Origin of the sequence: Bradyrhizobium sp. B124 (assembly GCF_038967635.1) — a bacterium.
Classification (GTDB): Bacteria; Pseudomonadota; Alphaproteobacteria; order Rhizobiales; family Xanthobacteraceae; genus Bradyrhizobium.
Map to the genome: position 1 here is coordinate 3899306 of NZ_CP152413.1, position 452366 is coordinate 4351671.

General features: G+C 64.4%; 436 protein-coding genes, 1 tRNA gene and 5 pseudogenes (2 of these 442 running past the window's edge). 205 read left to right on the top strand and 237 right to left on the bottom strand.

The features are described from left to right. Positions 1-352, top strand: the 3' portion of a protein-coding gene (locus AAFG13_RS18755; protein ID WP_342712945.1) for a short-chain fatty acyl-CoA regulator family protein. 1091 nt of this gene lie to the left of the window's left edge; 352 of the gene's 1443 nt are visible here — the last part of the coding sequence; its start codon lies beyond the left edge, outside the window; it ends in the stop codon at positions 350-352. A 2-nt stretch (positions 353-354) separates the two neighbouring features. Here the strand turns inward: AAFG13_RS18755 and AAFG13_RS18760 are convergent, their stop codons facing one another. From AAFG13_RS18760 to AAFG13_RS18770, 3 genes are all read right to left on the bottom strand, one after another. Continuing rightward, positions 355-621: an iron oxidase gene (locus AAFG13_RS18760; protein WP_342712946.1), complete on the bottom strand. Its 267-nt coding sequence runs from the start codon at positions 619-621 to the stop codon at positions 355-357. Positions 622-947: 326 nt separating this feature from the next. Next, positions 948-1379 carry a hypothetical protein gene (locus tag AAFG13_RS18765; RefSeq protein ID WP_342712947.1) on the bottom strand — a complete coding sequence of 144 codons (432 nt, stop codon included), beginning with the start codon at positions 1377-1379 and terminating at the stop codon, positions 948-950. Between the two features lie 64 nt (positions 1380-1443). Further along, entirely contained in the window at positions 1444-2085 is a 642-nt protein-coding gene (locus tag AAFG13_RS18770; protein WP_342712948.1) for a serine protease, read from the bottom strand. Positions 2086-2448: 363 nt separating this feature from the next. Here AAFG13_RS18770 and AAFG13_RS18775 point away from each other — a divergent pair, with 363 nt between their 5' ends. Further along, on the top strand, positions 2449-2862 hold the full coding sequence (locus tag AAFG13_RS18775; RefSeq protein ID WP_342712949.1) for a nuclear transport factor 2 family protein: 414 nt from the start codon (positions 2449-2451) through the stop codon (positions 2860-2862). 267 nt (positions 2863-3129) lie between these two features. Here AAFG13_RS18775 and AAFG13_RS18780 read toward each other — a convergent pair whose 3' ends face one another. After that, complete coding sequence (locus tag AAFG13_RS18780; protein WP_342712950.1) at positions 3130-3591, bottom strand: GYD domain-containing protein; 462 nt, start codon at positions 3589-3591, stop codon at positions 3130-3132. 307 nt (positions 3592-3898) lie between these two features. Here AAFG13_RS18780 and AAFG13_RS18785 point away from each other — a divergent pair, with 307 nt between their 5' ends. Both AAFG13_RS18785 and AAFG13_RS18790 read left to right on the top strand, forming a co-directional pair. Then, positions 3899-4270, top strand: coding sequence for a hypothetical protein (locus AAFG13_RS18785; protein ID WP_342712951.1), 372 nt, complete (start codon positions 3899-3901; stop codon positions 4268-4270). Between the two features lie 241 nt (positions 4271-4511). Further along, positions 4512-5462 carry an aldo/keto reductase gene (locus AAFG13_RS18790; protein ID WP_342712952.1) on the top strand — a complete coding sequence of 317 codons (951 nt, stop codon included), beginning with the start codon at positions 4512-4514 and terminating at the stop codon, positions 5460-5462. A gap of 206 nt (positions 5463-5668) precedes the next feature. On the opposite strand, the gene htpX is transcribed toward AAFG13_RS18790, so the two are convergent. Beyond that, positions 5669-6601: a zinc metalloprotease HtpX gene (gene htpX / locus AAFG13_RS18795; RefSeq protein ID WP_212315610.1), complete on the bottom strand. Its 933-nt coding sequence runs from the start codon at positions 6599-6601 to the stop codon at positions 5669-5671. 235 nt (positions 6602-6836) lie between these two features. Next, complete coding sequence (locus AAFG13_RS18800) at positions 6837-8465, bottom strand: ATP-binding protein (protein WP_342712953.1); 1629 nt, start codon at positions 8463-8465, stop codon at positions 6837-6839. 207 nt (positions 8466-8672) lie between these two features. On the opposite strand from AAFG13_RS18800, the gene AAFG13_RS18805 reads away from it, so the two are divergent. From AAFG13_RS18805 to AAFG13_RS18820, 4 genes are all read left to right on the top strand, one after another. Continuing rightward, on the top strand, positions 8673-10019 hold the full coding sequence (locus tag AAFG13_RS18805; RefSeq protein ID WP_249132267.1) for a lytic murein transglycosylase: 1347 nt from the start codon (positions 8673-8675) through the stop codon (positions 10017-10019). Between the two features lie 299 nt (positions 10020-10318). Further along, positions 10319-10822: a DUF1993 domain-containing protein gene (locus AAFG13_RS18810; protein ID WP_212315614.1), complete on the top strand. Its 504-nt coding sequence runs from the start codon at positions 10319-10321 to the stop codon at positions 10820-10822. A gap of 121 nt (positions 10823-10943) precedes the next feature. After that, complete coding sequence (locus AAFG13_RS18815) at positions 10944-11801, top strand: SDR family oxidoreductase (protein ID WP_212315616.1); 858 nt, start codon at positions 10944-10946, stop codon at positions 11799-11801. A gap of 88 nt (positions 11802-11889) precedes the next feature. Further along, a complete protein-coding gene (locus AAFG13_RS18820) occupies positions 11890-12993 on the top strand; it encodes an alkene reductase (protein WP_212315617.1) in 1104 nt (367 codons plus the stop codon). A 171-nt stretch (positions 12994-13164) separates the two neighbouring features. Here the strand turns inward: AAFG13_RS18820 and AAFG13_RS18825 are convergent, their stop codons facing one another. Further along, positions 13165-13638, bottom strand: a complete 474-nt coding sequence (locus tag AAFG13_RS18825; RefSeq protein ID WP_312011623.1) for a MarR family transcriptional regulator — start codon at positions 13636-13638, stop codon at positions 13165-13167. A gap of 73 nt (positions 13639-13711) precedes the next feature. Between AAFG13_RS18825 and AAFG13_RS18830 the strand changes: the two genes are divergently transcribed. Together AAFG13_RS18830 and AAFG13_RS18835 are read left to right on the top strand one after the other, a co-directional pair. After that, positions 13712-14881, top strand: coding sequence for an NAD(P)/FAD-dependent oxidoreductase (locus AAFG13_RS18830; protein WP_342712954.1), 1170 nt, complete (start codon positions 13712-13714; stop codon positions 14879-14881). A gap of 73 nt (positions 14882-14954) precedes the next feature. Beyond that, the gene (locus AAFG13_RS18835; RefSeq protein ID WP_342712955.1) at positions 14955-15767 is read left to right on the top strand and encodes a tetratricopeptide repeat protein; all 813 of its coding nucleotides are present in this window, start codon (positions 14955-14957) and stop codon (positions 15765-15767) included. Here AAFG13_RS18835 and AAFG13_RS18840 read toward each other — a convergent pair. The 23 genes from AAFG13_RS18840 to AAFG13_RS18950 form a co-directional block, all read right to left on the bottom strand. After that, positions 15756-16466, bottom strand: a complete 711-nt coding sequence (locus AAFG13_RS18840; protein WP_342712956.1) for a hypothetical protein — start codon at positions 16464-16466, stop codon at positions 15756-15758. The genes AAFG13_RS18835 and AAFG13_RS18840 overlap by 12 nt on opposite strands. 168 nt (positions 16467-16634) lie before the next feature. Then, entirely contained in the window at positions 16635-18377 is a 1743-nt protein-coding gene (locus AAFG13_RS18845) for an ABC transporter substrate-binding protein (RefSeq protein ID WP_212316430.1), read from the bottom strand. Between the two features lie 108 nt (positions 18378-18485). Then, entirely contained in the window at positions 18486-18812 is a 327-nt protein-coding gene (locus tag AAFG13_RS18850) for a DUF2160 domain-containing protein (protein ID WP_212315621.1), read from the bottom strand. 9 nt (positions 18813-18821) lie between these two features. Further along, positions 18822-19628, bottom strand: a complete 807-nt coding sequence (locus AAFG13_RS18855) for a carbohydrate ABC transporter permease (protein WP_021075985.1) — start codon at positions 19626-19628, stop codon at positions 18822-18824. Continuing rightward, the gene (locus AAFG13_RS18860; RefSeq protein ID WP_212315622.1) at positions 19628-20530 is read right to left on the bottom strand and encodes a sugar ABC transporter permease; all 903 of its coding nucleotides are present in this window, start codon (positions 20528-20530) and stop codon (positions 19628-19630) included. Before AAFG13_RS18860 ends, AAFG13_RS18855 begins: the two co-directional genes overlap by 1 nt. Beyond that, positions 20530-21615, bottom strand: a complete 1086-nt coding sequence (locus AAFG13_RS18865) for an ABC transporter ATP-binding protein (protein WP_092124513.1) — start codon at positions 21613-21615, stop codon at positions 20530-20532. Before AAFG13_RS18865 ends, AAFG13_RS18860 begins: the two co-directional genes overlap by 1 nt. Before the next feature lie 12 nt (positions 21616-21627). After that, the gene (locus AAFG13_RS18870) at positions 21628-22767 is read right to left on the bottom strand and encodes an ABC transporter ATP-binding protein (RefSeq protein WP_212315624.1); all 1140 of its coding nucleotides are present in this window, start codon (positions 22765-22767) and stop codon (positions 21628-21630) included. Next, a complete protein-coding gene (gene glpD, locus AAFG13_RS18875) occupies positions 22764-24308 on the bottom strand; it encodes a glycerol-3-phosphate dehydrogenase (RefSeq protein ID WP_342712957.1) in 1545 nt (514 codons plus the stop codon). Before glpD ends, AAFG13_RS18870 begins: the two co-directional genes overlap by 4 nt. Before the next feature lie 327 nt (positions 24309-24635). After that, positions 24636-25466 carry a DeoR/GlpR family DNA-binding transcription regulator gene (locus tag AAFG13_RS18880; protein ID WP_092124510.1) on the bottom strand — a complete coding sequence of 277 codons (831 nt, stop codon included), beginning with the start codon at positions 25464-25466 and terminating at the stop codon, positions 24636-24638. A 145-nt stretch (positions 25467-25611) separates the two neighbouring features. Continuing rightward, complete coding sequence (locus AAFG13_RS18885) at positions 25612-26286, bottom strand: HAD-IA family hydrolase (RefSeq protein WP_342712958.1); 675 nt, start codon at positions 26284-26286, stop codon at positions 25612-25614. An 81-nt stretch (positions 26287-26367) separates the two neighbouring features. Next, positions 26368-26562, bottom strand: coding sequence for a hypothetical protein (locus AAFG13_RS18890; protein ID WP_212315628.1), 195 nt, complete (start codon positions 26560-26562; stop codon positions 26368-26370). 166 nt (positions 26563-26728) lie between these two features. Next, positions 26729-27082, bottom strand: coding sequence for an acyl-CoA thioesterase (locus AAFG13_RS18895; protein WP_244550008.1), 354 nt, complete (start codon positions 27080-27082; stop codon positions 26729-26731). Positions 27083-27171: 89 nt separating this feature from the next. After that, a complete protein-coding gene (locus AAFG13_RS18900) occupies positions 27172-29268 on the bottom strand; it encodes a 3-hydroxyacyl-CoA dehydrogenase NAD-binding domain-containing protein (RefSeq protein ID WP_342712959.1) in 2097 nt (698 codons plus the stop codon). Positions 29269-29270: 2 nt separating this feature from the next. Next, a complete protein-coding gene (locus AAFG13_RS18905) occupies positions 29271-30554 on the bottom strand; it encodes an acetyl-CoA C-acetyltransferase (RefSeq protein WP_342712960.1) in 1284 nt (427 codons plus the stop codon). Next, a complete protein-coding gene (locus AAFG13_RS18910) occupies positions 30554-32821 on the bottom strand; it encodes an acyl-CoA dehydrogenase (RefSeq protein WP_342712961.1) in 2268 nt (755 codons plus the stop codon). The genes AAFG13_RS18905 and AAFG13_RS18910 overlap by 1 nt, the downstream gene beginning before the upstream one ends. Positions 32822-33041: 220 nt before the next feature. Further along, entirely contained in the window at positions 33042-34307 is a 1266-nt protein-coding gene (locus AAFG13_RS18915) for an SMP-30/gluconolactonase/LRE family protein (RefSeq protein ID WP_212315634.1), read from the bottom strand. 311 nt (positions 34308-34618) lie between these two features. After that, positions 34619-35242 (bottom strand): flavin reductase family protein, encoded by a 624-nt coding sequence (locus AAFG13_RS18920; protein WP_028338596.1) that lies wholly within the window; start codon positions 35240-35242, stop codon positions 34619-34621. A gap of 162 nt (positions 35243-35404) precedes the next feature. Next, positions 35405-36013: a TetR/AcrR family transcriptional regulator gene (locus AAFG13_RS18925; protein WP_342712962.1), complete on the bottom strand. Its 609-nt coding sequence runs from the start codon at positions 36011-36013 to the stop codon at positions 35405-35407. Between the two features lie 21 nt (positions 36014-36034). Continuing rightward, positions 36035-39172, bottom strand: a complete 3138-nt coding sequence (locus AAFG13_RS18930; protein WP_212315635.1) for an efflux RND transporter permease subunit — start codon at positions 39170-39172, stop codon at positions 36035-36037. A 57-nt stretch (positions 39173-39229) separates the two neighbouring features. Beyond that, positions 39230-40336 (bottom strand): efflux RND transporter periplasmic adaptor subunit, encoded by a 1107-nt coding sequence (locus AAFG13_RS18935; RefSeq protein WP_342712963.1) that lies wholly within the window; start codon positions 40334-40336, stop codon positions 39230-39232. Positions 40337-40684: 348 nt separating this feature from the next. Further along, complete coding sequence (locus AAFG13_RS18940) at positions 40685-42010, bottom strand: MFS transporter (protein WP_342712964.1); 1326 nt, start codon at positions 42008-42010, stop codon at positions 40685-40687. Positions 42011-42212: 202 nt separating this feature from the next. Further along, positions 42213-43376 carry a crosslink repair DNA glycosylase YcaQ family protein gene (locus AAFG13_RS18945; RefSeq protein ID WP_342712965.1) on the bottom strand — a complete coding sequence of 388 codons (1164 nt, stop codon included), beginning with the start codon at positions 43374-43376 and terminating at the stop codon, positions 42213-42215. 105 nt (positions 43377-43481) lie between these two features. Next, positions 43482-43724 (bottom strand): hypothetical protein, encoded by a 243-nt coding sequence (locus tag AAFG13_RS18950; protein WP_212315639.1) that lies wholly within the window; start codon positions 43722-43724, stop codon positions 43482-43484. Between the two features lie 161 nt (positions 43725-43885). Between AAFG13_RS18950 and AAFG13_RS18955 the strand changes: the two genes are divergently transcribed. Beyond that, positions 43886-44518: an OmpA family protein gene (locus AAFG13_RS18955; protein WP_212315641.1), complete on the top strand. Its 633-nt coding sequence runs from the start codon at positions 43886-43888 to the stop codon at positions 44516-44518. A gap of 61 nt (positions 44519-44579) precedes the next feature. Here AAFG13_RS18955 and AAFG13_RS18960 read toward each other — a convergent pair whose 3' ends face one another. After that, positions 44580-45884, bottom strand: coding sequence for a phospholipid carrier-dependent glycosyltransferase (locus AAFG13_RS18960; RefSeq protein WP_342712966.1), 1305 nt, complete (start codon positions 45882-45884; stop codon positions 44580-44582). Between the two features lie 237 nt (positions 45885-46121). On the opposite strand from AAFG13_RS18960, the gene AAFG13_RS18965 reads away from it, so the two are divergent. Beyond that, a complete protein-coding gene (locus AAFG13_RS18965; RefSeq protein ID WP_342712967.1) occupies positions 46122-46829 on the top strand; it encodes a FecR family protein in 708 nt (235 codons plus the stop codon). Positions 46830-46831: 2 nt separating this feature from the next. Further along, entirely contained in the window at positions 46832-47995 is a 1164-nt protein-coding gene (locus AAFG13_RS18970) for a hypothetical protein (protein ID WP_342712968.1), read from the top strand. A gap of 65 nt (positions 47996-48060) precedes the next feature. Here the strand turns inward: AAFG13_RS18970 and AAFG13_RS18975 are convergent, their stop codons facing one another. The 3 genes from AAFG13_RS18975 to AAFG13_RS18985 form a co-directional block, all read right to left on the bottom strand. After that, positions 48061-48390 carry a hypothetical protein gene (locus AAFG13_RS18975; RefSeq protein WP_342712969.1) on the bottom strand — a complete coding sequence of 110 codons (330 nt, stop codon included), beginning with the start codon at positions 48388-48390 and terminating at the stop codon, positions 48061-48063. A gap of 65 nt (positions 48391-48455) precedes the next feature. Next, positions 48456-48698: a helix-hairpin-helix domain-containing protein gene (locus tag AAFG13_RS18980; protein ID WP_212315649.1), complete on the bottom strand. Its 243-nt coding sequence runs from the start codon at positions 48696-48698 to the stop codon at positions 48456-48458. Between the two features lie 196 nt (positions 48699-48894). Next, a complete protein-coding gene (locus AAFG13_RS18985) occupies positions 48895-50664 on the bottom strand; it encodes a glycosyltransferase family 39 protein (protein ID WP_342712970.1) in 1770 nt (589 codons plus the stop codon). A 468-nt stretch (positions 50665-51132) separates the two neighbouring features. Here AAFG13_RS18985 and AAFG13_RS18990 point away from each other — a divergent pair, with 468 nt between their 5' ends. Then, positions 51133-51804 carry a response regulator transcription factor gene (locus tag AAFG13_RS18990; protein WP_050401724.1) on the top strand — a complete coding sequence of 224 codons (672 nt, stop codon included), beginning with the start codon at positions 51133-51135 and terminating at the stop codon, positions 51802-51804. Next, positions 51804-53249 (top strand): HAMP domain-containing sensor histidine kinase, encoded by a 1446-nt coding sequence (locus AAFG13_RS18995; RefSeq protein WP_342713358.1) that lies wholly within the window; start codon positions 51804-51806, stop codon positions 53247-53249. The genes AAFG13_RS18990 and AAFG13_RS18995 overlap by 1 nt, the downstream gene beginning before the upstream one ends. Before the next feature lie 77 nt (positions 53250-53326). On the opposite strand, the gene AAFG13_RS19000 is transcribed toward AAFG13_RS18995, so the two are convergent. Continuing rightward, entirely contained in the window at positions 53327-53764 is a 438-nt protein-coding gene (locus AAFG13_RS19000) for a VOC family protein (protein WP_342712971.1), read from the bottom strand. Between the two features lie 104 nt (positions 53765-53868). Further along, positions 53869-54885 (bottom strand): alpha/beta fold hydrolase, encoded by a 1017-nt coding sequence (locus AAFG13_RS19005; RefSeq protein ID WP_342712972.1) that lies wholly within the window; start codon positions 54883-54885, stop codon positions 53869-53871. Positions 54886-55169: 284 nt separating this feature from the next. Here AAFG13_RS19005 and AAFG13_RS19010 point away from each other — a divergent pair, with 284 nt between their 5' ends. Next, complete coding sequence (locus AAFG13_RS19010; RefSeq protein ID WP_342712973.1) at positions 55170-56696, top strand: amidohydrolase family protein; 1527 nt, start codon at positions 55170-55172, stop codon at positions 56694-56696. Positions 56697-56857: 161 nt separating this feature from the next. Here the strand turns inward: AAFG13_RS19010 and AAFG13_RS19015 are convergent, their stop codons facing one another. Both AAFG13_RS19015 and AAFG13_RS19020 read right to left on the bottom strand, forming a co-directional pair. After that, on the bottom strand, positions 56858-57595 hold the full coding sequence (locus AAFG13_RS19015) for an enoyl-CoA hydratase-related protein (RefSeq protein WP_342712974.1): 738 nt from the start codon (positions 57593-57595) through the stop codon (positions 56858-56860). A 132-nt stretch (positions 57596-57727) separates the two neighbouring features. Next, positions 57728-58252: a cupin domain-containing protein gene (locus AAFG13_RS19020; protein ID WP_212315659.1), complete on the bottom strand. Its 525-nt coding sequence runs from the start codon at positions 58250-58252 to the stop codon at positions 57728-57730. A gap of 141 nt (positions 58253-58393) precedes the next feature. On the opposite strand from AAFG13_RS19020, the gene AAFG13_RS19025 reads away from it, so the two are divergent. After that, positions 58394-58609 carry a CsbD family protein gene (locus AAFG13_RS19025; RefSeq protein WP_342712975.1) on the top strand — a complete coding sequence of 72 codons (216 nt, stop codon included), beginning with the start codon at positions 58394-58396 and terminating at the stop codon, positions 58607-58609. A gap of 66 nt (positions 58610-58675) precedes the next feature. Here AAFG13_RS19025 and AAFG13_RS19030 read toward each other — a convergent pair whose 3' ends face one another. From AAFG13_RS19030 to ggt, 4 genes are all read right to left on the bottom strand, one after another. Next, positions 58676-59683 carry a D-2-hydroxyacid dehydrogenase family protein gene (locus AAFG13_RS19030; protein WP_342712976.1) on the bottom strand — a complete coding sequence of 336 codons (1008 nt, stop codon included), beginning with the start codon at positions 59681-59683 and terminating at the stop codon, positions 58676-58678. Positions 59684-59729: 46 nt separating this feature from the next. Further along, a complete protein-coding gene (locus AAFG13_RS19035; protein ID WP_249132263.1) occupies positions 59730-60188 on the bottom strand; it encodes an FKBP-type peptidyl-prolyl cis-trans isomerase in 459 nt (152 codons plus the stop codon). A 63-nt stretch (positions 60189-60251) separates the two neighbouring features. Continuing rightward, entirely contained in the window at positions 60252-61460 is a 1209-nt protein-coding gene (locus tag AAFG13_RS19040; protein WP_342712977.1) for an FAD-dependent oxidoreductase, read from the bottom strand. A gap of 129 nt (positions 61461-61589) precedes the next feature. Next, complete coding sequence (gene ggt / locus AAFG13_RS19045) at positions 61590-63176, bottom strand: gamma-glutamyltransferase (RefSeq protein ID WP_342712978.1); 1587 nt, start codon at positions 63174-63176, stop codon at positions 61590-61592. 185 nt (positions 63177-63361) lie between these two features. On the opposite strand from ggt, the gene AAFG13_RS19050 reads away from it, so the two are divergent. Both AAFG13_RS19050 and AAFG13_RS19055 read left to right on the top strand, forming a co-directional pair. Beyond that, positions 63362-64114, top strand: coding sequence for a rhodanese-related sulfurtransferase (locus tag AAFG13_RS19050; RefSeq protein WP_342712979.1), 753 nt, complete (start codon positions 63362-63364; stop codon positions 64112-64114). Next, positions 64107-64322 carry a SlyX family protein gene (locus AAFG13_RS19055; RefSeq protein WP_212315664.1) on the top strand — a complete coding sequence of 72 codons (216 nt, stop codon included), beginning with the start codon at positions 64107-64109 and terminating at the stop codon, positions 64320-64322. Before AAFG13_RS19050 ends, AAFG13_RS19055 begins: the two co-directional genes overlap by 8 nt. A gap of 30 nt (positions 64323-64352) precedes the next feature. Here AAFG13_RS19055 and AAFG13_RS19060 read toward each other — a convergent pair whose 3' ends face one another. After that, positions 64353-65240, bottom strand: a complete 888-nt coding sequence (locus AAFG13_RS19060; RefSeq protein WP_249132260.1) for a LysR family transcriptional regulator — start codon at positions 65238-65240, stop codon at positions 64353-64355. Positions 65241-65638: 398 nt separating this feature from the next. Here AAFG13_RS19060 and AAFG13_RS19065 point away from each other — a divergent pair, with 398 nt between their 5' ends. The 3 genes from AAFG13_RS19065 to AAFG13_RS19075 all read left to right on the top strand — a co-directional run bounded on the left by AAFG13_RS19065 (position 65639) and on the right by AAFG13_RS19075 (position 68172). Further along, positions 65639-66052: a TadE/TadG family type IV pilus assembly protein gene (locus AAFG13_RS19065; protein WP_212315666.1), complete on the top strand. Its 414-nt coding sequence runs from the start codon at positions 65639-65641 to the stop codon at positions 66050-66052. Between the two features lies 1 nt (position 66053). Further along, positions 66054-67724 (top strand): pilus assembly protein TadG-related protein, encoded by a 1671-nt coding sequence (locus AAFG13_RS19070; protein WP_212315668.1) that lies wholly within the window; start codon positions 66054-66056, stop codon positions 67722-67724. A gap of 157 nt (positions 67725-67881) precedes the next feature. Beyond that, the gene (locus tag AAFG13_RS19075; protein ID WP_342712980.1) at positions 67882-68172 is read left to right on the top strand and encodes a PilZ domain-containing protein; all 291 of its coding nucleotides are present in this window, start codon (positions 67882-67884) and stop codon (positions 68170-68172) included. 156 nt (positions 68173-68328) lie between these two features. On the opposite strand, the gene AAFG13_RS19080 is transcribed toward AAFG13_RS19075, so the two are convergent. Continuing rightward, positions 68329-68514, bottom strand: a complete 186-nt coding sequence (locus AAFG13_RS19080) for a hypothetical protein (RefSeq protein ID WP_092124477.1) — start codon at positions 68512-68514, stop codon at positions 68329-68331. 133 nt (positions 68515-68647) lie between these two features. Between AAFG13_RS19080 and hemE the strand changes: the two genes are divergently transcribed. Further along, positions 68648-69694, top strand: a complete 1047-nt coding sequence (hemE, locus tag AAFG13_RS19085) for a uroporphyrinogen decarboxylase (protein WP_342712981.1) — start codon at positions 68648-68650, stop codon at positions 69692-69694. A 139-nt stretch (positions 69695-69833) separates the two neighbouring features. On the opposite strand, the gene AAFG13_RS19090 is transcribed toward hemE, so the two are convergent. The 6 genes from AAFG13_RS19090 to AAFG13_RS19115 all read right to left on the bottom strand — a co-directional run bounded on the left by AAFG13_RS19090 (position 69834) and on the right by AAFG13_RS19115 (position 74355). After that, complete coding sequence (locus AAFG13_RS19090) at positions 69834-71465, bottom strand: choline dehydrogenase (protein WP_342712982.1); 1632 nt, start codon at positions 71463-71465, stop codon at positions 69834-69836. Positions 71466-71642: 177 nt separating this feature from the next. Beyond that, on the bottom strand, positions 71643-72452 hold the full coding sequence (locus AAFG13_RS19095; protein ID WP_342712983.1) for a GntR family transcriptional regulator: 810 nt from the start codon (positions 72450-72452) through the stop codon (positions 71643-71645). 127 nt (positions 72453-72579) lie between these two features. Then, positions 72580-72909, bottom strand: a complete 330-nt coding sequence (locus AAFG13_RS19100; protein WP_092124474.1) for a 2Fe-2S iron-sulfur cluster-binding protein — start codon at positions 72907-72909, stop codon at positions 72580-72582. A 12-nt stretch (positions 72910-72921) separates the two neighbouring features. After that, positions 72922-73218: a ferredoxin gene (locus AAFG13_RS19105; RefSeq protein WP_212315674.1), complete on the bottom strand. Its 297-nt coding sequence runs from the start codon at positions 73216-73218 to the stop codon at positions 72922-72924. Positions 73219-73221: 3 nt separating this feature from the next. Next, positions 73222-73566: a 2Fe-2S iron-sulfur cluster-binding protein gene (locus tag AAFG13_RS19110; protein ID WP_092124472.1), complete on the bottom strand. Its 345-nt coding sequence runs from the start codon at positions 73564-73566 to the stop codon at positions 73222-73224. Positions 73567-73587: 21 nt separating this feature from the next. Next, positions 73588-74355, bottom strand: a complete 768-nt coding sequence (locus AAFG13_RS19115; protein WP_173641155.1) for an iron-containing redox enzyme family protein — start codon at positions 74353-74355, stop codon at positions 73588-73590. Positions 74356-74664: 309 nt separating this feature from the next. Here AAFG13_RS19115 and AAFG13_RS19120 point away from each other — a divergent pair, with 309 nt between their 5' ends. The 3 genes from AAFG13_RS19120 to AAFG13_RS19130 are packed head-to-tail and all read left to right on the top strand — an operon-like array spanning position 74665 to position 78235. Continuing rightward, positions 74665-76206, top strand: a complete 1542-nt coding sequence (locus tag AAFG13_RS19120; RefSeq protein ID WP_342712985.1) for a hypothetical protein — start codon at positions 74665-74667, stop codon at positions 76204-76206. Between the two features lie 10 nt (positions 76207-76216). Further along, positions 76217-77722 carry an aldehyde dehydrogenase family protein gene (locus tag AAFG13_RS19125; protein ID WP_342712986.1) on the top strand — a complete coding sequence of 502 codons (1506 nt, stop codon included), beginning with the start codon at positions 76217-76219 and terminating at the stop codon, positions 77720-77722. Between the two features lie 39 nt (positions 77723-77761). Next, positions 77762-78235, top strand: a complete 474-nt coding sequence (locus AAFG13_RS19130; RefSeq protein WP_212315680.1) for a heme-binding protein — start codon at positions 77762-77764, stop codon at positions 78233-78235. Here the strand turns inward: AAFG13_RS19130 and AAFG13_RS19135 are convergent. Both AAFG13_RS19135 and AAFG13_RS19140 read right to left on the bottom strand, forming a co-directional pair. Next, positions 78225-79856, bottom strand: coding sequence for a bifunctional 3-(3-hydroxy-phenyl)propionate/3-hydroxycinnamic acid hydroxylase (locus tag AAFG13_RS19135; protein WP_342712987.1), 1632 nt, complete (start codon positions 79854-79856; stop codon positions 78225-78227). The genes AAFG13_RS19130 and AAFG13_RS19135 overlap by 11 nt on opposite strands. A 1-nt stretch (position 79857) precedes the next feature. After that, positions 79858-80853 (bottom strand): VOC family protein, encoded by a 996-nt coding sequence (locus AAFG13_RS19140; protein WP_249132255.1) that lies wholly within the window; start codon positions 80851-80853, stop codon positions 79858-79860. Positions 80854-81118: 265 nt separating this feature from the next. Between AAFG13_RS19140 and AAFG13_RS19145 the strand changes: the two genes are divergently transcribed. Beyond that, on the top strand, positions 81119-83080 hold the full coding sequence (locus AAFG13_RS19145) for an EAL domain-containing protein (RefSeq protein ID WP_342712988.1): 1962 nt from the start codon (positions 81119-81121) through the stop codon (positions 83078-83080). Between the two features lie 33 nt (positions 83081-83113). Here AAFG13_RS19145 and AAFG13_RS19150 read toward each other — a convergent pair whose 3' ends face one another. From AAFG13_RS19150 to AAFG13_RS19180, 7 genes are all read right to left on the bottom strand, one after another. Beyond that, entirely contained in the window at positions 83114-84094 is a 981-nt protein-coding gene (locus AAFG13_RS19150) for a PDR/VanB family oxidoreductase (protein ID WP_342712989.1), read from the bottom strand. A gap of 12 nt (positions 84095-84106) precedes the next feature. After that, positions 84107-84853, bottom strand: coding sequence for a GntR family transcriptional regulator (locus tag AAFG13_RS19155; RefSeq protein ID WP_212315684.1), 747 nt, complete (start codon positions 84851-84853; stop codon positions 84107-84109). An 8-nt stretch (positions 84854-84861) separates the two neighbouring features. Then, positions 84862-85911: an aromatic ring-hydroxylating dioxygenase subunit alpha gene (locus AAFG13_RS19160; protein ID WP_342712990.1), complete on the bottom strand. Its 1050-nt coding sequence runs from the start codon at positions 85909-85911 to the stop codon at positions 84862-84864. A gap of 249 nt (positions 85912-86160) precedes the next feature. Then, the gene (locus AAFG13_RS19165; protein WP_342712991.1) at positions 86161-87147 is read right to left on the bottom strand and encodes a DUF2778 domain-containing protein; all 987 of its coding nucleotides are present in this window, start codon (positions 87145-87147) and stop codon (positions 86161-86163) included. 260 nt (positions 87148-87407) lie between these two features. Beyond that, the gene (locus AAFG13_RS19170) at positions 87408-89789 is read right to left on the bottom strand and encodes an EAL domain-containing protein (RefSeq protein WP_342712992.1); all 2382 of its coding nucleotides are present in this window, start codon (positions 89787-89789) and stop codon (positions 87408-87410) included. Positions 89790-89924: 135 nt separating this feature from the next. Beyond that, positions 89925-90335 carry a DOPA 4,5-dioxygenase family protein gene (locus AAFG13_RS19175; RefSeq protein WP_092124462.1) on the bottom strand — a complete coding sequence of 137 codons (411 nt, stop codon included), beginning with the start codon at positions 90333-90335 and terminating at the stop codon, positions 89925-89927. 23 nt (positions 90336-90358) lie between these two features. Beyond that, the gene (locus tag AAFG13_RS19180; RefSeq protein ID WP_212315690.1) at positions 90359-90979 is read right to left on the bottom strand and encodes a class I SAM-dependent methyltransferase; all 621 of its coding nucleotides are present in this window, start codon (positions 90977-90979) and stop codon (positions 90359-90361) included. Between the two features lie 185 nt (positions 90980-91164). Here AAFG13_RS19180 and AAFG13_RS19185 point away from each other — a divergent pair, with 185 nt between their 5' ends. Next, complete coding sequence (locus AAFG13_RS19185) at positions 91165-91869, top strand: hypothetical protein (protein ID WP_342712993.1); 705 nt, start codon at positions 91165-91167, stop codon at positions 91867-91869. A gap of 136 nt (positions 91870-92005) precedes the next feature. On the opposite strand, the gene AAFG13_RS19190 is transcribed toward AAFG13_RS19185, so the two are convergent. The 3 genes and pseudogenes from AAFG13_RS19190 to AAFG13_RS19200 all read right to left on the bottom strand — a co-directional run. After that, entirely contained in the window at positions 92006-92572 is a 567-nt protein-coding gene (locus AAFG13_RS19190; protein ID WP_342712994.1) for a hypothetical protein, read from the bottom strand. A gap of 560 nt (positions 92573-93132) precedes the next feature. Next, positions 93133-93867 carry a hypothetical protein gene (locus AAFG13_RS19195; protein ID WP_342712995.1) on the bottom strand — a complete coding sequence of 245 codons (735 nt, stop codon included), beginning with the start codon at positions 93865-93867 and terminating at the stop codon, positions 93133-93135. A 35-nt stretch (positions 93868-93902) separates the two neighbouring features. Then, positions 93903-94241: pseudogene (locus AAFG13_RS19200) on the bottom strand (PilZ domain-containing protein); the annotation flags it as partial. 392 nt (positions 94242-94633) lie between these two features. Between AAFG13_RS19200 and AAFG13_RS19205 the strand changes: the two are divergent. Next, the gene (locus AAFG13_RS19205) at positions 94634-95446 is read left to right on the top strand and encodes an enoyl-CoA hydratase (protein ID WP_212315701.1); all 813 of its coding nucleotides are present in this window, start codon (positions 94634-94636) and stop codon (positions 95444-95446) included. A gap of 285 nt (positions 95447-95731) precedes the next feature. Here the strand turns inward: AAFG13_RS19205 and AAFG13_RS19210 are convergent, their stop codons facing one another. From AAFG13_RS19210 to AAFG13_RS19245, 8 genes are all read right to left on the bottom strand, one after another. Further along, complete coding sequence (locus AAFG13_RS19210; protein ID WP_342712996.1) at positions 95732-96514, bottom strand: SDR family oxidoreductase; 783 nt, start codon at positions 96512-96514, stop codon at positions 95732-95734. Between the two features lie 88 nt (positions 96515-96602). Beyond that, positions 96603-97526: a DUF1932 domain-containing protein gene (locus tag AAFG13_RS19215; protein WP_342712997.1), complete on the bottom strand. Its 924-nt coding sequence runs from the start codon at positions 97524-97526 to the stop codon at positions 96603-96605. Next, positions 97526-98395 (bottom strand): ABC transporter substrate-binding protein, encoded by an 870-nt coding sequence (locus tag AAFG13_RS19220; RefSeq protein ID WP_342712998.1) that lies wholly within the window; start codon positions 98393-98395, stop codon positions 97526-97528. Before AAFG13_RS19220 ends, AAFG13_RS19215 begins: the two co-directional genes overlap by 1 nt. A 19-nt stretch (positions 98396-98414) precedes the next feature. Then, a complete protein-coding gene (locus AAFG13_RS19225; RefSeq protein WP_212315705.1) occupies positions 98415-99161 on the bottom strand; it encodes a TetR family transcriptional regulator in 747 nt (248 codons plus the stop codon). A 57-nt stretch (positions 99162-99218) separates the two neighbouring features. Then, positions 99219-100097, bottom strand: coding sequence for an SMP-30/gluconolactonase/LRE family protein (locus AAFG13_RS19230; protein ID WP_342713359.1), 879 nt, complete (start codon positions 100095-100097; stop codon positions 99219-99221). 35 nt (positions 100098-100132) lie between these two features. Then, complete coding sequence (locus tag AAFG13_RS19235) at positions 100133-101203, bottom strand: aldose epimerase family protein (protein WP_342712999.1); 1071 nt, start codon at positions 101201-101203, stop codon at positions 100133-100135. 2 nt (positions 101204-101205) lie between these two features. Continuing rightward, on the bottom strand, positions 101206-102135 hold the full coding sequence (locus AAFG13_RS19240) for a Gfo/Idh/MocA family oxidoreductase (RefSeq protein WP_342713000.1): 930 nt from the start codon (positions 102133-102135) through the stop codon (positions 101206-101208). A gap of 238 nt (positions 102136-102373) precedes the next feature. Then, the gene (locus AAFG13_RS19245; protein ID WP_342713001.1) at positions 102374-103399 is read right to left on the bottom strand and encodes a histone deacetylase family protein; all 1026 of its coding nucleotides are present in this window, start codon (positions 103397-103399) and stop codon (positions 102374-102376) included. Between the two features lie 151 nt (positions 103400-103550). Here AAFG13_RS19245 and AAFG13_RS19250 point away from each other — a divergent pair, with 151 nt between their 5' ends. Further along, positions 103551-104162, top strand: coding sequence for a TetR/AcrR family transcriptional regulator (locus AAFG13_RS19250; RefSeq protein WP_212315710.1), 612 nt, complete (start codon positions 103551-103553; stop codon positions 104160-104162). A 3-nt stretch (positions 104163-104165) separates the two neighbouring features. Here the strand turns inward: AAFG13_RS19250 and AAFG13_RS19255 are convergent, their stop codons facing one another. Then, complete coding sequence (locus AAFG13_RS19255) at positions 104166-105116, bottom strand: fatty acid desaturase (RefSeq protein WP_342713002.1); 951 nt, start codon at positions 105114-105116, stop codon at positions 104166-104168. 14 nt (positions 105117-105130) lie between these two features. Continuing rightward, the gene (locus AAFG13_RS19260; RefSeq protein WP_342713004.1) at positions 105131-106162 is read right to left on the bottom strand and encodes an alpha/beta fold hydrolase; all 1032 of its coding nucleotides are present in this window, start codon (positions 106160-106162) and stop codon (positions 105131-105133) included. A 211-nt stretch (positions 106163-106373) separates the two neighbouring features. On the opposite strand from AAFG13_RS19260, the gene AAFG13_RS19265 reads away from it, so the two are divergent. The 6 genes from AAFG13_RS19265 (at position 106374) to garD (ending at position 114431) form a co-directional block, all read left to right on the top strand. Next, positions 106374-107711 carry an MFS transporter gene (locus AAFG13_RS19265; RefSeq protein WP_342713005.1) on the top strand — a complete coding sequence of 446 codons (1338 nt, stop codon included), beginning with the start codon at positions 106374-106376 and terminating at the stop codon, positions 107709-107711. 246 nt (positions 107712-107957) lie between these two features. Continuing rightward, positions 107958-108863, top strand: a complete 906-nt coding sequence (locus AAFG13_RS19270; protein ID WP_342713006.1) for a LysR substrate-binding domain-containing protein — start codon at positions 107958-107960, stop codon at positions 108861-108863. Between the two features lie 127 nt (positions 108864-108990). Next, positions 108991-109932: a 5-dehydro-4-deoxyglucarate dehydratase gene (gene kdgD / locus AAFG13_RS19275; protein ID WP_212315719.1), complete on the top strand. Its 942-nt coding sequence runs from the start codon at positions 108991-108993 to the stop codon at positions 109930-109932. A gap of 31 nt (positions 109933-109963) precedes the next feature. Next, a complete protein-coding gene (gene gudD / locus AAFG13_RS19280; protein WP_342713007.1) occupies positions 109964-111319 on the top strand; it encodes a glucarate dehydratase in 1356 nt (451 codons plus the stop codon). Positions 111320-111336: 17 nt separating this feature from the next. Further along, the gene (locus tag AAFG13_RS19285; protein ID WP_342713008.1) at positions 111337-112785 is read left to right on the top strand and encodes an aldehyde dehydrogenase family protein; all 1449 of its coding nucleotides are present in this window, start codon (positions 111337-111339) and stop codon (positions 112783-112785) included. Positions 112786-112892: 107 nt separating this feature from the next. Then, entirely contained in the window at positions 112893-114431 is a 1539-nt protein-coding gene (gene garD, locus AAFG13_RS19290; protein ID WP_342713009.1) for a galactarate dehydratase, read from the top strand. A gap of 80 nt (positions 114432-114511) precedes the next feature. Here garD and AAFG13_RS19295 read toward each other — a convergent pair whose 3' ends face one another. Then, a complete protein-coding gene (locus tag AAFG13_RS19295; RefSeq protein WP_212315726.1) occupies positions 114512-114769 on the bottom strand; it encodes a hypothetical protein in 258 nt (85 codons plus the stop codon). 218 nt (positions 114770-114987) lie between these two features. On the opposite strand from AAFG13_RS19295, the gene AAFG13_RS19300 reads away from it, so the two are divergent. After that, a complete protein-coding gene (locus AAFG13_RS19300) occupies positions 114988-115194 on the top strand; it encodes a hypothetical protein (RefSeq protein ID WP_212315728.1) in 207 nt (68 codons plus the stop codon). Between the two features lie 91 nt (positions 115195-115285). Here the strand turns inward: AAFG13_RS19300 and AAFG13_RS19305 are convergent, their stop codons facing one another. Genes AAFG13_RS19305 through leuC form a run of 6 tightly spaced genes read right to left on the bottom strand, consistent with a single transcriptional unit; the run spans position 115286 to position 121247 of the window. Next, complete coding sequence (locus AAFG13_RS19305) at positions 115286-116158, bottom strand: ABC transporter permease (protein WP_342713010.1); 873 nt, start codon at positions 116156-116158, stop codon at positions 115286-115288. Continuing rightward, positions 116155-116988 carry an ABC transporter ATP-binding protein gene (locus tag AAFG13_RS19310; protein WP_342713011.1) on the bottom strand — a complete coding sequence of 278 codons (834 nt, stop codon included), beginning with the start codon at positions 116986-116988 and terminating at the stop codon, positions 116155-116157. Before AAFG13_RS19310 ends, AAFG13_RS19305 begins: the two co-directional genes overlap by 4 nt. Further along, on the bottom strand, positions 116985-118046 hold the full coding sequence (locus AAFG13_RS19315; protein ID WP_342713012.1) for an ABC transporter substrate-binding protein: 1062 nt from the start codon (positions 118044-118046) through the stop codon (positions 116985-116987). The genes AAFG13_RS19310 and AAFG13_RS19315 overlap by 4 nt, the downstream gene beginning before the upstream one ends. After that, the gene (leuB, locus tag AAFG13_RS19320; protein ID WP_342713013.1) at positions 118046-119179 is read right to left on the bottom strand and encodes a 3-isopropylmalate dehydrogenase; all 1134 of its coding nucleotides are present in this window, start codon (positions 119177-119179) and stop codon (positions 118046-118048) included. The genes AAFG13_RS19315 and leuB overlap by 1 nt, the downstream gene beginning before the upstream one ends. Next, positions 119176-119841 (bottom strand): 3-isopropylmalate dehydratase small subunit, encoded by a 666-nt coding sequence (leuD, locus tag AAFG13_RS19325; protein WP_342713014.1) that lies wholly within the window; start codon positions 119839-119841, stop codon positions 119176-119178. The genes leuB and leuD overlap by 4 nt, the downstream gene beginning before the upstream one ends. After that, the gene (leuC, locus tag AAFG13_RS19330) at positions 119841-121247 is read right to left on the bottom strand and encodes a 3-isopropylmalate dehydratase large subunit (protein ID WP_212315739.1); all 1407 of its coding nucleotides are present in this window, start codon (positions 121245-121247) and stop codon (positions 119841-119843) included. Before leuC ends, leuD begins: the two co-directional genes overlap by 1 nt. Positions 121248-121392: 145 nt before the next feature. Between leuC and AAFG13_RS19335 the strand changes: the two genes are divergently transcribed. Then, entirely contained in the window at positions 121393-122163 is a 771-nt protein-coding gene (locus tag AAFG13_RS19335) for a helix-turn-helix domain-containing protein (RefSeq protein WP_342713015.1), read from the top strand. A gap of 102 nt (positions 122164-122265) precedes the next feature. On the opposite strand, the gene ald is transcribed toward AAFG13_RS19335, so the two are convergent. Further along, positions 122266-123381 (bottom strand): alanine dehydrogenase, encoded by a 1116-nt coding sequence (gene ald / locus AAFG13_RS19340; RefSeq protein WP_176533261.1) that lies wholly within the window; start codon positions 123379-123381, stop codon positions 122266-122268. A gap of 87 nt (positions 123382-123468) precedes the next feature. On the opposite strand from ald, the gene AAFG13_RS19345 reads away from it, so the two are divergent. Next, positions 123469-123996, top strand: coding sequence for an Lrp/AsnC family transcriptional regulator (locus tag AAFG13_RS19345; protein WP_212316444.1), 528 nt, complete (start codon positions 123469-123471; stop codon positions 123994-123996). 15 nt (positions 123997-124011) lie between these two features. Here the strand turns inward: AAFG13_RS19345 and AAFG13_RS19350 are convergent, their stop codons facing one another. Continuing rightward, positions 124012-124560, bottom strand: a complete 549-nt coding sequence (locus AAFG13_RS19350) for a cytochrome b (RefSeq protein WP_342713016.1) — start codon at positions 124558-124560, stop codon at positions 124012-124014. A 442-nt stretch (positions 124561-125002) separates the two neighbouring features. On the opposite strand from AAFG13_RS19350, the gene AAFG13_RS19355 reads away from it, so the two are divergent. Together AAFG13_RS19355 and AAFG13_RS19360 are read left to right on the top strand one after the other, a co-directional pair. After that, entirely contained in the window at positions 125003-125977 is a 975-nt protein-coding gene (locus AAFG13_RS19355) for a hypothetical protein (RefSeq protein ID WP_249132348.1), read from the top strand. A gap of 85 nt (positions 125978-126062) precedes the next feature. After that, positions 126063-126776, top strand: a complete 714-nt coding sequence (locus tag AAFG13_RS19360; protein ID WP_342713017.1) for a gamma-glutamyl-gamma-aminobutyrate hydrolase family protein — start codon at positions 126063-126065, stop codon at positions 126774-126776. Positions 126777-126785: 9 nt separating this feature from the next. On the opposite strand, the gene AAFG13_RS19365 is transcribed toward AAFG13_RS19360, so the two are convergent. Then, positions 126786-127136, bottom strand: coding sequence for a hypothetical protein (locus AAFG13_RS19365; RefSeq protein WP_212315747.1), 351 nt, complete (start codon positions 127134-127136; stop codon positions 126786-126788). Between the two features lie 248 nt (positions 127137-127384). Continuing rightward, entirely contained in the window at positions 127385-128320 is a 936-nt protein-coding gene (locus AAFG13_RS19370) for a LysR substrate-binding domain-containing protein (RefSeq protein WP_212315749.1), read from the bottom strand. Between the two features lie 202 nt (positions 128321-128522). Here AAFG13_RS19370 and AAFG13_RS19375 point away from each other — a divergent pair, with 202 nt between their 5' ends. The 4 genes from AAFG13_RS19375 (at position 128523) to AAFG13_RS19390 (ending at position 134416) form a co-directional block, all read left to right on the top strand. Further along, positions 128523-129851 (top strand): MFS transporter, encoded by a 1329-nt coding sequence (locus tag AAFG13_RS19375; protein ID WP_342713018.1) that lies wholly within the window; start codon positions 128523-128525, stop codon positions 129849-129851. Positions 129852-129885: 34 nt separating this feature from the next. Then, positions 129886-130911: an amidohydrolase family protein gene (locus tag AAFG13_RS19380; protein ID WP_212315753.1), complete on the top strand. Its 1026-nt coding sequence runs from the start codon at positions 129886-129888 to the stop codon at positions 130909-130911. A 33-nt stretch (positions 130912-130944) separates the two neighbouring features. Next, entirely contained in the window at positions 130945-131619 is a 675-nt protein-coding gene (locus tag AAFG13_RS19385; protein WP_212315755.1) for an RraA family protein, read from the top strand. 325 nt (positions 131620-131944) lie between these two features. After that, positions 131945-134416 carry a TonB-dependent receptor gene (locus AAFG13_RS19390; protein ID WP_342713019.1) on the top strand — a complete coding sequence of 824 codons (2472 nt, stop codon included), beginning with the start codon at positions 131945-131947 and terminating at the stop codon, positions 134414-134416. A 200-nt stretch (positions 134417-134616) separates the two neighbouring features. On the opposite strand, the gene AAFG13_RS19395 is transcribed toward AAFG13_RS19390, so the two are convergent. Further along, entirely contained in the window at positions 134617-135390 is a 774-nt protein-coding gene (locus AAFG13_RS19395) for an SDR family NAD(P)-dependent oxidoreductase (RefSeq protein WP_212315757.1), read from the bottom strand. A gap of 124 nt (positions 135391-135514) precedes the next feature. After that, a complete protein-coding gene (locus AAFG13_RS19400; protein WP_342713020.1) occupies positions 135515-136135 on the bottom strand; it encodes a hypothetical protein in 621 nt (206 codons plus the stop codon). 358 nt (positions 136136-136493) lie between these two features. On the opposite strand from AAFG13_RS19400, the gene tuf reads away from it, so the two are divergent. From tuf to AAFG13_RS19415, 3 genes are all read left to right on the top strand, one after another. After that, entirely contained in the window at positions 136494-137699 is a 1206-nt protein-coding gene (gene tuf, locus AAFG13_RS19405; RefSeq protein WP_212315761.1) for an elongation factor Tu, read from the top strand. Positions 137700-137944: 245 nt separating this feature from the next. Continuing rightward, entirely contained in the window at positions 137945-138268 is a 324-nt protein-coding gene (locus AAFG13_RS19410; protein ID WP_342713021.1) for a hypothetical protein, read from the top strand. 159 nt (positions 138269-138427) lie between these two features. Continuing rightward, positions 138428-140689 carry a TonB-dependent receptor gene (locus AAFG13_RS19415; protein ID WP_342713022.1) on the top strand — a complete coding sequence of 754 codons (2262 nt, stop codon included), beginning with the start codon at positions 138428-138430 and terminating at the stop codon, positions 140687-140689. A 49-nt stretch (positions 140690-140738) separates the two neighbouring features. Here AAFG13_RS19415 and AAFG13_RS19420 read toward each other — a convergent pair whose 3' ends face one another. Beyond that, the gene (locus AAFG13_RS19420) at positions 140739-141671 is read right to left on the bottom strand and encodes a LysR family transcriptional regulator (protein ID WP_342713023.1); all 933 of its coding nucleotides are present in this window, start codon (positions 141669-141671) and stop codon (positions 140739-140741) included. Between the two features lie 115 nt (positions 141672-141786). On the opposite strand from AAFG13_RS19420, the gene AAFG13_RS19425 reads away from it, so the two are divergent. From AAFG13_RS19425 to AAFG13_RS19435, 3 genes are all read left to right on the top strand, one after another. Beyond that, positions 141787-142125 (top strand): hypothetical protein, encoded by a 339-nt coding sequence (locus AAFG13_RS19425; protein WP_342713024.1) that lies wholly within the window; start codon positions 141787-141789, stop codon positions 142123-142125. Positions 142126-142170: 45 nt separating this feature from the next. Further along, positions 142171-142644, top strand: coding sequence for a hypothetical protein (locus AAFG13_RS19430; protein WP_342713025.1), 474 nt, complete (start codon positions 142171-142173; stop codon positions 142642-142644). Between the two features lie 132 nt (positions 142645-142776). Continuing rightward, positions 142777-142929, top strand: a complete 153-nt coding sequence (locus AAFG13_RS19435) for a hypothetical protein (protein WP_212315769.1) — start codon at positions 142777-142779, stop codon at positions 142927-142929. A gap of 37 nt (positions 142930-142966) precedes the next feature. Here AAFG13_RS19435 and AAFG13_RS19440 read toward each other — a convergent pair whose 3' ends face one another. Next, a complete protein-coding gene (locus AAFG13_RS19440) occupies positions 142967-143875 on the bottom strand; it encodes a LysR family transcriptional regulator (protein ID WP_212315771.1) in 909 nt (302 codons plus the stop codon). A 136-nt stretch (positions 143876-144011) separates the two neighbouring features. Between AAFG13_RS19440 and AAFG13_RS19445 the strand changes: the two genes are divergently transcribed. From AAFG13_RS19445 to AAFG13_RS19560, 24 genes are all read left to right on the top strand, one after another. Then, on the top strand, positions 144012-144785 hold the full coding sequence (locus AAFG13_RS19445) for an SDR family oxidoreductase (protein WP_342713026.1): 774 nt from the start codon (positions 144012-144014) through the stop codon (positions 144783-144785). Positions 144786-144920: 135 nt separating this feature from the next. Then, on the top strand, positions 144921-145856 hold the full coding sequence (locus tag AAFG13_RS19450; protein ID WP_212315775.1) for a helix-turn-helix domain-containing protein: 936 nt from the start codon (positions 144921-144923) through the stop codon (positions 145854-145856). Between the two features lie 113 nt (positions 145857-145969). Then, positions 145970-147214: an acyl-CoA dehydrogenase family protein gene (locus AAFG13_RS19455; protein WP_342713027.1), complete on the top strand. Its 1245-nt coding sequence runs from the start codon at positions 145970-145972 to the stop codon at positions 147212-147214. Between the two features lie 20 nt (positions 147215-147234). Further along, a complete protein-coding gene (locus AAFG13_RS19460) occupies positions 147235-147954 on the top strand; it encodes an SDR family oxidoreductase (RefSeq protein WP_212315777.1) in 720 nt (239 codons plus the stop codon). A gap of 333 nt (positions 147955-148287) precedes the next feature. Beyond that, complete coding sequence (locus AAFG13_RS19465) at positions 148288-149538, top strand: ABC transporter substrate-binding protein (protein ID WP_050401637.1); 1251 nt, start codon at positions 148288-148290, stop codon at positions 149536-149538. A gap of 138 nt (positions 149539-149676) precedes the next feature. Continuing rightward, a complete protein-coding gene (locus tag AAFG13_RS19470; protein WP_212315779.1) occupies positions 149677-150495 on the top strand; it encodes an AraC family transcriptional regulator in 819 nt (272 codons plus the stop codon). Positions 150496-150615: 120 nt separating this feature from the next. Further along, complete coding sequence (locus tag AAFG13_RS19475) at positions 150616-151626, top strand: branched-chain amino acid ABC transporter permease (protein WP_212315780.1); 1011 nt, start codon at positions 150616-150618, stop codon at positions 151624-151626. Between the two features lies 1 nt (position 151627). Then, the gene (locus AAFG13_RS19480) at positions 151628-152713 is read left to right on the top strand and encodes a branched-chain amino acid ABC transporter permease (RefSeq protein ID WP_342713028.1); all 1086 of its coding nucleotides are present in this window, start codon (positions 151628-151630) and stop codon (positions 152711-152713) included. Next, a complete protein-coding gene (locus AAFG13_RS19485; RefSeq protein WP_212315782.1) occupies positions 152706-153488 on the top strand; it encodes an ABC transporter ATP-binding protein in 783 nt (260 codons plus the stop codon). The genes AAFG13_RS19480 and AAFG13_RS19485 overlap by 8 nt, the downstream gene beginning before the upstream one ends. Next, positions 153481-155691, top strand: coding sequence for an ABC transporter permease (locus AAFG13_RS19490; protein WP_342713029.1), 2211 nt, complete (start codon positions 153481-153483; stop codon positions 155689-155691). Before AAFG13_RS19485 ends, AAFG13_RS19490 begins: the two co-directional genes overlap by 8 nt. 3 nt (positions 155692-155694) lie before the next feature. Next, on the top strand, positions 155695-156528 hold the full coding sequence (locus AAFG13_RS19495) for a phosphoenolpyruvate hydrolase family protein (RefSeq protein WP_342713030.1): 834 nt from the start codon (positions 155695-155697) through the stop codon (positions 156526-156528). A gap of 26 nt (positions 156529-156554) precedes the next feature. Further along, the gene (locus AAFG13_RS19500) at positions 156555-159446 is read left to right on the top strand and encodes a flotillin family protein (RefSeq protein ID WP_212315785.1); all 2892 of its coding nucleotides are present in this window, start codon (positions 156555-156557) and stop codon (positions 159444-159446) included. 9 nt (positions 159447-159455) lie between these two features. Further along, positions 159456-159893 carry an SRPBCC family protein gene (locus AAFG13_RS19505; RefSeq protein WP_173641096.1) on the top strand — a complete coding sequence of 146 codons (438 nt, stop codon included), beginning with the start codon at positions 159456-159458 and terminating at the stop codon, positions 159891-159893. A 3-nt stretch (positions 159894-159896) separates the two neighbouring features. Beyond that, entirely contained in the window at positions 159897-160340 is a 444-nt protein-coding gene (locus AAFG13_RS19510; protein ID WP_212315786.1) for an SRPBCC family protein, read from the top strand. A gap of 15 nt (positions 160341-160355) precedes the next feature. Further along, positions 160356-161174, top strand: a complete 819-nt coding sequence (locus tag AAFG13_RS19515; protein WP_342713031.1) for an FAD binding domain-containing protein — start codon at positions 160356-160358, stop codon at positions 161172-161174. 6 nt (positions 161175-161180) lie between these two features. After that, on the top strand, positions 161181-161660 hold the full coding sequence (locus tag AAFG13_RS19520) for a (2Fe-2S)-binding protein (protein ID WP_342713032.1): 480 nt from the start codon (positions 161181-161183) through the stop codon (positions 161658-161660). 12 nt (positions 161661-161672) lie between these two features. Then, positions 161673-163265: a xanthine dehydrogenase family protein molybdopterin-binding subunit gene (locus tag AAFG13_RS19525; RefSeq protein ID WP_342713033.1), complete on the top strand. Its 1593-nt coding sequence runs from the start codon at positions 161673-161675 to the stop codon at positions 163263-163265. A gap of 2 nt (positions 163266-163267) precedes the next feature. Beyond that, positions 163268-164290, top strand: a complete 1023-nt coding sequence (locus tag AAFG13_RS19530) for a molybdopterin cofactor-binding domain-containing protein (RefSeq protein WP_021075858.1) — start codon at positions 163268-163270, stop codon at positions 164288-164290. A 9-nt stretch (positions 164291-164299) separates the two neighbouring features. Further along, entirely contained in the window at positions 164300-165181 is an 882-nt protein-coding gene (locus tag AAFG13_RS19535; RefSeq protein ID WP_342713034.1) for a MoxR family ATPase, read from the top strand. Then, a complete protein-coding gene (locus AAFG13_RS19540; protein ID WP_342713035.1) occupies positions 165178-166296 on the top strand; it encodes a VWA domain-containing protein in 1119 nt (372 codons plus the stop codon). Before AAFG13_RS19535 ends, AAFG13_RS19540 begins: the two co-directional genes overlap by 4 nt. Further along, a complete protein-coding gene (locus tag AAFG13_RS19545; RefSeq protein WP_342713036.1) occupies positions 166293-167183 on the top strand; it encodes an amidohydrolase family protein in 891 nt (296 codons plus the stop codon). The genes AAFG13_RS19540 and AAFG13_RS19545 overlap by 4 nt, the downstream gene beginning before the upstream one ends. Before the next feature lie 51 nt (positions 167184-167234). Continuing rightward, positions 167235-168083: an MBL fold metallo-hydrolase gene (locus tag AAFG13_RS19550; RefSeq protein ID WP_342713037.1), complete on the top strand. Its 849-nt coding sequence runs from the start codon at positions 167235-167237 to the stop codon at positions 168081-168083. A gap of 17 nt (positions 168084-168100) precedes the next feature. Further along, positions 168101-169672 carry an isochorismatase family protein gene (locus AAFG13_RS19555; protein WP_342713038.1) on the top strand — a complete coding sequence of 524 codons (1572 nt, stop codon included), beginning with the start codon at positions 168101-168103 and terminating at the stop codon, positions 169670-169672. Positions 169673-169684: 12 nt separating this feature from the next. Next, on the top strand, positions 169685-170311 hold the full coding sequence (locus AAFG13_RS19560) for an NAD(P)H-dependent oxidoreductase (RefSeq protein WP_342713039.1): 627 nt from the start codon (positions 169685-169687) through the stop codon (positions 170309-170311). Positions 170312-170511: 200 nt separating this feature from the next. Here AAFG13_RS19560 and AAFG13_RS19565 read toward each other — a convergent pair whose 3' ends face one another. From AAFG13_RS19565 to AAFG13_RS19575, 3 genes are all read right to left on the bottom strand, one after another. Then, positions 170512-171885 (bottom strand): ATP-binding protein, encoded by a 1374-nt coding sequence (locus AAFG13_RS19565; RefSeq protein WP_212315804.1) that lies wholly within the window; start codon positions 171883-171885, stop codon positions 170512-170514. Continuing rightward, positions 171872-172564, bottom strand: a complete 693-nt coding sequence (locus tag AAFG13_RS19570) for a response regulator transcription factor (protein ID WP_212315806.1) — start codon at positions 172562-172564, stop codon at positions 171872-171874. Before AAFG13_RS19570 ends, AAFG13_RS19565 begins: the two co-directional genes overlap by 14 nt. A gap of 146 nt (positions 172565-172710) precedes the next feature. Beyond that, on the bottom strand, positions 172711-173235 hold the full coding sequence (locus tag AAFG13_RS19575) for a hypothetical protein (protein WP_212315808.1): 525 nt from the start codon (positions 173233-173235) through the stop codon (positions 172711-172713). Between the two features lie 433 nt (positions 173236-173668). Here AAFG13_RS19575 and AAFG13_RS19580 point away from each other — a divergent pair, with 433 nt between their 5' ends. Beyond that, positions 173669-175132 (top strand): catalase, encoded by a 1464-nt coding sequence (locus tag AAFG13_RS19580; protein WP_342713040.1) that lies wholly within the window; start codon positions 173669-173671, stop codon positions 175130-175132. 219 nt (positions 175133-175351) lie between these two features. On the opposite strand, the gene AAFG13_RS19585 is transcribed toward AAFG13_RS19580, so the two are convergent. The 4 genes from AAFG13_RS19585 to AAFG13_RS19600 all read right to left on the bottom strand — a co-directional run bounded on the left by AAFG13_RS19585 (position 175352) and on the right by AAFG13_RS19600 (position 180150). Beyond that, positions 175352-177691 carry a Tex family protein gene (locus tag AAFG13_RS19585; RefSeq protein ID WP_342713041.1) on the bottom strand — a complete coding sequence of 780 codons (2340 nt, stop codon included), beginning with the start codon at positions 177689-177691 and terminating at the stop codon, positions 175352-175354. Between the two features lie 119 nt (positions 177692-177810). Then, positions 177811-178665 carry an amidohydrolase family protein gene (locus tag AAFG13_RS19590; RefSeq protein ID WP_342713042.1) on the bottom strand — a complete coding sequence of 285 codons (855 nt, stop codon included), beginning with the start codon at positions 178663-178665 and terminating at the stop codon, positions 177811-177813. Then, positions 178662-179699 (bottom strand): aldo/keto reductase, encoded by a 1038-nt coding sequence (locus tag AAFG13_RS19595; protein ID WP_342713043.1) that lies wholly within the window; start codon positions 179697-179699, stop codon positions 178662-178664. The genes AAFG13_RS19590 and AAFG13_RS19595 overlap by 4 nt, the downstream gene beginning before the upstream one ends. Positions 179700-179832: 133 nt before the next feature. Continuing rightward, positions 179833-180150: a monooxygenase gene (locus AAFG13_RS19600; protein ID WP_342713044.1), complete on the bottom strand. Its 318-nt coding sequence runs from the start codon at positions 180148-180150 to the stop codon at positions 179833-179835. A 114-nt stretch (positions 180151-180264) separates the two neighbouring features. Here AAFG13_RS19600 and AAFG13_RS19605 point away from each other — a divergent pair, with 114 nt between their 5' ends. Next, a complete protein-coding gene (locus tag AAFG13_RS19605; protein WP_283815117.1) occupies positions 180265-180810 on the top strand; it encodes a TetR/AcrR family transcriptional regulator in 546 nt (181 codons plus the stop codon). A 9-nt stretch (positions 180811-180819) separates the two neighbouring features. Here the strand turns inward: AAFG13_RS19605 and AAFG13_RS19610 are convergent, their stop codons facing one another. From AAFG13_RS19610 to AAFG13_RS19635, 6 genes are all read right to left on the bottom strand, one after another. After that, positions 180820-181659, bottom strand: coding sequence for a class I SAM-dependent methyltransferase (locus tag AAFG13_RS19610; RefSeq protein ID WP_342713045.1), 840 nt, complete (start codon positions 181657-181659; stop codon positions 180820-180822). Positions 181660-181706: 47 nt separating this feature from the next. Then, positions 181707-182564 carry an alpha/beta hydrolase gene (locus tag AAFG13_RS19615; RefSeq protein WP_342713046.1) on the bottom strand — a complete coding sequence of 286 codons (858 nt, stop codon included), beginning with the start codon at positions 182562-182564 and terminating at the stop codon, positions 181707-181709. An 84-nt stretch (positions 182565-182648) separates the two neighbouring features. Continuing rightward, positions 182649-183680 carry a hypothetical protein gene (locus AAFG13_RS19620; RefSeq protein ID WP_342713047.1) on the bottom strand — a complete coding sequence of 344 codons (1032 nt, stop codon included), beginning with the start codon at positions 183678-183680 and terminating at the stop codon, positions 182649-182651. A 221-nt stretch (positions 183681-183901) separates the two neighbouring features. Then, positions 183902-185023 (bottom strand): branched-chain amino acid ABC transporter substrate-binding protein, encoded by a 1122-nt coding sequence (locus AAFG13_RS19625; protein ID WP_342713048.1) that lies wholly within the window; start codon positions 185021-185023, stop codon positions 183902-183904. Between the two features lie 235 nt (positions 185024-185258). After that, positions 185259-185738 (bottom strand): hypothetical protein, encoded by a 480-nt coding sequence (locus AAFG13_RS19630; protein WP_342713049.1) that lies wholly within the window; start codon positions 185736-185738, stop codon positions 185259-185261. Between the two features lie 32 nt (positions 185739-185770). Further along, a complete protein-coding gene (locus tag AAFG13_RS19635) occupies positions 185771-186283 on the bottom strand; it encodes a hypothetical protein (RefSeq protein ID WP_342713050.1) in 513 nt (170 codons plus the stop codon). Positions 186284-186384: 101 nt separating this feature from the next. Here AAFG13_RS19635 and AAFG13_RS19640 point away from each other — a divergent pair, with 101 nt between their 5' ends. Continuing rightward, the gene (locus tag AAFG13_RS19640; RefSeq protein ID WP_342713051.1) at positions 186385-186687 is read left to right on the top strand and encodes a hypothetical protein; all 303 of its coding nucleotides are present in this window, start codon (positions 186385-186387) and stop codon (positions 186685-186687) included. 39 nt (positions 186688-186726) lie between these two features. On the opposite strand, the gene AAFG13_RS19645 is transcribed toward AAFG13_RS19640, so the two are convergent. Further along, positions 186727-187707: an AraC family transcriptional regulator gene (locus AAFG13_RS19645; protein WP_212408748.1), complete on the bottom strand. Its 981-nt coding sequence runs from the start codon at positions 187705-187707 to the stop codon at positions 186727-186729. 371 nt (positions 187708-188078) lie between these two features. On the opposite strand from AAFG13_RS19645, the gene paaG reads away from it, so the two are divergent. After that, a complete protein-coding gene (gene paaG / locus AAFG13_RS19650; RefSeq protein ID WP_342713052.1) occupies positions 188079-188870 on the top strand; it encodes a 2-(1,2-epoxy-1,2-dihydrophenyl)acetyl-CoA isomerase PaaG in 792 nt (263 codons plus the stop codon). Positions 188871-188985: 115 nt separating this feature from the next. Next, on the top strand, positions 188986-191013 hold the full coding sequence (gene paaZ / locus AAFG13_RS19655) for a phenylacetic acid degradation bifunctional protein PaaZ (RefSeq protein WP_342713053.1): 2028 nt from the start codon (positions 188986-188988) through the stop codon (positions 191011-191013). Between the two features lie 8 nt (positions 191014-191021). On the opposite strand, the gene AAFG13_RS19660 is transcribed toward paaZ, so the two are convergent. Both AAFG13_RS19660 and AAFG13_RS19665 read right to left on the bottom strand, forming a co-directional pair. Continuing rightward, entirely contained in the window at positions 191022-191675 is a 654-nt protein-coding gene (locus tag AAFG13_RS19660; protein WP_212316453.1) for a TetR/AcrR family transcriptional regulator, read from the bottom strand. A gap of 174 nt (positions 191676-191849) precedes the next feature. After that, positions 191850-192770 (bottom strand): LysR substrate-binding domain-containing protein, encoded by a 921-nt coding sequence (locus AAFG13_RS19665; RefSeq protein ID WP_097673243.1) that lies wholly within the window; start codon positions 192768-192770, stop codon positions 191850-191852. Between the two features lie 100 nt (positions 192771-192870). On the opposite strand from AAFG13_RS19665, the gene AAFG13_RS19670 reads away from it, so the two are divergent. From AAFG13_RS19670 to AAFG13_RS19770, 21 genes are all read left to right on the top strand, one after another. Next, positions 192871-193644 (top strand): ABC transporter ATP-binding protein, encoded by a 774-nt coding sequence (locus AAFG13_RS19670; protein ID WP_342713054.1) that lies wholly within the window; start codon positions 192871-192873, stop codon positions 193642-193644. Next, the gene (locus AAFG13_RS19675) at positions 193641-194363 is read left to right on the top strand and encodes an ABC transporter ATP-binding protein (protein WP_342713055.1); all 723 of its coding nucleotides are present in this window, start codon (positions 193641-193643) and stop codon (positions 194361-194363) included. Before AAFG13_RS19670 ends, AAFG13_RS19675 begins: the two co-directional genes overlap by 4 nt. Position 194364: 1 nt before the next feature. Then, positions 194365-195279, top strand: coding sequence for a branched-chain amino acid ABC transporter permease (locus AAFG13_RS19680; RefSeq protein WP_092124380.1), 915 nt, complete (start codon positions 194365-194367; stop codon positions 195277-195279). Positions 195280-195282: 3 nt separating this feature from the next. Next, positions 195283-196356: a branched-chain amino acid ABC transporter permease gene (locus AAFG13_RS19685; protein ID WP_342713056.1), complete on the top strand. Its 1074-nt coding sequence runs from the start codon at positions 195283-195285 to the stop codon at positions 196354-196356. Between the two features lie 30 nt (positions 196357-196386). After that, positions 196387-197574, top strand: a complete 1188-nt coding sequence (locus AAFG13_RS19690) for an ABC transporter substrate-binding protein (RefSeq protein ID WP_212315838.1) — start codon at positions 196387-196389, stop codon at positions 197572-197574. Between the two features lie 88 nt (positions 197575-197662). Continuing rightward, positions 197663-198391, top strand: a complete 729-nt coding sequence (locus AAFG13_RS19695; protein ID WP_092124377.1) for a LamB/YcsF family protein — start codon at positions 197663-197665, stop codon at positions 198389-198391. 38 nt (positions 198392-198429) lie between these two features. Beyond that, on the top strand, positions 198430-198672 hold the full coding sequence (locus tag AAFG13_RS19700; RefSeq protein WP_021082329.1) for an acetyl-CoA carboxylase: 243 nt from the start codon (positions 198430-198432) through the stop codon (positions 198670-198672). 14 nt (positions 198673-198686) lie between these two features. Then, the gene (locus AAFG13_RS19705; protein ID WP_342713057.1) at positions 198687-200087 is read left to right on the top strand and encodes an acetyl-CoA carboxylase biotin carboxylase subunit; all 1401 of its coding nucleotides are present in this window, start codon (positions 198687-198689) and stop codon (positions 200085-200087) included. Positions 200088-200130: 43 nt separating this feature from the next. Next, positions 200131-201006, top strand: a complete 876-nt coding sequence (locus tag AAFG13_RS19710; protein ID WP_092124374.1) for an allophanate hydrolase subunit 1 — start codon at positions 200131-200133, stop codon at positions 201004-201006. Next, positions 200996-201973: a biotin-dependent carboxyltransferase family protein gene (locus AAFG13_RS19715; RefSeq protein ID WP_342713058.1), complete on the top strand. Its 978-nt coding sequence runs from the start codon at positions 200996-200998 to the stop codon at positions 201971-201973. Before AAFG13_RS19710 ends, AAFG13_RS19715 begins: the two co-directional genes overlap by 11 nt. Before the next feature lie 210 nt (positions 201974-202183). Then, the gene (locus AAFG13_RS19720) at positions 202184-203149 is read left to right on the top strand and encodes a LysR family transcriptional regulator (RefSeq protein WP_342713059.1); all 966 of its coding nucleotides are present in this window, start codon (positions 202184-202186) and stop codon (positions 203147-203149) included. Between the two features lie 105 nt (positions 203150-203254). Then, the gene (locus AAFG13_RS19725; protein WP_342713060.1) at positions 203255-204214 is read left to right on the top strand and encodes a helix-turn-helix domain-containing protein; all 960 of its coding nucleotides are present in this window, start codon (positions 203255-203257) and stop codon (positions 204212-204214) included. Between the two features lie 194 nt (positions 204215-204408). Further along, positions 204409-206433 carry a hydantoinase/oxoprolinase family protein gene (locus AAFG13_RS19730; protein ID WP_342713360.1) on the top strand — a complete coding sequence of 675 codons (2025 nt, stop codon included), beginning with the start codon at positions 204409-204411 and terminating at the stop codon, positions 206431-206433. 3 nt (positions 206434-206436) lie between these two features. Continuing rightward, positions 206437-208398 (top strand): hydantoinase B/oxoprolinase family protein, encoded by a 1962-nt coding sequence (locus AAFG13_RS19735; RefSeq protein WP_342713061.1) that lies wholly within the window; start codon positions 206437-206439, stop codon positions 208396-208398. Positions 208399-208514: 116 nt separating this feature from the next. Next, positions 208515-209621 (top strand): TMAO reductase system periplasmic protein TorT, encoded by a 1107-nt coding sequence (gene torT / locus AAFG13_RS19740; protein WP_342713062.1) that lies wholly within the window; start codon positions 208515-208517, stop codon positions 209619-209621. An 84-nt stretch (positions 209622-209705) separates the two neighbouring features. Further along, entirely contained in the window at positions 209706-211244 is a 1539-nt protein-coding gene (locus tag AAFG13_RS19745; RefSeq protein WP_342713063.1) for a sugar ABC transporter ATP-binding protein, read from the top strand. Continuing rightward, positions 211241-212257: an ABC transporter permease gene (locus AAFG13_RS19750; RefSeq protein WP_342713064.1), complete on the top strand. Its 1017-nt coding sequence runs from the start codon at positions 211241-211243 to the stop codon at positions 212255-212257. The genes AAFG13_RS19745 and AAFG13_RS19750 overlap by 4 nt, the downstream gene beginning before the upstream one ends. Continuing rightward, positions 212250-213263: an ABC transporter permease gene (locus AAFG13_RS19755; protein ID WP_212315851.1), complete on the top strand. Its 1014-nt coding sequence runs from the start codon at positions 212250-212252 to the stop codon at positions 213261-213263. The genes AAFG13_RS19750 and AAFG13_RS19755 overlap by 8 nt, the downstream gene beginning before the upstream one ends. Next, positions 213263-214153 carry an FAD binding domain-containing protein gene (locus AAFG13_RS19760; RefSeq protein WP_342713065.1) on the top strand — a complete coding sequence of 297 codons (891 nt, stop codon included), beginning with the start codon at positions 213263-213265 and terminating at the stop codon, positions 214151-214153. Before AAFG13_RS19755 ends, AAFG13_RS19760 begins: the two co-directional genes overlap by 1 nt. A 15-nt stretch (positions 214154-214168) precedes the next feature. Then, positions 214169-214627 (top strand): (2Fe-2S)-binding protein, encoded by a 459-nt coding sequence (locus AAFG13_RS19765; protein WP_342713066.1) that lies wholly within the window; start codon positions 214169-214171, stop codon positions 214625-214627. Between the two features lie 14 nt (positions 214628-214641). Continuing rightward, positions 214642-217011, top strand: a complete 2370-nt coding sequence (locus tag AAFG13_RS19770; RefSeq protein WP_342713067.1) for a xanthine dehydrogenase family protein molybdopterin-binding subunit — start codon at positions 214642-214644, stop codon at positions 217009-217011. A 110-nt stretch (positions 217012-217121) separates the two neighbouring features. Here the strand turns inward: AAFG13_RS19770 and AAFG13_RS19775 are convergent, their stop codons facing one another. Together AAFG13_RS19775 and AAFG13_RS19780 are read right to left on the bottom strand one after the other, a co-directional pair. After that, positions 217122-217880 (bottom strand): SDR family oxidoreductase, encoded by a 759-nt coding sequence (locus tag AAFG13_RS19775; protein WP_212315856.1) that lies wholly within the window; start codon positions 217878-217880, stop codon positions 217122-217124. A 79-nt stretch (positions 217881-217959) separates the two neighbouring features. Next, a complete protein-coding gene (locus AAFG13_RS19780) occupies positions 217960-219231 on the bottom strand; it encodes an ROK family protein (RefSeq protein WP_342713068.1) in 1272 nt (423 codons plus the stop codon). Between the two features lie 241 nt (positions 219232-219472). Here AAFG13_RS19780 and AAFG13_RS19785 point away from each other — a divergent pair, with 241 nt between their 5' ends. The 8 genes and pseudogenes from AAFG13_RS19785 to AAFG13_RS19820 form a co-directional block, all read left to right on the top strand. Next, the gene (locus tag AAFG13_RS19785; RefSeq protein ID WP_212315861.1) at positions 219473-220438 is read left to right on the top strand and encodes a sugar-binding protein; all 966 of its coding nucleotides are present in this window, start codon (positions 219473-219475) and stop codon (positions 220436-220438) included. Between the two features lie 64 nt (positions 220439-220502). Further along, the gene (locus tag AAFG13_RS19790; RefSeq protein WP_342713070.1) at positions 220503-222029 is read left to right on the top strand and encodes a sugar ABC transporter ATP-binding protein; all 1527 of its coding nucleotides are present in this window, start codon (positions 220503-220505) and stop codon (positions 222027-222029) included. Beyond that, entirely contained in the window at positions 222026-223087 is a 1062-nt protein-coding gene (locus AAFG13_RS19795) for an ABC transporter permease (protein ID WP_342713071.1), read from the top strand. The genes AAFG13_RS19790 and AAFG13_RS19795 overlap by 4 nt, the downstream gene beginning before the upstream one ends. Before the next feature lie 308 nt (positions 223088-223395). Further along, the gene (locus tag AAFG13_RS19800; RefSeq protein ID WP_342713072.1) at positions 223396-224745 is read left to right on the top strand and encodes a carbohydrate porin; all 1350 of its coding nucleotides are present in this window, start codon (positions 223396-223398) and stop codon (positions 224743-224745) included. 39 nt (positions 224746-224784) lie between these two features. Next, a complete protein-coding gene (locus tag AAFG13_RS19805; protein ID WP_212315869.1) occupies positions 224785-225549 on the top strand; it encodes an ATP-binding cassette domain-containing protein in 765 nt (254 codons plus the stop codon). Then, entirely contained in the window at positions 225549-226631 is a 1083-nt protein-coding gene (locus AAFG13_RS19810; protein WP_342713073.1) for an ABC transporter permease, read from the top strand. Before AAFG13_RS19805 ends, AAFG13_RS19810 begins: the two co-directional genes overlap by 1 nt. Before the next feature lie 91 nt (positions 226632-226722). Next, entirely contained in the window at positions 226723-227655 is a 933-nt protein-coding gene (locus tag AAFG13_RS19815) for a sugar-binding protein (RefSeq protein ID WP_342713074.1), read from the top strand. Positions 227656-228013: 358 nt separating this feature from the next. Next, positions 228014-228295, top strand: a pseudogene (locus AAFG13_RS19820) (nitroreductase family protein); the annotation flags it as partial. 99 nt (positions 228296-228394) lie between these two features. Here AAFG13_RS19820 and AAFG13_RS19825 read toward each other — a convergent pair. Genes AAFG13_RS19825 through AAFG13_RS19840 form a run of 4 tightly spaced genes read right to left on the bottom strand, consistent with a single transcriptional unit; the run spans position 228395 to position 232111 of the window. After that, positions 228395-228838, bottom strand: a complete 444-nt coding sequence (locus AAFG13_RS19825) for a hypothetical protein (RefSeq protein ID WP_342713075.1) — start codon at positions 228836-228838, stop codon at positions 228395-228397. Between the two features lie 36 nt (positions 228839-228874). Then, complete coding sequence (gene actP, locus AAFG13_RS19830) at positions 228875-230533, bottom strand: cation/acetate symporter ActP (RefSeq protein ID WP_342713076.1); 1659 nt, start codon at positions 230531-230533, stop codon at positions 228875-228877. Then, entirely contained in the window at positions 230530-230829 is a 300-nt protein-coding gene (locus AAFG13_RS19835; RefSeq protein ID WP_212315879.1) for a DUF485 domain-containing protein, read from the bottom strand. Before AAFG13_RS19835 ends, actP begins: the two co-directional genes overlap by 4 nt. A gap of 31 nt (positions 230830-230860) precedes the next feature. Further along, entirely contained in the window at positions 230861-232111 is a 1251-nt protein-coding gene (locus AAFG13_RS19840) for an FAD binding domain-containing protein (protein ID WP_342713077.1), read from the bottom strand. A 198-nt stretch (positions 232112-232309) separates the two neighbouring features. Here AAFG13_RS19840 and AAFG13_RS19845 point away from each other — a divergent pair, with 198 nt between their 5' ends. Next, positions 232310-232981, top strand: coding sequence for a TetR/AcrR family transcriptional regulator (locus AAFG13_RS19845; RefSeq protein WP_342713078.1), 672 nt, complete (start codon positions 232310-232312; stop codon positions 232979-232981). A 16-nt stretch (positions 232982-232997) separates the two neighbouring features. Here AAFG13_RS19845 and AAFG13_RS19850 read toward each other — a convergent pair whose 3' ends face one another. From AAFG13_RS19850 to AAFG13_RS19860, 3 genes are read right to left on the bottom strand one after another with little or no spacing between them, the layout of a single operon-like run. After that, entirely contained in the window at positions 232998-235226 is a 2229-nt protein-coding gene (locus tag AAFG13_RS19850; RefSeq protein WP_342713079.1) for a molybdopterin cofactor-binding domain-containing protein, read from the bottom strand. Next, entirely contained in the window at positions 235223-235711 is a 489-nt protein-coding gene (locus AAFG13_RS19855; protein ID WP_212315886.1) for a (2Fe-2S)-binding protein, read from the bottom strand. Before AAFG13_RS19855 ends, AAFG13_RS19850 begins: the two co-directional genes overlap by 4 nt. A gap of 42 nt (positions 235712-235753) precedes the next feature. Beyond that, positions 235754-237061: a cytochrome c gene (locus tag AAFG13_RS19860; RefSeq protein ID WP_212315887.1), complete on the bottom strand. Its 1308-nt coding sequence runs from the start codon at positions 237059-237061 to the stop codon at positions 235754-235756. Between the two features lie 427 nt (positions 237062-237488). Between AAFG13_RS19860 and AAFG13_RS19865 the strand changes: the two genes are divergently transcribed. The 3 genes from AAFG13_RS19865 to AAFG13_RS19875 are packed head-to-tail and all read left to right on the top strand — an operon-like array spanning position 237489 to position 241028. Continuing rightward, the gene (locus AAFG13_RS19865) at positions 237489-238691 is read left to right on the top strand and encodes an MFS transporter (RefSeq protein ID WP_212315888.1); all 1203 of its coding nucleotides are present in this window, start codon (positions 237489-237491) and stop codon (positions 238689-238691) included. Positions 238692-238731: 40 nt separating this feature from the next. Beyond that, the gene (locus tag AAFG13_RS19870) at positions 238732-239841 is read left to right on the top strand and encodes an FAD-dependent monooxygenase (protein WP_212315889.1); all 1110 of its coding nucleotides are present in this window, start codon (positions 238732-238734) and stop codon (positions 239839-239841) included. Between the two features lie 38 nt (positions 239842-239879). Beyond that, complete coding sequence (locus tag AAFG13_RS19875; RefSeq protein WP_342713080.1) at positions 239880-241028, top strand: hypothetical protein; 1149 nt, start codon at positions 239880-239882, stop codon at positions 241026-241028. Between the two features lie 7 nt (positions 241029-241035). On the opposite strand, the gene AAFG13_RS19880 is transcribed toward AAFG13_RS19875, so the two are convergent. Further along, on the bottom strand, positions 241036-241929 hold the full coding sequence (locus AAFG13_RS19880; protein ID WP_342713081.1) for a LysR family transcriptional regulator: 894 nt from the start codon (positions 241927-241929) through the stop codon (positions 241036-241038). A gap of 123 nt (positions 241930-242052) precedes the next feature. On the opposite strand from AAFG13_RS19880, the gene AAFG13_RS19885 reads away from it, so the two are divergent. Together AAFG13_RS19885 and AAFG13_RS19890 are read left to right on the top strand one after the other, a co-directional pair. Continuing rightward, positions 242053-242991 (top strand): ring-cleaving dioxygenase, encoded by a 939-nt coding sequence (locus AAFG13_RS19885; RefSeq protein ID WP_342713082.1) that lies wholly within the window; start codon positions 242053-242055, stop codon positions 242989-242991. Then, entirely contained in the window at positions 242988-243617 is a 630-nt protein-coding gene (locus tag AAFG13_RS19890) for an alpha/beta hydrolase (RefSeq protein WP_212315895.1), read from the top strand. Before AAFG13_RS19885 ends, AAFG13_RS19890 begins: the two co-directional genes overlap by 4 nt. A 59-nt stretch (positions 243618-243676) precedes the next feature. Here AAFG13_RS19890 and AAFG13_RS19895 read toward each other — a convergent pair whose 3' ends face one another. The 8 genes from AAFG13_RS19895 to AAFG13_RS19930 form a co-directional block, all read right to left on the bottom strand. Then, positions 243677-245278, bottom strand: a complete 1602-nt coding sequence (locus AAFG13_RS19895) for a Na+/H+ antiporter (protein ID WP_342713083.1) — start codon at positions 245276-245278, stop codon at positions 243677-243679. Between the two features lie 6 nt (positions 245279-245284). Beyond that, a complete protein-coding gene (locus tag AAFG13_RS19900) occupies positions 245285-245980 on the bottom strand; it encodes a YoaK family protein (RefSeq protein WP_342713084.1) in 696 nt (231 codons plus the stop codon). Between the two features lies 1 nt (position 245981). Further along, positions 245982-247403: an alginate export family protein gene (locus AAFG13_RS19905; protein ID WP_342713085.1), complete on the bottom strand. Its 1422-nt coding sequence runs from the start codon at positions 247401-247403 to the stop codon at positions 245982-245984. An 8-nt stretch (positions 247404-247411) separates the two neighbouring features. Next, a complete protein-coding gene (locus AAFG13_RS19910) occupies positions 247412-248365 on the bottom strand; it encodes a glyoxalase (protein ID WP_342713086.1) in 954 nt (317 codons plus the stop codon). Between the two features lie 25 nt (positions 248366-248390). After that, positions 248391-248831, bottom strand: a complete 441-nt coding sequence (locus AAFG13_RS19915) for a DoxX family protein (RefSeq protein WP_342713087.1) — start codon at positions 248829-248831, stop codon at positions 248391-248393. A 1-nt stretch (position 248832) separates the two neighbouring features. Then, the gene (locus AAFG13_RS19920; RefSeq protein WP_342713088.1) at positions 248833-250710 is read right to left on the bottom strand and encodes an amidohydrolase; all 1878 of its coding nucleotides are present in this window, start codon (positions 250708-250710) and stop codon (positions 248833-248835) included. After that, complete coding sequence (locus AAFG13_RS19925; RefSeq protein WP_212315908.1) at positions 250707-250991, bottom strand: XapX domain-containing protein; 285 nt, start codon at positions 250989-250991, stop codon at positions 250707-250709. The genes AAFG13_RS19920 and AAFG13_RS19925 overlap by 4 nt, the downstream gene beginning before the upstream one ends. 132 nt (positions 250992-251123) lie before the next feature. After that, positions 251124-251762 (bottom strand): hydrolase, encoded by a 639-nt coding sequence (locus tag AAFG13_RS19930; RefSeq protein ID WP_342713089.1) that lies wholly within the window; start codon positions 251760-251762, stop codon positions 251124-251126. A gap of 342 nt (positions 251763-252104) precedes the next feature. Here AAFG13_RS19930 and AAFG13_RS19935 point away from each other — a divergent pair, with 342 nt between their 5' ends. Both AAFG13_RS19935 and AAFG13_RS19940 read left to right on the top strand, forming a co-directional pair. Further along, a complete protein-coding gene (locus AAFG13_RS19935; RefSeq protein WP_342713090.1) occupies positions 252105-252920 on the top strand; it encodes an alpha/beta hydrolase in 816 nt (271 codons plus the stop codon). 14 nt (positions 252921-252934) lie between these two features. Further along, entirely contained in the window at positions 252935-253561 is a 627-nt protein-coding gene (locus AAFG13_RS19940) for a hydrolase (RefSeq protein ID WP_342713091.1), read from the top strand. Positions 253562-253580: 19 nt separating this feature from the next. Here the strand turns inward: AAFG13_RS19940 and AAFG13_RS19945 are convergent, their stop codons facing one another. Continuing rightward, positions 253581-254504, bottom strand: a complete 924-nt coding sequence (locus tag AAFG13_RS19945; RefSeq protein WP_342713092.1) for an AraC family transcriptional regulator — start codon at positions 254502-254504, stop codon at positions 253581-253583. A 191-nt stretch (positions 254505-254695) separates the two neighbouring features. Between AAFG13_RS19945 and AAFG13_RS19950 the strand changes: the two genes are divergently transcribed. Both AAFG13_RS19950 and AAFG13_RS19955 read left to right on the top strand, forming a co-directional pair. Beyond that, positions 254696-255127, top strand: a complete 432-nt coding sequence (locus AAFG13_RS19950; protein ID WP_342713093.1) for a hypothetical protein — start codon at positions 254696-254698, stop codon at positions 255125-255127. 92 nt (positions 255128-255219) lie between these two features. Further along, positions 255220-258081: a winged helix-turn-helix domain-containing protein gene (locus AAFG13_RS19955; protein WP_342713094.1), complete on the top strand. Its 2862-nt coding sequence runs from the start codon at positions 255220-255222 to the stop codon at positions 258079-258081. On the opposite strand, the gene AAFG13_RS19960 is transcribed toward AAFG13_RS19955, so the two are convergent. Further along, complete coding sequence (locus AAFG13_RS19960) at positions 258078-259019, bottom strand: ring-cleaving dioxygenase (RefSeq protein ID WP_342713095.1); 942 nt, start codon at positions 259017-259019, stop codon at positions 258078-258080. The genes AAFG13_RS19955 and AAFG13_RS19960 overlap by 4 nt on opposite strands. 364 nt (positions 259020-259383) lie before the next feature. On the opposite strand from AAFG13_RS19960, the gene AAFG13_RS19965 reads away from it, so the two are divergent. The 4 genes from AAFG13_RS19965 (at position 259384) to AAFG13_RS19980 (ending at position 265217) form a co-directional block, all read left to right on the top strand. Next, complete coding sequence (locus AAFG13_RS19965) at positions 259384-260253, top strand: alpha/beta hydrolase (protein ID WP_342713096.1); 870 nt, start codon at positions 259384-259386, stop codon at positions 260251-260253. Between the two features lie 24 nt (positions 260254-260277). Continuing rightward, positions 260278-261285 carry an MBL fold metallo-hydrolase gene (locus tag AAFG13_RS19970; protein WP_342713097.1) on the top strand — a complete coding sequence of 336 codons (1008 nt, stop codon included), beginning with the start codon at positions 260278-260280 and terminating at the stop codon, positions 261283-261285. A gap of 45 nt (positions 261286-261330) precedes the next feature. Further along, positions 261331-262455, top strand: coding sequence for an alkene reductase (locus AAFG13_RS19975; RefSeq protein WP_342713098.1), 1125 nt, complete (start codon positions 261331-261333; stop codon positions 262453-262455). Between the two features lie 836 nt (positions 262456-263291). Continuing rightward, entirely contained in the window at positions 263292-265217 is a 1926-nt protein-coding gene (locus AAFG13_RS19980) for a sigma-54-dependent Fis family transcriptional regulator (RefSeq protein WP_342713099.1), read from the top strand. A 96-nt stretch (positions 265218-265313) separates the two neighbouring features. Here AAFG13_RS19980 and AAFG13_RS19985 read toward each other — a convergent pair whose 3' ends face one another. From AAFG13_RS19985 to AAFG13_RS20030, 10 genes are all read right to left on the bottom strand, one after another. Then, positions 265314-266942 (bottom strand): molecular chaperone GroEL, encoded by a 1629-nt coding sequence (locus AAFG13_RS19985; protein ID WP_342713100.1) that lies wholly within the window; start codon positions 266940-266942, stop codon positions 265314-265316. 52 nt (positions 266943-266994) lie between these two features. Then, positions 266995-267801: an iron-sulfur cluster assembly protein gene (locus AAFG13_RS19990; protein WP_342713101.1), complete on the bottom strand. Its 807-nt coding sequence runs from the start codon at positions 267799-267801 to the stop codon at positions 266995-266997. Then, positions 267801-268844 (bottom strand): amidohydrolase family protein, encoded by a 1044-nt coding sequence (locus AAFG13_RS19995; RefSeq protein ID WP_338696803.1) that lies wholly within the window; start codon positions 268842-268844, stop codon positions 267801-267803. Before AAFG13_RS19995 ends, AAFG13_RS19990 begins: the two co-directional genes overlap by 1 nt. Before the next feature lie 111 nt (positions 268845-268955). Then, complete coding sequence (locus tag AAFG13_RS20000; RefSeq protein WP_029085595.1) at positions 268956-269312, bottom strand: MmoB/DmpM family protein; 357 nt, start codon at positions 269310-269312, stop codon at positions 268956-268958. Between the two features lie 44 nt (positions 269313-269356). After that, complete coding sequence (locus AAFG13_RS20005; protein ID WP_342713102.1) at positions 269357-270460, bottom strand: aromatic/alkene monooxygenase hydroxylase subunit beta; 1104 nt, start codon at positions 270458-270460, stop codon at positions 269357-269359. A 49-nt stretch (positions 270461-270509) separates the two neighbouring features. Then, complete coding sequence (locus AAFG13_RS20010; RefSeq protein ID WP_342713103.1) at positions 270510-271550, bottom strand: 2Fe-2S iron-sulfur cluster-binding protein; 1041 nt, start codon at positions 271548-271550, stop codon at positions 270510-270512. A gap of 104 nt (positions 271551-271654) precedes the next feature. Next, a complete protein-coding gene (locus tag AAFG13_RS20015) occupies positions 271655-273325 on the bottom strand; it encodes an aromatic/alkene/methane monooxygenase hydroxylase/oxygenase subunit alpha (protein ID WP_212315929.1) in 1671 nt (556 codons plus the stop codon). A gap of 152 nt (positions 273326-273477) precedes the next feature. Next, positions 273478-273711: a hypothetical protein gene (locus AAFG13_RS20020; protein ID WP_342713104.1), complete on the bottom strand. Its 234-nt coding sequence runs from the start codon at positions 273709-273711 to the stop codon at positions 273478-273480. 72 nt (positions 273712-273783) lie between these two features. Further along, positions 273784-274074 carry a hypothetical protein gene (locus AAFG13_RS20025; protein WP_342713105.1) on the bottom strand — a complete coding sequence of 97 codons (291 nt, stop codon included), beginning with the start codon at positions 274072-274074 and terminating at the stop codon, positions 273784-273786. Positions 274075-274131: 57 nt separating this feature from the next. After that, the gene (locus AAFG13_RS20030) at positions 274132-275175 is read right to left on the bottom strand and encodes an NAD(P)-dependent alcohol dehydrogenase (RefSeq protein ID WP_212315931.1); all 1044 of its coding nucleotides are present in this window, start codon (positions 275173-275175) and stop codon (positions 274132-274134) included. Between the two features lie 335 nt (positions 275176-275510). On the opposite strand from AAFG13_RS20030, the gene AAFG13_RS20035 reads away from it, so the two are divergent. Together AAFG13_RS20035 and AAFG13_RS20040 are read left to right on the top strand one after the other, a co-directional pair. Beyond that, positions 275511-277385 carry a sigma-54-dependent Fis family transcriptional regulator gene (locus tag AAFG13_RS20035; RefSeq protein ID WP_212315932.1) on the top strand — a complete coding sequence of 625 codons (1875 nt, stop codon included), beginning with the start codon at positions 275511-275513 and terminating at the stop codon, positions 277383-277385. 95 nt (positions 277386-277480) lie between these two features. Next, positions 277481-277903, top strand: coding sequence for an SseB family protein (locus AAFG13_RS20040; protein WP_212315933.1), 423 nt, complete (start codon positions 277481-277483; stop codon positions 277901-277903). Between the two features lie 962 nt (positions 277904-278865). Here the strand turns inward: AAFG13_RS20040 and AAFG13_RS20045 are convergent. The 10 genes from AAFG13_RS20045 to AAFG13_RS20090 form a co-directional block, all read right to left on the bottom strand. Continuing rightward, complete coding sequence (locus AAFG13_RS20045) at positions 278866-279264, bottom strand: CBS domain-containing protein (protein ID WP_342713106.1); 399 nt, start codon at positions 279262-279264, stop codon at positions 278866-278868. A 101-nt stretch (positions 279265-279365) separates the two neighbouring features. After that, positions 279366-279872: a carbon monoxide dehydrogenase subunit G gene (locus tag AAFG13_RS20050; RefSeq protein ID WP_342713107.1), complete on the bottom strand. Its 507-nt coding sequence runs from the start codon at positions 279870-279872 to the stop codon at positions 279366-279368. 14 nt (positions 279873-279886) lie between these two features. Next, positions 279887-280723 carry an XdhC/CoxI family protein gene (locus tag AAFG13_RS20055; RefSeq protein WP_342713108.1) on the bottom strand — a complete coding sequence of 279 codons (837 nt, stop codon included), beginning with the start codon at positions 280721-280723 and terminating at the stop codon, positions 279887-279889. A gap of 1 nt (position 280724) precedes the next feature. After that, a complete protein-coding gene (locus AAFG13_RS20060; RefSeq protein ID WP_342713109.1) occupies positions 280725-281936 on the bottom strand; it encodes a VWA domain-containing protein in 1212 nt (403 codons plus the stop codon). Continuing rightward, on the bottom strand, positions 281933-282805 hold the full coding sequence (locus tag AAFG13_RS20065; protein ID WP_342713110.1) for a MoxR family ATPase: 873 nt from the start codon (positions 282803-282805) through the stop codon (positions 281933-281935). The genes AAFG13_RS20060 and AAFG13_RS20065 overlap by 4 nt, the downstream gene beginning before the upstream one ends. Then, positions 282802-285228: an aerobic carbon-monoxide dehydrogenase large subunit gene (locus AAFG13_RS20070; protein ID WP_342713111.1), complete on the bottom strand. Its 2427-nt coding sequence runs from the start codon at positions 285226-285228 to the stop codon at positions 282802-282804. Before AAFG13_RS20070 ends, AAFG13_RS20065 begins: the two co-directional genes overlap by 4 nt. Further along, entirely contained in the window at positions 285225-285725 is a 501-nt protein-coding gene (locus tag AAFG13_RS20075) for a (2Fe-2S)-binding protein (RefSeq protein WP_298367053.1), read from the bottom strand. Before AAFG13_RS20075 ends, AAFG13_RS20070 begins: the two co-directional genes overlap by 4 nt. Positions 285726-285736: 11 nt before the next feature. Further along, positions 285737-286600, bottom strand: coding sequence for a xanthine dehydrogenase family protein subunit M (locus AAFG13_RS20080; protein WP_342713112.1), 864 nt, complete (start codon positions 286598-286600; stop codon positions 285737-285739). Between the two features lie 174 nt (positions 286601-286774). Next, the gene (locus tag AAFG13_RS20085; RefSeq protein WP_342713361.1) at positions 286775-287980 is read right to left on the bottom strand and encodes an MHYT domain-containing protein; all 1206 of its coding nucleotides are present in this window, start codon (positions 287978-287980) and stop codon (positions 286775-286777) included. Positions 287981-288347: 367 nt separating this feature from the next. Next, entirely contained in the window at positions 288348-288626 is a 279-nt protein-coding gene (locus AAFG13_RS20090) for a hypothetical protein (protein ID WP_342713113.1), read from the bottom strand. Between the two features lie 109 nt (positions 288627-288735). Between AAFG13_RS20090 and AAFG13_RS20095 the strand changes: the two genes are divergently transcribed. Further along, positions 288736-290412 carry a cache domain-containing protein gene (locus AAFG13_RS20095; protein ID WP_342713114.1) on the top strand — a complete coding sequence of 559 codons (1677 nt, stop codon included), beginning with the start codon at positions 288736-288738 and terminating at the stop codon, positions 290410-290412. Between the two features lie 296 nt (positions 290413-290708). On the opposite strand, the gene AAFG13_RS20100 is transcribed toward AAFG13_RS20095, so the two are convergent. Both AAFG13_RS20100 and AAFG13_RS20105 read right to left on the bottom strand, forming a co-directional pair. After that, positions 290709-291206, bottom strand: coding sequence for a hypothetical protein (locus AAFG13_RS20100; RefSeq protein WP_342713115.1), 498 nt, complete (start codon positions 291204-291206; stop codon positions 290709-290711). Between the two features lie 153 nt (positions 291207-291359). Next, positions 291360-292664 carry an MFS transporter gene (locus tag AAFG13_RS20105; protein WP_342713116.1) on the bottom strand — a complete coding sequence of 435 codons (1305 nt, stop codon included), beginning with the start codon at positions 292662-292664 and terminating at the stop codon, positions 291360-291362. Positions 292665-292803: 139 nt separating this feature from the next. Here AAFG13_RS20105 and AAFG13_RS20110 point away from each other — a divergent pair, with 139 nt between their 5' ends. Beyond that, positions 292804-293439 carry a DJ-1/PfpI family protein gene (locus tag AAFG13_RS20110; protein WP_342713117.1) on the top strand — a complete coding sequence of 212 codons (636 nt, stop codon included), beginning with the start codon at positions 292804-292806 and terminating at the stop codon, positions 293437-293439. Between the two features lie 89 nt (positions 293440-293528). Beyond that, on the top strand, positions 293529-293945 hold the full coding sequence (locus AAFG13_RS20115; RefSeq protein ID WP_342713118.1) for a cupin domain-containing protein: 417 nt from the start codon (positions 293529-293531) through the stop codon (positions 293943-293945). An 82-nt stretch (positions 293946-294027) separates the two neighbouring features. Here AAFG13_RS20115 and AAFG13_RS20120 read toward each other — a convergent pair whose 3' ends face one another. Further along, entirely contained in the window at positions 294028-294648 is a 621-nt protein-coding gene (locus AAFG13_RS20120) for an XRE family transcriptional regulator (protein WP_342713119.1), read from the bottom strand. A gap of 82 nt (positions 294649-294730) precedes the next feature. Between AAFG13_RS20120 and AAFG13_RS20125 the strand changes: the two genes are divergently transcribed. Together AAFG13_RS20125 and AAFG13_RS20130 are read left to right on the top strand one after the other, a co-directional pair. Beyond that, positions 294731-295828, top strand: a complete 1098-nt coding sequence (locus AAFG13_RS20125; RefSeq protein ID WP_342713120.1) for an iron-sulfur cluster-binding domain-containing protein — start codon at positions 294731-294733, stop codon at positions 295826-295828. A gap of 18 nt (positions 295829-295846) precedes the next feature. Then, positions 295847-296830, top strand: coding sequence for a LysR family transcriptional regulator (locus AAFG13_RS20130; protein WP_342713121.1), 984 nt, complete (start codon positions 295847-295849; stop codon positions 296828-296830). Here AAFG13_RS20130 and pyk read toward each other — a convergent pair. The 5 genes from pyk to gcl form a co-directional block, all read right to left on the bottom strand. Further along, positions 296822-298240, bottom strand: a complete 1419-nt coding sequence (gene pyk / locus AAFG13_RS20135) for a pyruvate kinase (protein WP_342713122.1) — start codon at positions 298238-298240, stop codon at positions 296822-296824. The genes AAFG13_RS20130 and pyk overlap by 9 nt on opposite strands. A 2-nt stretch (positions 298241-298242) precedes the next feature. Further along, positions 298243-299547, bottom strand: a complete 1305-nt coding sequence (locus AAFG13_RS20140) for a glycerate kinase (RefSeq protein ID WP_342713123.1) — start codon at positions 299545-299547, stop codon at positions 298243-298245. Continuing rightward, entirely contained in the window at positions 299528-300448 is a 921-nt protein-coding gene (locus tag AAFG13_RS20145; RefSeq protein WP_342713362.1) for a 2-hydroxy-3-oxopropionate reductase, read from the bottom strand. Before AAFG13_RS20145 ends, AAFG13_RS20140 begins: the two co-directional genes overlap by 20 nt. After that, the gene (gene hyi, locus AAFG13_RS20150) at positions 300441-301223 is read right to left on the bottom strand and encodes a hydroxypyruvate isomerase (protein ID WP_342713124.1); all 783 of its coding nucleotides are present in this window, start codon (positions 301221-301223) and stop codon (positions 300441-300443) included. Before hyi ends, AAFG13_RS20145 begins: the two co-directional genes overlap by 8 nt. A 75-nt stretch (positions 301224-301298) precedes the next feature. Beyond that, entirely contained in the window at positions 301299-303059 is a 1761-nt protein-coding gene (gene gcl, locus AAFG13_RS20155; RefSeq protein ID WP_342713125.1) for a glyoxylate carboligase, read from the bottom strand. A gap of 356 nt (positions 303060-303415) precedes the next feature. On the opposite strand from gcl, the gene AAFG13_RS20160 reads away from it, so the two are divergent. The 3 genes and pseudogenes from AAFG13_RS20160 to AAFG13_RS20170 form a co-directional block, all read left to right on the top strand. Continuing rightward, positions 303416-303673, top strand: coding sequence for an HAD family hydrolase (locus tag AAFG13_RS20160; RefSeq protein ID WP_342713126.1), 258 nt, complete (start codon positions 303416-303418; stop codon positions 303671-303673). A gap of 20 nt (positions 303674-303693) precedes the next feature. Next, positions 303694-305312, top strand: a pseudogene (locus tag AAFG13_RS20165) (OFA family MFS transporter). Between the two features lie 98 nt (positions 305313-305410). Beyond that, positions 305411-306184 (top strand): annotated as a pseudogene (locus AAFG13_RS20170) (NAD(P)H-dependent oxidoreductase subunit E); the annotation flags it as partial. Positions 306185-306479: 295 nt separating this feature from the next. On the opposite strand, the gene AAFG13_RS20175 reads toward AAFG13_RS20170, so the two are convergent. Both AAFG13_RS20175 and AAFG13_RS20180 read right to left on the bottom strand, forming a co-directional pair. Then, positions 306480-307838, bottom strand: a complete 1359-nt coding sequence (locus AAFG13_RS20175; RefSeq protein ID WP_342713127.1) for an MFS transporter — start codon at positions 307836-307838, stop codon at positions 306480-306482. Positions 307839-307928: 90 nt separating this feature from the next. Next, a complete protein-coding gene (locus AAFG13_RS20180) occupies positions 307929-308552 on the bottom strand; it encodes a nuclear transport factor 2 family protein (RefSeq protein WP_342713128.1) in 624 nt (207 codons plus the stop codon). Positions 308553-308630: 78 nt separating this feature from the next. On the opposite strand from AAFG13_RS20180, the gene AAFG13_RS20185 reads away from it, so the two are divergent. After that, positions 308631-309398: an IclR family transcriptional regulator gene (locus AAFG13_RS20185; RefSeq protein ID WP_342713129.1), complete on the top strand. Its 768-nt coding sequence runs from the start codon at positions 308631-308633 to the stop codon at positions 309396-309398. A 230-nt stretch (positions 309399-309628) separates the two neighbouring features. Here AAFG13_RS20185 and AAFG13_RS20190 read toward each other — a convergent pair whose 3' ends face one another. Further along, positions 309629-310021: a hypothetical protein gene (locus tag AAFG13_RS20190; protein WP_342713130.1), complete on the bottom strand. Its 393-nt coding sequence runs from the start codon at positions 310019-310021 to the stop codon at positions 309629-309631. Positions 310022-310313: 292 nt separating this feature from the next. Next, positions 310314-311204 (bottom strand): transcriptional regulator CynR, encoded by an 891-nt coding sequence (cynR, locus tag AAFG13_RS20195; protein ID WP_342713131.1) that lies wholly within the window; start codon positions 311202-311204, stop codon positions 310314-310316. A 93-nt stretch (positions 311205-311297) separates the two neighbouring features. Here cynR and AAFG13_RS20200 point away from each other — a divergent pair, with 93 nt between their 5' ends. Continuing rightward, positions 311298-311939, top strand: coding sequence for a carbonic anhydrase (locus AAFG13_RS20200; protein WP_342713132.1), 642 nt, complete (start codon positions 311298-311300; stop codon positions 311937-311939). Between the two features lie 49 nt (positions 311940-311988). Further along, positions 311989-312450 carry a cyanase gene (cynS, locus tag AAFG13_RS20205; protein ID WP_342713133.1) on the top strand — a complete coding sequence of 154 codons (462 nt, stop codon included), beginning with the start codon at positions 311989-311991 and terminating at the stop codon, positions 312448-312450. A 1122-nt stretch (positions 312451-313572) separates the two neighbouring features. Here cynS and AAFG13_RS20210 read toward each other — a convergent pair. Beyond that, positions 313573-314136 carry a TetR/AcrR family transcriptional regulator gene (locus AAFG13_RS20210; protein WP_249132215.1) on the bottom strand — a complete coding sequence of 188 codons (564 nt, stop codon included), beginning with the start codon at positions 314134-314136 and terminating at the stop codon, positions 313573-313575. 17 nt (positions 314137-314153) lie between these two features. Further along, complete coding sequence (locus tag AAFG13_RS20215; protein ID WP_212316048.1) at positions 314154-314615, bottom strand: nuclear transport factor 2 family protein; 462 nt, start codon at positions 314613-314615, stop codon at positions 314154-314156. Positions 314616-315067: 452 nt separating this feature from the next. Here AAFG13_RS20215 and AAFG13_RS20220 point away from each other — a divergent pair, with 452 nt between their 5' ends. After that, a complete protein-coding gene (locus AAFG13_RS20220) occupies positions 315068-315571 on the top strand; it encodes a 3'-5' exonuclease (RefSeq protein WP_249132305.1) in 504 nt (167 codons plus the stop codon). Between the two features lie 234 nt (positions 315572-315805). On the opposite strand, the gene AAFG13_RS20225 is transcribed toward AAFG13_RS20220, so the two are convergent. From AAFG13_RS20225 to AAFG13_RS20265, 9 genes are all read right to left on the bottom strand, one after another. Then, a complete protein-coding gene (locus AAFG13_RS20225) occupies positions 315806-317155 on the bottom strand; it encodes an MFS transporter (RefSeq protein ID WP_342713134.1) in 1350 nt (449 codons plus the stop codon). 168 nt (positions 317156-317323) lie between these two features. Further along, the gene (locus AAFG13_RS20230) at positions 317324-318376 is read right to left on the bottom strand and encodes a leucyl aminopeptidase (RefSeq protein ID WP_342713135.1); all 1053 of its coding nucleotides are present in this window, start codon (positions 318374-318376) and stop codon (positions 317324-317326) included. Between the two features lie 2 nt (positions 318377-318378). After that, the gene (locus tag AAFG13_RS20235) at positions 318379-319239 is read right to left on the bottom strand and encodes an alpha/beta hydrolase (protein ID WP_342713136.1); all 861 of its coding nucleotides are present in this window, start codon (positions 319237-319239) and stop codon (positions 318379-318381) included. Continuing rightward, positions 319236-319952, bottom strand: a complete 717-nt coding sequence (locus AAFG13_RS20240) for an isochorismatase family protein (RefSeq protein ID WP_212316053.1) — start codon at positions 319950-319952, stop codon at positions 319236-319238. The genes AAFG13_RS20235 and AAFG13_RS20240 overlap by 4 nt, the downstream gene beginning before the upstream one ends. Positions 319953-319985: 33 nt before the next feature. Beyond that, the gene (locus tag AAFG13_RS20245) at positions 319986-321197 is read right to left on the bottom strand and encodes an FAD-dependent monooxygenase (RefSeq protein ID WP_212316055.1); all 1212 of its coding nucleotides are present in this window, start codon (positions 321195-321197) and stop codon (positions 319986-319988) included. Positions 321198-321235: 38 nt separating this feature from the next. After that, entirely contained in the window at positions 321236-321724 is a 489-nt protein-coding gene (locus tag AAFG13_RS20250) for a (2Fe-2S)-binding protein (RefSeq protein WP_212316057.1), read from the bottom strand. 1 nt (position 321725) lies between these two features. Next, positions 321726-322595, bottom strand: a complete 870-nt coding sequence (locus tag AAFG13_RS20255) for an FAD binding domain-containing protein (RefSeq protein ID WP_212316059.1) — start codon at positions 322593-322595, stop codon at positions 321726-321728. A gap of 2 nt (positions 322596-322597) precedes the next feature. After that, complete coding sequence (locus AAFG13_RS20260; RefSeq protein ID WP_223970479.1) at positions 322598-323035, bottom strand: SRPBCC domain-containing protein; 438 nt, start codon at positions 323033-323035, stop codon at positions 322598-322600. Between the two features lie 16 nt (positions 323036-323051). Then, positions 323052-325310, bottom strand: a complete 2259-nt coding sequence (locus AAFG13_RS20265) for a xanthine dehydrogenase family protein molybdopterin-binding subunit (protein WP_342713137.1) — start codon at positions 325308-325310, stop codon at positions 323052-323054. 401 nt (positions 325311-325711) lie between these two features. On the opposite strand from AAFG13_RS20265, the gene AAFG13_RS20270 reads away from it, so the two are divergent. Further along, on the top strand, positions 325712-326179 hold the full coding sequence (locus tag AAFG13_RS20270) for a MarR family winged helix-turn-helix transcriptional regulator (RefSeq protein WP_342713138.1): 468 nt from the start codon (positions 325712-325714) through the stop codon (positions 326177-326179). 109 nt (positions 326180-326288) lie between these two features. Here AAFG13_RS20270 and AAFG13_RS20275 read toward each other — a convergent pair whose 3' ends face one another. Further along, a complete protein-coding gene (locus AAFG13_RS20275; protein WP_342713139.1) occupies positions 326289-327446 on the bottom strand; it encodes an ABC transporter substrate-binding protein in 1158 nt (385 codons plus the stop codon). Positions 327447-327733: 287 nt separating this feature from the next. Here AAFG13_RS20275 and AAFG13_RS20280 point away from each other — a divergent pair. Then, positions 327734-328600, top strand: a pseudogene (locus AAFG13_RS20280) (recombinase family protein); the annotation flags it as partial. A gap of 57 nt (positions 328601-328657) precedes the next feature. Continuing rightward, positions 328658-329395, top strand: coding sequence for a recombinase zinc beta ribbon domain-containing protein (locus AAFG13_RS20285; RefSeq protein WP_342713363.1), 738 nt, complete (start codon positions 328658-328660; stop codon positions 329393-329395). Here AAFG13_RS20285 and AAFG13_RS20290 read toward each other — a convergent pair. The 4 genes from AAFG13_RS20290 to mnmA form a co-directional block, all read right to left on the bottom strand. Beyond that, a tRNA-Met gene (locus tag AAFG13_RS20290) sits at positions 329352-329428 on the bottom strand. The genes AAFG13_RS20285 and AAFG13_RS20290 overlap by 44 nt on opposite strands. A 115-nt stretch (positions 329429-329543) precedes the next feature. Next, positions 329544-329900, bottom strand: coding sequence for a hypothetical protein (locus AAFG13_RS20295; protein ID WP_342713140.1), 357 nt, complete (start codon positions 329898-329900; stop codon positions 329544-329546). Positions 329901-329952: 52 nt separating this feature from the next. After that, the gene (locus AAFG13_RS20300) at positions 329953-330591 is read right to left on the bottom strand and encodes a methyltransferase domain-containing protein (protein WP_173640979.1); all 639 of its coding nucleotides are present in this window, start codon (positions 330589-330591) and stop codon (positions 329953-329955) included. A 25-nt stretch (positions 330592-330616) separates the two neighbouring features. Beyond that, positions 330617-331813: a tRNA 2-thiouridine(34) synthase MnmA gene (gene mnmA / locus AAFG13_RS20305; protein ID WP_212316069.1), complete on the bottom strand. Its 1197-nt coding sequence runs from the start codon at positions 331811-331813 to the stop codon at positions 330617-330619. Between the two features lie 359 nt (positions 331814-332172). Between mnmA and AAFG13_RS20310 the strand changes: the two genes are divergently transcribed. From AAFG13_RS20310 to AAFG13_RS20320, 3 genes are all read left to right on the top strand, one after another. After that, the gene (locus AAFG13_RS20310; protein WP_342713141.1) at positions 332173-333768 is read left to right on the top strand and encodes a flagellar hook-length control protein FliK; all 1596 of its coding nucleotides are present in this window, start codon (positions 332173-332175) and stop codon (positions 333766-333768) included. Positions 333769-333778: 10 nt separating this feature from the next. Further along, entirely contained in the window at positions 333779-334498 is a 720-nt protein-coding gene (locus tag AAFG13_RS20315; RefSeq protein WP_212316070.1) for a flagellar hook capping FlgD N-terminal domain-containing protein, read from the top strand. An 863-nt stretch (positions 334499-335361) separates the two neighbouring features. Continuing rightward, on the top strand, positions 335362-335544 hold the full coding sequence (locus AAFG13_RS20320; protein ID WP_342713142.1) for a hypothetical protein: 183 nt from the start codon (positions 335362-335364) through the stop codon (positions 335542-335544). A 137-nt stretch (positions 335545-335681) separates the two neighbouring features. On the opposite strand, the gene AAFG13_RS20325 is transcribed toward AAFG13_RS20320, so the two are convergent. Both AAFG13_RS20325 and AAFG13_RS20330 read right to left on the bottom strand, forming a co-directional pair. Beyond that, positions 335682-335969 (bottom strand): hypothetical protein, encoded by a 288-nt coding sequence (locus tag AAFG13_RS20325; RefSeq protein WP_342713143.1) that lies wholly within the window; start codon positions 335967-335969, stop codon positions 335682-335684. A 427-nt stretch (positions 335970-336396) separates the two neighbouring features. Beyond that, the gene (locus AAFG13_RS20330) at positions 336397-337374 is read right to left on the bottom strand and encodes an AraC family transcriptional regulator (RefSeq protein ID WP_342713144.1); all 978 of its coding nucleotides are present in this window, start codon (positions 337372-337374) and stop codon (positions 336397-336399) included. A 551-nt stretch (positions 337375-337925) separates the two neighbouring features. On the opposite strand from AAFG13_RS20330, the gene AAFG13_RS20335 reads away from it, so the two are divergent. Continuing rightward, a complete protein-coding gene (locus AAFG13_RS20335) occupies positions 337926-338105 on the top strand; it encodes a hypothetical protein (RefSeq protein ID WP_223969656.1) in 180 nt (59 codons plus the stop codon). A 125-nt stretch (positions 338106-338230) separates the two neighbouring features. Then, positions 338231-339481: an OpgC domain-containing protein gene (locus AAFG13_RS20340; RefSeq protein ID WP_342713145.1), complete on the top strand. Its 1251-nt coding sequence runs from the start codon at positions 338231-338233 to the stop codon at positions 339479-339481. 138 nt (positions 339482-339619) lie between these two features. Here the strand turns inward: AAFG13_RS20340 and AAFG13_RS20345 are convergent, their stop codons facing one another. Next, the gene (locus AAFG13_RS20345) at positions 339620-340399 is read right to left on the bottom strand and encodes an alpha/beta hydrolase (RefSeq protein WP_342713146.1); all 780 of its coding nucleotides are present in this window, start codon (positions 340397-340399) and stop codon (positions 339620-339622) included. Between the two features lie 556 nt (positions 340400-340955). Here AAFG13_RS20345 and AAFG13_RS20350 point away from each other — a divergent pair. The 6 genes from AAFG13_RS20350 (at position 340956) to AAFG13_RS20375 (ending at position 346554) form a co-directional block, all read left to right on the top strand. Next, entirely contained in the window at positions 340956-341231 is a 276-nt protein-coding gene (locus tag AAFG13_RS20350) for a DUF1153 domain-containing protein (protein ID WP_002714638.1), read from the top strand. A gap of 173 nt (positions 341232-341404) precedes the next feature. Further along, positions 341405-343036 carry a flagellar basal-body MS-ring/collar protein FliF gene (gene fliF, locus AAFG13_RS20355; RefSeq protein ID WP_342713147.1) on the top strand — a complete coding sequence of 544 codons (1632 nt, stop codon included), beginning with the start codon at positions 341405-341407 and terminating at the stop codon, positions 343034-343036. Between the two features lies 1 nt (position 343037). Beyond that, positions 343038-344123, top strand: coding sequence for a flagellar motor switch protein FliG (gene fliG, locus AAFG13_RS20360; protein ID WP_021077001.1), 1086 nt, complete (start codon positions 343038-343040; stop codon positions 344121-344123). After that, positions 344123-344746 carry a FliH/SctL family protein gene (locus AAFG13_RS20365; RefSeq protein ID WP_342713148.1) on the top strand — a complete coding sequence of 208 codons (624 nt, stop codon included), beginning with the start codon at positions 344123-344125 and terminating at the stop codon, positions 344744-344746. The genes fliG and AAFG13_RS20365 overlap by 1 nt, the downstream gene beginning before the upstream one ends. An 18-nt stretch (positions 344747-344764) precedes the next feature. Continuing rightward, positions 344765-345115, top strand: coding sequence for a flagellar motor switch protein FliN (gene fliN, locus AAFG13_RS20370; RefSeq protein ID WP_050631817.1), 351 nt, complete (start codon positions 344765-344767; stop codon positions 345113-345115). 53 nt (positions 345116-345168) lie between these two features. Next, positions 345169-346554, top strand: coding sequence for a sigma-54 dependent transcriptional regulator (locus tag AAFG13_RS20375; RefSeq protein WP_223969662.1), 1386 nt, complete (start codon positions 345169-345171; stop codon positions 346552-346554). A 42-nt stretch (positions 346555-346596) separates the two neighbouring features. On the opposite strand, the gene AAFG13_RS20380 is transcribed toward AAFG13_RS20375, so the two are convergent. Further along, a complete protein-coding gene (locus AAFG13_RS20380; RefSeq protein ID WP_171947754.1) occupies positions 346597-346752 on the bottom strand; it encodes a hypothetical protein in 156 nt (51 codons plus the stop codon). A 181-nt stretch (positions 346753-346933) separates the two neighbouring features. On the opposite strand from AAFG13_RS20380, the gene AAFG13_RS20385 reads away from it, so the two are divergent. Continuing rightward, positions 346934-347311, top strand: coding sequence for a hypothetical protein (locus AAFG13_RS20385; protein ID WP_342713149.1), 378 nt, complete (start codon positions 346934-346936; stop codon positions 347309-347311). A gap of 25 nt (positions 347312-347336) precedes the next feature. On the opposite strand, the gene AAFG13_RS20390 is transcribed toward AAFG13_RS20385, so the two are convergent. The 7 genes from AAFG13_RS20390 to AAFG13_RS20420 all read right to left on the bottom strand — a co-directional run bounded on the left by AAFG13_RS20390 (position 347337) and on the right by AAFG13_RS20420 (position 354218). Then, positions 347337-347921: a flavin reductase family protein gene (locus AAFG13_RS20390; protein ID WP_342713150.1), complete on the bottom strand. Its 585-nt coding sequence runs from the start codon at positions 347919-347921 to the stop codon at positions 347337-347339. Between the two features lie 7 nt (positions 347922-347928). Next, a complete protein-coding gene (locus AAFG13_RS20395) occupies positions 347929-348774 on the bottom strand; it encodes an ATP-binding cassette domain-containing protein (protein ID WP_342713364.1) in 846 nt (281 codons plus the stop codon). 8 nt (positions 348775-348782) lie between these two features. After that, positions 348783-349529 (bottom strand): ABC transporter permease subunit, encoded by a 747-nt coding sequence (locus AAFG13_RS20400; RefSeq protein WP_212316094.1) that lies wholly within the window; start codon positions 349527-349529, stop codon positions 348783-348785. Positions 349530-349687: 158 nt separating this feature from the next. Next, entirely contained in the window at positions 349688-350869 is a 1182-nt protein-coding gene (gene ssuD, locus AAFG13_RS20405) for an FMNH2-dependent alkanesulfonate monooxygenase (RefSeq protein WP_342713151.1), read from the bottom strand. Then, entirely contained in the window at positions 350851-351804 is a 954-nt protein-coding gene (locus AAFG13_RS20410) for a sulfonate ABC transporter substrate-binding protein (RefSeq protein ID WP_342713152.1), read from the bottom strand. Before AAFG13_RS20410 ends, ssuD begins: the two co-directional genes overlap by 19 nt. A 41-nt stretch (positions 351805-351845) precedes the next feature. Further along, positions 351846-352796: a sulfonate ABC transporter substrate-binding protein gene (locus AAFG13_RS20415; protein ID WP_342713153.1), complete on the bottom strand. Its 951-nt coding sequence runs from the start codon at positions 352794-352796 to the stop codon at positions 351846-351848. Between the two features lie 216 nt (positions 352797-353012). Further along, positions 353013-354218, bottom strand: a complete 1206-nt coding sequence (locus tag AAFG13_RS20420; protein ID WP_342713154.1) for an LLM class flavin-dependent oxidoreductase — start codon at positions 354216-354218, stop codon at positions 353013-353015. 217 nt (positions 354219-354435) lie between these two features. Here AAFG13_RS20420 and AAFG13_RS20425 point away from each other — a divergent pair, with 217 nt between their 5' ends. The 3 genes from AAFG13_RS20425 to msrB all read left to right on the top strand — a co-directional run bounded on the left by AAFG13_RS20425 (position 354436) and on the right by msrB (position 357178). Further along, positions 354436-355545, top strand: a complete 1110-nt coding sequence (locus AAFG13_RS20425) for an ATP-dependent RecD-like DNA helicase (RefSeq protein ID WP_342713155.1) — start codon at positions 354436-354438, stop codon at positions 355543-355545. A 387-nt stretch (positions 355546-355932) separates the two neighbouring features. Then, positions 355933-356649: a peptide-methionine (S)-S-oxide reductase MsrA gene (gene msrA, locus AAFG13_RS20430; RefSeq protein ID WP_212316106.1), complete on the top strand. Its 717-nt coding sequence runs from the start codon at positions 355933-355935 to the stop codon at positions 356647-356649. A gap of 115 nt (positions 356650-356764) precedes the next feature. Next, positions 356765-357178 (top strand): peptide-methionine (R)-S-oxide reductase MsrB, encoded by a 414-nt coding sequence (msrB, locus tag AAFG13_RS20435; RefSeq protein WP_212316107.1) that lies wholly within the window; start codon positions 356765-356767, stop codon positions 357176-357178. Between the two features lie 46 nt (positions 357179-357224). Here msrB and AAFG13_RS20440 read toward each other — a convergent pair whose 3' ends face one another. Further along, positions 357225-357482: a hypothetical protein gene (locus AAFG13_RS20440; protein ID WP_342713156.1), complete on the bottom strand. Its 258-nt coding sequence runs from the start codon at positions 357480-357482 to the stop codon at positions 357225-357227. On the opposite strand from AAFG13_RS20440, the gene AAFG13_RS20445 reads away from it, so the two are divergent. The 3 genes from AAFG13_RS20445 (at position 357481) to AAFG13_RS20455 (ending at position 358601) form a co-directional block, all read left to right on the top strand. After that, positions 357481-357786: a hypothetical protein gene (locus tag AAFG13_RS20445; protein ID WP_342713157.1), complete on the top strand. Its 306-nt coding sequence runs from the start codon at positions 357481-357483 to the stop codon at positions 357784-357786. The genes AAFG13_RS20440 and AAFG13_RS20445 overlap by 2 nt on opposite strands. A 137-nt stretch (positions 357787-357923) precedes the next feature. Next, on the top strand, positions 357924-358088 hold the full coding sequence (locus AAFG13_RS20450; protein ID WP_176533426.1) for a DUF3309 family protein: 165 nt from the start codon (positions 357924-357926) through the stop codon (positions 358086-358088). A gap of 222 nt (positions 358089-358310) precedes the next feature. Then, entirely contained in the window at positions 358311-358601 is a 291-nt protein-coding gene (locus AAFG13_RS20455) for a hypothetical protein (protein WP_173640953.1), read from the top strand. A 62-nt stretch (positions 358602-358663) separates the two neighbouring features. Here AAFG13_RS20455 and AAFG13_RS20460 read toward each other — a convergent pair whose 3' ends face one another. Both AAFG13_RS20460 and AAFG13_RS20465 read right to left on the bottom strand, forming a co-directional pair. After that, positions 358664-359224, bottom strand: coding sequence for a DUF4112 domain-containing protein (locus AAFG13_RS20460; protein WP_342713158.1), 561 nt, complete (start codon positions 359222-359224; stop codon positions 358664-358666). A gap of 76 nt (positions 359225-359300) precedes the next feature. Beyond that, on the bottom strand, positions 359301-360263 hold the full coding sequence (locus AAFG13_RS20465) for an AraC family transcriptional regulator (protein WP_212316113.1): 963 nt from the start codon (positions 360261-360263) through the stop codon (positions 359301-359303). Between the two features lie 237 nt (positions 360264-360500). Between AAFG13_RS20465 and AAFG13_RS20470 the strand changes: the two genes are divergently transcribed. Together AAFG13_RS20470 and AAFG13_RS20475 are read left to right on the top strand one after the other, a co-directional pair. Then, positions 360501-360743 (top strand): hypothetical protein, encoded by a 243-nt coding sequence (locus AAFG13_RS20470; RefSeq protein ID WP_212316115.1) that lies wholly within the window; start codon positions 360501-360503, stop codon positions 360741-360743. Between the two features lie 79 nt (positions 360744-360822). Beyond that, positions 360823-361068: a hypothetical protein gene (locus AAFG13_RS20475; protein ID WP_342713159.1), complete on the top strand. Its 246-nt coding sequence runs from the start codon at positions 360823-360825 to the stop codon at positions 361066-361068. A gap of 90 nt (positions 361069-361158) precedes the next feature. Here AAFG13_RS20475 and AAFG13_RS20480 read toward each other — a convergent pair whose 3' ends face one another. The 5 genes from AAFG13_RS20480 to AAFG13_RS20500 all read right to left on the bottom strand — a co-directional run bounded on the left by AAFG13_RS20480 (position 361159) and on the right by AAFG13_RS20500 (position 367028). Beyond that, positions 361159-361569: a cyclic nucleotide-binding domain-containing protein gene (locus tag AAFG13_RS20480; RefSeq protein ID WP_342713160.1), complete on the bottom strand. Its 411-nt coding sequence runs from the start codon at positions 361567-361569 to the stop codon at positions 361159-361161. 21 nt (positions 361570-361590) lie between these two features. Continuing rightward, a complete protein-coding gene (locus AAFG13_RS20485; protein ID WP_342713161.1) occupies positions 361591-363213 on the bottom strand; it encodes an inorganic phosphate transporter in 1623 nt (540 codons plus the stop codon). A gap of 281 nt (positions 363214-363494) precedes the next feature. After that, positions 363495-363929, bottom strand: coding sequence for a DUF5413 family protein (locus AAFG13_RS20490; RefSeq protein WP_212316123.1), 435 nt, complete (start codon positions 363927-363929; stop codon positions 363495-363497). Positions 363930-364116: 187 nt separating this feature from the next. Then, entirely contained in the window at positions 364117-365700 is a 1584-nt protein-coding gene (locus AAFG13_RS20495) for a hypothetical protein (protein WP_212316125.1), read from the bottom strand. A gap of 35 nt (positions 365701-365735) precedes the next feature. Then, positions 365736-367028, bottom strand: coding sequence for an adenylosuccinate synthase (locus AAFG13_RS20500; protein ID WP_342713162.1), 1293 nt, complete (start codon positions 367026-367028; stop codon positions 365736-365738). 349 nt (positions 367029-367377) lie between these two features. Here AAFG13_RS20500 and ybaK point away from each other — a divergent pair, with 349 nt between their 5' ends. After that, the gene (ybaK, locus tag AAFG13_RS20505) at positions 367378-367860 is read left to right on the top strand and encodes a Cys-tRNA(Pro) deacylase (protein ID WP_092117318.1); all 483 of its coding nucleotides are present in this window, start codon (positions 367378-367380) and stop codon (positions 367858-367860) included. Positions 367861-367964: 104 nt separating this feature from the next. On the opposite strand, the gene AAFG13_RS20510 is transcribed toward ybaK, so the two are convergent. Genes AAFG13_RS20510 through AAFG13_RS20520 form a run of 3 tightly spaced genes read right to left on the bottom strand, consistent with a single transcriptional unit; the run spans position 367965 to position 370202 of the window. Continuing rightward, entirely contained in the window at positions 367965-368183 is a 219-nt protein-coding gene (locus tag AAFG13_RS20510) for a hypothetical protein (RefSeq protein WP_092117320.1), read from the bottom strand. Between the two features lie 38 nt (positions 368184-368221). Further along, a complete protein-coding gene (locus AAFG13_RS20515; RefSeq protein ID WP_249132209.1) occupies positions 368222-369586 on the bottom strand; it encodes a cytochrome P450 in 1365 nt (454 codons plus the stop codon). Continuing rightward, a complete protein-coding gene (locus AAFG13_RS20520) occupies positions 369546-370202 on the bottom strand; it encodes an acyl-homoserine-lactone synthase (protein ID WP_212316130.1) in 657 nt (218 codons plus the stop codon). The genes AAFG13_RS20515 and AAFG13_RS20520 overlap by 41 nt, the downstream gene beginning before the upstream one ends. A 79-nt stretch (positions 370203-370281) precedes the next feature. Here AAFG13_RS20520 and AAFG13_RS20525 point away from each other — a divergent pair, with 79 nt between their 5' ends. From AAFG13_RS20525 to AAFG13_RS20545, 5 genes are all read left to right on the top strand, one after another. Continuing rightward, positions 370282-371055, top strand: coding sequence for a LuxR family transcriptional regulator (locus AAFG13_RS20525; RefSeq protein ID WP_212316132.1), 774 nt, complete (start codon positions 370282-370284; stop codon positions 371053-371055). 344 nt (positions 371056-371399) lie between these two features. Next, positions 371400-371786: a hypothetical protein gene (locus AAFG13_RS20530; protein WP_212316134.1), complete on the top strand. Its 387-nt coding sequence runs from the start codon at positions 371400-371402 to the stop codon at positions 371784-371786. Positions 371787-372056: 270 nt separating this feature from the next. Continuing rightward, positions 372057-372983: a DMT family transporter gene (locus tag AAFG13_RS20535; protein WP_342713163.1), complete on the top strand. Its 927-nt coding sequence runs from the start codon at positions 372057-372059 to the stop codon at positions 372981-372983. A gap of 115 nt (positions 372984-373098) precedes the next feature. Continuing rightward, positions 373099-373908: an MlaD family protein gene (locus AAFG13_RS20540; RefSeq protein ID WP_342713164.1), complete on the top strand. Its 810-nt coding sequence runs from the start codon at positions 373099-373101 to the stop codon at positions 373906-373908. A gap of 107 nt (positions 373909-374015) precedes the next feature. Continuing rightward, entirely contained in the window at positions 374016-375170 is a 1155-nt protein-coding gene (locus AAFG13_RS20545; RefSeq protein WP_342713165.1) for an alpha-hydroxy acid oxidase, read from the top strand. A 2-nt stretch (positions 375171-375172) separates the two neighbouring features. Here AAFG13_RS20545 and AAFG13_RS20550 read toward each other — a convergent pair whose 3' ends face one another. Further along, positions 375173-375577 carry a hypothetical protein gene (locus AAFG13_RS20550; RefSeq protein ID WP_342713166.1) on the bottom strand — a complete coding sequence of 135 codons (405 nt, stop codon included), beginning with the start codon at positions 375575-375577 and terminating at the stop codon, positions 375173-375175. Between the two features lie 74 nt (positions 375578-375651). On the opposite strand from AAFG13_RS20550, the gene AAFG13_RS20555 reads away from it, so the two are divergent. Beyond that, positions 375652-376269, top strand: a complete 618-nt coding sequence (locus AAFG13_RS20555) for a TetR/AcrR family transcriptional regulator (protein WP_212316143.1) — start codon at positions 375652-375654, stop codon at positions 376267-376269. A gap of 130 nt (positions 376270-376399) precedes the next feature. Here AAFG13_RS20555 and AAFG13_RS20560 read toward each other — a convergent pair whose 3' ends face one another. After that, positions 376400-376804: a DUF1330 domain-containing protein gene (locus tag AAFG13_RS20560; protein WP_212316145.1), complete on the bottom strand. Its 405-nt coding sequence runs from the start codon at positions 376802-376804 to the stop codon at positions 376400-376402. Between the two features lie 133 nt (positions 376805-376937). Here AAFG13_RS20560 and AAFG13_RS20565 point away from each other — a divergent pair, with 133 nt between their 5' ends. Both AAFG13_RS20565 and AAFG13_RS20570 read left to right on the top strand, forming a co-directional pair. Continuing rightward, positions 376938-377783: a metal-dependent phosphohydrolase gene (locus AAFG13_RS20565; protein ID WP_212316147.1), complete on the top strand. Its 846-nt coding sequence runs from the start codon at positions 376938-376940 to the stop codon at positions 377781-377783. Between the two features lie 198 nt (positions 377784-377981). Continuing rightward, positions 377982-378923: a DMT family transporter gene (locus tag AAFG13_RS20570; RefSeq protein WP_212316149.1), complete on the top strand. Its 942-nt coding sequence runs from the start codon at positions 377982-377984 to the stop codon at positions 378921-378923. Positions 378924-378941: 18 nt separating this feature from the next. Here the strand turns inward: AAFG13_RS20570 and AAFG13_RS20575 are convergent, their stop codons facing one another. After that, complete coding sequence (locus tag AAFG13_RS20575; protein WP_212316150.1) at positions 378942-379898, bottom strand: LysR family transcriptional regulator; 957 nt, start codon at positions 379896-379898, stop codon at positions 378942-378944. A 144-nt stretch (positions 379899-380042) separates the two neighbouring features. Between AAFG13_RS20575 and AAFG13_RS20580 the strand changes: the two genes are divergently transcribed. Next, the gene (locus AAFG13_RS20580) at positions 380043-380417 is read left to right on the top strand and encodes a nuclear transport factor 2 family protein (protein ID WP_342713365.1); all 375 of its coding nucleotides are present in this window, start codon (positions 380043-380045) and stop codon (positions 380415-380417) included. A 220-nt stretch (positions 380418-380637) separates the two neighbouring features. Here AAFG13_RS20580 and AAFG13_RS20585 read toward each other — a convergent pair whose 3' ends face one another. After that, a complete protein-coding gene (locus AAFG13_RS20585) occupies positions 380638-382323 on the bottom strand; it encodes a methyl-accepting chemotaxis protein (RefSeq protein WP_212316154.1) in 1686 nt (561 codons plus the stop codon). Between the two features lie 269 nt (positions 382324-382592). On the opposite strand from AAFG13_RS20585, the gene AAFG13_RS20590 reads away from it, so the two are divergent. From AAFG13_RS20590 to AAFG13_RS20605, 4 genes are all read left to right on the top strand, one after another. Next, entirely contained in the window at positions 382593-383636 is a 1044-nt protein-coding gene (locus tag AAFG13_RS20590; protein ID WP_212316156.1) for a C-terminal binding protein, read from the top strand. 144 nt (positions 383637-383780) lie between these two features. Further along, a complete protein-coding gene (locus tag AAFG13_RS20595) occupies positions 383781-385127 on the top strand; it encodes an extracellular solute-binding protein (protein WP_342713167.1) in 1347 nt (448 codons plus the stop codon). Between the two features lie 131 nt (positions 385128-385258). Further along, complete coding sequence (locus AAFG13_RS20600) at positions 385259-386215, top strand: sugar ABC transporter permease (protein ID WP_212316160.1); 957 nt, start codon at positions 385259-385261, stop codon at positions 386213-386215. Beyond that, positions 386208-387104: a carbohydrate ABC transporter permease gene (locus tag AAFG13_RS20605; RefSeq protein WP_342713168.1), complete on the top strand. Its 897-nt coding sequence runs from the start codon at positions 386208-386210 to the stop codon at positions 387102-387104. Before AAFG13_RS20600 ends, AAFG13_RS20605 begins: the two co-directional genes overlap by 8 nt. A 171-nt stretch (positions 387105-387275) precedes the next feature. Here AAFG13_RS20605 and AAFG13_RS20610 read toward each other — a convergent pair whose 3' ends face one another. The 7 genes from AAFG13_RS20610 to AAFG13_RS20640 all read right to left on the bottom strand — a co-directional run bounded on the left by AAFG13_RS20610 (position 387276) and on the right by AAFG13_RS20640 (position 393035). Continuing rightward, a complete protein-coding gene (locus tag AAFG13_RS20610) occupies positions 387276-388097 on the bottom strand; it encodes a TonB family protein (RefSeq protein WP_342713169.1) in 822 nt (273 codons plus the stop codon). A gap of 5 nt (positions 388098-388102) precedes the next feature. Then, positions 388103-388549: a TonB system transport protein ExbD gene (gene exbD, locus AAFG13_RS20615; RefSeq protein WP_342713170.1), complete on the bottom strand. Its 447-nt coding sequence runs from the start codon at positions 388547-388549 to the stop codon at positions 388103-388105. A 3-nt stretch (positions 388550-388552) separates the two neighbouring features. Further along, the gene (gene exbB / locus AAFG13_RS20620) at positions 388553-389290 is read right to left on the bottom strand and encodes a tonB-system energizer ExbB (RefSeq protein WP_342713366.1); all 738 of its coding nucleotides are present in this window, start codon (positions 389288-389290) and stop codon (positions 388553-388555) included. A 73-nt stretch (positions 389291-389363) separates the two neighbouring features. Beyond that, positions 389364-389873 (bottom strand): heme utilization cystosolic carrier protein HutX, encoded by a 510-nt coding sequence (gene hutX / locus AAFG13_RS20625; protein WP_342713367.1) that lies wholly within the window; start codon positions 389871-389873, stop codon positions 389364-389366. Between the two features lie 11 nt (positions 389874-389884). Continuing rightward, positions 389885-390217 (bottom strand): antibiotic biosynthesis monooxygenase, encoded by a 333-nt coding sequence (locus AAFG13_RS20630; RefSeq protein WP_342713171.1) that lies wholly within the window; start codon positions 390215-390217, stop codon positions 389885-389887. A 135-nt stretch (positions 390218-390352) separates the two neighbouring features. Next, on the bottom strand, positions 390353-392701 hold the full coding sequence (locus tag AAFG13_RS20635) for a TonB-dependent hemoglobin/transferrin/lactoferrin family receptor (RefSeq protein ID WP_342713172.1): 2349 nt from the start codon (positions 392699-392701) through the stop codon (positions 390353-390355). 112 nt (positions 392702-392813) lie between these two features. Then, positions 392814-393035: a hypothetical protein gene (locus tag AAFG13_RS20640; RefSeq protein WP_212316172.1), complete on the bottom strand. Its 222-nt coding sequence runs from the start codon at positions 393033-393035 to the stop codon at positions 392814-392816. On the opposite strand from AAFG13_RS20640, the gene AAFG13_RS20645 reads away from it, so the two are divergent. The 6 genes from AAFG13_RS20645 (at position 392953) to AAFG13_RS20670 (ending at position 398365) form a co-directional block, all read left to right on the top strand. Next, positions 392953-393159, top strand: coding sequence for a hemin uptake protein HemP (locus tag AAFG13_RS20645; protein WP_342713173.1), 207 nt, complete (start codon positions 392953-392955; stop codon positions 393157-393159). The two genes, AAFG13_RS20640 and AAFG13_RS20645, sit on opposite strands and share 83 nt — an antisense overlap. Positions 393160-393167: 8 nt before the next feature. Continuing rightward, positions 393168-394118 (top strand): hemin ABC transporter substrate-binding protein, encoded by a 951-nt coding sequence (locus tag AAFG13_RS20650; RefSeq protein WP_342713174.1) that lies wholly within the window; start codon positions 393168-393170, stop codon positions 394116-394118. Beyond that, complete coding sequence (locus AAFG13_RS20655) at positions 394115-395215, top strand: iron chelate uptake ABC transporter family permease subunit (protein ID WP_342713175.1); 1101 nt, start codon at positions 394115-394117, stop codon at positions 395213-395215. The genes AAFG13_RS20650 and AAFG13_RS20655 overlap by 4 nt, the downstream gene beginning before the upstream one ends. Next, positions 395212-396015: a heme ABC transporter ATP-binding protein gene (locus AAFG13_RS20660; RefSeq protein ID WP_342713176.1), complete on the top strand. Its 804-nt coding sequence runs from the start codon at positions 395212-395214 to the stop codon at positions 396013-396015. The genes AAFG13_RS20655 and AAFG13_RS20660 overlap by 4 nt, the downstream gene beginning before the upstream one ends. Positions 396016-396123: 108 nt before the next feature. Beyond that, on the top strand, positions 396124-397476 hold the full coding sequence (locus tag AAFG13_RS20665) for an esterase-like activity of phytase family protein (protein WP_342713177.1): 1353 nt from the start codon (positions 396124-396126) through the stop codon (positions 397474-397476). 445 nt (positions 397477-397921) lie between these two features. Beyond that, the gene (locus tag AAFG13_RS20670) at positions 397922-398365 is read left to right on the top strand and encodes a hypothetical protein (protein ID WP_212316184.1); all 444 of its coding nucleotides are present in this window, start codon (positions 397922-397924) and stop codon (positions 398363-398365) included. Between the two features lie 76 nt (positions 398366-398441). Here AAFG13_RS20670 and AAFG13_RS20675 read toward each other — a convergent pair whose 3' ends face one another. Beyond that, positions 398442-400112, bottom strand: a complete 1671-nt coding sequence (locus tag AAFG13_RS20675; RefSeq protein WP_342713178.1) for a mucoidy inhibitor MuiA family protein — start codon at positions 400110-400112, stop codon at positions 398442-398444. 179 nt (positions 400113-400291) lie between these two features. Next, positions 400292-401719 carry an MFS transporter gene (locus AAFG13_RS20680; protein WP_342713179.1) on the bottom strand — a complete coding sequence of 476 codons (1428 nt, stop codon included), beginning with the start codon at positions 401717-401719 and terminating at the stop codon, positions 400292-400294. 71 nt (positions 401720-401790) lie between these two features. Here AAFG13_RS20680 and AAFG13_RS20685 point away from each other — a divergent pair, with 71 nt between their 5' ends. After that, the gene (locus tag AAFG13_RS20685) at positions 401791-402261 is read left to right on the top strand and encodes a MarR family winged helix-turn-helix transcriptional regulator (protein WP_249132204.1); all 471 of its coding nucleotides are present in this window, start codon (positions 401791-401793) and stop codon (positions 402259-402261) included. Positions 402262-402333: 72 nt separating this feature from the next. On the opposite strand, the gene AAFG13_RS20690 is transcribed toward AAFG13_RS20685, so the two are convergent. The 10 genes from AAFG13_RS20690 to AAFG13_RS20735 form a co-directional block, all read right to left on the bottom strand. After that, the gene (locus AAFG13_RS20690; protein WP_212316190.1) at positions 402334-403506 is read right to left on the bottom strand and encodes an acetyl-CoA C-acyltransferase; all 1173 of its coding nucleotides are present in this window, start codon (positions 403504-403506) and stop codon (positions 402334-402336) included. A gap of 227 nt (positions 403507-403733) precedes the next feature. Then, positions 403734-405323 carry a phosphoglycerate dehydrogenase gene (gene serA, locus AAFG13_RS20695; protein WP_342713180.1) on the bottom strand — a complete coding sequence of 530 codons (1590 nt, stop codon included), beginning with the start codon at positions 405321-405323 and terminating at the stop codon, positions 403734-403736. 209 nt (positions 405324-405532) lie between these two features. Continuing rightward, on the bottom strand, positions 405533-406705 hold the full coding sequence (locus AAFG13_RS20700) for a phosphoserine transaminase (RefSeq protein WP_342713181.1): 1173 nt from the start codon (positions 406703-406705) through the stop codon (positions 405533-405535). Between the two features lie 78 nt (positions 406706-406783). Beyond that, on the bottom strand, positions 406784-406996 hold the full coding sequence (locus AAFG13_RS20705) for a hypothetical protein (RefSeq protein ID WP_212316196.1): 213 nt from the start codon (positions 406994-406996) through the stop codon (positions 406784-406786). A gap of 162 nt (positions 406997-407158) precedes the next feature. Next, positions 407159-407629, bottom strand: coding sequence for a GNAT family N-acetyltransferase (locus AAFG13_RS20710; protein WP_342713182.1), 471 nt, complete (start codon positions 407627-407629; stop codon positions 407159-407161). An 18-nt stretch (positions 407630-407647) separates the two neighbouring features. Beyond that, positions 407648-408238 carry a glutathione S-transferase family protein gene (locus AAFG13_RS20715; protein ID WP_342713183.1) on the bottom strand — a complete coding sequence of 197 codons (591 nt, stop codon included), beginning with the start codon at positions 408236-408238 and terminating at the stop codon, positions 407648-407650. 71 nt (positions 408239-408309) lie between these two features. Continuing rightward, positions 408310-409161, bottom strand: coding sequence for an outer membrane beta-barrel protein (locus AAFG13_RS20720; RefSeq protein WP_342713184.1), 852 nt, complete (start codon positions 409159-409161; stop codon positions 408310-408312). A 180-nt stretch (positions 409162-409341) separates the two neighbouring features. Beyond that, complete coding sequence (locus AAFG13_RS20725) at positions 409342-410193, bottom strand: outer membrane beta-barrel protein (protein WP_212316200.1); 852 nt, start codon at positions 410191-410193, stop codon at positions 409342-409344. A 506-nt stretch (positions 410194-410699) separates the two neighbouring features. Next, the gene (glmM, locus tag AAFG13_RS20730) at positions 410700-412046 is read right to left on the bottom strand and encodes a phosphoglucosamine mutase (RefSeq protein WP_092117402.1); all 1347 of its coding nucleotides are present in this window, start codon (positions 412044-412046) and stop codon (positions 410700-410702) included. A gap of 217 nt (positions 412047-412263) precedes the next feature. After that, positions 412264-412437: a hypothetical protein gene (locus AAFG13_RS20735; RefSeq protein WP_342713185.1), complete on the bottom strand. Its 174-nt coding sequence runs from the start codon at positions 412435-412437 to the stop codon at positions 412264-412266. A 123-nt stretch (positions 412438-412560) separates the two neighbouring features. On the opposite strand from AAFG13_RS20735, the gene AAFG13_RS20740 reads away from it, so the two are divergent. After that, positions 412561-413697, top strand: coding sequence for an alpha-hydroxy acid oxidase (locus AAFG13_RS20740; RefSeq protein ID WP_342713186.1), 1137 nt, complete (start codon positions 412561-412563; stop codon positions 413695-413697). 175 nt (positions 413698-413872) lie between these two features. On the opposite strand, the gene AAFG13_RS20745 is transcribed toward AAFG13_RS20740, so the two are convergent. From AAFG13_RS20745 to AAFG13_RS20775, 7 genes are all read right to left on the bottom strand, one after another. Further along, on the bottom strand, positions 413873-414481 hold the full coding sequence (locus tag AAFG13_RS20745; protein WP_342713187.1) for a hypothetical protein: 609 nt from the start codon (positions 414479-414481) through the stop codon (positions 413873-413875). A 246-nt stretch (positions 414482-414727) separates the two neighbouring features. Continuing rightward, the gene (locus tag AAFG13_RS20750) at positions 414728-415300 is read right to left on the bottom strand and encodes a hypothetical protein (protein WP_342713368.1); all 573 of its coding nucleotides are present in this window, start codon (positions 415298-415300) and stop codon (positions 414728-414730) included. Positions 415301-415417: 117 nt separating this feature from the next. Next, on the bottom strand, positions 415418-416284 hold the full coding sequence (locus AAFG13_RS20755) for a shikimate dehydrogenase (protein WP_342713188.1): 867 nt from the start codon (positions 416282-416284) through the stop codon (positions 415418-415420). Between the two features lie 31 nt (positions 416285-416315). Beyond that, entirely contained in the window at positions 416316-416957 is a 642-nt protein-coding gene (locus AAFG13_RS20760; protein WP_212316208.1) for a YoaK family protein, read from the bottom strand. Between the two features lie 91 nt (positions 416958-417048). Next, positions 417049-419040 (bottom strand): WG repeat-containing protein, encoded by a 1992-nt coding sequence (locus AAFG13_RS20765; protein ID WP_212316209.1) that lies wholly within the window; start codon positions 419038-419040, stop codon positions 417049-417051. A 182-nt stretch (positions 419041-419222) separates the two neighbouring features. Further along, positions 419223-421271 (bottom strand): elongation factor G, encoded by a 2049-nt coding sequence (locus AAFG13_RS20770; protein ID WP_212316210.1) that lies wholly within the window; start codon positions 421269-421271, stop codon positions 419223-419225. Positions 421272-421441: 170 nt separating this feature from the next. After that, positions 421442-422356: a LysR substrate-binding domain-containing protein gene (locus AAFG13_RS20775; protein ID WP_342713189.1), complete on the bottom strand. Its 915-nt coding sequence runs from the start codon at positions 422354-422356 to the stop codon at positions 421442-421444. 124 nt (positions 422357-422480) lie between these two features. Between AAFG13_RS20775 and AAFG13_RS20780 the strand changes: the two genes are divergently transcribed. Further along, on the top strand, positions 422481-423416 hold the full coding sequence (locus AAFG13_RS20780) for an alpha/beta hydrolase (RefSeq protein WP_342713190.1): 936 nt from the start codon (positions 422481-422483) through the stop codon (positions 423414-423416). Here AAFG13_RS20780 and AAFG13_RS20785 read toward each other — a convergent pair. From AAFG13_RS20785 to AAFG13_RS20795, 3 genes are all read right to left on the bottom strand, one after another. After that, positions 423413-423895 (bottom strand): DUF992 domain-containing protein, encoded by a 483-nt coding sequence (locus tag AAFG13_RS20785; RefSeq protein WP_097673135.1) that lies wholly within the window; start codon positions 423893-423895, stop codon positions 423413-423415. The two genes, AAFG13_RS20780 and AAFG13_RS20785, sit on opposite strands and share 4 nt — an antisense overlap. A 262-nt stretch (positions 423896-424157) precedes the next feature. Continuing rightward, complete coding sequence (locus tag AAFG13_RS20790) at positions 424158-424682, bottom strand: DUF992 domain-containing protein (protein WP_212316213.1); 525 nt, start codon at positions 424680-424682, stop codon at positions 424158-424160. A 251-nt stretch (positions 424683-424933) separates the two neighbouring features. Beyond that, positions 424934-426136: a pyridoxal phosphate-dependent aminotransferase gene (locus tag AAFG13_RS20795; RefSeq protein ID WP_097673133.1), complete on the bottom strand. Its 1203-nt coding sequence runs from the start codon at positions 426134-426136 to the stop codon at positions 424934-424936. 622 nt (positions 426137-426758) lie between these two features. Here AAFG13_RS20795 and AAFG13_RS20800 point away from each other — a divergent pair. The 3 genes from AAFG13_RS20800 to AAFG13_RS20810 all read left to right on the top strand — a co-directional run bounded on the left by AAFG13_RS20800 (position 426759) and on the right by AAFG13_RS20810 (position 427984). Beyond that, a complete protein-coding gene (locus AAFG13_RS20800) occupies positions 426759-427412 on the top strand; it encodes a glutathione S-transferase family protein (RefSeq protein WP_092117422.1) in 654 nt (217 codons plus the stop codon). Between the two features lie 179 nt (positions 427413-427591). After that, positions 427592-427768, top strand: coding sequence for a hypothetical protein (locus AAFG13_RS20805; protein WP_173640895.1), 177 nt, complete (start codon positions 427592-427594; stop codon positions 427766-427768). 75 nt (positions 427769-427843) lie between these two features. Continuing rightward, positions 427844-427984, top strand: a complete 141-nt coding sequence (locus AAFG13_RS20810; RefSeq protein WP_212316522.1) for a hypothetical protein — start codon at positions 427844-427846, stop codon at positions 427982-427984. A gap of 10 nt (positions 427985-427994) precedes the next feature. Here AAFG13_RS20810 and AAFG13_RS20815 read toward each other — a convergent pair whose 3' ends face one another. Next, positions 427995-428348 (bottom strand): DMT family protein, encoded by a 354-nt coding sequence (locus AAFG13_RS20815; RefSeq protein ID WP_212016991.1) that lies wholly within the window; start codon positions 428346-428348, stop codon positions 427995-427997. A 211-nt stretch (positions 428349-428559) separates the two neighbouring features. Here AAFG13_RS20815 and AAFG13_RS20820 point away from each other — a divergent pair, with 211 nt between their 5' ends. The 3 genes from AAFG13_RS20820 (at position 428560) to AAFG13_RS20830 (ending at position 431153) form a co-directional block, all read left to right on the top strand. Further along, positions 428560-429375 carry a PAS-domain containing protein gene (locus AAFG13_RS20820; protein ID WP_342713191.1) on the top strand — a complete coding sequence of 272 codons (816 nt, stop codon included), beginning with the start codon at positions 428560-428562 and terminating at the stop codon, positions 429373-429375. 102 nt (positions 429376-429477) lie between these two features. Then, complete coding sequence (locus tag AAFG13_RS20825) at positions 429478-429939, top strand: GNAT family N-acetyltransferase (RefSeq protein ID WP_342713192.1); 462 nt, start codon at positions 429478-429480, stop codon at positions 429937-429939. Positions 429940-430214: 275 nt separating this feature from the next. Continuing rightward, positions 430215-431153 carry an aldo/keto reductase gene (locus AAFG13_RS20830; RefSeq protein WP_212316219.1) on the top strand — a complete coding sequence of 313 codons (939 nt, stop codon included), beginning with the start codon at positions 430215-430217 and terminating at the stop codon, positions 431151-431153. Between the two features lie 159 nt (positions 431154-431312). On the opposite strand, the gene AAFG13_RS20835 is transcribed toward AAFG13_RS20830, so the two are convergent. Both AAFG13_RS20835 and AAFG13_RS20840 read right to left on the bottom strand, forming a co-directional pair. Continuing rightward, positions 431313-432542: a DUF1501 domain-containing protein gene (locus AAFG13_RS20835; RefSeq protein WP_342713193.1), complete on the bottom strand. Its 1230-nt coding sequence runs from the start codon at positions 432540-432542 to the stop codon at positions 431313-431315. Continuing rightward, positions 432539-434122, bottom strand: a complete 1584-nt coding sequence (locus AAFG13_RS20840) for a DUF1800 family protein (RefSeq protein WP_342713194.1) — start codon at positions 434120-434122, stop codon at positions 432539-432541. Before AAFG13_RS20840 ends, AAFG13_RS20835 begins: the two co-directional genes overlap by 4 nt. Before the next feature lie 103 nt (positions 434123-434225). Here AAFG13_RS20840 and AAFG13_RS20845 point away from each other — a divergent pair, with 103 nt between their 5' ends. Then, positions 434226-434441, top strand: a complete 216-nt coding sequence (locus AAFG13_RS20845) for a cysteine-rich CWC family protein (protein WP_249132202.1) — start codon at positions 434226-434228, stop codon at positions 434439-434441. Continuing rightward, positions 434438-435112, top strand: a complete 675-nt coding sequence (locus AAFG13_RS20850) for an HAD family phosphatase (protein ID WP_342713195.1) — start codon at positions 434438-434440, stop codon at positions 435110-435112. Before AAFG13_RS20845 ends, AAFG13_RS20850 begins: the two co-directional genes overlap by 4 nt. 273 nt (positions 435113-435385) lie before the next feature. Here AAFG13_RS20850 and AAFG13_RS20855 read toward each other — a convergent pair whose 3' ends face one another. Beyond that, positions 435386-436597: an ABC transporter substrate-binding protein gene (locus AAFG13_RS20855; RefSeq protein WP_342713196.1), complete on the bottom strand. Its 1212-nt coding sequence runs from the start codon at positions 436595-436597 to the stop codon at positions 435386-435388. Between the two features lie 340 nt (positions 436598-436937). Continuing rightward, positions 436938-437534, bottom strand: coding sequence for a TetR/AcrR family transcriptional regulator (locus AAFG13_RS20860; RefSeq protein WP_342713197.1), 597 nt, complete (start codon positions 437532-437534; stop codon positions 436938-436940). An 88-nt stretch (positions 437535-437622) separates the two neighbouring features. On the opposite strand from AAFG13_RS20860, the gene AAFG13_RS20865 reads away from it, so the two are divergent. Further along, positions 437623-438414: a crotonase/enoyl-CoA hydratase family protein gene (locus AAFG13_RS20865; RefSeq protein WP_342713198.1), complete on the top strand. Its 792-nt coding sequence runs from the start codon at positions 437623-437625 to the stop codon at positions 438412-438414. Positions 438415-438532: 118 nt separating this feature from the next. Here AAFG13_RS20865 and AAFG13_RS20870 read toward each other — a convergent pair whose 3' ends face one another. Next, positions 438533-439240: a glutathione S-transferase N-terminal domain-containing protein gene (locus AAFG13_RS20870; protein WP_342713199.1), complete on the bottom strand. Its 708-nt coding sequence runs from the start codon at positions 439238-439240 to the stop codon at positions 438533-438535. 220 nt (positions 439241-439460) lie between these two features. On the opposite strand from AAFG13_RS20870, the gene AAFG13_RS20875 reads away from it, so the two are divergent. Further along, positions 439461-440576, top strand: coding sequence for an MBL fold metallo-hydrolase (locus AAFG13_RS20875; protein WP_212316234.1), 1116 nt, complete (start codon positions 439461-439463; stop codon positions 440574-440576). A 17-nt stretch (positions 440577-440593) separates the two neighbouring features. Beyond that, complete coding sequence (locus tag AAFG13_RS20880) at positions 440594-441208, top strand: SCO family protein (RefSeq protein WP_249132199.1); 615 nt, start codon at positions 440594-440596, stop codon at positions 441206-441208. A 31-nt stretch (positions 441209-441239) separates the two neighbouring features. On the opposite strand, the gene AAFG13_RS20885 is transcribed toward AAFG13_RS20880, so the two are convergent. Continuing rightward, the gene (locus AAFG13_RS20885; RefSeq protein WP_212316238.1) at positions 441240-441473 is read right to left on the bottom strand and encodes a hypothetical protein; all 234 of its coding nucleotides are present in this window, start codon (positions 441471-441473) and stop codon (positions 441240-441242) included. A gap of 187 nt (positions 441474-441660) precedes the next feature. Here AAFG13_RS20885 and AAFG13_RS20890 point away from each other — a divergent pair, with 187 nt between their 5' ends. The 8 genes from AAFG13_RS20890 (at position 441661) to AAFG13_RS20925 (ending at position 449019) form a co-directional block, all read left to right on the top strand. Further along, positions 441661-442563: a LysR substrate-binding domain-containing protein gene (locus AAFG13_RS20890; RefSeq protein ID WP_298378568.1), complete on the top strand. Its 903-nt coding sequence runs from the start codon at positions 441661-441663 to the stop codon at positions 442561-442563. Continuing rightward, positions 442556-443776, top strand: coding sequence for an NAD(P)-binding domain-containing protein (locus AAFG13_RS20895; protein WP_342713200.1), 1221 nt, complete (start codon positions 442556-442558; stop codon positions 443774-443776). Before AAFG13_RS20890 ends, AAFG13_RS20895 begins: the two co-directional genes overlap by 8 nt. Before the next feature lie 153 nt (positions 443777-443929). Then, positions 443930-444154: a hypothetical protein gene (locus tag AAFG13_RS20900; protein WP_212316244.1), complete on the top strand. Its 225-nt coding sequence runs from the start codon at positions 443930-443932 to the stop codon at positions 444152-444154. A gap of 11 nt (positions 444155-444165) precedes the next feature. After that, positions 444166-444357 carry a hypothetical protein gene (locus AAFG13_RS20905; protein ID WP_342713369.1) on the top strand — a complete coding sequence of 64 codons (192 nt, stop codon included), beginning with the start codon at positions 444166-444168 and terminating at the stop codon, positions 444355-444357. 226 nt (positions 444358-444583) lie between these two features. Then, a complete protein-coding gene (gene uvrB, locus AAFG13_RS20910; RefSeq protein ID WP_212316247.1) occupies positions 444584-447496 on the top strand; it encodes an excinuclease ABC subunit UvrB in 2913 nt (970 codons plus the stop codon). 3 nt (positions 447497-447499) lie between these two features. Further along, on the top strand, positions 447500-447916 hold the full coding sequence (locus AAFG13_RS20915) for a pyridoxamine 5'-phosphate oxidase family protein (RefSeq protein ID WP_212316249.1): 417 nt from the start codon (positions 447500-447502) through the stop codon (positions 447914-447916). A gap of 45 nt (positions 447917-447961) precedes the next feature. Next, positions 447962-448726, top strand: a complete 765-nt coding sequence (locus AAFG13_RS20920; protein ID WP_212316251.1) for a DpnI domain-containing protein — start codon at positions 447962-447964, stop codon at positions 448724-448726. A gap of 11 nt (positions 448727-448737) precedes the next feature. Continuing rightward, complete coding sequence (locus AAFG13_RS20925) at positions 448738-449019, top strand: hypothetical protein (RefSeq protein WP_212316253.1); 282 nt, start codon at positions 448738-448740, stop codon at positions 449017-449019. Positions 449020-449041: 22 nt separating this feature from the next. On the opposite strand, the gene AAFG13_RS20930 is transcribed toward AAFG13_RS20925, so the two are convergent. The 4 genes from AAFG13_RS20930 to AAFG13_RS20945 all read right to left on the bottom strand — a co-directional run bounded on the left by AAFG13_RS20930 (position 449042) and on the right by AAFG13_RS20945 (position 450751). After that, complete coding sequence (locus AAFG13_RS20930; protein ID WP_342713201.1) at positions 449042-449542, bottom strand: N-acetyltransferase; 501 nt, start codon at positions 449540-449542, stop codon at positions 449042-449044. A gap of 37 nt (positions 449543-449579) precedes the next feature. Further along, positions 449580-449966 (bottom strand): hypothetical protein, encoded by a 387-nt coding sequence (locus tag AAFG13_RS20935; RefSeq protein ID WP_342713202.1) that lies wholly within the window; start codon positions 449964-449966, stop codon positions 449580-449582. Positions 449967-450241: 275 nt separating this feature from the next. Beyond that, complete coding sequence (locus AAFG13_RS20940; protein ID WP_249132196.1) at positions 450242-450433, bottom strand: hypothetical protein; 192 nt, start codon at positions 450431-450433, stop codon at positions 450242-450244. A 78-nt stretch (positions 450434-450511) separates the two neighbouring features. Then, the gene (locus tag AAFG13_RS20945; RefSeq protein ID WP_212316261.1) at positions 450512-450751 is read right to left on the bottom strand and encodes a hypothetical protein; all 240 of its coding nucleotides are present in this window, start codon (positions 450749-450751) and stop codon (positions 450512-450514) included. Positions 450752-451121: 370 nt separating this feature from the next. On the opposite strand from AAFG13_RS20945, the gene AAFG13_RS20950 reads away from it, so the two are divergent. The 3 genes from AAFG13_RS20950 to AAFG13_RS20960 form a co-directional block, all read left to right on the top strand. Beyond that, positions 451122-451565, top strand: a complete 444-nt coding sequence (locus AAFG13_RS20950; RefSeq protein WP_342713203.1) for a nuclear transport factor 2 family protein — start codon at positions 451122-451124, stop codon at positions 451563-451565. Between the two features lie 127 nt (positions 451566-451692). Then, positions 451693-451953 carry a hypothetical protein gene (locus AAFG13_RS20955; RefSeq protein ID WP_097673103.1) on the top strand — a complete coding sequence of 87 codons (261 nt, stop codon included), beginning with the start codon at positions 451693-451695 and terminating at the stop codon, positions 451951-451953. A 288-nt stretch (positions 451954-452241) separates the two neighbouring features. Beyond that, positions 452242-452366: the start of a nuclear transport factor 2 family protein gene (locus AAFG13_RS20960; protein ID WP_171947760.1), read on the top strand. It continues 310 nt past the right edge of the window; 125 of the gene's 435 nt are visible here — the first part of the coding sequence; it begins with the start codon at positions 452242-452244; its stop codon lies beyond the right edge, outside the window.

Sequence of the window (452366 nt, forward strand, 5' to 3'; positions counted from 1 at the left end):
GACCTTCGACATGCCCGACCGGCTGGTGAGCCAGGTGATCGAGCTGCCGGACGGCACGCGCTACTTCTCGATCGCGCAGACGGTGCGGCGGCCGGTGGCGCCCTATCCGCAGCCGCAGCCGCGCTTTGCAATCGGGCTCGGCTGCGAAATCCGTCATGCGGCCAAGCTCGTCTATGCGACCGGCATGGATCTGGAGAAGGTCGAGGGCACGCCGATCGGCGTCAACTGCCGGCTCTGCGAGCGCGAGAACTGCAGCCAGCGTGCCGAGCCGCCGATCACGCGCACCCTGATCCTGGACGAGACCACGCGGCGGGTGTCGTCGTTCGCATTCTCGAATGCACGGGAGCTGTGAGATCAATCCACCGCGGCAAAGGCCTTGCACCAGCCGCCCTTGCTGATGGCGCCCTCCACCACCTTACAGCCGTCGGGCGCGACGAACAGCGTGCACAGCTCGCAGGAGTAGATGCCGTTCGCCGTGTCCTGATATTCGGCTTGCGGTTTTGTCATTTTGTCGGAGGCCGCTGCCGTTCGCGGCAGAAGTGCCGCGGGAATTCCTGCGATGGCGGCGACGACGAAAGCGCGCCGCGAACGTCCGAACTGTTGTTTGGCCATGGTGTTCACCCCATGCGTCGTCCCGGCGAAAGCCGGGACCCATACTCCGCAGCAGGCAATGTAAACGGGACTCGTCGTTCCAGCATCGCACAACAATGATCATTTGTGGTTATGGGTCCCGGCCTGCGCCCGGGACGACACCGAGTCCAATCCCGTCATCTCTCCACCCGTCATTCCGGGGCCTGCAAAGCACGAGCCCGGAATCCATTGAGCCGCAGCACTCCTGGCGAATCGGATTCCTAGCTCGCGCTTCGCGCGCCTTCAGATGCGCAAATTGCGCACCGGGGAATGACGAAGGGCGATGAGCCCCAGAATGCAGATGCGTAGCCGATCGCTCAGCGTTTGCGCAGATTGAGCGAGAAGCGCAGGTTGAGCGGCTGCAACATCTCCGGCGGCGGTGCCTCACCGACATTGCCGCGCTTCAGGATGGTCCGCAGGTCCTCGGTCGCGCCGGCGTCATTGAAGGCCGGAAACGAGACGCGCTCGACGGTGCCGTCCGGGTTGAGCCAGGCGCGCACCACGAGCGTCGGCGGCGGCCCGTTCTCCTTGCCGGAATGCTCGATGACCCAGTTGCGGAAGCGATTGGCAACCGTCTCGTCGGCCGCAATCCATTCCTCGAACCGGTACTTGACCAGCTTGGCAAACTGCGCCCATGACGGCGGCGCCTGTTCCGGATTGCGAAAGTTGGCGTCTTGAGCGTGGCCCGGCGCTGGGGACAGGATCAAGAGGCCGAACGAGAGCACGAGCGTGCCCCGCAAGATGAGCATGGTTCTGGACAAGGGTTGACCGCGGACAGCCGGCTGACAGGACAACGCAGCAACTAGTCGCTCATTATTGCAGGCATGTGACGTGTGCCGAGATGCTAGCGGCGCGATGCGCGCGTGACGCGGTGCCACTCATCTGCGGTCGGTCGTCTTCCTGGAAGCGCACGCCGTGCGCGGCAAGGAAGGATTTGGCGTGCACGGCATCGACCGCCAGCACGCGATCGACCGTGGTCCTGCGGCTCACCACGCCTTCGACGAGGCCGCGGGAATCCAGCACGGGCGCTCCGCTGGTGCCGAAAGTGACATTCGAGCGCAGTACGAGGTGCTCGGGATCGCGCAGGGTGGTGTCGACGAACGCATTGCCGAGCGATCCGCCATGCGCGAGCATCGGCTTCAGGCGGTCATAGGCCTCGGCAAACACCATGTCGTTGGCAACGGACGTGTTGGCGCGCGGAAATACCGCTGCGAGACCCAGCGTGCGTGGCACCTTGATCAATGCAATGTCGCTCGCGGCAAGCGCCACTACGCGCGCCGCGACGGCCCGGCCCTCCTTGCTGACGACAATGCGGGCGCAATCCGCGACCGCATGACGCGCGGTCAGCATGTGGCCGAGATCGTCGACAAAGAACGCAGTGCCGTCGAGCCGCTGGCTGGCGGCCGGCGGACCAGTGACGTCACGCGCCAGCGGTTTCGCAGCCAGCGAAGCCAATCAGGGCGCAACCGATCACCAGGCCGCAGGCCAACCGGACATTGTGGACAGGTAATCCCGTGCGCGCCGTCGACGCCGCGTCCAACATCGAAACCAAGTGATGCACCTTCAGACCCCAACCCCGTAGACCCCAAGCGCCTGCCCTTCAACGCCGCCGCGCAAATCGCTTGGCGGCAACGTTTGTACATACACCGCACTTAAAGGCGGCTGAAGACCCCGCGGACGATGCGGCGCGCCAAAACGCTTTCGCCCGCAACGCCGTCACGTCGATGCATCAAAATGTGAAACGATGACTTTCCATCATTGCCGTTTCGCAACGGCGGCTGCGACCACATGATTTCAGGTATCACATGGAGGTCTCAGATGAATGAGCATGCCAGCAAAACCAGCGTCGCCCCTTCCGCGGGAGCTGACGTCCGCGTGATCGAGACGCTGCTCACCCGAAACCTTCCGGAGGTTTTCGGCGAAGGCGATCCGGTGCGCCGAAGGGCCGCAATTGAAGAGCTCTACACCGCGGACTGCGTGCTCTACGCGCCGCCGGGCGTTCTCGTAGGCCGCGACGCACTCGACAAGTTCGCCGGCGATCTCCGCGCGACGCATCCGCACTTTGTCTATACGCCGCACGGCGCGCCGCAGGCGCTGCACAATTCCGGGCGCCTGGAATGGGGCTCCGGGCCGAGAGGCGAAACACCGGTCTATACCGGCGTGGATTTCATCATCGCACGGGACGGCAAGATCGCGGCGCTTTACGTGTATCTGGACTCTCCGCCCTTGTGAGCGGCGGTGGCGTGTTGCCGCGATCGCCGCGCCGAAGACACGCTGAACGAGGCGGCGGACGTCATGCGACGGCACAACCGGCCGGGGCTATGCGAGCCAGCATGCGCGCGCGACATCCGCCTGAGCGACTGCCCATCCGTTGAACGCGCCCCGGATCTGCGGCACGCAACGGTCCTCGTCTCCGCGCGGGACGCCGCGAAGCTCCGCCGCGCGAGAGGGACAGCGGTCATCAGATCGATCTGCGCCGCGTTTCGTCGTCCGTGCCCGCTAACTTCCTGGAGGCGAGTAGGCAGCCTTGAGCTTGTTCGCGTGCTGACGCACCACCTTGATCTCGTCCTGCGTGAACAGCCGGACCAGCTTCACATTCTGGATGGCGCCGGACGCCACGACCACGCCGGTGATGGCAGGTGCGACGGTCGGATCCGGCACATCGAAGATCACCATCACGCCGGGGCCTTCGGCCGCCATGCTGTACATCGAAATCAACTTGCCGCCGGCCGTCTCAATCAACTTCTTGGCCGCCTCAAGCCGATTGGTTGTCGGGTTCTCCATGATGCTGTTGATGGAACGCGGCGTGTATTCCCCTGAGAGGCAGAAATGCATGGCAATCCCTCCACTTGGCTGGGAATGGAAAAAGGCATTCACCCGAGCGCCGCCCGGGCAGAAGAAGATTTCGTACTGAAATGAGGAAAAAGCGGCCTGCCGATGGCCAGTTGCGCTGCCGCTCATTCTCCGGAACTCGGCGTGACCGGTGGCAGCTCGCCGCGCAATCTACATCAAATGACAGGCAAATGAAATTGCGTTTCGTGGCTCCGGAAAGTTCGCCCTGTCATCGACCGGCCTTGAAGGGCAGCCCGCCTGACCTGATGCGCGAGCGAGCACGGGCGGTCGTCTCGGAGCGGGCAGCCCATCGCACGCAGCACAACGTCCCGAGGCGCAGGACGGAACGAACCGCGTGGCGATAGACGTCCTGTGGTAGATGTCACCCGCGCTCATTGCCGAGCGCGTAGACTGATTGAACAGGGAGTTTTCAGATATGAATTTCCGTGCATTTGGCTTTTCAATTGTCGGATTGCTTGCGGCGGTCTCTGCGACGGCGGCTGCGGATTCTCCGCCGAGCTATCAAAGCGATCCCGACACCTACAAGGTCATCTTCGAGGATCAGAATTTCCGCGTCATCGCCGCGACCTGGAAGAAGGGGACGACAGACAAGCCGCATTCGCATCCGGTGCCGTTCGTGGTCTATCCGCTGACCGACTGCACCATTCGCCTGCACAATACCGACGGCACCACGCGAGACACCCCCAGCAAGGCAGGCACGGCGTTTGCCGGGCCAATCGTGGTTTCCCATACCGCCGAGAACATCAGCGGCGACGAGTGCAAGGCGATCTTCGTCGAGCGCAAGTAGCCGAGCCGCCGGCGGCGAAATCTCCGCGATCATCCGTCGGCATTCCGATAGGGCAATGCCGACGGATCCCAGGACGAAATCACACGCAACGCTGCTCACCACGCCGGCCGGCGGCGTTGCGTTCGTGACTGCGGTCGTAACCCACGCGGAAGCAGCGCAATTCGGACACCGCGCCTTGCAAACAAGGCCGATCTGCCTCAGTGTCCTGCACCTCCCGTCAAGAACAAGAGAAAGAACACGCATGAAGCATCGCGCACTCGGCCGCTCCGGCATCACCGTCCCTCCCCTCTGCTTCGGCTGCAATGTGTTCGGCTGGACGGTGGACGAGGCTGCATCTTTCCGGCTGCTCGATACCGTGCTGGAGCATGGACTGACGTTCCTCGATACGGCCGACGTCTATTCGCGCTGGGTGCCGGGTCATCACGGCGGCGAGTCCGAGACGATCATCGGCGAATGGATGAAGGCGCGCGGCAATCGCAACCGCATCATCCTCGCCACCAAGGTCGGCATGGACATGGGAGACGGCAATGTCGGCCTGAAGCCGGACTACATCGCGCGCGCCGTCGAGGACTCGCTGCGGCGGCTGCAGACCGACCACATCGACCTCTACCAATCCCACAAGGACGATGAGACCACACCGCAGGAAGAGACGCTCGCGGCCTATGACAAATTGATCAAGGCCGGCAAGATCAGGGCGATCGGTGCCTCGAATTTCTCGGCGGAGCGGCTCAAGAGCGCGCTGGATATTTCCAGGGCGAACGGGCTGCCGCGCTACGAGAGCATGCAGCCCGAATACAGCCTGGCGGAGCGGTCGAGCTACGAAGGCGCGCTGCAACGCGTCTGCGAGGAGAACGACATCGGCGTGATCACGTTCTTCTCCCTCGCTGCCGGATTCCTGACCGGCAAGTATCGCTCGGAGAGCGACTTCGCCAAGAGCCCACGGGGCGCGCGCAGCATTCCAAAATACATGAACCCGCGCGGCATGCGGATCCTCGCCGGCCTCGACGAGGTCGCCGCGGAGACCCGCACAGAGCCGGCCGCGGTCGCGCTCGCCTGGCTGATGGCGAAGCCCGGCATCACCGCACCGATAGCGAGCGCAACCAAGCCCGAGCAGGTCGCAACGCTTGTCGCGGCGGCGAGGCTCGAGCTGAGCAAGGGGCAGGTCGAGCGGCTGGACGCCGCGAGCGCGTAGCGGGGCGATTCACTTCACCTCGCCCCGCGTGCGGGGAGAGGTCGGAACGCATCGTCAGATGCGTTCCGGGTGAGGGGGAGTCTCGGCAAATATAGCCATCACCGAATATGCGGAGACAGCCCCTCACCCCAACCCTCTCCCCGTAAGAACGGGGCGAGGGAGCACACCGACTTTGCGGGTACAATTCAGCCTAATCTCATCACGCCCTAGCCCCACGGCCCGCGCTGGCCTGAGGCACCGCCCCAGGGGCTGCGCGGCGGATAGCTGGCGCCGGCCGGACGCGGCGCGGTCTGGGTGCCGAGTTCGGCGGCGAGCTGCTGCAGCGCGGCGATGCGGTTCGCGGTCGAGGGGTGGGTGGCGAACAGATTGTCGACACCGTGGCCCGACAGCGGGTTGACGATGAACATGTGCGCGGTGGCCGGATTGCGCTCGGCTTCCATGTTCGGCAACTGGTGCGCTGCGTTCTCGATCTTCGCGAGCGCGGATGCCAGCCACATCGGCTGGCCGACGATGCGTGCGCCGAAATTGTCGGCGGCGTATTCACGGGTGCGGCTGATCGCCATCTGCACAAGCATGGCGCCGAGCGGCGCCAGGATCATCATCGCGATCGAGCCGACGATGCCGGGGCCGTTGTTGTTGCGGTTGCCGCCGAAGAACATGCTGAACTGCGCCAGCATCGAGATCGCGCCGGCGATCGTCGCGGTGATCGTCATAGTCAGCGTGTCGTGGTGCTTGATATGCGCAAGCTCATGCGCGATCACGCCGGCGAGTTCCTCGCGGCTGAGCTGCTGCATCAAGCCAGTGGTGACGGCAACCGCGGCGTTCTCCGGATTGCGGCCGGTCGCGAATGCGTTCGGCTGCGCCTCGTCCATCACGAACACGCGGGGCATCGGCAGGCTCGCGCGCTGCGCGAGCTCGGCGACGAGATTGTAGAGGTCCGGCGCCGAACGCGCATCGACCTGACGGGCACCGTACATCGACAGCACCATGCGGTCGGAATTCCAGTAGGTGAACAGATTTGTCGCAGCCGCGACGATCAGCGCGATCACGGCGCCGGTGCCGCCGCCGATCAGATAGCCGACGCCCATGAACAGCGCAGTGAGGCCGGCAAGCAGGAGCGCGGTGCGGAAATAATTCATCGTGGTTCCCTCACGGCGAGCGGAATGCTGCCACAACTGACGCCGCTGAGGTAGGGATTTTGCCGCGGAAGCCGCAAGGGGAAGGTGTGCGTCGCAGCGACGCGGCGTGGGTTAACGATTGGTCATGTGACGCGATCGGTAGCCCGGATGGAGCGAAGCGAAATCCGGGACTATCTCACCGCGGAGAAACTGCCCCGGATTGCGCTTCGCTCCATCCGGGCTACGAAGTTGCGAATTACTCCGCCGGCTCCCGCGCGATCACCGCCTCCTCCGCGCGCAGCGCGACCCGCAGCATGCGGGCGAGTTGGGCGCGGCTATAGGGCTTGGCCAGGAACAGAATGCCCTGCTCGAGCTTGCCGTCCTGGTCGATGGCGTCATCGGTGTAGCCCGAGGTGAACAACACGCGCAAGCCGGGGCGCCGCCGCTCGGCCTCGGTGGCCAGCTCGCGTCCGTTCATCGCACCGGGCATGATGACATCCGTGAACAACAGATCGACCGGCGCGCCGCTGTCGAGCACGGCAAGCGCTTCGCCGCCATTATTTGCCGACAGCGTGGTGTAGCCGAGGCTCTCGATCTGGGTCAGCACGTAGGAGCGCACCAGTCTGTCATCCTCGACGACGAGCACGATCTCCTGCGCGCCGCGCACCTCCGGCTGCCGCCGCTCGGGTAGCACGGCCGGCGAGAGCACCGCCGCGCGCGGCAGATAGAGCATCACCCTTGTACCGCGACCGACCTCGCTGTCGAGCGCGATGTGGCCGTTGGACTGCTTGACAAAGCCGTAGACCATGGAAAGCCCTAGGCCGGTGCCCTTGCCGACGTCCTTGGTGGTGAAGAACGGCTCGAACACTTTGGCGAGATCGGCTTCCGCGATGCCCTGGCCGTTGTCGATCAGCGCGATCGCGACATAGTCGCCGGCGGCAAGTCCGTCATGGCCGTGCACGTCTGATGGCTTCAGTTCGGCAGTGCGGGTCTCGATCCGCAGCCGGCCGCCCTTCGGCATCGCATCGCGCGCGTTCAGCGCGAGATTGATGATCGTGGTGACCAGCTGGTTGGAATCGACCAGCGCGCGCGGCAGATCGGGTGCGGGGCGAAAATCGATATCGACATGGTCGCCGATGGTCGGCCGGAGCAGCTCGATGGTGTCGACCATCAGCGCATTGACGTCGACATCGCTCGGCTGCAGCGGCTGCTTGCGCGCGAAGGCGAGCAGATGCCGCGTCAGCGATGCACCGCGCTCGGCAGCGTCGCGGATCAGACTGGTGATCTCGGTGAGTTGGCGGTTGTGGGCGACCGCCTCGGCCAGGATGTCGATGGTGCCGGTGATGACGGTAGGGATGTTGTTGAAGTCGTGCGCGATGCCGCCGGTGAGCTGGCCGACCGCTTCCATCTTCTGCGCCTGGCGGATCCTGCTCTCGTTGACCTCGGCCTCGCGGAAACGCTCGAGCAGGACTTCCGAGCGCTGGCGCTGCCGGCCCTCCTCGGCGAGCGCGACATGGGCCTCGCGCAGCTGCGCCTCGGTCGGGATCGCCAGGATTTTCGGGATCAGCGGCCAGAGCAGCACCGCGGTGAAGATCGAGGCGACAGCAGTGAGCGCCTTGACTATTCCTTCGAGCCCGTAGATCGGCACCCACAGCGTGTAGATCGAGAACACATGGGTGAGGCCGCAGGCGAGGATGAACGCGGCGAACGGCCAGGCCATCCAGCCGAACTGGAAGTCGCGCCGCTTGGAGACGAGGATCGCCAGCGCAAACGGAATCGAGAAATACGAAGCGGCAATGATCGCGTCTGAAATCACGTGCAGCCAGATCAGCTCCGGCTCCCACAACAGGCAGATGCCGTGTGGCGAAAACGTCGACGAATCCAACAGACGCTCGAGAAAACTCCACACGGGTCCCTCCGGGCGTGATCGATCCGCCGACACCCCTGCCCGCGAATCACCCGCCGATCATAGCGGCGGCTCTTCAACCTGCCGAAGCCCAATTGGTCTAACAGGGCACCCCCGTTGTTGCCCGGTGTCGCCCTGGTGTATGCAGGATGGACCTTGATCCCCCTTTCCCAGCCGGTGACATCGATGCCAGCTTCTCCCCTCCGCGCCCCGATCATGTTCGCAGCGATCGCGGGGGCGCTGGCGCTCTCCTCGCTGGGTCAGGCGCAGCAGCCGCTGCCCAATCCCGCAGGCTCCGCCCCGGTCAGGCCGCGTCCGGCCACGGTGGTCGCGCCAAGGGCCGCGTCCTGCCACAACGGGCAGAGCTTCGATCGCTTCCTCGCCGAGCTGAAGCAGAAGGCGGTCGCCGCCGGCGTCTCGCAGCGGACGATTGCGGAGGCCACGCCCTACCTGGTTTACGACCAGGGCATCGTCAACCGCGACCGCGGCCAGCGCGTGTTCGGGCAGATCTTCACCCAGTTCGCCGGCCGCATGGCTGCGAACTACCGGATGCAGCAGGGCCAGCAATACATCCGGACCTACGCGGCCGCTTTCGCGCGCGCCGAGAAGGAGTATGGCGTGCCGCCGGCGGTGATCGCCGCGTTCTGGGGACTGGAGAGCGACTTCGGCGTCCAGATGGGCAATCTGCCGACGCTGAAATCGCTGGTGTCGCTGGCCTATGATTGCCGCCGCTCGGAGATGTTCCAGGGCGAGACCATCGCCGCGCTGAAGATCATCGAGCGCGGCGACCTGACGCCCGACGAAATGATCGGCTCATGGGCCGGCGAGCTCGGCCAGACGCAATTCTTGCCGACGCACTATTTCAACTATGCCGTCGACTATGACGGCGACGGCCATCGCAATCTGCTCGCCAGCGGCCCCGACGTGATCGGCTCGACCGCGAACTACATCGCCAACGGATTGAAGTGGCGGCGCGGCGAGCCGTGGCTGCAGGAGGTGCGCGTGCCGCAGGCCGCGAATTTTCCTTGGGACCAGGCCGACCTCACCGTCAAGCTGCCGCGCTCGAAATGGGTTGCGCTCGGCGTCACCTTGACCGACGGCAAGGCGCTCGCCAATGACGAGATGCCGGCCTCGCTGCTGCTGCCGATGGGCCGGATGGGTCCGGCGTTTCTCGCTTATCCAAACTTCGCCGCCTATACCGAGTGGAATAACTCGTTGATCTACTCGACCACCGCCGGCTATCTCGCCGGCCGCATCGCGGGCGCACCGCCGATGCAGCGGCCGCACGCGCCGGTGGCGCAACTGCCATTTGGCGAGATCAAGGAGCTGCAATCGCTGCTGGCGCGCGCCGGCTACGACGTCGGCAAGATCGACGGCGTGCTCGGCCAGGCGAGCCGCAGCGCGGTGAAGGCGATGCAGATGAAGTACGGCCTGCCGGCGGATTCCTGGCCGACCGCGGAGCTCTTGGCCCGGATGCGCGGCGGTGGCCGCACGCAGCCGGCCGCGGACGCCGCGATGCCGCCGACGCGGTAGGACAGCATCGGGGTGTCTAAACAGGCCGCATTGCTCTTGGACCGTCACCCCCGCGCAAAGGCTTCGCCTTTGTCGCTGGAGGTGCGAGCGGAGCGAGCCTCGAAGGGTCGACGGCCACCAACCGGGCCGTGCATCCTTCGAGACGCGCTTCGCGCTCCTCAGGATGACGGGGCGCGAATGCGCCGCGAAATAATTGACCAAGTGTTACAGACGTCCGCAGTTGTATTCTTCCCTTCGCGGCCCCATGTGCAGCATCGCCGTTCGGCAGATCCGGATTTCATCAGAACAAAGAGCACCCCATGTCCTTTCATGACGCCGTCGTCCCCGCGTACTTGCAGATCCTCAACAGCCTCACCGGCGAGCTGACCAAGGCCGAGGCGCATTGCGAAGCTAAGAAGATCGCGCCCGAGGTGCTGCTGGGATCGCGGCTCTATGCGGACATGCTGCCGCTGACCAAGCAGGTGCAGCTGGTCTGCGATCACGCCGCACGCGGCTGTGCGCGGCTGACCCATAGCGAGGTGCCGTCGACGCCCGACACCGAGAAGAGCTTCGGCGAACTGAAGCAGCGGCTGGCGAAGACGATCGACTATGTGAAGTCGTTCAAGCCGGAGCAGTTCGACGGCGCCGACGCCAAGGACGTCACCTTCCCGATCGGCGCCGAGCGCACCATGACCCTGAAGGGCCAGCAATTCCTCAGCGCCTTCTCGTTCCCGAACTTCTACTTCCACGCCGTCACCGCGCACGGCATCCTGCGCCACAACGGTGTCGAGATCGGCAAGCGCGACTTCCTCGGCGTCAGCTGACGCGATATTCCCCGCGGCGGGATTTTCTCACCTCTCGCCAAGGCTTCGGCGCGACACGTCGCCTCGCACGCCCGGCCGTGCTACTGCTCCCTGACAACAACAAGACGTCAGGGAGCACGCCATGCCGACCACCCACGCACCGAAAGCCGTCAATCCGTCCGCCTCGCTGCATGCGGAATCGCTGGGGCTGGCGAAGAACCACGGCCGCCTCGCCGGACGGCGCATCATCGTGGTCGGTGCGGGCCAGCGCACCACCGTGGATGAAGCGCCGCCGATCGGCAACGGCCGCGCCATGAGCGTGCTGTTCGCGCGTGAGGGCGCCTCGGTCGCGTGCCTCGACGTCAACAAGGACGCCGCCGACGATACCGTCGCGCAGATCACAGGCGAAGGCGGCAAGGCCTTCACCGACGTGGTCGATGTCTCCGACGTCGCGGCGATCGCGCCCGCGGTCGAACGCTGCGCGCAAAAGCTCGGCGGGCTCGACGGGCTGGCGCTCAATGTCGGCATTTCCTCCGGCCTGTCGCTGCCGAAGATGACGGCGGAAGCCTGGGACCGCGACTACGCCGTCAATGTGCGCAGCCACATGCTGTTCGCGCAGAAGGCACTCGAGGTGATGGCGCCGGGCGGCGCGATCATCCTGATCTCCTCGATGGCGAGCCAGCGCGCCGGCGGCCGCAACCCGGCCTATGAATCCTCCAAGGCGGCGCAGATCGCGCTGGGACGCGCGATCGCGCGGGCCGGCGAGGACAACGGCATTCGCTGCAATGTGATCGCGCCCGGCTTCATGGACACGCCGATGGGCCGAGATGCCAGCCGCAGGCGATCGGACCGCGCCGTGACAGTACCTTTCGGCCGCCAGGGCACCGGCTGGGAGGTCGCCTATACTGCGCTGTTCCTGATTTCGAATGAATCCTCCTATGTGAACGCGCACACTTTGTTCCTCGATGCCGGCCACATGGGCGGAATTGTGCGCGGCTAGCCTGCAAACTGGGCATATCCCGGCCATTGCGCTCGTCGCGGCAATGCACAAATCTCTCCTCATCCGTCATTGTCTGGAACCGTTTCACATGAGCCAACCGACCAAACTTCTCGAGCCCTACAAGCTTGGCCCGCTGACGCTGCCGAACCGCTTCGTGATGGCGCCGCTGACGCGCAACCGCGCGGTGCCGCCCGGCATGGTGCCAAGCCCGCTCGCGGTGGACTATTACGGCCAGCGCGCTTCCGCCGGCCTTCTGATCACCGAGGCGAGCCAGGTCTCGCAGCAGGGCCAGGGCTATCAGGACACGCCCGGCATCTATTCGAAGGAACAGGTCGCGGCCTGGCGCAAGGTTACCGATCGCGTGCATGAGCGCGGCGGCCACATCTTCATCCAGCTCTGGCATGTCGGCCGCATCTCGCACACCTCGCTGCAGCCGAATGGCGGCGCGCCGGTGGCGCCGAGCGCGATCCGCGCCAAGGGCAAGACCTTCGTGAACGGCACCTTCGCCGACGTGTCCGAGCCGCGCGCGCTCGAACTGTCGGAAATCCCCGGGATCATCGAGGATTTCAAGCGCGGCACCGCGAATGCGCTGGCGGCCGGTTTCGACGGCGTCGAAATCCATGGCGCCAACGGCTATTTGCTCGACCAGTTCGCGAAGGACGGCACCAACAAGCGCACCGACGCCTATGGCGGTTCGATCGAGAAACGCGCCCAGCTGATGCTGGAGGTCTCCAAGGTCGTCGCCAAGGAGGCCGGCGCCGACCGTACCGGCATCCGCATCTCGCCCGTGACGCCGGCCAACGACGTCTCCGACAGCAATCCGCAACCGCTGTTCGACTACATCGTCGACCAGCTCAATGCGCTGAAGCTGACCTATATCCACGTCATCGAGGGCGCGACCGGCGGCCCGCGCGACATCGCGCCGTTCGACTACGCTTCGCTGCGCAAGCGCTTCAAGCAGGCCTATGTCGCCAACAACGGCTACGACTTCGCGCTGGCGGAGAAGGTGCTGGAGGCAGGTGCGGCCGACCTGATCGCGTTCGGCAAGCCGTTCATCTCCAACCCCGATCTGGTCGAGCGGCTCAAGGCCGGCGCCCCGCTCAACGACTGGGACAAGGCGACCTTCTACGGCGGGGGCGCCAAGGGCTACACGGATTATCCGACGCTGAAGGCGACCGAAGCGGCGGAGTAAGGCCTCGCTTTCTCAGCATCGTCATTGCGAGCGGAGCGAAGCAATCCATAGAACCGCATACGTGGAAGCATGGATTGCTTCGTCGCTATTGCTCCTCGCAATGACGGAAGGCAACAAGGCCGGGATCGCTCCCGGCCTTTGTTCGTTATGCCTCCGCGCTCTCGGGCATTCCTACGCCTCGGCAGCCTCGCCGCTCTCCACCTCTTCCGCGACCATGCGGTCGAGGTTTCGATTGAGCCGCCGCAGCAGGTCAAGCAGGGTTGCGGCTTCGGCCGCGCTGAAGCCGGCCAGCGCCTGGTCCTGATCGCGGTGCAAGGCCTTGCGCGCGGCCGGCAGTTTCGCCCTGGCCGCCTTGGTCAGGGACACCAACTGGCTGCGGCCGTCACCCGGCATCGGCGTGCGCTGCACCAGGCCGTCGCGCTCCATCCGCGCCAGGATCTGCGCCATCGACGGCTGCTCGACCTTGGCGGCGCGGGCGAGATCGCGCTGTGACATCGCCTTGCCGTCGCGCAACAGATAGATCACCGGCAACTGGCCGATGCTGAAACCGTGCGGTTTCACCCGCCGCTCACCGAGCCTGAGGAAGCTGCGCGAGGCCATGTTGACCAGCGGCGCCGGACGATCGAACAGGTCCCAATCGGTCACGATCCCACCATTTACATAGGCCCCTATTTATATTAGATAGGCCCCTATGTATCCTGTTGTGAGCGTGGTGTCCATGAGTTCAGATCCCATTCGAATTGCCATTGTGGGCGCCGGCCCCGGCGGTCTGACGCTCGCCCGCCTGCTGCATGTTGCCGGCATCAAGACCAGCCTGTTCGAACGCGAGAGCTCGGCAACCGAGCGGCCGCAGGGTGGAACGCTCGACCTGCACGCCGAGAGCGGTCAGCTGGCGCTGGCGCGCGCCGGGCTTACCGACAGCTTCCTGCGCATCGCACGTTACGAGGACCAGGGCAGCCGGCTCTACACGAGCGATGGCCGGCTGCTGCTCGCGGACGACGACATGACCGGCGACCGTCCGGAGGTCGACCGCACGGCACTGCGCGACCTGCTGCTGCAATCCTTGCCGACGGATGCCGTCGCCTGGGCGCGCTGCCTGCGCGAGGTCGCGCCACGCAATGACGGCCGTTACGATCTCCTGTTCGACGATGCGCGCGAAGGGCCGTTCGATCTCGTGATCGGCGCCGACGGCGCCTGGTCCCGGGTGCGGCCGCTGGTGTCGCGCTATCAGCCGCAATACAGCGGGCTGACCTTCATCGAGTTCGGCATCGACGATGTCGACACGAGGCGCCCTGCCCTGTCGGAGCTGGTCGGCCGCGGCAAGATGGGCGCGGAGAGCGCCGGCCGCAGCCTGATGGTCCTGCGCAACGGCAACGCCCATCTGCGCGGCTATGCGATTTTCCGCGTACCCGTCGAATGGGCCGAGCGGCGGTTCGACGTCACCTCGCCTGCCGCGATGCGTCACGCGGTGCTCGGCGAATTCGCAGGCTGGGCCGATGCCCTGCTCGACCTGCTCCGCGCCAGCAATGATCAATTCGCGCTCCGGCCGATCCACGCGCTGCCCGTCGGGCATCATTGGACCAACCGCCCAGGCATCACCCTGCTCGGCGACGCCGCGCACCTGATGTCGCCGTTCGGTGGTGAAGGCGTCAACGCCGCGATGCTGGATGCGGTGGAGCTGGCGGCGCATCTGGTGGGATCAAAGGATTGGCACGAGGCCGTTCGCGCGTACGAGACCGCGATGTTCGTGCGCGTCGCCAAGCCCGCCGGCGAGGCCGCCGAAGCCGCCGCGACCGAGCTGTCGCATATCAGCCAGGAACTGACGCTGGCGCACCACCAGGCGTACATGCAGATGCGCGCGGCAGCCGGCGACTCCGCGGCGCGGTAAGCGCTGGTCATGATCTCCGGCGCCGCATAGCATGAAGCGGATCGAGCAAGCCTGAACACGGTCGCATGCGGGAATGAGCAAGGACAACGCCGAGGATATCGTTCGACGCGCCACCGTCGCCTTCAATGGCGGCCGGCATGGCGAAGCGATCGAGCTCTGCGAGCGCGGCCTTGCGCGCCAGCCCGGCGAGCCGATGCTGAGCCATCTGCTCGCCGCGGTGCTGTTCGCCAAAGGCGAGATCGCACCGGCCCGCAGGCATGTCGAGACCAGCTTGGCGCGGCGCCCGGACAATGCGGCGGCGCGGCTGCTCGCGGCGCGCCTCGCCCGCAGCGGCGGCGAATTCGACGCCGCACTGACGCATCTCGACCGCGCCGTCGCGCTCAAGCCGCAACGCGAAGCCTTCGTCGAGAAGGCACGCACGCTGGAACTGGCCGGCCGCAAGGCACAGGCCCGCGAGGCCTGGGAGGCGATCCTCAAGGCCATCCCGGAGCATCAGGAAGCCAACGCAAGACTTGGCCGGCTGGCCTGGGAGGATGGCGACCTCGCCGCTGCGGTGAGCTTGCTCGAGCGCGCTGTTGCAAGCACGGCGCCGGCCTCGGTGTGGTTCGATCTCGGCGTCGCAAAGCAGGATTTGCGCGATCATGACGGCGCCGCACGCGCCTATCGCAAGGCGCTCGAGATCAAGCCGGATTACGCCGAAGCGGCGCTCAATCTGGGGATCACGCTGCAGGAGAGCGGAGAGCCCGACGCCGCGATGCAGGCCTTCGCGCGCGCCTATGCCTTGCGTCCGCATCTGTTCGGATCGATCGCCATGGCGCTGACCTCGGCCCCGCACGGCCGACTGTGGCTCGATGAGCGCGCGCTGCGTGCAGCCTTAGGTCACTAGCCGGCCGCGCTTGGCGCGGAAATGCTTGCGATAGACGTTGGGTGCGGCCAACACCTCGCCGACGACCTTGGAATAGGCTTCCCGGTGCGCGTCGTCGAAGGCCTCGAACACCAGTTCGGGGGCCTCGCGCGGCACGGCGAAGCATTGCACGACCGGCGTTCCCTTCGGCAACACGCCGGCAAAACCGGGCTGGGTCCAGACCGCCGGGAAATTGATGCCGCCGTCGTGAAACCGGTCGGCGTCGACCAGCCCCGAGATCACCCGGAACGGCAAGTCGTCGCGATTGACCGGATGCGTCGCGAACAGCGACCAGCCCGGCTCGAGCTCGATGGTCCAGAAGCTGTTGAATTTCAGCGCAGCCTGCCCGTTGGCGAACGGCGCGCCGGCGAACTGCGCGACCGGATGGAAGCTGAGCGGTGCACGCGGATGACCCTGCGTTGCGGGCTCCGGAATGTCCCAGTCCCAGGCGAAGGCACCACGCTCGACCCTGACATCGCAGGGCAGCGGGATCATGACCCCGTGGGCCATCGCATCGACGAAGGGCGGGCATTGCTTGACCGTGCGGATCTCGCGGTCGTGGATGTCGGAATGCGCCTTCGCAGGCATCGCGCGCAGCCAATCGGGCAACGCAGTGCGGGCCGGGAACGGTCGCGGCAGATGATCGGCGAGCCGCGGGTCGCAGCGAAAAGTCATGCGCATGACGAAACTCCGGAGGTCACGATGCGATGACAAGGAGACGCATATGACCTCATCGCGTCATTTGAGCACAATCCTGAACCGGTCTCCACAGCCACAGATCCAGCAAAAAAGGCCGGGATTGCTCCCGGCCTTTTGCAGTTTGCGGATGGCGTGGGCGGTCAAGCCTTCTTACTTCGCTTCGGCGCGCTTCGGCGGGCTCGCCGGCCACGACTTGATCAGCGTGTCGTAGTCGATCGTTTCGCCCTTCGGCTTCTCGTTCGCGAGCTTGCGCTGCGGAGCGATGGTGCCGTCCTTCTCGGCCTTCTTGTACCAGTACTCGGCAGTTTCCTTCTTGTTCAACTTCGGTCCGCAGGCACCCTGCACACCGGACTTCTCAAGACGCTCCATCACCGAATCCTGGGCCGCGGCGAGCGCGTCCATCGCAGCTTGCGGCGTCTTCGCACCGGACGACGCATCGCCGATGTTCTGCCACCAGAGCTGAGCGAGCTTCGGATAGTCAGGCACGTTGTTGCCGGTCGGGGTCCACTGCACGCGCGCGGGCGAACGGTAGAACTCGATCAGACCGCCGAGCTTCGGCGCGCGCTCGGTGAACGACTTGTCCCAGATGTCGGATTCACGGATGAAGGTGAGACCGACTTGGCTCTTCTTCAGGCTCGTCGTCTTGGAGACGATGAACTGCAGGTAGAGCCAGGCCGCCTTGCGGCGATCAACCGGGGTCGACTTCAGCAGCGTGGCCGAACCCACGTCCTGGTAGCCGAGCTTCATGCCGTCCTTCCAGTACGAGCCGTGCGGCGACGGAGCCATACGCCACTTCGGCGTACCGTCCGCGTTCATTACGGCGATCCCCGGCTTCACCATGTCGGCGGTGAAGGCGGTGTACCAGAAGATCTGCTGGGCGATGTTACCCTGCGACGGCACCGGGCCCGACTCGGAGAAGGTCATGCCCTGCGCCTGCGGCGGAGCATACTTCTTCATCCAGTCGAGATACTTGACGATCGAATAGACCGACGCCGGACCGTTGACGTCGCCGCCACGTTCGACCGACGAGCCGACCGGACGGCAGCCTTCCATGCGGATGCCCCATTCGTCGACCGGCAGGCCGTTCGGGAGGCCCTTGTCGCCGTTGCCGGCCATCGACAGCCAGGCGTCGGTGAAACGCCAGCCGAGCGAGGGGTCCTTCTTGCCATAGTCCATATGGCCGTAGACCTTGACGCCGTTGATCTCCTTGACGTCGTTGGTGAAGAACTCGGCGATATCCTCATAGGCCGACCAGTTCACGGGCACGCCGAGATCGTAGCCGTACTTGGCCTTGAACTTGGCCTTGTATTCCGGGTTGGTGAACCAGTCGTAGCGGAACCAATAGAGGTTCGCGAACTGCTGGTCGGGCAGCTGATAGAGGTGGCCGTTCGGTGCCGTCGTGAACGACTTGCCGATGAAGTCGTCGATGTCGAGCATCGGATCGGTGACGTCCTTGGCTTCGCCCTTCATCCAATCGGTCAGGTCGACGGCCTGGCCGTAACGGAAGTGGGTGCCGATGAAGTCGGAGTCGTTGATCCAGCCGTCATAGACGTTCTTGCCGGACTGCATCTGGGTCTGGATCTTCTCGACGACGTCACCTTCCTGGATGATGTCGTGCTTGACCTTGATGCCGGTGATCTCCTCGAACGCCTTGGCGAGCGTGCGGGATTCATATTCGTGCACCGTCAAGGTCTCGGAGACGACGTTGATCTCCATGCCCTTGAAGGGGGCAGCGGCCTTGATGAACCACTGCATCTCCTTCATCTGGTCGTCCTTGGAGAGGGTCGACGGCTGGAATTCGCTGTCGATCCACTTCTTGGCGGCCGCCTCGTCGGCGCGGGCCGGCGCGACAAGAGTGACCGATGCTGCGACGAGCGCGACCGCGCTGGTCATCGTCAAAAGCTTATCTTTAGTCATTCGTAAATGTCGCATTAGATTCCTCCGGTTGCAGCGACTAAATCAGGCCCGGGTAGACCCCGGATCTGCTCTTTTTCGCGTTCTTCAGACGGTGCGAAAAATCACCACGGCTGAAAGAAGCGAAATTACCGTTCCGAGCCATAGGCTCGAAATCTCGACGCCCTCCCCGATCGGCAGGGTGAAAATCGGATCGGTGCCGACGAGGCCGACCCACAGCAGGTGGATCACCGCCGCCAGCACCAGCGAGACGAACAGACGGTCGCCGCGCGTGGTCGGAATGCGCAGCACGCCGACCCGCTCCGCCTCGGGATAGGCGATCGCGAGCCAGGTCATCATCCCGAGCGTAGAGGCAAGCAGCACGAAGAAGACCGCGGTGGGCAAGGTCCATGCCATCCATGCGATGCTGTCCATGAGCGCCTCCTAGACCCGGCCGAGCGCGAAGCCGCGCGCGATGTAATTGCGGACGAACCAGATCACGAGTGCGCCGGGGATGATGGTGAGCACGCCGGCCGCGGCAAGCAGGCCCCAGTCCATGCCGGCAGCCGAGACCGTGCGCGTCATGATCGCTGCGATCGGCTTGGCCTGCACCGAGGTCAGCGTGCGCGCCAGCAGCAGCTCGACCCAGGAGAACATGAAGCAGAAGAAGGCGGCGACGCCGATGCCGCTCGCGATCAGCGGCACCAGGATCTTGATGAAGAAGCGCGGGAACGAATAGCCGTCGAGGAAGGCGGTTTCGTCGATCTCGCGCGGCACGCCGGAGACGAAGCCTTCCAGGATCCACACCGCCAGCGGCACGTTGAAGATGCAGTGCGCGAGCGCGACCGCCCACGGCGTATCGAACAGGCCGATCGCCGAATACAGGTTGAAGAACGGCAGCGCGTAGACCGCCGCCGGCGCCATGCGGTTGGACAATAGCCAGAAGAACAAATGCTTGTCGCCGAGGAAGCGGTAGCGCGAGAACGCATAGGCCGCCGGCAGCGCCACCGCGATCGAGATCACGGTGTTGATGACGACATATTCCAGCGAATTGATGTAGCCGGAGTACCAGCTCTCGTCGGTGAAGATGCGCCGGTAATGCTGCAGCGTTGGCGTATGCGGCCACAGCGTCATCGTCGAGACGATCTCGGCGTTGGTCTTGAAGCTCATGTTGACGAGCCAGTAGATCGGCAACAGCAGGAAGATCAAGAACAGCGCCATGATCAGCCGGCGGCCGGGGATCGAATGCATCACGCCGCTCCTTGCTTGACCGGGCGCTCGGAGCCGGCATTGGTCATCACGGTGTAGAACACCCAGCACACGATCAGGATGATCAAATTGTAGACCAGCGACAGCGCCGCGGCCTTGCCGAGGTCGAACTGGCCGAGCGCGATCTTGACGAGCTCGATCGAGACGAAGGTCGTCGAGTTGCCGGGACCGCCGCCGGTGACCACGAACGGCTCGGTGTAGATCATGAAGCTATCCATGAAGCGCAGCAGTACCGCGATCAGCAGCACGCGATTCATCTTCGGCAGCTGGATCGCCTTGAACACCGCCCAGCGCGAGGCACCGTCGATCTGCGCCGCCTGGTAGTAGGCGTCGGGGATCGACTTCAGGCCCGCGTAGCAGAGCAGCGCGACCAGGCTGGTCCAATGCCAGACATCCATCACGATGACCGTGACCCAGGCGTCGACCTCATTGGAGACGTAGTTGTAGTTGAAGCCGAGGTGGTTCAGCACATAGCCGAGCAGGCCGATATCGGGCCGGCCGAAGATCTGCCAGATGGTGCCGACCACATTCCACGGAATCAAGAGCGGCAGTGCGAGGATGACGAGGCAGGCGGCGACGCTCCAACCTTCGCGCGGCATCGACAGCGCGACGATGATGCCGAGCGGCACCTCGATCGCAAGGATCACGGCCGAGAAGAACAGGTTGCGGCCGAGCGAGGCCAGGAAGCGGCCGCCGAGATCGGTCGAGGGATCGAGCAGCTCCTTGAACCAGCCGACACCGTTCCAGAAGAACTGGTTGTTGCCGAAGGTGTCCTGCATCGAATAGTTCACGACCGTCATCAGCGGCAGCACCGCCGAGAACGCCACCACCAGGAACACCGGCAGCACCAGGAACCAGGCTTTTTGGTTGATGGTCTTGTCCATCAGGCGACCCCTTCGACCAAATGGCTGTCGGCATAGACGTGGACGTTGGCGGGATTGAAGATCAGGCCGGCGGTATCGCCGGAGATCGAGAAGCCCGGTGGCACGCGCGCCGCGAGTTTGGTGTTGCCGATCCGGACGCGGGCGAACTGGATGCGGCCGAGATCGTCGATCCGCTCGATGGTGGCCGACAGCAGCCCGGACGCGGGTGCTGCGACATCGACAAATTCAGGCCGCACGCCGATCTCGATCTTCTTGCCGGCCGGCAGGACACCATAGTTTCGATGCAGGCCGATGACATGGCCGTCGATCCGCGCCTCGTGGCCTGAGACCTCGGCGGGCACGATGTTCATGCCGGGCGAGCCGATGAAGTAGCCGACGAAGGTATGCGCCGGCTTGTCGAACAGTTCGGCCGGCGTGCCGCTCTGCACCACGCGGCCGTCATGCATGACGACGACGGTATCGGCAAAGGTCAGCGCCTCGGTCTGGTCGTGGGTGACGTAGATCATCGTGAGGTCGAGTTCGCGATGCAGCGCCTTTAGTTTCGAGCGCAGCTGCCATTTCAGCTCGGGATCAATCACGGTCAGCGGCTCGTCGAACAGCACGGCGGCGACGTCGGAGCGCACCAGGCCGCGGCCGAGCGAAATCTTCTGCTTGGCGTCGGCGGTGAGCCGCGTCGCCTTGCGGTTAAGATACGGTGTGAGGTCGAGCAAATCGGCGATCTGCCTGACCCGCGCATCGACCTCGGCCTTCGCGACGCCACGGTTCTTCAGCGGGAAGGCCAGGTTCTGCCCGACCGTCATGGTGTCGTAGATGACAGGGAACTGGAATACCTGCGCGATGTTGCGCTTCTGCGTCGACAGTGGCGTGATGTCCTGGCCGTCGAACAGGATCTTGCCGCGCGACGGCGTCACGATGCCGGAAATCAGGTTCAGCAGCGTGGTCTTGCCGCAGCCGGAGGGCCCGAGCAGCGCATAGGCGCCGCCCTGCCGCCAGGTCATCGTCACCGGTTTCAGCGCAAAGGATTCCAGCGGCGCGTCATTGCCGCTGTAGGATTGCGCGAGATCGACGAGGTCAATGCGAGCCATCGGGCATCTCCCTCAATTGCTCTTGCTGGCTGACGCGCGTGCCGCAAGCGAACTGCCATACAATTCGCTAGCAAACGCGGTCGCGGGCGACGCGACCAGGCGGTCAGCGGCGTCAAACACGAAGATATTCTCGGGATCGAGCGCGGCCTCGAGCACCTGCCCGGGTTCATATTCATGCACGCCGTGCAGCACCGCGACCCAGTTCGAATCATGGACATGAACGTGCACGAAACTCTCCGACCCCGTGATCTCGGTCACCGTGACGGTGGCCGAGAATTTGTGGCGGCCGGGCACGACGCTCCCGACCTCGAGTTGGTGCGCACGGAAGCCGATCTTGTACCTGCCGTCAGGCAGGTTGGCGTACAGCCCGGCCGCGGGCGCCTGCTCGCCGCCGGCATAGATCACCCGGTCACCCTTCTTCTCGATGCCGATGATGTTGAGCGGCGGATCGGAGAACACCTGCGCGACCCGCAGCGTGTCGGGATGGCGGTAAACCTTCGGCGTCGCGCCGGTCTGCAGCGCCTGGCCTTCCCACATGCACACCGTGTCGCCGCCGAGCAGCAGCGCCTCCGACGGTTCGGTGGTGGCATAGACGAAGATCGCACCCGAGGCCTCGAAGATCCGCGGCAGCTCGGCGCGCAGCTCCTCGCGCAGCTTGTAGTCGAGGTTGGCGAGCGGCTCGTCGAGCAGCACGAGGTCGGCGCCCTTGACCAGCGCGCGCGCAATCGCGGTGCGCTGCTGCTGGCCGCCGGAAAGCTGCAACGGCGTGCGCTTCAAATAGGGCTCGAGCCGCAACAGGCTGGCCGCCTCCGCCACCCGCTGCTCGATCTCGGCCTTCGGCTTGCCCTGCACCCGCAGCGGCGAGGCGATGTTCTCGTAGACCGTCAGCGAGGGATAGTTGATGAACTGCTGATAGACCATCGCGACCGAGCGCTGCCGCACGTCGGCGCCGGTGACGTCCTTGCCGTCGACCAGCACGCGGCCGGTGGTCGGCTTGTCGAGGCCCGCGAGCAGCCGCATGATCGAGGTCTTGCCCGACAGCGTCGGTCCGAGCAGCACGCTGAGCGTGCCACGCTCCAGCGTCAGCGAAACATCGCGGATGGTCTGGATGCCATCCACGGTTCGCGTGACGTTCTGCAGTGTAACGCTCATGCCCGTCCTCCCGCTTCGCGGAGGGGACGTTCACCTGACACGCGGTTGGCGATCATCCACTCGTCGAGCGCGGCGATTTCACCGGCCGTCATCCGCAAGCCCAGCTTGGATCGTCGCCAGACGACATCGTCCGCGGTCCGCGCCCATTCGTTCGCCATCAGGTACCGGACTTCACTCTCCGTCAAGGTGGCGCCGAAGGCGCGGCCGAGATCATCAGCCGTTGCTGCATTGCCCAAGACCTTGCTGGCGCGCGTGCCATAGGCGTGGGCGAGACGGTTGGCGTGGGACTGTGCGAGGAACGGATAGTTGCGAACCAGCTCGGCGCTCAGCGCGGCGACCGCGGAGACATCCATGTCGCCGCCGGGCAGCGGCGCCTTGCCGGTCCAGCCCTCCTGCGCCTTCGCGCCGCGGAGATAGGGCGACAGCCGCTCCAGCGCCTCTTCGGAGAGGCGGCGATAGGTGGTGATCTTGCCGCCATAGATCGACAGCAGCGGCGCACCGCCGGGCGTATCGAGCTCGAACACGTAGTCGCGAGTCGCGGCCTTGGCTTCGCTCGCACCGTCGTCATAGAGCGGACGCACGCCGGAGTAATTCCAGACCACGTCCTCGGGCTTCACCGGCTTGGCAAGGTATTCGCTGGCGGAGGCGCAGAGATACTCGATCTCCTCACGCGTCGCCTTCACCTCGGCCGGATCGCCGTCATAGTCGCGATCGGTGGTGCCGATCAGCGAGAAATCGTTCTGGTAGGGAATGACGAAGATGATGCGGCCGTCGGCATTCTGGAAGATGTAGGCGCGGTCGTGGTCGTAGAGTTTCGGCACGACGATATGCGAGCCCTGCACCAGCCGCACCTTGGCCCGCGCGTTGACGCCGACACCGGTGGCGAGCACCTGCTCGACCCAGGGACCGCCAGCGTTGACCAGCACGCGCGCCTTGATGGTGTCGCGGGCGCCGGTGGCGCCGTCCTCGACCGTGACATGCCAGACGCCATCGATCTGCCTGATCTCGACCGCGCGGGTGCGGGTGCGAATCTCGGCGCCGCGATCGGCGGCATCGCGCGCGGTCAGCGCCACCAGCCGCGCGTCGTCGACGAAGCAATCGGAATATTCAAAGCCCTTGGTGTAGCGCCCGGGGATCAGCGGCTTGCCGACCACGTCGCGCGTCAGGTCGACCGAGCGCGTCGCCGGCAACAGGTGCCGGCCGCCGATATGGTCGTAGAGGAAAAGACCGAGCCGCAGCAGCCAGGCCGGGCGCAGGCCGGCGTGGTGCGGCAAAACGAAACGCAGCGGGCGAATGATATGCGGCGCGATCTGCCAGAGGATCTCGCGCTCGATCAGCGCCTCGCGCACCAGACGAAACTCGTAATACTCGAGATAGCGCAGGCCGCCATGCACGAGCTTGGTCGACCAGGACGACGTTCCGCTGGCCAAATCATTCATTTCACAGAGGAAAACAGAATTGCCCCGGCCCGCCGCATCGCGCGCGATGCCGCAGCCATTAACGCCGCCTCCAATGATGGCGAGGTCGTAAATTCGATCCAAAGAACGCTTCCCCCGGCAACCGTTTTCGCTTTGACGGTTTTACTTTCGGATTGGAGTAGATCACAACCAAAAACGAAAGCAAAGTGAAAATAGGGAACTCTTGCTGGGGATTTTTTGGGCGGAATGATCGTGGCGGGGGCAGCGGGTTCGCGGATTTATCGCCATCACGCCGAACTCCCTGTTGAACCCGTCACCCTGAGGTGCGAGCGGAGCGAGCCTCGAAGGGTCGACGGCCACCGGCCGGGCCGCGCACCCTTCGAGGCTCGCTCCGCTCGCACCTCAGGGTGACGGGTCCGATGATGAACGCTTTGATCAGAGAGTTCGGAATTACGCGCTGCGCAGCGTCGCGGGTGCGGCGTCGGCGCCGTTGTCGTCAATATCGGCCTGCGGCTTGTCCATCGCGACGACAACCTCGATGCCGCGGCTGTGGCAGATGTTGGCGAGGCCCGCGGGCAAGGGCGAATCGGTGACGAAGGTCTGGATCTGGCTCATATGGGCGATACGCACCGGCGCGCTGCGGCGGAGTTTTGTCGCATCCGACACCAGCATCACGTTGCGCGCGTTGGCGATGATCGCCTGCGCCACCTGCACCTCGCGATAGTCGAAGTCGAGCAGCGCGCCCTCCTCGTCGATCGCAGACGCGCCGATGATCGCGTAGTCCACCTTGAACTGGCCGATCAGCTGCGTCGCGGTCGAGCCGACCACCGCACCGTCGGCGCGGCGCACCGTGCCGCCGGCCACCACCACCTCGATGCGCGGATGGCGGTACAGCAGCATCGCGACGTTGAGGTTGTTGGTGATGACAAGCAGGTCCTCATGCGAGGTCAGCGCACTGGCGACCTCTTCCGTCGTGGTGCCGATGTTGATGAACAGCGAGCAGCCGTTCGGAATCCGCGCGGCCGCAGCGGCGCCGATCGCCTTCTTCTCCTCGGCGGCGACGAATCGGCGCGCCTCATAGGCGAGGTTCTCGACACCCGAGGCGATGATGGCGCCGCCATGGATGCGGGTCAGCGACCGCTCGTCGCAGAGATCGTTGAGGTCCTTGCGGATGGTCTGCGCCGACACCTCGAACCGCTTGGCAAGGTCCTCGACCATGACCCGGCCGAATGCGCGTGCAATGTTGAGGATTTCAGTCTGGCGATGGGAGAGTCCGGCCACGGCGGCCCCCTTGAAACGGCGAATGACCCATCGTGCGACCGTTCGGCACCGAGGTCAACGAGCAAGCATCGCCGGGGTTAAGGACTGCGTTGCAGCAATGTGGAGCCGGCAACGTTTCGGCACAATGCCTCACCAAGCCATTTCCTCACCAAGCCATGGCGGATGCAACAAGGCGAATCAATTCCGGATCATCGAATGCCGCCGCGCTGGCGGCCGCGCCGGCCGCGAGCAGATCGGCATGACCGAGCCCGGTTCGCATCCCGATCGTCGCGATGCCCGCCGCCGTCGCGGACTGGATGCCGGAGCGCGAATCCTCGAACGCGAGCGAAGCCGAAGCCTCCGCGCCTGCGCGGCGCAGCCCCTCGAGATACGGCAATGGATGCGGCTTGCCGTGCGCCAGTTCATCGCCGATCACGACAGCCTTGAAACGGTGCGCGATGCCCAGTCCCGCGAGCAGCAGTTCGGCGTTCGGGCGCGGCGCGTTGGTCACCGCCACCATCGGCACGCCGGCGCGATCGGCCCGGTCGAGCAGCGCCATCAATCCCGGCACCGGCACGATCTGGCCAGAGACCAATTCGCGGAAAATCCGCTCCTTCTCGCCAAGGATGCTGGCGCGGCGGTCGGCCGGCTCGTGGGCGAGGAAGCGCTCGCCGATCGACGCATTGGAGAAGCCTTGCAGCTCCTTGCCGAAGCGCGCGTGATCGAAGCTGTGTCCATGGGGGCTGAGCACCCGGTTGAACGCCGCCAGATGCAGCGGATCGGTGTCGGCGAGCGTGCCGTCGATATCGAACAGCAGTGCTTTGCCTTGTGTCTGCGACATCCGAAAACGTTTCCGTGAGTTCGGATGCATCAATACAGACTCTCGCGGCGCGCGCAAATGACGCGCCGCCGAGGCCGGATGTCAGGAGGCCAGCTGCAGATCTTGCCCAGTGACAAGCCGTCGCGCCGCGCGCTCGGCCTCGCGTGCGTTGCGGAAGATCTGGCCTTCGAGGGCCTGGAAGCGCTGCGAGGCTGCAAAAAACGCGTAACCCTTGGTATCGCGCACCACGATACCCGCGGTCTGTGAACTCACTTCGATGACGTAGCAGTCAGACATTATCGGCCTCGGTTTGATTCCGAGCCGACAACTGCATCACCGTCTGTTTGTTCCTCGGTTTATTTGCGAAGCGAAGCGCCGCTTTTGCGATCGAGCCGCGTTCCTGTCTCAGTTTCGACGCGTTTTCTCTTGCACCGAATCGGCGGCGCTTTTCGCGCGAAAGACGTCAGGTCGAAATCGTCGCACCATCGCGCTGGATTGTTTGCGGACGGCCCTGATCGTCGATCGAGACATAGGTGAAATTGCCATCGGTGACGAGGATCGACTGCTGCTCTCGGCGGCGCAGCACCCAGGCTTCGAGATGCACCGTGATCGAGGTGCGGCCAACGCGCACCAGATTGGCATGCACCGAAACGAGATCGCCGACATAGACCGCCTTGCGGAAGTTCATCGCCTCGATCGCAACCGTCACGGTGCGGGACTTCGCCAGCTTGGAAGCGAACACGCCGCCGCCAACGTCCATCTGGCTGAGCAGCCAGCCGCCGAAGATGTCGCCATTGGCGTTGGTGTCGGCCGGCATCGCCAGCGTGCGGATGCAGAGATCGCCCTGCGGTTCGTTGCCGCTGATCGGCGGTGCGTGAACATGCGTTTCAGGCGCTTGGGTGTCGGTCACTTGAAGGTCTCCCAGCCTGCATCGGGTGCGAAACGATCGCCGAATTTCTGCGCCAGCGCGCGCAGCGCGGATACGACAGCCTCGACGCCGCGGGTGCGCGCGTAGTTGAGCGGGCCGCCGCGGAACGGAGCATAGCCGGTGCCGAAGATCATCGCACCGTCGACCATATCGGGGTCGTCGACGATGCCCTCGCGCAAGGCGGCGATGCAGACATTGGAGATCGGCAGCACCAGGCGGTCGATCATCTCGTCGCTGACTTTCGGACCGGTCTCCGGCAGCGGCGCTTTCTCCGCCTTGCCGTCCCTCCAGGTGTAGAAGCCCTTGCCGGTCTTGCGGCCGAGCTCACCCTTGGCGACCTTCTCGCGCAGCCAGGCCGGCGTCGGCGGCAGGGCGTCGCCGAACTTCGAGCGCAGCATGTCGCCGACATCGAGGCAGATATCGAGGCCGACCTGGTCGGCGAGCTCGATCGGGCCCATCGGCATGCCGAACTCGACGGCAGCCGCATCGATCAGGCGCTGGTCGGTCTTCTCGTCCAGCATCATCATCGCTTCCAGCATATAGGGCGTCAGTGCGCGGTTGACGAGGAAGCCCGGCGAGCTCTTCACCGGCAGCGGCAGGCGATCGATGGCGCCCACAAAAGCGAGCGCTTCCTTCAGCATCGCAGCATCGGTGCCGTCATGGCTGACGACCTCGACGAGTTGCAGCCGCGACACCGGATTGAAGAAGTGCAGGCCGAGCAGCCGCTCCGGCCGTGCCAGCGTGGTGCGCAGATCCTGCAAGGGGATGCTCGACGTATTGGTGGCGAGGATCGCGCCCTGCTTCATCTTCGGCTCGAGGCCGGCATAGACCTTCTGCTTCAGCTCGAGCTTTTCCGGCACCGCCTCGATGATCAGATCGGCGTTGCGGGCGCCCTCACCGTCCATGTCGGGGATCAGCCGGTCGAGCGTATCGCGCTGGTCAATCTTCCTGCGCATGATCTTGCCGAACAGATCCGCAGCGCGCTTCATTGCGCCCGCGATCGGCTCGGCCTTCATATCGGCGAGCGTCACGCGCATATCCTGGTTGGCGCACCAGGCCGCGATGTCGCCGCCCATCGCGCCGGCGCCGATGACGTGCACGTGCTGCACTTTGTTGCCGCTGCCGGCCGCCTTCTTCATCTGCTCGCGCAGGAAGAACACCCGGATCAGGTTCTGCGCAGTCGGCGTCACCATCAGATTGGCGAACGACGCCTTCTCCGCGTTGAGCATTCCCGAGCGGTTGCCGGCGTGCTTCTCCCAGAGATCGATCAGCGCTGAGGGCGCCGGATAATGCTTGCGCGGCGCGGCCTTCTCGGCCTCGCTGCGCATCCGCGAGGCAAGCAAGCCCCGCGCCGGCGCGAAATTGAGGATTGCGGTGAGCACGCCCGGCTTGGCGCGCTTCAGCCGGCCGAACACCGCGTCCTTCACGGCGTTGCGGACGTGACGCTCCTGCGTGACGGCGTCGACCAGACCGAGCGATTTGGCGCGCCGCGCGTCGATCGTCTTGCCGGTCAACATCAAGGTCATCGCCTGCATCGGGTTGACCAGCTCGGTGAAGCGCACGGTGCCGCCGAGGCCGGGATGCAGGCCGAGCATCACCTCGGGAAAGCCGAACCTGGCATCGTCGATCGCGATCCGCATCTGGCAGGCCAGCGCGACCTCGAGGCCGCCGCCGAGACAGAAACCGTGGATCACCGCGACCGAGGGCACGCGCAGCGCCTCCAGCCGGTCGATCACCGCGTGCGCGCGGCCGATCTCGGTCTCGACTGCGCGCGGGTCGCTGGCGCCGCGAAATTCATTGACGTCGGCTCCGGCGATGAAGCCGCTCTTTTTCGCGGAGCGCACCACGAGGCCGGTCGGCCGCTGGTTCTCCAGCGCCGCGACGATGGCATCGAGCTCCTCGAGCAGATCGGCGGACAGCGTGTTGGCGCTGGTGCCGGCGCGGTCGAACAGCAGCCAGGCAATGCCGTCCTCGTCGCGCGTCAGCTTGAAGTTCTTGTACGGGCTGTCGGCGGCCGGCTTCGGCCCGAGCTCGAGCACGCGATCGGCGAGAACGTCCATGATCCGTGAATCCATGATCACACCGTCTCTATCAACATCGCGCCGCCCTGCCCGCCACCGATGCATTCGGTGGCGACGCCGCGCCTGGTGCCGAGCCGCTTCATCGCATTAACCAGATGCAGCACGATGCGGTTGCCGCTGGTGCCGACGGGATGGCCAAGGCTGATCGCGCCGCCGTCGACATTCAACTTCGCGCGGTCGATCTCGCCCGCCGCGCCGTCGAGCCCTAGAATCTCGCGGCAGAATTTGTCGTCGTTCCAGGCGGCGAGGCAGCCCAGCACCTGGGTGGCAAAGGCCTCGTTCAGCTCCCAGGTCTCGACGTCCTGCAATGTCATTTCGTTGCGCTTGAGCAGTGCGCTCGCCGACAGCACCGGACCAAGACCCATGATCGACGGATCGAGCGCCGACCACTGGCTGTCGAGGATGACGGCCCTAGGCGTCAGCCCATGCTTTGCTACCGCCGTCTCGGACGCCAGGATCACCCAGCATGCGCCGTCGGTGATTTGCGAGGAATTGCCGGCAGTGACCTGACCCCACGGGCGCTCGAACACCGGTTTCAGCTTTGCCAGCGTTTCGGCTGTCGAATCCGGGCGGACGCCGTCGTCATGGTCGTAGAACTTGCCGTCGCGGGAGAACGCGGTCTCGACCTCGCCCTTGAGAAAGCCTTGCTTCTGCGCGTTGGCCAGCCGCTGGTGGCTCTCGGCGGCGTAAGCATCAGACTGCGCACGGGTGATGCCGAAGAGATGGCCGACCTTCTCGGCGGTCTGGCCCATGTTCAGTTCGGTGATGGGATCGGTCAGCCCGCGCTCCAGCCCGATGATCGGCTTGAAGTAGCTCGGCCTCACCTTCAGCGCCGCGGCGATCTTTGCCCCTAACCCCTTGGCGCCGGCAAAGCCGGCAAACCAGCGCACGCCGGAATTTGGCCAGACCAGCGGCGCGTGGCTCAGCGCCTCGGCGCCGCCGGCGAGGATCAGGTCGGAGATGCCCTCGCGGATATAACGATAGCCGGTGTCGATCGACTGCATGCCGGAGCCGCAATTGATCTGCATCGTGAAGGCGACCATCTGCTCGCCCATGCCGAGCCGGAGTGCTGCGACCCGCGCCGGGTTCATCTCGTCGGCGATGACGTTGACGCAGCCGAGGATGACCTGGTCGAACGCGGTGGGCGCGAAAGGCTGCCGCGCCAGCAATGGCCGGCCGCATTGCACGGCGAGATCGACCGGGGTGAACGGGCCGGGACCGGAACGCGCCTTCAGGAACGGCGTCCGGCTGCCGTCGACGATAAAGACTGGTCGCGCCATCAGCTTGCCGCCCTCTGCTCACCAAGCTCCTGGAAGAACTGATGCACGTCGGCGGTTTTCTTGTAAATCGGGGACAACGCCTCCGGCGCAAAATCATCGACCTCGATGACCTTGGCCACGGCCTCATGGGCGGCGGCGAGCTTCTCGCCGTCGGCTTCGGTGATGACGCCTTTCTTGACGGCCTCCTTCCAGTCATGCAGCCGCGCCGCGCGCAGCTGCTTGGCCGCATCCTCGGACTCGGTGACAAGGCGGAAGGCTTTTTCCAGTCGCGCGATGCCGCCGTCGTCCTCGACAAAGGCGAGGTCCGGCGTCAGGCGGTCGCGTGCCGCCGACGGCGACAGCACGAGCTGTGCGCAGAGATGCACGACGCTATCAGACGGCCCCGTGACGCGCGCGCCGAACGGCTGGATCAGGAATTTCAGCATCCATGCCATCGGGCGGCTCGGCAGATTGGCGAGGATTTCCGCAAAGCGGTTCTCGATGGTCTTGAAGCCCGACGCCATGCACCATTCGAGCGCGGGAAGATCCTCCTTCTGCCGCCCCTCGTCCTGCCAGCGCTTGAGCGCGGCAGAAAGCAAGTAAAGCTCGGACAGGATGTCGCCGAAGCGCGCCGAGAGCATTTCCTTGCGCTTCAGCGCGCCGCCGAGGGTGAGCAGCGCCATGTCGGCGCACAGCGCGAACGCCGACGAGTAGCGCGAGAGCTGGCGATAGAACTCCGTTGCATCGCCGGCATCCGGCGCCGGTGCGAACAGGCCGAAGGTCCAGCTACGGCCCCAGGCGCGGAACATGGTCGCAAAGCTGTGGCCGACATGCTTCCAGAACGCAGTGTCGAACGCGGTGAGCCCCTTGTCGCGATCGGTCTCGCTGAGCGCGTTCATCTCCTGCAACAGATAAGGATGCGCGCGGATTGCACCCTGCCCGAACACGATCAGGTTGCGGGTCAGGATATTGGCGCCCTCGACCGTGATGCCGACCGGCACCGAGCGGTAGAGCCCGCCGAGATAGTTCTGCGGCCCGTCGATCACGGCCTTGCCGCCATGGATGTCCATGGCGTCGTCGATCACGATCCGCATCCGCTCGGTGGCGTGCAGCTTCATGATCCCTGAGATGACGGCAGGGTGACGCCCCTCGTTCAGCGCGGCGCAGGTCAGCCGCCGCGCGGCGTCGAGCAGATAGGCGGTGCCGGCGATGCGCGCGAGCGGCTCCTCGATGCCCTCGAATTTCGAGATCGAGATGCCGAACTGCTCGCGGATGCGGGCATAGGCGCCGGTGGTGCGCGCGGCATAGGCGGCGCCGGCGGCCGACAGCGACGGCAGCGAGATGCCGCGGCCGGCGGCGAGCGCCGTCATCAGCATCTTCCAGCCCTGGCCCAGGCGCTCCTGGCCGCCGATGATGTAGTCGAGCGGGATGAAGACATCGCGGCCCCAGTTCGGGCCGTTCTGGAACACCTGCATAGCCGGCAGATGGCGCTGGCCGATCGAGACGCCGGGCAGATGGGTCGGGATCAGCGCGACCGTGATGCCGAGCTCGTCCTCGCTGCCGACCAGGTGATCGGGATCATAGGCCTTGAAGGCGAGGCCGAGCAGCGTCGCGACAGGCCCCAGCGTGATGTACCGCTTGTGCCAATTCAGCTTCAGCCCAAGCACCTCGCGGCCTTCGAAATTGCCCTTGCAGATGATGCCGGTGTCGATCATCGAGGCGGCGTCCGAGCCGGCCTCCGGGCTGGTCAGCCCGAAGCAGGGAATGTCCTGGCCCGCGGCCAAACGCGGCAGCCATTTGTCCTGCTGCTCTTTGGTGCCAAAACGCATCAAGAGTTCGCCCGGCCCGAGCGAGTTCGGCACCATCACGGTGACGGCCGCGGTCAGCGAGCGCGAGGAAATCTTGCGCACCACTTCGGAATGCGCATAAGGCGAGAAGCCGAGGCCGCCGAATTCCTTCGGGATGATCATGCCGAAGAATTTCTTGGCCTTGATGAAGCTCCACACCTCCGGCGGCAGATCGCGCCATTCCCAATTGATCTTCCACTCGTCGAGCATCGCGCAGAGCTCGTCGACCGGGCCGTGCAGGAAGGCGTTCTCCTCGTCGGTCAGTTTGGCCGGCGCGAACGCCAGCAATTTCGACCAGTCGGGATTGCCGGTGAAGAGATCGGCGTCCCACCAGACGTCGCCCGCTTCCAGCGCCTCGCGCTCGGTGTCCGACATGGTCGGCAGCACACCACGCGCCCAGGAGAAGATCGGCTTGGACAAGTAATCGCGGCGGAAGCTCATGGTGGGGTCCTCATGAAACGGCAGCGCGGATGGGTGATGATCCTATCGGAAAGTGCCGTTCACCGGTGAACACTTCGCTGTTCAAATAAAGCGAAATTGACGCGGCCAAGCCGCCGTTTGTTAACGGCAGACCACGCGTTCAGTTCCGAAAGCTGAGCTGCGACAATCAGGTAGCCGAGGGTGGCGCCGGCAGCTCGTGCCGGCACCCCGCTCCCGCGCGCTAGGCCGGCCCGGCGCCCTGGGTCGCGGTATAGACCGCGTAGAGCGACTGGCTTGCGGCCATGAACAGGCGATTGCGCTTGGGGCCGCCGAAGGTGATGTTGCCGCAGACCTCTGGCAGCCTGATGCGGCCGAGCAGCTTGCCTTCCGGCGACCACACCGTCACGCCGTTGTAACCGACCGCCCGGCCGGCATTGCTCGAGCACCAGACATTGCCGTTGACGTCGCAGCGGATGCCGTCCGGCCCGCATTTCACGCCGTCGATCGTGAAATCGCTGAACCGCTTGCCGTTGACGGGCTTGTTGTCGGCGCCGACATCGAACACGAAGACGTCGCCCTTGCCGCCCGGGCCGGTGTCGCCCGGTCCCTTGCCGGTCGAGACGACGTAGAGCTTCTTGTAGTCCGGCGAGAAGCAGAGGCCGTTCGGATCTGGCACCTGGTCCTCGCTCACCACGAGATCGATGCGGCCCGAGGGATCGATGCGATAGCAATTGGTCGGCAGTTCGCGCTTGGCCGGCGCGAAGCCCGCGGGCTGCCCGATCCGCGGGTTGAGCTTGCCGGCCGCGTTGCTCGGGCCACCGGCCGCGTCAGGCTCGCCCTCGTAGAGCTGGCCGCCATAGGGCGGATCGGTGAACCAGTAGCTGCCGTCGGGATGCGCGACGATGTCGTTCGGCGAGTTCAGCCGCTTGCCCTGATAGTTATCGGCAAGCACGGTCGCAGTGCCGTCATTCTCGTAGCGCGTCACCCGGCGGGTGAGATGTTCGCAGGAGAGCTGGCGGCCCTGGAAGTCGAACGAATTGCCGTTCGAGTAGTTCGACGGCGTACGGAACACGCTGACATGGCCGTCATCCTCCGACCAGCGCATCTGCCGGTTGTTCGGGATGTCGCTCCACAGGAGATAGCGACCCTGCGAGCTCCAGGCCGGGCCTTCCGCCCACAACAGCCCGGTATGGAGGCGCTTGATCGAGGTGTTGGGCTGGGCAAGATCGTTGAAGGACGGATCGACCGCGATGATGTCGGGGTCCCAGAAATAGGTGGTCGGCGCACCGCGCGGACTGAAGTCGCGCGGCGGGCTGGTGATGGTCGTCGGCGGTCCGACCGGCGCTGGCGCGTTCTGAGCCAGCGCGCTGCTGACGCCGGCGGCGGCAGCGGCCGCCCCCACCGCCAATCCCTGAACGAGTGTTCGACGTGAAACGTTCGGATCGCGCCGCTCTTCCTTCTGACCGCTTTGCGCGCCGTTTGGACCGCTCCGCTCCTGGCGTGTCATCGCATCCTCCCACTGTGTTCGCCGGCCGTTGATCCGGCCTGGCGCGCGGGAGGTTAGACCGCTCGCTCGGAGGTTGCGAGTGACGGTTTTTCATCACTGCGGTCGGAAATTTCACATTGTTGCGATGCAAGCCGTCGTCGCGACACGTGGCACCTCTTACCTCGCCCCGCCTGCGGGGAGAGGTCGGAACGCATCGACAGATGCGTTCCGGGTGAGGGGGTACAGGTCTCACGACGTTCACAATTCGCGGAAGCAGCCCCTCACCCTCCCTCTCCCCGTGAAGAACGGGGAGAGGGAGGATAGAGCAGTACTCAATCCGGCCGGATCATCTCGAACATGTTCTCCGGCTTGATCTCGAAATAGTCGCCGCGGCGGCCGGCGCGGACGATCGGGTGGGCGAGACCGGTTTGATAGACCCCGTCCTTGATGAAGGCCTTGTCGATGTGGACGGCGACCACCTCGCCGAGCGTCAGCCAGGCCTCGGCCTTCTTGCCGTCGGCGCCCTGAAGCTGGACGATCTGACTCACCTTGCATTCGAACGACACCGGGCTTTCGGCGACGCGCGGCACGTTGACCAGCTTGCCGGCAACCTGCGTGAGCCCTGCGAGCTTGAACTCGTCGACATCGCGCGCGACATGCGCCGCGGTCGCATTCATGTGCTTGGCCAGATCCATCGTCGCCAGGTTCCAGACGAACTCGCCGGTGTCCTGGATGTTGGCGACGCTGTCCTTCCAGTTGGTGGAGGAGAAGCCGATGATCGGCGGTACGTAGCAGAAGGCGTTGAAGAAGCTGTAGGGCGCGAGGTTGACGTTGCCGCCCTTGTCGCGCGAGGAGATCCAGCCGATCGGCCGCGGCGCCACGATGGCATTGAACGGGTCGTGCTTCAGGCCGTGGCCGTTCTTCGGCTCGTAGAAATGCAGGTCTTTGGCGGTCACGCTGGGCCCCTCTCACGGTAGCCCGGATGGAGCGCAGCGCAATCCGGGACTCGTCTCACACGTCGAAGCATTCCCGGATTACGCTGCGCTCCATCCGGGCTACAATTTCGCTTCGCTTGCAATGCGGGAAGAGTCAACTGACGAAAACGTCAGTGCCGGCGCTCAGTTGGCGCGGGTGCGCGGCGACAGGCCGGCGATCACGAAATCGATCATCTGGTCGATGGTCGGGCCGGGCTTGGTGGCGCATTGAGCGATCATCTGCGGGTGGAAGAACCGCATCATCGCGGTGCAGGCGCAGAGCGCGGCAAGCTCCAGGTCCTTGACCTCGAATTCGCCCGACACCGCGCCTTGCGCGATCACCTCGCCGATGGTCATGGCGATCAGCTCCATATGGGCAGTGCAGACTTCCCAGTCCTCCTGCATCGCGATCTCGACCATCTCGTGCAGCTTGGAATCGCCGACATAGCGCTCGGTGTTCATGCGATTGATGGTCGTCATCATCTGGCGCAAGCGCGTCGCAGCCGGTCCTTCCGACCGGGCAATCCGCTGCGCCTCGATCTCGACCTCGCCCATCAGGCCGCGCGCCACGCCCTCGTGGATCGACTTCTTCGAATCGAAGAAGCGATACACGTTGGCGGGGCTCATCCGCAGCTCTTTGGCGATGTCGGCGACCGTGGTCTTCTGGTAGCCGATCTGCCGGAACAAGCGCTCCGCCACCACGAGAATCCGCTCGCGGGTGTCGGTTTCGCTATGTTCCGAGATCAGTGTCATGTTGGCCTGCTCAATCTTCAATTATTCGGCCGCCTCAGCAAGTGGAAATGCGAGTTGTCCCTCACCCGCATGCTGCGGCGCAGTATTGACTTGCTCGGGGCCGCTTTCGTCCAAGGTCTTGCGGAACCAGAGGGCGTAAAGGCCCGGCAGATACAGCAAGGTCAGGAAAGTCGCAACAAACAAACCGCCCATGATGGTGATCGCCATCGGGCCCCAGAACGCCGAGCGCGACAGCGGGATCATGGCGAGGATCGCCGCGAGCGCGGTCAGCACCACGGGCCGGGCGCGCCGGACGGTGGCCTCGACGATCGCCTCGCGCCGGGTCAGGCCGGAGGACACGTCGCTCTCGATCTGATCGACCAGGATGACCGCGTTGCGCATGATCATGCCGGCCAGCGCAATCAGGCCGAGCAGCGCCACGAAGCCGAACGGCTGGTTGGCGACGTTCAATCCGAGCGAGGCGCCGACGATGCCGAGCGGGGCGGTCAGAAACACCAGGAACAGGCGCGAGAAGCTCTGCAGCTGGATCATCAGCAGCGTCAGCATCACCATCACCATCACCGGGAAGAGGATGAAGATCGACGCATTGCCTTTGGCGGATTCCTCGAACGCCCCGCCCGGCTCGATCCGGTAGGCCGGCTCGAGATGGGCCTGGATGTCCTTCAGCTTCGGCGCGATCTGGTTGGTGACGTCGGGCGCCTGCACGCCGTCGACGACGTCGGAGCGCACGGTGATCGCCATGTCGCGGTTGCGCCGCCACAGGATCGGCTCCTCATGCGCATATTCGATCTTGGCAATCTGCTGCAGCGGCACCGCCACGCCGTTGCGCGTGGTGATGGTGAGATCGCCGACGCGGCCGAGATCGAGCCGCTCGGACGGCACCGCACGGGCGACCACGCCGACCTTCTCGATGCCGTCGCGGATGGTGGTGACCGGCGCGCCCGAGATCAGCATGGCCAGCGCCTGCGAGACGTCCTGCGGGGTCAGGCCGAGCGCGCGCGCCCGATCCTGGTCGACGGCGAGCTTCAGGTAAGGCGACTGCTCGTTCCAGTCGAGCTGGACGTCCTTGACGTTCTTGTTCTGCCGCATCACCTCGCGCACCTGGTAGGCGATGTCGCGCACCTTGTTGGCGTCGGGCCCGATCACGCGGAACTGGACCGGGAAACCGACCGGCGGACCGAAGTTGAAGCGGTCGACCCGGACCCGTGCCTCGTTCAGCGCGCCGTCGGCGGCGGCCTGCTCGATCTTCGCCTTGACGCGCTCGCGCGCCTCGACGTTCTTGGCGAGGATCACGATCTCGGCAAAGGCCTCGTTCGGCAGCTGCGGGTTGAGGCCGAGCCAGAAGCGCGGCGAGCCCTGGCCGACATAGGCAGTATAGGTCTGGATGTCCTGGTCGTCCTTCAAGAGCCCTTCGGCCTGCTTCACCGCCTTCTCGGTGACGTTGAAGGCCGTGCCCTCGGGCAGACGGAGCTGCAGGAACAGCTCGGGCCGCTCCGACAGCGGGAAGAACTGCTGCTGGACGTGGCCGAAGCCCACGATCGAAAGCACGAAGACGCCGACGGTCGCCACCACCACCTTGATGCGGTGATCGACGCACCACTGCACCACGCTGCGCAGGCCGCGATACATCCGCGTCTCATAGATCGCGTGCGGATCGTGGTTCTGGTGCACCTTGATGTTGGGCAGCAGCTTGACGCCGATATAGGGCGTGAAGATCACCGCGACGAACCAGGAGGCGACCAGCGCGATCGCCACGATCCAGAAGATGCCGCCGGCATATTCGCCGACCGCCGAATTGGCAAAGCCGATGGGGAGGAAGCCAGCGGCTGTGACCAGCGTTCCCGTGAGCATCGGAAACGCGGTGGATTCCCAGGCAAAGGACGCCGCCTTCATGCGGTCCCAGCCCTGTTCCATCTTCACCACCATCATCTCGACCGCGATGATGGCGTCGTCGACTAGGAGGCCGAGCGCAATGATCAGCGCGCCGAGCGTGATGCGGTGCAGATCGAGCGACATCGCGTTCATCACGATGAAGACGATGCCAAGCACCAGCGGCACCGAGAGCGCCACCACGATGCCGGTGCGCCAGCCAAGCGCGACAAAGGAGACGAACAGCACGATCGCGAGCGCCTCGACGAAGGAGTGCACGAACTCGCCGACGGCGTGCTCGACCACCTTGGGCTGGTCGGCGATCTGCTGGATGTCGACGCCCTGCGGCACCGCCTTCAGGAACTCGGCGGTCGCCTGCTGGACCTCCTTGCCGAGCTCGAGGATGTTGGCGCCCTTGGCGGTGACGACGCCGATACCGAGCGCCGGCTTGCCTTCCTGACGCACCTTGAAGCTCGGCGGATCGACATAGCCGTGAGAGACGGTTGCGATATCGCCGAGCCGGAACACGCGGCCGTTGCTCTCGACCGGCGTTTCGGCAACCGCCTTGACGCCGTCAAGCGCACCGGTGACGCGCAGCGGCACGCGCTGCGACGACGTCTCGACCGTGCCGGCCGGGGTGACATTGTTCTGCTTGGCGAGCGAGTCGAACAGCGCCTGCGGCGTGATGCCGAGCGTCGCGAGCTTGGCATGCGAGAACTCGACGAAGATGCGCTCGTCCTGGGTGCCGTAAAGGTCGATCTTGGTGACCCCGGGCACCTTCAGCAGGCGCTGGCGAAAACCTTCCGCGACTTTCTTGAGCTGCGCGTAATCAGCACCGTCGCCGGTCATCATATAGAGGATCGAATCGACGTCGGAGAACTCGTCGTTGACGACGGGCCCGAGAATGCCGGAGGGCAGCTCGCCCTGCACGTCGACCAGCTTCTTGCGGATGAGATAAAAGAGATAGGGCACGTCCTTCGGCGAGGTCGAATCCTTGAAGGAGACCTGCATCGCCGTGAAGCCCGGCTTGGAATAGGTCTGCACCTTGTCGAAGAACGGCAGCTCCTGCAGCTTCTTCTCGATCGGATCGGCGACCTGCATCTGCATTTCCTGCGAGGTCGCGCCCGGCCACATCACCGAGACGTTCACCACCTTGACGGTGAAGAACGGATCCTCGGCGCGGCCGAGCTTCTGATAGGAGAAGTAGCCGGCGGCGCCGAGGATGATCATCAGGAACAGCACCAGCGTCGGATGGCTGACCGCCCAGGCCGAAAGGTTGAAGCGCTTCATCGAACTCTCCAAGTTCTAGATCAGGTCCCAGAACCGTTTCTGCTGATATTGCGAGGATCAGAACGACAGCGACGAGACGACCCGGACCTTCTGGCTCGGATCGAGTTTCTGCACGCCGAGGGCGACCACCTTGGCGCCATCGTCGACGCCGCCGGAGATGACGACGTTGTTGCTCTCATAGGCCTTCACCTTGACCGGCTTCAGCGCGATGTCGCCCTTGTCATCGACGATGTAGAGCGAGGGATCGCCGCCCTGGCTGTACAGCGCCGACAGCGGCAGCTTGGCGACCCGTTCGGTCGCCTTGTCGGCCAGGGTCAGCGTTGCGGTCATGCCGAGCGAGACGGTCTCGTCGGCGTCCGGCAGCGAGAACTTCGCGAGATAGGTGCGGGTGGCGGGATCGGCCTGCGGCGCGACCTCGCGCAGCTTGGCGGCATAGGTCTTCTTGGCATCCGACCACAGCGTCACCGTGGCAACGCCCGACCTGGCACGAGCGAGAAGCGTCTCGGGGATCGCGACGACAGCTTCCTTCTCGCCAAGTCGGGCGACACGGATCGAAGCCTGGCCCGCGGCAACCACCTGGCCGGGCTCGATCATGGTCGCGGTGACGACACCCCTCGTGTCGGCCACCAGCGTTGCATAAGAGAGGGAATTCTTGGTCAGCTCGACCGAGCGCTCGGCGCGGTTCAGCCGCGCCCGCGCCTCGTCGCCGGCGGCCTTGGCGGAATCGAGCGCCGCATCGGTGGCCCAGCCCTTGGCCTTCAGGTCCTTGGCGCGCTGCTCGGCGGCCCCGGCCTGCGCCAGCACGCCGGTGGCGGCGCGGAATTCCGCCTCGGCCTGCTCGGCCTGCAGCTTCAGATCGACCTCATCGAGGGTGGCCAAGGGCTGGTCGACGTCGACTGTCTGTCCGACCTCGACCAGCCGCTTGGCCACCTTGCCGGCGACCCGAAAGCCCATATCGGCTTCGATACGGGGCTTGATGGTGCCGACAAAGCTGCGCTCAGGGGTTTCAGCCTCGTAATGGACGGTCGCCACCAGAACGGGGCGTCCGGGATCCGCGTTTTCGGCTGCCTTTTCATTGCAGCCGGTCAGCGCGAACACCGCGAAAGCCAGCGTTGCTCCGGTCAAGAGCCTGTAATAGCTCGACAAAACGGAACGAACGAACATCTGAAATCTCCATCGGCTGACGACTGATGAAGAGTATCGATTTATCACTGATGAATGTCAATATTCGTCAGTGATAACCTATTCGTGAGGAACGCAGTAATTAACGTGGGGTTAAGCGGGGAATTCTGGAAATTGCGTAGCCCGGATGGAGCGCAGCGAAATCCGGGGGCGGTCTGCACACGGCGACCCCGGATTGCGCTTCGCTCCATCCGAGCTACGGCGGCGGCGTGTGTTGGCGGGATCTGTAGGATGGGTAGAGCGCAGCGAAACCCATCATCTCGCCGCGGACAAAGAACGATGGGTTTCGCTGCGCTCTACCCATCCTACGCGGCAAAGCCAGCCGTTACCCTACTTCGCGCTCGCGAACTCGGTCTTGGTCTCGTGGCTGCCGAGGAAGACCAGCAGGCCGGCCGCGAGCGGCAACAGCGACAGCACCAGCAGGCCCGTCGACGTGCTGCCGGTTGTCTCCTTCACCCAGCCGATCAGATAGGGCCCGCCGAAACCAGCGAGGTTGCCGATCGAGTTGATCAGCGCGATCGCGCCGGCGGCGGCGGTGCCTGACAGCCAGGCGGTCGGCAGCGTCCAGAACACCGCGAAGGTGCAGAACACGCCGATCGCGGCGACCGTCAGCACAACCATGGTCATGGTCGGATCGGTGATGTAGCTGGAGACGGCAAGCGCCAGCGCCGTGAGCAAGAGCGGCGCGCCGACATGAAACACGCGCTCCCGCATGGCGTCGGACCGGCGCGCCCACAGGATCATCGCGACGGTGCCGAACGCATAGGGGATCGCGGTGACGAAGCCGGTCTGCGCGTTGGTGAGACCGAACGCCTTGACGATCTGCGGCAGCCAGAACTGCATGCCGTAGAGCGAGGCGACGAAGCCGAAATAGATCGCGCTGAGCGCCAGCACCTTCGGCGAGGACAGCGCCTGCCCGAGCGTGAAGTGCTGCGCCGCCTGCTTGGCCGCGACCTCGGCATCGAGCTTCGCCTTCAGCCACGCCTTCTGCTCGGCCGAGAGCCAATCGGCCTTCTCCGGCCGGTCGGTGAGATAGAACCAGGTGACGATGCCGAGCAGCACCGAGGGGATGCCCTCGATGACGAACAGCCACTGCCAGCCCTTCAGCCCCATCACGCCGTCGAGCCCGAGCAACAGGCCGGAGATCGGGGCGCCGATCACGGTCGAAATCGGCACCGCGAGCGCGAAGGCGGCGAGGAAGCGCGCGCGATACTCGGCCGGATACCAGTAAGTGAGATAGAGGATGATGCCGGGGAAGAAGCCGGCCTCGGCGACACCGAGGAAGAAGCGCAACGCGTAGAAGCTGTGCTCGTCATAGACCGCCGCCATCAGTGCCGAGAGAATGCCCCAGCTCACCATGATGCGGGCGATCCACTTGCTGGCGCCGAACCGCTCCAGCGCCAGATTGCTCGGCACCTCGAAGATGAAATAGCCGATGAAGAAGATGCCGGCGCCGAACGAGAACACCACCGGCGAGAACTTCAGCTCGCTGTTCATGGTCAGCGCGGCGAAGCCGAGATTGACGCGGTCGAGATAGGAGAAGAAGTAGGCCAGGATCAGGAACGGGATCAGCCGCCAGGAGATCGCGCGGATCGTGGACGTCTCGATCTCGCTGCGGGCGCCGCGATCGGGCGCGACAGTTGCGGTCTGGCTCATCTGTTCCCCCCAAAGCTATTGCTTGCCTTGAGGATTATTGGGTGGCCCGGCATTGAGCAATGGCAAAAACTCATAGCACACAGGCCAGACAGGAACCCGGGCGTTTTCCTCGCCGTCATTGCGAGCGTAGCGAAGCAATCCACTTCTCCGCTTGTGGCGCGATGGATTGCTTCGCTGCGCTCGCAATGACGGCGAGCCTGCCCTACTCGGCGAGCTGGAAACGCTCGAAGCGGTCGAGTTCCTCCTCGATGCGGCGCTTCAGCTCCTTGCGCGCCGCCTGCTTCTTGCCCTTGCCGACCCAGCTCCATTTCTGCATCAGCAGCTTCCTGTTCTGCCGGTCGGTCTTCAGGTCGAGGGCGGCAACGATATCGTCGCCGACCAGCACCGGCAGCGCGAAATAGCCGAACAGGCGCTTCTCCTTCGGCACATAGGCCTCGAACCGGTGGCCGTAGCCGAAGAACAGCTCGGTGCGCTTGCGCTGGATGATCAGCGGATCGAACGGCGAGAGGATGTGAACCAGAGCGGGATCACCCTCGCCGGTCTCTTCCAGCACCTCAGGCCGCGCCCAATGCTCCTGCTTGCCGGCGCCATCGAGCGCGATCCGCACCAGTTCCTTGCGGCGCACCCTGGCCTCGATCAGGCCGCGCACCGCCTTCTTGCTCGGCGCGTCCAGATGGCAGATCGAGTCCAGGCTGACGATGCCCTGCGAGCGCAGCGCGCGGTCGAGCAGATAGGCGATCCGCGCCGATGCCGGTGCGGGCTTCGGCGGCTTGTCCCAGCCGAAATGCCTGGCCATCAGCTCGTAGGTCTTCAGCATGCCGGCGCGCTCGCTGACCGTGACCACGCCGCCATAGAAGGCGAGCTGCAGCGCGCGCTTCGAGGGCTTGCGGCTCTGCCAGAGATGCTCCTTCTCGGTCAGCACGTCGTCTTCGATGTCGCGGATGGTCAGCGGACCGGCCCGCAGCAGCCGCAGCACCTTGCGGGTATCCGATGGCGTCACCGACGAGAACCATTTATGGCCCTCGCGCTTGTGCGCCTTCATCGCCGGCAGGAAGATGTTGATGTCCTTGGACGGCACGTAGGACAGCGCATGCGTCCAGTATTCGAACACGCTCTTGTCCTGGCTCTGCGCCTGCTTGAGGTCGGCGCGGCGGTAGTCCGGAATGCGGCTGAACAGGATGTGGTGGTGGCAGCGCTCGATCACGTTGATGGTGTCGATCTGCACATAGCCGAGATGGTCGACGGCGGCCGCCACGGCTGATGCCCCGTCCCCGAACGGCGCCGTCGTATCGAGCCGTTGCGCGCACAGCCAGATATGGCGGGCGGCGGCATTGTTCAGGGATAGGGGTTCGGCGGCGCGGGGCATTGCCCGAGCAATGTAGTGAGATTCGCGCAGCTGTGGAGAGCCGCGCGAGGGAAATCAGCCGTGCAGAATCATCGCCCTCTGGACGTGTGGGGCGCTTCGGAGCGGCTACTGCGATCCAACGGCCCGCCGCAACCAGGGAACGTCCGCCATCGCCGCCGCGAGCGCGGCGTTTTCCTCATGAAAAACCCGGGACGAATGACCGCCAACCGGAAACCAACCGCGGCCATCCTCCACGTCCCGCCGATATTCCTCGAATCCGATGGTCCCTTCCGGGCGAACGAAAATATCGACACAGCGCGAAGCGCCTTCGTCGTTGATCGAGCGGAGGACGCGATCGACGTGGGCCAAGATGCTCTCCTCTCCGTCGCCGGCCCTGCACGGCGCGGGACAGGGGCCGGTCCATTCAACTGTGATCCAGATCACATTGCGGGCTTTGAACCAGTCCTAGGTTCGCAGCATCAAAACGACAACAGCCGGATTGGCTGGCCTGACATTTAAGGACGAAAACCATGACCCGCTCCTTTTCCCTGTCTCTTTTGACGATCGGCGCTGCGCTGTCGATGACGGCGGGCGTCGCACTGGCCGGCAGCGACACCGTTCCGGCCGCCCAGATCCTCAATGCGTTGAAGCCGAAGTCGGCCACCCGCGGCCTCTCCGCCGGCACGCAGGTCGACCCGGCCGCTTCGGCCAAGGAGGCGAGCTTCCTCAACACCGTTCGCAACCGCCAGACCCGCTCGCTGTCACTCGGCGAACGCCAGGAGATCGCCGACATCGCCGCCAACAAGCCGAAGATCGATCTGGAGATTCACTTCGACTACAACTCGGCTGAGATCGCCAAGGGCTCGACCCAGGCGGTGCAGGAGCTCGGCAAGGCGCTGTCGGATGCCAGCATGAAGGGCTCGACCTTCGTCGTCGCCGGCCACACCGACGCGATCGGCAGCGAGGCCTACAACCAGGATCTCTCTGAGCGCCGTGCCGACACCATCAAGAACTATCTGGTCGAGCATTACGGCCTGAACGGCTCTGATCTCGTGACCGTCGGCTACGGCAAGACCCGGCCGAAGGATCCGAGCGCGCCGATGGACCCGACCAACCGTCGCGTGCAGGTCGTCAACATGGATACCAAGACGGCGTCGCAGTAATCTCCCCAACTTCCGATCCGCTTGCCACACCCGGCAGGCGGATCGCTTGTTTCAGGGAGATTCAAATCCAGCTCTGGAACAGCATCAGCCGATTGAAGGTCGCCATCGACGTCCCGATGGCGGCAACCGTGATCGGCAGCATCGCGATGAAGCCGGCGCATCCGACAGCCACGAAGGCCCACAACAGCCAGCGTGGCATCCCCTTGCGCGTCAATGCGTAGACCAGCACAAAGCTCGCGGTAACAGCTGCCGGCAGGTAGTAATAGATGAAACCGAGCGTGCGCGGCAGCAGCGCCCAGGCGAGATACGGGCCGAGATAGAACGCAAGCACGAGAAACGCATCGCGGCTGCGGGTCACGATCCAGTCGCGCAGCGCGACGATCAGCGCGATCAACGCCGGCCACAGGATCAGCGGATTGCCGAGAAACACGATCGCGGCGAAGCTGTCGTCGCCGACCTTCTCGAACAGATACCAGACCGGACGCACCAGGAACGGCCAGGACGGCCATGCGCTCATATAGGTGTGGCCCGCGATCGCGGTCGTGGTGTTGTCGGCAAAGATGCGGCGCTGTGCCTCGACGAGGTCGGTGAACGAGAAGCCGTACAGCGGCACGAAGCTCACGAGATAGACGGCCGACGGGATCAGCACGAAACAGACGATGAAGTGGGGAAGACGGAAATCCGGCCACAGGTCCGGCCGGTACCAGTCCTCCGCATTGGCCTCGGCGAAGCGCGTGCGCCAGCGCTGCATCAGGCTGACCACCGCGACGATCGCGATGCAGGTCGCGAGCACGAACAACCCGCTCCATTTGCAGGCACAGGCAAGCCCCGCGAAAACCCCCGTCAGCGCGAAGGCAGCTTGCGGCCGCTTCTGCCTGAAGCCGTGGATGAAGGCCGCGATCGCGAACAGACAGAAGGCGAGCGCGAAAATATCCAGCATCGCGATCCGCGACTGCACGAACAGCATCTGGTTGAAGAAGGCGAGCAGCACGGCCGCGATGGCCCGCTCCTGCGAGGCGAACAGCGCCAGGGCGGCGAGATAGACCGCGACCAGCGCGAGCGCACCGAACAGCGCCGCGGGATAGCGCCATCCGAGCGGCACGTCGCCGAACGCCTTGATCGACAGCGCGATGATCTCCTTGGCGAGCGGCGGATGCATCGGGTTGAGGATCGGGCCCTCGACCACCGGCAACAGCATCTGGCGCGCCGCCGGCACGTAATGCACCTCATCGAAATAGAGCTTGTCCGGTGTGGTGATCCCGAGCAGCAGCACGACATGGGCGACGATGAAGATAATGGCCGCGACGATCGCCGTGCGCGCGGCGGGACGCCGCAGAACAGAAGGAGATTTGGATGCGGTGATCAAAGGACGAGCACGCTGCGAGGGGAACCAGTGTGAGCGAAGTGTGAGCTACGACGGCCGCGAGTGTGATGTATGTGACGAGTGTGATCAAATCTCACGTTGATGTCCGCAGCCGCGAGCATTTTCGAATCCATCGACCCTCACCATCCGGCGCAACTCAACACGGCTTGTGACAATTATACAATATCAGCTGCGTCCGCGATCCGGTACGATGAGAGGGTTAGTTCGATCGGTATTGCAATGAATTCGCGCCACAGCTTTTTCTCCTTACTTGCACTCGGTCTTGCGGTCGCATTGACGGCTCATCCCGTTCAGGCGCAGACGCGCGTCGGCGAAGCGGCCATGGTGAAGAACGAGGTCGTCCGCGTTGCGGCCGCGACCACGCCGATCATCGTCGGCGACGCGCTGCTGCGCGATGAGACCGTGCGCACCGGTCTCGAGAGCGCCGCGCGGCTGGTGATGGCCGACAGCACCAACCTGTCGCTCGGACCGAATGCCTCGCTCAAGCTCGATCGCACCGTGTTCGACGACGAGCATCACTATCGCGATGTAGCGATCCGCCTGACCTCGGGAGCGTTCCGCTTCGTCACCGGCCACTCGAACAAGGCCGCCTACACGATCACGACGCCGCTTGCGACCATCGGCGTTCGCGGCACGGTGCTCGACATCCTGTCGCAGCGCGGCAAGACCACCGTGGTGTTGCAGGAAGGCGCATCGACGGTGTGTACGTCGAACCGGCAATGCATCGATCTGACGCAGCCCGGCGACACCGCGATCATCACCTCGAGCGGCGGCCGCACCACGATCCAGAAGACCAACAACCCGCCATGGACCTTCGCCGCGACCTGCACCCAGGCCGCAGGCCTCTGCACCGTCACCCAGTTCGCGGATGCCTCGCCGGTGACGCCGCCGGTCGACGACCCGACCGGCATGCTGTGCGGACGGTGAGCATGCTACGGCGCATCCATCATTTGATCCTGTCGGCGGCGCTGACAATGACGCTGTCGCTCGCGATGCTGCAGGCGTGGGCTGTGCCGGCTCAGGCGCAGTCTCCGACGCCGAACTGCACTTCGAATCCGGATTCGTTTTCAGCATCGCCGAACTGTACGTCGACCCCGACGCCAACGCCGACACCTACTGCCACACCATCGCCAACACCGACACCCACGCCTATCCCCACGCCGACACCAACGCCCAGTCCGTCGCCGACACCGATCACCGGCGCGCCGTCGAGCGGCAGTTCGATCAACAACCTCGCCGACCAGCGCTTCAACCAGATGATCACCAACCGCGTGCTCGGATCGGTGCTGCTCGGCGTCAACGAGCAGGTCAACTGCGACGACTGCATCAGTGCCTTCGGCTCCGCCGGCTCGTTCTCGGCCGGCATCCATGGCCGCAAGACCATTACACCGAATTTGTCGCTGCTCGCCGGCATCGCCTACACGCAGTATGGCGAGGGCGGCTACAACGTCACCAGCGCGCCGATCGGCGCCTTCGCGCTGCGCTACGACTTCGTCGACTGGGGCTCATCGCGGCCGTTCTTCGATATCGGCGCCATCCTCTCGCCGTCGGAGAAGGTGCGCTACACCCGCAGCTACGCGACCAGCCTCGGACCGGTGTCGGTCACCGGCCAGACCTCGAGCGAGAATTACGGCGTCTATGGACGCGCGGGCTGGATCAACCGGCTGTCGGCGCGCGACGAGGTCGCGGCTTCGGTCGAAGTCTGGCAACTGTGGCAGCGGGTCAAGGGCTACAGCGATCCCGCGATGGCCTTCAATCCGTTCGACGCCACCATCGCGGACGGCACCGATCGCACCAGCCTGGTCAAGATCGGCGGCCAGTGGACGCATCTGTTCGGATCGAACATCGAAACCAACATCAATGGCGGCTGGGTGCAATCCTTCGCCACCCATTCCGGCATCGTCGCCACCGTCACCGGCGATGGCACCATCGTGCCGACGATCGGCAACCAGGGCTGGTTCGAATATGGCGGCCGCGTCGGCTTCCGCATCACCAAGGGCTGGATCGCCGATATCTTCCTCAACGGCACCGCCGGGCCGCAGCCGGTCGGCAACACGGTTCACGGCGGCGTCGGCTTGCGGATCAGCTATTAGGACGGAGCCGCTGGTCCGGACCTGCACCATCGAGCAACCGGATCAGCGCCGACGCCGGTCTACGTTCAATCGTTGTCCCAATAGCCGTCCGAGTAGCCTTCCCGGTACCCGGATCGATAACCGTAGTCATATCCGCCCGGATATTCGTCGCCGTATTCGTACACGTGACGATGGTAATGGACGACGGGGGCCGGCGAATAATAGTCCCTCTCGTAGACATAGGCCGGAGCCGCACCGGCAGCCATGGTGGAGCCCAACAGGGCGCCGACGGCCAAGCCGCCGACGATGCCGACGGCGACCGCATCCCCCCGCCGGCCGCGTGCCGTGGCTTCTGTCGACCCAAGGCACCCCACAGCGATCACCGCCATGGTCGCAAAAACAGCTACTCGTTTCATTGAAGCATATCCTTGTTCGCGTTCAACAACCGCGCCGCCCCTTGGCGGCGATCGGCAGAGCTCGTCTAGAACGTGACGAGCTCCTTGAGCTCGCTCCTGACGAATCGCGGCACAACCCGTCGGGCCACGAAATCATTCCAATCCTTGAACTTTGACTTTGCTCTCGCCTCCGTGATCGCAGTGACGCCGCGCACGCTGAGGTGCGGAAGCTTCACCAGCTCGCTGACAGGAGCGGTGTTGAGGTTGATCTTGTCGGCGCGACTGATCGATGGCCGTGTTGCGGTTGCCGGGCGAGTTGAACCGGTCATTGATGGAGATGTCTGCGCGACCGCGGTGGCACCGATGACTCCGCAAACGCCGAGGCTGATGCAAACCAACCTGATAAGCATGGACCGCTATCCTTCGTGATACGACGCCCTTGACCCCGCCGCCGATAAAGCGGGAGCCGATTACCGCAAGATTACGGGTGCGATCATCACGGCGGCATTCCGGGAATAAGCCTGATCAACGCAGCACGACGAAGAGCCTTGCGGCTCGCTGATCCACCAGCATGTTGGCTCCTGGATCGTTGGTCTGCGGCGCATTTCCCGGCGGCTGATTTTCCGGCAGTGCGACATCCGGCTCCGCGCGGAGCGGCGGATCTGCTTGCGGAGAAACACGTCCTCCGCCCTGACCGGCATCGTTGACGAGGCTTGACGGTGCATCGTCCGGCTCACGAAGCGGTGCCACCAGGAATGCAACGAGGTTTCGCCTGATGCCTGGAATTCCGAACAGGCTCGATTGAACGGAAAACTCGCGCTTGACATAGCTTCCGGCGTGAGCCGCCATTCGCCCGGTCCATTCAAGGCAATCGTCCTGGTCGTCGAAACAGAGCGCTGCCCAGCCGCGCACCGGTGTCACCTCGCGAGGCAGTGCCAATGAATATTGGTAGGCGTAAGGATCGCCATAATACGGGTGATCGGAGCTGTAGAAGGCCACCGCGACCCCAAGGCTATCGTTGCCGCCGACGATCGACAGCGGCGTGCCCATCTGCTCGTGCCACAGCCGGGTGAGTTTGTCTGCGGCCTGGTGATAGACGTTTCGCCCTTCCTCATAACCGTAGCTGTTGCGGTAGAGCGCATGGGCTGGGGCCGCCAACACGGCGGCGACGATTGCAATTCCGGCAACCAGGAGCGCTGCATTGACCGTGTAGAACCGCTCGATCCGATAACGCGTGCTGCACACGACCGGCACGGCGAGCAGGAACAATCCCTGAAGCGCCCATAGCGACGGCAAGTCGGTGCCAAGGAATATGGACGTGATGAAAGGAAGAGCGATCGTGCCGATCGCGACGTGGCCGATGAGCTTCAGGTTGGGATCCGCCGCCGCGAGATCCCGCGGAAGGCGCTTGATTCGATACCCGGCGATCATCGCCCACGTCACGGCGGACACGCTCGTCGCCGCAGCAAGGCCCAACAGGAAATTGACGGCATCCCGCAGCGAGTGGGGGAAATCGGCTCCCACATGCGTCGCGGCATAATGGACAGGCTCCGCGCCTGTCGTGGCCAGCCAGTGCAGATGCGGAGATAGCACAATCAGCCCGACGGCAGCAGAGATCCAGGGCGAACTGGACGTGAAATAGGCTCGCCGCGAGGGATGGATGATTGCCGACAACGCGAAGCTGGCAATCAGAAAGATGGAGTAATACTTGCCCAGCATTGCAAGCGACGCCGTGACACCCGCAGCAATCGCCCAGAGCGGCGCCCTCGTTTCAAAGGCGCGCAGGAAGCAGTAGGTTGCAAGCGGCCAGACCGCGAGCAACACGGCGTTGGCGTTGAAGCGCTGCGCATGAAATTGGTATGCCGGGGTCAGCATCAGCAGGAGCAGCACGATCAGGCGCTTGTGCCCGGTCCCGAACCTTCTTGCAATGAGGTCAACGAACCACAAGGCCAACGCCGCATTTGTCATCGCCATCAGCTGCAGCGACCAATCGGTCAGCGGAAAGACCGAGGTCCACGCACCGGTCGTCCACCCCATCAACGGCGGATGCTTGGGATAACCCCATGCGAAATGCCTGCCATACGTCCAGGTCTCCAGCACGTCCGGATGCAGGCCGGCGCCGTGATAGGCCACCGACAGATACACCGTCCAGATGCCGACGAAGCAGGCGAGCAGCAGCGGCACCGACCACCCTGACTCGACTCCTTCCAGCCATCGATTGAACGGACGGCGCCATGACGCCGGGCTGCGATCTGACCGCTTGGCCATCGCTGAGAACGCAAAATCGACCGGCATATCGTTCGGAAGCCTGGGGACGGAGATCGGAAAGCGCGATGCGAGCCGCGTTGTCCGCCATGCTTTTCACAGCGACCATTACGATAGCCTGACGTGGCTCCGTTCACGCCGCTGCCAGCGTATCCTTGCACGCGCCGACGCGCCGTCACTCGCCGGTCATGTTGATCGACGTCTCTCGCGGGGAAATCGCTGAGAGGGGATGCGCGTGCGAAAAGCTCGCTCGCTGTCATGACGCTGATCGGCCCTGGAGCGCTGATGTGTGCGGCGCCCCTGATTGAGTCTTTCGGACGAGCCCCCATCAGGCGTCGATCCGATCACCGCTGCCATTCGAGAATGCCTCTAGAGTCACAAGGAAAGGCCAATCACATCAACGCATTCGTGTGGACACCGCAGTTTTCATGCCGGCCGTAATCTTATTGTAATCCGTCCGTAATGGTAGAAGCCGTGGTTTATGCTTGGGAGAATGCGGTGCGAGTTCTGGTCGTGGAGGATGACCCTCAGCTTGGGCCATGGCTGCGGGATACCTTGGCTACGGCCTTCGGCGCATCCGACATGGTCACGACGCTTGAAGAGGGTCGCGCCGCAGTCGCCGTGCGAAGCTTTGAACTCGTCGTGATCGACCGTGGACTGCCGGATGGCGACGGTCTGGCGTTGCTGCGCGATCTCAAGCAGCAGAAGCCCAGCCCCGCGACAATCGTGCTGACGGCGCTTGATGACCCCCTCGATATTGCGCGCGCCCTCGACGACGGGGCGGACGACTACGTGGCCAAGCCATTCGAACCGATCGAGCTGATCGCGCGAGCCAAGGCGGTGCTGCGACGTCTCTTTCTGGATAGAGGGGCGATCGTTCGCATCGGCAATCTGAGCTACGACGTGCTCAATCGCGAGGTCTGCGTCGATCACGCGCCGATTGTTGTCCCGCGGCGTGAATTGGCGATTCTGGAGGCGATGGTCCGGCGCATTGGGCGCGTCGTCCTGCGCGAGACCCTCGAAGTCGCAGCTTACAGCTTTGACGACGAGATTCAATCAAACGCGATCGAGGCTCACGTGTCGCGGCTGCGCCGGCGCCTCCGCGCGGCCAACTGCAAGGTCGTCATCAAACCGGTCCGTGGCCTCGGATATCTGCTGAGTGGCGAATGATGATTTTGCAATGGCAAAGGCTCAAGCGTGTCCATCGCTCGATCGCGGTGCTGTCCGCGACGCTGATCGGCGCCGTAACGACCATCATGCTGCTCTGCGCAGCAGCCTTGCTGATCCGATTTGGCGGCGACGATGACGGCACCTGGGCCGCCGCCGACGTCGCCGATGCATTGAAGGAAGCCGTCATCCGCAACGAGACCGGGCAACTGGCTCTCAAACGGACCTCGAGGCTGGACGAGATCACCCGCAATTTCCCGACATTCTGGTATGTCGTGTCCGACAAGAGTGGAGAGGTCAGCTACGGCCCAATCCCGAAGTGGCGTCCACAAAAGACCCAGACATCGCGTGACGGGACGAGTTTCCTCGCCTACGCGTTTGACGGCGAAACCACCAATCTGAAGAAGATGTCGGCGGTCAGAAATACGCCTGTGGGCGAGGTGTGGATTGAGACCGGCGGCGTGGCCTATACGGCCGCGCAACTGACGACCGGAATGCTCACCGATGCGACGATTGTCGCGCTCCCCATTATCCTGGTCCTGGCGGCGACGGCGTTTACCGCGATGGTCTTCGTGCCGACGCTGATCGCGCGCCCCGTCCGGGCCGTCGCAGCGGCCGCCGAGATGATCGACGGGGTTTCAGATGGCCGACGACTGCCGGAACAAGATGCACCAGCCGAGCTCTTGCCTCTCGTCGCGGCTTTCAATCGCGCGCTATCGCGAATAGACGTCGCGTCGAAATCGCAACGAAATTTCCTGTCGAATGCAGCACACGAACTTCGTACGCCCCTGACCAATGCGCGCACCATACTCGAGCAGGTCGAGGATGCCCCGTTGCGTGCCAGGCTGATAGCCGAGAACCAGAAGCTGTCGTCGATCGTCACCATGCTGCTCCAGCTCGCGCGTATCTCCGCCGAACCTGCCGAACTGATCGAGATGGATCTTGCGGCGCTGGCGCGCAGGGTTGCGGCCGAACACGTGCCGATGGCGTTGAAGAACGGAAGCGATGTCGAGTTCACCGAACCTCGTCACCCGGTCTGGGTGCGTGGCTCGGAAGCCGCGATCGCCGTCGCGCTCTCGAACCTGATCCGAAACGCCGTAACGCATGGCAGCGCAGGTGGCTCCGTCCTCATCGAGGTCGGAGCACCAGCGCGGTTGAGCGTTATTGACTACGGATCGGGACTCCAACTCGGTCAGCCCGAGCTGCTGCTTGAGCCGTTCAAGCGCGGCAACACCCGCACGGAAGGAACAGGGCTGGGGCTTTCGATCGTCTCCCAGGTGATGACCACCCACGGCGGCACCGTTTCCCTCTGCGAGACCCCTGGAGGCGGCACCACGGTCGAACTGAACTTTCCGGTCGCTGGCTGCCGGCAAGCCGACCTGCCTTCAGGCAGAAAAGCCGTCCAAGCCATGACCGAGGTCCGGCCGGACGGCATCTCCGCAGCCTGAAGTGCTGTCTCAATCCGTCAAGCGGATTGCGAACTGCCGCTCATAGCCGGCGTCGAACTCCTGCACTGTGCGGTGGCTCAGGCGGTGGCCGCGGCGGCCTGCGCCTTCATCGCTGCCTCGACATCCATCCACATCACTTCCCAGATGTGACCATCGGGATCCTCGAAGCTGCGGCCGTACATGAAGCCGTAATCCTGCTGCGGCGACGGATCGGCGGTGCCGCCGGCGCCCTTCGCCCTCGTCACATAGCTGTCGACGGCCTCGCGGCTCTCGGCGGAGAGGCAGATCAGCACCTCGCTCGTGGTCCTGGCATCGGCGATTGCCTTCGGCGTGAACTGCCGGAACTTGTCGTGCGTCAGCAACATGACGTGGATGGTCTCGGAGATCACCATGCCCGATGCGGTGTCGTCGGAGAATTGCGGATTTTTCGTCGCGCCGATCGCCTCGTAGAAGGCGGTGGCACGGGCGAGATTGCTGACCGGCAGGTTGACGAAGATCATTGTCGGCTTGGCCATGAAAGGCGCTCCTTTTTGCGGGTTGTGCCCCGAGGACGAACCGCATAGCCGGATCCCGACATCGCCGCGCAGATTTTTCTTGCGGCGTCCTGCCGCAGGCCGCCTCAGGTCACGATCGGCGTCGGCATGGTCAGAAATGCCCGTGTCACATGCCAGAACAGCTCACGATTGGTGGCGAGCGCCACCGAATGGGCGGTGCCGGGCAGGATGATGAACTGCCGATCGCCATTCGGCAGCTTGTTGAAGAACTCCTCGAGATCGGGGACCGCCGCGATCCCGTCATATTCGCCGCGGACCAGCAGCACCGGCGCCAGCACCTTCTCCGGATGCACCACCGGCAGATTGGCGGTCATGTCGAGATAGGTGCCGGTCGGGATCTGGTCGCCGAACTGCATCTCGACATCGGCCAACACTTCCATCACCGCGGGGTCCGACGTGCCCGGCCTGTCGCGGGTCGCGATCGAACGGATCATGTCGCGGTCGCGCTTGCGCATGTTGTGGCTGCGGTAATAGGCAAGCTGCTCGGCGCGCTTGGCCAGTGTCGGCGAGCCCTCGCCCTTGTAGGTGAAGGCGGCGAACACCAGCCGATCGATGCGCTCGGGTGCGGCCATCGCGAAGGCACCTGCGCGCAGCGCGCCGGAGGATTCGCCGATGAAGTGATATCGCCTCTCGCCGGTCTCGCGCGCAATCACCTCGACCGCGGCCTTCAGATCCTCGACGCCGCTCGCGATATCCGCATTATCAGAGGTGCGGCCCGACTTGCCGTAGTTCTCGTGATCCATGGTCCAGCAATCGAAGCCGTAGCGCGCAAAGACATTGAGCAGCGAATACTCGCCCTTGCCGGGCACCGTGAGGTCGAACACCCTCGACGTCACCGACGAGCCATGAACGAAGAACACCACGGGCCGCGCCGGCTCGCCCGGCTTCGGCGCGGTGACCCGCTTGCGGAACATCCACAGCGGGATGTCACCCTTCTTCGCCCAGTATTCGTTGCTCCATATTTCTCCCTCGGCAGGAACTGCGGCCGCGGCCTGCGCCGGCGCTGCGCCGAGCACACCGGCTGCTGTCGAAACGCCGATGCCCTTGATGACGGTGCGCCGCGAATGGTCTGCTGGCGTCATGGTTCGCCTCCCTCTGAACGATCGGGCTTCGTTCGGCCCCTCGGGTTTTGCACGACGTTAGCATCCACAACCGTCATTGCGAGCGCAAGCGAAGCAATCCATGGCGCCGCTTGCAGCAAGAGTATGGATTACTTCGTCGCCTGCGCTCCTCGCAATGACAGCAAATACAGCGCACGATTTTGTGAACGCGGTTTCCGGCAATCGGCGCGGACGACGGACGGACTTGGTCCTAGTCTCCGCCGCGGTCCGACCCGGAAAAACCCGGCGCGATGCGGGAGCGAAGAATGAGCAGCAGTCTCACCGACGAAGAACTTGCCGCCTTGATGCCCTCCGAACTGTGCCAGCACCAGACGCCGATCCCGACCCAGATCGTCTCCAGCGACGAGTTCTATCCTGACCCGCAGAACGAACGGCAGCGCGAGGTCGAGGCGCGTCTGCTGGCGATGGCCGACGATCTCGGCGGCAAACAGGGCCTCGATCGCCGCCGGTTCTTCCAGACCGCGGCCGGCATGGCCGCTTCCTTTGTCGCGATGAACCAGGTCTACGGATCGTTGTTCGACGTGACGCCGGCCGAGGCCGCAACGCCTGCGATGGCGCAAGAGCGCGCCAACGGATTGAAAGACCAGTTCATCATGGACATGCACACGCATTTCCTGCGCGACGACACCCGCATCATGGGCTTCGTGGAAATGCGCAAGGCGGTCGGCAAAGCCGGCTGGAACAAGGAGCTCAACGATCACGAGCAGACCATCGAGGATCTGAAGTTCAACAACTACAAGAAGGAGATGTTTCTTGATTCCGACACCAAGATCGCGCTGATCTCCTCGGCGCCGTCGGACATCGAGCAGGACTGGTTCCTGACCAACGAGCAGATGGCCGATGCGCGCAAGAAGATGAACGACGAGGCCGGCTCGCGCCGCGTGTTCTGTCACGCGATCTTCACGCCCGGCCAGCCCGGCTGGCTCGACAAGCTCGATGCTGCGCTGGCCTTGGGGCCGGAATCCTGCAAGGGCTACACGATCGGCGACAACACCCACAAGGAGATCAGCCGCTATCCGTGGCGGCTGGACGACGAGAAGGTCGCCTACAAGGGCTATGAGAAGATGGTGAAGGCAGGCGTCAAGAATGTCTGCGTGCACAAGGGGCTGTTCCCACCCGGGATCGAGAAGCAGTATCCGAACCTGCGCGGCTTCGCCGACGTTGTCGATGTCGGCCAGGCGGCCAAGGACTGGCCGCAGCTCAACTTCGTGATCTATCACTCGGCCTATCGCCATGTCGGGGGCGATCCCAAGGTCGCGCTGGCCGAATTCGAGCGCACCGGCCGGATCGCCTGGACCTCCGACCTCGCCGACATCCCGGCGCAATACGGCGTCAACAATGTCTACGGCGATGTCGGGCAATTGTTCGCGACCACGCTGGTCGCCGAGCCAAATGTCTGCGCCGCGCTGATGGGCACCCTGATCAAGGGCCTCGGCGTCGACCACGTCTGCTGGGGCACCGACGCGCTGTGGACCGGCGCGCCGCAATGGCAGATCGAGGGCCTGCGGCGGCTGGAAATCCCCGAAGTGATGCAGAAGAAGTTCGGCTACGCACCGCTTGGGCCCGCCGACGGACCGGTGAAGACGGCGATCTTCGGCGACAACAATGCCCGGCTCTACAACATCCAGCCGAAGCGCGCGATGCTGGACATCAAGGGCGACCGCTTCGCGATGATGAAGGCGCAGTACGAGAAGGCTGGCGTAGAGCCGTCGAATACGCGCTACGGCTATGTGGTGCCGAACGGGGCGATCGATCACCGGGTGTTTGCATAGTCGCCCTACCCGTCATTCCGGGGCGACGCGCAGCGTCGAGCCCGGAATCCATTTGGCCGCATATTGTGTGGTGGGATGGATTCCGGGCTCTCGCTTCGCGAGCCCTCAGGTGCGCAATTGCGCACCGGGGAATGACGAAACAGCGAGAGCGCCTTCTCGCCCTACTTTCCCGTAAACTTCGGCCTCCGCTTCTCGCTGAAGGCCTTCACGCCCTCCTTGAGATCCTCGCTGTCCCTGACCTCATCGAGCAACCGCCGCGCGTCGGCGACTGTTTCAAGAGGTCCCTTCGGCATCGCCTCGCGGGCGAGCTTCTTCAACGCGCGGACCACCAGCGGAGCATTGCCGGCGATCTTCGCAGCCATCTCCTGCGCCAGCGCGAGGTGCTGACCTTTCGGCGCGACCTTGTTGACGAAACCGATCTGGAAGGCGCGTTCCGCCGACATCTCGTCGCCGACCAGCAGAAATTCCATCGCGATCTTGTGCGGCATCCGCGCCATCACCGATGAGACGCCGCCCGCGGTGGTGCCGATCTTTCCCTCGGGATAGATGAAGCGCGTCGTCTCCGACGCCACACACAGATCGGCCATCTGGACCAGCACGAAGGCGCCACCCACGACCCAGCCGGATGTCGCTGCTATCACCGGCTTGTCCAGCTCGACGCCGAGGCCAGGCACGGCGTGCCACATGTTGGCGGGGAGATCACCAACATCGGCGCCGACTGAGAAATACTTTTCCTCCGCCGAAGCCAGCACTGCGACACGATCGTCGCTGTCCCGAAACCGCAGCCAGGCGTCACGCAGCTCGGTACACAACGCGTTGTTGAGCGCATTGTGCTTCTCGCTGCGTGCCATCGTAATGGTCGCGACGTGGTCGGCGCTCTGGTATCGAACGAGCGTCATGCTGGCCTCCCTGCTCTGTCGTCATTCCGGGGCGACGCGCAGCGTCGAGCCCGGAATCCATTCATCCACCAACGCTGCGGCCCGATGGATTCCGGGCTCTCGCTTCGCGAGCCCCGGAATGACGAGGTCCCATTACTTCCTCTCGTCGGGATGCCGGTGCACCGGATCGACCCAGAGCACGTTCTCCGGCTTCTCGACCGGCTCGATGTCGAGATTGATCGCGACCGCCTCGCCGTCGGAACGCACCAGCACGCATTCCAGCACCTCGTCGGGACTGGCGTTGATCTCCTGGTGCGGCACGTAGGGCGGCACAAAGATGAAATCGCCTGGACCGGCCTCGGCGGTGAACTGCAGCTTCTCGCCCCAGCGCATCCGCGCCTTGCCCTTCACGACATAGATGATGCTTTCGAGATGGCCGTGATGATGCGCGCCGGTCTTGGCGTCCGGCTTGATGCTGACGGTACCCGCCCACAATTTCTGCGCGCCGACCCGGGCGAAATTGATCGCGGCCTTGCGGTCCATGCCGGCAGTCGACGGCACGTTCGGATCGAGCTGGTTACCCGGTATCACCCGGACGCCGTCGTGCTTCCAGCGCTCGTCGTCATGATGGTGATGATCGTGGTCGTGGGAATGGGTGTGATCGTGGGAACCGCTCATCGTTCTTGCTTTCGTTGGTCAAGTTTTCGTGCGTGGAACGCTACCGAAAAGCACGCGCGCAGGCGAGCGGAAAATCGGAACGTTCCGGCGCCGCCGCGCGTTGCTCCAGCGAAGTTTCAATGTATTTGGAGGAACAGGCCAATGGGTAGCACCACCGACAAGATCAAGGGTACCGCCAACGAGGCGATGGGCAAGGCCAAGCAGAAGATCGGCGAAGCCACCGGATCCGAGGAGATGCAGGGCGAAGGCGCGATCCAGGAAGCCAAGGGCAAGGGCCAGAAGGCACTCGGCGACGCCAAGGAGATCACAAAGGATGCCGTGAACGGGGCCGCGGCCGCAGCGAACAAGAAGCTCTGATCTGCAGGCGATCAGCTTTTGAGAAGGACCGGTCCGTTCGGCCGGTCCTTTTCATGCCGCGATCAATCAGCCGCGCGGGCGGGGATGTGCCAGCACCTCCGGATGTGTCAACACATCGGGATTGACCACATTCGTCGGCGTACCTGCGGCATAGGCCACGATCTGGTCGAAGATGTCGGTGAACTGAATCTCGTATTCGTCGCGCGAGACGTAGCCGAGATGCGGCGTGCAGACCACATTGTCCATGTTGAGCAGCGGGTCCGACGTGTCGCGCAGCGGCTCCTTCTCGTAGACGTCGACCGCGGCCATGCCGGGCCGCCCGGCGCGCAGCGCGTTGACCAGTGCGCCGGGCTCGATCAGCGGCGCGCGGCTGGTGTTGACGATCAGCGCGGTGTCTTTCATTCGCCCGAGGTCGTCCGCCTTGACGATGCCGCGCGTCGCGTCGACCAGCCGCATATGCAGCGACAGCACGTCGCAGCGGGCAAAGAAATCGGCCTTGCTGGCGGCGGTCTCGTAGCCGTCGGCGCGCGCCTTCGCCAGCGCCGCCTCGCGCGCCCAGACCAGCACGTTCATGCCGAACGCCTTACCGTAGCCCGCGACCACGGCGCCGATGCGGCCGTAGCCGTAGATGCCGAGCGTTTTGCCGCGCAACGTATGGCCGACGCCGATCTGCCATTTGCCGGCCTTCAGCGCCGCCATCTGCTGCGGGATCGCACGCATCGCCGCGAGGATCAGGCCCCAGGTGAATTCGGCGGTGGCGTAGGACGGCGTATCGGCATGCTGGCCCGACGACACGATGATGCCGAGCCGCGTGCAGGTGTCGATGTCGATATGCGGGTAGACGCTGCGCTGGCTGATCAGCTTCAACTTCGGCAGCCGCTCCAGCAACGGGGTGCGGATCTGGGTGCGTTCGCGGATCAGCACCAGCGCCTCGGTGTCGCGCAGCCGCTCGGCGAGCGCGTCGACGTCCTGGACATGATCGTTCCAGATCGTGACGTCGTAGCCGTCGAGCTTGCGGAAGCAATCGAGGGTGCGCAGCGTGTCGAAATAATCGTCGAGGATCGAGATCTTCATCGCTGCGCCCCTCTTGTCATGGGCCGGTTACTTGACGGCCATCAGGTCATTTTACGCCGAGCAGTTCGACGTCGAACATCAGCGTCGCGTTCGGCGGGATCACGCCGCCGGCGCCGCGCGCGCCATAGCCGAGGTTCGGCGGGATGATCAGCGTGCGCTTGCCGCCGACCTTCATGGTGGCGACGCCCTCGTCCCAGCCCTTGATCACGTGGCCCTGGCCGATCGGAAATTCGAACGGCTCGTTGCGGTCGACGGAGGAGTCGAACTTCTTGCCCTTCTGGCCGTTCTCGTAGAGCCAGCCGGTATAGTGCATGACGCAGGTCTGGCCGGTCTTCGGCGAGGCGCCGGTGCCGACCTTGCTGTCGATGATCTGGAGGCCTGAAGCTGTGGTCATGGGCTTTCCTGCGGTTTGGGCCGTTGCCGTCCTGCCGGCAACGGACGTTGAGACTGCCGCCGCCAGGCCGGCGAATGCAGTCGTGATGATCGTGCGTCGTGAAGATCGCATCTTGCACCTCTCGTGAAGGACCGCCGTCTCTAGCCCAGCGCGCGGCAATTCCCTAGCCGTTTTTCAGTGATCGGCCATGCCGCCATCGCGGTCCAGCGCGAAATCATCGAGCAACGGCGAGGTGCCGCCTGCGATGAGATCGCCGATCAGTTGCGCCGCCAGATAGGAAAAGGTGATGCCGTTGCCACCATAGCCATACGCCGCATAGACGCGCTTCGCGCCGGGCACCGGACCGATCAGCGGCAGGCCATCGCTCGTGGTGTCGAACGTCCCGGCCCAGCGGTATTCGATCTCCGTTGCGGCGAACGGCCAGAGCGCGGCGAGACGTTGCACGAGCCGCCGCGCCTTCTCCGGGATCAAGCGGTCGCGGGCATCAGCCGCGATGATCTCATCGCTATCCTCGCCACCGATGATGATGCGGCCCGCCGGCGTCGTCCGGGCGTAAAGATAATCCCTGGCGTTCTCCCAGATCAGCGCGCCGTCCTTCCAGATGTTCTGCGGCTGCGGCGTGGTCGCAATCGCCCAGCTCGAGGACACGGTCTGGATCGTAGACCGAACGATGTCCGGCATCACATAGCCGGTCGCCAGCACGACGGCCTTCGCGGCAATTTCGCGACCATTCTCGAATCCCACGGTCACCGTTTCGCCCGCCGGATCGAAGGCTATGGCCTCCGCATCGAACTGCCGCGCACCGCGCGCGAGTGCGAGGTGGAGCAGCCCGCGGGCAAGTTGAAGCGGATCCACATCCGCCGCGCCGGGCGAGACGATCGCGCCGGCGCGCGCTATCCGGTAGCTCTCGAGCAGTTGTCCATGATCGAGGAACTCGCCGGGCAGACCGGCGCGGCGGCGGAGCCGATGCTCATCAAGCAATTCGGCTGCAGAGCTGCCGGCCGCCAGATAGAGCGAGCGCTTCTTTCTGATCTCTCCGGGCAGGTTGTGGTCACGAACCAGCGAGATCAGACCGGTCACGGCATCGAGGCTAGCGCGATAGGCGCGCGCAGCCCGATCGAAGCCATACATCGCGGTCAGTTCGACAAGCGGGCGGTCGATCTCCCACAACAACATCGCCGTGCTGGCTACAGTGCTGCCCCGGCCCGGACGCTCTCGATCAACAATGACGACGTCCAGCCCCTGACGGGTCAGGCGCTCGGCGACCAGCGAGCCGGTGATGCCGGCGCCGACGACAAGCGCATCGCAGCCGAGATTTTCCGATAGCGTGGGACGCGGCAGTGGCGTTGCGGCGACAAACCACGGCGAGATGCCGCCGCGCAAATCGGCCTGGTCCGTATCATCTGGATCGAGGGAGCTGATGGCGGGCCTCGCGGGAAAGGGCTTCCAGCACCAATCCCTGCGAGAACAGCTAGTTCCTCAACGCATATCCGGCGCTGCCGCCTGCGACAATCAGTAGCCGAGCGCGCAGCCGTCCTTGCGCGGATCGGAGCCGCCGGTCAGCGTGCCCTTCTCCCAATCGATCCAGATGCCCTGGCCGCCGCCGAGCGGCGCGACCACGCTGGTGGTCTTGTGGCCGATCTTCTTCAGGCCTTCGACGGTCTCCGCCGGCACGCTGTCCTCGAGCTGGTAGACGCCCTCGTAATGCAGGCCGCGCGGCATGTCGATCGCCTCCTGGATGTCGCAGCCATAGTCGAGCATGTTGGTCAGCACGCGGGTCTGGCCGACCGGCTGATACTGCCCGCCCATGACGCCATACGGCATCACCGCGCGGCCGTTCCTGGTGGCCAGCGCCGGGATGATGGTGTGCAGCGGACGCTTGCCCGGCGCAATGCAGTTCGGATGGCCGGGCTGGATGCGGAAGCCGCCGGCGCGGTTCTGCAGCAGGACGCCGGTCTTGTTGGAGACGATCGCCGAGCCGAACGAGTGCGCGATCGAGTTGATGAAGGAGCAGACGTTGCGGTCCTTGTCGACCACCGTGATGTAGACGGTCGAGGGATTCATCGGCGGCGCAACGTTCGGCAGTTCGAGCAGCCGGTCCATCCGGATATTCCTGATGTGCTCGTCGGCGAACTCCTTGGAGAGGATCCCGGCGACGTCGACATGGGCGTGCTGGGGATCGCCGATATACTGCTCGCGCATCATGTAGGCGATGCGCGCCGCCTCGGCCTCGAGGTGGAAACGCTCGATGCTGAGCGGCTTGAACCTGGTCAGGTCGAAGCGCGACAGGATGTTGAGCATCACCAGCATGGTGATGCCGGGGCCGTTCGGCGGGCACTGCCAGACGTCGTAGCCCTTGTACATCGTGCCGATCGGCGAGGTCGTCTCGGTCGAGTGCGCCGCAAAGTCCTCCAGCGTATGCAGGCCGCCGATACCGCGCAGCGTGTCGACCATGTCGGCGGCGATCTCGCCGCTATAGAAGGCGTCGCGGCCCTTTTGCGCGATCGCGCGCAGCGTCTTGCCGAGCTCGGGCTGGCGGATCACGTCGCCGGCGACCGCAGGCTTGCCGTGCGGCAGCAGGTAGCGCTCGGTGTTGGTGCCGTTCTTCAGCTTCTCAAAACCGTTCTTCCAGTCGAAGGCGATGCGCGGAGCGACGACATAGCCCTCTTCGGCGGCCTTGATCGCGGGCTGCAGCAACCGGTCGAAGCCGAACTTGCCGTGATCCCTGAGGATCACGGCCCAGGCGTCGATCGCGCCGGGAATGCTGACGGCATGCGCCGAGGTCAGCGGCACCGAATGGATCTTGCGTTCGAGATACCACTCGGCGGTAGCCGCCATCGGCGCCCGGCCGCTGCCATTATAGGCCGTGATCTTGCCCTCGCCCTTCGGCTGGATCAGCGCAAAGCAGTCGCCGCCGATGCCGGTCGATTGCGGCTCGATGACGCCGAGCAGCGCGCAGGCCGCAACCGCAGCGTCCGCGGCGGTGCCGCCCGCGCGCATCACGTCGATGGCCACCAGCGCCGCTTCCGGATGCGACGTTGCAACCATCGCGTTCTGGGCGTGGACCGTGGAACGGCCGGCGAAGTGGAAATTTCTCATGACGGAGAGCTCGCTTGATCGTGATGGTCTGATGCTGCTGCGGCGGGTGGATGCCAAGGGGATGCGGAGTACATGGCACATTCGTCCCCGGCAGAGCAATGCATGGTATGCCAGAGGAATTATCCCGATAATGCATGGCTTTGCGGGGTTTCGCCGCTCAGGCGGGCCTGATAAACACCCCGGCCATGCCCCTCAAGGTCGCCGCCTTCTACCAGTTCGCCGCGCTGCCCGACTTCCGCGCATTGCGCGAGCCGCTGCGCGCGCTCTGCACCAACCTTGATCTCAAGGGCAGCGTGCTGCTCGCGCATGAGGGCATCAACGGCACCATCGCCGGCAGCGACGAAGCCATCGATGGTTTCGTCGCTGAGCTCAGGCACGGGCCGCTGTTCGGCGGCCGCCTCGACAATCTCGAGCTGAAATTTTCCGAAGCCGCGCAGATGCCGTTCCAGCGGCTCAAGGTGCGGCTGAAGAAGGAGATCGTGACACTCGGCGATACCACGGTCGATCCGACGCGGCAGGTCGGCACCTATGTCGACGCCGGCGACTGGAACGAACTCATCGCCTCGCCTGACATCATGGTGCTCGACACCCGCAACGCGTTCGAGGTCGCGATGGGCAGTTTCGAAGGCGCGGTCGATCCCAAGATCGCGAGCTTCGGACAATTCAAGGAATTTGCCGCGCGGCACCTCGATCCCGCGAAGCACCGCAGGATTGCAATGTTCTGCACCGGCGGCATCCGCTGCGAGAAGGCGAGCGCCTATCTGCTCGCGCAAGGCTTCGGCGAGGTCTATCACCTCAAGGGCGGCATCCTGAAATATCTCGAGGAAACGCCGCGGCAGGACAGCCGCTGGCGCGGCGACTGCTTTGTGTTCGACGAACGGGTCGCGCTCGGCCACGGCCTGCGTGAACGTGGGCACGAGGATGCCGTCCATGAATGACGCGGCCAAGCTGAGCGAACGGATCGATGCGCTGGAGGTCCGCCTGACCTACCAGGACGAAGCCATCGAGACGCTGAATCAGACCATCACGACACAATGGAAGCAGATCGACGCGCTGACGCGCCAGCTCGCCGAGCTGCGCGACCGGCTTCAGGAGGCGGAACGCCAGGCGCCGGGCCCCGCCAACGAGCGCCCACCGCACTACTGATCGGCGCCGCCCCTGTCCGGCGCCGCCGGATTACATGTTGCTCACCTGACGCATCGGCTTCGCGCCGCTGAAGAACAGGCTGGACAACCGCTGCACCATCGCCGTCGCGCGGCTTCCCTCGAGGCCCGGCCGAACACACAGCAGGCGCTTCTGCAACGGAAGCTCCGGCAGATAATAGTCCTTCGCCGAGATCAGCGAGGACGGGATCATCCGCTCTGGGCATGCCGTCAGGCCGTATCCGGCCCGTGCGGCTTCGAGTCGCAGCTGGTGGTTCGGGCTCCTGAACACGATCTTGTACGAGATGTTGTGCTTGGTGAGCGTCCGGATCATCCAGTCGTCGCCCGGCCACGCCAGGATCGGGATCGGGGCGCCCGGCCGCAGAACAAAATCGCGTGACCGTACCCAAACCGAGCGCTCTTCGGCCTCGGCGGCGATCGTCACCTCGTGTTCGTTCTCCAGCGAAGGGTTGCTGTAGACGAAGGCGATGTCGATGTAGCCGTCGATCAATCCTCTGATGACGATCGGCGACATGTCGGCGTGAACCAGCACGTCGGCGAGTACGTCGGCCGGATGCAGCTTAAGGAATTCCTCGGCGAGCATCGTGCTTATTCCGAGCCGCAACGGCTGCGGTCCTTCGTGATTGCCGCCGAGCCGAAGCAGTTGGTCGTTCGCTTCGAGGATTCGCCTTGCCTGCTGCACGGCAACCTTGCCGAGCTCCGTCGTCGTGGTGCCGTTCGCCGTTCTGACGAAGAGCGCGCCGCCGACCAGGCTCTGCAGTCGCTTGACCTGCGAACTGATCGCCGGCTGACTGAGGCCGAGACGCTCGCCGGCCTTCGATAGACTTCCCGTCTCCGCAATCGCAACGACGGTGCGAACGATCTCTGTCGGAATATTCAAATGCTGACGTGGTCTGTGCATCGCGAGCCCTCCAATCTCAGCACGGGACGCAATTACGATCTCCATAGTATGCGATTCAGCTATACTAACATTTGGTTGCACTTTCGTTTAGCTTCAATTTGCCGCGATGCTATTGTAGTTGCAGGCCTTATGTATTGTTACGTGCATTGCCACGTAATGCTACGGTATCGGACGACTGCATCTGCACCCGCATGCAGCACCTCAACACAATCAGACCCCGGGTTTCTGCGGACACGGCATCAAAAATCCTGATCGCCCCATAACGTGTCGCCCACCCAATAAATTCGAACGCTGCCATTCAGCTGAATTGACGTCACTGATTCGCGGAAGCGTTTTCATAGTTTTCCTTAATCAAAGCCTCGCAACGTGGCGCCCTAGACTGCGTTTCGAGGTGTGCCATGACCAGGTTATTTCGGTGTCGAAGCGGCGCTTCTGCTGTCGAATTTGCGCTGATGCTGCCGCTGTTTCTCGCCTTCATTTTCGGCATCATTGTATTCGGTTCGTATCTCGCGATGGTGCATGGCGTCCAGCAACTCGCCGCCGAAGCGGCGCGGTCGTCGATCGCCGGAATGACCGACACCGAACGCAACAGCCTCGCGACGAGCTACGTCACCGCCAACGCATCGACCTATCCGCTGCTCGTAGCCAGCAATCTCACCGTCAATGCCGCACCGTCCCCATTGAACGCCAACGTCTACGTCGTGACGGTCAACTACAACGCGGCCGGCAACTTCATCTACAAGCTGCCTTTCGTCCCCACTCCGGCGAGCACCATCGTCCGCTCCGCTGCGATCCAGTACGGGGGATTCTAGCATGAGCGGCATCCTCATGCTGATGCGGCGCTTCGGCGCCGACGAACGAGGCAACTTCGCGATGATGTCGGCCGGCCTGATGACGCTCCTGATCGGGTGCGCCGGGCTTGCCATCGATCTCGGCACGATCTTCGCCGACCGGCGCAAGACCCAGAGCACCGCCGACCTCGCCGCGATCGTCGCTGCCGCCAATCTGAGCAATCCGGTCAACGCCGCCTCCGCGACGGTGACGCAGAACAACTATCCGGCCAGCGCGCTGGTCAAGGTCGAGACCGGGACCTACACCGCAAGCAGCGCCATCGCGCCGCAGGCTCGTTTCGTGACCCCGGCGGTCGGCATTCCGAACGCCGCGCGCGTCACGTTGACGACCAAGACCCCGCTCTACTTCGCGCGCTATATCACCGGCGCGAGCAGCTTCAACATCACGACGACCGCCACCGCGACATCGACCGAAATGGCCACGTTCGCGATCGGCTCGCGGCTGCTCTCGGTCAATGGCGGCGTGATCAATGCGCTGCTCGGCTCGATGCTCGGCACCACACTGTCGCTCTCGGTGATGGACTACAATTCGCTGATCAGCGCCAAGATCGACGCCCTCGACTTCCTGTCGGCGCTGGCAACCCGGGTCAACCTGACCGGCGTCACCTATAGCGACCTCCTGAGCAGCAACCTCAAGGTCGGCGATATCATGGCGGCCGCGCTGACCACACAGCAGATCACCAACGGCGCCAACGCGGCGACGACCGCACTGTCGACGATCTCCCAGGCCGTCACCGGCTCCTCAACCAAGATTTCGCCGGGCACCCTGGTCGATCTCGGCCCGTTTGCCAACCTCACGGTGGGACAGAAACCGAAGGTCGGCGCCAGCGTTTCGGTCTTCGATCTCATCAACACGGTGGCGCAGATCGCCAACGGCAACCATCAGATCGCAACCTCGGTCAATCTCGGCCTGCCCGGCATCGCCAACGTATCCGTGATCGCAACGATCGGCGAGCGTCCGGTCGGCTCGAGCTGGATCGCGATGGGCACCCAGGGCGTGAGCGTCCACACCGCGCAGACCAGGATCCTGGCGACCATCAATGTGCTCGGCTCCGGCAGCGTTTCCGCGATCAACCTCCCGGTCTATGTCGAGGTCGCCTCGGGTACCGCGACGCTCAACGCGGTCTCCTGCGGCCATCCGAACATCAACACCTCGCAGGTCACGATCGGCGTGACGCCGGGAATCGTCGACGCCTGGATCGGCAACGTCACGGTTGCCGACATGACCAACTTCACGACCAAGCCCAATCCGCCGCCGGCGCTGCTGGTCAATCTTGGCCTCATCACCGTCACCGGCCTCGCCCATGCCGGCATGGGCAACACCACGCCGACCAACGTCAACTTCAGCTACAGCGACATCCAGTCGGGGACGAAGAAGACGGTGACGACCACCAACTTCCTCACCTCGCTCACATCAACCCTGCTCGGCGACCTCTCGCTCACCATCAATGTCGGACCGCTCGGGCTTCCGATCCCGGGACTGGGCGCGCTCGTCATGAGCATCCTGAACGGCGTGACGAGCCCGATCGATCAGGTGCTGGCGTCCCTGCTCTCGACGCTCGGCATCGGGCTCGGCCAGGTCGACGTCTGGGTGCTGGGCGTCCGCTGCGACGGCGCGGTGCTGGTGAACTAGAGCATGATCCGGAAAAGTGTGTAGCGGTTTTCCGAAACGATCATGCTCAAAACAAAGAGATAGAGCGCGATGATGTTTCGACGAAAAGTCATCCCGCTCTAGGGCGTTCTCGGGGGAACGATCGCGCGCGGGCATCACATCGGGGTAGGAGACTGGCGTGAGTACAACAATAAAAAGATACAAGATCGACAGCCAGCGAACCGTCCTGATGAAGCGCGGAACGATCTTCTTCCGCAACACCAGCGTCGGATGTCTTGTGCTCAACATCTCGACCGGCGGCGCGGGGCTGGCCGTGGAAGGCGATGCCGCAATTCCGTTCGCGTTCGATCTCGAGATCGAGAGCGAACCGATCCGGCGGCACTGCATTCTGGTCTGGCACCTGGAGCGCCGGCTCGGCGTGACCTTCGAATTTGACCGGGTGCAGCGCCCCGAAGGCGGTCCGGTCTAGCCGGTCCAGCGCATCACGATACGGCGATTCCTGCCGCGACGATCGCGCCCCACACCGCGGGCGCGTTGCCCTTCGAACCACCGCTCCGCAGTGAGCCGTTCCTCGCACGGCTGAACCCATGTCGCATCGTGGTTAGCGACCGCTGGGATATAACAGCTAATTGTCCCGATTGCCGTCGTGCTTCGACGGCGCGGGTTGCGTGGCGCTGACCGGATCGGAGGCCGGGAAGGTATCCTCCAGCCCCTCCTTCAATCGGGAGCGCGCCTTGCGGTCGGCAGCCCGTGCCTCGTGCGGCTTCTCGGCGTGCTTGTCATGTGCTGCAGGATCGAATTTCTCGGCCATGTCGTCCCTCCATTCCGGGGGACAACGCCCCTCCGCAAACCGGGGTTCCAGAACCGCCTTGAGTATCGCCTTGGCCCATTGCGCCGCAGCGTGTATCAGGGGCCAAATTTTGACCGTGATCAGGAACTTTCGCGTGCCCCAGGATCCCACCAAGAAGCCGCTCATCGACCTCCTGTCGGGCCACCGGCAAGCCGTGCCGCCGCTCTGGATGATGCGGCAGGCCGGCCGCTATCTGCCGGAATATCGCGAGCTGCGCGCCAAGGCCGGCGGCTTCCTCGATCTCTGCTTCACGCCCGAATTCGCCACCGAGATCACGCTGCAGCCGATCCGCAGGTTCAACTTCGACGCCGCCATCATCTTCTCCGACATCCTGGTGATCCCCTACGCGCTCGGCCGTTCGGTGCGCTTTGAGGCTGGCGAAGGGCCGCGGCTCGATCCGCTGGCAACGCCCGGCGAGATCGCGACGCTGGCCACCCGGGCCAATTTCGACAAGCTCGAGCCGGTCTTTGAAGCGCTGCGCCGCGTCCGGCGCGAGCTTGCGCCCGAGATCACGCTGATCGGCTTCTGCGGTGCGCCATGGACGGTTGCGACCTACATGGTGGCCGGACAGAGCACGCCGGACCAGGCCCCCGCGCGGATGCTCGCCTATCGCCATCCGGACGCCTTCGCCGGGATTATCGACGTGCTGGTCGAGAACTCGATCCACTACCTTGTCGGGCAGCTCAAGGCCGGCGCCGACTGCCTGCAGATCTTCGACACCTGGGCCGGCGTGCTGCCGCCACGCGAGTTCGCCCGCTGGTCGATCGAGCCGACCCGGCGCATCGTTGCCGGGGTACGCAAGCAGATTCCCGGTGCCCGGATCATCGGCTTTCCGCGCGGCGCGGCGGGCATGCTGCCGGCCTATGTCGAGCAAACCGGCGTCGATGCCGTCTCGATCGACTGGGCCGCCGAGCCGTCGATGATCCGCGAGCGCGTGCAAAGCCGCGTCGCCGTGCAGGGCAATCTCGATCCGCTGGCCCTGATTGCCGGCGGCGCCGCGCTCGACCGCGCGGTCGACGATGTGCTGGAGAACTTCGGCAAGGGGCGGCTGATCTTCAATCTCGGTCACGGCATCCTGCAGGAGACGCCGATCGCCCATGTCGAGCAGATGGTCGCACGGGTGCGCGCGTATAGGGGGTGAGGCCTCGCGGCACTGCCCTCTCACCGTCACCCCGAGGTGGCCGCTTCTTCAGCGGCCCTCGAAGGGTCGACGGCCCGTCTGTGGCCGTGCATCCTTCGAGGCTCGCTTCGCTCGCACCTCAGGATGACGGCGCGAGATATTACCTTGCATCCTCCAAAATCATGTCCGACGCCTTCTCCGCGATCATGATCGTCGGCGCGTTGGTATTGCCCGACATCAGGTCCGGCATGACGGACGCATCGACCACGCGCAGACCCTCGACACCGCGCACCTTGAGCCGCTGGTCGACGACCGCGAGCGCATCGTTGCCCATCCGGCAGGTCGAGGTCGGATGATAGACCGTGCTGCCGGTGCGGCGGCAGAAATCGAGCAAATCGTCGTCGCTCACCACTTTGGCGCCGGGATCCACTTCCCCGACCGAGTATGATTTCAGCGCCGGCGCGGCCAGGATCTTGCGCAGGATGCGGATGCCGTCGATGAAGGCGCGGCGATCGGTCTCGGTCGCCAGATAGTTGATGCGGATTTCCGGCGGCGCGCCCGGGTCCGCGCTCCTGATCTTCAGCGAGCCACGGCTCTCCGGGCGGAGCTGGCAGACCGACGCCGTAAAGCCCGAGAACGCATGCAGCTTCTCGCCCATCTTGTCGGTCGAGAACGGCAGGAAGTGGATCTGGATGTCCGGTGACGCCAGCCGCGGACTGGTCTTGAAGAACGCCCCCGAGGTGCCGGCGGCGATGGTCAGCGGCCCCTTGCGCAACGCCGCGTAGCGCAGGCCCGCCATGACGCGGCGCACCGGATTGTTGATGACGTCGTTCAGCGTGACGGTCTGGGCGCAGCGCGTGACGATGCGCACCTGCATGTGATCCTGCAGGTCGTTGCCGACGCCGGGCGCATCGAGCAGAACCTCGATGCCATGCTGCCTCAGCAGATCGGCAGGGCCGACGCCGGACAGCTGCAGCAATTGCGGCGAGTTGTACGCGCCGCTCGACACCAGCACCTCCTTGCGCGCTTTGGCCGTGCGCAACTGTCCGTTCTGCTTGTACGCGACGCCGCTCGCGCGCTTGCCGTCGAACAGGATGCGCTGCGCCAGCGCCGACGTCTCGACATGCAGATTGCCGCGCGTCAGCGCCGGCCGCAGATAGGACCGCGCCGTCGAGGCGCGCCGGCCGCGCCGCGTCGTGGTCTGGAAGAAGCCCGCGCCCTCCTGGGTCGCGCCGTTGAAATCGGGATTGGTCGGGATGCCGACCTCGGCCGCGGCATGCACGAAAGCTTCCGACAGCGGATCGGCATGCCGCCAGTCCGACACCGGCAGCGGACCGCCAGCGCCGTGATATTTGTCGCCGCCGCGCTGCTGATCCTCCGCCTTCCTGAAATAGGGCAACACGTCGTCATAACCCCAGCCGGCATTGCCGCGCTGCCGCCAGCGGTCGTAGTCCTCGTGCTGCCCGCGGACATAGAGCAGGCCGTTGATCGAGCTGGAGCCGCCGAGCACCTTGCCGCGCGGCTGGAACACCTGCCGCCCGTTCAGGCCGGGCTCAGGCTCGGTCTGGTACATCCAGTTGACGGATTTTTCCTTGAACAGCTTGCCGTAGCCGAGCGGGACATGGATCCAGATGTTGGTGTCCTTCGGCCCGGCCTCGAGCAGCAGCACCGAGTGCCTGCCGTCGGCGCTCAGGCGGTTGGCGAGCACGCAGCCGGCCGACCCAGCGCCGACGATGACGTAATCAAATTCGGCGACGTCGTTCGGCGACGCGCCACCCTTGTTGTTGTTCATGGGTTTCCCCCGGCCATGCGGCGCGGCCGGCAGGGTTGCGCCCCTGCCCAGCATTGGGAAGAGACGTAGCGAGCGTGGCAGATACGGTCAAGAAAGTTAGCTGACGATCCGGAGCGGTACCACCGGACCTTTGACCGCGGGATCGGCGGCCACAAACCATCAACGCGACGGGTGCGTTCAGCTCTCTGCTTTTCGCCGCCGCGTACCGGCGCGCTGCTGGTTCCGGCGCGCCGGCTTGGTCACCGCCTGATCCACGCGGGAGCCGGACGGCAGGCCATATTTCGCCGACGCCGCCTCCAGCGAGGCCTCCTCATCGGGCACATGGAGGCTGGAGAGAAAATCCGCGCCTGCCCGCATCACGTGCTCGGCGGCAAGCGTGGCGGCGGCGCGCTCGTCGCCGGCGATGATGGCGCGCAGGATCGCGGCGTGCTCATCCCAGGTCCGCGCCTGGCGCACCGGATCGGTCGGTGAGAACAGCATCGCCGTGCGTTCGCGCAGCCGCTTGAGCAGATCGGCGAGCACGCGGTTGCGACCGGCCTCCGCCAGTTCATGGTGGAATTGCTGGTTGAGATCCGACAACAGGTCGTAGCGCCGCCCCGCGACCGCCTCGTTGCCCTGCTTCAACACCGCCGCGATCCGCTTGATGATGCTCTCTTCGCGGCGACGCGCAGCCAAGCGCGCATTTTGTCCCTCGAGCAGCGCGCGCACTTCGACCGTCTCGCGGGCTTCCTCATCGCTCATCGTGATGACGGAGGCGCCGCGCCGCGCGGTCACCTCGACGAGCCCCTCCGACTCCAGCACGCGGATCGCCTCGCGCACGGGATTGCGGGAAACCCCGAGCTCGTCGGCGAGGCGGCCCTCGACCAGCCGCTCGCCCGGCTTCAGCCGCCGGCTCAGGATCGCCTGCCGCAGCTCCTCGATGACCTTGCCGTGGAGGGAGAGGTAGTCGTCGCCGAGACGTTTGGAGCTTCCGAGCTTGCCTGCCATGAACCGACCTGTCCGGCCGCGCCTCGCTCAATGCATGGACACCGGAGGTCCAGCGAGCTGCCAGAGTCCTGGCCGAATGACCGCTGTTGCGTATTTAGACCGCCGGCTGCATGCCATCAAGCCGCGCTCATTCGCCGTCAACAGCTACAGGTCGAGCCGCCGGCACCGCGGCCTTCGGCACCCACGACACGCTCACGCTGCCGGTGAGAAAGGTCTGGCACGCCATCCGATAGCCGGCGGCGAACTGCGCGTCGGTGAGGTGCTTTCGTTCCTTCGGCTTGATCGCATCGGTGTTCTCGATGCCTTTCTCGATCAGGCATTTGCAGGTTCCACAGAGGCCGCCGCCGCACTTGAACGGAATGCCGCCCTGCTCGCGCAGCGAGACGCGCAGCAGATTGCTGTTCTCCGCCGCGGTGACGGTTTTCCCGCCGTTGGTCAGAAACGTGACTTCGATCATCCCGCCATCCGCTCAGCGCTTGCGCAGCTTGGTGTCCATGTGACCGAATGTGATGAGGTGCTCGAGTTCGTTCAGCGCCCGCTCGGGCGTCTCGAACTTTTCGAGGAATTTCGAGGGCACCTCGTTCACGATCGGCGGCGACCAGGCTTCGTCGATCACCTTGACCTTGGTCTCCTCGACCAGCTCTGCAATCACGAACGTCGCTTTCCTGATGCCGTAGAACAGGTAGTCATAGGCCGCGAGCGGCCGCAGGCCGTCAGTGATCTCGGTGCGAAACTGCCCCGGCTTGCTCGTCAGTATCACATACATCGGTCACGTCCTCCCAACCGCGGCGCCGGCCGGCGCGACGACGTCGACCAGCGGGGCTGCCTCCTGCGACAGTTCAACGTCATGCGTGAGCCAGAGCTGGCAGGCGAGGCGATATCCCTGCTCGATCCTGGCACCGAGGCGCTTCTTTTCCTTCCAGTTCGGCTCCGGCAAGTGCTCGCCGCCCTTGATGATCAGCGACGCGCACTTCCCGCACTTCCCCATCCCGCAGCCGTAAAGGAAGTTGGGATAGGGAAACTGGCGGATGCCGGCGCGGACCACCAGATTGGTGTTTTCCTTGACCTCGCCGACAAAGGTCTCGCCGTTGCGGTGAAAGATGACGTTGGGCATCGCGCCGCTGCTCCCTGCGGCTCAGGCCTGCAACAGCACGCGTTCTTCAGCGGAGACGCCGCTGGCAAGATCAAGCTCCGCCAGCGGAATGTCGCTTGCGACATAGTCGTGGTACAGCGCGGTCGTGTAGAGCAGCCGCATCTGTGCGCCGATCTCGCAGATCTTGAGACAGCGCTGCTGCAGCTCGACCGTATTGGCGTGCTCGAGCACGATCTGGTAGCCGCGCTCGCCGTGAATCTCATCCGATACGATGTGAAGGTCGAAGAATTCGACTTCCTCGTCGGTGAATTTGTACTTCTCGCGCAGGGTCGGCGTCTGCTTTCGGTAAATTGAAGGTACCTGCGACTCCAGGCCAACCACGAGACCGGCCACCGCGACGATCGGGTCCTCACGCATCGCGACCGCATAGCACCAGCTCTGCAGCCCGCGCGTCGTCGGCGTCATGTTGTCAGGGTTCTTGATACGCGCCGCGGTCGTGCCGCAGGCCTCCGCGAAGCGGATCAGCAGATCGGTGTGACGGTCGCCCCCGATCTCCTCCTCATACATATTGGCGAGCAGGAAGTCCTTGGCTTCCTGGTACTGCTCCGGCATCCGCGCATAGATGTAGCCGAGGTAATCGGCGAACGGACCGACATAGTGGTAGTGGTTCTCGGCCCAGCGCGCGAGATGCGCGCGGCTGAGCTTGCCGCTCGCCCAGGCGACGCTGAACGGAGCCTTGTTGGCGCTCTTTCCCTTGATGGCATTTTCGAGGGCCGCTCGAAATTCCACGTGATCCATCAGCTTTTGCATCGTGGCGCTCCTGTGCCGTGAAGAAATGGCCGCCCGACAACGGACCATCGGTCCGATTTTGGTTGGCGATTTCGGTATACTGTATACTATCTTTGCGCCTGTCAACACCGAAGGCCGGGTTCCACGCCCTCCATTCCACCCGACACCAACCGCCTCGAATCGCCGCTATTTTGTGCTTCATATGCACAAAAATGCGGTCGGAGCTGCTCCCATCCTTCCGCGACGCACGGATTGCCAGCTCGCAATTTGCGCTTGCCATTGCGGAATACAGTATACATTATTCGCGGCATTAGAGGGGAAGCAACAACCATGCAGCACGCTCCGATCGTTGCCGCGCACTGGGTCTATTTGCTCGGCGTCGCCGTCATCGTTCTCACCATGATCTGGCGCGCGAACGTCGTGGTGCCGTCGGTGATCGCGACACTCCTGGTCGCGCTTGCCTGGACGCACAGCCCGGTCGCGGCACTCGCCAGCGTCTTCAACGCGAGCTTCACCGCCGCCAAGGAGCTCTTCAACATCTTCCTGGTGATCGCGCTGATGACGGCGCTGCTGAACGCGCTCAAGGTGCTGCGCTCGGACATTCGCATGGTCGAACCGTTCCGCGCCATTATGAAGAGCGGACACACCGCCTACTTCGTGCTTGCCGCCATCACCTATGTGATCTCGCTGTTCTTCTGGCCGACGCCGGCAGTGCCGCTGGTTTCCGCGGTGCTGCTGCCCGCGGCGATTGCGGCCGGCCTGTCGCCGCTCGGCGGTGCCATTGCGATCGCGATCGCCGGGCAAGGCATGGCGCTGTCGTCGGACTACGTGATCGGCGTCGCGCCCGGGATCAGCGCCAAGGCGGCCGGCGCCGCGGTCAGCGCCGCCACCGTCGCGGACCGCGCGCTGGTGCTGTCGCTCATCACGGGCGGCATCGCGTTGACGCTCGCCTATCTTTCGATCCGCAAGTCGATCACCAAGGCCGATGAGCGGCTGCTGGAGCGCTGGCAGGCGCGGTCCAGCAACGGCGAATTGGCACGGCTGGAGCAGGAAGGCAGCTTCGACAAGGCGGAGATCGCACGCGGCACCGCCGACGGCCAGCGGCCGCTCGCGACCCAGGCGCAGATCGACAAGGAACTCGCCGGGGTGCCGACCCGCCGCGAAGGCTGGTCGAAATTCTTTGCGGTTGCGACCCCGCTCGCCTTTCTCTGCGTCATCGCGGTGATGGTGCTGGCCAAGCTTGGCATCGGCCACGACCTCAAGGGCGGCGACGCTGCCGCACTGGTCGGCGGCGTCGCCGCGATCCTGATGATCTGCGCATCCTTCATCACCGACGACCTGCGCAAATTCCTCGACACCAGCGCCGACCACGTCACCGAAGGCTTCGTCTTCGCATTCAAGGCGATGGGCTCCGTGCTGCCGATCGCGGGCTTCTTCTTTCTCGGCGCCGAGCCGAGCCTGTCCGCGCCGATCCTCGGGGTGCCCGCCGCCCAGGCGCCGAGCCTGCTGTTCGAACTGATCCAGACCGCGCAAGCCTGGATACCGGGCAACGAGTTTTTCGTCGCGTTCGGCATCCTGATATCAGGCATGATCACCGGCATCGACGGCTCGGGCTTTGCCGGCTTGCCGCTGACCGGCTCACTGTCGGGTGCGCTGGCACCGTCGGTCGGGATGGAGCCCGCAACGCTCGCCGCGATCGGCCAGATGGGTGCGGTGTGGACCGGCGGCGGCACCCTGGTGGCCTGGTCGTCGCTGATCGCAGTGGCCGGCTTCGCGCGCGTCCCCGTCTTCCAGATCGTGCGAACCGCGATGGTCCCCGTATTGACCGGGCTCGCGGTGTCGACCGCCTGCGCAGTCCTGATCTGGCATTGAGGAGAATCCTGTGACGATAGCTGAAACGACGATAGGCAACGCCTGCCCGTCCGCGGACGGCAACGCAGGGATCGAGGAATTTCCGAACCTGATCGCCGGCGAGCGGATCGCAAGCGCGTCCGGCAGACTGTTCGTGAACATCAATCCCGCCGACACCAGCGACCTGGTCGGACGCTTCCAGGAATCGACCGCCGCCGATGCGCAAGCGGCCGTCAATGCCGCGGCCGCCGCGTTCGAAGGCTGGCGGCGGACGCCGATCTCCAAACGCGCCGCGATCCTGAACCGGGCCGCCGATCATCTCGAGGCCCGCGCCGATCACATCGCGCGAGAGATGACGCGGGAAATGGGCAAGTCGCTCGGCCTCGCCCGCGACGAGGTGCTGCGCTCGGCCCAGACCCTGCGGTTCTATGCCGTCGAGGGACAGTCGCTTACCGGCGAGGTGTTTCCGAACGACGATTCGGACATGACGGTCTATACGTTGCGCGAGCCGCTCGGCGTCGTGTCGGTGATCACACCCTGGAATTTTCCGATTTCCATCCCTGCGCGCAAGATCGCGCCGGCCCTCATTACCGGCAATACGGTGGTGTTCAAACCATCATCCGATGCACCGCTCAGCGGCTATCGCCTGGCGGAGGCGCTGATTGCGGCAGGCCTGCCGAACGGCGCGCTCAACTTCATCACCGGCAAGGCCGGCGAGATCGGGCCTAGCATCACCGAGCCGCCGGTCGTTCGGGCGATTTCCTTCACCGGGTCGACCTCCGCCGGCGAACAGATTTGTCGCGCGGTCAGCTTCACGACCCGCACGCAGATGGAGCTCGGCGGCAAGAACCCGCTGATCGTCATGGACGACGCCGACCTCGATCTGGCGGTCGATCTGACCGTCAAAGGCGGCCTGTCGCTGGCCGGCCAGGCCTGTACCGGCACCAGCCGGGTCCTGGTCATGAAGCAGGTACGGACCGAGTTCACCGCACGACTGCTCGCCAAGGTGAAGGCGATCAAGATCGGCAGCGGCCTCACCAGCGGGATGGAGATGGGGCCGCTCGCCACAGCCAGGCAGCTCGAAACCGTGCTGCGCTACGTCGCAATCGGGAAGAAGGAAGCGACGCACCTCTATGGCGGCGACCGGCTCACCGGTGCCGCCTATGACGGCGGCTACTTCGTCTCACCCGCGATCTTCACCGATGTGACCCAGGACATGACGATCGCACGCGAGGAAATCTTCGGCCCGGTCATCGCGATCATCGAGGTCGACAGCTATACTGACGCGATCGCCAAGGCCAATGCCAGCGAATACGGCCTGTCGGCCGCGATCGTGACGCGCAACCCGCGCGCGATGCACGATTTCGCCAATGACATCCAGTCCGGAACGGTGAAGATCAACCGCACCACCACGGGCAATTTGATCAACGCGCCGTTCGGCGGATTGAAACGGTCGAGCACCTCGACCTTCCGCGAGTCCGGCCGCACCGGCCTCGAATTCTACACCCAGATCAAGACGGTCTACCGCGGCACCTGAGCCGCGGTCGACCGCCCACCCCAATCCTGGACCAGAGCGATGAGACAGTCTTTCAAACTCGAACTTGCCGAAGCCCGCCACATGATCGCGGCCGCGATCCGCAAATCCGCCGAGATCGGCGTTGCGGAGACGGTCTGCGTGACCGACGACGGCGGCTATCCGCTGGCGCTGGAGCGGATGGATGGCGCGCGGATCACCGGCCCGCAGATTGCCTGGAACAAGGCGTTCACGGCGGCCGGGCACAAGCGCTCCACCCATCTGTTCAACCAGCCACCGAACGGACCTGCCCTGCCCGGCAACGAGGCCTTCGGCATCCAGTGGAGTTTTGACGGAAAATTCGCCGTGTTCGTCGGCGGCTTTCCGATCGTGGTCGACGACGCGGTTGTCGGCGGCATCGGGTTGAGCGGCGGCAACGGCGAGCAGGATACCCAATGCGGCGTCGCAGCCCTGCAGGCCTTGCAGGAGTTGCTGCGCGGCCATCGTGTGCTGGTCGCAGCCGACATCAAGAAGTGACTGGTGTCGCCGGGAACGGCTGATGTCTCGCACCGAGACCTTCGAGCAGTTGCCCGACGAGCATATTGAGCTCGTCGGCGCTGCGTGCGGCTCCGAAGACGTAACGGTCGGGCCGCACGATGACCGCGGTGGCGCCATGTTGCCGCATCCAGTCGGCGAACAGCCCGTCGCGCTCGACCACGTTCAGAATGCCGTTGGCATCGCCGCCTTCACCTGACGTGGCGATGACGACACGTTCGCCGTCGAGATGCTGCCAGGCGGCACAAGACGCGTCCGACAGCCACGCCATCGGCTCCGCGGCCGCCGTCGCGATCGCGAACTCCGGCCTCAGCAAATCGTCGAGCCGGCACGTCCGTCCATCCGGCGCACGCACATGCGGCTGCACGAACAGCCGCCCGGCCAGAACGGCATCGCGCGCGATCAGACCGGAGACGAGATCCGGGATGAATTTCTGCCTGATGGTTTCGGCCTTGCCGGCCTTCAGGTCGGCGCGCAGCCGCACGTCACGTTCGGCGGCCGCTACAGGATCGAGTTCGCCGATGATCTTGCCGAACTCCTTGGCGCTGGCCACGACGGCGCGGACATGCGGCTTGCGCTCGATCTCGTAAGCGTCGAGCAGCGCCTCGTGGGCGTCGCCACGGAGAACCAGCCTCAGCTTCCAGGCCAGGTTAACGGCATCGCGGATGCCGGCGCACAGCCCCTGGCCGAGGAACGGCGGCGTCTGGTGCACGGCATCGCCCATCAGGAGCACGCGGCGGTCGCGCCAGCGCTGCCCAAGCAGCGCGTGGAAGCGATAGACCGCCGAGCGCCAGATCGTGAGGTCGGAAATGTCGGTGAAGCCCTTCAGCAGCGTCACGACGTTGTCGGGTGCGCCGAACGCCTCGGGATCCTCGCCCGGCAGCAGCTTGATCTCCCAGCGCCGCAGATTGCGCGGCCCCGGCACGAAGGTGCCGGGACGCGACGGCCAGCAATACTGAAAACTCCTGGCCGGCCGCTTGGCGGGATCGCTGGTCAGCGTGTCCACCACCATCCACCATTCGTCGAAGGCGAGGTCGTCGAGACCAATGCCGAGCTGCTTGCGCACGAAGCTGTTGGCGCCGTCGCAGCCGACCAGATAACGCGCGCGGATCAGGAACTCCTCGCCTCCCTCGCGCTGCGCGGTCAACGTCACTGTACTGTCGTCCTGCTCCAGCGCCACGCCGGCGGCCGCAAGGAAAACGTCGACATGCGGATATCCAGCGAGCTTCTCGCGCAGCGCCTGCTCGACATCAGGCTGCACGAAAGTCACGTTCGGAATCCAGCCGAGCGGATATGGCGGCGGCATCGGGTCGAAGATCTTGATGATCTCGCCGTCGACGCCGAGATAATGCGAGCCGTTATGCGGGGCGATCGCCTGCTCCATGAAATCGCCGAGCCCGATCGCCTGCAGCACGCGCAGCGCCTCGTGATCGAGCGTGATCGCGCGCGGCTTGTCGTAGATGTCGGCAGTGCGCTCGACGACCGCGACGCTCAGGCCGGCTTTCGCGAGCAGATTGGCGAAGATGGCGCCGACCGGTCCGAGGCCGACGATGGCCGCGTCATACAAGGGATCATGCCCGGGGTTCTCGAGAGACATCGACATGCTATTTCGCGAGGTAACTCTCGAGCGTCAACGGCTTCGGCTTCACCTGCGGCTCGCGGATCGCGACACTTTCGAACGGCGTCGCCTCCTCGAACCAAGCCTGTCGCGCCGGCAGCCCCCATGGAAACGAGATCTTGGTGTCTGACGGATCCCAGCCGATCGGCTCGTTCTCGATGTCCATGATCTGGTAGTGCGTGTTGAACAGCTCGACGCGGTGCCCGTCGGGATCGCGCATGTAGACATACATCGCGTGCCCCGGCCCGTGCCGCCCGGGTCCGCGTTCGACCGCCGCGCCATGGCCGAGCTCGCCGGCGAGATCGCAGGCGTTCAGCAGGTGATGGACCTCGGGCGCGAGGAACGCGAAATGATGCAGCCGCGGCCCCGCACCGTTGAAGAACACGATGTCGTGCGGATTGCCCTTGCGCTGCAGGAACACGCCGCGCAGATCGAACGTGCCGGCGGGCGCGATATACTCGCTGAGCCGAAAGCCGGCCGCGGTATAGAACTCGCACGCCTTGCGCACCTCCGGCGTCAGCACCTGGTAATGATCGAGCCGTAGCGCCGAGCCGCCGGCATGGCGGGTGAATTTGGTGATCATGCGCGGCTCGACCGGCATGGTCGCGCAGAACTCCAGCGGCGTGCCGGCCGGATCGGTCGCCTGCAGCGTGCGGCCCTGGTGCGGCACCTCGGCCCAGGCGGTCTCGCAGCCATGCGCTTCGAAGAAGGCCTTGAGCCGGTCGAGGTCATCATCCCTAAACACCCGCAGGCCGAGCCGCGCGCAGACGGCGCGTTCGCCCTTGTGCAACACAAGGCTGTGATGACAGGCCTCCTCGACGCCGCGGAAATAGAGCGCATCGCCCTCCTCCGCGGTCAGGATCAGCCCGATCACGTTTTCGTAGAACTGCCGGCTTGCCGCGAGATCACAGACGGTCAGGACGACGTGGCTGGCCCGCGTGATCCGAAACCCGGGATCGTGGTTCGTGGTCGGGAACCTCATGCGCACCTTCTGGTTTTGCCGGTCGCGGGAACCCAACTCATTGCGAAAAACCGGCAAGCGATCAAGCCGCGTGGGATTGGGCAATCTCTGCCGATCCGTGACGTCACATCACGCATTTGTATCGATTTGTTAGCAATGCCTCCCGGTGAAACCGAAGCGGGCGCCCGCGGTGGCACGGTCCGTTCCAATAGTTCATAGTTTGTCAAAGGTTTGCAGAGAATTCTTCGGCACCGCGATGGCCAGACCATGCAGGCAACGTAGTGAGATGCGTATCGATCTCAGATCATATTTCGCGGCCTTGTTCGCGGGTGACCTCGCGGCCTTCGGCGCACCACCGACGGATGAAGCGCTCGCCGGCCACATCCGCGCCGAGCAGGTTTCGCTCGTGCTCGGCTATTCCTTCGGCATCATGCTGGCCAACGCCTGCAACGCGCTGGTGCTCGCGGCTGCGCTGTGGCAATCGCCGGATTGGGCCTTCGCGCTGGTGTGGGCCGCTGCGGTGAGCAGCGCGGCGCTGTTCTTCGGCATGCAGGTGCGCGCATCGCGCCGCATCGCCAAGCCGCAATTCGTGTCGCGCCGGACCATGTACCGGCTGGTGCGCAATGCGCTGGCGCTGGGCGCGGCCTGGGGCGTCGTCCCCGTCGCCTTCTTCGCGAACGCATCGAGCGGCGCCCAATTGGTGATCACCTGTCTTTGCGCCGGCATGCTGGCCGGCGGCGCCTTCGCCTTCTCCACGATCCCGATCGCCGCGATTGCCTTCACCGGGCCGATCTTCGTCGGCACCGCGATCTGCCTCGGCAGGGACGGCGACTTCATTTATCTGCTGATGGTCGTGCTCGTCCTGGTCTACGGCTCCGTGCTGCTACGCGGCGTGTTCGTCAATGCGTTCGAGTTCAGGCGCCGCATCATCGCCCAGCACGACGCCGAGCGGACGGTGCGGCAGGATCCGCTGACGCATCTGCCGAACCGCGTCGCCTTCAACGAGGCGCTCAACGGCGCGCTGAGCCGGCTGGAGCGCTCGGGCGAGGAATTCGCGGTGCTGCTGCTCGATCTCGATCGCTTCAAGGAGATCAACGACAGGTTCGGCCATCCGGCGGGCGACGAACTCCTGGTGCAGCTTGCGGCAAGGTTGCAGCGCTGCACGCGCGCGGCCGAACATGTCGCGCGGATCGGCGGCGACGAGTTCGCGCTGATCATGTCCAATTTGACGCGGCCCGAGGACGCGCTCGCGATCGCCGAGCGGTTCGTCGCGGCCTTCGCCGATCCGTTCCCGATCGACGGGTTCGAGATCACCAGCGCGATCAGCATCGGCATCGTGCTCGCGCCCCGGGACGGCAACACCTCCCACGATCTGCTCAAGCATGTCGACATCGCGCTCTACCGGGCGAAGAAATCCGGCCCCGGCACCATCTGCTTCTTCGAGGCCAACGACGACCAGTCGGCGCGCGACCGCCGCGCCCTGCAGCGCGACCTCGAACAGGCCATCGAGGCCGACCAGCTTTTTCTCGTCTACCAGCCGTTCCTCGACATCCGCGAAGGCCGCGTCACCGGCTTCGAGGCGCTGTTGCGCTGGCAGCATCCGACACGGGGTCTGATTCCGCCGAGCGTCTTCATTCCGATCGCCGAGGAGAGCGGACTGATCCACCAGCTCGGCGAGTGGGTGATCCGCCGCGCCTGCGCGATGCTGTCCCGCTGGCCTGATGACATCAGGATCGCGGTGAATTTCTCCGCGGTCCAGTTCCAGAACGTCGGCATCCTGCAGACCATCGTCGAGGCGCTTGCTGAGGCGAATGTCGCGCCGAACCGGCTGGAGATCGAGATCACCGAATCGATGCTGATCTCGAAATACGGATCGGCGCCGGCGATCCTGAACGGGCTGCTCGAGCTCGGCCTGACGGTCGCGCTCGACGATTTCGGCACCGGCTTCTCGTCGCTCACCTATCTGCGCAAGCTGCCGTTCAGCCGCATCAAGATCGATCAATCCTTCATCCGGGACATGCTGACCCAGCCGGATTGCGCTGCGATCGTCAAATCGGTGATCGGCCTCGCGCAGGACCTGCAGATCGGCGTCGTGGCCGAAGGCGTCGAGACCGCCGATCAGCTCGAATATCTGCGCCAGACCAGCTGCGACGAGGTGCAGGGCTATTTGATCGGCCGGCCGATGTCGGGCAGCGATATCTCCGCGCTGCTCGATCACAATCCGCAGCACTCGGAGCACGCGGCGTAACGCCGATCGGGCGCCGCGCACCGGTCCGGCACATCAGAGCGCGTCGGCGCGATGCAGGGTGTCCACCGTGATGGTGCCGCGGGCACGCGAGACGCACGCGCAGATCTTGCGGCTCTCCTGCTTCTGGTGGTCGCTGAAGAAGACGTCGCGATGGTCGATTGCGCCGTCGACATCGACCACGTCAATCGCACAGACGCCGCATTCGCCGCGCCGGCAGTCACTTATCACCTCATGGCCGGCTTCGTTGAGCACGTCCAGCATCGAGCGGTCGCGCGGGATCACGAACTCGGTCTCCTCACCCCTGAGCCGCACGCGGAACGCCTCGGTCGGCAACAGCCCGCTCGATCCAAAGGTCTCGTAACGCAGATCGGTCAGCGGGCGGCCGGACGCCTCCCACGCACGCCGCGCCGCATCCAGCATCCGCATCGGGCCGCAAAACAACGTCATCGTATCCTGCGGCAAGCCCGCGAAGACGCTGTCGAGGTCGAGCCGCCTGCCCTCGTCGCCGGCATGGACGATGAGGCGGTCGCCGAGCAGACGCTCGAGCATATCGAGATAGGCCGCATCGCCGCGCGTGCGCACGGCATAGTGCAATGTCACGCCGGCATCGCGGCGGACCAGCACCTCGGCCGCACCGACGATCGGCGTAATGCCGATGCCGCCGGCGACCAGGCAGAAATGCCGCCGTGTCCAGTCGAGCTGTACCAGCGAGGTCGGCAGCGTGATGGTGAGCCGCGCCCCCGGCGCGAGTGACCACATATAGCGCGAGCCGCCGCGGGAATCCGGCGCGTGCCGCACCGCGATCCGGAACCCTTGCGGATCGACCTCGCCGACCAGCGAATAGGACCGGGTCTGCGGCTGGCCGTCGATGGTGACGCCGACATCGATGTGGCTGCCGACGGGATAGGGCGCGCCGGTGAAATCGTCCGGCCGCAGCAGGAATTCGCGGATGCCGGGCGTGAGATCGCGCGTCGCCAGCAGCGTGGCCGACGTCCAGGTTTCAATGAATCGCATCGCGCGCTCCGTTCAGCCGGCCGTGACCAGCGCCAGCGCCGGCAGCAGATCGAGGTGGGTGCGGTTACGCAGCGCCAGCCGCAGATTGCGTGCCGCAAGCCGGGCATGCTCGCGCATGATCGCTTCGGCCCGCGCGCCCTCGCGGTTCTCGATCGCGTCGACCACGACGCGATGGTGGTCCTGCGCGATCAGCAGGATCTGGCGCGCCTCGGGCAACGCCGATTGCGCCATCACGAAGCCGCTCGGCGAGGCGAACGGCAGCGCCGAGGCGCGGTCGATCTGCCGGATCAGCGGCGGACTGCGCGACAGCTCGGTGAGCAGCGCGTGGAAGCGCGCATTGAGCGCGACATAGGACGAAAATACTTCGACCGAGATCGGGTCCTGCCGCACCAGGCCGTCGATCTCGTTGAGGCATTCCTTCAGCGGCTCGAGATCGCGCGACGAGACGCCGCGCTCGGCGGCAAAGCGCGCGGCAAGCCCCTCCAGCGTGCCGCGCAGCTCGATCGAATCGAGGATGTCGCGCTCGGAAAATGCCTTGACCATGAACCCGCCGGACGGGATCGCCTCCAGCAGGCCCTCCTCCTCCAGCCGGACCAGCGCCATCCGCACCGGCGTGCGCGACACCCCGGTGATCTCGACCGCCTGCAGCTCCGAGATGCGCTCGCCTGGCCGCAGGCGGCCCGAGAGAACCAGGTCACGCAGCGCGAGCTGCGCCCGCACGGTGTGCGATACTGAGCGATCGGCTTCGCGTTCCGCCATGGCCCGGCCTACTCCGCCGCTTGCAACTGCTGTGGCGGATTTTCCTTCGCCACCATGCGATCGATGACGCGCCGCGCCCACATCGCGCCGGCGTCGATGTTGAGGTTGTAGAACACGCGGTCCGGATTCTCGTCCATCGCGCGCTGTTGCGCTTCCAGGATGATCTCGTCCTCGTGGAAGATGCCGGCGACGCCGTCGCGGATTTCGCTCGTGAGGCGCTGCTCGGTGATGCGGTGATTGCGGACGAAGGCCCAGAAGTAATGGCAGGTCTTCTCGGTCTCCGGCGTGATGGTGTTGAGCACATAGCCGTTGACGCCTTGCGAACGATCGCCCTCCGGCGCGCCCGATCCCGCCGGCGCGACGCCGACGTCGATATTGACGGTGCACGGCGCCTCGAAGCGGATGTTCTGCCAGCGGTCGACCGGGCCCGGCTTCTGCAACTGCTTGGCCCAGAACGGCGGCGCCTCGATGCCCCTCATCCAGCGCGTGACGGTCACGGTCTTCTCGCCATGGGTGACATCGAACGGCGCTTCGGCGACCGCATCATTGCCGATGCTCGAGCCGTGCACGAAGGTCTCGTGGGTCAGGTCCATCAGATTGTCGACGACCAGGCGATAATCGCATTTGACGTGAATGGTCTTGCCGTCGCCGGCCCAGGCCGGATCGTGATTCCAGTGCATGTCCGGCACCAGCGCGGGATCGGCGAGCGCGGGATCGCCCATCCAGAGCCAGATGAAGCGATGGCGCTCCACGACGGGATAGGCGCGCACGCAGGCCGACGGATTGATCGTCTCCTGCGAGGGCATGAAGGTGCAGCGGCCCTGCGCATTGTATTTCAGGCCGTGATAGCCGCAGACCACGGTGTCGCCGTCGAGCCGGCCCTTGGAGAGCGGGACAAGGCGATGCCAGCAGGCATCCTCGAGCGCCACGACCTCGCCGTCGCCCTTCCGGAACATCACGACATGCCTGCCGCAGATCGTCCGCGGTAACAGCGCGTGCTTGATCTCGGCATCCCAGCCGGCCGCGTACCACGCGTTCATTGGGAAGGGTTTTGGCATCGGGTCGCCCTCTCGGGATCGCATCGGATACCTTATGTATACATAAACATTTCAATTTTGGCAATACTAAGTATTATACTACCTATATTGGATAAAGGTGTATACTGACACCCAATGTTGAAAGCCGGGGAGCTCTGCCGGCGCATTCCGCCACGCCAACGGCGCATCGCCCGTCGCTTGTCGCGCCGGAGGCGAGGAGGCTCACTGAGGATCGACGGATTCGCTGAACCGGCCGCGCCGGTGTGCGGCTTACGAGTTCGACGCCGCGCGGGTCGAGGCCGACTTGACGTCCTTGATGCTGACCACGACGGCGATGCGCTTGATCGTGCCGCTGCGATAGGCCTGCAGGAATTTGTCGTAGTGCTTGACCGAGATGCAGCCGTTGGAGTCGCCGTTCGGCCCGAGCATGTAGCTGTGCACGAGCAGGCCGACACGCCCGAACGTATCGCTGCCATCGACCGGGGTCATGCGCAGCGCGGGCACGCCGTGGAACAACTTCTCGCGCGGCTTCATCTCGTAGACGCCGGGCGGCGTCGCACCGGCGTTGCGGGCGGTCACATGCGACGGATCGTCGAGCAGATTGCCGAGGCCTGAATGCGCCTCGAACCTGGTGCCGTCGGGCATGTACACGATGCGGCCGGTGATGTCGTAGACCGCCGTGGTGCTGTCATAACCGAGTGCACCGAGATCGAGGCTCGGGCCGGACAACAAGCCATCATTCGGATCGATCGAGGCCAGTTGCAGCTTGCCCGGCATCATGTCGGCGATCTTCTGCAGGAACGTCCGGTTGTCGCCCTGCTGCACCGGCGCCTGCGGCGGCAGCGGCTGATCGTTGCGCGCCAGCAGATTGGCCTCGGCCGGCCGCGACCGCGGCATCGGCACAGTGGATGTCGCCGTGGTGGCCGCGGCGACGGACGCCGACGCCGGCTGGCTGGTCGGCAGTTCGGTCTGGGTGTCACGCAGCTGGCCGGCCAGCGCGTCCTCGATCTGACCGAACTCGGAATTGAAATCGCCGCGGCTCGAACGGAACCCGCGGCGCAAAGGATAATAGAGCGAAGCCGAATTGATCGTGGAACGAGCGCCGAAGCGATCGTCGAAGTTCAGCGAGGCGGTGGTGTTGGCGAGTGCCGGTCCATGCAGCCATGCGGTGGGGTCGATGCCGACCATCCAGGCGGCAAGGCCAGACGACATGACGAGCGCGGTCACGGCAAACGCCGTGCTGCCCACCAGAGACATGCCGCGGCTTGTCTTGCGCGCGGCAGCTTTCGTCGTACGTTGACCCATCATCCCCAAGTCGGTGCTGTGGGGCCTGTTACCCGGCCCACGCTGGATTCACCGTTCGCTCATTATATCAGGGAATTAGAGTAAGGCATAATCGAGACGAAGCGGGCAACGACAGGATTTTTAAACGTTTTTCGGCTGGAAAGTGCCAGCGAATCAGCCCCTGGCGGGCTGAAATGGCCGAAAAAGTCCCGTTTCGGGACAATTTCGGCGACTCAGGCGATCTTTTCTTCCCGGAGGGTGAGCACCGGGACCGGCTTCCCGATGGCGTACCCTTGCGCGTAGTCGACCCCGATCTGGCGCAGCTCGTCCAGGATCGCGAGGCTCTCGACGAATTCGGCGACCACCTGCTTTTGCATGATCTTCGCGGTCTTGGTGATCATCTCGACCATCGCGCGATCGACCTTGCTGTTCAGGATCTCCTTCACGAACGAGCCGTCGATCTTGATGATGTCGACCGGCAGGTGCTTCAGATACGCGATCGAGGACATGCCGGTGCCGAAATCGTCGAGCGAGAAACTGCAGCCGATCTCGCGCAGCCGCGCGATGAACGTCTGCGCCTCGTCGAGATTCGAGATGGCGCTGGTCTCGGTGATCTCGAAACACACCAATGCCGGCGAAACATCATACTGCGCGAACAGTTCGGCGACGAAGTCGACGAAGTCGCCGTCCCCGATGGTGGCGCCGGAGAGATTGATGGCGTAGCTCGCAATCTTGCGCGGGTGGTGCTTGCGCTCGGCGATGATCTCGAAGGCGCGGCGAACCACCCAGCGGTCGATCAGCGGCATCAGCCCGTAGCGTTCGGCTGCGGGCAGGAAGCTGCCGGGCGGCACCAGCGCGCCGTTCTCGTCGCGCAGCCGCAGCAGCAATTCGCGCCGCTCATTGCCCTTCAGCGCACCGTTGATCGGACGGATCTCCTGCTCGTAGAGGCAGAAGCGCCCCTCGTCCAATCCCTTGCGGATGCGATTGACCCAGCTCATCTCGGCGACGCGCACCGCCATGCCGGTATCGGACGGACGGTGTTCCTGGACGCGGTTGCGCCCCTTGTCCTTGGCGAGGAAGCAGGCGACGTCGGCAAGCCGCAACGCGTCCTGCACGCCGGCGCTGTCGGCAAGCGCGACCAGACCGATGCTCGCGCTGATCCGGAAGCTCGAGCCCTCATGGACGAAGCTCGACTGCTCGACCACCGCCCTGATCCGCTCCGCGACATCGGCAGCAACGTCGTGCGTGGCGGAGCCATCGTCACACAGCAGAATGCCGAATTCGTCGCCGCCGAGACGCGCAACCAGCCCGCTGTCGCCGACCTCGGCGACCAGCAGCTTCGCCACCTGCTTCAGCAGCCGGTCACCCGCCATGTGGCCGCAAGTGTCGTTGACGATCTTGAACTGGTCGAGGTCGATCAGCATCAGATCAGCGCCCACGAGCGGCGAACCCGACATCGCCTTGTGCAGCTCGAACTCGAATTGCCGCCGGTTGGCAAGGCCGGTGAGCGCGTCATGGGACGCAGCCCACGCCAGTTCCTCGACCAGCCGCCGCTCGGCCGTCATGTCGTGAATGATCATGACGCGGCCGGCCGGCTCGCCGGCATGCACGATCGCCGTCTCGACCACCGAGACCGGCACGCTGGAATGGTCCGTCCGCACCAGCAGCCGCTGCTGCGGCCGGCTCTCGTCGTCGGCATCGGCGCTCCGGAACGATCCGCGCACCGGCTGCTCGGCAATGCTGAACAGCGATGAAAGCTGCCATCCGGTCACGTCCTGCCCTGACGCGATCAGCCGCTGCGCGGCGCCGTTCATGTAGCCGACGCGATCGTCCTGCGTGGTCACGATCACAGCGTCGCCGATCGAGGCCAGCGTGAGCTGGGCGCGCTCCTTCTCGACCGCGAGCGCGGTCTCGGCAAGCCAGCGTCGCCACAGCATCCGCCTTGTGTGGAACAGCACGATGCCGGCAAGGCAGGCCGCGATCACGAGATTGACCAGCAGCAGCAGCGCGGAGACCTGGCGCGACGCCTTCCCCAACTGGTCGGAGAAATCGACGGCGAGCGTGCTCAGCGCGGCGTCGACCGTACCGATCCGCTCGGCCCAGTGCTTGATGGTCGCAGCCGAGGGATCATGCAGCGCGACGTCGTCGGCGGCCTCGTTCCTGATTTCGATCAGCTGATCGAGCAGCGCGTCCGAGTTCCGCCAGGCCGTCACCGCGCCGGCCACGTGGTGCATCGTGCGGAAATATTTGAACAGCCAGATCAGGCCGCCAATGTCGTCGTCATGATTGCCCGCTTTGGCGAAGCCGGCTCGGGCCACGGCGTCGTTGTTGCCTGGCGCCTCCAGCGCGAGCCGCGCCGTGCGATCGGCCAGCGGCACCGCGATCGCGGCATCGAACTTCTGCAGATAGAGCGGCGCGCCGGTGCTGACATAGGTCTGAAGGTAGTAGATGGCGTCCTTCTGTCCCTTCGACCACAGGCTCTCGCCCGCCACATAGGCGCGCACCGCGGACATCACCTGCAGGCTGCCGGCGGACAGACTGCCCAGCAGCAGCACGATGGCGAGCAGAGGCCCGACCACCCGCCACAGTGACCAGCTTCGAAACGAAAAGAACATGCCCAATGCGCCCGACCCTGAAATGTCGGGTAAGCCTAGGAATGCCGGCTTAACCTCACGTTGCAAAACGCGATGAGTTTGAAGCGACTTGGCTGTAACGGAATTGCGTCAAACTTTATGCAACTGCCGCGACGCTCAGGGACGCAATGTCGGCGACGTGTTCGGGGCCGGCGCCTGCTCCATTTCGGACTCTTCGGGCAGCTTGTCGGCATGGACGGCAAGCGGCGTGCCGATCCAGAGCGGATCGTCGCGATGATCGCGGCGCGGATTGGTCGTGTTGGGATGGACCAGGATGCTCAGGCTGCCATGATTCAACATCAGCCACGGCACCAGGGTCGGAAACAGCTCGGCCGCAAACGCCACCTGATACATCGCCTGATCGTGCGGGCCGACCTTGACGTCGTGCCAACGCCCGAGCGTGACCAGGAAACGCTCACCCATCCAGTTGCGCAGGCGTTCGGCCTCGCCCCGGCTGGTGGCGGGGTCGTAATAGACATGGGCGTGATAGCTTGCGATCTCGCCGATCGTCCGTGGCCCGTCCGTCATCTCGCCTCTCCTTCCGCGGCCGGTCACGTCCGCCGCAGCACACTGAACTGGAACGACTGCGTCGCGCCCCAGGGCGTGACGTGCCGATGCGCCTCATGCGCGATCAACTCGAATGCCGGGCCGATGGTCCGGCTGAGCGTTGCGGGATCATAGCGCTGCACCGGCAGGCCGCTGCATTTTTCCGGACCGTCGAGCGCGAAGGTACCGATCACGGCGTGGCCGCCTGCCTTGACGCCGCGATGCAGTCTCTCGAGATAGGCCGCGCGGTCGCTCTCCGCGACGAGAAAATGGAACGCCGCACGATCGTGCCAGATGTCGAAGGCCTTCGGTGGTTGCCAGACCGTCGCATCGTCGGCGACCCAGCGCACCGCCGGGCCGCTCGCGCCGATCCGTTGCCGCGCGCTCGCCAGCGCAGCTTCCGAGAGATCGAGCACGGTCAGATCATGAAAGCCACTCGCCAGCAGCGCATCGACGAGGCGCGAGGCTCCGCCGCCGATGTCGATGATCGACGCGTCGCGGCCGGGCGCGACGGATTCGATCAGACGCAGCGAGGGCTGCGGATCGGCCTGCGACCAGCTCACCTGCTGCTCGCCCTTGGTCAGGTAGACGGTCTGCCAATGCGACTGACGATCAGAAGCGGTCACGGCGATAGATCCCGAAAGCGGCAGCAACCCGCGTTGCGCACCATTAACCATGAGCTAAGCGCGGCGGTCTCCCGCGTCAACCGGCAGCAGCCAACGCGCGCGGCCGCGCAGCAGCAAATGCCGCATTTGCATCGCCACATTTTCCATTTAACCTGATGGCGAGGTTGAGATCGGGGCGTCCGGGGATGGCCAATTTCGGCTGGACACGCGGCAACAAGCCTGCACAGACGGACGACGCCGCCAGCGACTTGCGCGGCCTCACCGATCCCTGCGCTTTTCTCGCCGCGCTCGACAAGGTGGTGCCGCGCTATCTCGATCTCGCCGACAACGGCGTGCTGGTCTATCCGGCCTGCAAGCGCAAGCCCGGCGACCTGCTCGGCGATGTCAGGGCGATCTGGGAGCACACGCGGCTCGAGGCGATGCGCTACGTCCCCATGGTGCCGCGGAAAGACACCTCGCTGCTGGTCGATCCGGCGCGCCAGGCCGAGATGATCGACGCCTTCCTGCGCCAGCGCGCGCATGACAACACCGTCGTCGATTTCACGGGAACGTCGATCGAGGACTACGGCATCGCGATCTATGCGGCGCTGAACTGGCTGAACCATTGCGGCGCCATCGTGGGTGCCGATCCGCAGAAATTCTCCGGCACACTGCGCAGCTTCCGCAAGGTCATGGTCGTCGCCCGGCAGTGGTGGGCGCTCGACGGCGCCGCCGAGCGCTGCCGGCAGATGCTGGAGGCGCGCGAGCGGCCACCGCTGGTGTTCTTCCTGCTGTGGGCCGAATGCACCAACCTTGCGCGCGAAATCGCGATCGCAGCGGCAGGCGCAGACGCGACCGAAGGCAGCATCGCGCGGCTGCGCGCGGCCGAAGATCCGGAACAGCTGACGTAGGGCGCATACTCATAAATCCAGGACGTCCGCTTTCGAGAGGTAAAGCGGACTCGCAGCCCCGACCGCAAGGATGTCGCCTTTTGACCCGAAGCGGACTCCATTCCTTGTGAGCGGTAGATGGAATGAACGCGGCCTCTCAGTGTGCTACAGGCGTCTCGCGGACAACCCTGCCATTGCGGTCGGCATAAACCAGTCTGTCGTCGACGAGGTGAATGGAGGATATCGGGGCAAAAGCCGACCCAGGGTCGCGCCGGGTCACGAAATCATCAGCCAGACGGAACCTCCCCTCTGCCAGCTTTTCGAGAACGAAATAGCGTTCCTTCGCGACTTGCGGGATTTCCATGGATCGGACGGCAAACTCTCGTCCGGCGGCGACAACGTTTGCACCGCTTGCCATGCCGTAGCCCGGAAACTTGATGTTGCTGAGCTGATGCGCGACGTCGTGCCAGTCCGCGAAATCCGGGCCAACCTGCGCATCTGTCATGAGCTTCTCAACGCGCGGAATCTCCGATGCTGCAAGGTTGGCCGGATCGTTCTTGTAGTCGTCGTAATCGACATACTTCTTTGACAGTCGGATCTTCTCGCCGCGGTAATCCATCTCATCGCTGCCGAACGCCTCAACATAGACCCTACGTCCGAGCACTACGGCGCCCACCGACACGAGGAGGACACCTAAAACGACGATTAACCTTCTGAACCGCATCAAAGTGCAATTCTCCAAGCTGCCCTTAAAGCGAGGACTGTTACAAGCTGCCATGGCGCGGCGTCAATTCTTCTGCCGCCTCTATGATGACGCAAACGCTAAGGACGCGCCTTTCAGGTCACGTTCGGGCTGATCTACAATGTTGCCTCTTGGCCCAAGGCCGACATGCAGCGACGTCGGTTTCGACGTCAGCTTCCGAGACCGAAGCGGACGTGACGAATTTATGATGTACACGCCCTAGCTAAGCACGACTGATCATCGCGTTGATTGATGCGATGATAGACAAAGTCGGGCAAACCGGACGCCCGGCCCACATTTCCCGATGATTTCATGCTCTGTTCGGTTGCTAACGTCTTAGCTTTTTTTACGCCCAGACGCCGCCTTCATTAAATCATTAATGGTCTTCGGAAGGTCCGTGTATCCTAGTCCCAAAGATTTCCAACCGCGACTGCGAGACTCGCGCCTAGATTTCCTGTGTGAAGCTTCTTGACGAGAAAAATCCTCGTGATCCAACAGTTTGAGGTTGTCCCAGAACAACAAGCTGTTTCGGACAGTTATGATTAAGCGTACATACCCATCTTGGGACACAACGATGCCAAGAGCCTTGCGATCTTGTGTGCAGTAACGGAGCATAGATCCATGTGCGTTCCGGACTTTGAAGGATCGATTTTCCGCGCGCGAGTTCCTCGACGGGAGAAACTTGCGCCGTCATAGACCGCTGCAACATTCGGTGTTGAACCGATCTTCACACCAAAGCCCGACACTGAAAGTGTTGGAGTCATCAGGACCAGCCCGTCGACTGCAGCTAAAGAAGCAATCAGCTTAACCGCGCCGGTCATTTCTTCTTCTCTATCTTCCGCATCCGCTTCAGCCAGCGAAAGCCGTCTTACCAAGCTTGCTGGAACTGGCGCGTTTTTGTCCGTGAATGCACGCCTCACAGTTCCAACTTCCCATAAATGCCGCTCTTCTAATACGCGAAGGATCGCAGCGTCACCCAAGCGCGGATACGCAAGCTGAGTCTTAACTTGCAGCATGCGCTTGATTGGCTTCGGTGTTAGCAGAAATGCTCCCCCGGTCCCACGCTGCCGCAGCCCTATGCAGAGCCGAGCAATGGAGGTTACCCACATCCTTTCGAGCCGGGCGAGGATTTCTGATTCGCGTCCAGTGCGGTCAAGAACGTGAGCTGTCGCCTTCGCGAACGGCGCCAACGCGTCAGAAGCGTACTCGGAGACAATATCAGAACCTAGTGCATCAAATTCGCGAGTTATAAAGGTTTGCGCCTTCAGGCCGCCCAAGAATAGGTCACCATGGTACGCGGAAATATCGCCAATACGCTCGGATCCTTCTGCTTCTTCTCGATCCAGGTCAACTTGTCGGCGAACTTCTCGCGCCTGGCATGCGTCATCTCGAGCTCGAGCAGGAAGCTGCCGCTCATCGTGTCGGTGATGCAGCCTTCGAACTTGCCGAACTCCTCGAAGTACGAGGTCAGCCAGTCGCCGACCTTGCCGACAACAGGCACGTCCACGATCATCCGGAACGGCGAGACGCGCGTGGTGCGGCAGGCGAAGCTGCGCAGCTTGCCCTGCGCATCGTACCAGTTCGGCAGCGTGTAGCTGCCGTTGACGATGATCCTGACCGCGCGTTGCTTGAGAAACTTTTCGACAGACACGACTGGACCTCGCCCGAGGCGATCTGAGTGCACGGAGGTCTGGGGTTGACCGACATCGGCGGCCGGTCTGGTGGCGGGGACTTCCGTTACCGACGCGATTGCAGCGGGAAGGCCGCGGGTTGCGTCCCAGCGCGTCGCGCATCGTCCTGGCGCGCAGGTGCGTACAGTCGTACCGTCGAAACACCAGGGAAAAAGTTAAGCCGGGACAGAGCGCGGGCGGCGCACTCTATGGCGCAACCCTTACGGGTGTGTTTATTTTGCGAGCCGTACAACTACCGGGAGAGTTGCCGCACGCCGTTGCAATCGCGCCGTGCTCCAAACGGCCTGCCTCGGCTCGCAACCGGGTGCTAGCCTTGATCCTAGCCTTGGCCGAAATCAGACCGGATTCTCCTATGCCAACCATCTCAGACAAGTCGCTTGCCGACGGCAAGATCCTGCAAAGCGTGGTCGACGGCGTCGGCGTCATCACTTTCAACAATCCCGACAAGCGCAATGCGATGTCGCTGGAGATGTGGGAGGGGCTCGGCGAGGCACTGACCGCCTTGCGCGACGATCCGGCTGTCCGTGTCGTGATCCTGGTCGGCGCGGGCGACAAGGCCTTCGTGTCCGGCGCCGATATCAGCCAGTTCGAGAAGACCCGCCACAACGCCGAGGCCTCCGAGGAATATTCACGGCGCAGCGCCGCCCAGCGCGCCCTGCTTGCCGACTATCCGAAGCCGACCATCGCCTGCATCCGCGGCTTCTGCCTCGGCGGCGGCATGCAGGTCGCGATGCTGACCGATATCCGCATCTCCGGCACGAGCGGCCAGTTCGGCATTCCCGCCGCCAAGCTCGGCATCGCCTACGGCTATGACGGGCTGCGCCACCTGGTGTCGCTGGTCGGCCCGTCCTGGGCGCGGCTGATCATGTATACCGGCATGCGGATCGACTCCGCGGAAGCGCTGCGGATCGGCCTCGTCGACCGCGTGCTGCCGGATGCCGAGCTGTGGGATGCGACCATGGAGATCGCGCGCACGATTTCGGGCAACGCGCCGCTGGCGATCAAGGCCGCCAAGATCACCATCGCGCAGGTGCTGAAGGATCCCGCCGATCGCGACATGGCCGCGATCAAGCAGATCGGCATCGACTGCATGGACAGCGCGGATTTCCGCGAAGGCCGCAACGCCTTCATGGAAAAGCGCAAGCCGCAGTTCAAGGGCCGCTAGCGGCGTCCTCGTCCTCACCTGTCATCGCCCGGCTCGACCGGGCGATCCAGTACGCCGCAGCCTCTCGGCTCGAGCACTGCGGTCTCTGGAATACTGGATCACCCGCATGCGCGGGTGATGACACCGAACAAAGTGAGGGCGTCAGCACAATTTCGGAATAATAGAAGAATACTACTGATTTGCCCGACGCGTCAAGTAGCCTGGTCGAACGCCGGCAGCCGCCGGCTACTTTGCATGGGGTTGTTTTCGATATTTTGGGCAGCGGGCTCGCGATTGAACCTGCCCCTACTTCTTCTCGTTGACCGGCACCGTGTAGTTGAGGATCAACCGCCCGCCGTCGGGATAGATGGTCTGGCCGGTGATGTAGGAGGCGTCGTCGCTGGCGAGGAACGCCACGACCGAGGCAACCTCGCTCGGCTCGCCGCAACGGCCGGCCGGGGTGCGCGACAGCACGCTGCGCCGCGCGTCCTCCGACGAGAAGATCGCCGTCGCCACCATCTCGGTCAGGATGGTGCCGGGTCCGACCGCCACGACGCGAATGCCGTGCGGCGCCAGCGCCACCGCGGCCACCGAGGTGAGCTGCTTCATCGCGCCCTTGGACATCGCATAGGTCGCAAGCGAGGGGATCGCGAGCAGCGCGTTGACCGAGGACATGTTGACGACGACGCCGCCACCGCCCTGCGCGATCATCCGGCGCGCCGCGGCCTGGACGCCGAAGAACGCGCCCTTGAGGTTGATCCCCATCACGTCGTCGAATTCGGCCTCGCTGATATCGAGGAAGTCGCGGTTGCGCGCGACGCCGGCATTATTGACCATGACGTCGAGCCGGCCGAACTCTTTCACCGCGTGAGCTACGATGCGATCGACATCGGCGCGCTTGCTGACGTCGGCCTCGACGGCCCGCAACCGATCCTCATGTCCGAGCTCCTGGGCGGCGTGGACGAGCCCCGCAGCATCGACATCCGAGATAACGACCCTGGCGCCATCGGACAGGAACCGCGCGGCGCAGGCTTTGCCGATACCGCGCGCCGCTCCGGTGATGGCGACGACCTTGCCGGAATTCTTCATGGGAGTGCCTCCAGACCAAAACTGTTCACGGAGCAATAGCGCATTGCGCGTCGGCAGGGAAACGCGGCGGATTCTCCGCGCGCAGCACTCAGGATTTGATGCGCGCGAGAATCCGGTCCGCCTCGGTGCGCCAATCGGCGCTGCGCGCGAAGTCCGGCGTTCCCTTGGGCCCAAACACGCCGTCATCGGCAAGATCGGCGATCCAGCCCTGCCGCTCGGCGGTCCCCGACGCGGACCATGGCGCGAGCCCGGCCTCGCGCACGGTCTCGGCCACCTCGCGCACCTCCTCGGCACGCCGCCGGCCATGCTCGATCACCCGCTGGAAGAAATAGGCGCCCTGCTTCTCCCAATCAATGCCTGGAAAGGTCTCCTTGAGCGAGGCCAGCACCGCATCCTCGACGCCATAGGCGCGTGCGGTGGTAAAACTCTCGATCACCATGGCCTCAAGGCCCTTGATCATGATACTGCGGCACATCTTGACCGCCGAGGACACGCCAAGCTCATCGCTTGCGACCTTCGCCGCGAAACCGAGCGCTACCAATAGCGGCGCCAGCTCGCGCGCACCGCGGCCGCCGAGCAGCAGCGGCACCTTGATCCGGTAGGGCGGCAGCGAGGTCATCACCGCACCCTCGACATAACGGCCGCCGGCGCCATCGATGTGCGCCGCCGCGCGCTGCTTGGCGCCGGGCGAGGCGGAATTGAAATCGAGAAACCAGGCGCCGCTCCGGATGGCGGGCGCGCAAGCCTCGGCCACCGCCACCGCCTGGCTCGCCGTCACCGCCGAGATGATGAAATCGGCCCGCGCCGCGAGATCGGCATGGGACTGCGCGAGCGTGACGCCGGTCTCCGCCGCGTGTGCACGCAGCGGCGCGCCCTCCTCGCGGTCGAGCTTGATGTCGTAGGCGGCGACCTTGACGCCCTGCTGGCGCAGGTCCTCGGCGAGGATGCGTCCGACCTCTCCATAGCCGAGCATGCCGACCTGCCACTGCCGCGGATCGCTGGAGATTGTCATCAGTTCAAGTCCCGTGTTGTGTCGTCGAACAGCTCGTCGACCGTGATCCGCCGGGGGATCAGCGCCTGCAGGACGCAATAGTCGATCATCAGTTCGAGCGGCATGCGGTTCGCCTCGACGCCGAACGGCAGCAGGTCCGGCACATCAGGCGGACCGGCGTTCGCCTTGGTGCGCTTGAGGAGTTCGTAGAGGCTGCGCACCACGTCCGGGCGCGATGTCGCAAGCTGCGTCGTCACCACCACCAGATGATTGACCGGCACGACGCCGTACCGTGCGTACCACCGCGCAGCCTCTGCGGCCGGATCGGCGAACAACGGCTTGAGCGCCGGATCGCTCGAGGTCTCGCCCAGCACGGCATCGAGCTCGCCGTCCTTCAGCATCTGGATGATGGCCTTGCCCTTCGGCGCCCGTTCGGTGCGGTCGACATATTCCGCAACATGCGGGTCCTCGAAGGTGACCCAGTCGATCCGGTCGAGGTTGACGCCATGATCGTTGGCAAGGATGCCGCGCATCCATGCGCCCGTCGTGGTCGTGAACGAGCGGATGCCGACCCGTTTGCCTTCGAGATCGGCGGGCGTGAGCGTGCCGCGGTCGGCGCGATAGAGCGCATGGCCATGCTGGAAGCGGCCGACCATCGCGGCGGGCAACAGCACCAGCGGCTTGCCGTGCGCCCTCGCCATCAGATAGGTCACCACCGCCATCTCGCGGACGTCGAACGCTTGCTCGCGCACCATCGGCTTGAACGCAGCGTTGGTCGGCGTGAACTCGGTGAAATCGAGATCGAACAGCTCCGAGCGCAGCTCGCCGCTCTTCACCGCCTGGACGTGCGGATGATTGCCAAGCACCGTGCGCAGCCGAAGTTTCTCCATGGCGACGAACTCCGCGGGGTCAGGTCAGCGCGCGCCCTGGATTCACGCTTGCGGCCTTGCGCGGCACAGGCGCTGGTTGATCGAGCGGCGCAGCTTGCAGGGCGGCAACCGTCGCGCGCACCAGCTCCTCGATGGCATGGCCGGCATCGGTGCCGTCGGCGCTGCCGCGCGACAGGCGCGAGACGCGCTCCGGCGTCACCAGCGTGTAGTAGAGCGCGCCGAGCAGGAAGTGACCGCGCCAGACCAGATCGGTGCGCGGAATATGCGGCAGGCTTTCATGGATCGCGTCGATGAAGGCATGGCTGGTGTCGTCGAAGGTCTGCGCGATGATCTTGCGCACGACTTCGTTGCCCTCGGCCGACATGATCGCGCGCAATCGCGTGAACCGCGTCCCGCCGCCGGCAAGATCGCTGCCCGAGGTGAAGGCCGGCAGCACGTAAGCGCGCACGATCGCCTCCAGCCGGTCCTGCAGATCGCGGACCCGCCGCGCCGCCGCCAACAGCTCGGAGCGCCGCCGGTTCATCGGGCCGCAATGCCGCCGATAGATCTCCAGCAGCAGGCCGTCCTTGGTCTTGAAGTGATAGGTCACGCTGCCGGGATTGGCGCCGGCGGCCTGTGCGATGTCGCGCACCGAGACGGCGTTGAAGCCGTAGGTCGAGAACAATTCCTCCGCCGCGGCGAGGATCGCCTCGCGCATGTTCGGCTTGCGGGTGCTGGCGACCTTGGCATCGGCCTTCACGCCGGACTTGGCAGGTTTACGGACCATATTTGTACTATCGTCCAAATATTCAGGTCGCGTCAACAACGCGGCCGCGAGCCCCGTTCAAGACAGTCTGACGTCGGGCTCGGCACGGCCGCGCGCCGCGGCGTTGAGCAGAAAGGTTTGGCCGTGGCCGGGATCGGCCGCGCGCTGGGCCTCGTCCATGTCCTGCCAGGCCGAGGTGACCAGCACGCGCGCGAAATCGCGGCCGACAAAGGCCGGGCAGCTCGACTGCTTCGCCGGCACCTTCAGCGAGCGCAGGTGCCGACCGCTGGGGTCGTAGACATCGACGCAGCCGCCGCCCCAGCGCGCGTTCCAGATCATCCCGTCGGCATCGACGATCGCGCCGTCGAGCCCGCCGGTGCCTTGATGTCTGATCAGGTCGACAGGCTCGCCGGTCGGCAATCCCGTCGATGGATCGAGCGGGACGCGATGCAGCACATTGGTCGCGGTATCGGCGAAATAGCCGACGTCGCCTGCGGGCGAGAAGCAGATCGCATTGGGGATCGTGATCCCGGGATAGAGCCGCGTGACGCGGCCGTGATGCAGCGCATAGATCGCACCGGCACCATGCTCGGCTTGACGCCCCATTGTGCCGAGCCAGAAGGTGCCCGACGGATGCACGCGCGCATCATTGGAGCGCGTCACCGGATTGTCGGCTTCGAGTGCGACGAACAGCTCCAGGCAACCGCTGGCGACCTGCCGGACGTAAAGCCCATCCTCGGTGAGGATCAGCTGCCGCTCGCCGTCGATCCGCGCCAATGCGCTCGCCATCTTCGGCAGCTCGTGAATCACGGTGCGGCCGCCTGCAAAACGATGCTCGAACAGGCGACGCTCGCGGATGTCGAACCACCAGGCGGTATCGGTCGCCGCGTCATAGGTCGGACCCTCGCCGAGATGACAGCGCTCGGCGGACAGCACGGATGTCGGCACCTGTTCGATCAGCGGCTCGGCGGCACGGTCGGTCATGGCGTCACTCACATGGTCGAAAATCGATAAATTGCAGTTCGCCGATAGATCTGCCCGGGATCGAGCCGCGCCGACGGGAAGTCGGGCCGGTTCGGCGTATCCGGCCAGGCGTGCGGCTCGAGACAGAGCGCGTCGGATTGGCGATAGAGCCGATCGCTCTTGCCGGCGCTCGAGCCGTCGAGGAAATTGCCGGAATAGAACTGCAGCCCCGGCTGATCGGTGAACAGCTCCATCACGCGGCCGCTGAGCGGCGCCTCGAGGCGCGCGGCGAAGCGAAGGCCTGTCCCGGAGGCCAGACAGAAATTGTGGTCGTAGCCGCGCCCGAGCCGCAGCTGCTCGTCATTCATCCTGATCCGCGCACCGATCGCGGTGGGCTCGCGGAAGTCGAACGGCGTGCCGTCAACCGGCCGCGGCGGCCCCGATAGCGGGATCGCGGTGGCGTCGACCGCGAGGAAATGGTCTGACGCGATCGTCAGCCTATGATCGAGGATCTGCGTGCCCGAGCGTGCGCTGTCGAGATTGAAGAAGCTGTGATTGGTGAGATTGACGTAGGTTGGCCGGTCGGTGGTCGCCTCGTAGGTGACCGCGAGTTCCATCGGGGCGCGCACGCGATAGGTCACGCGGGTCTGAAGATTGCCCGGATAGCCCTCTTCGCCATGCGGGCTTTCGCGCTCCAGCACCAGCGCCGGACCCGGTTGATCGGATAGTTCGGCGATCCGCCACAGCTTGCGATCAAAGCCCTGCAGGCCACCATGCAGCGCGTTGGGGCCGTTGTTGGCGTCGAGTTTCACCGTCTCGCCATCGAGCATGAAGCGCGCGCCGGCGATCCGGTTGGCGTAGCGCCCGATGGTCGCGCCGAAGAATTTGCGCTGCGCGAGATAGCCGTCGAACTCGTCGTGACCCAGCACGACGTCGTCGCAATGCCCGCCGCGATCGGGCACGAGCAGCGTTTGCAGCGTGGCGCCGAAGGGAAGGATGCTGGCCTCGAAGCCGTGTTCGCCGCGCAGCGTCACGCGCTCGACCACGGTGCCGTCGGGCAATTTGCCGAAGGGCGCGCAAGCAAAGTTGGCTGATGTCATTGTCAGTCCCCGAACGCCTCGACAAGGCGCCGTCGCCCCAGCATGAAGCTATCGGCGACGAGCCGCAAGGGCGCGAGGTCGACGTCGGATTTTCCGTCCGACGTCAGCGCAACGAAGCGGCGGTACAGCGCGGGATATTCCTCATCCGTGGCATCGACCACCAACCTGTTGCCGTCGCGCAGCTGCCGTCCGCCTTTCGACAGCGTCACAGGCCCGGCCTCGGTCTCGCACAGGATGTCCCAGCTCGGCGGCCCAGTCTGGCGAAAATCGAACTCGGCGTGGATCGGCAGGCCGTTTTCATCGGACAGTTCGATTGCTGCGGCAATCGGCGCCTCCCGGTTGGAAGGAACGTCCAACATCGCGCTCCTGACAAAGACTGGACACGGCAGGATCTCAGTCAGGATCGACAGCGCGTTGATGCCGGGATCGAACACGCCGAAGCCACCGGCCTCGAAGATCCAGGCTTGGCCTGGATGCCAGACGCGGACGTCTTGCTTCCAGATGATGGTCACCTTGTTGATCGTGCGGCCGGCGAGCAGTTTCCGCGCCGGTCCAACCGCGGGTGCGTAGCGCGAATGCCATGTCGCAAACAATGTCCGGCCCGCCTCGGCCGCGGCCGCGATCAACGGCGTGAGTTCGCTTAACGTGGCGCCCGGCGGCTTCTCCAGCAGCACGTGCTTGCCAGCAGCAAGCGCAGCGGCGGCCTGCGCGTGACGCGCCTGCGGCGGTGTGCACAGCGCAACCGCATCGATCTCCGGCCCGTCGCGCAACAACTCCTGCAAGTCGCGGAAATGCGGCAGGCCGGACGGGGCCTTGGCGGGATCGGCCACCGCGACGAGTGCGGCGCCGGATGTCTTCGCGATCGCAGGCACGTGTTGCCGGCACGCGATCTCCCCGAAACCGACGATGGCGATGCGAAGCAGATCGCTCATGGCCGTCCTCGCGTTGCTGCCCGCCGGGACGGCCGATGCCGCCAGGCAAGGTCATAGGCCAGCACCGGATACCAACGGCATGATCCGGCATTGGTTGCAAAGGCGCAGCTCCACGACGCCTTGTTGTGCGCCGCACGGCAGGGGCATCGGTCCTGATCCATCACAACCGATGCTCCAGACTGTTGTTTTTGACGGGTTTTCTTCACGCGAACCGGTCACCACGCCATTCGAAACCGCGCTAGCGCGCGGCCTCGAATCCGCCGAGCACCGCCGCCAGGTTGGCACCGAGGATGTCGGAGAGATAGCCGCCCTCCTGCACCAGCACGGTCGGCAGGCCGAAACGGGCGAGCGCCTCGCCGATCCGGCGGAAGCCGTCGGTGGTGACGGCGAGGCCCGCGAGCGGGTCCTTCTCGGAGGCGTCGAGGCCGAGCGCGACCACGAGCGCGGTCGGCGCGAAGGAACGGATCGCCTTCTCGGCCGCCGCGAGCGCCTTGATGTAATCGTCGTCGCCGGTGCCCTTGGCGAGGGGAATGTTGAGATTGGTGCCAAGGCCGGCCCCCGCGCCGCGCTCATGCGCATAGCCCCAGACGAACGGGTAGAAGAACGACGGATCGGCGTGGATCGAGACAGTGAAGACGTCCGGCCGCTCGTAGAAGATGCCCTGCGTGCCGTTGCCGTGATGCACGTCGACATCGAGGATCGCGACGCGCTCGTGCTTCTGGCGCAGATGCTCGGCCGCGATCGCGCTGTTGTTGAGGAAGCAGAAGCCGCCGGCGAGATCGCGATAGGCGTGGTGACCGGGCGGACGGCACAGCGCGTAGACGGCGTCCTCGTCGTCGAGCACCATCTGCGCCGCGGTGACCGCGACGTCGCTCGAGGCGCAGGCGCCGGCCCAGGTGCCGGGTCCGATCGGAGCCGCGGTGTCGACCGTATGCCAGCCGAGCTTGCCGACGATGTGGGTGGGATAGGTGCCGGCGTTGCGCACCGGATGCATGTTCGCGATCATCTCCGGCCCGGCATTGCCGAGCGCCGACCATTCGTCCCAGGCATCGGCGAGAAAGCTCAGATATTCCGGACTGTGCACCCGCGCCCGCGGGCCCTGCCCGAATTTGGTCGGCTCGATCAGCGTGTGCTTGCCGGCCTTCAGGCCCGCCAGCAGGCGGTCGGCGCGCTCGGGCTGCTCGGTGGTGCGCTGGACCACACCGCGGACCAGGAAGAATTGCGGATCATGGCTGCGGTGCAGATCACTGTAGACGGCCTTCACGGGATACTCCTGTTCGGTGAGCAGTTGAGCTGAGCCTTCGCTGGCGAGTTGTACAGTACCAGCGGCGGCGATGATCTGAAACAGCGCGCGATTTCATGCTATGTCCGCAGGCAGCGCAATGATTCAAACACGCAGGAGACGAATCCCGGCCATGGCGGGAAGCAAGGCGGAGACGGAGGATACGACAGCGGGGCGGCGCGGCCGGCCGCGCTCTGCCGCGACCACGGCCGCGATCCTGCACAGCGCCTATGCGCTGATGGCGACCACCGGCCTTGCCGCCACCACCATCGACGCGATCGCCAGACATTCCAACGTCTCGAAGATGACGATCTACAAATGGTGGCCGTCGCGCGAGGCCTTGCTGATCGATGCCTTCCTCGACCAGGCCTCGCGCGCGGTGCCGCTGCCTGAAGCGGGCCATCCGGTGGCCCGCATCCGCCGCCACGTCGCGACCTATGTCGAGGCGTTGCAGGGCGAGTTCGGGCGGGTGCAGCTCGCGGTGATCTCGGAATGCATCTCGCAGACCGGCACGGCGGAATTGTTTTACGAGCGCTACCTCGGCCTTCGTCGCGCCAGGATGCTGGAAATCATCGCCGCCGGCCAGAAGGACGGCAGCATCGGCGCGCCGGGCGTCCCCGGCGATATCTATGACGCGATCTACGGCAGCCTGTTCTATCGCTATGTCTTCGGCATCAAGCCGCTGACGCCGGCCTATGCCCGTAACCTCGTCAATCTGGTGCTGCGGCCGCACGCCGAGGCGTGAATATCAAGCAGAGCGCTGCCGCTGACGGCGGAACCAGGCCCAGGTCTCGCGCGTCACGGCGCGGTAGTTGCTGCCGCGATACACGATGTGGCCGTCGACGATGGCGTTCAGCTTCGGCAACGCATGAAACGGCACCGTCGGATAGGCATGATGCTCGACATGATAGGGCATGTTCCAGGCGAACCATTTCATGATCCGGCCGGTCATCGTGGTGCGCGTGTTCTCGAACGCACTCCGCGTCCGCTCGCAACCGGTGTGCTCTGCATAAAGATACGGGCGCAAGATGAGCTGACCGGCGAGCAGCGGCACGATCCACACCCAGAGCAGGATCGCCCTGTGCAGCGCAAGCGATACCGCGAGCAACAGCAGATAACCTGCGAGATAAAGCCTTGCCTCCTGCACGATCGAGGCGCGCTTGTGCTGCGGAATCCACGGCACGATCACCTTCCCAGTGAGTGCATGCCGGAACATCAGCCGGATCCGGACCAGCACCTGCAACAGTCCCGAATAGGCGATCGCGAGCTGGGTGTCCGACACAGGCTTGGGACCGACGATCAGCTCGGGGTCCTTCTCCGGATCCTGGGTGTAGCGATGATGGTCCCAGTGAAACAGGCAGTAATATTGGTAAGGCAATCCGATCATGAAGGCGGACAGGTTGCCAACCACAAGATTGAGCGCGTGGCTGCGGAACGCCGTCTTGTGCGCGGTCTCGTGCACCACCATGAACAGGAACGCGACGAAATAGCCCTGGATGGCAATCAGCGGCACCGCCCACACGAGACCATAGCGCGACGAGATCAAGGAGATCAACGCGCCGACAACAGCGATCATCCCGTAATGGCTGGCCGCACGCACCGCGCCGGCAAGGTTCGACTTGGTCGACAGGTCGCGCAAGGTCAGCGGGCTGAGCGGCTTCAGGCGGGGTCCGGCATCACTGGTCTCTGCGGTGCTCATGGTCGTCTCACCTGTCAGCGTTGCAAGAGCGCCGAGATTTCGGCGTTGATGAAGGCGCGGTCTTCGGCGTTGTTGACGGGATTGCCGGCGCGGTGCCCGTGGATCGAGCGGATCGGATGCAGCGCCGCGGAGCGGGCATTGACCAGGCGGCCGAGTTCGTCCTCGTTGTCGCGCGGATCGAAGTAGCGGTCGGTACGGCCGGGCATCAGCAGCACATGCGCCTTGATCGCCGCCATTGCGCGGTCGAAGTCACCGCCGAATTCGTCGCAGCGGCTGATATCGCCGGCCTGCCAGATCGCAATCTGCGCCAGCAGATTGTTCGCATCGCGCCGCGCGAAGGCCCCGTCCCAGGATCCCGCGAGGTAGTCTTCCAGCGAGTTGAAGCCGGCGTCGCGCCAGGATTCCTCGCGAAAAAACTCGTGCGACATCGCCCAGCCGGCATAGACGCGCCCCATCGCGCGAAGGCCCATTGTCGGCTTGGTGACGAAGTATCCATCCCGATAAGCGGGATCGGCGGTCAGCGCGGCCTTCACGCCTTCGAGGAAGACATGATTGTAAGGCGAGCACCGCGCGCTGCCGCAGACCACCGCTGCGCGCTCCACCATGTCAGGATAGCGCGCGGCCCAGTGATAGGCCTGCATGCCGCCCATCGACCAGCCGTAGACCAGCGCGAGCTTGGTCACGCCGAACCGCTCGACCAGCAGCCGGCGCTGGATGGCGACGGCGTCATGATAGGTGAAGGCTGGGAACGGTGCGCCGCCGAGCAGCTCGCTCGAATTCGACGGCGAGGATGACAGGCCGTTGCCGAACAGGTTCGCGATGATGATGAAGTAGCGCTCGGGATCGAGCGCCCCGCCCGGCCGCACCAGCCATTCGATGTCGTAATGCTGTGCCGCGAACGACGTAGGATAGAGAATGACGTTGTCCTTGGCCGCATTCAGCGTGCCGTAGGTCTTGTAGGCGAGCGCAAGCTGCGGAAACACCGCGCCGCCCTGCAAGGTCACCTCGCCTGCCTCGAACACCTCATAGTCGCGTGACGTGGTCATGCGCATTCGACCTCGAACAGCAGGCGCGGCGCTGCGCGCTCAATAACTGTACTTATAGTACACTAATTGGGAACCGAAGCAAGAGCGGCGAAGGTGGCATCGCACCGGGCCGATCCATTCAAAATCGGTATCGATCAATACCCGTTTCGGCTTGGACCCATTGCCGTCATCTCTCTAGGACAGACCCCGAGGAAATCTTAAGGAGGCGCGAATGAGCGCAATTGTGTCCGCCACGGACGCGCGGCGATCCCGCGTCCGGCTGTTGATCGTGACGATGCTGTTTCTCGTCACCACCGTGAACTATGCCGACCGCGCCACGCTCTCGATCGCCGGCCCTGCCCTCTCCAAGGAACTGCATCTCGACCCCGTCGCGATGGGTTACGTGTTCTCGGCGTTCGGATGGTCCTATGTGATCGCGCAGGTGCCGTGCGGCTGGCTGCTCGACCGCTACGGTTCCAAATGGGTCTATGCGATCAGCATCATCGTCTGGTCGATCTTCACCGCGATGCAGGGTCTGACCGGGTTCCTCTCCGCGGGCGCGGCCGTGGCCCTGCTGTTCGGGCTGCGCTTCCTGGTCGGCTTCGCCGAAGCGCCATCGTTCCCGGCCAATGCCCGCATCGTCGCGGCCTGGTTCCCCGGCAATGAGCGCGGCACCGCATCGGCGTTCTTCAACTCCGGACAGTATTTCGCGACCGTGATCTTCGCGCCGCTGATGGGCTGGATCGCGCACGAATACGGCTGGCGCCACGTGTTCTACGTGATGGGCGGGCTCGGCATCATCATGGGCATCGCCTGGATCAAGACGATCTACGAGCCGAAGGACCATCCCGGGATCAACGAGGCCGAATTCGACTACATCAAGCGGGGCGGCGCGCTGGTCGACATGGATGCGGCGAAGGCCGGCAAGACGCAGGACAGCGGCCCGAGCTGGGGCCATATCCGCCAGCTGCTGGCCAACCGCATGATGCTCGGCGTCTATATCGGCCAGTACTGCATCAACACGCTGACCTACTTCTTCCTGACCTGGTTCCCGGTCTATCTGGTGAAGGAACGCGGGCTCTCGATCCTGCAGGCCGGTTTCGTCGCGACGTTGCCGGCGCTGTGCGGCTTCGTCGGCGGCGTGCTCGGCGGCGTGATCTCGGACTACCTTCTGCGCCGCACCGGCTCGCTGACCATGGCGCGCAAGATCCCGATCGTCGGCGGCATGCTGCTCTCGATGGTGATCGTCGCCTGCAACTACGTCGACAGCCAGGCGCTGGTGGTCGGCTTCATGGCGCTCGCCTTCTTCGGCAAGGGCATCGGCGCGCTCGGCTGGGCCGTCGTCTCCGACACCTCGCCGAAGGAAGCCGGCGGCGTCTCCGGCGGCTTGTTCAATACCTTCGGCAATCTGTCCTCGATCACCACGCCGATCATCATCGGCTACATCCTCGCCGCCACCGGCTCGTTCAACGGCGCGCTGGTATTCGTCGGCGCCAACGCGCTGGTCGCGGCGATCGCCTATCTGTTCATCGTCGGCGAGATCAAGCGGGTGCAGCTGAAGGCGGCCTGAGCGGGCCGCCGACGTCTATCGCCCGTCATTGCGAGGAGCGACAGCGACGAAGCAATCCATGGCTCCGCATATGCCGCGCGATGGATTGCTTCGCTTCGCTCGCAAAGACGGGGATGGAGTTGGGCACAAACCCAAAACGGCGGCTTCGGCCGCCGCCTTTGTCTTCTTGTTTGTCTTCTTGGCCAGTGGGAGGCATCGATGCTAGAATGTACAAATCCTCGCGCGATCCATTCCAGGCTAGCATCGATGTTCGACCTGAACCAGCTCCGCTGTTTCGTCACGGTGGCCGAGGAATTGCACTTCGGCCGCGCCGCGGCGCGGCTCAACATGACACAGCCGCCGCTGAGTCGGCAGATCCAGGTGCTCGAGCACATCATCGACGCGCCGCTGCTGGAGCGCACCAGCCGTTCGGTGCGGCTGACCCCGGCGGGGCGCAGCTTCCTGCCCGAGGCGCGGCGCATCCTCAAGCTCGCTGAATCCGCTGCGCAAGTCGCTCGCCGCATCGCGCTCGGCAAGACCGGCTCGCTCAAGATCGGCTTCACGGCCGCCGCTGCCTACGGCTTCCTGCCCGATCTGATCGCGGCCGCCCGTTCCCGCCTGCCCGAAGTCGATTTTTCCCTGAAGGAGATGGTGTCCGGCGACCAGTTCGAGGCGCTCACCACAGGCCAGATCGATGCCGGCCTGCTGCGCCCGCCGATCGCGCGGCCGGAATTCGCCAGCCGGCGCGTTGTGGCCGAGCCGCTGCTCGCCGCGATCCCGAAGAAGCATCCGCTGGCTGCGGCCGAGACCGTCAGCATCAAGGATTTCGACGACCAGCCCTTCGTGATGTATTCGCCCTATGAGGCGCGCTACTTCCACGATCTGCTGGTGTCGCTGTTCACGCGCGCCGACGTGCTGCCGCGCTATATGCAGCATCTCAGCCAGATCCACTCGATCCTCGCGATGGTGCGCGCCGGGCTCGGCATCGCGATCGTGCCGGAGGCCGCCGCCAGCCTGAAGATCGCGGACGTCAAGTTGAAGCCACTGAAGCTGCGCACGCCGGTGCCGGTCGAGCTGTTCATGGTGTGGCGGCGCGATCACGAGAACCAGTTGCTGCCGTCCTTGATCGAGATCGCAACCGAAATCGCCGCGCCGCATCTGCGCGGCGATTGATGCAGATTGTGCATCGCTCGATACCGCGTTTGGCTTGGACGCGCATCGAAGCATTCCCTAAGAATTCGGCCATGGACGCGCGCTGCTCGCGCATCCCTGATCCCAACATCATTCAAGGAGTGGCGCCATGAGCAAGATGACCCCTCAGGAAATGGCCGCGAGAATCGGTGGCGGCCTCCTGTCGTTTCCCGTGACCCCGTTCAAGCCGGACTATTCGTTCGACGAGGTGACCTATCGCGCCAACATGGACTGGCTGTGCGGCTATGACGTCGCCGGCCTGTTCGCCGCCGGGGGCACCGGCGAGTTCTTCTCGCTGACGCCGTCTGAAGTTCCGCACGTCGTGAAGATCGCGGTCGAAGAGACCAAGGGCCGCGTTCCCGTGCTGGCCGGCACCGGCTACGGCACCGCAATCGCGCGCGAGATCGCGGTTGGCGCCGAAAAGGCCGGCGCCGATGGCCTCTTGCTGCTGCCGCCCTATCTCACCCATGCCGAGCAGGACGGCCTCGCCGCCCATGTCGAGGCGGTGTGTTCGTCGGTCAAGATCGGCGTCATCGTCTACAACCGCGACAATGCGATCCTGCAGCCCGATACGCTGGCGCGCCTCTGCGAGCGCTGCCCGAACCTCGTCGGCTACAAGGACGGCATCGGCGACATCGAGCTGATGACCCGCGTCTACACCAGGCTCGGCGACCGCCTGACCTATATCGGCGGCCTGCCGACGGCAGAGACCTTCGCGCTGCCCTATCTCGACATGGGCGTGACCACCTATTCGTCGGCGGTGTTCAACTTCGTGCCGGAATTCGCGATCAGGTTCTACGCGGCAGTACGCCGGCGCGATCATCAGACCATCCATGCAGGCTTGAAGGATTTCATCCTGCCGCTGATCGCGATACGCAACCGCAAGAAGGGCTATGCGGTCTCGATCATCAAGGCCGGCATGAAGGTGATCGGCCGCCATTCCGGCCCGGTGCGGCCGCCGCTCACCGATCTCACCGAGCAGGAGATCGCCGAGCTCGCGGCGCTGGTGGCTAAGCTGCCGCAGGCCGCGACCCAGCAGGCGGCGGAATAAGCCGGACGGCCAACGACCAAGGGAGGAGCAGATGATTCAGGACACGATCCGCACCGGCTTTGCCGGCGCCCCCGTCGTCACGGCGATGGAGGTGATCCCGGTCGCCGGCCGCGACGGCATGCTCCTCAATCTGAGCGGCGCACATGCGCCGTTCTTCACCCGCAACCTCGTGGTCCTCACCGACAATTCCGGCCACACCGGCGTCGGCGAGGTGCCGGGCGGCGAGAAGATCCGCAAGACGCTCGAGGACGCCCGCGACCTCGTCGTCGGCCAGACCATCGGCGCCTGCAACAACATCCTGGCGTCGATGCGCCGGACCTTCGCCGACCGCGACGCCGGCGGCCGCGGCAAGCAGACTTTCGACCTGCGCGTTACCATCCATGCAGTTACCGCGGTGGAATCCGCGCTGCTCGATCTGCTCGGCCAGCATCTCAATCTTCCGGTCGCAGCGCTGCTCGGCGAAGGCCAGCAGCGCACGAGCGTCGAGACCCTCGGCTATCTCTTCTTCGTCGGCGACCGCAGGAAGACCAGCCTTCCTTACGTCGAGGGTGAGACCGGCAAGGCGGACTGGTTCAACCTGCGCCATCAGGCAGCGATGACGCCGGAGGCGATCGTGCGCCTCGCCGAGGCGACGCAGGCGCATTACGGCTTTGCCGATTTCAAGCTCAAGGGCGGCGTGCTCAAGGGCGAAGAAGAGATCGAGGCCGTCACCGCGATCGCCAAGCGCTTTCCGAAGGCCCGCGTCACGCTCGATCCGAATGGCGCCTGGTCGCTCGACGAGGCGATCCGGCTTTGCAGCAACATGCATGGCGTGCTCGCCTATGCCGAGGACCCCTGCGGCGCGGAGGCCGGCTTCTCCGGCCGCGAGATCATGGCCGAGTTCCGCCGCGCCACGGGGCTACCGACCGCGACCAACATGATCGCGACCGACTGGCGCCAGCTCTCGCATGCGCTTCGGCTCGGGGCGGTCGACATTCCACTCGCCGATCCGCACTTCTGGACCATGCAGGGCTCGGTGCGGGTGGCGCAGACCTGCCGCGACAACGGCCTGACCTGGGGCTCGCACTCCAACAATCATTTCGACATTTCGCTCGCGATGTTCACCCATGTCGGCGCCGCGGCGCCCGGCAAGGTGACCGCGATCGACACTCACTGGATCTGGCAGGACGGCCAGGCGTTGACCAAGGAGCCGCTGCAGATCAAGGGCGGCAAGATCGCGATCCCGGATCGGCCGGGCCTCGGCATCGAGCTCGATCGCGCTGCCATCGAGGCGGCGAACGCGCTATACAAGCAGCATGGCCTCGGCGCCCGCGACGATGCGCTGGCCATGCAGTTCCTGATCCCCGGCTGGACCTTCGACGACAAGCGTCCCTGCCTCGTGCGCTAACAAGAAAGGTTGGAAACATGACCGCTCACCAGAAGAACTTCATCGCCGGCGAATGGGTCGACGGAACGGGCATTACGCAGGACATCAACCCCTCCAACACGGCCGACGTGGTCGGCGAATACGCCAAGGCCGACAAGGCGCAGACCGAAAAGGCGATCGCCGCCGCGAAGGCCGCCTTCCCGGCCTGGGCGCGCTCGACGCCGCAGGAGCGCTTTGACGCACTGACCAAAGTCTCCGTCGAAATCCTCGCCCGCAAGGAAGAGCTGGGCCGCCTGCTGGCGCGCGAGGAAGGCAAGACGCTGCCGGAAGGCATCGGCGAGGTGGCGCGCGCCGGGCAGATCTTTGCGTTCTTCGCCGGCGAGGCGCTGCGGCTGATGGGCGAGAAGGGCGCATCGGTGCGGCCCGGTCTCGATGTCGAGATCACGCGCGAGCCGGTCGGCGTCATCGGCATGATCACGCCGTGGAATTTCCCGATCGCGATCCCGGCCTGGAAGATCGCGCCCGCGCTCTGCTACGGCAATTCAGTGGTGTTCAAGCCGGCCGAGCTGGTGCCGGGCTCCGCGCACGCGCTGTCCGAGATCATCGCGCGCTCCGGTATTCCCCCCGGCGTGTTCAACCTCGTGGTCGGTTCGGGCTCGGTAGTCGGCCAGACCCTTCTCGAACATCCCGATGTCGCCGCGATCTCCTTCACCGGCTCGGTGCAGACCGGCCGCAAGATCGCGCAGGCCTGCGTGCTCTCCAATCCGATGAAGAAGTTCCAGCTCGAGATGGGCGGCAAGAACCCGCTGGTCGTGCTCGACGACGCCGACGTCAAGGTCGCGGTCGAGGTCGCCGTCAACGGCGCCTATTTCTCGACCGGCCAGCGCTGCACGGCCTCCTCGCGCCTGATCGTCACTGCGGGGATTCACGACCGCTTCGTCGCCGCGATGACCGAGCGGATGAAGGGCCTTTCGGTGGATGACGCGCTGAAGAGCGGCGTGCATGTCGGCCCTGTCGTCGACCAGAGCCAGCTCGACCAGGACCTGCGCTACATCAAGATCGGCCAGGACGAAGGCGCCCGCCTGCACTGGGGCGGCGAGTTGCTGAACCGCGAGACGCCCGGCTTCTATCTGCAGCCCGCGCTGTTCACCGAGGCGACCAACCAGATGCGGATCGCCCGTGAGGAGATTTTCGGCCCGGTCGCCTGCGTGATCCGCGCCAAGGATTACGAGGAAGCGCTGGCGATCTCCAACGACACCGAGTTCGGTCTCGCCTCGGGCATCTGCACGTCAAGCCTGAAATACGCTTCGCACTACAAGCGCAACAGCGAGGCCGGCATGGTGATGGTCAATCTGCCGACCGCCGGCGTCGATTACCACGTGCCGTTCGGCGGCCGCAAAGGCTCGAGCTACGGCGCGCGCGAACAGGGCGCCTATGCCCGCGAGTTCTACACCACGGTGAAGACGGCGTACACGTTCCCGGGTTGAGGTTCGTAGGGTGGATTAGCGTCAGCGTAATCCACCATCGGCACCGCACATCAAACATGGCGGGTTACGCCTTCGGCTAACCCGCCCTACAAACTTCCGGAGTCGTCATGGACCAGTCGATCGGCGCGCAGGAGCCCCGCTACATCAAGCTCAACGCGCGCGACAATGTCGCGATCGTCGTGAATGATTTCGGCTTGCCAGCCGGCTCGCGCTTCGCCTGCGGCCTGACGCTGCGCGCCTTCGTGCCGCAGGGCCACAAGACCGCACTAGACGACATCGCGGAGGGCGCGCCGATCATCCGCTATGGCGAGGTGATCGGCCATGCGCTGTCGCCGATCCTGGCCGGCGAATGGGTCGACGAGGCGCGCATCCGCATGCCCGACGCGCCGCCGCTCGATCAGCTCGAGATCGCAACCGCGGTGCCGTCGGCACTGCCGCCGCTCGAAGGTTTTACCTTCGAAGGCTTTCGCAATCCCGACGGCTCGGTCGGCACCAAGAACATCCTCGGCATCTCCTCCTCCGTGCAATGCGTCAAGGGCACGATGGAATACGCAGTCAAGCGCATCCGCGCCGAGCTCTTGCCGAAGTATCCCAATGTCGACGACGTCGTGCCGCTGACGCATGCCTATGGCTGCGGCGTCGCCATCACGGCGCCCGACGCCGTTGTGCCGATCCGCACCCTGCAGAACCTCGCGCTCAATCCGAATTTCGGCGGCGAGATCCTGGTCATTGGCCTCGGCTGCGAGAAGCTCGCGCCGGAGCGGCTGGTGCCGGAAGGCGTCAGCGACGCCATCGTGCGGATGCAGGACGAAGCCTTTGACGGCTTCGGCGCCATCATCGACGCCATCATGACCCAGGCCGAGGCGCGGCTGAAGGTGCTCAACGCCCGCACGCGCGAGACCTGCCCGGCCGCCGATCTCGTGATCGGCCTGCAATGCGGCGGCAGCGATGCGTTCTCCGGCGTCACCGCAAATCCTGCGGTCGGGTTCGCCGCGGACCTCTTGGTGCGGGCTGGCGCGACCGTGATGTTCTCGGAAGTGACCGAGGTGCGCGACGCAATCCAGCTTCTGACCCGCCGCGCCGTCAACGAGGATGTCGGCCGCGCGCTGATCCGCGAGATGGCCTGGTATGACGCCTATCTGGCCCGCGGCGGCGCCGACCGCAGCGCCAACACGACGCCGGGCAACAAGAAGGGCGGGCTCGCCAACATCGTCGAGAAATCCCTGGGCTCGATCGTGAAATCCGGCTCCGGCCCGATCGCGGGCGTGCTGTCGCCGGGCGAGAAGGCGCGGCAGAAGGGCATGCTGTTCGCCGCGACACCGGCCAGCGACTTCATCTGCGGCACGTTGCAGCTCGCCTCCGGCATGACTTTGCAGGTGTTCACGACAGGCCGCGGCACGCCCTATGGCCTTGCCGCAGCCCCCGTCATCAAGGTCGCGACCCGCAGCGAGCTGGCGCGGCGCTGGAAGGACCTGATCGATTTCGATGCCGGCTGCATCGCGACCGGCGAGAAGACGATCGAGGAAACCGGCTGGGACCTGTTCCGCCTGATCCTCGACGTCGCGAGCGGCCGGACCAAGCCGTGGTCGGACCGCTGGGGCATTCATAACGATCTGACGCTGTTCAACCCGGCGCCGGTCACCTAGCAGCAGCGCAGGCCAACCTGCATATGGAAAGTCCGCCGTGACGAGGTCAGCGGCGGACGATCTCGTGGCCTTGGTCAGGATCAGTCGTCGTCGTGATGAATGACGGTCTTGCTGCGATTGCCGAACTCGTCCTGCTTCTTGATCACCGTGGTCCGATCACTGCGCGGCTCACGCTCCCTGATCACCGTGGTGCGGTCACGATCCCGGTCGCGATATTCATGCGACTCGCCGACCGTGACGCCGGCGCCGACGGGACCGGCACGAACACCGATTTCATCGGCGAATGCGGGCGAAGCGATCGCGGTCACCATGGCAGCGGCAAACAGATACTTTCTCATGACGTCTCTCCTCCTCGAGTGGCAATGTGGAGGAGGAACGTCGGGTGCGACAAACCGTTCCTATGTCGCACCTGCTGCAGAGGCTCCCGCGCGAATGCGGAACATCGCGCAGGGAACCTCGCTGAACAGGCATTCACCTGTGTGGCGAAATGCTAATGTTCCACGCGTTGAATAGCCTGATTTGATGGCCCACGTCCCCATCAACAGGAGGACGTTCCATGAAACAATCGCAGCACTTCCTCGACAATGCGGAGAATTGCGCGCAGCTTGCCGAGCGCGCCGACGACGAGCCGACCTACAATCGCTTCAAGCGCATGGAGGCGGCCTGGCGCGCGCTGGCCAAGGAGCAGGATTGGCTCGACGGCGAAACCTCGTCGTCGGAAACCGCAGCCGCAGCTCCGTCGGAAACCGCAGCCCGAATTTGAGCCAGCCCAGGTCTGGAAATCCAAGGTCTGGAAATCCCATGTCTGGAAATGGCCCGCGCGCGACAAATGAGATGTCGCCGCGGGCCGCTTCCTACTCGGCGCTGCGCTGCCGCTGCCAGCGCAGCAGATAGGCCTGCAGCCGCCAGATGATCGCGGACAGCACGACACCGACCAGCATCAAGACCACGACCGCGACCATCATGCCCGAGGCCTCGCCGCGCGCCTCGGACTCGATGATGAGCCGGCCGATGCCACGCTCGGCGCCGATGAACTCGCCGACGATCACGCCGATCAGCGCGAAGGAGATCGCCGGCGTCAGGGAAGCGAACACCCAGGCCATGGTCGAGGGGATCACCACGGTGCGGGTGATCTGCCACTCGCTGGCGCCAAGCAGCCGCGCCGCGTTGGTGAAACCCTCGTCGATCGAACGCGCGCCCTCGAAAGTGTTGAAGAACACCAGGAACACCACGACGATCCAGGAGGTGACGATCTTCGACATGTCGCCGATCCCGAACGCCAGCACGATGATCGGCGCCAGCGCGATCCGCGGGATCGAATTCACCGCGGTGATGAACGGCTGGAAGATCGCGCTGAGCCGATCGGAGCGCCCGAGGATCAGCCCGGCGGCGAAGCCAGAGACCACGCCGGTGACGAAGCCGAAGAAGGTGTTCTTCAGCGTGATCGCCGTCGCGGCCCAGAGATTGTTCTCGTTGCGCGCCAAGCATTTTGCGAACTCGCCGTTGAACCAGCCGTTGAAGACGCCGAGCTTGGTCGTCAGGCAGCTCTGGATCAGGAAGTTGTCGAAGATCATCGACGGCTTCGAGATGAAGTACGGATCGAGCAGGTCGGGCACCAGCCACGGCAGCTTGGTGCGCAGATCGTAGCCCCATTGCCACACCGACAGCACGACGGCGCAGATCAGGACCTGCCAGCCGATCGTGCTGAGCATGCCGTATCGCCTCATGCGCTGCGGCCCTTGACGAATTCCTCACCGAGCGAGTGCCAGATGTGCTGGAACAGCTCGGCATAGCGCGGAGTCTCACGCACCTTCACCGCATCACGCGGGCGCGCGAAGTCGACTGCGAACATGTCCTTGATGCGGCCCGGCCGCGCCGAGAACAGGATGATGCGATCGGCCAAGGTCAGCGCCTCGCCGAGATCGTGGGTCACGAACAGCACGGTCTGCTGCTCGCGCTCCCAGATCCGAAGCAGCACCTCGTGCATGTCGATCTTGGTGTGAGTGTCGAGCGCGCCGAACGGCTCGTCCATCAGCAGGATCTGCGGCTCGACGATCAACGTCCGCATCAGCGCCGCGCGCTGCCGCATGCCGCCCGACAGCGCCGACGGATAGGCGCTCTCGAATCCCTTCAAGCCTGCCTGCGCGACACATTGCGCGATGCGCTCTTTCCGCTCCTGAGCCGGTACGCCTGATAGTTCCAGCCCATAGCCGATGTTGTCGCCGACGGTCCGCCAGGGAAACAGCGTGTCGCGCTGGAAGACGTAGCCGACATTCGGCGTCGCCTTGCCGGGAATGACGCGCTTGCCGTCGATCAGGATCTCGCCGCCGGTGGGGCGGATCAGCGAGGCGATCATGTTGAGCACCGTGCTCTTGCCGGAGCCCGACGGCCCAAGCAGCGCGACGAACTCGCCGCGGCGGACGTCGAAAGAGACATCGCGCACCGCCTCGATCGTGGTCTTCGCAAGCTGGAACGACTTGCTCAGGCCCTTGACCTCGACGCGGCGGTCGGCCGAGGCGCGCGGCGACAGGGTTGCGCTTGTCTCGAGCGCACTCAACCCGGATAGGCCTTTCGCGCCGCGTCAATGAGAGTGGAGTTGACCACCTCGGCGATCTTGAGCGGCTTGATGCCGGTCATCTCGCGGAACCAGACCTTTTCGCCGCGCGCGAAGCTCGCCGCGTCGACAATACCCTCATAGTCCGCGACCTTCTGGATCGCTGATATCTCCAGCAGATTGGCATCGCGCGAGGTGCTGCCGACATAGGGCTCGATGGCATCATAGACCTCGGCCGCCTTGTGCGTCTTGATCCATTGCGATGCGCGCCATAGCGCGGTGACATAGGCCTGCATCTTGGCCGGATCCTTGTCGATGGTGGCCTGCAGCGTGAAATGCGCTGTTACCGGTACCTTGCCGCCGATATGCTTGTTCCAGATCGCCTCGTCGGTGCCGTCGAACAGCAATTCGCCCCAGCCCTGCTGCTGCGCCTCGTTCAACAGCGACAGCGAAGAGACCAGGATGTCGACCTGCTTCGATTTCAGCGACCCCAGCATGGTGTCGACATTGCCGGTGCCGATCCAGGTCACCTTGTCGTCGAGTCCCATGGTTTCCATGTAGTAGGATGCCCAGACATGGTTGGTGCCGCCAAGCGAGGAGACCGAGACGATCGGCTTGCGGCCGTCGGGCCGTTTCCACTGCGTGAAGGCCTCCAGCGAATTGATGCCCTGGTCCTTCAGATCCTTGCGCAGGATGAACATCACCGAGTTCGACCGTGTGTCGACCGGCAGCAGCACACGCGCGGCGCGGCCGTGATTGGTCAGCTGCATCGGATGGGTGACGTCGCCGATCCCGATGTCGCCCTGCGACGAGGCGATGATCTCGCGGGTCTTCACGCCGCTGCCGCCCTGCACCAGCTTGCAGTCGAGCCCGGCTTCCTTGAAGTAGCCGATGCGGTCCGCAACGAATTGCGTCTGATAGACCGGCACCGCGACCGGATAGATCGCGCGGCCGGTGGCCGCCTGCGCCCATCCACGCCCGGTCGCCAGCGCCGCACCGCCCGCGGCGATCACCGTCAGTGCCGATCGCCTTGAAAGGTGGGGCGTGGTGAGGCGCGCCATCACGCGTGCTCCTTCGCCGAGATCTTGTCGAGCGCGACGAGCACGGCGTCGCCCATCTGGGCGGTCGACAGCTTCTTCGCCCCGGCCTCGGCGATATCGGCGGTGCGCGCGCCGGAGGCGAGCGCGGCGTGCACCGCCTGCTCCAGCAGGTCGGCATCCTCAGGGCGATTCAGCGTCAGGCGCAGCAGCATCGCGACGCTGAGGATCGAGCCGAGCGGATTGGCGATGCCCTTGCCCGCGATATCGGGCGCGCTGCCATGCACCGGCTCATACAGCGCCTTGCGCCGGCCGAAGCGATCCACCGGGCCGAGCGAGGCCGACGGCAACATGCCGAGCGAGCCCGAGGCCATCGCCGCGCAGTCGGACAGGATGTCGCCGAAGATGTTGCCCGTCACCATGACATCGAACTGCCGCGGCTCGCGCACGATCTGCATCGCGGCGTTGTCGACATAGAGATGGGTCAGCTCGACGTCGGAGAACTCCTCCTTGTGCAGCCTGATCACCTCCTCGCGCCAGACCACGCTGGTCTCCAGCACATTGGCCTTGTCGACCGAGCAGACCTTGTTGCGCCGGGTCCGCGCCAGCTCGAACGCCGAGCGCGCCACGCGGCGGATCTGGTTCGTCGTGTACTGCTCGGTGTTGAAGCCGCGGCGCTGGCCATCCGGTAAGGTCTCGATGCCGCGCGGCTCCCCGAAATAGATGCCGCTGGTCAATTCGCGGATGATGACGAAGTCGACACCGTCGAGCACCTCGGGCTTGAGCGGCGCGGATGCCGACAGCGCCGGGCTCGCCACGATCGGCCGCAAATTGGCGTAGAGATCGTATTTGCTGCGCATGCCCAAGAGGCTGCCGGCCTTGCGCGCCGCGGCCGGCACTTCGGTCGTTTCCGGCCCGCCGGTCGCGCCCCACAGGATGGCGTCGGCCTCGTCCATCGCCTCCGCGGTATCCTCCGGCAGCACCTTGCCGGTCGCCAGATACGGGATCAGGCCGTATTGCGCCTCGCGCAAGGTCATCGGCACGTTCCGTTTAGCCGCGAACCACTCGAGCACGCGGCGCGACTGCGCGGTGACCTCGGGACCGATGCCCTCGCCGCCGACGACGGCGACCTTGACCATGTTGGATTGCGTGCTCATGCAGATGTCCTTGAAACGGGTGTCCTTGAAGCGGGTGTGCTCTGAAAATGAATCCAGGGTCGCGCCATGCGGTCGGCAGCCTGGAAGGCGTGGATCTCGTCGTCGCGCTGCAATGTCAGCGCCACCTCGTCGAGTCCCTTCAACAGCCCTTCGCGCCGCCGCGGATCGATCTCGAAGGAATGCCGCGCGCCTGACGGCGAGACGATGGTTTGCGCCTCGAGGTCGATCGAGACCTTGCCGGCGCCCTGCGTCGCCGCGATGTCGGCGGCAAGGGAATCCACCACGGCCTTGTCGACGACGACAGGCAGGATGCCGTTCTGGAAGCAGTTGGCGAAGAAGATGTCGCCGAAGCCGGAGCCGATGACGGCGCGAATGCCGCGCTCCTGCAGCGACCACACCGCGCCCTCGCGCGACGAGCCGCAGCCGAAGTTCGGTCCGGTCACCAAAATCTCAGCATCGCGATACGGCTCGCGGTTGAGGATGAAATCCGGATTCTCCGAGCCGTCGGCCAGATAGCGCAGCGAGCCGAACGCCCATTTGCCGAGCGTGCCGCGGATCGAATTGCCGACCAGGCGCTCGATGCGGATGATCACGTCGGTATCGATATTGGCGCGCATGATCGGCGCAGCGGTCGCGGTGAGCTTGTCGAACGGTTTTGGCATCACTGGCGCCCCATCATCCTGACATCGGCGATCGCGCCGGCAATGGCTGAGGCCGCCGCACTCGCGGGGCTCGCCAGATGTGTCCGCGCGCGTGGCCCCTGCCGGCCGACGAAATTGCGGTTCGAGGTCGAGACCGAACGCTGCCCGGGCGCCACCACCTCGCCATTGGCGGCAAGGCACATCGAGCAGCCCGGCTCGCGCCACTCGAAGCCGGCGTCGATGAAGATCTTGTCGAGCCCTTCGGCGACCGCCTCGCGCTTGACGTTTTCCGAGCCCGGCACCACCCAGGCGCGGACGCCGGCGGCGACCTTGCGGCCGCGCGCGACCTCGGCCGCGGCGCGCAGATCGCTCAGCCGGCTGTTGGTGCAGGAGCCGATGAACACCCAGTCGACCGGCGTGCCGGCGATCGGCGCGCCGCCCTGCAGGCCCATATACTCGAGCGCGGTCTCGATCGCGGCGCGCCGCAAGGGATCGTCGACCGACTTCGGATCGGGAATGAGGCCATCGACGCCGACGACATGCTCGGGGCTGATGCCCCAGGTCACCTGCGGGATGATCTTTTCGACATCGATCACGACCTCGCGGTCGAACACCGCATCGGGATCGCTCGGCAATTCGCGCCATGCCTTGACCGCGAGATCCCACATCTCGCCCTGCGGCGCATAGGGACGGCCGCGCAGGAATTCGAATGTTGTCTCGTCGGGCGCCACCATGCCCATCTTGGCGCCGAGCTCGATCGAGAGGTTGCAGATCGTCAGCCGGCCTTCGATCGGCAGCGCACGGATCGCACTGCCGGCATATTCGACCGCGTAGCCGGTGCCGCCGGCGGCGCCGATATGGCCGATCAGCGCGAGGATCATGTCCTTGGCAGTGACGCCGAGCGGCAGCTTGCCCTCGAAGCGCGCGCGCATCGTCTTCGGCCGGCGCTGGATCAGCGCCTGCGTCGCCAGCACATGGGTGAGCTCGCTCGATCCGATGCCGAAAGCGAGCGCGCCGAGGCCGCCATGGGTGCAGGTGTGGCTGTCGCCGCAGACGATCGTCGCGCCCGGCAGGCTCAAGCCGAGTTCCGGCCCGATGACGTGGACGATGCCCTGGCCGGGCTGGTCGACATCGAACAGCGTGATGCCGCTCGCCGCCGTCTCGGTCCGCAGCGCGGCCAGCAATTCCATGCCGATCTTGCTGGTTCCGGCGCGGCCGGGCGCCGTGGAGAGCGCGTGGTCCGGCGTCGCAAACGTCAGTTCGGGATTGTGAACCTTGAGGCCACGGCTCTTGAGATCGAGCAGGCCGCGCGAGCCGCCGAGATCGTGCAGCAGATGGCGGTCGATATGCAGGAGGTCCGTGTCCTCGCTGAGGCGGGCAATGACATGCTGGTCCCAGATCTTCTCAAGCAAACTTCGTCCGGGCATCCGCCTTCCCCCGCTCTCTGCGTTTCCATGCGGCTTGATCTTATTGACGCCAATCTGTGCCAAAGTTGTCGTCAAGTGAAGCGGTTTTGCCCTAACATCACATATGTGATGGAGGCGCGGTCATTGACCCGCCGCGGAGACAGCCATGCCGAACGCGAATAAGACGGCCATCGTCAAATCGGCCATGCGGTCGTTTGCGGTTCTGGAGTTCTTTCGGGAAACAAAGCGGGCTGCTTCCGTGACTGAAATAGCTTCCGCGCTGGAGATGCCCCAATCGAGCACGTCCGTGTTGCTTCGCAGCCTCGTTGAATTGAACTACCTTGAATACGACCGACAGACCCGGCGCTTCATCCCCAGCTACCGGGTCAATCTGCTTGGTGATTGGATCCGCCGTTCTCCGTTCCGTGATCGAAAGCTCACCGATCTGATGGAGGAACTCTGGACCGCAACGGGCGGCGAGACCGTCATGCTTGGACAACAGGCCGGCGCCGCCGGGATGCGATATCTACACGTTGTCCCCGGCGGCAATCAGCTTCAGTTCATTGCAAATGCCGGTCAAATACGACCGATGGTTCGCACCGCGCTCGGACACGTGCTGCTGAGCCAAATGCCAAACACCAAAATTCGCGGTATCATCCGTCGCAACAACGCTGAGGAGCCGAGTCAGTCGGCGCGCGTTCGCGAAGCGGCCTTTCTCGAAGAGGTCGAGCGCATCCGCCGCCGCGGCTTTTCCGAGTCGAGCGGCCGCACGACGCCGGGCGCAAACACAATCGGCATGCTCGTTCCCCTGCCAAAGCGACGCGCGCCGCTCGCGATCGGCATCGGCGGACCAATCGAACGAATCGCGGCAAAGCGCGCGCACATCATTGAAGTTATGCAGAGCCGGCTGAAAGAACTGACAGATGTGGCGCCGTAGCCCGGATGCAGCGAAGCGCAATCCGGGGGCAGTCCCTCCGCGGAGAGATCGGCCCCGGATTTCGCTTCGCTGCATCCGGGCTACAAATGCGCGTCGAAATTCCTACGACGCCAGCGCTTCCTCCGGCATCACGGCCGACAGATGCTGGCTCTCGGCCACCGCGCGGTTGGTGATGCGGCCGCGATGGACGTTGAGGCCGGCGCGCAGATGCGGATCCTCGACCAGCGCGCGCAGTCCCTTCGACGCCAAAGCCAGGCCGAACGGCAAGGTGGCGTGGTTGAGCGCGTGGCTCGAGGTGACCGGCACCGCGCCCGGCATGTTGGCGACGCAATAATGCACGATGTCGTCGACCAGATAGGTCGGCGCCTGGTGCGTGGTCGCCTTCGAAGTCTCGAAGCAGCCGCCCTGGTCGATCGCGACGTCGACCAGCACCGCACGGCGTTTCATGCCGGCAAGCTGCGCGCGCGAGACAAGTTTCGGCGCGCTGGCGCCGGGCACCAGCACCGCGCCGATCACAACGTCAGCCGCGAAAACCTCCTGCTCGATCGCTTCCAGCGTGGCGTAGCGGGTGCGGACGCGCCCGAGGAAGAGGTCGTCGAGCGCGCGGAGCCGCGGCAATGAACGGTCAAGGATGGTGACGTCGCTGCCAAGGCCTGCCGCCATCCGCGCCGCGTGGGTGCCGACCACGCCGCCGCCGATGATCGCAACGCGCGCCGGCGGAACGCCCGGCACACCGCCGAGCAGCTTGCCCATGCCATCGGCGGATTTGCGCAGCGCAGCGCCCGCGGCCTCGATCGCCAGCCGGCCTGCGACTTCGCTCATCGGCGCGAGCAACGGCAGCCCGCCATGCGCATCGGTCACGGTTTCATAGGCGACCGCCGTGCAGCCGGAGGCGATCAGCCCCGCGGTCTGCGGCACGTCGGGCGCGAGATGCAGATAGGTGAACAGGATCTGGCCCTCGCGCAGCCGGATCCATTCGGACGGCTGTGGCTCCTTCACCTTCACGATCATCTCGGCGACCGAGAACACCTCTTCGGCGGTGTCGGCAATCCGTGCGCCGGCCTGGGTGTAGACGTCATCGCCAGCACCGATGCCGTCACCGGCGCCGCGCTGGACCACCACCTCGTGGCCATGTGCCACATATTCCCGCACCGAGGCAGGCGTCAGCCCGACCCGATATTCCTCGACCTTGATTTCCTTGGGCACGCCGATGCGCATGGTCCGCTCCTTGAAGGATTCGTTTCCGTTAGCCTCAAGGCTATTCCTCGTCACATGGCGTTTCTCAGCGAATTCCAGCTTGTGCACATGCAGATACGCTCATATCCTTCGTTTCCAGCTCAGCCATCGAAGGAAAACTGCGTGGACGGTCTCGATCGTATCGATCTCAGAATCCTCGCCGAGCTGGTCGCCGACGCTCGCGCGAGCCAGATCGAGCTTGCCGAGAAGGTCGGGCTGTCGCCGACCGCCTGCGCGCGGCGCATCCGCCATCTCGAGGAGATCGGCGTGATCCGCGGCTACCGCGTCGACCTCGAACCGACTGCGCTTGGCCTCGTGACAACCGTCGTCGTCACCATCACGCTGGAGAAGCAGAGCGAGGATTATCTCGCAGCCTTCGAGGCCGCGATCGCGCGCTGCCCCGACGTCGTGTCCTGCCATCTGATGTCGGGCAGCGACGATTATCATTTGCAGGTCATCGCCCGCGACATCGCCGACTTCGAGCGCATCCACAAGCAGCATTTGTCGCGGATGCCGGGCGTCGCCCGCATCCATTCCAGCTTCGCGATGCGCGAGGTCGTTCGCCGCACCATTCCGGAAACCGCGCTGCGCGGCTGAAGGCCGACCGCCGCGTCAGAACTGATTGCGGCTCGCGCGCGGCCACATCCGTGCCAGCGTCTCGTCCTTCTTGACGACGACATGCCAGAGCGTCGCCGCGATATGCAGCGCGACCACCGCATAAACGAAGTAGGCAAGCAGGCCATGCGCGAGCTCGCCGGCCTCCGCGACCGCCTTGTTGTCGGCGAACAGGCGCGGCCAGCTGAAGGTCCAGAAATAGCGCAGCGAATACCCGCCGGCCGACGAGAACATGTATCCGGTCACCGGCATCACGAAGAGGATGGCGTAGAGCGCCCAGTGATTGAGCCGTGCCGCGATCCTGACCAGCGGAGAGAACGAGCCCGGCTCCGGCGGCGCCGTGGTCACGGCGCGCACCATCAGCCGCAGGATCGCCAGGAAGAACAGGGTGACGCCGAGCGACTTGTGCACCTCGAGCAGCTCGCGCCGCGGCGACGTCCCTGCCGGCTGCAGTCCGCAATAAAACCCGATCAGCATGGCCGCGATGAACAGCACCGCCGTCGCCCAGTGAATCCTGCGCAACAGCGGATCGTAGCTGGCCGTCATATCCGTCGTCGCAAGGCGCCTTGGCTTGAAGCCGCCCGTGCGGGTTCGGCCCGAAAAAGGAAGGCCGTTCAATAGATGATCGCGCGATGCCTGCCTACGGGGGCGGGCGCCAACTGCGATCACGATCACGAAGGCTGGACTCCCTCCATCGTCATTCCGGGGCGCGCGAAGCGCGAGCCCGGAATCCATTCAACCGCAACCCGGCGGCCCGATGGATTCCGGGCCTGCGCCTTCGGCGCATCCCGGAATGACAAGGGGAGGTTTCGTGGGCCGCGCAGCCACGCGCTCACTGTCACAAACGCCGCGCTGTCACAAACGCTGTCACAATCGGAGCCGCCCGGCCCCGCGCCACACGTATTTTTTAGTCGTGATTCGCCGCCTTCTATGACAGAATTGCTACAATTCAATATCAGTTCGGTTACACGCGGAGCGGTGAATGAGCATGGAGTGGCGGGCGCGGCCGGTTTCGCTGGCTTGGTCGAATCCGGTGGTCCGGTGGTGGGGCTTCCTGAGCCTCGTCAGTGCCGCCAACATCGCGATCTGGTTCGCGCTGTACCGACAGTTCCACGAGCAGTCGAACGGCAGCCTCAGCAATACGTCCGGCATCGGCCTGATGCTACTGCTCTGCGCGGCCTATGTGTTCGGCTGCGCCTTCCGCTCGGTGCTGCCGCGCGCCGACGTGCAGCGCATCTGCCTGTTTGACACCTGGCTGTCGAGCGTCGTGGTCGGCCGCACCGTCGCGACCGTCGCCGAGGTCTGCTTCGCCGCGCAATGGGCGATCATCCTGTATCAGCTCGGCACCATGACCGGCGCCGAGACCACCATCAACATCGCCTGGATCATCGTGCCGCTGATCGTGATTGCGGAATGCTTCTCCTGGTATGCGGTGCTGACCACCCATTATCTCTGCAACGCGATCGAGAACTCGATCTGGGCCGTGGTGTTCTTCCTGGTCGGGATCGCGCTGTGCCGGCTGCTGCCCGAGTTTCAGGGCCCGGTGCGCTGGGCCTTCATCGTCGCGATCGTCGGCATCGCCGCCTTCCTCGCCTTCCTGATGACCGTCGACGTCCCGATGTATCTGAACCGCTGGCGCGCCAATCTCGCCGCCGGCGGCACGCTGCTGCATCCGCTCGATGGCCTGCGCGACGTCAGCCGGCGCTGGGTCGTGACCCACGACATCGCCGAGTGGCGCGAGGAGATCGCCTGGATGTCGCTGTATTTCAGCATGGCGGTCTGGTCGAGCCTCGCGCTCTGCGTCGGCTACTCGCTCGAGGATCAGCTGCCGCGTTACCGCACCGAGCCTGCGATCGTCGCGACGACGCCGACGATCGAAAGCCCGATACCGGCGATCTTCAGCACGACGCCGGCGGCGCAGCACACCGCAACGATCGACGCGATGGCGCCGTCGCGGAATTGACCGGCGGCCGCGCCGCACAGCTTGCGGCCGTCAGCGCTTCCGGAGTAAACGCTGAGGCATCCCCGCCCATCCGTCAGCGCGTTCCATGCCCCGCATCACCATCATCGAAACCGGGCTCGTCAGTCCGCAGTTCCGCGAGCGCCACGGCAGCTATCCGCAGATGTTCCAGCGGATGGTGGCCACGGCCGATCCGTCGGTCGCCTGCGACGTCGTCGGCGTCGCCAACGGCGAGGCACTTCCGGATCCGGCCACACTGGATGCGATCCTGATCACGGGATCGGCGGCCGGTGTCTATGACGATGTCGCCTGGATCGCGCCGCTCGAAGCCTTCGTGCGCACGGCCCATGACAAGCGCGTTCCGATGGTCGGCGTCTGCTTCGGCCACCAGCTGATCGCGCAGGCGCTCGGCGGCACCGTGCGCAAATCGGAGAAAGGCTGGGGCATCGGCCGTCACGTCTATCGGCTGGCACCGGACAACGGGCTGATCGACGGCGAGACGATCGCGGCGGCCGCCTCGCATCAGGACCAGGTGATCGCCCCGCCCGCCTCCGCACGCACCATCATGGCGTCCGCGTTCACACCGCATGCCGGGCTGCTCTATGCCAACGGCACCACGCTGTCGGTGCAACCGCATCCGGAATTCACCGTCGACTACGCCGACGCGCTGTGCGATCTGCGCCGCGGCCTCGCGCCCGATGCCGTGGTCGAAACCGCCAAGGCGTCGCTCACCGCACCTCTCGACCACGCCACGCTCGGCGGCGTGGTGACGCGCTTCCTCACACGCCATACGCCCGCGTAAGACAGTGCCTCAGGTCATGCTGCCCGGCATGAAGCAGCGCACGCGCGGGTGGCCGTCGATATAGTGCTTCCACACCATGGTTCGGCCGATCTTGTTCGGCTCGGTGATCAAGGCCTCGTTCGGCACCACGACCCATTCGTCGTCGATGTGCACGCGATAATGACCGTGGTCCGACTCCCAGTCCGGATCGGCGACCACCGATCCGTCGGCGTCGGAACAGCATTGTCCGTAGCCGCTGTGCAGGCTTTCAAACCAGGGTTTCAGAGGTGAATTGGCGTAGCGGCCGTCGTCGCGCGCCAGGGTCGGCGATGTCAGCCACATCGCCCCCAGCAGCAGTGCCGCACGCGTGATGGCGTGCATGTTGTGGTCTCCGCAGATCTGATCCAGCTGCGGGCGCGCATCACTTACTGTTCGCCGGCGACATTGCCGTCGCGGGCGAAACACGACGAATCGGCGCCCCAGCACCTTGCATTGAAGTATGCAAGAGTGACGCCAGACTGCATTCCGGGAGACTACGGCCGACGAAAGTATGGGAGCGCGGACCGTCGCGTGCCACGCACGGCAGGTCGCCATCTCAAGCGCGCGCGTTTGCCTTCGGCGCAGCTCGATCAGCGGATCGCCGCAGCGACCTCGGGGACCAGCGGCGGTGCACTTCGCGACGCCGCCTGCAGCGCGCATTCGACGAACCGGCGCGGCAGCAGCGAGGCGTTCGAGCGCATCGCCACCAGCATGCGGCTCTCCGCATCCGGCGTGTCCAGCGCTTTCGCGACAACGTTCATGACACCGGCCTGCTGGTAGCATGACGGCAGAATCGACAGTCCGATCCCGGCCGCAACAAGGCTAAGCACCGTGCGCAGTTCATGCGCTTCCTGCGCGATCCGCGGCGCGAAGCCGGCGCGCCGGCACAGCATCGCCGCCTGGTCACCGACGCCGCAACCGCTCTCCGCCATGCCGACGAATTCGTGCTCGGCAAGGTCGGCAACGCTGAGCTTGCCGGGTGCGGCGGCAAGCGGATGATCGATCGGCAGGAACACCATCAGCCGGTCGCGCCAGACGACATGAACCTGCAGATCGGCCGCCGGCCGGAAATCCAGCGGCGGCCGCATGATCGCGACGTCGAGCTCGGCGTCGGCCAGCGCCTGCAACTGTTTTGCCGTCGACATGTGCCTGAGCTCGATCTTCACCCGCGGATAGCTGCCGCGGAAGCTGCGGAACAGTACGGCGAACATCTCGAGCATCGGAACCGAGTCGGTAAAGCCGACACGAACGGCGCCGGCCTCCCCGCGCGCGGCGCGGCGCACGGTCTCCGACGCCAGATCGAGCTCGCTGACGGCACGCCGTGCGTGCTCCAGCAGCAATTGGCCGGCCTGGGTGAGCTCGACCGCACGCCGCGTCCGCGACAACAGCTGGGTGCCGAGCTCCTCCTCCATCGCCTTGATCTGCGTGCTCAGCGGCGGCTGGCTGACATGCAGCCGCTTGGCGGCGCGGCTAAAGCTGAGCTCTTCGGCGACCGCGATGAAGTAGCGAAGCTGCCTGTAATCCATCGCTTATTCCGTTTCCCTATAAGTGACGGGTCAAAGCGGTATTTGACCTCCCAGGTCCGTTTCCCGATCTTGGCGCCAAAACGCGGATGCTCCAAGGGGCAACACGCGCAGCCGGTCAGCCATGCGAAATCGCCGCGAATAACAGGCGCTCCGCCCGGCTCGGATCACAGGCGCGATAACTAGAAAGCAAGGGAGGATTCCAATGGGCCAGGCGTCCGTCAGCGAACTCGAACAGCAAACCATCCGCCGGGTCTATTGGCGGCTGATCCCGATCCTCTTCGTCATGATGTTCTTCAACTATCTCGACCGCATCAATCTCGGCTACGCCGGGCTGACGATGAACAAGGACCTCGGCCTCAGCCCTGCGATCTTCGGCTTTGCAGCCAGCATCTTCTTCCTCGGCTACATGGTGCTCGAGGTGCCGAGCAATCTGATGCTGCACTGGCTCGGCGCCCGGATCTGGCTCGCGCGCATCCTGATCACCTGGGGCCTCGTCGCCACGCTGACCGCCTTTGTCTGGAATCCGCTGAGCCTCTATGTGATGCGGTTCGGCCTCGGCGTCGCGGAAGCCGGCTTCATGCCCGGCGTGGTGCTGTATTTGACCTATTGGTTCCCCGCGCGCTATCGCGCCCGCGCGGTCGCCGGCTACATCATCGCCGGCTCGTTCTCGGCCGTGCTCGGCGGACCGATCTCGACCAGCATCATGACCTTCCTCGACGGCGCGTCCGGCCTGCATGGCTGGCAATGGATGTTCATCGCCGAGGGCGTGCCGACCATTCTGCTTGGCCTCTTCACGCTCTATTATCTGACCGACCGTCCCGCCAAAGCGAACTGGCTCACCAAAGAGCAGGCCGCCTGGCTGGAGGGCGAGCTCGCCGCCGAGCGGGCCGAGATCGAACAACAGGGGCAGCACAGGTTGATCGAATGCGTGCTCGATATCAGGGTCTGGCTGCTGGCGGCGTTGTTCGGCTGCGCGCTGGTCGGCATCTATGGCCTGCTGTTGTGGCTGCCGCAGATCATCAAGGGCATGGGCAATCTCAGCAACATCGAGGTCGGCTTCCTGTCGGCGATCCCGCCGCTGCTCGGCGTCGTCGGCACCATCGTGGTCAGCCGCAGCTCGGACAAGACAGGCGACCGCAAGTTTCATCTCGCGGCCGTCTATCTGCTCGCCGCCGTCGCCATGCTCGGCAGCGCCTATGTCGCAAGCCCGGTGCTGGCCTTCGTGTTCCTCTGCATCGTCGGCTTCAGCCTGAACGCCGGAAATCCCTTGTTCTGGAGCATCAACGCCTCGCTGCTGACCGGCGCGGCCGGCGCCGCCGCGATCGCCATGGTCAACACGCTGGCGCAGTTCGGCGGCCTGATCGGCCCGTGGTGCATCGGCCTGATCAAGGACTCCACCGGAAGCTTCTCCTGGGCGCTGGTCGGCATCGCCGGCTTCCTGTTCGTCGCCTCCGCCATCGCCGCCACCATGCGGGTCAAACCGCGCGAGACGGAATTGACGGGCGCGATTCCGTCATCCGTCGCACACTGACAACCCTGCCAAGGGGAACAACAAGGACGCAACCATGATCATCGACTGTCACGGCCATTACACCACCGAGCCGGCCAAGCTGCAGATCTTCCGCGACAAGCAGCTCGCCGGCCTCGCCGACAGATCGCGCCGGCCGCTCACCACCAATCTCGGCATCACCGACGACGAGATCCGCACCAGCGTCGAGGGCGCGCAGCTTCGCCTGCAGAAGGAGCGGGGCACCGACGTCACCATCTTCTCGCCGCGCGCCGCCGGCATGGCACACCATGTCGGCAAGGAAGCGACCAGCCGGGAGTGGACCACGATCTGCAACGACCTCGTGCACCGGGTCTGCACGCTGTTCCCGCAGAATTTCGTTCCCGTCTGCCAGCTGCCGCAGAGCCCGGGCGTGCAGCCCAAAAACTGCATCGAGGAGCTCGAGCGCTGCGTGACGCAGCTCGGCTTCGTCGGCTGCAACCTCAATCCCGATCCCGCCGGCGGCTATTGGTGCGATCCGCCGCTGACCGATGAATGGTGGTATCCTCTGTATGAGAAGATGGTCGAGCTCGACGTGCCGGCGATGGTCCATGTCTCTTCGTCCTGCAATCCCTGCTTCCACGGCACCGGCGCGCATTACCTCAACGGCGACACCACCGCCTTCATGCAGTTCCTGACCTCGGACATCTTCAAGCGCTTCCCGACCCTGCGCTTCATCATCCCGCATGGCGGCGGCGCGGTGCCGTATCACTGGGGCCGCTACCGCGGCCTCGCCCAGGACATGAAGCTGCCGCCGCTGTCGGAGCATCTGTTGAAGAACGTGTTCTTCGACACCTGCGTCTATCATCTCCCCGGCATCGAGCTGTTGACCAGGGTGATCCCGGTCGAGAACATCCTGTTTGCGTCGGAGATGGTCGGTGCGGTCCGCGGCATCGATCCCGAGACCGGGCATCACTTCGACGACACCCGCCGCTACATCGACGCGCTGCCGCTGAACGCGGAGGACAAGGCCAAGATATTCGAAGGCAATGCCCGCCGGGTCTATCCGCGCCTCAACGCCCATCTCGACCGCCGCGCACACTAGCCGACCGCGCCGACAACACACCGGAGAACACCGATGGCCATAGGATTTGTAATTCACAAGGCGAAGCGGAAAGTGTCGCCCGACCTCGTCGCGCGCTACCGCACGCTGCCGGTCGCCAATATCAGCGACGTGATGTCGCGGATCACCGGCACCAACCGGCTGCGGCCGATGCATGCGGGCGGCTGGCTCGGCGGCCCGGCGCTGACCGTGAAGACCCGGCCCGGCGACAATCTGATGGTGCACAAGGCGATCGATCTCGCCCAGCCGGGCGACGTGATCGTGGTCGACGCCGGCGGCGTCCTGGTCAACGCCATCATCGGCGAGATCATGTCGACGCTGGCCGAGAAGAAGGGCGTCGCGGGCTTCGTGATCGACGGCTCGATCCGCGATGCCGGCGCGATCCGCGCCGGATCGTTCCCGGTGTTTGCCGCCGGCGTCGCCCATCGCGGGCCCTACAAGGACGGCCCGGGCGAGATCAATTGCGCCATCTCGATCGACGGCATGATCGTCGAGCCCGGCGATCTCATCGTGGCCGACGACGACGGCGTGCTCTGCGTGCCGCATGACGACGCCGAGGCCGTCTGCAAGCTGACCGAGGCCAAGAAGGCGACCGAGGAAAAGGCCATCCAGCAGATCCTCGCCGGCACCAGTGACCGCCGCTGGGTCGATGAGGCCCTGCAGCGGCTCGGCTGCGAGTTCAAGGACTGACCTGCGGCCGCCGCCCAGGAGGCGGGATGCCTGCCTCTTGGGCATAAGTCTCCGCAAAACCGGCGAGAATCACCACCGCGCAGCCGGTTGGCGGGCCCGTCGACCGGCATCGGGAATTTTTCCCGATTTCGGATGGAAAAGAATCCCGGACCTCCGGGACACATCTTGTTTGCCAAAGCACCAGCGCTCCCGCAGTCTCAAAACCAAGGTTCGTCGGGGATAAAAGCCGAACCGGGACAACAGGGTGGGCGTTATGGCTGGTGCGTTGTTGCTTACGGCAACACGATTTTTGTCTTCTTCGGCCATTACGCGCGGCGTTGCGGCCATGCTCACCGCCATCGGAGCTGCAGCGCCGCTGACGATGGTGCAGGCCCAGACCCCTGCCCCGACCGAACTACCGCCGGTCACCGTGATTGCCCCCTCGCCGCTGTCAGGCACACGCAGCATCAAGCCTGCCGCCCGGCCGGTGGTGCGGACCTCGCGAACCGCCCGCACACGGGCCGCGCCGGTGCAAACCGCGGCGGCGCCCGAGGGCGGTACCGGGGTCCCTGGTCCGTCCGACCGCGACTCGAGCCTGCTTGATCGCGACAAGATCCCGTCCAACACCGAGGTGCTGACCTCGGCGGATTTCAGCCGCAACTATTCGACGAACTTTCTTGACTCGGTGAACCGCAAGCTGCCCGGCGTCACGCTGACCGATCAGACCGGCAATCCCTTCCAGCGCAATCTCGACTATCGCGGCTTCGTCGCCTCGCCGGTTCAGGGAACGCCGCAGGGCATCGCGGTCTATCAGAACGGCGTCCGCGTCAACGAATCCTGGGGTGACGTGGTCAACTGGGATTTCATCCCGGAAAAGGCCATCGACCGAGTGTCGCTGGTTCCCAATAACCCCGTGTTCGGCCTCAACGCGATCGGCGGCGCGCTCAGCATCCAGATGAAGAACGGTTTCACCTATCAGGGCGTCGAGGGTGAAGTGTTCGGCGGCTCCTTTGGGCGCGTGCAGGGCAGCGTGCAGGCCGGCGGCCAGAAGGACAATATCTCGGCCTATGCCGTGTTCGAATCCGCCTATGACCGCGGCTGGCGCGACTATGCCAATTCGTCGCACGTCAACCGCATGTATGTCGACATCGGCGCGCGCAACGATGACACCGAATTCCACGTCAATTTCACCGGCGCCAGCAATCTGCTCGGCAACGTCGCCGCAACGCCGGTCGAGATGCTCAACCAGCGCTGGTCGAGCGTCTACACCTGGCCGCAATCGACGATGCTGCAGCTCGCTTTCGTCAACGCCACGCTGAGCCATAATTTCTCGGACACCTGGTCGTTCCAGGGCAACGCCTATTTCCGCGGCTTCCGGCAGACCCATGTCGACGGCAACGGCACTGACGTTGCGCCGTGCGACGATCCCACGACCTTGTGCATCGGCGACGGCCTCCCGGTTTTCGGTCCTGCGGACGGTCCCGCGACTCCGAACACGCTGGGCAACGCTTTCCTTGGCGAGCTCGATCGCAACCGAGCTGCCACTAACAGTTTCGGCGGCACGGCCCAGTTCACCAATACCGACAGACTGTTCGGGCACGACAACCACGTCGTCATGGGCGTCAGCGTCGACCATGGCAACACCAAGTTTACTGCGACCAGCGAGCTCGGCACCGTCGACCAGAATCTGTTCGTGACGGGCACCGGGGTCTTCATCAACCAGCCCGACGCCGGCCTCAGCCCGGTCGATCTGCGCGCCACCAACACCTACACCGGCGTCTACCTCACCGACACGTTCGACGTGACGAACAGGTTCTCGGTCACGGCCGGTGGACGGTTCAACTATGCCCAGATCGACCTGCAGGACCAGACCGGAACCAACGACCTACTCAACAGCAGCAATCGTTTCCAGCGCTTCAACCCGGTGATCGGCGGCACCTTCAAGATCACCCCGAACCTCACCGCCTATGCCGGCTATTCGGAAGCCAACCGCGCACCGACGCCGCTGGAGCTCGGCTGCTCCGATCCCAACCATCCCTGCATGATCGACACCTTCCTGGTGGCCGACCCGCCGCTCAAGCAGGTGGTGTCGCACACCGTCGAGGCCGGCCTGCGCGGCAGCTGGGGCCGCGACGCCAGGACCGGCATGCTGAGCTGGGGCCTGGGCGTGTTCCACACCCTGTCCGACGACGACATCATCCAGGTTACGAGCCCGCTCGGCGTCAACAATTTCGGCTTCTTCCAGAATGCCGGGCAGACCTTGCGGCAGGGCATCGAGGCCAAGCTCGACTATCGCATCGATCGCTGGAACGCCTACGCCAACTACACCTTTGTCGACGCCACCTATCGAAGCGCGGTCACACTGTCTTCGCCGAACAATCCGAATGCCCTGACCAACGATGCCGGCGCGCAATTCGTCAACGTCATGCCGGGCGACCACATCCCAGGCATTCCCGCGCACCGCTTCAAGGCCGGCGTCGACTACAACGTGACAGATGCGTGGAAGGTCGGCGCCGACCTCAACGTCGTGGGCAGCCAGTGGATCATCCATGATTACACCAACCAGAGCCCGAAGGTGCCGGCCTATTCGGTCGTCAATCTCCACACGTCGTATCAGCTCACGAAGAACATCGAGGTGTTCGGCCTGATCAACAATGTGTTCAACCAGCGCTACTATCTGAGCGGCGCGTTCTATCAAACGGGCGGCTTTGCCAGCGCCGGCGGTCTGCCCAACCTGATGGCGCAGCTGAGCGATCCGCGCACCTTCGTGCCCGGCATGCCGCTCGCCGCCTATGCCGGCATCAGGGCGAAGTTCTAGGGCGCACCGCACTCCCTCTCCCCGTTCTTACGAGGAGAGGGTTGGGGTGAGGGGCCGTCTCCGCAGATTCGGTGGTAACTGTGTTCGCGGAGACTCCCCCTCACCCGGAACGCATCTTGCGATGCGTTCCGACCTCTCCCCGCACGCGGCGCGAGGTGAAGCGGATCCCGCGGCTCGATTCAAAATGAACTCATCTAGCGCTAAGCCACCGTCCCGCCGTCGACCGGCATCGCGATGCCGGTGACGAACGAGGCCTTGTCCGACAGCAGGAACACCGCAACCTCGGCGATCTCCTCAGGGCGCGCGGCGCGGCCCATCGGATTGCGGGTCACCGCAGCCTTGATCAATTCCTCGGGGTCAGCCTCGTTGTGGCCCGGCTGGTCCGGCCGGTTGACGAACACCCGCAGCATCGGCGTGTCGATCGCGCCAGGGCAGATCGCATTGACGCGCACGCCGTCCTTGGCGTGACGCTTGGCGAGCGCCCGCGCGAGACCGATTACGCCGGCCTTGGCCGCTGAATAGGTCGGGCTCCAAGGCGAGCCGACCAGGCCCGAGGTCGATGCGGTGAACAGGATGCTGCCCTTCCGCCGCGTCGTCATCTGCCCGAGCGCGGCATTGGTGGTGATCAGCTGCGAGCGCAGATTGAGATCGACGCTGAGATCCCAGCCTTCCAGATCGTCGATCACAGACGGACCGGGAATGCCGAGATGATTCCACACGCAATCGAGCGCACCGAACTCCTTCACGGTCGCAGCAACGATATCGCGCGAGAACTTGTCGTCGCGCAGATCGCCGGCCAGCGCCAGCGCACGTCCACCACCCTTTTTGATCTCCTCGACCACCGCCTTCGCGCCGGCCTCGTTCTGGTCGACCACCGCGACCGCAGCACCCTCGCGCGCGAGAATGAGCGCGCCGGCACGACCGGCGCCCGATGCCGCGGCGGTGACGAGTGCGATCTTGCCTTGCATGTCCATGGTTCGATCCTGATTGTGCTCGCGAGCTCGAGCCTTCTTGGTTCTGATTGAAGTTCTGGTTGGATCAGGATCGCAACGCTGTGGTCTTGCGCTGACGCGCTACCGTCAGGCTGCCGGCTTCGCGCTAGCGGCCGCCGAACAGAACCGGTGACTGGCCGGGCAGCAGCTGCGAATAGATGTCGCTGTCCATGCGCTCCGCCCCTTGCTGGGTGAAACCGGCCCCGAACGACAGGGTGACATTCGAGGTCGGGCGGAACTCGAGTCCCGCACGTGCCGTATACCCGGCGTTGACGCCGGGATTGCCGCTGAACGGCGCCAGCGGACCGCCGGCGCCGGAGGGATTGTATTTCAACGAGTCGAAGCCGGCGAAGAACGTCACGGGCGTATCGCCGACGCCCTTGAAATTGTAGCCGACCTGCGCGCCCTGATATTCGAGCGAGCCGAACGCCGCCGATCGACCGAGCGTGTTCCAGCCGGCGCGGCCGCCTTCGCCGCCGATGAACCAGCCATCCGGACGGCCGTTCAGATACGAGAAGTCGCCGCCTTGCGGGGCGGTGGCGTCAAAGCCCGGAAAGTTGCCGTAAGTGTCCGCCTTCTGGCCATCGGCCAGGCTGCCGCCGAAGCCGAACAGCGAGCCCGGCGTCCAGTAGCGCACAGGGCCGGCCTGGGCGTTGGCCTGCTGGGCGCCGAGACAGAGCACTGCGGCGATGATTGCGAGACCGGATTTGCTTGCGAAAGTGGACATAGGGTTACCGTCACGTGCGGCCAAACTATACCCGTCGGACGTCGACAATGCCAGTGCTGCACTTCGGCGCGACAGCCCCGCCTCTTGCCAATTGCGTGGCGACCGCTTATGTACGCGCCTCCTTTTGTAGAGCGAGCGACCCAGGTTTCCAACATGCGGCAGTCACAGCGAGCATCAGTGCTGATGACGGGAGGGCTAATGCCCTCGTCCGCCGCCATTCTGCTTTGGACCTGACCCCACGTCACACCTGACATTGGAAGGTAGCCCGGAGCGGAAGCGGCTCCTGGCGCCGAACGGGCTCTCGCGGTGCCACGAGTCGTGCAAACCAGCACGGGAGCTCGAACACCACAGGTGTCCCATGGCCAAAGAGAAGTTCATCCGCCTCAAGCCCAACTGCAATGTTGGCACGATCGGCCACGTGGATCATGGCAAGACGACGCTGACGGCAGCGATGACGAAGGTTTCAGCCGATCACGGCTGGGGCGAGTTCGTCTCCTATCAGGACGTTGCCAAGGCGTCGGCCGCGCAAGGTACGCGTGACGATACGAAGATCCTGACCATCGCGACAAGCCACGTCGAGTTCTCGACGGCGGCGCGCCACTACTCGCACGTCGACTGCCCGGGCCACGCCGATTATGTGAAGAACATGATCACCGGCGCGGCGCAGATGGACGGCGCGATCCTGGTCGTCTCGGCCGTCGACGGACCGATGCCGCAGACGCGCGAGCACATCCTGCTCGCGCGCCAGATCGGCGTGCCGCGCATCGTGGTGTTCCTGAACAAGTGCGATGTCGCCGACGATCCGGAACTGGTCGATCTCGTCGAGATCGAGGTGCGTGACCTGTTGTCGAAGTACCAGTATGACGGCGACAACGCGCCGGTCGTGCGCGGTGCGGCGATGGCCGCGCTGCGCGGCGAGCACGGTCCGCTGGCGGATCAGGCGATCCTCGAACTGTTCGAGGCGCTGGACAGCTTTATCGAGCTGCCCGAGCGGCCGAAGGATCGTCCGTTCCTGATGCCGATCGAGGGCGTGCAGTCGATCGCGGGGCGCGGCACCGTGGTGACCGGGCTCGTCGAGCGCGGCACGATCAGGATCGGCGACGAGGTCGAGATCGTCGGCCTCGGCGAGACCCGCAAGTCGGTCGTGACCAGCATCGAGAGCTACCGGAAGATCCTCGATCAGGGGCAGGCCGGCGACAATGTCGGCTGCCTGCTGCGCGGGATCGACAAGGCTCTCGTGCAGCGCGGTCAGGTGCTGTCGCATCCGGGTGGTGCGTCGCCGCACCGGACCTTCCGCGCGGAAGTGTATGTGCTGACGAAGGACGAAGGCGGCCGGCACACGCCGTTCTTCGCCAACTATCGTCCGCAGTTCTACTTCCGGACCGCCGACGTCACCGGCACCGTCCAGCTCGCCGACGGCGCCGAGATGGTGATGCCAGGCGACAGCGCCGAGTTCACGATCGAGCTCAACAAGCCGATCGCGCTCGAGGCGCGGTCGCGCTTCGCGATCCGTGAAGGCAACCGCACCGTCGGTGCCGGCGTGGTCACCGCGATCGTCGAGTGAGGAATGGGGGCGCGGCGTAAGCCGGGCCCCCATTTTCCAACGTCGCGATGTTGCAAGATCGCCCGATCGCCTGGAAATTGATCGCATTGCCCGGCAATGCAGATTGACAGACCGGCACGTTTTCGAAACTGTGCGACACCGCGTCGCAGGCGCCGTCCATCGGTCTTGTGACCTCTCGATGCGGAAATGGCGTCGTCATGAAGTGGTTTCGTTCGAACAACAGGCACGGGGCTCGGCTGGCGCTGTTGGCGCTGTCGATCCAGTTCGTGCTGTCGTTCGGCCATTTTCATGCCATTGCGCCGGCACAGGCGACAGCGTCGTTCGCGGCGCATATCGAGAACGCCTCGCGCGACGAGCCTCGTTCGAATCCTGATTCCGATCTGGCCGTAGATCTCTGCGCTATCTGCGCCGTCGTAGCGATGACGAGCACGGCGACGCCGGCGCCGGCGTTGCCGCCACTTCAATTGCCCGATGCCATCGCTCTGCTCTCCTGGCAGATCGACAATTATGCGGCGCCGCTTGATATCGGCCGGCTGCATTATCAGCCGCGCGCGCCTCCGATCTCCTGAACTCCCTGCACGACTGAACGTCGAACGCGGCCACCATTCGGCTGCCGTTTGAGCAATGGGGAATTTCGCCGTCGCGCATCGACGGCGGGCTCGACCGCGTCCTTCGGTGAGGATCCGGATCGCAGCCTCGTGAGATCGGGAACCAACATGTCAGGAATTATGAGACGACGCGCCGCCGCCGGCGCTGCATCGCTCTTGGTCTACGGGATGAACGGCGCCGCATTCGGGCAGACGACGGCGCCGACAACCACTCTTCCCGACATCACGGTGACGGCGCCGCAGCACCACACCGCGCCGTCCGGACCGAACAAGCCGAAGACGCGCGTTGCGAGCGGCGGCGGCCACCGCGCGCGCAGAACCGGAGCGGTATCGGCGACGCCGGAATCTCCGGAGCAAACCCAGGCGCAAGCCGTCGCAAGCCAGAACACGCGGCTCGACCAGGCCCGCGCCGCGCTGCTGGCACCCACCGGCGCCAACAGCTACCAGATGAGCCGGCAAGCCCTCGAGGCATTGCCACAGGGCACCAACACCACGCTCGACAAGGCGCTGCTGCAGGCGCCCGGGGTTTCGCAGGACTCCGCCGCAAGCGGCGAGCTGCACGTGCGCAACGAGCACGCCAACCTGCAATACCGTATCAACGGGATCATGCTCCCCGACGGCGTCGGCGCCTTCGGCCAGATCATCGACACCGGGATCGTCGGCAGCATGGCGCTGATCACGGGTGCACTGCCCGCGCAGTATGGCCTGCGCACCGCCGGCGTGCTCGACATCCAGACCAAGGCCGATGCCTTCAACAATTCCGGCAGCGTCAGCGTCTATGGCGGCAGCCACGGCACCTTCACCACCAGCGTCGACTATGGCGGCACGATCGGACAGACGCAGTATTACGTCTCCGGCCGCTATTTCGGCAGCGATGTCGGCATCGAGAACCCGACGCCGGCCTATAGCGCCATCCACGACCGGACCGACCAGGAGAAGGGCTTTGCCTATGTCTCGACCGCGATCGATCCGACCAGCCGGCTGACCTATATCGGCGGCGTCTCCAACGGCGCCTATCAGATCCCCAACAATCCCGGCCAGCCTCCGGCCTTCACCGCCTACGGCGTCTCGAATTTCGATTCCGCGCTGCTCAACGAACGGCAGCATGAATTCAATCAGTTCAACGTCGTGGCCTACCAGAAGTCGGGCGATGGGTTCGACTACCAGATCGCCTATTTCAACCGCTACAGCCAGCTGCACTTCATGCCCGATCCGGTCGGCGATCTCGTCTTCAACGGCGTCGCGTCGGACGTCTATCGCCAGAGCTTCATCAACGGCATCCAGGAGGACACCTCCTACAGGCTGGGCTTCGCGCACACGCTGAAGTTCGGCGTCGCGTCGAGCGCCGAGCGCTCGCTGGTCAACAACGGCTCGACCGTTCTGCCGCTCGACGACGCCAGCAATCCGATCGATGCGCCGCTCTCGGTGTTCGATTCAAGCGCCAAGACCGGATATCTGTTCTCCACCTACATTGCCGACGAATGGAAGATCACGAACCAGCTGACGCTCAATGCCGGCCTGCGCTTCGACCAGATGTGGCAATATGTCGATGCCAACCAGCTGAGCCCGCGGATCAGCCTGACATGGAAGCCCACTGACGGCACGACCTTCCATGCCGGCTATGCCCGCAACTTCACGCCGCCCGAGCAGGTGCTGGCTGCCCCGACCAATCTTGCGCTGGTACAGAACACGACGGCGCAGCCGGCGACCACCGCCAAAGACCCCGTGCTGCCGGAGCGCTCGCACGTGTTCGACATCGGCGTCACGCAGAAAGTTGATGCGATCCCCGGCCTCGAGGTCGGCATGGACGCCTATTACAAGATCGCGACCGACCTGCTCGACGACGGCCAGTTCGGCCAGGCCTACGTCCTGACCGCCTTCAACTATGCGAAAGGCACCAACGAAGGCGTCGAGCTGACCGCGCGATACGACCACGACAATCTGCATCTCTACGGCAATGTCGCGATCGCGAGGCAAGTCGCCACCCAGGTCGTCTCGAACCAGTATCTGTTCGATCCGGACGAACTGGCCTACATCGCCAACAATTACGTCAACACCGACCATGCCCAGACGCTGACCGCATCGGTCGGCGGCTGGTACCAATGGCACGACACCAAGTTCAGCGCGTCGGTGATCTACGGTTCAGGCCTGCGCGACGGCTTCGCCAATACTGGCACGGTGCCGCCCTACGCGCAGGTCAACGTCGGCGTCTCGCACGACTTCAACATTGTCGCACCGAACAAGCCGACCACGCTGCGCTTCGACGTTGTCAATTTGTTCGACACCGTCTACCAGATCCGCGACGGCTCCGGCATCGGCGTGTTCGCGCCGCAATACGGCCCGCGCCGCGGCTTCTACGCCGGCATCACGCAGAAGTTCTGACGAGGCCTGTTCAGCAGGCGCGGCGGAGACACGCGCCCGCCGTGCCGGCTCACAGTTCGGCGACCAGTTTGACCAGCTGGTCCCGCAACCAGACATGGGCCGGGTCGTGATGGTAGGACGCATGCCACAGCAGTGACACCGTAACGTCTTTCACCTTCACCGGCGGCGGACTGAGGCTGAGCCCGAGATCGGCGGCGAAGCGGCGCGCCAGCCGCGCGCCCATGGTGACGATCACGGGCGCCTGCGCCACAAGATACGGCACGGTGAGGAAGCGCGGCGTGGTCAGCGCAACGGACCGCTGCAGGCCGAGCTCTTCGAGCGCCTCATCGACAGAGCCGCGCACGGTGCGCCCCGGCCGCAGGCTGGTCAGCACGTGCGGAAGTCGGATGTAGTCCTCGAGCGAGATGGGCGGCGTGATGCCCGTCTTCTCCGCATTGAACATGCAAAGGAAGCTCTCGGTGAACAGCACGCGCTGTTTGTGATGCAATTGTCCTTGCTGGATCGGCCCGTAGGAGAGCGCGAGATCCACTTCGTCGGCGTCGAGATCATCGAGCAGCCGGGACGTATCGACGTTGTAGAGCCGCAGGTGAATGCCCGGCGCGATCTCGCGCATGCGCGCCAGGAGGCGCGGCACGATCAGGATTTCCATACTGTCCGACAGGCCGAGCCTGAACGTCCGCACCGCCGTGGCCGGATCGAAGGTCTTCTCGCGCAGCAGCACCGCCTCGACCTGTGCGAGCGCGGTCCGCACCGGATCGAGCAAGGTCATCGCGCGCGGGGTGAGGCGCATGCCGTCGGCCCCGCGCGTGAGCAACTCGTCATCGAACAGTTCGCGCAGGCGGGCGAGATTGTGACTCATCGCGGATTGGCCAATGCCGACGGAGCCTGCCGCCCGGGTCACGCTCCGTTCGGTGAGCAGCGCATTGAGATGAACAAGCAGATTCAGGTCGATCCGACCCAAATTGACGGCATCGATGGCCATTATCGATCCTATCTGTTTGATCGATGATCATAGCCTCACCATCTCCTCCGGCAAGGGAGCAGACGGGCAATCGCTCGCCGCCCAGGTTCCAACACTCAAGCCAATGGAGGATCCCATGTCGATCCGCAGCACAGTTCTCGCCACAGCCTTTGCCCTCGCCTCACTTGGCGCCTCGTTTGGCGCCGCAGAGGCGCGCGGGCTCAGGCCGATCGAAGCCCAAAGCATCCATCTCGGCGACGTATCCGGCGTCGCCTACTACACGGTCGAGCCCGATGGATATCGCGTCGTGACCACGCTCTCACAGGGCGAGGCCGGAACGCCGGTCCGCTTCGTCTCGGTGCTGGCGCCCGGTCAGCGTGCCCTGCTCTCGACGCCGAACCAGGCAGGCGCAGTGGAGATCAGCCGGAACGGCGACAGCGTGACTGTCCGCAAGTCGGGCACGCTCTCCAACTAGTGGCACAGCGGTCGGAGCCTTCCATCAAAGGTGCAGGAGCGACAGATGTCCACGATCCACCTTCATCGGACGACCAGCTTGACGCCCGAGCAGTACGTCGCCGGCCTCACCGACTTCGGGCCGGGCCGCTCCAAACTGTTCGGCAACAGCGCCGACGCGTATCTCAAGATGCATGATCGCGGCCCTTCGCAGGCGGATGTGACCGAGGGCTCGAACGGCATCTGGGAACGTTTGCACTACGACTGGTCCGACCCCGACCATGTCGTCCTGACGACGACCGACTCCAATGTGTGGGGTGGCAAGTCGGGCCATACCTACAACTTCGTGCGGCGGTCCGATGGCACGACCGACATTGACGTGGTCGTGGTGCGCGAGGGCAAGAATCTCAAGGGATGGCTCCTCGGCCTCGTGCTCGGGTCGATCGGCAGAGGCGTCCTGGAAAAGGCATTCGAAAACTCCGTCAAAGCCATCGAGCAGCGGCACGCGGAGGCGCTTCAGAAGGCCCGGATTGCAGCCTAGACGCGGAGCATTGAAAGTATTGCTCCGAGATCAATGTTTCTATTGTACCGAGCAATGTACCGGACCATATCTAGGTTCAACGAACGCATTGCACCGGGGCGGCCCGGTGCAAGCCGAATGGAGACAACTGAAATGGAGATCAATTATCTCGATACGTTCCTGGCATTCCTCGGAATGACCTTCGGACTGGTTTCGGTGATGCCCGGCCTGTTTTTCCAGCCCAAGGCCGAGGTGAAGCGCGCGACAAGGACGACCTCGACCCGCGCCGGCAACAGCAGGCGATGACGCGCTGCGGCTTTCGGGCCCGCATCACGCTGAAGTTCTAGTCCGCGACAAGCAGCTTCTCTTTCAGCAGTGCCGTCAGCCAATCGGCAAACACCTGTAGCCGCCGCGACAGATGCTGGCGGTGCGGATAGAGCAAGGTCATCGGCATCGGCGCCGCGCGATGCTGCGGCATCACCTCAACGAGCTCTCCGGCATCGAGATGCCGCTTCACGTCGTAGGCGGGAATCTGGATCAGCCCGAGGCCGGCCAGGCAACACGCGATATAGGCTTCCGCGCTGTTGACGGTGACGCGGCCGCGCATCGCGATGGTGCGCGACGCGCCCTGCTCACACCATTCCCACTCCTCGATGCGGCCGGTGGACGGCGAGGCGTAGTTGACCGCCCAATGCGTGGCGAGATCATCCGGCGTCTGCGGGGTGCCGTGGCGCGCAAGATATCCCGCGCTCGCGACGTTGATCAGCGTCAGATTGCCGAGCGGCCGCGCGATCAAACCGGAATCGCCGAGCGCGCCGACGCGCACGACGCAATCGGCGGAGTCCGCGATCAGGTTGATGGCGCGATCGGTGACGCCGAGATCGATGTCAATCTGCGGATAGCGATCGAGGAAGGCAGGCAGCGCCGGCGCGATGATCAGGCGTCCGATCCGCCCGGGCACGTCGACCCTCAGTCGACCCGACGGCTCGGCCGCGGCATGGCGGAACAGGGTCTCGGCCTCCTCGACATCGGCGACGACGCGCAGGCACCGTTCGTAGAAGGCCGCGCCATCATGCGTGAGCGACACTTTTCGCGTCGTCCGGTGCAGCAGCCGGGCGCCGATGCGCTGCTCCAGCTCCGCGACCGCTGACGAGACCGACGAGCGCGGCAGCCCGAGCGTGTCGGCCGCCCGCGTAAAGCTCGCGCACTCGACGACGCGGGCGAAGATGCGGAAGAGATCGATGCGGTCCAAGATCGGGCCCCGATTGTTCGCCATTTCTGACAAGTGAGGTCAGAATGCACAGCTTTATCGGCAAATCCTAGACGATATCGTTGTCTCCAGAAAGCGGCCGCACGGCGCGGCCGCGAGATCCGGAGAGGCGAACGCCATGACCGACCACAGCATCAAGGGAAAGACCGTCATCATCGCCGGCGGCGCCAAGAACCTCGGCGGCCTGATCGCACGCGATCTCGCGGCGCACGGCGCGAAGGCGATCGCAATCCACTACAACAGCGCCGCGACCAAGGCCGACGCCGACGCGACCGTCGCCGCGATCAAGGCTGCTGGCGCCAACGCGGTCGCGTTCCAGGCCAACCTCACGACCTCGGGCGCGATGGAGAAGCTGTTCACTGATGCTGTCGCTGCGATCGGCCGTCCCGACATCGCGATCAACACCGTCGGCAAGGTGTTGAAGAAGCCGATGGTCGAGATCTCGGAGGCCGAATACGACGCGATGAGCGCGGTCAACGCCAAGTCCGCGTTCTTCTTCCTCAAGGAAGCCGGCCGCCATCTGAACGACAACGGCAAGATCTGCACCCTGGTGACGTCGCTGCTCGGCGCCTACACGCCGTTCTATGCCGCCTATGCCGGCACCAAGGCGCCGGTCGAGCATTTCACCCGCGCGGCCTCGAAAGAATTCGGCGCACGCGGCATCTCGGTGACTGCGATCGGCCCCGGCCCGATGGACACGCCGTTCTTCTATCCTGCCGAAGGCGCGGACGCAGTCGCCTATCACAAATCGGCCGCGGCGCTGTCCGGTTTCTCGAAGACCGGTCTCACCGACATCAAGGATGTCGTGCCCTGGATTCGCCTGCTGGTGTCGGACGGCTGGTGGATGACCGGCCAGACCATTTTGGTCAATGGCGGCTACACCACGAAGTGAGACCGTCGTCCTCTGCATGCACGCGCCATGCTTTGCAGGAAAAACAGGCCGCCGGCGGAATTTGACCGCCGGTTTGGCCGGCGATATCGTTCGCCCCGCTGGGCCCTTCGCAGTGACGGTCTATTCGAGGCGCACATGGAATGGTCGACCAGGCCGGCCCGTCCGGATCAGCCCTTCGGCAGTTGGGCCGACGACCTCGCAGCCGCCTTCGTGCGACTGGAGCCGCGCAGGATTGCCGAGGAGTCGTTTGCCGGCGCGATCTGCAAGGTCGACGCCGCGCCGCTGCAGATATCGCGGGTCACGGCGAGCGGGCACATCGTGCACCGGCTCGCCTCGCACATCGCTGCGAGCACCGACGACCTTTGCTTCGTCAACCTCCAGCTCGAAGGGCTGGGACGCACCTCGCAGCGCGGCCACGAGCAGATCAGCGCCCCCGGCGATCTCGCGGTTGCCGATACGACGCAGCCGTTCGAGATCGCCCACCGGCATCACTTCAAGCTGTTCTGCTTTGCCGTGCCGCGGCGCCTGTTGCCGGACACGCTGTTCGATCGCCCGCGGCTCGGTCTGTCTGCGACCGAAACCGGTCGCGCGCTCTCGCGGACGCTGGCGAGCTACGCCGAGCTCTGCCTGAGCGGCGGTCGCCTCCCAACAACCTCGGCGATGCTCGGCACGCATATCGCCGAGCTGATCGCGCACGCACCCGACATCCTCGCCGACATGGCGGCGGAGCGCGTGCATACGCCGGTGCTGCTGTCGATGATGCTTGACCATATCGCCCGGCACAGCGACGACCCCGAGCTCGGTGCGCCGGCGCTGGCCGCAAAATTCCGCTGCTCCGAGCGCTACGTGCACCGCCTGTTTGCGAGCACCGGCCGCTCGGTGGGCGAACACGTCAACGAGCAGCGGATCGCCGCGTGCACGCGCGCCCTGCTCGATCGCACCTCAGCGCACAAGACCATTGCCGAGATCGCCTTTGCCGCGGGCTTCCGCGACATCTCGCATTTCAACCGCCTGTTCAAGCGCCACAATGGCCTCGCCCCGCGCGAGTTCCGCCGCGCCGCCGCACACTGAAGCGCGACGAGAGCTGGTTCACTCCGCGCCAAGAAATCGGGCACTGCCGTCCAAGATTTCCTGACCACACCGCGATAGCCATAGCCCGAACCGCCGACACGGAGGGCATTGGCATGGCGATCGATTTCACGCTCACGGCACAGCAGCGCGAGCTGCAGCTCGCCTCCCGTAAGTTTGCGAGGGAGGTGCTGGCCGATGCCAGGGCCGCCGAAAAGCTGGCGACGCCCGAGCAGCGCTTTCTCGGGACCAAGCCGACCTACGAGGCGATGGTGGCGGCGGGCTATCTGCGCAAATGCATTCCGGCGCCGGCGGGCGGCGACAATGCCGGCATGATCGACATGGCGATCCTCGCCGAGGAATTCTACAGCGTGAACCCCAGCGTGACCCTCACGATGCTCGGCAGCGTGCTCGGCCTGCTGCCGCTACTGCTCGGCGGCACGCCGGAGCAGTGCCAGCGGCTGCTTGCGCCGTTCCTGAAGACCAGCGGCGCCCCGCTCGCCGCCTTCTGCTCGAGCGAGCCGGGCGGCAGCGCCAACGCCGCCTCGCCGCCACCCGGCGAGGGCGTCCGCACCACCGCGCGGCGCGAGGGCGACAACTGGCTGATCAACGGCCGCAAGAAATGGGTGTCCTCGGCCACCGGCTGGAATCGCGAGGGCGCCGATCTTCTGACCGTCGTGTGCCGGACCGATCCGGCAGCGGCACCCGATGCGGCGATCTCGATCATTGCCGTGCAAGGACCAGTGACCGGCCTTGTGTTCGAACGCGCGATCGACAGCATCGGTCATCGCGCCCACCTCGTCCCACAGTTTGGCTTTCAGAATGTCGCGGCGCCCCACCACAATCTGCTCGGACAGCAAGGTGCCGGCCTGGCGCTGACCGCGGCGGCGTTCACCGGCACCGCGGCGCTGGTCGGAATCTTCGGCGTCGCGCTGATGCGGGCGGCCTTCGCGTTCGCACTGGATTTTGCCCGCAGCGAAAAGCGCGGCGGCGTCCACCCCATCATCGAGCATCAAGCGGTCGGATACGCGCTCGCCGATGCCAAGACCACGATCGAAGCGGCGCGCACTCTCAGCTGGCGCGCCTGCCATGCACTGGACACCCAGTCGCCGGCGGCCGAAGAGCTGGCGGTGCAGGCCAAGATCTTCGGCTCCGAGGCCGCCGTGCGCGTCATCACCGATCTGATGCGGGTGGTCGGGATCGACAGCTACGATCATGAGGCGCCATTCGGCGGCCTGCTGCAGGACGCGCTCGCGCTGCCGATCTTCGACGGCGGCAATATCGGCATCCGGCGCCGGCAACTGCACGCGATGTTCAAGAGCCGCGACTACAGCCCGCTCGCCGCAAGCGGCGCAGCGTAGCGCGAAAAAGGAGTGCAATCATGAGCACAGAGCGGAAAGTGGCAGTCGTCACCGGCGCATCGCAGGGGATCGGAGCCGGCCTCGTTCAGGCCTTCAGGGATCGCAACTGCCGGGTCGTCGCGACGTCACGCTCGATCAAGCCGGCCGCCGATGCCGATATCGTCACGGTGGCGGGCGACGTCGGTGCAGCCGATACGGCAGAGCAGGTGTTCAAGGCGGCGCTGCAGCGCTTCGGTCGCGTCGACACGCTGGTCAACAACGCCGGCATCTTCATGGCAAAACCTTTCACGGCCTACACGCAGGATGACTACGCCAGCTACATCTCGACCAACGTCACCGGCTTCTTCCACATGACCCGGCGCGCGCTGGAGCTGATGAGCAAGCAGGGCCACGGCCACGTCGTCACGATCACGACGAGTCTCGTCGACCAGCCGATGAGCAGCGTTCCCGCCGCCCTCGCTTCGCTGACAAAGGGCGCCCTGAACGCCGCAACCCGCGCGCTCGCCATCGAATATGCAAGGACCGGAATCCGCGTCAACGCGGTGTCGCCCGGGATCATCAAGACCCCGATGCACCCGGCGGAGGCGCATCAGGCGCTCGCAGCCCTTCACCCTGTTGGCAGGATGGGAGATATCTCCGACATCGTCGACGCGGTGCTCTACCTCGATGGCGCAGGCTTCGTGACCGGAGAAGTGCTCCACGTCGACGGCGGACAGGCCGCCGGCCACCACATGCCGTAACGCAGGCGATGTCCGGACCATGTTGCCGCTCCGCGCTACGGGCCTCGCGGCGCACGAACGCGGCGTGAGATGCGGTGGACGCCGAATGCGCAATTGACGCGTGCACAAATTCAGTGTCGTCCCGGCGCAGGCCGAGACGACGATTGTGTATGCGGTCCCGCCGCGAATCTCGTTGCGGCGCAACAATCAAAATGAGACTGCCCGTTAAGCACCCCCGCTGCGACGACATCCGCGCCGCGCCTGCCTTCGGCTAGCTTTGCCGCAACAACCGGACGCCAATCAGCCTTCGTCAGGCCATGTTGGCGCCGGTGACAACACAGAGGGAGGAGAGCGATGTTGAAAGGCAGTTTGGGACTGATTGCGTTGAGCAGCCTGTTGCTTTCGGGCACGGCGTTCGCCCAGGAGAAGATCAAGGTCGGCGTCACCGCGACGCTCGAGGGCACCTATACGGTGCTCGGCGAGGACGGCATGCGCGGCCACCAGACCGCGCTCAACGTGCTCGGCAAGAAGATCGGCGACAAGGAGCTCGAATTCGTCGTCGCCTCGACCGATGCGACGCCGGACTCCGCGGTGCGCGCGGTGCGCAAGCTGATCGAGCAGGACAAGGTGCAGATCCTGCTGTCGCCGCTGTCCGGCGACGAAGGCATCGCGGTGAAGAATTTTGCCAAGACCCATCCGGAGCTGACCTTCGTCAACGCCGCCTCCGGCGCGCAGGAGACGACCTACGTCGATCCGGCGCCGAACTTCTTCCGCTACAACATGGACGGCGCGCAGTGGCAGGTCGGCCTCGGCAAATATGCCTATGAGACCAAGGGCTATCGCAAGATCGCGACGGTCGGCGAGGATTACTCGTTCATCTACACCCAGGTGTTCGGCCTGGTGCTGGAGTTCTGCGGCGCCGGCGGCCAGGTCACCAACCGGCAATGGGTGCCGCTCGGCACCAAGGACTTCGCCTCTGTCATCGCCGCGCTGCCTGACGATGTCGATGCGATCTATCTCGGCCTCGGCGGCGCCGACGCCGTCAACTTCCTCAACCAGTATCAGCAGGCCGGCGGCAAGGCGCATCTGATGGGCGGCTCGATCATGATCGACCAGACCATCCTGTCGTCGAAGGGCAGCGCCAAGAACGCGCTGATCGGCACCATCGCCGCGAGCGGCCAGGCCGATACCTGGGAGGATCCGGGCTGGCAGAAATTCGTGAAGGCCTATCAGGACTCGTTCCCGGAGAGCAAACGCTTCCCGAGCCCGTCGCTGCTCGCCACCAACTATTACGGCTCGACCATGGCGCTGATCCTGGCGCTGCGGCAGGTCAATGGCGATCTCTCCAACAACCAGGCCAAGCTGAAGGACGCGCTGGCCAAGATCGAGATCGACGCCCCGAATGGCAAGATCAAGCTCGACGCCAACCGCCAGGCGATCGGCACCAATTTCGTCACCGAGGTGGTCGATGACGGCAAGGGCGCGCTGTTCAGCAAGGTCGTGAAGGTGATCCCGAACGTCAACCAGACGCTGGGCTACGATCCGGCGGTGTTCGCCAAGATCGGCCTGCCGAGCCGCACGGTCCCGGAGTGCAAGAAGTACTGACGTATTTGTTGCAGGTGCGAGCAAGCCAGCCGTGACGGAAGCGCGCGGTTGCATGAACAGCCCTGCTCGCCCTTGCTTTCCGCGGGCGGATGATGAACGCTTGTCGAAAAGACAAGAACATCCCGCGGGAGGGGAGGCATGAGCAGGGCGCTTGCCGTCTTCCACGGCCGGTTCGGTCGCGCGACGGTCTATCAGTTGAACCGTCCCTTCAACGTGCATGCGCACCGCGAAGGGCACCTGATCTTTCATGTCGGCGGAACGCCGGCGCAGATCGATGTCTCCGAGCAGCGCCTGCTGCTCAAGGACGACACCGTGGTTGCGGTCAACCCGTGGGAACCGCACAATTTTCTGCCGACCGACATGGACCACGGCGCGATCTTCTTCGTGCTCTATGTCAACGCCGAATGGTTCGCGCCGCAGCCGGCGAGCGCGCAGGGCCTGCGGTTCGGCCGCACCTTCTTTCCGCGCACGGAGGCGCTCGACCGGCTGATCCGCCGCACCGCAGCACTGGTGTGCGGCGCGCCGTCGCTGCGCAGCCTCGACTGCGAGCTCCGGCAGCTGATCGACTCCTGCTACGAGGAGAGCTGGCAGGCGGCGCAGGACGCGCGCGCCGCCGCCGCGGTGACCGATTTCCGGGTCCGCAAATCGATCAAGCTGATGTCGGAAAGCCCCGGCGCCGAGATCGAGCTCGATGCGATCGCGCGCGAAGCGGGGTTGTCGCGGCCGCATTTCTACCGGCTGTTCCGCACCCAGACCGGCGTCACCCCTCACCTCTACATGAACACGCTAATCATGGAGCAGGCGCTGGATGCGCTGGTCGCGACCGAAACGCCGATCGCCGATATCGGCTTCGATCTCGGCTTCTCCTCGCAGAGCGGTTTCACCCGCTTCTTCGCCGCCAATGTCGGCATGGCCCCGACCGACTATCGCCGCGCTGCCAAGGTGTTGCGGCCGTGAAAGAGTTCCAGAGCAGACGATAAAAGATACTCTCGATCAAATCCGCCGCTTTCGCCCTCGGTAGGATACTGGACACGCGGCCCGGCAGACGGTCGCGACGTCAGAGGGAACGCGACGGAGATGGCCAGGTTCATCGAACGCCATCCGGCCTGGGCGCTGATCGTGATCATCGCGGTCGCGGTGCTGCTGTGGCTGGTGTTCGCGATCTGGCCGCCGGGGCTGGAAGCCGCGATCGGCCGCAAGCGCGTGTTCCTCAACGCCGTCTTGAACGGCGTCACGCTCGGTGGGCTGTATTTCCTGGTGGCCAGCGGCTTCACGCTGATCTTCGGCCTGATGCGCAACGTCAACCTCGCCCACGGCTCGCTCTATCTGTTCGGTGGCTATATCGGCTACGCGATCAGCACCTGGACCGGATCATGGATCCTCAGCTTCATCGTCGCTTTCATCGCGGCGGCGCTGGTCGGCGTGATCCTGCAGCTCGCCGTGTTCCGCCGCATGGAGGGTCAGGACCTCAGGCAGACCATGGTCACGATCGGGCTCTCGATCGTGTTCGCGGATTTGATGCTCTGGGTGTTTGGCGGCGACTTCTACCAGGTCCAGACCCCGAGCTGGCTGATCGGGCCGGTGCAGCTGCCGCTGCTCACCGCAATCAAATCATCGGGCGAGCCGGTCTATCTGCAATATCCGCTGGTACGGCTGGTGATCTTCGCGGCGTCCGTCGTGATCGGCGTCGCAATGTGGCTGGCGCTCAACCGTACGCGGATCGGCATGATCGTGCGCGCCGGGGTCGACGACCGCGACATCCTGGCCGCGACCGGGGTGCGGATCCAGCTGGTGTTCGTGCTGGTGTTCGCGCTCGGCGCGGGGCTCGCCGGCATCGCCGGCGTGGTTGGCGGCACCTTCCAGTCGCTGTCGCCGGGCGAGGACACCCGCTTCCTGCTCGCCTCGCTCGTGGTCGTGATCGTCGGCGGCATGGGCTCGATCCCGGGCGCTGCGCTCGGCGCCGTCATCATCGGGCTCGCCGAGCAGCTCGGCTCGGTCTACATCCCGACCTACGCTATCGTCGTCACCTTCCTGATCATGGTCGTGGTGCTGGCGCTGCGGCCGCAGGGCCTGCTCGCGAGGCGATGAGATGTCGTTGCTCCAGAGCATCCAGTTCCGCCCCGACCCATCCGCCAACGCGACCCGCCGCGCCTTGATCCGCGCCTGGCCGGAATTCCAGAACCCGGCGGCCTGGCTGGTCGCGCTGATCCTCGTGATCATGCCGCTGATCGCCAACGGCTTCTTCCTGATCGAGATCTTCGCCACCACGCTGATCCTCGGCGTCATCGCGCTGAGCCTGATGTTCCTCGCCGGCTATGGCGGCATGGTCAGCCTGATGCAGCTCACGATCGCGGGCTTTGCCGGCTACATGGTCGCGGTGTTCGGCATGAGCGGCAACGCCAATATCAGCCTCGGCTGGCCGTGGTGGCTCGCAACGCCAATGGCGCTCGCGCTGGCGACGCTGTTCGGCACGCTCGGCGGCGCGCTCGCGGTGCGCACCGAGGGCATCTACACCATCATGATCACGCTCGCGATCGGTGCGGCATTCTACTACTTCACCAACCAGAACTGGGCGATCTTCAACGGCCATACCGGCATCAACACCGTCGCGACCCCGCACTTCTGGGGCGTCGACTGGCGCGCCGACATCGCCTTCTATTATGTGACGCTCGGCGTCGCCGCGATCTGCTACTTCGCCGTCCAGTATGTCTCGCGCGCGCCGTTCGGCCTCGCGCTGCAAGGCGTCCGCGACAACCCCCGCCGCATGGCCGCGCTCGGCTTCAATCCCAATGCCCACCGCATCGCCGCCTACGCCTTCGCCGCCTTCATCGCGGCACTCGGCGGCGTGTTGCAGGTCTGGAACTACCGGCAGATCTCGCCGGGCTCAGTCAGCGTCGGCGCTTGCATCGACGTCCTGATCATCGCCGTGGTCGGCGGCATCACCCGGCCGATCGGCCCGTTCATCGGCGCGCTGATCTTCGTGCTGCTGCGCACCTTCGCGCTCGACGTGCTGATCAAGTTCGGGCTCGACGGCAACCGCTTCCGGCTGCTGATCGGGCTCGGCTTCCTCGCCATCGTGTTCTGGTCGTCCGACGGCGTGATCGGCCTCTGGGAACGCTGGCGGCGCCGCAGCGCATCCGCGACACAACGTTCGGTCGGAGGCCGCCATGGATAGCGTCGCGCAGCGACTGTCCGTGGTCGGCGCCGGCGCAGCCCTGGAGCTGCGCGGCGTGACCCGGCTGTTCGGCGCGCTGGCGGCGCTGACCGACGTCACCATCACCGTGCGTCCGGGCGAGCGGCGCGCGGTGCTCGGCTCGAACGGCGCCGGCAAGACGACGCTGTTCAACTGCATCACCGGCGACTTCCCGCCCTCCTCCGGCACGATCCGCTTCTTCGGCGAGGACATCACCCAGTTCCCGCCCTATGAGCGGATCCGCCGCGGACTGCGCCGCACCTACCAGATCTCGGCGCTGTTCCCCGGCCTCACCGTGCAGGACAACGTCTATCTCGCCTGCCGCGGCGTCTCCCGCGGCCGGTTCTCGTTGCTGCGCCCGGGGCAGAACGATGCGCTGATGCACGCGACTGAAACGCTGGTGCAGGCCGTGCACCTTGCCGGCGTCAAGGAGCAGCGCGTCGCCGAGCTGGCGCATGGCCAGCAGCGCCAGCTCGAGATCGCACTAGCCCTCGCCGGCGCGCCGCGCTTCATCCTGTTCGACGAGCCGGCGGCGGGACTGTCGCCGACCGAGCGGCGCGAGCTGATCGAGATCCTGACCTCGCTGCCTGCGCATATCGGCTACATCATCATCGAGCACGACATGGACGTTGCGCTGCGCGTCGTCGAGAGCGTGACGATGATGCACAACGGCCGCATCTTCAAGGAAGGGCTGCCGCGCGAGATCGAGTCCGATCCCGAGGTGCAGGAGCTTTATCTCGGAGGCGGCCATGAATGACCGTCGCACCGCGCCCGCACTCGAGGTGAAGGGCCTCGACGTCTATTACGGCCATGCGCACGCGCTGCAAGGCGTCGACCTTACGCTCGATACCGGCGTGTTCTCGGTGGTCGGCCGCAACGGCATGGGCAAGACCACGCTGTGCAAGGCCATCATGGGCCTGGTGCGCGCCAGCAGTGGCTCGATCCGGATACGCGGCGAGGAAGTCACGCGGCTCAATCCGGCGCGCATCGCCCGGCTCGGCGTCGGCTATGTGCCGCAGGGCCGGCGACTGTGGCGTTCGCTGACGGTCGACGAACACCTTGCGCTCGCCGGCGGACTGCGCCGCGGCGCTTGGACCATCGAGCGCATCTATGACACCTTCCCGCGCCTCGCCGAACGCAGGAACAACGGCGGCAACCAGCTCTCCGGCGGCGAGCAGCAGATGCTCGCGATCTCGCGCGCACTGCTCACCAATCCGCAGCTCCTGATCATGGACGAGCCGACCGAGGGCCTCGCGCCTGTCATCGTCGGGCAAGTCGAGGAGATGCTGCTACGCCTCGGCGACGAAGGCGACATGTCCATCCTGGTCATCGAGCAGAACATCGGCGTCGCGACGGCGGTGTCGCGCAACGTCGCCATCATGGTCAATGGCCGGATCAATCGCATCATCGACTCCGCGCGGCTCGCCACCGACCGCGAGTTGCAGCAGCGGCTACTCGGCGTCGGCACCCACGGCGCTGACGAGATTGATCCCGAGACGGCGCCGGCAAAAGCTGAGGCGGCCGGCGCGCCGCAGTCGGAACGCAAGGGTCCGGCTCGCATCTACGTCTCCAATCCCGTGCTGCCGACGCGCTGGTCGCAACCGGTGCCGATCGCCCGTATCGAGGCCGCCGCGCGGACGCAGTCCGTCGCCGTCACGCGTCTCGAGGAAGCAACCCGTACGCGACGCGAACTGGCGACGTCGAGGACATCGGGGCCTCCCGTCGTGCTGGTCGTCGGCACGCTCGACACCAAGGGTGCGGAGCTGCGCTTCATCCGCGATATCATCGCGGCCAGCGGCCTGCGCACCCGGCTGGTCGACGTTTCGACCAGCGGCAAGGCGGCGAGCTGCGACGTCACCGCGCAGGAGATTGCCCTCAACCACAGCCGCGGCGGCTCCGGCGTGTTCGGCACCGATCGCGGCGCCTCGGTAACCGCGATGGCGGACGCGTTCGAGCGGTGGCTGCGCCGCCAGGGCAATGTCGCCGGCATTATTTCCGCCGGGGGTTCGGGCGGCGCGTCGCTGGTCGCACCGGGCATGCGCGCGCTTCCGATCGGCGTACCGAAGCTCATCATCTCCTCGGTCGCCTCCGGCGACGTCGGTCCCTATGTCGGACCCGCCGACATCACCATGATGTATTCGGTGACCGACGTACAGGGCCTCAACTCGATCTCGCGCACGGTGCTCGGCAACGGCGCCCATGCCCTGGTCGGCATGGTCAAGGCGCGGCTCGAGGAACAGACCGGCAAGCCACGCGATACCGGCGCTCATCCTCCGGCCATCGGCATTACCATGTTCGGCGTCACCACTCAGGCCGTGCAGAAGATCGCAGCCGACCTGCGCGAGGATTTCGAGTGCCTCGTGTTCCACGCCACCGGCGTCGGCGGCCGATCGATGGAGAAGCTGGTCGAGTCCGGCGAGCTTGCCGGCGTCATCGACCTCACCACGACCGAGGTCTGTGACCTGCTGATGGGCGGCGTGTTCCCGGCGACCGACGATCGCTTCGGCGCCATCATCCGCAGCCGCGTGCCCTATGTCGGCTCGGTCGGCGCGCTGGATATGGTGAACTTCGGCGCGCCCGACACGATTCCGGAGCGCTACCGGCAGCGCAAATTCCACGTCCACAATCCGCAGGTCACCTTGATGCGGACCACGCCGGAAGAGAACGAGCGCATGGGCCGCTGGATCGGCGAGCGCCTCAACCAGATGGACGGGCCGGTGCGTTTCTTCCTGGCCGAAGGCGGCGTCTCCGCGCTCGATGCGCCCGGCAAGCCGTTCTGGGACCCCGATGCCGACGCGGCGCTGTTCCGCGCGCTGGAGCGCACCGTGCGCCAGACCGGCAACCGGCAGATCATCCGCATCAAGCGCAACATCAACGATCCCGAGTTCACCGCCGCCATCGTCAGCGCGTTCCGTCCGCTGCTCGGACGCGCCGGTGGCCGGCGGAGAGTGGCGAGGTGACCCATGCCCAGGTTTGAACGCGCGGCGCTGTTGAAGAAGTTTCACGCCATGATCGCACGCGGCGAGCCGATCGTCGGCGGCGGCGCCGGCACCGGCCTATCGGCAAAATGCGAGGAGGCCGGCGGCGTCGACCTGATCGTGATCTACAATTCCGGCCGCTACCGCATGGCCGGCCGCGGCTCGCTCGCCGGACTGATGCCCTACGGCGATGCCAACGCCATCGTCGTCGAGATGGCCGGCGAAGTATTACCGGTCGTGACCAAGACGCCGGTGCTCGCCGGCGTCAACGGTACCGATCCGTTCCGCGACATGGACGTGTTCCTCGAGCAGCTCAAGGCCATCGGCTTCGCCGGCGTGCAGAACTTCCCGACCGTCGGACTGATCGACGGCACCTTCCGCGCCAATCTCGAAGAGACCGGGATGTCCTATGCGCTCGAGATCGACATGATCGCGAAGGCGCATGACAAGAACATGCTGACCACGCCCTATGTGTTCAGCGAGCAGGAAGCGACCGCGATGGCGATCGCGGGCGCCGACATCATCGTCTGCCATATGGGCCTCACCACGGGCGGCACGATTGGCGCGCAGACCGCGCTGAAGCTCGCCGACTGCCCTGCCCGCATCGAGGCCTGGGCCGAGGCCGCGCTCAGCGTCAATTCGAACATCATCGTGCTCGCGCATGGCGGCCCGATCGCCGATCCCGCGGATGCCGATTTCATCATGAAGCAGACCCCCAACTGCCACGGCTTCTACGGCGCCTCCTCGATGGAGCGCTTGCCGGTCGAGCGGGCGCTGACGGATCAGGTTCGCAAGTTCAAGGCGATCGGCGCGCGCTAGAGCCGCCGTGACCAAGGGAGGAAGAGATGTCGGGGATGCTGGTCGGTGAATTGATCCTCTGGCTCATCGTCGCAATCGTCGCGATCGTCATCATCGTCTATGTGGTGAACTGGCTCTACCACCGCTCATCGAAGGAAACCTCCTTCGTCCGGACCGGTTTCCTCGGCGAACGCGTGGTGATCAACGGCGGCGCCTTCGTGCTGCCGTTCATCCACGACTACACGCCTGTGAACATGAACGTGCTGCCGATGGGGATCGTGCGCTCCCGGCAGGATGCCGTGATCACCCGCGACCGGATGCGCGTCGACATCGAGGCCGATTTCTACGTCCGGGTGCAGGCAACCCGCGAGGCCGTCTCGATCGCCGCCGCCACGCTCGGCCGCCGCACCATGGAGCCGGAGCAGCTGCACACCCTGCTCTCCGGCAAGTTCATCTCCGCGATCCGCTCGGTTGCGTCAGAGATGACGATGGAGCAGATGCACGAGCAGCGCGGCGAATATGTCGCCCGCGTCAAGGCCAATGCCGCCGAAGCACTGGCGCAGAATGGCCTCGAGCTGGAGTCGGTCGCGATCACCGATCTCGACCAGACCGACCTCGAATATTTCAACCCCTCGAACCGCTTCGACGCCGAAGGCCTGACCCGCCTGATGGAGGACATCGAGGCCAAGCGCAAGCTGCGCAACGACATCGAGCAGGACTCGATGATCAAGATCCGCTCCCGCAACCTGGAGGCCGAGCGGCAAGCGCTGGACATCGAGCGCGAGAGCGAGACCGCCCGCCTCGAGCAGGAGCGCGACATCGAGATGCGCCGCGCCCTGCAGCGCACCGAAGTCGCGCGCGAGCGCGCGCTGCGCGAGACCGAGGCCGAACAGGCCCAGATTACCGCGCGCGAAGCCATCGAAAAGGCGCGCATCGCCAACGAGCAGGCTATCACCGAGGCCCGCATCGCCTCCGAACGCGAGACCCGGCACCGGGAGATCGAACGCACCCGCGCGGTGGAAGAGCGGGAGTTGCTGGCGCGCGAGGAGATCGAGAAGGCCAGGATCGCCAACCAGCGCTCGGTCGACACCACCCGCATCGCCTCCGAGCGCGAGGTCCGCCAGCGCGAGATCGAGCGGATGCGCACCGTGGAGGAGGCCGAGATCGCGGCCCGCGAGTCGATCGAAAAGGCCCGCATCCAGCAGGACCGCGTCGTCACCGATGCCCGCATCGCCAATGAGGAAGAGACCCGCCGGCGCGAGATCGAGCGCACCCGCGCCGTCGAGGAAGCCGAGATCGCGGCCCGCGAGGCCACCGAGAAGGCGCGCATCGCCCAGACCATGACGGTCAATGTCGAGCGCATCTCCTCCGACGAACGCACCCGCGCGCTGGAGATCCAGCAGGTCCGGACCATCCAGGAGGCCGAGATCGAGGCGCAGAAGTCGGTCGAAGCCGCTCGGATCATCAGAGAGAAGACGCTGGCGGCCGAGCGCATCGCCGCCGATCACACCACGCGCAAGCTCGAGATCGAGCGCAACCAGGCGATCGAGATCGCCGGGATCACCGCGCGCGACGCCACCGAGGCGTCCCGGATCGCGCAGGAGGAACACGTACGCTCCCTGGAGATCGCACGCACCCGCGCGATCGAGGAAGCCGACATCGCCTCGCGTGAATCGATCGAGGCGGCACGCATCTCGCAGGAGAAGTCGGTCGCAGCGCAGCGCATCCGTGCCGAGCGCGAGACCCGCGCGCTCGAGATCGAACGCACCGGAGCGATCGAGGCCGCCGAGCTGAAGCGCCGCGACGCGGTCGAGCGGCAGCGCATCGATGTCGAGCTGGCGCTGGAGAGCGAGCGGATCACCTCCTCCAGGACCCGCGAGGTGCTCAATATCGACCAGAAGCGGGCGATCGAGCTCGCCGACGAGGAGCGCGTCATCGCGCTCGCCGCCAAGCGCTCGGAGCGGATCGATGCCGACCGGCAGGTGAAGCAGGCCGAGATCACGGCCCGCAAGGAGGTCGAGACCACCGATGTGACCCGCGAGCAGGCGCTGGAGGCGGCGCGGATCGAACGGCGCCGTTCGATCGAGCAGCTCGAGGTCGCCCGCAATCAATCGCTGCAGGAGGCCGAGATCGCGGCGCGCGAGGAGGTCGAGCGCGCCCGCATCGCCTCCGACCGTGGCCTCGACGAGGCGAGGGTCGGCCGCGAGCGCGAGCTGCGCAAGCTCGAGGTCAACAGGGAGAAGGACGTCGAGACCGCCTTGATGGAAAAGGCGATCGCGCTGCACCAGAAGTCGCTGGAGGAATCGGCGGCGCGCGCCGCCGCCGAGGACGCCAGGGTCCACGCCACCGAGGCGGCCGAGCGCGTCGTCACCGCGCGCGAGAGCGAAATCGCCAAGCGGCGCAAGACCGTCGAGGTTCTGCTCGCCGAAAAGCAGGCCGAGGAAACCAGGATCGCGGCCGGGGCCGAACGGGTCCGTGCCACGGTCGAGGCCGAGGCACAGCGGCTGCTCAACGAGGCCGAGAACGTGCTGACCGATCAGGCCCGCTACTCGCTGTTCCGCCGCAAGCTGCTCGACCGGATCGAGGGCATCGTGCGCGAGAGCGTCAAGCCGATGGAGAAGATCGAGGGCATCCGCATCCTCCAGGTCGACGGGCTCAATGGCAACGGCAATGGCGGCGGTTCCGGCCGCAGCGCCACCGACGAGGTGATCGATTCGGCGCTGCGTTACCGCGTGCAGGCGCCGCTGATCGACTCGATCCTGTCGGATATCGGCGTCGAGGGCGGCAGCCTCGCCAAGATGCCCGGCCTGATCCGCGAGGCCCGGGACATGCAAGGCATCAAGGACTCCGCGCGCAAGAGCGGCGGCGATGCCAAGCCGGCAGCGCCCGAAGGCGGCGGCGAGCCGCGCCCCGAACGCACGCCGCGCAAGAAGGACTGAGCTCGCAACATGGCACGGGTTTACGTCTCTACTGTCGTCAACGCCCGCAACGACCGGGTCTGGGCCCGGGTGCGCGATTTTAACGGGCTGCCGAACTGGCATCCCGCGATCGCTGAAAGCCGGATCGAGGGCGGCGAGCCCTCGGACAAGATCGGCTGCATCAGGGATTTCCGCCTGCGCAACGGCGATCGCATCCGCGAGAAGCTGCTCGGCCTGTCCGATTACGACATGTTCTGCACCTACTCGATCCTGGAATCGCCGATGGGCGTCGAGAACTATGTCGCGACGCTGCGGCTCACGCCGGTCACCGATGGCGACCAGACGTTCATGGAATGGACCGCCGAGTTCGACTGTGCGCCCGAGCGCGAGGCGGAGCTGGTCAACAATATCGGCGGCGGTGTGTTCCAGGGCGGGTTCGACGCGCTGAAGCGGGCGTTCGGGGGATAGGCCGTGCCGCATATCGTCAAGAGCACGATCCTGGATACACCAACCGATGCGGTGTGGGCCGTGCTGCGCGATTTCAACGGTCATGACCGCTGGCACCCAGCGGTCGCGACCAGCGGCATCGAGCGGGCGCAGCCCTCCGACAAAATCGGCTGCGTCAGGCGCTTCAAGCTGAAGGACGGATCCGAGCTGCGCGAGCAGTTGCTGGCGCTGTCCGACCTCGAACAATCGTTCAGCTACTGCCTGCTCGATACGCCGGTCCCGATGTTCAACTACGTGGCGCATGTTCGCCTGCTGCCGGTCACCGATGGCGACCGCACCTTCTGGCACTGGGAGTCGCGCTTCATGACGCGGACCGAGGACACGGACCGCATCACGCACATGGTTTCGGAAGACATCTACCAGGCCGGCTTCGACGCCATCCGCCGGCATCTGAAGGGGGCCGCGTAAGCGGGGAAGGACATCATGCCAGTCACGGTGAAGACCTTCACCAGCACGAACGAGGCCGCAGCCGCGCTGTCGTCGGACCGCAGCGCCCGCTATCTCGGCGGCGGCACGCTGGTGATGCGGGCGCTGAACGAAGGCGACATCTCGATCTCGACCGTCGTGCGCGCCAGCGACCAGGCGATGACAAGGATCGACACGTCGGGCGCGCGGATCGTGCTCGGCGCCGGCGTCACCTTCGCACGCATCCTGGCCGAACGCGATCTCGGCTTCCTGCACGCCCCTGCCCGCTCGATCGGCGGACCGGCGGTGCGCAACATGGGAACGGTCGGCGGCAATCTGTTCGCGCCGGTGCCGTATGGCGATTTCACCGTCGCGATGCTTGCGCTCGATGCGATGGTATCGGTGCAGGGCGGCCTCGGCGGCCGCGAGATCGGAATCGAGGAATTCCTGCAGTCGCGCGACCGGCAGGCCGGCACGCTGGTGCTCGCGATCTCCTTTGCCAAGCCCGGCAGCGCTGATGCCTTCCGCTACCGCAAGATCGCGCGGATCAAGCCCAAGGGCGGCGCGGTGATCACGCTCGCGGCGCATCTGCCGGTCAACGGCAGCCGGATCGTCGGCGCCCGCGTCGCGCTCGGCTCGATGGCGCCGACCCCGATCCGCGCCCGCGCCGCCGAACGCGCGCTGGAAGGCCGCTCGCTCGACACGTCCACGATCAATGCGGCTGCTGCGGCAGCGGTCGAAGGAACTTCGCCCGGCGACAATGCGCTCGCCAGCGCCTGGTATCGCCGCGAGATCGTCGGCGTGCATCTCAGACGCCTGTTGTCCGGTCAGGAATAGATCGTCATGGCCAAGACCCCTCTGCAATTCAGCCACAACGGCCGCGACGTCGCGATCTTCGTCGACGGCGGCACCAACCTTTTGGTCGCGCTGCGCGAGCTGATCGGCGACATGACGCCGAAATTCGGTTGCGGCCAGGGCGGCTGCGGCACCTGCAGTGTGCTGATCGACGGCGAACTGCATCTCTCCTGCCTGACGCTGGCCGAAACGGTCGCCGGCCGCTCGGTCGAGACGCTCGACGGCATCAAGGACGGTCCCAATCTGCACCCGCTGCAACGCGCCTTCGCCGACAATTTCGCCGCGCAGTGCGGCTACTGCACGCCGGGCATGCTGATGGCTGCGAAGGCGCTGCTCGACCGCAATCCGCAGCCGAGCCGCGCCGAGGTCGTCGAGGCGATCTCCGGCAACATCTGCCGCTGCACCGGCTACGAGCCGATCATCAACGCCGTGTTGGCTGCCGCATCGGGCAGCCGGGCTCGCGCGTAAGGGAACAGTGCCATGCTGGAATTGCGCAAGGACCTCTTCGCCGACGAGCGTGACGATAATCTGAAAGAGATCGGCAAGGGCACGCAGCGCCAGGACATGCTCGGCCATGTCACCGGCACCTCGCCCTATTTCGACGATCACAAGCTGCAAGGCATGCTGCACCTGAAAGTGGTCCGCAGCGCGCATTCCCACGCACGGCTGCGACGCATCGACACGTCGGAGGCCGAGCGGTCGCAGGGGGTGCGGCGCGTGATTCGCGCCTCCGACGTGCCGCGCAACCTCAACACGCTGCTCAGCCTGATCAATTTCGGCAAGGACGACGAGCCATCGCTCGCGGTCGACAAGGTGCGCTACAAGGGCGAGCCGATCGTCGCCATCGTCGCCGACAGCCCGCGCGAAGCTTTTGAGGCGATCGCCAAGGTTAAGATCGACTATGAGCCGCTGCCGGCGGTGTTCGATGTCGAGGAGGCGCTGAAGCCGGGCGCGCCCGTCGTCAACGAGGTGTACCCCAAGAACACCTTCACCTATCACGAGACCTATGATCGCCAGCAGTTGCGCTTCGGCGACGCCGACCGCGCCCTGGCCTCGGCCGACCATGTGCTGGAGCAGCGCTACCAGATGTCGCCGATCGAGCACGCGCCGACCGAGACCAACGGTTCGATCGCAGCGCCCGACACCAACGGCCGCTACATCGTCTACACCTCGACGCAGGCGCTGTTCTTCTCGGTCGACACCTGCGCCAAGATCCTCGATGTGCCCTCCAACACCTTCCACTTCATCGGCGGCACTGTCGGCGGCGGCTTCGGCGGCAAGGTCGATACGCTGACCGAGCCGCTCTGCATCCTCGGCGCGATGCTGACCGGGCGTCCGGTGCGCTACGTGTTCGGGCGCGAGGAGGAGATGCAATACGGCCCGCCGCGCGGCGCCGAGCGCATCTACATCAAGGATGGCGTGATGCGCGACGGCCGCGTCGTCGCCCGCAAGGTGCGCGCCTATTTCGACAGCGGCGCCTATACGCGGCTGTCGAGCTATGCGGCGGTGAAATGCGCCGCGCATCTGCCCGGCCCCTACACGATCCCGAACGTCCATGGCGACGTCTACTGCGTCTTCACCAACCGGACGCCGGCGACCGCGATGCGTGGTTTCGGCGTCACGGCGATGGATTTCGCCATCGAATGCCAGATGGACAAGCTCGCCCATCTCGTCGGCATGGATCCGATGGAGTTCCGGATCCTCAACGCGTATCGCGACGGCGACATGAAGGCGCATCGGCGCGAGGCCAAGAACACCGCGCTGATCGAATGCGTGCAGGTCGCCGCGGAGAAGGCGAAATGGCCGCTCCGCGAGGAGTTCAAGCGGATGTCGTCGCGCAAGGATGGTGGCGGGATCCGCGCCGCCGTGACGCTGACGCCGCGGGAATCACATGCGCCGGCGGCCGCACCGATCCAGCAGCGCACGACGTATGACCGCGCGCCGGCCGCGACGCGCGAGCCGCCTCCGCCGCCGCCTCCCTCACCGCCAACATCACCTCCGCCACCGCGGCCGAGCGCGCCGTCGCATGGTGCCACCCGCTTCTCATCCGTCTTCGGCACCAGGAGGCGCTGACCATGACCCGGCATCGCGGACGCGGCATCGCGTCGGTCAACTACCCCATCGGCATGAATCTCGGCGGCGATCCGAGCCAGGCGCTGGTGCATTCGAACCCGAGCGGCAAGTTCACCGTAGCGCTGTCCTCGATCGATCTTGGCCAGGGCATGAAGTCGGTGACCCGGCAGATCTGCGCCGAGACGCTTGGCGTGCCGGTCGAGGACGTCTATGTCGACACTGCCGACTCCGACACCGGCCCGCACTGCATGGGCTCGTTCGCCTCGCGCGGCACGCATCGCGTCGGTAACGCCGTGATGGCGGCGGCGCGGGAGGCGCGCGGCGTGATGATGGAGGCGGCTGCCGAGGAACTGGAGGTGAACGCCGCTGATCTCGAGACTGATGGGCGCGGCAATATCCACGTCAAGGGCGCACCGCACCGCTCGATCTCGACCAAGGACGTCGCGATCGCCGCACAGTTCAAGCAAGGCAAGACGATCTCCGGCCGCGGCATCTTCCTGGTGCCGCTGTCCGACGTCGACCCTGAAACCGGCGAGATGTCGCCGGCGACATGTTACGCGCATGCCTGTCTCGTCGCAGAGGTCGAGGTCGACGACGAGACCGGCGAGGTCGACATGGTCAGGATGGACTCCGCCTATGAGCTCGGCCGCGCGCTCAATCCGCGGCTGGTCGAGCAGCAGCTGGTCGGCGGCGCCTGGATGGGCGTCAGCCATGCGCTCTACGAAACGCCGGAGCCGTATTATCCGGAGCCGGTGCATGGCCCGCGCGACTTCGTCGAATATCTGATGCCGGGTCCCGGTGACATCTGCCCGCACGACATCGCGGTGCTGGAACGCCCGGCGCCCGACGGTCCGTTCGGCGCCAAGGGACCGGGCGAGATGTGCGCCAATCCGGTGCTGCCCGCGGTTGCTAACGCGATCTTCAACGCCGTCGGCGTCCGGATCGACGATCTGCCAATCACGCCGGAAAAGGTACTGCGCGCGATCCGGGCGCAGGGCGGCGCGCGGCCGCAGCCGCGGCGCTGAGGTCCTTTCATGCCGGTCCGCAGCAACATTGTCGGTATCGACAGCCCCGAGGCGCTGGAGAAGGCGCTGCGTGCGGCCTATTACCTCGCCGACGACGGCATCGCGACCGCCTCCTATCTCTCGCTCGCGCTCGGCAAGCCGCTGCTGCTCGAGGGCGCGCCGGGGGTCGGCAAGACCGAGGCTGCGAAGGCGATCGCCGCCGTGCTCGGCCGCAGGCTGATCCGCCTGCAATGCTATGAGGGCATCGATGCTTCGGCGGCACTCTACGAGTGGAACTATCCGCGCCAGATGCTGGCGATCCGGCAGGCGGGCGAGGAGAGCATCGACATCTACGGCGAGTCGTTCCTGATCGAGCGCCCGATGCTCGCCGCGTTGCGCGCGCCCGACGCGACCGTTCTTCTGATCGACGAGATCGACCGCGCCGACCAGGAGTTCGAGGCGTTCCTGCTCGAATTCCTCTCCGACTTCCAGATCTCGATCCCCGAGCGCGGCACGGTGCGCGCCGCCGAGCATCCCGTGGTGGTGCTGACCTCGAACCGGACGCGCGACCTGCACGAGGCGCTGCGGCGGCGCTGCGTCTATCACTGGATCGACTATCCGAACGCCGAGCGCGAGGCGCGCATCGTGATGATGCGCGCCTCCAGCGTTGCCGAGGCGACTGCCCGCGCCGTGGTCGCCGCCGTCGGTCGGCTGCGCCGCGAGCCGCTGAGCAAGGCGCCGGGGGTGGCCGAAGCGGTCGACTGGGCCGAGGCCGCGACCTTGCTGCACAAAGGCGGCGCACGCTGGCCTGACGCATTCAAGCGCTCGATCGGCGTCGCGCTGAAGGACGAGGAGGATCTGCATTTCATCTCACCCCGGCTCGATGCGATCATCGCGGAGGCAGCCGCGTGAGCGACGATCTCAAGCTGCCGCGCGCCGCGCAGATCTTCGTCACCTTCGTCGCGCTGCTGCGCGCCAACGGCTTTTCGGTCGCGCCGGAGCAGACGACGAGCTTCCTGGCGGCAATCGAGCTGCTCGGGCCGCGCAGCCTGGAGCACATCCGCCGGGCCGGGCTCGCGACGCTGGCGCCGCCACCCGAGCGCCGCGCAACGTATGACCGGTTGTTCGACATCCATTTCCGCGGCACTGATGCGATCGAGCAGGCCGAGGGCGAGGACGAGGAGACTGTCCGCTTGCAGGAAGAAGGCCGCGGCGGGGACGAGCCGCCGCTTGCCGACGAGGCCAATGAATCCGGCCTTGCTGCGGCGCGCGCCGAAGCACTGGTCGAGCGCCGCTTTGCCCAGGCTGCAACCAGCGATCCGCTGCGCCGGCTCTCGCGCGACGCGGCAAAACGGCTGCCGCGAAGGCGCGGCCACCGGCGACGCCGCGCGAGGAGCGGCCCGTTCGCCGACCTCCGCCGCACCCTGCGTGACAGCGTGCGCAATGACGGCGAGGTGCTGCGGCTCGGCCGGATGCGCCGCCGCCAACGTCCGCGCAAGATCCTGCTCCTGATCGACGTCTCCGGCTCGATGAAGGCGCGCACCGAGGAGAATATGCGGCTCGCGCATTTGCTGGTGCAGGCGGCCGGCAATGTCGAGGTGTTCACCTTCGGCACGCGGCTGACCCGTGTCACGCCGGCGCTGCGGCTGAAGCGGCGCGAGCAGGCGCTGAACGCGGCCTCCTTCCTGGTCAGCGACTGGGACGGCGGCACGAGGATCGGCGACGCGCTGCAGGCCTTCCTCGCCGTGCCGCGGTTCGGCGGATATGCCCGCGGCGCCGCGGTCGTGATCGTCTCCGACGGCCTTGAGCGCGGCGACCCGGCGGCACTGCGCGATGCCGTCGCAAAGCTGTCGCGCCGGGCCTGGCGCGTGAGCTGGCTGACGCCGCTCGCGACGTCGCCCGGATTCAAGCCGCAAACTGAGGCACTGATCGCGATCCAGCGCTTTGTCGATGATCTCGTGGACGGCGGATCGAGCGCGGCAGTGGTCGCGCATCTGCTGTCGCTTGCAGCAAGGAGAGCTGCGTGACCGGCATTGTCGACGGACATCATCACATCTGGCGTCAGGCCGATCTCGCCTGGCTCTCCGGCCCGATACAGCCGCGCATCTTCGGCCCCTACGAGCCGATCCGCCGCGACTATCCGATCGAAGAGTATCTCGACGACCTCAAAGGCACCGGCGTCACCCGCTCGGTCTATGTCCAGACCAACTGGCCGAATGGCCAGTTCGAGGACGAAGCAGCCTGGGTGCAGCAGACCGCGGATCAGCACGGCTGGCCGCAGGCGCTCGTCGCCTATGCCGATTTTTCCGTCGACGACGTCCGGCCGCAGCTCGATCGGCTGAAGCGTTATCCGCTGGTCCGCGGCGTGCGCATGCAGCTGCACTGGCACGAAAACCCGCTCTATCGCTTCGCGGCCCGTCCCGATCTCTGCACCGATCCTGTGATCCGGCGCAATGTCGGCCACCTCGCCGACTATGGCTGGAGCTTCGACCTGCAGGTGTTCGCGACGCAGATGGCCGATGCCGCCGGCCTCGCCGAGGCCTGCCCCGAGGTGACATTCATCCTGCAGCATGCCGGCATGCTGGAGGATCTGTCGCCGCAAGGCCGCGCCGCCTGGCGCGCCGGCATGGCCCGGCTCGCGCAGTGTCCCAACGTGGTGTCGAAGCTGTCCGGACTCGGCACCTTCATCCACCGCAACGATGCCGCGCATATCGCCGGCGTCATGATCGACACGGTCGCGATCTTCGGCGCGGACCGCTGCCTGTTCGGTTCGAACTTTCCGATCGAGAAGCTGTGGACCAGCTACCGCGATCTCATCGACGCCTTCAAGGCGGCGGCCGAAAGGCTCAGCCGCGAGCAGCGCGAGGCGATCTTCAGCACAACGGCGGCGCGGGTCTATCGGCTGGGACCGTAGGCGCGCCGCGAGCGCGAACACAACAACGAACACGAATTGGGAGGGAGAGCGATGCCGTTGGAGATCAAGATTCTGGACTATGGCGATATCGAGCTGGAATCGAGCTTCCTCGTGCTCGGGCACAATTGCGGCCGCACCCGCCGCGTGCTGACGCTCGGCTTCCTGATCCTCGGCGGCCCCTACCCCGTGCTGGTCGATACCGGCTATCGCTCCAACCAGATCATGGAGACGCTCGGCATGCGCGGCCTCCAGTTTCACGAGAACATGATCGAGAACCAGCTCGCCCGCCACGGCGTGCGGATGGGCGACGTCCGTTTCGTCTGCCACACCCATCTGCACATCGATCATGCCGGCAAGGACGATCTGTTCCCGATGAACACGACCGTCGTCGTCAACCGCAAGGAACTGGAATACTCCGTCTCCGGCCTGATGCACCCGCAATATCCCGCACCCGACATCAAGCACTTGATCGACCGCCTGCACACCAAGAGCGCGCTGCGCTTCCTCGACCTCGAGATCACCGGTCCGGTCGAGCTGATGCCGGGCGTCTATTGCGATGCCGCCAACGCCCATACCGAAGGCTCGATGAACATCCACGTCCACACCACCGACGGCATCGCCACGATCTGCGGCGACGTGATCTATGATTTCAACGACCAGATCGTGACGCCCTTCAACGAAATCCAGGATGCCGAGCCGCGCACCACCGGTAACCACGGCACCAGCAAGCGCGCCGAGAAGGCCGCGATCAAGAAGCTGCTCTCCAGCTCGCGCTATCTGCTGCCGGTGCATGATCGTCCGGCGAAGATCGAGGGCGGCATAGTGGTCGGCCGGTTGCACGACCAGGTGCCCGGGCCTGTCGTGCAGAGCCTGCCGCAACGCAGCTGGTTTCCGGCGTAACAGCGAGGACGAACGCGATGACGCATGTCACGCTGCGCGCGGAGTTCGAAGACCTGATCGATCCGTATGCACCGGTCGGCCAGGTCGGGACCGGCTTCGATTTCACGGAAGGGCCGATCTGGCACCCGATCGATCACTTCCTGCTGTTCTCCGACATGCCCGGCGACGTGCGCCGGCGCTGGGATGCGCGGCGCGGCGTGGTCGAGGTCAAGCGTCCGTCGAGCAAGTGCAACGGCATGACCTATGACGCGGACCTCAATCTGATCGTCTGCGAGCATACGACTTCCTCGCTGATCCGTGAGCGGCCCGACGGGCGGCGCGAGGTGCTGGCCTCGCATTACGAGAACCAGGAACTCAACAGTCCGAACGACGTCTGCGTGCACTCCTCCGGCGCGATCTATTTCTCCGACCCCTGGTACGGCCGCATGCCGGTCTATGGCGTCGAGCGGCCGCGCCAGCTCGGCTTCCAGGGCGTCTATCGCGTGCCGCCCGGCGGCGGCGCGCCGAAACTGCTGGTCGATCGCTATTTGTTCGAGCAGCCGAACGGGCTGTGCTTCTCGCCCGACGAGCGCATCCTCTATGTCAACGACACCGTACAGGCGCTGATCCGCGCCTTCGATGTCGGCGCCGACGGCTCGCTCGTCAATCCACGCGTGTTCGCCTCTGGCATCCGCTCCGAGCTCGAGCCCGGCCTGCCCGACGGCATGAAATGCGACCAGCGCGGCAATGTCTGGGTCACCGCGCCCGGCGGCGTCTGGGTCTATTCGCCGGGCGGCGGCCTGCTCGGCAAGGTCCGCCTGCCCGAGCTCGTCGCCAACCTCGCCTGGGGCGGCGCCGATTTCCGCACGCTCTATCTGACTGCGACCCATTCGGTGTACGCGATCCCGACCAAGGTCGGGCCGCGCCATGAACCCTATATGAGCGGCAAGCGCGGTGGCCCGAGTGCCCGATCGTCCGCTCCTGCGCCGAACCTGACCGCCGGCGAGATGCAGATCGATCCGCAGCGCTGCGCGATGATCATCCAGGACATGCAGAACGACGTCATCATGGACGGCGGCGCATTCGCCTCTTCCGGCGCGCCGGTCCATGCCCGCCAGCAGCACGTCGTCGAGAATGTCCGCCGCGTCGCGGAGGCCGCGCGCGCGCGTGGCGTCACCATTATCCATGTCTGGTTCGTGGTCGAGCCGGGCGCACCCGGCGTGACGCTGAATGCACCGCTGTTCGAGGGGCTGGTCGACAGCAAGGCGATGGTGCGCGGCAGCTGGGGCGCGGCGCCGGTCTCCGGGCTCGAGCCTCGCCCGGGCGATTTCGTGGTCGAGAAGATGCGGATGAGCGCCTGGGAGGGCACGCGGCTCGAGACCATCCTGAAAGCCACCGGCCGCGACATGATCATCAACACCGGGGCCTGGACCAACATGTCGGTCGAGCATACCGCGCGCACCGGCGCCGACAAGGGCTATTTCATGATCGTGCCCGAGGATTGCTGCTCGACCATGAATGCCGACTGGCACAACGCCGCGATCAATTTTGCCCTGCAGAACGTCTCCGTCGTGACCAACGCAGACACCGTCATCAAGGCGCTCGGCTGAGAGGCGGATGCATTGCCGAAGCTGCTTCACATCGCCTGCTCTCCCCGCGCCGATTCGGAATCGGCAGCCGGCGCGCGCGTCTTTCTCGATCGCTTCCGCGAAATGCGGCCGGACTGGGAGATCGACGCGATGAACCTGTGGCGCGAGCCGTTGCCCGAGTTCGAGGGGTATCTGCTCGAGGCGAAATACGCCCGGATCGGCGGCAAGAGCTTCACCAATTCGCAGCACGATGCCTTTGCAATGGCCGAGCGCCTGGCGCTGCGGCTGTCGCTGGCCGACCGCGTGCTGATCTCGACGCCGATGTGGAATTTTTCCATCCCCTACAAGCTCAAGCAGTGGCTCGACGTCATCATCCAGCCCGGACTGACCTTCCGCTTCGATCCGGCGCTGGGCTATCTGCCGCTGCTCAAGGACCGCCCGACGGTCGTGATCATCGCCAGCGGCAGCGACTTCGTCACCGGCATGAACCGCGGCCGCATCGACATGGCGACGCCCTATCTGCGCGAAGCGCTGCGCTTCATCGGCGTGAGTGACGTGCGCTTCGTACCGATCGGTCCGACGACCGGCCCCGCTGATCCGATCCGCGCCGCCCGCGACGCCGCCCACCGCCGACTCGCGGAGATGGCGGAGCGGTTTTGACCTGCTCTCACCACATCGTCGTCCCTGCGAAATAACCACAGGGTCGTGTTGTTGAAGCGAGCCGTGGCCCCAGCTCAGCAAGAGCAATTCGCATTGGTGGTTATGGGTCCCGGGTCGCGCTTCGCTTGCCCGGGACGACACCAGGTTTGTTGCAGGGCCGGCGGACATACATCCGCATTCTCGCGACAGCGCTAACCACCCTACGTTTCCGTCGGCGGAAACACGAGCCTGCACAACAATCCCGGTGCGTTGTCGCGCAATTCGATGCGCGCGCCGTGCAGGCTGGCGACCGCCGCGACCAGGCTGAGGCCCAGGCCGTTGCCTGGCGTATAGCGGCTTTGCTCGAGCCGATAGAACCGCTTGAAGACGCGATCGTGCTGCTCGGCTGGGATGCCGGGGCCGTCGTCGGCGACCGAAATCACCGCTTCACCTTCGTCGTTGTCGCAGGTCACGGCCACCCGTCCGCCCGGGCGGCCATGCTTGATGGCGTTGTCGACGAGATTGGCGATGGCGTCGAACAAGAGGTCGCGATCACCGGTGACCAGCACCGCCGGATCACCGGCAAGGTCGAGATGGGTCGTGACCTCTTCGGCGGCGGCGTCGTAGAGCTCGACCACCTCGCCTGCGATCTCGACCAGATTGACGGTGCGGAACGCGCCCTTGCGAGCCCGCGTCTCGATCTCGGAAATCCGCGTGATCGACGCGAACATCCCGAGCACCGCGTCGAGATCGGCGATGGTGTCGCCGATCAGCGCCGCATCGCCCTCCCCGTTGCGCGGGGCGTGATAGGCCTTCTCGAGCCGGCCGCGCATGCGGGTCAGCGGCGTGCGCAGGTCGTGGGCGATATTCTCGCTGACCTGCTTGACGTCGCCCATCAGGGTCTGGATGCGATCCAGCATCAGATTGAGGTTCTCCGCGACGCGATCCCATTCGTCATGACTGCCATGAAGCGGGATGCGCTGGTCGAGGCCCGAGAGCATGATGGCGCGACTGGTCGCATTGATCGACTCGATCCGGCCGACCGTTCGCCGTGTGACCCCGATGCTGGCGGCAGCCGCGAGCCCAATGATCAGTACGACAACCGCGATGCCCGCGGCCCTGATCTGCGCCATGAAGCCGTCGAGATCGCTGATGTCGCGGCCGACCAGCAACCGATCACCGCCTGGCAAGGTCTTCGTCACGGCGCGCACGAGCGCGGTTCCTGAAGGCAGCTGTGGTAGCGAGGTTCGAAATTCCGTCCATCCATCTCCAACAGTGTCCGGTGGCCATTGCTTGAGATTTCCCGCGAGCACGACGGATCCGGGGCCGACCAGCAGATAAACCTGATCGGCAAGACCCTTGTTCGCGATGCGTTGGGCGATCAACGCGGTCAGGCCATCGCGGCCCGACCGCGCATAGGCATCATCCAGGCTTGCCTGCTCGGTCATGATGGCGCGGTCGGACCTGTCGCGCACATAGGACAGCGTCGACCAGTAGACATAGGCGAAGATCGCGGACACGATCAGGCCGAACGTACCGATGGCGATCAACGCCAGGCGAAACGTCGACGATCTGAGGGTCTTAGCCAGGAGCACGGAGGCAGTACCCGATACCGCGGATCGTGTGGATCAGCGGATAGGCTTGCTGGTCGTCGACCTTGCGGCGCACTCGGCCGACATAGACGTCGATGATGTTGGTCGAGGGATCGAAGTGCAGGTCCCACACGTGCTGCAGCAGCATGGCCCGCGACACCACGCGGCCTTCGTTGCGCGCGAGATATTCGAGCAGCTGAAATTCCTTCGGCAGCAGCGGAATCTTGCGGCCGTGGCGGCTTGCCGTCCGCGCGATCAGATCGACCGCGAGATCGCCGACCCGCAGGATGGTCTCCTTGGCAACGGTCTCGCTGCGGCGGCCAAGCGCCTCCAGCCGCGCCAGCAGCTCGACAAAGGAAAACGGCTTGACCAGATAGTCGTCGCCGCCGGCGCGCAGGCCGCGCACGCGGTCATCGACCTCGCCGAGCGCGCTGATGATCAGGAACGGCACCGCGATGCCGTCGTCGCGCATCTGGCGCATCACCGTGATGCCGTCGATGTCGGGCAGCATGCGATCGATCGTGATCACGGCGTAGTCGCGGGCCGCCCCCTGGCTCAGCGCCTCGCGGCCGTTCGCAGCCAGATCCACGTCATAGCCGCTGGTGGTGAGCTCCTCGACGAGCTGACCCGCGGTCTCCGGATCGTCCTCGACGACGAGAATGCGGCGGTGAGCTCCGGTCATGTTCTTGAACTCTCCGAGTTGTCCTGAACTCCCCGAGTTCTCAAACTCTCCGAGCGCCCCGCAACGGTCGCCGCCAGACTATCCCATTCCGGGGCTGGATGGAACGCCTGGCGACGGCCGCGACAACGGTGCGGTTCGTTGGGCGATCACCAATAGTCCCCGCACACATTGACCCATTGCAGCCCGTACGACGTCCATACCCTGCGGTAGCAGCCGTCATAGTAATCGGCATAGATGGCGGGCCCGCCGAAGAAGGCGAAGCGATGGAAGCGGTGATGGTGGTGGAAGAAGCCGCCATGATGGAAAAAGTGCGAGCCGTGGAATCCGGCACCGGCGAAGCGCGGGCCGAACGCCGGTGCGCCGGCGAAGCGCGCGCCGCCAAAATGCCCACCGGCAAAATGTCCGCCGCCGCCCATGGCGGCGAACGCCATACCTCCACCACGCATGCCGCCGCCGAAGCCACCGCCATGCATTCCGCCACCAAAACCGCCACCGTGCATGCCGCCGCCCATGGCGCCACCAAAACCGCCGCCATGGCCGCCACCGAAGCCACCGCCACCGCCGTGCCCACCACCGCCACCGCCGCCACCTCTGGCCAAGGCTACGGGTGCAAGCGCGACGCTGACGGCGAGCGTCGCCGCCGTGAGAAGCGTGAAGAGCCTGTTCGTCATGAAATCCTCCCTGATTGGGACCGCGGCGAACCTCGTGTCGCCGCACGCAGAGCATGATCAGAAGACGCAAGCGTGAGGCCGACTTCAACTGACAAATGCGCCAGATTCTGACGCCGGATTTAGGATTGGCGAGGAGGCCGGCACGCGCAGCAAATGCCTGGATCGCGGGCCGCGCCTGCGTTGGCCGAGATCGACGGACATTTGGCTGGAATCAGCGGTTAGCGCGCGTTGAATCGATCCGCCGGGTTTCTTAATCCTGCAGCCATCCAAGAAACGACGTCGTCGTGGCGGGATCGTAGACCCGGTTCACAATTTGTCGATTACCGGGTCTCCCCGTCGCGCCGGCCGTAACCCATCCGCGATGCAATCGTCTTTCGCCGGGCTTCTCTGGGCGCCGGGACGACGAGTGCTGACTTCCAGCAAGGAGCTTTCGATGAGCGACGAGATCAAGAGACCGTTTCTGACCCACGCCTCCGGCGCACCCGTTGCCGATAATGTGAACATCATGACGGCGGGGCCGCGCGGGCCGGCGCTATTGCAGGATGTCTGGCTGATCGAGAAGCTGGCGCACTTTCACCGCGAAGTGATCCCGGAGCGTCGAATGCACGCCAAGGGCGCCGGCGCGCACGGCACCTTCACCGTCACCCACGACATCACCCGCTACACCAAAGCCAGCATCTTCTCGGAGATCGGCAAGCAGACGCCGATGTTCGCGCGGTTCTCGACCGTTGCCGGCGAGCGCGGCGCGGCGGACGCGGAGCGCGACATCCGCGGCTTCGCGCTGAAATTCTACACCGACGAAGGCAATTGGGACGTGGTGGGCAACAACACGCCGGTGTTCTTCTTCCGCGATCCCCTGCGTTTCATCGACCTCAACCACGCGATCAAGCGGCATCCGCGCACGGGCGTGCGCGACCCCGACATGAACTGGGATTTCTGGACGCTGCTGCCGGAAGCACTGCACCAGGTCACCATCGTGATGAGCGAGCGCGGCATCCCGAAGAGCTTCCGTCACCAGCACGGCTTCGGCAGCCACACCTACAGCATGATCAACGCGAACAACGAGCGCGTCTGGGTGAAATTCCATTTCCGCACCCGGCAGGGTGTGCAGAACCTGACCGACGCCGAGGCCGAGGCACTGATCGGCAAGGACCGCGAGAGCCACCAGCGCGATCTGTTCAACAGCATCGAGCGCGGCGATTTCCCGCGCTGGACGCTGTTCATCCAGGTGATGACGGACGCGCAGGCCAAGGCCTTCGCGTTCAACCCGTTCGATCTGACCAAGGTGTGGCCGAAGGCGGATTATCCCCTGATCGAGGTCGGCCATTTCGAGCTCAACCGCAACCCAGAGAACGTCTTCGCCGAGGTCGAGCAGGCGGCGTTCACGCCGGCCAATGTCGTGCCCGGCATCGGCTATTCGCCGGACAAGATGCTGCAGGCCCGCCTGTTCTCCTATGGCGACGCACAGCGCTACCGGCTCGGCGTCAACCACCACCAGATCCCGGTCAACGCGCCGAAATGCCCGTTCCACAGCTATCATCGCGACGGCGCGATGCGCACCGACGGCAATCTGGGCGGCACGCTGACCTATTGGCCGAACAGCCACGGCGAATGGACTGACCAGCCGCAGCTGAACGAGCCGCCGCTCGAAATCTCTGGCGCGGCCGGACACTGGGATCATCGCGTGGATGACGACCATTGGCAGCAGCCGGGCGATCTGTTCCGCAAGATGAATGCCGCGCAAAAGAAGGCGCTGTTCGACAACACCGCCCGCCAGGTCGGCCAGGCGTCGAAGCACATCCAGGAACGGCATGTTGCGAATTGCGGCAAGGCCGATCCGGCCTACGGCAAGGGCGTGGCGGACGCGCTCGCAAAGTTCGCAGCCGGTAAATTGTAACGCAATGCCTTGACGAATGAAGCACTACGTCCCGTCATCCTGAGGTGCGAGCTCTTGCGAGCCTCGAAGGATGCACGGCCCCGTCTCTGGCCGATTCATCCTTCGAGGCCCGCTCCGCGGGCACCTCAGGTTGACGGGCAGCTCGGGCGACTCGGCCGGACGCGTCACGCAGTCGATTTGAAACAGGGCGGCGAGCGCAGCTTGCCGCCCTCACCTCGCTCAGGTCGGCTTGCCGCGTCCGCTCTTCTCGGCGGCGCGGCGTAGCGCCTCGGCGAGCGCACCGCCGCCCGACTGCTCCTGCGGCTTGCGCGGAGCTGACGACGTCATCTTGGCCGAGCCGCGTGAGAAATCGCGTGACGGTCCCGCATTGTCCTTCTTCGGCCCGATCTCGTCGTCAAGCCGCAGCGTCAGCGCGATGCGCTTGCGTGCGACCTCGACATCCAGGACCTTGACCTTGACGATGTCGCCCGGCTTCACCACCTCGCGCGGGTCCTTGATGAAATTCCTCGACATCGCCGAGATATGCACCAGGCCATCCTGGTGCACGCCGATATCGACGAAAGCGCCGAAGGCGGCGACATTGGTCACGGTGCCTTCGAGGATCATGCCCTTCTTGAGATCCTTGACCTCCTCGACGCCGTCCTTGAACACCGCCGCCTTGAACGCCGGACGCGGGTCGCGGCCGGGCTTCTCCAGCTCGCGCAGAATGTCGGTGACGGTCGGCAGACCGAACGTGTCATCGACGAAGGATTGCGGCCTGAGCCCGCGCACCACGTCGGCGTTGCCGATCAGCGCCTTGATGTCGCTCTTGGTGGCCTCGAGGATGCGGCGCACAACGGGGTAGGCTTCCGGATGTACGCCGGATGAATCGAGCGGGTCCTCGCCGTTGCTGATGCGCAGGAAGCCGGCGCACTGCTCGAACGCCTTCGGCCCAAGCCGCGGCACCTCCTTCAGCGCCTTGCGCGACTTGAACGGGCCGTTGGCGTCGCGGTGCTGCACGATGCTCTGCGCCAGCCCCTGCCCGATGCCCGACACCCGCGAGAGCAGCGGCACCGAGGCGGTATTGGCATCGACGCCGACCGCGTTCACGCAGTCTTCCACCACGGCATCGAGCGAGCGCGCCAGCTTGGCTTCGCCGAGATCGTGCTGGTACTGGCCGACGCCGATCGCCTTCGGATCGATCTTGACCAGCTCGGCCAGCGGATCCTGCAGGCGCCGCGCGATCGAGACCGCGCCGCGAATGGTGACGTCGAGGTCGGGCAACTCGTTCGAGGCGAAGGCGGAGGCCGAGTAGACCGATGCGCCGGCTTCGGAGACCACGATCTTGGTCATCTTGCGCTCGGGCAGCCGCTTCACGAGCTCGGCGGCGAGCTTGTCGGTCTCGCGCGAGGCGGTGCCGTTGCCGATCGCGATCAGCTCGACGCCATGCTCGATCGCGAGCTTGCCAAGGATGGCCAGCGCCTCGTCCCAGCGCCGTTGCGGCTCGTGCGGAAAGATCGCCGTATGCGCCACCACCTTGCCGGTGGCATCGATCACCGCGACCTTGACGCCGGTGCGATAGCCGGGGTCGAGCCCCATGGTGGCGCGCGGGCCGGCCGGCGCCGCCAGCAGCAGATCGCGCAGGTTCGAGGCGAACACGCGCACCGCTTCGGTCTCCGCCGCGGTCCACAGCCGCATCCGCAGGTCGATGTTGAGATGGATCTGGATCTTGGTGCGCCAGGCCCAGCGCACCGTCTCCGTCAGCCACTTGTCGCCCTTGCGGCCCTGGCTCGAGATCGCAAAGCGGTTCATGATCCTGAGCTCGTAGAGGCCGGGCACGCCGACCGCCGGCGCCTCGGCCTCCGGCTTGATCGCGAGGTCGAGGATCTCTTCCTTCTCGCCGCGGAACAGCGCCAGGATGCGGTGCGACGGCAGCTTCGGCAGCGGCTCGGAGAAATCGAAATAGTCCTTGAACTTCTCGCCTTCGGTCTTTTTGCCGGTACGGACGGTCGAGGCCATGATGCCGTTCGACCACATCTCCTCGCGCAGCGCGCCGATCAGATCGGCATCCTCGGCGAAGCGCTCGACCAGGATCGCACGCGCGCCGTCCAGCGCGGCGGCGACGTCGGCGACCTGTTTTTCGGCATTGACGAAGGGCGAAGCGGCCTCGTTCGGATCGCTCTCGGGCTGCGTCAACAGCCGATCGGCGAGCGGCTCGAGCCCGGCCTCCTTGGCGATCTCGGCCTTGGTGCGACGCTTCGGCTTGTACGGCAGATAGATGTCTTCCAGGCGGCCCTTGCTGTCGGCGGCCATGATCTGGGCTTCGAGCGCGGCGTCGAGCTTGCCCTGCTCGCGGATCGAGTTGAGCACCGCGGTGCGGCGCTCCTCGAGCTCGCGCAAATAGGTCAGCCGCTCTTCCAGCGTGCGCAGCTGGGCGTCATCGAGCGCGCCGGTGAGCTCCTTGCGGTATCGCGCGATGAACGGCACCGTGGCGCCGCCGTCGAGCAGCGTCACCGCCGCCTCGACCTGCTCGTCGCGAACTCCCAGCTCCTGCGCAATCTGATGATGGATCTTTGCCACGCCTGTCTCTCTCACCCCGTTGCGCCGCCAAATCACCGATGGCGCGGACGCCGCTTATGGACCATCCCGGAATGATTCATCAAGGCGCGCTGTGGATCAAATTTGGCGCGCCGCGCGCGCTATTTCCGGGATGTTGGCCGCCCACGGCTTGACAAATACACCCGCGCCGCATTGCCGCCGAAAATCGCAGCTCTTGCCTCACTTGACAAATCAGCAAGCAGGCTCTCGGCGGCGGCGAACCAGTGCGCATAGCCGCCGGCGAGGTTGACGACGGGCCAATCGCTGCCCCACAGCATGCGCTGCGGCCCGAAGCATGCCAGTGCATGATCCACCGCCTCGCGGAAATCGGCGACCTGCCAGTTCGGCGCGGCCTCCGTCGCCAAGCCCGACAGCTTGCAGACGACGTTGGACCGTGACGCAAGGCTTGCGATGTCGCGCTTCCAGGCCGCGATGTCGCCAGTTGCGAGTTGCGGCTTGCCGAAATGGTCAAGCACGAATTGCAGGTCCGGATGGCCATCGACCACCTGAACGAGCCGCGGCAAATGGCGCGGCAATACCAGCGCGTCGAACACGAGGCCGTACTGCGCCATGGCCTCGAGCGGCGCGGCCAGTTCCGGCCGCAGCAGCCAGTCGTCGTCGGCGATGTCCTGCACCATCGGCCGCAGGCCAACCAGCAGTTCGCGCCCGGCGATCGCGTCGACCCGCGTCGCGGCGTCGTCAGCATCGAAGTCGATCCAGCCGACCACGCCGCGCACCAGCTCCGCGCCTTTGGCGACGTCAAGCATGAACGCCGTCTCCGCCTCGGTCGGCGCCGCCTGCACCAGGATCGTGCCTTCGATCCCGGCCGCGGCCAGATGCGGCATCAAATCGGGCAGGCCGAAGTCGCGGTAGATCGGCCCGCGTTCGGGCGTCAGCCAGCCGTAATCGGCGCGCGCCAGGGTCCATACATGGTGATGGGCATCGATCCGCATCATGCCGGCACCGGCGCGTGCTGGTCGAGCAGCCCCTCGGCTTTCAGGTCGCGCCACAGCGCGGTGGGGACGGGCGACGACAAGGCGGCGGCGTTGCGCTCGACCTCCTGCGGCGTCTGTGCGCCGAGCACGACGCTCGCGACCGCCGGATGACCCAGCGCGAAATGCAGCGCGGCGGTCGCGAGCGCCACACCGTGGGCGCGGCAGACGCGCTCGATTGCCGCCACCTTCTTCATCACGTCGGGCGGCGCGTCCTTGTAATTGTACTTGGCGCCGGCAACCGCGCCGGTTGCCAGGATGCCGGAGTTGAACACGCCGCCGAGCATCACGCCGATGCCCTGCGCCTGCGCCAGCGGCAGGAATTCGGCGAGCGCCGGCTGCTCGAGCAGCGAGTAGCGGCCGGCGAGCAGCATGGTGTCGAACGTGCCGGCCCTGGCGAAGCGCACACACATCTCGGCCTCGTTGACGCCGATCCCGATGCCCTTGACCACGCGCTCGGCGCGCAATTTGTCGAGCGCGACATAGGCGCCCTCCATCGCCTCGCGGAACCTGGCTTCGATCGCGTCGGCACCATGGGTCCAGACGTCGACGTCGTGGATCAGCAGCAAGTCGATATGATCGGTGCCGAGCCGCAGCAGCGACTGCTCGACCGAGCGCATGGTGCCGTCATAGGAATAGTCGACCACCGCACGATGCGGCTGGCCACCAACAAAGTTCGAGCCGTCGCCGCGGCCATGGAACGCGTCCATCCAGCGCCCGACCTTGGTACAGACGACGATATCGTCACGCGCCACGCGGCGTAGCGCGGTGCCGCAGCGATGTTCGGCGAGACCATGCCCATAGAGCGGTGAGGAATCGAGCAGGTTCACGCCCAGCGCAAACGCCCGCTCCGCTGCCGCGATCGCTGTGGCGTCGTCGAGCCGCGCAAAGAGGTCGCCGAGCGGCGCGGTGCCGAAGCCGAGGATGGAGACATCGAGCCCGGTGCGGCCGAGCCTGCGGCGGGGCAGCGCCGGATGTGGGGATGGAGTTTGGTTCACCGTGACGGCTCCCGTGCAGTTTTCTTGCTTGCAGGGAGAGTAGCCTCGCGGGCGAGCCGAGCACAAGCGGACGCGCCGTCAAGCGACAGTCGAAAGTTCCGCGCAATCGTGGGTCCGACCTGACGACGTGAGCCTATTCGTCGTCGGAGCTGATCTCCTTGGTCACATTGTCGACCACGACGGGGCTCTCGAAATATGTGACCGTCGGATCGGCGCCGTATTTGTCCCGGGCGCGGGCGCGCCACGCAGCGGTGTACAGCGCTTCCGCCTCACCCCTCGAGTTCCAGAAATAGATGCCTCCGGCCGTCATGCCGTCCTCGGACAGCACGTAGGTCTTGCGAAACAGCCCCGGTACGTCGCGATAGAGCGGTGCGGTGCTCAGGAAGATGCTGCGCGCTTCCTCGCGGGTGACCGGCTTCGGCAATTTGAACGTCGTGACGGCGGTAATCATGAAAACCTCCCGAGGGACCATTCTTGACATAATCGTCAAACTTGACAATTATGTCAAGAATGATCCGGTGGAGCGAATCGCATGGTAGGCGTGCGTCAGTTTGACGAGGACGAGATGATCGCAACCGCGCTCGACGTGTTCTGGCGCAAGGGGCTGCACGACGCGACCATGCAGGACCTCGCTGCGGCGACCGGCGTGCAGCGCGGCAGCCTCTACAACGCCTATGGCGACAAGGAAGCGATCTTCCTGCGCGCCTTCGATCAGTATACCGGGCAGTTCCTGGAGGCGGCCGGCAACGCGTTGTCCAACGCCGACGCCGCGGCGGGGCTGAGGCGCTTCTTCGACATGATCATCGTCAACATGACCGACGGTTCGCCGCCACGCGGCTGCCTGACCACACGCACAGCGCTCGACGCGGCCATTTCAAGCACGGATGTGCGTCAGCGGGTGCAGGATGTACTCACGCGGCTTGAGCAGCTGATCGGCAAGGCCATCGGCACGGCGCCGGGCAAGCGCAGCGCGGCCGACGCGAACCGGCTGGCGCGCGTCATCGTGACGTACACCCGCGGGCTGGCCGTGATGGAGCGCGCCGGGTACAGCCGCAAGCAGTTGAGGGAATTGGCCGCGACGTTCATCGACGCGGTCGTCGGCAATGCCTGAGGTCGCGGTTCAGCCCGGCTGCCTGCGCGACCATGCGCCGACGAAGGTCGGCAGCACAAAAACGCCCTGCATGGCGACCACCTCACTGCGCAGGCGCTCGGCAAACCTGTCCAGCGCCAGATCCGCTTCGGTGGCGACGCCGAGCTTGACGATATGCGGCAGATTGCTGCGCAGGCCGCTCGCCATGTAATCGTAACCGTCGAAATCCGCCCCGCCTCCGGCCGGCGCAAACAGGCTCATGCGCGGCGCGGGAAGCCCGGCTGCCACGAAGGCGCCGTGCAACGACAATCCCATGCGGTTGTTCAGACCCGCCCGCTTGAACATCTCCTTCACAGTGCCCCACGCCTGCGACAGCAGCGGCGACGGCGGATTGGCGATCGGCCCCTCGCCCCAGTCGAGATCCTGGAACGCCACGACGCCATCGGGCTTGACGTGCCCGAGCAAGTGCCGAATCAGCGCCGCGGGATCCTTCACATAGATCAGCACGAGCCGGCCGACGACCGCATCGAAATCGCGGTCCAGCTCGATCGTGCTGATATCGCCGACCCGGAACGAGACCTGGCGGAGGCCGAGCGAACGCGCCGTGCCCGCGGCTTCCTCGACGATGGCGGGGTTGCTGTCGACCCCGACGACCGCCCCGCTCTCGCCGACCAGGCCAGCGGCGATGAACGACACGCTGCCGGCTCCGGCTCCGACGTCGAGCACCTTCATGCCCCGCGAGAGCCCGGCCTCCTTCAGCAGTTGCCATGTGGACGCATCGTAGAGCTGCGACTGGCGCTTGAGCCTGTCGGTCTCCGCGGTCGAACGCCCCATCACATAGTTCGGATCGTAGCCGGAGGTCTCTTGCATGGATCTACCCGTCTTCGGTTCGTGAATGGAGGCGGCCGCGCCCGTGCTCAAGCCGGCCGCAGGCCCGACAGGAATGCTTGCAGATCCGCCGCGAAGCGCTGCTCGAACGCGATGGCGCGGTGGGGTGAATGGCCGCATCCCTCATAGCGAACGATGTCGGCACGCGGATTGTCGTGCGCGAAGCGCGCATCGTGGTCCTCCAGCAAGGCTGCCCCACATCCGGGATCGGCCTGAATGATCCTGACGGGACAAAGGAATTCCCGCCCGGTCGGAATCGCAGCAAGGACGGAGGTCGCAACGTTTCCGTCCGCCCAGCAGCGCGCGTCTTGCCGCTGCAGCGCTGACGCATGGCTCAACAGATGACGGGAGCCGAAATGATCGCAGCCGATCCCGCCCATGGGCGTCGGAGAGTCTGCAAGGAACGCAAGGTAGGCGCCGAGCGGCGCGCGCGCCTGCTGCCACGCCGCCTGACGCGCGCTGACGATCGAAAACAGCTTTGGGAATGCCGATTTCTCCCACTCGCCCGGCTGCCCAAGATACCATGGCGGATCCTCGAGGAAGGCGGCGCGCACATTGGCATCACCGCGCTGTGCCAGCACACCGGCCACACAGCCGCCGAGCGAGTGCCCGACGATCACCGCCGGACGCCCGATTGCCGCCAATGCGGTCTCCGCGTCCGAGACATAATCGGCGAGCGCGTAGCTCGGGGCCCGATCCGAGTGCCCGTGTCCCCGGAAATCCAGGGTCCAGACCCGATATCGGTCCTTGAGCCGGCCGCCGGTTTCCTGCCATGTGTCTCGGCTGAGCGACAGGCCGTGCAGAAGCAGGATCGGTTCACCGTCCGGCGGGCCATCGACCGAAGCCGCAAGCCTGACGCCGTTATTGTCGAGCGTAATGTCGGTCACCAAACATCTCCGTTGCGAAATACCATCAGCATCCGGTACCGTCCGGCCGGCTTGCAATTCGGCGTGAGCTGCCATCCGCCAGTCTCAGCGTCCGATCTGCCGGAACTTGTCTGTGAGGCCGTCGAGATAACCGACCCAGGTCGAATTGATCGGCTGGTTCTCGATCAGCGCGTGAAAGCGGATCATCATGCAGATCAGGAATAGCGGCTGGATGAATGCCGCGCGCACCGTCACCGCCAGCAGGGCCGCGATGAAGACGGTGACCACGGCGCCATATTCCCTGACGGCCTCAGGCAGCCAGACCGTCACCACCCCTGCGGGGACCAGCAGCAGCAGGCAAAGCAGGATGCTCAGGATCCGCTCGACGACGACCATCCAGACCGACGTCGCCAGGATCGGCTTGGCGTTCTGGCAATAATAGACCAGTCCGTCCTGGATGCTGCGCCTCGGATCGCCGCCGCCGCGCGCCAGATCGTAGGACAGCACCACCTTGTCCAGATAGCGCGTCGCGGCCGACAGGATGGTGTTGAGCAGACCGACGATCGCCTTCATGCCGGGCGCCGGCAGCCAATCGCCAAGCGTATCGAGCGCATTGTGAAACGCGCGGAGCACGGCGCGGATCAGCGCACCAAGTCCGAACAGGATCGCGACCTCGCCGAACCGGTCCATCACGATCCGGCGGCCGTAAGCGAACTGCCCTTCGCTGCCGTTGCCGATGCTGCCGCGCGTGATCAGCTCGGTCAACACGGCGACATGGCCGCAGGCGATCATGTGAAGCGTGTAGCGCAGGACGGCGCCCCAGATCCATCCGCCGGGCAACAGGATGCCAAGCAGCCAGCAATAGCCAAACACGCTGGCGACATGGGTGCCGAGCCAAACCGCGCCGCCGACCGCGACCACCGCCCAGATGGCGCACGCCGCGGCAAAGGCCAGCAGCACGCCCCAGCGCGCCAGCGCATAGGGCAAGGTTTCGATCAACAGCTTCAGCGCCGTCGCCAGGCCGTGATCGTGAACCAGCAACGGATATGAATGGGATGCCCCTTGGGATTGTCCCGCACCGTGCCAATCGGCTGAACCGCCGCGGCCGCCGCCATTGCTCAGACTTATGTCAGACACGTGTTGCCTCTTGGGTTGCCGTGATCGATCGAAATTGGATTCAAAGGGATCGTTGTTGCGGGATCAGCTCGATGACTCATGCGGCATCCTGCCTTGTCCGCCGCGGACCAGGCATCACAGCGCCAACACCTCGGGGCTGGCAGAGGGTTGGTCCGTTGGCGCTGTGAGCCGGCACAGCCGCGACATCGATCAGGGAGGAGCGCCGATGTCGCGACCAGCGATCATTGACCGGCTGCCGGCAACTCGGCGTAGTTGCCGTCCTTGTCGCGACGGTACACGACGTAGTCGATCAGGGTGATGTCACCCTTCGGCGTGTAGCTGATGTTGCCGAGCACGGTGTCCCAGTGTCCACTCTTGATGGTCGCCGCGATCTTCTTGGCGTCCGTGGTCTGGGCACGGGCGACGGCCTGGCTCCAGATCTGGAAGGCGGCATAGCTGTAAAGCGTATAGCCGTCCGGATCGATGCCCTTGTCCTTGAACTTCTTCAAGGTCGCGGCCGCGGTCACCTTCTTGCGCGGATCGGGCGAGAAGGTGAACAGCGAGCCCTCGGCAAGCGGACCCGCGATCGCGGCGAACTGCTTGTCGACCAAGGCGTCGCCGCCCATCAGCACGGCATTGACGCCCTGCTCGCGCATCTGGCGCAGGATCAATGCCGCCTCGGCGTAGTAGCCTCCGACATAGACGAAATCGATCGACTCCTTCTTGAAGCGGGACACCAGCGCGGCAAAATCCTTGTCGCCCTTGGTGTAGGCTTCATAGAGCTTTTCCTTCACGCCCGCCGCGTTGATGGCGTTCTTCGTTTCGTCGGCAAGGCCTTTACCGTAGGTCGTCTTGTCGTGGATGATCGCGACGTTCTTGGTCTTGTAGTTCTTGATGATATAGGCGGCCGCGACCATGCCCTGCTGGTCATCGCGGCCGCAGACGCGGAACGTGTTCCACAATCCGCGCTCGGTGAAGAGCGGGTTGGTCGAACCCGGCGTGATCTGCAGCACGTTACCCTCGGCATAGGCGTCCGAGGCAGGAATCGAGGTCGACGAGCAGAAGTGCCCGACCACGAACGGAATCTTCGCGCCTGCCATCTTCTCGGCAACCGACACCGCCTGCTTCGGATCGCAGGCGTCGTCGCCGACTTCCAGCTTCAGCTTCTTGCCGAGCACGCCGCCCGCCGCATTGATATCGGCGATGGCGAGGTCAGCACCGTTCTTGAACTGCTGACCGAAGCTCGCCTCCGAGCCGGTCATCGGCCCAACCACGGCAACACTGATATCCTGGGCCATGGCCGCGCTGGACAATGCCAGGCTCGTGCCAAGCGCAAGGAAGTATCCTCGAAGTGCAAACTTCATCATATTCTCCTCGATGGTCTCAAGTCGCCTCAATGCATCGCAATCGACTGGTATGGCCGGCCGCAACGATCGCCGGGGGCTGCCTTGTATGCGCGCGATGAGCAGCAGGCTCGGACTGAGGCGACGGGGGATTGGACATATGCGACATCGGGCAACAATGTGAAACACGTTGCCGTGCATTGGCGCCTGGAATCGCCCTGTGTGCGCGTCAGCACACAGCTGATGGCTTGTTCGATCACGGCCGCACCAGCGGCTCGGACTCCGCCGGCTTGACGTCGGCTCCGACCGGTGGTGCTGCCGCCTCAACAGCGCCTTTCGGCTCGATCTCGTAGTAACCGCCGACCTTGATCGCACCCCATTGCGTCGAGACCGCCAGATTGATTCGCTGTCGCGCCGGCAAATCGGCATCGGTGTGCCGGCCGGCGATGCCGCCCTGCGACAGGACTTCGATGTGGGATAGCCGAACGCCGTCCGCATTCCAGAAGTCGAAGTTGAGATGTTGCGACAGCGGACGGCCGAACACCCCCATCTCCTTGAAAGCGAGCTCGACGTCGACATGGCCCGGCCCCACCATGAAGCTGTAGTAATGGCCGCTGATATCATTGGTGATGTTGGAGCGATTGACACCGGCGCCGAGCACCGTCGGTTGATGCGGATCGGTGGACTGTGCCGACGCCGGGGCGGCCAACCCGCCAAGGCAGAGAACGAGGCGCACGGCCGGTTTCGCGAGGATCCTGGACTTGCTCATCATGTGCGGAACGCGCCGGCGCTAATTCGGGTTGGCAGATAGGGGGCGCGCTTGCTCGCGGTCATCGGAGAACAGCAAGGGCGTCGACCGCATGTCTGCGCGAGATGACCGCAAAGCTTGACGACAGCGATCGATTTCCGGCCCTGCCAGGCCGTCACCGTGAAACCGATCGGGACAGCACTGCGCTCGAAAACATGCAGCTTGGCAATACCGGCGGCAGCGCCGGCCGCAAGCGAGATCGTGATTTCGCCGGCGGCGGTGCCACCAGGCCGGATCGGCGATTGCCGCGGTGATCCGAACGAGAGTTCGCTCCCGGCCGAGACCGCAACGGTCTGTTGGAACCCGTTCTCGATACTGAGCACAGGTTTCGCTCCCGCGGCCTCGGTGGCGATCGGCGCTATTCCCGCTAGAAGGCAGAGAATCACTGATGCTGATCGAATGAGTGAAGCCGACATAAGCGCAATCCTTCCTGAATGAGTGCGCCCAACACCCAACAGGTTCGCGACGGCCACGCTCTTTTCTCTTCGACATCACACGTTATGCCGGACGACAGGCTTGCGAGCGCGCCGACGCGCCCTTAATGATCGGCTGCCTCGCACGACGTCCGATCGCCATGAAGATTGACAAGCGCCTTCTCGAACAATTTCCTTGGACGCTTCGATCCGCCGCGCTCGTTGCAATGGCGGTCATCGCGGCAGCCGCGACATCCACCCCCGAAGGCGCAATCCGTTGGGATGCGAAGAATGCTTACCTCAAATGCGACGGCGTGATCGACGGCACCATCGCCTGGCCCTCCGCGCCGCAGGCGACATGCGTCGCCATGCTGATGTGCGCGAACGAGCGCGCGCTATCCGCAGAGCGTCACCAACGGCTGATCGAACAGATCCGGCGGGTGCCTGGTTGCGGAGAGCCGTAGAGAGCGGTCGGGCCGCACAACGGGAATCCGGACGATCGATCAGGAACGCCGCGGCACCGCGCGAATATCCGACGGCGTCACGCCGTAGTGCCGGCGGAAGGTGCGGTTGAAGTAGGACAGATCGCCGAACCCGACTTCGAATGCAATCGTGCCGATGGTGGTGCGGCTGTGGCGCGGATCGGTCAGCAGATGATGTGCGCGCGCCAGGCGCTGGCCGAGCACGAATTCCGAGAATGTCGACCCCGCGCTCTCGAACAGCCTCTGGATATGACGCGGCGTGAGCTTCAGCCGGGCAGCCACCGCGGGCAGCGTGAGGTCGCCGTAGCTGAGATTGTCACTGATGTCGGCCTTGACCGCGGCAAGCCGGGCAGCCGCCAGTCCGCCGTCTTCCGCGGCAACCGCCGCATCCCGGTTGGCGCCGATAATCAGCGCGCCGAGATCGATCAGATGCTTGACGACGGCGCCGCGCAGCTCGGGAGTCGAAAGCTGGTAGCTGTCGTCGAGCTCCCTGATGTAAAGCGCCAGCAGCCGCATCGCCTCGGTGTTCGCCGGCAGGGGGCGGATCAGCATGTCTTCGGGATCGTTGACCAGCGAGGCCAGCGCCTTGCGCGGCAGCCGGAGGCCGACGAAGCGGCTCGGTGACACTGGCACCACCATGTTGCCGGCTTCCGCGCTCGACTGCAGCACGGCCTGGCCCGGGCCGAGCTCGATATCGCGGCCGCGCTGCGAAGCATGGGTGTTGCCGCTCGTGATGATCGTCAGCACGAGGTCGTCGGTGCCGTCGAGCAGTTCGCGCGGTCTTGCGATCTTGAGATTGCTGCACGCCCACGATCCGATGCCGAGCCCGGACAATTCGCGCACATTGACTTCGGCAGTAAACGCGCCGTCGTCGAGCGGCTCCGGATCGAGCTTGACGATCATCCGCCCGATCTGCTCGCGAAAGATCGGCAAGCGGTCTCGCTCGCCGAAATGCGCGGTCGAAAACCGAAACCCTGTGATATCGCCCGACTGCATTGTCATCGGCTCGCCCTCATGGCGGCGGAGGTCGCGGTTCATATACGGCTGATTTGTGGCGACGCACCGCGAAGCATGGGGGCCATGCAGCGCGGCCGCAAACGTGAACCTTTCGCGGGTTCCGTCGATGGCTCGATCTGACAAGTGTCAAGCATCGCGCATAAGCGTCGCAAATACGCAGCGCAGCGCGCGAGAAGCTCATCTGACGTCGTGCGCGAAGTCCCGACCGGGAATAGAATTGTCCTCGCTCGATAAACCCGAAGACGCCGTCGGCATCGGAGCGCGGATAATTATAATTGACTGACCGGACGGTCAATAGTAATCCGGTCGAAGGTCACGCGACCCTCGGTCATCAGAAGCCGCAACGGGAGGTAATAATGGTCAGCGATTTGGTGTTGACCGATATCCGCGACGGATATCGCGTCCTGACGCTCAACAGGCCCGATCGCCTGAATTCATTCAGCGCCGAACTGCAGACAGCCTTGCTCACCGCGCTGATCGGAGCCGAGCAGGACAGATCCTGCCGCGCGCTGATCCTGACCGGAGCCGGACGCGGATTCTGCGCCGGCCAGGATCTTTCGGATGGCGTATTCACGCCGGGCGAGACGCCGGATCTCTCCGTGCGAATTGAAAAATTCTACAACCCGCTGGTGCGCAAGCTGCGCAGCATCCCGATGCCGGTCGTGTGCGCCGTCAACGGTGTGGCCGCGGGCGCTGGCGCGAATGTGGCTCTTGCCTGCGATATCGTGATCGCCGCACGATCGGCCAAGTTCATTCAGGCCTTCGCGAAGCTCGGCCTCGTCTCGGATTCCGGTGGCACCTGGTTCCTGCCGCGGCTGGTCGGACCTGCCCGGGCGCGTGCCTTGACCCTGCTGGCCGAGCCTGTCTCCGCAGAACAGGCGCAGTCATGGGGCATGATCTGGAAGATGGTTGAGGATGCGGATCTGATGACCGAGGCTCACGCCCTCGCCGCCAACCTCGCGACGCAACCCACGGATGGCCTAGCGCTGATCAAGCAGGCGCTCGATGCGTCCGAGACCAATACGCTCGATGCGCAGCTCGACCTCGAGCGCGATTTCCAGGGCCGCGCCGGGCGGACGTCGGATTTCGCCGAGGGCGTGACCGCGTTCCTCGAGAAACGCGCGCCGCGCTTCGTCGGACGCGCCTAGACGCAGAATTGAACATTCCGCCGACACGGCAAGACGCAACATAGATCACAGGTCAAAGGGTTCGATTTCAATGACACAGCCTCAATCCGGCGCCGCGCGAACGGCAGAGCCTGTCATGAAGCTCAACAGCTTCGTCCGTGGACATTGGACCGGTTCCGGCGAACCGGCTGCCGAGATTCACAGTGCCGTGACCGGCGATGTCGTGGCGCTCGCGACCAGGAGCGATCTCGACATGCGCGAGATCCTCGCCTATGGCCGCACGGTCGGCGGCAAGAATCTCCGCAAGCTGTCGTTCCACCAGCGTGCGGGCCTGTTGAAGGCGTTGGCCGACTATCTGAGCCAGCACAAGGACCGACTTTACAAACTGTCGCTCCATGCGGGCGCAACCCACACCGACGCCATGATCGACGTCGATGGCGGCATTGGCACGCTGTTCGCCTATGCCAGCAAGGGACGCCGCGAGCTTCCGAACACCAAGTACCTGCTCGACGGCAACGTCGAGGGGCTCTCCAAGGGCGGCGCATTCGCCGGTCAGCACATCGTCACGCCATTGCACGGCGTTGCCGTGCATATCAACGCATTCAACTTCCCGTGCTGGGGCATGCTGGAGAAGCTGGCGCCCGCATTACTCGCCGGCGTTCCCGTCATCACCAAGCCGGCGACCGTCACCTCCTATATCGCCTACGAGCTGGCGCGGATGATCACCGAATCCGGAGCACTGCCGGAAGGCGTGCTGCAGTTCATCGTCGGATCGACCGGCGACCTGTTCGACCATCTCACCTGCCAGGATGTGGTGTCCTTCACGGGCTCGGCCGACACCTCGCAAAAGCTGCAACGGCATCCGGTCATCGCGCGCGAGGCTGTCAGGTTTATCGCGGAGCGGGATTCGCTCAACGCCGCGATCCTGGCGCCGGACGCCGTGCCGGGAAGTCCGGAGTTCGACCTCTTCATCAAGGAGGTGGCAAAGGAGATGACGGTCAAGGCCGGGCAGAAATGCACCGCGATCCGCCGCGCATTGGCGCCGGCAGCGCAGATCGACGCCGTCATCACGGCGCTGCGCGAGCGTCTCGCCAAGGTCACGATCGGCAATCCCGAGAACGAGAAGGTCAGGATGGGACCGCTGGTCGGCCTCGCCCAGCGCAGCGACGTGCTTGCTCACGTGGCGAGGCTTCGCACCGAAGCCGAACTGGTGGCCGGCGATCCCGACAACTTCGCGCTGGTCGACGCCGACGCCAAACGCGGCGCCTTCGTCCCGCCGCTGCTGCTGCACTGCGCGAAGCCGCTCGCCGCAACCGCGGTCCACGAGATCGAGGCGTTCGGGCCGGTCTGCACCGTGATAGGCTATGACGATCTCGACCAGGCCATCGCGCTGACCAATCGCGGTGGCGGCAGCCTCGTCGCATCGGTCTACACCCATGACATCCCGGCCGCGACCGAGCTCGCGTTCGGCATCGGTAGTTTTCACGGCCGTGTCGCGATCATCGATCGCGACTGCGCGACCGAGCACACCGGACACGGCTCGCCGATGCCGCAGATGGTTCACGGCGGACCGGGCCGCGCCGGCGGCGGCGAGGAACTCGGCGGCGTCCGCAGTCTCCAGCACTACATGCAGCGCATCGCGTTGCAGGGCTCCCCTCGCATGCTGAGCGGCGTCACCGGCCGCTGGTTCAAGGGCAGCCCGATGCTCGAAGGTGACCTGCACCCGTTCCGCTATCACTATGACGATCTCGAGATCGGCCGCACGCTGGTCTCGAAGGCGCGGCAGATCACGCTCGACGACATCGAGCACTTCGCGCATTTCACGGGCGACACCTTCTACGCCCATATGGACGAGGAAGCGACCAAGGGCCATCCGTTCTTCCCGGGCCGCGTCGCGCATGGCTACCTGCTGCTGTCGTTCGCGGCCGGCCTGTTCGTCGATCCCGATTACGGACCGGTGCTGGCGAATTACGGCCTCGATAGCCTGCGCTTCGTCAAACCGGTGCAACCGGGCGAACAGATCCAGGTGCGCCTGACCGCGAAGGAGAAGACGCCGCGCAACAAGCAGTATGGCGAGGTGCGCTGGGACGTCGAGATCACGACCGGGACCGGCGAGACCGCGGCGACATATGAACTTCTGACGATGAATGCGATGCGGGCGTAACGCGCAGCTCAGAGCAACGCGGCCTGCCGGCTTCGGCCGGCGGGTTTTGCCTTGCTGCGCGGCCGGCTGACGGCCGCATCCGCGGCACCCGCCAACACCAGTTGCGCGACGAAGTCGGCGTATTCGGCGCGGGTCATCGGCCCGCCCTCGCGAAACCACATATAATGCCAGTTCAGCATGCCGAACACGCTCATCGTCAGCGGCTTGAGGACGCGCTTCTGCTTCGCCGCTGGCACCGCCGCGGCGAGCGCATCCGACATGATCCCGACCAGGATCCGCTCGCTCGCCAGCAGCGGCTGCTGCTTGTCCTTCGGCAGCAGCTTGAGACTTGCGATCTGCACCTGATGCTCGGCGTCGGCATGCCGGTAGAGCTCGAGCAAGGTCGCAACGATAGTCCTGAAGCGCTCAACCGGATCGCCGGCCTGCGCGCTCGCCTTCCGAACCGCCGCCACCAGCTTTTCGAGATGCGACGACAGGATGTCGAACAGGATCGCTTCCTTGTCGGGATAATAGTGATAGAGCAGCGCCTTCGAGACACCGCAGGCGTCGGCAATCGTGTTCATCGACGTGCCGACATAGCCCGATGCGGCAAAAAGCTCGGCCGAGCGATACAGCATCGAGAGGCGCTTGTCGTCGTAGTCCTTGGCGCGCGATCGGGCCATGTCTTTCCGTTCCACCGGCCGGCTATTCGGCCTTCGTCCAGAGATGTGAATCAAATGACGGCAAAATTTCGGGACCACCGCCCTGCTTGCGCCGGGCCGCGTCCGAACCAGCATTTATTGACCATCCGGTCGAATAATTCCATGCCTGAGTTGGAATGGCGCCTCTCCGGGATGTTAGTCGAGCTTGAACGGCTCTGATCCGGGATAGGAATGGGCGACGAACTCGCAGAAGGCGCGGGCCGCCGGCGAAAGCGCCGCATTGCCCTTCCAGGCCAGCCCGACATCCATGGTATGGACATCGTCATCAAGCGTCTTGAGCTCGATGCGATGTCCCTCGAGCGACCAGGGACGGTAGACCATGTCCGACAGGATGGTGATCCCCATCCCGGTCGCGACCATGCTGCGGACGGCCTCCACCGACAGGGTGCGGAAGATGACGTTGGGCACGTGCGCCGTATGTTGCCAGTAGCGCATTGCGGAGCGCTCGGCCTCATCGACGGTCAACATCAGATAAGGCTCGCTCGCCAGATCGGTCAGCTTGATGTTGTCCTTGCGCAGCAGCGGATGATTGACGCATGTCCACAACCGACGCGCCGAGCGCAACAGCAGCCGCGAGCGAATGGAGTGCCGGTCATGCAGGTTCGCGATCAGCATGATGGCCGCATCGACGCTGCCGCTGATCAGGCTCTGCTCGATCGCATCGCGTTGAAACTCGTGCAGCCGGACCGTGATGCCCGGGAAGGACCGCCAGAACCGCGTCAGCAACGGCGGCAGGAAATATCCGGCAACCGTATAGCTCACGGCCACGTCCACGGTGCCGTCGACCTGTGTCCCCCAGCGATGCGGCCCCCGCGTCGCATCTGACACGCTCGCCTCGATCGCGCGGGCGCGCTGCAAGAACTCGTGGCCGTCAAACGTCAGCGTCACGCCGTTGGAATGGCGATCGAACAATTTGCGGCCGAGCTCGGCCTCAAGGGCCTTGATCGACGACGTGACCGCCGATTGCGTCACGTTCAGAGCTGCCGCGGCCGCGGAAACGCGTCCGCTTTCCGCCGTCGCGATGAAGTGCCGAACCTGACGGAACGTCAGAGACATAAAAATTTCCGATATCAGCGAACGATATTTCGAATTTTACAATCCCGCGACGGAACGGAAAGATCAATCCGTCGGTTCCGGGTGAGAAGGCGTTGGGATGATGTCCGAAGGTTTGGAATTGGTCGCGCGCGGTGTCAGCGTCCAATTCGAAGGCCTGAAAGCGCTGTCCGACGTTACACTGGCCGTGCCGCGGGGACATATCGCCGGACTGATTGGCCCCAATGGAGCCGGCAAAACCACCCTTATTAATGTATTGACCGGTTTCCAGCCGGTCGGCGCGGGCATTGTGGAGCTGGAAGGAGAACCACTCAACGGCATTGCAGCGCACATGCTGCGACGCAAAGGCGTGGCGCGGACCTTCCAGTCAGGCCGGCTTTTCCGCGACCTGCCTGTGATGGACAACCTGGAAGTGACCGGCGTCGGCCTCGGTCAAGGCCGTCCCGACGCCATCAGCGAGGCCGAGCGGGTGATGGCCTGGCTCGGCATTTCGCATCTCGCCAACAGCATTGCCGGCGCGCTGCCGTATACCGACGAGCGCCGCGTTGCCATCGGCCGCGCCATCATGGGCACACCGCGATATCTGCTGCTCGACGAACCGGCGGCAGGCATGTCGGAGCATGAGAGCCACGAGCTCGCCGGCATCATCCGCAGGATCGCTTCCGAGCTCAATGTCGGCGTGCTGCTGATCGAGCACAATATCGGCCTCGTGCTGGAGCTGTGCGAGCGCATCTTCGTGCTCGATTCCGGCGAGATCATCGAAGTCGGACCGCCCGCCCAGATCCGCAACAGCGACGCCGTGCGGCATGCCTATATGGGCACGCAGCGCGACGAATTGATTCCACCGGTCGCAGCCGAAGCGGCCGTGGCATCATGACCGCACTCGTCGTCGACGACATCACGGTCAGCTACGGGCGCCTCACGGCACTCCGCGGCGTGACATTGACGGTCGACGAAGGCGAAATCCTGTTCGTGACCGGCCCGAACGGCGCCGGCAAGTCGACGCTGCTCAACGCCATCGCAGGCGTCGTACCGCCGGGCTCCGGCTCCATCATGATCGATGGCGCAAGGATCACCGGTGCCGCGCCCGAAGACATCGCCCGGCGCGGGTTTTCGCTGGTGCCGGAAGGGCGCAACGTCTTCGGCGCGCTGACGATCGAGGAGAATCTGAAGGTCGGCACCGGCATGCGCGCCGACCGCAAGACAATCGCCGGCGATCTGGATCGGGTCTACCAGGAATTCCCGATGCTGGCCGAGCGCCGCCACAGCCCGGCGGGCATGCTGTCCGGCGGCCAGCAGCAGATGCTGGTCATTGGCCGCGCGCTGATGGCCGCGCCCCGCATCATGGCCATTGACGAGCCATCGCTGGGCCTCGCGCCGAAGATCATCGACCAGGTCTACGAGATCCTGCTGCGGCTGCGGGCCCAGCGCAAGCTCACGCTGCTGATCGTCGAGCAGAGCTCGACGCGCGCCATGATGACGGGCGGGCGGATGGTCCTGATCCGCGGCGGGCGCATCGTGCTCGAGGGCCCCGCGGCCGACATGGTCAGGGACGATCGCCTGAAGCAGACCTATTTCGGCTTCGGAGATCACTGAGATGCGCGAGCTGCTCCAGATCATCTTCGACGCGCTGAGCCTCGGCAGCCTCTATGCGCTGGGCGCGCTCGGCATCGCCCTGATCTTCGGCGTCATGCGGCTCGTCAATTTCGCCCACGGCGATTTCATCGCCTTCTGCGTCTTCGCCATGCTATGGCCGTCGATCGATGCGGCGGCGATCGTGTTTGCCGGCCAGCTGCCGTTCTATCTTTTGATCCCGCTGCTGCTGCTGATCGGCGCCGCGCTGTCCATCCTGTCGGAGGTCGTCGTGTTCCGCCGCTTCCGCAACGCCAATCCGGCGACGATGATGATCGCGTCCTTCGCGCTCGGCTTCGTCATCCGGCATCTCCTGCTGATGCTGTTTTCCAGTCGGCCCAAGTCGATCACGCTGTGGCCGAGCCTCGGCCTGCCGGTCGAAGTCCTCGGCGCCCACATCCCGATGCTCCAGGTCGTGACCATCATCATCACGCTGGCCGTGCTTGTGATCCTCGTCCTGTTCCTCAAGCGCACGCGCTATGGGCTCGAGATGCGCGCAGCGGCCGACAATTTCACCATGGCGCGCATGCTCGGGGTCCGCGCCAACGGCGTGATCCTGCTGGCCTTCGCCATCAGCGGCATGCTGGCGGCGGCGATCGGCCTGATCCTGGCGACCAATTCCGGCACCGCCGACATCGGCATGGGCGCCAACGTGATGCTGATCGCGTTCATCGCGACCGTGATCGGCGGCCTCGGTAGCATTCCCGGCGCCGTTGCCGCCGGCTTCCTGATCGGTGCGGCCAGCGTCGTGTTCCAAGCGACCCTGCCGCACGACGCCCGCGTGTTCCGGGACGCGTTCGTCTACGGCGCCGTCATCGTCGTCCTTCTGGTGCGGCCGCAGGGCCTGTTCGCACCAAAATCCGCCAAGCAGAGGGTCTGATCGATGTCGCAGCGGCCGTCCGTCATCCGGCAAACGATCATCACGCCGATCGTGCTGATCGTGGCGCTGCTCATCATGGCCGCCCTCTCCTATCAGTTCGGCAGCCGGGCCTTCAACCGCACCGTGGTCGAGATGTTCATCAACATCATGGTGGTGGTCGGCCTTTACGTCTTCGTCGGCAATTCGGGCCTGCTGTCGTTCGGCCACATCAGCTTCATGTGCCTCGGCGCCTACATGACCGCCTGGCTCACCATTCCGCCGGTGATGAAATCGATCACGCTCAAGGGCCTGCCGGCGTGGCTGCTTCATGCGCAACTGCCGATGTGGGTGGCGACGCCGATTTCCGGCCTGTTTGCCGCATTGTTCGCGCTGATCGTCGGGCGCGTCATCATGCGCCTGTCGGGCATTGCCGCCTCGATTGCGACCTTCGGCCTGCTCGGCGTCATCAACAACGTCTATTCGAACTGGGATTCGGTGACGGGCGGACAAGGTTCGATCGTCGGCATTCCGCCCACCATGAATGTCTGGACCGCCTGGATCGGCGGCGCCGTGGCGATCGCGATCGCCTATCTCTATTCGATCTCGCGCTCAGGGCTGGCGCTGCGCGCCACGCGCGACGAAGCGGTCGCCGCCAGCGCCTCCGGCATCGACGTCGTCCGCGAGCGGTTGATCGCCTTCGTCGTCAGCGCCTTCATCATCGGGCTCGCCGGCGCGCTGTACGCGCACTTCCTGAGCATCGTCAATCCCGGCGCATTCTATCTGCGGACCACCTTCATCACGCTGTCGATGCTGGTGGTCGGCGGCATGTACAGCCTCAGCGGAGCGGTCTCGGGCGTGGTCGCGATATCGGTGCTGATCGAGCTGTTCCGTGATCTTGAGAAGGGCGTCAGCCTGGGCGGGCACACCGTCGGCCTGCCGAACGGCGTCCAGGAGATCGCGATCGGGATCATCACCATCGTGATCCTGATGTACTTGCCGACGGGATTGACCCGCAACCGGGAGTTCTCCTGGCGCCGATGGCCGTTGCAGCGGCGCCTGACCCGGCCCGTCCAGACCGCACTGAAGGAACTGCACTGACGCTCGTTTGTAAAATTGGAGGAGTGGCATATGCGCTTTACGACATTACTCGGCATTCTGGCCGGAGCATCCGCGCTCTGGTTCACACCTGCCCAGGCGGCCGACGAGATCGTCGTTGGTTTTGCGACCGCGGCATCCGGATTCATGCAGGCCTATGACAAGCCGGCGCAGGACGCGGCACTGATCCGGATCGATGAGATCAACAAGGCCGGCGGCCTGCTCGGCAAGAAGATCAAGCCGGTGTTTGCCGACACCAAGACCGATCAGGCCGAAGGCGCCAAAGCCGGTCTCGCGGTGCTCGACCAGGGCGCCGACCTCGTGATCGTCTCTTGTGACTACGATTTCGGCGCACCCGCGGCGCTGCAGGCGCAGGCCGCCGGCAAGGTTTCCTTCTTCCTCTGCGCCGAATCGATCAAGGCCGGGATTCCCGGCGTCGGCCCGTTCTCGTTCTCGGCCTCGGTGCTGGCACCGGTGCAGGGCGCAACCATGTCGGAATGGGCGTACACCAAGAAGAACGCGCGTAGCTTCTATCGGCTGCTCGACAGCTGGACCGTCTACAACAAGGGCATTTGCGACGGCTTCGACTGGATGCTGCCCCGCCTGAAGGAGGCCAAGCTGGTCGGCAGCGACACCTTCAAGAACGACGACGCCTCGATCGCTTCGCAGATCACGCGCATCAAGAGCCTGCCGAAGGAACCTGACGCCATCATGCTCTGCACGATGATGCCGGGCGCCGTGTCCGCCATCAAGCAGATCCGCGCCGCCGGCATCAAGTCGATGATCCTCAACGGCTCGGGCGTCGACGGCAGCTACTGGATCAACGCCGTTCCGGATCTGTCGAACTTCTATGTTCCCGTGCAGGGCTCGGTCTACGGCGACGATCCGAACCCGAAGGTCAACGAGTTCAACAAGAAGTACAAGGAAGTCACCGGCGGCGACCCGTCCAGCCAGTACGTTTATCCGGGCTACGTCCTGATCGATGTCTGGGCCAAGGCGGTCGAACGCGCCAAATCGACCGATGCGGCGCCCGTCGTCGCCGAGCTCGAGAAGATGAAAGACGAGTCCACGCTGTTCGGGCCGCGCACCTTCACCAAGGACATCCACCACCAGAACCAGGGCCGTTACCTGATCGTCGACACCGAGGCCGGCAAGCCGAAGGTGATCGACCAGTGGACGATCTCGGAAAAGATCCCGCTTGATTATCTGGTGTCCAAGTAACCCGGCAACGCGCCGCCCCGGTGCGTCAGACGCACCCGGGGGCGGCCGCGACGGTCGTATGCAAAGCCAGTTGGAAGGAAATCAGGAGATGGTCGTGATCAACTGCGACATGGGCGAGGCATATGGCCTCTACAAGATGGGCGACGACAAGGCATTGATGCCCCATATCGACGTCGCTAACGTCGCCTGCGGCTTTCATGCCTCCGACTTCAACCACATGCGCAAGACAGTGCAACTCGCCAAGCAATTCGGCGTCAAGGTCGGCGCGCATCCCTCGTTGCCGGATCTGCAGGGATTTGGCCGCCGGGAAATGAAGATCGGCCGCGAGGAGTTGACCAACTGCCTGCTCTACCAGATCGGCGCCCTCAAGGCGTTCCTGGATGCCGAAGGCATGGCGCTCAATCATATCAAGCCGCACGGCGCACTCTATGGCATGGCGTCGCGCAACGAGGACATCGCAGAAGCCGTGGCTGACGCCGCCGATGTCTACAAGGTGCCGCTGCTCGGCATGAAGGGAACGCTGCACCAGCAGGTCTATGAGCGCCGCGGCCACGCCTTCGTCGCCGAGTACTATGCCGACCTCGACTACAATGCCGACGGCAGCCTGATCATCACGCGCGAGCACGAGGCAAAGGATCCGGCCGACGCCGCTACCCGATGCGCGAGAGCCGTCAACGAGGGCAAGACGCGTACGGTGGCGGGAAACGACATCGTGGTCGGCGCCGATTCGATCTGCATTCACTCCGACACGCCGAACGCCGTCGCCATCGCGGAGGCCGTCCGCGAAGCGGTTCGTCCTTATCTCACCGCACGCTGAGCCGCCGCGGCAAAAAACCAATTACCTACGAGGAAACCATGGCAACGCAGCAGATCTTCTCGCCGCTCCCGGGCATCTTTTACCGCAAGCCCGCCCCCGACAAGCCGGTCTACAAGAACGACGGCGACGTCGTCGCGGAGAGCGACACGATCGGGCTCATCGAGGTGATGAAATCGTTTAATGAGGTGAAGGCCGGCGCCGCCGGCAAGATCGTTCGCTTCCTCGCCGAGAACGAGGATGCCGTGATGGCCGGCCAGCCGATCGCCGAGATCGACGTTTGAGCCCCCGACCAGCCATGGCGATCAAAAAGCTCCTCATAGCCAACCGCGGCGAGATCGCGGTGCGCATCATCCGCGCAGCGCGCGATCTCGGCATTGCGGCGGTCCAGGTCTACAGCAAGGCCGACAAGGATTCGCTCGCGGTGAGACTAGCCGACGAGTCGGTCGATATCGGTCCGCCGCAGGCGTCAAAATCCTATCTCAACCAGGCAGTCATCCTCGCCGCAGCGCAGGGCTCCGGCGCCGACGCCATTCATCCCGGCTACGGCTTCCTGGCCGAGAATGCCGAGTTCGCGGCCGCGGTCGAAGCGGCAGGATTGATCTTCGTCGGCCCGACCGCGCAATCGATCCGGCTGATGGGCGATAAGGTCGCGGCGCGCGAGGCCGCCGCCTCGGCCGGCGTGCCGACCGTCCCCGGCAGCCAGGGGCGGCTGGAGTCGGCGGAAGCCGCCTTCGCGCTGGTCGAGAAGACCGGGTTCCCTGTCATGATCAAGGCCGCCGCCGGCGGCGGCGGACGCGGCATCCGCATCGCACGCTCCGCCGAGGAGTTTCATCATCTGATGCCGCAGGCGCAGGCTGAGGCGCTAGCGGCCTTCGGCGACGGCGGCCTCTACGTCGAGAAGCTGATCGAGGGCGCGCGGCACATCGAGGTCCAGGTGCTCGGCGATGGACGCGACGTGATCCATTGCTTCGAGCGCGAATGCTCGTTGCAGCGGCGCCGCCAGAAGGTCTGGGAAGAGGCCCCCTCGCCCTCACTCACCCAGGCGGTACGTGAAAAGCTCTGCACGTCCGCCGTGGCGCTGGCCAAGGCAGTCAACTACCGTGGCGCCGGGACGCTGGAATATCTCTACGACGACAGGACCGGCGAATTCTACTTCCTCGAGATGAACACCCGCATCCAGGTCGAGCATCCCGTCACCGAAATGGTCACCGGCATCGACCTCGTGTGCGAGATGATCCGGATCGCCGGCGGTGAGCCCTTGCGCATCCATCAGGACGCGGTGCGCGTCAGCGGCCATTCGATCGAGGTCCGCATCAACGCCGAGGACCCCGCCAGGAATTTCCTGCCCAATCCGGGCACGGTGAGCGCGCTCAACGTGCCCGGCGGTGATGGCGTGCGGTTCGACAGTATGCTCTATCAGGGCTACACGGTGCCTCCGTTCTACGACAGTCTGCTCGGCAAGCTGATCGTGCACGATAGGGATCGGCCGAGCGCCATCAGACGGCTCGAACGCGCGCTTGCCGAGCTCAGCGTCGAGGGCATTTTCACGACAAAGCCCCTGCACCAGGCGCTGGCGCGCGACGCCGACGTCAAGGCCGGACGCTTCCATACGGCTTGGCTCGAACCGTGGCTGGAATCCCATGCCGCCGGCCTTGCCACCGCTCAGCCGCCAGCGGCCGTGAAGGTCGCGCCATGATGGCAAGAGAATCCGCCCCGTCAGCAACAGGAGGCCGCTAGTCATGCAAACTCGATTTTCCTTCGGCGGCGACGAGCACATTTTCGCCGAGGTCGGCGAAGCGATGTCGCTTGAGGCCTTTTTCAAGAGCCTCTTCATCACCAATGCGGTACGCGACGCCAAGATCAAGGGCGTCACGGAAATCTGTCCGGCAAATGCGTCCTATCAGGTCAAGTTCGATCCGGATCAGATCAAGCCCGACGATCTGCTGGCCGAGCTGAAGCGGCTGGATTCCGCATCCGAGAAATCGGAGCCGGTGATCAAGACGCGGATCATCGAGATTCCCGTGCTCTACAACGATCCCTGGACGCACGAGACGTTGATGCGCTTCCGCGAGCGTCATCAGGATCCGAACGGGACCGATCTCGAATACGCCGCGCGCATCAACGGCCTCGATAGCGTCGACGCCTTCATCAAGGCGCATTCCAGCGCACCCTGGTTCGTCTCGATGGTCGGCTTCGTGGCCGGCCTGCCTTTCCTCTACCAGATGGTCGAGCGCAAGCGGCAGCTTCAGGCGCCGAAATATCTGCGCCCGCGCACCGACACGCCGAAGCTCACCGTCGGACATGGCGGCTGCTTCAGCTGCATCTACTCGGTGCGCGGCGCCGGCGGCTACCAGATGTTCGGCATCACGCCGATGCCGATCTATGATCCCAACCAGAACATCAGCTATTTGCGCGACTTCATGTGCCTGTTCAAGCCGGGCGACATCGTGAAGTGGAAACCGATCGACCGGGCGGCCTATGACGCAGCGGTCGCCGACGTCGACGCCGGCCGCTTTGCGCCCGTGATCCGCGACGTCTCGTTCTCGCTGACCGAGTTCAACCGCGACGTTGATGCCTACAACGCCAAGCTCGATGGAGTTCTCCATGGCCGTTAAGGTTTTGAAGCCGGGTCTTGCGACCACCGTCCAGGACCTCGGACGTCCGGGCTATTATCACATCGGCATCCCGCTCTCCGGCGCCATGGACCGTCATGCACTGGTCGCGGCCAATTTGCTGGTCGGCAACGACGCCGGCGCTGCCGTGCTCGAGGCCGTGTTCATGGGACCCGAGCTCGAATTCACCGCGGACGCAACCGTCGCGATCACCGGCGCGGAGCTGCCGCCGAAACTCGACGGCGAGCCGCGCGAAACCTGGACCAGCTTCAGGGTGAAGCGCGGCCAGATCCTCTCCTTCGACTTCCTCAAGCAGGGTGCGCGTGGCTACATCGCGGTCGCCGGCGGCATCGACGTGCCCGTCGTCCTCGGCTCACGCTCGACCTACGCGCTTGGCGCGCTCGGCGGCTTCAAGGGCCGCAAGCTCGAGGCCGGTGACGAGCTGTCAATCTGCAGCGCCGCCGCCACAGGCAAGGACGGACGGACCGTTGCCAGGGATTTGCGCGGGCAACCGGCGGGAATGCCGACGGAACTGCGCGCGATGCCCGGTCTCTACTGGCACCGCATCACCGAGGCGGCCGGCAACGGCTTCTTCTCGGACACCTGGAAGGTGGCGCCGGAGGCGGACCGGATCGGCTACCGCTTCAAAGGCGGCAAGCCGCTCGAATTCGTTCCGCGCGAACCGCCGTTCGGCGCCGGCTCCGACCCGTCCAACATCACCGATGCCTGCTATCCCTATGGCTCGATCCAGGTTCCCGGCGGCACCGAACCCATCGTGCTGCATCGTGACGCAGTCTCCGGCGGCGGCTACTTCATGGTCGGGACCGTGATCGCCGCGGACATGGATCTGATCGGCCAGTTGCAGCCCAACACGCCGGTGAAGTTCGTCAAGGTCGACATGAACCAGGCGCTCGCGGCCCGCAAAAGCCGCTCGGAATTGCTGGCCAAGCTGCACAGCGCGCTGGCGTAGCCGCCGACAGCCGCGTCGCTATCCGCCAAAGTCCGCGGCCACCGATCGGGGTGACCGCGCGCATTCCAGGCTTCAGGCCGTCGGTTGCGGCCTCTCGCGCCTGATATTGACGTCACCGCGAGCTCTGCACCTGTCGGCACGAGAGTTGCAACGAATGCAGCCGGGCTGAGAAACACCGCTCATGAGTTAGGCAACATCGGAACAACCGCGATGTCCGTTTCTCTGAAACAGATCCGCTACTTCGTCGCCGCCGCCGAAACCGGGCGCATCAGCCAGGCGGCGATCGACCTCAACGTCTCGCAATCCGCGGTCACTGCGGCCATTCAGCAGCTCGAAGCGACCGTCTGCGCCCGCCTCCTGGAGCGCGCGCCGAACGGCGTGACCGTCACCATGGAAGGCAGCCGCTTCCTGTCGCAGGGCCGTCAGATCCTCGCCGCCGTCGCCGAAGCGGTGCGGAACACGCAGATATCAGCGGGACCGCTGTTCGGGACGATCCGCATCGGCGTCACCTATACCGTGTCGGGCTATTTCCTGCCGCGTCACCAGAAGCGCTTCCAGGCGAGCTTTCCCGGTATCACGGTCGAGCTGTTCGAGGCCCCGCGTGACGTGCTCGAACGCGCGCTCGTCGACGGCGCGCTCGATCTCGCGGTGATGCTGGTTTCGAACCTGCGCGACAACGCCAAGCTCACCAGCGAGACGCTGCTGCGATCGCCGCGCCGCCTGTGGCTTGCGCCCGAGCATCCGCTGACCCGTGCCGAGCGGGTCCATCTCGCTGAGATCGCCACCTATCCTTACGTCATGCTCACCGTCGACGAGGCCAAGCACACCTCGATGCGCTACTGGAGCAACGCTTCGCTCGAACCGAACACGATCTTCCGCACCTCCTCGGTCGAAGCCGTGCGTTCAATGGTCGCGGGCGGCATGGGCATCGCCATTCTCTCCGACCTGATCTACCGGCCCTGGTCGCTGGAGGGACAGCGGATCGAGACCCGCGTCATCGAGGACGAGGTGCCCAGCATGGATATCGGTCTTGCCTGGCGGCGCGACACCAAGCCGTCGGAAGCCGCCATGGCGTTCCGCGATTTCATGCGCTTTGCGGTGGCAGGCGTCGGGCCGGCCCGGCCCCCGGTCAGCATGGATCACCGGCACCAGGCCGAGGAGGCGATCGAAATCTAGATTATCTGTTTCCGTTTTATTCGACTTGACGCCGTCCGGCAGTCCTCGCCAAACTTTGGCCGGGACACGACGACCGGAGGCACAGCCGGCGGCGGGGAGTGAGACATGCAAGTCACCTACACGACCAATGACATCCCGTTGCAGACCCGCCGCCATTACTGGCAGCAGGTCGTCTCGAAGACCTATTACTCGCTCGACCTGCGCTTCCCGAGCACGCGCGACTTTAATGCGCGCCTTGGCGCCTGGTCGATGGGCCCTCTCTCGGTGTCCCGCAATATTGCAAATGGCCTGCTTTACAAGCGGCATGAGCGGCATTTGCTGAGCGAGCGGGAGGAATCCTTCCTGATCACGGTGCCCGAGCTCGCCGAAATTCGCTTCGAGCAGGATGGCAAGGTGGTGCACTGCCGGCCGGGCGCGTTCCTGATCGAGCGCAGCCACCTGCCCTACGAATTCAGCCATCAGGATCCAACGGCGCTGTGGTGTCTGAAGATCCCGAGCGCGGTGCTGCGCGCCCGCATTTCGCGGCCCGAGCGCCTCGCCACGCTGCAATTCGACGCAAGCCGCAGCGTCGGCGCGCTGTTCGTCGACACGCTGCGCCTCTCAAGTGAGCGGATCGAGGAAATGGACGAGACGGCGCGCGCGATGATGGGCAAGCACCTCATCGAATTGCTTGCGATGGCCATCGAATCCGACGACCGCGTGCTGACCGGCCACTCGTCCTCGGTGCGCAACGGCCATCTGCTGCGCTGCGAGCAGTTCATCCGTGCCCGCCTCGACGACATGCGGCTCACGCCGCAGATGGTCGCCGACGGCTGCGGCATTTCGCTGCGCTATCTGCACCAGATCTTCGAGGGCGAGGGTCTGACCGTCTGCGCCTACATCCGCAACCAGCGGCTAGCGATGTGCGACGCCTTGCTGCGCGATGCGAGCTGCCGCAAGAGCATCTCGGAAATCGCCTACCAATGGGGCTTTGCCGACCAGGCGCAATTCAGCCGCAACTATCGCGGCCGGTTCGGCTGCACCCCGAGCGAGGCGCGCGCCACCTCGCGCGCCGCCAACGCCTGAACACGGCATCGCAACCGCACCCACCTGACCGGCTAACCTGACCGCTTCCCGGGCAGCCCGCCGCCGGTCCCGGCACGCATGGCCCGCCAAACGGTTCGCTCTCTCGCACAAGTCTTCCTGCGCTCAGCGTCAAGAAGGCGGGTCGCCGCTCTGCCTAAGATCGGCGAAACGCTTGTTCGAAAGGAAGACGCATGGTGCAGGACCTTCGTGTGGCTGTCGATGTCGGGGGCACGTTCACCGACATCTGCATTATGGACGAGACGACCGGTCTCATCCGCATCGAGAAGACCTCCTCCACGCGCGATCCGATCGAAGGCATCATGGGCGGCGTGTCCAAGGCCGGCATCGATCTTGCCAGGGTGGCGCTGTTCTCGCACGGCACGACAGTTGCCACCAACGCGCTGATCACCCGCCGCCTGCCCCGCACCGCCGTGGTCACGACCAAGGGTTTCCGCGACGTCATCGAGATCAGGCGCGCCAACAAGGAAGACCTCTGGGACACCTACAAGGACGTTGTCCCGCCCTATGTGCCGCGGCGCGATCGCCTGACCGTGCCCGAGCGCGTCGATGCCGACGGCAAGGTGATCGAACCGCTCGACGTCGAGGCCGCGCGCGACGTCGCCCGCATCCTCAAGCGTCGCGGCGTCGCCGCGGTCGCGGTCTGCTTCATGAACGCCTATCTTAACGGCGCCAATGAGCGCGCGATGCGCGACATCCTGCTGGCGGAGATGCCCGACATCCCGGTGTCGATCTCCTCGCAGGTGCTTCCCGAGATCTTCGAGCACGAGCGGTTCTCGACGACGGTCGCCAACGCCGTCGTGAGCCCGGTCGTCGTCAACTATACGAGCCGGCTCGGCGAACGCCTGGCGCACGAGGGCTACACCCGCGATCTTCTGCTGCTGCACACCGGCGGCGGGGTGATGACGCCGGCGAGCGTCAAGGACTTCGCGGCGCGCCTCGCCGGCTCCGGCATCGCCGCCGGCGCCATCGCCAGCCGCTATATCGCCGGCCTGTGCGGCTTTCCCAACTCGATCGGCCTCGACATGGGCGGCACGTCCACCGACGTGTCGCTCGCCTATGAGGGCCGCTCACGCGTCACCAAGGACTGGCACATCGAATTCGGCTATCCGATCCGCTTCGCCTCGATCGAGGTGCTCACCATCGGCGCCGGCGGCGGCTCGCTGGCCTGGACCGACCCGGCCGGCTCCCTGCGCAACGGCCCGCAATCGGCCGGCGCCCATCCGGGACCGGCCTGCTACGGCAACGGCAACACCCAGCCGACCAACACCGACGCCAATGTGACGCTGGGCCGGCTCGGCACCGACCTCGCCGGCGGCAAGGTGAAGCTCGACCCCGAGCTGGCGCGGAAAGCCGTCGAGAGCGGCGTCGCCAAGCCGTTCGGCCTCGGCCTGCACGAGGCCGCAGACGCGATCGTCAAGGTCGCCAATGCCAACATGTCGGATGCGGTGCGGCTGATCTCGATCAGTCGCGGCTACGATCCACGCGACTTTGCGCTGGTGGCGTTCGGCGGCGCCGGCGCCCTGCATGGCGTCGACGTCGCGCGCGAGCTATCGATTCCCGTCGTGATCGTGCCGCCCAATCCCGGCGTGACCTCCGCGCTCGGATGCCTGCTCGTCGACATGCAGCACGATTTCTCGCAGAGCTGCATGGTCGACGCGGCCGACGCCGATGCCGACGAGATCGAAGCGCAGTTCGCCGAGATTGAGAAAGCCGCGCTCGCGCGGCTCGCCCATGAGGGCGTCGCGCAGCAGGACATCGTGCTGCAGCGGTCGATCGACATGATGTATCGCGGCCAGTGGCGTTCGCTCGCGGTGAACGCGCCGCAGCCGATCGGCGCGATCGCCGACCTGGTGCAAAGCTTCCACGCCGAGCACCAGCGCGAATACAATTTCCGCCGCGACAGCGCGCCGGTCAGCTTCTTCCGTCTCAATCTGAAGGCAGTCGGCGTGGTTCCCAAGGCCGAATTTGCCGTTCACCAGCCGACCGGCGCTAGCCCCGAGCCGATTGGCCGCCGCAGGGTCTGGTTCGAGGGCAGCGGGCTCGATACGCCCGTCTATCAGCGCGACGACCTGCCCTGCGGCTTCTCCTTTCAAGGCCCCGCAATCATCGAGCAGCTCGATGCGACGACCGTCGTGCCGCCGGGTGCCAGCGCCGAGGTCGACAAATATCTCAACATCATCATCCGCGTGAAGGAGTGAACCATGGCCGGAGCTCTCCCGCTCGACCCCGTAACCTTCGAGGTTCTGAAGAATTCCTTCATCACCAGCGTCGACCAGATGGGCGAGCAGGTGCTGCGGACCTGCTACTCCTTCGTCATCTACAACCGCGACTTCTCGAGCGCGTTGCACGACGCCAACGGCGAATGCGCGGCGCAAGGCAACCAGGATATCGCCGTCCACGTCGGCACGCTGCATTTCACCTGCAAGGACGTGATGCGCCATTTCGACGGCGACATGCATGAGGGCGACGTCTTCGCGATCAACGATCCCTATGCCGGCGGCACGCATTTTTCCGACGTGCGGCTGATCCGTCCGATCTTCGCCGACGGCAAGATAATCGCGTTCAGCCAGTCCAACGGGCACTGGTCGGACGTCGGCGGCAGCGTGCCGGGGTCGTTCGACGTCGCCGCCCGCGAGATGTTCCGCGAGGGCCTGCGCATCACGCCGGTCCGCCTGTTCGACAAGAACGGCTTGCGCAAGGACGTCGCGCATCTGATCGCCTCCAACACCCGCGACCCGGCCTCGATCATTGGCGACATCCAGGCGCAGGCCGAGGCAACCGCGGTCTGCGAACGTGAGATCCTGCGTCTGGTCGGCAAATACGGCCGCGATACCGTCGAGACCGGGCTTGCCGCCGTGCAGGACTATGTCGAGCGCTCGGCACGTCAGCGCATCGCAGCGCTGCCCGACGGCGAATGGGAAACGGTCGACTACATCGACCGCGATCCGGCCGGTGGCGAAGGCATGATCCCGATCCGCATCAAGATGACAATCAAGGGCGACCGCGCGATCTACGACTTCACCGGCAGCCATCCGACCATCGGCTCGATCTACAATTCGGCGTTTGGCGCGACCTTTTCCGCGGTCGCCGCCGGCATGAAGACATTCTTCCCTGACCTGCCACTCAATTCCGGCTTCTACCGCTGCTTCGAGATCATCGCCCCCGAAGGATCGATCGTCGATGCCAAATGGCCGATCGCGGTCACCGGCTTCCTGATGCCGTTCGAGAAGATCATGAACTCGATCTACGAAATGTGGTCGAAGCTGATGCCGAAACGCGCCCTCGCCTGCGCCTTCAATCTCGAATACCTGCTCACCGGCGGTCTCGACGCCCGCAGCGCCGACAAGCCGATCTTCATGTTCTACGACTGGCTGCCCGGCGGCTGGGGCGGCCGCAACGGCAAGGACGGCAGCAATGTCACGACCGCGTGCTTCGGCACTGGGCTGATGTCGCAGCCGGTCGAAGGCCAGGAGCGCGCCAACCCGATCCTGACCACCGAATGCGAGATACTCACGGACTCGCCCGGCCCCGGCAAATGGCGCGGTGGCGCCGGCGTGGTGAAGACGTCGCGGATGCTGCAGGCCGAGAAGACCGTGATCTCCTATATCTGCGACCGCGAGCGCGCCATCGTGTGGGGCATCGAGGGCGGCCTGCCATCGATGCCGCACGGCCTGACCTTGAAGCGCGCCGGCAGCGCCGCCGAGGAGCGATTGGGCTCGATCTTCTCGGACGTGCCGATCGGCGAAGGTGACGTCTTTTCGCGTCCGACCGCCGGCGGCGGCGGGTTCGGCGATCCGCTGGAGCGCGATCCGAACCTCGTGATCGAGGACATCAAGGACGACTATGTCTCGGTCGAGCGTGCCGCCAAGGATTATGGCGTCGTGGTGCACACCATCGACGCCGAGCTCTGCAACTACGAAATCGACAAGGTCGCGACCGCGGCGCTCCGTGCCAAGATCCGCTCCGAGCGCGTCGCCAATGCCCGTCTCGATCCGGAGATGGTGGCGCAGCGCTACCGCAGCGGAGAGATCAACGCGTTCGATGTGATCCGCAGCCACGCGGTCATCCTCGACTGGGGCACCGGCGCGCTGCTTCCCGAATCCACCCGCCAATTCCGCGAAGCATTCGAGCGTCGCTCGGTCGCGATGTGGAAAGCGGGCTGATCGTCAGCGGCAGCCGCGCCGCCGGCAGACGGCGCGGTCCATGCACCAGAAGAGGATTCGAGCCGTCGCCTTCCCTGCATCGCCTGCACTTTCATTCAAACCATGAGGATAGCGCTATGACGATCACGACGTGCCTTTCTCCCAACCGACTGTGGCCGATCCACTCCGTGCTCGGCATCGCCGCGGCCCTCGCTCTTGCCAGCACCGCCACGCCGGCGGCAGCCGGGACCGAGACACCGTGGTTTCCAATGAAGGTCTACGACGCGTCATCCGGCACGCCGAAGCCGGCGGACTACACGCCGCTGCCGAAGGCCGAGAAACCCTACAGGCTGTGCGTACTGTTTCCGCACATGAAGGACAGCTTCTGGGTCGCCGTCGCCTACGGCATCGTGAAGCAGGCCGAGGCGATGAACGTCAACATGAACCTCTACGAGGCCGGCGGTTACGAAAACCTGCCCAAGCAGCTTTCGCAGTTCGATGACTGCATGGCGAGCGGACCGGACGCGATCATCGTCGGCGCGATCTCCGGCGCGGGTCTCAGCAAGAAGTTCGAAGAGGCCAAGGCCAAGGGCGTGCCGGTGGTCGGCGTCACCAATCCGCTGCCGCCGAACGCACTGCCCGCGGCCAACTATGTCGATTTCGTCGCCATGGGCGAGGTCACCGGCGACGGCCTGCTGGCGCAGACCAAGCCCGGCGACAAGCTCAACATCGTGACGTTCCCCGGTCCGGCCGGCTCGGGCTGGGCGGAATCGTTCAATGAAGGGTTCAAGAAGGCCATCGCCAAGAACTCGAACGCCAAGATTTTGGCCGAGAAGTTCGGCGACTCCGGTGTTGCTGTGCAACTCCAGTTGATCCAGGACGCATTGCAGGCCTATCCAAGCATGAACGTGATCTGGGGCACCGCCCCCACCGCCGAAGCTGCCATCGGCGCCGTCGCCGAGGCCGGCCGAAGCGACCTGAAGATCGTGTCGTCCTACGAAAACCAGGCCATGCTCGACGCGCTGAACCGCGGCGACATCCTCGCCTTCGCAACCCAATATCCCGTCGGCGAAGGCGCGATCGCGATCGACCAGGCGGTGCGTCTGATCGAGAAGAAGCCGGTCATGAGCCTGGTCCAGCCGGTGGCCACGGTGATCGACAAGACCACGGTGCCGAAATTGCAGATGGATCTCGTGCTGGCGCCCGCAAGCTGGACGCCGGTCTATTCGGTCAAGGCCAAGTAAGCGTGGACAAGCATGGCCGAGTAAGCCGGCCTGAACGGTCGAGGCGGGAGCCGTGCTCCCGCCTGCTGGCTCACGGAGAAGCGGATGAACGTCGAGATCGACCCGAGGCCGGCCGAGCCCTTGCTTCAGTTGCGGGGGATATCGAAGCGATTCACCGGCGTCCGTGCGCTCGACCGCGTCGACCTCGATGTCCGTGCCGGCGAGCTTCACGTCCTGTTCGGCGAGAACGGCGCCGGCAAGTCGACCCTGATCAGTGTCGTATCCGGTACGTTTCCCCCCGACGAAGGCACGTTCCATTTCGGCGGCGAAGAGATCCGGCATCTGACGCCGCAGCGTGCGCGAGAGATCGGCATCAGTCCGGTGTTCCAGGAGTTCTCGCTGATCCCGAGCCTCACCGTGGAAGAGAACCTGTTCCTCGGCCGCGAGGTCACGCGCGGCGGAATGCTGTGTGCACGCGAGATGCGCAAGCGGGCCAGGGCGCTGATCGACGAGCTCGGCTTCGACCTCAACCCCGCGCAACGGATCGACGATCTGTCCCGCGCGCATCAGCAGATGGCCGAGATCGCCAAGGCCCTGCTCGGCCGCGTCCGCCTTCTGATCCTCGACGAGCCGACCGCGTCGTTGACCGAACGCGAAACCGGGCGGTTGTTCGAGCTGATCGCGCGCCTGAAGAGCCAGAATGTCGGACTGATCTACGTCTCGCATCGCATGCGTGAAATCCGCGCCCTTGCCGACCGTGTGACGGTGCTACGCGACGGCCGTCACATCCGGACCCTCGACGCCGCAAGGTCGACGGACGGCGAGCTGGTCGAACTGATGACCGGCCGGACGATCGACCTGCTGTTTCCCACCATCGACCACCGGCCGGGCAAGGTGATGGTCGACGTCGAAAACCTGACGCTCGCCGACGGCAGCGTCCGGGAGGTCGATTTCCATGCCCGGGCCGGCGAGATCACCGGCATCGCGGGCCTCGTCGGCTGCGGCAAGTCGGAGCTGATCCGCGCAATCTACGGCATCGAGCGCGCGCCGACGGGCGCGATCCGGATCGACGGCGCGCCGTACGAATTTCCAACCCCAAGACGAAGCCTCAAGCGCGGCGTCGCCTACTTCCCCGCCAACCGGATCGCCGAGGGGCTCGCGCTGTCCCGTCCGATCCGCGAGAACGCATCGATGACCGGGCTCGACCTGCCCGCCTTCGTCCGCTTCGGCGTCTTACGGCAGGCCGCCGAACGCGTGACGATCGCGGGCATCATGGAGCAGCTGCAGCTGAGGCCGCCGAACATCGAACGGAGCGCCGGCGCGCTGTCGGGCGGCAACCGTCAGAAGGTGATGCTGGGACGCGCGCTGACGCGCGAGCTGACTGTGTTCCTGTTCGACGAGCCGAGCGTCGGCATCGACGTCGGCGCCAAGCTCGAGGTCTACGAGTTCATGAAGCGTCTCGTCGAGGCTGGCGCTGCCGTGATCGTGGTGTCGTCCGAACTGCCCGAGGTGCTGGCGCTGTCGAACCGGCTCTATGTCATGCATCAGGGCCGCATCGCCGCCGAGCTCACGGGCGCCGAGAAGACCGAGCAGAATGTGCTTTCGAGCTTCTTCCGCGATCATCTCGCCGCGGAGGTCGCATGAACACGGCCCTGGTCGTCGCAGCGCCACGGGGCTTGGTCAGCCTCCGGTCGATCGCGGGCCGTATCGGGTTGCTGCCGGCGCTGCTTGTGGTGCTCGTGGCCGGCATGTCGGCGGTCGATGCGCAGTTCTACGGCATCATCAACGTCCTCAACATCCTGCGCAACGCCTCGCTGCTGGCGATCGTCGCCTGCGGCCAGGCACTGGTCATCATCGCGGGCGGCTTCGATCTTTCGGTCGGTGCGGTGGTCGCCCTGGCGAGCGTTGTCACCGCCAAGACCATGGCTGCCACCGCGGCCGTGTTTCCGGGCTCCAACGTCCTCATCATCGCAAGCGGGGTCGCGGCCGGGCTCGGTTGCGGCGTCGCGGTCGGGCTCGTCAACGGCTTCTGCGTGGCAAGGCTCAAGGTCTCCGGCTTCGTGGTGACGCTGGGCACGATGTCCGCCACTGCCGGCGTCGGCCTCATGATCACCAACGGCATCCCCGTTTACGGCATGCCGGAGATATTCGTGAAAGGCTTCGGACGCGCCCAGGCATTCGGTCTGCCGACCGCCGCCCACGTCGCGCTGATCGTGATCCTGGTGATGGTGTTTGCACAGCGGCGCACGCTGTTCGGCCGCTACGTCTACGCGATCGGCGGCAATGTCGACGCCGCCGTGGTGTCGGGCGTGACGATCCAGCGCCATATCGTGGGCACCTACGTCGTCTCGAGCGTCCTTGCGGCATTGACCGGCATTCTGCTGACGGCACAGGTCGGCTCCGGCCAGGCAAGCTTTGGCGGCGACCGGATGATGCTGCAGTCGATCGCCGCCGCCGTCATCGGCGGCGTCAGCTTGCGCGGTGGCGTCGGGCGCATCGAGATCGTCGCCATCAGCGCGCTGTTCCTGACCATCCTTGGCAACGCACTCAACCTCCTGCACGTCGACTCGCGGCTTCAGCCGGTCTTCCTCGGCGTCATCATGGTCGCAGCCGTGGCGCTCGACGAACTCAGCCGACGGAGCAAGCCGCGTGTCTGATCTCGAATTGACCGTTGCCGCCAAGGACACCGACCGGCCGAAGCTGACGCTCGGCCGCCGGCTCTGGAGCGCGGTCTTGCCGGTCGCATTGGCGGTGCTGCTGCTCGGCTTCGCCGCGGTCGACCGCGGGGTGCTGTCGCCGGCCAATCTGCTCAACATCGCACAGCAGACCAGCTATCTGGCGCTGTTCGCGATGGCGCAGACCGTGGTCATCCTGACGCGCGGCTTCGACCTTGCACTTGGCCCGACGGTGTCGATGGTCAGCGTCGGCAGCGCGCTCGCGATGGCCGGCGCCACGGCGTCCGGTCACGGCGCGGGCGCCGTGCTGCTCGCCGGGCTCGGCGCCGGCTTCGCCCTCGGCATCGCGTGCGGTCTCTTCAACGGCGTGGTCGTCGCGCTGCTTGGGGTCAATCCTTTTGTCGCGACGCTGGGCAGCTACAATATCGCGATCGGGATTGCGACCACGCTTTCGGCCGGGCGGCCGGTGCAAGGCGTGCCGGCGCCGTTCTCGCAGATCTTCTACAGCGGCAGCATCTTCGGCGTGCCGGCGGCGATTGTGATCACCCTCGCGGTCGGCATCGCGCTTCATCTGCTGCTGGCGCGCACCGTGTTCGGCCGGTCGCTCTATCTGATCGGCACCAACCCGCGTGCCGCGGCGGTCGCCGGCCTGCCGGTCAAGCGCATCCTGGTCGCGACCTATGTGCTGTGCTCGGGACTTGCCGCGCTCGGTGCGATCATGATGACGGCGCGAACCGGATCGGGTGAGCCGAACCTCGGCGGCGCGCTCTCGCTGCAGGCGATTGCCGGCGCCGTGGTCGGCGGAACGAGCCTGACAGGCGGGCGCGGCGGCGTCGGCACCGCCGTGCTCGGCGCCCTGTTCATCACCATTCTCTCCAACGGCATGAACCTCACCCGGATCGACGGGTACGTCCAGATGGTCGTGCTCGGCGCGATCGTCATCATCGGCGTGCTGCTGGATCGCCTGCGGCAGGAGCGGCGCCAATGATGTCAGGCTCTCCCATCCAGAACGGCCCGGTCTCAGCGCGCGATGCGCCGGCATCGATCTATGTCGCGCCCTCGCTCGCCGCCGCACTCGATGCGTTGAGCGAATACGGTGCGGCGGGCGCTCCCTTGGCCGGCGGCACATGGATCATGCGATCGCCGATCCGGCACGAGCCGCTCAAGAGCCACTTTGTCGCCATAGGAAGGATCGCCGAGCTGACCGCAGTCCGGATCGGCGGCGATGCCATCGAGATCGGCGCGGCGGTCACGCACGCGGCGCTTGCAGCGGCTTTGGCCGACCTTCCGGAATTTGCCGGCCTCGCAGCAGCCGCCGGAGGCTCCGCCAACCCCGCGATCTGCGCGATGGCGACGATCGGCGGCAATCTCGCGACGTCGGAATTCGCCGCGGCGGATTGCGTTCCGGCGCTGCTCTGTCTCGATACCGATGTCGAGATCTCGGGCCGCGACGGTCGCGAGCGCATCGGCCTGGCGGATTTTCTCGCGGTCCGCTCAACGCTCGCGCCCGGCCGCCTGGTGACACGGATCATCGTGCCTCGGGCGGAGCGCAAGACGGCCCATGCCCGCCTGCCGCTGCGTCGAGCCGGCGACTATCCGGTCGCCATCGTCAGTCTTTCGGTCAGCGTCGATGCGGCGAACCGTGTCCAGGCGGCGCGGATCGCGGTCGGATCGGTCGAACCGAGCGCGCGCCGCTGGCCGCGCCTTGAAGCGGCACTGATCGGACATCCACTCGACGCCGCAGCGGCGGCGCGTCGTGCGGCCGAACTGAGCGACGAGTTCGTCGGCCGCGACAGCGTCGATGCGCCGGCCTGGTATCGCGTCAGCGTGCTGCCCGGCCTCGTCCGCCGCGCCGCGATCGCTGCACTTGGCTCATGAACGCGCGGAGATGACATGAGATTCAACCTGACCGTCAACGGTGATCGTCTCTCCTCTGCGGCCGATCCTGCCACCCCACTGGTCGATATCCTGCGCGAAGAGATGCATCTGACCGGCGCGAAGCCTGTCTGCCGCGAGGGCTTTTGTGGCGCCTGCATGGTGCTGGTCGACGGCGAGCCCACGCCTTCTTGCCTGCTGCCCGCTGCGCTGGCCGATGGCCGGGAGATCCGCACCGTCGAAGGCCTTGCACCTCTGGGTATGCTGAACCGCATCCAGGCTGCGCTCGAGGCCAGCGATGCCGTCCAGTGCGGCATGTGCTTTCCCGGCATGGTGGTGAGCCTGACACATTTCCTGACGACCCGGCCGGATGCCACCCGCGACGATATCCGGGCGGCGCTGACCGGAAATATCTGCCGCTGCACGGGCTATGAGCGCATCGTCGAGGCGACACTGCTCGCCTTGGCCACGGCATGATCGGGGGCGCAAGCATGTCAGACGTTTCCGCAACGATGGATTTGCGCCGGCGTGACGCCGCCGACAAGCTGCGTGGCCGCACGCGCTACACCATCGACCGTTATCTGCCGGGCATGCTGCATGCCGCGGTGCTGCGCGCCAGTGTGCCGGCGGGGCGGATCATTCGGCTCGATACATCCAGAGCGGCCCGCATGCCGGGCGTCCGTGCGATCGTGACGGCAGCCGATGCGCCCGGCATGATCGGGATCGGCATCGCCGATCACCCGCTCTTCGCCCGCGACGTCATCCGCTACGACGGCGAACCGCTCGCCGCGGTCGCAGCCGCCACATTGGCGCAGGCGCAGGCCGCGCTCGCCGCGATCGACGTGGAGATCGAGCCGTTCCCCGCAGTCTTGACCATGGCGGACGCGCTGGTATCGGATGCGCCATTGGTTCATCCGAATTGGCGCAGCTATGAGGTGTTGCTCGAAGGCAGCGCCCGTGGCGGCAACGTCGCCTGGGAGGCGACCGTCGTTCGCGGCGACGTCGATGCCGCCTTTGCCCGGCCCGACGTCGAGATCGTCGAAAGCTGCTTTCGCGTCGGCCGGCAGAACCACGTGGCGTTCGAGCCGCGCGCGGTCGTCGCGAGCTATGAGGACGGGCGCTTCCACCTCGAGACGTCGACGCAAGTTCCCTGGAGCGTCCGCAATGCGACCGCGCGCCTGCTGGGCGTGCCGGCGTCGCAGGTCCGCGTCACGGTGCCGCCGGTCGGCGGCGGCTTCGGTCTGAAGTTCGATCTGGCCGTTGAACCCTTCGCCGCCCTGCTCGCCCGCGCCAGCGGCCGGCCGGTGCGCCTCGTCAATTCGCGCGAGGAGGAGATGCTGACCTGCCTGTTCCGCGAGAACGCCGATATCCGCATTCGCTCGGCGGTGACGCGCGCGGGAGATATCGTGGGGCGCGAGGCGGTCGTCCTGATGGACTGCGGCGCCTATGGCGGCGAACAGATCTTCCTGACCACCATGACCGCGCACACGCTCGGCGGAAACTACAGGCTTGGAAGCGTCCGCATGGTCTCGCGCGCGGTCTATACCAACACCGCGCCGAACGGCGCGTTCCGCTGCTGCAACGGGGTCTACAACACCTTTGCGCTCGAGCGGCACACCGACGAAATCGCGGCGAGGATCGGAATGGATCCGCTTGCCTTCCGCCGCCGCAACGTGCTCGGCGACAAGGATCTCGGCGCCACCGGCCAGGTGTTCGAAGGCGACGTGCTCGGCCCGATGCTCGAGCGGATGGATACGCTGCGCGAAGCGGCAGCGCCGCCGCCGGCGCGTAGCGACGGCCGGCTCTATGGACGCGCGACCACCGTCGGCACCTGGTTCGTTTTCGTCGGCCCGTCGGCCGCGACGGTGAACATGAATGCCGACGGCACGGTGACACTGGTCACGTCCGGTGTGGAGATTGGATCCGGCTCGATGATGCAGAGCCTGCCGCAGATCGTGGCCAGCACGCTCGGCATTGCACCCGAGCATGTGATCGTTCGCGCGGCCGATACCGATGCGGCCGGTTATGATGTCGGCGTCGGCGGCGGCCGAACCACCGTTTCGCTCGGTGCGGCCAGCCTGTCGGCAGCGCAGGAGGTGCGCACGAAGCTCTTGAAGGTCGCCTCCGAGATGATTGAGGCTGCGCCCGATGATCTCGTGATGCGCGACGGGCGGATCGAGATCGCCGGCGCACCAGGCTCCGGCCGTACGGTCGCGGAGGTCGCGACCCGCGCCCAGGCGCTGGCTGGCCCGGTGTCCGGCACCGGCGCGTTCACCGGCGCCGGCGTGCCGGCGATGCCCGGCTGCGTCGCCGGACATTTCATCGACGCGATCGACATCCCCGTGTTCGCGGTCCACGACTGCGAGGTCGCCGTCGATCCGGAAACCGGACATGTCGAGGTGCTCAGCTATCGCGTGGTGCAGGATGTCGGCCGCGCGCTGAACCCGCGCGCCATCCAGGGCCAGATCCAGGGCGGTGTCGTGCAGGGGCTGGGTTATGCGTTGCACGAGGAAGTCACGATCGGCAGCAACGGTCGCGTATGCCAGAATGGTTTCGAGACCTATCGCGTGCCGCTGGCGCTCGATGTCGTGCCGGTGGAGATCAGCCTCTACGAGGGTGCGCCGTCAATCGGGCCGCTCGGCACCAAGGGTGCCGGCGAGGTGCCGATCCTGAATGTCGGAGCGGCCGTCGCATGCGCGGTTGCCAACGCCACGGGCAAACGCATCCAGGCGCTTCCTTTGACCCCGCCACGCGTGCTCGAACTCCTGCTCGATCGCAAGCAGGATCTGACCCTTCCCCACATTGCCGATATGTGGGCCGACAATCTGATACGTTCGCATCAGACATCTGCCAATACATAGCAACGCGCTCGCGGCAGGCCATTCCCGCAATCACACGGGAGCACAGCTTCGCCGCGCGCCTCAGGCTCACCGCGGGTCCGTCCAGCTCGTCAACGCAGTCGGCCGTGTCGCTAGACCCAGCCACCGTCGACGATGTGGCTCTGGTTGGTGCAGGCGCCGCTGTCGTCGGCGGCGAAAAAGAGGACAACGCGGGCGATGTCGTCGGGCACGAGCTTGCGCTTGAGGCATTGGCGCTGCATCAGCTCGGCCACACCTTCGGGCGTCAACCACAGATCCTGCTGCCGCCGGGTCATGATCCACCCGGGCAGGACGGAGTTGACCCGCACGTTGTGCGGCCCGAGATCGCGGGCCAGCGCCCGGGTGAGGCCCTGAACCGCTGATTTGGCCGTGGTGTAGCAGGGCATGTTGCCCTGACCGATCACCCAACTCACCGAGCCGATGTTGACGATCGAACCGCCCCCCGCCTGTTTCATGTCGGGTGCGACCGCTTGGGCGCTGAAGAACTGATGCTTCAGGTTGACGGCGATCCGCTCATCCCAGAATTCCGGCGTCACGTCCTCGATCGCGTGACGGTCGTCGCGGGCCGCGTTGTTGACCAGGATGGTGATCGGCCCGAGCGCCTCACGGATGCCGGCAACCGCGCGTCGCAGTGCGGCGATGTCGCGCAGGTCGGCGTGCTCGAAGTGCACGCGGGCATGCGCTCCCAAATCGGACAGCAGCTGCTCCGAGGACGTCACATCGATATCGATGAATCCGACCCGCGCGCCCTGGCTGATAAACTGGCGGACGATGGCCTCGCCGATGCCGGAACCGCCACCGGTTACCAGGACGGTCCGGTCCTTGAGGCTTGGATAGATGGCACCCTGCATTGGCATTCTCTCGCTTTGGCGCCTGAAGCGCGTCGGTTGCGTTGCTGCGGCTGCAGCCAAGAGCCACGGCTCCCGAGGTTCACTCGGTCGTCTCCATGTGGTTTCGGTCCACGACCCGCAGCGTCCGCCGGACCATGCCGTCGACAATCGTCGCCGACTCGCTTGGACGCACATGGATCGCGGTAGACTTGAGCAGCCACGGCAACACTGCCCGGTCGAGCCGCTCCTCATAGGCACTGCGCATCATGTCGAATGCCTGCAGGCCTGGACCCGCGAGGATGATGTGATGCGGGCGCAGCACCGATATCGTCGTGGCGACCGCATCGGCAAGCGCGTGGCCTGCCTGCCGGAATAACTGCTCGAGACGGGGATCGCCGGCGCGCGCCCGCGCGCGCAGCAGAGCCATCTGCGCCTCGGACGGCTGCTGCGACACCGCCGGCGGCAGGTCGAGAAAGGTACGCGCGTCGCGGTAGAGCGCATAGTCGGCGAGATGGGCCTCGATGCAGCCACGCTGACCGCAACGGCATTGCGGACCGTTCGGCGCTAGCTTGACATGGCCGATCTCACTGCCTGCGCCGGCACCGTCGCGCGCTTCACCGTCGACAACGACGCCCATGCCGACGCCGTGGCCCACCATGATCGTGGCCGTGAGGCCCTGCGCCAGCGCCGGCTCAGCGGCTGCGAGGGCCAGCGCAACCGCAACCGCATCGTTCGCCATCACGACTTCGACGCCGAATGCCTGGCGAACCGGCGTCGCCAGATCGACATCGGTGATCGACAGCGCCGGGCTCCACAGATGCCGGCCGGTGTCGGAGTCAACGATGCCCTGCAACGCAACCCCGATTCCCAATAGCCGATCTCGCGGCGTGGCCGTCGCATCAATCATGGCGTCGATCTGCGCGATCACGAGATCGCACAACGCGGCTGCATCGAGCGCGCGTGTCGTCAGCTCAAGTCGCGACTGCGCCAGGGCAGAGCCGCTGAAATCGGCGATCAATGTCTCAATCAGATTCATGCGCAGCGAGACCGCAATGATGCGGCCAAACTCGGGGTTCAGGGTCAGCAAGACCGCCGGCCGGCCGCGGCGGCGGCCGTTCAGGCCGTCCGTATCCTCTTCGTCGGTATCGTCGGGCCACACCGTCGCCGTCTCTGTCACTGCTTCGCACAGCAGGTCTTCCGCCATCAGTTTCGACGTGATGGCCGATATGGCCGGGAAGCTCAGCCCCGTGCTGCGTGCGAGCTCGACGCGCGGCAATGGCCCCTGACGCCGCAAGACTTCGACGAGCCGGCCGCGGTTCGATCCGCGGGCCAAACTCGAAGCGCGTCTCAGCGGTTCGGGCTGTTCATTCATATCGGCTTTTTTAATTCGCTTAATGAAGTTATTCAACGCGAGTAACTCATATAATGGTCAAAAGGCGCCGGTTGTGGCAACAATACATCACAACAACACTATTATTGCTTGAAGATACGGGCAACAACATCCTTGACTGGACATTTTGCCGCGCTAATTTATTAGTTACGTGAATAAAATAAGGCGTGAAAAGCGCCGAGCGTGAAAACCCCTCAGCTGGGGTGTCGTCAGGGAGGTGCATATGAATGACTCAATGAGAAGATTGATCGTGCCGCTGTTGGCGGGCGCGGCCGCGCTCGCGATGGCCACAGGGATAGCACAGGCACAGCAGAAAAAGACCATCGCGCTGGTGACCAATGTCGCGGCCGACTTCTGGACCATCGCGGGCCGCGGGCTCGAGAAGGCGCAGAAGGAGCACCCGGAATACAATATCGAGCTGATCGTCACCAACGAAGGCACCGCGGCTGGCCAGCGGCGCGAGTTGGACGACCTCTTGGTGCGCGGCGTCGCCGGCATCTCGATCTCGGTCGACGATGCGCCGCATGCAACCGAAGAACTCAACAAGGTCGCGGCCAAGACCGTGCTGATCACGACGGACAGCGACGCGCCGCAGAGCAACCGTCTCGCCTATATCGGCACCGACAACGTCGCGGCTGGGCGGCAGGCCGGCGAGGAGATCAAGAAGGCACTGCCGAACGGCGGCAAGATCGCGCTGTTCGTCGGAACGATGGACGCCGACAACGCCCGCGAGCGCGTACAGGGCATCAAGGAATCGATCGCCGGCACCAAGGTCGAGCTGGTCGACGTGTTCACCGACCAGGTGGACTTTGCCAAGGCCAAGGCGAATATGGAGAACGTGCTCGTCAAATATCCCGACATCGCACTGCTCTCCGGCCTGTGGAGCTACGAGACCCCGCTGATCTATGATGCGGTGAAGGCCGCGGGCAAGGCCGGCAAGGTGAAGATCGTCGGCTTCGACGAGGACCAGCGGACGCTGCGGGGCATTTCCGACGGCACGATCGAATCCACGGTCGTGCAGCAGCCCTACGAGTTCGGCTACCTCTCCGCCACCAACATCATCAAGACGCTGACCGGCGACAAATCCTGGATTCCGAAGGACAGCAAGCTGATCGTGCCGACCAAGGTGATCAGCAAGACCAACGTCGCGGAGTTCGCCGGGCAATTGAAGGAACTGCTGAAAAAGTAACTTCAGTCGGCTTCACCGCCCGGCCGCCACAGGCCGCCGGGCGGGCTGCAGGAGGACATGTCGAATGGCGGAGACGCTGCTCGAACTCAGCGGAATCAGCAAGACCTATCCCGGAGTCAGGGCGCTCGACGACGTCAATCTGCGCGTCTGCCGCGGCGAGGTGCTGGGCCTGATCGGCGAGAACGGCGCCGGCAAGTCGACGCTGATGCGCGTGCTGGCCGGCGTGATCGCGCCGAGCGCGGGCGTGATCCGCATCGGCGGCAACGACCACGCAAGGATGACGGTGAACGAGGCGACCCTTGCCGGAATCGCCTTTGTGCACCAGGAGCTGAACCTGTTCGAGAATCTCGACGTCGCGGCCAATGTCTTCATCGGGCGCGAGAAGCTCGCCGGCGGGCCGCTGAAGCTGGTGGACAACGCGGAGATGCGCGCCCGCGTGACGCCGCTGCTGCAACGGCTGGGCGCCGATTTCGCGCCAAACACGCTGGTCGACAATCTGTCGATCGCGGAGCGTCAGATGGTGGAGATCGCCAAGGCGCTCTCGATCGATGCCCGCGTGATCATCATGGACGAGCCGACCTCCAGCCTGACGATTTCGGAGACGGAGCGGTTGCTCGAGGTGATCGCCGACCTGAAGGCGCACGGCATCTCGGTGATCTACATCTCGCACCGGCTCAGCGAGATCATGAGCTGCGCCGATCGCGTCGTGGTGCTGCGCGACGGGCGCACCGTGGGCGAGCTGGCGCGCGACGAACTGAGCCATGCCGCGATGATCCGGCTGATGATCGGCCGCGACCTGAAGGCGCTGTATACGCCGCCGGCACGCTCGCCGCAGCCGGGCGGCTGCGATATCGCCGGCGTCGTGACGACCGCCTTTCCCGACCGGCAGATCGACCTTTCCGTGCGGCGCGGCGAGATCCTCGGCCTCGCCGGACTCGTCGGCGCCGGCCGCACCTCCCTTGCCCGCGCGGTGTTCGGCGTTGACCCGCTGCTGGCGGGCGAGATCAGGATCGACAACGAACCGGTCGGTGTCGCCTCGCCGCGCGATGCGATCCGGCAGGGAATCTATCTGGTGCCGGAGGACCGCAAGAAGTCCGGGCTGGTGCTGGAGCTGCCGATCCGGGAGAACGTGACGCTCGCGAGCCTGCTGGATCATGCGCGGATGTGGCTGGTCAACGGCGCGGCCGAACGCAGAATCGCAAAAGACCAGGCCAGGAGCCTGTCGATCAAGGCGCCGAGCCTTGACATCGAAGCCGTGACGCTCTCCGGCGGCAACCAGCAGAAGGTGGTGCTGGGCAAGTGGCTCTCGATGCAGCCGCGCGTGATGTTCTTCGACGAGCCGACCCGCGGCATCGATGTCGGCGCCAAGAGCGAGATCTACGCGCTGATGCGCAGCCTCGCCGACCGCGGCGTCGCGATCGTGATGATCTCCTCCGACATGGAAGAGGTCATCGGCGTCTCCGACCGCGTCGCAGTGATGCATGAAGGCAGCGTCAGCGGCGTGCTCGAGCGCGACCAGTTCAGCGAATACAACGTGTTGAGGCTGGCGGTCGGCCAGGCGCTCGAAACCCTGGAGACCGCTGCGCCATGATGAAGAAGGAACTCGGCCTGTTCTTGCTGCTGGCGGTGATCTCCGCCATCACCGGCGCAATCAATCCGGCGTTCCTGTCGTTCGTCAACTTGCTGAACATGGCCAATCTGATCGGCCTGTTCGGTGTGTTCGCACTGGGCGAAGGTCTCGTCATCATCACCGGAGGCATCGATCTTTCGCTCGGCTCGATGTTCGCGCTGCTCGGCGTCGTCTTCATCGACCTTCTGACGACGTATCAGGTGCCCTGGCCCATCGCGCTGTTGCTGGTCCTGATGGGCGGGCTGGCGCTGGGCGGCATCCAGGGTTTCCTGATCACGCGGCTGAAAATGCAGCCCTTCATCGTGACGCTGTGCGGGTTGCTGATCTATCGCGGCGCCGCGCGCTATTACACCAGCGATTCGACACGCGGCTTCGGCTATGGTGACGAGGCCAGCACGCTGGGCAACATCGCCTCCGGCAATATCGCAGGCATTCCCAACACCTTCATCTTCCTGATCATCCTGGCGCTGATCCTCGGCGTGCTGCTGCATCGTTCGGTCTACGGACGCTGGCTTTATGCCGTGGGCAAAAACGAGGAAGCGGCGCGCTTCTCCGGTATCAACACAAATATCGTGATCGCGACCGCCTATGTCATCAGCGGCGGCCTCGCCGGCGTTTCGACCGTGATGTTCGTCTTCTACACCAACTCGGTCTCTCCGAGTTCCTTCGGCAATTTCTACGAACTCTATGCGATTGCGGCTGCCGTCCTCGGCGGCTGCAGCCTGCGCGGCGGCGAAGGCTCGATTCTCGGCATCGTGCTGGGCACGGCGCTGCTGCAGGTGCTGCAAAACCTCGTGAACATCCTCGGCATTCCGAACTCCCTGAACTTCGCGGTGATGGGAACCGTGATCCTGATCGGCGTGCTGGCGGATCAGCAATTGCAGGCCCGTCGGCGACGCAAGGCGGCGCTCGCCGGGCTCGCCCGCACGGCACCGCGATCAAAGGAAACCACAATCCTGCAAAACGCATCTCCGCGCGGCGCGACGGCGTTGCCGACGAGCGCGGGCGATCAAGCATGACTCGACTGCGAAGAACCACGATCGGGAATATGGCCGCGGCGACTTCGGTAGAGGAACAAGGGGAAGAGAGTTCAATGCGCAAGACTGATCAAGCATACGACGCTCGCGTCCACGTTGGGCCTGCACGCCGAACCCGGTGGGGCCACGGACAGGCCCTCACCACCGTCTTGAAAGGCTTCGGTGTGCGCGCAGTTTCTATCTCAAGTTGACGGATCGATACACTGACGGGGCACGTTCCAGGCCGAAGGGCTTTGGGCAGGGACGTGAGACAAAAATGGACAAAGCCGGGGACGCTGGGAGTGCAGAAAATGTTGCATAGGTCTGTAAACACCGCGCGGGCATGCGGCGTGGGGATCGCTTTGTTATCCTTGTTCGGCGGCGGCGCGCATGCGGCCGATCTCTTAACGAAAGCTCCGCCTATTCCTTACGCTGAGACCGATGATTTCTGGACGAGACCGTATCTGTTCGGCGATCTCGGCAGGACGCAGCTGAAGGAGCGGGGTATCTCGCTGGCCCTGACGCTGGGCGACGAAGCTGTTGGCAATCTGTCGGGCGGCAACAAGAATGTCGGTGCCAACGCCGGGCAGCTGTTCTTTCAGGCCAAGTTCGACATGGCGAAGCTCGCCGGCATCCAGGGCGGCCTGGTCGGCCTTACGCTGGTCGACCGCTTCGGCCACAATCTGAACGACGACGCAGGCATTCCGGCCTTGCAGCTGACCAACGAAGTGTTCGGCCGCGGCAATATCCTGCGCCTCACCGAACTCTACTACTCGCAGAAACTGTTCGATGACCGCCTTGAACTCAAGGGCGGCCGTCTGCCGGTCGGTTCCGACTTCTTCTTCGGCCTGTGCGAGTTCATCAACCTGACCTTCTGCGGCGGCCAGCCCGGCAACATCCAGGGTGGCTACATCTACAACTGGCCGGTGAGCCAATGGGCCGGTGTCGCACACTACAACTTCACTAAGGAATGGCAGCTTTCGGTCGGCGTCTACGACGCAAATCCGAACTATCTGACGACGTCGGACTCCGCGACGTACTTCCTGCCGGGCGTCCCCGGCTCGAGCCGGGCCTCCGGCGTGCTGGTGCCGGTCGAGGTGGTCTGGGCGCCGAGCGGTCCCCTGAACGGGACCTGGCGTTTCGGCGGCTGGTATGACAGCGCGTCGACGATTGACGGCGGCCTTCCGGGTATCATTGCGATCGCCCCGGGCATCGGCGGCGTCTCGGACCAGAATCTGGGCGATCAGCGCGGCCGCTATGGCGTCTATGAATCGATCCTGCAGCGGCTGACCGTTGAGGGTGCAAAGGCACAGGGCTGGTACATGTTCCTCAACACGACGGTCGCCGATCACCGAACGTCGTATCAGGACTATCAGGTCGCCCTGGGCTTCCGGCACACCGGAACGTTCTCCTGGCGTCCGGACGACGAAGTCGGTTTCGCGGTGGGTACGACCCACGTGAATTCGGCTGCGCTCACCCTGAATGCGGGCGGAAACGAAGTTCCGATCGAAGCCTGGTACGGCTGGCAGGCGACTGGCTGGATGAACCTCAAGTTCGACGCCCAGTACGTGATCAATCCCGGCGGGCGCGGCTATAATGCCGCCGGCATCAAGACCGAGAATGCCTGGGTCCTTGGTCTGCGCACGCTGGTGCACTTCTGAGCCGGAGGGGGTTGCCAGCATGTCTGAGCGAGGCCCGCCATGGTAACCCCTCACGACGCCGGGCTGGCCGTCCTGGAGTTGAAGGGCATCGGCAAGGAGTTCGGCGCCATTCGCGCGTTGCATGGCGTCGACCTGCGCGTTTCTCCCGGCGAGGTGGTCGGCCTGATGGGAGACAACGGCGCCGGCAAGTCGACGCTCGTCAAGATCATCGCCGGCAACTTCCCGCCGAGTCACGGCGAGATCCGCTTTGACGGCAAGCCGGTTCATTTCGTCCGGCCGATCGATGCCCGCGCGGTCGGAATCGAAGTGGTCTATCAGGACCTCGCGCTCGCCGACAATCTCACGGCAGCGGCCAATGTCTTCCTCGGCCGTGAGCTCAAGCGCAAGCTTGGTCCGTTCGCGTTTCTCGACCACAAGGCGATGGCAGCCCGCGCGCTGGAGCTGTTCGGCGAGCTGCGTTCGGAGACCCGACCGCACGATCTCGTCAAGCAGATGTCGGGCGGCCAGCGTCAGGCGGTCGCGATCGCACGGACTCGGCTGTCCAATGCCAAGCTCGTGATGATGGACGAGCCGACGGCCGCGATCTCGGTCCGCCAGGTCGAGCAGGTGCTGAGCCTGATCCATCGCCTGAAGGAACAGGGCGTCGCGGTGATGCTGATCTCGCACCGCATGCCCGACGTGTTCGCGGTCTGCGACCGCGTCGTGGTGATGCGCCGCGGCGAAAAACGTGCCGACAAGGCGATCGGCGACACCAGCCCCGAGGAAGTCACCTCCCTCATCACGGGAGCGAGAGAGGCTGCGTAATGGCCACGCCCCTGGAATCTCCCATCACCTTCACCAATGTCGGCAAGACCAAATGGTGGCAGAGCGGCTTCTTTGCCTCGCAGACCGGCTACGTCCTGCTCGCGCTGGTGGCGCTGTTCGTGGTGATGAACTTCGCCAGCCCCTACTTCCTCACCGAAGGCAATATGCAGAATGTGGCGAAGAACTTTTCCTTCATCGCCATCGCCACGCTCGGCGTGACCTTCGTCATCATCACCGGCGGCATCGACCTCTCGGTGGGGTCGGTGATGTGCTTTTCCGCGATGATCACCTCGATGGTCATGACCCAAATCTCGACGCCGGGCATGCCTGGCGCGGAGTGGTTCGTGCATTTTGCCGACGACGGCAAGACCGTGATCGCAAATATGCCCGGCTTGATCCTGCTCGTCTCGGTCCTTGCGGGGCTCGGCGTCGCGCTGATCGTCGGTCTCGTCAATGGCTTCTGCATCGCGGTGCTCGGGCTGTCGCCTTTCGTCACCACGCTCGGCATGCTGTCGATCGTGCGCGGCCTCGGTTACGTCGTCTCCAACGGCCGCGGCAGTTTTCCCAGCGGCCCCGAAGCCGAATATCTCTACGCGCTGACATCCGGCGTCGTATTCGGCATGCCGGCGCCGTTCATCTATCTCGTGGTTCTTGCGGTGGCGATGGCGATCGTGCTGCACCACACCGGTTTCGGCCGCCACGTCTTTGCCGTCGGCGGCAACGAGAAGGCGGCCGCGCTGACCGGCATTCCGGTCGTGCGGGTGAAGATCGAGATCTATGTGATCTGCGCGCTCGCCGCCGGCCTGCAGGGCATCATCGTCTCGGGCTGGCTGGGATCGGCGCCGGCAAACATGGCGACGTCCTACGAGCTCAACGTGATTGCAGCCGCCGTCATCGGCGGCGCCAATCTCGCCGGCGGCGCCGGCGGCCCGCTCGGGGCGATCGTCGGCTGCGTGCTGCTCGAGGTGATCCGCAACGGCCTCGTGCTCGCGCAGATCAACTCCTACTGGCAGCAGACCTTGGTGGGCGTGATCATCATCGCGGCGGTGCTGGTCGATCGTCTTCGCTCGCGCATGGCCTGAAGAGTTCGTCCTGGAGGATCGTAATGTCCGCCTATCCGCCTTCGGGAGCCGCTGATTTCGAGGGATAGGCATAAAAATGAGGAGGGAAACAATGAAGAAGGCACTTCTTGCCGCTGCGGTCCTCGCCATGATGGCGACACCCGGCTTTGCCCAGAGCTACAAATTCGTGATCGTGCCCAAGGCGATGAACAATCCGTTCTTCGATTTCGCGCGCGACGGTTGCCAGAAGCGCGCCAAGGAACTCGGCAACATCGAATGCATCTACAAGGGTCCCGTCGAGCACGAGCCGGCGACGCAAGCACAGATCATCCAGGATTTCATCACCCAGAAGGTGGACGGCCTGGCCATCTCGGTCGCCGATGTCGCGGCCATGACCAAGTCGATCGAGGCGGCAAATGCGGCCGGCATTCCCGTCATCACGTTTGACGCGGACGCGCCGGGCTCGAAGCGGATTGGCTATATCGGCACCGACAACAAGGAGTTCGGCGTCGCGCTCGGCAAGCAGTTGCTGAAGCTCCGGCCCGATGGCGGCAAGTACGCGATGGTCTCCGGCGGGCCGGGTGCGAAGAACCTGGCCGAACGCGTCGACGGCGTCCGGGAAGCGCTCAAAGGCTCGAAGTGGACCGAAGTCGGGGGCTCGCCGACGTTCTGCAACGACGACCCCGCGCTGGGCGTCCAGCAGATGACCGATCTGCGCACCGCTGTTCCTGATCTCGCGGCGATCATCCCGGTCGGCGGCTGGCCGATGTTCGCCCCGGAAGGCTTCAAGGCGTTCGCCAGCAAGAGCAAGAAGGACATCGACGCCGGCAAGTTCACGCTCGTCGTGGCCGATACCCTCAAGATGCAGCTTGAACTTCTGAACGAGGGCTATGTCAACGCACTGATCGGCCAGCGTCCGTTCGAGATGGGCGAGAAAGCGATGGATACGCTGCTTGCCATCAAGAAGGGCCAGAAGGTGCGGGAGATCATCCACACCGGTCTCGACGTCGTGACAAAGGACAACGTCGCGGCGATGCTGAAGTAGACACCGCTGCCCGGTTCCGGCCCGCCCATTCAAGGAGAAATCGCGGATGGGCGCGGCGGTTCCTGCATGACCCGATCTCGTCGAAATCTCTGGATTTGCCCGCAGCGGACCAATTGCCGGCGCGAGGTGCGCGCCGGCAAAATATCGAAAACAACCCCATGCAAAGTGAGCGACGGCTGCCGACGTTCGACAGGGCGACTTGACACGTCGGGCAACTCAGGGGTTTACTTCCAATATTCCGAAATTATGCGAGCGCCGCCTCGCCCGCCGGTTGCGCTTGCTATCGCGTCAATTCCAACGGCCGACGACAGTCCGCCGGCAGCCGTCGTTCATTGAGGTTAGTCACGCAGAGCGGCAGGAAATCCCTGCACGCGGTCTGTATATGGAGTACCCGCAGCGTCAGCGCGACGAAGCAGTACGCACCGGCATCTCCGGCGCCGCGGCAATGATCTATGCGGCCCGCTCGCTGGGCCTGGGTTCGACGCCGATGATCGGTTTCGATGCTGAAGCAATGGCCCGCGAGTTCGCGCTGGCCGACGACGAGGTGCCGGTGATGCTGTTATCCGTCGGCGCGGAACGTCCGGGAAACTGGCCGCAGAAGCCGCGCCGTCCGTTGGCCGATGTGCTGGAATTCGCTTAGTACGGTCAGGAGACGGATGGTCGCAACGATGCCAGGGCTTCCATCGCTCCCGCGAGGTCTTACGCAGACAACCTGTGGCTCGGCTGCAGTTTAGCTCCCTCAGGAATCGCCCCGTTCGGAGAAAGTTTCGCCCTCGCGCATCCGGCCAAGCTCCAAGGGCGCATTGGCGCTGTCGAGGAACTCAACCGTGGTGAACCACAAGTCGGCATCGCCGACGTTTTCGAGGTCGTGGATCTTGTATTCACCCTTTCCATAGACGAAGTGACGGGTCTCGCCGGCCGAGTAGACCGCTTCGACGATCGTCCCGTCCTCGGCGTGCGATTGCGCCCGGCCTGGCGTTACCGCGGTCCAGAAGTAGTCCAGCACGTGACGATGGAATCCGATGCGCTCACCTGGGGCAAGCCGGATTTCCCAGACCCGCACGCGCTCGGTCTCGGACAACAGCCGCGTCCCGACCCGCCCGTTGAGCTGATTGGTATCGAACTCCTTGCGAATGTCGTCGGGCCAGGCGGCCCTCCCCTTTTCGGTCACATCGACGCTCATTGTTGTGCCTCCTTGAGATGAGTGATCCACGCTGCCCTACTCGACGCCGAGCCCGGTCTGGGCGCGGACGTGCTGCGCGCCGAACGAGGCGCGGACGGAAGCCGCCGCCGCACTGCGGTCCAGCACCGACACCGCCCATGATACGGCGAAGGCGAGAGGAACCGAGACCAGGGCCGGATTGTCGTAAGGGAATGGTGCAGGCCCGAGCTTCAACGCCGCTGTCCATACGCCCGGGCTGAGGGCGACCAGTCCCACCGATGCCAGCAGGCCGGCGAGCGACCCGCTCACGGCGCCGCGCGTCGTCAGGTCAGGCCAGACGATCGAGAGAAGAATCACCGGGAAGTTCGCACTCGCCGCGATCGCAAAGACCAGTCCGACCATGAATGCGATGTTCTGGTTCTCGAACAGGACACCCAGACCCATCGCAATCAGGCTGATCGCAACCGCGGCAGCCTTCGAGACGAGCACTTCCTCATGCTCGCTGGCACGGCCCCTGCGGATCACGCGGGCATAGAGGTCGTGGCTCGCCGCCGAGGCTCCCGCGAGCGTCAGCCCCGAAACGACAGCGAGGATCGTCGCGAACGCCACCGCCGAGATGAACCCGAGCAGCAGCGATCCGCCGACGGCATCGGCCAGATGTAGAGCCACCATGTTGACGCCGCCAACGAGGGCGCCCGACGTATCCCGAAACTGCGGGTTGGCCGAAACGATCGCGATCGCGCCGAAACCGAGCACAAACAATAGGCTGTAGAAGATGGAGATGAACCCGGTCGCGACCAGCACCGATGTACGCGCCTGGCGGGCATCGCTCACGGTGAAGAAGCGCATCAAGATGTGCGGCAACCCGGCCGTGCCGAAAATCAGGGCGAGCCCGAGGGAGATCGCCGATACTGGATCCTTGACAAGTCCGCCCGGCGCCATGATGGCGTCAGCCTTCGGATGCAATGTTACGGCTTCACGGAACAGCGCCTCCAGACTGAAGCCGAAGTGCCCGAGGATCAGGATCGACATCAGGACCGAGCCCGACATCAGCAGGATGGCCTTGATGATCTGCACCCAGGTCGTCGCGAGCATGCCTCCGACCGTCACATAGATCATCATCAGCACGCCGACGATGCCGACCGCGTAGATGTAGGGAAGCCCGAACAGCAGCTGGATCAGCTTGCCGGCGCCGACCAGCTGGGCGATCAGATAGAAGACCACGATCACGAGGGTGTTGACGCCTGCGACCGCCCTCACCGGGACTTCGGACAACCGATATGCCGCCACGTCGGCAAAGGTGTAACGGCCGAGATTGCGCAACGGCTCGGCAATCAGGAACAGGATCATCGGAAAGCCGACGAGGAAGCCGATCGCATAGATCATGCCGTCGTAGCCCGAGGTATAGACGAGCGCGGTAACGCCCAGGAACGTCGCGGCCGACGTGTAATCGCCGGCGATCGCGAGCCCGTTCTGGACACCCTTGAGACCGCCGCCGGCGGCATAGAAATCCTTGGCCGTGCTCGTACCACGTCGCGCAGCCCACCATGTGATGCCGAGGCTGATCGCGACGAAGCCGAGGAACATGGCGATCGCCGTCGCGTTCAGCGGTTGCCGCGTGCCGCTCGCCGCGGTCAACGCGTCGGCCGCGGCGGGCCCGGAAAGCAGGACGAGTGCGGTTGCAAACAGGGCTCCGCAAACCGAACGTGACGTCATCGGAGATCCTCCAGAAGCAGCTGACTGAGGCTGTCGAAACGAGAATTGGCGCGCCGCACGTAGAGCGCCGTCAGCAGGAAGCCGAGCGCGATCAGGCCGACGCCGACCAACACGCCCCAGGTGATCACGGTGCCGCTCCACAGCGGATACCCGAGCAGCCAGGGCCAGAACGCGATGGTCAGGATGTAGGCGAAGTAAGCGGCCGCCATGACGATCGACATCCCAACGCCAAGACGTGCGCGCTCACTGGCAAGCTGCTTGAACGCGGGATGGTGCTGGATGGTTTGCAAGTCCATTGGACGTCTATGCTCCCTTCTTTGAATTCACCTAGGCGGCAATACCGGTTGCCACCGCTGTCTCCGCCATCACCGCCTCGGGGCTGCGATGCTGCTCTGCCATCGCCCGTTCTTCGGCCGTGGCGATTTGCGCCTGCATGTATGCGCCGAGGTGGCGGGCGCGCCGCACGACTGCGGCGCCGAACGGAAGCCGGGCCGACTCGAATTTCGCGAGCGCCATCGGCAGATCGGCCGGATGGCCTCGCAACGCATCGACCAGAGCCGCCGCATCCGCCGCGGCTTTCGTCACGCCCATGCCGACATGGGGCCTCGCCACGAACGCAGCATCGCCGAGAATGACGGTGCGGGATCCGAGCGCCATGCGCGGCGTCTCGAGATCCAGGATGGCTTGGATGAACGGCTGAGACGTGAGGTGAACGACCTCGGCAAATTGCGGCGCCAGCAGCCGCTCCGCGTCCCGACGCATCGCGGCAATCACATCAGATCGAATCCTGGTCGGCGGAATCGACAAGGGCTGCCTGACACCATCGATATCCGTCAGGAGATCCGCCAGTCCATGGTCGGCGTCGGCCGGGCGATACCAGACGAAATTGAAGCGGCGCTCACCGACATCCATCTCCTCATTGGCCCCGGCAACGGGATAGCCGAGCATCTGCTCCCCGAGAGGCAGGCTGAAGGCGAACCAGTCGCACAATTCCGCCCGCGTCCGAGTCGACAGGTCCCGCTCGTTGACGAGGCCCCGCCAGGCGACGTAACCGGCGTATTTGGGCTCGACGTTGGCCGCGAGCTGCGTCCTGACGCTCGAGAATATGCCGTCGGCGCCGACCAGCAGGTCTCCCGACGCTTCGGTGCCGTCGGAAAAGCGCGCCACCACCCGGTCGCCGAGCTCCGTGACATCCTCGAGGTTCTTGCCGTGATGGTAGTGTTGCGGCGGCAGCGCCGCCTTCAAGAGCCCATAGAGGTGTCCCCAGGATGTGAGCACTTGCCGCAACCCGAGCTCGCCTGCGATCCGGCCACTTCGGTCCAAGACGCGCCGCCCCGGAACGACGACCCCGACCGCCGCGGCCGCGGTATCGATGCCGGCCCGGCCCAAGACGTCGAACAGTTCCAAATGCGTGACGATGCCCGCGCCTCGGCCCGCGAGCTCGGCGCCGATACGCTCGTAGACGTCGACGTCCCAGCCTTCCCGCCGCAACAGCAACGCGGCAAACAGCCCCGCCATGGACCCACCGATCACGAGTGCTCTCGGCTGCACTCCACACTTCCAGCGGTGGTCGCTCATGAGCATCCTCCTGTCGGTGATTGGTTCACGCGAACCGGTACTTATTTATCGTTTGATCAATTATTGGCATGTCATTGATCCAAGTCAATCGTTATTTATCAAATGATAAACAAAAAGTGATGGCAGCGCTTGCCGTCGGCCCTGGCGGCAAATCGGTGTATGAAGACATGAAAGTGTCCTCAAGCCGACGAATCAGACGTGAAGCAGGCCAGAAGAGCGCGTCTTCCGACGCCGATCCGAGAGCAGCAGAGGCTGGACCCGTCCGAGCGGGAAGCCATCATCGCGCGCGAAGCCGTGTCGTTCTTTGCCGAGTACGGGTTCGAAGGGCAGACCCGCGAACTCGCAAAGCGGCTGCGCATTACCCAGCCCCTGCTCTATCGCTATTTTCCGAGCAAGGAAGCCCTGATCGAGCGGGTCTATCAGGAGGTTTTCGTCGGGCGCTGGAAACCGTCCTGGGAGAAGGTCATCACCGATCGCACGGTCCCTCTCAAGGCCAGGCTGATCCAGTTCTATCGCGAATACGCCGAGGTCATTCTCACCTACGAGTGGATCCGCCTGTTCATGTTCGCAGGCCTCAAGGACCTCGGACTGAACGCCCGCTATCTCAAGATGCTGCGCGAACGGGCGTTCGAGAGGGTGATCGAGGAGATCAGGTTCGAGTATGGACGCCCCTCGACCGACGAGCTGCCGACCACCGATCTCGAGGTCGAGATGATATGGGGCCTGCACGCTGCGATCTTCTATCTCGGAGTTCGCAAGTTCATCTACTCGATGCCCCTGGAAGCCGACGTCAATTCGATCATCGATGCCAAGGTGACGACATTCCTGGGCGGCGTTCGATTCGTCCTGCCGGCGAAGGCGATCGCCTAGATCCTGCTCCCTCCAACTACGCGCCAATCGCCTTCCTGATGCGAGCGGGATTGAACGGAAGGTCATGCATCCGAACGCCGATCGCATCACTGATCGCGTTCGCGATCGCGGCTCCCGTCGGCCCTTGCGCGGCCTCGGCGACACCATAAAAGCCATCGCCGGGCCGATCTATCAGGTGAACGTCGACCGCGCCCGGAACGCTGTCGAACCGCATGATCGGATAGGCTGACCAATCCACCGACGTGACGCGGGTGCGATCGAACGTCACGCGTTCGAACAGCGTCCAGCTGATCGATTGCAGGATGCCGCCCTCGACCTGGTTGCGGACACCGTCCGGGTTCACGACCTGCCCCGTATCCACCGCTGCGACGACGCGACGGACGCGAACGGTGCCAGTGAGGCGTACGACTTCGATCTCGACGGCCACCGCGCACCAGGCTTCGAGGTTCTTGTAACGTGCAAAGCCAAAGCCGAATCCGCTGTTGTCGGAACGCTTGACCCGCGCGGCCCAGCCGAAGCGGGATGCCGCCGCTTCGATGACGTCGCGCGCGCGGGGATCGACGGCATGGCGAAGTCGAAACGCGACGGGGTCCTGCCCCGAGCGCGCCGCCAGCTCGTCAAACATGCTCTCGATCGAAAGCACATTGAGGTAGCCACCAAGTGAGCGCATGGAGGAGCCACGCAAGGGCATGTCGGGCAGGAAATGGCTGATCACCTTGCAGTTCGGGATCGAATAGAGCGGAATCGCGTTGCGGTCACCGCCACCCTCGGGCTGCGCCAGCGCAACCGGCGGCGCGGGTGGAGATGCGTCGGACTTCAGCCGGGCGGCTGTGAGCGTTCCCGGTGGTCCGGGCCGCATCATATGCGACTGGCTCCAGACCTCGTGGTGCCAATCCGCGATCACCCCATCCGGTCCGACCGCTGCGCGGAGCTTGACAACCATGCCGGGTCCGAACGGATCCCAGGCGTGCTCCTGTTCACGCATCAGCTGCACCCTGATCGGCCGGCCGGGCATCGCGACGGCAAGCATCGCTGCATCGGCTGCGGCGTCGTCGGCGCCATTGTGACCGTAGCAACCGGCCCCTTCCGCATGGATGCAGCGCACGTTTTCTGTGGGCATGCGCAGCATGCCGGCAATCGCATTACGAAGGAAGAAAACGCCCTGCGTATGCGTCCAAACCGTGAGCATGCCGTCCTGGAATTGCGCCATCGCACAGGACGGCCCGATCGAGCCGTGGGTGAGGTAAGGCCGGCTGAAGGTCGCTTCGACCGCGATTCCCGGCTTGCCCGGACGTCCCTCGTCGTGAATCGTCGTGTCGCGCGAAGGCAGGTTGATCAGGGCTCCCGGCAGGTCCTCGCCATCAGGCAGAGCTTGCTGTTCGATCCAGGTCGTGGTCGCAGCGAGCGTTCGCATTCCCTGAACGGCGGTCCACTCACGGTCTGCAATCACGCCAAGGAAATTGCCGTCGCGCACGACCTTGGCGATCCCGTTCATCCGCTCGACAGGCGCGACATCGAGATCGCGCAAGGTGGCCCCGTAACTCGGTGGACGGACGACACGACCGTGCAGCATCCCCTCGGGGCGCAGATCCTGAACATAGGCGCTACCGCCCGTCACCTTGGCCGGAATATCGATCCGCGAAACCGGCTGGTTCATCACCGTGAAGTCTGCCGGCGAGGTGAGATGCGACGTTGTGCTCGCTTCCACAGATAACAGTTGATCGCGAACCAGCTCGCCGTAGGCCAGACGTGCGCCGTGAGGGCCGAACACCGCGCCGCTGCGGACCTGGAGCGTGGTTGCGGGCACGCCAAGCCGGCGGGCGGCCTCGTAGCGAAGGATCTCGCGCGTCTGCGCCGCCGCGTGCCGGATTGCGGTGCCGGAATCCTGCATCGAATGGCTTGCGGCCGTGTAGCCTTCATTCGGCGTCCGTGCGGTATCTGCCGTGACGAGCGACAGCCGATCGAACGGCAGCTTGAGCTCCTCGGCTGCGACCTGGAGCAGTGACGTCTTGAGACCCTGGCCGAGCTCGGCCTTTCCCGTGAGGATCGTAACCGCACCCGACGCATCGACGCGAATCCAGGCATCGATGTTGGGTGTGTCGTCGAGGCTTCCCGGAAGACCGTGCTTCGACGGACCTCCACCGGTGCCGGTTTCCGTCTGTGCACGCGCTCCGGAGAATCGCAAGGCCACAATGAGCGCGCCGGCACCCGCCAATACGCTCCGTCGAGAGACAGCATGCGTCATCGCCCCGCCCTCACCTCGGCAGACCTCTTCTTCAGCTCGTCGGCGGCACGGCGGACCGCACGCAAGATCCGCATATGAGTTCCGCATCGGCAGAGATGCGGCTGCAGTTCGGCCCTGATCGATTCGTCGGTCACATTCGGATCACGATTGAGCAGCGCCTGGGCGCGCATCATCATGCCGGGAATGCAATAGCCGCACTGCGCTGCCTGTTCGGCGATGAAGGCCTGCTGCAACGGGCCTGGCGTCGCCTGGCTTCCGAGTCCTTCCAGCGTGGTGATGGCCCGCCCCTCCAGCACCATTACCGGCGTGATGCAGGAGAAGATGGCCTTGCCGTCGACGATCACGGTGCACGCGCCGCACTGGCCGAGGCCGCAACCGTACTTTGCGGCGTTCAGCCCGAGTTCGTCGCGGAGAACATAGAGCAGCGGCGTGTCCGGGCTCGCCTTGATGGATCGGCTCTCGCCGTTAACGGTCAACGTTGTCATGGCGCGTCAGCGGCCTTTCTGCTCATTGTTCTCTTGCCCGGCTCACTGGTTGGCTCTTGCGACCGCCACCGCCTTGGCGACCCCGTCCCACCGGGTCTTGCCGGCGAACTGCGTGCGCAGGTAGTTGGCGAGATCGGAGATCTGCCGGTCGCCGAGAACATCGCCAAAGCCGGGCATGATCGGACGCGCCGAACCGTCGGAGGACGCGGGGATTCCTCGCAGCACGAGATTGATCAGGTTGGCTGGCGTCTCGTCGGCAAGGGCCGTGGAGAGACCAAGGCCCACGCCCCCCAGCGGCAAAGGTCTGCCGCCCTCATGGCATGATGCGCAAGCGACGCCGTAGATCGCTCCACCCGGATCGGACTGGAGTGACGGCGTCGCGGCTTGCGCACCAGCCACTTGCGGCAATCGTCCGGGCCCCGAGGGAGCGGCGATCTTTGCGCCGGTCCGAGCTTCGCTCTTGCCGAGCGAGGCTAGATAATAGGCCATTGCGCTGACATCCGCGGGATCGACCTGGGACAGATTGTCGGTCACGTTCGCCATGGGACCTTGAGCCGTGCCATGCTGGGGATGCGAACCACGCGCAAGATAATCCGTCAGGGCCGCCTCATCCCACGGGACCGGCGACCGCGAGCTTCGACCGAGCGCGTAGGCACGCCAGCCTTCGGCCACGCCGCCCTGGAAGCTCGCCGAGACCTCTTCTGCGCCCATCGGGTTTCGCGGAGAATGGCAGGCGCCGCAGTGCCCGAGCCCGTCGACCAGATACTTCCCCCTGTTCCACTTCGCATCCTTCGACGGGTCGGCGACGAAGCGCTCCTGATGCAGAAACAGCAGCTTCCAGCCGGCGAGCGTCAGGCGGATATTGAGCGGAAACGGAAGTCCGTTTGGCGGCGCCGACGACCTGACCGGATCGAGCGACATCAGGAAGGCGTACAGTGCCCTCGCATCATCGTCCGTCACGCGCGTGAAGTGGTCATACGGGAACGCCGGATAAAGATGACGGCCCTCGCGGTCCACGCCGGACCGCAAGGCGCGAACGAACGCCTGTTCCGACCATCGGCCGATGCCGGTCTCCGGATCGGGCGTGATGTTGGTGGAGTAGATCGTGCCGAACGGCGTCGGCATCGCAAGTCCGCCGGCGTACGGCGCTCCGCCGGACGCGGTGTGACAGGTGGCACAGTCGCCAAGCAGCGCGAGGCTTGCGCCACGACGCACCATCACAGTATCGGTGGCCCTGGTTGATCGCGGATCGATCGGATCAATGGACGATTCCCAGGCGTAGAGAAGCGCTACCATCCCACCGATCGCCCCGACGGCAAGCAGCGCGAGCAGAACTGACCTGAGCTTCATCGCCGTTCCTTCCTCAATGGAAACGCCATACCAGTCCGCTGCAGGCATCATCTTTTCAGTTTGATGCGGCCCTTGAACAATCTCCCGATAAGGCCACGGCGCTGCGGAGCATCGGCGGCGTGTCGCCGGTTCGGCCAACGACGCTCGACCGGGAGGTCGCACCGCCGCAATGCGCGCGCGGATTCAAAAGCCAGTCCAAAGCGTGCGCATTCAGTCCAATACGTTCGCAGGCCTGCCACGTAAGGTGCCGGGCGAGAGTTCTGTCACCCGGAACGCCGCGCGCCGCGCAGCCAGCTGCACATGGCAACCATTCATCCCGGACGACCCTTGTTATTTATCAGTTGATAATTAGCTGCCGATCGTGTTTGAAGTCAAGCGTCGGGTGCGGCGAACCGAAGCTGCGCGCCGACCAGCGAGGATTGCGGCCATGTCGACGTCTGCTCTCAGCACGGACCAACGGGTTCCTGAACTCACCCGCGCACGCACGTTTGCCATGGCGGTCTGTGCGGGCATCGCGGTCGCGAACATCTATTACAACCAGCCGCTGCTCGGCCTGATCGAAGCAAATTATCCGAGCTCCTCGGCGATCGGCCTGATACCCACGGCCACGCAGTTTGGCTACGCAGTCGGTCTCCTCCTGCTGGTCCCGTTGGGCGATCTCGTGGAGAGGCGGCGCCTCATCGCCGTGCAATTCGTCGTTCTGGCGGCAGCACTCGCCTTCGCTGCTGTGGCACCGACCACGCTCGCGTTGATCGCAGCCTCGCTGGTGCTAGGGGTAGCGGCCACGGTGGCGCAGCAGATCGTCCCGTTCGCCGCGACGCTCGCCGACGACAAGACGCGGGGCGCCGCGGTCGGAACGGTGGTGAGTGGAATCCTGGGCGGCATCCTCCTTAGCCGAACAATAGCCGGCTTCGTCGGATCGCATTTCGGATGGCGCGAGATGTTTTGGCTTGGTGTGCCTTTGGCGCTCGGCGCCGCCGCGCTGGTCCGCACGACCCTGCCCCGCCATCATCCGACCCAGAGCCTGGGATACGCAGCCGCGCTGCATTCGCTGGTGCATTTGCTGATCGAAGAACCGGCGCTTCGGCTGGCCGCTGCGACGCAAGCGATGCTGTTTGCCTCCTTCATCGCGTTCTGGACCGTCTTGTCCCTCCATCTGCAAGAGCCGGCGTTTGGTCTCGGCCCCGAGATCGCCGGCCTGTTTGGCGTCATCGGCGCGTCGGGGATCCTCGCTGCGCCGCTCGCCGGCCGAACGACCGACAAGCGCGGCCCTCATCTCGTGATCGCGGTCGCCGCCGCGATCTCGCTGTCCTCCTGGGCAGTGTTCGGGGGCTGGAACACCGTCGCCGGACTGACCGTCGGAGTGGTGCTGCTCGACGTCGGCGTGAACGCAGCGCTGGTGGCTAACCAGCACCTGATTTTCGCGCTCCGTCCCGAGGCGCGAAGCAGGCTGAACACGGTTTTCATGACGGCCATGTTTATCGGCGGATCGCTTGGATCCCTCGGCGCGAGCTGGGCCTATGCGCACGCGTCGTGGTTCGGCGTTTGCGGCTACGGCGCCGCACTTGCGGCCGCTGGCCTGCTCTTGCAGTTGCCGACACTGTTCGGCCGGAAGTCAGCGCATCACTGACCTCGCCAGGTCGAACGGACGCATTTGGAGATCGCAAGACATGCAAATCGCGGCCGTCGGAGGCTCCCTCGCGGGATTGTTCACCGCAACGCTGCTGGCCCAGGATGGACACGACGTCACGGTCTACGAGCGATCGGTCCATGGGCTCGAAGGGCGCGGAGCCGGCCTGCTGGGCAAGCGCGAAACCTTTGCCATTCTGCGCGCGGCCGGGTGCGAACATGTCGCACGCGTCGGAGTGGTCGCGCGGGAACGGATCGTGTTCGGCGACACGGGCCCGACCATCGATCAGAAGATGCCGCCCCAGATGCAGCTGTCGTGGGACTCCATCTATCGCGTGTTTCGAAAGCAGATCGCGGACAACTCGTACGTGCTTGACCGAAAGGTCGAACACCTTCGCGAAGAGGCCGAGCGGGTCGTCGTTCGCTTCGGCGACGGCAGCGAGACGGCGGCCGATCTCGTCATTGGCGCCGACGGCATCGCGTCCGTCGCGCGCGCCGCAGTCGACGGCCAGGCCGCGGCCAACGTCTACGCCGGCTATGTCGGGTGGCGCGGCCTTGTTCCGGAACTCGACCTGCCGGGCTTCGCGGCCAGCGACCTCCTCGAGCGCTTCGCATACTTCCGGATGCCGCATTCCCACGTGATCGGCTTCCTGGTCCCCGGACCGAACGGCGAAACCGAGCCCGGAGATCGCAGGTACAATTGGGTCTGGTATCGGCCGGCGATCGGACCGGCGGCGCGGGACGATGTGCTCACCGACCGCGAAGGCCGCATCCACCCATACTCGCTACCTCCGGGCGCGGTCTCCGCACACGCCCGCAACGGACTCGTCGAGGACGCCAAGCGATTGCTGCCGCGCTCCTTCGCTGCGGCGATCGAAGCGACACCCCAGCCGTTCGTGCAAGGGATCTTCGACTACGAAGCGGAGCGAATGACCTCGCGACTGATTGCGCTGGTAGGAGACGCGGCATTCGTCGTGCGGCCGCATACGGGGATGGGCATCGCAAAGGCGGCGGCTGACTCCATGGCGCTGCGACAGCACCTTGCATCGGCGCCGCTCGGCGAGGCGCTCCAGCGATATGACCGGGAACGCCGACAGGCAGGCGCCTCTATCGCCGCGTCCGGCCGCGAGCTGGGCGCGCACCTCGTGTGAGCCGCCAATTGTCGAAACGGCAAGTCAGGGAGAAGCAGATGGGCTGGCATCACGATCATGATTTCAGGGTGACGATCAGCGGCGGATCGGTCGCCGGGCTTTGCAATGCAATCACGCTTCGCAAGTTGGGCGCGACCGTCACCGTGCACGAGCGCGTGCCCGGTCCGATGCTGGCCCGAGGAGCGGGGATCGTCGTTCAGCGAGAACTGATCCAGTTGCTCGAGGAAAACGGTGCAGGTCCGCTCCCGTTCACGACCTGCCGCGGCCGGCGATATCTCGACCCGGACGGTGGCGATGGTGTTCTCCAGGACATGCCGCAGGAATTCACTTCCTGGGAAGCCATCCACAAGGCGCTGCGGGCAACCGTTCCCGGTGAATGCTATCGGGCTGACTCCGAAGTGATGGCGGTGTCTCAGGCAGGCTCCAAGGTCTCGGCGACGCTTGGCGACGGCTCCGTCGTGGAAAGCGATCTGTTCGTGGCCGCCGACGGTTCGGGCTCGGCGGTCCGGCGTCAAATGCTTCCTGATGTCGAGGCGAGATACGCCGGTTATGTTGCCTGGAGAGGCACGCTCGATGAACGCAACGTGCCTTCCGATCTTCTCCCATTCTTCGACGATCGCTTCACCTTCTCGGAAGCCCGCAACGGCGGCCACATGCTGGCCTATTTCATCCCGGGACCCGACGGCGCCGTGACGGTCGGATCGCGTCGGCTCAACTGGGTCTGGTATGTGCACGTCGGTGCCGCCGAGCTCGCGAATGTGCTGACCGACAAGGACGGCACGCGGCATCGATCCTCGCTTCCGCGCGGCTCGGCATCGGCAAAAGCCGTTGCCGATCTGAGGGCCCGCGCGTTGCGCGAGATCCATCCAAAGATGGCCGCGCTGGTCGCAGAGACGCCGGATCCGTTCCTTCAGAGCATCCTCGACGTGACGGTGCCGAAGACCCTGTTCGGCCGCGTCCTACTGACCGGCGACGCAGCTTTCGTGGTGCGGCCGCACACGGCCGGAGGGACCGCCAAGGCGGCCTACGAGGCCTCGGTTCTCGCACGCGCATTGAAATCGGCACGCGCCAATGTCGACGTCGCGCTTCAATCCACCGAACGGTTGCAGCTGGAATATGGCAACGCGCTCTACCAATACGGTCTTGCGCTCGGCAATCGCTGGTCACGCGATAGAAGCACCGACTAGCGAGTGCTCAGCCGGCACCCGCTCCGAACCGGTCGACGAGAAAATCGATGAAGAGCCGGACCTTGACGGCAAGATGTCGCGTCGGCGGATAGACCGCGTAAAGGGTGAGCGGCGGAGCCGAATAGTTCGCAAGGACGGCCTGGAGGCTGCCATTCTTCAGGGCCTCCGCCGCGATGAACTCCGGTATCAGCGCGATGCCCTTGCCCCTGACCGCCACGTCGCGCAGCACCTCCGCGTTGTTGACGCACAGCGACCACGCCGGCTGGATCCAATGGACGCCGTCGTCGCCTGTCAGCTTCCATTGATTGCCCGTCAGCAGGAAGCCGTAGGTCAGGGAGACGTGATCGCGCAGATCCTGCGGATGGAGCGGCGTACCATGACGCTTCAGATAGTCGGGCGATGCGCAGACCCGCCGCGGGACGGGGACGATCTTGCGCGCGATCAGGCTCGAGGATTCCAGTTCGGCAATGCGCAGTGTCACGTCGAAGCCGTCCTGAACGGGGTCCAGAAGATCGTCACTCAGCACGAGTTGAATCTGAAGGTCGGGATACTTCGTCATGAAATCGGCGAGCGCGGGCCCGAGGCGCATCGTGCCGAACGACATCGGCGCATTGACGCGCAACAGGCCGCGCGGCGCCGATTGCAACTGGGTGACCGCCTGGTCCGCCGCATCGACATCCGAGAGGATGACGACGGCCCGCTCGAAATACATGTGGCCGTTTTCGGTCGGACTTGCGTGCCGGGTGGTGCGGTTCAGCAATTGCACCCCGAGGCTCTCCTCGAGATCGCCGACATATTTGCTGATCGCCGACCGCGAGAGCCGCATCTGGCGGCCGGCCTCGGCGAAGCTGCCGCTTTCGACGACCTTCACGAAGGCTCTCAGGCTCGCCAGCTTGTCCATCTACCCCTCGATTGTCGCCAAATCGTAGACATAGCTGCCATAAAACCATGAATTGTCCTCAGAACAAAGCCGTCCGATATGTATTCGCGAAACGAAGTTGCTCATTCGAGCTGGAGGAAGAACATGTCAGGACTTCATCATGTCACCGCCATCGCTGGTGACCCCATCAGGAATTTTGGCTTCTACACGCGGGATCTCGGCCTGCGGTTCGTCAAGCGGACGGTCAATTTCGACGATCCCGCCACCTATCACTTCTATTACGGCGACGAGACCGGCCGGCCCGGCACGATCCTGACGTTCTTTCCCTGGCAGGGCGTTCCTCCGGGCCGGAGGGGCGTTGGCGAAACCCACCAGACCGCCTTCCGCGTGCCGCAACGCTCGCTCGGCTACTGGACGCAGCGATTCCTTGAAAAGGGCATCCATTACGAAGCGCTGGAAAAGCGGTTCGGAGAATCGGTCCTGCCGTTCACGGATCCGGACGGTATGGCGCTGGCGCTCGTCGGCGTGCCGGGCGCCGAAGACGAGCCGGCCTGGAGCAATGGCGACGTTCCGGTCGAGCACGCGATCCGTGGCTTTCACGGCGTGACCCTGCTGCTCGACAATGCCGGGAAGACCGCGGCGGTCCTGACCGACGTGTTCGGCTTCAAGGAGACGGCCCGAGAGGGCTCCGTGATCCGCTACAAGGCGGCCGGTGACGTCAACGGCAGCGTCGTCGACATCTATGAGGCGAAGGGATTCCTGCGCGGTCATCAGGGCGGCGGTTCGGTGCACCATATCGCCTTCCGCGCTGCCGACGACGCCGAGCAGGGCAGAATGGCGCAGCGGCTCGTAGACAATCACGGACTGCATCCGACCGAACAGAAGGACCGCAACTACTTCCGCTCGATCTACTTTCGTGAACCCGGCGGCGTGCTGTTCGAGATCGCGACCGACATCCCGGGCTTTGCCGTCGATGAGCCGGTGGAGACGCTGGGACGCGAACTGAAGCTGCCGGGCTTCCTCGAGTCGCATCGCAAGGAGATCGAAGGTGTCTTGCCGAAGCTGGAAGGAGCCGTGTCGTGACGGACGCCCCCTCATTCGTCTATCGTTTTGAGAAAGCCAGCAAAGCCGACGGGCCGCCGCTCCTGCTCCTGCACGGCACCGGCGGCGACGAGAACGATCTGCTGCAACTCGGCGCCATGATATCGCCGGGCTCGGCCCTGCTCTCGCCACGCGGGCGCGTCCTCGAACACGGCATGCCGCGCTTCTTCCGACGCCTGGCGGAAGGCGTGTTCGACGAACAAGACGTGCGCAAGCGCGCGCTCGAGCTTGGGGCATTCGTCGAAGACGCACGACGCCGCCATGGCATCGCGGCGCCGGTCGCCGTGGGATTTTCCAACGGCGCGAACATCGCCGCCGCGCTTCTCCTGATGAAGCCGGACGTTCTCGCCGGAGCAGTCCTGCTTCGGGCGATGGTGCCGCTGTCGGACCCGCCGAAAGCCAGGCTCGACGGCAAGCCGGTGCTCATCCTCTCGGGGCAGGCAGACCCGATCGTTCCGGCCAGCAATGCGGCCAGACTATCGGCCATGCTCGCGGACGCTGGAGCCAAGGTGACCCTCAGGACCCTGCCGGCTGGCCACCAACTGACGCAGGCGGACGTCAGTCTGGCGCGAGATTGGATAACCAGCGTCGATGCCCGGGTTGCCTAGCTTGATCCGAGCCGAACTGTCATCCCGGCAGTTCGGCTCGATTGCTGGGGGCGGGCGCGTCAGTCAACTTCGATCAGTTCGACCACACGCGCGGCAAAAAGCTCCTCCTGATCGAGCTCTCCTTCCAGCCTGTGCATGACGCTGTCGTGAATGCGCCCGGCGTTGAAGAGCTCGAGAAGCCTGTTGCGACCGGCTTCCACCGCGACCAGTACGGCACGGTAGTGCTGAAGCCTGCGTTCCTCATGGACTCCCTTGGCGAGGGCATGGTCCTCGGCGACCGCAAGGCGATGTCCGTATTGTTCGACGAGCCGCGGGTGCGCGTGCTCGCCCTCGGCCCCGACAGAATGTGCGCGGATCGCATCGAACTGCGCACGGGCGATTTCGGCCCGGAGCACTTCTTCAGACAACGTCTCTTCACCGCGGAGCAGGAACTCTTTCCCCGCCAGCGTCTTCGCGACCGGACCGAGAGTAAGGCCAAGGACGACGATGGTCGCGGCAACGACGCAGAAGGTCACGAACAGGATGATGTCGCGGCCCGGAAAATGCTCCGGCAATGACAATGCGGCGGCGAGACTGACGACCCCGCGCATCCCGGCCCAGCTCATCACCAACGGAACGGCCAGCGGTGGATAGGGATCCCGCGCACGAAGCGACGGGATCAGTGCTCGCGGAATGTAGGCGGTCGGGAAAATCCACGCGAATCGGGCGAGCACCATCACTGCAAAGATCGTGGCGGCTGCCGGCGCAAGCGTGCGCACGATTCCCCAATCCGAGCCGAACCGGTGCAGAACACCGCGAAGCGCCAACCCCACCAATACGAAGACCAGGGCCTCCATCACGAAGGTCACGACGGACCACACCGCCAGCGCCTGCACGCGCGACGCTGCGCTCAGGGCCTTGTGCTGCAGGCGTCCAAGGACCAGCCCGCACGCAACCGTCGAAAGCACGCCCGACACATGCAGGCGATCAGCCAGCAGGTAAGCGGCCCAGGCCGACAGGAAGGTCCAGACCACGGTGAGCCTGGCATCGGTCAACCTTCCGGCGACGAAGGCGCAGATCCAGCCGAGCGCGAGACCGATCCCGATACCCACGGCCGAAACGTAGACGAAGCTTGCTGCGGCCGCCTCCGCGCTGAAGGCACCGGTCAGTGCGGCGGCGACTGCGAAACGAAAGAGTACGAGGCCCGATGCGTCGTTGATGAGGCTTTCGCCTTCGAGAAGGACAGCGATGCGCGGCGGGACATTGAGATGGTCGAGCACAGCACGCGCCGCGACGGCGTCGGGCGGCGAAACGATTGCGCCAAGCGCAAAACACGCGGCCCATGGCAATGCCGGGAAGAAGAAGTGCGTCACGACACCGACCAGCAGGGTCGTCAACACGACGGCTCCGACCGCCAACTGCAGGATGATCCTGAGATTGGCGCGAAAGTCAGGCCACACCGTGAAATAGGCGCCCGAGAGCAAGAGCGGCGGCAGAAACAGCACCATGACGAAGTCCGGGTCGAACTCTACCTCCGGAAGTCCCGGAACCAGGGCCAGCACAATGCCGGCCAGCACCAGCACCGACGCGGACGGCAGGCGCACGCGACGGGCCACCGCGTCGAGCACGACGGCAATCATCAGCAGCAGAAGGATGGTCTGGAAAGACTCGGCTGAACTCATCGCGCGCTAAGCCGTCTTTTCCGGTGCAGGCTCGCCTCCCGCCAGGAACACCGCCGGCAACGCGAGAAGCGGAGGCAGGACGAAGCACCAGGTGCCGAACTTGGCATAAAGGCAGGCGCCGGCCGCGCACCCCAAGGCGAACGCAGCCACACTCGCCGACATCTTGCCCAAGCGGGGCTTGGCAACAGTCAGAACCGAGACCGGCGCGCGCCGCAGGACGTCAGCGACATCGATCATGATCTGGGTCGTCGTTCCCGTCATCAGAGTGCTGGGCGGGTCCGTCCCCATATGGATGCGGTGGGCGGCGTTTTGGATTGCCATCGCGGCAACGAGAAGCATCCCGGTGACAATCGCCTGCCAGCTGTCTCCTTGCACAAACGGCCCGAAATGGACGGCCGCTGCACCACCTATCGCGAGAAGCAGCGTCTTGATCGCCAGCATCGAGCGGAGGATCGGCAGTCCCATGACGGGGAGATAGAAGCTGAAGATCCTCGTGACGATCACGACCGCGCAGAAGACGGGAAGCGCAAGCAGCTTGGCCAACGCCCCGGACGTCCCAAGCACGATGGCGGCACCGAACGTGACGAAGTTGCCGGTGACATGCGCCGTGAACAGCCCCTGAAGGGCGAGGAAGCCGGCCGTATCAACGAAGCCTGCGTTGAGGCTCATCAGCAGGGCAAGAAGGGAAATTGGCTTTGACATGCTACCAGCCGTATTGGAGTTGGACACCGATATAGTTGCTCGTGTGCCCGCCGGCGCCGAGGATCGTATTGCCGACGGCGAAGTGTACCGCTTCGATCGCGCCGGTGAGATGATCGTTGAAGGCGTAGTCGAGGCGCAACTGCCCGTACGCACCCGTCCACGCGCTTCCGGTTCCCGCCGTTCCCGCGACCGGCACGTTCGGCTGCACATAGATCGCATCAGCCGTCGTCTGACGCCACTGGAAGGCAACCGCCGCCATCACTTTGAGCCGATCCGTGGGATTGACGAAGATCGCAGGCTTGAGATGGATGAGATTGGTGTACCCCGTATAGCCGCCCAGCGTGAAGTAGTAGCCGTTCGGAAACAGCGGATTGAAAGTCTCGACCACACCGTCTCCAGGGTGGCGGTCGCCCGATGCCGCGTCAAACTGCAGGCCGATGCGGGGCTGCCATGTCACATCGGAAAAGGTGTAGCCCGTCCGCGCACCAACCGCCCAGGCCCGCACATCCGTCGTACCGACCTGGCCGGCCTGCCCCATGGCCTCGAGGTCCCAATCGAATCCGGCGCCCTTGCCTGCGAACCGTATGTCCAGGATATGCCGTTGCTCGTCGCCGCGCGCGTCGAGATATTTGGCGTCACTGCGCTCATAGAGCGAATAATAGCCGGACAGCTCGTCGTTTCCGAATATCTTCCGTTCCACACGCAGGGTGCTGAACTTGAAGCGGTCGTTCGACGTGTCGTCGAACGGACGCACGTCGAAATATTGAACGGGTCGGCTGACGAATCCGAGGATGCGCCAGGCACCGCTCTCCCAATCGGCCCAAACCGCGTCGAAGGATTGGCGCACGTTCGGTCCGTCCCGCGATGAAACGAAGCGCTGCAGGTCGAACGCAAAATCCTGACGTCCGGCACGCGCCTTGAAGGTGCCCGCCGCAGTAGTGTTGACATACTCGATGAATGCCAGGCGGAGATCGAGGCGGTCCTGATCGACCGAGGAGACGTTCAGCTTGTCGAAGGCACGATCGTCCTCAAGCTGGACGAACGCCCGCCAGTTCTCGTCGAAATGCACGTCGGCATGGACCTGAAGCCGTTGCAGGAGGTAGCTGTCCGCGGGGGTTTTGCTGGTTCCGAACGCCGCAGCACTGTTCGACTCGAAGCGCTCGCGCAACGTGGCCCCAAGAGAGACGTAGCTCTTCGGATCCGTGGCCCACAGGGGAATGTATTTGAGCCCGTCGAAAGCTTCGGTCCGCAACCTGGGATCGGCAAGCACCGACCAATCCTCGGCCCATCGGTTGGCCTGGATCGCAGGCCGCTTCGCGGTCGCGTCATCCCCATCTGCCGCAACGGCGGCATGGACCGATGACGCGATCGCCAGAAGGGGCAATAGCGTCCTGACAATTCGCATGTCGATCCATGCCGGCATAACGACCATTACTTCAAGGCGCGTTCAAGAGGCTGCTGGTCTGCACGGGCAGCATGTTTGGCGGGCGTCGCATGTACCTCCGCGATGTAACCGCCCGGAAACTGCACGATCGCCGCAGATCTTCCTTCGGATGTGTAGGGTTCGACAAGGACCGTGGCTCCGGCCGTCTTTGCCTTGGCAAGCGTCGCGTCGAGATCCGCCACCTCATAGCCGGTCGTCTCGCGGCCGTAGGGATAGGGTAGCTGACCGTCGGTCACGAGCACGACCATCTTGCCGAATGGCGATTCGATGCGAATCCTCTTGTAAGTCTGTCCCGTCTTGCCGATCTCGATCCCGGGGGCCTTCGCGGTCTGCGACACGACCTTCCCGTGCGAGAAGGCAAGGAAGCTCCGCACGAACGCATCCGCCCTGTCGGCCGAAACATACACCCGGTTCTCCGGGATCTTCTCGAAGGCGGCGTAGTTCGGCTTGGTCGTGTGCCAGTAGATCTGCATATTGACCCCGCCCGGCCACTGGATCACGGCGTCGCGCCCGATCGGATCCGGGAAGGTCGTGACGATCACGTCGGCGCCCGCCGCACGGGCGGTCTTGATCGCAACGTCGATGTCGCTGACCAGATATCCGTTCCGCTCAGTGCCGAACGGATACGGCACCGGCGTCTTGAAGCCGAACAGCGAGACGGTGCCGACCGGCGTCTGAAGCAGCTGCGAGGTCGTGCTGCTCGGCGTGGGTGTGACGGTCGCAACCACCTGCTTGGTGCTCTGACCGCCGAAAGTCGCCAGAAAGCTCGACACGAACTTGTCCACGTCATCAGGCGCGACATAGACATGCGTCGTGTCATATTGCGGCGCCACCGCAACCATCTCCGTGCCGGCTTTTCCCGCATCCCTGGCGACCGCTGGCGCCGCTGCGGCAATAGCCGCAACCGACAAGAGCAGGATCGATGCCGATAGCCGTTTCATGGACAACTCCTTGAGCGAGATTGGACTAGAATTCGCTGATTCGACGAGATTGCGTCTTTTCAGCGCAGATCGTCACGACGACAAGACCGGCGATGAGGCCGAGGTGTTCGAAGAACGCATTGATCGCCATGAACCGTTCGTGGCCGGCCGATAGCCAAAACGCATTGGCGGTCAGCATCGCCACGAAAGTCAAAACGCCAAGTCCGCCGGCGCCAAGCCAGACGAGCCGATTGGCGATAACCAGCAGCGAGCCGCCAAGCTCGACGACGATCGCCGCTACGGCCCACAGCCAAGCCGGCTGCAGACCAAAATGCGCCTGTTCGGCGACGGCTGCTGGAAAATCGGCGAGCTTCTGGATGCCGCCGATCAGGAAGGCGGAGACCAGCCCGCCCCTGGCGATCGGCAGCAGCCACGGCCAGGACAGGATGGCTGCGATCCAGCGCGGCGTGCCGGCCTTCGCTGGCATCTCAAACCGCCCAGCAGGCGCAGCCGAGCGCGCCCCAGAAGCTCTTGAGGTCCGCAACCGGCAGCTTGCCGGTCCAGGCGCGGGCATGGTCATGGCCGTGCACGCCGCAGCCACTGCTGCAACCGCACATCTGCATGGCGTTCGCCCGCACCGCCTTTGCCTTGCCGTCAGCTCCGAGCCAGTCGCCATAGCCGCCGAAGCTGCGCACTGGTGACCAATCCGGCATCGCCGGCGGCGGCGCGTTGGTGTCGAGCGCCTTGAAATCTCCGGCACCGTAAACGATACGGCCGCCGACCACCGTGAGGTCGCTCGACGTATCGGCGATCTCGGCCTCGCTGCACGAGAAATAGTCGCGATCCGGAACGATCAGATCGGCGAGCTGCCCGACCTCGAGACGCCCCTTCTTGCCTTCCTCATTCGAGAACCAGGTGACGTTCTCGGTCCACATCCGCAGCGCGGTCTCCCGGTCGAGGCAGTTGCGCGGCGGAGTGAGGCGCAAGCCGCCGACCGTCATGCCGGTCACGAGCCATGCGAGCGAGACCCAGGGATTGTAGGATGCGACCCGGGTTGCGTCGGTGCCCGCGGACACCTTGACGCCCTTGTCGAGCATCTTCTTCACCGGCGGCGTCGCTTCGGCCGCGCCATATCCGTAACGTTCGACGAAATACTCGCCCTGATAGGCCATGCGGTGCTGCACGGCGATGCCGCCGCCGAGCGCGGCGATGCGATCGATCGACTGGTCGGAAATCGTCTCGGCGTGATCGAAGAACCAGTGCAGGCCGTCCAGCGGCGTGTCCTGGTTGACCTTCTCGAACACGTCGAGCGCACGCGAGATCGTCTCGTCATAGGTCGCGTGCAGCCGCCACGGCCATTTGTTCTGGACGAGGATGCGAACGACGCCCTCGAGTTCGCCCTCCATCTCCGGCGGCATGTCCGGCCGGGCGACGCGGAAATCCTCGAAATCGGCGGCCGAGAACACCAGCATTTCGCCGGCGCCGTTGTGGCGGAAGTAATCGGTGCCCTGCTGGTATTCTGAGGTCCTGGTCCAGTTCAGGAAATCGTCCTTCTCGCCCTTCGGCTTCTGGGTGAAGAGGTTGTAGGCAAGCCGGATCGTGAGCTGCCCCTCGTCCGAGAGCTTCTGGATGACCGCATAGTCATCCGGGTAGTTCTGGAAGCCACCGCCGGCGTCGATCGCGCCGGTGACGCCGAGCCGGTTCAGCTCACGCATGAAGTGCCGGGTCGAATTGACCTGGTACTCGAACGGCAGCTTCGGGCCCTTCGCCAGCGTCGCATAGAGGATGTTGGCGTTCGGCTTGGCGAGCAGGAGCCCCGTCGGGTTGCCCTTCGCATCGCGCGTGATCTCGCCGCCCGGAGGCTCCGGCGTATCCTTGGTGTAGCCGACGGCGCGCAGCGCTGCGGCATTGAGCATCGCGCGGTCGTAGAGGTGGAGGATGAAGACCGGCGTATCCGGCGCAACCGCGTTGAGTTCGTCGATCGTCGGCAGGCGCCGCTCGGCGAACTGGTGCTCGGTGAATCCGCCGACGACACGCACCCATTGCGGCGGCGGCGTGATCGCGACCTGCTTCCGCAACATGGCCATCGCGTCGGCGAGCGACCATACGCCGTCCCAGCGCAGCTCCATGTTGAAGTTGAGCCCGCCGCGAATGATGTGCAGATGATTGTCGATCAGCCCGGGCAGGACGCGCCGTCCTTTCAGATCGATCACCCTGGTCGATGGCCCGGCCAGCTTCATCACGTCGTGGTCGTGGCCGACCGCCGTGAAGCGCCCGTCCTTGATGGCGACGGCGCTGGCGGCCGGGTTGGAACGGTCGAGCGTGGTGAAAAGGCCGCGATGCAGAATCGTATCAGGAGCGCTCATGACGCCTTCTCCGCAACATCTGTGGTTGTCTTGACTTCTTCGGCGTGCCGCCCCGGCAGCAGGCCAAACATGTGAGGCGCGCATTTCGCCTGCCGCCACGCGGCGGCAAGGCCCTCGCCAACGACGATCTGCCTGGCGACCGGAACGATCTGCTCGCCGACGAGGATGCCGAGCAGACCGACCAGAGCCACCAAAGGAGGAGCGGGCGAACGTACGTTGAGAAGGCTGTAGATGATGCCGACCAGCAGGCCGGCGCCAAGGGACAGAATGTAGATCTTCATCGCACCCCTCTCGGAGGATGGAGGGAGAAATCAGGCGGCTTAAGGCGCGATGAGATCAGGTCATCGCGACTTAGCCCCTTGTTCGAGCATGATCTATTCGGAAAACCGCTTCGCACTTTTCCGGATCATGCTTTAGCCAGCCTCCGACGCATGCTCGCCGAGCGCCCACTTCGAGAAGCGGATCTGGATGCCGTAAGGCGAATGCGCCTTCAGGATCTCCATCATGCCGTCGTAGGTCTCGGTGCGCGCCCAGTCCTGCTGCAACTCGAATGCATACTGGCACGAGGTGATCGGAACCGCGCCGGCCTGCACCAGGCGCTCCATCGAGCGGTTGTGGCACTCGATGGACAGGTCGCCGCATGCATCCGCCGGGATGTAGACCTCATAGCCTTCCTTCAGCATGTCCAGCGCCGGGAACATCACGCAGGCCTCGGTCCAGAGGCCGCCGATCACGAACTTCTTGCGCCCCGTCGCGGCGACCGCCTTGCGAAAATTGGCATTGAGCCAGGAGTTCATCGAGGTGCGGTCGATGATGTCGTGATTGGGGAAGAGCTCGGCGACCTCCGGCATGAACGGTCCGGAAAACGAATCCTTCGCCACCGTGGACAGCACGGTCGGAATCTTGAACAGCTTGGCGGCCTTCGCCAGGATCTGGACGTTGTTGAACACCACGAGGCGGTCGTGCGACTGGACGCCCTGGTACATCGCCGGCTGGTAGTCGATGAGCGCAATTGCGCTGTTGTCTGGGGTCAGCATATCGAGTTTGGACATCGAGATTTCTCCTTGAATTGACGATTGCCGGCCGGAGCGAATGACATCCAGCGTCCGTGCGGCTTTGAGTGTATGACCCGAGGCGGCGCCGCCGCTTGGACAGGTTGTTCGCTGCTTGGACGAAGTCGCGATGAAGGCCTGCGTGCGACAAAACTGCTCTTGGAGATGTCTCGCTCCGGGATCGCGCCCTTCAAAGCCTGCAGACGGCGCGCTCAGCCGAGACCGCGAGGCCGTGCAAACGGCGCCGAGGCCGTCCAAGCCAAGGGGGCTTCCATCGATGAGTTTGGCGGGGATGGCCCGACGTATCCGTGCGCGGCCGTCGCCACCACAGAGGAGCAATTGATGGCGCTGCTGAAATTACGGGACGGTACCGATCTCTACTTCAAGGACTGGGGCAGCGGAAAGCCGATCCTGTTCAGCCATGGCTGGCCGCTCAGCGCGGACATGTGGGACGCCCAGATGCTGTTCTTCGCCAGTCACGGCTTCCGCGCCGTGGCGTTCGATCGCCGCGGCTTTGGCCGGTCGGGCCAGCCGTGGGAAGGCTACGACTATGATACGTTCGCCGATGACATCGCCGAACTCATCAAGCATCTCGCGCTCACCGACGTCGCCCTGGTCGGCTTCTCCATGGGCGGCGGTGACATCGTGCGCTATGTCGCGCGCCACGGCTCCTCGCGGGTGTCGAAGCTGGCGCTGGTGAGCGCCGTGACTCCCCTGTTCGGCAAAACGGCGGACCATGACGGTGTCGACAAGGCCGTCTTCGACGGCATCAAGGCCGGGCTCGCCAAGGACCGTCCGCAATTCCTTGATGACTTCAGTCCGCTTTTCTATGGGACCAACCACGGCACCAAGGTCTCCCAGGGCACATTCAAGCAGACGCTGCAGATCGGCTTGCAGGCCTCGATCAAGGCGACGATCGACTGCGTGACCGCGTTCTCCGAAACCGATTTCCGGCCGGATATGGCGAAGATCAACGTTCCCACGTTGGTGGTCCACGGCGACGACGATCAGGTGGTCCCGCTGCAGTACACCGGAAAGCTCGCGGCCGAGATGATCAAGTCCGCCACGCTCAAGGTCTATCCCGGAGCTCCGCACGCGACCGCCACGACCCACGCGGACCAGCTCAACGCGGATCTGCTCGAATTCCTCAAGGCGTGACATTGGGTGAACACATGACTGACGCTCCCCTTCTTGAACCGAAAGACTGCGCGCTCCTGTTCGCAGACCAGCAGGCCGGGCTCGCCTTCGGCGTTAGCTCGATTGACCGGCAAATCCTGCTCAACAACGTGGTCGCCCTGGCCAAGACGGCCACGGCGTTCAGCCTTCCGGTCATTGCTTCGACCTCTGCGACGAAAGTCTACAGCGGTCCGCTGATGCCGGCGATCAGTGCGGCCTTGCCTGGCATCGTCCCGATCGAGCGGCGCAACATGAACGTCTGGGAGGACGACAACGCGCGCGGGGCGATTCTCGCAACTGGCCGGCGGCGCCTCATCGTATCGGGACTGCTGACCGAAGCGTGCGTCAGCTTCACCGTTCTATCGGCGTTGGCCGCCGGGCTCGAGGTCTACGTGGTCGGCGACGCCTGCGGAGGTCTCACCACGGTCGGCCATGACCTCGCGCTTCGCCGCATGGAAGCCGCGGGCGCACGGCCAACGTCGTGGATCCAGGTCCTTCTGGAATTGCAGCGAGACTGGACCCGCCATGAGACCTACGACCGCGCACGCGCCATCGTCGAAGCCCATGGCGGCGGCTACGGCATCGGACTATCCTACGCGCGCGACATGATCCATCCGACCTAGGCGCTTCGGCGGAAGCCGGTCAGCCTTCAGAACGGGCCCGGCGCCAAGCGCCGGGGCTCGTTCCCACGCTGCGCGAGAAGACCCGGGTGAAATAGCTCTGGTCACCGAACCCGCAGATCAGCGCGATATCTGCCAACGGCAGCTTGGTGGTGGTCATCAGGCGCTTGGCTTCGTCGATCCGGAGCCGGGAGAGGTATTCGTGGGGAGCGATGCCCGTGCTGCGCCGGAACGAGCGGGCAAAATGGCTCGGCGTCAGCCTGCACTCGGCCGCGACATCGGCGATCGTCAAACCGCTGGCGAGGCGGGCACGCATAATCTCCTTGGCGCGCCGCTCCTGCCATGGCGCCAGTCCCCCCTCCTGAATGCCCTCGCGCGAGCTGAGATCGCCGTAGGTCTGCGCGAAATGGGCGAGCAAGCTCAGTCCGAGCTGATCGACGAAGAGTTGATTGTTCGCGCTCTCCTCTTCGAGGGCGTTCAAAAGAACGTTTGAAAGCGTAGACAGATAGGGATCGCGCCGGTCACGGGTCCACTTCAGCGTGGAGATCGGCTTCGCGCTGTTCTCGTAGGCGAAGTCGTCAAGAGCGCGGCGCGGGATGTAGTACTGAAGCGCATCAAACGGGCCCCTGAACTCGCACTGTGGATTGTCGCGCAGGTCGATGACGCTTACGGTTCCCGCACCGAACGATCCGGAATACCTCTGGCGGCCGGCGAGCCAGCATGAGTGCCGGTCCAGATCGCCCAGTTGATGGAGGATGCTGAATGCCGGCTCCGACGGAATCGCCGCAGTCCGCTCACGAACAAAGCGAGTACATGTCAATCTCGTGATGGCAAGCGCGAGCTTGCCGTGGCGATTGATCTTGCGAACGCAATCGCCTTCCATTCCGAGGTGCGAGGCGAGTCGACGGCCGTAGAAGCCGTCGGATGAAGTATCGGTGTCGTCCATCGGAGCCCCGTCGAGATTCTGCACACCGCGCCGATGGTTATTCGCCGCCCCATCGCATGGCCAGTAAATCGTTCCAAAAACCACAGCTGACGATGCGGTGTTGCCGTCAACCACATGGAATTTGCAAGGTTTTATTTGGCTGCGGCCTTCCGCCGCGAGAGAGTTGCGTACATCGATGAGACGAGGACTTGATGAACGGCAATTTGGCTCAATTCGGTGAGGATTTGTGCCTCCATTTGGCTCGCCTGCAAGTGAGCCTTGACAACATCAACGGACTGTTCGCGAGGGACGCCGCTGCTCGTGATGCGGAATTCGCGAGCCGGACGCAAGAACTGCAGGCGGCCGTCAAGGAGTCCGCCGAACGCGCCGCAGCGCTTCGCGAGGCATTGCGCTCCGGCCTCGAACGCGACGCCACGCTCGCGCCCGAAACCCTGTCCAGATGGGTCAGCAAGCGGCAAACCGCGCAGCTGCACACCCGTGCCGATCTGATCGAGCAGATGGCCACGGTCGCCGTGGAATTGGCGGCACTGTCCACGGTCGAGGCCGAACGCCTCACCGTGACCGCGATCATGGCCCGCCGGCAGGCGATTGCCCTTCAGGTCGAGCGCGAAAAGCAGCTATGACGGCCTCGTTCGCGCGAATCCTTGAGGGGATGGACACCCTCCGGGCTGTGGCGTAGTGAGGTCCTTTGAGAAGGCCCATGGCTGACTGAAGGATGCCCGACCGCAACGACAGACCAGAGCGTACGTTTCTATTCGGACCGTTTCGCCTTTCCACCTCCAAACGAATCCTGCTCGAGGGCGACCGCGTCATTCGCCTCGGCGGCAAGGCGATCGAGATCCTGATCGCGCTCGTCGAGCGCGCGGGCGAACTGGTGAGTAAGCGCGAACTCGTCGAGATCGCCTGGCCCGATACATTCGTGGTTGAAGCGAACCTTACCGTCCAGGTGGCGGCGCTTCGCCGCGCGCTTGGCGAAGACGACAACGCCAACCAGTACATCGTCAACAGTCCCGGACGCGGGTATCGCTTCGTTGCGCCCATCAAGGTGCTCGAAGAGGAGCGCCCCGCCATTGACCAGCCGGCGATGCAGGCGGCTCACAACCTGCCGGCGCAACTGAACCGGCTGGTCGGACGCGCGGAAGCGCTTCGACCGATGAAGCAAAAGCTCGCCGACAGCCGCCTGCTAAGTATCGTCGGACCGCCGGGCGTCGGAAAGACGTCTGTCGCGCTTCGGCTGGCGGAAGCGATGCTGCCGCAATTTCGACACGGCGTGTGGCTGATTGACCTCGGCTCGATCACGGATGCCTCGCTGATTTCGAGCGTCATCGCGTCCGCCCTTCCGATCGACGCCCGTTCGAGCGACGTACTATCCGGCATCGCGGCGGCGCTCCGTTACAAGAGTCTTCTTCTGGTATTCGACAATTGCGAGCATCTCATCGACGGGGCGTCGGCCGCCATCGGCGAGCTGTTGCGCGGCGCCGGCGGCATCAAGGTGCTGACCACGAGCAGGGAGCCGCTCCGCGTCGATGGCGAACAGGTGTTCCGGCTCCCTCCCCTCGAGGTGCCTCCAATCGGTGCGTCCCTCGGACCGAAGGACGTGCTGGGCTATCCGGCAGTTCAGTTGTTCGTGGAGCGGGCGGCTGCCATCGTCAACGATTTCGAGCTTACCGATGCCAATGCCGGCTTTGCCGCGCAGATCTGCCGCGAATTGGACGGCAACCCGCTCGCGATCGAGGTCGCGGCCGCGCGCGTCGACGCGTTCGGCGTCAACGGGCTGGCCGCCAGGATCGAGGACCGCGTGCACTTGCTCGCGGATGCGCGCCGCGGCACGCCGGCGCGGCATCGTACGATCGCGGCAGCACTGGACTGGAGCTATCAGCTGCTGTGCGAGCGCGAGCGATACGTTCTCCGCTGCCTCGGCATTTTCGCCGGCAGCTTCACGCTGGAGGCCGCCGTCTCCGTGATTCCGGCAGCTGAGGGCGCCGACACCGCATCGATCCTCGCTGATCTGGTCTGCAAATCGCTGGTCTCGGTCGACATCGGCTCCGAGCGCACCCGATTTCGGCTGCTGGAGATCACCAAGGCATTCGCGCTTGCCAAGCTGGTCGAGCAATCCGAGCGGAACGAACTCGCCGCCCGGCTTGCGGCCTGCGTCACCGAAATGCTCTGCAGATACGCCGACGGCCCGAAACAGGTGCAAACCCTCAGGGATGCGGTCCAGGAACTCGATAATGTGCGCGGAATCCTGGACTGGGCGTTCTCGACGGACAGCCACGCGCAGGCGGGCGTTGCGCTCGCGGCCGCCGCCGTACCCGTTTGGCTGGAGAATTCGCTGCTGACGGAATGTATCGCTTGGACGACCAGGGCGATCGACGCTCTCGATCCGGCGATCGAAAGCGAGCGCAACGAGATGGTCCTGAAGGCAGCTCACGGGCTCGCCTTGATGTTCACCCAGGGCATGACCGGCCAGTCGCGCGATGCCCTGAACAGGGCAATCGAGCTTGCGGCACGCCTGGGCGACCGGCAATGGGAGCTGAGGGCGCGGTTGGGCCTGATCGTTTTCCTGCACCGCCGCGGCGACTTCAAGGGCGCGCTGGAAGGAACGCAGAGGATCGAGACGCTTGTCGCTGACGCCGACGAGCCCGCGGCGCTGGCGATGACGAAAAGCGCGAAGAGTGCGTCGCTCTTCTTCCGCGCCGAGTATGCGACGGCCCTGGAACTCGCGCGCGAGGCCCACGAGTACTTCCGAACTCACAGCGACGTCTCGCAGATCGGCCGATGGGGACTGAACCACTCGGTCTATGCGCAATGCGTGATGGCGCGGGCCCATTGGAATCTGGGGCGCTTCGATCGAACTGTTCGAGCCTGCCTGTCGGCGCATTCCGAAGCGGAGGAGACCGGCAATCCGACGTCGATCTGCCAGGCACTCAGCTGGTGCGGGGTTTCGCTGTTCCTGAGCCTGGAGGACCTCGACAAAGCTGCTTGCGCGATCCAGCGGTTCAGGCAGGTGGCTCAGGATAACGATATCCAAAGCTACTTGTTTTCGTCGATCGGTTTCGAAGGCAGGCTGCTGTTCCTGCGCGGCCAGATCGAGCCCGCCGAAAGATTGTTGCGAGAGGCGCTCTCGAAGCTGAGCGGCGCACAATACGAAAATGTATCGATCCCGTTTCTCGGCCGCCTGGCCGAGGTGCTGGCGGCGGACGATCGACCGGAAGAGGCGCTGCTGGCGTCCGCGGAATGCCTGGAGCGAACCAAGGCTACGGAGGCGCTCTGGCTGCTGCCGGATTCGCTGAGAATCCACGGCGATGTGCTGGCTGCATTGCAGGGACCCGACTCGGAACCGGCCGAAGCCCATTTGCGCGAGGCGCTCGAGGTTTCGGAACGGCAAGGCGCCCTTGGATGGGAGCTTAGGTCGGCCGAAAGTCTTGCAAGCTTCCTGCGCCGGCAGCGACGAAATAGCGAGGCTGCAGCGGTGCTCGAGCGGACGCTCGGAAAATTCACCGAGGGTTTCGACGCCGTGCCCTTCCAGCGGACCAAGGCCATGCTCGACCGGTTGCACAACCGCAAGTCCGGCTAGCTCAGAGGGGGCAGGATGTTTTGCAGCTCCAGACGACGCTCCTCGAGAAAGCCGGGCAATCTAAGATCTTCCCCGAGTTGATCGCGCGGCTCGTCGACCGCGAAGCCGGGCCCATCGGTTGCGATCTCGAAAAGCACGCCGCATGGCGCCCGGAAGCCGATCGCAGTCAGATAGGTTCTCTCAATCGGTTCGGTCACGGCGATGTCGTGCCGTCTTTGAAGCTTCCGGATCATTTCGGATTGATCTTCGATATTGGCCGCGCGGAAGGCGACATGCCTGATCGTGCCGCCTCCAAGCCGGCCCCGCGACGACGCGCCCACCATTCGCAGCGTCAGCGTGCCCCCGGGACCATCATGTGCGACGAACCGGATCGAATCATCGGCCTGCGAAACGCGCCTGAAACCCAGTACGTCCTGGAGGATGTCGACCGTGGCGTCCTCCGCGCGGACGTTCAGGGTGATGTCGTTCAATCCCATGACCGCTCGAATGGCATCGCTGCGCCCGGCGTCGCGACGATCCTGCTCCGCTTCCACCAAAGCAAGCGTGGTTCCGTCCGGATCGGCGAAGCAAAGCAGCGGCTCGCCAAATGGCGAATGATCGAACCGGCACGCGACGTTCGCGGCCTCGAGCCGCTCTGACCACCATTTGAGCGATCCGGCCGGCACACGAAGGGCGGTCTGCACGACTTCGCCGACCCCAACCAATCCCTTTGCGACGCATCGCCATGCCAGGGTACTCAGCACCGTTCCCGGGCTCCCGGCCTCGTCGCCATAGTAGAGATGGTAACTGCCCGGGTCGTCGTAGCAGACCGTTTTCTTGACTCGTTTCAGACCGAGAACGCCGGAATAGAAACGCGCAGCGCACTGCGCGTCATCAATGATGGTCGTGACGTGATGAAGTCCACGGGATGGCGAGCACGATCTGTCTGGTTCGGCCACGATACGCGCTCACCGTTGCCTTGCTGAATAGTAATAAAAAGAATCCTTCATAGCCGATATGTAATCCTCGATTTGACGATCCAAATCACACACGAACGCAATTCGTCGTCCCTGCTCCCGCCATCGGCAATCGCAGCTGTCTGACCACTTATTGAGGCGGATACCGGTCGAAATGTCTTGGATTTTCGCCCGATCACGTGGCGGGCCAGACGGACTTGGGAGCCACAACCGGCAGCATCCTCACTCTCAACCTGGACGCAATCGTACAACCGCGCGCCAGGATGTGCAATCAGCCGGACTTGTTTTGGATCAACATCGAAACAAGATCGAGGCCGCCCGCGGCGGTTCAGGGGATCAGATCGCAATGGACGACGTCGGACACGACACAATCAGGGCCAACGGCATTCGTCAGCACTATCGTCACGCGGGCTCCGGTCCACCGGTCATCCTGCTCCATGGCTTCCCCGAGACGAGCTACGCCTGGCGCTTCCAGATTCCCGAGCTTGCTCGCCGATATCGCGTGATAGCGCCCGACCTGCGCGGCTATGGCGACACCGACAAGCCTTCGACCGGCTACGACAAGCGGACCATGGCCAATGACATCGTCAAGCTGGCAGAGGCTCTCGGCATCGGCCGGTTCGCACTGGTTGGGCATGATCGCGGCGCGCGGGTTGCCACGCGCCTGGTGAAGGACCATCCCGCGCTGGTCGACAGGCTCGTCGTGATGGACAACGTGCCGACGCGGATCGTCGCGCGCGATATGAACGCACGGATCGCGCGGCAGTATTGGTTCTTCCTGTTTCACCAGGTGGCCGACCTGCCCGAAGCCCTGCTGGCAGGCCGCGAAGAGATCTGGGTGCGTCACTTCTTCTCCGATTGGTGTCACGATCCGCAGAGTATCTCCGATGAAGCAATCGCCGCCTATGTGAAGGCCTTTGCCGCCGAAGGCGGCGTCCGCGGAGCCCTGTCGGACTACCGGGCCGGCCCGGAGGACATCGCGCAGGACCTTGCGGATGCCGACAGCAAGATCGCGTGTCCCGTGCTCTCGATCTGGGGAGAGGACTTCGGCGCCGTCGGAAAGCTGTTCGACATGCAAGCAGTCTGGAGCGAGATGGCCGAGAACCTGCGGGTCGCGCCGATCCAGCGCTGCGGCCACCTTCCGCATGAGGAGCAGCCCGAAACGGTGACCAGATTGCTGCTCGATTTTCTCGACGGTTGGACAACAGCCGCCTGATCGCGCACGACAATGGAGACGATCATGACCCCGGCCCGCACGCTTATCGCGAGCGCAATCGCGTGCCTCCTGCTAGGCGGCAGCTGCGATGCGGCCGCTCCACTGCAACACACGCAGGCACCCGGCTTCTACCGGATCATGCTTGGCGAGCTTGAGATCACGGCGCTACTCGATGGCACCCACCCCTTTCCCGTTCATGAAGTGATGACCCGGAACGAGGCGGCGGCCGATGGGAGCCGCAAGGCCGTGAGGCTTTCGGATGCACATCCCGGCGAAGCCGAATCCCGTCTCGCTACGGAGCGGCTTGCAGCCCCCGTGGAAGGTTCGATCAACGCTTTCCTGATCAACGCCGGAAGCAAGCTCGTGCTGATCGACAGCGGCGCGGGCAGCCTGTACGGAGACTGCTGCGGTCATCTCGTCGAGAACCTGATCGCTGCCGGCTACCGGCCCGAGCAGATCGACGAGGTCTATCTCACGCACCTCCATGCCGATCACGTCGGAGGTATAGCCCCGCATGGCAGGATAGCGTTCCCAAACGCCATCGTCAGGGTCAGCCAGAATGACCTCGACTACTGGCTCGATCCGAAGAGCGAGGACGAGGCACCAGCCTTCCTCAAGCCCATGTTTGAAGGCGATCGCGCCTCGTTGAAGCCCTATCTGGACTCTGGCCGCTTGCGGCCGTTCCAGCAGGGCGCAGAGCTGTCATCCGGGATTCGCGCGCTCCCGACGTTCGGCCATACGCCGGGCCACACCTCCTACGAGATCACGAGTGGACCGCATCGGCTGCTGGTGTGGGGAGACCTCGTCCACGTCGCCCCGATCCAATTTCCGGATCCCGCCGTGACCGTGACCTATGACAGCGATCCGCTCGCGGCCGAGGCCAGACGCGTGGCAGCGTTCTCGGATGCTGCGCGAACCGACACATGGATCGCCGCCGCCCACATTGCCTTTCCGGGCCTGGGACACGTGCGCGCCACGGACGGCCGGTTTGAATGGATCCCTGCGAATTACACGACGGTCCTGCGGCACTAGCTGCCGGCGCCAATCTTGCGAACAGCCCAACCGAAGGTGAACAACATGGCAGGTCTCTTTCGTCCCGCAGCGCTCGGCGACCTCAGTCTCCCGAACAGGATCGTCATGGCGCCGATGACGCGCTCGCGCGCCGATGAGCATGGCGTCATCAATGGCTCCGCCGGCGAATATTACGCAGCGCGCGCCGGCGCCGGCCTGATTATCAGCGAGGGCATCAACGTTGGGCCGATGTCCAACGCCTTTGATCGAACGCCCGGCCTGTGGACCGACGCGCAGACCGAGGGCTGGAAGGCGGTCGTCGAGCGGATCCACAAGCAAGGGGGCCGGATTATCGCGCAGCTCTGGCATGCCGGCCGCGCGAGCGCGCGCGGTTTGCTGTCCAACAGGCAGCCGCTGTCACCATCGGGCGTGAATGACGATCTGGAACGGCTGCAGGTATGGGCGCTGCTCGCCAATGGCGCCTATGTGCGCGTCGCGGCCACGTCGTCGCGTGCGATGACCACGGCGGAGATTGAGGCCGTCGTGGACGAATTTCGACGGGCGGCGGCCAACGCCATTCGCGCCGGGTTTGACGGTGTGGAGATTCACGGCGCCAACGGCTATCTGGTTCACCAGTTTCTGTCACCGACGATCAATCTGCGGACCGATCAGTACGGCGGAAGCATCGAAGCGCGCTCCAGATTGCTTCTCGAAATTGTTGCGGCGATTTCCGACGTCATGCCGCGATCACGGATAGGATTGCGGCTGTCGCCCTTTGCCGATTACAACAGCACGCGGGACCCGAAGCCGGAAGACACCTATGGTCGGCTCGCGCCGTGGCTACAGACCGCGGGGCTCGCCTATCTGCACCTTGCGGACACCAACGCGTGGACTGGAGCGCCGGACTACGAGCGAATGCTGGCGATATTCCGCGAGCACTATCGTGGGCCTCTCATCGTTAATGCCGGCATCACGCCCGAGCGTGCAGCCGACATCGTCAATTCCGGCGAGGCTGACGCAGTCGCGTTCGGCCGCCTCTTTCTCGCCAATCCGGACCTCCCGGCGCGGATACGAGCTGGTGGTCCCTACAACTCGCCACAGCCGGTCGGAATCTATGGCGGGTCGGATGCGGGGTATCTCGATTATCCGAGCCTACCGTTCATTGACGAGCAAATTGGTCGAGGAGAATAGGAATTTCCGGGTGGCGGTCGGACCAATGCGCTAAGTCCTGCCGCCAACGCCGAGCGCTCGAAATCACAGAAAATTGTAAGGCTGGCGGACAAATTCGCAGCCTTGGTAGCGGAAGACCGCTACTGCCTTTCCCCACACGACGCAAATCTGCGATATTTCCTCCGGTCGTCCGCCTAAACTCAGAAACTTGTCGAGCGGTGGGTTCAAACCGGGGGCATGCAACCACCGATACCGACATTCGGTCGAGGTAGCGATTTGACTGACGTCACCACTTTTGACTGACGTAACCCTGATCCTGAACGCATGTCACTTTCGATGGCATTCTGACCGCCGCCGTTGTCTCCGGGCTGGATACCCGGAATCGCCTCCGCGCTTGATCGGATGCAGCCCGGATGTCCATAGCTGCGGCTGGTGTGGATGGCCGAAGATATTAGCGAGCGCCGTCCAATTCCCTGATGCTGCGCCGCACTACAGCGCGCCTAGCCCCAATTTTCGAACATATCCAGCCGCGGCCCGAAGGAACTTCGATCGCTACCTTTGCTAGAACCATTCAAAAAGGATAGGCTGATCTGGTCAACGGGTACGAGAGAAAAGCCTGGGACGTTGGGGACGTGGGACGCTGGAGGGGTTGCTTGATCGGAGGCGCGGTCGTCTTCACGGCGGGTGCGGCGGGATGGAATCCGATCAGACGGCCGTTACCGCGGCCTGGACGGGTCTTGCCGTCGGACTTTCGTGAGCGAACCGGCAGTTGCAGCAGGCATTCCCCCGCATTCAGGTGAATGATCGCAGGGCCCGTCATGAGCGGGTACAGCACCTTTCACTTCGGAGGAGCCGGGATGGACCAACGAGAAGTGCTGGCGGCATGGGAGAAGTTCGTCGAGCGCGGAGCGTTATCATCCGACTTGAGATCATCGGTCGCAGCATCGTGGCAGCGATCCAGGAACCATCGCGTCACCGTCGACCGTGCGCGAGCGCCGCTCGTCGCGGACGCCGAGTTGTTTCGTCGTCGCTCCAAATACGCGCCGCTCCGTCATGCCGCCCGCTGCGCTCTCGAAAATTCAAAAACATTTCTACGCGATGCAAACTCAATCATGATCCTCACCGATCCGAGTGGGCTGATCATCGATACGCAGGGCGACGACAGGGTCATTGACGCCGGCCGCGCAGTCCATCTCGAACACGGAGGTCGCTGGAGCGAGGCCGACATTGGCACCAACGCGATTGGCGCCGCGTTAGCTGAATCGAAACCTGTCCAGATTCACGGTACGGAGCATTTCTGCTCGGAGGTGCAGCGGTGGACTTGCGCTGCCGTCCCGGTTCATGACCCGACCGATGGCGAACTGCTTGGCGTGGTCGACATCTCGGGTCCTGCCAGCACCTTCAATCCGCAGAGCCTGGCTTTGGCCGTCGCGGTCGGCCATCACGTGGAAAGCGTTCTGGCTCAATCAGTCCGACAGGAACACGAAGAGTTGCTATGCCGCTTTCTCGGCAAGAGATCGCAATGGGCGAACGATGAATGCATCGTGCTGGATCGTCGTGGCATGATCCTCCACGCCACCGAGCGTGCTCTGAACGCACTCCAGCACGATCGCCACGGCATTCACAACGACGCGCCAACCCGCTTTTTGAAGACGGTTCCCTTCGATGAGTGGCCGAGCAGGCTGAAGAAGCTGCTTCCCAACGCGAGCTTCAACTTCGTCGAGAACGAACGCTCCGGTATCGGCGCAATCGTGGTGCTGCATACGCGCCGACGCCAGTTGATCACGCATCCCGACGCCCGGAAATCGAGGTCCGAATCCGAAGGCAGCGAGACCGCGAGTTCATCATCCGCCCGAAAGGATTCAAAGCCGGAACCATGGTCTCTTCAGAGCATGGCCGCCAGCTTCGTTGCGCGCGACCCGGCGGTCCGAGCCATCGTCCGTCAAGTCGAGACCGCGGCAGCACGCAAGATGCCCATCCTCATCCGCGGCGAGACCGGAACCGGCAAGGAACAGCTTGCCCGCCACGCCCATATCGCGAGTGGGCGGACCGGCGCGTTCGTTCCTGTGAATTGCGCTGCCCTGCCGGAAAGCCTGATCGAGAGCGAGCTGTTTGGCTATGCCGAAGGAGCATTCACTGGGGCGCGGCGCGGCGGCTCGATTGGACTGGTCAAGGAGGCCGATGGCGGCACGCTGTTCCTTGACGAGATCGGCGACATGCCTGTCGCGCTGCAGGCGGTGCTTCTGCGCCTGCTCGACGACTGGACCGTGCGCCCCGTCGGCGGCGTCAGATCGAAGGTCGATGTCTTTCTCATCTCCGCCACCAACGCCAGGTTGGACAAGGCCATCGTCGAAGGCCGGTTCCGATCCGACCTGCTCTACCGTCTCAATACGCTCGAGGTCACTCTGCCGCGACTTCGGGATCGAAACGACTTTGATGCCATCGTTCGCCATCTGCTCAATACGATCGACCCGAATTGCGAAATCACGCCGAGCGACATTGCGCATCTCGCCGCTCGTCCCTGGCCCGGCAACGTCCGCGAGCTCCGCAACGTTCTGGCGCGATTCAGCCTTGCCGCTGCGGACGGATCTATCAACGGAGCCAGCGCGGAGAACATCGTTCACCCCGCCGGAACGGAGTCCGGATCACTTCACGACATCCATCGCGCGCGAATCCTGGTGGTTTATGCCGAGACCGCCGGAAACGTCAGCGAAACCGCGCGCCGTCTCGGCGTCTCAAGAAACACCATCTATCGCGCTCTCGGGCAGAAGAAGCCCGAGTGATGCCATAGCGCCTCGAATCGCTCGATGTTGCGAGTATCGCAGCATGCCCGGCCATCGACGGAGCGCCGGTCGCTTCGAACCGATGATCCGCTCCGTTCAGAGCAGCTCAGCACCACCACCTCGGGCCGGGCCGGCGGTCGGATCGTAATCATCCGGCTTCTTGGCGATCAAGGTCTGCGTCGTCAGGATAAGTCCGGCCACCGATGCCGCATTGCGAACCGCGCTGTAGCAGACCTTGACCGGATCGATGATGCCAGCTTCGACAAGATCGACCGCCGAGCCATTGCGCACGTCGAGCCCGTGGCCATTCCTGGCCTTTGCAATTTTCGCAACCTCCGCCTCTCCGTTCAGGCCGGCATTGGCGGCGATGTAGAAAAGCGGCCGACTGAGTGCGCGTTGCAGCAGTTCGGCGCCCTGCCTGGCGCCTCCGTCCAGGCGATTGATCAATTCGTCGAGCCTTGCAGCGATCCTCAGCAAGGCCAGTCCGCCGCCCGGCACAATACCTTCTTCGAGCGCAGCGCGGGTCGCGTTGATTGCATCCTCGATCAACTGGGTCCGGCGTTTTTGCTCAACCGGCGTCGCGCCGCCGGCGAGAATCATTGCCGTGCCGCCGGACAGTTTTGCGATGCGCTCCTGGAACTTGTCCCGTTCGATATTTTCGGGAGCGGCATCGTATTGGCGCAACACCTGTTCGCGTCGCGCCGCGATGGTCTTCTGATCGCCACCTCCCGCTGTGATCAGGGTCTTCGAGGCGGAAATGCGCACCTGGCGCGCGGACCCGAGGTCGTGCAGCTCTGCCTTCTCGAGCCTTCCGCCCAGATCAGCCGAGATGACGCGCCCTCCGGTCGTGATCGCAATATCCTCGAGCATCGCCTTGCGCCAATGGCCGAACTCCGGCGGGTGAATCGCGGCGACCTTGAAATTGGATTTCTCCCGATGCGCCAGCAATTGCATGATGACCGATGGCGCCACTTCCTCGGCGATGATCAGCAAAGGTCGCGCGCTCTTCTCGACGAGCGAGATCACACCAGCGAGTTGCTCCCCGGCCTGGATCTTGAGATCGGTCATGATGATGAAGGGATTGTCTAGCACAACCTGCATTTTCTCGACATCGGTGACCATGTGATGTGAAAGATAGCCTCGATCGAAGGCCATGCCTTCGACGATTTCCAGCGTCGTCTCGACCGTGTTGCCGAATTCCACCGCGACGATTCCGTGATTGCCGGCGCGCTCGAAAGCTTCGCCTACCATGTCGCCGAGGGCTGTGTCGTTGGCGGCAATGCTCGCAACAGCCCGCAGGCCGGCAGGCCCCTGCAGCGGTCTCGCCGACCGTCGTAACGCCGTGATGGTTTCAGTAACCGCCAGTTCCAGCCCTTCAACCAGATCGACCGGATTGGCGCCGGCCGCCAGACATTTCAAGCCTTCCTGCACAAGAACATCGGCGAGCACGGTGGCCGTGGTGGTGCCGTCCCCCGCCACCTCATTGGTTCGCGCTGAAACCTCGCGTAACACCTGCGCGCCCATATTCTCAAACGGGCATTCAAGTTCGATTTCGCTGGCAATGCTGACGCCATCGCGCGACACGATCGGCGTGCCGATCGGTCGATCCATGATCGCGTTCATGCCCTTCGGACCCAGCGTCCCGCGCACCGCCTTAGCGAGCTTGGCGACGCCCCGGCCGAGCGCGGCCCGCGCAGCTTCATCGTGCAACATGATCTTCGGCATTCTAAAATCCCCGACTTTGCCTTGAGGTCGTTATCGACGCTGCGCACCGGCATCACGGCCCATGTTGCGTACCCGGCGACGCCGGCATCGCCCTCGATTTCGGTACGAACGGTGTCTCGAGGTCGAACCGCGCGGCAAGCAGGCCACGGCACAGCGCGCCGTTGAATTCGGCATTGATGCCGACGCGCCGTAGATTCGATACGTATCCGGCAAGGCTGTCCGCGCTTAGCCATGCTCCGTTCGCATCGACAAAGGCAGGCCCATCGCCGCTTGCCGGGCCCACGACGGCACGCCGCTCAAGATAGCGCTGAATCAGCTTCTCACCTGCATCGTCGAGCGGCAGGCAACCCAGCTCCTTCAACGTCAGGCTCACGATCTCTGTCGACGACTGCCCCAGCGCAGCGAGGTGGCCGAGCAGCGCAACCTGGCGGCGCTGGAACGCTTTGACCAGGAACGTCTGACGCAGATCATCGAGGCTGCCATCGGCCTCGGTGCCAAACGTTTCCTGGAACGAACGCCCCTGGGCGAGGCCCGCATTGATCTTGTCGGCATACATGTGCTCACCCAAGACCACGCTGACGCCCTTGACCCAGCCCAACGCGCTGACGGCCCGGCGCATGTCGTCTGCCATCAGGAATGAGAAATTGGCAGCGCACCAATAGGTCGGCAAGCGAAACTCGATGTGGACGTGGTCCTTCGGGTCGACGTCGGCCTTGGTCACGAAATTCAACTCGGTGACGGACTCGTCGAGTTCCGGATCCATCACACCTTGCAAACAGGCCCATATCTGGGACTGCTTGTCATCTGACGAGCGGCTTCTCGACCGCTCCCTCCCCTCAACGCCACGCTCCATGACCATCACCTCGGCGCGTGAACGGCTTCGGGCAAATGGGCATAACCGCCGCCGGCTCGGATCTTCTTCTTCTGCGCCTCCACATCGATGCCGTAGATGCGGGCGGCGTTGAGGCCGAGAATCTTGGTCTTGGCCTCCATCGACAACACCGAACCGGTCTCCTTGGTGACGTCGGCCGGAATCTCAAATGCCATGAACTTGTCGATCAGCCATTTCGGCGTCCAGATGCCGTAATCGCTACCGTAAAGGATCTTATCCGGTCCAACCCAGAACAACAGTTCGGAAATCACATGGGCGAAATAACCCGGCCGCGAATGGATGAAGGGCAGCGCCACCGCAAGACCCGCATAGACATTGGTCTCCTGGGTCGCGATCCAGCAGAAATCGTCAAGCCTCGGCAAGCCGCAATGCTCGACGATGAAATTCAGGTCCTGGAACGAGGTCGCGACATCATCGATGTCGGCCACGTCGAACGCATCGCGGTTGAGCGGGATGATCGTCGGCCCCTTGTGGACGTGGATGTTCTTGATGCCGAGCTTTTGCGCAGCCTCGAGATACTGGTAGGACGCCTTGTCGGTCAGCTTGTAGCCCTTCGATTCACCGCGCCATTCCGCGGTGTAGAGCTTAACGCCCTTGAGTTTGTGCTTCTCGGACAGCGCATGAAGAGCTTCCAGCCCCTTGGTGCCGTCACGCGGATCGAACGCGCCATTCAGGATGAAGCGATCCGGATGGCTCTTCTTCATCGCCGAATTTCGTTCAGTGGTGTTGAAACCGCTCTTGTAGAAATCGGTGAGATAGGTCGGCTGCAGGATCGCCATGTCGTCATAGCCGGTGACGAACAGGTCGTCGAACATCGTCTTGGCATCGTATTTCTCGAACTTCTCCTTCTCCCATTTCTCCGAGGGCGGGCTCAGGTTGGAGTGGTAGGCGTAGAAGCAGTCGATGAACTGCTTGCCGTGGATGTTCTTCTGGTTTGCCGGACTACCATCCCAGAAATGCGTATGCCCATCGATGACAAAAATCTCTTCACCCTTGGCTGTCCTGTACATGGCGTTTCTCCCGATCCCGCTGGATGGCGTGTTGTTACGAGGCGCGCGATTAATGTCGTCGAACGAGCCCGGCCGGCTTCGCGCCGGCCAGGGTTTGTTCGCAGGCGGTCATCAGACGATGTATTTCATCATCTCGTTCATGTCGCCGAACAGCATGACGGTGTTGTCATCCGTCATCACCATGCGGCCGTAATGCGTCGAGGTCGATATCTCGAAGAGATGTGGGGTCATGACCCGGCCGAGCTCTTCCGAGATCTCGTCCATCTTGAATTCCATCTTGCCGTCGCCATCGATACGAATCATCGCCGGCATGTATGTCACCTTGATGTGGTCGTGACGGCTCATGACCTCGGCAATGGCACGCGCCTCGACACTATCGTTCATGGTGACCCCGCATTGATGCGACACCGTGTCCTCGAACGTGATGTCTTTCATCGATTTGAAGATGTTGTCATTCTCGTGCAGCATGTCGATCTCCTGAAGAATTGAGTGAGGATGTGAAGCGGTGTTGGTTACGACGCGAGGTTTGCCGGAACCGTCAGGCCAAGCTCGGCAGCAATGCCCCTGATGCGATTCTTCGCGTGCGCCAGCGCATCGGCGAAAGCCGCGACCTTGACACGCGGCTGCGACCAGATCGGCTGCAGATGATTGGCGGCATCGAGCGCGAGATCGGCATGCCTGGCCAACCATTTGTTGAACAACGCAAGGTTCTGCGCCGCATAGGTCGGATCGGTGCCGAGGATGTGGAACAGCTCGACCGTGTTGGCGAGATTGCGCTCATAGTCGGCTTCCGCGGCGGAGACGACAGCCGGAGTGATGAAGTCGTTCTGCGCAGATGCCGCCTGCATCAGGAAGCCTGAACGGAACAGTTCTCCGATAAGCGGCTCGAACACCACATTGGTCGCAAAATATTGCTCCAGATAGTCGTTTGAACCCATCACCGACTCAACCGACTTGCGCACGCCTTGCCAGATCGGATCTTCCAGCCAGTGCTTCTTGCCGGCGGCAATGTCGAAGCCTGGAAGGTCGAGGCCGATTTCGCTCAGATAGAGAGTGATGTCCTGCGCGAAGCGAAGCTTGTAGGACGAGTTGGTCAGGATCGCATTGTTGACCATCTGCGTGTAACCGTAACGCTGCGCCTGCATCGTGGAGGTGCCGAGACCGAACTCGGCATGCTTGTAGGCGCCGAGATGGTTCTGCAAAATCTTCACCCAGGCCGGATCGAAGCGGGTTGGCGCGCCCGATTTCCGGCCGTTCTCGATGGTGTTCTGCACCATGCCGCAAATCGTCGACTGGCGTTGATAGTGCGTGCGCTCCCATTCCTGGTCGACGGCGCGGAACTTGTGCCAGTTCGAACTTTTCGCAGCCGTCCAATCCTTGGAATAGGTCGGCGTTCCGTCCGGGAAGGAGATGATCCAGTCCTGCAGCAGATAGCGCTCCGGATCCGGTTGAACGTCGACCGTCATGTCCTCGTAGTGGGTCGCTTTGCGGCCCTTGGGTTCGAAGTAGTTGTACTTGCGACTGTCAGAGCCGGGGAACACTGCGGCCCCCGCCGCCCCGGATTTGACGATTGCTGCCGGCTTGGTTGCTGCTGCTCTACTTGCTTGCGCGCTCATTGCTCACTCCCTCTTGCCATTCTGTTCTGCGACGAACTTTTGAACGCCGTCATCGCACGGCCGGCGTAAACTTGTCGAAGTAGATGTGTTCGGGCTCGACCCCGTTCATTTGCAGGACGGGCAACACGGCGTCGATCATCGGCGTCGGCCCGCACGCATACGCGTCGATGGCACCGCTTAATTTCTCCTGGCGCAGATGCCGCTGCACGACCTCGTGGATCAGCCCGGTCTCGCCGTCCCAGCCATCGCCCGCCTCGGCATGCGACAGCGCCGGCACGAATTTGAAATCGTCGAGCCGCGCGGCGATCGCCGCGAGCTCTTCGAGATAGAACAGGTCGGCACGGGTGCGCGCACCATAGAAGAACCGCACCGGCCGCTGCTCGCCGCTGCCGATGTGATCGGCCAGGATCGACCACAGCGGCGACATGCCCGAACCGCCTCCGATCAGCAGCATCGGCCCCGGCCGCTCCTCGCGCCGGAAGCAGGTGCCGTAAGGCCCCTTGGCGGTCACCGCATCCCCGACGCCGAGCTTCCCGTCGAGCTGGGCCGAGAACGCCCCGTTCGGGTATTTCTTGATGATGAAGCGGAGACGGGTCGCTTCAGACGGCGGGTTCGCCATCGAGAATGCGCGCGTGATGCCGCCATCCTCCAGCGTCAGATCGACATACTGGCCGGCCCAGAACTTCATCGGTCTGTCGATGTCGATCTCCAGCAGCCTGATGTCGGACGTCAGCGCCGTCACATCAGTCACGCGGCCGGCAAACGCCTTCACCGCGATTGAACGGCTGAGCAGATCCTCGTCATAATTGAGCAGCTCGACGCTGATGTCGCTGTAGACATGCGTCCTGCACAGCAGCACGTGGCCGGTCTCGCTTTCGTAGTCCGGCAAGGCGAAGGTCGAATATTTCAGCAGTTCGATGTCGCCGTCGACCAGCCTGGACTTGCAGCTCCCACACTGGCCCTCCTTGCAGCCATGCATCAGCGAGATGCCTTGGCGAAACGCCGCGTCGAGCACCGTCTCGCCCTCTTCCACTTCCATCTCGATGCCCACCGGCTCGAAACGAACCTTATGAACCAGCACGTCCATCATCGTCCCCGCCTTGTCGTCACGGCAATTGAACAGAACAGCCGGACGAGCCTTCGCCGGCCGCCGGCAGGAGGGACCGCGAAGCGCGGCCCCTCCCATCGTCACGCTTAGTGGCAGGGGTTGATCTTGAAGCCCTTGCGATACTCGGCCGTCGCGACCTCACGTTCGGCGGGCGAGAGCGCCCGGAACCCGCGCAACGGACTACCGAGCGTGTGGCCGCGCACGTGATCGAGCGTCCACATGTCCTTGGCGTCGAAGCGCAGATGCGGCTGTGCGATCATGGTCTTGCCGTCAGGCCGGACAAAACCGAGATCCTTGATCGCATCGGCGACATCCCAGCCGTGGTAGCAGTCTTCCCATTCGCGGCGACCGCTGAAGCGGCCCATCGCCGGCGTCGCCCGCCCCTCGTATTCGGCGGCGAACGCCACCTTGTGGGTCCAACGGCAGCCTTCCGAGCAGTAGGTGTAGATCTTGCCGTCGACTTCGTCGCAGACGAAGTCTTCACGGATCAGGCACGGAACCATGCAGCTCCAGCATCGATGCGGGTACGTGTAGCCCACTTCGCTGTTGAAGAGGATGTTGGTTTCTCCGGGCACACTGAGCTTTGCGTGCCACTTCCAGAAGTCGCCGAATTCGGCGTACCAGCCCGGATATTTATGCTCGAACCACTCGAAGTCCCGCTCGGTCTGGGCCTCGATGCGCCAGAAGTTCACCGACCAGCCGACCGTGAAGAACTGCGCGGTCTTGTGGACGTAGTTCTTCTTGACGATCCGGTCCCAGGCGGCCGCGACGTCGTCGTGATGGATCTTGATGCCGTACTTCTCAAGCGGCAGCATGTAGGTCCGGTAGTAGTCCTCGTAGATCCATCGGTGCCAGAGCTCCGCGTAGGACTCCTTGTTCTTGTCGCGGTTGGTCGTGCCGTATTCGATGAAGGTGCCGATCGCGGCGTCGACGATCGCGTGGTTCTGCCAGAAGGCGTATTTCAGGTCGCGTTCCAGCAATTGGTGGTTCGACGGATCGTTGATCATTGCCATCAGCATCGAGTGGCCGTTGCCGATGTGGCGGGATTCGTCCGACTGAACCGACAGGAACACGGTCGGCAGCGCATAGTCGCCGTTGCGGGCGGCTTCTGAGGGCATCGCCACGAACAGGGTGTTCGTGAAGGCGGTTTCCGCGACCACGGTCAGGTAGACGTTGGCGGCGGTGATCGCGTCACCGGTCAGGAAGCCTTCGGCGAACTGGCGGCCGATCGTGGTCGCATAGCACTTGCCGAACGCGGCTTCGGTGATATCGAATCCGGCGGGATCGATATAGTTCTCCATGTACCACTTCTTGAGGTTCATCTGGATCGTCGAGTGACGGAACTCGTCGACCATCTGCATGGTGAAGCCGGTGCGCAGTTCCTCGCCGGGCGCGAGCCGCCCGACCATCGCCATCGAACGCGCCGCCGAAATCTCCGGGAACGGGATGATCGCCAGGAACAGCTTCATCCACTCGACCCAGCGCGGCTCGACATTGCGGAACATGTCGCCGCGCAATGCGGCATCCAGCGCGCCGTAGACCCGGTTGTCCTTTTCCTCCTGCATCGGGAAATAGGACCGCAGCACCTGCTTCATCGGGTCACGCGGCGTCTTCGAGATCTTGTAGTCGGTCGGGAACGTCATCGCCTCCTGCACGTAGCTTGGCGTCCAGCCAAGATCCGCGACGCGGTTGGCCGCTTCAGCGATGCTGATCCCTTTCTGCGCGGTTATCTTGTTCAGTGTCAGACTTGCCGTCATTTCCAGCTCCTTTGAACGTTGCGTTGCTTCCGGCATTCTCGTTTTGATCAGAGGTCAAAACCCCTGGTTCGTTCTGTTGAAATTCTCGGCTGTAAAACTCACTTTGAGTCCGTCAAATGGATTGATCGATCTGTTGACTTCGTCGTTCCTCGTCACCCTCCGCTGGCCCGTTTGATGAGAGGTTTTCCTTCGGCGACGAATTTCGCCGAGAGAACCAGTGCGCCCGTGGCGAAATCCTTGCCGTGCGCGGCGATCATGGCTTCCGCGATCTCGGCCAGCTGGATGAAGAAGGCGTCTTTCGACCTGTCCTCCTCGCTCATGCCCGGTTGCGGAGACGGCATTTGCTTCTGCTCCTCTGATGCAATCATGGTCGCCTCGTTCGTCATGCGTGCCCAGAACGTTCGTGTTCGCCGGGTGACGGGCCGTCGTCGATCTCGCGCAGTGACGTGTTGAGCCACTCACGCTCGGCCACCAGGCGCCGATCCTCCTCCCGGAGCAGCTCCAGGCGTGCGATCGCCCGCTCCAACTCCGCATGCGCCTCTGGCCCGGCTTCGGCACGCGCCGCGCACGGCACAGGCGAGCTCGATTTCGGCGCCACCGCGGGCATGCTCGTTGGTGATCTGCCGCTCGTTGTTGTCGACCATCTCGTCGATCACCTTGTCCCGGGCGATCATCCGGTCGCGGGCGCGCCGCAGTTCGGCCGCATCCCCGGCGGTGATCTGTGGCCTTGGCGGGCTGTCGTCTGTCACTCGCGCCACTCTCGCTCGACGATCCGGACTGAAGCTTTGCATCTCGCGGCACATGCCCTAGGGGATCAGCACCGCACGGCCATGAATGCGCCCGTGATGCAGATCATGAAGCGCCTCGTTGGCCTGGCTGAGCCGGTATTCCCTGGTGTGGAGTTCGACGAGGCCGCGGTCCGCGAGCGCCATCAGCTCGACCAGTTCGGCATAGGTGCCGACCAGATTGCCGACGATCGTCTTTTCCGACGTGATCATGTCGATGGTCGGGATATCGATCTTCCCGCCATACCCGACGATGTAGTAGTAGCCGGCGTTCGCCGTCATCGACAGGCCCTTGGCGATAGCGTCACCCTCGCCGACAAAATCGATTACAGCCTCCGCGCCCCGCCCGCCGGTCAGCGCCAGCACGGCTTCAACTTCATTGCCGTCAGCCTTCACGAGATGATGCGCGCCACACTTCTTGGCGAGCTCGAGCGAGTCTGCAGCGCGATCGATCACGATGATCTCTGCCGCGCAGAGCGCTGCCAGAACCTGGATGCCGATATGGCCCAGCCCGCCGGCGCCGATCACCGCGACATATTCACCCGGCAGCAGATGGCGGGATGCCTTCTTGGCGGCACGATAGGCCGTGAGGCCGGCGTCGGTGTAGGGAGCGACGTCCTTCGGTGCGAGCGATTTCGGCAACTTGATCAGCGAGCGCTGGCCAGTCAGCAGATATTGCGCATAGCCGCCATTGGCGTTGATGCCGGGAAACGAGCTATCCAGCGCGTGCATGTCGTCGCCGCGGCGGCATGCCAGACAATGCCCGCTGGTCACCAGCGGATGGCAGATCACGCTGTCTCCGACCTTGACCCCTTCGACACCCGGCCCGATCGCCTCGACCCAGCCGGCATTCTCGTGACCCATGATGTAAGGCAGCTTGACGTCGACCTTGCTGCGCCAAATGCCTTCGACAATATGCAGGTCGGTGCGACAGACGCCGGCGCCGCCGATGCGCACGATCACGTCCATCGGACGCGAGATCTTCGGGTCGGTCACGTCCTCGAACCTGACGAACTCCTTTGCCGTCAGCTTCTCGTCGAACTCATGCAGCACCGCCGCTTTCATTGAAAAGGCCCTCCCCAAATTTTTTTGTTCTGCCGATCGGACGCGATCGCCATCCCGCTGAATAAGTGAGCAAGGGCTGTGCCAAGCCCACAAAGGCCTGATCTTCCTATCGTTCTTGCGTTCGCCGGCATGCGCGCGCCGATCCGCCTCGGAGCAGGCTTTGCGCGCAACTGTTCCGAGTCGGAACAGTTCAATGAGCGCGACAACGACGGGGAGGAAATTTGGATTTTCGACTGCTTGATCTATGATTGTGAAAACTGCGTCGCGCGAACAGCACGAGCCGAGCGACGCGACCAAGAGGAAATCGCCAAGCCGCGACTCTGGGAGGAGCCAGAATGTTGACATCCGGCCGACGCATCGACAGTGCCTGGATGACGCTCGAGCAGCGCGGCGCGCTGCCGGCCGAACTTCTGTCCGCGGACATCTACGATAGCTGGATGCGCTGCATTTCGCTTGGCCTCGACACCTTGCGTCCGCCATCGCCCGAACTCGTGAGCAGCGCCGTGCTGCGCCAGGAACAGCAGCGCTGCTCACTGATCCGCGGCCTGGCGCTCGCGGAGATGCACACGTTGCATCAGCAGATCGCCGGCTCGAATTTCATGATCGCGTTTGCGAACGCCGACGGCCTGCTGCTCGACATCATCTCGGACTCGAGCTTCAGTGACACCTCCGACGCCGCGAGTATCCGGCCCGGCACGGTGTGGAACGAAGCCAGTTGCGGCACCAATGGCCTCGGCACGGCGGCTTATCTCAAGCGGGCCATCGTCGTTCACGGACGCGAGCACTTCTTCCCGCGCTACAGCAATCTCACTTGCATCGCGTCCCCGATCTTCGCGCCCGACGGAGAACTGGCGGGAATCTTGGATGCGTCATCGGATTGCATGTCGCGCCAGGCTCACACACAGGCGCTGGTGGCAATGGCGGCGACCCAGATCGAGAACGGCCTGTTCCGCGAGTATCACCGCGGCAACATCCTGATCGCCTTCCACAACCGCGGCGAATACCTCCACACCCTGAGCGCCGGCCTGCTCGCCGTCGACAATGAGGGCCGTATCCTTGCGGCGAACCGCGCCGCGAGCGTCCTGCTGCATGGCCTGCCCGCCTCACCGGGGCGCCGCTTCGCCGATGTGTTTCGCACCAAGTTCAGCGCCTTTGTCGATGAAGGGCGGCACAAAGAACGCCAGCGCCTGCAAGATGAGGTCGGCAGCCAGTTCGTCGCAACCATCGAGAATGCGCGCCAGTTCTCGATGATCCAGGCGGTCTCGCGGCCCCGGCCTCCGGAACCCAAGGGCGTCGCCGCGCAATTCGTGTCGGCGGATCCCGCGATCGCCTCCGTGGTCCAGCAGGTCGGCATTGCGGCCGTCCGGAAGATGCCGATCCTCATCCGCGGCGAAACCGGCACCGGCAAGGAGCAACTCGCCCGCCATGCTCATGCCGCCAGTGGACGGGCCGGCGCTTTCGTCCCGGTGAATTGCGCAGCGCTCCCCGACAGCCTGATCGAGGCCGAGTTGTTCGGCTATGCCGAAGGCGCTTTCACGGGAGCCAAAAAGGGCGGGGCTGCGGGACTGTTCAAGGAAGCGGACGGCGGAACGCTCTTCCTCGACGAGATCGGCGACATGCCGGTGACGTTGCAGGCCGTGCTGCTGCGCTTTCTAGATGATTGGACTGTCCGGCCGGTCGGTGGCACCAAACGTCAGGTCGACGTTCTCCTGGTGTCTGCCACCAATGCCAATCTCGACGACTCGATAGCGAGGGGCCGATTCCGATCGGATTTGCTGTTTCGCCTCAACACGCTGGAGGTGACGTTGCCGCCTTTGCGCGAGCGTTCCGATTTCGCCGAGATCGTGCGGCATTTGATCCACAAGATCGATCCCTTGATGGATTTGACCGAAGGGGCGATCGATCGTTTGGCCGAGCTCGATTGGGATGGAAACATCCGCGAACTGCGCAACGTGCTTTCCCGATTGTCACTGGCCGAGCCGGGAGATCTGATCTGCGAGACATCGGTCGAGTCCGTACTTGCACATTCCGGCGGCGAGCGCCTGACCGGCAAGGCGGCGGGTGGCCTCAAGGCCAATCTGCACGAGATTCAGCGCTCGCACGTGCTGACCGCGTACACCGAGACCGGCAACAACATCAGCAAGACCGCGCGCCGCCTCGGCGTGTCGCGCAATACGATCTATCGCGCCCTGCGCGGCAACAAGGACTAGCACGATCGCGGCCAAGGAGCCGCGGCGACTCGATCCGGCTGAAGCTGGAGGCACTGAAGTCCAGCCCCTCGCCGGGTCCAATTGGGAGCATTGCCATGTTCGAACCGGAAAACAGTCTCGAGGCCCTCATGCAGGCCGCCGCAAGGGACGCCAGCATCGTTCCCGCATTCTATCGCGCGTTGCTCGAGACGGAGATTTACATTCTGACGCCGGAAGCGCCGATGAAACCTGGACGCCGTCGCTCGCTCAAGTTTCAGGAGGAAATCAACGTCGCAACGGTCGATTTCCAGAACATGAGATGGCACCCCGCCTTCACCTCAAAGAAGCGCATCTACGACTACATCAAGGAGCCTGAGGTGTGCCTTGGCGCCGCTGCGCGCAATCTGTTCGAAATGTTGCCTGACTCTAATATCTGGCTTAATCCGTTATCCGAATGTCAGAAGCCGCTGCCCGCCACCGAAATCGCTCTCCTCATGAGTGGCAAGATCTTTGGCATGCCGATGAAGTCCGCGCGATAGGCGCTGTACTTGTGCAACAACGTATCGGCACGACCAGCCAGCACGGCAGGCCACGTCGAACTCGCCGCTGTCGCACTCAGCTCGGACCGCAAGGCGCTCGATGGACCCGTTCGCAGGACGCGTTCTAAGCGGCCAAGCACCAGATGGGATCGAGTCTGCGCCCGTGGGCCATATCGATATTTCTCCAGCTCCAAGTTTCACGGCGAGGAATGTCGTCTTCAGGCAAGTCCGGTCTGTGGGCTCCCGAAAACGTACTTTGTTGGGATGATATTGCCGATGAACCGGCCGTCTTCGCTCCTGGGCCGCCTCGGCGCTACATCACGCGCACCAGATCGCGGAAAGTCGTAGCTTTGCGTATGAAATCGCAGGATTGGTGGGCGGGAGGGCGCTACCGCCAATCCCCCAGTGATAAGGCGTCGGGGGAAGGTGGTAGTGGGGGAGCGCTACATCGCTAAACCCAATATTTTGGAATCCCTGTTTTCTTATTGGCGGGCAGCCTAATAACTCCCGAGCTAGCCTCCTGATAGCCCGTCAAGAGCCGCCGTTCGCGCGCGATTCCTCGCCACACAAAATGGTGCTCGAATAGGTTCAAATCCCGGACATGCAACCATCTCAAATTGATCTTCGAGGCCGCTGCCTGAACGAGTGGATCGGTCGGCCGATCCGTGGGCAATAAGAGAACCGAGACGCCTGCGACGAACTATGTTTGTGGACTTGGAAGGAGGGTCGGGATCGTCCCGCGAACCCGGCGTCCCGAACGCAGTGAACGTTCCCTAAGCCGTTGATTTTCTTGGCCTAGCGGGTGATTCCGCCACGTTGGGGCAGCTCTCCTTTTGCAGGCAGAGTGGTCCAGAGTTTGCCAGGGACCAAGTTTCTTCCTGACTTGCCCGATGGCCACACCAGACCGCGTCTCGCGCCGCTACTCCCGATCTCCGGTGGCTGCGCGGACTTTTGCTCTCGTCCTAAGCCCCGCATCGTCGCTCCCACCACTCGGTAAGCTCGTCTCGGAAGACGAGGTCGATGGGGCGCATGCGGCGTGTCACGACGAGAAAGCTTCGTCCCTGCTCGCTGAGACGCCTGAGAGCGTTGTTCAACGTGTCGTCAACCGAACAGTAAGCTACGTGTCGATCTAACGCCACCTCGCCGACGGGCTGATCGAACGCTGCCCGACGATGCTGGGAAATCGCTGCGATGAGGCTCGCCTCGCAGACTACGCCAGAGAAGGTGCCGTCCGCCCGGATGACCATTGCTGCCTTGTGGTCCAACTCCACGAGGCGTGCGACGGCAGAGCGCACGGAAAGAACTGCAGGCATGATTGGCGTCGGCCGCTTATGAATGACAAGAAGCTCGCCTATGTGCATGACGGTTCTCCTCAGCAAGATGAGCATCTTCTCATCGCGGATAGCCACTCGCGCCATTGCGATCAGTAGTTGCGGTAACGCCTCCTGACCGCGGAGGCGACTCAGGTCGCGCCGGTCAGTTTCTTTAGCCAACCCCTCGCGGCCGTACCGGCTTGCTCGGCCGGTTCTGCAGGCTCTCCGACCACGGTTGCAAATGATGCAAAGAATTCTCCCGCGAGCTTCCTGGCGGTAGAATCAATCAGCCGTGCGCCGAGCTGGGCGAGCTTGCCGCCGATCTGGGCGTCGACCTCATAATGGAGCACCGTGACTTCGGGGCTCTCCGGCTCGAGTCGTACCGCGGCTCCGCCCTTGGCGAAGCCAGCGACCCCGCCGGAGCCCTCGCCTGAAATCCGGTAGCTGTTGGGAGGATCGAGATTGGACAGCGTGACCTTGCCGCCGAAGGTCGCCTTCACCGGTCCGACCTTGAACACGACGGTCGCGGTCATTTCGGTGGGGGAGGACATGTCGAGCGACTGACATCCGGGAATGCATTGCTTCAGGATATCGGGATCATTGAGCGCGCCCCAGACCTTCTCTTGCGATGCCGGAATACGCTGGCTGTCATTCATCTGCATATCGGAACTCAGCTCCTTGCAACGGGGTTGGCGGCGCGCCGGCCGCGACGGCGCTCGACGGTGATTTCGGCGAGGATCGACATCGCAATCTCTTCCGGGGTGATGGCGCCGAGATCGAGGCCTGCCGGCGCCTTGACGCGATCGATCGCGGCAGCCTCAAGGCCTGCGGCGATCAGCCTGTCGCGTAGCGCAGCCATCTTGCGACGGCTGCCGACAAAGGCGTGATAGGCCGCATCGATCGCCAACGCATGCCTAAGCGCAAGCTCGTCGCCCTTACCCTGCGTCGACACCACGACGAAGCGGCGGGCGTCAATGAGAAAACGCGGCTCGAAGCCGTCGACGATGACGTGAGCATCGGGCGCAGCAATGATGTCTGACACGGGCGCGGCGAGAGTCACGTGGTAGCCGAGTTGGCGTGCCTGCGCGGCCAGCGACAGCGCGACCGGGCTCGCACCAAGGATGACCAGCGACGGATGCGGCAAGACGGGCTCCACGAAAATATCCATCGTGCCCTTGCTTGGGCACATGTTGCTGGCGAACCGCACGCCGTCCTTGCTCTCGCCGGGCCTGACCCCAAGCTCGGTGAGCAGATTTTCCGGCTGCACCGAGACCATCCGCGGCTCGCCGTCGGCCAGCGCGTCGCGCGCGGCTTTCAGCACCGCGCCCTTGGCACAGCCGCCGCCGATCCAGCCCGCGACAATGGTGCCATCAGGCCGGATAATCGCCTTCGCACCGGCCTTGGCCGCCGTCACCGATACCGTGCGCACCACCGTCGCCAGCACGAAGGCCTGCTCGGCCGCCTTCATCTGCGCGACAAGATCCATCACCTCGACATGCACGCCCATCTCAAAGCCTCGCAAGATAAGGTTCGAGCGCGGTCAGGCTCGCAAGCGTGTTGGCCGGCGCGTACAGATCAATATACGGCAGCGCCGCCTTGATGCCGCGCGCCTCGGGCGCGTAGCCCTGCCATCCCATCATCGGATTGAGCCAGACGATGCGGCGGCAGCGGCGGCCGAGCGCAGCCATCTCGCGGCCGAGCAGCGCGGCCTCGCCGGTCTCGTAGCCATCGGACACGATCATCACGCAGGTGCGCGAATGGATCACGCGCGCCGCATGCCAGCGATTGAAGGTTTGCAGGCTCTCGCCGATCCGGGTGCCGCCGCCTGCGCCCTGCGCCATGATCGAGAGGCGGTCGAGCGCGCGGCCGGCATCCCTTTCCTTCATCACGTCGGAGACGTGGGCGAGGCGCGTATGGAACAGGAATGCCTCGGCTTCGCGGAACTCATCGAGTACACCGTGGATGAAGCGCAGAAAGACACCCGTGTACATGCTCATCGAGCCGGAGGCATCGAGCAGAACTACCAATCGCAGCGGCTTCGGCTTGCGCTGCCGCTTTACGAGGCTGATCGGCACGCCGCCATGACTAATATTGCCGTGAATGGTGCGGCGCAGATCGAGCCGGGCGCCACGCCGTCGCGCCAAATCGCGCCGCGTCAGCCGCGTCCGCATGGCGCGTGCCAGTTGCGCAGCGGCGAGGTGGGCCTGCGCGACCTGCTCGGAATCGGCCATGTTGCGGAAATCGACCTCGGCGAGATTTTCCGTGCGCGAGGCGCCATCCGTGCGTCCCTCGCCCGAAAGCTCATTCTCGGTCCCGTCTACCGACGGCACCTGATCCATCGCCGTCTCAGGGCCCGCGCGAGGCTCAGCCGGCTGGTTCGGCAGGCGCTTCAGCGAAGGATTGTTCGCCGCCTTCGCAACACCCGTGACGACCGAGCGCGACCGCACCCGCTTGCCGAGCCAGAACGCATCAAAGATGCCGTCAAACTTCTCCCAATCGGATTTGCGCGCCGAAAAGAGATGCTTGAAGGCCGAGCGGAGCAGGCCCGGCCGCGCCGCATAGCCAGCGGCCATCAGCGCGGCGGCATCCTGCCCCTCGGCGAGACCGACGGCGAAGCCGCCGTCGCGCAAGGTCCGCAAGAACGTCGCAAGCCTAGTCGAGACGAGACGGGACACCTCGTTGATATCGTCGAAGTCGGGAGATGCGCCGCAGCAGCTCATGCAACCTTCCCCAACAAACGTTCGCTAACCTCGCGCGTCACCCGCGCCTTGTCCTCCTGCGTCTTGAGCAGGCACATCAGGGTTTCGTGCACCGTTTCGGGCGCATCGTGCAGGTCTTTCACGTCAAGTCCGACCAGCGCCGCCGCCCAATCCAGCGTCTCCGCGACGCCCGGCACCTTGCGCAGTTCCTCCTTGCGGATGCCCCCGACCATGCGCGCAATCTGCAGCGCCAGCGAGGCGCCGGCGCCGTCAATACGCGTCATGATGATGCGCGCCTCGCGCTCGACGTCGGGGTAGTCGACATAGTGGTAGAGGCAGCGCCGGCGCAGCGCGTCGGAGAGTTCGCGCGTGCCGTTCGACGTCAGCACGACATGCGGGATCGCGGTTGCCTTGATCGTGCCGAGTTCAGGGATCGAGACCTGAAAGTCCGACAATAGCTCGAGCAGGAACGCCTCGAACTCGTCGTCGGCGCGGTCGATCTCGTCGATCAGCAGCACCGGCGGTTTCGCGCGACGGACCGCGGCCAGCAGCGGCCGCTCCAGCAGATACTTTTCCGAGAAGATCTGGTGCTCGACCGCATCAGCATCGGTGCCGCGATGCGCTTGGATCGACAGCAATTGGCGCTGGTAGTTCCACTCGTAGAGCGCTGCCGACTGGTCGAGCCCCTCGTAGCATTGCAGCCGGATCAGTTCGGTCGCGTGCACAACGGCCAGCGCCTTCGCTACTTCGGTCTTGCCAACGCCCGCCTCGCCTTCCAGCAGAAGCGGGCGCCGCAACAGCTGCATCAGCGAGATCGCGGTCGCAAGCTCGCCGTCGGCGATATAGCCGGCGTTGCCGAGTGCTTGCGCGATTTGGTCGCGGGTCTTCATGCTGAAGCGAACACGCCGAGGTTCTTCGCCGCCTGCCAGTTTCGCCAAAAATCATGCGGCATCTGGATGTGAGTCGAGCCGAGGAACGAGAACGCGTCGTTGACGGCGTTGGAGAATGCCGGAACGCCGCCGACATTCGGGCTTTCGCCGACGCCCTTGGCACCGATCGGATGGTGCGGCGACGGGGTGACGGTGAAGTCGGTCTCCCAATGTGGCGTCTCGACCGCGGTCGGCATGAAGAAGTCCATGAACGAGCCGGTGACCACGTTGCCCTCGGCGTCGTAGCGGATCTCCTGCCCCATCGCGATCGCGAAGGCCTCGGTGAGGCCACCATGCACCTGGCCCTCGATGATCATCGGGTTAATGCGAGTGCCGCAATCATCAAGCGCATAGAAGCGCTTGACCTTGTAGACGCCGGTGTCGACATCAATGGTCATGACGCAGATATAGGCTCCGAACGGATAGGTCATGTTGGGCGGATCGTAATAGCTGACCGCCTCCAGCCCGGGCTCCATGCCGGGCGGCACGGAATTGTACGCGGCCCAGCAGATGTCCTTCATCGACATGACCTTCTCCGGCAGACCCTTGACGCGAAAGCCGTCGATGTCCCACTCGAGATCGTCTTCGTGGACCTCGAGCTTGTAGGCGGCGATCATCTGCGCCTTGGCCTTGATCTTGCGCGCAGCCATCGCAATTGCGGCGCCCGCGACCGGCGTCGAGCGCGAGCCGTAGGTGCCGAGCCCGTAGGGCGCGGTGTCGGTGTTGCCCTCCTCGACCATGATGTTGTCGGCGGGGATCCCGATCTCGGTAGCGATGATCTGCGCCCAGGTTGTCTCGTGACCCTGGCCCTGGCTCTTGGTGCCCATCCGCGCGATGCCCGCACCGGTCGGATGCATGCGGATCTCGCAGGAATCGAACATGGCGATCCCCAAGATGTCGCAGTTCTTCGACGGGCCGGCGCCGACGATCTCGGTGAAGAAGGAGACGCCGATGCCCATGATCTCGCGGGTCTCGCCGCGCTTGAACGCGGCACGCATCGTCTCCTGCTCCTTGCGGAGCTCGGCGTATCTCACCGTCTCCATCGCCTTCTTCATCGCGGTGGCGTAGTTGCCGGAATCGTATTCCCAGCCCAGCGCCGAGTGATAGGGGAACTGCTCCGGCCTGATGAAGTTCTTCAGCCGCAGCTCCGCCGGATCCATACCGAGCTTCTGCGCCAGGATGTCCATCGCGCGCTCGATGCAATAGGCCGCCTCGGTGACGCGGAACGAGCACCGATATGCGACCCCGCCTGGCGCCTTGTTCGTGTAGATGCCGTCGACCGAAAGATGCGCGGTCGGGAAGTCATAGGAGCCAGTGACAATGTTGAAGAAGCCCGCCGGCCATTTCGACGGGTCGGCGCAGGCATCGAACGCGCCGTGATCGGCGAGCACGTGGACGCGCAGGCCCGCGACCTTGCCCTCTTTCGTCGCGGCAATTTCCGTGGTCATGTGGTAGTCGCGCGCGAACGAGGTCGCGGTCAGGTTCTCGATGCGGTCCTCGACCCATTTCACCGGCTTGCCGGTGACGATGGAGGCGACCGCGGCGCAGATATAGCCGGGATAGGCCCCAACCTTGTTGCCGAAGCCGCCGCCGATGTCAGGTGATATCACATGGATCTTCTGCTCGGGCAGTTTCGCGATCAGCGCCACCACGGTGCGGATCACGTGCGGCGCCTGGAAGGTGCCCCAGATCGTCAGCTCGCCCTTGATCTTGTCGAAGGAGCAGACGCACTGGCAGGTCTCGAGCGGCGATGGATGGGTGCGGTGATAGGAGATCATTTCCTTGATCGTCACCTCAGCCTTCTTGAAGGCGGCGTCCGTCAAATCCTTGTCGCCGACGGTCCATTCGAAGATGTGGTTGTGATGCTTGCGCGGGCCGTGCGCACCCGCGATCTTGCCGGCGAGATCCTCGCGTAAGACCGGCGCATCCTTGTCCATCGCCTTGAACGGATCGATCAGCGGCGGCAGCGGCTCGTACTCGACCTCGACCTTGTTGATGCCGTCATCGGCAGCATATCGGTCGGTCGCAACCACGAAGGCAACTTCCTGATTCTGAAACAACACCTTGCCGTCGGCGAGCACCATCTGCACGTCGCCGGCGAGCGTGGGCATCCAGGCGAGGTTGACGGTCTTCAGCGTCTCCGCGGTGATGACCGCGAGCACGCCCGGGACCTTTAGCGCCTCCGTGTCGTCGATCGATTTGACGCGCGCATGGGCATGCGGCGAGCGGACGAAATCGCCATGCAGCATACCCGGCAGTTTCACGTCGTCGACGTAATTGCCCTTGCCCTGCGTGAAGCGGATGTCCTCGACCCGCTTACGCTTGCAGCCCATACCTTCGAGCGCGGCGGTGCGTTGTTCCCGCGTGGGAATCATGTCGTTCATTCTGCGGCCTCCCGGAATTCCACGCCGTTGATCTTGGCGGCAGCGTATTGAATGGCTTTGACGATGTTCTGGTAGCCCGTGCAGCGGCAGATGTTGCCGGAAATGCCCATCCGGATTTCGTCTTCGCTCGGTGATGGGTTCTCCTTGAGAAGCCGCTGCGCGCGCATGATCATGCCCGGCGTGCAGAAGCCGCATTGCAAGCCGTGCATCATGCGGAAACCTTCCTGCAGCGCGGAGAGCGAGCCGTCGGCATTGGCCATCCCCTCGATGGTCGTGATGTCAGAGCCGTTGGCCTGCACCGCGAACATGGTGCAGGATTTCACCGACATGCCGTCGATATCGACGGTGCAGGCGCCGCAATGCGTGGTCTCGCAGCCGATATGGGTACCGGTCATCTGCAAATTCTCGCGGATGAAATGCACGAGCAACGTGCGCGGCTCGACGAGGCCTTCGACCTCGGCGCCGTTCACCTTCATGGTGATGTGCGTTTTTGCCATCTGTCCCTCCCCTAGCTGGCTTTGGCTGCGGCGCGCTGCAACGCGCGCGTGACCATGATTCCGCCGACATGCTTGCGGTATTCGACCGGGCCGCGCGCATCGGCGGCGGGATCCATGATCGCTTGCGCCGCTGCAGCGGCCTTCTTCAGGGTGGCCGCATCGAGGCCGGTACCGATCACCGCCTTGGCGGCCGCATCGGCCAGCAACGGGGTTTCCGCCAGATTGGTGAGCCCGATCGCACAGGTCGTGACCTTACCGCCGGACATAGTCAGCACCACCGCAGCCGCGGCGGTGGCGTAGTCGCCGACCTTCCGCTTCAGCTTCTCATAGGCATAGCCATGGCCGGCCGCGGGGACCGGAATCGAGATTGAGGTCAGAAGTTCGCCGGGTTCGATCGCGGTGAAATAGGCACCCTGATAGTAATCGGTTGCCGCAACCTCGCGCGCGCCGTTCGGACCGTCGAGATGATAGGTGGCCCCCAGCGTCATCATCAGCGCCGGCATGTCGTTGCCGGGATCACCGTTGGCGACGTTGCCACCGACGGTGCCGCGGTAGCGCACCTGCGGATCAGCAATGAGGAGCGCCGTTTCGTGCAGGATCGGGATGGATTTGGCGATCTCATCGGAGGCCAGCAACTCGTGCTGGGTGGTCATGGCCCCGATCACGACCTTGTTGCCGTCGCGGCAGATGCCTTTCAGCCCGGCGACGTTATGCAGGTCGACCAGATGCTCCGGCGTCGCCAGCCGAAGCTTCATCATCGGGACCAGGCTGTGGCCGCCGGCGAGCGGACGAGCCTCATCGCCAAGCGTCGAAAGCAGCTTCACCGCGTCGGCCACCGTAGCCGGCCGATGGTAGCTGAAGGGGCCAGGGATCATCGTCTCCTCCATCTCGTCCTTCGAGGCCCTGCAGGGCAGCGGACGTTGGGGTGACGTTGTATCCGGCGGGATTTGACCACAATAACAGGGGCACGGAAGCGGGAAATTCGCACGAAGCGCGGCTTCAAGCGCACGAAATGCGTCAGTGCTTGCGCCCTAGTACTGCTTGGAACGCTAGGCCGAACGGCGGGCGATCCCGAGTCGGGCTTTCACCTCGGCGATCTTGGCGCGGCTGACCGGTACCCGATGTGGCGACGGACCCTCGAGTTCGATGACCGCGCCATCGCCCTCCTTGCGCACCAGGGTCACGTGCGAGATCGCGATGATATAACTGCGATGCACGCGAACAAACAGGTTGGGGTCGAGCTGCGCCTCGGCCTCCGAGATCGACCAGGGGCACATCCGCTCCCGGGTACCGTCGTGGATCTTGGTGTAATGGGCATCGGCCCGGACGCTGCGAACCTCTGTGGCGTCGATGAAATGGGTGCCGTCGGCACGTTCAACCGGCAGGCGGGGCACCGGGGCAGCGCGGGGCGGCTGCCCGATCCCACCGAGCGGGGTGGGTCGCAGTTTTGGGCTGGTGGTGGGGGCCGTGCCGGCATCTGCAACGGGTAGCTCGGGCATGTCCAGAGCACCGTCCATTGCTTCGGCATTTGCCGAGGCCTTCTTGCGTGGATCAGGCACCAGCGACAGCAAGAAGCCTGCCGCGATCACAAAACAGAGCAGCGCCACGGCCAGCGAAAGCATCTGCGACGAGGCCGCCAGCCCGTCCATATGATGATGCGCCTCGGCCGAGGGCGGGACGATCCGCATACCAGCCATGGCGGTGTAATGCATGCCCGACACCGCTATCCCAAAGGCCACCGCGCTCAGCATCAGCTGCACGCCGCCACGCCGCGCCAGGAAGGCGCGTAAGCCGCCATAGGCCGCCGCGATTGCGATCCCGACCGACAGCACCACCATCCCGGCCGTGTGCGCCATCGTAAACTCGCCTGATAGTCCGTGCATGCCGACATAGTGCATGCTGACGATGCCGAGCCCAAGCAGGACCGCCGACGATGCCACCCGTAGCATCGACGGCTCGCCGATGCTGACAAAGAATAACGAGATGCCGACCACCAGTGCACAGATCAAGAATGAGACGATGGTCGGAAGCACCAAATAGACGGTGCCCGCCGGCAATGGCGCCGCCAGCATGCCGACGAAATGCATGGTCCAGATGCCGACGGCGAGGAAAAATGCTGCGCCTGCGAGCAACACGCGATGGCTCGCATCCGGCATGCCGCGGATGCGCGCAGCCAAGCCGAAGCCCGTGTATCCTCCCAGGATCGCGATCACCACCGAGAGCGCGACGAGATAGGGATCGTGTCCTTCGAACATGATCGTCTCGGCCTCCCCCGTCGTCACGAGCAGGCCTCCTCCCGCCGCCGAGTTTACAGGCGCGGCGGCGGAAATTACAATCAATCGATCGTGGCGAGCTGAACCGACCGGAAGATCGGAAGCGAAGCGACTGAAGCTCTTCAAAACCTGATCGAGCGGGTCTTTGCCCTGGCCCCAAGGCGGCGAACTGCACGCGACACTGTATGGCGAATTGGGCACGATCTTGGCTGCATGGCTCGCCAGGACCAATGGAACGTCGGTGGTTACGCGGATAGGATTTGAACCTATGACCTTCGGGTTATGAGCCAGACGATTGCCGAATGCTACCGCTGGCCCGTGCGCCCGATGGGAAAACGCGCGTGAGGGATCATCCTGCGGTCTTGATCGAATTCATTCGTCTGATGGCGTCGATGTCCTTGAACGCCAGCGCCGCAACGCTGCGATAGCCGCCGCGGCACTGAAGCAAAGCATCACGTCGTCGCTCGAGCGCAGGCATGAGGTGCCAAGCTGAGATCTGAGACTGCCGACGCGTCAAGCGCTCCCCCATCTTCAACGCATGCTCGTTGCCTAAGGCACTTCCTCTACCGAACCCTCGGTTTTGTTCATTCCAAATCTCGATAACTGTTATCGTGATTTCGGCCAGCAACGTTCGACGCTCTTAACCGCGTCTTATCCCCGGAACGAAGAGTCTTGGCATCGAAAAAAGCCAAGACACCTCTAGGCGCCGCCAGCGCCGATCCGGAGCAGGACCAAGGATGCTGAGCAACGTTCGCATTTCTTTCAAGCTTTTGATGGTTTCGGCGATCTCGATCCTGAGCATAGTCGTCGTTGCAACGGTCGGCCTCGTAAAGTTGCGCGACACCATGCTCGAGGACCGCAAGACGAAACTGGAATCCCTCGTGTTGCTGGCGCGACAGGCGGTGCAGCGCGACTACGAGGGCAGTGTAGAGAGAGGGCTGACCATCGAGCAAGCTGCTTCCCAAGGCAGAAAGTTGCTGAAGTCCCTTCGCTTCGGAGACGACTACTTTTTTGCCTTGGATCAGGCCGGCTACATGCGGGTCCACCCAAACGCGAAGTTGGAAGACACCTACATGGGGCAAACCGCCGACAGCGGCGGTATCGCGTTCGTGCGGCAGCAAATCGACGCCGGCCTCAACGGAGGTGGATTCGTGAGCTACAGGTTCTCGAGGCCTCAGGCAGCTCAGCCTTCACCCAAAATCTCGTTCAGCGTCGACTTCAAGCCTTACGGTTGGATCATCGGTAGCGGGATCTACGTCGACGACGTAGACGCCGTCTTTTGGTCCGAGGTGCGGCGGACTGGCGCGGCAATCGCGACTGTCCTGCTGATGCTGCTCAGCCTGTCGGTTCTACTCGGACGCAGCATCGTTGGCCCGATCGCCCATATGACAGAAGCTATGCGCCGGCTGGCGAAGGGCGAAACGGACACTTCTGTTCCAGCACTCGAGCGAGGTGATGAGGTCGGCGCCATGGCGAAGTCCGTCCAGGTGTTTAAGGAAATCATGGTCGAGAGCGACCGGCTGAGGGCAGAGCAAGATGCTATCAAGTCGCAATCTGAGATAGAGAAGAAGCGCATGCTCAGCAATCTCGCGGACGAATTCGAGACCGGTGTTCGGGAGTCGCTTGAAAATTTAGGTCGTTCATCGACGACGATGCGCTCCATGTCCGAAGACCTGTCTGCCACAGCTCAGGAAGCGAGCGAGCGAGCGTCGACGGTCGCAGCGGCTGCCGAACAGACGACGACCAGCGTTCAGTCGGTCGCTGCTGCGGCGGAGGAACTCGCGGTTTCCGTTGCGGAAATCGGACGTCAAACGGTACAGTCGCGTCAGATCGCCGGAGACGCCGTCGACCAGGCCGAGGCTACCAACAGGGCCGTCCAAGATCTCTCGTCAGTGGCGCATAAGATCGGCGACATCGTGCAGCTCATCAGCGACGTCGCGGGTCAGACCAACCTCCTTGCGCTGAACGCCACCATCGAAGCCGCACGAGCGGGGGAGGCTGGGCGAGGATTCGCCGTGGTGGCGAGCGAGGTCAAATCGCTTGCCAACCAGACGGCCAAGGCTACAGAAGAGATCGCAGCTCAGGTCGCCGGCATGCGGAGCGCCACAAGCGATGCGGTCGACGCGATCGGACGCATTCGCGCGACGATAGGAACGTTCAACGAAGTTGCAGCAGCCATTGCGGCCGCTGTCGAGGAGCAAAGCGCGGCTACAGCGGAGATATCGCGAAATGCCCAAGCGGCGGCTTCAGGTACCATCCAGGTCTCTGACAACATCAGCGCCGTGAGCATGGCAGCCGGTACCACCGGTACATCGGCAAGCAGGGTCCATTCTTCGGCCGACAACCTTAGCACCCAAGCGGCACGGCTGCGTGGCGACGTGGATCGATTCGTAGCCAACGTGCGCTCCATCTAGATCCAACCAGCCACTAAGCTTGAACACCAAGCGCTTCTGTCTAAGATGCATCGCATGGGACGGTTATGGCGTGTAACCTCTGACACGGACGCCTCCCTTAAGTGGTGCTCAACACCTCCACTTTGGCACATCGATGCCGTCGGGCGGGCGTCCACCCCATCATAAATCGGAAACGCCGCGGATCGGAGCGCGTTTTATGTCTCCTTTGCCTTAACGGAGCTGCGAAAGCGGACGTCGTCGGAGGTCTGAGTCGGGCAAAAAGGCGACGTTGCTCCGGCCACCTCGGAGGTATCGGCTCAAGGATCAAGAGGGTCATCCCGCTGTAGGGACCTTTTCATGGGCGCCCGAAGTCGAACGACGATTTCGCCTGCTCGCTTACCGTCCTCAGCGATCATATTGAGAGTTCGCCGGACTTCTTCCAGATCTGGCCGTTGAGCGCTCAGCCAGCTTAACCCGGCTTCTGCATTAATGACCATCGCTGTGAGCGCGTCGACGATCGTACCATAGGTGCGCACAAATTCCGCTGACACTTCGCCCTTTGCGACGCCCAGACTTCCCTCTGGTTCGCGGAAACAGGTGCGCCCCACCGCCTTAGATGCTTGCCGAACGACGTTTGCAGCCTTGCGGATCACATCGAGTACGAGGTCGGCCTGCGACCGCATGGGCACGTGGCTGCCGTCGTTCTCAAAGGCAGTGCCGCCCATGCGTTTTGCGACAAAATGTTGAAGCTCCGCTTGGACGGTGCGGTGCTTGGTAGCCACGATGTAGCAACTCGGCTTCGACTTCCACGACATAGCTCACTCCTCTGGTGGGCTGCGAGAAGGATGCGGGTTGGCCGGAGGAGCCGTTGACGCAACGAGCCAAATCCTCCGGGCCTGTTCTTTATGAGTTACGAGTCCCATATATTGGGCATATGCTCAGACATCTGAGCGTCGTTCCGCTATGCGTCAGAGGTCGCGGAAGGCCGTTTCTTTAGAGGCGAAGACGGCCACGAGGGTTATGACCGCAAGCCCGATCAAGTAGAGAGAGATCGAGCGGGTGCCATTTTCCCAAGTGAGCAAGCCGGTCGCGATCAAGGGCGCAAAGCCACCGCTGATAGCCGCCGAAACCTGGCAACCCAACGATGCACCGCTGTAACGGACCTTCGTACCGAACAGTTCGGGCAGGAAAGCCGCTTGGGGACCGAACATCAGACCGTGACTGAGGCTCATCGTAAGCGCGATGGTCAGCGTGATTGTCGTGGGGTCCTTTGTGTCCAGCAGATAGAATAGCGGGAAAGCCGCAAGTGCCGAGAACAGTGCGCCGGCGGCGTACATGGGCTTGCGTCCAATGCGATCCGACAGCAGTCCGAAGAGCGGGACCGTGATAAGTTCGAGCAGGGCGGCGTAGAGAACGGCATCAAGAATCAACGCGCGGGGTAGATTGAGCCGCGATGCTGCGTAGAAGACTACGAAGACGGTCAGAATGTAGACCCACGCGACTTCGGTTACCTTCAGTCCGACCGCGATCAGGAAGTTCTTCCAATCCTTGAGCAGCACTTCCGCGATCGGCAGCTTCGAGACTTCGTTGCGCTCCTTCACATCGCGGAATTTCGGAGTTTCAACCAGTTTGAGCCTGACGAACATGCCGACGCCGACGAGCAGGAAGCTCACGAGGAACGGGACACGCCAACCCCACGAGAGAAAATCGGCCTCGGGCAGCTTGGAGATGGCCGCAAAGACGATGGTAGCCAACACCATGCCGAGCGGGAAGCCGATCTGGACGAGGCTGCCGAGGAAGCCGCGTTTCCTCGCGTCACCGCTTTCTATGACCATCAACACGGCGCCGCCCCACTCACCTCCGATCCCGATGCCCTGCAGAAGCCGTAGGAGGATCAGCAGCACCGGCGCCATGATCCCGATCTGCTCATAGGTCGGGAGCAAGCCGATCAGGAAGGTGCCGCCGCCCATGATAACCATCGTGAGGGTCAGCATCGCTTTGCGTCCTAGGCGATCACCGAAATGGCCGAAGACGGCTCCGCCGAGCGGGCGCGCCACGAAGCCGACCGCGTAGGATCCGAAGGCGGCAAGCGTGCCAACCAAGGGATCGAAATTCGGAAAGAAGAGCTTGTTGAACGCGAGCGCTGCGCCCATGCCGTAGATCAGGAAATCGTACCACTCGACGGTGGTACCCAAGACACTGGCGAGAACGATATGGCGGAGCTTCGATTGCACCTCCCCTTCGGCCGGCGCAACAGCTTCAAGCGTGGTCATTTGTTTCCTCCTAGTTTACAAAAACGAGCCTTAGCGTGCCTCTTGTTGCTCCAAGCATGCGCGAAGTAAGCTCGGATTGTCAACTAAGTTTCCATATGAGATACTAACGGAGCGGAATGTTTCTTATCTCGGAGAAAAAATGATGGCATCCACACGTTTCATCATCCACGTCTATGACGAGGTCGAACCCATTGATGTCGGGGCAACTTTTGGCGTTCTATCGATGGCCAGGCGGGTCGATCCTGGGATCGAGATGGCCATCGTGGCCAAGGACCGCGGTGTCGTTCGATTGGCCAACGGCCTTGAAATCATCGCGCCCTACGACCTCTCCGATTGTCCGTCAGGCGACGTTCTCATGATCTTGGGTGGAGCAACCTGGCCCGCCTTCAGTCAGGACCAACCAACCCTGGACTTCATCCGGTCGTTCAACAAAGAGGGCACTGTCGCCTCCGTCTGCACCGGAGCGCTTATCTTAGCCGGCGCTGGACTTCTTGAAGGCAAGACCGCCACGACACGTCGCAACGCGCCGCGCGGCATCGACCCCCCCCTGAGCCAAATGGCGAAGCTTCATCCGAAGGTTCAGACGACCGAGGCCAGGTATGTTGACTCGGGACCGGTGATAACAGGTGGGGGGGTTGTCCTTGCGGTGGACACCACGCTTCATCTGATCGGTCGCTTCCGGGGGCACGAAGTGGCGGCTGAGACCGCCCGCATCATCGAATACGCCTGGCACCCCAACGGCGGCGCATTTCCAACGTTCGCCGCTTCGGCTTGATCCCCAGGAGACCAAGCCCTCAAATTCGAGGTTGACAAGCGGCGCCATTTTGTATCCTAATAGGATACTTTTGGCGCAAGGAGGATACAATGGATCCACGTTTCGTTACCAAAGAACCGACCGCGGGTGGCTCTGTATACGTGAAGCCGCAGGACATCGATTGGAAGCCGTCGCAGTTCGAAGGCATTCAGATCAAGGTGCTGTATGAGCGGCCCGAAGTTGGCGAGCTGACCTGCCTGCTCAAATGGGAGCCCGGCGCACGCCTCCCGTTCCATCAGCACCCCGAGCTCGAACAGAGCTTCGTGCTCGAGGGATCATTCTACGATCACGACGGAATCTGCCGTGCCGGCGAATTCGTCTGGCGACAGCCGGGGTCCTTTCACGAGACGCGCAGCGATGAGGGCGCGATCCTGTTGGCAGTCTATCGGAAGCCGAACGTCTTCGGCCACACGGCCGGCTTCGGTGTCGAAGGTGGCGCCAAGAAGGAGCCCGTCGCGGCCAAATAACTGACCAGCAATTCAGTTCTCCCAAGACTTGGCGGGACGCGTCGCGTCCCGCCGTTTTTTTGACGGAGCAGGCTGGCAAATTCTAGCCCTCCGGCAAACCTTTCTCGAGCATCACTACCAAGGCCTTCGCTTCTCCGCTCTTGCCTCTACCGCGGTGTCGGAGCCTCGCGTCGAAATAGATGCAATCGCCCGGCATCAATTCGTAGCGGCGGTCGCCGATCTCAAATTCCACCACCCCGCTGAGGACGAAAATGATTTCTTCACCGGCGTGCTCAAAAAAAACTTCCTTCAGTATCTGCTGGGGAAACGTAAAGAGGAACGGCGTCATGTGCCGGCCTGCCGCACTCTGAACCAGCGACTGATAGTCGTATCCGAACGAGGAGCCTCCACGTATCACCGGGCGTCGTTCGTGAGCGCGTACGAGCGACACGCCGGCATCGACATCTGGCGTCCCGCTGGCCGTTCCCGTCTCAAGTAGGCTCGCTAGATCGGTGCCCAGGGCATGAGCTACTTTCGATAGCGTCGCGAGAGGGGGAATCTGGCGCCCGGTCTCCATCTTGGAAAGATAGCCCTTGGTTAGGCCAACCTCTTGGGCGAGGGATTCGAGAGTGCGGTCACGCACCTTGCGCAGCTTCCTGATCCGCTTGCCTAGGACGTCCGCCGCCTGGCCAGGCACGTCCGCCTTCGACACCTTGATATCCATGTTTCCTCGCTCGCCGTGCGCATCACACGGTATCCGCCGAATCTATCCCAAATTGACACCAAACTCCAAGGAAAGACACCCATTGATCGACAGAAAGTTTCCTGATAAGAAACTTTTAAGTATTCACCAATGGAGTTGGGACATGCAACCCCGCACCTACAGAGTGGTTCGCAAAGTCGAGGAAACCCCGAACACCACGTCCGTCTACCTGTCTTCGGATGGTGACGCTCCTCTTCAACCGTTCCGTGCAGGGCAACACCTGCTGTTCCGAATTCCAGGCATCGGCGAGCGCGCATACGCGCTTTCGGCTTTCTCTCCGAAGCCCAAAACGTATCGGATCACGGTCAAACATCCCGGTCGAGGCGAAGAGACCGGGCGTGCCGCAGACTATTGGCGCCGCCAGGCAGTCAATGGCGATGTGTTGGAGGCGTGTGGACCGGCCGGCCATTTCCACCTCCCCGAACAACTCGAGCGCCCGTTGGTTTTCATTACTGCTGGTGTCGGCGAGGCGCCTCTCGCTGCAATTGCGGAGGAGTTGGCGGTTCGGGCGCCGCGCCACCAGCTTCGCTTCTTCCACAGCACGGTCAATGGATCGACGTTCGCCCTGAAGGGGAAGCTTGGCTCCCTCCGCGGAGACCTCCCCAACGCCACATGGCGCATCTGGTTTGATCGCCCGCAGCCGATCGATCGGAAAGACAAGGACTTCGACCAGCATGGAGAAATCGTGCTCGCCGACCTTCGGGCCTTCCTACCGGACTGCGACTGCGACTTCTACGTGTGCGGCTCCAACGGCTTCGTCGCACGGGTCGTCGCCGAGCTGAACACAATGGGTATCGGTTCTCTGCGCATACACTCCGAGCAGCTAGGGCGCGAGAGCGATGATATCGTCGACCCGGACGAACGCGACGTTCTTCCGCCCGTCGAGCCGAGAACGGTACACTTCACTCGTTCAGGGACATCCGCGACTTGGAAACCTGAACATGGCACTCTGCTGGAGTTCGCCGAAGGCTTGGGATTGGAAGCATCTTACTCGTGCCGGACCGGCATGTGCGGAAAATGCGCGCAGAAGGTCCTATCAGGCGAAACGGCAAAAGTGCGAGAAACACCGGCCAAGCCGCGCCCGGGACATCAACTGCTGTGTTCCAACATTCCTATCTCCGACCTGGAAATCGATCTCTGAACCCGGGACGGCAGGCCGATGAACCACTTGACTGGGTTACGGGTCTTCAAACGCATTGTCGAACTCGGCAGCTTCTCGAGGGCGGCCGACGACATGACGATATCCCAGAGCACGGTGACCAAACACGTAACGCAGCTCGAGAAGCACTTGGGTACAAGGCTCCTCAACCGCAACACCAGGGGAATAAGCCTTACGGAAGAGGGGCGCATCTACTACGAACGCAGCAAGTCGATAATCTCGGAGATCGACGAGGCAGATGCATCCGTCGGACGACGTAGCAAGGCGCTGGAAGGCGTTCTACGTATTTCGACGTCAGTAACTTTCGGGCGACGGATCGTCTCTCCCCTACTCATCGAATTCATGCGCGAGCAGCCTCATCTGAAGGCGGATATCGCCTGTGAGGATGGCTACGTCGATCTCGTCTCCCGCGGCATCGACGTCGCGCTTCGAATGGGACGCCTACCCGATTCCTGCCTTGGCAGCCGTTTCCTCGGATCCAATCCTTGGGTGATGGTTGCCTCGCCGAGATACCTGCGCTCAAGGGGAACTCCGTATGAGCCGAAAGATCTCGCCGGTCACGATTGCATCGTCTACTCCAGCGTACAGGATGACGCGGCGTGGCAACTCAGGTCTTCCGCTGGGACGTCGACAACGATCGTCGTCAACGGCCGCCTGAGGTCTAACAATCTTTCGACTGTGCTGATTGCGGTGAAGCTGGACCTCGGCATCGCTATTCTCCCGCGCTATGTCGCGGTCGATGAGCTGCGCGCCGGCAATATAGTCACTGTTCTCGACGACTTCGCACTGCCCGACCAACAACTTCACGCCGTATTTCCTTCGCCGAAGCTGGTACCCCGCAAGTCGATTGCTCTCATCAACTTCCTGTTGCCGCGATTCAAAGGAGACTGGTGGAACAGGCCTCTCCTCCCCTGCGCCATCCCTACGTCCTCATCCGGCTCCATTAAGATTGCATCGCCCAGCTTTGACGATCTCCTACCCTAACGAAAGCGATGCAGTACGAAGCAGGTTGGTACTCCCCGATACGCCGAACGGAATGCCGGCGATGATGACGATGTTGTCGCCCGCGCTTCCGAACCCGGCCGCAAGGGCAGCTTGGCATGCCAACCTGGTCATCGACGCCTCGTCCGAAATCTCATCGACCACCATCGAATGAACGCCCCACACCGGCGTCAGTTGGCGCGCGGTCGTCAACAAGGGTGTTAGACTCAGAAGCGGTGCGCTGGAACGTTCACGAGCGGCACGTATGCTCGACGAGCCTGAATGAGTGTAGGCAACGGTGGCCTTCGCGGAGACGACCTGCGCGGCGATCCGAAGGGCAGAGCAGATGGCATCGGCATGAGCACCGTTTCTGCCTTGTGTGACGTCTTTCGGAGCTGAGGCGAAAGCATCGCCCTCGGCGCCTCGGATGATTGCGTCCATCATCCTGACGGCTTCGACCGGGTATCGTCCGCTCGCGGTCTCGGCCGATAGCATCACGGCGTCTACACTCTCGTATACCGCGGCCGCCACATCCGATGCCTCCGCGCGCGTTGGAACAGGAGATCCTGTCATCGATTCGAGCATCTGCGTGGCAACCACCACTGGCTTGCCCTCGCGACGGCACACCCTGACGATCTGTCGCTGGATCACAGGCACCCTGTCGGGTGTAATTTCAACACCCAGATCGCCTCGTGCCACCATGATGCCGTCGGCCAATGCGACAATCGCGTCGAGGTTCTCCACGGCAGCAGGCTTTTCGAGCTTCGCCATGATGCGCGCTTGATCTCCTATCAAGTTGCGAGCCTCCGCAATGTCTTCCGGACGCTGCACGAAGGAGAGCGCGACCCAGTCGGCCCCAAGCTTCAATCCGAATGCGAGATCGGCGCGATCCTTGTCGGTAAAAGGAGATAGGGGTAGGACCACACCCGGAAGATTGACGCCCTTCCGATCGGACAACTTGCCGCCCACAATCACTCGGGTGGTCGCCCCTTCCCTGTGGCAGGATAACACTTCCAGCCGTAGTCGCCCATCGTCGAGCAGCAGTTCGGTACCAGGGACGAGAGCCTCGAAGATCTCCGGGTGCGGTAGCTGGACGCGTGATTTGTCTCCCGCCGTCGGATCGAGATCCAACAGAAAGGTATCGCCGGTCCGCAGTTCGACTGCCCCGTCGGCGAATATACCGACTCGGAGTTTCGGCCCTTGCAGGTCGATCATGATGCCGATCGGCCGACCGACCTTGCGCTCGACTTCCCGGATCGCCGCAAACCGCGCCTTATGGTCTTCGCGGCTCCCGTGGCTGAAGTTGAGACGAAATGTGTCCACTCCAGCCTGAAAGAGCGCCATAACCATTGAGAGCGATGAGCTCGCAGGGCCCAGGGTCGCGATGATCTTGGCACTTCTGGAGCGACGCACGACTAACTCCTCCTCGTGATCAGGACTGCCCTGAAATCGTTGACATTTGTCAACGTCGGCCCCGTGATGATTAGATCGTCCAGCCTAGCGAATACGCCGTAGGCGTCATTTGCAGCCAAGCTTGCCTTGACGTCGATCCCAGCGGCCGCCGCCCTCGCCAAGGTCTCGGGGGTGACAATCGCGCCCGCATTGTCCTCGGTCCCGTCTATACCGTCCGTGTCCGCCGCGATCGCCCACACACCATTCTTCCCCTCAGCCGCGATGCCGAGGCTCAGGAGAAACTCGGCATTTCGGCCTCCTCGCCCCTTGCCCGCCACAGTCACCGTTGTCTCGCCCCCGGAGATTAGGACACAGGGGATCTCGAGGGGTTGTCCCCATTCACCGCATTGCCGAGCTATGCCGGCGTGAACCAACCCGACATCGCGCGCCTCCCCCTCGATCGAACTTCCTAAAATGATCGAAGCGATGCCGGCATCGCGTGCAACGCGTGCCGCGGCTTCCATCGCCTTTTGTGGCGTGGCGACCAGGCGGAACGAGACCTCCTTCAGACGCGGGTCCGTGGGCTTCGGCGTCTCCGACGCCTTGCTCTTCAAATGCCTAACGATGCTATCCGGCGCGGCAATGCCGTATTTGACGAGAATGGCGAGGGCGTCTTCACTTGTTGTGTCGTCCGGCACCGTCGGACCGGAGGCGATCGTCGACGGATCGTCTCCAGGCACGTCTGAGATCGCGAGCGTCACGACCTTTGCGGGGGCGGCGGCGGCCGCCAAGCGGCCGCCCTTGATGTCGGACAGATGTTTCCGGACCGTGTTGATCTCGGAAATTCTTGCTCCGCAGTTCAACAACGCGCGATTGACCGATTGCTTCTCGGCGAGCGAAATGGCCCCGGCCGGAAGGGACAGCAGAGCGGAGCCGCCGCCGGAGATCAGGACGAGTACCAAGTCGTCGGACGTAAGTCCGGACACGCGCTCGAGGATCGAGCGCGCTGCTCTTACGCCGGCTTCATCCGGGACGGGATGAGCTGCCTGCACGACCTCGATATGTCTGCACCGGCACCCGTGGCCGTAACGCGTTACGACCACCCCCTCGATCGGTCCACTCCAACTCGCTTCAACCGCAGCGGCCATGGACGCTGCGGCCTTACCTGCGCCGACGACGATGGTGCGCCCCGTGGGAGGTTCCGGAAGATGACGCGAAAGACAGGCGTCAGGCGTCGCGGAACTCACCGCCGCCCGGAACATGTCTAGCAAGAGGGCCCGATAGTCGGTGCTCACTTTCGACCCATCGTCATGAACGACCGATCTCATGCCCAGCAGCCAGCTCGAGTGCCTTCACCATCGCCGAATGGTCCCACGCCTTTCCGCCATGGGCCACACACGCGTTGAACAGTTGTTGCGCTGTCGAGGTCGCGGGCAGCGACAATCCGAGCGCTCGCGCACCTTCTAGGGCCAGATTAAGATCCTTCTGGTGCAGTTCGATACGGAAGCCGGGGGCGAAGTCGCGCTTCACCATGCGTTCCCCGTGAACCTCCAGAATTCGCGACGAGGCGAACCCACCCATCAGCGCCTTGCGAACCAAGGCGGGATCCGCGCCTGCCTTTGAGGCAAACAGCAATGCCTCTCCGACCGCCTCAATCGTCAATGCCACGATGATCTGGTTCGCCACTTTCGTCGTCTGCCCGTCTCCATTGCCGCCCACCAAGGTGATGTTCTTGCCCAACAGCTCAAACAACGGCTTCACGGTATCGAAAGTCTTCTCCGGACCGCCCACCATGATCGTGAGCGAAGCGGCCTTTGCGCCAACTTCCCCACCGGACACGGGCGCGTCGAGATAATCCGCACCACGGGCGTTGATGGCCTTCGCGAATTCCTTCGTCGCCAAAGGCGAGATCGAACTCATGTCCACCACGACCTTTCCCTTACTCAGTCCGTCGGCCACCCCGTCCTTGTCGAACAGCACGGCGCTCACGTGCGGCGTGTCCGGAACCATCACGAAGATAACGTCCGATTTTTCGGCGACCTCCTTGGCCGATTTGCAGGCGATTGCGCCCGCTTCGACCAAGTCGCCGGGGACTGGCTTGACGTCATGCAGGAACATGCGGTGCCCCGCAGCCTGTAGATGGCCGGCCATAGGATGGCCCATGATTCCGAGACCGATGAAACCGAGATTGCTCACTGAACACTTCTCCCTGAGGTATTGATCATTCAGCTTCGACTTCAGAGAACCAACCTAGGCTCTCGGTCGTCGTTGTTCTCGGCTTGTATTCGCAGCCAACCCAGCCGCGATAGCCGATCTCGTCGAGGTGACGGAACAGGAACGGGTAGTTGATCTCTCCGGTACCCGGCTCGTTGCGGCCCGGATTATCCGCGAGTTGCACATGCGCAATGCGGTCGCGGTGTTTCCTTAAGGTAGCGGCGACATCTCCCTCCATGATCTGCATGTGGTAGATGTCGTATTGGATAAAGAGATTGTCCGATCCGACATTGGCGATCAGCTCGGTCGCCTGTTCAGTCCCTGTAAGAAAGAAGCCCGGGATGTCGCGCGTGTTGATAGGCTCGATCAACAGCTTGATCCGCTCGCGCTTGAGCTCTTCTGCCGCAAACCGCAGGTTCTCGACCAAGGTCTCGTGGGCTCTCGCCTCACTCACACTGTCCGGGACGATGCCTACCAGGCAGTTAAGCTGCGGGCAGTCGAGCGCATTGGCATACTCGATCGCGCGACCGACGCCATCGCGAAATTCCTCAACACGATCCGGCAGCACCGCGATGCCCCGCTCTCCAGCTGCCCAATCTCCCGCCGGCAAATTGTGCAAGACCTGGACGAGGCCGAGTGTCTGCAGCTTCTCCGCCAGAGCATCCTTCTGGAAGTCGTAAGGGAACAGATATTCCACGCCCGAGAAGCCCGCAAACTTAGCCTGCGCAAAACGTTCAAGGAACGGATGTTCTCCGAAGAGCATAGTCAGATTAGCGGCAAATCTCGGCATGGTGTCGTTCCTGATTTGGGTCGGTAGAGGATCGGCGTGGCGGCCCACGGGATCGGAATGGTTCGCCCGGATCCGTTATTCGGTCGGCAACAGCTTGGACTGCTTGGTCGGCTGATCCTCGAACTCGTTTATGCCGTCGATCTCCGTACCCATCGGAATGTTCGTTACGCGCTCCAGTATGAATTCGATCACCACGGGCACCTGATGCTCCCGCATCAATGCTTCCGCTCGCGCGAACGCATCCTTGAATTCATTCGGGCTGCGCACACGAAGCGCTTTGCAGCCCAATCCCTCGGCCACCGCCACATGGTCGACACCATAACCTCCGGTGTCGGAATTGATGTTCTCAAACGCCAGACTGACCTCGAAATCCATATCGAAGCCGCGCTGCGCCTGTCGGATCAATCCGAGATATGAGTTGTTCACCACCACATGAAGATAGGGCAGCTTGTGCTGAGCCCCGACGGCGAGCTCTTCGATCAGGAATTGGAAGTCGTAGTCGCCCGATAGACCGACGATCTTCTTGTCTGGGCAGGCCGCTCGCACGCCCAGCGCCGCGGGCAAGGTCCACCCCAGCGGTCCGGCTTGGCCACAATTGATCCAGTGCCGCGGGTGATAAACGTTGAGCAGCTGGCCGCCGGCGATCTGGGACAGACCGATGGCCGTGACGTAGCAGGCATCCCGCCCGAATGCCGCATTCATTTCCTCATAAACGCGCTGCGGCTTGAGCGGGACCTGATCAAAATGGGTCTCTCGGGTCATTCTCGCCTTGCGCTCGGCGCATTCGCGAGCCCAGGCGCTCCGACCCTTCAGCTTCTTGCGCTCCTTACGCTCGAAACTGGCCGTGACCAGCAGCTCGAGAGCTGCTTTGGCATCGGACACGATACCGAAGTCCGGTCCGAAGACGCGACCAATCTGCGTCGGCTCGATATCGATATGGACGAATTTGCGGCCCTTCGTATAAGTTTCGATCGATCCGGTGTGCCGATTGGCCCAACGATTACCAATGCCGATCACGAAATCGGACGCTAACAACGTCGCATTGCCGTAGCGATGACTGGTCTGAAGTCCACACATTCCAGCCATCAGAGGATGATCATCGGGAATCGCGCCCCAGCCCATCAAGGTCGGAATCACAGGTACGCTAGTTAGCTCGGCGAATTCGACCAGCTTGGCACAGCCGTCAGCATTGATGATTCCACCGCCCGCCACGATCAAGGGGCGCTCAGCGGCCTCCAGCATGTCGAGCGCTTTATCGATCTGTTTGCGAGTAGCGCTCGGCTTGTAAACGGGAAGGGAAGCATAAGTTTCTTCGTCGAACTCGATTTCCGCAAGCTGCACGTCGAGCGGAAGATCGACCAAGACAGGCCCCGGGCGGCCCGAACGCATCACGTGAAAGGCCTGCTGGAAGACCAGCGGAACGAGCGCGGGCTCGCGAACGGTCACGGCCCATTTCGTGACGGGTTTTGCGATCGCTTCGATGTCGACCGCTTGAAAATCCTCCTTGTACAGCTTGGCACGCGGAGCCTGTCCCGTGATACAGAGGATAGGGATCGAGTCCGCGGACGCCGAGTAGAGGCCCGTTATCATGTCGGTCCCGGCGGGCCCCGAAGTCCCAATACACACGCCGATGTTTCCCGCCACAGCGCGAGTGTAGCCCTCCGCCATGTGAGAGGCACCTTCGACATGACGAGCCAGGATGTGCCGGATCGAGCCACGTGCTTTCAGAGCAGAATAGAGGGGGTTGATGGCCGCACCTGGAACACCGAAGGCACAGGAAACTCCCTCCCGCTCTAGGACACGCACCGCCGCGTCGACCGCTCGCATTCTCGTCATCGCAATTTCCTCCGAATAAGCACCTGATGATCATTCGGAGCCGGGCGGTTTGGAATGCAAATCCGTCGATTTCATCTATTCCATTCTGGAAACCCGGATGAGGCGGACGCTGGATTGCGCCATCTTGCGCAGCATGTATTTTGGCAACGACGACTTAACTATCGAGAAAGACGGCAACAGGCGCCGTTTTGATTTCATAAATCGCAAATCCAGATCGATGCGCGTTTGCTATCGCAGCATGAAACGCTTGTATTGATCTTGGAGTCGAGCAGCGCTCTTTTGATCGGGAAACGCAAAGAGTGGTTAGCTCTCTTCCGGGCGATCATCTCCGGCGAAGATGTCGAACGGAAGAGCCAGTGCCAGACACCTATCTCAAAGCTCTGGAGAGTCTTGGATTGCCCGCACAGGCGTGCCTCGCGTTCGAGGACTCTCCCAGCGGGCTTCTTGCAGGACAATCCGCCAACATGGCGGTCATCATCTTGCGCAGCATGTATTTTTGGAATGGCAACTTTGAGGGGACTCTCGAAGTCCTTAACGAGCTCACTGAGCTCGGCAGCGATCGAGCATCAACTATTTGCGCTATGGCCGAAACAGGAGGAGAGGATCAGTGGTAACTATCGAGCAAGCGGGCGGCATGCGAGTGACGAGAGAGCGAATTCTTGATCGCGAGCGCACCGTCGCGAAGGCCGGCTTCAATCGCTGGCTGGTGCCGCCGGCAGCGCTGTGCATTCATCTGTGCATCGGCATGGCCTACGGCTTCTCCGTGTTCTGGTTGCCGCTGTCGCGCGCGATCGGCATTGCGCAGAGCAAAGCCTGCCTGGACATGTCACTGCTGCAAGAACTGTTCACCACGACGTGTGACTGGCGAGTTGCCAGCCTGGGCTGGATGTATACGCTTTTCTTCGTGCTCCTCGGCGTGTCGGCCGCGATTTGGGGCGGTTGGCTTGAGCGGGTCGGCCCGCGCAAGGCGGGCTTTGTCGCGGCACTGTGCTGGGGGGGAGGACTGTTGATCGGTGCGTGCGGTATCTATGTTCACCAGCTCTGGATTATGTGGCTCGGCGCAGGTGTCATCGGTGGTATCGGTCTGGGCCTCGGTTATATCTCTCCGGTGTCGACGCTGTTGAAGTGGTTCCCAGACCGCCGCGGAATGGCGACAGGCATGGCGATCATGGGATTCGGTGGCGGTGCGATGATCGGTGCGCCGCTCGCCAACATGCTGATGAACTACTTCAAGAGCGCCAGCGGCGTTGGAGTTTGGCAAACCCTCGTTGTGATGGGGGTGATCTATCTCGTCTTCATGATGATCGGCGCCTTCGCTTATCGTGTGACGCCGAGCGGTTGGAAGCCGGAAGGGTGGACGCCGTCGAGCGAGAGGAAGGCGATGATCTCCGAACATCACGTACATCTCGACAATGCACACAAGACTCCGCAATTCTGGTTGATCTGGTGGGTGCTGTGCCTAAACGTGTCGGCCGGCATCGGCGTGATCGGCATGGCCTCGCCGATGCTGCAGGAGATCTTCGCCGGCAAGCTGATCGGACTGCCCAATGTCGGCTTCAACGCGCTCGACGTGTCGCAGAAGGCGCAGATCGCGGCGATTGCGGCAGGCTTTGCCGGACTGTTGTCGCTGTTCAACATCGGCGGCCGCTTCGTCTGGGCCTCGCTGTCGGACAAGATCGGCCGCAAGAACACCTACTACACGTTCTTCATCCTCGGCATCGCGCTCTACGCGCTTGCTCCGACCTTCGCGGCGATGGGCTCGAAGCTTCTGTTCGTGCTTGGCTTCGGCATTATCCTGTCGATGTATGGCGGCGGCTTCTCCACAGTTCCCGCCTATCTGGCCGACATGTTCGGCACGCAGTTCGTCGGCGCCATCCATGGCCGCTTGCTGACCGCGTGGTCGACCGCCGGCATCATCGGCCCCGTCGTGGTGAACTATCTCCGTGAATTCCAGCTTGCCGCGGGCGTGCCACGCGATCAGCTCTACAACACCACGATGTATATGCTCTGGTCGGGGGCCTGATCTGCAACTACCTGATCAAGCCGGTCGATCCGCGGTGGCACATGAGCGACGCCGAGGTTGCGAAGCTACAGGCGGCAAGTGCCAAAAGCGCGGCCGCGATCCAGCACGGCTCGTTTGGGATCGGCAAGGGCGGTCTTGATCTCAAAGTAGTGTTGTTCTGGGCCTTCGTCGGTATTCCGCTCGCCTGGGGCGTCTGGAAGACGCTGGAGAGCGCCGCGAAGATCCTCTGATCGCTCGTCCGGTACGGTGGCGGCGCACCAGCCGCTACCGCTCTGGGTATGTCGGCGACTGGAATCGTAGCAGTGGAAGTGAAAGCGAGACGCCTCTTATGACGACGCATGACCCGCATCAGGTCCTCAATTTCGAGCATCCCGCCGCAAAGGCGACGCCCAAGGGGCGGCAGATCGATCCCACCGCCGCGCACGAGATCGAGTAACTGCTCGACAACAGGCCGCGGCGGCGCGACCTGCTGATCGAATATCTGCACCTGATCCAGGACAAATATCACCAGATCACGGCCGCGTATCTCGCAGCGCTGGCCGACGAGATGAAGCTTGCTTTCGCAGAAGTGTTCGAGAGCGCGACCTTCTACGCGCATTTCGAAGTGGCGAAGGAAGGCGAGCCGGATATCGCCCCGCTCACCATCCGCGTCTGCGATTCGCTCACCTGCGCCATGCTCGGGGCTGAGAAGCTGCTCGAGGACCTTCAGCGCACCGGCGGCCCCGGCATCCGCGTTGTGCGCGCGCCCTGCGTCGGCCGCTGCGATACGGCGCCGGCCGCGGAAGTCGGGCACAACTTCGTCGACCACGCCACGGTCAGCAGCGTGCTGGCGGCCGCGAAGGCCGGCGAAACCCACGCGCATCTACCGAAGTACATCGACTACGAGGCTCATGTCGGCGGCGGCTACAATCTGCTCAGCCGCGTGCGCTCGGGCGAATTGTCGACGGACGACCTCCTGAAGTCGCTCGACGACGCCTCGTTGCGCGGGCTCGGCGGCGCCGGCTTTCCGACGGGTCGTAAATGGCGCGCGGTGTTAGGGGAGCCCGGGCCGCGGCTGATGGCGATCAACGGCGACGAGGGCGAGCCCGGCACGATCAAGGACGAAACCGCTGCAAAACCTACACAAATCAGCTCGACTGCGGGTTCAGGCATGCTGCTCCTATCGAAAGAAAGACAGCCCGCTCGATGCTTAACTTGCCGGCTTCCTCGCACAAAAGAGGCCGACGTCAGGACATCGAATACGACTCTGGAGACAACGCATCATATGCGAAGCTCCGCATGGTCAACCTCACTCGGCCTTCGGTTTGCTCTGGCCGACACGGATCATCGCGACTTGTCAATCGGCGGTGGGCCGACCGGAAGTCGGCCCACATTCTCCCGACGACTCGCATAAGGGCTCACTCGACGACTCCGAGCACTGGCGCGGCACTCGGCTCCACGTCATACCGCTTCATCTTGGACAAGACTGCAAGCGCAGCAATTACCGCCGGAACCGCCAGTACCCCGATGATAAACTGAAAGCCCCAGCCCATGCTGAGCAGGACGCCGCCGGAAAAGGCCCCGAGGATTGCTCCGAAGCGTCCCATGCCCAACATCCAGCTTACGCCGGTGGCGCGCCCGAGCGTCGGATAAAAGGACGCAGCAAGGGACGACATTGAAGTCTGCGCACCGCTCATGAAGAAACCCGCCATGAAAACGGCCACACCAAGCACCATGAGGCTCGACGAGATGTGCGCGATGACAACGAGCATAACGGCGCCGAGCAGATACGAAATCGCGATCGAGATATGAGGATTGTAGCGGTCCATGCACCAGCTGACGAGGATCGCACCGAGGGTGCCGCCAAGCTGGAACATGGCGCTGATGAGCGCGGCCTGTTCGATTGAAAACCCCGACGTCGAGATTAGGGTCGGAAGCCAACTCGTCAGCAGATAGATAACCAGGAGGCCCATGAAGAACGTAATCCACAGCGCAATCGTGCCGAAGGTCAATCCGTTCTCGAATATCACGCGCAGCGACGACGCTTCGCTCTTCTTCGTCTCGTTGCCGACGAAGCGAGTGTTGAAATCAATGGCCGCGAATTGGTCGATGCGATGAACGATGGATGCGATCGCACGTTGTTTCACGCTTCCTTTGGCTACCAGATACTGAATGGATTCCGGCAGGGCGACGGCGAGAACGAACGCGAGCGCGAGCGGCGCGACACCTCCGATGATAAAGACGCTCTGCCAACCGAACTGCGGGATCATCGCCGCCGCCACGAAGCCGCCTCCTGCGGAGCCGAGTGTGAAGCCCGAGAACATCAACGTGATGAGCAGCGAGCGGCGAGCGGCGGGACAATACTCAGCCGTCAGGGTCGTTGCGTTGGGCATCGCTGCTCCGAGTCCGACGCCCGTCAAGAAACGCAGCGCGGTGAGTTCGGTGAGCCCCGTAGCTTGAGCCGAGAATAGACTGAACAGTCCGAACAGGGCGAGCGATCCGGTCAGCACCAATTTCCGGCCGACGCGGTCGGCGAGCGGGCCCGATAGCAGTGCACCCACCGCCAGGCCGAAGAAGCCGACAGTGAGGAGCTGCTTCAACTCGGGCGGAGGCACGTGCAGGGCCTTGCTCAGCGCGGGCGCCACGAATCCTACGGCCGCGGTGTCGAATCCGTCGAGGAAGGTCACGAGAAAGCAGAGCGCGAGCGTCAGCCACTGAAAGGCAGAAACCGGTCTCTCGTCGATGAATTTCTGGATGTTGAACGTCGAAGCAGTCATCGCGCATCCTTCCGTTCCGGCGCGTGATCGCGCGCAATTAAGGGCGCCCCGGGTTGGCTCCCGGGATCGGGACAATTCGGTGAAGCCGCCTCAGACGGCGGCGAGTTTGGCTTGGGAGGCGGTCTGGCCGAGCCATTCCTGGCCTTGGCGATAGAGAGCTTCGACTTCCGGCCCCTTGAGGCCGGGCATGTCACGCTTCACGCGGTATCCGATCTGCTCCTGGATGTAGGCAAGATGCCGATATCCGACCGGATATTGCAGCAGGTTCGCGGGATCGATGTTCGGCACGGCAGCGGGATCGACCGGATCGATCCGGTCCTTCTCGTAGATCGGCTGCCGGCGCACCACGCCCCACTTGCCAGCTCGTTTCTCGAGGAAGTCGTAGAAGCGGCCGGTGCAGACGACGTCGCACTCCACGCCGTGCACGGGACCCCGCTGGGAGATCGTCATCTTGGTCTGGGCGATGGCACGGTCGCCAGAGAGGTCGATGCTCATGCCACCGAGAAAGTGGAGAATGCTGACGCCCTTGGCCCACCCCTCCTTGCTGACCCGGATGAATTCGGCTGCCGGCCCTTGGAACCAGGTCGCCGACATCCATCCGTCGTCGTGCCATACTGTGGCGAATCGTTCCCAGTCGCCGGCATCGCGCCAGACGGCCCAATTCTCGATAAGGTGGCGGATCGCGACCCGATCTGACAGGTCTGTGTCGTCCATGATGTAATCCTCGATGAAGGCCGCCTTAGACAAATCGGCCGCATGGTGTAAGTTCATATACTGAAACTGGTTCGATATATGAAACTAAAATCGGACTCATCTGTCAAGTCGGCGGATCGTGCCTTCGATATTCTCGAATACGTGGCGGACGCTGCGGAACCGCCGTCGTTTTCGCAGATGCTCGCCGACCTGGAGATACCGCGAAGCAGTTTGTTTCATTTGCTCAATAATTTGCTTGCGCGCCGCTACCTAGCGCAGGATCCAGCGACCGACCGTTACCGCCTCGGCGAACACGTGCTGACGCTCGCAAGAAAAATCTCGGCGCCGGCTCTGCCGACAATCGTTACCCCTTTCCTGAAGCAGTTGACCGGCGAACTGAACGAGACCTCCGGCTTCTATGTCAGGACGGGAGATGCGGTCGAAGCGGCGGCGTCGGCCACGAGCACTCAGGCTCTCGCCTACACGATGAAGGTCGGAGAACGCGCGCCGTTGTACGCGGTGTCGGGAGGCAAGGTCGCACTGGCGAAGATGTCCGCCGAGCAACTGGATGAATATCTACGGCAAGTGAAGCTCGAGCCGATCACCGAAAAGACGATCAGGTCCAGGAAACAGCTTCGGGAGGAGCTGATCTCGGTGAGACGCAGCGGCTTCGCCTATTCTCACGAGGAATTCACTCCGGGCATCATTGGTATCGCGAGAGCGGTCGAACATCGCGGGCGCTTCTATGGCGCGCTCAATCTGGCGGTTCCCGCGGCGCGATACAACCGAGAGCGCGAAGTTGTGTTTCGACGGCAGCTCGACGCGATCGCAGCTTCGCTCGGAAAGGCGATCGCCTCAAGAGAATGATCACCGATAGCTCTCCGGCCGCGGGACGGTGCATCCCCAGCCGAGCGCCCAAGTCGATGCCCTTCGGATAGCCTCCAACGAACGCCTCCGGAATCCACCACGAGATCCGCGCCCCCGTCGGCCGCCTCGCGCGCCAAGCCGGCGAGCTTCACCATGGTCTTCGACGTGTCGAACAAGACAGGAGCGGCCTGAACGACCGCGGCCTTGACGGTCTTCAATCCTCAAGAAAACTACACAACGGCTCGGGTAGCGAACGATGGTTGCGCCACGAGACCGGCAAGTTGGGTGAGACCGTCTTCCAGCGCGCCCCGGTCGGGAGCGACGCCCAACGAAATCCGGACAGCCTCAATCGGATACATCGCCACGGCAAAGGCTGAGCTCGGCACGATCGACACACCTACGCGATCGGCCTGCTCCACAAAGTCCGCCGCCCGCCAACGGCCGGGAAGCTTCAACCAGAGGTGATGACCATATGGGTCGGCCGCGAAGCTGACGTCACGCAGGATCGATGCAGCGAGCTTCTGGCGAGCCGCATTCTCGTCGCTGATGGCTCTTGCGAGCTCATCGAGCGTGCCATCCGAAATCCAGCGCGTGGCAAGCGCCGACATCAGCGGCGGCGCCATGAGGATTGTCGCGCGGAGCACTCCTGCAAGACGAAGCCCCAAGCTGGCGTTCGGTGCGAGCATATAGTCGTCGCGACCAAATGGCGGGGATGAGCTCCGTCTCGCACTACTTTTTCTAACCCGATCGTCCTGTCGGTATCGTCTCGCCCGGCCATGGTCTCTAGCCGCCGTTTCGACGTAAGAAGCGCAAACGAGCGTTCGTAGCGGTTCCGATTTCGATCCGATGATACGGACTCGGCGACCTCAACGCGCTGGGCCAGCGCACGGAAGTTCAACCAATCCATAACAGCCTCTATGGCGCTGACATGGCGTCCCAGTCCCACTCGGCCAGCAGGCGCATAAACGCCCGCGTCGCGGCGCTGCGATAGGCGTCGCGTCGCAGCAGCACCGAGACGGTGCGCTCGGCGATGGGTGGCGACAGCTGCACCGCTTTGAGCTCGCCATGGCGGGCCGCCGCCTCGGGCGCCACGGTGGCCAAGCTGCCGCCGCGTACGACAGCTAGCAGCGAATCCACCGCATCGGACTCCACCGCCACCCGGGGCGCCATCTCCTGGTCGTGGAAGTACCGGTCGATGGCGCGCCGCGTCACGAAGCTCTTGTTCAGGAGTGCCAGGTCCATGCCCCGCAGGTCCGCAGCAGGCAGGACGTCAAGGCCATGGGCCGGGTGCTCCTCGCCCACGATCAGACACAGCCGTTCCTGATACAGCGGCTCGGCGGTCACGTCCTCGCTGCGCACGTCGCCGAAGGCAATTCCGAGATCGAGCGCATCCGCCGCCAGCGCCGCCTCCATCTCGACCTGGGCCAGGACGTTGATGGTGATCAGCACGCCCGGATGGCGGGCGTAGAACTGCTGCGTCAGAGGACCGACCAGATAGGTGGTAAAGGTGGGGGTGAATGCCACCCTGAGCGCGCCGCGCTCCAGCCCCTCCACGTCGTGGATGGCCCGGCGGGCGGCCTCAAACTCACGCACCGCCCGGCGCGCATGGTCGATATAGACCCGCCCGGCGTCAGTCGGCCGGATCACCCGCCCCGACCGGTCCAACAGCTTCGCCCCAAGCGTCTCCTCCAGTTGGCGAATCTGCTGCGACAGCGCCGGCTGAGACACGTGCAACTCGGCCGCCGCGCGGGTGAAACTGCCTTTGTCGGCGACCGCGAGCAGGTAGCGGGCATGGCGCAGCAGCATAAGCGTTACTTATCCAAAGCGTAGGCAATCGGTCTTAGACATTATACCCGGCAATCTCCAGATTGGCGACACAAGTTGGAACGGAGAGCCCATATGAACGACCTCATCGCCGGTTTTCGGAAGTTCCGCGAAAGCGCCTATCCCCAGCGGGCCGCGCTATTTCACAAGCTCGCCCACACCCAATCCCCGGAAATCCTGTTCATCGCCTGCTCGGACAGCCGGGTCGTGCCGGAGCTGGTCACCCAGACGGAGCCTGGCGGCATGTTCGTGATCCGCAACGGCGGCAACATCGTGCCGTCCTATGGACCCGAACCGGGCGGCATCTCCGGCACGGTCGAGTACGCGGTGGCCGCCCTCAAGGTGAAGGACGTGGTCATCTGCGGCCACTCCAACTGCGGTGCCATGACGGCCATCGCCAAGGGTCACGACCTGAGCGAGATGCCGGCGGTCTCCAGCTGGCTGCGCCACGCCGACGCGGCGAAGGCGGTCAACGCCGCGCACCACCACGACTCCGAGCAGGCGAAGCTCGACGACCTGGTCCGTCAGAACGTCATCGCCCAGCTCAGCAACCTGCGCACCCACCCCTCGGTGGCCGTGGCGCTGAGCCAGAAGAAGCTGCGCCTGCACGGCTGGGTGTTCGACATCGAAAGCGGCGAGATCGCTGCCCTGGACCACCAGAGCGGTGGCTTCGTCGATCTGATGCAGCATCCCGACGTCTACGCCCAAGCAGACTGAGACGCCGACAAGTCCTCCTCCCCAAAACCCCCGAAGAAAGGATCTTCACATGCAATCCGAGTACAGCTGCACCGCCCGCGCCGGGCTGGCCGAGGCCGCCGTCATTGCCAAGCGGCGCAAGGACCTAACCTGGGACCAGATCGCTGAAGGCACCGGCCTAAATGTTGCCTTCGTCACCACGGCAATTCTTGGCAATCACCCCCTGCCCGCCGCGGCGGCCGAACTGGTCGGCAAACGCCTGGAGCTCAGCGCCGACGACATCTCGCTACTGCAAAGCGTGCCGATGCGCGGCCGCCTGGAGATCCCGTCCGACCCGACCCTGTACCGCTTCCACGAGATGATGCAGGTCTACGGCCCAGCCCTGAAGGCCCTGGTGCATGAGCGCTTCGGCGATGGCATCGTCAGCGCCATCAACTTCCGCATGAGCATCGACAAGGAAGCCGATCCCGAGGGCGGCGAGCGCGTCGTGATCATGCTCAACGGCAAGTTCCTGCCGGTGAAGCCCTACTGACGCGTTCACTCCGAACCTAGACCCAAGGCCGGGAACGGCATCGCTTCCGGCCTTTTTCAGCTTTGACGGCGCGGCGCCGCCTGCGCGTTTTCATCGATTTCATGCGGTGGAATCTTGGGGGGCATGGTGTCGGCTGTGCACGGCACAGTCGCGGGTGCTGGGATCGGTTGGACCAATTCTGTGCGGGCAGACGATACAGTCGGCGGCGCTGAGCGGCCTTGCCAAGCGCGCCGATCTGCTGTTGCGCTCCATCGATCTCACCCGTCATGTCCGTGACCTCGTCGATCGTGTGCGCGAGACAGCCGGAACCGACTTAGCGTTGGTCGCCCAGAGTTAAGGAGGTTTCCCCGCGATACTCGCGGCACAAGAGATGGCGGGCGATGTCTCACATCTCATCTGCTCGATGTCTTCCTTCCCGCCGACGGCGAAATGTCGCTCGATCAGGTTCCCGATGTGCGGCAGGGCCGGCGAAAGCGGATGGAGCTGGAACATCCACCGCTTCCGTCCTCATATCTCGGCGTGAAGGAGCATAACGTCAGCGTGACGCGACCGCCGACTCACTCTTCTCCCTCGAATTATGCTCGCCAGACCCCCTTGCGTTTGCCGCCTTAAGCGCGTCTTGCTGCGCGATGCGGATCATTGCCACTAATAGTCGTCGCGTCGTCGGCGCGCGTCAAACCTAGGCAAGACAAGAGGGCCCAATCCTCTAAGGGCATTCGGTGAAGCGCCGCCGACGACAGCATCAGCGAACCCGAAGGTTCGACGACAAGACTGTTCGCATGCCATGGCAGCCAAACGACCGCGAACGACACCGCACATCGTCTCGGCGCCCGGGAACCTGCTCGCGGTGCTAACATAGGTTTCGCTCGGCGCTGGAATTTCCGTCATCCCAGCGTGGTGCGCGACGTCGTCCACCGGCCGGACGTCACTTTCCGTCTGATCCCCGGAGAGCCAACTATGTCGGCTGGCGGCTTTGTTCCGCACGGACCGGAGTTCCCCAACCGCGAAGAATTTCATTCAGCAGATCAGAGCGTCGCCTGAGAGGTGTCTCGACCCGCTCGATTTGGACAATCCGAAGCGCAAGGATAGTTTGGCCTGACCGCCGCGTCGTTGTGACGGATCTCACTGCGCGGCACTGCGTTCCAGCCGTGCCTTGAGACGTGCCATTGCGCGGGCGAATACCGTTTTGTCCCTGCTTGCGCGCGCCAGTACTAACGCACCCTGGATTCCGAGCACGATATCCTCGGCGCGCTCTTCGGCGCTCGCGGGGCTCCAGCCTTCCCGGACGAGAGCATCGCGCAGCGACGCGATCCACTGGCCGAAATAGCCCGAGATGGCGTCGGCAAATCGATCCCGCGTTTCGTCGAGGGCAAAGGCGCCGACGAGACAGATGCGCGCACCCGACCGGAAATAGGAATCAACGGCCTCCCACATTCGGGGGATCGCGATGTCTGGCCTGTCGGTTCGCAGAGGTTGAAAGATCTGGCGCTCGAACCAGGTGCCAACGTCCTCCAACACGGCTTTCGCCATGTCTTCTTTTCCACCGGGGAAGAAATGGTAGAGGCTACCCTTCCCTAAGCCGGTCTTTTCGGTGATCCGGCTGAGCGACGCTCCCTCATAGCCTAAGTCCCGAAAGACTTCGGCTATGAGGGGAACGACGTCAGGGCGCTCGTTGAGCGTCCGCATGCGATACGCCTCGCTGTTTAGAGTCCCAACTCCGTGAGCCCCGGATGGTCGTCCGGTCGACGACCGAGAGGCCAATGGAATTTGCGGTCGGCTTCCTTGATCGGAAGATCGTTGATGCAGGCGAACCGCCGCTGCATCAAGCCGGCAGCATCATATTCCCAGTTCTCGTTGCCATAGGAACGGAACCAGTTACGGCTGTCGTCGCGCCACTCATAGGCGTAGCGGACACCGATCCGATTGTCCCTGAAGGCCCAGAGCTCCTTGATTAGCCGGTAGTCCAGTTCCTTGGCCCACTTACGGGTCAGGAACGCAACGATCTCGGCGCGACCAGTGGCGAATTCAGCACGATTGCGCCAGCGGCTGTCCGGCGTGTAGGCGAGCGACACCTTTTCTGGATCCCGGCTATTCCAACCGTCCTCGGCGAGGCGGACTTTCTGAGTTGCGCTTTCGAGCGTGAAAGGCGGGGCGATAATGGTCATCTGCATTTCTCCTTGTACCAATCGGTACATTGTTTACCGAATGGTACATAGCTTGGCAAGCAGTTTCTGGATCGCGATCTCTTGAGGAAACGGACGCCCCACGGGTTGGCGCCCCGCATCTTGCGCTCCCCGCTTGGTGCTCACCCGGTCCGTCAGGGCCGCGACAAAGCGCGCATCGCGGCGACCTTGGACCCGCATCCGACGATGCCGATGCTTTTCTCAGCGAGAAGGTTGAACCGTGGAGACGACGTACCCGTTCGCTCCCAAACTTCAGTGTTGGTCAATCGACGCTTTCGCTTTCTCGTACGGCCCCGCCTGGGTGGCCCATTCCAGCACGTTTATTGACATCGCGAGCTCGTTCTCTTCGACGACGCCCCCCGCTCCGCCAGATTCCGCGCGCGATCAAACGCCTGTTTCATCAAGCTTCGATAGGCGACCAGTCATATCGATTCATGTTCAAGGGCGGCCCCGTGGACGAAGTTGTCGCCATCGATTGCGAGACCACGGGGCTAAACGTACGTACGGACGACGTCATCAGCATCGGCGCCATCAAAATCAGAGGCAACCGCATTCTGACAAGTGAGCGCTTCGAGGGGTTCGTACGCCCCGATGCAAGCATACGAACGGATGCGATCAAGATACACCGCCTGCGTCAGGTCGACGTTGAGCATCAAGTCCCGATCCGGAAGCTGTTGCCTGACTTCCTGCATTTCGTCGGCGGGCGGCCGCTCATCGGGTACTACGTCGATTTCGACATCGCGATGCTGGACAAATATATTCTTCCGTTCATTGGAATCAAACCGCCAAATCCGCGCATCGAGATCTCCAGCCTCTACTACGAGCGGAAGTACGGCGATGCCCCCCTAACATCTCGATCGATCTTTCGTTTTCCGCAATTCTCGCGGACCTCGACATTCCTTCGCTTCCTCAACATGACGCGTTCAACGACGCCTTAATGACCGCGATGATGTACGTTACCCTGCGCGACAAGAAGCAGCGAGGAACACGAATTCCACGGTCAAACAGTCAGACCGTCTCCGATCCATGCGGAGGTCAAGCGATCCTCGCATAGGATTGTCGATGCCACGAAAACCACCGGTTGCTATCGACCGAGGGTCGCCTGCAGGCAAAGGGTCACACGTTCGAATCGTGTCGAGTAATGCGCGCGCCGTCATCTGCTCGTTCGTCTGTCAAACACCCGAGACCGAAGCTGCCTTCATGTTGCCTTCCGTTTCCGTGTCGACCTTAAAACCCCTTGCGGATAAATCACGACCCAGGGTCTCGGGAAGCAGAAGTGAGGAGAGAATGAAGATAGTCGCAGCGGGAAGGGCCACGGCCACCATGCCGTTCAGCAGGCTTCCGCCTAAATGCCCGGCCGCAAGCGGTACAATCACGGGGGCGATGCTGCCGAGCCCTCGACCTCCCATATAAAATGTTGACACCGCCGTCGCACGTAGGTTGACCGGATAGAGTTCGGAAATCCAGACGCCGGTCACACCCAGCGCCACGTTGCCAATGCCGAAACCGATGTAGAGCCAGAACATCGGCCATTCGGTCTTCGATCCGGCGTAGAGCTGACTGCCCCATACGGCCATACCGACCAGAGACCCGACCCAAAACAGCGCGGGCACGAGAGCCCCGAAGCGGCGGCCGGCTCTGTCGTTGAAAAAGCCGTTCGCGAGGTAGCAAATGCCGCTGACTACCGAGAGCAGGACAGCGGTCGTACGGACGACATCACCCGGCGTATGCATATCCCGCAGCAGCAGCGTCGGAATGAAGGAGACGACGCTGTAGTAGCAGAGCATGTAGCTCATCAGCCATACGAAGCCGGTGACGGTTTGCCGTGCCAGCCCGTTCCGGAAGAGATCCGCGAGGGGAAGTGTGCGAGCTTCTGCCGTGGCCCGGCTGGCCTTGCGTTGCCTCTCATACTCCAGCCAGATCTTGGATTCAGGCATGAAGAAGCGAATAAAGATGATCAGCAGAATGGGCACGCCGCCACTCAGCAAACCGATGCGCCAGCTCCACTCGTCACTGAACGTTGCAATCAGCCAGATGCCAACTATTGAAGCTGTGGACGACGCGATCACGGCGCAACCTTGGAGCGCGGCCGCCCCCAAACCTCGGCTGCCTTTTTTCCAGGCCTCGTTGAAGAGCACCATGCCGACGCCGTACTCGCCGCCGAGACCGATGCCGGTGATCAAGCGCAGCGCGGCAAGAGACCAGTAATTCCATGCGAACGCCGAAACAATCGCGGCGACAGAAAACAGTGCGATTGTGAGCTGAAGCGAAGTCTTTCGGCCAAATCGATCACCGATAACGCCGAATAGCGCTCCACCGATGGCCGATCCGAACAATGTAAGCCCTTGCAGTGAGCCGACCTCGGTGAGCGATAGCGACATCGATCGCTGGATCGCAGGCAAGAGGAACGGGAATATCAGAACGTCATAGAAATCGAGTATGTAGCCCAGCATCGCCGATATCATGATCGAGTACCGTTGCCCCGGGGTGTAGTCTTCCGAACTCGAGGTGGCTGCCGACATGTGACGCGTTCCTGTTGGAGGATTGAGATTGATAGACTTGCCGAGACGCTTGCTGCGTCTTTGAGAGTCGAACGGCGACTTCGGCATTTATTGGAGGTCACAAGCGCGACCCCGATATCATTCGGAGCGCATTCGAGGCTCCGGACTTGCGCGCGTGATGCGCAGGGCCTAGCGGCCCGGTGCCTTCAACTCCGGATAAGCAAAATTGCCCTTGTCGAGGATGTGGATATCGTCGAGCCACAGGCTGCAGCCGCGAAGCGGAATGTCCAAATGACACGGCGTGTCATTCGTACCGCCAAGCTCCGTGTTCGGACCCGTCGAGAACAGGACGTTCCCGTAGAAGGAGAGCGCATTCATGATGTGCTCCGACGAAAGTTCCTGGGAAGCGGCGATGTGGTGCCAGGTGGCGCGCTCGTTCGCCCCCCAGCCGATATGCGAGATTGCCCAGCCGCGCGTATCGCCGAAGCTGTCGATATAATTCTTGATGAGCAACGCATCGGTGCCTTCGCCCTTGAGGTCGACGATGTAGCCATCCTTGATGGTCAGCGTGACCGGCGACTGGATGTAACGCTTAAACGCGCAGAGGATGTCACCGGGCATCAGCACCACGGTGCCGTTGACCTCGCCGTCGGTCGCCTGAGTAAAGGCAAAACCTGACGGGAAGTGATCCCAGCGCCCGGGTTCATCGGTGTATCCGTATTCGGAAATGACCGGGTATTGCTTCAGGCCATAGATGACGTCCGTTCCGCCCGGCGACGTGATCCGCATTTTGCTGGCCGACTGCAGCAGGGTTCGAGAGAGCTCCGTTCGCCGGCGCAGATCTTCGGTCGGGAACATCTTCTTGAGGATGTGGAACGGCTCCATCACACGCAGGATGCGCGTGCCTGCCTCCTGAATTTCGAGTTGCTCACGGGAGAACAGCAGCCCCAGAAGATCAATCACCATATCCACGCGCTTGAGCGTATCGATCGCCGGCTGGTTGCCGGCGAGCGCATGCCGGCCCTGCACGCCCGCGACCTTGCCCTGGCCGTACTTCGGCACGTTGAGATGAAAGGTCGTTGCGCCCAGGCTTTGCGCAGCGAGCATGAAAGCCTGGGCGTATTCCTGCTGATCCTCGCCGCCGCTCAGGACCGCAACAATTTCGCCCTTCTTCACCTTGCAGAGTGTCAACTCGGCCTTGAAAAGCTCTAGCATGTCAACATCAACGATCTGTCGGGACATCTTCACTGATCTCCTGTTTGCTGGACGTGGACGCGCGTCGGTCGAACCGGTCGCGCTAGAAGCTCTTCAACGATCGAAAGAAAGCCCTCCGTATCGTCGATCTGCATTTGGTGCCCCGCGCTCTCCAGCGTCCTGATCGCGATCGACGGCAGCAATCTGCGAATTTCTGTTTCATCTTCGGGCCGAATGACCCCTCCCCGCCCCGCAACGATTAATGCGGTCGGAACGCTGAGGTGGGCGACGTCGCGATGAATGTCATCGTGATGAAAGCCCTTGTGACCTTCGATGAGCGCGCGCTCGTCGCAAGTATGCATCCACTCCGCCCTGGCGCGGATGTGCTGCTCAGGCCACTGGGGCGCGGAAGGGCTTCGCAGCACTGCGTCGATCTCGCCAAGCTTTGCGCTATGAAGCAGTTTGAGGAGGGGTTCGATCGGAATCGGGTAGGCCCGGCGTCCCGGACCAGAGACCGGTGGATCGATCAATATCAGCTGTTCAACAGATGATGGCCGCCAGCGTGCAGCACGTATTCCGATGCGGCCGCCCATTGAGTGGCCCATCAGTGTGTACGGACCAAGTCCGAGCGCTTCAGCGAACGAGACGAGATCGGATGCGCACGCGTCGAGAGAGTAATTGAGATGCGGGCCACTTTCGGACAGGCCGCGGCCGCGGACATCGAGCACGTATACGTCGTGTCCGATGCACAATCGCTCCGCGATGAAAGCCCATTGCGCCGCGGTCGTCGATATGCCCGGCACAATCACGATAGCAGGTCCTGTTCCGCCGAAACGCAGATAGTGCTGACGGATGCCGTTGGCACGCACATGTGCCCCATACAGAAGTCCGGAGGCTGGGGTGCGGCTCATGTCGGCCAATCCTCTGTGCGGAAGTCCGACAGCGGACGAAGGCGCTCGATTGCGACTTCCGTCGGCACCACATCTGCGTATTTGCTGGCGATATCGAACAGGTTGACGGCGTGCGACGTGGGCGAGCGGTCATAGACGGCATCGCTCGGCACGATTGATTTGAAGTTCAGCGCGCACGCATCTACGACCGAGGCCCGCACGCAGCCGCTGGTCGTGCAGCCCGTCACCACAAGCGAGTCGACGGCGGCCCCGATCAGATACGTCGCAAGCGGAGTACCGAAGAATGCGCTTGCCTGCGTCTTCGGCAGCAGCAACTCGCCGGGCTCCGGAGCCACCTCACGGACGAACCCATAGCCCTCGGGCGGGATCCGCATGATACCGGGGATCTTCGCGGAGAACGCGCCCTGGTCCTGGCCCACCTTCCGCGCGACATGCGGGAAAATCACCGACCACCTCTTCTCGCGGAACAACCGCACCAATTCGGCGATGTGTGCAACGGCATGCCAACCAGCCTCGCCGCAGCTGGTGGGGTATTGCTTGATCGCTTCGCGGATCGGCATCGGCCGGTCGCCGACCGAACGATACTGCACGTCGATGACCAGCAACGCCGGTCGTTTGCCGAATCCCGCTGCGCCACCCAGCCCGGCGAGAGCATAGGTCTCGCGCTCATCGAGGGGTATCACATCGTCCCAAGGTTGCTTGATGCCAGTCACTGTTGTGCTCCAGCGGTCATACTCGCGGGGATGTCAGTGAAGCGGCACGGTGGTCGCGTCGTACCGGTAAATCCAATCGTATCGCGCAGCCGACGCCTCCGGCGCCCACTGAGTCTTGATGTAATCACTCGCCGTCTCCGGCGTGCTCAGCTCTTGGCTATGGAAGATCGGCAGCATGCTGGCCGCGGACTTCGTGACCACCGTGGTACGATCGAGCCGTAGGCTCTGATAGGTCTTGAATGCTACCGGGAGGTCATCGGGTTGCTCCTCGAAACAACGTGCGAGGACGGATGCATCCTCCAGGGCCATGTTCACACCCTGCCCGAGGTATGGGAGCATCGAATGGCAAGCGTCGCCGAGCAGGGTGACACGTCCCATTGACCACGTATCCAGCGACGGCCGCACGAACAGGCCCCACTTGTTCAGCGTATCCACGTTCTTGACCAGTTCGATGATGTCCGGATGCCAACCCTCGAAGTCCTTCAGGCACTCCTCGGCCGAGCCCTTCTCCGACCAGGATTCGAGCAGCCAGTCGTTATGGTCGACCTGGCCCGAAAAGGTCATCATGACCGTGTTCTGCCAGCGGACCGGATAGGCCGTGACATGCGCAGTGGGCCCAATCCAGGTTGCCACCTCGGGTTCGCGCTGATGCGGTGCAAGGCGGTCGACCGGCACGAGACCACGCCAGGCGATGGTCTTCGTGTACTGGCTCTCGATCTTGCCGATAAGGCCAAGACGGACCTTCGAATGAGCACCGTCAGCGCCGATCAGGGCGCGCCCTTCGACCTCGGAGCCGTCGGCGAGCTTGGCCCGAACCCCTTCGTCGTTTTGACTGAACCCGACAACGTGGGCGTTCAGATGAATGGCACCCGGCTTCAACTGGCGCACGCCGTCAACGAGAAGCTTCAGCAGGTGAGCGCGGAGCAGCAGATAGGGCTGATTACGCGCTGCATCGGAGCTGCGGTTGTAGAGCGGCCACCTATCCCCGGTGTTCCACAGCCGAATCGAGCGTCGCTCGGCCGCTATGCAGTTTTGCTCGACCTGTTCGGTGAGGCCAAGATCCCGAAGAACGCGCACGCCGTTCATGGAGACCCAAAGGCCGGCTCCTACCTCACGCAACTCGGACGCTTGCTCGAATACATCACAATCGATGCCGCGACGGAGCAACGATAGCGCCATCGCCAAGCCTCCAATGCCGGCGCCGGCAATGAGGACGCTCGATTTACTGACCCGTTCAATACTCATGACATCTCCAAACGATAAGTACGCTGTCTCGCGATCGGTTAAGCGGCATCTTCGGAGACTTGCCCGGCGGCAAGGCTCCTTACGGCTTCGAAAATCTTGGTGTATCCCGTGCAACGGCATAGGTTGCCGTGCAGGTAGTGACGGATTTCTTCGTCGGTCGGGTGCGGCGTCGCCTTCAGCAGCGCTGTGACCGCCATAATGAAGCCTGGCGTGCAGAAGCCGCACTGAAGGCCGCCGTGAAGCACGAACGCCTTCTGAATCCGTGACAGGCCATCGGGCGGCGTCACGCCCTCAATGGTCGTGACCTCCCGCCGATCGACATCGACGGCGAGTGTGGTGCAACTCGAAATCGGTTCACCGTCGAGCAGAACGGTGCACGCGCCGCATACTTCCATGTCGCAGGAACGCTTGGTTCCCTTCAGACCAAGGCGATCCCGGATCAGATCGATCAACAGCGTATGGGTCGGGACGTCGATCGCGGTCGCCTGGCCGTTCAACGAGAATGAAATGGGCAGCACATGTATCATGTCATGCGCTCCCGCCTGCCGCGATGGCCTCTTCGGCGTTTCGCAGCAGCAAGACACCTGCAAGGTGGCGCTTATAGTCGGCGCCGCCATGCCTATCCTCATTGACTTCAAGCTCATCCAGTGCCGTCGGGAGCACCGCCTCGATAGCCGGGCGAACCTCGGCGACGGATATGTCCTGGAGAGCTTTTTCAACTGCCTTCAAGGGCTGAGGTCGCGAACCGAGCGCTCCGACCCGCACGCGGGCGCTTCTGATCCTCCTTCCGTTGGCGTCCAGCGACCAGGCCATGGCGACGTTCACCGAGGGCCTCTCACCGTGCTTGAACCGCCGATAGGTCACGGGCCCAGAGGGGCGCGGAAACACCACGCGCGTCAGCAACTCGTCGGGTTCCCGCACCGTTTCCAGCTCGCTCCGGATAAAATCGTCGGCGTGAACAAGGCGGGTGCCGCTCGGACCTTGAAGCACAAGCCGCGCATCCAACGCGCCGAGCATCGTTGGCGGATCTGCATGCGGCTCGCCGAAGCACAGATTGCCGCCGATTGTTCCGACGCTGCGGACCCGGACGTTCGCCACGTTGGCACAGAGCGAGGCCAGCGCCGGCACGTGTTCGAGAATGATGGAATCGCCCGCGATCTTCTTGTGTGTGCAGCGCGAGCCGATTTCCAGCTCGTTCGCGTCGTTCAGGACGATGCGATCGAGGCCGGGGATTCCTTTGATGTCGATAAGCCGCTCGGTATGGATGACGCGCATCTTCATCGCCAGCAGCAATTCGGTGCCGCCGGAATAAAACATGCCGTCGCCCTCCTGCCCGACCGCCCTGATGGCGTCGGCGATGGTGGATGCCCTCTCAAATTCGAAAGGAGTCGGCAGCATGATCAGGCCGCGCCCAGCAGGTTTTTGAGTCGCGTCTCGAATTCCTCGAAATTCTGGTCAACGCGGCGTCTGATGATCCCGAGTCCCATGGTCGCCAGGCGCCCCTGGATGTCGACCTTCGCGTCGACGGCCAGCTTGGAGCCCGAGTCTTCCGGAATCACGCTGACGTCGAGGATGACCGCGAGCCTGGTCCCGGTGATTTTGTCGCGGCCCGTGGCACGAGTGCGGACGTGAGACGGCTCCGTCACCGACTCGACAAGGATCTCAGCCGGCACTTCGAGCTTGAAAGGCCCGATCTTCTGCTTGACCGTCGCCTTGTAGGATTCCAGCCGCGCGATCTCTTCGACGTCCTCGCATCCGGGGATGCAGGACGAGATGCTGGGCACGTCGATCAACGTCTTCCAGAGATCCTCTGGCGTCGCCGGCACCAGCATCGACATATTGAATTCCATGAACTCACTTCCTCTTCTGCAGGGCGCGCCATACCTTTTCAGGCGTCATCGGGAGATCGGTAATCCGGACGCCGTAGGCCGAGAACAGCGCGTTGGCGATTGCCGGCGCGACGGGCAGGATCGCTCCTTCGCCCATTCCTTTGGCGCCGCTCGGACCCGGCCCGTCGCCATTCTCGATCAGGATGGTATCGAACACCGGCGGCACGTCCGAAATGCGCGGGATCGTGTAGTCGATCGGCGTCGCATTGACGGGCTGACCGTCCTCGAATTCCAGCTGTTCGTAGAGCGCGTGTCCGAAGCCCATGGTGGCGGCGCCCTCGTCCTGCCCTTCGGCGGCGACGCGATTGATCACGCGCCCGACGTCGGCGGCGCTCGCGTAACGGGGCACGCGAATCTCGCCGGTGTCCTCATCGACGACGATTTCGGCAAGGCCCGCGGATGTTTCCCAGAACAGCGGTGACTCGGCCAGCGCGCCTTTCTTCGAACGCGGCGTGATCGCGCCACGCCCGACGACCTCCCCGGAGTCGACGCCGAGCGTGCGGTGGAAAATCTGATGGAAGGTCAGAACCTCCGACCCGGTAGAGACGCCCCCCTCGACGAGCGACAGACTCTCTTTGGGAAGCTCCCAGACATCCATGACCATGTCGAGGATCTGATCGGCGGCATCGAGCGCAGCGTTCTCGACCGACAGGCCGACCACGACGGTCGATCGGCTCGCGCCCGTGCCCCAGTCGTATGGGGCGACGGCCGTATCTGCGCGCAAGGTGCTGACTGCGGAGAACGGCTGCTTCAGCGTCTGCGCGGCGATCCGGGCCATGGTTGCATGCGCGCCCTGGCCGACTTCGACGCTGGAGACCGAAACCAGGATCGATCCATCGATCTTGAGACGGACGATCGCGTTGGCGATCGGCGTGTTCGCCGGATCGGTCGCGGCGACCGCCATTCCGCGAGACCGCCGATTCGAGGCCTGCGAGTCCGATGCGAACGACTGGGTCACACGGCCCATCAGCTCACTCATGTCCATGTCGAGCGCACGCAGATCGGGTCGCGTGCGCTCGCCACGGGCCGCGAGGTTCTTCAACCGGAACTCGGCCGGATCCATGCCGATGGCCGCAGCGACATTGTCCATGTGGGATTCTTTGGCCCAGACAGCCTGCGGCCCGCCGATAGAACGGAAGGCAGCGCCGGGCACGGTGTTGGTGTAAACGGCCGAAGCCTCGAGGCGCAGGTTCGGCACCGCGTAGGGACCGATGATGCGATTGGCCGATTTGGTGGCGACAGCGGAGCCCGTGTCGGAATAGGCGCCACCATCGAGCAGCAGTTTGGCGCTCTTGGCGAGGATTCGCCCCTTTGCGTCCACGGCCGTGCGAATCGCGATCTCGGCCCCGAGCCTTCGGCAGGTCAGCATTGAATCGGAAATGGATTGGGCCACGCGGACAGCGCGCTGCACTTTCCACGACGCGGCCGCCACCAGCGGCTCGATCTTCACCGACGCCTTGCCGCCGAAGCCGCCGCCGACGAAAGGGACGATCACGCGGACCTTGGCCAACTGCAGACCGAACAGGCGCGACAGCACCTTTTGAACAGCGGTCGGCGTCTGCGCACCGGACCAGACCGTGAGGGAATCGCCGTTGAAGTCCGCGATGACCGCGTGCGGCTCCATCGCAAAGTGAGAGATGGCCGGGAACGTGAAGTGATCCTCGTGAACGTAGGCAGCGGCCGCCTCGGCGGCGTCGACGTCGCCGACATTGCTGCGGTAGGTGTGGAAGATGTTGCGGCCTTGCGTCGGCTTGGCGCCACCCTTGAAATAGAAGTCCTGAAGATTTTCGTGGCGCTCGTGGATCAGCGGCGCGCCGTCCGCCATGGCCTCCTGTATGCTCGTTGCCCGCGGAAGCTCCTCGTAACTGACATCAATGAGCTCTGCGGCGTTTTCCGCGATCTCGATGGTTTCAGCGATTACCACGGCGACGGGTTCGCCTACATATCGCACGCGGTCCGTGGCAATGATCGGCCGGTCCTTGAGCACAACGCCCCAGCGCCCGAACGAGGCAACATCCTCACCGATCAGCACGTCCACGACACCGTCCGTGGAACGGGCGGCGCCCGCTTCGATCGAAACGATGCGGGCATGAACGGCCGGCGAGCGAACCACAAATCCGTGCAGCATCCCCGGGACCATCAGGTCGGTAATGTATTCGGCGCGCCCGGTGACCTTCTCGATCAGGTCTGGTCGAACGGAGCTCATTTGGTCAATTGCCGACATTGGTGAAGCCGATGGTGCCTTGGTGCCCCGCTGAGGCGATCTGCGGACACTACGGCATTTATCACTTGTATGCAAGTGCTGCACTTGTACACACGATGATGCACCGCACCGCGAATGAGGGAAGCCCGTCCAACAGCTCGCGGCCGAATGTTGAGCGCCGCACGGGCTTCAGTCCTCAAAGCTGTAGATGTCCGCCACCCGGACGACCGAGGAGCCGGGAAGCGGGCAGCTCGTGCCGGATCACCTCAGCACGGCGGTGGGACGATAAAGTTGGTCTCCGGCCAACAAAGATGGATTCCTGAGTTCAACGAATGTAGACAAATGATCGGCGCCGAAGACTTCGGAGCTGATCAGCCAAAGCTCTCTCGGCGAGATGCGGCAACCGCAAGGGAACGAAAGTCGTGCAAACGAAAACGAAGCGGCGCTCGGTGGAAAAGCAAAAAGAAGCTGCACAGTCATACAGGCTGGATGACGCACCGGGCTTCTTGCTGCGCGTCGCGCTCCGTACTCACACAGCCATCTTTGCCGCGAAGATGATTGAAGAATTGACGGCGCCCCAATTCTCAACGCTGGCGAAATTGAGGGAGGTCGGACCTTGTTCGCAAAACCATTTGGGACGCCTGATACACTACGACTCAGCTACCATTACCGGCGTTATTAATCGTCTCAAATTACGCGGCCTTATAACGAGTTCCGAGGATCCTTTGGATCCGCGACGGCGGGAGGTCGATTTGACCGACAAGGGCAGACGAGTGGCGGACGCCGCAATCGAAACGGTCGGTGAGATTTCAAGCGAGACGTTCGCTCCCTTGACCCGGGAAGAATTTCGAACACTTACCGAAATCCTCAAGAAGATCATACGCCGCTGAGCCCGTGCCCGTCCGGGGTCGAGGATTTGCGCCTGATCCGGCACGCGATGCCGCCTCCGAAAAAAATCGGCGGCCCACAGGCCGCCGATTGGATCGCAGAACTCAGCAACTAGCCCGCAGGCCCCGCGACCTCCAGGATTGGGCCGAACAGCTCCCAGCGTTCGCCGTTGAACCGCGTCATCTGCAACCGTTTGTGGAGGCGGTAGTCGGTCGGCGAGGTGTCGATCGTGATCCCGGGCAGCGCGAGGTCGCCCGTGACATTCTTGAGCGAGGCCGCCTGCTTCATGACGTTCTCGCGCGTCAGGTCGTCGCCGCACTGCTGCAACACGTGGACCAGAAGCTGTGCCGCACTGTAGGCATAGGTGTTGAAGTTCGAGCTCTTGTCCCCGTCCGGATCGTACTTCTCCATGAAGGCCAGATAGCGCTTTATGCCCGGATCGTCCTTCCATTGCGGATCGAGCGGCTCCTTGCCGTAATTGGTGCTGATGAGACCCTTGGCGTTTTCAGGCCCGGCCGGTTTCAGGACGCTGCCGACCGAGCTAGCCTTCATGTCGACGATCTGGACCGGATGCCACCCGATCTCAGCGGTCTTCTTGATTGCCTGCGCCGTCTGCTTCGGGGTGGCGGCGATGAAGAACAGGTCGGCGCCGGCATCCTTGATCCTGAGGACTTGCGAGTCGACGGCCGGATCGGTCACCTCGTAGGCAGCTTCCGCGACCACCATCTTGGCGGCATTGTCTCCGAGCCCCGCCTTGATGCCGTTCAGATAATCCTTGCCGAAGTCGTCATTCTGATAAAGCACGCCGATCCTGGCGTCCGGATGCTCCTTCAGGATGAACTGGCCGTAGATGCGCCCCTCGACAAAGTTGTTCGGGTCATAGCCCATGGTCCACGGAAAGTCTTTCGGATCGGAGAACCTCGAGGCGCTGGCGGCCGCGAACAGCTGTGGCACCTTCCTGGAATTGAGATATTTCTGCACGGCTGCGTTCGAAGGCGTGCCGAGGATCTGGAAAGTCAGGAGCACCTCGTCGCTCTCAATGAGCTTGCGCACCTGCTCCACCGCCTTCGGCGGCGAATAGGCGTCGTCATACTGAATCAGGTTGATCTTGCGGCCGTTGATACCGCCCTGATCGTTGATCATCTTGAAATAGGCGGCCTCTGTCTTGCCGATCGAGGCATAGGCCGATGCCGGCCCCGAGAATGGCATGGTCTGACCGACCTTGATCTCCGCATCGCTGGCGCCGGGGTCGCGCCAACCGATTTGCACGCCACGCTTTCTGATTGTACGGCAGAAAGTATTCTGAGCTTCCGGCGGAATGCGCGCGGATTCATGCTTCGCACATGGATAGAGATAGTATCAGCATTGGTGGCGCGGTTCGCCCTCATGAACCTAAGTTCTTCCGAGCTTTTGATCGTTCGATCATGCTGTGCATCTGCGAGCGAGCAGTTTGATCGTGCGTCCCAGAATTCCCAAATTACCCTTGCAGTTGATTCCGGACGAGGCGATTCTACGCCTTGCACGGGCATTGGCACGCCAGGCGGCAAGGGAAGATCATGAACGAGATCAGGCCAGCATCGAAACTGTCAATAAAGAAAGCGGTGATCTACGCCCGGTTCTCGACCGACCCGCAAAACGAAAGATCGATCGAGGACCAAATCGCGCTCTGTCGAGGCTACGCCTCGCGCGAGGGCATAAACATCATCGAAGTGTATGAGGATAGAGCCCGTTCTGGCGGCTCCATCATGGGACGGGGTGGCTTGCTTCGTCTATTGGATCAAGCAAGAGACCTGTCTTTCAATGTCGTGGTCGTCGAGGCTCTCGATCGCCTCTCGCGCGATATGGAAGACCTCGCTGGTATCCATAAGCGGCTTTCATTCCTCGGTATTGAAATACGAGCGGTCCATGAAGGCGTCGTAAACACAGTCCTGGTCGGACTTCGCGGGCTGGTGGGTCAGCTGTATCGCGAGGACAACGCTCACAAGGTGCGCAGAGGTCTGGCGGGTCGCGTCGGCCAAGGCCTCAATGCAGGCGGGAGGGCCTACGGCTATGCTCCCGCCGTCGGCGAGAAGGGCAAGCGGATCATTGTCGAAGCTGAAGCTAACATCGTCCAGCGCATTTTCGAAGAATACGTTGCTGGTAGGACGCCTCGTGAAATCGCCTACGATCTGAACAATGAAGGCATATCGCCGCCACGCGGGCGCGCATGGAACGCCTCGACAATTAATGGCAATATGCAGCGTGGCACAGGCATACTCTAGAACGGACTCTACGCGGGGCGCCTCGTCTGGAATAAAGTGAGGATGGTCAAAGATCCTGACACCGGAAAGCGACTGTCGCGTCCGAACGCCAAGAACGACTGGCAGGCCACGGACGTGCCGGACCTTCGCATTATCTCTCAAGAGCTGTTTGACGCCGCGCAGAGTCGCAAGCAGGCGCGCGGCAATACCCATCCGAATTATCAGAGGCGGCCGCGCCACATGCTGTCGGGCCTCCTCCGCTGCGGAGCATGCGGGTCAGGAATGTCAACGAACGGCAGGGATAAGTCGGAACGTATTCGCATCCGCTGTTCAGCCGCCACGGAGAGTGGTGTGTGTCGCGATGCAAAGACATTTTATCTCACAGCGGTGGAGAGTGCAGTTCTTGCCGGGTTGGAGGCCGAGATGCGGCATCCAAGCGTGATCGCTGAGTACGTGCACACTTATCACGAAGAGCGGAAACGTCTCTCAGCCAAGGCGAACGCTAAACGGGCTCACCTTGAAATGCGGCTCGGCGAGCTCAATCGCGAGATTAGCCGGCTCGTCGACGCGATAGCAAAAGGGCACGGTGACCCAGCGGTGCTCGGTCCGCGCTCAAGCGCCTTAGACGAAGAGCGAAAGCAGGTAGCAAACGAGCTGAACGCCGAACCTGCTGTTGGCGATGTTATCTCGCTCCACCCGGCGGTACTGGCGCGCTATGAGCAACAACTCGTCCATCTTCAGGACGCTTTGTCCAAGGGCGTGAATGCTGGGGATTCTGAGGCAGCGGAAGCAGTCAGGGATCTCGTTGAGACCGTAACGGTATTTCGAAACGGCTCGCATCCAGGCGGGGTCACCGTTGAGATTGTGGGACGTTTGAACGCACTGCTGGGTGAGCAGGCCTACCCCCACAACGTCCGAGGAGTGTGGGGAAAGATGGTAGCGGGAGAGGGACTCGAACCCCCGACCCCAGGATTATGATTCCCGTGCTCTAACCAGCTGAGCTACCCCGCCATGGGCTCGCGATCGGCGGCGTAGAGCCGCGGGTGCGAACGCGCGGCATATAAAGAGTGGCACGCACGCCTGTCAAGCAAACCCGGACGAGACCGCAAACCATTGCAGATAGAGGCTATTTTGGCCTCACCGAGGGGTCGCCACCGGGGCTGCCGGGCGGCGGAATCACCGGCGTGTTGCCGCCTTGCGGGGTCGGCGCACGCATTTCGGGGTCGACGCCGGCCGGCGGACACAGCACGCCGTCGGATCTGGCGAGCTTGTCGCCCAAAGCCTGCCCGGTGGTGGTTCCTTCCGGAACCGCAACACCCGGATGCGAAGGCTGCTGCGGCGCGCAATTCGCGGCGGCGCGCTGCGGCGCCGGCGGCGCCGTCTGTGCCGGCGGCGTGGCGGGCGTCGGCGGCGCCTGCGCCGCGGCAACGACGGGCGCCATGATCAGGGCGCAGGATAAAGCGAGCGTTCGATTGATCCTCATGACGAGAAAACCGTGACGACGCGCCGATGTTCCAGTCAAAATCGCCGCAGCCTCACGATTTGCGGAAGCGGATCAGCGAGAAATGCCCCATCGGCGGCATCGGCCGCCGTTCCGCAAGGCTGACGCCGCCATGCTTCGCGGCCCAATTGGTCAGCCGCTCCCACGGAAATTCCGGACGCCAGCCGAGCCGCCGCGCCAGCGGCGCGAAGGCGAGCTCGAAGATGCGGCGCGGGCCGCTCTCGGCGCCGATGTGATTGACCAGGATCAGCTCGCCGCCCGGCTTCAGCACGCGGATGAAATCATCCAGCGTGGCTTCGGGATCGGGCACTGCGGTGATGACGTATTGCGCGACCACCGCGTCGAAGAATGAATCCGGAAATGCGAGGTGCTTGGCGTCCATCACCGCCAGCGTCTCGACATTGCTGAGGCCCAGCGCGCGCACGCGCTTGAGCGCCCGCCGCAGCATCGGCTCGGAAATATCGACGCCGCACAGCTTTGTGGTGCGCGCATATTCCGACAGCGACAGCCCGGTCCCGACGCCGACGTCGAGCACGCGTCCGCCGATCCGGTCGGCCTCCGCGATCGTCGACTGACGGCCCTGATCGAACACCTTGCCGAACACGAGATCGTAGATCGGTGCCCAGCGGCCATACGCCTTTTCGACCCCCTCGCGGTCGATGTCCCCAGCCATTCCCCTGCCCCGATGCTTCTTCTGTCTAGCCGCGAACCGCTTCCGCGAGCGGCGCCATCGCATCCTGCGTCGCGGCCCGCGCCATGCGGCTCGCGCTCGCACTTCTGATGAAGCCGCCGCCGAGCACACGCGCCTGCCCGGAGGCCGCGTCGTAGAACACGCAGGCCTGGCCGGGCGACACGCCCTCCTCGCCCGCGACGAGCTCGACCTCATAGCCGCCATCCGTGGCGCGCAACCATGCCGGCTGCGGCGCGCGCGTCGAACGCACGCGGACATAGATCTCGATACCCTCGCCGATCACGCGGTCCAGCGCGCCGTTGCCGATCCAGTTGACGTCGCGCAGCGCGATGCGATCCATCCGCAGCGCCTCGCGCGGCCCGACCACGACCCGGCGCGTCGCCGCGTCGAGCTTGACCACATAGAGCGGATGGCCCGAGGCGATGCCGAGGCCCTTGCGCTGGCCGACGGTGAAATGAACGATGCCCTGGTGCTGGCCGATGACGTTGCCGGCGAGATCGACGATGTCGCCGGGCGCGATCGCATTCGGCTTCAGCCGTCCGATGATGTCGGTGTAGCGGCCGGTCGGCACGAAGCAGATGTCCTGGCTGTCCTGCTTGTCAGCGACCTCGAGATCGAAGCGCCGCGCCAGCTCGCGGGTCTGCGGCTTGGTCATGTCGCCGAGCGGGAAGCGGAGGAAGTCGAGCTGCTCGCGCGTGGTCGCGAACAGGAAATAGCTCTGGTCGCGATCGGCATCCGCCGCGCAAGTCAGCGAGCGCGATCCGTCGGCAAGCCGACGCGAGGCGACGTAATGTCCGGTAGCGAGCGCCTGCGCGCCGAGCTCGCGCGAGGTCGAGAGCAGATCGCGGAACTTGACCGAACGGTTGCACTCAATGCACGGCACCGGCGTCTCGCCGAGCGCGTAGCTGTCGGCGAAATTGTCGATCACGGATTGCTTGAAGCGGCTTTCGTAATCGAGCACATAATGCGGGATGCCGATCCGCTCCGCCACATTGCGCGCATCGTGAATGTCGCGGCCGGCGCAGCAGGCGCCCTTGCGATGGGTCGCGGCACCATGGTCGTAGAGCTGCAGCGTGATCCCGACCACGTCATAGCCCTGCGACTTCAACAGCGCAGCCGTCACCGACGAGTCGACGCCGCCGGACATGGCAACGACGATCCGTGTGTCTTCAGGGCGGCCTTCAAGATCCAGACTGTTGAGCATCTCTAAGCGGTCATTGGTCACTGTCGCGGCGAGCTTATGCGCTCCGCGACGAAATTGGAAAAAGCCTTTGTCCAGAAAGCCTTAGAACGCGTCCAAGGCCGGTTCGGTCGGTTCGGGACGCGTCGGAGGCCACCTTTAATATAGGCCGTATTCCGGCGAAGCAATCCGGCGGAATCCGTGTCTTGCCGTGCGCGGACGGCAAATCTTGCCGCCGGGCAAAAAGGAGGCCTGTCCGGAACCCGTTCCAGGCCGCGCGCACGACTCTTAACCAATTGAAATAACTTATCATTTGTCACGCTCCATGGTTGGCCCGCTCCTTGCTGACAATACGCCGGAAGTCTCATTTGCGAGGGTTGGCAGTGGTCAGCGTGACGTCGGAAGCATTGGCAAGCCGGTCTTTTCAGGGCTCGACGCCGCGATCGGCGCGGCCCGACCCCGCCCCGCAGGCGGGGAACGACGGCTTTGCCGCGCTGGTCGACAGCAATTCTGCGTCCACGAGCGACAACAACAGGTACGACGCCCAACCGGCGCCCGCGCGCCGGTCCGACGATTCGACCTCGACGACCGATGCACGCTCCCGCGACACCAGCACGGCCCCCGACCGGACGTCGCGCGATTCCGGCAGCTCGCGCGACGACCACAAGGTCGATAGCGACAGCGACGCGCCGCCCAAGACCAAGTCGAAATCGAAATCGGACGACTCGAAGTCGAGCACCGATGCGCAATCCACCGGCGACAAGGCCACGACGCAAGCCGTGCCGCAGCCGGATCCAGCCAATGCGGCAGCGGCCAGCGCGGTGGTTGCCGTCCCCGTCGCCGCCGCACCGGCGACTGATCCGGCAGCGGCGACCGCGCCAGCCGGCCAGCCGGCCGCACCGCTTGCGATCGCGGCTGCCGCCATCGCGGCAAGCTCCGCCATCGCCGCCACCGGTGCGCCGGCCGGCAGCGGCGCGCCTGCCGGCGCCGACACCGCAACAGCGGCGACCACCGCGGCGAATGCCGACAAGGTCGCCAAGGCGGCTGGCGTCAAGACCGAGGGACAGGTCATCACGACGGATGCGGCAACGGTTTCCGGCGCAGCGACGGCGACCGGCGATGCGACACTCGCCGCCACGGTTGCCGCCGGAACGCCCGCCACGAAGACGACGACGCAAGCCAAGACACAGGTGGCCGCAAAGGACGCGACCGCGACAACGCCAACCGACCAGGACGGCGCAACTCAAGGCAACGCCAACACCGCGCAGGCTGCTCCGACCACCATCGTTCCCGCAGCCACGCAGCCGGCGGCCGTTGCCGGCAAGGCGAAGGCCACCGCGAACGGCGCAGCCGATGCCATCAAGGCCGATGCAAGCGGCGACGGCAACGCCGCGCCGACGCCGACGGCCGGCGGCCACGCGGCTGCGCAGGCCCAGCTCACGACGCCCGATCCCGGCGCGCAGGCGGCGAACGCACTCCAGGCGCAACTGCCGACCAGCCAGACGACGCCGTCTGCGACCGCGCAATTGACCGTGACCAACGCCGCGCAGACCGCCGCCGTGCCGCTCAGCGGGCTTGCGATGCAGATCGCCGCCTCCGCCAAGAGCGGCAAGAGCCGCTTCGAGATCCGGCTCGATCCCGCCGAGCTCGGCCGCATCGATGTCCGCATCGACGTCGATCGCAACGGCCAGGTGACCTCGCATCTCACCGTCGAACGCCCGGAAACGCTGTCGATGCTGCGCCAGGACGCCAACCAGCTGCAGCGCGCGCTCGACAATGCCGGCCTGTCGACCGGCAATGGCGGATTGCAGTTCAGCCTGCGCGACCAGTCGCAGTCGGGCCAGAACAACAACGGCCAGTCCAATCCGAACGCCCATCGTTTGATCGTCACTGAGGAGGACAGCGTCCCCGCCGCAGCGGCGGGCCGCTCCTATGGCCGCGCAACCGGCGCCCTCGGCGGCGTCGATATCAGAGTGTAAGGAGTTCACCATGGCAGTCGACGCAACCATGCCGACGCCGGTCGTCTCAGCACCGGGCACCAGCAACGGAACGAGCTCCGGAAGCGGCAGCAGCACCGGCAGCGGCCTGACGACCTCGTCGCAGGGCATCGCCGACAATTTCCAGACCTTCCTGACGCTGCTGACCACGCAGTTGCAGCATCAGAACCCGCTCGACCCGCTCGACACCAACCAGTTCACCCAGCAGCTCGTGCAGTTCGCCGGCGTCGAGCAGCAGCTGAAATCCAACGATCAGCTCAAGCAGCTGATCGCGATCGAGAAGAGCGCGCAATCGACCCAGGCGCTGGTCTATGTCGGCAACACGGTCGCGGTCGACGGCAGCAAGACGCAGTTCAACAAATCCGCGACCTGGAATCTGGTGTCGCCGCAAGCCACCAGCGCCACCATCACGATCACCAGCGCGTCCGGCCAGACCGCCTATTCCGGCAATTTCAACCTGAAGCAGGGCAATGCCAGCTTCGTCTGGGACGGCAAGGGCACGGACGGCACGCAATGGCCGGCCGGCACCTACACGCTGACCGCGACCGGCAAGGATTCCAAGGGCAACGACCTCGCCATCTCGACCGAGATTCAGGGCGTCGTCGACTCCGTCGACCTGACCGCCTCCCCGCCGCTGCTCTCGATCGGCGGCCAGACCTATACCACCGACAAGATCAAGCGCGTGGTGCGCGGCGCGACGGGCAGCAGCTAAGCTAAGGCTTCGCTGCATCCAACCAATCCGGGCGTTCAGCTTCGCGGGAATTGCGCGTGCGCTTTTGCGCGTCGCGAGTTGCCGCATACACACCTGTCGTCCCTGCATTCGGAAGCAGGGACCCATACTCCGCGGCGGGTGTTGTTGACGGGACTCGTCATAGCAGCAACGCACAACAAAGAACTTCGGTGGTTATGGGTCCCTGCTTTCGCAGGGACGACACTGAGTGTGTGACGCGATCTCGGGCAAGTTCGGTGTCATCGCCCGCGCATGCGGGCGATCCAGTATTCCAGAGACGCCCGTGCTTGAGCCGAGAGGCCGCGGCGTACAGGATCGCCCGGTCGAGCCGGGCGATGACAGTGCGGGTATCATATGCGATCGTCGTCCTGGCGAAAGCCAGGACCCATAACCACAGGGTTGTGTTGTTGGAGAGGGCCGTGGCCCCAGCGTCGCGTAACGATCGAGATTTAGGGTAATTGGTCCTGGCTTTCGCCAGGACGACACTGAATGTGTGGCGATCTCGGGCAAGTTCGGTGTCATCACCCGCGCATGCGGGTCGCAACACCCGTGACGATGCGCAGCGCCCCTCGATCGGGTGAGACGGGCAATCCTTATACTGAGTTTCATTTCGGATAACGCTAAATACTTTTGCGACGGGGGCCTGCGCCGTCGGGCAAATCAGTGCCAGGGCCCCATGCTTCCCAAGCGACATCGGCAGACATAAACAGCAATAAATTGCGACACGTCAGCTTCCTGTAAGCAAGCGGACGTTATCTTCATATTCCGCGTTTGAACGCCGCTTCCCTCCTGAAACTCCGCAGCTGCCCGGGCTGCGCGCCTTGACCGCCGGCAAGAGCTAGCCTGTGACCCCGACACGCCCGACACCGCCAGAACGCACCCAGACCACTCCAGGCCATGCCGGGGCACCCCACCCGCAGCTTGCCGAGACAATGACCGAGAATGCGCGCCTCAGGACCATCGCCATCACCGTCATGCTCGAGATCGCAGCGCTTCGGGAACGGCTGCCGCCGGCTGCCCGCGAGTAGCAACGCAGCCGGAGTGGAACGACCGGGTGCGAGGCTGTCTCGCCGCGCTCACGAACCCCGAACGCCAGTCAAGGCTGACAAGGTCTGGCCTGCGCCGGCCGCGCAACCGGCGCGGCCCGCTCCATGTGCGCGCCGCATCAATAGATGCGGACGTGATTGGCCTCGAACGTCACCGGAAAGTTGTTGCGATTCTGCAAGGTCAGGATCAGCACGACGCCGACGCCGCCGCGGTGATCCCAGTACACGGCCCGGTCGGTTTCGTGCAGGGGCTCCATCGAGGTCTGGTTCTTCTCGAAATGCGGCGCGATCGATACGTCGAAAAACTCGTTCGGCGCTTTCGAATCCTTGCCCCACCAGAACGTGAACGACTGGCTCGAATTGGCGGCGATCGTATAGGTGCCTTGCTTGTGGTCGATGTTGGCCATGATGTCGGGGTCCTTCGTTTTCCATTCGCCGCTCCGATGCGACGCCCCGACAATGATGCGTGACGCCCACACACGCCGTGATCTAGCTCACTCTGCTTTGCAACCGATTCACCCGCGTCAACGGGGGCGTGGTCTCTTGCAAGGGATGTCTTGCAAAGAGCGGCCTGGCTGAGCGACACTTCCGGTTCCAGGTATTGCCGACCTCAATATTCGCGCGCAATGAGTTGATCGAATGAAGCGAGTTCCGAGCGATCGACGCCCCATCCATCACTCGCCGGTTTTCTGGATAGGCATAGCCCTGTGCCTGGCGGCGATCGCGATCTACCTTTGGTCCGACGACCTTTCCTGGCGGCCGACACCGAGCCCCCGGTGAAGAACCGGCCGTCGATGGCCTTATAATCTCTCGTGCCGATCACGTTAGCACGGCTCAGCTGGCCGCCTTTCGGGCAAGCCGAACGCCGCGCGGAGAATCGCCGAAACGAATTCGGAACAAGCGATTGAAATGCGAAACATCCGAGAAACCAACCTCCAGCGCGATGTCGGAAATCCGCTGAGGGCCGGCGTGAGACCCAGTTAGCAATTCGAGCGCGCGCTGAAGACGCAATTCATTCAGGCGCTCGGTGAACGACGTTCCCGATGACGCCATCAGGCGCTGTAGATAGCGCGGCGAGATGCCCTGACAACGGGCGACCGTTTGAACGCTGAGCCCAGGCTCCTGAAAGTGTATGGTGATGTAGTCGAGGGCTGCATTGTGCCGCGCAGCCACGACGGCGCTCGCGCCGCTCTCGCCCAAGGCAGGACACTCGCTGATCGCGAGTGCGACGAGATCATGGATGTGGGTCACGACCGTATGACGAAGTTTCGGGGCGGTCAGTGCTCTCGCCTTGAGCACCGACTTCAGATATGTCGCGAATAGCCGGAATGCTTCCGTTCGGTGCCCGATCGGCCGCATGGCCAGGCTTTCGACATCCGATACGCGCTGTTCAAGCTCAGCGCGCGGCACCGCCAGACCGAATTGCAATCCATCGACATAGATAACGCTGGCGGGCTCGGAATGCAGAATTGCGATTGCATCGCCCGCGCGAAGCTCAACTTCGCGGCCGCGCTGCGATAGCTGACTTCTGCCGGGAGAGCAGAAGATGAGGCCGACGGAATCATCGCCATCGGCAAGGTTCGCCTGCAAGCGCTTGAAGCGCATCGAAGTGCCCTTTAGCGCGAGCATGCGCAGACCCTGAATCGCCTGCAGCGACGCATCGGCCTGGATCGGAGTGTTCGACAGCGGCTCGATGTCGGCGTGCACGACGCATCGCCCAAAGTGCTCGCACCATAGAGGGAGACGAATACGCTCCGGAAGGTCGCGCGTCGAAAATCGATACGATGCAAAATCGGCTGCGTCCGTAGGCATGGGACCTCCAGCCTTCACAGAGCATCAGGATGAAATGCTGCGGCACACCATTTTCAGTGTCTGCATTTTGCAATTCACGCACCGGCGTTCTCTCGATCCGTGCGCGCAAGTCCAAGAAGCCATGCTATCGATCTGCTAGTCTGATTTGCCTGTGATCGATGCTGATGTGAACTGGTTCACGTACCGGTCAGAATATTACGTTTATACTGATCGTGAAAGTCGCGGCCTTTATTTTCTCCCTTAGGAGGAGATGGCCGTAAGGGCTCTATCTGTAATTGCCGCCAACGGATTCATTGGACATCCCTGGCGGCGCGCAAGGGTAGAGCGGTTGATGCCCCTGTTCGCAATTGATCCGGTTTACGGAGCCGCGGGCAGGTCATTTTTGAAAGATTGCAGATACCGATCTTATTTCGCTGCTTTAGCCAAAATCGCTAAGCAGAATTTGTCGGACATAAAGTGCCTGCGGCACTGCTGGCTTTTGGCCGCCGGTTGAAATGGTCGAAATCTGTCACGTGGGAAGTCAACCTCAGTGATCAGGAAGGCGTTCGATCATGTCCACCATATTCGACATGCTTTATCACGAGTACTGTCGTGCCCGCCTCGCCGAAATGCGAAAGCAGCTTTCGATACCGCTCGTCGGCGAAGTCCTGCAGGCGCCGCCGGAAGACGGCGATCGTTCCGGGCCTCGTGACTGCGGCTGGCAGGCAAAAGCGCCGCCAACCCTCGGGTAGCTGGAGCGTCCAATCCCATGGCTTGGCCGGAGGCTGATCCGGCACGCGCACGCCCTGGAGCATCAAAGGCGTCCCGTGGACCTGTGCCCGACGGGGAGCCGTGCGCGCGCCAGACAGATCGACAAATGCATGATCGAACCCACACCTCGAAGCGATTGATCGGCGAAACTCCGCCGGAATTCAGATCGACGGATCGCGACCTGCGCATCGACGTCTGCCGCGGGATCGCGTTATGGTGGATATTTCTCGACCACATTCCAAACAACGTCGGAAGCTGGCTGACGCTGCGCAACTACGGCTTCTGCGATGCGGCCGAGATCTTCATGTTCATCTCGGGCGTGACTTGCGCGCTGGCCTACGGCAGAGCCCGTCAACGTGACGGCTGGAGAGGCATGATCGGCCGTTCGCTGCGGCGGGGATGGGACATCTACGTCGCGTTCCTCCTGCTTGTGTTCGCTTGCGCTGTGCTCGTCTATGTCGCGGGCGGCGATCTTGCCGACGAGAGCAATACAACGGTTCTGTTCGAGCGCCCGGGCGCGACGCTCGCTCACGCCGCAATCCTGCAGTTCCGCCCTGTCAATACCGATGTCTTGCCGGTCTTTGTGATCTGTCACGTCTTGTTCGCACCGTTGTTGTGGCTGCTGCTGCGCGCACCAAACGTGACGCTTGGCGTTTCGCTGCTGCTTTATGCGCTGGCGCATGTCTTCGGCTGGCGTGTTCCTGCCTGGCCTGACGGCTTCTGGTTCTTCAATCCGCTGGCATGGCAGTTTCTGGTCGTGCTGGGTGCATGGTACGTCGTCGAAGGGAAGACAATCCGGGAATGGATAACGTCGCGCCCTGCGCTGGTCCTTTCCACTCTCTTTCTGGGGATGAGCCTCGTCTTCGCGCTCGGCAAGGACATCAAGGCGCTGCCGCAGGCCGTGACGGATCTGCTATTTCCATTGGACAAATCGAATCTGAGCCCGTTGCGGCTACTGCATTTCCTGGCTCTTGCGATCGTGACGTCATGGCTCGTTCCCGCCGGTTGGCGAGGACTATCGACGCCGATCCTGCGCAGCGCGCGGTGCTGCGGCGAGAATTCGCTGCCGATCTATTGTCTTGGCGTTCTGCTGGCGCTGGTTAGCCAGCTTGATCTGCTCGACATTTCGAACCGGCTTTCGATGCAGATCGCGGTCAGTCTCGGAGGCGTCTTGATGATGATCGCCGCCGCGGCGCTCCTGAACGCGCTCAGCACCAAGCGCAAGCCTGCGGTGGGCGCAGTTGATCGGAAAATGCCCACCGCCGCTACAAATCGGAAAGTCGAGGATCGCGCACGCAGGACCGTTCTTGATGCACAGCTGAGAGCCGTCACCGCTCCGTCGACGTACTGCCCTTGATGAAATTTGGATCGTGCCGGACATCGGCTGTTTGCCACGTTCGGGCGCACGCGCATTCGCAACGCAACCATTCCGACCTCTCCCCGCAGCCGGGGAGAGGCGAAACCGATCTCGCTGCCGAAGCACGCTTGGCAACACTCACTCCGACCTGCCCGCGGCCTCGAGGATCAGCCGCGCAATCGGCTCAGGCTGTGAAATCAATGCGAGATGGCTGGCCTTCACCTCGATCGTGGTGGCGCCCATCCGCTTGGCCATGAAGCGTTCGAGATCCGGATTGATGGTGCGGTCCTCGGTCGAGACGGCGTAGTAGCTCGGCTTGCTGCGCCAGGCCGCGTGGCTGGTCATGCCTGCCAGCAGTTGCTTGTGGAAAGGCTGCTGCACGGCATAGAGCACTTTTGCTTTCGCTTCCGGGATGTCACCGGCGAAGTCGCGCAGGAACGCGGCTTCGCTCAGCCGGCCCTCGTCGCCATCGAACACAATGCCGGCGCTCGCGGGCGGCGTCGGATAGGTCTTGGCCAGCGCAGTGTAGTCCTCATCCGCATCGGGTGCGCGCGCGGCGACATAGACCAGCGCCGAGACATTCGGATGCACGCCGGCCTCAGTGACGATCATGCCTGAGAAGGAATGGCCGACCAGAACGGTCGGGCCGTCCTGACGATCGAGCACCCGCTGCGCCGATGTGACCGCTTCCGGCAGCGTGGTCAGCGGATTTTGCACGGACGTCACATTGAGCCCCGCGGCCTGCAGGCGCGGAATGACTTCGGACCAGCACGAGCCGTCGGCGAACAGGCCGTGCACCAGCACGACGTTGCGTGCCTTCACCGGCGGCTGCGTTGCGGCGATGCCGCGCGAAGACACCAGCGAAGCTGCCGCTCCGGCAAGCAAGGCGGTCGAGAAGGTGCGTCTGTTCATGATCATGACAAGTGCTCGGATGGAGTGATTGGGGAAACGCGCCCACCTGCAGTGAGCGGACAATCTCTTCTACGCAAGCAAAGGCGGTTGGTTACGCGCGACGTCACCGTGGAGATCAAGGATATTTGAACAAGTGGGAAGCTCGACGATCATTCACGTTCCGCGACGCGAAGCCCTGATTGCGCGAGCAGGCCAAGATCGATCATCTCGCCCGGGGCTTACCCCTCTCCCCAACCCTCCCCCGCAAGGAGGGAGGGAGCCTGAGTGACGTGCTCACCTCACGTAGCGCTATTCTTTACACCTGAGAGATGTGAGGGACGCACAGGCGGGAGGGTTCCCTCCCCCTTGCGGGGGAGAGTTAGGGAGAGGGGTGCCGCTTGCTCCACTACCCGACAAGAGGCGCACAGCCGGCAGCGCGCGGCTCCCAAGCGCCCAATCCGCCGCCCTGTTCCCGGCCGTTCCAACGAGATTCGTATTGAACGCTTGGGCTTAGGCAAATTTTAAACCGGTGGGCGTAGGTTACCTCCTGCGAGTTCAGTGGTTGAGAGTTTGTGAGTACGCCATGACAGAACCCCATCGCCCGAGGGTGAAATACGTCATCGGGCCTGACGGCAGCCCGTTAACGATTGCGGACCTGCCGGCCCCCGGTACCAAGCGGTGGGTCATCCGCCGCAAGGCTGAAGTCGTCGCTGCGGTCCGCGGCGGCCTGCTCTCCCTTGAGGAGGCCTGCAGCCGCTACACGTTGACCGTCGATGAGTTCCTTTCCTGGCAGTTCTCGATCGACCAGCATGGTCTGGCCGGACTGCGCACCACACGTATCCAGCAGTACCGGCAGTAAGTTTCGCCTAAACCGTGGTATTTGACGAAAACCGGCCTCGCTTTGCGAAGCCGGTTTTTTTCATGTCCGCGTTTTTGCCGCGGTTCTTAACCTTCGTTAACCATATGGAAACCATACCCTAGGCAATATTTGCCCAGTCGGACCCGCGTGGGCCGAATCCCTGGGGGCCGTTGGTGCAAAGTCTGGTTGCTTTCTTCCGAGGTCTTGGTGCGGCCCGCCTCGCGGCCATGGTTGCGGTCACCGCAGCCCTCATCGGTTTCTTCGCGTTCGTCATCATGCGCGTCACCACGCCACAGATGACCACCCTCTTCACCGACCTGTCGACCGAGGATTCCTCGGCCATTATCAAGGAGCTGGAGCGCCAGGCGATCCCGTTCGAGCTGCGCAGCGACGGCGCCGCGATCATGGTGCCGAAAGACAAGGTGACGCGGCTCCGGATGAAGCTCGCCGAGGGCGGCATGCCCAAGGGCGGCGGCGTCGGCTACGAGATCTTCGACAAATCGGACGCGCTCGGCACCACGAGCTTCGTCCAGAACATCAATCATTTGAGGGCGCTGGAGGGCGAGCTCGCCCGCACCATCCGCGCCATCGACCGCGTCCAGGCCGCGCGCGTCCACCTCGTGCTGCCGGAAAAGCCGCTGTTCTCGCGCGAGACGCCGGAACCATCCGCCTCGATCGTGCTCAGGGTGCGCGGCGCGCTGGAGCCGCAGCAGATCCGCGCGATCCGCCATGTCGTCGCCTCCGCCGTCAACGGGCTGAAGCCGCAGCGGGTCTCGATCGTCGACGAGGCCGGCCAGCTGCTCGCCGACGGCGCCCAATCCGATGCCGATGCCGCGGTCGGCGACGAGCGCCGCGCCGCCTTCGAGAAGCGGATGCGCAAGCAGGTCGAGGACATCGTCTCCTCGGTGGTCGGCGCCGGTCGCGCCCGCGTCCAGCTCTCCGCCGACTTCGACTACAACAAGATCACCCAGACCTCGGACAAGTTCGACCCCGAAGGTCGGGTGCTGCGCTCGACCCAGACCCGCGAGGAATCGAGCCTCACCGCCGACAATTCCGGCCAGGTCACCGTCAACAACGAATTGCCGGGCAACCAGAACCAGGACAACGCCGCCCGCGCCCGCGACCAGAGCAAGAAGAGCGAGGAAACCAACAATTACGAGATTTCCCGCACCACCAAGACCGAGGTGACCGAGGCCGGCCGCGTCAATCGCATCTCGGTCGCGGTGCTCGTCGACGGCGCCTACGCCAAGAACGAAAAAGGCGAGATGGTCTACCAGGACCGCACCAAGGAGCAGCTCGACCGCATCGCCGCCCTGGTCCGCTCCGCGATCGGCTTCGACCAGAAGCGCGGCGACCAGGTCGAGGTCGTCAACCTCCGTTTCGCCGAGCCGCCGACCGCGCAGCCGATCGCCGAGCCGACCGGCCTGCTCGGCATGCTGCAATTCACCAAGGACGACGTCATGTATGTCATCGAGCTCGGCGTCATGATGATGCTCGGCCTCGTCGTGCTGTTCATGGTGGTGCGCCCGCTGGTCAAGCGCATCGTGGCGGCCGACGTGATCCCGGCGCTCGGCGGCGGCGCGGGCCTGCCCGCACTGGCCGAAGCCCATGCCGAGAGCGCCGGTGCACCTGGCCAGGCGCTGATCCCGAGCAGCAGCGGCGCAGCGCAATTGATCGACGTCGCCCAGATCCAGGGCCAGGTCCACGCCCAGGCCGTGCACCGGGTCGGCGAACTCGCCGAGCGCAATCCGAACGAAACCGTCTCCATCGTCCGACAATGGCTGAGCGAGCCGGTAGAGAACTGACATGGCCGCCGTACCCCAGACCACCAACGCCAACGACATCGCCACCGTCCTCTCGACGCTGGCGAACCGGCAAAGCGCCCGGCCCAAGGGCAAGCCGCTGCCCGGCCCGAAGCGCGCCGCGATCCTGATGCTCGCCCTCGGCGAGCAGTATGGCGGCAAGATCTGGTCGATGCTCGACGACGAGGAGGTCCGCGAGCTGTCGGTCCACATGTCGACGCTCGGCACCGTCGAGGCCGACGTGGTCGAGGACCTGATGCTGGAATTCGTGTCGCGGATGTCGGCCTCCGGCGCGCTGATGGGCAATTTCGACGCCACCGAACGGCTGCTGCAGCAATATCTGCCGGCCGAACGCGTCACCGGCATCATGGACGAGATCCGCGGCCCCGCCGGGCGCAACATGTGGGAGAAGCTCTCCAACGTGCAGGAAGAGGTGCTCGCCAACTACCTCAAGAACGAATACCCGCAGACCATCGCCGTGGTGCTGTCGAAACTGAAGCCGGAGCACGCCGCGCGCGTGCTGGCGATCCTGCCCGAGGACATCGCGCTCGACGTGGTCGGCCGCATGCTGCGGATGGAGGCGGTGCAGAAGGAAGTGATCGAGCGCGTCGAGCAGACGCTGCGCACCGAGTTCATGTCGAACCTGTCGCAGACCCGCCGCCGCGACGCCCATGAGGTGATGGCCGAGATCTTCAACAATTTTGACCGCCAGACCGAGACCCGCTTCATCACCTCGCTGGAAGAGGAAAACCGCGAATCCGCCGAGCGCATCAAGGCGCTGATGTTCACCTTCGACGACCTGATCAAGCTCGATTCCGCCTCGGCCCAGACGCTGATGCGCAACATCGACAAGGACAAGCTCGGCGTCGCGCTGAAGAGCGCCAACGAGGAGGTGCGCAGCTTCTTCCTCGGCAACATGTCCTCGCGCGCCGGCAAGATGCTGATGGACGACATGGCCGCGATGGGCCCGGTGCGCCTGCGCGACGTCGACGAGGCCCAGGCCCTGCTGGTCAACCTTGCCAAGGACCTCGCCGCCCGCGGCGAGATCACCCTGACCAAGAACCGCGCCGACGACGAGCTGGTGTACTGATGGCCGCACCCGCAAAATTCCTGTTCGACACGGACTTTTCGGCACCGGACCGTTCGCGCGAGCGTGCCCCGACCCCGGCCGAGGTCGCGCAGAAGGTCGCCGACGCCGAGGCGCGGGCCTATCGTGCCGGCTACGAGGCCGCGCTGCGCGAGGCCAAGGTCGAGAGCGACCACCGCGCGGCGCAGGCGCTGGAAGAGATCGGCACCGCGATCAAGGGCATCGCCGCCCGCTTTGCCGGCATCGAGACCCGAATGGAGACCGAGGCCGTCGATGTCGCGGTCGCGGTCGCCCGCAAGCTCTGCTCCGAACTGGTTGCACGCGAGCCGCTCGGCGAGATCACCGCGCTGGTATCCGACTGCTTCTCGCATCTGGTGGCGACGCCGCATCTCGTGGTCCGCATCAATGACGCGCTCTACGAGGCGGCGCAGGACAATATCGAGCGGGTGGCGGCGCATTCCGGCTTCCAGGGCCGGCTGGTCATCCTCGCCGAGCCCACGATTGCGACCGGCGACTGCCGGATCGAATGGGCCGACGGCGGCGTGGTGCTGGAGCGCGGCGCGATCGAAGGCAAGATCAACGAACTCGTCGGGCGCTATCTGGCGTCCCGCGGCCAGGCCGGCTGAAGGATTGAGGGCTGAACCATGAGCGACACCGACACCCAAGTCCCGCTTCCCGATCTCAACGCCGCCGACGCGCCCGGGATCGACGACATCGGCTACAACGAGGACGAAAATGCCGCGCGCATCGCCGCCGACCTCGAGGCCGTGTTCGACGTGCCGGTGCAGGTCTCGGCGGTGCTCGGCCGCTCCAAGATGGACGTCGGCGACCTCCTGAAGCTCGGACCGGGCACCGTGCTCGAGCTCGACCGCCGCGTCGGCGAGGCGATCGACATCTACGTCAACAACCGCCTGGTAGCGCGTGGTGAAGTGGTGCTGGTGGAAGACAAGCTCGGCGTGACCATGACCGAAATCATCAAGGCAGAACGCTCGTAACAACCAGACGGTAGCGCGCGGAACCTGCGCGACCAGACGAACAGGAGATCATCATGCGGCTTCTCATCGTTGGCACCCTCAAGGGCCAGCTCACGACCGCGACCAAGATCGCGATGGACAACGGCGCCTCGGTGACCCACGCCGAGGCCGCCGAGCAGGCGATGAACGTGCTGCGCAGCGGCAAGGGCGCCGACCTCCTGCTGGTCGATGTCGGCCTCGATATCCGCGACCTCGTGATGCGGCTCGAGGCCGAACACATCCACGTGCCGATCGTCGCCTGCGGTATCTCCAACGACGCCCGCGCCGCGGTCGCCGCGATCCACGCCGGCGCCAAGGAATACATCCCGCTGCCGCCCGACCCCGAGCTGATCGCAGCGGTGCTCGCCGCGGTCGCCAACGACGCCCGCGATCTGATCTATCGCGACGAGGCGATGGGCCGGGTGATCAAGCTCGCGCAGCAGATCGCGGGCTCGGACGCCTCCGTGATGATCACCGGCGAGTCCGGCACCGGCAAGGAGGTGCTGGCGCGCTATGTCCATTCCCGCTCGGCCCGCGCCAAGCGGCCGTTCATCTCGATCAACTGCGCGGCGATCCCGGAGCACTTGCTGGAATCCGAGCTGTTCGGCCATGAGAAGGGTGCCTTCACCGGCGCGGTGGCGCGCCGCATCGGCAAATTCGAGGAAGCGACCGGCGGCACGCTGCTGCTCGACGAAATCTCCGAGATGGATGTCCGCCTGCAGTCCAAGCTGCTGCGCGCGATCCAGGAGCGCGTGATCGACCGCGTCGGCGGCACCAAGCCGGTTCCGGTCGACATCCGCATCATCGCGACCTCGAACCGCAATCTGTCGGAGGCGGTGCGCGAAGGCAGCTTCCGCGAGGACCTGCTGTTCCGCCTCAACGTCGTCAACCTGAAGATCCCGCCGCTGCGCGATCGTCCGGCCGACATCCTCGAATTGGCGCAGCATTTCGCCAAGAAATATGCCGAAGCCAACGGCGTGGCCGTCCGTCCGATCTCTGCCGACGCCCGCCGCGTCCTGACCGCGAACCGCTGGCAGGGCAACGTCCGTGAGCTCGAGAACACCATCCATCGCTCGGTCCTGATGGCGCAGGGCGACGAGATCGGTGCCGACGCGATCCTGACCCCCGACGGCGACCGTCTCGACCTCGCCAAGACCGCGCCCGCGGTCGCGCACGCCACGCTGGCCGCCGAGCAGGTCACCCGCGCGCTGGTCGGCCGCACCGTTGCCGACGTCGAACGCGATTTGATCCTGGAAACGCTGAAGCACTGCCTCGGCAACCGCACCCATGCCGCCAACATCCTCGGCATCTCGATCCGCACGCTGCGCAACAAGCTGAACGAATATGCCGATGGCGGCATCCCCATCACCCCTGCCGGCAATGGCGCGCCCGACTATCAGCGCATGGCGAGCGCCGGCTGAGAAAGGGGAAGCGGCGGGCGATCCCGCCGCGACTGCCGCGCCTCACGAATAGTTGGGCGCATCGGGCTTGCGAAAGATCCGGATCGGATCGCCGGGTGTGATGTCTCTGCCGGTGAAGGTCACATACGCATAGAGCGCGAGATAAGCGACGGCGATTGCGCCGACGAGATAGAACAGCCAGGCTCCCACGCGCTTCATCGAACCGTCACGTCTGCGAAACATCCGCGGCTTTTAGTGCGCTTGCCGGCAAAGCGCCACGGCCAACATGCCGCGCCGGCCCCCTTGCCGTTCCCCTTGCCATTCATCCCTTGAGTCTCGCGGGCAGTTGCCGTATTCAATCTCCTATTGCGCTTTTATATTTTGACAACTGGAGAGTGAAATGGCCCTTTACGCGCAGACCGCCGGCACGTTGTCCACCAACTCCGGGACTTTCACGGCGATGCAAGGCCTCAGCCTGACGATCCCGGAGGGCGTCGGCACCACCGCGATCATCACCCTCAACGTTCCGAATCCCTACGCCACGGGCAACGATATCCCGGGCGGCATGTTCGGCGTCACCGTCAATGGCGCGGTCTCGCCGGTGGTCGCGAGCTTCACCTATAACGAGACCCCGTCGAGCTTTGGCCGCATCCCGACCACGCTCGTCGTCGGCATTCCGCTGGGCAATTCGGCTCAGACCATCCAGGCCGTATGGGCCGGCGTCCGCGGCAGCACCGTGATCATCGACAGCCCGGCGTCGCTGAGCGCAGTCTTCTGACGCCCTGATCCGGACAAGCGGCGCGCTAGCGCACGCCATGGACGTGACGTGACGGCAGGCTGACCTCGGCCAGCCTGGCGGCGTCTTCGTTGCGGTCGATCGCGACATATTCGCCGTGCCAATACGCCAGCGCTGCGGTGCGCTCCGATGCGATTACATCGAGCACGCGACCGATGACGATCGCGTGCGAATGCCGCTCGATGACCTCCTCGACCTCACAGTCGATCGCAGCCAGTGCGCCGACCAGCAACGGCACGCCCGAGGCGCGCGTCGTCCATTCGGCTCCAGTGAACCGGTCGGCGCCCTTCAGGCCGCCCTTGCCGGTAAAGCGCTCGGCGATGTCGAGCTGATCCGCGGTCAGGATGTTGACGCCGAACACGCCATGGCGCGCGATCAGCGGCCATGAGGAGGCAGCGCGGTTGACGCTGACTATCAGCGACGGCGGCTCGACCGACAGCGACGACACCGAGGTCACCGTCATTCCCGAGATCTCCTTGCCCCGGCCGGCCGTGATGACGCTGACGCCGCCGGTGAGATGGCGCATCGCGCCACGGAATTCATCGGCCGCCACCGCGGGCTCGATCGAAACATTGCGGACGATGGAATTCATGGCGACCTCACAGACCGGACGTGTCTTCGCTGCCCTCGAGCAGGTGCTTCAGGATCTCGCCTTCGAGCGCGGCGAGCTCGGCCGAACCACGCCGGCGCGGCCGCGGCAGGTCAATCGTGACATCCTCGGCGATCCGGCCGTCCTCGATAACCAGCACGCGGTCGGCGAGCGCGACCGCCTCGGCGACATCGTGCGTCACCAGGATCGCGGTAAAGCCCTGGTCGCGCCAGACCCGCTCCAGCAATTGCTGCATCGAAATGCGGGTCAGCGCATCGAGCGCGCCGAGCGGCTCGTCGAACGCCAGCACGCGCGGCTGGCTGACCAGCGCCCGCGCCAGAGCCACGCGCTGCTTCTGGCCGCCTGAAAGCACCGAGGGCCACTCCCCGCGCTTGTCGCCGAGGCCGACCTCGACCAGCGCGCGCTCGGCGCGCGCCTGCGCGTCCGCAGACGAGCGCTCGCGCCCTAGCCCCACCTCGACATTGGACAGCACCCGCGCCCAGGGCAGCAGGCGCGGCTCCTGGAACATGACGCGGACGTCCTGCGCCCGGGGTTGTTCACCGAAGGCGATGCTTCCCGCCGTCGGCGCGTCGAGGCCCGCGATCAGACGCAGCAGCGTGCTCTTGCCGCAGCCGCTGCGGCCGACGATCGCGACGAACTGGCCGGCCGGGATGTGCAGGTCGATGCCGCGCAGCACCTCATTGTCGCCGAACGCCTTGCGCAAGCCGCGGATGGTCAGCGACAGGCCGCGGGCCGCGCCTTCCGTCACGCGCCGCAAATGCCGAGCCTTCACGACGACGTCGGCGTGGTCGACCGGTTCGGCGTCGACCGGCTGGAAACGAAGCGCTTCTTGCATTCTCATTCTCACTTCTTCTGAAAGGCGGGGTGCCACGACAAAGTAAGCCGCTCCAGCGCCCGCGAGGCGCTGTCGGCAAGCTTGCCGAGCAAGGCGTAGATCAGGATCGAGAGCACGACGACGTCGATCAGCATGAATTCGCGCGCCTGCATCGCCATGTAGCCGAGGCCCGACGAGGCCGCGATGGTCTCGGCCACGATCAGCGTCAGCCACATGATGCCGAGCGCAAAGCGCAGCCCGACGAAGATCGAGGGCAGCGCGCCCGGGAAGATCACTCGGCGGAACAGTTCGCCGTCGGTCATGCCGTAGATGCGGCCCATCTCGATCAGCTGCGGATCGACGGTGCGGATGCCGTGCAGCGTGTTGAGATAGATCGGGAAGAACACGCCGAGCGCGACCAGGAACAGCTTGGCCGACTCGTCGATGCCGAACCACAGGATGACGAGCGGGATCAACGCCAGATGCGGGATGTTGCGCACCATCTGCAGCGTGGTGTCGGTGAGCTTCGCCGACAGCTGCGACAGCCCGTTGGCGAGCCCGAACGCGAAGCCGATGCCGCCACCGATCACAAAGCCGATCGATGCGCGCCAGAAGCTGACCCAGATGTTGCGGACCAGCTCGCCGGACAGCAATAGCTTCCACCCGGCCAGCGCGACATCGGTCGGCGCCGGCAGCACGCGCGAGGGCACAAAGCCGGTGACACAGGCAAGTTGCCAGATCAGAACGATGCCAAGCGGCACGATCCACGGAATCAGGCCGTCGACCTTGGGTAATTTCGGTGCGCTGGAGCTATTTCCGTTCCGATGGGATCGGAACGGAGCTCCAGATTTTTGTTTCGACGCGTTTTCTTCACGCGAACCGGCATCCACTTCGCTCGAAAACGCTTTGCGGCGCGGGAGACTGTCGATGAGACTCATGATTGCGATGCCTGCTTCTGCGGACGATAGTCGTTGCCGATGGTCTCGCCGAACGGCCCGGTGTTGACGCGGATCGGCGTTACGTTGCCGGGCTGCGCCAGCGACAGCAGCGGGAACACCAGCTCGGCGAACCGATAGGCTTCCTCGAGATGCGGGTAGCCCGACATGATGAAGGTATCGACGCCGACGTCCTGATACTCCTTGATCCGCGCGGCGACGGTCTGGGGATCGCCGACCAGCGCGGTGCCGGCCCCACCGCGCACCAGGCCGACACCGGCCCAGAGGTTCGGGCTGATCTCGAGCTTGTCGCGCCGTCCGCCATGCAGCTGCGCCATGCGCTGCTGGCCGACCGAATCCATCCGCGCAAAGATCTTCTGCGCGGCAATAATGGTGTCGTCGGTGACGTACTGGATCAATTCGTCGGCGGCCTTCCAGGCCTCCGCGTTGGTCTCGCGCACGATCACATGCAGGCGGATGCCGAAAGACAGCTTGCGGCCGCGTTGCGCGGCAACGGCCTTCACCCTGGCGATCTTCTCGGCGACCTGCGCCGGCGGCTCGCCCCAGGTCAGATATTTGTCGACGGTATCGACCGCGACGTCGATGCCGGCGTCCGACGAGCCGCCGAAATAGAGCGGCGGCCGCGGCGACTGCACCGGATTGAACAGCAGGCGGCCATCCTCGATCCGGATGTGCTTGCCTTCGACATTGACCGTCTTGCCTGCGAGCAGATCGCTATAGACGTTGAGGAACTCGCGCGTCACCGCGTAGCGTTCGTCGTGGTCGAGGAAGATGCCGTCGCCCTTGTTCTCGATCGGATCGCCGCCGGTGACGACGTTGATCAAGAGACGGCCGTTCGACAGCCGGTCCAAGGTCGCGGTCATGCGGGCGGCAACGCTCGGCGACTGCAGGCCGGGCCGGACCGCCACGAGATAGCGCAGGCGCTCGGTCCAGGGCGCGACGGCTGACGCCACCACCCAGGAATCCTCGCAGCTCCGTCCCGTCGGCAGCAGCACGCCGTAATAGCCGAGCTGATCCGCGGCCTGGGCGATCTGGCGCAGATAGTTGAAGTTCACCTCGCGGCCGCCGATCGACGTGCCGAGATAGCGGCTGTCGCCGTGGGTCGGCAGGAACCAGAGGATGTTGGCGTTGGTTGGGGTGCTCACGTGCCCGGCCTCCATGCGACGTCGGAAATCTTGATTTGTTTGGGGATCAGGCCGAGCGCGAAGAAGGTGTCGGCGACCTGTTGCTGATCCGCGATCACGGCGTCGGTGACCGGCTTGATGCCGTACGCCTGCCGCTTCAGCGCGACCTCGACCACCGGCACCGACAGGCCGATGCTCGGCGCGAGTTGTTCGGCGACGGCGTGGATGTCGCCCTTGGCCCAGTCATCGACCTCGCTGAGCTGCGCCAGCACGAGCTCGACGACCTTCGGATCGGTCTGCAGGAACTTCTTCGAGGCGAAGTAGAACTGATAGTTGGCGACGATGCCGATGCCGTCGGCGACGGTGCGTGCGCCGGTCGCAGCTTCCGCCGCGGCCTGGAACGGATCCCAGATCACCCAGGCATCGACCGCGCCGCGCTCGAACGCCGCGCGCGCATCGGCCGGCGCCAGGAACACCGGCTCGATCTCGGAATATTTGACGCCGGCCTTCTCCAGCGCCTTCACCAGGAGATAGTGGACGTTGGAGCCCTTGTTCAGCGCGACCTTCTTGCCCTTCAAATCAGAAACCGACTTGATCGGGCTGTCCTTCGGCACCAGGATCGCCTCACCCTTCGGCGCCGGCGGCTCGTAGGCGACATACTGGATCGGCGCTCCGGCGGCCTGCGCGAAGATCGGCGGCGCCTCGCCGGTGTTGCCGAAATCGATCGCACCGACATTGAGCGCTTCGAGCAGCGGCGGCCCCGACGGAAACTCGGTCCACACCACCTTGGTGCCGACCGATTTCAGCTTCTCCTCGAGCGAACCCTTGCTCTTCAAGAGCACCAGCTTGCCGTATTTCTGATAGCCGATGCGAACGACCTTGTCCTGGCCGTAGGAGGCGCCGACGGTCGCCGCGACGATGCTGACCGAGAGCACCGCGCGGGCGACCCAGCGCCGAAACAAACGCGTCATGGGAATGTCCTCTGCATATGAATTGACCAAACGCGCGCCGATCAGGTCTGGGTGTTGCGCCAGACGATGTCGCGGATCGCGATTTGCTTCGGGACCAGGCCGAGCTTGAAGAAGCGGTCGGCGACGCCTTGCTGGGTCGCGATGATGTCGTCGGTCACGGGGCCGACCGAGAAGCCGGCGCGCTTTGCCGCGATGGTCTGGATATCGAGCGGCACGCCGGTGACCGCGGCCAGCGATTTCGCGACCTCGTCGGGGTGCGCCTCGGCCCACTTCGCCGTCGATGTCGTGACATCGACGATCTGCTGCAGCAGAGCACCGTGCTTGTTCGCGAAATCGCGGTTGGCGATGTAGAACGCGTTGGTCTTGGTGATATCGCTGCTCTTGACCAGAATGCGGCCGTTCTGCCTGGTCTCGGCGATCGCGAAATACGGATCCCAGATCGCCCAGGCGTCGATGCCGCCATTGGCAAATGCAGGACCCGCGTCCGGCGGCGTCAGATAGACCGGCGTGATGTCGCCGTAGGTCAGCCCGGCCTTCTCCAGCGTCTGGATCACGACGTTGTGCGCGCTGGATCCCTTGGTGAAGCCGACCCGCTTGCCCTTGAGATCGGCGATGGCTGTGATTGCCGAATTCTGCGGCACCAGGATGCCGGAGCCATTGATGATAGGCTGCGCGGCGGCATAGACGATGGCCGCGCCCGCCGCCTGCGCGAAGATCGGCGGGGAATCGCCGACCGCGCCGTAATCGACGCTGCCGACATTCATTGCCTCCATCATCGGCGGACCCGAGGAGAACTCGACCCATTTCACGCTGACGCCCTGCGGCTTGAAATGGTTTTCCAAGGCCTCACGCTGGCGCGTGATAACGAGCACGCCGTTCTTCTGGTAGCCGATACGAATTTCCTTCGCGTCCGCCTGGGCCTGCGCGTTTCGTGACAGCGCGGCAGTGGCGGCTGCGACGAGCGACAGGTGGAGGAACTCACGACGCTTCATTCCAAGACTCTCCTGACGATCAAGCGCGTTTCTCAACACGCGATCATGCGATGTCAGGATGATGGGGCGCGCGAATGAAGCTGTCGAGCACCGCACAAAAATAGCGATATCAGCACTTCGGTGCAGGCATCGCGCGGGCCGTTTCGTTCAAGGCGCAGGTCGCGCGTAGCGAATTATTTTCTTCACGCGATCGCGAGGTCGCTGCACAGCAATCGATCACCCAGCGGCCGCGGTCTTCGGGCCGACATTGACCGCGAGTTTACCATAGCGGTCCGAGAACGCCTGGGTGTCGATCTCCTCGAGCTGGATCGAGCCGTCAAGCACGCCCTTCTTCCAGGCATCGTGTTCGGGATCGTGCTGGAACTCCGGCATCACTTCCTTGCCGAACAATTCGAGCGACTCGCAGATGTGCTCATGGGTGTTCTTGCCGGCCTGGTTGAGCAGGATCACCTGATCGATATGCGAGGCGCGGAAGCGTCGCAGCTTCTTGCGCAAGGTTTCCGGCGAGCCGATCAGGCCGCCGCGCAATGCGGCCTCCTGCGCCTCGGGATTCTCGCGCTTCCACTTGTTGTACTCGTCCCACATGTTGACGGTGCCGGGCGCCGGCCGCTGCCGGTTCTGCGCCTGGCCGTAATAGCGCAGCGCGAACTGGAAGAAGGTCGCGCCGTCGGCGCGCTTGCGCGCCTCCTCATCCGTCTCGGCGCACATGAAGAACGACACCAGCGCCATGTTGGGATTGATCTCGTAGTCGGCGAGCTTGTTCAGCCGCTTGGTGATCGCATTGTAGTAGGCGTGCACCCAGGCATGCGCCGCCTCGGCGCTGACGAACTGAAAGCCGAGCGCACCAAATCCGTTTTGCCCGGCGCGCTCGATCGTCGGCAGTTGCGAGCACGCCATCCAGAGCGGCGGATGCGGCTTCTGTACCGGCTTCGGCACGACATTGCGCAGCGGGATGTCGAAATATTTGCCGTGGTGTTCGGTGCCGACCTTGGTGAACATCGGGAAGATCGCTGCGACAGCCTCCTCGAACACCTCGCGCTTGGTCTCCATGTCACGGCCGAACGGCGTCAGCTCGGTGATCGAGGCGCTCTCGCCCATACCGAATTCACAACGACCGTTGGAGAGCAGATCGAGCACCGCGACCCGCTCGGCGACGCGCGCGGGATGATTGGTGGTGAGCTGGAAGATGCCGTGGCCGAGTCGGATGTTTTTAGTGCGCTGGCTCGCGGCGGCGAGGAAGGATTCCGGCGCCGGCGAGTGCGAATATTCCTCGAGGAAATGATGCTCGACGACCCAGGCGTAGTCGTAAGCGAGCCGGTCGGCGGTCTCCAATTGTGTCAGCGCGTTCTGGTAGAGCCGGAGCTCGTCGCCGTCGTTCCAGGGGCGCGGCAGTTGCAGCTCGTAAAAGATGCCGAATTTCATGGCGTCACTCCCAAGGTCGTCCCCGACCACCTGTGGTGGTCCCGACCGCTTGTTGTTTTCGGTCAGTCTAGTGGCGCCCCGGGTCAAGTCTAGCCTCGGGCGCGAAACCCCAATTCCGCGCGGCGGGAGACGGCTTGCTTGGGACGCATGAATGTTTAGCTTGTGCGGGTGTGAGTCGCGGCGCTATCGGTCGCGCGCTCATTCTTCCGAAAGCCACATGACCACCTTTACGCCGCACCAGGATTCCGCGCTGAAAGCTGTTGCCGACTGGCTGAAAGCCAAGCCCGGCCAGAACGGGACGCCGCAGGTATTCCGCCTGTTCGGCTATGCCGGAACCGGCAAGACCACGCTTGCCCAGCACATCGCCGAAGGCGTCGATGGCGAGGTGAAGTTCGCGGCCTTCACCGGCAAGGCGGCGCTGGTGATGCGCAACAAGGGCTGCGACAGCGCCTCCACGATCCATTCCCTGATCTACCGTGCCCGCGAGTCCGGCGTCGAGCAGCCGAGTTTTGAGCTGTGGGACGACGCGCCAGCATCAAAAGCGAAGCTGATCGTGATCGACGAATGTTCGATGGTCGACGCCGAGCTCGGCCGCGACCTGATGTCGTTCGACTGCCCGCTGCTGGTGCTCGGCGACCCCGCGCAATTGCCGCCGATCCAGGGCGGCGGCTTCTTCACCGACGCCGAGCCGGACGCGATGCTGACCGAGGTGCACCGCCAGGCGCAGGACGATCCGATCGTGCGGATGTCGATGGATATCCGCGAGGGCCGCGAGCTCGAGATCGGCCGCCATGGCGAGAGTGAGGTCGTCTCGCGCAAGGAGCTCGATCCGGACCGCGTGATGAGCGCCGATCAGGTGCTGGTCGGCCGCAACAACACCCGCCGCGCCTACAACATGCGGATGCGGCAGCGGCTAAAGATCGAGGATCCTCTCCCCGTTGCCGGCGACAAGCTGGTCTGCCTGCGCAACAACCGCAAGAAGGCGCTGTTCAACGGCGGGCTGTGGCGGGTCAAGGCGCGCGCGCAGTCGAAGTCCAAGATCATTACCATGCGCGTCATGCCGGACGAGGATTTCGGCCACAAGGTCACCAAGGTGTCGGTGCGCGGTGAATGTTTCGACGGCGGCATCGAGGGCATTCCGTGGGAGCAGCGCAAGCCCTATGACGAGTTCGACTACGGATACATACTGACCGTCCATAAGTCGCAGGGTTCGCAATGGGACGACGTCGTGCTGTTCGACGAGAGTTTTGCGTTCCAGGACTCGCGCGCGAGGTGGCTGTATACGGGCATCACGCGCGCCGCGAAGCGGCTCAGCATCGTGGTGTGATCGTCCCGCAGGCGCCGACGTCATCCTGACAGTGAGTATATGGCTCGCAGGCGACACCAAATATTCAGCGTCGTCCTGGCGAAAGCCAGGACCCATTACCCCGGCTGCTTGTTGTTGCGGGACGCTGGGGCCACGATCCCGCCTACAGTTACATTTGGTGGTTATGGGTCCTGGCTTTCGCCAGGACGACGGGCGTGGAGCGGCCGCGGCAAAAATCCGGCACCGTCACCGCTGAACTTCGCTGATTTCCCTCACGAAACCGTGTGGCTGGCGCCGTAACAAAACGCCCCCTCGCCCGTATTTTGAAGCGTCGGAGCAGCCCGGCCGGTTTGCCAATGCCGGCTGCCGCTCTAGACTGACCCCCAATTGCGATCCCACGAGGAACCCATGCCCAAAAGCTCCCTCAGCCGCCTCTCGCTTTGCGCCGCCGCGATCGGCGCGCTGGCCGTTGCCGCTTTTGCCGTTGCGCCCTCGCTTGCCGCCGAGGACGCCGTGGTCATCCCGGCGCCGGCCGCGAGCGCGCCGGAAACCGGTATCAAGACCGCGGTGCTCGCCGGCGGCTGCTTCTGGGGTGTGCAGGGCGTGTTCCAGCACACCGCCGGCATCGTCAGCGCGGTGTCCGGCTACTCCGGCGGCAGCAAGGCCAATGCCGACTACGAGAAGGTCTCGACCGGCACCACCGGCCACGCGGAATCCGTCGAAATCAAGTACGACCCGCAGAAGATCTCCTACGGCAAGATCCTGCAGATCTTCTTCTCCGTCGTGCATGACCCGACCCAGCTGAACCGCCAGGGCCCCGACTCCGGCACGCAGTATCGCTCGGCGATCTTCACGACCAGCGACGAGCAGAAGAAGGTGGCGGATGCCTATATCGCCCAGCTCAACGCGGCCAAGGTCTACAAGAAGCCGATCGTCACCAAGGTCGGCGCGCTGGAGGCGTTCTATCCGGCGGAGGGCTACCACCAGGACTATCTGACGCTGCACCCGAGCCAACCCTATATTGCGTATAACGACATCCCGAAGGTCGAGAACTTGAAGAAGATCTTCGCGGAGGACTACATCGAGAAGCCGACGCTGGTGAGCAGCACCAAGGTCACCAACTGAGGCGACGCTTCCCGTCATTGCGAGCGAAGCGAAGCAATCCATGTCGCGGCAAGCGGAAAGATGGATTGCTTCGTCGCTTTGCTCCTCGCAATGACGATCAAACCAAGGAGGTTGAATGTCCGATACCAAAACCGACGGCAAGGTCCGCAAGAGCGAGGCCGAGTGGCGCAAGGAATTGACGCCGATGCAGTACGCCGTGCTGCGCGAAAAGGCGACCGAGCGGCCGTTCACCGGCGAATATGAGCATGATCCCCGCAAGGGCACTTATGTCTGCGCCGGCTGCGGGCAGCCGCTGTTCGAGTCAGACCAGAAGTTCGATTCCGGCTGCGGCTGGCCGAGCTTCTCCAAGCCCGCGGCCGAGAGCCATGTCGACGAGGAGCACGATGTGAGCCACGGCATGGTCCGCACCGAGGTGCTGTGCTCGAAATGCGACGGCCATCTCGGCCACGTCTTCAACGACGGCCCCGGCCCCACCGGCCTGCGCTACTGCATCAACTCGGCGGCGCTGAAGCTGAACGAGAAGAAATAACGGCCGCAGCTCCGCTCGTCATGCGCGGGCTCGACCGGCGCATCCATCAAGCAATGAGTTTTTCGTCACGATGGATTGCCGGGTCGAGCCCGGCAATGACGACGGTGGATTTGGCAAATATCCCGCTCTCCCATCGAACGTTTGATCCGCCCGCGCGACCAAGAACCGGTCGCGCGGGGTTTTGTTTGGCCCGGCCGTCCGTCCGCGCACGTAAACAAAAGGAAATTTTGATGTCACCAATTCCAGCAAAGCTTTTGTTTGGTCTCGGCCTTGCCAGCTTCGTCATCGGGAGTGCGGTGAGCATGCCGGCGCTCGCCGCCGACAAGATCTCGCTGTTCAAGGCCATCACCTCCAAGGACGAAATCGTCATCGGCCTGACGGACGCCGACCTCGCGCAGGTCGAGGGCCAGAATGCCGGCGGCATCGCCAAGATGCTGGTCGCCAAGGGCTCGATGAGCGTCTGGCAATATGCCGTGCACAAATCCGCTTCCGGCGAGCTCGAACAGGCGCCGCTGCACAAGATCGGCCTGATCGCCAGCGACTCGCTGCGGGTCGAGCCCTACCCGACCCCGCTGAAGGTGCTCCCGATCGACGAGAGCAAGAAATAGCCGCCCCGGCGCCCAACAACATCCTCGTGATCGGCCGGCGGCCTTAACGACTCGCGCCCCGGAATGTGCTTTGCTCCGAATTCGCGGGGCCGTAGGCGTCTCGCCGTGCGGCTGCCGCCTGTTCTGAGGAGGGCGCCATGTCGCTTGGACTGATCCTCATCATCCTCCTGCTGATTATCCTGCTGGGCGGCTATAGCGGCCGCATCCGCGGCTATGGCTATGGTCTCGGCCACTCCGGAATGGGCCTTTTTGGGGTGATTTTGATCGTGGTCGTGATCCTGGCCTTGCTCGACAAGATTTAATGGCTGTAAGCCATTGAAATTGATGGAGTTATTTTGATTGACCGCGTGCCATGCGCGGATTCGGCATGTGCCCTGCCGGGGGCGCTTCTGGGGTCGCATTTTTGTCAAAGAGGCCTATATTAGGGATCGAAATGACATGTACGGCGCGCCGCCGATTATAGGCCGCCGTCCCCCAAAATCCCTTTCGCCGCTCTATGCCAAGAACACAAGAGGTCGTCGACCATGCGTCCCCTGCGTCCGTTCAACTATAACACGTCCGCCGAACTGTTCCCTGCCGCGATCCGCAAGAAGAAGCGGGCCGGCTTTGCCTACCGCCGTTTCGGCACTGCTGCCGAGGCCGTGCAGTTCGCGATGGAGCAGCTGCCAGCGGATTCGCTGAACGGCGCCTATCTCCAGGTCGAGGAAGCCCGTTTCGACCAGAACGGCATCCGTTCGCTGTATGAGAGCGAAGGCTTCCCGCTGCCGCGCCGTCCGCGCACTGAGCCGGCCCAGACCGACGCGGACGCCGCATAAAGCTTTCTGCTCGTCGCCCAACGAAAAGCCCTCGGACCGATCCGGGGGCTTTTGTTTTGAAGTTATAGCCTCGGCTGCTTGTCGAGCCAGCGCCGCAGCATCCGCACATTGCGCATATTGGCGCGGAACATGACGTCGAAGGCATCGCCCGCCACCGGCACCATGCCGACCACGCCGTCGACGGCGACATTGGCAAGCATCCGCGCGGTGATGTGCCAGGGCGCACCCAGCAGACGGGCCTCGCGCACCAGCCACAATGAGATCGCGGTGGTGATGAGATCGCCGATCACCGGGATCAGGCCGATCAACCCGTCGATGCCGTAGCGGACATTGGTACCCGGCACGACGAAGGCGACGTCGAGCAGCTTTGCGATCATCTCCAGCCGCGCGAGCCGCTCCTCGCGCGTCAGATTGCCGAACGGGTTGGCGGTGGAGTTGCGGAAGTCGAAGCTGAAGCCTTCCGGAAAGGCTCCCTGAAAACCTTGGAACTGCGGATGCAGCGGGCCATCGCCGAGCTCGCGCCCGTCCTGATCGATGACCTTGCCGCGCGCCTGCGCCCCGCCGAAAGGCGGCCGCGATCGCGTGGCGTGGGGGGAGAAAATGTCGTCCTCGGGCATGGCCATCACATGGTAACGCAGGCAGGTGGTTCAAGTTGCGTCACATTACCACTGTGTCACATTCAAGGCCGTTCAAGCCGCATCACGTGCCCCGCGCCGCCGATGGCGTCAGACCGAAGCGGCGGCGGAAGCAGCGGTTGAAGTAGGACAGATCGTTGAACCCGCAATCGAAGGCGATGTCGCTGATCCGCCGCTCGGCGTCATGGACCAGCATCTCGGCAGCTTTCGTCAGCCGCAATTCGGTCAGCCGCATGGTGAAGCTCGCGCCCGCCTCGTAGAGCAGCTCGTTGACGTAGCGCTCCGACAGGCCGGTCGCGGCGGCGAGCTTGTGCGCGGAGAAATCCGGCTCGGTGAAGCGCTTGGCGAGGATCATCAGCAGCGACTTCAGCCTGACCGCGCGAAGCCCGCGGCGTTGTGCTGCGGCCGCAAGATCGCCGCGGGCGCCGAGGCCGAGGGCTGCGAGATCCAACAGATGCGCCGCGATGGCGAAGCCGGCCTCATCGACGGCATCGGGCGATTGCAGCAGCAGGTCGCTATAGTCCATCGCCAGCGACAGCGCGCCGCCCGGCGCGAGCTCGCGGCCGACCAGGTCGTCGACCCCGGTGACCATGGATCGCAAGGTCGCCATCGGCAGATGGACGTTGGTGAAGCGCTTGTGGTGGGCGCCGTCGGCGGTGAAGAACGGCTCGTCGAGCTTGAGCAGCACCATCGCGCCCGGCCGCATCTGGAATTCGCGCCCGCGATGCGTCACGGTCGAGGCGCGGTCGCCGGTGTTGCGCGCCAGGCAGTAACGGTCGTCATTGGTCGCCAGCACCTGGCGCCGCTCGCGCCGCACGGTGGTGAAGCTGCCGTTGCAACGGCCGAGCAGGGTGGTGCCGATATGGATCGAGTTCATCGTCGCGCGAAACGGCACCGCCGGTGACGGGTCGAGCTCGCCGGTGTTGGAGAAATGCTCGAACAGTTCGGCGAAGAACATGTAGCGCTGCCGCTCACCCAGACCGGGCGGCAGCATGTCGGTCGACAGCCTTTTTTTGATGACGGACATCGGAAGGACGGGACCAAGGTGCTGGCCGGCAGTCTGGCCACCACGAGATGAACGGAAGGTGAAAGCCACCGGCCCTGTGCACAGCGCCGGACAGTCCAAGTCCGGAATCCTCCGGCGCTTCCCAGTCCAAGACGCGTGTGCCGCGAGGGGCTTACCGATGGCACCGGCTCGCAGCCGGCAAAGACCACTCAAAGTGAGCCCCCGCACACAAGCGGGCCAGCCAGAGGAGACCAAGAGATGAAGACTTCCGCGATCCGCAAGGTGCTGCTCGGGGTTGCGATCACCACCAGCATGGGGATCGGCTACGCGATCGGCGCCCAGCCGCACATGGACGAGAGCCTTGCGATGCTGCAATCGGCGCGCGCCGAGCTCACCAGGGCGACGCCGAACAAGGGCGGCCACCGAGAGCGTGCGCTCGGCCTGATCGATCAGGCGATGGGCGAGGTGCGTGCCGGCATCGCGTTCGCTGGCGGCGGCTAGCGCACGAATTGGAGAAGCGCGCAGCGAATTTTTGAAGAGATCAACGAATGACTTTTGACATCAGCAGAGGACGACACTCATGACCAGATTGATTGCGGCCGCCTTCCTTCTCGCCTCGCTCGGCAGCGCCGGCGCCATGCCGCTCGCACCGGTTACACCCACGCAGAATTCCGATGTCATCGTGGTCGCCGGCGGCTGTGGCGGCGGCTGGCATCGCGGTCCCTATGGCGGCTGCCGCCGCAACTACGCGCGGCCGTGGATGCACGCCTGTCCGCGCGGCTGGTATCTCGGCCCGGGCGGCCGCTGCCGCGCCAACGGCACCTGAGCATTTCGGCACCCAGGCCTTTTCATCACGCCGGCGGCGGACGGAAACGTCCGCCGCTTTTGCGTTCGATCCACTTCGCTCGAAAACGCTCTAGAAGACGCCCTTGTTCATGGTTCTGAGCCGCTGGGCCAGTGTCCTCATCACCTTCAGCGCGAAATGCGGCGTCTGGCTGACGAGGAAGAGAAACTGCTTTTCCGAGACCGGGACGAGCTCGACATCGGTGAGCGCCGTGGCGGTCGCACTCCTCGGCTCGTTGTCGATCAATGCCATTTCGCCAAAGATCGTGTCGGCCGGCAGGTCCGTTATGGTCTTGTTGCCGACCTGAATGCGCACATAGCCGCTCTTGATCACGAACAGCTCGTTGGCCTCCTCGCCCTCGCGAAAAATAATGCCACCGGCTCGGACCAGGCGGGTTTCGATATCGTTGCCCGTCAGAAGGCTGAAGCTTGCATCTGCCACTCGAGATTCCTTTCCCCGAACCCGGATGCAGATCCCTTGCATCCGGTTGTCTTGCTGCTCCGGCTAAAACAAATGCGCGAACACGAAGTAGAGAATGCCAGAGATCAGCATCGCCACCGGCAAGGTCAGAACCCAGGCCATGGCGATGTTGCGGATTGTCGACCATTGCAGGCCGGACCCGTTTGCGGTCATGGTGCCTGCGATGCCGGATGACAGCACATGCGTCGTCGACACCGGCAGGCCGTATCCGTCTGCCGCGGCGATGGTCGCCGCCGCCGTGATCTCGGCGCAGGCGCCCTGCGCATAGGTCAGATGGGTCTTGCCGATCTTCTCACCCACCGTCACGACGATCCGCTTCCAGCCGACCATCGTGCCGAGGCCGAGCGCGATGGCGACCGCGATCTTCACCCAGGACGGGATGAATTTGGTCGCGGCATCCAGCGAGCCCTTGTAGCGATTGAGCGTCGCGACATCGGCATCGTTCAGCCCGCTGTCGCTGCTCTTCATGAGCGAGCGCAGCGCCTCCGATACCAGATACATGTCGTTACGCGTGTTGCCGACGGTCTCGGCCGGGAATTTCGCCAGCGAACCGTACTGAATGACCTGGTCGCTGATTTCGCCGACGAGAACGGCGAGTGACGGATAGGTATCGTCGGTGAGTTGTCGAAGCGCGATGTAGTTCGTCACCGCCGGACGCGGATTGCCCGTCACCTTGCGATCGGCTCCCCTATCCTCGATCACCTTGCTCGCCGCCGCCGAATTCGCGGTGAATGCCGCGATCTGGCTCGCAGGCATCGCGCGGTTGAGTGCGTAAGCGGTCGGGACCACGCCGATCAAGATGAGCATGATGAGACCCATGCCCTTTTGACCGTCGTTCGACCCGTGAAAGAAGCTGACCATGGTACAGGTCAGGATCAGGATGCCGCGGATCCACCACGGCGGCGGCTGATCGCCTTTCGGCTCGCCGAACAGCGCCGGCGTTGCGCGCAACAGCGCGGTTTTCAGCCCGTAGAGCAGGATGGCAGCGAGCGCAAATCCGAACAGCGGCGACAGCAGCAGCGCCTTGCCGGTGTTGACGGCCTGCGACCAATCCACGCCGGACGTCCCCTCCCGTCCATGCATCAGCGCATTCGCGATCCCCACGCCCATGATCGATCCGATCAGGGTGTGCGAACTCGAGGCGGGCAATCCGAAATACCAGGTGCCCACGTTCCAGATGATGGCGGCGATCAGCAGCGCAAACACCATGGCGAAGCCGGCACTGCTGCCGACCTGAAGGATCAGTTCGACCGGCAACAACGAGACGATGCCGAAGGCAACGGCACCGCTGGAGAGCAGGACGCCGATCAGATTGAAGAGGCCCGACCAGACCACGGCAATGTGGGCCGGCATCGAGCGCGTGTAGATTACGGTCGCGACGGCGTTCGCCGTGTCGTGAAAGCCGTTGACGAATTCGAAGCCGAGCGAGATCAACAGCGCCACGAACAGCAGCAGGAACGCCGCATAAGAGGTCTTGCCCGCGCCCGTCGCGCCGACGTCCGCGTAGATGCTGTAGGCCACGAACAGCAGCGCGGCTCCGATCACGCCGAGATAGATGATGCCGGTAAGAGGATGAAAGCCCTTCTCGAGATCGGGGCCGCGGCGCCGCGCGGGCTCAATCGAACCAGGTAACGCTACATCGCTCATATGATCGCCCTCACGGCCGCGGGAGGACAAAAGCGGCCATGTGACATTGGGACTACGTTTACATGACGCCCATATGACAGTTCCATGAAGGGCAATGCCCCCGGCTTTCAGCCGACGTCTAATACATTGACAAAATTACTATAATTGCGCGACCGACTGCTCGCCATGCGTTGGCATGGCCACCTGTCCGGCTGCGATGCGCTCAATGTGCCGCCCGTCAGAAATCGCCGATCATGTCAAAGCCGGCGACTTCTGTTTTCCCGAGGCAATGCGTACATGCCCTAATGCTGGGATGCCGGCTGTGCCGGCACGTGCTGCTCTTCGGCATATTTGTGCGCCAGCCAGGACGTGATCACGCCCGGGATGAAGCCGACCAGCCCGTAGAGGATGAACTGCACGGCGCCGCTTTCGGAGCCGTGCGAGGCGTAGGTCAGCGCCGCGCCGACGAACGCCACGAGACCTACGATCAGCATCCGCACCGTCGGTGTGATCCGCCGCATATGCATCAGGATGTCGTCGATCGCGCCGAACATCAGCGACGGCACGATGCCGAACAGATAATTGTATTGCAGCGACTTCACGAACACGACGAACAGCTTCGCCACTTCGCCGCCATTGGTCTCGGTCCAGTAGCCGGACTGATAGGTGGTCATGAGCAGCAGCAGGAAGCCGCCGATGAACGGCCCGATGGCTGCGAAGATCAGATAGCGTTTCATGGCGTGCCCCTGCCCGACATCAGGCGAGTGTAACGCAGTCACGCGACGGTTCTAGGGAAATTCGAAAGCGCCCGGTAATGTTCCGGGATCATCGCGTCGATGCGCTGCAACAGTTCGCTGCGATACGGAATCGCCCGGACTCAGCCGGGCGATGAGATCGTGAGGACCGAGGTGAGCGCTGAAGCTGTTACTCACCCCACGCCGCGAAGGCGTCGTTGAAGGCGCGCTCGCCGGGGGCGCCCTTTTCGATCGCGATGATGGCACGGCGCTGGTTGGTGTAGACCAGCGGCACGTCGAACCAGGAGCGCTCCTTCAAGAGCTGCAGATTGCGCGAACGGTCGGCGTCGACATTGGAGAGGCCGACCAGGAAGAAGCCGTCGGTGACCTTGACCGCGAGCCCGGCCAGCGGCGTGCCGCGCGCCTGCTCGTTGGACTTCATCAGGATGCCCGGCACGTTGCCGACGCCGCCATTGGCGAAGTCCTGCGGCAGGATGAAGGTCAATTCCGCGGTATGGCTCGCCGGCAGCGATGAATCGGTGTTGCGGCGGAACGACATCGTCATCTTGAACTTGCGATCGGGGATGTCGATGTCAGCGCGCACGGCGATGTCGGGCTTCTGGTTGCCCGATCCCTTGACCTGCTCGGTGCGCCAGACCACCGAACCGACATATTGCTTGCCCTTCGGATCCGACGGGTCCTCGTCATAGAGCACCACGCGCTGCGCCACCGGGGCGACCGGCTCGCCGGACGACGACGGCTGGCCGACGCGGTCGGTGATCTTCTTGCTCGAAGGCGTCGCCGTGGCGTCCTTCGGCGCCTCGACGGGGGCCGAGGATTTGAACAGGCTGCTGACAAGGGTAGCGGCCTGCTGGTGGAACAGAAAGCCGGTGCCGACCAGGATCAGCAGGATGCCGATCGCGATCGCGGTCTTGAACGGGAACATCGAACCGACACGCGGCCGCTTCGGCTCGCGCTCGGCATTGCTGACCCGCGAGCGTGGCGGCGGCGGCGCCTGGGGCGGCTGCGGGGCGTAGCGCTCCGCCTCCTCGATCGACTCGTCGTAGGAATACGGCGCCTCAGGATCGCCGCCGCGATTTTCGAGGCTCGGCTCGAGCCGGTCGAATTCCGGCGAGGGCGACGGCACGTTGGCGTAGGTCTTGCGCGCGTTGCGGCTGGCTTGCGCCGCGGCACGGCCGAGATCGTCGGCGTCGGCGGTGATATCGCGGAAGCCGCGCACGCCCGGGGCGGCCGGCGGCGTCGGGGGCTGCGCGCCTTCGGGGCCCCGGCGCGGCGCAGCCGGCCGGGCCTGCGGCGCCTGGGTATCGGGGCCAGCAGGGGCCTGCGGGTTCTGCGGCCGCGGCGGGGCCGGCGGCGGCGCATCGGGGCGCAAATTGCGCGGCGGGCGCGGTTCGGCCGGCGGCCGCGGGCGCGCGGCATTGTCGGCGGAATTGGCCTCGGGCGGCCTTGCACTTGCCTCCGGCGGCCTTGGATTGGCCCGGCGCAGCGGGTCGCTGCTGCGGGCCGCCCCGCCGCCGGGGCGCGAGGCCTCGCGGGCGCGCTGCGCGGCCTCGGACTCGACCTTGCGCACCGCCTCTTCCAGCGACAGCCGCTCGCGGGTGATCTCGGATTCGGAGAGCGGCGGCTGCACGCCGCGGAGCTGCTGGATCAACGCCGTCCGCGCCCGCGCATACAGCGCACGGCGGGCTTCGCCGGGGGCGTTGGGGTCCAGTCCGGCGATGGCACGGGCGATCAGCGGGTAGTAGTCAGCCATTTCCACACAATTGGTGGGATATAGGTAATATCCCGTTAAGCCTCGAACGGATTCTGTACCAGAATAGTATCTTCACGTTCCGGACTGGTGGAAAGCAGGGTGACCGGGCACCCCACCAGCTCCTCGACCCGGCGGACATACTTGATGGCCTGGGCCGGCAGGTCCGCCCAGGACCGTGCATGGGCGGTCGGCTGCTTCCAGCCCTCGATGATCTCATAGATAGGCTCGATGCGGGCCTGCGCGCCCTCGCCTGCCGGCAGGTGGTCGATTTCCTTGCCGTCGAGCTTGTAGCCGATGCAGACCTTGATGCTGTCGAACCCGTCGAGAATATCGAGCTTGGTCAGCGCCAGCCCGGCAATTCCGCAGGTGCGGACGGTCTGCCGCACCAGCATCGCGTCGAACCAGCCGACCCGGCGCTTGCGCCCGGTGTTGACGCCGAATTCCTTGCCGCGGCGGCCGATTTCCTCGCCGATCTCGTCGTTCAGCTCGGTCGGGAACGGACCCTGGCCGACCCGGGTGGTGTAGGCCTTGCAGATGCCGAGCACATAGCCGACGGCGCCCGGACCCATGCCGGTGCCGGTCGCGGCCTGTGCCGCCACCGTATTGGACGATGTCACATAGGGATAGGTGCCGTGGTCGACGTCGAGCAGCGCGCCCTGCGCGCCCTCGAACAGGATGCGCTTGCCCTCGCGGCGCTTGATATCCAGCAGCCGCCACACCGTCTCGGCATAGGGCAGCAGTTTCGGTGCGAACGCCGTCAGTTCGGCGAGGATGCCTTTGCCGTCGATCTCCTCCAGATTGTTGCCGCGGCGCAGCGCATTGTGGTGCGCCAGCAGGCGTTCGATCTTGTGCGGCAGGGTATCGAGATCGGCGAGATCCATCAGGCGGATGGCTCTACGGCCGACCTTGTCCTCATAGGCCGGGCCGATGCCGCGGCGGGTGGTGCCGATCGAGGTGACGGCGTTGGAGGATTCGCGCAGCGAGTCGAGCTCGCGATGCAGCGGCAGGATCAGCGTGACGTTCTCGGCGATCCGCAGATTGTCCGGTCCGACCGCAACGCCCTGCCCCCTCAGCTTGGCGACCTCGTCGAGGAAGGCCTGCGGATCGAACACCACGCCGTTGCCGATCACCGCGAGCTTGTTCGGGCGCAGCACGCCGGAGGGCAGCAGCGCCAGCTTGTAAGTCTCGCCATTGATCACGAGGGTATGGCCGGCATTGTGGCCGCCCTGGAAGCGCACGACGATGTCGGCCTGTTCCGACAGCCAGTCGACGATCTTGCCCTTCCCCTCGTCACCCCATTGGGCGCCGACGACGACAACATTGGCCATTGCGAAGATGTTCCCTTCAGGTGTTTCAGAGACCATGATCGCGGCGAAAACGCGTCCGCCCACAGCGACCATGCATGATATGCCCAGCCCAAACCGCGGCGCCCGGCCGCGCGCACGCAAGGCGCCTACCGGATAAAGGAAGCGGGTCGGCTGCGCAAGCAAGAAGGGGGTCGTTTGCGCCTTTTAGAGGGGCGACAAGCCTTTGATATCCCCTGAAAATTCCATGCCGCGCCCGGCCGCGCCGGACTGGCGGGAATTTAATGTTGGGGTGGCCTGACGCTGGCCGTACGGCCGATTGATCGCCGGGCCCATTGCGGCGATCATTCGCCCGTATCAACCGGCCCGGACCATGCCCAATTCGACACAAGCGACGATTGCGCTGCGCAAGCTAGGCATTGCCTTCAAGCTCCACACCTATGTCTACGATTCCAGCGCCGAGAGCATCGGGCTGCAGGCGGCGGAGGCGCTCGGCGTCGACCCGAACCGCATGCTCAAGACGCTGATGGCGGAGGTCGACGGCAAGCCGGTCTGCGCCGTGGTGCCGTCCGACTGCGAGGTCAGCATGAAGAAGCTTGCCGCAGCCCTCGGCGGCAAGTCGGCCAGGATGATGCGCCCGGCCGATGCCGAGCGGCTGACCGGCTATCATGTCGGCGGCATCAGCCCGTTCGGCCAGAAAAAGAAGGTGCCGACCGCGATCGACGAGACCGCGCTCACCCATGTCACCGTGTTCGTCAATGGCGGCCAGCGCGGCCTGCAGATCGAGATCGATCCGAACGACGCCGCGCTTGCCGCCGGCGCCACGATGAAGGCGCTGGTGGCGACGCAGGACTAGAGCTTCGGTTCCGATTGAATCAGAATCGAAGCTCTCGACTCTTGTTTTGACGCGTTTGCTTCACGCGAACCGGTGCCCACTTCGCGCGAAAACGCTTCGCGCGATCAATGCGAGGGCTTGTCCCTGTTGAACTCCGCGCCGACGTAGTCGGACAGGCCGGACAATTCCTCCGCCGAAATATCGTTGACGTTGAGCCTGAGCTGCATGATCGCGAGGTCGAGCAGATGTGCGGCGAAGGTCGCGCCGGCCGCCGTCACGATGCTGCGCTGCTCGATCAAGACAGCGATGACGTCGCGCAAGCTGCGCATTTGCACTTGATCCATGGCCCTCTGCCCGATGCTGGCCGTCGTGATGTGTGTTGTCATTGGGATACCGATTGTAATGTGCTGATGGACGCCGCGCTGGCGGATGAAATGTATGGCAGCCGCTCGGCTTCCTCGCCGAGATGCAGGATGCGCGATGGCAGCTCGCGGACTTCGATGTCGATCGTCATCGGCGGCGGAATCAGCGTCACCGAGGCTTTCGGCCAGGGCGCCGGATTCGGGCTGACGGCGGTGAAGCGATAGGCGGCTGCGATCTCGAGCGCGAGCAATTGCAACTCGAGCATCGCAACCCCCATCCCGGCGCAGGCGCGCGGGCCGGCGCCGAACGGGATGTAGGCGTCGGTGTTGTAGCGCCGCGTCATCATGAAGCGGTCGGGATCCTCGAAATGCCTGGGATCGCGCTGCAATTGCCAGGGACAGATCAACAGCGAGGTGCCGACCTTGAGGTCGCGCCCGCCGATCGTCACCGGCTGCATCACCTCGCGCGAGAACCACCAGGCGCTGGGATAGAGCCGGCAGACCTCCTTGACAAACGTCGCGCTCAGATTGGCGCGTTTCACCGCATCAAGCCGGAGTTCGCCATCGTCGCCAAGGCACTCCGCCGCCTCGTCGGCAATGTCGTCCATCAGGGCGGGATCGGCGGCCATCTGGTAGAACATCCACGCCGCAGTCGAACCCGTGGTGTGATGGCCGGCCAGCAGCAGTGTCAGGATCTCGTCCTCGAGATCGCGATCGCTCAGGCCGAGCGCCTCGAGATCGCGCAGCGCGCTGCTCGAGCCCGCCTTGCGGCGCAGGCGTTGCACCACCGTCGACATGGCAAGCTTGGCGCAGACCCGGTTCTGCCGGCGCCGGTACCAAGCCACCGGACCGAACGGCAACGCGCGGAACATCTCCTCGGCCAGATCGTCCTCGATCACGCCGACGGCCTGAACCAGCGCTTCCTCGTCGCCAGACGACATCACCTGGGAGCCGAAGATCGCGACGCAGATGGTCCGGAGCGCCAGCATCGCGGTGACATGGTGCGGATCGAACGATCCGAGCCGCGCCAGGCTGGCGCCGACCGCGCGGATTTCGGCGCACATATGCGGCAGGAATTTCTCGACGCTGCCCTTGGCCATGTGCTTCTGCAGCACCGTCCGGCGCCGCTTGTGCTCCTCGCCGCTCAGCATCAGCGAGCTGCGGCCGAGCACCGGCGTCAGCTTCTTGATCAGCTTGCCCTTTCCGATGTCGGTCTCCGGCGCCTTGAGGATCGGGCGCAGCAGATCGGGATCGTTCACCAGAAAGACCGGCGCAGGACCGAGCCGCAGGGGCACGAGCCCCAGCTCGGCCTCGTTGCCGCGCGTCAGCAACAGACGCAGCGGGTCACGCTGGAATGCTCGAACGTCCGAGAACATGTGAGGCATCGTGAATCTCCAATTGCCGTCCAAGGTCGAGGAATTTGGTCAGGCCGGGATTGTCGGCGAGACCAAGCGGGATTTCTCCGGCGAGCGCCGTCAGCGGGCGGCCCATGCGATCATTGCCGATCACCTGCGGCGGGCCGTAGCGGCGGGTGCGGATCTCCATGCGGGTGAGAAAGCGCTCATAGGAAAGGTCGGCGAGCGCCACGAGCGCCGCCGCCCCGCGCAGCTCGGCGAAGCGGAACATCAGCGCGTAGTTGACGCGTGCCGTCCGCGACCTCGCGACACCAGGCAGCACGCCGAAACGGCTGATTTCCCAGGCGTCGCGGCGGCTCGGAAAGCGGCGCACCGCAAGCTGCGGGAACACCGACTTGGTCAGATAGGGATAGTCGGTGCGGATCGCCCGGAAGCCACCGACCAGCTCGGCGCCTGCGAACAACAGGCAGTGCTCGGTATACCAGCTGTCGAACTGATCGCGTTCGACGTCGCCGGTCGTGCTCAGAAGCCAGCCGCAATGGTCGACGAACAGCCGCTTGCGCAGCCGCAACATCGCCCCGACATGCGCCGGATCAAGCTCTTCCCTGGTGATGAGTGCATGATATCCGTCCAATGAATGCGGCATTATCCTTTCCTCCAAATGCGGAACATCTGGAACGAAAGGGGCCAAATGTGGTACCCCCGGAAACCGGGGGTTTTAGTCAATGGGCCTGGTAGACGCGATTTCAACCATCGAGGCGTCGGATACCATCGACGAGCTCAGCTCGTCATTGCACCGTGTCATCCAGAACTACGGCTTCTCCGGCTTCGCCTTTGTCGATGCCGGCCGGCCCGACCTTGATCTGCCCTATCACATCGGCACCTTTCCCGACGCCTGGAAGCGGGCGTATGTGCAGAACGAGTTCGTCCATGCCGACCCGGCGCTGGCGCGGTCGCGACGCACCAACACGCCGTTCAGCTGGAGCAGCCTGAAGCTGCCGGAGCGCAGCGGACACAAGCGGGCGCCCGAGGCCAAGACGATGGATGCCGCGCGCGAGTTCGGATTCAAGGACGGCTTCGTGGTGCCGTTCCATTATCGCGACCGGCTCGGCGCCGTGCATTCGAGCTCGACGGTGTTCTTCTGGGAAGACCAGCCGCGCGACTTCGACAGACTGTTCGTCTGCCATCGCCATGAACTGCATCTGTTGATGATCTACTGGGTGCAGCGGGCGATGGACATCGTCAACCGCGACCAGCGCAACGCGCCGACCATCCTGAAGCCCGCCGACGCCGCCGAGACCATCAAGCTCACGGCACGGGAGAAGGAAGTGATCGCCTGGGCGGCGCGCGGCAAGACCGTGGCCGACACCGCGCAGATCCTCGGTATTTCGCCGGAGACGGTTGAAGGCTTCATCAAGCAGGCGCTGCGCAAGCTCGAGGCCTCCAACAAGACGCACGGGGTGGCGAAGAGCATCGCGCTCGGAATCATCGACCTGTAAGCGGCAACGCCGCGAACTGTAGCAAGGTCACACATCCGGGTTGGATTTGCCTCAATGATCGCCCCCAGATTGCATTCGCGTACGATCTTGATATTAAGGCTGCATAATTAAGGCTGCGGCCCGATGACAGGGATCTCAGACCATGGGTGCGTATTGCAGTGCCCACACGGCGCGACTGCTTGGCTGTCGTGAAAACACGGATCGTCCTGCAGGTCGCCGGGACCGATTGTCGATCCGGGTCATCCGTAGAAGTCCCGTCGCGACGAACCGCCGTTCCATTTGCTACCAATCATCGTCGCGGACATGCTGTCGACGGACGTAGCTGGAGATCGCCCAGGCGCACCATGAGCACATCGCAGGACGACCAGATCGATCAACTGGTGCAGGCGCGCTGGCGCGCAATCGGGCTGTCGCAGGCAGATCTCGCCGAGATCCTGTGCGCGGGCGCCTCCCTGCAAAAGAACGGCGTGGACGGCACCGTCAAGATCGATACCGGCCGCCTGGCGACCGTCGCCGAGATGCTCGGGGTCGCCGCCGACATCCTCAATCGCCGGCCCGCCACCCCGACGCAGACACACGGCGGCCATGCCTCGGAATCGCTGCAATCCTTGCTCGAGCTGCGCATGCTGCGGGTGTTCCGCGACGTCAAGGACCCCGACACCAAGCGGATCCTGATCGAGCTTGCCGAGCAGATCGTCAAGCGCCAGACCACGCCATCGGAGACCGGCTAGAGCGCGATCCGGAAAGGTGCGAGGCGGTTTTCCGGGAAGAGGATGCTCAAGTAAGAAGCCGTACCGAGCGGCGCGTGCTGCCGCCGCTGAGCGGCCCGGCAAAGCGCCATCGCGCCTTCCGTAAGGGGGCCTTCGCGCATGGTCGCGATGCGTCGATCACCATTGATAGAACGGCGGAATCCGTGTCTGTGACGGGTGCCGGGGCGATCCATACCGGCCCGGCGACGGCCGGGCAGGCGGGCCGCGGCGTCGTGAACCCGGGCCTTTCGCATGTCTGCCACCGATTCCACCACATCGCCTGCGTCCGGCTCCTGGATCGCCAACCAGCCATATCTGCTGCTCTGCATCACCGCGATGTGCTGGGCCGGCAATGCGATCGTCGGCCGGCTCGCCGCCGGCCATATTCCGCCGGTGACGCTGTCGTTCCTGCGCTGGTTCGTGGCGTTCCTGATCATCCTGCCGTTTGCCAGGAAGCACCTCGCCAGCGACTGGCCTGCCATCCGCAAGAATCTCGGCATCATGATGCTGCTGTCGATGACCGGCATCAGCGCCTTCAACACGCTGCAATACTGGGCGCTCGAGCACACCCAGGCGCTCAACACGCTGCTGCTGCAATCCTCCGTGCCGCTGATGGTCGCGCTGTGGTCGCTGATCCTGCTCGGCGCGCGGCTGACGCTGGCGCAGCTCTGCGGCGTCTTGCTGTCGCTCGCCGGCGTGCTGGTGATCCTGCTGCACGGCGATCTCACGACGCTGTCGAAGATCGAGTTCAACAAGGGCGACCTGATCTTCATCGCCGCGCTGGTGATCTTCGCGCTGTACTCGGTGCTGACCCTGAAGCGGCCCAAGATCCATGGCCTGTCGGTCGCGGCCTTCACCTTCGGCTGCGGCGCGCTGTTCCTGATCCCGTTCCTGATCTGGGAACTCGGCACGCGTCCGGTGATGCAGCTCACCACCAGCAATCTGCTGTCGCTGTTCTATGTCGCGGTATTCCCCTCGACGGTGGCCTATCTGTGCTTCAACCGCGGTGTGCAGCTGATCGGCGCCAACCGCGCCGCGCCGTTCTTCCACATGGTTCCGGTGTTCGGCACCATCATGTCGATCGTGTTCATCGGCGAGCATCCGCAGGCCTTCCATTTCATCGGCTTCGCGCTGGTGCTGGCCGGCGTCTTCGCGGCGTCGCGGAGGCAGAGCGCATGACTCTCCACTCCCTCTCCCCGCTCTTCGCGGGGAGAGGTGAAAGAAGAGGCGCGGTGACTATCGGCGGCAAATCCGCTATCTCTTGAGGTCTGCTTCGCGGACAGGTCCCCAACGCATGGCGCGCGCCAGCAATCTCGTGATCGGCACCCTGACGCTGGCTTTGATCGCCTGCTCGCTCGGCGGCTGGCTGGGCTATCAGCGCTATGCCGGCATCAAGCGGATGGTGCCGTTCCGCGTCGTGTTCGAGGGCTCGGCGTCGGGCCTGCGCCGCGGCGGCAGCGTCAACTTCGCCGGCGTGCGGATCGGCGAGGTGGTCTCGATCAGGCTCGACCGTCACCGCGTGGTCGCGATGACGCGGATCGAGGGCAACGCCCCGATCAAGAAGGACACCCAGGTCGGCCTCGAATTCCAGGGCCTCACCGGGATCGCCTCGATCTCCTTCACCGGCGGCACCGACGATGCGCCGCCGCCGCCGCTCGGCGCCGACGGCATTCCCGAGCTGACCGCCGACGCCGAAGGCACGATGGGCATCCAGGAGAAACTGCGGGTCGCCCTGCGCAATGTCGACCGCGTCATCACAGAGAACGAGGCCGACATCAAGGACTCGCTGCTCGGGCTCGAGAACTTCACCAACTCGCTGTCCGGCAATGGCGAGCTGATCGCGGGCTTCATCGATGCCGCCGAGGACGGCGTCGACGCGGTCGACAGCAAGTTGACGTCCGCCGACAAGTTCCTGAAGAGCTTCGGCAGCGACAAATATGGTGGCGAGCTGCTGCCGACCGTGATCTCGTTGCGCGAGCTGATCCAGAGTTTTGACAAGAAATCCGGCGCCATGATCGCCGAAACCCGCAGGACGCTCAGCGACGTCAGCCAGTCCGTCAACAAGTTCAACGAAAAAATTGTCGGGCGCGGCGGCAGGCGCTAGCCTCGCGTTCCAGCCAAGAACCAAGAACAACGGAAACACTCGACGTGCACGACCGGACCGCAGCCCCTTCCCCGCCTCCCGCAACCGTCAACCGCGCGGCGAGCGCCGTGCCCCGGCATTTGCGGCGCTACCTCACGCTCGACGATTTCGAACCCCAGGCGCGGCGGCTGCTGCCGAAATTCCTCTACGGCTACATCTCCGGCGGCGCCGAGACCGACGCGGCACGCACCGACAATCGCCGGGCCTTCGACGAATACGGCTTCGTGCCGCGGGTGCTGAAGGACGTCTCCGGCCGCGACCAGACCACGACGCTGTTCGGCAAGACCTACGCCTCGCCGTTCGGGATTCCGCCGATGGGCTCGTCCGCGCTGTGCGCCTATCGCGGCGACATCGTGCTGGCGCGGGCCGCGGCCGCGGCCAACGTGCCGATGATCCTCTCGGCCTCCTCGCTGATCACGCTGGAGGACGTCCGCGCCGCCAACCAGCAGGCCTGGTACCAGGCCTATCTCGCCGGGCTCGACGAACGCATCGAGCCGCTGGTCGATCGCGTCGCGGCGGCCGGCTACGACACCTTCGTCGTCACCGCCGACGTGCCGGTGCCGCCCAACCGCGAGAACAACATCCGCAACGGCTTCCAGGTGCCGCTCGAGATCACGCCGCTTGTGTTCTGGGACACCATCACCCATCCGGACTGGCTGCTGAACACCTGGGCACGCACCGTGTTCAATCACGGCATGCCGCATTTCGAGAACATGGACGCCAAGCGGGGCCCGCCGGTGCTGTCCAAGAATTTGATGCGCAACATCGGCAGCCGCGACCAGCTTGCCTGGAAACACGTCGAGCTGATCCGCAAGCGCTGGCACGGCAAGCTCGTGATCAAGGGGCTGATCTCGCCGGAGGATGCGCGGCTGGCGCGCGAGCATGGCTGCGATGGCGTGATGGTCTCCAACCATGGCGGCCGCCAGCTCGACCATACCGTCTCCGCGCTGCGCACTCTGCCGGAGATCGCGGCGCAGAAGGGCGGCATGACCGTGATGATGGACGGCGGCATCCGCCGCGGCACCGACGTGATCAAGGCGCTCGCGCTCGGTGCGGATTTCGTCTGGATCGGCCGCCCGTTCCTCTATGGCGCGGTGGTCGCAGGCGAAGCCGGCGTCTCGCGCGCGATCTCACTGCTGCACGCCGAGATCGACCGCGACCTCGCGCTGCTCGGCATCCGCAGCCTGAAAGAGATCACGGCGGACCTGGTGCGGAAATATTGAGCTCAGGCGTAGCGCGCGGCGCCCATGCAGAGCGCGGTGATCGCGAGCAGCCCGGCCGCGATGCGTTGGGCGACCGCGAGCCGCGAACGTGCGGCTGACGGTTCGGCCGCGCCATTGCGCAGCTGCCGGATAGCGCCGCCGCCGACGATGATCTGCACGGCAATGGCGGCCAGCGCGGCCAGCGCGCCGCCTGCCAGGATCTGCTCCGACAGCGCGAACGAACCTTCATGGACCAGCCGCCACAGCGTGGCACCGGTCACGATCGCAACCGTTGCCGCGCCGATTTGCGGCACCAGCAGCTTCTCGCCACCGAGGCCGCCGGTACGCGCCAAAGTGAAGCTGGAGCCGGCCCAAAACACCGATGACAGGACGTGAAGGGACATGGCTATGATGAGGACGGTCTGCATGATCTCGCTCCAAAGGGCATTGGAAATTAGATATACATAATGTATAGTCAATCTGACGAAAGCAAGGCCAACGGATGCCGCCGCGCAGTTATGTGAGCCCGGCGCGTAGCGCCGCCGCCGCCGAGACCCGCGAGCGCGTGATCGAGGCCGCCTCGCGCACGCTGCGCGAAGGCGAGAGCATTGCGCGCTTCTCGCTGGATACGGTGGCAAAGGCCGCCGGCGTGACGCGGCTGACGGTCTATAACCAGTTCGGCTCGCGGCGCGGACTGCTCGAAGCCGTGTTCGACGAGATCGCGCGCCATGGCGGGCTGCATCAGCTCGCCGACGCCATGGCGATGGCCGATCCGCGCGCCGCGCTCGACCGCATGGTCGAGATCTTCTGCGGCTTCTGGAGCCGCGATTCCGCGGTCGGACGCCTGCACGACGCGATGGCGACCGATCCCGAGTTCGCCGAAGCCGTGCGCGAGCGCAACGAACGCCGCCGCCGCGGCGTCACCGCATTGATCGACCGCATCGCGGGCAAGGGCGCGCCGCCGCAGGCCCGCAAGGACGCCGTCGACCTGATCTTCGCGCTGACAAGCTATCCGACCTTCGCCTCGCTGAGCGCGGGGCGGTCTCGGGATGAGGTCTGCCGGGTGGTGCAGGCGGCCTGCCGCGCGGCGTTGGGCCTGCTCTCAAACCCGTCATCCTGAGGCGCGAGCGCAGCGAGCCTCGAAGGATGAATCGGCCACAGCCGGGCCGTCGACCCTTCAAGGGCCGCTGAAGAAGCGGTGACGGAGATGGATTGGCGTACACGGGTTCAGTCAAGAGACGTGCGTCTTGCTACTCGCCGACCTTGAACTTGCTGTAGGCCTCGCGCGTCGCGATGATGACGTGCTCCTCGCAGCCGTTGCGGCGATGCGGGTCGCAGCGGGTCTCGTAGTCGGCCGAGGTCATCATGTCGAGGAAGGCCGCGACGCTCGGGTAATAGACCAGCGCAAGGTAATCCCAGCGCTGGCCGGCCGGCTCGCCCAGCGCGACCGTCTCGGCGCTGCCGGTCCAGAGCAGCGTGCCGCCGCGTGCCTTGATCATGGGGACGGTGAGCGCGCTGTAGCGCAGATAGGCATCCCAGCCCGAGCCGTCGCCGTCGAGCGACCGCTGGCGAAATCGCATCAGATTGACCATCACGACCGGAGCCTCTTGATCCAGTTCGCCCAAGCCTTTGACGTTCAAGAGATCGACACCCATCCACCAGCTCCCGCCCAAAGTCGCATCAGTCCTAGCCGGGTCGGACCGGCCGCAACGATTATGTCACATCGCGGGACTACCCTGAAATGCCGGCAGGCCGTAAGCTCGTCACCCGATCTCGGAGGTCAATGCCGTGATGACCCTTCCCGAACTTGCGGCCGACGCGCTCGGCAAATTCCTCGGCGAATACATGCAGCGCCGGTTCGGCTCTTCGCAGACCCAGCTGGTCGAGATGGTGCCGTCGATCGCGCGGATCGCGATCGAATGCATCGGCAACAGCGACGCGCTGTATCACAATGTCGAGCACACCATGCTGGTGACCCTGGCCGGCCACGCCATCCTGCGCGGCCGCGCGCTGCACTCGCACATGAGCGCCGAGGACTATGCGCATGTCATCGTCGCCTGCCTCACCCATGACATCGGCTATGTGCGCGGGCTGTTCGATGCCGACGACCAGGACGGCTATCTGGTCGCAGCCGACGGCCGCAAGGTGATCCTGCCGCGCGGCTCGTCGGATGCGGCGCTGATGTCCTATCACGTCGACCGTTCGAAGATCTTCGTGATGGAGCGGCTCAAGGGCGTCGCCCAGCTCGACAAGGAGCGCATCGCGCGCGCCATCGAGGGCACCCGCTTTCCACAGAGCGCGCCGGACGGGAATGAGGAATTCGGCGAGGAGGCCATCCTGCTGCGGGCCGCCGACCTGATCGGCCAGCTCGGCGATCCCCATTACATCCGCAAGGCCAACGCGCTGTACCTCGAATTCGAGGAGGCCGGACTGAACCGCCAGCTCGGCTACGATTCGCCGGCCGACCTCGTCGACCTCTATCCGCGCTTCTACTGGGACAGCGTCGCGCCGCACGTGCAGAAGGCGATCCGCCACCTCAACATCACCTCCAGCGGACGGCAATGGATCGCCAATCTCTACGGCAACGTGTTTCGCGCCGAGCGCGACATCTCGCTGTCGGGGCCGCAGAAATAGGTCGAAGGCCGCACCGCACCAGGTCGTCATACCCCGCGAAAGCGGGGTATCCAGTACGCCGCAGCCTATCGATTGATCGCTGACGCCTCTGGAATACTGGATCACCCGCCTTCGCGGGTGATGACACCGCACGCATGGCTCCAATCCGCTCTTTCGTCTTGTGGCGGCGGCGGATTCGGGCACAACATCCACCCGATAATGACCGCCTTGCCCGCACCTGCCACATCCCCGCGCTATCAGCCGCTGCACTGGCTCAACAACCAGCCTTATCTGCTGCTGAGCCTGACGTCGCTGTTCTGGGCCGCCAATATCGTGCTGGCGCGGCATGTCGGCAGCCATGTGCCGCCGGTCACGCTGACCACGATCCGCTGGTTCGGCGTGTTCCTGATCCTGCTGCCGTTCGCCTGGCCGCATCTGAAGGAGGACTGGCCGAAGCTGCGCAAGGCGCTGCCGCTGATGCTGCTGTTGTCCGCGGTCGGCTTCGCGTTCAACAACGCGATCTCCTACTGGGCGATGCAATATACCGAGGCGTTGAACGCGCTCTTGATCCAGTCGGCGGGGCCGCTGTTCGTGGCGCTGTGGTCGCTGATCCTGTTCGGCGTCCGGTTGACGCCGGCGCAGCTTGCCGGCATCGCGATCTCGCTGGCCGGCGTGCTGACCATCATCCTGCGCGGCGATTTCTCGGCGCTCGCCAGCATCAGCTTCAACCGCGGTGACATCATGTTCGGCGCCTCGCTGGTGTCGTTCGGACTCTATTCGGCGCTGATCCCGCGGCGGCCGAAAATCCATCAGCTCTCGCTGATCTCGTTCACCACCTGCTGCGGTGCGCTGATGCTGTTGCCGATGGCGGTCTGGGAATTCTTAAACGGCGTGACGCTGAAGCTCGACGTTCTGACCTTTGCCACGCTGGGCTACACGCTGATCTTCCCGTCCACGCTCGCCTATCTGTTCTTCAACCGCGGCGTCGCATTGATCGGCCCGAACCGCGCGGCGCCGTTCTTCCATCTGGTGCCGGTGTTCGGCTCGGCGATGGCGATCCTGCTGCTCGGCGAGACGCTCGCACCGTACCATCTGATCGGCTACGCGCTGGTGCTCGCCGGCGTCATCATCGCTTCGCGGCAAGGATCCGCGAAGGGTTAGCCGACGCCGCGGATACGGCTAGCCTGCCTTGCGCAAGCCGGCGGATTTGCGCGGCGATTGTGGCTTTGCCGCCAGCGTTTCCGTGATGAAGTCGATGAACCGCCTCACCTTGGCCGGCACGTGGCTACGCGAGGCGTAATAGACGTAGAGCGGAAAACGCTCGTCGGGCCAGTCCGGAAACAGCTCGATCAGCGCGCCGCTCCGCAGGTGATCGTCGAGGCCGAGATCAATCACCTGCGCGATGCCGAAGCCGGCCAGGCAAGCGCCGAGCTTGGTTCCTGAATCGGTCACGGTGAGCCGCCCGTTGACCGCGACCGGCACGACCTCGCCGCCGCGCCAAAACTCCCAATCGAAAGGACGCCCGGTCGCCGCGTCGATGGCCAGGATGCACTGATGATCGCGGCTCGCCAGCTCCCGCGGATCAAGCGGCCGGCCATGTCGTTCGAGATAGTTCGGCGAGGCCACGGTGAGCACGCGCGCATCGAGGACGCGGCGCGCAATCAGCGCCGACGGCGCCGGCTCGCCGAAACGCACCGCCAGGTCAAAACCGTCGCTGACCAGATCCGCGATCCGGTCGCGGGTCTCGATGCGCAGCTCCATGCCTGGATTCTGCAGCAGGAACTCGCTCAGCTTCGGCGACAGCACCATGCGGGAGAACAGCGGGTCGACATTGACCCGCAGCCTGCCGCGGACCGCGTCGCGCGATTTCGAGGTCTCCGCCGCCGCCTCGCCGATCCCGGCCAGATGGGCGGCGACCCGTTCGACCAGCGCGCGTCCTTCCTCGGTGAGCTCGACGGCGCGGCTGGTGCGGTGAACCAGCCTGGCATCGAGGCGCGCCTCGAGCTTGGCGATCGCCTTGCTGACCCCGGATTGCGTCATGCCGAGCCGTGCGGCGGCCCGGCCAAAACTGCGCGCATCCGCCAGCGCCGCGAGGACCACCAGGCCGCCAACCAGCCGACCGTCAACTTCGTCCATGCCGATGCCTCTCAGTCATCCAAGAGATGACCGCCCAGTCGTAGCACTCCGCCACCATATCGGCCACTGTCGGCGCAGATCACCGGCTCGATCCGGTGAGACCACCGCCACATCATCCGCTACGGAGATCTTGCAACGAGCGACATCCAGGCCATCGCATCCGCGATCGATGGATATTTCAACCTGATGTATGACGTCGACGATAGCCGGTTCCGCGACGTCTTCTCCGATGCCTGCATCGTGCACGGCATCCGGGACGGCAAGCACACGGTGCGGTCGGCCGCGGAATTTCGCGACTTTATCCGCAGCCGTCCCTCGCCGGCGTCGATGAAATCGCCGCGCGATGAGGCCATCATCAGCATCGACCAGACCGCGTCCGATCTGGCCATCGCCAAGGTGCGCGTCAGGGCCGGCCAAACCGGCTTCATCGATCATCTCGTGTTTCATCGGATCGACGGCAGGTGGCTCATCACCACCAAGGCGTTTCACGTCGCGCAGGTCTTCCCGGCGGGATTGTAGCGTCGCCCACGGCTGGTTTTCGGAATATTAGAAATGTGACACTGATTTGCCCGACGTGTCAAGTCGGCTGGTCGCACGCCGGCCGTCACCGGCTACTTTGCATGGGGTTGTTTTCGATATTTTTGGCAGCGCGCCCCTGCAAAGCCTGCCAATTCCGTCACAGTCGTGGAATGCGCTGGGTGGGTTGCGCTTCGCAAGCTAACCCACCCTACCCGATCCGTTACGCCGCACGCACCTTCTGCAGGAACTCGTCGACCGCGTTGCGCAGCATCCCCGACTGGGTGTCGAGCTCGCGCGCATTCGACAGCACGTCGCCGGCCGCGGTGCCGGTTGCGGCGGCCGCGGTGGTGACGCCGCCGATATGGGCGGAGATCTCGCTCGAGCCGGCTGCGACCTGCTGAATGTTGCGCGCGATTTCGCGCGTCGCATCGCCCTGCTGGTCGATCGCGGTCGAGATCGAGGCCGTGATCTCGCTCATCTGCGCGATGGTCGCGGTGATGCCGCCGATCGAGGTCACCGCCTCGCCGGTCGAAGCCTGCATCGCCGCGACCTGCGCCGAGATCTCCTCGGTCGCCTTCGCGGTCTGGTTGGCCAGCGCCTTCACCTCGGAGGCGACCACCGCGAAGCCGCGGCCGGATTCGCCGGCGCGCGCCGCCTCGATGGTGGCGTTGAGCGCGAGCAAGTTCGTCTGGGCGGCGATCGAGTGGATCAGCTTGACCACCTCGCCGATCTTCTCGGCGCCGGTCGAGAGCGCCTGCACGGTCGCATTGGTGCGCTCGGCATCGGCCACCGCCTGGCTAGCGACCTCGCTGGAGCGGGCCACCTGGCGGGAGATTTCCGCAACGGAGCTGGAGAGCTCTTCGGCCGCCGCGGCGACGGTGCCGACATTGTTGGAGGCAGAGTCGGAGGCGGCACCCACGGTCGCGGCCCGCGCGCTGGCGTCGCTGGCGGTTGCGGTCATCGACTGCGCCGTGGTCTGCATGCCGGCGGCGGCGGAGGCCACGGTGCGGACGATGCCGTTCACGCTGCGCTCGAAATCGCTGGCAAGGTCCTGCATCGCGCTGCGCCGCTCGGCGGTGGCGCGCGCCTGCGTCTCGGCCTCGGCCTGCTCGAGGCCGCGGATACGGATCGCATTGTCCTTGAAGACCTGCACGGTAGCCGCCATCCCGCCGACCTCGTCGCCACGGCCGACGCCGGGAATGTCACCGTCGAGCTTGCCGTCCGCGATGTCGCGCATGCGCGCACCAAGGAGGTTCAGCGGCCGGGAAATGCTGCGCCCGATCAGCCAGGCGACCGAACTCGAGATGATGCCGATGCCGATGATCGCGAGCCCGAGCAACCAGGCAATGGGACGCATCTTGGCGTCGATATCGTCGAGATAGGCGCCAGTACCGAGATACATATCGAAGCCAGGCACTGCGACCGCGTAACCAAGCTTCCGGATCGGCGTCTCTTGACCAGGCTTCACGTATTCATAGAACAGCAGAATCTCGCCCTTCGCCTTCACGCCATCCATCAGCTCCTGCGACAGCTTGCGGCCATTGGTCACGACGTCCATCCGGTTGGTGCCAACCTGCTTCGGATCGGGTGCCAGCACCGTGATGCCGTTGTAGTCCGTGCCGAACAGATAGCCCGAGCCGTTATCGTAGGTCATCGCGTTACCGCGCTTGCCCAACTCGGCCAGTGCCGCTTCCTTGGTCATCTTTCCGGCGTCGACATCCTTCTTCAGGCTCGCTGCCATGTTCCTGGCCATATCGACCATGGCCTTGGCCTGGTCGATGCGCGCATTCGTCATCTCACGCTGCATCAGATTGATCGCCAGGATGCCGGCCGCGCACAGGCCGAGGAGCGCCACCCCCACCAGAATGCCGAGCTTGGGGGTGATTTTCAGATTTGACAACTTCACGGGGATCTCCAGAAGAGGCGGGGAACGCGACGCGATTGGCGGATTGATTCCGCTCACCGTAATGTGAGACCCTTTACCTGATGGTTACGGAGGTTCCCCGTAGAAGCCCGGAGAATCGGGCCGCGGACCAACCGGCAATTGTGGAGAGAACAGCGCCGCTCGCGTAGAAGTAGGGACAGCGGTGGTCCAGGCCGCGCTCCGACAAGCAAGAACATCAAGAAGCAAACCAGCAAGAAGCAAGAACAGAAGACCTCAATCGGGAGCAGACAATGTCGAAATTCAGGGTGGTGACGCCGAAGGGCGCGAGCTTCACGGTCGCCGGCGGCGGCTATGATTATGAGCGCGAGGCGCTCGATCCGATCGGCGCCGAGATCGTCGAGGCGCCGGCCAACGAGGCCGAATTCATCGCGGCCGCGCGCACCGCGGACGCGATCTACGCCAAGGGCATGCCGATCACCAAGGCGGTGATCGATGCGCTGGAGAACTGCAAGGTGATCACGCTCGGCAGCGTCGGCGTCGACTCGGTCGACGTCAAGGCCGCGACCGCCCGCGGCATCCCCGTCACCAACATCCCCGACACCTTCATCGAGGAGGTTGCCGACCACGCCATGATGCTACTGCTCGCAGGCTTCCGCCGCCTGATCGAGCAGGACAAGATGGTGCGCTCAGGCCGCTGGGCCGAGGGCCGCCCGGCGCTCCTGAAGATTCCACGGCTGATGGGCCAGACGCTCGGCTTCATCTCGTTCGGCCGCGTCGCCCGCGCGGTGGCCAAGCGCGCCGCGCCGTTCGGCCTCAGGATGGTGGCCTACGATCCCTTCATCCAGGAAACGCTGATGTACGACCACGGCGTGATTCCCTCGACGCTGTCGGAGGTGCTGTCGCAGTCGGATTTCGTCTCGATGCACGCCCCGGCGCGGCCCGAAGTGCATCACATGCTGACCGAGAAGCATTTTCGTCAGATGAAAAAATCGGCCATCTTCATCAACACCGGCCGCGGCGCCACCGTCGACGAGGAATCGCTGATCAAGGCGCTGCAGGAGGGCTGGATCGCCCACGCCGCGCTCGACGTGCTGGAGAAGGAGCCGCCGTCGCACAACAATCCGATGCTCGGGATGGACAATGTTACCTTGACCGCCCATGTCGCCTCGGCATCGGCACGTTTTGACGAGGCGCGCAAGCGCCGGGTGGGCTACGAATTGTCACTAGTGCTGCAAGGCATGTGGCCGGTAAGCTGCGTCAACCCGTCGGTGCTGCAAGACACCGCGCTGCGCCGCTGGCAGCCCGTCAGCATGGATCGCGGTCCGAACAGCTGAGGCGGGAATGCGCTTTTCGCGCGAGGGCCCGTCATGCGGGCCCTTTGCGTGGCGGGCGCACCGAGACCACAAGACCCTTCACCGGCGGCCAACGCCGGGAAGGAACAATAACAACGAAACAATAAGAACGGGAGTGCGAACGACATGAAGTATGAGATCACGCGTCGCGACGCGCTGGCGCTGGGGGCGTCCGCGGCGGCACTGGCGGTCACCGGGGCTTCGGCGCAGGACGCATCGAAAGTGAAGGCTGCCGACGTGGCGGCGCCGTCGCTGCCGATCGAGAAGGGCGCGACCCTGCGCATGTTGCGGCCAGTGCGCTTCGTCCAGGCCGACGAAGACGTGTTCCGCGCCAATGCCAAGCGATTCACCGACAAGACCGGCGTCGAGGTCAAGGTCGACTTCGTCGGCTGGGAAGACATCAATCAGCAAACCGCGGTGACCTCGAACTCCGGCGCCGGTCCCGACATCATCATCGGCTTCGGCGACGCGCCGCATATCTATATCGACAAGCTGATCGAATTGACCGACGTCGCCGACTATCTCGACAAGCGCTACGGCGGGTGGCTGACACTCGCGAAACGCTACGGCATGCGCTCGAAGTCGAAGAGCTGGGTCGGCCTGCCGTTCGGCGCCTCGGGCGGCCCGCTGGTCTACCGCAAGTCGCTGGTCAACGCGGCCGGCTTCGACAAGGTGCCGGAAGACCACGCCGGCATTCTCGAGCTCTGCAAGAAGCTGAAGGCGGCCGGCAAGCCGGCGGGCTTCGCGCTTGGCAACGCCGTCGGCGACGGCAACGGCTTCGCCAACTGGCTGTTGTGGTCGCACAACGCCGCGCTGCTCGATGAGGAAGGCAATATCATCATCAACAGCAAGGAGACCATCGCCGCGCTGAAATATTTGAAGGAACTCTATCCGACCTTCATCGCCGGCACGCCCTCCTGGAACGACGTCTCCAACAACCGCGCCTACTCGTCGCAGGAGATCGGCCTGACCGCCAACGGCGTCTCGCTGTACTTCTCGCTGAAGAACGATCCCGCGACCAAGGCGGTCGCCGACGACACCGAGCATCAGTTCCTGCCCAAGGGATTGGCGACGACCTCGCCGATGTCCGGCCTGACGCTGAATGCGATGGTGTTCAAGCACAGCCCCTATCCCAACGCGGCGAAGGCGTTCCTGCAATTCATGCTAGAAAAGGAGCAGTACGAGCCGTGGCTCAACGCCAACTCCGGCTACTGGTCGCAGCCGCTCGCGGCCTACGCGGACGCTGCGGTGTGGTCGGGCGATCCCAAGGTCGCGATCTTCAAGGACACGATGAAGAGCCCCTATTACAACGGCTACAAGGGGCCGATCTCGACCGCGACCGGTGCCGTCAACGCCGACTATGTGCTGGTGCAGATGTGCGCCTCGGTGGCGACCGACGCGGCAACACCGGAAGCCGCCGCCGCGGAAGCCGAGCAGCGCGCCAAGCGGTACTTCCGGCGGCAGGGCCGGTAACGCCGGTCATTGAACCGTAGACCTGGACCAACCGTCATTGCGAGCGAAGCGAAGCAATCCATAGTTCCACCAGGAGAATGGATTGCTTCGTCGCTTCGCTCCCCGCAATGACGGCAGCGGACGAGCATTCAATGTCTGTAACGACACTACCTACACGGGGACAAGTGCTGCGCCAGCCGGGCTGGCTCGCACGGCTGTTCGACTACAAGCCGTTCCTGATCGTGATGTGCCTTGCACCCGCGGTCGGCCTGCTGCTGGTGTTCCTCACCTATCCGCTCGGCCTCGGCATCTGGCTCGCCTTCACCGACACCACAATTGGCCAGCGCGGCGTCTATATCGGGCTCGAGAACTTCCAGTATCTGCTCAAGGATCCCTTGTGGTGGAACGCGGTGTTCTACTCGATCTTCTATACCGCGGTCGCGACCTTCGGAAAATTCGCGCTCGGCTTCTGGCTGGCGCTGCTGCTCAACAACCATTTTCCATTCAAGAGCCTGATCCGCGCCATCGTGCTGCTGCCATGGATCGTGCCGACGGTGCTCTCCGCGCTGGCATTCTGGTGGATCTACGATCCGCAGTTCTCGATCATCTCCTATCTCCTGGTCGACGTGCTGCACCTGCGCGACAGCAATGTCGACTTCCTCGGCTCGCCCTGGCCGGCGCGGTTCTCGCTGATCGCGGCCAATATCTGGCGCGGCATCCCGTTCGTCGCGATCTCGCTGCTGGCCGGGCTGCAGACCATCTCGCCTTCGCTCTACGAGGCGGCGATGCTCGACGGCGCCACCTCCTGGCAGCGCTTCCGCTACATCACCTTCCCGATGATGATGCCGATCCTCGCGATCGTGATGACGTTCTCGATCATCTTCACCTTCACCGATTTCCAGCTCGTCTACGCCATCACCCGCGGCGGCCCGGTCAATTCGACCCATTTGCTCGCGACGCTGGCGTTCCAGCGCGGCATCGCCGGCGGCGAGCTCGGCGAGGGTGCCGCGATCGCGGTCTCGATGATCCCGTTCCTCGTATTCGCGACGTTGTTCAGCTACTTCGGCCTCGCCCGCCGCAAATGGCAGCAGGGAGAAGCCAATGACTGACGTTGCAGCCCAATCCTCCAACGTCGCCAGCGCCGCACCCGACACGATGGCGTGGGATTCCCGCGCCCGGCGCGTGGTGATGATCTATCTGCCGCTCGCCTGCTTCATCCTGATCCTGCTGTTCCCGTTCTACTGGATGGCGATCACCTCGTTCAAACCGAACGCGGAGCTCCTGAACTACAAGGAGCACAATCCGTTCTGGATCACCTCGCCGACGCTCGCGCATGTCAAGCATCTGTTGTTCGACACCTCGTATCCGCGCTGGCTGAAGACCACCATGCTGGTGGCGATCGGCTCGACCTTCCTGTCGCTGTTCGCCTCGACGCTCGCAGCCTACGCGATCGAACGGCTGCGCTTCCGCGGCAGCCCCTATGTCGGACTCGGCATCTACCTCGCCTATCTGGTGCCGCCGTCGATCCTGTTCATTCCGCTCGCCACCGTGATCGTGCAGTTCGGCCTGTTCGATTCACCGTTGGCGCTGATCCTGGTCTATCCGACCTTCCTGGTGCCGTTCTGCACCTGGCTGCTGATCGGCTATTTCAAGTCGATCCCCTACGAGCTCGAGGAATGCGCGCTGGTCGACGGCGCGACGCGGCTGCAGATCCTGTGGCGGATCACGCTGCCGCTCGCGGTACCCGGCCTGATCTCGGCCGGCATCTTCTCCTTCACGCTATCCTGGAACGAGTTCATCTACGCGCTCGCCTTCATCCAGAGCGGCGCCAACAAGACCGTGCCGGTCGCGATCCTGACCGAGCTCATCACCGGCGACGTCTACCAGTGGGGCGCGCTGATGGCCGGCTCCCTGCTCGGCTCGCTGCCGGTCGCGCTGTTCTATTCGCTGTTCGTCGACTACTACGTCTCGTCGCTGACCGGCGCGGTGAAGGAGTAGCGGGGCCCCCGCGTATTGAAGCGAACTCAATCTATCTCCGTCACCCTGGAGAGCGCGTAGCGCGTCTCGAAGGGTCGACGGCTACTAGCGGGGCCGTGCATCCTTCGAGGCTCGCTCCGCTCGCACCTCAGGATGACGGGGATAGGGCGCGCCTCGCTGCAATGTCGGACGCTACCGCGGCACGAACGCGACCGGCACGCTGAAGCCCATCGAGCCTTGCGTGACCTCGGGTGGAAACGCCGGAAACGGCTGGGCCTGGCGCACCATCGCCAGCGCCCGCGCGTCGAAGGTCGGATTGCCGGACAAGCCGCCGAGATGGCTCGACAGCACCTGCCCGCCACGGCCGAGCGTGAACACCAGGCGGACCACGCCGCGCTGGCCGTTGCCGCCGGCCGGATAGGAGTGGAAGCGTAAGAGATGCGCGCGGACGCGTGCGTTGTAGGCTGCGATCGCCGATGCGGCTGCGCCAGCGCTGATCGCCGATTCCGCCGGCGCCTGGCGTTCGGCGCGGCTCGGCGCGCTGGTGCGCGGTGCCGGCGTCGCCTCGGACGGCTTCCTTGCTTCCCGGCGGACCACTTTCGGCTTGATCGGTTCGGGCTTCCGCTCCGGAACGACCTCCGTGGGCTCGGGCTTCGGTGGCGTGGCCTGGAGCTTCTGCTCCGGCGGCGCCGTCACCTCGGGCTTCTCCTGCAGCGGCGTCGGCGCGATCTCCTGCTGCACGGCCTGCGCGGCGGCAGGCTCCGGCCGCGCGGCGTCAGCCTCCTGCATCGCCGGGCCCGGCGGCAGCTCGGTCTCGGAAATCGCCGGCGCCGAGGTGATCGGCGTCAGGTCGATCAGCACCGCCGGCACCGCGACGCCCGGCGGCGGCGCCGAGACCCAGGTGACGCCGAGCGCAAGCAGCGCCGCATGCGCTGCCAGAATCGCGGCCGCCGACAGGCCCCACCGCCGCAGCCTGATGTCGTCGCCCGCATCATGAAGCGCATACGCGTTCATCGAAATCAGCTGCGCCCGTCGAGGCCGACCAGCGCGATCTTGAGATAGCCGGCATTGCGCAACAGGTTCATCACCTCCATCAGGTCGCCATAGCTGACGGCCTTGTCGGCACGCAGGAAGATGCGCTCGTCCTTCTTGCCCTGCGTAGCGCCGTCGAGGGTCGCGGTCAGCGCGTCGCGTGCGATCACGTCCTCGCCGACGGCGACCGAGAGGTCGGGCTTCACCGTGACGAACACCGGCTTGTCCGGCCGCGGCTGCGGCTCGGCGGTCGAGGCCGGCAGGTCGACGCCGAGATCGACGGTCGCCAGCGGCGCCGCCACCATGAAGATGATCAGCAGCACCAGCATGACGTCGATGAACGGCGTGACGTTGATCTCATGCGCCTCGATCAAGTCGTCGTCGCCGCGACGCCGGCCGCCGAACGCACCGCCAGAGCCAAGCTTCGCGCCCATCCCCTACTCCGCGGCGCGCGCCAGCCGGAACAGGCTGCGATCGCCCTCGCGGCTGACCAGCAGCATCACCGTGACCGAGGCGTCGCCGAGCAGCGCGCGGTAGGCCGCGATCGAACGCGTCAGGTGATTGTAGATCACGACCGCCGGAATCGCGGCCACCAGACCGAGCGCGGTCGCAAGCAGCGCCTCCGCGATTCCAGGCGCGACCACCGCGAGATTGGTGGTGTGGGCCTCGGAGATGCCGATGAAGGCATTCATGATGCCCCACACCGTACCGAACAGGCCGACGAACGGCGCGGTGGCGCCGATGGTGGCGAGCACGCCGGTGCCGCGCGCGATCTGCCGCGACATCGCCGCCTCCACGCGCTCCAGCCGCAGCGCGATGCGCTCTTTGAAGCCGTCGTCGAACATGCCGCCGGAGAGCGCGGCTTCGCGCGACGCCGACTGCACGATCTGCGCCACCGCATCGCTGCCGTCGCGGCTGGCCTGCTCGACCTCGGCAAGCTGCGTGTCGCGCTCGAGCAGCCCGATCCGTTGCCGCGCAAGCGTCGTCTTGCGGCGGATCTCGACGGTCTTGGCGAGCCAGACCGTCCAGGTCACGAGCGAGGCGAAGGCCAGGCCGATCATCACCGCCTTCACGACGATGTCGGCGCTCTCGAACATGCCCCAGGGCGAGAGATTGCGCGGCAGCAGCGCGGCGTCGGTGGCGGCAAGGCACGCGCCCGGCAGCATTCCGAACATGGCGCACGCCAACGACGCGATGCGTTGCCCAAGCCTGCGATGCGACATGGTCGCCTCCCGTCCTTCGTCGGTCTCAGCTCGCTCTCGGTGCGATGCGGTCCGCCAGCGCGTGGAAGCGCGCCAGCTGGTCGCCGCGCAACGCGCGCGTCTCGTCGCGGCCGACGAACACCTTGAACATGATGCCGCCATCGAGATTGATGAAGGCGATGAAGGCCGACACCTTGCCCATGAAGGGCCGCTCGACGAACGCGATCGCCGCACAGCGCTCATGCCTGAGATGGCCGTGCAGGCCCTTCGGCTGCATCAGGTTGAAATAGCCGCGGCCCACTTCGCCTTTCGGAATGCCGCCGGTGAACTCGAAAATCGCGTCATCGGTGTGCACGATCAGCGTCACCTCGCCCCATTCCGCGATGTCCTGCATCGCGGCGGCAAACTCGCCGGCCCCGATCCGCACCATGCTGTCGGGCAGCGCCTCGAGCACCGCGCGCGGCGTCACCTTGCGCTCGCGCGCGACGTCCTCGATCACAGCGCCGGGATTGTCGGCCATGTAGGCCTTCAACCCGGCAAGCTCCGCGTTCTGCACGGCCGCCTCCGTCACGCCGAGCTCTTGGCGCGCTCGGTGATCAGCACCTCAAAGCCTTCGAATCTGGGATGACCGAGATAGAGGCTGCCGCCGGTCTCGTTGCCGGCGCGGGAATGGGCACGCCGGAACGCATCGGACTTGGTCCAGTCCTCGAACGCCGCCTTGCTGGCCCACACCGTGTGGGTCGCATAGAGCGTGTGATCCTCGGCCTCGGGCCCCTTCACGAGGTGAAATTCGATGAATCCCGGCAGATCGCCGAGATAGGATTCGCGGGTCTTCCAGACCGTCTCGAACGCCTGTTCCTTGCCCTTGATCACCTGAAACCGGTTCATTGCGATGAACATGAAAGCCTTCTCCTGTTTGGCGGCGGATGCACGGGATCCTGCCGATTGATCTCGTTGATAACATGAATACGCCAACGCCGCGCTGGGGCACCAGCGCGGCCGGAGCAACCTGGATGGAATGATCGGCTCGTCGCGTTACGCTCCACCTAGGTGAATCCTGAGCCCGGCCTTGTAGACGGTGCCCGGACCGGGGCTCGAGAACAGCACGTCGTTCTGCGTCGTGCCGTCGCTCGAGGAGCCCGGGATCGCATAGGGCCGGTAGTACTGGTTCAAGAGATTGTCGACCGACGCCGTGAAGGTGATGTCCTTGGTGGCGTTCCAGGTCAGATAGAGGTTGACCAGCTCGTAGCCGGTCGACGGCAGATAGCCCGCCGGCAAATCGTTGTTGGCGCCGAACGAGGACCATTGCGCGGCAATGATCAGCGTGCGGTCGAGCAGGCGCACGCCGCCAGTCGTCGTCACCTTGCGCGGCGTGATGGTGGCGAGCCCGACATCGGTCCCGGTGTTCCGGCCGCGCATCAGATGGCCGGCGACCCCCACGAACCAGTCGCCCGCATCATACATCGTCTCGAGCTCAAAACCCTCGATGCGGGCGTGCGCGATGTTCTGGTACTGGTAGAACTGGCTGAAGCGTCCGAACGGCGTCGTTGTCGGCGCCGACGGAACGAGGTCGATATAGCCGTCGACGTCGTTGTGGAACACGTTGATCTTGCCGCGGAATGAATCGTTCGCGGTGAAGATGCCGTCATACTTCAGATTGATGCCGGCTTCCTTGTTCTTGCCGACCTCGGGCCGCAGCGCCGCATTGGGCAGGAAGCAGAACAGGCCGCTGGTGCCGTCGGGGCAGTTGAACAGCGCCGGCCCGCCGCCGGTGGCGTGGCCGCCCGAGATCAGGGTCTCGGTGATCGACGGCGCGCGATAGCCTTCGGCATAGCTCACATAGGGCGTGAAGCCGGTCACCGGCGTGACGCCGACCGTGATCTTCGGCGACAGCCGGTCGCCGCTGGTCGTGGTGTTGATCGAGGTGAGCTCGTAGTGGTCGTAGCGGACCGCACTGACGAGTTCGAGCCAGGTCGAATAGTTCTGCTTCAACTGCACGAAGCCGCCGGACACCGTGCGCTGGCCGCCGGGCGTGGTGATGTTGGAATTGCCGTGGGAGTCGAAAGTCTCGACATCGTCGCGGAAGGCGTCGAAGCCGTAGGTCACAGCGTTGCGCCAGTCGCCGAAATTGAACCGCGAGGTGTTGTTGACGTCCAGCCCGACGGTGTCGAGCGAATAGCCGCGCTTGTCGCCGACGCAGCCGGAGATGTTGTTGCCGGGATTGGCCAGCGTGCAGACGCCGCCGCCTGACGTGATGCGGTTGTTGTAGGTCTTGACCTGGTCGTTGTCGGTGCGGTTGCCGTAGACCGAGATGTTCCAGTCGAACAACATGTCGTCGGGCTTGGAATATCGCCAGCTCAGCGTACCCGTGTAATTCCTTGCATCGGAGGCGTAGACGGAGGAGCCCGCGATCGCCGCCAGCGGCGCCGCCATCGTGGTCGGGCCGCGGTTTTGCTGACCGATATTGTACTGGTAATCCTGAAAGACGCCGCCGATCTTGAACTCGTGGCCTTCGGCCGGGCGGATCGTCACCTTCATCAGGCCGGCCGCGATATCGTTGCCGGTGTTGCCGATCTCGGTGCCGGCGCCATCCTTGTAGTTGCTCTGGGTGCGGTAGACCGCGCCGCCGAACACATCGACATTCGGATCGGCGCGCACGCCGCCGAACACCGAACCCATGCCGCGGTCCTTGTTGCTGCCATAGGACCCCGACATGTCGACGCCCCAGCGTTCGCCGGGACGCACCACGTCGTCGATATCCTTGGTGCGGAACGAGACCACGCCGCCGATCGCGCCGGAGCCGTAGATGTTCGCGGTCGGGCCGCGCACCACGTCGACGCCGCCGATCAATTCGGGATCGAGGAAGAAGGAGCCGTTGGCGTTGTGGCCGGTGCGCTGATAGTTCTGCCGCGCGCCGTCGACCACGACCGCGACGCGGCCGAAGTCCTGCAGGCCGCGGATGTTGATCACCGTCGCCGGATCGTCGCCGCGCTCCTGGAACGAGACGCCGGGCACGTTATAGAAGATGTCGGAGACCCGGTTCGGCTGCAGGCCCTGAATCTTCTCCAGCGTGACGGAGCTGACCGGCGCCAGCGCGTCGATCGCGCGCTCTTCGGTCTTGGAGGCGACCGCCGTGATGGTGTCGAGCGATTGCACCGGCACCGCGCCGATCTGCGCGCGCGCATTCATCGCAGGCGACGCCGCCGCCTGCGGGTTGGCCGCAGGCTTCGGCTTGCGTTGGGCCTGCTTCGGCCGCTCGGTCGCGGGACGCGCAGCCGACGCATCGGCGGTTTGCGCCAACCCACTTGCCGGCAGCGCTGCCGAAAATGAAAACACCGACGCACCCAACATCAAGGCGCGCGAAACCCTAGCCCCGTCAGCCATTCTAGCCCCAGCCCGATCATCGCTTTTCTGGTTTGGCTGGCGTGCGCTCCACCGAGCGGCTTGCTGGCTACGTTGCGATGCAAGCCACAAGCCTGCATCGTGTGATGACTGGTTACGAGCCGGCAACAAAACGGTCAAGAATGCGGCGGCGTTGTTTACATCGATTGTAAAGTGCAGCCGTTGGAATGCGCCTTCGCCCGCTTATACAAGCAAGCATCATTTGAAGATTTCGAAAGCGCAGCACCACGAGCATGTCGGCCACTTCCGGAGACAACATCGGCGCGGCGGGAAAACAGGACGTATCGGCGTCCGACGCGGCCAAAACGCTCATCATGCACGGGAATCGCCTCGACAGCCGCGACCTGTTCGCGACCGAGCGCGAGATCATCATCATGCATGGCGAAGAGCATTACCGCTTGCGGTTGACCTCGCAGAACAAGTTGATCCTGACCAAGTGACGCCCCCGATGACAATTTGTCGCACGCTCGCTCTGCTCGCGCTCTCCTGTCTGCTGCCGATCGGCGCAGCGATCGCCGAGGGCATCACCGTGCACGACGCACGCGACCGCGACGTCGTGATCGACGATCCCACGCGGATCGTCTCGATCGGCGGCGCGATCACCGAGATCCTCTATGCGCTCGGTTTCGAGGACCGCATCGCCGGCGTCGATGCGACCAGCCTCTACCCGCCGTCTGCGCTGCGTGAGAAGCCCGACGTCGGCTATATGCGCCAGCTGTCGCCGGAGGGCGTGCTCGGCCTGCATCCGTCGCTGGTGTTTGCAGTGCAGGGCTCCGGGCCGAAGGAGACCATGGATGTGCTGGAGGCGGCCAAGGTGCCGCTGGTGCTGGTGCCCGAGGCGTTCTCGGAAGCCGGGCTGATCGAGAAGATCAAACTTGTGGGCCATGCCATGGGCGCCGATCCGCGCGCCGCTTGCCTCGCCACAGCGGTGGAGAGCGATCTCGCGCAACTGCGCGCGTTGCGCGCCAAAGTGACGAAACCGATGCGCGTGATGTTCGTGATGTCGCTCCTGAACGGCCGGGCGTTGGCTGCGGGTCACAAGACCGCCGCGGACGAGATCATCCAGCTCGCCGGCGGCGTCAACGCGATCGATGGTTACGACGGCTACAAGCCGGTCAACGACGAGGCCATCGTGGCGGCGAAACCGGACGTCGTGCTGTCGATCGATCGCGGCAAGGACTCGCTGACGTCAGATGCCGTGTTCACGCATCCGGCCTTCGCGCTGACGCCGGTCGGCACCAACAAGGCCTTCATCTCGATGGAGGGGCTTTATTTGCTCGGCTTCGGGCCGCGCACGGCGGCCGCGGCACGCGACCTCTCGGTCAGGCTCTATCCGGCGCTGGCGCCGGAGGCAGCCACCTTCAAGCCGGCGGCGCTGACCGCGAACTGCCGGCAATGAGCGTGCTGGCCGAACGCCCCGCGCGTGCGAAGCGACGGCGCGCCGGCATGTCGCCGCGGCCGGCGGCGACACTCACCCTGCTCTGCCTGCTTGCGGCGCTCGCAGCAAGCGCCCTGGTCGCCCTGACGGTCGGGGCGGCCGGTATCCCATTGGCACGGCTTCCCGCCGCGCTCGGGCTATGGGCCGACAGCGCGGCCAACCCGCTGCTCGCGCGCGACCAGCTCGTGGTGTGGTCGATCCGGATCCCGCGGATCGCGGCGGCTGCGATGGTCGGCGGACTCCTTGCCGTATCAGGCACAATCATGCAGGGCCTGTTCCGCAACCCCCTCGCCGATCCGGCGCTGGTCGGCGTCTCCTCCGGCGGCGCGTTCGCCGCAGCGGCGGCGATCGTATTCACCGACAGCCATCTCGGCGAGAGCCTGCGCTTCCTGCAGCATCAGCTGCTGCCGATCGCGGCCTTCGCCGGGTCGCTGATTACGACCATCGTGCTTTATGGCATTGCGAGCCGCGGCGGCCGGACCTCGATCGCGATCTTCCTGCTGGCCGGGCTTGCGATTGCCGCGATCGCCAATGCGGGCATCGGGCTCCTGGTGTTCGTCGCCGACGACCGCCAGCTGCGCGACATCACCTTCTGGATGCTGGGTTCGCTGAGCGGCGCGACCTGGACCAAGCTCACGGCGCTTGCCCCGGTCCTGGCCGCGGCGCTGATCGCCTGCCTCTGGATCGCGCGCGGCCTCGACGTGCTGGTGCTCGGCGAGGCCGAGGCATTCCACAGCGGCGTCGACGTCGAGCGGCTGAAGCGGATCTCGATCGTGCTGGTGTCGGCGATGACCGGGGTCGCGGTTTCGGTTTGCGGTGTGGTCGGTTTCGTCGGCATCGTGGTGCCGCATCTGCTGCGGCTGGTGATCGGGCCCGGGCACCGCCTGCTGCTGCCGGCCTCCGCATTGCTCGGCGCCATCCTGCTGGTCGGCGCCGACACCGTGGCGCGCACCATCGTGGCCCCTGCTGAGATGCCGATCGGCATCCTGACCGCGGCGATCGGCGCGCCGTTCTTCCTCGCCATGCTGCTGCGCCAGCGCTCCCTGGTGTCGCTATGAGCGCGCTGCTGGAGGCGCAATCGGTATCGATGACGGTCGGCGGCGCGGCGCTGGTCGATATGGTCTCGCTGCAGATCGGCGCCGGCGAGATGATCGCGATCGTCGGTCCCAACGGCGCCGGCAAATCGACCCTGCTGCGGATGCTGTCGGGCGATCTCCGTCCGTCGCGCGGAACGATCCGGCTCAGGCAGCGCGACCTCAACGCCTATGGTCCACGCGAGCTGGCGCAACACCGCGCGATGCTGTCACAGCACGTCAACGTCACCTTCCCGTTCACGGTCGAGGAAATTGTCAGCATGGGCGCCGGCGAGAGCCCGCGCGCGGTGACGCGTGCGCTGGTCACCGCGGCGCTGGACGAGGTCGGACTGGCGCATTTCCGGTTCCGGCAATTGCCGACGCTGTCCGGCGGCGAGCAGCAACGCGCGCATTTCGCCCGCGTGCTGGTGCAGCTCGCCTGCGGCGAGGCGCTGCACGGGCCGGGGCTGTTGCTGCTGGACGAGCCGACCTCGAGCCTCGATTTGCGGCATCAGATCGACCTGGTCGAGACCGCCCGGCAGCGCGCCGCGCGCGGCACCGCCGTGATCGCGATCCTGCACGACCTCAATCTCGCGATGCGGTTCGCCGACCGCATCCTGCTGCTGCATCGTGGGCGGCTTGCCGTCGACGGCGACCGCGCCGCGGCGATGCAGGCCGACACGCTGAGGCAGATCTTCGAGATCGACGCCACGATCGAACATACCGGCAGCGGCGTGCCGTTCCTGCTGCCGCAGACGATGCGGCCGGCGGGCAAGGCGACGTAACGCCGCAAGGCTTATCCCGCCGCAACATCCGCGGTTCACAAAACTGTCAGCGGGCTGTAACAGGCGCCTCGGAGAACACCGCATCGTTTGTCCTTTGGGAGATCAACCATGCGCCTGTCACTGCTCTGTTCCGTCGCCTCGATCCTGCTCGCCACGCCGGCGTTCGCGCAGAGCGAGGGCGAATTCCCGGCGACGCTGGCAGGACACGCCGTGATGCCGGCAGAGAGCTTCATCGACGCCCCCGCCGATGCCCCGAACGATTTGAAGACATCGGGCAAATACACCACCGGCAAGCGCGTCGATGCGATCGGCACCGTGATGGGCAAGTCCTATGAGCGGCCGACCGGCGTGTCGCTGCCGTTCAAGGGCCAGCCGCTGCAAGGCCATTCCGGCATCAAGGCGATGCCGGACGGCTCGTTCTGGGTGATCACCGACAACGGCATGGGCGCGCGCTACAACTCGGCGGACTCGATGCTGTATTTGAACCGCTACAAGATGGATTGGGCGAACGGCAAGATCGAGCGTCAGGAGACCGTGTTCCTGCACGATCCCGACAAGAAGGTACCGTTCCGCATCGTGCAGGAGGACACCGCCAAGCGTTACCTCACCGGCGCCGACTTCGACACCGAGGGCTTCCAGATCATCAACGACATTTTCTGGATCGGCGACGAATTCGGACCCTACATCCTCAAGGCCGACAAGACCGGCAAGATCCTCGCCGTGTTCGAGACGGTCGCCGACGGCAAGCCGGTGCGCTCGCCGGATCACTGGGCGGTGCAGTCGCCCGGTGCGCCCGGCGCCACCTACACCAACGTCAACCTGCGCCGCTCCAAGGGCTATGAGGGCTTTGCCTCCTCCAAGGACGGCAAGTTCCTCTACGGCCTGCTCGAAGGGCCGCTGTGGGATGCCGACAAGAAGGATTGGGAGAAGGTCGACGGCAAGGAAGCCTCGCGCATCCTCGAATTCGACGTCGCGGCGGAGAAGTTCACCGGCCGCTATTGGCAATATGTGTTCGAGCAGAACGGCAATGCGATCGGCGACTTCAACATGATCGATCCGAGCCAGGGCCTGGTGATCGAGCGCGACAATGGCGAAGGCACTGCCGACAAGGCCTGCCCGCAAGGCCAGCGCGGCGAGAACTGCTTCCCTGACCTCGCCAAGTTCAAGCGCGTCTACAAGATCGAGCTGTCGGACGCCAATGTCGGCAAGCCGGTGCGCAAGATCGCCTATATCGACCTGATGAAGATCCGCGATCCGAACAAGAAGGCCCGCAAGCCGCTCAACGACGGTGTCTACACCTTCCCGTTCTTCACCATCGAGAACGTCGATCGGGTCGACGAGACCCACATCATCGTCGGCAACGACAACAATCTGCCGTTCTCCTCGAGCCGCGATCCGAACAAGGCCGATGACGACGAGTTCGTACTGCTCGAAGTCGGCGATTTCCTGAAGGTGAAGTGAGGCGGTTGCTCGCGCTACACACAACAGTGTCGTCGCCCGGCTCGATCGGGCGACCCAGTATTCCAGAGGCGTTCGAACGCAGCGGATAAGCCGCGGCGTACTGGATGCCCCGCTCAAGGCGGGGCATGACAGCGAATATGCGGAAGCAGTCCCGTCATCCTGAGGTGCGAGCGGAGCGAGCCTCGAAGGATGCACGGCCCCGACGATGCCGCGCGGAGCAAGCCGGGCCGTCGCACTTCGAGACGGCCGCTTTGCGGCCTCCTCAGGGTGACGGTGATAGAGCTGCCCCGCCTCACTCAGCGTTAGCTCGCTCCTTCTTCATCCGAATCGCCGAACATAGGGTCGCGCTGCACAAGGCGCCAACGGTTGTCTTGCAATTGCCCCTCTACCGAAGCGCTCAATGATGATAACCTAGGCCGATACTTGAATCGCTTCGGGGCAAATGATGCGGGAAAAATCCAGCCTGACCTACATCGAGGCGTTCATCGCCGCGGGCTTCGTTGCGTACCTCGGCTGGGACCAGAGCTGGGGGCTTCCGCCGGGACTGGTCGCTTTGATGCTCGGCGTGATCGTCTACTTTGCTTACCTGGCCTTGATGCGACGGTTGGTGAGATTTCATCAAGACAGCTATGAGGTCGTGGCGACGATTTTGGCCGTTGCGTGGGGCGTGTTGGCTTATCTGGTCACTGGCGCGCTGCAGGCGGGATTCGCCAATCAGATACCCGCCTCGCTGCTGATGCATCTGTGGCCCTGGATCGCGGCGATCGTGGCTTTCACTGGAGCACTCGCCAGCAAAGTGCGCTTCATGGACGATGTTCGCGAATATGTCGTCGGCCGCCGCGCGCGCTGGGACAATCAGCAATGGCTGGAGGAAGACGCGGGCTTCTAGCCCGCGTCCTCCCGCGAAGCGTCACTGCTTCTTCGTCCGATAATTCGCGAACGTCGTGTCGTGCACCTGACGCAGATCAGCCGGCCGGCACCATCACGACGCCCTTGTCCTTGGGCCAGCGCATCCGCCAGGCGAAATTGATGTCACGGACTTCGCCGGCCTTGGCCTCGAACGCCCATTCCAGCACGCCGCGCTTGTCGCGCAGGTTGGTGGTGGTCGCCGGTGTCGACGACGGCAGCATCTCGACCACGATATCGTCGTTCTCGCTGACCGGGAGCTGATCCTGGATCGCGACCTTGATCGGGAAGTCGTGGCCGTTGCGCACCGTGGTCTTGAACGCGCGTTCGTCGGTCTTAGACGTCGTCACGATCAGGCCGGCGGAGCCTTCATTGCGCTTCACCACCGTGCGCTCGATCTTGACCTTGTCGTCGGCACCGAAGCCGAGCCGCACGGTCTCGTCCTTGGCGGCGGTGGCCATCCGGCTGCGGCCGACAAAGATGCCGTCGCGATAGATCGAGACCTGCCCCGGCAACAGCGGCGCCTCGTCGGCCTGCACGAAGCTCGCCTCCAGGAACGCGGTCGGATCGATCACCGGAACGGCGCGCACCGCGAGATCAGGGGTGATCGTCGCCGTCGAGATACGCAGGCTCTTGGCGCCCTCGTTGGCGGCGACGCTGACGCGGCCGGGAATCTTGAATGTGGCCTGAAACGCGCTGACCTCGGCGACGGCGTCGCGCTCCTCGGCCTGCTTGAGCAGATGCTGCTGCTCCATCGGCGGCGCAGCCGGTGCGGGCATCAGCGCCGAGGGTTGTTGCACGCTGTCGAATGCTCTGCCGGCGGCCAGCGGTCGCGGCGGCAGCGGATATCGCACAATCAGCGAATTGAGGTCGGGCGCGTTACCGCCGCGGGCGACACGCACGGTGGAGACGGCGAGCGCGACGTTCGACCAATCCTCGCCGGTCGACTGGGTGATCTCGGCGCGGCGCACCAGTTCGATCGCCGGCTTGCGATCCTTGGCGCCGGTGTCGAGACGGGCGTCGTAGAGCGGCATCCAGCGGGCGTTGCGCACCGCATAGGTCACCCGCAAAGTCGCGCGGGTCGCGGCCGCGGAGGCCAGCTCGATCCGCACCTCGAGCTTGCTCGGCGGCTTGGCGGCGCGATCGGCTTCGAGGCGCGCGATCTCGCGATCGATGTCGCGCTGCTTGCGCGCGGCGTCGCGGATCGCGGTGTCGGCGGTCGCGACTTCGTCCCCGACCGCCGAGAACGCGGCGCGCCACTCGCTGACCGGACGCGCCTCGCCCTTCTCACCGATGCCGACCGGCGAGGCCTCCGCGAAATGCTCGGCGAATTTGCGCCGCGCCTCGGCCGAGGTGATGATCCCCTGGAGATCCTCGCGCTGATCCCGCAGCGCCTCGATCCGCTTGTCGATCTCGGGCAGGTTCGCCGGCTCCACCGGGCGCGGCGGCCGCGCGTCGATGGCGCCGATCGTCAGCCGGCCGCCCGCCTCGCCTTCGACCCGCAGCGAAGACGGATCGAGCCCCATCGGGAAATCCTTCGCGACCAGCATGTTGTCGCCGGCGGGCAGATCCAGCGTGATGACGCGGGTGACGCTCGCGCCATCGGGATAGACGGTGACGGCGTCGACCTGCGACGCCGCGTCGAGATTGGCCGCGTGGAGCGGCCCGGCAACCAGCGCACCCGCCAGCACCAGGCTGGTGGTCACAAGACAATTCGTAATCTTTCGCATCAGATCCCTCCGAAAAAACGCGGCATCGCGCGCGAGACGAACGGCGCGCCAAACTCCAGGGCGCACCGTTTCTCGTGGTGAGACGCAGCGAGGAAGGGACTGGTTCGATTGAGGTTTCCCTGCGGCGCGACGATGGCGCGCTCGCGGCTGCCGGATGGCGCGGCGGCGGCTTTGACCCGTTAGCGATCCGCCTTGCGCCGGATGAACAGGTAATTCGGCACGAAGCCGGCAATGGTGATGGCGATCATGATCCACCAGCCGCGCTGAAACGCCGCGATCCGGTCCGCCATCGAGACTGGCGTTGCCAGGATCGCGACAAAGACCGCGACGCCGATCGCCAGCGCTGCCTGCCGGATCATGTTGATGACACCGGAGCCGGTCGCAAACGACGAAGGCGGCAGCGAACCGGCACCGACGCCCATCAGAGTCGGAAAGGTCAGCCCGACGCCGATGCCAGTGAACATCATGCCGACCACAAAGGCGGGCATGTCGGGGTCAACTCCAAGCAACGTTGCCCAAATCGCAAGACCGCCCGCGAACGATGCAATCCCGGCGGACACGACGGCCGCGGCGCCAAATCGCGCGATCAGGCGGCGGGCAAACAACAGCGAGGTGAACGGGACAAGCAGCGGACCCGGCGCGATCGCAAGGCCGGTCTTCAGCGCCGACCAGCCCCACACCGTTTGCTCCCACAACGCCACCGACAGCAGCATCGCGCCGAAAGCCGCCGAGTATGGCGCCATGACAAACGTCGCCCCGGTGAACGGCCGCACCTTGAACAACGCAGGATCGACGAAGGGATTCTTCGAGTTGAGGCAGTGCCACGTAAAGGCAGCGAGCGAGACGGCTGCGATGGCAAAGCCAAGCGCGACGCCGCGCGAACCCCATCCCCAGTCATTGGCCTTCACGATCGCAAGGGTCAGCGCACCGATGCCGCAGGTGACAAGTAGCGCCGCCCATGAACTCGGACGCGGCACGTCATGGCCGGGCACTTCCGGCAGTTTCAGCCAGCCTATGATCAGTGCGACGATGCCGATCGGGACATTGACGATGAAGATCCAGCGCCAGTCGAAGGTGACGAGCACGCCGCCGGCAAGCGGCCCGAGCGCGGCCGCAAGGCCGCCGATCGCCGTCCAGGTCCGCACCGCGCCGGGACGCTGGTCGGGCGGGAACGACGCCAGAAGCAGGCCGATCGAGGTCGGGGTCATCAACGCCGCACCGGCGGCCTGCGCGATGCGGGCGACGACCAGCAATTCGACGTTGGGCGCAAGCGCGCAGGCCGCCGACGCGGCCGTGAACAGCGCAACGCCGAGCAGGAAGCTCAGATTGCGACTGTGGCGTTCGGCGAGCCGGCCGAAAAACACCAGCAGCGCCGCATAGACGATCGCATAGCCATTGAGGATCCAGGACAAATCCTCGAGCGAGGCGCCGCGGAATTCCTGCGCGATGTTCGGCAACCCGACATTGACGATGAACAGGTCGAGGTTGGCGAGGCAGATGCCCACCGATACGATCGCGAGCACCTGGCGCGGTGTTGCGACGCGGGAGCGTGGCCGCGCGTCAGCTCCGATAGCCAGCCCGATCGTCTCCGCCTCGATCTCCGACATCACACCCTCCAAATATGTGCATATGCATATATTGCCATTAAGTGCATATGCATGTATCTGTCAAGCCTAGTTTGGAGGCGGCGATGGTGAAAACGGAACCCAGCCGGTGCAATCTCACGGCGTTGCGCAAGGCGACGCGACGCGTGTCGCAGCTCTATGATCAGGTCCTGGCGACATCCGGCCTGCGCGGCACGCAACGCGCCATTCTGGTCCACATCAGACGTTCGGGCGCGCCGACGATGGGCGAGCTGGCCGCTGCGCTGGTGCTCGACCGCACCGCGCTCAACCACAACCTCAAGCCGCTGGAACGCGACGGCCTTTTGACCATCGCCGTCGACAAGAGTGACCGGCGCAGCCGCCTGGTGCGGCTGACCAAGCGCGGCGAAGCCCGGCTTGACGAGTCACAGGCCGCCTGGCGTGAGGCGCAGGAGCGCTTCGAGACCGCTTTCGGCGCGAAACAGGCCGCCGATCTCAGGCAGACGCTCGCGTTGATCGCCGCGCTCGAGTTCGGCGAACACGCGGCGGATTTGCCGGCAACATAACCGGCTTTAAACGGAAGCGGCCCGGCGTTACTGCCGGGCCGTTCGTTCTGACACGATCAGGATCGATCGCGCTTAGCTGTAGATCTCGAACAGGCCGGCACCGCCCTGACCACCGCCGATGCACATGGTCACGACGCCCCACTTGGCCTTGCGGCGACGACCTTCCTGCAAGAGGTGGCCGGTGAGCCGGGCGCCGGTCATGCCGAAGGGATGGCCGATCGCGATCGAGCCGCCGTTGACGTTGTACTTCTCGGGATCGATGCCGAGCTGGTCGCGCGAATAGAGGCACTGGCTGGCGAAAGCCTCGTTGAGCTCCCAAAGATCGATGTCCTCGACCTTCAGGCCGTGGCGCTTCAAGAGCTTCGGCACGGCGAACACCGGACCGATGCCCATCTCGTCGGGCTCGCAGCCGGCCGATGCCCAGGCCACGAAGCGGCCGAGCGGATTGAGGCCGCGCTTCTCGGCATCCTTGGCTTCCATCAGCACCACCGCTGCGGCGCCGTCGGACAGCTGGCTGGCGTTGCCGGCGGTGACGAACTTGCCCGGCCCCTTGACCGGCTCAAGCTTGGCAAGGCCTTCCAGCGTGGTCTCGGGGCGGTTGCACTCGTCGCGGTCGACGACGTAGTCGACGATCGACTCGGCCTTGGTCGCCTTGTCGACCACCTTCATCTTGGTCTTCATCGGGACGATTTCGTCCTTGAACTTGTTGGCCTGCTGCGCGGCCGCCATGCGGCGCTGCGACTCCAGCGAATACTCGTCCTGGTATTCGCGGCTGAGCTTGTAGCGCTCGGCGACGATGTCGGCGGTGTCGATCATCGCCATGAAGATGGCGGGCGCGGTCTTGAGCAGGTCCGGATCGATCGATTCCTTCGGCGTGCCGCCGCCAGGAATCGAGATGCTCTCGACGCCGCCGGCGACGATGCAATCGGAGCCATCGGAACGGATCGAGTTGGCGGCCATCGCGATGGTCTGCAGGCCCGACGAGCAGAAGCGGTTGACCGAGACGCCCGCGGTCGACTTCGGCAGGCCGGCGAGCAGCGCCGCCTGGCGGCCGATATTCGGCGCGCCATGCGCGCAATTGCCGAGATAGCAATCCTCGACATAGTCCTTGTCGACGCCGGCGCGCTCGACCGCGTGCTTGATGGCATGCCCGGCCAGCGACATCGGCGGGGTGATGTTGAATCCGCCACGGCCGGACTTCGCCAGGCCAGTGCGCGCGTAGGAAACGATTACGGCTTCACGCATTGTTTTCTCCCTCTGAGATCGCCGGATAGTGGCGCGTCTTGACGCCTTCGTACACATATTTTGGACGCTGCAACAGGAATACCAGACGCCCCGGAACGACAAACGCCGCCTCCGGGGCCGGAGACGGCGTCATGTTCCGCAGATCGGAATTTGGATGGGCTTGAGCGGCGTATTCCCTCGTCCGGGCCACGACGAGAGCCCGCTCAAACAACGTTTGAAACGTCTTGTTAGAACGTCAGCGCCTTGGCCTGCTTCACCTGCGGCAGCGACTGCACCTTGGCAAGCAGATCCGCCGGCACTGCGCCGTCGACCTCGACCAGCGCGATGGCGTCGCCGCCCTGCTTGACGCGGCCGAGATGGAAGGTCGCGATGTTGATCTTGGCATCGCCGAGCAGGCTCGCGAACGCGCCGATGAAGCCCGGCTTGTCCTCGTTGGTGACGTAGATCATCGACTTGCCGAACTCGGCGTCGACGCGGATGCCCTTGATGTCGACGAGTCGCGGCTTGCCGTCGGCATAGACGGTGCCGGACACCGAACGCTCCTGGCGCTCGGTGGTGACGGTGACCGTGATCAGGCTTTCATAGTCGCTCTGCGCGGCGCGGACGACCTCGTCCACCACCATGCCGCGCTCCTTGGCGACAACCGGCGCCGACACCACGTTGACCTCGCCCAGCATCGGCCGCAGCAGGCCGGACAGCACCGCCGAGGTGATCGCCTTGATCTTCATCTCGGCGACGTGGCCCTCATAGGTGATCGTGGTCTTGAGGATGCCGCTCTCGGTGAGCTGGCCGGCGAACGAGCCGAGCTTCTCGGCGAGCTCGATGAACGGCCTCAGCTTCGGCGCCTCTTCCGCTGTGATCGAGGGGAAGTTGACCGCGTTGGAGATCGCGCCCGACAGCAGATAGTCCGACATCTGCTCGGCGACCTGCAGCGCGACGTTCTCCTGCGCTTCGGTGGTGGAGGCGCCGAGATGCGGGGTGCAGATCACATTGGGATGGCCGAATAGCACGTTCGAGGTCGCCGGCTCCTCGACGAACACGTCGAAGGCGGCGCCCGCGACATGCTTGGAATTCAGCGCATCGACCAGCGCCTGCTCGTCGACCAGGCCGCCGCGCGCGCAGTTGATGATGCGCACGCCCTTCTTCATCTTGGCGATCGCGGCCGCGTCGATCACGTTGCGGGTCTTTTCGGTCAACGGCGTGTGCAACGTGATGAAATCGGCGCGCTTGAGCAGATCGTCGAGCTCGACCTTCTCGACACCGATGTCCTTGGCGCGCTCCGGCGACAGGAACGGATCGAACGCGATCACCTTCATGCGCAGGCCGAGCGCGCGGTCGGCGACGATCGAGCCGATATTGCCGCAGCCGATCACCCCTAACGTCTTGGCGGTGATCTCGACGCCCATGAAGCGGTTCTTCTCCCACTTGCCGGCCTGGGTCGAGGCGTCTGCCTGCGGGATCTCGCGCGCCAGCGCCAGCATCAAGGTGATGGCGTGCTCGGCGGTCGTGATCGAATTGCCGAACGGCGTGTTCATCACGATGATGCCCTTGGCGGTCGCGGCCGGAATCTCGACATTGTCGACGCCGATGCCGGCGCGGCCGATCACCTTCAGCCTGGTCGCCTTCTCGATGATCTTGGCGGTCGCCTTGGTGGCCGAGCGGATCGCAAGGCCGTCATAGTTGCCGATGATCTCGGCGAGCTTTTCCTTGTCCTTGCCGAGGTTGGGCTGGAAATCGACCTCGACGCCGCGATCCTTGAAGATCTGCACGGCAGCGGGAGACAGCGCGTCGGAAATCAGAACCTTGGGTTTTGTCATGTGACTGTTCCTCTGCCCTGCAGCGGGCGGGTCTCTTGGACCAATGTGGTGAAGTCTCTGATCACTTCTCCCTCGCCCCGTTCTTACGGGGAGAGGGTTGGGGTGAGGGGCAGCCACGGGCGAGGAACAAGCCGAGTAGGCCCCTCACCCGGATCGCTGCGCAATCCGACCTCTCCCCGTAAGAACGGGGAGAGGTGACAAGAGAAAGCTTAGGCCGCCTTGGGCAACGCTGCCTTGGTTTCGGCGAAGGCCCAGTCGATCCACTGCGTCAGCAGTTCGACGTCCTTGGCCTCGACGGTAGCGCCGCACCAGATCCGCAGGCCGGCCGGCGCATCGCGGTAGTACGCGAAGTCGAAGCCGGCGTTCTCCTTCTCGACCAGCGCGACCAGCTTCTTGCAGAAGTCGGCCTGGGCGTCTGATGGAAGCGAGGTGATCGCGGGATCGGTGAACTTCAGGCACACCGAGGTGTTGGAGCGGATCGCGGGATCCTTGGCCAGGAAGTCGATCCAGGGCGTCCGCGCCTTCCAGTCGGCGAGCGCCTTGGTGTTGGCGTCGGCGCGCCCGATCAGCGCCTTCAGGCCGCCGATCGACTTCGCCCAATTCAGCGCATCGAGATAATCCTCGACGCAGAGCATCGACGGCGTGTTGATGGTCTCGCCCTCGAAGATGCCCTGGTTGAGCTTGCCGCCCTTGGTGAGGCGGAAGATCTTCGGCAGCGGCCAGGCCGGCTTGTAGGTCTCGAGCCGTTCCACCGCGCGCGGCGACAGGATCAGCATGCCGTGCGCCGCTTCGCCGCCGAGCGCCTTCTGCCAGGAGAAGGTGACGACGTCGAGCTTGGCGAAATCGAGCGGCTGCGCGAAGGCGGCCGAGGTCGCGTCGCAAATCGTCAGGCCTTCACGCGTTGCGCTGATCCAGTCGGCGTTCGGCACGCGCACGCCGGAAGTGGTGCCGTTCCAGGTGAAGACGACGTCGGACGCGGGATCGACCTTGGCGAGATCGGGGATTTCACCGTAAGCCGCGTTCAGCTTGGTGACGTCCTTCAGCTTCAACTCCTTGACGATGTCGCTGACCCAGCCCTCGCCGAAGGATTCCCAGGCGAGCGTGGTGACGGGCCGCGCGCCGAGCAGCGACCACAGCGCCATCTCGACCGCGCCGGTGTCCGACGCCGGCACGATGCCGATCTTGTAGTCCGCAGGCACCTCGAGCACTTCGCGCGTCAGTTCGATCGCGAGCTTGAGCTTGGCCTTGCCGACCTTCGCACGATGCGAGCGGCCGAGGGCGGCGTCCTTGAGATTGTTGGGGTTCCAGCCGGGGCGCTTGGCGCAGGGGCCGGAGGAGAAATGCGGCACATTGGGCCGCGAAGCGGGCTTCGCTGCAGTCATAATCTACCCTTCCAGATAGCTGCCTCTCGGTGGGGAGAGGTTTCCCGCCGTCGGAAATAGTGGAAGGGCACCAAAACGTCAAGGAAGTTCCGACTTTTCCGGGACAGTCGGGGGATCACGGCTGATTGATGGAGCGTCCTCGACCTGCTGCATCGTCTCCTGATCGAGCAAATCCGCCGCGAGAGTCATGATCTTAACTGCCCTGCGCCGGCTCGATACTTTCAAAATGCTCTTATCGCCGGCCTGCACGATGTACTCGTTGCCGACCCGCACGATCGAATAATCCGACATTCCAATCCCCAGTCGCCGCCGCCCCGTGGGAGACGTCCGACATACCGGACTCGTTCCGACCCGTAAATTCACGGAGACCGGCTTAGTTTATTGGCTGTTAACCGGATCGCGCAGCAGCGGCTACCGCAGGCATTGTCTTGGATGCGGCACAACTCGTGCAGGTCAAAAGCGGAGCGTCATGCCGACATGGCTGCGCGCGAATCCGAGCCGCTCATAGAAGCGCTGCGCATCGACGCGTGTGTGATGGGTCAGCAGTTCGACCAGCATGCAGCCTTGCGCGCGCGCCTCCGCGACCGCCCACTGCACGAGCTGCTCACCGATGCCGCGGCTGCGGCAGTGTGTTGCGACGCGGACGTCCTCGAGCAGGGCGCGCGAAGAGCCCTGCGAGCTGATACCCGGCAGCACCGCAAGTTGCAGGCAGCCGACGACGGCGCCCTCCCCGTCGACGGCGACGACAAGCTGCAGGTTGGGATCACGCTCGACCCGCGCGAACGCGTCGTAATAGCTTTGCGGCAACGGATCCTCGATCCGCTCGCGCGCACTGCCGAGCGGATCGTCCGCCAGCATGCCGACAATGGCGGCGACATCCTCGCGGCGAGCGCGGCGGATCGTGATCGATGAAGCTTCAGTCATATCGATGTTCACCAGAGCTCAGCGCACCGCCGGCAGGCCGAGCACATGCTCGGCGTCGGCGATCCAGCGGCGGGTCATGGGATAGCGTTCGAGCATGAGGCCGCCATCCTCCGCGACGCGCGTATAGGCCAGCAGCGAGACGTCGGCGAGCGAGAACGCATCGCCAACCAGGAACTTCGCGCCGGCCAGATGCCGCTCCAAATGATCGAGCGCCACATAGCCTCGCTTGATGAGGTTCGGATCGATCTCCAACACGGCCTTGCCGAGATACACGGTCTGAAAGCGGCAGACGGCGACATAGGGCTCATGGCTGTTCTGCTCCCAGAACATCCAGGCATCCATCTGCGCCGCGCGATAGGGATCGCCGGGGATCAGATTGCTGCCGCGCGCGAGGTAACGGATGATGGCGTTGGATTGCGCGAGCGTGCGGCCGTCATCCAACTCGACCGTCGGCACCTGGCCCCAACCGTTCAGCTTGAGGAATTCCGCCGTCCGGCTGCCGCCCTTCATGGTGTCGATCTCGACCCATGTGTACGGCAGCGCCAGCTTGTCGCACACCCATTTCACCTTCAGGCAATTGCCCGAATTGGCGTCGCCGTAGATTTTCATGTGAGGTCGCTCCGCTTGCGGAGCAACATCGGATCAGCCGCAGTTTGCGGTGTCAAGCGAGGCGGCGTGCGTCAGAACTTGTAGCCGATGGCGGCACGTACGCTGTTCTGCGTGACCGACGTGTTCTTGATCGGCATGAACTTGACGTATTCCCATTCGCCGCGCACGAAAACACAATTCCACAACATGTATTCCAGGCCGAGACCAGCGGTCCAACCGGCAACGTAGGCGTCCGTTTTCGCATCCGTCGCGGTTTGGGAAAACTGCGGGAGCGCAAAGGTGGTCGAACTTCCGTCAGCAAAGTTAATCGTTCTATTCACGGAGCTTGTGACCGTGCGCGAAACGTCCATCCGGCCGACTGCAAGGCCGCCGAAGGCGTAAGGCAGAAAGTCACCGGTTGCCCAACCCGCGCGGCCGCGGAATGTGATCTCATCCTTGAGCTTCAGCGAAGCGCTACCATTCAACGTCACGCCGTCGGCGGCAGACGCGCCGACCGGCAGGACCAGGGTTGGCTGAGCGACTTGAATCGGACCCAGACTTCCGGAGGTCGTTGTCGTAAGGCCGGACCAATAGGTATAGTTTGCTTCGACACCGACCACGACGTCGTCAAACTGATAGTTGCGTCCGACAAACGCTCCGAAGCCCGAGCTTTGCGCATTGACCCGGCCCAGCAGATTGAATTGGGACGTCGGCCCCTGCAGCGTGGTGTTGCGGAAGATGGAATTGGTCAGGGAAGCAACGCTGCCCCCGAAGTCGGTGTTGATCCATGTTTGGCCGACCTGACCGCCGGCATACCAGCCGTCCCAGTTTCTGGTCGGCGCGCTGGAAGCGGGAAGACTGCCGCGAAGGAAATCAGGCATGTCGGCCGCCTGTGCGCCGGTCACCGCCCCGAACATCATCGCCGCCAGCAAGAACCTACGCATTGCAACGCTCCATCCCACTCACCGAATGCGCGTTGATCATCGCCTGTTAACCTTAACCAATCGTTGTCGCCGCGAGCTTTCGACCACTCAAGTTGCAGAAGCACGGCAAAGAAAAACGGCGCGGGGTGATCCCGCGCCGTTTCAATCGTTAACCGTGAAGGCTCGAAATTAACCCTCAAATTAGCCCTTGCGGATCAGCGGGGGCGGCGGCGGCGGGGGCAGCACGTCGCAGCAAGGCAAGGCGAAGCGTACGCCGAGCTTCACGTCCTGCGAGGTCATGTCGCGGAACTGGAAGGTCGAAGGACCGGCCGGCGTGCCGTCGAAGAAGTGGCCCTGGCCGTGGGCGGCGGTGCCCATGTCGAGGTAACGATAGGCCAGTTCAACCGTGAAGTTGTTGGTGACCTTGTAAGCGACACCGGCATGCAGCGCCCAGGCGAAGTTGGTCTTGGTCGCACCGTCGGCGATGAAGGAGCTGGTCAGGCCGGATCCGCTCGGGAACGTGGTGACGTCGGAGAAGGCCGAGGTCTTGATCACCGCGGCACCGACACCGGCACCGATGAACGGGGTCAAGCAACCCCAGGTGCCGAGATCGGCATAGATGTTCGCGAGGGCGACCCAGCTCTGAACGCCGCCATGATAGGTGTCGCCCAGCGAACTCGGCCCGGGGAACGTGAAGAAGTCGGTGCCGTTGAAGCTCACCTTGGAGCGATACTCACCGGTGATGTCGGCGCGGAACCAGCTGTTGAACTGATAGCCGACGCCGACGCCGAACAGCATGCCGCTGTCGAAGCCGGTGCCGAACTGGTTGAACGTGGTGCCCGCCGGCAGCGTGTCGTAGGCATTGGCATGCAGCTTGGCCTGGGTATTGGTCATGCCGATGTCGCCGCGCAGATACCAGCCGCCGAAATCCTGGACCGGCGGAGGAGCATACGCCATCGGGGGCGGCGGCATGATCGGCATGTCGGCAGCGAACGCCACCGAAGACAGCAGGGATGCCGCGCCTGCGGCAATCAGGGTCGTTACGCTACGCATTGGCTTCGTCCTTTTGGGCCAGTGAGGCGACACGAAAGCCCCACGTCTGAAACTCACGGGCCGGACGATGCCAGCAAATGTTTAAGCGGCACTTAACCCTAATTTTTAAGGTTGATTTTCTCTCACCTTTTGCTGCGGCTGTTGCTTATGGGTCCATCAAAGCGCGCGTGTGGCGGCGAAAGATTGGCGATCTCGCCACAGGTGCTAATGAAGCGTTGACGCAGGCGCAGGGTTTTGCCGGCACGCAGGCCCTGAGTGTTAGCGAATGCTTAATGCGCGCGGAGGTGAAGCGGACCAACTGCACTAGCCAATGGCAGCGATGCGCTGTGGAGTTCTCATCGACGACCCGTCATCCTGAGGAGCGGCCGCTTGGCCGCGTCTCGAAGGATGAATCGGCCACCAGCCGGGCCGTCGATCCTTCGAGGCTCGCTCCGCGAGCGCCTCAGGATGACGGGTCAGGCAGTTCGCGATGACAGAGGCAGGTAGGGCCCTGGAGAACAGCAGCCCTAAGCCGCAGCGGCGTGGCCGAGTGCGCTGACGATGTTGTCGACGACCTCTTCCACCAGGATGCGATCGTCACCCTCGCCCATGACGCGGATCACCGGCTCGGTGCCGGAGGGGCGGATCAGCAGACGGCCATGGCCGTTGAGGCGCTTCTCGCCGTCGGTGATCGCGGACTTGACCTCGGCGTCGTCGAGCGGCTTGCCGCTGCGATAGCGCACGTTCTTCAGGATTTGCGGCAATGGATCGAAACGCCGGCAGATCTCCGACACCGGGCGGCGCAGCTTCTGCACCACGGCCAGCACCTGCAACGCAGCGACGAAGCCGTCGCCGGTGGTCGAATAGTCCGACATGATGATATGGCCGGACGGCTCGCCGCCGAGATTGTAGCCGCCGCTCAGCATCTGCTCGAGCACATAGCGGTCGCCGACCGGCGTGCGGACCATCGAAATCCCGTGGCCCTGCAGGAAGCGCTCCAGCCCGAGATTGGACATCACGGTCGTGACGATGCCGGGCTTGGCCAGGCGCCCCTCTTCCTTCCAGCTCTGCGCGATCACCGCGAGCAGCTGGTCGCCGTCGACGATGTGGCCGCGCTCGTCGACCAGGATGACGCGATCGGCGTCGCCATCGAGCGCGATGCCGATGTCGGCGCGCATCTCGCGCACCTTCCGCGACAGCGCTTCCGGCGAGGTCGAGCCGCATTCCTTGTTGATGTTGAAGCCGTCGGGTTCGACCCCGATCGGCACCACATCGGCGCCGAGTTCCCACAGCGCTTCCGGCACCACCTTGTAGGCGGCGCCATTGGCGCAATCGACCACGACACGCAGGCCGTCGAGCGAGAGGTCGCGCGGCAAGGTGCGCTTGGCGAATTCGATGTAGCGGTCGTGGACGCCGTCGATGCGGCGGGCGCGGCCGAGGCTCGCGCTCTGCGCCAGGCGGCGGTCGAGCGATTCGTCGAGCAGCTGCTCGATCTGCTTCTCGACATCGTCGGAGAGCTTGAAGCCCTGCGGGCCGAACAGCTTGATGCCGTTGTCCTCGAAAAGATTATGCGACGCCGAGATCATGACGCCGAGATCGGCGCGCATCGACTTGGTCAGCATCGCGATCGCCGGCGTCGGCATCGGGCCGACCAGCAGCACGTCCATGCCGACCGAGGTGAACCCTGCGACCATGGCGTATTCGATCATATAGCCGGACAGCCGCGTGTCCTTGCCGATCACGACGCGATGGCGATGGTCGCCACGCTGAAACACCAGCCCTGCGGCCTGCCCCACCTTGAGCGCGAGCTCCGGCGTGATCAGCCCATTGGCGCGGCCCCGAATTCCATCGGTCCCGAAATATTTGCGGCTCATGATACCCCCAACACGGACCTCTCGAACCACCCGGCGAGAGAGTCCTGAACGCCTACCAGTGTAGCGTGCATCGGCCTTATAGACTGCCAGGCGCTAAAATGACTTCAAAAAATATGATGAATCATTACCGCGGCCGAACCGCGTTTTTCGGCATTAAGCCGCTGAAAAATATATCATTATGGCCCTTCAGGCAATCCCCGGGAACGACTGCTGTCCCCTACCTCTTGTCGCCTCGCTTGACGTGCTGGTCACCCTTGCTGGGGGCCGGCTGGGTCACATTGACGGGGTCGGAACCGGGAAACGTCTCCTCCAGGCCCTCTTCCAGGGCCTCATCGAGCCGGCGCTTTTCGGCATTCTCGTCTGGCTTCGGCTTGGAGCCTGATTGCGTCATCGTGCTCTCCCATCCGTCTTCAGATTTGGCGGGCCATCCAACCATGCTAGATGACGGCAAGACTGAACACCCGCAAGACGTCTCCATCGAACTTGCGACCGAGAAGAAGGGCCGGGAACGTCCATGAAGCACATTACCTGCATCGAAGATCTGCGCCAGCTGCACAAGCGCAGGGTGCCGAAGGCGTTTTTCGATTATGCTGACCGCGGCTCCTACACCGAGGATACGCTGCGCGCCAACTCCGAAGACTTGCAGCAGATCAAGTTCCGCCAGCGCATCCTGGTCGATGTGTCCAAGCGCAGCCTGGCGACCACGATCCTCGGTGAGCCCTCGGCGATGCCGCTGATCCTGGCGCCGGTCGGCCTGCTCGGCATGCAGCACGGCGACGGCGAGATCTACGCCTGCCGCGCGGCGCAAGCGGCCGGCATTCCCTTCACCCAGAGCACGATGTCGATCTGCTCGATCGAGGATATTGCGGCCGCCGTCGACAAGCCGTTCTGGTTCCAGCTCTACGTCATGAAGGACCGCGGTTTCATCAAGTCGCTGATCGAGCGCGCGATCGCGGCGAAATGCTCGGCGCTGGTGCTCACCGTCGACCTGCAGGTGATCGGCCAGCGCCACCAGGACATCAAGAACGGCATGACGGTGCCGCCGGAATGGTCGCTGTCGAAGCTCTTGGACTTCGCGAGCAAGCCGTCATGGGTCGCCGGCGTGCTGCGCGGCAAGCGCCGCAGCTTCGGCAACATCGTCGGTCATGTCAAAGGCACCGAGGATCTGACCAAGCTGTCGGAATGGACCGCCTCGCAGTTCGATACCACGCTGAACTGGAAGGACATCGACTGGATCCGCAGCATCTGGCCGGGCAAGCTGATCCTTAAGGGGATTCTCGATGTCGAGGACGCCGAGCTCGCGGCCAAGACCGGCGCGCAGGCGATCGTGGTGTCCAACCATGGCGGCCGCCAGCTCGACGGCGCGCCGTCCTCGATCGAGGTGCTGCCGGAGATCGTCGACGAGGTCGGCTCGAAGCTCGAGATCATGTTCGACGGCGGCATCCGCACCGGCATGGACATCATGCGCGCGCTCGCGCTCGGCGCGAAGTCCTGCATGATCGGCCGCGCCTACGCCTACGGCCTCGGCGCCGGCGGCGAGGCCGGCGTCGCCAAGGCGCTCGACATCCTGGGCAAGGAGCTCACCACCACGATGGGGCTGTGCGGCGTCAACACCATCGCCGAGATCGACGACAAGGTGCTGGCGGTTTAGCGCAGCTGCAAACTCCGCGTCGTCCCGGGCAAGCGAAGCGCGACCCGGGACCCATAACCACCGATCGATATTGTTGCGCATGGCTGGGGCCACAGCGCACTTCAACAACTTAACCCTGTGGTTATGGGTCCCGGCTTTCGCCGGGACGACGTGTTGAGAGAGACTGGCCTTCGCGTCACATCGGCGGTGCGATGCCGTCGCGGCCGACGTTGACACGGTTGGCTTCCAGCGTGCCGTCGTCCTTCTTCACCGCGCCGAAGATGATGATCTTGGCGCCCGGCTTCAGCTCCGACTTGTCGCCGGAGACGAAGGTGACGACCGGGGTTCCCGGCGGCACCACGACTTTCTTCTCGCCGTCCTTGTATTTCACCAGGATGTTCTGGCCGTCGGTGCCCTCCACGGTCTCGGCGACGGTGGCGTTGGTCATGGTCGAGTTGGCGCGCAGGTCCCAGGGACGAAAACCTTCCGCGGCGCCGCGTTGGTTTTCCGGGAAGATGTGAACCGCGATCGCCTTCTGCGTTCCGTCCGGCTCGGGCATCGCGGTGACGCCGATATAGGAACCGGCCTTGATCTCCGACAGATCGGTCTTGGCGACGCCGAACACCGCGACGTTGTCGGTCGTGCGTACCTTCATATCGTCGCCGTCGCGCGACTTGATCGACAGCATCGCGCCGTCGACGGCCTCGATGGTGCCGCGGATGCGCACCGTCGGCGGTTGTTGCGCCGATGCGGCTGAGGCAAAGGCAACGAGAAGCAATGCGGCGAACAGCGTCGATTTCGGCATGGTGTTCCTCATGGGTTTGGCTGGCGAATCAGGGAACACCGGGGAGTTGCAGGTATTCCGTGCGGCTACCTCCCCTTCGCGGGAAGGCGACACGCAGGACAACTACGGACCGGATGAGGATGCTGTTACTGCGATAACGAAACTGTCATCCCGTAGCCCGGATGGAGCGAAGCGCAATCCGGGACTTTCTCAACGTCGGCACCGTCCCGGATTTCGCTTCGCTTCATCCGAGCTACGAACCACGCGTCACATCGGCGGCGTGAGGCCGTCGCGGCCGACGCTGATTCGGTCGGTTTCGAGCGAGCCGTCGGGCAGCTTCTTCATGAAGGCGATGACCTTGGCGCCGGCCTTCAGGTCGGCCTTGTCGCCGGGAACATAGGTCACGACCGGCGTGTCGGGCGTGACCTGCACCTTCTTCTCGCCGTCCTTGTACTTGACCAGCAATGTATGACCGTCATTGCCGACGACGGATTCCGCGACCGTGGCGTTGGTCATGCTGCTGTTGGGCTTCAGATCATACGGTCGCGAGCCTTCGCCGGTGCCGCGCATGTTTTCGGGGAAGACATGCACCTCGACCGCCTTCGGCACGCCGTCGGGCCCCGGCACCGTGGTCGTACCGATGAAGGAACCGACCTTGATGTCGGACAGCGCGATCTTGGTGAGGCCGAGCACCACCATATTGCCCGCCATGTGCAGCTTGACGTCCTCGCCGCCGCGCGACTTCACCGCGAGCGTATCGCCGTCGACGCTCTCGACGGTTCCACGCACCCGCGTCGGCGGCTGCTGCGCCAGCGCGTAAAGCGTGGATGCCGTCACCATCGCAAGCGCAATGAACGGACGAATGACATGGGAACGGCTGGCAGGCATCATTGATCTCCGGGAGGGAACGCGGGGGGACTAACACGAGACACCGTTCCGGAGACGCTATTCCAGGCCTCAAGTCTTTGTGAGATCGGCCTCGACAAGCGCACGCAATTCCGCCGTGACCTGCGGGCGCTGTCCGAACCACAATTCGAAACCGCGCACCGCCTGATGCAGCAGCATGCCGAGGCCGTCGGCGGTCTTCAGGCCACGCGCCTCGGCTGCGGCGAGCAGCGGCGTCACCAGCGGCACATAGACAATATCGGAAACAACCGCATTTTGCGGCAGCAACCGCACATCGACCTCGAGCGCGGGCTGGCCATGCTGGCCGAGCGACGTGGCGTTCACCAGCAGCCCTGCGCGCGGCAGCACCTCGCCGACCGTGTCCCACGTCGCGGGATGAACGCGTGCGCCGAACTGATCGGCAAGCGCGCGGGCGCGGTCGATGGTGCGGTTGACCAGATGCACGCGCGCGATCCCGCGCTCGATCAGGCCGAACACCACCGCACGGGCCGCGCCGCCGGCGCCGAGCACCAGCGCGTCTTCCGTGTTGTCCCAGCCGGGCGCGCAGGCGTCGAGATTGTTGATGAAGCCTTCGACATCGGTGTTGGTCGAGCGCAACTCGCCATCGGCGAACCACAAGGTGTTGGCGGCGCCGACGGCGCGGGCGCGCGCATCCGGCGTCGACAGCGCCAGCGCGTGCTCCTTGTGCGGAATGGTGACGTTGGCCCCGACGAAGCCGCGCAGCGACAGGCGGAACAGGAAATCCTTGAAATCCTCCGGCGGCACCGCCTCGATCACATAGCCGCCGTCGATGCCGAGTGTGCGCAGCCAGTAATGATGGATCAGCGGCGAGCGGGAATGCGCCGCCGGCCAGCCGATCAGGCACGCGGCGCGGGTTTTACCTTGGGTGTTGTCTTGAGCATTGCCTTGGGATGTCATGGCCGTGACATCGGCCAAGGCAGGCGCGCTGTCAATCCATCCGCTTCGCGGTTGCGGCAACCAGCGCGCTGAGGGCGAACGCGGTGCCCGCGGCAAACCGGATCGCACCGAGATTGATCCAGCGGTAGGCAAGTGCCCCGAGCAGAGCGCCCGCGACCAGCGCCGCCCACAGCAGGACGTTAGGCAGCCAGGCCCAGGGCGCACCGCCGGTCAGGGCGGCAGCGATCAGCTGCCCCGCCTTGACCAGCGCGCCCGTGACATAGGTCAGGCCAAGCCCGGCCCCGCCTTCGAGCTGGAACACGGCGTTCTCGAGCCCCATCGCCAGCACGATGGCGACGACCGCGGTGTTCGGCAGGCCGTAGGCATAGGCGATCGCCGCCGCCATCAGCAGCAGCGCCTCGACCAGCAGGACCAGGGGCTGGCGATGCGCGATGCGGCTGAGCACGATGAGGCTGCCGGCCGCGGCGCCGGCGACGAACAGCACGATCAGTTCCAGTGCATCCAGAGCGTGCTGCCAATGGCCCTCGGCCAAGGTCACGCCGAGCCGCGTCGAGTTGCCGCTCATGAAGGACACGAACAGCCCGCCAAGATGCAGATAGCCGATGCCGTCGACATAGCCGGCCAGCGCGCTGAGCGCGCAGGCCAGCGCCAGGTTACGGCGGGATTCAAGCATGATGTCGTTGCGCCCCCATCAGGGACACAAGCTAGCGGCCTCCGGCCATCCTGCCAACGATCACGCCCGCGCAGGGCGTGATCGCAGGAAGTCACCGCTCAACTTTGCACTCGAAGCGGTTGTCGCGACCCAGGGGGTTGGTATCGAGGCAAGCGACGCCCGGGACCGAGTGAGCGCGCCGGTCGATCGCACACCATTTGCCGTCGCGCTTGGCCCACGCCACGCCGCGTAGGCGCGGCGTGAAGTAGACCGGCTCGTCGAACTGCGGCTCGACCATCACTAGCCCGGCGGTATCGACCAGCCCCCACTTGCCGTCCCTGAGAAAGGTCAGGAGGCCGAAATCGACGTTGACCCCCACGCGTTCGGCGCCAATGTCGATCCACGTCTCCCCGGTTCGCGACAGGATAGCGCGCTTGCCCGCGGCTTCCGACACCATCACGGGACTGATACTGACATCGCACAGAACGCCCGGCCGCGGCGGAATGACCCAGGATTGATCCGAAAGCCGGAGCACGCCGGTCGCTCCGGACAGGGTCACAAAGGCGGTGTCATTTTCGCGACGCAGTGCGGCCGCGTCGAATTTCGGCTCGATCAGCCATGATCCGTCCGAGCGCATGAAGCCGCGCTTGCCGTCGATCGATGCGACGAAGAGGCCGGCGCCGGTTGAGAGGTAGTCGAATTTGAGTTCGAGCACCCAATGTCCATCGGGCCCAAGGCGACCCCATTTGCCGTGAAGCTTGGCATTCTTGACGTCCGGTCCGGCCCAGACGATCGCGTCAAACACCACAGGCGTCACTGGGTTCGAGCCGGCGTCGACCAAACCGAATTTGTCTCCGATCTTCAGAATGAATGGCGGAGTGCCGCCATAGCACGACGCGTCGATAAGCCGGCCGTCGGGCGGCTGCAGCGGGCTGCCGTCCGCCTTGAAGTAGAGCGCTTCCTTGTTCTTGTACGCGTCGAGCCGGCCATCGGCGCATTGCCCGATCGGCTGATCGTATTCGGCGTCGATAATTACGCGGCCATTGAGGTCTAGAAGCCCCCACCGGTCGGCCGTCTTGAAGTGCCAGCCAAACACAGCGCCCGGGTGATCGGACTTGAGGCTGGCAAAGGCAAACTGAAGCTGTTGATAATTGGTCTGGAAAATCCATGCACCTGACTTGTCGATCACGCCCACGATGCCGTCGCGCTCGGCCGAGGTGCGATCGAAGCCCGCAATGAACCACCCGGCTTTGTCGAAAACCGGCTCGATGACGAAGTTTCCCCGCCGGTCGATAAAGCCGACCTTGCCGTTGACGGTCACGCGTGCGAGCCCGTTATTCAACGCACTCACCTGCTGGAATTTCGGCTCGACGAGCCAGCTTCCGTCTGCGCGCATCAGCCCCCAAAGCTTGTCCTTTTGCACCCAGCGGAGTGCCGGATTGTTGTCGAACCCAGGAATCGGCGGTTTGCGCGACTCGATCAATCGGCCCTGGACGTCGATGACATCGGTGAGGGACGGCTCAGGGGCGCTGACGCTGAAGCTCGCTTCGCCGGACGGCGTAAACGCGACCCGGCTACTGGAAAAGTCCTCCCCGCCGGTCATACCGCCCAGGTGCCGGTCTTCCGATACGGCAAAACGATCAGGACTGATCGCTCGGATGAATCCATATTTCGGCTCGATCACCATCTTGCCGTCCTGGTCGATCAGACCGGACCTTCCATCCACATCGACCTGCGCGAAGCCGAACCGATAGTCGTCGACGATGCGGTATTGTGGTTTGACGATCTCGTGGCCGTCCTCGTCGATGAAGCCGTAGAGACCGCCGAGGCGGACGGCGGCCCGCTGATCCGAGAATGTGCCGATCCAGTCGTAGCGGGGAAATACCGCGACCGTACCGTCGCGGTGCACCGCTCCACACAGACCGCCGGGAAACGCGCACATTGGCAGGGGGCCAGACGAGGGAGTGTCGTAGGGTGAGGGCCTCTGCGCGATCAAATCCTGCAAAACGGCCTTGCCGGCCGGCGTCAATTCCATCGGCTTGTCTTGCGCAAATACGCCATGCATCAACAGTACGCCTGCCAACGCGGCAACTTTCGACCACACGCGCACGGTCCTGCCCTCACCGTCCAAACCGGGATCGACGAGTAGGCGCACTCCGTGGCGGGATAGTGTCGGTCATTCTACAATGTGTAATTGCACATCGTTGCAGGCCGATAGTGACAGAACCAAATGTAGCCGCGAGTCCCGGGCGCAAGTTTTGCGCGCCCGGGATGACTGTTACAGCCTCACGCCGCGTCGCGATGCGCGGCGATGATCTGGTCGGCGGCGCGGCCCGTCACTTCGGCCATGCGGTCGAACTGGCGGGTGAAGGTGCCGGCGCCGGCGGTGGCGGAGCGCAGCTCGACGATGAGGTCGCCGATCTCGGATTCCGGCATCGTGGCACGGACGCAGTCCCAGCCGCTCCAGCCCTCGCGGGTGTCGAAGCCGAGGATCTGGCCGCGGCGCGCCGACAGGATCGCGTTGATCTTGGCGGTCGCATCGGTCGGACAGACGATCTCGACCATGTGGATCGGCTCCAGCAGCACCGGCTGGCACTGCGGCAGCGCCTCGCTGACGCCGACCCGCGCCGCGGTGCGGAACGCAAGGTCGGAGGAGTCGACGCTGTGATAGGAGCCGTCGGTCAGCGTGACGTCGACGTCGATCACGGGGAAGCCGAGCGGGCCGCGCGTGAGCGCGTCGACCACCCCCTCCTCCACCGCGCCGATATAGTTGCGCGGCACCGCGCCGCCGACCACCTTCTCGTGGAATTCGAAGCCGCTTCCGCGCGGCTTCGGCTTGATGTCGAGCACGACGTCGCCGAACTGGCCGTGGCCGCCGGACTGCTTCTTGTGCCGGCCGCGCTGGGTGACCGCCTTGCGGATGGTCTCCTGATAACCGATCGCCGGCGGATGCGATTTGACGTTGACGCCGTAGCGGTCCTTCAGCCGTTCCTGCGCGACGCGCAGATGCATCTCGCCCTGCCCCCACAGCACGGTGTCGTGGGTGCGCGGGTTCTGGATCATCGTCAGCGACGGATCCTCCTCATTCAGCCGCAGCAGCGCCTGGCCGAGCTTGACGTCGTCCTTGCGGTCGGTCGCGGCGATCGAGATCGACAGCACCGCCGCCACCGGCTCGATCTTGACCAGCGAGGCCGGGGCGGTCTTGCCGCTCGACACCGTATCGCCGGTCTTGATCGCATCGAGCTTGCCGAGCGCGACCGCGTCGCCGGCTTCGGCCTGCGGCCGCTTGCTGTCATGCGTACCCGAGACCGCGAGGATGCCGGAAACCCGCCCGCTCTCGCCGCTCGAGGATTGCAGCGTCGCGCCGTCGTCGAGCCGGCCTGCGAGCACGCGCGCCAGCGACAGCTTGCCGCCGTGCTGCAGATGCACGGTCTTGAACACATAGGCCAGCGCATCCTTCTGGTCCTTGATGCCGAGCCGCGCGGCAGTCTCAGTGACGCCGGGCGCCTCGTGGCGCAGCGCCTTCATCAGGCGGAGCACGCCGTTCTCACGGCTCGCCGCACCAAGCAGCACCGGACAGATCAGCCCTTCGCGCAGTTCGCGCGCGAGATCGTCGAACACGGCATCGCGCGGCGGCTGGATATCCTCCAGCAATTGCTCCATCAGCGCATCGTCGTGATCGGCGAGCTTCTCCAGCATCGAGAAGCGCGCTTCCTTCTCGCGATCGAGATTGCCGCCTTCCAGCGCCATCACCTCCGACGGCTTATGCTCGCGATAGACGAAGGCGCGCTCCAGCGCGAGATCGACGAAGCCTTCGATCAGATCGCCATTCCAGATCGGGATCTGGCGCAGCACCAGCGGTACGCGCGACGCCGGCTGTAGCGTCGCAAGCGTCTCGCGGACGCGCTTGTTGGCGCGGTCGATCTTGTTCAGGAACAGGAAACGGGGAATCCCGAGCTCCTCGAGCTCGCGCAGGATGATCTGCAGCTGCGGCAGCTTCTTCTCGTCAGCCTCGCAGACCACGACCGCGGCATCGACCGCCGGCAACGCGGCACGCATGTCGTGCGCGAACTCGATCGAGCCGGGACAATCGATAAAGGTGTAGCTGTCCCCCATAAAGGTGGTGGTCGCGGCGGTCAGGCCTACGCCCATCTTGTGTTGACGTGCCTCGGGGCTGGCATCGCCGACGGAGGTTCCGGCATCGACGCTGCCGGCAGTCTTGATGGCGCCAGTACGCGCCAGGATCGCTTCCAGAAGTGTGGTTTTACCGCTTTGGAAAGGGCCCACCAGCGCGATGCACCGTGGACCTCGGGGACTTCTGACGTCTTGTCCCATTGCCGCCTCCTCGTGTTGGAGCTCGGCCCATGATTGGGTCGGCGACCGTTTATGCTCTGCCTGCGTTTGACATTTGGCAAGCGGGAAAACGTCGCTGCGGTGCGGCGTCGCGGAAGTTTGCGACGGCGGAGCTGCGCGCCGTCATTCGCCGGACGATTGCGTCCGATGCATCAGTTCCTTGGCGCAAGTCCCGGCGCAATCTCGCGCCAGCGCTGCACGATGTCGAGCAGGCGCTGCACGGCAGGCGACACATCTTCCTCGCGCCACGCAATCGTGAGCGGAGCCGTCACAACAGGCGCGGCAAGCCGAACGTACGACACGCCGCGACCGGTCTGCGCGCGCGCCGCGCCTTCAGGTACGAGCGACACGCCGACACCGGCGGCGATCAGGCCGATCGCGGTTTGCAGATGTAGAACTTCCTGTGCGAGCCGCGGCGTGAAGCCGGCGGCCTGGCAGGCCGCGACGATCAGGCCGGTAACCGAAGGCTCCGGCTGCGCCGGATAGAGCACGAAGGCATCGTCGGACAGTTCGGCGAGCGCAATGTCGCCGCGCGCCGCGAGGGGATGCGTGCGCGGCAGCGCCGCGACATAGGGCTCATCGAGGATCAGGCGCTGCGCGAGCCCCGCTTCGGGCAACAGCGCCGGGCGTGCGAAGCCGACGTCGATCCGGCGCCGCCGCAGCGCCTCGGCAGTCTCCGCCGCCAGCATCTCGTCGAGCACGAGCTCGACATCGGGACAGGCGTCGCGATAGGCGCCGATGATATCGGGCAGGCCGGCAAACATCGCGGAGCCGACGAATCCGATCGCAAGCTTGCCGGCCTGGCCGCGACCGACGCGCCGCGTGTCCGCAACCGCGCTCTCGAAACTTGCGAGCAGCGCGCGTGCACGCTCAAGAAACAGCTCGCCGGCCTCGGTAAGCCTGATCGGACGGCTATTCCGCTGCAGCAGCGTCACGCCGAGCTCGTCCTCGAGCTGGCGGATTTGCTGGCTCAGCGGCGGCTGTGCGATGTGCAGCCGCTCGGCCGCGCGGGTGAAATTCAATTCCTCGCCGAGCGCCACGAAATATCTGAGGTGTCGCAATTCCATGCCGGCGATATAGCACGGCGGCCGGCGCCGGCAGCCATACGCAATAGCTCTGCTACCGTATCGAACGGGTATTGGACCGGACGCGCGAACGCGGACAGCCTGCGGCAAACCACAGGAGGTCAACATGACCGCACTGGAAAAAGCTTTCGCGGACGCAGCCGCGGCCGGCATCACGCAACAGAAGATCGACATCGGCGGCCTGTCCGTCAACGTCGCACGTTTCGGCAAGGGGCCGGCGCTGCTCCTGCTCCATGGCTGGCCGGAGTTCTGGCTGGTGTGGCGCCCGCTGATGCTGCGGCTCGGCGACAGTTTCGAGCTGATCGCGCCGGACCTGCGCGGCTGCGGCGACACCGGCAAGCCGGTGCCCGGACCTGACGCGTCCGCCACCGCGGAGCGCCACGCGCTGGACATGTTCGCGGTCATGGACGCGCTCGGTCATATCAGCTTCGGCGTGATCGGCGGCGATCTCGGCGCCTATGTCATGCAGGCGATGTCGCATCGTCAGCCGCAGCGGCTGACCGGCACGCTCTATCTCTGCACGCCCTATCCGGGCCTCGGCCAACGCTACGGCGAGCCCGGCCACCTCATCGAGGTCTGGTATCAATACTTCCAGCAGCTGCCATGGGCCGCGCAACTGGTCGGAAGCTCGCGCGAGTCATGCCGGCTCTACTTCCGCCATTTCCTCGACCATTGGTCGGGCGACGATCCCGCCGTATTCGGCGACGACCTGCTCGAAGCCTATGTCGATAACTTCATGAAGCCGGGCAACATCCAGGGTGGCTTCGACTGGTATCTCTCGTCCGCGCCCAATCGCAGGCTCTGGCTGGAAGGCAGACTGCCGGCGCAGCCGCGCATCGAAATCCCTTCGCGCTTTCTCTGGGGCCGCCGTGATCCGCTGATCGCGCCGGAATGGTCGGACAGGCTGGGGGACTATTGGAGCGAACCTTCGATCAGGTTCGTCGACACCGGGCATTATGTTCACGCCGAGGCGCCCGGGATCGTTGCCGAAGAAGCCCGCGGCTTCTTCGGCAGATTGCAGAACGCCGCGCGCGGGCGTTAGCGGCCGGGACGCAGCTCCAGGCTCTCGAGACCGGCGGCGATGTTGACGCCGACCTGGCCCTGCACGCTGAGCGGCTGCAGGGCGATCGTGTTGTCGGAGCCGCCGACCAGCACATTGCCGCCGACGCCGACGCCGAGTGTCGCGCTGCCCTGCGCGCCGGCATAATTGCCGGAGAGCGCACCCGGCCCGAGCCGCTCCACCGGTGCGTAGACGCCCCAGGCCAGCGCCGATTCCTGGGTGATGCCGAGATCGATGCCGACCTTTTGGATGGTCGCGATGTAGCGATCCTCAGGCAGGCCATTGGCGCGCAGCACGCAACCGAGATGGGTCACGGAGCCGACGATGAAGCCGACACTCGCGCCACCGCGGCATTCCAGGACGCCGACCTGAACGCGCTGGCTCGGCTGTTGGGCGTCGGCGCCAACGATTGCGGTCAGCGTGGCGATGGCGGCACCGGCGAGGAGAGTGAAGCGACGCATGTTGGGGAGTCTCCGGCTGAGAGGCATGACGCGAGCAGAGAGCAGAACGGCGCCGTGTCTGTGGCGCCTTTCGCATCCTATGCCACAACATCGATTGTGCAGCCAGAATTTGCGGTGCTCGGCCACCAATTGTTGCAGGATGTGGCGCTATTGCTATGCCCCGCGCCCCCTGCAGAGTCTGTCACGCAACCGACAACAAAACGACAGACCGCAAAAAAAGAGGCCCGCTTTCGCGGGCCTCTTTGATCGAACACCGACCAGCTTAGTGGTGGTGATGATGACGGTGGTGACGATGATGCCGGCGCGGACCGGCGGTGCGGACCGGCTCGAGATCGATCCCGGCGATGCCGGCCGCAACGTTGAGGCCGGTCTGGCCCTGCACGCTGATCGGCTGCAGCGCATAGGCGTTGTTCGGGCCGCCGAACAGGAAGTTACCGCCGGCACCAAGGCCGACCGACGCGTTGACGCCGACGCCGCCGTAGCTGCCGGCAAGCGCACCGCGCGGAAGCTGCGTGGTCGGCGCGCTCACGGCCCAGGCGAGCTGGGTCGTCGCGGTGACGCCGAGGTCGACGCCGATCCGCTTCACGGTCGCAACATAAGGCTCAGGACGGCGGCCGCCGCTCTGGAACACGCACTCGAGGCGGGCAACAGAGCCGACGACGAAGCCGACGTTCTCGCCGCCCTGGCATTGCAGAACCCCGGCCTGAACCTGCTGGGGTGCCGCGTTGGCGGTGGCGAACGGCGCCAGCAACGCAAGCGCTGCAAGGGTGAGAGTCGAAAGTCGCATTGGTCTGTCTCCGCAAGGTGAACTGAATTTGTGCGGCGGACAGAATGCAAGGGTCGTGTCCAAAACAAGGCAGTTCGCAAAGACGCCGTAAAAACTTCCCGCGTGTGGCATCGAAGTTCGCGCACACACGCGTGAGATGAGCAGGTTGTGATTTGACTCCGCGATTTTACCGCCGCGCGATCTCAGCACACAAACAGAAACGCTCCCGCACCAGGTGCGGGAGCGTTTCCCAGTTTCTTAGTTCAGACCGATTACCGCAGATTACCGCAGAAGCGCTGGATGCGCTTGCAAGCATCCTCGAGATCCGAGGTCTTGGTGGCGTAGGAGATGCGGAACGCGGGTCCGAGGCCGAACGCCGACCCCTGCACGACCGCGACGCCTTCGCTCTCGAGCAGCTCGGTGACGAACGCCTCGTCGTTGTCGATCACCTTGCCCGAGGGCGCCTTCTTGCCGATCGTACCGGCGCAGGACGGATAGACGTAGAACGCGCCTTCCGGCCGCGGGCACTCGATGCCGTTCGCCTGGTTGAGCATCGACACCACGAGGTCGCGGCGCTCCTTGAACACCTTGTTGTTCGCGGCGATGAAGTCCTGCGGACCGTTGAGCGCCTCGACCGACGCCCACTGCGCGATCGACGACGGGTTCGAGGTCGACTGCGACTGGATCGTCGCCATCGCCTTGATCAGCTGCGCCGGGCCGCCGGCATAGCCGATGCGCCAGCCGGTCATGCAGTAGGCCTTCGACACGCCGTTCACGGTCAGCGTGCGCTCGTAAAGGCTCGGCTCGACCTGCGCGGCCGTGGTGAAGACGAAGTCGTCATACACGAGGTGCTCGTACATGTCGTCGGTCATCACCCAGACATGCGGATGCTTGACCAGCACGTCGGTGATCGCCTTGAGCTCGCTCCGAGTATAGGCCGAGCCGGTCGGGTTCGACGGCGAGCACAGGATCACCCACTTGGTCTTCGGCGTGATCGCCTTCTCGAGATCTTCCGGGCGCAGCTTGAAGCCGGTCGAGGCCGGGCAAACCACCGGCACTGACTCGCCGCCGGCGAGCGCGACCATTTCGGGATAGCTGACCCAATACGGCGCCGGGATGATCACCTCGTCACCCGGATTGATGGTCGCCATCAGCGCATTGTAAAGCACCTGCTTGCCGCCGGTGCCGACGATGATCTGGTTCGGCTTGTAGCTCAGGCCGTTCTCGCGCGAGAACTTGTTGATGATGGCTTCCTTGAGCTCCGGAATGCCGCCGACATCGGTGTACTTGGTCTTGCCGGCCTCGATCGCGTGGATCGCAGCCAGCTTGATGTTGGCGGGCGTGTCGAAGTCAGGCTCGCCGGCGCCGAGGCCGATGACGTTGCGGCCCGCGGCTTTCAGCGCGCGTGCTTTGTCCGTGACCGCGATCGTCGCGGACGGCTTCACACGGTCGAGCGCAGCGGACAGGAAGGCCATTATCATCTCCTGGCAAACGTCGTGAGCCGTTGGGCCACGACTTGATTTGAATGGGATCGCGGCACCCTAGGCCTGTCGCCGCTGCATCGCAAGAAGCTTGGCGGTTAAGCACCAAAACTTTCCCGCATGGCTCGCAACACGCGCAATATTCCGCAAGTTCCGGCCCCAAATGACTCATATCCGGCAAGTCCGCTGATGGCCGCTCCAGCCTTGCCGGCAAGGCCTGCGGCCGCGTGCGCCGGCGCGGATTGCTCCGAGGACAATTGCCGTGCGGCGCTTGCCAGATGGTGCCGACGGCGGGCGGTCCGTTGCAGCCGGTGGGCACATCGCGCGATCGGGATGGCGCGTTAACGTTTGTGAATTGCCGCGCGCCAGCCAAGGTATCGATGGCATCGACCGGCACCGTGCACAGTGTCGCGCAGCCGTGATCCGAGTTGTTCTGCCGTGTTGATGGAATCGTTCTGCACGCGTGCAGTGCGGTAGACGTTTCGACTTTTTCCACGTTCCAGGGCTTGCGACGCACCCCTGTCGGCATCATTGTTTAGCGGCATTGCGGTGTGACAGGCCGCGCAATTTTCAAGCGTACCGTCTCAGACCAAGTGAACCTGTGAACCCCGACGCAATGTACAAGCTCTATTCGATGCAGCGCTCCGGCAACAGCTACAAGGTCCGGCTGGCGCTTGCGGTGCTGAACACGCCATACCAGGCGATCGAGATCGACATCCTGCGCGGCGAGAGCCGCACCCCGGACTTCCTGGCCAAGAATCCGAGCGGCCAGGTGCCGTTGCTCGAGGTCGCCGAAGGCCGCCATCTCGCCGAGTCCAACGCCATCCTCTGGTACGTCGCGATCGGCACGCCGCTGGCGCCGGAGTCGCGGATCGAGCGCGCCGAGGCGCTGCAATGGATGTTCTTCGAGCAGCACGCGCTGGAGCCGAATATCGGCGCCGCCTATTTCTGGCTGTCGCTGGTCAAGGGCGGGCGCGACCTGCAGACGCACGCGCTCGAGGACTGGATGGAGCGCGGCTATGCGGCGCTGCAGGTGATGGAAAATCACCTCAAGGGGCACGCCTTTTTCGCGGCCGAACAGTTCACGGTCGCCGACATCGCCCTCTACGGCTACACCCACGTCGCCGACCGCTGCGACTTCGACCTGGCCACCTTCCCGTCGATCCGCGCCTGGCTGAAACGGGTCGAGCAGACCCCCGGATTTGTCTCGATGGATTGGCAGCCTGGTGCCGGGGCCGAGCCTCAGGCCCGCCTTGTGGCAGGCGTTTGAACAACCGGTCTGAATTCCGGGAATAGCGGGGAAACTGCCCAAATAACGGGCAAAACCCCCGTTGAGGCCGCATTTTCGCCGTTTTCGGGGGACCTCGCCGCCGCAATGTTGCCGGTGACGCTGGGCAGATTCGCTCGGATGTCGCGAGTGATTCGCTCGCGGCTTGAGGGATTTACACCATGAAACGGTGGTCCGGCACGGCAGGCTTCCATGGCCGCCCTGCCCCAGTGGCATCATCCCGCCTGACGAACGCGATCGCCGCGTCGCTCGCGCTTGGCGCACTGACGCTGTGCCTGGTCGTCGCCGTGACGCTGCTGGCGAGCAACATCAGCATGGCGACATCGATCCCGGCGTAATCCAGCAATTCCATTTGGCACCTGATCCGCGGCAAGGCGCGGGAGAGACAGCGGCGCGACATGATGAAGACCCCCGTGGGACTTGTGACTGTGACGCTGTCGGCGGCGATCCTGCTCGCGGCATCGCTCCTGATCGTGACCGGCACGCAGGGCGAAGACCGTGCGCACCCCGCGCATGTTACGGCGCCGGCCGCCAAGCCGGCTCCGCACCGCTAGCGCGAACGCGCTAGCTCCATTTGTGGAAGATGAAGAACGCGCCGGCGGCGATGAAGGCGAAGCCGAGCGCGTGATTCCAGCCCAGCGGCTCCTTCAGATACAACACCGAGAAGCCGGCGAACACGACCAGCGTGATCACCTCCTGCATGGTCTTGAGCTGCGCCGCGCTATAGACCGCGCTGCCCCAGCGATTGGCCGGCACCGCCAGCCAGTATTCGAAGAAGGCGATGCCCCAGCTCACCATGATGACAAGGGGGAGCGAATGATCCTTGAACTTGAGATGGCCGTACCAGGCGAAGGTCATGAAGACGTTCGAGGCAAACAGCATCAGGATCGGCAGCAGCGAAGGCGAAATGGCGGGCATCGATGTCCTCTTTCAAGCAAAGCACGCGGTAACCCGCAGGCCCGGAACCGGGTTCCATGGCGATCTGCATATCATTTGATTTGAAAGCAGCGAAAGCTGGTTCGGCCCGCGCAAGGCCGGCTTAACGGTCGGGACGAAAATCCCGGCGCCGTTGCGGAGCTGTCGTCAAACTACCGCCTTATCGTTCGTTTGACAGATGGCGAGAACGCGCATGCGGTTTGATTGGCGTGCAATTTCAGGTCCGGCCCTGACGGCGATCACGGCGCTCGCCGCCTTCCTGATCGATCGCCTCCTTGTCCACGTCCCCAATCCCGCGCCGCTGTTCGTCTGCATCGTGGCGCTCGCCAGCTCGATCAGCGGCATCGCCTCGGGGCTCGTCTCCGCCGCGATCGCGGTGGCCGCCTCGGCGCTGTTCTTTCTCGATCATCGCGCGCTGCCCGGCTACGACGCCGCCGACGTCGCGCGGATGCTGATGCTGGCCGCGACCGCGGCCGGCACCGCCCTGATCACCGGAATGCTGCGGCAGAAATGGATCGACGCCTTCGCCGCGGACCAGCAGCATCACGCCACCTCGGCGCGGCTCGCCGCCGCGCTCGACCAGGTCGACATCGGCATCGTGCTGCTCGATGCCGACACCCGCGCCGAATTCATCAACCGCGCCTTCCGCGAATATTTCGCGCTCTCCGATGCGCAGGCCGACAGCAAGCCGCCGTTCGTCGCGCTGATGTATCATGGCCGCGATACCGGCGCCTACGAATTGCCGGAAGACGAGCTGAGCGCGTTCATCGCCGAGCGCATCGCGATGATGCGCTCGGGCGATTCCACGCCGATCAACCTCAATCTCGCCGACGGCCAGGTGCTGCGCTTCAGCTGCACGGCGCTGCCCGACGGCGGCCGCATGCTGAGCTACACGCCGGTGACCGACCTCGTGCGGCACACCGACGATCCGGCCAAGGCCGACGAATATCGCGCGCAGCGCGCCGGGCGCGAACGCCATCTGGCGCGGCTGCTGCGCGCCGCCGAATGAGGCGCGACCACGTCGGCAATTGATCCCGCGAGATAGCGACGGTAGAACCTTCGCGAGCGATGCGCAGACATCGTGCAACGCGGGATCATCCAGGGTTCGTTCATGTCCGACGACGTCACCATCCGCTTCGTCACGCGCGACGATTACGCCCAGTGGCTTCCTCTGTGGGACGGCTACAACGCCTTCTATGAACGGTCCGGACCGACCGCGCTCGCGCCCGAGATCACCGCGATGACGTGGCAGCGCTTCTTCGATGCCTACGAGCCGATGCATGCGCTGGTCGCCGACGCCGGCGGCACGTTGCTCGGTCTGACGCACTATCTGTTTCACCGCTCGACCACGGCGATCGCGCCCACCTGCTATCTGCAGGATCTCTTCACCAGCCAGGCCGCGCGCGGCAAGGGCGTCGGCCGCGCCTTGATCAACGGCGTCTACGCGCAGGCGAAACTCGTCGGTTCGCCGCGCGTCTACTGGCAGACGCACGAGACCAATCACACCGCGATGCAGCTTTATGACAAGGTCGCGGACAAGCCCGGCTTCGTCATCTATCGCAAGATCATCTGAGCGCGCCTGCGCGGCCTGTGGATGGAATGGAGATGTCACCGGCGCGTTACAAAGCCCGGCTAGGCTTCCGCGTGCGTAAGATCAGGCCCCCCGTCTCAGATCTTCGCCCCGAGCGGTCCCCGTCAGTCGCCGCGTCTGACCGGGACCGCTTTTTTTGTGACACTGCCGTCCGTGATAGGTGCCATGCGTGATCGGCGGTAGGGCGGCACCTTGCCGCCCGTCGGCGTGCTTGTCACAATGCGCGGCATCCCTCGCCTATCCCACAGGATTGTCTCATGGAAATTCGTAATCTCGGCGGCTCCGGCCTGCGCGTGTCCGCGGTCGGCATCGGCTGCAACAATTTCGGCCAGCGCACCGATCTGGAGACCTCACGCAAGGTGATCCACAAGGCGATCGATCTCGGCATCACGCTGTTCGACACCGCCGACATCTATGCGGGCATGGGCGGCTCGGAGACCGTGCTCGGCACCGTGCTGGGCGATCGCCGCAAGGACATCGTGCTCGCCACCAAATTCTCCAAGCCGATGGCGACCGACGGCACCAAGCAGGGCGCCTCGCGGCGCTACATCATGTCCGCGGTCGAAGCGAGCCTCACCCGCCTGAAGACCGACTACATCGATCTCTACCAGCAGCACGATTACGATCCGCTGACCCCGATCGATGAGACGCTGCGCGCGCTCGACGATCTCGTGCGCCAGGGCAAGGTGCGCTACATCGGCAACTCGAACTTCCCGGCATGGCGGATCGCGGAGGCGGAATACGTCGCGCGCGAGCTGAACGTGAACCGCTTCGTGTCCTGCCAGGACGAATACAGCCTCGTGGTGCGCGGCATCGAGAAGGACCTGTTGCCGGCGGCTCAAGCATACAATCTCGGCCTGCTGCCGTTCTTCCCGCTCGCCAGCGGGCTGTTGACCGGCAAATATCAGCGCGGCACTGCGGCGCCCGCTGACACCCGCTTCGCCAAGGCGCCGGCCTTGAAAGATCGCTACGTCACGCCGCGCAACGAGGACATCGTCGAGCAGCTGCAGGCCTTCGCGCAGGCGCGTGGCCACACCATGCTCGAACTCGCCTTCTCCTGGCTCGCCGCCCGCCCGCAAGTCGCAAGCGTCATCGCCGGCGCGACGCGCGTCGAACAGGTCGAGCAGAACGTGAAAGCGATCAGCTGGAAGCTGAGTGCGGAGGAGATGGCGGAGATCGACCGGATTACGAAGTAGCCCTCGCTGTCGTCCCTGCGAAAGCAGGGACCCATAACCACAGGATTGGGTTGTTGAGGCGCGCTGTGGCCCCAGCATCGCGCAACGTTCAACAGCCGTGGTTATGGGTCCCGGCTCGCGCTTCGCTTGGCCGGGACGACGCCGTGGTTGTGGCGAGTGCTATGCCACCAATCCCTTCATCGGCTTCACCGGGGCGCTGTCCGGGAACACGGCATCGGCCAGCACGCGCTCGCCGAGGCCGAACTGGTCGTGCAGCACGCCCTTGATCACGGCGCGCAGGTCGGCGGTCGGGGCGAGGTCGCGGGCCTGGTAGAGATTGGCCGGCTTCAGCCCCGGCCAGTCGGTGATCATGCGGCCGCCGTTCACCGCGCCACCGGCGAGCAGCGCGATGGTGCCGGTGCCGTGGTCGGTGCCCTCGGTGCCGTTGATGCGGGCGGTGCGGCCGAACTCGGTGGCGACCACGATCACGGTGTCGCGCCAGCGCGCGCCGAGGCCGCTCTGAAATTCCGCCAGCGCGCCGTCGAGACCGCCGAGCAGTTGCGCGAGCCGGCCAACCGGGCCGCCTTCATTGGCATGGGTATCCCAGCCGTCGAAAGCGAGCGCGCCGATCCGTGGACCGTCATCCGCCGCCATCAGCTTGGCGGCGCCGCGCGCCACCAGCCGCATTGCCGCCACGCCGCCACCGCCGGGCGGCGGTTTCATCTCGTTGCCTTGCGCCTGCTTCTCGAGCTGCAAGCCTTGCGTCAGCGCGCTCGCCAGCGTCGGATCACGGTGCTGGTAGAGATCGAGCAGCCGCATCGCGGTGTCGTCGGCGGCCTGCGGCAGCGCGGTCGGCGCCCAGCCGACGGTTGGCGCTGCGCCGCGCAACACCAGCGGCGTGGTTGGCCCGACCGCGAGCGCGCTCGTCACCCGCTCGCCCTTTGGCAATGCTTCGAGCGCGCGGTTGAGCCAGCCGGACTGCACCCGCCCGGGACCGGGGAAGCCGCTCTCCAGCACATCCTGGCCGTCGAAATGCGAGCGGTCGCGATAGGACGTCGCAACCGCATGAACCACCGCGGCCTGCTTGGCGCGATACATCCGCGCGAATTCCGGCATCGCCGGATGCAGGCCGAAGAAGGGATCGAGCATCACCGCCGCGTTCGGTCCATCGGCTTTCAGCGCGATCGCGCCGTGCAGGCCGGCATAATCCGGGTCGCCGATCGGGGCTACGGTGGCAAGACCATCGAGCGCGCCGCGCAGGATGATGGTGACGAAGCGCGGATCGCGGCCATCGGCGGCGCGCGCGAATTTCGGCAAATAAGCCCAGGCGGCAAAGGAGGCGCCGCCGAGCAGCAGCGCGCGCCGCGACGTCGTCTGCAGCATCAGGCTCTCGGAGCAATCCATGATCATCTCCTCTGGAATTCCGGCGACATCAGCAGCAGCGCCAGCGCCTGCTGCCGCGATTCCGCGCGCTCGATGGTGCGCCGCGTTTCCGCCGAAGCGGCATCCGCCGCAATCAGCTCGAGCAGGTCGCGCGGGTCGAACCGGTCGGCGAGCTGGGAGCCAAGCTGCGCCGAGATGTCGAGCCTGAGCTTGATGCCCTCAGGCGCCGCCCAGGCCGCAGCGGTATCCGGAAAGCCGTTCGGCCCGGCCGGCGACCACAGCGGCTGGCCGAGCACGTTGAGACCGTTGAGATAGCGGCCCGGATCCTCCGGATTGCGCGCCAGCAGTCGGCCGGAGGCGAGCAGGAATTCATAAGGCGAGCGCATTTTCGTCAGCGGCGCCTGCCAAGCTTCATTCGACTGGACGAGCGCGGTGGCCAGCGCCCTGAGATCGCCGTCCGTTCTGGTGAAGGTGTCCTGCAGCTTCGCCACCAGTGCCGGCGGCGGATCGTCGGCAACGAAATGGCGGGCGAACTTGGTCGCGATGAATTTCGCGGTCGAGGGATGCCGCGCGATGTCGGACAGCACGGCCTCGCCCTGCGCGAGGCCGGCCTGGGCATAGGTCTTGCCCAGCACCTGCTGCGGCCCGGGCTGATGCGCATTGGCGTTGAACACGAAGCTGCCGGGCGCACCGAGCTGGCCGCGGCGGCCGGCAAAGGTCCAGCCGGTGATCACACGCGCCAGCGACGTGACGTCGTCCTGGGTGTAGCCGCCGCCGACGCCGAGCGTATGCAGCTCCATGATCTCGCGCGCCAGATTCTCGTTGAGGCCGCGGTTGCGGTTGATGCCGGCGCGCGACTCGGGGCCGAGCGATTGCTGGTTGTCGAGGAAGAACAGCATCGCCGGATGCTGCTCGACGGTCTTCAGCATGTCACCGAAGCGGCCGAGCACGTGCGGGCGGATCGCCTCGCGTTCGAACGAGCCGGCCCACATCCGCGCCAGCGCGCCCTTGTTGGCCGAGATGCAGAAGTGGTTGGACCAGAACACCACGAGCCGCTCGACGAAGCCGCAATCGGCGACCACGCCGCGTTGCAGCCGCGCCAGCGCCTCGGCGCGGAACGTCTTCTGGATGATGTTGAGCGGCTGCGCCGGCGGCTTGGGCGGACCGGCCACCGTCTGCATCGTCGGAGGCTGCATCGTCGCGGACGGCGTCATCGTCGCATTGGCGCTGTCGGCGGCCTGCGGCTGCATCGCCGGATCCTTGCCGGCGATCTCCTTCGCGGCAGTCGACAGCGACAGATTGCGCCGCGGTTGCGGCTTCGCGTCGGATCCCTGCGGCGGCGTCTCGCTCGCGCCTTGCTGCGCGGCCTTCGCGGCATTGCGCGCCTGCTGGATCTCGAACTGATAGTCGAACACCTGCTTGCCGAGCTCCGGCGTCGAGAGCAGGCCCGGCACTTCGAGCAGCGCGCCGTTCGGACGCATCAGATCCGCCAGCACGAATCCGCGCGGATCGGAGGCCGCGTTGATGAAGTCGCCGGCCGCCCCGCCACGGGCGCCAAATCCAAACCGGTTGAGAGCAACCAGCGCGGCTTGTGAATCACGGGCCATCAGAATTCCCTTAACGGCCTATCCCGGCTATATCTCTTGCCCAGCATCATAGCGCGGCCCGGGATGAACCCGAGATTAATTCGCGCATTAAATCGTGGTTAGAATGGACCTCTCGTCACACGATCGTTCCGAACCAGCATCGCCGCGCCGGCTTGCCTGCACGGCATGCGGCAGCGAATTCTCCTGCTCGCTCACGGGACCGTGCTGGTGTTCCGACGAAAGCTTTCGCCTGCCGATGCCGACCGACAGCAGCGACTGCCTCTGCCCCGCATGCTTGCGGAAGCTGGCGGAACAGCAAGCCGCGGCGGGCGCCAAGTGACCGCACCCTGGACCGTCGACGCCGTCCTGCTCGACATGGACGGCACGCTGCTCGACACCGAGAAAGTCTATTTCGACAGCCTGGTCGCGGCGCTGAATACGTGCGGCTATACCGACGGCGTCGGCGCGCTGTGCCATTCCATGGTCGGGCTTCCCGGCCCGGTCTGCGAAGCGATGCTGCGCGATCATTACGGCGCGACGTTTCCGCTCGACGAGGTCAATCGCGCCTTCATCGTCACCCGCGATCGCATGTTTGACGCCGGCCTGCCGCTCAGGCCCGGCACGCTCGCGCTGCTCGACGGCCTTGCCGCCGCCGACCGCCGGACCGCGATCGTGACCTCGTCATCCCGCCGCACGGCCGAGCGTCATCTCACGCTCGCCGGCATCCGCGACCGCTTCGACACGCTGCTGACGCTTGACGACGTGACCCACGGCAAGCCGGACCCGGAGCTCTATCTGAAGGCGGCCGCGCGCCTCGACGTGACGCCGGCGGCCTGCATCGCGGTGGAAGACTCCAACCACGGCGTCACCGCCGCCCACGCCGCCGGCGCCATCACGCTGATGGTGCCCGACATGGCGCCGCCGACCGACGCGACGCGCGCGAAATGCGCAGCCGTGCTGCCGGACCTCAACGCGGTGCTGGCGCTGCTGCGGGCGCGCGGCGCGCTTTAACCGTCGTTGCGAGCGAAGCGAAGCAATCCATCGTCCCGCACATGCGGGTAGATGGATTGCTTCGCCGCTTCAGCGCAAATTGTTTTGCAATTTTGTCGCGAGCTCCTCGCAATGACGGAGGCCGATCGGCCAGAGCCTGTACTCATAAAAGTCCGCTTCTGGGGGTGAAGCGGATGCCAGTCGGCTCGGCCGTCATTGACAGCTTTTGACCCACGACAGAATCGGTCTTTTTGTCGAGTGCTGCTCGCCCTCAACACGCAGAGAGTCCGGTGATCAGCCGTTCACTAGTGGACACCCGCCATCTTTCAATGGACGAAAGGCTTCCGCTGCCGGGATGGTGGCGCGCAGTTTGTAGAAGTCGCCGAAGTATCTCGATTCGGCGGGCGATTTTACCTGAAACAGATACATATCGTGGATTTTGCGTCCGTCGGCCCGAATGATTCCTTTGCCGTACAGGCGGTCGTCGGTCGGAATCTCCTTCATTTTGGCGGCGACGGCGCGGCCATCGGCGTCAGATTTTAGCGCCTCGACCGTCTTGAGATAGTGGGTCACGGCCGAATAGACCCCCGCCTGGGCCGACGTGGGGACCTTGCCCGGGCGCTCAACCTGCCAGCGTTTCGTCCAGTTACGGTTGTTGTCGTTCATGTCCCAATACCAGGCCTCGGTTAAAACGACGCCCTGCGTTATCGGCAGACCAAGCGCGGCAATGTCGCTCACCCACAACAGGAGACCTGCGATATTCTGTCCGCCTTTGACAACTCCAAACTCGGCCGCCTGCTTGATGGCATTTGTGGCGTCGCCGCCAGCGTTAGCGAGGCCGATCACTTTAGCCTTGGAGGATTGTGCCTGGAGCAGAAATGATGAAAAATCACTGGTGTTAATCGGCACCCGGACCTTGCCCAGCACTTTCCCGCCATTGGCTCCCACAACCGCCCCTGCGTCACGTTCAAGAGCGTAGCCGAACGCATAGTCGGCGGTGACGAAGAACCAAGTATCGCCACCCGTCTTTACCATCGCCTTGCCGGTACTGTTGGCGAGCGCCCAGGTATCGTAGACCCAATGAATTGTATTGGCGTTGCACTTTGGACCGGTGAGGTCCGACGTCGCCGCGCCCGTAACCAGGAACAGCTTGTTCTTTTGGCGGGCGATCTCACTTACTGCCAGGGAAACGCCGGAATTCATGCCGTCAACGATCACATCGACCTTGTCGACATCGAACCACCTGTTGGCGATGCTGGCGCCAACGTCAGGCTTGTTCTGCATGTCGGCGCCGACGATTTCTACTTTCATCCCCTTGCCAGCCGCACCAAAATCTTCGACCGCGAGCTTTGCGGCCGCGACCGCGCCAGGCCCGCCGATGTCCGAATAAATGCTCGACATATCTGTCAATACGCCGATCTTGACGATGCCATCGGTATATTGCGCGTTGGCCGAATTGTTCACGAGAGCGGCCGCGACCATGATCACACTGAAAATCGTTTTCATGTGCTACCTCGCAACGACACACCGACACGAGCTCTATCAATTTTATCAGTTTTTCCGAACTACCTTTGCGGCGGCTCTTGACAAAAGCGTCCGGTCGGGCCCGCTATTGCGGGGTACTCCCTTCAGTAGGATGAAGTCCTGGATAGGAGCCGCTCACTTCCGAGTGAAGACGCTCCAACACGCCGGCAACGAAATTGACCTGCGTGTCCTGGCCTATGAAAACGTGCAATGCGCTCTCTGGGCGTCGGCGCATTAATAGAAGCGATCCGAGCATTCCAATGCCGACGTGCACTCAGACCGGATTCGATGTCGCCTTTCTGAGAGCGAAGCGGATGCGGCCCTAGCCCCGTTTTCGCCTCGGCTTCCCCATCGCCGTCTCGATCAGCGTGCGCGCGGCCTCGCCGGCGGTCTCCATGTAGCTGGCGTCGCGATGCAGCAGCACCACGGCGAATGATCCGTCGAGCAGCAGCATTATCTGCCGCGCCAGCTTGAGCGGATCGGCGATGCCATGCTCCGCGAAGGTCGCGCGCAGCCAGTCCTCGAACTTCTTCTTGTGCGCGGCGCCGATCCGGATCGCGGGATGCCCGGGCATGTTGGCAAGCTCGGCCGAGGTGCGCAGGAAACCGCAGCCCTTCCATTTCGGATGCCGTGCCGAACGCGCGAGGTTCTTGAAGATCGCCTCGACCTTCACCGGCAGCCTGCCCTCGGCCTCCGCAAACCATTTGCGAAACAATGCAAGGTTGGGCTGGTCGCGCGCGGCGAGATAGGCGGCGACGAGGTCGTCCTTGCTCTTGAAGTGATAATACAGCGTGCGCTTGGTGAGGCCGGCCTTGGCGGCGACCTCGTCGACGCTGACGCGGCGGATCCCTTCACTGTAGAACAGCGAATTCGCCGCCTGGACGATGCGCTCGCGGGTGGGCTCGGAGGGTCGGGGCATCCGTCGTATGTATACTCACCAGTGAATATACACAAATTCCGCCAGCCTCTAGGTTCGGCCCACGAACCCCCATGCCGGAGACTGCGCCATGCCCGACCCCATCCTGCTCGCCATGGACGACGGGATCGCCCTGATCACCCTGAACCGTCCCGCGCAACTCAACGCGCTCAATTACCAGCTGATCGATCAGCTGATGGCGGCGCTCGACCGCATCGAGGGCGACGCCGAAGTGCGCGCCGTGATCCTGACCGGCGCCGGCGAGCGCGCGTTTTCGGCGGGCGCCGACATCAAGGAGTTTTCCGAGAGCGTCAAACAGGGCGCCGCGGTCGCAGTGCGCGACTTCGTCCGCCGCGGCCAGGCCATGACCGCGCGGCTGGAGGCGTTCAAGAAGCCCGTCATCGCCGCGGTCAACGGGCTCGCCTTCGGCGGCGGCTGCGAGATCACCGAGGCGGTGCATCTCGCTGTTGCCAGCGACCGTGCGCTGTTTGCAAAACCCGAGATCAAGCTCGGCATGCCTCCGACCTTCGGCGGCACGCAGCGGCTGCCCCGGCTGGCCGGACGCAAGCGCGCCCTTGAGCTGCTGCTATCAGGCGATCCGTTCCCGCCCGAGCGCGCGCGCGAGATCGGGCTGATCAACCGGATCGTGCCGCATGATCAGTTGCTCACCGCCGCGCGCGAACTCGCCGGCCGCATCACCAGGCATTCGCCCGACGCCGTCGCCGGCACGATCACCGCGGTGACGCGCGGGCTCAACATGCCGATCGCCGAGGGCCTGCTGGTCGAGAGCGAGCAGTTCGGCGCGCTGGTGCCGAGCCACGATCTCGCCGAGGGGCTCGCGGCGTGGAAGGAGCGGCGACCGGCGAAGTATGTCGGGGCGTGAAAACCCGCTAGCGCTACATTCGTCATTGCGAGCGAAGCGAAGCGATCCATCGACCCGCATGCGCGGAAAGATGGATTGCTTCGTCGCTTCGCTCCTCGCAATGACGGAGGAGCTCGCCCTACCGCACCACCGCCGCGGTCTGTCCGAACAGCAGCTTGCGCTCTTCCTCGGTGCGGATCGCGGGCTGGCCGAAATTCGGATTGACCTCCTTCGCCTTGGCATAGGCGCGCTCGGTCGCCGGGCGCTTGCCGATCGTCTCCAGCCAGCGCTTCAGATGCGGGAAGTCGTCGATCTCCTGGCCCTGGTTCTTGTAGGGCACGACCCAGGGATAGCTCGCCATGTCGGCGATCGAATAGTCGCCGGCGATGAATTCGCGGTCGGCGAGCCGCTTGTTGAGCACGCCGTAGAGCCGGTTGGTCTCGTTGACATAGCGATCGATCGCGTAAGGCAGCTTCTCGACGGCGTAGTTGCGGAAGTGGTGGTTCTGCCCGGCCATCGGCCCGAGCCCGCCCATCTGCCAGAACGTCCACTGGATCGCGTCATAACGGCGGTAGAGATCCGCAGGCAGAAATTTTCCGGTCTTCTCGGCGAGATAGAGCAGGATCGCACCGGACTCGAACAGAGAGATCGGCTTGCCACCGCCCTTCGGCGCGTGATCGACGATCGCCGGAATGCGGTTGTTAGGCGCGACCTGCAGGAAATCCGGCCTGAACTGATCGCCCTTGCCGATATTCACCGGGAAAACCTTGTATTCCAGTCCGGTCTCTTCGAGGAACATCGTGATCTTGTGGCCGTTCGGCGTGGACCAGTAGTGGAGATCGATCATGGGCGAGATCCTGCATTTCCAGGGATTGCTGACGCATCGGCGAGAAAGATGCGAATGCATGGAGTTGGGCGCATAACCGCACCCAAGTCAATGGCGGCGCATTGCGCCGCGCGCGAATGTGATCTGCAAACGACGCAAGCGCCCGATTGAGCTGCGCCCCGATAGCACCTAGGCTCCGCATGGTTCGCATTGAAGAATTTTCAAAACTTGGGGGATAATAATGACACGGGATTTGGCACGACGTGATTTCCTGAAAGGCTCGGCGGCCATCGCCGGCGCCGCGGCCGCGGGCGCATTCTCCTGCGTCGAGATCGCGAGCGCCGCGCCGATCGAGGTGCCGACCGTCGACAAGCTGTCGATCCGCGTGCTGGTCGATTCGAGCTTCGACATCTTCTTCAAGCCGAAACAGGCTAACGGCGTCTCGATCGCGCCGGCGGCGCGCGGCGCCGACTTCCGCAAATCGCTGCACAATGAATGGGGTCTGTCGCTGTGGCTGGAATCGGAGGCCGCAGGCAGCCGGCGCAGCCTGATGCTCGACTACGGCTACACGCCCGAAGTGCTGCTCAACAACATGGAGCTCGTCGGCGTCGATCCCGCCAAGCTCGATGCGCTGATCGTGAGCCATGGGCACTACGATCATTTCGGCGGCCTCAACGGCTTCCTCGACAAATTCCGCGACAAGCTGCCGGCCGACGTGAAGCTCTATGCCGGCGGCGAGGACAATTTCTGCCACCGTGTCAGCGCGACGCCGACCAAGGGCCAGTTCGCCGATTTCGGCACGCTGGATCGCCGCCAGCTCGCCGCCCAGCGCGTCACCACGGTGCTGTGCGAGACCCCGACCGTGATCGCCGGCCACGCCTTCACGACCGGCAAGATCACCCGCCGCAGCATCGAGCGCGTGCTGCCGCAGACCTGGGTCGAGTTCGGCATGAAGGACGGGCTCGGCTGCAACGCCAGCCACTATCTGCCGGCCGAGATGGAGGGCAAGATCGTGCCCGACGAGCACATCCACGAGCACGCGACCTGCTTCAACGTGAAGGATTTCGGCCTGGTCGTGATCTCGTCCTGCGGCCATGTCGGCATCGTCAATTCTGTCAAGCAGGCGCAGGAGGTCTCCGGCATCCAGAAGGTGCATGCGATCGTCGGCGGCTTCCATCTCGGACCGGCGCCGAAGGACTACCTCACCGAGGTGGTCGCCGAGATCAAGAAGCTCGACCCCGACGTGGTGATCCCGATGCATTGCTCCGGGCTCAACTTCGTCCAGGAGGCGACCGCGCAAATGGGCGACAAGGTGCTGGTCACGACGACCGGCAGCCGCCTCTCCTTCGGCATATGATCGCGCCGCTCCTGCGCATGATTGCATGCGCTGGCGCGGGCCTGTGGCTGACGCTGGCGTCGGCACTGGCCGGCGATGCACTGGGGCAATCGACGCGCTCGGCCGCCGAGATCATGGACATCCTGATGTGGAACAGGGAGCCGGTCGGCGGCCCGTTCGCGCTGACCGATCAGGCCGGCCATGCGCGCACCGACAAGGAGTTCCGCGGCAGGCTGATGCTGGTCTATTTCGGCTTCACCTATTGCCCCGACGTCTGTCCGACCGATCTGCAGGCGATCGCGCTCGCGCTCGACAAGCTCGGCCCTGACGGCGATCAGGTGCAACCGATCTTCATCACGGTCGATCCCGAGCGCGACACCGCTGCGCATCTCGCCGAGTACGTGCCGCTGTTTCACCCGCGCCTGATCGGGCTGACCGGCAGCTTTGATGCGATCCGCAAGGTCGCCGATGCCTACAAGGTCTACTACGCAAGGGTGCCGCTGAAGGACGCCGGCGACTACACCGTCGACCACACCGCCTACATCTATCTGATGGACCGCGACGGCAATTATCTCGGCTTCTTCCCGCCGGGCACGTCGGCCGACCGGATGGTCGAGATCATCCGGCCACGGCTCGCCGAGCCGGCGCGCTAGTCGAGCGGCAATGACGGGCTCGGCGACAGCTTCAATGCATCCGCCCATGCGCGCGCAAAAACACCTCGCCGGTTTCCGTCACCATCACCCGCATGCCCTCGACCGAGGGACGGCGCGCGACATAGCCGCGGTCGACGGCGTCTTCCCAGATCGTCAGCCGCGGGCATGAGGTGCGCCAGACCTCGAGCACCTCGGCATAGGGCCGCGGCTCGCGCGCGACCCATTCCACGAGATCGAGCACCAGGGCGTCGGTGGTCTCGGTCATCGGATATTCTCCCTCGGCATCGTCATGCCCGGGCTTGTCCCGAGCATCCACGTCTTGGTTCGGCATCAAGAAAGACGTGGATTGCCGGGCCAAGCCCGGCCATGACGGATGGTGATATTTCTGCGCTGCTTGGCCTCCGCCGGCAAACTGAGTTATCTTGCCCTTGCATCAGTTTTCCTGAGGGTTCATGCGGCGGCTGCTCTTTCTCAACGGCATCAAGGCATTCGAGGCCGCGGCGCGGACCGGCAGCTTCGCGGCCGCAGGCAGCGAGCTCAACGTCTCAGCCGCGGCGATCAGCCGGATGGTGCATCTGCTGGAAGAGCGGCTCGGCGTCGCGCTGTTCGAGCGCAAGGCCAACCGCCTGGTCACCACACAGGCCGGCCGCGCCTATCAGGGCGGGCTGACGCCAATCTTCGACGCGCTGGCGAGCCTCACCGCGCAGGTCACGGCATCCGCAAGCGCACGGGTGCTGACCGTCGGCGTCGGCCCGACGTTTGCGCTGAAATGGATGATCCCGCACCTCGCCGAGTTCCGCAAAGCGGAGCCCGACATCGAGGTGCGGATCACGACCGGCGGCATGGCGGTGCCGTTCGCCGACGACTGGAGCTGCGGCATCCAGCTCGGCGACGGCCAGTGGCCGGGCCTCGTCGCCGAGCCGCTGTTCGCCGCCGACCTGATGCCGGTGTGCACCGCGCGGCTCGCCAACGCCCTGAAGCGTCCCGCCGACCTCAAGGGACCGAGCCTGATCCGCGTCGCGCATTCGCCCGACGACTGGCCGTCCTGGCTGAAGGCTGCGGGCGTGCCGCGCCTGACGGCGCGCGGGCCAGAATTCCAGTTCTACGGCCAGGCGCTTCAGGCAGCTAGCGACGGGCTCGGGATCGCGATGGGGATCCGGCCCTATATCGATGACGATCTCGCCGCCGGCCGGCTGGTGGCGCCGTTTGCGCTCAGCGTGCCGAAGGGCATGCGCTGGTACCTCGTCTATCGCGGCTTCCACGCCGAGCAGCGCGATTTCGCCGCGTTCCGGCGCTGGATCATCCGCGCCGCCGCGGAACCGGCCGCCCGCCGCAAGGGAGCGCGCAATGCCTGACGAGACCATCGACACGCTGGTGATCGGCGGCGGCCAGGCCGGGCTCACCATGAGCCACCGGCTGAAGCAGCGCGGCATCGCCCATCTGGTGCTGGAGCGGCGGCGAATCGCCGAGCGCTGGCGCAGCGAACGCTGGGACGGCCTGATGTTCCAGTTTCCGAACTGGTCGGTGCGGCTGCCGGAGTTTGCGTTTCCGCACAGCGATCCCGACGGCTTCTCGGACACCGCCTCCATCATCGCCTTCATCGAGGACTACGCCGCCTTCGTCGCGCCCCCGATCCGCTGCGGCGTCGAAGTGACAAAACTGCGCCGCGACGCCGACGGCTTCCTCGCCGAGATCGCCGGCGGCAGCATCGCGGCCCGCAACGTCGTCATCGCCACCGGCCCCTATCAGCGGCCGCTGCGGCCCGAACTGTTGCGCGAGCACCCCGGCGTGTTTCAGGTTCACGCCAGCGATTACAAAAATCCCGCGCAATTGCCTGATGGCGCGGTGCTGGTGATCGGTGCCGGCGCCTCGGGCGCGCAGATCACCGACGAACTGATCCGCGCCGGCCGCCGCGTCTTCCTCTCGGTCGGGCGTCACAACCGCCTGCCGCGCCGCTATCGCGGCCGCGACCTGTTCTGGTGGCTGGCCGAGATGGGCGTCGACGAGACGCCGGTCGAGCAGCGCGGCCCGTCACGCCTGCTGCCGGTAATTACGGGCGCCCATGGCGGCCACACCATCGATTTCCGCCGCTTCGCCGCTGACGGCGTGACGCTGCTCGGCCGCGTGACGGCGGCGCGCGACGGCGTCCTCGAGATCGCGCCCGATCTCGCCGCCAACATCGCCGATGGCGACGCCTACTACGCGACATTCCTCGGGATCGTCGACGACTTCATCGCGACACGCGGCCTCGATCATCCCGACGATCCCTTGGCGCGCGTCCGCTTGCCCGATCCGCCGTGCCTCACCGCACCGCTTGATACCGTCGACCTGCGCACCGAACGGATCAGCAGCGTGATCTGGGCCACCGGCTACGGCCTCGATCTGAACTGGATCGACATACCGGTGCTGGACGCCCATGGAGCACCGCGACACCGCCATGGCGTCTCCGACGTCCCGGGACTGTATTTTCTCGGCCTGCAATGGCTGTCGAAGATGAAATCCTCGTTCCTGTCGGGCGTCGGCGACGACGCGGCCGTGCTCGCCGATCGCATCGCGGCCCGCAGCTAGCGCGTTGGTGCGGTTCGCCTGAAGAAACCGCGTCAAAACAAAATGATGGAACTCCTTTGCCCCGTCGGAAATAAACCGCGCGACTTGTGATCTGGTTCACATTGGGCGCCGCGCGCCCATGCTTCCTATGAGAAGGGGCATCCTGAGGTCGCGATGATTTACAGCGGTTTTGAGATCAAATCGTTCGAGGTGGGGAAGGGGCAATGGCACGCCAGGATTCAACGGGTCGATCAAAGGCCGGTCGTCATCGATGGCATGCCGTTTCCGATGCTCGACATCGGCTTTGCGTGGTCCGATCCGGATGCGGCGATCGACGACGCGAAGCGGACTATCGACCGGTTCCCACAGCGGTATGGCATGACAATACGGTCGGCGTGACCGGCAACGTCGTGGTCGCGATCGCCCCGCAATGCGAGCCGGATCCGGTCTGGCCGGCGCAGGTCAGAACCAGCTGCCCGGAATGCGCCGCCCGGCTCTCGCTGCTGCGCGTCATTCCCGGCCGCGCCGCCGAATACTGGACCATGCGCTGCGACGGCTGCGGCGGGATCCATCTCGACATCGTCGACCTGCCGCGGGCCTGAGAAACTGTCGTCATTGCGAGGAGCGATAACGACGAAGCAATCCATATTCCCGCTTGTGGCGCGATGGATTGCTTCGCTAACGCTCGCAATGACATGGATGGGAACTCCCCCGTCACGTCATCCAGCAGCGGCCTGCTGACACCCTGCTGTCAGCAGCCTCGCCTGTGCGCCAATCCAGCCGTCGATTGCCCTTTTCTCGCTGCCGGACTCGTCCCATATTCCGGGCATGGCGAAGACACCGAACACTCCGAAAAAGCCCGGCAAATCCCCCAAATCCAAAGCTCATCGGCCCGAAGTCCAACCGATCGGACCGGCGCTGGCTGAGCTGCTCAATCCCGCGATCAATCGCGGCGATGCCGGCATGGGTTCGGGCACCGGCCTGCAGCCGCCGCCGGACAATTCCTGGGACCGCCGCGCCGGCGGCGAAGCCGCCGCGCATCGCGCGCGGGCGTCGACGCGCGAGACCAGCGAGGACGTTGCCAGGCGCGACGCTTCCGGCCTCGAGGAAGCTCCGCAGGCCAATTACGGCACCTCGGCCACCATCCCGACGCTCGATCCGGAACTGGCGCGACAGCTCGGCCTGCCGACCGCCGAGGACGACGACGAGGCGCTCGCCCGTCCGCCGCGCAGCAAGATGGAGGCGCTCGGCGTCAAGGCGACCGCCGACGCGCTGGAGAACCTGATCCGCGACGGCCGCCCGGAATTCCGCAGGGATGACGGCTCGATGCGGGTGTGGACCCCGCACCGGCCGCCGCGCCCGGAGAAATCCGAAGGCGGCGTGCGGTTCGAGATCAAGTCGTCCTACGAGCCCAAGGGCGACCAGCCGACCGCGATCGCGGAGCTGGTCGAGGGCATTGGGCGCAACGACCGCACCCAGGTGCTGCTCGGCGTCACCGGCTCGGGCAAGACCTACACCATGGCCAAGGTGATCGAGGCGACCCAGCGCCCGGCGCTGATCCTGGCGCCGAACAAGACGCTGGCCGCGCAGCTCTATGGCGAGTTCAAAAGCTTCTTCCCCGACAACGCGGTCGAGTATTTCGTCAGCTATTACGACTACTACCAGCCGGAAGCCTACGTTCCGCGCACCGACACCTATATCGAGAAGGATTCCTCGATCAACGAGCAGATCGACCGCATGCGCCATTCGGCGACGCGTGCGCTGCTCGAGCGCGACGACGTCATCATCGTTGCTTCGGTGTCCTGCATCTACGGTATCGGCTCGGTCGAGACCTACACCGCGATGACCTTCGCGCTGAAGAAGGGCGAGCGCATCGACCAGCGGCAGCTGATCGCCGACCTGGTCGCGCTGCAATACAAGCGCACCCAGGCCGACTTCACCCGCGGCACCTTCCGGGTCCGCGGCGACGTCATCGACATCTTCCCGGCGCACTACGAGGACCGCGCCTGGCGGGTGAACCTGTTCGGCGACACCATCGAGACCATCGAGGAGTTCGATCCGCTCACCGGCCACAAGCAGGACGAGCTCGAATTCATCAAGATGTACGCCAATTCGCACTATGTGACGCCGCGCCCGACGCTGGTGCAGGCGATCAAGTCGATCAAATCAGAATTGAAGATGCGGCTCGACCAGCTCAACGACCAGGGCCGCCTGCTGGAGGCGCAGCGGCTGGAGCAGCGCACCACCTTCGATCTCGAGATGATGGAGGCGACCGGAAGCTGCGCCGGCATCGAGAACTATTCGCGCTATCTCACCGGCCGCCGCCCCGGCGAACCGCCGCCGACGCTGTTCGAATACGTGCCCGACAACGCGCTGGTGTTCGCCGACGAAAGCCACGTCACCGTGCCGCAGATCGGCGGCATGTTCCGCGGCGACTTCCGCCGCAAGGCGACGCTCGCCGAATACGGCTTCCGCCTGCCCTCCTGCATGGACAACCGCCCGCTCCGCTTCGAGGAATGGGACATGATGCGGCCGCAGACCGTCGCGGTGTCGGCGACGCCGAGCGGCTGGGAGATCAACGAGAGCGGCGGCGTGTTCGTCGAGCAGGTGATCCGCCCGACCGGGCTGATCGATCCTCCTGTCAATATTCGCCCCGCCCGCACCCAGGTCGACGACCTCGTCGGCGAGGTCCGCGCCACCGCGCAGGCCGGCTACCGCTCGCTGATCACGGTGCTGACCAAGCGCATGGCGGAGGACCTCACCGAATATCTGCATGAGCAGGGCATCCGCGTCCGCTACATGCACTCCGACATCGACACCATCGAGCGCATCGAGATCATCCGCGATCTGCGCCTCGGTGCGTTCGACGCGCTGGTCGGCATCAACCTGTTGCGCGAGGGCCTCGACATCCCCGAATGCGCGCTGGTCGCGATTCTCGATGCCGACAAGGAAGGTTTTCTGCGCAGCGAAACGTCCTTGATCCAGACCATCGGCCGCGCCGCGCGCAATGTCGACGGCAAGGTGATCCTCTATGCCGATCAGATGACCGGCTCGATGGAGCGCGCCATCGCCGAGACCAACCGCCGCCGCGAGAAGCAGGTCGAGTACAATACTGAACATGGCATCACGCCGGAGAGCGTGAAGAAGTCGATCGGCGACATCCTCAACTCGGTCTACGAGCGCGACCATGTGTTGGTCGAGATCGGCGACGGCGGTATGGCCGACGACGTGATCTCGATCGGGCACAATTTCGAGGCCGTGCTGGGCGACCTCGAAACGCGGATGCGCGAGGCCGCCGCCGATCTGAACTTCGAGGAAGCCGCGCGGCTGCGCGACGAGGTCAAACGGCTGCGCGCCACCGAGATGGCCGTGGTCGACGATCCGACCGCCAAGCAGCGCAACGTGCAGAAGCAGGCCGGCGCCTATGCCGGCACCAGGAAATACGGCGATGCCGCCAACCTGCCGGTCGCCGCGCTGAAGAACAAGACCGCACAGACCTCGCTCAAGGCGAGCCGCGGCGGCAAGTCCGGCTCACGGGTGCACAAGCCCGACCTCGACGAGATGCACGGCCCGGAATCGCTGCCCTTCCGCCCGAGCAGCGCACTGCCGGCCAAACCGTTCGGCACCACGAGCCGCATCATCCAGCCGAACGACTCGCGACAATCAGGCCCGGAGTTTGGGCCAGCGCCGCGGAGCAGCGGCGGGGCTCCGGGCAAGCGGGGCGGGTGGAAGAAAAGGTAGATCATGACGCGTGCCGAGCTGCTCGGCTTCCTGCGGATGCATCGGCTCGCTGTCGTGAGCACGGTCCACGACGGCGCGCCGCAGGCGGCTGTCGTCGGCATCGCGGTCAGCGATGAACTCGAGATCATCTTCGATACGCTGACCACCTCACGCAAATACCAGAACCTCCGCGCCGATCCCCGCGCCGCACTGGTGATCGGCTGGGACGCCGAGCAGACCACGCAGCTCGAGGGTGTCGCCGACTTTCCGACCGGTGCGGAGCTCGCCGCATGCAAGCAGGTCTATTTCGCGGCGTGGCCCGACGGCCCGCAGCGGGAGGCGTGGCCGAACATCGGCTATGTCCGCGTGCGGCCGTGCTGGGTGAGGTTCAGCGATTTCGGCGTGATGCCGGTGCGCGTTGAGGAGATTGAACTGGAGTAGATGCGTAGCGCTAGATTTTTGATTCCGTTTCGCTACGCTGGTCTCATGAAACTCGGCTTCGAAGAATCGCAGACCTCCTATACTAGCGGCTCGCAAAGCGCTCGTGCCTGGACGGAAGCCTGGGTGAAAGCCTGGGCCTACTGTCCCCATTGCGGCAGTGCGAAGATGTCGCAGTTTCCCAACAACAGTCCAGTGGCGGACTTCCTGTGCGGATCGTGCAGCGAAGAGTTCGAGCTCAAGAGCCAGAAGGGAAAGTTCGGCCCCAAGGTTGCCGACGGCGCTTACAAGACGAAATGCGAACGTCTTGGTGCAAGCAATAATCCCAATCTTTTGCTGATGAACTATGACCTTAAGACGCTTGCGGTCGTCAATCTGCTGATTGTCCCGAAGCATTTCTTCGTTCGGGATATCATCGAGGAGCGGAAGCCGCTGGCGGCGACCGCCCGGCGCGCCGGCTGGATCGGCTCCAATATCCTGCTCGGGAAGGTCCCGGAGTCCGGGAAAATCCACATTGTCCAGAACGGTGTCATTCGAGACAAGGAGTTGGTCCGCGCGGAGTGGCAGAAGACACTGTTTCTTCGAAGCGAGTCGCTGGAATCGCGTGGCTGGCTTCTCGACGTCATGAAGTGCGTGGAGTCGCTGGGCAAACGCGACTTCACCCTCGAAGAAGTCTATGCTTTCGAGCGCCATCTTGGCGATCTGTATCCGGGCAACCAGAACGTCCGGCCAAAGATTCGTCAACAGCTCCAGTATTTGCGTGATCGCAGATTCATCGAGTTCCTGTCGCGGGGCAATTACCGACTGAAATAGTGAGGACAGCTATGGCTTGGTTTCTCAATCTCTACCGATGTGCGCGCTGCAAGAAAATCTGGACTGACGAGTGGTCTTGCACTTGCGACGACGATTGCCCGCATTGCGGCGCACGGCACATGTCTCCGTTCAAGAGCGAAGACCTGACCGAGCTTGTTGCACAAGAAGGTGACGAATTCGTCGTTGTTCGGTCACCGGACTCAGCCGAGCATCGTCCAGACTATCGCGAGCTTGGTCGGTTTCCGACGCGAGCGAAGGCGGAGGAGTTTCTGGCATCGACTGATTTTGCCTAGACTTTGGGAATGTCTCGCGTGCTTATGTCACGTCGAACGCCGCGTCGTACCTCACATCCCCCTTCGGCGGCTCGCCCTTCAGCACCAGCCGCTGAAAATACGGGCTCGGCTTGCCGCCATAAGTCAGCGCGGGATCGCTGACGAAGCCGAAGCGGCTGTAATAGGCGGGATCGCCGAGCAGGACGCAGCCGTCGGCGTTCAGTGCCGCGAGGCGGGCAAGTCCCGCGCGGAGCAGGGCACCGCCGATGCCCTGGCGTTGCATCTCCGGTGCGACCGAGATTGGACCGAGGCCGTACCAGCGCCCAGCGACGCCATCGATCTGCACCGACGAGAAGGCGACGTGGCCGACAATGCGGCCGTCGTCCGATGTCGCCACCAGGGAGACGGTCAGCGCGCCGGCCTGGCGCAGCGCCTCGACGATGCGGGCTTCGGTGCCGCTGCTGTGCGGCGCTGTCGCGAATGCCGCCGTCGTGATGCGGCTGATCGCGGCGGCGTCTTCACCGCGTTCGTGTCTGATCTGCATGCGCGCAGATAGGGCCGATCGGCGGCGAAGCGCAAGCTCAACCGACGCTGACGACCGCGACCGCCAGCAGCGACATCATGATCATCGTGGTCATCAGTTGCAGCGAGACGCCCGGCTGGCTCCGCCATTGCGCGATCTTCTCGGAGATCGTGAGGTTCGCGTCGAAGAACATCGGCGCGTGGATGTGCACGAAGCGTTGCGGGAATTTGGCGGCGAGCCACGGCGTGATCGCGGCATAGACCAGCGAGGCGAGCACGACGTAGATCGCGGCGCCATAGCGTTCGCCGACGATTTCCGGGGCGCCGAAGATCTTCAGCACCAGCACGGCGGCGGCGAAGGTCGGCAGGCCCTGGAGGATGGCGGTGAGCGCAAAGCCTTCGAGCCGGTTCTGCGCGGATGATTTCGGTGCAGCGATGGCATTCATGGCGGCGGTCCCTTCCCAATCGGGTGATCCGATGCCGCCACGCTAGCCGCGCGCCCGCGCCTGCGGCGTGATGCACGTCACGCCGGAAACGGGACTTCCACCCGCGTCGTCCCGGCGAAGGCCGGGACCCATTACCCCGACTGCCCATTGTTGAGCGACGCTGGGGGCCCAACTCGCTGCAACAACACAACCCTGTGGTTATGGGTCCTGGCTTTCGCCAGGACGACGGTGGAATATGCCGCGACCTCTCGGCCTGCCCGACCGCCTCTCGCGCCCTACCCCGACCGCTTGTTGCTGGTGTTCTGGATCAGATTGCCGTGCGCGGCCTGCTCGCGGATGTTGTGCTTCTCGTCGTCGCGATGGCCCTTGGTGGTGTCGAGGGGAACGCTGGGGGCGCTGCCGGGGCCCTTGTGGCTTCTGTTGTCGTCGGGAACGGGCTGGATGTTCTTGTTCAGCGGTTTCGTCATCATCGTCTCCGGTACGCACGAGACAACGCCGCCCGTGCGGGCGGCGTTCCCGGAACCTGGGACTTCACGCAACCGAGCTTACAGCTTTTCCTGCTGCGAGCGCTGCGCCTGCGGCTGTTGGCGCTGACGTTCCTGCTCCTTGGCATGATGGCGGCCGTAGAGGCATCCGGCGGCGGCGCCGAGCATGCCGTGATGGCCGGCATAATGGCCGGCGACACCGCCGACGACCGCACCCTTGATGCAGCCCTTGGCATCGGCGGGCGAGGTTGCGGCAAGCGCACTAACGGCAATGGCGAACGCGAGAAGAAGGGATTTCATGATACGGCTCCAATGGAATTCTCTGGGATCAACGGCTGAGCCGCCCCGCCGGTTCCCGCCGCTTCAGGGCCAACGTGAAACGTCCGGGGAGTTCTCATGAATTCGCGGCCACCTGCCCCCGCGCGCTTCACGTCGTCGAGACGCGATCAGTTCATTTTCATCAGTTCAGTTTCATCAGTTCAGTTTCTTGCCATGTCGGGATGGCACCCCGGAGCAACCGCACGCATGTTGTGCCGCAATGCACGTTGGGGTTGCCGAACCTGATCGCGTCTCGTGCGTCAAAACATATGTTTGAGAGTGGAACGCTTCGGTTCACAATGCGGGCCAGGGCCAGTCGAAGGCGAGTCGGACTGAACCGGCGGAGTCGAATATGGGCGAGGATTTGAACCGGCAACGCGTCTTGAACTTCCTCGACGTCTATTATGCCGGCGGCATCGAGGGCGCGCTCGATCGCTGCAGTGACGACGTCGCGTTTCTCGCCAACGCCCCGATCGACATTCTTCCGCATATGGGCCAGCACCGCGGCAAGGCCGCGCTGCGCCAGATGTGGACCACGATCCACGAGCGCTATTCCGACATGCGCTACGAGGCGCCGATGGTGGTGGCCGAAGGCGACAAGGTCGCGGCCCAGCTGCGGGTGTTCTTCCGCAAGCGCAACAACGCCCGCGTCGTGCAGTTCGACGTCGCGGTGTTCTACACGCTGCGCGACGGCAAGATCACCGAGATCCGCGAGATCATCGACACATTCGACCTCGTCCAGCAGGTGCTGGAGCGTGATGTCGCAGCGGCGCTGACCGGGCAGAACGCGGAATAGCTCCCGGAAGGCCGGGCAACGCATGGCGACGCCCCCCCCCCCGCAAATTCGTCCCCGCCGACGTTGAACCTCGAAGGCCCGGCGCTGACCTATCACTGGGCTTGTTGCGGTCGGGGCTGAAATCACCATGAAAGTCGCATTGCTCGCTGTGCTTGGCCTTGCACTGGGCGCCCTTGGCGGCGCCGCGCTCGGCATCGGAGCCGGGCTCACCTGGATCGGGCTGGCCAAAACCTCAGGTCTCGACAGCGGAACGCTGGTGTTTTTCACCTTCATGCCGCTCGGCGCCGCGATCGGCGGCATCGGCGGCGCGCTGCTGTTCGCGGTGGTGGCGATCCGCGACGCCGAGATCGTGATCGAGCGGCAGCCGCTGCGGCAGCGCGACCGCTGAATTACGGAGCGTTTTCGAACGAAGTGGATGCCGGTTCGCGTGAAGAAAACGCGCCAAAACTGGAATCCAGAACCCCGTTCCGATTCCATTGGAACGGGGTGCTGTAGACGGACGGTCACATTCCGGTCAAAACCGGCGCAATTGTGCATTGCAAAAAAGTCATTTGCGTTTTGGCCGCTCCGCCCTATTTGAGGCGGTAATAGTGACGTGCAGCAACCTGGCAGGGCGTCGACGCTGACCGCCTGCCATTCGTTTGCTTTGAAAATCCAGTTTCAGGACGAGACCAAAATGACAGAGCACAGCCTCTGGCGTTTTTCGCGCGCATTGCATCGCGCGATCAACGAACGCCAGCTTGCAGACATCGAGCCGTTGCTCGATGACGAGGTCGAATGGGCCATCTACGGGCCGATCGA

Excerpts from the sequence above, each read along its gene's own strand:
- AAFG13_RS18765 (WP_342712947.1), bottom strand. The coding sequence starts at position 1,379 with ATGCTCATCTTGCGGGGCACGCTCGTGCTCTCGTTCGGCCTCTTGATC.
- AAFG13_RS18775 (WP_342712949.1), top strand. The coding sequence starts at position 2,449 with ATGAATGAGCATGCCAGCAAAACCAGCGTCGCCCCTTCCGCGGGAGCT.
- AAFG13_RS18780 (WP_342712950.1), bottom strand. The coding sequence starts at position 3,591 with ATGAGCGGCAGCGCAACTGGCCATCGGCAGGCCGCTTTTTCCTCATTT.
- AAFG13_RS18785 (WP_342712951.1), top strand. The coding sequence starts at position 3,899 with ATGAATTTCCGTGCATTTGGCTTTTCAATTGTCGGATTGCTTGCGGCG.
- AAFG13_RS18790 (WP_342712952.1), top strand. The coding sequence starts at position 4,512 with ATGAAGCATCGCGCACTCGGCCGCTCCGGCATCACCGTCCCTCCCCTC.
- htpX (WP_212315610.1), bottom strand. The coding sequence starts at position 6,601 with ATGAATTATTTCCGCACCGCGCTCCTGCTTGCCGGCCTCACTGCGCTG.
- AAFG13_RS18805 (WP_249132267.1), top strand. The coding sequence starts at position 8,673 with ATGCCAGCTTCTCCCCTCCGCGCCCCGATCATGTTCGCAGCGATCGCG.
- AAFG13_RS18810 (WP_212315614.1), top strand. The coding sequence starts at position 10,319 with ATGTCCTTTCATGACGCCGTCGTCCCCGCGTACTTGCAGATCCTCAAC.
- AAFG13_RS18815 (WP_212315616.1), top strand. The coding sequence starts at position 10,944 with ATGCCGACCACCCACGCACCGAAAGCCGTCAATCCGTCCGCCTCGCTG.
- AAFG13_RS18820 (WP_212315617.1), top strand. The coding sequence starts at position 11,890 with ATGAGCCAACCGACCAAACTTCTCGAGCCCTACAAGCTTGGCCCGCTG.
- AAFG13_RS18830 (WP_342712954.1), top strand. The coding sequence starts at position 13,712 with ATGAGTTCAGATCCCATTCGAATTGCCATTGTGGGCGCCGGCCCCGGC.
- AAFG13_RS18835 (WP_342712955.1), top strand. The coding sequence starts at position 14,955 with ATGAGCAAGGACAACGCCGAGGATATCGTTCGACGCGCCACCGTCGCC.
- AAFG13_RS18840 (WP_342712956.1), bottom strand. The coding sequence starts at position 16,466 with ATGCGCATGACTTTTCGCTGCGACCCGCGGCTCGCCGATCATCTGCCG.
- AAFG13_RS18845 (WP_212316430.1), bottom strand. The coding sequence starts at position 18,377 with ATGACCAGCGCGGTCGCGCTCGTCGCAGCATCGGTCACTCTTGTCGCG.
- AAFG13_RS18850 (WP_212315621.1), bottom strand. The coding sequence starts at position 18,812 with ATGGACAGCATCGCATGGATGGCATGGACCTTGCCCACCGCGGTCTTC.
- AAFG13_RS18855 (WP_021075985.1), bottom strand. The coding sequence starts at position 19,628 with ATGCATTCGATCCCCGGCCGCCGGCTGATCATGGCGCTGTTCTTGATC.
- AAFG13_RS18860 (WP_212315622.1), bottom strand. The coding sequence starts at position 20,530 with ATGGACAAGACCATCAACCAAAAAGCCTGGTTCCTGGTGCTGCCGGTG.
- AAFG13_RS18865 (WP_092124513.1), bottom strand. The coding sequence starts at position 21,615 with ATGGCTCGCATTGACCTCGTCGATCTCGCGCAATCCTACAGCGGCAAT.
- AAFG13_RS18870 (WP_212315624.1), bottom strand. The coding sequence starts at position 22,767 with ATGAGCGTTACACTGCAGAACGTCACGCGAACCGTGGATGGCATCCAG.
- AAFG13_RS18885 (WP_342712958.1), bottom strand. The coding sequence starts at position 26,286 with ATGTCGCAGACACAAGGCAAAGCACTGCTGTTCGATATCGACGGCACG.
- AAFG13_RS18890 (WP_212315628.1), bottom strand. The coding sequence starts at position 26,562 with ATGTCTGACTGCTACGTCATCGAAGTGAGTTCACAGACCGCGGGTATC.
- AAFG13_RS18895 (WP_244550008.1), bottom strand. The coding sequence starts at position 27,082 with ATGCCGGCCGACACCAACGCCAATGGCGACATCTTCGGCGGCTGGCTG.
- AAFG13_RS18900 (WP_342712959.1), bottom strand. The coding sequence starts at position 29,268 with ATGGATTCACGGATCATGGACGTTCTCGCCGATCGCGTGCTCGAGCTC.
- AAFG13_RS18905 (WP_342712960.1), bottom strand. The coding sequence starts at position 30,554 with ATGGCGCGACCAGTCTTTATCGTCGACGGCAGCCGGACGCCGTTCCTG.
- AAFG13_RS18910 (WP_342712961.1), bottom strand. The coding sequence starts at position 32,821 with ATGAGCTTCCGCCGCGATTACTTGTCCAAGCCGATCTTCTCCTGGGCG.
- AAFG13_RS18915 (WP_212315634.1), bottom strand. The coding sequence starts at position 34,307 with ATGACACGCCAGGAGCGGAGCGGTCCAAACGGCGCGCAAAGCGGTCAG.
- AAFG13_RS18925 (WP_342712962.1), bottom strand. The coding sequence starts at position 36,013 with ATGACACTGATCTCGGAACATAGCGAAACCGACACCCGCGAGCGGATT.
- AAFG13_RS18930 (WP_212315635.1), bottom strand. The coding sequence starts at position 39,172 with ATGAAGCGCTTCAACCTTTCGGCCTGGGCGGTCAGCCATCCGACGCTG.
- AAFG13_RS18935 (WP_342712963.1), bottom strand. The coding sequence starts at position 40,336 with ATGTTCGTTCGTTCCGTTTTGTCGAGCTATTACAGGCTCTTGACCGGA.
- AAFG13_RS18940 (WP_342712964.1), bottom strand. The coding sequence starts at position 42,010 with ATGAGCCAGACCGCAACTGTCGCGCCCGATCGCGGCGCCCGCAGCGAG.
- AAFG13_RS18945 (WP_342712965.1), bottom strand. The coding sequence starts at position 43,376 with ATGCCCCGCGCCGCCGAACCCCTATCCCTGAACAATGCCGCCGCCCGC.
- AAFG13_RS18955 (WP_212315641.1), top strand. The coding sequence starts at position 43,886 with ATGACCCGCTCCTTTTCCCTGTCTCTTTTGACGATCGGCGCTGCGCTG.
- AAFG13_RS18965 (WP_342712967.1), top strand. The coding sequence starts at position 46,122 with ATGAATTCGCGCCACAGCTTTTTCTCCTTACTTGCACTCGGTCTTGCG.
- AAFG13_RS18970 (WP_342712968.1), top strand. The coding sequence starts at position 46,832 with ATGCTACGGCGCATCCATCATTTGATCCTGTCGGCGGCGCTGACAATG.
- AAFG13_RS18975 (WP_342712969.1), bottom strand. The coding sequence starts at position 48,390 with ATGAAACGAGTAGCTGTTTTTGCGACCATGGCGGTGATCGCTGTGGGG.
- AAFG13_RS18980 (WP_212315649.1), bottom strand. The coding sequence starts at position 48,698 with ATGACCGGTTCAACTCGCCCGGCAACCGCAACACGGCCATCGATCAGT.
- AAFG13_RS18985 (WP_342712970.1), bottom strand. The coding sequence starts at position 50,664 with ATGCCGGTCGATTTTGCGTTCTCAGCGATGGCCAAGCGGTCAGATCGC.
- AAFG13_RS18995 (WP_342713358.1), top strand. The coding sequence starts at position 51,804 with ATGATTTTGCAATGGCAAAGGCTCAAGCGTGTCCATCGCTCGATCGCG.
- AAFG13_RS19000 (WP_342712971.1), bottom strand. The coding sequence starts at position 53,764 with ATGGCCAAGCCGACAATGATCTTCGTCAACCTGCCGGTCAGCAATCTC.
- AAFG13_RS19005 (WP_342712972.1), bottom strand. The coding sequence starts at position 54,885 with ATGACGCCAGCAGACCATTCGCGGCGCACCGTCATCAAGGGCATCGGC.
- AAFG13_RS19010 (WP_342712973.1), top strand. The coding sequence starts at position 55,170 with ATGAGCAGCAGTCTCACCGACGAAGAACTTGCCGCCTTGATGCCCTCC.
- AAFG13_RS19015 (WP_342712974.1), bottom strand. The coding sequence starts at position 57,595 with ATGACGCTCGTTCGATACCAGAGCGCCGACCACGTCGCGACCATTACG.
- AAFG13_RS19020 (WP_212315659.1), bottom strand. The coding sequence starts at position 58,252 with ATGAGCGGTTCCCACGATCACACCCATTCCCACGACCACGATCATCAC.
- AAFG13_RS19025 (WP_342712975.1), top strand. The coding sequence starts at position 58,394 with ATGGGTAGCACCACCGACAAGATCAAGGGTACCGCCAACGAGGCGATG.
- AAFG13_RS19030 (WP_342712976.1), bottom strand. The coding sequence starts at position 59,683 with ATGAAGATCTCGATCCTCGACGATTATTTCGACACGCTGCGCACCCTC.
- AAFG13_RS19035 (WP_249132263.1), bottom strand. The coding sequence starts at position 60,188 with ATGCGATCTTCACGACGCACGATCATCACGACTGCATTCGCCGGCCTG.
- ggt (WP_342712978.1), bottom strand. The coding sequence starts at position 63,176 with ATGAGAAATTTCCACTTCGCCGGCCGTTCCACGGTCCACGCCCAGAAC.
- AAFG13_RS19050 (WP_342712979.1), top strand. The coding sequence starts at position 63,362 with ATGCCCCTCAAGGTCGCCGCCTTCTACCAGTTCGCCGCGCTGCCCGAC.
- AAFG13_RS19055 (WP_212315664.1), top strand. The coding sequence starts at position 64,107 with ATGAATGACGCGGCCAAGCTGAGCGAACGGATCGATGCGCTGGAGGTC.
- AAFG13_RS19060 (WP_249132260.1), bottom strand. The coding sequence starts at position 65,240 with ATGCACAGACCACGTCAGCATTTGAATATTCCGACAGAGATCGTTCGC.
- AAFG13_RS19065 (WP_212315666.1), top strand. The coding sequence starts at position 65,639 with ATGACCAGGTTATTTCGGTGTCGAAGCGGCGCTTCTGCTGTCGAATTT.
- AAFG13_RS19070 (WP_212315668.1), top strand. The coding sequence starts at position 66,054 with ATGAGCGGCATCCTCATGCTGATGCGGCGCTTCGGCGCCGACGAACGA.
- AAFG13_RS19080 (WP_092124477.1), bottom strand. The coding sequence starts at position 68,514 with ATGGCCGAGAAATTCGATCCTGCAGCACATGACAAGCACGCCGAGAAG.
- AAFG13_RS19090 (WP_342712982.1), bottom strand. The coding sequence starts at position 71,465 with ATGAACAACAACAAGGGTGGCGCGTCGCCGAACGACGTCGCCGAATTT.
- AAFG13_RS19095 (WP_342712983.1), bottom strand. The coding sequence starts at position 72,452 with ATGGCAGGCAAGCTCGGAAGCTCCAAACGTCTCGGCGACGACTACCTC.
- AAFG13_RS19100 (WP_092124474.1), bottom strand. The coding sequence starts at position 72,909 with ATGATCGAAGTCACGTTTCTGACCAACGGCGGGAAAACCGTCACCGCG.
- AAFG13_RS19105 (WP_212315674.1), bottom strand. The coding sequence starts at position 73,218 with ATGTATGTGATACTGACGAGCAAGCCGGGGCAGTTTCGCACCGAGATC.
- AAFG13_RS19110 (WP_092124472.1), bottom strand. The coding sequence starts at position 73,566 with ATGCCCAACGTCATCTTTCACCGCAACGGCGAGACCTTTGTCGGCGAG.
- AAFG13_RS19115 (WP_173641155.1), bottom strand. The coding sequence starts at position 74,355 with ATGCAAAAGCTGATGGATCACGTGGAATTTCGAGCGGCCCTCGAAAAT.
- AAFG13_RS19120 (WP_342712985.1), top strand. The coding sequence starts at position 74,665 with ATGCAGCACGCTCCGATCGTTGCCGCGCACTGGGTCTATTTGCTCGGC.
- AAFG13_RS19130 (WP_212315680.1), top strand. The coding sequence starts at position 77,762 with ATGAGACAGTCTTTCAAACTCGAACTTGCCGAAGCCCGCCACATGATC.
- AAFG13_RS19135 (WP_342712987.1), bottom strand. The coding sequence starts at position 79,856 with ATGTCGATGTCTCTCGAGAACCCCGGGCATGATCCCTTGTATGACGCG.
- AAFG13_RS19140 (WP_249132255.1), bottom strand. The coding sequence starts at position 80,853 with ATGAGGTTCCCGACCACGAACCACGATCCCGGGTTTCGGATCACGCGG.
- AAFG13_RS19145 (WP_342712988.1), top strand. The coding sequence starts at position 81,119 with ATGCGTATCGATCTCAGATCATATTTCGCGGCCTTGTTCGCGGGTGAC.
- AAFG13_RS19150 (WP_342712989.1), bottom strand. The coding sequence starts at position 84,094 with ATGCGATTCATTGAAACCTGGACGTCGGCCACGCTGCTGGCGACGCGC.
- AAFG13_RS19155 (WP_212315684.1), bottom strand. The coding sequence starts at position 84,853 with ATGGCGGAACGCGAAGCCGATCGCTCAGTATCGCACACCGTGCGGGCG.
- AAFG13_RS19160 (WP_342712990.1), bottom strand. The coding sequence starts at position 85,911 with ATGCCAAAACCCTTCCCAATGAACGCGTGGTACGCGGCCGGCTGGGAT.
- AAFG13_RS19165 (WP_342712991.1), bottom strand. The coding sequence starts at position 87,147 with ATGTCTCTGGTGGGCAGCACGGCGTTTGCCGTGACCGCGCTCGTCATG.
- AAFG13_RS19170 (WP_342712992.1), bottom strand. The coding sequence starts at position 89,789 with ATGTTCTTTTCGTTTCGAAGCTGGTCACTGTGGCGGGTGGTCGGGCCT.
- AAFG13_RS19175 (WP_092124462.1), bottom strand. The coding sequence starts at position 90,335 with ATGACGGACGGGCCACGGACGATCGGCGAGATCGCAAGCTATCACGCC.
- AAFG13_RS19185 (WP_342712993.1), top strand. The coding sequence starts at position 91,165 with ATGGCCAATTTCGGCTGGACACGCGGCAACAAGCCTGCACAGACGGAC.
- AAFG13_RS19190 (WP_342712994.1), bottom strand. The coding sequence starts at position 92,572 with ATGCGGTTCAGAAGGTTAATCGTCGTTTTAGGTGTCCTCCTCGTGTCG.
- AAFG13_RS19205 (WP_212315701.1), top strand. The coding sequence starts at position 94,634 with ATGCCAACCATCTCAGACAAGTCGCTTGCCGACGGCAAGATCCTGCAA.
- AAFG13_RS19210 (WP_342712996.1), bottom strand. The coding sequence starts at position 96,514 with ATGAAGAATTCCGGCAAGGTCGTCGCCATCACCGGAGCGGCGCGCGGT.
- AAFG13_RS19215 (WP_342712997.1), bottom strand. The coding sequence starts at position 97,526 with ATGACAATCTCCAGCGATCCGCGGCAGTGGCAGGTCGGCATGCTCGGC.
- AAFG13_RS19220 (WP_342712998.1), bottom strand. The coding sequence starts at position 98,395 with ATGGAGAAACTTCGGCTGCGCACGGTGCTTGGCAATCATCCGCACGTC.
- AAFG13_RS19225 (WP_212315705.1), bottom strand. The coding sequence starts at position 99,161 with ATGGTCCGTAAACCTGCCAAGTCCGGCGTGAAGGCCGATGCCAAGGTC.
- AAFG13_RS19235 (WP_342712999.1), bottom strand. The coding sequence starts at position 101,203 with ATGACATCAGCCAACTTTGCTTGCGCGCCCTTCGGCAAATTGCCCGAC.
- AAFG13_RS19240 (WP_342713000.1), bottom strand. The coding sequence starts at position 102,135 with ATGAGCGATCTGCTTCGCATCGCCATCGTCGGTTTCGGGGAGATCGCG.
- AAFG13_RS19250 (WP_212315710.1), top strand. The coding sequence starts at position 103,551 with ATGGCGGGAAGCAAGGCGGAGACGGAGGATACGACAGCGGGGCGGCGC.
- AAFG13_RS19255 (WP_342713002.1), bottom strand. The coding sequence starts at position 105,116 with ATGAGCACCGCAGAGACCAGTGATGCCGGACCCCGCCTGAAGCCGCTC.
- AAFG13_RS19260 (WP_342713004.1), bottom strand. The coding sequence starts at position 106,162 with ATGACCACGTCACGCGACTATGAGGTGTTCGAGGCAGGCGAGGTGACC.
- AAFG13_RS19265 (WP_342713005.1), top strand. The coding sequence starts at position 106,374 with ATGAGCGCAATTGTGTCCGCCACGGACGCGCGGCGATCCCGCGTCCGG.
- AAFG13_RS19270 (WP_342713006.1), top strand. The coding sequence starts at position 107,958 with ATGTTCGACCTGAACCAGCTCCGCTGTTTCGTCACGGTGGCCGAGGAA.
- kdgD (WP_212315719.1), top strand. The coding sequence starts at position 108,991 with ATGAGCAAGATGACCCCTCAGGAAATGGCCGCGAGAATCGGTGGCGGC.
- gudD (WP_342713007.1), top strand. The coding sequence starts at position 109,964 with ATGATTCAGGACACGATCCGCACCGGCTTTGCCGGCGCCCCCGTCGTC.
- AAFG13_RS19285 (WP_342713008.1), top strand. The coding sequence starts at position 111,337 with ATGACCGCTCACCAGAAGAACTTCATCGCCGGCGAATGGGTCGACGGA.
- garD (WP_342713009.1), top strand. The coding sequence starts at position 112,893 with ATGGACCAGTCGATCGGCGCGCAGGAGCCCCGCTACATCAAGCTCAAC.
- AAFG13_RS19295 (WP_212315726.1), bottom strand. The coding sequence starts at position 114,769 with ATGAGAAAGTATCTGTTTGCCGCTGCCATGGTGACCGCGATCGCTTCG.
- AAFG13_RS19300 (WP_212315728.1), top strand. The coding sequence starts at position 114,988 with ATGAAACAATCGCAGCACTTCCTCGACAATGCGGAGAATTGCGCGCAG.
- AAFG13_RS19305 (WP_342713010.1), bottom strand. The coding sequence starts at position 116,158 with ATGAGGCGATACGGCATGCTCAGCACGATCGGCTGGCAGGTCCTGATC.
- AAFG13_RS19315 (WP_342713012.1), bottom strand. The coding sequence starts at position 118,046 with ATGGCGCGCCTCACCACGCCCCACCTTTCAAGGCGATCGGCACTGACG.
- leuB (WP_342713013.1), bottom strand. The coding sequence starts at position 119,179 with ATGAGCACGCAATCCAACATGGTCAAGGTCGCCGTCGTCGGCGGCGAG.
- leuD (WP_342713014.1), bottom strand. The coding sequence starts at position 119,841 with ATGCCAAAACCGTTCGACAAGCTCACCGCGACCGCTGCGCCGATCATG.
- leuC (WP_212315739.1), bottom strand. The coding sequence starts at position 121,247 with ATGCCCGGACGAAGTTTGCTTGAGAAGATCTGGGACCAGCATGTCATT.
- AAFG13_RS19335 (WP_342713015.1), top strand. The coding sequence starts at position 121,393 with ATGCCGAACGCGAATAAGACGGCCATCGTCAAATCGGCCATGCGGTCG.
- ald (WP_176533261.1), bottom strand. The coding sequence starts at position 123,381 with ATGCGCATCGGCGTGCCCAAGGAAATCAAGGTCGAGGAATATCGGGTC.
- AAFG13_RS19345 (WP_212316444.1), top strand. The coding sequence starts at position 123,469 with ATGCAGATACGCTCATATCCTTCGTTTCCAGCTCAGCCATCGAAGGAA.
- AAFG13_RS19350 (WP_342713016.1), bottom strand. The coding sequence starts at position 124,560 with ATGACGGCCAGCTACGATCCGCTGTTGCGCAGGATTCACTGGGCGACG.
- AAFG13_RS19355 (WP_249132348.1), top strand. The coding sequence starts at position 125,003 with ATGGAGTGGCGGGCGCGGCCGGTTTCGCTGGCTTGGTCGAATCCGGTG.
- AAFG13_RS19360 (WP_342713017.1), top strand. The coding sequence starts at position 126,063 with ATGCCCCGCATCACCATCATCGAAACCGGGCTCGTCAGTCCGCAGTTC.
- AAFG13_RS19365 (WP_212315747.1), bottom strand. The coding sequence starts at position 127,136 with ATGCACGCCATCACGCGTGCGGCACTGCTGCTGGGGGCGATGTGGCTG.
- AAFG13_RS19370 (WP_212315749.1), bottom strand. The coding sequence starts at position 128,320 with ATGGATTACAGGCAGCTTCGCTACTTCATCGCGGTCGCCGAAGAGCTC.
- AAFG13_RS19375 (WP_342713018.1), top strand. The coding sequence starts at position 128,523 with ATGGGCCAGGCGTCCGTCAGCGAACTCGAACAGCAAACCATCCGCCGG.
- AAFG13_RS19380 (WP_212315753.1), top strand. The coding sequence starts at position 129,886 with ATGATCATCGACTGTCACGGCCATTACACCACCGAGCCGGCCAAGCTG.
- AAFG13_RS19385 (WP_212315755.1), top strand. The coding sequence starts at position 130,945 with ATGGCCATAGGATTTGTAATTCACAAGGCGAAGCGGAAAGTGTCGCCC.
- AAFG13_RS19390 (WP_342713019.1), top strand. The coding sequence starts at position 131,945 with ATGCTCACCGCCATCGGAGCTGCAGCGCCGCTGACGATGGTGCAGGCC.
- AAFG13_RS19395 (WP_212315757.1), bottom strand. The coding sequence starts at position 135,390 with ATGGACATGCAAGGCAAGATCGCACTCGTCACCGCCGCGGCATCGGGC.
- AAFG13_RS19400 (WP_342713020.1), bottom strand. The coding sequence starts at position 136,135 with ATGTCCACTTTCGCAAGCAAATCCGGTCTCGCAATCATCGCCGCAGTG.
- tuf (WP_212315761.1), top strand. The coding sequence starts at position 136,494 with ATGGCCAAAGAGAAGTTCATCCGCCTCAAGCCCAACTGCAATGTTGGC.
- AAFG13_RS19415 (WP_342713022.1), top strand. The coding sequence starts at position 138,428 with ATGAGACGACGCGCCGCCGCCGGCGCTGCATCGCTCTTGGTCTACGGG.
- AAFG13_RS19420 (WP_342713023.1), bottom strand. The coding sequence starts at position 141,671 with ATGGCCATCGATGCCGTCAATTTGGGTCGGATCGACCTGAATCTGCTT.
- AAFG13_RS19425 (WP_342713024.1), top strand. The coding sequence starts at position 141,787 with ATGTCGATCCGCAGCACAGTTCTCGCCACAGCCTTTGCCCTCGCCTCA.
- AAFG13_RS19430 (WP_342713025.1), top strand. The coding sequence starts at position 142,171 with ATGTCCACGATCCACCTTCATCGGACGACCAGCTTGACGCCCGAGCAG.
- AAFG13_RS19435 (WP_212315769.1), top strand. The coding sequence starts at position 142,777 with ATGGAGATCAATTATCTCGATACGTTCCTGGCATTCCTCGGAATGACC.
- AAFG13_RS19445 (WP_342713026.1), top strand. The coding sequence starts at position 144,012 with ATGACCGACCACAGCATCAAGGGAAAGACCGTCATCATCGCCGGCGGC.
- AAFG13_RS19450 (WP_212315775.1), top strand. The coding sequence starts at position 144,921 with ATGGAATGGTCGACCAGGCCGGCCCGTCCGGATCAGCCCTTCGGCAGT.
- AAFG13_RS19455 (WP_342713027.1), top strand. The coding sequence starts at position 145,970 with ATGGCGATCGATTTCACGCTCACGGCACAGCAGCGCGAGCTGCAGCTC.
- AAFG13_RS19460 (WP_212315777.1), top strand. The coding sequence starts at position 147,235 with ATGAGCACAGAGCGGAAAGTGGCAGTCGTCACCGGCGCATCGCAGGGG.
- AAFG13_RS19465 (WP_050401637.1), top strand. The coding sequence starts at position 148,288 with ATGTTGAAAGGCAGTTTGGGACTGATTGCGTTGAGCAGCCTGTTGCTT.
- AAFG13_RS19470 (WP_212315779.1), top strand. The coding sequence starts at position 149,677 with ATGAGCAGGGCGCTTGCCGTCTTCCACGGCCGGTTCGGTCGCGCGACG.
- AAFG13_RS19475 (WP_212315780.1), top strand. The coding sequence starts at position 150,616 with ATGGCCAGGTTCATCGAACGCCATCCGGCCTGGGCGCTGATCGTGATC.
- AAFG13_RS19480 (WP_342713028.1), top strand. The coding sequence starts at position 151,628 with ATGTCGTTGCTCCAGAGCATCCAGTTCCGCCCCGACCCATCCGCCAAC.
- AAFG13_RS19485 (WP_212315782.1), top strand. The coding sequence starts at position 152,706 with ATGGATAGCGTCGCGCAGCGACTGTCCGTGGTCGGCGCCGGCGCAGCC.
- AAFG13_RS19490 (WP_342713029.1), top strand. The coding sequence starts at position 153,481 with ATGAATGACCGTCGCACCGCGCCCGCACTCGAGGTGAAGGGCCTCGAC.
- AAFG13_RS19495 (WP_342713030.1), top strand. The coding sequence starts at position 155,695 with ATGCCCAGGTTTGAACGCGCGGCGCTGTTGAAGAAGTTTCACGCCATG.
- AAFG13_RS19500 (WP_212315785.1), top strand. The coding sequence starts at position 156,555 with ATGTCGGGGATGCTGGTCGGTGAATTGATCCTCTGGCTCATCGTCGCA.
- AAFG13_RS19505 (WP_173641096.1), top strand. The coding sequence starts at position 159,456 with ATGGCACGGGTTTACGTCTCTACTGTCGTCAACGCCCGCAACGACCGG.
- AAFG13_RS19515 (WP_342713031.1), top strand. The coding sequence starts at position 160,356 with ATGCCAGTCACGGTGAAGACCTTCACCAGCACGAACGAGGCCGCAGCC.
- AAFG13_RS19520 (WP_342713032.1), top strand. The coding sequence starts at position 161,181 with ATGGCCAAGACCCCTCTGCAATTCAGCCACAACGGCCGCGACGTCGCG.
- AAFG13_RS19525 (WP_342713033.1), top strand. The coding sequence starts at position 161,673 with ATGCTGGAATTGCGCAAGGACCTCTTCGCCGACGAGCGTGACGATAAT.
- AAFG13_RS19530 (WP_021075858.1), top strand. The coding sequence starts at position 163,268 with ATGACCCGGCATCGCGGACGCGGCATCGCGTCGGTCAACTACCCCATC.
- AAFG13_RS19535 (WP_342713034.1), top strand. The coding sequence starts at position 164,300 with ATGCCGGTCCGCAGCAACATTGTCGGTATCGACAGCCCCGAGGCGCTG.
- AAFG13_RS19550 (WP_342713037.1), top strand. The coding sequence starts at position 167,235 with ATGCCGTTGGAGATCAAGATTCTGGACTATGGCGATATCGAGCTGGAA.
- AAFG13_RS19555 (WP_342713038.1), top strand. The coding sequence starts at position 168,101 with ATGACGCATGTCACGCTGCGCGCGGAGTTCGAAGACCTGATCGATCCG.
- AAFG13_RS19570 (WP_212315806.1), bottom strand. The coding sequence starts at position 172,564 with ATGACCGGAGCTCACCGCCGCATTCTCGTCGTCGAGGACGATCCGGAG.
- AAFG13_RS19575 (WP_212315808.1), bottom strand. The coding sequence starts at position 173,235 with ATGACGAACAGGCTCTTCACGCTTCTCACGGCGGCGACGCTCGCCGTC.
- AAFG13_RS19580 (WP_342713040.1), top strand. The coding sequence starts at position 173,669 with ATGAGCGACGAGATCAAGAGACCGTTTCTGACCCACGCCTCCGGCGCA.
- AAFG13_RS19590 (WP_342713042.1), bottom strand. The coding sequence starts at position 178,665 with ATGATGCGGATCGATGCCCATCACCATGTATGGACCCTGGCGCGCGCC.
- AAFG13_RS19600 (WP_342713044.1), bottom strand. The coding sequence starts at position 180,150 with ATGATTACCGCCGTCACGACGTTCAAATTGCCGAAGCCGGTCACCCGC.
- AAFG13_RS19605 (WP_283815117.1), top strand. The coding sequence starts at position 180,265 with ATGATCGCAACCGCGCTCGACGTGTTCTGGCGCAAGGGGCTGCACGAC.
- AAFG13_RS19610 (WP_342713045.1), bottom strand. The coding sequence starts at position 181,659 with ATGCAAGAGACCTCCGGCTACGATCCGAACTATGTGATGGGGCGTTCG.
- AAFG13_RS19625 (WP_342713048.1), bottom strand. The coding sequence starts at position 185,023 with ATGAAGTTTGCACTTCGAGGATACTTCCTTGCGCTTGGCACGAGCCTG.
- AAFG13_RS19640 (WP_342713051.1), top strand. The coding sequence starts at position 186,385 with ATGAAGATTGACAAGCGCCTTCTCGAACAATTTCCTTGGACGCTTCGA.
- AAFG13_RS19645 (WP_212408748.1), bottom strand. The coding sequence starts at position 187,707 with ATGACAATGCAGTCGGGCGATATCACAGGGTTTCGGTTTTCGACCGCG.
- paaG (WP_342713052.1), top strand. The coding sequence starts at position 188,079 with ATGGTCAGCGATTTGGTGTTGACCGATATCCGCGACGGATATCGCGTC.
- paaZ (WP_342713053.1), top strand. The coding sequence starts at position 188,986 with ATGAAGCTCAACAGCTTCGTCCGTGGACATTGGACCGGTTCCGGCGAA.
- AAFG13_RS19660 (WP_212316453.1), bottom strand. The coding sequence starts at position 191,675 with ATGGCCCGATCGCGCGCCAAGGACTACGACGACAAGCGCCTCTCGATG.
- AAFG13_RS19665 (WP_097673243.1), bottom strand. The coding sequence starts at position 192,770 with ATGTCTCTGACGTTCCGTCAGGTTCGGCACTTCATCGCGACGGCGGAA.
- AAFG13_RS19670 (WP_342713054.1), top strand. The coding sequence starts at position 192,871 with ATGTCCGAAGGTTTGGAATTGGTCGCGCGCGGTGTCAGCGTCCAATTC.
- AAFG13_RS19675 (WP_342713055.1), top strand. The coding sequence starts at position 193,641 with ATGACCGCACTCGTCGTCGACGACATCACGGTCAGCTACGGGCGCCTC.
- AAFG13_RS19680 (WP_092124380.1), top strand. The coding sequence starts at position 194,365 with ATGCGCGAGCTGCTCCAGATCATCTTCGACGCGCTGAGCCTCGGCAGC.
- AAFG13_RS19685 (WP_342713056.1), top strand. The coding sequence starts at position 195,283 with ATGTCGCAGCGGCCGTCCGTCATCCGGCAAACGATCATCACGCCGATC.
- AAFG13_RS19690 (WP_212315838.1), top strand. The coding sequence starts at position 196,387 with ATGCGCTTTACGACATTACTCGGCATTCTGGCCGGAGCATCCGCGCTC.
- AAFG13_RS19695 (WP_092124377.1), top strand. The coding sequence starts at position 197,663 with ATGGTCGTGATCAACTGCGACATGGGCGAGGCATATGGCCTCTACAAG.
- AAFG13_RS19700 (WP_021082329.1), top strand. The coding sequence starts at position 198,430 with ATGGCAACGCAGCAGATCTTCTCGCCGCTCCCGGGCATCTTTTACCGC.
- AAFG13_RS19705 (WP_342713057.1), top strand. The coding sequence starts at position 198,687 with ATGGCGATCAAAAAGCTCCTCATAGCCAACCGCGGCGAGATCGCGGTG.
- AAFG13_RS19710 (WP_092124374.1), top strand. The coding sequence starts at position 200,131 with ATGCAAACTCGATTTTCCTTCGGCGGCGACGAGCACATTTTCGCCGAG.
- AAFG13_RS19715 (WP_342713058.1), top strand. The coding sequence starts at position 200,996 with ATGGCCGTTAAGGTTTTGAAGCCGGGTCTTGCGACCACCGTCCAGGAC.
- AAFG13_RS19720 (WP_342713059.1), top strand. The coding sequence starts at position 202,184 with ATGTCCGTTTCTCTGAAACAGATCCGCTACTTCGTCGCCGCCGCCGAA.
- AAFG13_RS19725 (WP_342713060.1), top strand. The coding sequence starts at position 203,255 with ATGCAAGTCACCTACACGACCAATGACATCCCGTTGCAGACCCGCCGC.
- AAFG13_RS19735 (WP_342713061.1), top strand. The coding sequence starts at position 206,437 with ATGGCCGGAGCTCTCCCGCTCGACCCCGTAACCTTCGAGGTTCTGAAG.
- torT (WP_342713062.1), top strand. The coding sequence starts at position 208,515 with ATGACGATCACGACGTGCCTTTCTCCCAACCGACTGTGGCCGATCCAC.
- AAFG13_RS19745 (WP_342713063.1), top strand. The coding sequence starts at position 209,706 with ATGAACGTCGAGATCGACCCGAGGCCGGCCGAGCCCTTGCTTCAGTTG.
- AAFG13_RS19750 (WP_342713064.1), top strand. The coding sequence starts at position 211,241 with ATGAACACGGCCCTGGTCGTCGCAGCGCCACGGGGCTTGGTCAGCCTC.
- AAFG13_RS19760 (WP_342713065.1), top strand. The coding sequence starts at position 213,263 with ATGTCAGGCTCTCCCATCCAGAACGGCCCGGTCTCAGCGCGCGATGCG.
- AAFG13_RS19765 (WP_342713066.1), top strand. The coding sequence starts at position 214,169 with ATGAGATTCAACCTGACCGTCAACGGTGATCGTCTCTCCTCTGCGGCC.
- AAFG13_RS19770 (WP_342713067.1), top strand. The coding sequence starts at position 214,642 with ATGTCAGACGTTTCCGCAACGATGGATTTGCGCCGGCGTGACGCCGCC.
- AAFG13_RS19775 (WP_212315856.1), bottom strand. The coding sequence starts at position 217,880 with ATGCAGGGTGCCATCTATCCAAGCCTCAAGGACCGGACCGTCCTGGTA.
- AAFG13_RS19780 (WP_342713068.1), bottom strand. The coding sequence starts at position 219,231 with ATGAATGAACAGCCCGAACCGCTGAGACGCGCTTCGAGTTTGGCCCGC.
- AAFG13_RS19785 (WP_212315861.1), top strand. The coding sequence starts at position 219,473 with ATGAATGACTCAATGAGAAGATTGATCGTGCCGCTGTTGGCGGGCGCG.
- AAFG13_RS19790 (WP_342713070.1), top strand. The coding sequence starts at position 220,503 with ATGGCGGAGACGCTGCTCGAACTCAGCGGAATCAGCAAGACCTATCCC.
- AAFG13_RS19795 (WP_342713071.1), top strand. The coding sequence starts at position 222,026 with ATGATGAAGAAGGAACTCGGCCTGTTCTTGCTGCTGGCGGTGATCTCC.
- AAFG13_RS19800 (WP_342713072.1), top strand. The coding sequence starts at position 223,396 with ATGTTGCATAGGTCTGTAAACACCGCGCGGGCATGCGGCGTGGGGATC.
- AAFG13_RS19805 (WP_212315869.1), top strand. The coding sequence starts at position 224,785 with ATGGTAACCCCTCACGACGCCGGGCTGGCCGTCCTGGAGTTGAAGGGC.
- AAFG13_RS19810 (WP_342713073.1), top strand. The coding sequence starts at position 225,549 with ATGGCCACGCCCCTGGAATCTCCCATCACCTTCACCAATGTCGGCAAG.
- AAFG13_RS19815 (WP_342713074.1), top strand. The coding sequence starts at position 226,723 with ATGAAGAAGGCACTTCTTGCCGCTGCGGTCCTCGCCATGATGGCGACA.
- AAFG13_RS19825 (WP_342713075.1), bottom strand. The coding sequence starts at position 228,838 with ATGAGCGTCGATGTGACCGAAAAGGGGAGGGCCGCCTGGCCCGACGAC.
- actP (WP_342713076.1), bottom strand. The coding sequence starts at position 230,533 with ATGACGTCACGTTCGGTTTGCGGAGCCCTGTTTGCAACCGCACTCGTC.
- AAFG13_RS19835 (WP_212315879.1), bottom strand. The coding sequence starts at position 230,829 with ATGGACTTGCAAACCATCCAGCACCATCCCGCGTTCAAGCAGCTTGCC.
- AAFG13_RS19840 (WP_342713077.1), bottom strand. The coding sequence starts at position 232,111 with ATGAGCGACCACCGCTGGAAGTGTGGAGTGCAGCCGAGAGCACTCGTG.
- AAFG13_RS19850 (WP_342713079.1), bottom strand. The coding sequence starts at position 235,226 with ATGACGCATGCTGTCTCTCGACGGAGCGTATTGGCGGGTGCCGGCGCG.
- AAFG13_RS19855 (WP_212315886.1), bottom strand. The coding sequence starts at position 235,711 with ATGACAACGTTGACCGTTAACGGCGAGAGCCGATCCATCAAGGCGAGC.
- AAFG13_RS19860 (WP_212315887.1), bottom strand. The coding sequence starts at position 237,061 with ATGAAGCTCAGGTCAGTTCTGCTCGCGCTGCTTGCCGTCGGGGCGATC.
- AAFG13_RS19865 (WP_212315888.1), top strand. The coding sequence starts at position 237,489 with ATGTCGACGTCTGCTCTCAGCACGGACCAACGGGTTCCTGAACTCACC.
- AAFG13_RS19870 (WP_212315889.1), top strand. The coding sequence starts at position 238,732 with ATGCAAATCGCGGCCGTCGGAGGCTCCCTCGCGGGATTGTTCACCGCA.
- AAFG13_RS19875 (WP_342713080.1), top strand. The coding sequence starts at position 239,880 with ATGGGCTGGCATCACGATCATGATTTCAGGGTGACGATCAGCGGCGGA.
- AAFG13_RS19880 (WP_342713081.1), bottom strand. The coding sequence starts at position 241,929 with ATGGACAAGCTGGCGAGCCTGAGAGCCTTCGTGAAGGTCGTCGAAAGC.
- AAFG13_RS19885 (WP_342713082.1), top strand. The coding sequence starts at position 242,053 with ATGTCAGGACTTCATCATGTCACCGCCATCGCTGGTGACCCCATCAGG.
- AAFG13_RS19895 (WP_342713083.1), bottom strand. The coding sequence starts at position 245,278 with ATGAGTTCAGCCGAGTCTTTCCAGACCATCCTTCTGCTGCTGATGATT.
- AAFG13_RS19900 (WP_342713084.1), bottom strand. The coding sequence starts at position 245,980 with ATGTCAAAGCCAATTTCCCTTCTTGCCCTGCTGATGAGCCTCAACGCA.
- AAFG13_RS19905 (WP_342713085.1), bottom strand. The coding sequence starts at position 247,403 with ATGCCGGCATGGATCGACATGCGAATTGTCAGGACGCTATTGCCCCTT.
- AAFG13_RS19910 (WP_342713086.1), bottom strand. The coding sequence starts at position 248,365 with ATGAAACGGCTATCGGCATCGATCCTGCTCTTGTCGGTTGCGGCTATT.
- AAFG13_RS19915 (WP_342713087.1), bottom strand. The coding sequence starts at position 248,831 with ATGCCAGCGAAGGCCGGCACGCCGCGCTGGATCGCAGCCATCCTGTCC.
- AAFG13_RS19920 (WP_342713088.1), bottom strand. The coding sequence starts at position 250,710 with ATGAGCGCTCCTGATACGATTCTGCATCGCGGCCTTTTCACCACGCTC.
- AAFG13_RS19925 (WP_212315908.1), bottom strand. The coding sequence starts at position 250,991 with ATGAAGATCTACATTCTGTCCCTTGGCGCCGGCCTGCTGGTCGGCATC.
- AAFG13_RS19930 (WP_342713089.1), bottom strand. The coding sequence starts at position 251,762 with ATGTCCAAACTCGATATGCTGACCCCAGACAACAGCGCAATTGCGCTC.
- AAFG13_RS19935 (WP_342713090.1), top strand. The coding sequence starts at position 252,105 with ATGGCGCTGCTGAAATTACGGGACGGTACCGATCTCTACTTCAAGGAC.
- AAFG13_RS19940 (WP_342713091.1), top strand. The coding sequence starts at position 252,935 with ATGACTGACGCTCCCCTTCTTGAACCGAAAGACTGCGCGCTCCTGTTC.
- AAFG13_RS19945 (WP_342713092.1), bottom strand. The coding sequence starts at position 254,504 with ATGGACGACACCGATACTTCATCCGACGGCTTCTACGGCCGTCGACTC.
- AAFG13_RS19950 (WP_342713093.1), top strand. The coding sequence starts at position 254,696 with ATGAACGGCAATTTGGCTCAATTCGGTGAGGATTTGTGCCTCCATTTG.
- AAFG13_RS19955 (WP_342713094.1), top strand. The coding sequence starts at position 255,220 with ATGCCCGACCGCAACGACAGACCAGAGCGTACGTTTCTATTCGGACCG.
- AAFG13_RS19965 (WP_342713096.1), top strand. The coding sequence starts at position 259,384 with ATGGACGACGTCGGACACGACACAATCAGGGCCAACGGCATTCGTCAG.
- AAFG13_RS19970 (WP_342713097.1), top strand. The coding sequence starts at position 260,278 with ATGACCCCGGCCCGCACGCTTATCGCGAGCGCAATCGCGTGCCTCCTG.
- AAFG13_RS19975 (WP_342713098.1), top strand. The coding sequence starts at position 261,331 with ATGGCAGGTCTCTTTCGTCCCGCAGCGCTCGGCGACCTCAGTCTCCCG.
- AAFG13_RS19980 (WP_342713099.1), top strand. The coding sequence starts at position 263,292 with ATGGACCAACGAGAAGTGCTGGCGGCATGGGAGAAGTTCGTCGAGCGC.
- AAFG13_RS19985 (WP_342713100.1), bottom strand. The coding sequence starts at position 266,942 with ATGCCGAAGATCATGTTGCACGATGAAGCTGCGCGGGCCGCGCTCGGC.
- AAFG13_RS19990 (WP_342713101.1), bottom strand. The coding sequence starts at position 267,801 with ATGGTCATGGAGCGTGGCGTTGAGGGGAGGGAGCGGTCGAGAAGCCGC.
- AAFG13_RS19995 (WP_338696803.1), bottom strand. The coding sequence starts at position 268,844 with ATGTACAGGACAGCCAAGGGTGAAGAGATTTTTGTCATCGATGGGCAT.
- AAFG13_RS20000 (WP_029085595.1), bottom strand. The coding sequence starts at position 269,312 with ATGCTGCACGAGAATGACAACATCTTCAAATCGATGAAAGACATCACG.
- AAFG13_RS20005 (WP_342713102.1), bottom strand. The coding sequence starts at position 270,460 with ATGAGCGCGCAAGCAAGTAGAGCAGCAGCAACCAAGCCGGCAGCAATC.
- AAFG13_RS20010 (WP_342713103.1), bottom strand. The coding sequence starts at position 271,550 with ATGATGGACGTGCTGGTTCATAAGGTTCGTTTCGAGCCGGTGGGCATC.
- AAFG13_RS20015 (WP_212315929.1), bottom strand. The coding sequence starts at position 273,325 with ATGACGGCAAGTCTGACACTGAACAAGATAACCGCGCAGAAAGGGATC.
- AAFG13_RS20020 (WP_342713104.1), bottom strand. The coding sequence starts at position 273,711 with ATGACGAACGAGGCGACCATGATTGCATCAGAGGAGCAGAAGCAAATG.
- AAFG13_RS20030 (WP_212315931.1), bottom strand. The coding sequence starts at position 275,175 with ATGAAAGCGGCGGTGCTGCATGAGTTCGACGAGAAGCTGACGGCAAAG.
- AAFG13_RS20035 (WP_212315932.1), top strand. The coding sequence starts at position 275,511 with ATGTTGACATCCGGCCGACGCATCGACAGTGCCTGGATGACGCTCGAG.
- AAFG13_RS20040 (WP_212315933.1), top strand. The coding sequence starts at position 277,481 with ATGTTCGAACCGGAAAACAGTCTCGAGGCCCTCATGCAGGCCGCCGCA.
- AAFG13_RS20045 (WP_342713106.1), bottom strand. The coding sequence starts at position 279,264 with ATGCACATAGGCGAGCTTCTTGTCATTCATAAGCGGCCGACGCCAATC.
- AAFG13_RS20050 (WP_342713107.1), bottom strand. The coding sequence starts at position 279,872 with ATGAATGACAGCCAGCGTATTCCGGCATCGCAAGAGAAGGTCTGGGGC.
- AAFG13_RS20055 (WP_342713108.1), bottom strand. The coding sequence starts at position 280,723 with ATGGGCGTGCATGTCGAGGTGATGGATCTTGTCGCGCAGATGAAGGCG.
- AAFG13_RS20060 (WP_342713109.1), bottom strand. The coding sequence starts at position 281,936 with ATGAGCTGCTGCGGCGCATCTCCCGACTTCGACGATATCAACGAGGTG.
- AAFG13_RS20065 (WP_342713110.1), bottom strand. The coding sequence starts at position 282,805 with ATGAAGACCCGCGACCAAATCGCGCAAGCACTCGGCAACGCCGGCTAT.
- AAFG13_RS20070 (WP_342713111.1), bottom strand. The coding sequence starts at position 285,228 with ATGAACGACATGATTCCCACGCGGGAACAACGCACCGCCGCGCTCGAA.
- AAFG13_RS20075 (WP_298367053.1), bottom strand. The coding sequence starts at position 285,725 with ATGGCAAAAACGCACATCACCATGAAGGTGAACGGCGCCGAGGTCGAA.
- AAFG13_RS20080 (WP_342713112.1), bottom strand. The coding sequence starts at position 286,600 with ATGATCCCTGGCCCCTTCAGCTACCATCGGCCGGCTACGGTGGCCGAC.
- AAFG13_RS20085 (WP_342713361.1), bottom strand. The coding sequence starts at position 287,980 with ATGTTCGAAGGACACGATCCCTATCTCGTCGCGCTCTCGGTGGTGATC.
- AAFG13_RS20095 (WP_342713114.1), top strand. The coding sequence starts at position 288,736 with ATGCTGAGCAACGTTCGCATTTCTTTCAAGCTTTTGATGGTTTCGGCG.
- AAFG13_RS20100 (WP_342713115.1), bottom strand. The coding sequence starts at position 291,206 with ATGTCGTGGAAGTCGAAGCCGAGTTGCTACATCGTGGCTACCAAGCAC.
- AAFG13_RS20105 (WP_342713116.1), bottom strand. The coding sequence starts at position 292,664 with ATGACCACGCTTGAAGCTGTTGCGCCGGCCGAAGGGGAGGTGCAATCG.
- AAFG13_RS20110 (WP_342713117.1), top strand. The coding sequence starts at position 292,804 with ATGATGGCATCCACACGTTTCATCATCCACGTCTATGACGAGGTCGAA.
- AAFG13_RS20115 (WP_342713118.1), top strand. The coding sequence starts at position 293,529 with ATGGATCCACGTTTCGTTACCAAAGAACCGACCGCGGGTGGCTCTGTA.
- AAFG13_RS20120 (WP_342713119.1), bottom strand. The coding sequence starts at position 294,648 with ATGGATATCAAGGTGTCGAAGGCGGACGTGCCTGGCCAGGCGGCGGAC.
- AAFG13_RS20130 (WP_342713121.1), top strand. The coding sequence starts at position 295,847 with ATGAACCACTTGACTGGGTTACGGGTCTTCAAACGCATTGTCGAACTC.
- AAFG13_RS20140 (WP_342713123.1), bottom strand. The coding sequence starts at position 299,547 with ATGAGATCGGTCGTTCATGACGATGGGTCGAAAGTGAGCACCGACTAT.
- hyi (WP_342713124.1), bottom strand. The coding sequence starts at position 301,223 with ATGCCGAGATTTGCCGCTAATCTGACTATGCTCTTCGGAGAACATCCG.
- gcl (WP_342713125.1), bottom strand. The coding sequence starts at position 303,059 with ATGACGAGAATGCGAGCGGTCGACGCGGCGGTGCGTGTCCTAGAGCGG.
- AAFG13_RS20175 (WP_342713127.1), bottom strand. The coding sequence starts at position 307,838 with ATGACTGCTTCGACGTTCAACATCCAGAAATTCATCGACGAGAGACCG.
- AAFG13_RS20180 (WP_342713128.1), bottom strand. The coding sequence starts at position 308,552 with ATGGACGACACAGACCTGTCAGATCGGGTCGCGATCCGCCACCTTATC.
- AAFG13_RS20185 (WP_342713129.1), top strand. The coding sequence starts at position 308,631 with ATGAAACTAAAATCGGACTCATCTGTCAAGTCGGCGGATCGTGCCTTC.
- AAFG13_RS20190 (WP_342713130.1), bottom strand. The coding sequence starts at position 310,021 with ATGGCGCCGCCGCTGATGTCGGCGCTTGCCACGCGCTGGATTTCGGAT.
- cynR (WP_342713131.1), bottom strand. The coding sequence starts at position 311,204 with ATGCTGCTGCGCCATGCCCGCTACCTGCTCGCGGTCGCCGACAAAGGC.
- AAFG13_RS20200 (WP_342713132.1), top strand. The coding sequence starts at position 311,298 with ATGAACGACCTCATCGCCGGTTTTCGGAAGTTCCGCGAAAGCGCCTAT.
- cynS (WP_342713133.1), top strand. The coding sequence starts at position 311,989 with ATGCAATCCGAGTACAGCTGCACCGCCCGCGCCGGGCTGGCCGAGGCC.
- AAFG13_RS20210 (WP_249132215.1), bottom strand. The coding sequence starts at position 314,136 with ATGCGGACGCTCAACGAGCGCCCTGACGTCGTTCCCCTCATAGCCGAA.
- AAFG13_RS20215 (WP_212316048.1), bottom strand. The coding sequence starts at position 314,615 with ATGACCATTATCGCCCCGCCTTTCACGCTCGAAAGCGCAACTCAGAAA.
- AAFG13_RS20220 (WP_249132305.1), top strand. The coding sequence starts at position 315,068 with ATGTTCAAGGGCGGCCCCGTGGACGAAGTTGTCGCCATCGATTGCGAG.
- AAFG13_RS20225 (WP_342713134.1), bottom strand. The coding sequence starts at position 317,155 with ATGTCGGCAGCCACCTCGAGTTCGGAAGACTACACCCCGGGGCAACGG.
- AAFG13_RS20230 (WP_342713135.1), bottom strand. The coding sequence starts at position 318,376 with ATGTCCCGACAGATCGTTGATGTTGACATGCTAGAGCTTTTCAAGGCC.
- AAFG13_RS20235 (WP_342713136.1), bottom strand. The coding sequence starts at position 319,239 with ATGAGCCGCACCCCAGCCTCCGGACTTCTGTATGGGGCACATGTGCGT.
- AAFG13_RS20245 (WP_212316055.1), bottom strand. The coding sequence starts at position 321,197 with ATGAGTATTGAACGGGTCAGTAAATCGAGCGTCCTCATTGCCGGCGCC.
- AAFG13_RS20250 (WP_212316057.1), bottom strand. The coding sequence starts at position 321,724 with ATGATACATGTGCTGCCCATTTCATTCTCGTTGAACGGCCAGGCGACC.
- AAFG13_RS20255 (WP_212316059.1), bottom strand. The coding sequence starts at position 322,595 with ATGCTGCCGACTCCTTTCGAATTTGAGAGGGCATCCACCATCGCCGAC.
- AAFG13_RS20260 (WP_223970479.1), bottom strand. The coding sequence starts at position 323,035 with ATGTCGATGCTGGTGCCGGCGACGCCAGAGGATCTCTGGAAGACGTTG.
- AAFG13_RS20265 (WP_342713137.1), bottom strand. The coding sequence starts at position 325,310 with ATGTCGGCAATTGACCAAATGAGCTCCGTTCGACCAGACCTGATCGAG.
- AAFG13_RS20285 (WP_342713363.1), top strand. The coding sequence starts at position 328,658 with ATGCTGTCGGGCCTCCTCCGCTGCGGAGCATGCGGGTCAGGAATGTCA.
- AAFG13_RS20295 (WP_342713140.1), bottom strand. The coding sequence starts at position 329,900 with ATGAGGATCAATCGAACGCTCGCTTTATCCTGCGCCCTGATCATGGCG.
- AAFG13_RS20300 (WP_173640979.1), bottom strand. The coding sequence starts at position 330,591 with ATGGCTGGGGACATCGACCGCGAGGGGGTCGAAAAGGCGTATGGCCGC.
- mnmA (WP_212316069.1), bottom strand. The coding sequence starts at position 331,813 with ATGCTCAACAGTCTGGATCTTGAAGGCCGCCCTGAAGACACACGGATC.
- AAFG13_RS20315 (WP_212316070.1), top strand. The coding sequence starts at position 333,779 with ATGGCAGTCGACGCAACCATGCCGACGCCGGTCGTCTCAGCACCGGGC.
- AAFG13_RS20325 (WP_342713143.1), bottom strand. The coding sequence starts at position 335,969 with ATGGCCAACATCGACCACAAGCAAGGCACCTATACGATCGCCGCCAAT.
- AAFG13_RS20330 (WP_342713144.1), bottom strand. The coding sequence starts at position 337,374 with ATGCCTACGGACGCAGCCGATTTTGCATCGTATCGATTTTCGACGCGC.
- AAFG13_RS20335 (WP_223969656.1), top strand. The coding sequence starts at position 337,926 with ATGTCCACCATATTCGACATGCTTTATCACGAGTACTGTCGTGCCCGC.
- AAFG13_RS20340 (WP_342713145.1), top strand. The coding sequence starts at position 338,231 with ATGCATGATCGAACCCACACCTCGAAGCGATTGATCGGCGAAACTCCG.
- AAFG13_RS20345 (WP_342713146.1), bottom strand. The coding sequence starts at position 340,399 with ATGATCATGAACAGACGCACCTTCTCGACCGCCTTGCTTGCCGGAGCG.
- AAFG13_RS20350 (WP_002714638.1), top strand. The coding sequence starts at position 340,956 with ATGACAGAACCCCATCGCCCGAGGGTGAAATACGTCATCGGGCCTGAC.
- fliG (WP_021077001.1), top strand. The coding sequence starts at position 343,038 with ATGGCCGCCGTACCCCAGACCACCAACGCCAACGACATCGCCACCGTC.
- AAFG13_RS20365 (WP_342713148.1), top strand. The coding sequence starts at position 344,123 with ATGGCCGCACCCGCAAAATTCCTGTTCGACACGGACTTTTCGGCACCG.
- fliN (WP_050631817.1), top strand. The coding sequence starts at position 344,765 with ATGAGCGACACCGACACCCAAGTCCCGCTTCCCGATCTCAACGCCGCC.
- AAFG13_RS20375 (WP_223969662.1), top strand. The coding sequence starts at position 345,169 with ATGCGGCTTCTCATCGTTGGCACCCTCAAGGGCCAGCTCACGACCGCG.
- AAFG13_RS20380 (WP_171947754.1), bottom strand. The coding sequence starts at position 346,752 with ATGAAGCGCGTGGGAGCCTGGCTGTTCTATCTCGTCGGCGCAATCGCC.
- AAFG13_RS20385 (WP_342713149.1), top strand. The coding sequence starts at position 346,934 with ATGGCCCTTTACGCGCAGACCGCCGGCACGTTGTCCACCAACTCCGGG.
- AAFG13_RS20390 (WP_342713150.1), bottom strand. The coding sequence starts at position 347,921 with ATGAATTCCATCGTCCGCAATGTTTCGATCGAGCCCGCGGTGGCGGCC.
- AAFG13_RS20395 (WP_342713364.1), bottom strand. The coding sequence starts at position 348,774 with ATGCAAGAAGCGCTTCGTTTCCAGCCGGTCGACGCCGAACCGGTCGAC.
- ssuD (WP_342713151.1), bottom strand. The coding sequence starts at position 350,869 with ATGGAGGCCGGGCACGTGAGCACCCCAACCAACGCCAACATCCTCTGG.
- AAFG13_RS20410 (WP_342713152.1), bottom strand. The coding sequence starts at position 351,804 with ATGACGCGTTTGTTTCGGCGCTGGGTCGCCCGCGCGGTGCTCTCGGTC.
- AAFG13_RS20415 (WP_342713153.1), bottom strand. The coding sequence starts at position 352,796 with ATGAAGCGTCGTGAGTTCCTCCACCTGTCGCTCGTCGCAGCCGCCACT.
- AAFG13_RS20420 (WP_342713154.1), bottom strand. The coding sequence starts at position 354,218 with ATGAAATTCGGCATCTTTTACGAGCTGCAACTGCCGCGCCCCTGGAAC.
- AAFG13_RS20425 (WP_342713155.1), top strand. The coding sequence starts at position 354,436 with ATGACCACCTTTACGCCGCACCAGGATTCCGCGCTGAAAGCTGTTGCC.
- msrA (WP_212316106.1), top strand. The coding sequence starts at position 355,933 with ATGCCCAAAAGCTCCCTCAGCCGCCTCTCGCTTTGCGCCGCCGCGATC.
- msrB (WP_212316107.1), top strand. The coding sequence starts at position 356,765 with ATGTCCGATACCAAAACCGACGGCAAGGTCCGCAAGAGCGAGGCCGAG.
- AAFG13_RS20445 (WP_342713157.1), top strand. The coding sequence starts at position 357,481 with ATGCCGGCGCTCGCCGCCGACAAGATCTCGCTGTTCAAGGCCATCACC.
- AAFG13_RS20440 (WP_342713156.1), bottom strand. The coding sequence starts at position 357,482 with ATGCTCACCGCACTCCCGATGACGAAGCTGGCAAGGCCGAGACCAAAC.
- AAFG13_RS20450 (WP_176533426.1), top strand. The coding sequence starts at position 357,924 with ATGTCGCTTGGACTGATCCTCATCATCCTCCTGCTGATTATCCTGCTG.
- AAFG13_RS20455 (WP_173640953.1), top strand. The coding sequence starts at position 358,311 with ATGCGTCCCCTGCGTCCGTTCAACTATAACACGTCCGCCGAACTGTTC.
- AAFG13_RS20460 (WP_342713158.1), bottom strand. The coding sequence starts at position 359,224 with ATGGCCATGCCCGAGGACGACATTTTCTCCCCCCACGCCACGCGATCG.
- AAFG13_RS20465 (WP_212316113.1), bottom strand. The coding sequence starts at position 360,263 with ATGTCCGTCATCAAAAAAAGGCTGTCGACCGACATGCTGCCGCCCGGT.
- AAFG13_RS20470 (WP_212316115.1), top strand. The coding sequence starts at position 360,501 with ATGAAGACTTCCGCGATCCGCAAGGTGCTGCTCGGGGTTGCGATCACC.
- AAFG13_RS20475 (WP_342713159.1), top strand. The coding sequence starts at position 360,823 with ATGACCAGATTGATTGCGGCCGCCTTCCTTCTCGCCTCGCTCGGCAGC.
- AAFG13_RS20480 (WP_342713160.1), bottom strand. The coding sequence starts at position 361,569 with ATGCAAGGGATCTGCATCCGGGTTCGGGGAAAGGAATCTCGAGTGGCA.
- AAFG13_RS20485 (WP_342713161.1), bottom strand. The coding sequence starts at position 363,213 with ATGAGCGATGTAGCGTTACCTGGTTCGATTGAGCCCGCGCGGCGCCGC.
- AAFG13_RS20490 (WP_212316123.1), bottom strand. The coding sequence starts at position 363,929 with ATGAAACGCTATCTGATCTTCGCAGCCATCGGGCCGTTCATCGGCGGC.
- AAFG13_RS20495 (WP_212316125.1), bottom strand. The coding sequence starts at position 365,700 with ATGGCTGACTACTACCCGCTGATCGCCCGTGCCATCGCCGGACTGGAC.
- AAFG13_RS20500 (WP_342713162.1), bottom strand. The coding sequence starts at position 367,028 with ATGGCCAATGTTGTCGTCGTCGGCGCCCAATGGGGTGACGAGGGGAAG.
- ybaK (WP_092117318.1), top strand. The coding sequence starts at position 367,378 with ATGCCCAATTCGACACAAGCGACGATTGCGCTGCGCAAGCTAGGCATT.
- AAFG13_RS20510 (WP_092117320.1), bottom strand. The coding sequence starts at position 368,183 with ATGGATCAAGTGCAAATGCGCAGCTTGCGCGACGTCATCGCTGTCTTG.
- AAFG13_RS20515 (WP_249132209.1), bottom strand. The coding sequence starts at position 369,586 with ATGCCTCACATGTTCTCGGACGTTCGAGCATTCCAGCGTGACCCGCTG.
- AAFG13_RS20520 (WP_212316130.1), bottom strand. The coding sequence starts at position 370,202 with ATGCCGCATTCATTGGACGGATATCATGCACTCATCACCAGGGAAGAG.
- AAFG13_RS20525 (WP_212316132.1), top strand. The coding sequence starts at position 370,282 with ATGGGCCTGGTAGACGCGATTTCAACCATCGAGGCGTCGGATACCATC.
- AAFG13_RS20530 (WP_212316134.1), top strand. The coding sequence starts at position 371,400 with ATGAGCACATCGCAGGACGACCAGATCGATCAACTGGTGCAGGCGCGC.
- AAFG13_RS20535 (WP_342713163.1), top strand. The coding sequence starts at position 372,057 with ATGTCTGCCACCGATTCCACCACATCGCCTGCGTCCGGCTCCTGGATC.
- AAFG13_RS20540 (WP_342713164.1), top strand. The coding sequence starts at position 373,099 with ATGGCGCGCGCCAGCAATCTCGTGATCGGCACCCTGACGCTGGCTTTG.
- AAFG13_RS20550 (WP_342713166.1), bottom strand. The coding sequence starts at position 375,577 with ATGCAGACCGTCCTCATCATAGCCATGTCCCTTCACGTCCTGTCATCG.
- AAFG13_RS20555 (WP_212316143.1), top strand. The coding sequence starts at position 375,652 with ATGCCGCCGCGCAGTTATGTGAGCCCGGCGCGTAGCGCCGCCGCCGCC.
- AAFG13_RS20560 (WP_212316145.1), bottom strand. The coding sequence starts at position 376,804 with ATGGGTGTCGATCTCTTGAACGTCAAAGGCTTGGGCGAACTGGATCAA.
- AAFG13_RS20570 (WP_212316149.1), top strand. The coding sequence starts at position 377,982 with ATGACCGCCTTGCCCGCACCTGCCACATCCCCGCGCTATCAGCCGCTG.
- AAFG13_RS20575 (WP_212316150.1), bottom strand. The coding sequence starts at position 379,898 with ATGGACGAAGTTGACGGTCGGCTGGTTGGCGGCCTGGTGGTCCTCGCG.
- AAFG13_RS20590 (WP_212316156.1), top strand. The coding sequence starts at position 382,593 with ATGTCGAAATTCAGGGTGGTGACGCCGAAGGGCGCGAGCTTCACGGTC.
- AAFG13_RS20595 (WP_342713167.1), top strand. The coding sequence starts at position 383,781 with ATGAAGTATGAGATCACGCGTCGCGACGCGCTGGCGCTGGGGGCGTCC.
- AAFG13_RS20600 (WP_212316160.1), top strand. The coding sequence starts at position 385,259 with ATGTCTGTAACGACACTACCTACACGGGGACAAGTGCTGCGCCAGCCG.
- AAFG13_RS20605 (WP_342713168.1), top strand. The coding sequence starts at position 386,208 with ATGACTGACGTTGCAGCCCAATCCTCCAACGTCGCCAGCGCCGCACCC.
- AAFG13_RS20610 (WP_342713169.1), bottom strand. The coding sequence starts at position 388,097 with ATGAACGCGTATGCGCTTCATGATGCGGGCGACGACATCAGGCTGCGG.
- exbD (WP_342713170.1), bottom strand. The coding sequence starts at position 388,549 with ATGGGCGCGAAGCTTGGCTCTGGCGGTGCGTTCGGCGGCCGGCGTCGC.
- exbB (WP_342713366.1), bottom strand. The coding sequence starts at position 389,290 with ATGTTCGGAATGCTGCCGGGCGCGTGCCTTGCCGCCACCGACGCCGCG.
- AAFG13_RS20630 (WP_342713171.1), bottom strand. The coding sequence starts at position 390,217 with ATGTTCATCGCAATGAACCGGTTTCAGGTGATCAAGGGCAAGGAACAG.
- AAFG13_RS20635 (WP_342713172.1), bottom strand. The coding sequence starts at position 392,701 with ATGGCTGACGGGGCTAGGGTTTCGCGCGCCTTGATGTTGGGTGCGTCG.
- AAFG13_RS20645 (WP_342713173.1), top strand. The coding sequence starts at position 392,953 with ATGTCGGCCACTTCCGGAGACAACATCGGCGCGGCGGGAAAACAGGAC.
- AAFG13_RS20640 (WP_212316172.1), bottom strand. The coding sequence starts at position 393,035 with ATGATGAGCGTTTTGGCCGCGTCGGACGCCGATACGTCCTGTTTTCCC.
- AAFG13_RS20650 (WP_342713174.1), top strand. The coding sequence starts at position 393,168 with ATGACAATTTGTCGCACGCTCGCTCTGCTCGCGCTCTCCTGTCTGCTG.
- AAFG13_RS20655 (WP_342713175.1), top strand. The coding sequence starts at position 394,115 with ATGAGCGTGCTGGCCGAACGCCCCGCGCGTGCGAAGCGACGGCGCGCC.
- AAFG13_RS20660 (WP_342713176.1), top strand. The coding sequence starts at position 395,212 with ATGAGCGCGCTGCTGGAGGCGCAATCGGTATCGATGACGGTCGGCGGC.
- AAFG13_RS20665 (WP_342713177.1), top strand. The coding sequence starts at position 396,124 with ATGCGCCTGTCACTGCTCTGTTCCGTCGCCTCGATCCTGCTCGCCACG.
- AAFG13_RS20670 (WP_212316184.1), top strand. The coding sequence starts at position 397,922 with ATGCGGGAAAAATCCAGCCTGACCTACATCGAGGCGTTCATCGCCGCG.
- AAFG13_RS20675 (WP_342713178.1), bottom strand. The coding sequence starts at position 400,112 with ATGCGAAAGATTACGAATTGTCTTGTGACCACCAGCCTGGTGCTGGCG.
- AAFG13_RS20680 (WP_342713179.1), bottom strand. The coding sequence starts at position 401,719 with ATGTCGGAGATCGAGGCGGAGACGATCGGGCTGGCTATCGGAGCTGAC.
- AAFG13_RS20690 (WP_212316190.1), bottom strand. The coding sequence starts at position 403,506 with ATGCGTGAAGCCGTAATCGTTTCCTACGCGCGCACTGGCCTGGCGAAG.
- serA (WP_342713180.1), bottom strand. The coding sequence starts at position 405,323 with ATGACAAAACCCAAGGTTCTGATTTCCGACGCGCTGTCTCCCGCTGCC.
- AAFG13_RS20700 (WP_342713181.1), bottom strand. The coding sequence starts at position 406,705 with ATGACTGCAGCGAAGCCCGCTTCGCGGCCCAATGTGCCGCATTTCTCC.
- AAFG13_RS20705 (WP_212316196.1), bottom strand. The coding sequence starts at position 406,996 with ATGTCGGATTATTCGATCGTGCGGGTCGGCAACGAGTACATCGTGCAG.
- AAFG13_RS20710 (WP_342713182.1), bottom strand. The coding sequence starts at position 407,629 with ATGACTGAAGCTTCATCGATCACGATCCGCCGCGCTCGCCGCGAGGAT.
- AAFG13_RS20715 (WP_342713183.1), bottom strand. The coding sequence starts at position 408,238 with ATGAAAATCTACGGCGACGCCAATTCGGGCAATTGCCTGAAGGTGAAA.
- AAFG13_RS20720 (WP_342713184.1), bottom strand. The coding sequence starts at position 409,161 with ATGCGTAGGTTCTTGCTGGCGGCGATGATGTTCGGGGCGGTGACCGGC.
- AAFG13_RS20725 (WP_212316200.1), bottom strand. The coding sequence starts at position 410,193 with ATGCGTAGCGTAACGACCCTGATTGCCGCAGGCGCGGCATCCCTGCTG.
- glmM (WP_092117402.1), bottom strand. The coding sequence starts at position 412,046 with ATGAGCCGCAAATATTTCGGGACCGATGGAATTCGGGGCCGCGCCAAT.
- AAFG13_RS20735 (WP_342713185.1), bottom strand. The coding sequence starts at position 412,437 with ATGACGCAATCAGGCTCCAAGCCGAAGCCAGACGAGAATGCCGAAAAG.
- AAFG13_RS20740 (WP_342713186.1), top strand. The coding sequence starts at position 412,561 with ATGAAGCACATTACCTGCATCGAAGATCTGCGCCAGCTGCACAAGCGC.
- AAFG13_RS20745 (WP_342713187.1), bottom strand. The coding sequence starts at position 414,481 with ATGCCGAAATCGACGCTGTTCGCCGCATTGCTTCTCGTTGCCTTTGCC.
- AAFG13_RS20750 (WP_342713368.1), bottom strand. The coding sequence starts at position 415,300 with ATGGTGACGGCATCCACGCTTTACGCGCTGGCGCAGCAGCCGCCGACG.
- AAFG13_RS20755 (WP_342713188.1), bottom strand. The coding sequence starts at position 416,284 with ATGACATCCCAAGGCAATGCTCAAGACAACACCCAAGGTAAAACCCGC.
- AAFG13_RS20760 (WP_212316208.1), bottom strand. The coding sequence starts at position 416,957 with ATGCTTGAATCCCGCCGTAACCTGGCGCTGGCCTGCGCGCTCAGCGCG.
- AAFG13_RS20770 (WP_212316210.1), bottom strand. The coding sequence starts at position 421,271 with ATGGGACAAGACGTCAGAAGTCCCCGAGGTCCACGGTGCATCGCGCTG.
- AAFG13_RS20775 (WP_342713189.1), bottom strand. The coding sequence starts at position 422,356 with ATGGAATTGCGACACCTCAGATATTTCGTGGCGCTCGGCGAGGAATTG.
- AAFG13_RS20780 (WP_342713190.1), top strand. The coding sequence starts at position 422,481 with ATGACCGCACTGGAAAAAGCTTTCGCGGACGCAGCCGCGGCCGGCATC.
- AAFG13_RS20785 (WP_097673135.1), bottom strand. The coding sequence starts at position 423,895 with ATGCGTCGCTTCACTCTCCTCGCCGGTGCCGCCATCGCCACGCTGACC.
- AAFG13_RS20790 (WP_212316213.1), bottom strand. The coding sequence starts at position 424,682 with ATGCGACTTTCGACTCTCACCCTTGCAGCGCTTGCGTTGCTGGCGCCG.
- AAFG13_RS20795 (WP_097673133.1), bottom strand. The coding sequence starts at position 426,136 with ATGGCCTTCCTGTCCGCTGCGCTCGACCGTGTGAAGCCGTCCGCGACG.
- AAFG13_RS20800 (WP_092117422.1), top strand. The coding sequence starts at position 426,759 with ATGTACAAGCTCTATTCGATGCAGCGCTCCGGCAACAGCTACAAGGTC.
- AAFG13_RS20805 (WP_173640895.1), top strand. The coding sequence starts at position 427,592 with ATGAAACGGTGGTCCGGCACGGCAGGCTTCCATGGCCGCCCTGCCCCA.
- AAFG13_RS20815 (WP_212016991.1), bottom strand. The coding sequence starts at position 428,348 with ATGCCCGCCATTTCGCCTTCGCTGCTGCCGATCCTGATGCTGTTTGCC.
- AAFG13_RS20820 (WP_342713191.1), top strand. The coding sequence starts at position 428,560 with ATGCGGTTTGATTGGCGTGCAATTTCAGGTCCGGCCCTGACGGCGATC.
- AAFG13_RS20825 (WP_342713192.1), top strand. The coding sequence starts at position 429,478 with ATGTCCGACGACGTCACCATCCGCTTCGTCACGCGCGACGATTACGCC.
- AAFG13_RS20830 (WP_212316219.1), top strand. The coding sequence starts at position 430,215 with ATGGAAATTCGTAATCTCGGCGGCTCCGGCCTGCGCGTGTCCGCGGTC.
- AAFG13_RS20835 (WP_342713193.1), bottom strand. The coding sequence starts at position 432,542 with ATGATCATGGATTGCTCCGAGAGCCTGATGCTGCAGACGACGTCGCGG.
- AAFG13_RS20840 (WP_342713194.1), bottom strand. The coding sequence starts at position 434,122 with ATGGCCCGTGATTCACAAGCCGCGCTGGTTGCTCTCAACCGGTTTGGA.
- AAFG13_RS20845 (WP_249132202.1), top strand. The coding sequence starts at position 434,226 with ATGGACCTCTCGTCACACGATCGTTCCGAACCAGCATCGCCGCGCCGG.
- AAFG13_RS20855 (WP_342713196.1), bottom strand. The coding sequence starts at position 436,597 with ATGAAAACGATTTTCAGTGTGATCATGGTCGCGGCCGCTCTCGTGAAC.
- AAFG13_RS20860 (WP_342713197.1), bottom strand. The coding sequence starts at position 437,534 with ATGCCCCGACCCTCCGAGCCCACCCGCGAGCGCATCGTCCAGGCGGCG.
- AAFG13_RS20865 (WP_342713198.1), top strand. The coding sequence starts at position 437,623 with ATGCCCGACCCCATCCTGCTCGCCATGGACGACGGGATCGCCCTGATC.
- AAFG13_RS20870 (WP_342713199.1), bottom strand. The coding sequence starts at position 439,240 with ATGATCGATCTCCACTACTGGTCCACGCCGAACGGCCACAAGATCACG.
- AAFG13_RS20875 (WP_212316234.1), top strand. The coding sequence starts at position 439,461 with ATGACACGGGATTTGGCACGACGTGATTTCCTGAAAGGCTCGGCGGCC.
- AAFG13_RS20880 (WP_249132199.1), top strand. The coding sequence starts at position 440,594 with ATGATTGCATGCGCTGGCGCGGGCCTGTGGCTGACGCTGGCGTCGGCA.
- AAFG13_RS20885 (WP_212316238.1), bottom strand. The coding sequence starts at position 441,473 with ATGACCGAGACCACCGACGCCCTGGTGCTCGATCTCGTGGAATGGGTC.
- AAFG13_RS20890 (WP_298378568.1), top strand. The coding sequence starts at position 441,661 with ATGCGGCGGCTGCTCTTTCTCAACGGCATCAAGGCATTCGAGGCCGCG.
- AAFG13_RS20895 (WP_342713200.1), top strand. The coding sequence starts at position 442,556 with ATGCCTGACGAGACCATCGACACGCTGGTGATCGGCGGCGGCCAGGCC.
- AAFG13_RS20900 (WP_212316244.1), top strand. The coding sequence starts at position 443,930 with ATGATTTACAGCGGTTTTGAGATCAAATCGTTCGAGGTGGGGAAGGGG.
- uvrB (WP_212316247.1), top strand. The coding sequence starts at position 444,584 with ATGGCGAAGACACCGAACACTCCGAAAAAGCCCGGCAAATCCCCCAAA.
- AAFG13_RS20915 (WP_212316249.1), top strand. The coding sequence starts at position 447,500 with ATGACGCGTGCCGAGCTGCTCGGCTTCCTGCGGATGCATCGGCTCGCT.
- AAFG13_RS20920 (WP_212316251.1), top strand. The coding sequence starts at position 447,962 with ATGAAACTCGGCTTCGAAGAATCGCAGACCTCCTATACTAGCGGCTCG.
- AAFG13_RS20925 (WP_212316253.1), top strand. The coding sequence starts at position 448,738 with ATGGCTTGGTTTCTCAATCTCTACCGATGTGCGCGCTGCAAGAAAATC.
- AAFG13_RS20930 (WP_342713201.1), bottom strand. The coding sequence starts at position 449,542 with ATGCAGATCAGACACGAACGCGGTGAAGACGCCGCCGCGATCAGCCGC.
- AAFG13_RS20935 (WP_342713202.1), bottom strand. The coding sequence starts at position 449,966 with ATGAATGCCATCGCTGCACCGAAATCATCCGCGCAGAACCGGCTCGAA.
- AAFG13_RS20940 (WP_249132196.1), bottom strand. The coding sequence starts at position 450,433 with ATGACGAAACCGCTGAACAAGAACATCCAGCCCGTTCCCGACGACAAC.
- AAFG13_RS20945 (WP_212316261.1), bottom strand. The coding sequence starts at position 450,751 with ATGAAATCCCTTCTTCTCGCGTTCGCCATTGCCGTTAGTGCGCTTGCC.
- AAFG13_RS20950 (WP_342713203.1), top strand. The coding sequence starts at position 451,122 with ATGGGCGAGGATTTGAACCGGCAACGCGTCTTGAACTTCCTCGACGTC.
- AAFG13_RS20955 (WP_097673103.1), top strand. The coding sequence starts at position 451,693 with ATGAAAGTCGCATTGCTCGCTGTGCTTGGCCTTGCACTGGGCGCCCTT.